Genomic DNA, 390,981 nt, shown 5'->3' with positions numbered 1-390,981 from the left:
GAACGAAAACGTTCATCGGGGGCTTTTTCAACAGTGAGAGGCAGCGCCCAAATGTGAGCAGACCAGGAGTAGATCCGCGCGGCTCAGTGCCATCTGCAAAGTAGCCGCGCGTTGAATCTGCTCACATGTCGGCGCTAACCGACATGAGGATGATGCCAAGGGAGGAAGCGCCATCCTGTTTCACAACATTCACTGCAGAGAGTGAAGCCATCTTATTCCGTCTCAGGTCTGCCATCCACGAATCAATTCGACTATCCATATACGGATTTTCAAACAAATATCCAGCGGGAGAGCGCAGATCCCCCCCAGTCAGTTGCTCTTTGCGATCCAGAGCAATCAGTCGCTCACGGGTGCTTGCAGGCACTTGTCTAGCAGGATGCCGTCCTTATGCGTCGCTTCCCAACGACGCGATCAATGTGTCCTTTCACCTCTTCATTGTCATTGCGTATGTAACCGCACTGCCGCAGACGGTTTCCAACTAAAAGGCTGACACTACATATTCGTTTTTCAACTTTAAGAACTCATTTTTATTCGTTTTATTTCAGTTTAACGGATCGTACAGTCCTATTCACGGCCTGTTGCTGTCTATCGCCACCAAAATGACCGCAATTCCGTACCGTCAGAACAATCATCGAGGTCTTCTCATGTCAGCAGCCAACGCAATTGCATCTGCAGTTTCACCCGATACATCGTCCAGTTCGCCCAGCCTTCCTGCGGAACTGGCATCGATCAAAGCCGACGCCCAATCCCGTGGTCTCCCTTTTTCAGGCGGCGTCGATCCGGCGCTTGCATGGACGCTGTTTTCCGGACAGGGGGTATTGCTGGTCGATGTCCGCTCCAATGAAGAACGCAAATTCGTCGGCCACATTCCGGGCAGTCTCCACGTTGCCTGGGCGACCGGCACCGCGCTCACCCGCAATCCGCGATTCGTGCGCGAACTGGAAAGCAAGATCGGCGGCAAGGACGTTGTCGCACTGTTGCTGTGCCGTAGCGGCAAACGCTCTGCGCTGGCGGCCGAGGCCGCAACCAAGGCGGGCTTCACCTGTATTTTCAATGTGCTGGAGGGCTTCGAGGGAGAAATCGATGCGCAGCAACAGCGCGGCAAGGCGGACGGATGGCGGTTTCACGGTCTGCCTTGGGTACAAGACTAAACACGTTCCTGAGACGAACTGCCAGCCTGCAACTGCGTTCTCCGCCGAAGAATGCCGGCAGCACAATCGGTACCACCGTTTTGCCTCATTGCATAAAGGAATCCCGTGGCAACTTTTGACATCACCGGCATCGTGCAGTCTTTGCACGAAGCTCGCCATAGCTGGCGCCAGGCACAACGCCGCGCCAGCGAACCGGGCGGTCGCGAATTTCCTTCGCGGGACGCGCTGTCCGCCATCCTCGACAGCCTCAAGGGGGTGCTGTTTCCCATGCGGCTCGGCCCGCCGGATCTGCGCCAGGAAAGCGAGAACTTCCATGTCGCGCACGCACTCGACGCGGCTTTGCACTCTCTGTTGAAACAAGTACGGCTGGAGTTGAAGTACAACGCCGCGCTGAACCTCAACCTCAACCGCGCAACGGACAACGACATCGACGCTGACGCCCTGGCTGCGACCAGAGCCTTTGCCGCAGCGCTGCCGGCAATCCGCACGCTGCTCGACAGCGACGTGCTGGCGGCTTACCGGGAGATCCTGCCGCCCGCAGCGTGGATGAAGTATTGCTGTGCTATCCCGGCGTGCTGGCGCTGATTCACTATCGCCTGGGACATCAGCTCTACTCTCTCGGCCTGCCGTTATTGGCGCGTATCGTCGCAGAACTCGCGCACGGCGCGACCGGTATCGACATCCATCCCGGTGCAAAGATCGGCGCCGGCTTCTTCATCGATCACGGCACCGGCGTCGTCATTGGCGAAACCGCGGTGATCGGTGAACGCGTGCGGGTCTATCAGGCCGTGACGCTGGGCGCAAAACGCTTCCCTACCGATGCGGAAGGCAACCTGCAGAAGGGACTGCCGCGTCATCCCGTGGTGGAGGACGATGTGGTGATTTATGCGGGTGCAACCATTCTTGGCCGCATCACGCTGGGCAAAGGTGCAGTCATCGGCGGCAATGTCTGGCTCACGCACGATGTCCCTGCGGGCGGCCGGATTGCCCAGGCCGAATCGCGCGAAGGCGCTTTCGCCAACAGCATTGGTGCAACCTGACGATGTCTAACGCGACAAGGAATGTCTGAGATGAGCGAGAAGAATTATTCCAGGAAGTCGCCGGCTAGCGAGCTGAAGTCCGCCCTGTCCGAGAGCGGCGACAGCATCACCAGCGCGCTGGTGCAAAGCTTCGGCATCGGTGTGCGGCAGTTGCGCGAAGCACAAGGATGGTCACAGGAGCGCCTTGCCGAGAACTCGAACCTGAACCGTTCCTATATCGGTGAGATAGAACGCGGCTGCGCCATCGCCTCACTCGTTACCGTCGAAAAACTGGCCTCCGCACTGAAGCTCACACCGTCCGCATTGGTGACCCGCGGCGAGGCCATCAGTCAAATGAATTTGGTGCGCGGCATCAAATTGATGGCTATAGCATGTTGAGCCACCGGCGCTGAGACGCCACACTTTGCAGGTCATTTTTCAGCTTTTCTCTTTCTAACCCACATGAATTGGAGTCACGATGTCGGCAACAGTTGGCGGTACCACCGCGCTTGGCGATAACGCAGCAAGGCAACTAGCAAACGCAACCAAAACCGTACCTCAGCTGGAAACCATCAGCCCACGGTGGCTGACGCATCTGTTGCAATGGGTGCCCGTCGAAGCCGGCATCTATCGCCTCAACAAGGTCAAGAATCCAGAATCGATCAAGGTCACCTGCACCGCTCGCGAAGAAGAAAATCAACTTCCGCGCACCTTCGTCGACTACGAAGAAAATCCACGTGAGTATTATCTGAACGCCGTGTCGACCGTGCTCGACGTGCATACCCGCGTATCCGATCTGTACAGCAGCCCGCACGACCAGATCAAGGAACAGCTGCGCCTGACCATCGAAACCATCAAGGAAAACCAGGAAAGCGAGCTGATCAACAATCCCGACTACGGCCTGCTGGCGCAAGTCACGGACGAACAGCGCATCTTTCCGCTGACCGGCGCACCAACACCGGATGACCTCGATGAGCTGCTGACCAAGGTCTGGAAAGAACCCGCCTTCTTCCTCACGCATCCACTGGCAATCGCCGCATTTGGCCGCGAAGCAACCCGCCGCGGCACGCCACCGCCGACCATCAGCCTGTTCGGTTCGCAGTTCATCACCTGGCGCGGTATTCCGCTGATTCCTTCGGACAAGGTGCCGGTCGCTGATGGCAAGAGCAAAATCCTGCTGCTGCGCGTAGGCGACAAACGTCAGGGCGTGGTCGGTCTGTTCCAGCCGGGTCTGCCGGGTGAGCAAAGTCCTGGTCTGTCGGTGCGCTTCATGGGCATCAACAACCACGCGATTTCGTCTTACCTGATTTCGCTTTACTGCTCGCTTGCGGTGTTGACAACCGACGCGCTGGCCGTACTCGACGATGTCGAAATCGGCAAGTACCACGACTATCCTGACACCTACAAATAAGCCGCGACGTGAGCCTACTTTCGCCCTCTACCTCCCTGCCGGCAAGTCAGCCTGCCGGCGTTCCAGAGCCGTCCGGCGCGCCGTTCGATCCGGCCGTGCTGGCGCGCCTGGCGACAGAGTTCTTTGCCACGCCACCGGCACCGCCATTCACGCCTCACGGCGTGCAGGCACCCGGCAACATTGCGCCACCGGGTTCACCACTGGTGAGTCCGGCAGGTTTCGGCCCCAGCGTTCCCGGTACGCCGATTCCGCAAGGGCAGATTCCCGGCACCAACCTGATACCGGCCTCGCCAACCCAGGTGCTGTCGCTGGGTAACCGGGCACCGGCGCTGGCACCTGTTGCGCCCGCAGGCAATGGGGTTCCGGACAAACTTCTGAGCGCGATTCCAGCTTATGAACCACGCAGCGGCGGTGCATTGCTGGGCGTGCCGGAGTCGGTCGGCGGTACACGACCGCAAACCGGCGCATCGCCGTATTATTTTTTGAGCGATACCTATGGCCAACCCGGGGTAGTCACAGCACCGACGCCGGATACACATCTGCCGTCACCGTCGATCCCGGAACATCGCAGCCTGACTGCACCGCCGGCCACCGGACTTCCCGGTGCCGCGCCGTCCGCGTCATCACAGCCCCACTCATCATCACCATCCACGACGCCACAGTATTACTTCGTGGATTCAGTGGTGCTGCCGAGCGGTTACGTCACACCAGCCAAAGCGCAGCCACACGCCACGGTGCCGCTGGCAGGCGGCGACCGCCATCCGCCGTTCGACGTGCATGCGGTACGGCGCGATTTTCCGATTCTGCAGGAGCGTGTCAACGGCCGCCAACTGGTCTGGTTCGACAACGCAGCAACGACGCACAAGCCGCAGTCCGTGATCGACCGCATCAGCTACTTCTACGAGCACGAAAACTCGAACATCCACCGCGCTGCGCATGAACTGGCCGCGCGTGCTACGGACGCTTACGAGGGTGCGCGTGAACGTGTGCGACGCTTCATCAATGCACCTGACGTCAACGAAGTCATTTTCGTGCGGGGCACCACTGAAGCCATCAATCTCGTCGCTAAAAGCTGGGGCACACAGCATGTCGGCGAAGGCGACGAGATCATCGTTTCCAATCTGGAGCATCACGCCAACATCGTGCCGTGGCAACAACTGGCCGCTGCCAAGGGTGCGAAGCTACGCGTGATTCCCGTGGATGACTCGGGCCAGGTGTTGCTGGACGAGTATCGCAAGCTGCTCAACGACCGCACCAAGATCGTCGCCATTACCCAGGTCTCGAATGCACTCGGCACGGTCACGCCGATCAAGGAAATCGTCGAACTGGCACATCGTGCAGGCGCCAAGGCGCTGGTCGACGGCGCGCAGTCGGTGTCGCACATGCGCGTCGACGTGCAGGATCTGGGCGCGGACTTCTTCGTTTTCTCCGGCCACAAGGTGTTCGGCCCGACCGGCATCGGCGTAGTCTGGGGCAAACGCGAAGTGCTGGAAGACATGCCGCCTTGGCAAGGTGGCGGCAACATGATTGCGGACGTGACGTTTGAGAAGACGGTATTCCAGCCGATTCCCAATAAATTCGAAGCGGGTACCGGCAACATCGCCGACGCTGTGGGACTGGGCGCTGCCATCGACTATGTCAATAAGATCGGCATTGAAAACATCGCCCGCTACGAGCATGACCTGCTGGTCTACGGCATGCAGCAACTGCGCGAGATCAAGGGCGTGCGTCTGATCGGCACCGCCGCCGACAAGGCCAGCGTGATGTCTTTCGTGCTGGCCGGTTACAGCACCGAAGAAGTCGGCCACGCACTCAATGAAGAAGGCATCGCTGTGCGTACCGGCCATCATTGCGCCCAACCGATTCTGCGCCGCTTCGGCGTCGAAACGACGGTACGGCCATCACTGGCTTTCTACAATACCTTCGACGAAATCGACCGTCTTGCGACGGTCATCAGAAGGCTCGCCTCACAACGGCGAGCAGGCTAAACGCGTAATTTGAAGTCTGCTGAAGTCTGTTTTTCATGCGGTCATCCCTTCGGGCATGGCCGCATTTTTTTTGCGCTCCGGATCGTACAAGCGGAATATCATCTCCCCTTCTCCGTCAGCCAAAGGATTTAAACGACGTTCGGGCTGAACACTGCCGGGATTCTCCGCCGGATGAAAATACCGGATATGGATATGCGAAATCATTCGTTCGCCAGCGCCTGATGGCTCGTTAGAGTCATCAGGCCCGTCCACTTCAGTCCACCTCATCCAATTCACTCGCTGGAATATCCCCATGACACAAGCACAAGCTCCTCAATGGAAGTTCGAAACACTGTCCGTGCATGCAGGCTATGCGCCTGATCCGACCACCAAGGCTGTCGCGGTACCGATCTATCAGACAGTGGCCTTTGCCTTCGACGATACCCAGCATGGCGCCGATCTGTTTGATCTGAAAGTACAAGGCAATATTTACTCACGCATCATGAATCCGACGCAGGACGTTCTGGAAAAACGCGTCGCGGCACTCGAAGGCGGTATTGCCGCGCTGGCCGTGGCGTCAGGCCAGGCGGCGGTAACCTATGCGATCCAGACCATTGCCGAAGCCGGCGACAACATCGTCTCGGCCTCCACGCTCTATGGCGGCACCTACAATCTGTTTGCCCATACCTTGCCGCAGTTCGGCATCGAGACCCGCTTTGCCGATCCACGCAATCCAGGTTCTTTCGAACAGCATATTGATGCGCGCACCAAGGCCGTCTTTATCGAATCCATCGGTAATCCGCTCGGCAACATCACCGACATTTCCGCTATCGCCGAGATTGCACACCGCCATGGCGTACCGCTGATCGTCGACAACACAGTCGCTACGCCGTATCTGCTCCGGCCGATTGAGCACGGTGCCGATATCGTGGTGCATTCACTCACAAAGTATCTGGGTGGGCATGGCACCACCCTGGGCGGTGCGATTGTCGATTCCGGCAAATTCCCGTGGGCCAAGCACAAGGAACGCTTCAAGCGCCTCAATGAACCGGACGTGAGCTACCACGGCGTGGTCTATACCGAAGCGCTGGGCGAAGCGGCCTACATCGGCCGTGCGCGCGTGGTCCCCTTGCGCAACACCGGCGCGGCGCTTTCTCCTTTCAACAGCTTTCTGATCTTGCAAGGCATCGAAACGCTGGCCCTGCGCCTGGACAGAATTACTGCCAACGCTTTGGCTGTGGCCCAGTATCTGAAGAAGCATGCGAAGGTAAATTGGGTCAACTATGCCGGACTTGAAGATCATCCCGATCACACGTTGGCGAAGAAATATTTCAACGGCAAGCCATCCGGCATTTTGACCTTCGGTGTCAAAGGCGGCCTGGCCGGCGGCGCGAAGTTTCAGGATGCGTTGAAGTTGTTTACACGCCTGGTCAATATCGGCGATGCCAAGTCGCTGGCGACACATCCGGCGTCAACCACGCACCGCCAATTGTCGCCGGAAGAACTGGTCAAGGCAGGTGTGACGGAAGACACGGTACGCCTGTCCATCGGCATCGAACATATCGATGATTTGCTCGCCGATCTCGATCAGGCGTTGAGAGCCGTCTGATCTTGACGTGGGAGAAGTGACTTCGCCGTACATGCGTTACAGTAGGCGCACTTCACTTCTTCTCAAAGGATGCGCATGAACCAGCCAACCCGCTCAAAGATAGCTCTCGTCACCGGCGCCGGCAGCGGTGTTGGCCTGGCTGTCGCCAATGTCTTGCTGGCAGATGGATTCACGGTGGTCTTCGCAGGTCGCCGTCTGGATGTGCTGCAAGCTGCGGTACAGGCCGCGATCACCGACAATGAATCCCATGCCGAAGCCATTGCGGTGGATATCCGCGACTCAGCCAGTGTCACTGCGCTGTTTGATCAGATAACTGAACGCTACGGCCGTCTCGATGTGCTGTTCAACAATGCCGGTGTCAATACGCCCGCCACGCCCTTCGACGAGTTGACTGACGAGCAATGGACCAATGTCATCAATACCAACCTCAACGGCGCGTTCTTCTGTGCGCGTGCGGCGTTCGGTTTAATGCGGAAACAATCGCCGCAAGGTGGGCGCATCATCAATAACGGCTCGATCTCTGCACACGTACCGCGCCCGCAGAGCGCTCCTTATACTGCCAGCAAACACGCCATCGGCGGTTTGACGAAAAGCATTGCGCTCGACGGACGTCAATACAACATCGCCTGCAGCCAGATCGACATTGGCAATGCCCTCACCTCCCTGTCTGCGCGCATGACCAAGGGCGTACTGCAGGCCAATGGCACGATCGCGCCGGAACCGATGATGGATGTACGCCATGTCGCCGACGCCGTACGCTATATCGCCGCGCTGCCTCTGGAAGCGAATGTATTGGACATGACTATCATGGCCAGCCACATGCCTTTCGTCGGGCGAGGTTGAAGACAGGTTAAAGACGGTAGCGAGCCATGACTGATCACTCACATGGCCCTATCTCTGCTGCTGGCCTTCAAGCCCGCATATAACCCCAGCCATCCGCCTGCCGCTGCGCGATATGCAATACCGCGGCAGGGACAACGACGATGCCGTCAGGTGCGGTGAGCTGGTTGGCAGTCAGCGTATTGCGACAAACACGCAAATGTCCGTCCAAAGGATCGGGCTGGCTCAAGGCTGCGGCTACTGCGCCGGCATTGATCACCAACTCGACCTCGGTGTCGGGCGCCAGTTTCAGCAGGTTGGCGAGATTGCGGCGGCCGCGCTCAAGGGCGGTCGGCGTTGGTGCATGAATGACTAGTCGCAGGGATTCCAAAGAGGCCACCGATAAAGGATGAGAAGGGTTCGTGGAGAAAACGCTATTCCACACCTAACCAGGACGACAGATGTGTCACGTACTGTGCAAACTCCGCTGAGTTGCGATCCCGTGGTCGCGGCAAATCGATTTGCAGATTCTCTACAACGGTTGCCGGCCGATTACCCAACACCACCACCCGATCGGCCAGATAGACCGCCTCGTCAATATCATGCGTGACAAACATGACGGCCGTATGGGTTGTCTCCCAGATACGGATCAACTCGGTTTGCAGCTTGCGTCTGGTCAGCGCATCGACTGCGCTGAAGGGCTCGTCCATCAGCAAGATGTCCGGCTCGACTGCGAGCGCCCGTGCGATACCGACACGTTGCGCCTGACCGCCGGAAAGCTGATGCGGCCAACGGTCATGCAGTTCTTCCAGGCCGGTCAGCCGCAACGCTTCAGCCACACGCGCAGCGCTTTGTGCCTTGTCAATGCCGAGCGTTTCCAGACCGTAGGCAATGTTTGCCTCGACCGTACGCCACGGTAACAAACGGCTGTCCTGAAAAACGATGGCGCGACGGCGGCGGCCTGGCCGTTGCGGCAGGTTGAAACGCATCTCGCCGGATCCCGGCGTCAGCAAGCCGGCAGCTGTGCGCAACAATGTTGATTTGCCGACGCCGGAGCCGCCGACTACGGCGATAAAACTTCCGGCTTCGATGTCGAGCGATAGGTTTTCAATCACGGGCGCGGCAGCGCCGGGATGCGTATAGGCGAGACTATCGAACTCGATTACGGACGCCAAGACAGCACCCTCCTTTCGACCAGCGTGTACAAAAGATCGGTGGCGGCGTAGACGGCGGAAATGGTGAGCATGTACACCACCACGGCATCGTAAGCGCCGACACCGGCTGCTGCGTTCATCTCCTGCCCCATGCCGGGCACACCGAGGAGCTCCGCCGCGATCAGCGTCATCCAGGCTTGTCCGATGCCGGTACGCACACCCGACAACAGACCGGGAGCAATCGCCGGCAAGGTAATGCTGATGGAGCGACGCCAATAGCCGCCCTGCCCGAAACTGCGTGCCAGCTCGTAGAAGCGCGGATCGATGTTGCGCACCGCACTGTAAGTCGCAAAGTAGTTGACCCAGAAGACACCGATGGCGATCACGAATGCCGCACCGGCGTGACTGACCTTGAACCAGGCAATCGCAAACACCACCCAGGCCAGCGGTGGAATCGGCCGCAAGATGCGCGACACATAAGACTGCAACATGTCAAAGCGCTGAATCGTCGCGGCTGCCAATCCGACCAGAATGCCGCAAACCGCGCCAAGACCAAGTCCCCAGACGTAGTGAATCAGGCTGGAACCGATTGCCGGCAGCAACCGGTCGCTCTGCCATTCAAGGAGAAAGGTTTCTGGGAGCAGAAAAGGATCGGGAAGAATGCCCGAATTGACCCAGCCGAATACACCGACTGCCTTCCACAGCAGCACGAACAGAACGACGCCTGCGACCCCATAGCCGACGCGCGTCGGCAAAGAATAGGAACGTGTCAGCATTGGCGCGTCGCCGTAAAAAGATCAATGCGTTGCGGCGTCATAGAAGGTGGTGTTGAACATCTTGGGCACATCCACTGCCGGCCCGGATAACGTGCCGGTTTCGGCCTGGAATTTTTGCAGCGCCAGCGTGGCAGGAATGATCAGATTGGGATCGGCGACAAACTGGCCTTTGGAGTTACGAATCGCCTGCTCCACCAGCTTGACCGGCAAGCGGCCGCCGCCGACATATTTTTGCACCATCGGCGCAGCCTTCGCAGGATCGTTCTCCAGCATCTTCGTTGCCGCAATGTGCGCCGCCAGTAGCGCCTTCACCAGCGCCGGCTGCTCGCGCAATACCTTTTCGCGAACGAGTAATACGGCACCCGGCTGTTTTGGAAACAGGTCGGATCCGCGCGCAATGACTTTCGATTTCGGCGACTTGTTCAGTACATTGGTCGTCGTCGGTTCCAGAATGACTGCGCCGTCGATCGCGCCCGTCAACAGGGACTCCTGAATCTGCGATTCTCCCTGGTAAATCAGTTTCAGTTGCGAGGTGTCTGCGCGCACCCGGTTGCGCAGCCAGTACTGCAGTGCAGCTTCCGGTACGGCGCCTTTGGGATAACTGGCAACCACTGCCTGACGCCCCTGGTCTTTGGCGAAGCGCGAAAATGCGGTGGCCGGATCACCTGAAGCAAAGTACGGCGCCAGATTACCCAGCGCGACAAAACTGACCTGTTCGACGATGTTCGATGCCACCACCTTGATGTCCGCGCCCTTGGCGCGCGCCACCAATGCCGGGCCTATGCCGACGTATGCAATGTCAAGCTGCCCCGCCAGCAAGGCCTGCACCATCGCCGGGCCGCTCTGGAACTGCACCAGCTTGGGCGCGCCAAGATCTTTCGGAAACGTCCCCTGCTCCATGGCGATGAACAACTGCGCGTCGGGAAGGATCGGCATGTAGCCAACTTCAAGCGGGGCTGACATGGCGGGCCGAATCATGAACAAGACCGCAGTCAGCGCCGGCAGGATCCGGGCAAGTACTCGCTTCATTTTTATCTTTCCAAGGGTAAGGAAGGCGCATCGAGGTAGTCGCGCATTATAAATTATTCCGCCTGCCGGTCACGCTTGGCGCGCTTAGCCGCTCGCGCGCAAGCCTTTCTGCACCTGCCACGACAACGGCAAGGTGAGCAGCAGGATCACCGCCAGGCTGATCAGCGCGAAGGGAATCCCTGCCCCGTCCCCCAAGCGGCCGAACACGACAGGCGCCACTGCGCCGCCGGCGATGGTGCCGGTATAGAACAATGCGAAGGCATGTTCATGCTTGCCCGGTTCCGCCAGCTCCGGCACCACGCCATAAAGGACGGATGAGGTTCCATTGAGGGCCAGTCCCAGCAACGGCAGCATCAGCATCACCCCCGTCAGCGGCAAAAACACTGCCGCAACGATGAACAACGACGTCGCAGACTCAGTGAGCCAGACCGTCTTCATCATGCCGATACGCGCACCGAGATATCCGCACAACAATTTGCCGAAGGCGCCACCGACAAACAGCAGCGACAGCGCCAGGCCGATGCCAGCCATACCCGCGCCTTTGCTCTTGAGCAAAAACGGCAGGAAGGTCAGAAAGCCCATACGTACCGCGCTGTCGAGCGTACCGGTCAGCAGCAAGGCACGCAGACCGCTGCGCGAACCGGTGCCGGTGAAAGTCCTTGCTGCTTTTGCTTTCGCCAATGCCTGTTCATCCCGCACGGGGATCAACCACCATAGCAAAGCGGCCGCCGCCAGACCCAGCAATCCTATCAAGGTCACGCTGGTCTGCCAGCTCATGATGACGAGAGACAGACCGACCAGCCCCGGGATCAGCGTCTTGCCGATGTCGCCGGCAAAGTTGTATTGCGACAGCGCCTCTTTGACGCCACCGCCAGCCTGGTGCGCATCGGTGACCAGCGACGACGCCAGCGGATGTTGTGTGCTGGCGCCCAGCCCGCCCAGCACCAGCGCAATCATCAGCACCACCATGCCGCCCGCCTGGCCGGCGATCAGATAAGCGACGCCGGCTAACGCGGTGCCGCCCACCAGCATGCGCTCCCGTCCCCAGCGCTTCGCCATCCTGCTGGCCAGCAGCTGGAAGGCTGCCATGGTGCCGGAATACGATCCGCGCAGTAGCCCTACCAAGGCATAGCTGATGGAAAATTGCGTCTGCCAGATCGGCAGCAGCACATAGATGAGATCGGTCAGGCCGTCATGAATGGCGTGCGCGGTGCAGGCCGCGATCAGCGAGCGGCGACGGACGGACGCGTCGGTGACGTCCACGTTTCCGGTGATGGCGGCGGCGTTTGAATCCTTCATTGTTCCTTGCGCAGGAGAAAGCTGGAAGCCGCCAGTTTACTACCGTCTCGGTCATCGCGTAATACGCGTCCCAACGCCATTCCTGCCGCACGTAGACATACGAAAAACACGCTTGCATAGACAGTAAGGATCTTTGTCAGCGTCCTTGTTTGGAATTACGATGATCCGTTAATTTCATTTTCCACAAAAAAATATTGCTCTCTCCCCTCAAAAAATTCGCCGCCGGACTGACATTCGCCATCGGTGCAATCGCCATCGCCGGTACCGCGCAAGCAGACAACTTAAAAGAAATCAAACTCGACCACGCCTACAATTCGCCGGAAAACCGCAGCTTGTCATGGCACGACGCCTTTGCCGGCGAACAAACGAAGTAAAGGAATCTCATGAGCACCATTCTCGACATCAAGGTCGAACGCAAATCTTTCGGTGACGACACCGTGCTGCAAGCCGTCGGGCTGACGCTGGCGGAACGCGAAATCGTCGCCCTGCTCGGCCCCAGCGGTTGTGGCAAAAGCACCTTGCTGCGCATTGCCGCCGGCCTCGACAAAGACTTCAAGGGATCGGTCACGCGCGCGCCCGACTTGGCCGGCCAGCGCAACGGCGGCGTCGCCTTTGTCTTTCAGGAGCCGCGCCTGATGCCGTGGCTGACCGTCGCACAGAACATCGGTTTTGCCGACGGCGAGCGCGCCGACCAGGAATGGATTTCGCAGCTTCTGGTGGAAGTCGGACTCGTCGGGTGGGAAAACAGTCTGCCCAAACAACTCTCCGGCGGCATGGCGCAACGCGTGGCTATAGCGCGCGGCCTTTATTCTCGTCCAAGGGTCTTGCTGCTGGACGAACCGTTCAGTGCAGTCGACGCCTTCACCCGCATGAAGCTGCAGGATCTGCTGCTGAGCCTGGCGCAACAACACCGCATATCCCTGCTGCTGGTCACGCACGACATCGATGAATCGCTCTACCTCGGCGATCGCGTGCTGGTCATGGGAAGTCGTCCGGGCACTATCCGCAACACTATCCACGTCGACCTGCCCCAACCGCGTCAGCGCACCGATACCCGTCTCGCATCGTTCAAAGCCGAAGCCTTATCCGAGCTGCACGAAGCGCACGCCTTCTGAAGCGTACCGCCGTTATTTTTCCATCACATTCTCCGGCTGCTTGCATTGCCCCTCGGGCAAGAAGCAGCCGGATGCATCGATCTGAATCAGGCTGTCTTACCCGGCAATCGCATGCTCTTCTTCCAGCTTGTCCCATGTGCTGGCGGTATGGCGAATCCCTGCGCGAATCGTCTGCGGATTCTTCAGCAGATTCAGAATCGGGCACGTCTTTTCGACCGTCTCGAACAAGGCCTGCACGCTCTCCTTGCTCGCCGGCGACACCAGATGAACGGTGTAAGCGATGTCGTGCGGATAAATCGGAATGTCCTCATACCCCGGCTTGCCGCCGCGCGGGTCGATCTTGCCCGTCACTTCCACTTCGAGCGAATCGACGGGCACCTGCTGATGCGCCGCCTGGATGAGGAAGATGTGCGTCACGCAGGAACCAAGCACGCCCAGTTGCAACTCGGGAGAACTCGGTCCCAGGTTGTAACCGGCGAAATCCGGCGGGCTGTCGCTGATGACCTGATGATCGCGAATACGGATACGGCGCACGCCGCTGCGTCCTTCGGCGCTGACTTTGGCCGCCAGTGCAACCGGTCCGGCATCGCCGGCATGGATGAGGGCTTCACGCGCCAGCACGGCGCTGCGCTTCTCGGACAGATAGTGGTTAAGTGTCGTCATGGTCTCTTTCTTTGAATGATGAAATGCGGCTTCGATGCACGCTGCCGGCATCGGCAACGCATAGTCTCCCGCCGCCGGAGAACAGCGGCAACGAAGGTTTTTACATATCCATATTTGCCATACGGCGATTGATGGCAACACGCACTCCACGCATAAATAAACGCATTCTTATTCTTTGACCATGCCGCCCAGCGTCATTAGTCTTTACTTGTTTTGTCAGCGGCGCATCTGCATTGCCAAGGCATGTGCAGCGCTCATCTTACCGCTCCAGTCAACCAAGTGGGAGTTACCAATAATGAAAAAAAATAGCATTTCACCAGAGTCCAATGTCCTCTCTTCATGGTCGCGCCGCGACGTATTGCGCGCCGGTGCAGCTGCCGCACTGGTTGGCGCCGGCGGTACGCTCGCCTCGCGCAACGCCTGGTCGGCGCCGCCGCGCAAGCTGACCTTCGCGTGGAGCGCCATTTCGTTCTGCCTCTCGCCGGTGGTGGTGGCGCAGGAGCGCGGCTTCTTTGAAAAAAACGGTCTCGATGTCGAATTGCTCAATTGGGGCGGCTCCACCGATCAACTTCTGGAAGCGCTGGCGACCGGCAAGGCGGACGTCGGCGTCGGCCTGATCCACCGCTGGCTCAAGCCGCTGGAAGCAGGCTTCGACGTCAAGATCGTCGGCGCGGCGCATGGCGGCTGCCTGCGCATGGTGGGCTCCAATCAGGCCGGCGTGAAAGACCTGAACAGCCTCAAAGGCAAGGTCATCGGCGTGTCGGATCAGAACAGTCCGGCCAAGAATTTCTTCGCCATCCATCTGGCCAAAAAAGGCTTCAACGTTGAGAAAGATGTGGAGTGGCGCGTCTATCCCGCCGACCTGCTCGACGTCGCCGTCAAGAAGGGGGAGATTCAGGCGATCGCCGACGGTGATCCGAACATTTTCCTGATCGAGAAACGCAACAAGGGCGTCTTCACCGAAATCGGCAACAGCGCCATCGGTGAATACAAGGACAAAATCTGCTGCATCCTGGGTGCGCGCGGTGATCTGGTGCGCAACGACAAACCGGCTGCAGCCGCCGTCGTGCGTTCCATCTTGCAGGCATCAGAGTACGTCGCCGAAAATCCCAACGAAGCCGCCAAGATCTATTCGAAATATTCACCTAAGGTACCAGTCGAAGATCTGCGCGCCCTGCTCACCAGCCTGACTTATCACAACCATCCGACCGGCAAGCCCTTGCGTGATGAAGTCGAATTCTTCGCCCGCGATTTCCACACTGCCGGCGTGCTGAAAAAATCAACCGATCCGGTCAAGCTGGCCAATCACGTCACCTTCGATCCACTGGCATGAACGCCGGCAAGCCCAGACCTGATCTTCAACGCAAACGGAGTTCAACATGACAACTTCCACCACCAACGATGTCTTGCTCAGAGCCCATCAGGCCGGTCTGTTCGACGGGGTGCGCGCATCCGGCATTGTCGGCATCTGGCGCACTGGCTTGCTCGCGGCCGCCACCTGGCTGTTGCTGGGCCTGATCACTCTACGCTGGCCGAACAAAGAAGTCGGCTTCAGCGACTGGGCTTTCACCGATGAGTTCGGTTACGCTGCGGTGGCCGTTGCCGTGCTGCTGACCGCTCTTGCAGTAGCCGGCGACCGCGCAGGCCGCGTGGCGCAACTACTGCGTCCCGCTGGACAATGGCTGGTCGCGGCGCCCTTGTTGCTGGGCGTCTGGGAAATCTTGACCGCCAAGCTGGGTGTTCTGCCAACACCCTTCTTCGCGCCGCCGCAGAGCCTGATCGAAGTCTACAGCGAGGACTGGCGCCGTCTCGGCATCAGCACCGGCTATTCGCTGCGTCTGCTGGTGCATGGCTTCGCGGCCGGCGGCCTCGTCGGCTTTCTGGTCGGCGCCACCATCGGCTGGTCGCGCGTAGCGGGCTACTGGGTGCATCCGGTGTTGCGTTTTCTCGGCCCTGTTCCGGCGTCCGCATTGCTGCCGCTGGCATTCTTCTTTGCGCCGTCCAGCTACGCGGCAGCGGTGTTCCTGATCGCACTGGCGACCTCTTTTCCTGTGGCTGTGCTGACCTGGTCCGGCGTAGCGTCGGTGAACAAGAGCTACTACGACGTGGCGCGCACGCTCGGCGCATCGGAGTGGTTCCTGATTCTGCGGGTGGCGATCCCGGCGGCCTTGCCGCAAGTCTTTGTCGGTCTGTTCATGGGACTCGGCGCAGCGTTTTCAGTGCTGGTGACTGCGGAGATGATGGGCGTCAAAGCAGGCCTCGGCTGGTATCTGCAATGGGCGCAGGGCTGGGCAGCCTACAGCAATATGTATGCGGCCCTGATCGTGATGGCGATCCTGTGCTCAAGTCTCATCACCCTGCTGTTCAAGGTACGCGACCGCGCGCTGTCGTGGCAGAAAGGAACCGTCAAATGGTAAACGCAACGCTGGAATCAAAGCATCAGCCACAGCAACAACCGCAGCAGCAACCGCAGCAGCAAGAACAGCCATCGCCAGACAAAGCCGGTGCGCGCATCGATATCGAACACGTCAGCCACTGGTTCAAATTGCCCAATGGCGTGCTGCAGGTACTCGACGATATTTCTCTGACGGTAGAACCGGGCGAATTCGTCGCCCTGCTCGGCCCCAGCGGCTGCGGCAAGTCTACCCTGCTGCGTCTGGTTGCCGGACTGGAGCCGGCCACCACCGGACAGGTCTTGCAGAACGCAGAGAAGATCACCCGCCCCGATCCGTCACGCATTGTCGTGTTCCAGGATCCGACCTTGTACCCGTGGCGCAAGGTGTGGGACAACGTTGCACTTGGCTTGCAGGCGCGCGGCCTGTTGAAGGAACAACGCCAGCGCGTCGACGATGCGCTGGCGCTGGTCGGTCTGAGCGAATTCGCCGACGCTTTCCCGCATCAACTATCGGGCGGCATGGCGCAACGCGTGGCGCTGGCGCGCGCGCTGGTCAATGACCCGCAATTGCTGGTGCTGGACGAACCACTGGGAAAACTCGACTCCCTCACCCGCTTGCAAATGCAGAGCGAACTGGTGTCGCTGTGGCAGCGCAATGGCTTTTCCGCGCTGTTGGTGACGCACGATGTGGAAGAAGCCCTGTTCCTCGCCAACCGCGTGATCGTTTTCAGCGACCGCCCTGCGCGCATCAGAGCCGAAATCAAGGTCGACCTGCCCTACCCTCGCCATCGCGGTGATCCACGGCTGGCCGAACTGCGGCATGAAGCCCTGCGTCATCTGGGACTGGATGCAAGCTGGTGATTTTTTCTTCGTTGTCCGACTGGATCAATCTGTTGCTGAGTGCGATCCAGGTTCTGCAAGAGAGTTTTCTGCATGTGCTGGCGGCGCTGGGATTAGCGCAGAGCAGTCACGGCCAGCCGGCATGGCCATTTTCTCACCGTCTTAGCGGCGAGGTCATGCTGATCGATCGCAGCGTAGCGCGGCAATTGCTGAGCGCGCTGGGATGGTCCGCCGCTGCCTTACTGTCATTCACCATCGCCTTATTGTGGCGTCGCGGTCGCCTGGCGATGCTGCTGATCTCCGTGGTCATCGTATTCTTTACCGCGTGGCCGGACCGCCAGTTGTTGCTGGCGCCGGCCGAGGCGACCAGCTTTCACGTTTCTCCTTCCGGCTTCAGCGCCACCGCCATTGTCCACGGCAAACAACTCTACGATCAGCGCTGTGCCGGTTGCCATGCCGCCGATGGCAAGGGCGATACGCCGCTCGCCCTGTCAGCGCGGGTCGCACCGCCCAATCTTGCCAGCGGCCTGCTGTGGCGACGCGCCGACGGCGAGCTGTTCTGGAAGATCGCCTACGGCATGCACGATCGCCGCGGCGCAACCACGATGCCTGGCTTCACGGGCTCGCTCACCGACAACGATCTCTGGGACCTGATTGATTTCATGAAGGCCAATGCCGCCGGCACGAGCATCCGCGACATCGGCGCATGGGATCAGCCGGTCGCTCTGCCGACACTCACAAGCAATTGCGAAAAATCCTCGCCATCGTCAGCGAGGCTATTGAACCCATGGCGCGGCCAGCGCGTGCGCATGGTGCTGGCCTCGGCAAAACAGCCGGCGTCGTTTCCGCTTGACGACCCGCGTCTGCGCAGCGTGATTCTCGCCGACGGTGCCGTCTCCCTCCCGGCCTCGCAGGCAGGGGCACCGGCCATCGATTGCCTGATGCATTCGGACGACGCATGGAAGGCGCTCTCCATCATCACCGGCGTCACCGTCGACAAGCTCGCCGGTACCCAACTGCTGACCGACCGCGACGGCTGGCTGCGTGCGCGTAAGCTGGCTGACGATAAAGACAACTGGTCCGAGTCCGACATCCTCTGCCGGGCACCCACGACGATGAACAAGGACAATGCAGCCGGCGGCCTCGACAGCTTGATCGCAGCGATGGATGCGGAGCCGGTGCGCTTCGTCAAAGGTGGCTTCGTCCATACCACGCAGTAAACAGCAAAGATTGCAGTGCCTTTATCAGGCACTACCCGCAATGCTCGACATCATATGATTTTCCCTGGAACGACAAGCCATGCCGCTTTTTAACTTACCGAATATTGCCGCCGATTTGCCGGAAGCATGGAAGTCAACCGTTCTTGGTCAGGTCGGCCCGGCACGCATCAAGGTGCTGCGAATGAACGAGATGTCATATGCAGAGGAAGTGCATGACTACAATGAGGGGCTGCTGGTCATCAGCGGCCGCATGCTGCTGAAAATCGACAATCTGACAGTGACCGTCCATGCCGGTGAACTCTATATCGCCGAGGCCGGCGTACCCCATGCCGTGCTGCCCGGCAGCGATGGCTGCCTGGTGATCGTCGATGTCTGATCGTTTGATCATCTGATCAGGATTTCCGGCAGCAATTCACTTTCCCGTCGCTCCATGAAAAAAACCCGGTTTCCCGGGTTCTTTTGCTGCGATGTTCAATATCAAAATGCAGGAACCACGGCGCCTTTGTATTTTTCTTCAATGAATTTCTTCACTTCAGGCGAGTTCAAGGCTGCTGCCAGCTTCTTGAATGCAGGGCTATCCTTGTTGTCTTCACGTGCCACCAGCAAATTGGCGTAAGGCGAATTGGCATCTTCGATGAACAGGGAATCCTTGACCGGATTCAGCTTGGCCTCAATGGCGTAGTTGGTGTTGATCAGTGCGACGTCAACCTGATTCAGCACGCGTGGCAAGGTTGCGGCTTCCAATGCGCGGAATTTCAGCTTCTTTGGATTGTCGGTGATGTCTTTTTGTGTGGAGGAGATATTGCTTGTGTCCTTCAGCTTGATCAGACCGTTGCGTGCCAGCAGCAACAACGCGCGGCCGGAGTTCGAAGGATCGTTCGGGATAGCAATCGTCGCACCATCCGGAATGTCGGCTGTCTTTTTATATTTCAGGGAATAGGCTGCGAACGGTTCTACGTGCACCTTGGTGATCGGCACTTCGATATCGTTCTTGTGGCTCTTCTTGAATTCATTGAGGTAAGGCTGATGCAGGAAGAAGTTGCCATCGACTTGCTTTTCATTGGTTTGTGCAGCCGGCTGGATGTAGTCGGTAAACACCTTCACTTGCAGGTCGACGCCTTCTTTGGCCAGAGTCGGCTTCAGGAATTCCAGGATTTCGGCATGTGGAACCGGCGTGGCGGCGATCACCAGCTTGTCGGCTGCCTGTGCCCCGCTGATGGCGAGGTAAGACAACGATGCTGCGAGCAGAAGGGATAATTTGCGGGACATGTAAGACTCCTTTTTTATTTACGTGTGAAATGCAGAACCAGGCGATCGCCGAAGAACTGCAGTAACTGCACCAGTACTACCAGGACCGCAACGGTGACGATCATCACCTCGGTCTGGAATCGTTGATAGCCAAAGCGAATGGCCAGATCGCCCAGGCCGCCGCCGCCGATGACGCCCGACATGGCGGCGTAAGACATCAATGTGATTGCCGTGATCGTGACGGCCGCAAACAAACCCGGCAGCGCCTCGGGCAACAAGGCGCCGAAGATGATCTGATGCGTTCTTGCGCCCATGGCCTGGCAGGCTTCGATCACGCCGCGGTCAATCTCGCGCAGGACGTTTTCAACCAAGCGCGCAAAGAACGGTGCGGTGCCGATGACCAGCGGCGGGATCGATCCTTCCACGCCGAGCGAGGTGCCGACCAGCACCAGCGTCACCGGAATCATGACGATCAGCAGGATCAGAAAAGGCACCGAGCGCAGAATATTGATCACCAGCGACAGCACGACGTAGACGCCGCGTTGTGCGAGCAATTGCTGGCGCGCCGTGATGAACAACAGGATCCCCAGTGGCAGGCCGATCAACACCGTAAAGAACAGAGATGCGCCGGTCATGACGAGCGTCTCCAGCGTTGCTTGCCAGACGTCGGTCCAGTCGACAACGGAGAAATCAATCATGACAACACCTCATGGTGAATCTGGTATTGATCGAAATGGGTGAACACCTGACGAATGTCTTCGTCACTGCCGTTCAACTCCACCAGCAGTTGCCCGTACGGGGTGTCTTTGATGCGTGAAATCGTGCCTTGCAAAATGGTGATCAGCACCTGGGTAGCTGCCGTGATATTCGTCAGAATCGGCTGGTAAGTGATGTCGCCGACGAAGGTCAGGCGCACCAGCTTTCCTTTGAATTGATCGGCTTGCAAATTGGCATCGTTGTCGAAAGTGTGACTTTCGGCGACCAGCTTTTGCGTCACCGGATGTTGTGGATGCAGGAACACGTCAGCGACTTTTCCGGTTTCCACAATACGGGTGTCGTCAATGACTGCCACACGGTCGCAGATGGTACGGATGATTTGCATCTCGTGTGTGATGAGGACGATGGTCAGGCCCAGCTTGCGATTGATGTCCAGCAGCAGACGCAGGATCGATTGCGTGGTTTCCGGATCCAAGGCCGAGGTGGCCTCGTCGCACAGCAGCAGATGCGGGTAGTTGGCGAGCGCGCGGGCAATGCCGACGCGCTGCTTTTGCCCGCCCGACAACTGTGCGGGATATTTATCGCGATGTTCGCTCAGGCCGACCAGTTCCAGCAGTTCCGTCACACGCTGGCGGCGTTGCTCGGCGGTGTATTTTCCTGTGACTTTTAACGGCCAGTCGATATTGGCGGCAACGGTTTTGGCACTGAGCAGATTGAAATGCTGGAAGATCATGCCCACGCGCTGGCGCAGCTTGTGCAAATTGGCGCTATCGAATTGCGTGATGTCTTCGTCTTCAATGAAGATGCTTCCCGACGTGGGACGTTCGAGCAGATTCAGCGTACGGATCAAGGTACTTTTTCCAGCGCCGGAACGACCGATGATGCCGAATACCTCGCCTGCTTCTATCTGCAGATTGATATCGGTCAGTGCTGTGATGTCCCGTTTGGCAACTTGATAAATTTTATGGAGATGCTCGATGCGAATCACGGGATGATGGAGTCAGATGAATGAGTAAGATGAGCGCAGTCTAGCAACGGCAAAACTGGCTGTGAACGCATAAATACGTCGATGCATATTTGGTTTTGTAATAATAAAAAGGCGCTCTCATCAACATCTGCAAGGGCCAGAAGGTATTCAGCAATCCCTCTCAGTGACCGCATATCCATAGCTGGAAATATTCGTATTGCGGCGCAAACGCGACTTTTATACTCGGATGACTATCCACTTCGTCACGAATAAAATGAAAAAAACTTTGCACGTTCTGGCCTTCACCCTCTTCGCTGCATCCACGCTTCTGACCGAAAACGCGGTGGCCCAAAGCAAGGAAGTTGTCATCGCCTATCAAGATATGGTGGTGCCATGGCGCTACGCGCAAGATGCACAAACGCTCGAACAAAAGACCGGCTACAAAGTCACCTTCCGCAAGCTGGCAAGCGGTGCGGATGTGATTCGCGCACTGGCGTCCGGCTCGGTACAGATCGGTGAAGCAGGTTCGGCGCCGATTGCCTCGGGCTTGTCGCAAGGGCTGGACATTGAACTGTTCTGGATCCTGGATAACATCAATGATGCAGAAGCATTGGTTGTGCGTAACGGCAGCGGCGTCAAGACGCTGGCAGACCTGAAGGACAAGCGCATCGCAGTGCCCTTCGTGTCGACATCGCACTTCCATACGCTGCTGGCGTTGGAACACGCCAAGGTCGATCCGCGTAACGTCAAGATTTTGAACATGCGTCCGCCTGAGATCGCGGCCGCATGGGAGCGTGGCGACATTGACGGCACCTTCATCTGGGATCCGGTTCTGGCGAAGGTGAAGAAGAATGGCCAGGTGTTGATCACTTCCGGCGAGATCGCCAAACAAACCGGCAAAGCCACTTTCGACGGCATCGTCGTCAGCAAGGCGTTTGCTCGTCAGAACGACGCCTTTCTCACTGAACTCGTGAAGACATTGGCGGCGACCGATGACAACTATCGCCGCAACAAAGCAGCGTGGACGGCCGATTCGCCACAGGTGAAAGCAGTGGCGAAATGGTCGGGCGCAGAAGCTGCCGACGTGCCGGCGAGCCTGTCGCTGTATGAGTTCCCGACCTTGGAACAACAGGCATCAGCGCAATGGCTGGGTGGCGGTGCGGCCAAGTCACTGGCTGCGACAGCGACATTTTTGAAGACTCAGGGCAGCGTGCAAACGGTATTGCCGGATTACAGTACAGGAGTCAATGCAACATGGGTACTCAAAGCAGCAGCGGCAGCAGCACGCTAATCCCTCCGACCGCGACCATACAGGCCGGCGGCCGGCTCGACGTACGCCGGCTGTCGGTGCGTTTTGCATCGGCGGCGCAGGACGAGGCGCTGGCCTTGTCTCATGTCGACCTCTCAATCGCACCGGGTGAATTTGTCGTCGCCCTGGGCCCGTCCGGCTGCGGCAAGACAACGCTGCTCAATTGCCTCGCGGGTTTTGTACAAGCGTCTCAGGGCGAGGCTTTGCTTGATGGCGTCCCGATCACCGGCCCCAGTCCGGAGCTGGGTGTGGTATTCCAGAAGCATGCGTTGTTGCCCTGGCTGAATGTGGTCGACAACGTCGCACTTGGCTTGCGCTTTCGCGGGTTCTCGCGCAGCGACCGCATCGCGGTGGCGCTGGAAAAACTGCGGCTGGTCGGACTGGAGCAGTTCGCCCAGTCACCGGTGTACCAGCTTTCCGGCGGCATGCAGCAGCGTGTCGGCATTGCCCGCGCGCTGGCGAACGATCCGCGTGTGCTGCTGATGGACGAACCGATGGGCGCGCTTGATGCGCTGACACGGGAATCGATACAGGAGTTGCTGGTCAAGGTCTGGCAGCGTACCGGCAAGACGATCTTCTTCATCACGCATAGCGTCGAAGAAGCGCTGTTTCTGGGTTCCCGCGTCATCGTCATGTCGCCGCGTCCAGGACGTATCGATCATCAGTTCGACTTGCCCTTCTCACGCGACTATCTGGCATCCGGCGATGCGCGAGCGGTCAAATCGTCACCGGATTTCATCGCGTGGCGCGAACGTCTCCTGCAACTTGTGCATCAAGCTTCCTGAATCCTTCACTGTATCCGACCATGACTCCTCCTTCGTCGTCGCCTGCTGCACCGGACACTGTCTGGCGCGATGCTGCCGCGCCTGCCCAGATTCCCCTCGCGACTACGCTGCTACCTGCAGCAAAGGTGTATCCCCGCCCGGGCAGCGGTAAAACCCTGGGCGTTACTGTTGCGACAATCATCGTTCTATTCGTGGCGTGGTGGGGCATCACGGCGCAAGCCTGGGTGGCGCCGCTATTCCTCCCTTCGCCATCCGCAGTGTGGAACGCCGGAGTACAAGCATGGACCGGTAACGTGCAAGGTGGCCTGCCGCTGTGGCAGCATCTGGCGTGGAGCTTGCTGCGCGTCTTTGGCGCTTTCGCGCTGGCAGCTGTAACGGCAGTGCCACTGGGCCTGTTGATGGGCACCAGTAGAATCGTGCGGGGTATTTTCGATCCCCTGCTGGAGTTTTATCGTCCGCTGCCGCCATTGGCCTATCTGCCGCTGATCGTCATCTGGTTCGGCATCGATGAGACGGCAAAGATTTTGCTGATCTATCTCGCTTGCTTTGCACCGATTGCCGTTGCCACACGCGCGGGAGTGACCGGCGTGCTGTCCGAACAACTGCACGCTGCACTATCGATGGGGGCGAGCCGCTGGCAACTGTTGCGACACATCATCCTGCCGGCGTCGCTGCCCGATATCCTGACCGGCTTGCGTATCGCCATCGGCTTTGGCTGGACGACGCTGGTCGCGGCAGAAATGGTGGCGGCCACGGCGGGTGTGGGTCAACTGGTGCTGAATGCCTCGAACTTCCTGCGTACTGACATCGTAATCATGGGCATCATCCTGATCGGCATCGTGGCCTATCTGTTCGATCTGGTCATGCGTCGGCTGGAACACCGGCTCGTTCCGTGGAAGGATCATCGCTGATTTGGCAGAAAGGCAGGTGGGCAGGCATGTGTTTCCTCTGCCCGCATTCTCGTTCCTCGTTCCTCGTCCCCCATCCACCTTCACTGCGCTTGGCCCCGTAGCTTGAAGTCCACCAGATCGGGGCGTCCCGGCAAACTCAGCCGCGCGTGCGCCGCCGGCGCCTGACTGACGACTTTCCCGCGACGAATGACAAACCGCCGCGCGGCACGCAAGCGAATCGCTTCGATAGGATCGCCCGCATCGAGCACCACCAGATCGGCATGGCATCCAACCTGCAGTCCATATCCTTCCAGACCGAGTATGCGCGCGGGGGTTTCTGTTACGGCCTTGAAGCAGTGATGCATCGCATCCTGCCCTGTCATTTGCGCCACGTGCAGTCCCATGTGTGCGACTTCGAGCATGTCTCCCGATCCCAGGCTATACCATGGATCCATCACGCAATCGTGACCAAAGGCGACGTCGATACCGGCGGCAAGCATCTCCGGCACCCGCGTCATGCCGCGGCGTTTCGGATACGTATCGTGACGGCCTTGCAAGGTAATGTTGATCAAGGGATTGGCGATGGCGGCAACGCCCGCTTCATGGATCAATGGCAGAAGCTTGCTGACGTAGTAGTTGTCCATCGAGTGCATGGAAGTGAGATGCGATCCGGCTACCCTGCCCTGCAAGCCGAGCCGCTGCGCATGGTAAGCCAGCGTCTCAATATGGCGCGATAAGGGATCGTCGGACTCGTCACAGTGCATGTCGACACGCAAGCCTTTTTCTGCCGCAAACTCGCATAGCAGCAGGACTGATTCTGCGCCGTCGGCCATGGTGCGTTCAAAGTGTGGAATGCCGCCGACCACATCGACACCCATGGCAATCGCGCGCTTCAAATTGGCAAATGCGGTCGGACTGCGCAACACGCCATCCTGAGGGAACGCGACCAGTTGCAGATCAAGATACGGAGCGACCTTCTCGCGGACATGTAACAAGGCTTCCACCGCCAGCAACCGATCGTCACAGATATCGACGTGCGAGCGGATGGCCAGCAGGCCACGCGCCACCGCCCAGTCGCAATATTGCAATGCGCGTTCGACCAGTGCTTGCTGGGTAAGATCCGGTTTGAGCTCGCCCCACAACGCAATACCTTCTAGCAAGGTGCCCGAAGCATTGACCCGTGGCAGGCCATAACTCAACGTGGCATCCATATGGAAATGCGCGTCGACGAATGGCGGCGTCACCAGATCACCGCCGACATCGATTTCCTGCACTGCCTGGAGTTCGAGGGCGACGCCGATAGCGGCAATACGCCCGGCGTCGATACCGATGTTCACATGCTGGCTGCCGTCAGGCAGAGTCGCGTTACGTATGACCAGATCCATCCAAAATCCTCCGGCAGATAACAAAGCTGATGAGTATGCGAATAACTACGCTGATCACTGCACTAATCATTGCACCAATCACTACGCTGATAGCGAAGCGACGTAAGCATCGTTTTATTCATGCATTGACAAGGTTTTAACGGTATTTCAACCGTAATTCAACCGCATTCCAGCATATTTTCCCCCTTCGCTACCCAAGCTTACTGCAGTGCCGCAATTTTGGGGAACATTGGCCATTTCGGCGCGTCTTCTAAAGGCAAGTCAGCCAAGACAACCTTTTACTAATAGGCCAATATGCTAAAAATGCTCAATCGCATGTGGCTCAGCAGCATTAGAAAAGCCGGTAAGGCGCAGCAATCCAGAACGACCAAAATGCTGAAGGCGATGCTGGCTAAGCCAAAACCCAAGCCCGGCAAGCTAAGCAAATCAATCAGCCCTCTTAAAGCCACATCGGTAAAATCATCCACCTCCGCACGCAAACCGACGACGATGACCGCAAAGACGTCTGCGTTAGCGGGCACATGGAACAGCGCTCATTGCACGACTGACAGCATTCCTGCCCAGCGCATGCGCTATTGGCTTTTTATGCCGCCTGTCGAGTCGGCGCCAGCTTCCGGCAGGCCTCTCATCGTCATGCTGCACGGCTGTGAGCAAAGCGCCGCGGATTTTGCAGAAGGAACGCGCATGAACCAGCTCGCGGGTGACAAGGGATATGTCGTACTGTATCCCCAGCAATCACTGCGCGAACATCCTAATCGCTGCTGGAAATGGTATGACCCGGCGACACAGCGCGGCGGCGGCGATATCGCCTTGATCGCTCGCATGATTCGCAATGTCAGCGAGGAACACAATATTGATCCTCAACGCATTTATGCGTGCGGTATTTCGGCGGGTGCGGCAATGGCACAGATTCTGGCGCTTACGCATCCGGAACTGATTGCTGCAGTAGGCATGCATTCCGGCCCGGCATTCGGCACCAGCCGCAGTGCGATGGGCGCATACGGTGTGATGCAACACGGCAGCGCAAACCCGCTGACACCGATTGTCAAAGTGCTGGCGAAAGAGCCCGGGTTTCCCTCTATGCCCGCGATTCTGATCACAGGGGACGACGACAAGATCGTGCGATCGATCAATCAGATCCAGTTGGTGAGGCAGTTCACGGCGCTCAATCACGCTGCAAACCTCACCCCGCTGCCGCTCGTTGTGCGCGAGTTCGGACGCGTGTCCAAGCGGCATCCACGCAAAAACTCCATTCAGATCCGTGATTTTTCCGCGGGTAAATCGATCCTGATCAGATCGATACATATCGAGCGCCTTGGGCATGCCTGGAGCGGCGGTGACGACAAGTTGCCGTTTCATGCCAAGGGACCGGATGCGGGCAAGCTGATGCTGGCATTTTTTGCCAAGCATCGACGCAAGGTCTGATGGTATTGGGGAGATAAATTTGAGATGCTCGTTTGAGAAGCTCAATAAAAAAGCCCGCAATAGCGAGCTTTGATTTTGCGTGCATCAGTGCATGCCGGCACGTGCTTATCTCACCTGACCAAGCTGAGCACTTGCATCGCTCTCTTCCGGACGACTGCGATAACGCTGCGCCAGGAAAGCGCACACCATCAGTTGAATCTGATGGAACAGCATCAGCGGCAACAGCACCATCCCAACGGTCTGACTGGCGAACAAGACTTTTGCCATCGGTACGCCGCTGGCGAGACTTTTCTTCGAGCCACAAAATACGATGGTGATTTCGTCTTCCTTGTTGAAACCCATGCGACGGCTGCCGAAGGTTGTCAGCGCCATGATAATCGCCAGCAGCAAGGCGCTGATCACGATCAGGCTGATCAACATTGTCACGGGCACCTGACGCCACAGACCTTGATTGACTGCCTCGCTAAACGCCACATACACCACCAGCAGTACAGAGCTTTGATCGACCCAGCGCAGCCAGGACTTGTTTCTGTCCATCCAGGCGCCGATCCACGGACGCGCGATCTGCCCTGCCACAAAAGGCAGCAACAGTTGATAGACGATCTTGAGGATGGAGTCGAGCGAGGAATGCTGGGCGTTATGTGCCACCACAATCACGCTTACCATCAGCGGCGTCAGGAAAATGCCCAACAAGTTCGATGCGGAGGCACTGCAAATCGCCGCCGGCACATTGCCGCGCGCAACCGACGTAAAGGCAATCGAAGACTGCACCGTCGACGGCAATACGCATAGAAACAGGATGCCCAGATACAGATCAGGTGTGATCACCAGCAGCAACGCAGGTTTCAGAATCAGGCCAAGCAGCGGAAAAACGGCAAACGTGCAAAGCAAAACCGTCACATGCAAACGCCAGTGCACCATGCCGGCCACAACTGCCTGACGCGACAGCTTGGCGCCGTGCATGAAGAACAGCAAGCCGATCATGAACGTCGTCAACCAGTCGAAACCGACGGCGACCGATCCGGTACAAGGAAAAAAACTGGCAGTAGTGACAACGGCCAACAGCATGAGCGTCAGGTTGTCGGGCAAAAAGCGAGGGCGGGCCATAGAGATATCTGCTGAGTTATTCTGATTACCGTCCGCGGCGGACGAAACCCGCTATTTTACGCCACTGGGCCATATTGTCTGCCGAGGCAGCGCAATGAGCGGACAAAAGCGGTGGAATTGACACAGTCAGAGGGGATCGCCCTGCTGCCGCGACCAGAACCAAAGTGCGCTGAATCCGGCTTAAAACGATTTACCAGATCCAGAACATCAGCAGCCAGGCATAGTTGACCAATGCCAGTGCGCCAAGAATGGGCACCAAGGCCAGCAAACGCTGTACGAGCGATTTGGAGTGCTCGCCGATGACCTTCCACGCGAGCCAGACGCTCCAGATTGTCATGACGCTCAGCAGCGATGCGCGAACATCGTTGGCCCAGTCCACCGGCCAATGCTCTGCGCGCAGCAAGCTGATCGTGGTCGCAGACAAACCGATGAACACGCCGCAACCTGCCAATGGAATGGCGGATTGCACCAGATGATTAAAGCGGGAGCGATCCCATTTTCCCAGGACAAGGTTGCTGATCGCGAACAAGCCGGTCAGTGCGGTACCGAGTAAGGCAGCGGTTGCCATGATGTATGAAACCACCATCGCGCCATCCAGCCAGGAAAATACGTCGCTTTGCTGCGGATAATTGGTGAGCAGCCACCATGGTGCGTTGGTATCGAACGGCCACATGATGTCCCGATCGATCAGCCATGTTGCGATAAATTGTTTAGCCTCGATGAACCATGGGCTGGCGCTCCAATGGAAGGCGCCGATGGCGATGCCGAACAGACCGTACAAGACCAGCGCGCTTTCCCACAGGTTGTTGTTCTTGTTGCCGACTTTGACGATTTCGACAGTTGGAGGACGCCATGTCAATGCGATGGCGTCGCGATGACCGCTGCAGCGTCCGCACATATGGCAGTCGGCGGCGCCCTTCATGTTACGCAGCGGCACCAGCGGCGCACAATTGACCGGAATGGTCTTTTTGCCATGCGTATCGTAAGACGCGCGCCATGCGTCTTCGTTGACTTTGTAATGGAACGGCGCCAGCTTGGCCAGCAAACCGAATACACCGTTGACCGGGCACAGGTATTTGCACCAGACACGTTTTTCGCGGCCATACAGATAGCCGACGATCATCGCGCCCAGCGTCGAGCCGCCGAGCACCAGCAGCACTGCCTTGGGATATTGATAGACGCTGACCATCTGGCCGTACACCGTGGTCAGTGCGAAAGCGACGAAGGGCCAACCGCCCCAGCGCATCCAGTGCGGGATTGTCTTACCACGGCCGAACTTGCTGGCGAACTCGGTAAGTGCGCCTTCCGGACATAGCACACCACACCAGACTCGGCCCATCAACACCATGCTGACCAGCACGAAAGGCCACCAGATCCCCCAGAAGCAGAACTGAGAAATCAGAGTCAGGTTGGACCAGATATGCGCTGTTTCATCCGGCAGCGGGAGAAAAATAGGAACGAGGATGAGGATGGCGTAGACCAGCACGACGACCCACTGGATACCGCGGATCAATGCGCCATTGCGGCGCATCCAGTCACCCGTACGCGCCAGGCGGGTATTGGGAAGCGTACAGGTGCTCATATCGTTTATGCAGCTTGCTTGTTAACTTGCGTGTTTTTCAACTTGCCGAGCGCGGAGGATACCACAAGCCAATAAATGACATAAATGGCAACACTCATCAAGGCAGGACGCGCACGGTAGCCGGTCAGCGTGGATACCAGGCTGCCCAAAGTGCTTGAATCATCCAGTAACCAGCTGGTATCCCAGACCGGGGCCGTCAGCGCCGAAACGAAACTCAACGAAGAGAACCAGTCCGAGCTTTCCAACAGCAAATCGAGCAATTTTTCGACACCTGTCAGCAGTAAGCCGGCTGCCAGCAATAGCAGAATGATTTCCGTCACCTGGAAGAACCGGCGCCAGGAGAAAATTTTGCCGCCCAGTTGCAGTAGATAAAACGTCAGGAAAGCCAGAGCAAAGCCGATCACACCCGCAAAAATCAGCGCGCCACGGCTGGCGTCCTGCTCACCCATGCCGATGCCATACAGGAAGACCGCAGTCTCGCTGCCTTCGCGCGCAATCGCCAGCGCCACCAGTGCAAACACGCCCCACCAGTTACCCGCTTCGGTACTTGCCTTGAGGGACGACTCCATGTCTTTCTTGAGCGTGCGGCCATGCTTGCGCATCCAGAACACCATTTGCACGATCAATACGGCAGCGATCAGTACCATGCCGATCTGGAAATAGGTCTGTGCGTCGCCTGAAAGCAATTCGCTGAAGCCCAGCAAGGCCCCGCCCAATACCACGGCAGCAATCACGCCGGCAGCAACGCCAGCCCACAGGTACGGCAAACCACGGCGTGCAGCCGCATCGCCATTATTCAGCCAGGCATACAAAATACCGACCACCAGCAAGGCCTCGACGCTTTCGCGCCAGACAATAAACAGGACCTGGCCCATTACTTTCCTTTCAATTGCACTTTATTTGGCGACAATCAGGCCTTGCGGCATGTTCAAATGGAAGTCGTCAAAGAACTTGTATTCGCCGGGACGCAACGGTGCGATCACGACAAAAGACTGCGCGCCGGGCGCGAGGACTTTTTCCTTGCGCAGCTCAACACTTTCGAACTCGGCGGCGCTCTTGCCGATATTGTGGATTTCAATCTTGATGCGCTGCCCTGCAGGGACTTCAATGCGCGCAGGAATAAACTTGCCGTCCTGCATTTCAAGTTTGAAAGTCAAAATATCTGCAGCGAAGACACCCGCGGCAAACAGGGTACAGACCAGACCGATCAGACCGGCCATGAGTCGGGTGCTACGGGTTTTACGCAAAGACATCCTTTGCTCCTACATTGCAGGGCTCTGCATTGCGCTATCAACAAGAGTAAGCAAATGCGAGAACCGGGTCAGCGTGACATGAGCGGAACGATGCCCGCTCATGACTCTTTCAGCTCAGGACTGCGGATTAGTAACCGCCCTTTTTGCCGACACCGGCGAAGGTAAAGTCATAAGTCAGTTCGAATGGCTTGAACCATGGGCCGACACCAGTTTCCTTGTCGACGTGACGGCCGAAATGTCCCGATGGTGGAGCAATGGTCAGTTTCAGTTTGTACTTGCCTGGGCCGTCGAGTTTGACGTTGTCGCCATAATGAGGACCATCGCTGGCCACCATCGCCATCATGTCGCCCTTGATGACCTTGGTCGAACCGGTCTTGGTCAGTTCGAACTTGATGTTCAGGTAAGGCATCCAATCGCCTTCAGCAAAGCCGTTCGGATTCTTGGCGACGGCACGGATATCGGCTTCCAGATGGACGTCGGATTCTTCCGCTTTACGCATCATGCCGTCCGGTTCCATCTTGATCGGCTGCAGGTACACCGCGCTGACTTCCATGCCGCCTTGAATCTGCGGTTTACCGATTGGATATTCGGCTGCGCTGGCAGCAGACATAGCTGCAAACATGGCGGCGGCAACTGCGATTTTTTTGATACCGATCATATGATTTCTCTCCGACTCGTTAGATGATAATGATTACCATTAAAGTATAACATCATCCGAGATAACTCACCTCATACCATCGTGTGAGAAGCGCAAGAAAAGCGGAGCAAAACAGGATCGGCTATGCAGCCATAAAATCGGCGGGCAATAAAAAACCCGCACCTTGCGGCGCGGGTTAAATCTAATTCAGGGGATGAATTAGAGGGGGGAGTCACTAAGATATACCTGCTTTTGCTCCGCCCCTATGTCTCTTACAAAGTGTTACGGATATTAACAAGTCTTGATGATGCGCATCATCATCCCCTACTCCACCACTTATCCGTATCGGCCCCTGGCATCGGATAAAAAAAGCCGGCATCAAGCCGGCCAAAATCCCAAGAAAAATCTCGCGACGCCGAAATTGCCATCAAGACAATTATCGTTCAGCCAGCCACCTCGCAATGAACCCAAGCTGCGTTGACCTTTGCGAGTCTCTTTATTGTTACTGCGAAGAGAATCAGGCTGCCACCGCCGTCGCGATCTGCATCTCCTCCAGCACATTGGCAATGGCCGCAATCGCACCACGCATACCCTCGTCGCCAAAGTGCCCCATGCAACCGACGCGGAAGGTCTCCACCGTCGTCAGCTTGCCCGGATACAGAATGAAACCCTGACGCTTGACCGCGTTGTAGAAAGCCTGGAAGTTGTAGTTCGCGTGCTGTGGCGCATGTACCGTCACGATGATCGGTGCCTGGATTTCTTTCGGCAGGAAGCTCCTCAAGCCCAGCGCTGCAAGGCCGTCGATCAACTGCTTGCAGTTGGCGGCGTAACGCGCACCACGCGCCGCCAGACCGCCTTCGGCGCGGTATTGCTGCAACGCCTGATCCAGCGCGGCAACCACGTGGGTCGGCGGCGTGAAGCGCCATTGCGTCGTCTTTTGCATGTAGACCCACTGATCGTACAAATCCAGCGCCAGCGAGTGGGCGTTACCTTTGCACTGCTCCAGCACACTGCGCCGGGCCAGCACGAAACCCATGCCCGGCACGCCTTCAATGCACTTGCCCGACGCTGCGACCAGCGCATCAAAAGGCGTCACGCGCGCATCCACTTCGATGGCGCCGAACGAGCTCATTGCATCGATGATCAATCCCTTGCCGTGCTTCGCGACCACTTTGGCAATGTCTTGCAGCGGATTCAGGATGCCGGTGCTGGTTTCACAGTGCACGATGGCGACATGGGTGATCGAAGGATCCGCGCTGAGCAGACGATCGATGTCGGACGTGGAAATAGCCTGATCTTCCGCATACGAATGAGTGCTCACGCGACGCCCCAGATATTCGCAGATGCGCGCGATACGCTGGCAGTAGGCGCCATTCATCGGCACCAATACATGGCCGTCGCGCGGCACGATGGTGCCGATGGCGGCTTCCACCGAGAAAGTGCCGCTGCCTTGCAGGGGCACGCATTCGTGCGTCTCGCCCGCGTGGGCGATTTCCAGCAGATGCTGGCGCACCCGCGTGGTGATCTGATTGAAGTCGCCATCCCATGACCCCCAGTCGCGCAACATCGCTTGCTTGGTTTGCAGCGACGTCGTCAGCGGGCCCGGCGTCAAGAGGATAGGATCTTTATGTTCAGCGTTTGCAACAGACATGGTGTCTCCTTCGAATTAGGGGGAATGGCAAAAATATGAACCCTGCGCAAAGCTCAATGCATGGTGCAGGTCCGCCAGGCCTGCGTTTTGTTGATCAGTGCCTTGCTGAACCAGCCATACAGCAGACATACCAGCGCTGAAGTCACGACCGTCAGCGACGCCAGCGCGGCCGCCGGTCCGATGTCGCCGGCTTCATCGAGATTCATGATCGCCACCGACGACAGAATGGTATCGGGCGAATACAGGAACACCACGCACGACAAGGTCGCCATCGACACGACAAAGTAATAGCGCGCGATGTCGAGCAAGGCCGGCAGGCACACTGGCACGGTGACACGTAAGAAGGTTTTATAGAAAGGGATTTTCAGCGAAGCCGCGACTGCCTCGAATTCGTTATCCAGCGCTTTCAATGCCGACACCGCCGTCAGATGGCTGGAAGTGTAGTAGTGGATGATGGTCGAGAACACCAGGATCGACATTGAGGCATACAAGAACTTCAGCGGATTGTCCGGATGATTGAAGAACATGATGTAACCCAATCCCAGCACCAGCCCCGGCACTGCCATCGACAGCATGGCCATCAGATGCACCAGCGGACGCAAGCTGCCGAGACCGCGTGATTTTTCAGTCAGATAAGCGCCGGTAAATGCCGCTGTCGTCCCGAAGACTGCCGTCAGAAAACCGAGCTTGAGGGAATTGGTATATGCCGCGCTGAGATCACCGTCGAGCAAAGCGTACTGATAGTGACGCCAGGTCAGTTCAAGGTTGTAAGGCCACAATTTGATAAAGGAACTGAATATCGCCATGCCCACTACCGACAGCAACAAGATGCTGACCAATACGCAATACACCGTCATCCAGCGGTCGAAAGCGCGCTGAGGTTTTGGCTTGTAAGGCACCGAGCGCGCCGACAGCTGTGCCTGCAATTTGCGGCGGACAAGAGAGTCGATGGCAAACGATAGTATCGAAGGCAGCAGCAGTAATACGCCCACCACTGCGCCGCGACCAAAGTTCTGCTGTCCGACCACTTGCTTGAATACATCCACCGACAGCACGCTGAAGTTGCCTCCAATGACTTTTGGCGCACCAAAGTCACTGATCACGTAGGTGAATACCACCGTCGCCGCACTGATCAGACCGTACTTGCAGGACGGCAGCGTGATCGTGAAAAAGCGTCGGAGCGTACCGGTGCCCATCGAGTCGGCCGCCTCATACAGGCGCGCATCGGCCAGCGACAAGGCGGTCGTGATGATCATCATCGCGTGCGGGAAGGTGTTATAGACCTCAGCCAGAATGATGCCCGGAGCGCCATAAATGCTGGCGCCCCCCAGCAAGGGTTTTAGTACGCCCTGATTGCCAAACCACTGGATAAAGGCAATCGCCGACAACAGCGATGGCGCCAGCAGCGGAAGCAAGGCGATGAATTTGAAACTGCCCTTGAAGCGCATGCAGCTGCGATTGATCGCATACGCGAAGAAGAAAGCCATCGGCACCGAGATGAACACGACAGCAAACGCCACACCGCAGGAATTGACAATGGAGCGCTTTAAACTCGGCGTCGCCAGATAGTCACGGAAATGCATCAGGCCGACGAAATTGCCATTATTGTCGAGCACACCGCGCAGCAGAATGGTCGCCAGCGGCGCCAGCAAAAACAAGGCCAGACCGCCTGCGACGGCAACCAGCAAAACGCGCGCCAGAATATCACCGCCGCTGAGCTTGAGGCTGCGCCGCGTCGACGTCAGCAGAACCGGATTGAGTTTCGAACTTGCTTGCATCGTCATCTTTCCTCAGGCAGGGAAAACGCGAATCCGATCGGCGCGCAACGCAAAGCGAATGCGCACGCCGGGGACAATGTTCAGGTCATGCATCTGGTTGAGCGAGAACTGTATCGTCAACGGCGTCTTGCCAAGCTCGGCAACATCAAATTCGACCAGGCAAATGCCACCCAGAAATTCCACCCGCCCGGCTACACCCACCACCTGGTTCGGCGTGGCATCGGTGATGTCTTCCGCGATGCGATCTTCGGGACGCACATACAAACGCACTTCGCTACCCGGCCGGTAGTCACCGACGTCAGAGGACTCGTCTCCGGGAGTACGGATCATACGCAGTCCGCGATCGCCGCATTCAAAGGCATGCTCGCCGAGCGCCTTCGCCTTGATTACGTTGACCTTGCCGACAAATCCAGCAACGAAAGCGCTGGCCGGATGTTCGTAAATCTCTTGCGGCGTACCGATCTGCTCAATGGCGCCCTGATTCATGACGACGATGCGATCCGCCATGTTCAATGCTTCTTCCTGGTCATGCGTCACCATGATGGTGGTCACGCCAAGTTGCTGTTGCAGACTGCGGATTTCCTTACGCAGACGCACGCGCTCCAAGGCATCGAGCGCCGACAGCGGCTCATCCAGCAATAATAATTTCGGCGAGGTTGCCATGGCGCGCGCCAGTGCGATGCGCTGCTGCTGTCCGCCGGAAAGTTGCGAGGGATATTTTTTTGCTGAGGTGGGGAGGCCGACCATTGTCAGCAACTCTTCCACACGGGCCCGGATCTGCGCGCGCTGCGTGCGGCGATTAACCAGACCGTAGCCGACGTTTTCCGCCACGGTCAGATTGGGGAACAAAGCATACGACTGGAACACGATGCCGTAGTCGCGCTGTTCCGGCGGCAACCAGGAAATGTCCCGGCCATTTTGAGAAATATTGCCCGCAGTCTGGCTTTCCAGCCCGGCGATGATGCGCAGCAAGGTCGTCTTACCGCAGCCTGAAGGGCCGAGAAAAACTAGCATCTCACCCTGCCGCACTTGCAGATTGATATTACCCAAAGCACTGAAACTGCCGAAGTCCTTACGTACGTCGGTAAGTTCCAATGCAGTTTCGGTGCTGGCGGAGAGCGACTGCACCGCAGAAAAATCTGTCATGTCCATACGAAGCCTGTGATCCGGTTGATTAAGCGTTGTCATAGCGACAGCCATTCCCGAGCCGGCATACCATTGCGTGCGGCCTGCGTGCTTCAGCCATCGCGCCATGCCGGTGTTGCCGGGAATAACCATGGTGCCAAATGAAAGCAAGTAAAAAGCGAGCAGGAAATATACCTGCCCGCCCCTTCAGCGATTACTTGGGCTCGCTCTTGGCGTCGTAACGCTTGTTCCACTCCGTCAAGATCTTGTCGCGGTTCTTGGCGGCAAAGGCGAAGTCGTTCTTGATCAGCATTTCTTCATAGTTCGCCGGCAGACCTGTCGGCGGCTTGTGCACCGCTGTATTGGCGACGATGGCGAAGTTCTTCTGATACAGCTCGTTGGCGTCCTTGCTGGCGGACCAGTCGGCCAGCTTCTTGGCGGCATCGAGTTTCTTGGTGGTCTTCATGATGCCGGTGGCTTCAATCTCCCATCCCAGGCCTTCTTTCGGGAACACCAGTTCAATCGGCGCGCCACTGTTCTTGACCTGATTGCCGCGATACTCGAACGAAATCCCAATCGGGAATTCGCCGCTGCCGGCTGATTTACAGGGCTTGGAGCCGGAGTGCATGTATTGCGCGATATTCTCGTGCAAGGCATCCATGTATTTCCAACCGCCCTGCTCGCCGAACAACTGCAGCCAGGCGGTCACGTCAAAATAACCGGTACCCGAGGAGGCCGGGTTAGGCATCACGATCTTGCCTTTGTAAATCGGCTTGGTGAGGTCTTTCCAGGTTTCCGGTTTCGGCAGATTCATCTTTTTCGCTTCAACGGTGTTGAAGCAAATCGTCGCGCCAAACACATCCATACCCACCCAGCTCGGCACGGCCTTGGTATCGACATATTTGGGATTGAGCTGCTCATAACCCTTGGGCTTGTACGGCAGCAGCATACCCTCCGCATCCATCAGCGCCAGACTGCTGGCAGCCACGCCCATCACCACATCGGCCTGCGGATTGGCTTTTTCGGCCAACAGCTTGGCGGTAATGATGCCGGTCGAATCGCGCACCCATTTGATCTCCACATCGGGATACGCCTTTTCGAATGACTCTTTATAGGCCTTGATCTGATCCGTCTCCAGCGCGGTATATACCAGCAGCGGCACGCGATCGGCCGCAGAAGAGGATAACGGCGCATAAGCGCACAGTCCTGCGCACAACAGCGCCAGCATATGGGACAACGTCGATTTCATTTGCATTCTCCGATGGGTAAGGAACAACAAAGCAACAATGACGATGAAAACGAAACCGGCCACACCTCTGCACTGCCGATCCCGAAAATTTGCGAATTATTTATACCAATTGATGGAACGGTTTTAACTTTAAACATCGAATCGTAGATTGTCAACAGTTTGCAGTTGACAGTAGGCGATTGATTTGCAAAAATAGCCTCACTCAAACCAAAACAGTGCATCGCCTCATGTCGGTGCACTTCAAGACATCATGGAAAAACTCAGTCCTTTGCAGCTCGTGCAGTCGAATTCGCTGACGATGATCATTCAGGAGGAAGTGGAAAAAATGATCCTGCGCGGAGAGATCAGCGTCGGCGGCCGCCTTAATGAGAGCGAACTGGCGCAGCACTTCGGCATCAGCCGTGGCCCGATTCGCGAAGCCTTCCGCGGTCTGGAGGAATCCGGTCTGGTGCGCCAGGAAAAAAATCGCGGCGCCTTCGTCCGCGAGATTTCAGTTGCTGAAGCCGACGAAATCTACGACCTGCGCGAAGCCATGGAAGACCTGATCGGCCGCAAGCTGGCGCAGCACATTTCCGAAGAACAGTTGGCCGAGCTCAAACGCCAGGTCGAGCACATGGAAGAAGTCGCCGCCAGCAAGGATGTCGCGCTCTACCACCCGCTCAACCTGCAATTCCACGACACGCTGGTGAGCTTCACCGGCAACAGCAAACTGGTTGCGGTGTATCGCAAGCTGACCAAGGAATTGCTGTTATTCCGCTTGCGTGGCCTGTCGGCCGGCGGCGGCATGGATGTCTCCAGCAAGGAGCATCGCGAGATTTACAACACCATCGCCGCGCGCGACGCCGCAGAAGCCGGCGCCATGTTGCGTCGCCACTCGGAACTGAGCCGCGCACGCATGCACCGCGCCGTTGATGGCGCACCTAATTGATTGAATCGATTGATTTGCCTGAACAAATAAAAACGATATTCAAACCGGCAACATAGCTGGTGCAGATAACAAATAGCGGTAGCCCAAGGATGCAATTACGCGGCTGTTCCCCGGCCGCATCAGTCAACCTGTCAACCTGATAAGGATGCAACATGAGCAAAACTGTGAATGTGAACCAACGCAGCTACCGCTGGCCCGATGCGCCGGTCGTCGTGGTGTGCGTCGACGGCTGTGAATTCGATTATCTGTCAGCGGCAGTCGCCGCCGGCGTTGCGCCTTTCATCGGCAGCATGCTGAAAGACGGCAGCCGCTTCATCGCCGACAGCGTGGTGCCAACCTTCACCAATCCCAACAACCTGTCCATCGTCACCGGTGCGCCGCCGGCCGTACACGGTATTTGCGGCAACTACTTCTTCGACCCGGCCAGCGGTGAAGAAGTGATGATGAACGATCCAAAATACCTGCGCGCCGACACCCTGCTCGCCGCCTTCGCCGATGCCGGTGCCAAGGTTGCGGTGGTGACGGCCAAGGACAAGCTGCGCAAACTGCTCGGCCACAAGCTGAAAGGCATCTGCTACTCGTCCGAGAAATCGGATCAGGTCAGCATGGCCGAAAACGGTATCGACGACGTGCTTGACATGGTCGGACTGCCGGTACCGTCTGTATATAGTGCCGACTTGTCGGAATTCGTGTTCGCATCCGGCGTCAAGTTGATGCAACGCTATCGCCCCGACCTGATGTATCTGTCGACCACCGATTATGTGCAACACAAAGCAGCGCCAGGCACACCGGACGCAAATGCTTTCTATCAAATGATGGACGGCTATCTGCAACAACTCGACGACATGGGTGCCGTCATCACACTCACCGCCGACCACGGCATGAACGCCAAGCACGGCAATGACGGTTCGCCCAATGTCATCTACTTGCAAGACGTGCTCGATCAATGGCTGGGCGAAGGCAAGACCCGCGTGATCTTGCCGATCACCGATCCGTACGTTGTACATCACGGTGCACTGGGTTCTTATGCCACGATCCATTTGCCGTCCGATCTCAATGCGCAGGAACTGATTGCACGCCTGGCATCGTTGCCGGGCGTCGAAGTGGTGCTCAATCGCGCAGATGCCGCCCAACGTTTCGAGCTGCCACCGGATCGCATCGGCGACATCGTCATCGTCTCGCAACGCGATACAGTGCTCGGTACTGCTGCTTCGCGCCACGATCTTTCCGGGCTTGACGTCCCGCTGCGATCCCACGGCGGCTTGTCGGAGCAGCAAGTACCACTGATCCTGAATCGCAAGGTCGAGGGCGTGGCCAGCAGCCGACGCTTGCGCAATTTCGATGCGTTCGATCTGGCCCTCAATCACGTTGTCGCTGTGGAGTTGAATGCAAAGGAAAGGAGTGCCGCATGACCGCCACTCTGCAAGTCGTGCCAGCCGATGCCAGCCACGACCAGATCATTCGCGAAAGCTTGCGTATTGCCGGCGACAAAGTTACTTGCGAGCGCAACATCGACGTCGCCCATCCTTACACCGGCAAAGTCATCGCGACCATTCCCAAGGCGAGTGTCGAGCAAGTACGCAAGGCTTTTTCTATTGCTGCAGCGTATCGCTCCACACTGACGCGCCATGAGCGCTATCGCATCCTCATGCGCGCCGGCGAACTCATCGCGGCGCGGCGTGAGCAATTTGCACGCCTGATCACGCTGGAATCCGGACTCTGCCTCAAGGATTCGATGTATGAAACCGGACGCGCTTCCGATGTGCTTCTATTTGCGGCCAATCAAGCGCTGATTGACGACGGCCAGATCTTTTCCTGCGACCTGACCGAGCATGGCAAGCGCCGCAAGGTTTATACGATGAAGGAGCCTTTGCTCGGGGTGATTTCCGCCATCACGCCGTTCAATCATCCGCTCAATCAGGTGATTCACAAGGTCGCGCCGGCGATCGCCACCAATAACCGCATCGTGCTCAAGCCCAGCGAAAAGACACCGCTGACGGCATACGCGCTGGCGGACGTGCTGTACGAAGCCGGCCTGCCGCCGCAGATGCTGTCGGTCGTCACCGGTGATCCGAAGGAAATCGCCGACGAACTGCTGACCAATGAACATGTCGATCTGGTCACCTTCACCGGCGGCGTCGCCATCGGTAAATATATTGCCGCCAAAGCAGTCTACAAACGTCAGATCCTGGAACTGGGTGGAAACGATCCTATTATCGTGATGGAAGACGCCGACATTGAAGAAGCTGCGACACTGGCAGTCAGCGGCTCGTATAAAAATTCGGGACAACGTTGCACGGCGATCAAGCGCATGCTGGTGCATGAGCGCGTCGCCGACCAGTTTGTCGAGCTGCTGGTGGAGAAAACCAAAGCCTTGCACTACGGCGATCCTTTCGATGCCCACGTCGACATGGGGACCGTGATCGATGAAGCTGCGGCGATTCGATTTGAAAACGTGGTCAACGAAGCTGTCGCGGCCGGCGCCAAACTGCTGGTCGGCAATCAACGCCAAGGCGCGTCTTACTCACCGACGGTGCTCGATCATGTGCAACCGCAGATGACCGTAGTGCGAGAAGAAACCTTCGGTCCGGTATCGCCGGTGATCCGCGTGTCCGGCATCGACGAAGCAATCCGCATCGCCAACGGCACCGCCTACGGTTTGTCGTCGTCGGTCTGCACCAATCGGCTGGACTACATCACGCGCTTCATTTCCGAACTCAACATGGGATCGATCAATGTGCGCGAAGTGCCTGGCTATCGCCTTGAACTGACGCCCTTCGGCGGCATCAAGGATTCTGGCCTGGGTTACAAGGAAGGCGTGCAGGAAGCGATGAAGAGTTTCACCAATACGAAAACGTACTCGTTGCCTTGGTAGCTTGATGCTGGCCGGTGCGCGTATTGAGCTCTTCATACCAGGTCTTGATGCAAAATCTTGATCCAATACGTTGCACCGATTTCCCTGCAATAGTCCACAAGACATTGCTTGCATGAGATTGCTTAAAAAGTTTTGATGAGGTTGTTTCTATGGCTTTGACTCTGGAAGACATCGACGCTCTGTTTCGCCGGCACGGCGACACGCAATACACCGGCGAGCCGGTCACTCAACTGGAGCATGCGCTGCAGACCGCTGCTCTGGCGGAGCAGGAAGACGCGCCGCCCAGCCTGATCGTCGCCAGTTTTTTACATGACCTCGGCCACATGCTGGAAGACAACGGCGATACACCGACCATGGCAGGTATCGATGACTTGCATCAATACCGCATCCTGCCTTTCCTGCGCCATCTGTTCGATGAAGACGTACTGGCGCCGATACGCCTGCACGTCGATGCCAAGCGCTATCTGTGCGCCGTCGATCCGGCCTATTTTTCTGCGCTGTCGGCCGATTCGGTGCGCAGCCTGAAACTGCAGGGCGGCATATTCGATGCGCAACAGGCCGCAGACTTCATCGCCATCCCCTACGCCGCCGATGCAGTGCGGCTGCGGCGCTGGGATGATCTCGCCAAGAAAGAAAACTACCGCACGCCGGACTATGCACACTTCTCGCGTTATGTCGCGCAGTGCGCGCGCGCATGACACCTCTGCCGATGTCTCCGCTCACATCGCTCACGTCGCCGATGACGCTGACGCCGACGATCACCGTCATCGTATTGTTTGCGGCACTGCTGCACGCCAGCTGGAACGCGCTGATAAAAAGCGGTCGCGACGTGCTGATGGATACCGCGCTGGTAGCAGCCGGTGCGACGACGGTGGCGGCGCCGCTGCTGCTCTTCTTCGCTCCGCCGCCGCTGGCAAGCTGGCCTTACCTGCTCACCTCCATCGTCCTGCATATCGGCTATTACCTGACGCTCGTCGGCACCTATCGCGCCGGCGACATGAACCTCGGCTATCCGCTCATGCGCGGCATTGCGCCGCTGCTGGTCGCCCTGATCAGCGTCATCGTCTTCCATGAATCCTTGAGCCCGGCCATGTGGCTGGGCATCGCCGGCATTTCCGGCGGCATCATCAGCCTGAGCCTGCTGGCAGGCAATCTGCATAGCGGCGTACGCAAGGTGATGTTGTTTGCCTTTGCCAATGCCAGCCTGATTGCGATGTACACCATGGTCGACGCTGCCGGTGTGCGCCAGGCCGGCAATGCACCCAACTATGTGCTGTGGATGTCTTTTCTGGAAGGCATGCCTTTTGCCGCGCTGGTGTTCTGGCTGCGCCGCCGTGCTTTCGTCGCACATGCACGCCTGCATTGGCGGCGCGGCATCATCGGCGGCACGTTTTCCATGCTGGCTTACGGCATTGCGCTGTGGGCCATGACCAAGGCACCGACCGCCGCTGTCGCCTCGTTGCGCGAAACCTCCGTCATCTTCGCCGCTTTCATCAGCGCCTTTCTGCTCAAGGAAAAACTGTCTTTCGCCCGCTGGCTGGGCGCAGCAATGATCCTGGGCGGCATCGTGGCGCTACGCCAATAATCTTTCAGAGAACCCGCCATGTCCTTTCTGCCACCCGCCCCGCTCTTCACCCAATCCGCCGACGCCGCGCAGCTGCAGGAATTCAGCACCTTTATCAGCGAGCTGAGCAAGATCAGCGGTGCCATCATTCGCAGCCACTATCTCAGCGGTACCGCCGTTGAATCGAAGTCGGATCAATCGCCGGTCACCGCCGCCGACCGCGAAACTGAGCAAGCGCTACGCGCCGCAATCATGGCCCGCTATCCGCAACACGGCATCATCGGCGAAGAATTTGGCCCTCATCAGCAAGAGGCGGAATATTGCTGGATCCTCGATCCCATCGACGGCACCAAGGCATTTGTCACCAACTGCTATATCTTCGGCACGCTGATTTCGCTGACGTATCGGGGGCGTCCTATTATTGGCGCCTTGCACAGCCCGCTGATGGAGCATCTGCTGGTCGGTACCGTCGCCGGAACCACGCTCAACGGCAAGCCAGTCGGCATGCGCGATTGCCGCACGATCGGCGACGCCATGCTGCTGGCAACCGACCACTGGGACATCTTCAAGTATCACGACGGCCCCGCCTTCGAACAGTTATCGCGTCAGGCCCGCTTGTATCGCGGCTGGGGCGATTGCCATGGGTATTTTCAACTGGCGACCGGCGGCGCCGACATCATGCTTGATCCCGTGCTGAAGATCTGGGACATCATGTCCTTCATCCCGATTATTGAAGGCGCCGGCGGACGCATCACCGACTGGCAAGGCAACACGCCTATCGGCGCGACTTCCATTGTGGCGACGGCGGGTTCGATTCATGACGAGGTACTGCGAGCGCTGAATCCTTGATTGGCAAGTCCATGCGTAGTCCCACATAGCGTTCCAAGCAGCCCTCTGACGAGGGCTTTTTTATGATCCGTTCGTTCCTGTACACGGATTGAAAATGTTGCAATAAGAGAAACTCCGGCAACGATTTTGATATTGGCTTTCAGTTTTTTTTCATTATTCGGGATCGCTTGCCGATGCTAGCATCCCCTCCAGTCCAATAGCCGCAGTCCTAACGTGCAAGCAATTTGCCGCAGCAGACAGGCACAAGAACGAAAAACAGGAACGAGAGACGCATGAAAAACTGGAAAGTCGGAACACGCTTCGCCGCAGGATTTGGGGTGGTGCTGGTATTGATGGTGGTCGTCGCCGCGATGGGAATCTGGCGCTTGCAATCGGTGGCTGACGCCACCAACGCCATGATGCAAATGCCGCTCGCCAAGGAGCGTCTGATCAGCGACTGGTATTCGAACATCTCCACCTCGATTACGCGCACGACGGCGATTGCGCGCAGCACGGATCTGAGTCTGGCGACCTACTTTGAAGCTGCCGTCAACGATTCCTCCAAACGCGCAAACGACTTGCAAAGCAAAGTACAAGGCCTGCTGCGCACCCCTGAAGAACAAAAGCTGTTTGCCGACATCGATGCCAGCCGCAAAGCCTATCAGGCAGCCGGCAGCAACATTCTGGCGCTGCGCGCCGAAGGAAAGTTGTTTCAGGCGAAGAACGCATTTGAGAAGGACTATCTGCCCGGTGCGACGCGCTATCAGGCGTCCATCGACAAATTATTGCGCCTGCAAAGGCAAGGCATCAATGACGTGGCCGTCGGCATTGACGCAACCTATCGCTCCAGCCGATTGATCTTGCTAGCGCTGACGGGCGTGGCGCTGCTGTGTGGATTGCTTGCTGCAACGCTGCTGACACGCAGCCTGCTGAGGCAACTCGGAGGTGAGCCGGCGCACGCGGTGCATGTTGCCGACCGCATCGCGGCAGGAGATCTGACCGAACATATTCCTGTCGGCGCCAATGATGATTTCAGCCTGATGCATGCGATGAAAACCATGCAAGCCAATCTCGCGCGCTCGGTTGACCACATCAAACAATCAGCGGAAACCATCGGTACCGCCTCGAAGGAAATTTCCGTAGGCAACCTTAGTCTGTCGTCGCGCACCGAACGCCAGGCAGGGTCTCTGCAAGAAACCGCATCCGTCATGCAACAGCTCACGTCAGTCGTCAAGAAGAATGCGGAAAATGCACAGCATGCCAATCAGCTTGCAGCCTCCGCATCGCAGGTGGCCATCGCCGGTGGCAACGCCGTCAATCAGATGGTGGGAACAATGGCGACCATCAACGAATCTTCCCGCAAAATCGTGGACATCATTTCGGTGATCAACGGGATCGCCTTCCAGACCAATATTCTGGCACTCAACGCCGCGGTGGAAGCCGCCCGCGCCGGGGAACAAGGACGCGGTTTTGCCGTGGTGGCAACCGAGGTACGCGCCCTCGCCCAACGTTCAGCAAGTGCGGCAAAAGAAATCAAGGGATTGATCGACGACTCCGTCGGCAAGATCGTCTCCGGCAGGACGCTGGTGGAAGAGGCCGGCTCCACCATCGGCCAGGTCGTGGAAAGCATCCAGACCCTGAGCCGGTTCGTCGCCGACATCAGCAACGCCAGCGCCGAGCAGAGTACCGGCATTGAGCAAGTCAATCAGGCCATCATGCAGATGGACGACGTCACACAGCACAATGCGGCACTGGTGGAAGAAGCAACCGCCGCTGCACAGTCGTTGCTGGATCAGGCCGGCTCGCTGGTGAAGGTCGTGAATACCTTCAAACTGTCGTCATCGCGGGACGTCGTTCTGCTTGCCTGACGTCTTTATCAGAACATGCTCAGAGCATGTTCTGATCGATCCAGTCCGCCGAAAAGTCGAGGATGTAGGCAACTGCATCGTCCTCATTAGAGAACTCGGTAGTCGGCAGTTCGCGAACATAGCGCACTTCACCGCTGCCGTCATAGCCGGCCTTGATCGTGAAACAGGCGGCGTACTGGCCATTCTCCTGAAGCACAACCTGCGGAAAGATGGCGTGTCCCTTGTAGGGCAATTTGTGTTCTGAAGTCATAAAACTCTCCACTGGCTGCGTGCATGTACGGTACACGTCCACTGCCTCAATACGGCGATAAAAAAACAAAAGGGCCCGTCTTTCGACGGACCCTTCATGTTTTGGTGCGGCTGGCAGGAATCGAACCCACGACCCCTTGGTTCGTAGCCAAGTACTCTATCCAGCTGAGCTACAGCCGCGTAAGAGGCGAGATTATATAGGGATTTTCGATTGCTGCAAGTGTTTTTTGATCCGTCCCTCATCATGCCATTAAAACGGCTTGAGCACGACCATGCAGGCAATCGCCGCGACGCCAATGATTGTCAGCGATCCAGAGTGTTTCAGCAGCACGGAGGCTTCCAGATCGGGCGTATCGGCAAGGCGGCGTACATAACCGGACTGCATGCCGTGCAATGCCGACAACATCAGTACGATCACCAGCTTGACGACCAGCCACCCTGCCGCATGCCATTGTCCGAAATAGACCAAGGCCACGCCGAGTATCCAGGCCATGCCCATTGCCGGTGATGTCACTCGCTGATCCCATTGGCGGATGGCGCGCAGCAGGCGCACTTCCCCAAGGGAGCGGTCAAGCGCGGAGCGTTGCGTAATTTTCAACGCCAGCGCCATGATCAGCATGCCGCCGATCCAGGTCATGACCGACGCAATGTGAAATGCCTTGATCCATGAATACATCATCTGGCTCCCCTTTTTCGCGCGCGGCGAATCAGTAACCGATCCGTTTTATTCAAAAACAGCGAAGTCATCGCTCTATTTTTTTACCAACGCGTTCCAGATACGCACCGGCCAGGAGCACTAGATGTTCCCTTGCCCTGACGATCGCCACGGATGAACTCTCCACTTCGAGTATCGCCTGCATTGTCCCGGACATTGTTTTGCGTAGCAATAAAAGTACGGTATCGATATCGGCGCCTTCAAAGCTGTAATCCGCGCAACTGGCGAACATGCTTTTCATGGCGGCATGAAGACGCAAGCCGATGCTCCGCCCCACGACGGCGCCATCGTGTTGTTCAGAGAGGGCATATAAAGCCCTGGAGAGATCCGGCCTGGCGATTTTGACGTCCGCATAGCTGTTGATCAGGATGCTGATCATGTCGGACAGCGACTTGCCGCGACAGCGATGGCACGCTTCCTCCATCGTATCTGCCAGGTCTTCAAGGTATCTCTTCAACAGCGCTGCCATTAACGCATGCTTGTTGGGGAAATACTGATAAAGCGTGCCAACGGATACACCTGCGCGTTCGGCTACGCGGGTGGTATTCAGCGATTGAGAGCCCAATGTCAACAGAACCTGAATGGTTGCTTCAAAAATGACATCCAAGGTCGCTTCAGATCGGGCCTGAAGTGGCTTTTTGCGGGGCTTGAGAGAGGGCTTGACGGAGGCGTCCACAATGCGAATTCAAAATATGAAGGATCCTTCATATCATAACACCTGGTTAAATCATCGAACTCCAGGGAGACCACATGGCAGCCACAACAGTCGCAACAGCAGCAACAGTTGCTACAGACGCAAAACGAATCGCATTGGTCACCGGCGCAAACAAGGGTATTGGCAAAGAGACCGTAAAACAACTGGCGCAATTGGGCTATACGGTCTATCTGGGCAGCCGCGACAAACAGCGTGGACTTGATGCGCAGGAAGAACTGCGCGCAACATCAACGACGACGGATGTTCGCTGGCTATCGCTGGACGTGACGGATGAAGAATCCATTCACAACGCAGCAAAAACCATAGAGCAGGAAGTTGGTCGCCTGGATGTGCTTGTCAACAACGCCGGCATTTCGATAGAAAAACTAGCTCCCAGCAAAGCCACTGTCTCAATGATGCGGAAGACCTTTGAGTCGAACGTATTCGGCCCTGTCGCATTGACGCAGGCCCTTTTACCCTTGCTGCGTGCAAGCCGGCATCGGGCGATTGTCAATGTGTCCAGCGAGCTCGGCTCATTGACTCTTCAGGGATATCCCGATTTTCGATATGGCGGCACGAACATGATGGCGTATATGTCATCAAAAACTGCATTGAATGCTTTCACCGTATTGCTGGCAAAGGAATTGAAGGACGAAGGTTTTCGCATCAACTCGATCAATCCCGGCTTCACAGCGACCGATCTCAACGCCTTCAGAGGAACCGGAAGCGTAAGTGACGCCGCAGCCGTTGTGGTGAAATATGCGACTCTCGATCGCGACGGCCCTACCGGCGGATTTTTCATGCTCAACGGCCAGGTTCCCTGGTGACTGCCACGTAGCCGCCGACATTGCAAGCGGCTGCAAAGAACATAGGACAGGGGATAGAATTGCTTCCGTGATTTCATCCAATCCTGCATCGCATGCCCTTTCTGACTGACTTGAGCGAAAAAAAATAAAACATGCCTCATTCACTCTTTAATTCCTTCAGTTGATCAGTCAATGCCATCTATCAAGCAACACATTCAGACAGTCAGCCTCGCTCTGGAACAAGCCATTGATTTCCATGCCGGCGGCGACCCGCAACGTGCTCAGGAGATTTATAGAACGGTATTGGCGGACGATCCCTCAAACGCTGTCGCGTTGCATTACCTCGGGATTTATTTATTTCAGGCAGGTGACCACGAAAAGGGACTTGCCCATATTCGCTTATCTTGTGAACTGGAGCCTGAAAATTCCGGATGGCAAAACGATTTGGGCAATGTGTTATTTGCGCTGGAGCGCTTTGAATTGGCGATGGAAAGCTATCAGGGCGCGTTGCAGCTTTCCCCGCGCGACCCTGACATCTGGAACAATCTTGGATCGGCGCATCTGAAATTGGGAGATCAGGACACCGCGATCATCGCATTCCGGCAAGCCATCGAGATTGCTCCGGAATTTTCTCCCGCGCTGGAAAACTTGGGCGCCGTGTACGAAGCCAGAGGAAACAAGTTTGAGAGCAGCGTCTATCAATGCCGCGCTTTCGTTCTCCCTACGCACGAAGGAAAATCGAAACAGATGCTCGGCATCTGCTTTTATTTTCTTGGACGCTTGCAGGAGGCGGCGGAAATATATCAATCCTGGCTGGAGGACGAACCCAATCATCCGATTGCCACGCATATGTATGCAGCCTGCTCGCAATCCGATGTGCCCAAGCGCGCATCAAATGAATACCTGGAGGAACACTTCGACCATCTCGCAAAAAATTTTGATGTAAATCTTCTTCAAAATCTCGACTACGGCGGCCCGCTGTTGATCAGTCAGGCGATGGCGGAAATCACCAAACCGGCGAGGCAGTACAACATTCTGGATATAGGCTGCGGAACAGGACTTTGCGCCCCTCACCTTGCACCTTATGCCTGGTATCTGATCGGTGTCGATTTATCAGCAAAGATGCTGGAGCGGGCGGCAGCGCTTCATCTGTACGACGTGTTGGAAAAACAAGAAATCACGCACTATCTTGCGGTCTGCCCGGACACGTTCGATATTGTGGCGGCGTGCGATACGCTGATTTATTTCGGTGACTTGAATCAATTGTTCGATGGCGTTGCCCGTGTCTTAAAACCTGGCGGGTACTTCGTCTTCACCACAGAGTCGATTATCCGTCCAGAAGAATCGACCGGATATCAACTGCATGCCAGCGGCCGATATCGGCATGCAGAAACCTATGTTGATCGTATCCTGAGGAAATTCGGCTTCGAACTGCGATTCAGCCGCCTTGCAAAGATTCGGGATGAAGCGGGCACGCCTATAACCGGAACCGTGGTTACCGTCCAAAAAATCCAGCCGCCGCATGTGCAAGCATCTGCCTGAATCATCTGTCGCCGGATCAAATGGGAGATGATTTACTCTTCCGACCGCCTTCCGGCGGCTGCGCCTCTTCATCCATGGCGGCCATCTTCGTCGCCACCAGCTCAACAAACCGGCGGATGTTAATTGGCAAAATTCGTCCGGCCATGGTCAGCATCTGTACATTTCGCTGGCCCAATTCCGCATTCAAAAGAGGAATGCTGATCAAGCCTCCTTTTTGCAGTTCATATTGTTCCGATACTTTGCTGGTCAGTGCAATCGCATCTGAACGAAAAACAAATTGCTGCAGGGATCCGGAGTCATTGCTGGTCAACACCGGATTCAAGGTAATTCCTTCAAGCTGGCAACAAAGATCCACCAACTGCCGTTGCGTACTTCCCTCTTCCTTGAGCGCCATCGGATAAGGCTGCAAATCGTGTAGCGTCAATGATTTGCGTTTGCCGAGAGGATGCCCCCGATGCATGAGCGCGTGAATTTGCGATCTCGCCGAGTATTCGATGTGCACACCTTCGCTTGGCTTCGTGCTGAATGTAATACCGAGATCGACATCTCCATCCTTGACCATGCCGATAACGATCTTGGGGATGGCGACATTCAATGCAAACCGTGTCCTGGGATAAGACTCCCTGAATTCACTCATGACGTGCGGTAGAAAATTGCGTGCGACACCTTCCGTCGAAGCGACAGAAATCAGACTCCCGCCATCGGATGACAATTCCTGAATCTCGGCCAGAATCCGCTCCTGTTCGAGATGTTCACGCCTTGCATGGGCGGCAAGCACTTCGCCGGCTGGACTCAATACCATTCCGGTAGGCAGACGCTCGAATAACTGCGTACCGGCTTCTTCTTCCAGTTTTGCGATTTGCCTGCTGATCGCCGACGGCGCAATGTGCAGCTTTTCAGAGGCCCGGCCCAAAGAACCTGAGCGAGCAACTTCAAGGAAATAACGTAGCGCGGTGTTGCGCATGGGACGGCTCCGATGGTCTTCTAATATTTAGAATGGGTATTTCTGAATATAGCAATTTTAAAGAACGCCTGCCAGTACTAGACTCACTTCCATGAACCAAAATCCGATGATCATGGAGAGCTTGTGAATAAAGAAACAGCGATGAACAGTGCCAAAAAGCACTATGCCGACGGGTACTTGAAAGCGACCATCGACAAACGTATTTCTTACAAGACGGAAAGCCAGGCTCCGGAGCAGGCAGCAATGTTGCGCACCTATCTGAAAGACGAATTAGAGACGACACTCCTGCGTCTGGGATTCATTTGCCAGATCGTCGACAATCCCATTGAGGGAAAACCGCCTCTTCTGTTTGCAGAACGTCATGAGAGCGATGATTCGCTCACGGTGCTGACCTACGGACATGGCGACGTTGTACGCGGCTACGACGATCAGTGGAGCGACAACATCGATCCATGGAAACTGACCGTCAAAGGCGACAAGTGGTATGGCCGTGGCACGGCCGACAACAAAGGACAGCATTCGATCAATCTTGCCGCGCTGGAGATCGTCCTCAAGGCCCGCGATGGTCACCTGGGTTACAACGTCAAGTGTCTGTTCGAAACCGGGGAAGAAATCGGTTCTCCAGGATTACGAAAATACTGTGAATTGAATTCGCTTCAACTCAAGTCCGACGTATTCATTGCGTCGGATGGCCCCCGATTGAGCGCCGGGCAGCCGACAATTTTCCTGGGCTCGCGCGGCTCAGTCTTGTTTGAACTCACCGTCAATCTCAGAAGCGGCGGCCTCCACTCAGGAAACTGGGGCGGACTCAAGCGCAACCCGGCAACGATATTGGCCGGTGCTCTTGCAAGCGTCGTCAATCACGAGGGCCGCATTCTGGTGAAAGACCTGCTGCCTCCAGCGATGTCCCCGTCGGTCAAGGAAGCACTTGGAAAACTATCCATCACTGACGAATTAATGGGACTTCCGATCGACACCGAATGGGGAGAGCCTTCCTTGTCGTCTGCCGAAAAACTGCTGGGCTGGAATACGTTGGAGGTTTTGGCGTTTACTGCAGGCAATCCGGCCAATCCGGTCAATGCCATTCCGCCACACGCAAAAGCCTTTTGTCAGCTTCGTTTCGTGGTGGGCACACGCTGGCAAGAGCTGGAAAAGATCCTGAGGACACATCTGGATCAGCACGGTTTTGCTTGCGTCGATATCAAAGTGCAGCGTGGTACCGCGGCCACCAGGCTCGACCCCGACAATGCCTGGGTTAAATGGGCCGAACAGTCAATGAAATCCGCCGTCGGCCAGGATATCGCGATCATGCCCAATCTCGGCGGCACCTTACCGAACGATGTCTTTGCCGACGTGCTGGGACTGCCGACGTTGTGGATACCTCACTCTTATCCCGGTTGCGCCCAGCATGCTGCGGACGAGCACATGCTCGGCTCGATTGCCGATGAGGGAATGCAGATCATGACCAGTTTGTTCTGGGATCTGGGTGAACTTCACAGAGATCACCTGCATACGTCCTGACAAATACACCGTCATTTATTGCGGGGAAAGAGACGCCCCGCTATTTCACGATCGCAATAATTCTTCAAAAGAAGCGGAGTCATCATCATGTCAGCACAAGCCAGCAAATTTTCCTCTGCATCGGTTGCCGGAGAAAAAGGAACGTCTTTATCGAGAGCTGTCGGGGCTTCGTTGATAGGCAATACATTGGAATGGTTTGACTTGTCCGTGTATGCATATTTTGCGGTCACGATCGGCAAGGTATTTTTTCCTTCTGATGACTCGTCCTTGTCATTGCTGATGGCATTCGGCACCTTCGGCATTTCATTTCTGATCCGTCCTGTCGGTGCGATGGTGCTTGGCGGCTATGCAGATCGGGCCGGAAGAAAAAAATCGCTGACCATGTCGCTCACACTGATGCTGCTCGGCACGCTGATGATTGCGGTGATGCCCTCTTACGCCACAATCGGCGTATGGGCGCCTGCCGGGATCATGCTGGCCCGCCTGCTGCAAGGATTTTCCGCAGGTGGAGAATTCGGCAGCTCGACGGCATTCATGATGGAACATGCGCCGCAGAGAAAACGAATCTTTGTCGCCAGCCTGCAATTCGCCAGTCAAGGTTTTGGCACTGTGATTGCCTCGTTGTTCGGTTATTTTTTGACCAAGAATCTGGCTCCTGCGGCGATGCAAGATTGGGGATGGCGTGTCCCGTTTTTCTTTGGTCTGTCGATTGCTCCTGTCGGCTTATACCTGCGCAGCAAAGTCGATGAAACGCCGGAGTTCTCGAGCAAGGCAGCGAACTCGGATGCGCAAACGGTCAACAAACCGATCTCCGAATTATTTCGCGGTCAAAAATTATTGATGCTGGTCGCAACCGGTGTGCTGATCATTTCCACTGCGTCGACGTTCCTGATCAAATACATGCCGACTTATGCAGTCGAGAATCTAAAGCTCTCGCAATCCACTGGTTTTCTGGCGACCTTGCTGGCGGGACTCATACTGACATTCGTGACGCCGGTTGTTGGTCTGATGGCGGATAAAGTTGGACGCATCCGCATCATGTTGAGCGCAGCAGTTGTCTATATCGTCCTGGCTTACCCCTTCTTCCTTTGGCTCAACGCCAACCCCACCGATACCTCTTTGCTGCTGATCGTGTGCCTGATCGGATTGATCAAGGCGGTGTATTTCGCACCGTTGGCATCACTGATGTCTGACATTTTCCCCATCGAAACCCGCGTCACGGGCATGTCTCTCAGTTACAGCATCGGTGTCAGCGTGTTCGGCGGATTTGCACCAGCAATCTCCATTTTTCTCATCAAGATCACCGGCACGCCGGTCGCGACAAGTTACTACCTTGTCGCGGCTTCAGGCCTCAGCATCTGCGCGCTGATCGCGGCGGCGGTCAAACTGAAAGTGAAGTAGACACCGATTCTCGAAGATACATTCAGGTATCAGGCAAGACGACAGAAGATCGCGGCAGGATCAACGCAACAAGACAAAATTAAGCAGGGGGAAAATAATGAAGTGGTTTTATGACTTGAAAATTGCGACGAAACTGATCGCCGCTTTTCTATCGATCATCGTGCTGATTGCCGGATTGGGATTCTTTTCCATTGTCCAGCTGGACAAAGTAAATACGGCGTCGGCAGATATCGTCACGAACTGGTTGCCCGGAATTCGCGTCCTCGGAAAGATAAAATTTTTCATGGCGCGCGTCCGCAGTTTTGAATTGCAACATATCCTGGCGATTGATCCCAAAGATGGTGATGACGTCCTCAGCAAGCTCAACCGGGACATGGACGTTCTGGCCAAACAACGCAAGGAATATGAAGCGATCAATACAGATCCGCAGAGACAAGCCATTTATGCGGACATCACGAAAGCTATCAACAACTTCCTGACCGTGCACGCCAACATCATCGAACTATCGCGTCAGAATAAGAAAGCAGAAGCAATGGCGCTTTTGCAAGGAGCGTCTACCGAGTTTTATCGGCAAATGATTGCAAACGTCGACAAGCTGATTGACGTCACCAACGCCGGTGCAGATGCCTCGAGCAGTAAAGCTGACGACATTTACGCCGGTTCACGCATGCTGATCTTCGGCATATTGGGACTCAGCATTGTGGCGGCCCTCGTCTTGGCAGTATGGATTTCACGCATCATCTCGCGTCCGTTGACTGATGCCGTCAAAGTCGCTCGCCGTGTCGCCGAAGGAGATCTGACGGCAGATATACGGCAAGACAGCGCTGACGAAACAGGTCAATTGCTCGGTGCCCTGAAACTGATGAACGACAATTTATTGAACATCGTCGGCCAGGTGCGAGAAGGCACCGACACCATTGCAACGGCTTCCAATCAAATTGCCAGCGGCAACATGGATCTCTCCTCCCGCACCGAACATCAGGCCGGCTCGTTGGAGGAGACCGCATCAGCAATGGAAGAACTGACTTCCACCGTGAAGCAAAACGCTGATAATGCCCGCCAGGCAAATCAATTGGCGGTCTCAGCCTCCGAAGTGGCGATTCAGGGAGGCAATGTAGTCGCCCAGGTAGTCAATACGATGAGCTCGATCAATGCATCGTCAAAGAAGATCGTCGACATCATCAGCGTCATCGACGGCATCGCTTTTCAGACCAACATTCTTGCTTTGAACGCAGCAGTAGAAGCCGCCCGTGCCGGCGAACAGGGCCGCGGCTTTGCTGTGGTGGCGTCAGAAGTACGCAGCCTGGCCCAGCGCTCGTCAGCCGCTGCCAAGGAAATCAAAGACCTGATTGATGACTCCGTCGCCAAGGTCGAGATCGGCAGCAAACTGGTGGAGCAAGCCGGCACGACCATGCACGATGTGGTCAATAGCGTCCAGCGCGTCACCGACATCGTCGGCGAAATCAGCTCTGCCAGCCATGAGCAAAGCGTAGGGATCGACGAAATCAACCGTGCAATCACTCTGATGGATGAAGTTACCCAGCAAAATGCTGCACTTGTCGAAGAAGCCGCTGCTGCAGCGCAGTCATTGCAGGTGCAGGCGAACACGCTGTCTCAGACTGTCGGTGTTTTCAAGCTAGGCAAAAATGCCAAGGGAGTTGTTCTGATTTAATGAGTAGCCTGCCCTCACGCATTAATCGCGTTCAAACGATCCTAGGGCAACTTCTGATAGCGGAGAAAATCAGGCAACAGGAAATATCAGCGACCTGAGCCGAATGCGAGGATTGCAGGAACCCAACACATAAAGAGCGGAAAACAGTTTTCCGTGACGGAAAAGACAAAAGGGCCCATCTTGCGATGGACCCTTTATATCTGGTGCGGCTGGCAGGAATCGAACCCACGACCCCTTGGTTCGTAGCCAAGTACTCTATCCAGCTGAGCTACAGCCGCGAAAAATGAAATTATAGCACCACTTTAGATCGAAATGGAAGCCACGCACCAAAAAACTTCCCAAAATCCCCTTGGAAAATTAACTTTTCGGCATTTACCCCTCTCGAAGCCCTGTTCCGGCGTATCTACCTTATGATTTCACCTTGATTCATCGCAATGTGGAACTTGCCGACATGAGCAGCCCTACCGAACCCGTGCATCGGGTCGCCTCATCCGAAGAACGTATCAAGGAAGCCGAGCGCGAGCGTATCGCCAGAGATTTGCACGATGAACTCGGTAGCCGGCTCACCGCCATCAAGATGGCTGTGGCACAGCTGGGACAAGACGCCGCGTCACGTGATGCTAGCGCGCGCGAACAATTGCAGTTTGCCGATCAGCTCGTCGACGACGCCATCGGTGCGATGCACGACATCATCGATGATCTGCGCCCTGCCGTGTTGGATCTCGGTTTGCTGGCGGCACTGGAGTGGCTTGCCAGAACATACGCAAGACAGACCGGTATTCCGCATCGCATGCTCAGCGAAAACGATTTGCCTGATGCGTTGCTTGATCCATTTCAGATGATCAGCCTGTATCGTATTGCCCGCGAAGCCTTGCACAATGCCAGTCGGCATGCACATGCCCGCCATGTGGACATCAGTTTAGTACACGGGCCCGGACAGCTCGTCATGGAAATCATTGACGACGGTGTCGGCATCCCTGCCAGCGCCGATCCGGCAAAGCGCACCGAGTCATCGGGAATCAGAGGAATGCATCATCGCGCCGAAAGCATCGGCGCATCGTTGACACTGGAGTCCGTGGCGCAAGGTGGACTGAAACTCCGCGTTGTACTTCCTGTCCTATCGCCCACTAACCTTATAAAATAGCGCTCACATTGAGTCCGACGAGAGACGCTTCCAAAGCCCATGACGAAAAAAAACAGTGCTGCCATTAAAGTTGCCATTGCCGACGATCATGCCATCGTGCGAGAAGGACTAAAACAGATTTGCAGTAGCACCAAGGACGTCGTCGTTGTCGGCAGCGCCGAAAACGGCCTGGAAACCATCAAACTCTGTCGCCTCGGCAATTGCGATGTTCTCCTGCTCGACATCGTATTGCCCGACCGTACCGGTATTGAAGTACTCAAGCAGATCAAGAAGGAAATGCCGAAACTGCCGGTGTTGATCCTGTCTATCCATCGAGAGGATCAGTATGCGATACGCGCACTCAAAGCGGGTGCAGCAGGCTTTTTGAGCAAACAGGCTGCACCGGCAGATCTGATCAATGCAATTCGCCAGGCCGCAGCAGGCCGCAAATACATCAGTCCTTCGCTGGCGCAAGAGCTGGCCAACCAGATCGGTTTCGACCATGAGACGCCGCTGCACGAAGCCTTGTCGGACCGTGAATATCAAACCATGGTGATGATTGCTTCCGGCAAAACCGTCAGCGACATTGCGACGGAATTATTGCTGTCCGTCAAAACGATCAGCATGTACCGGTCACGCGTGCTGGCAAAGATGAAGCTGCGCCACAACGCCGAGCTGACGCACTATGCATTGAAAAACAACTTAGTTGAATAAAAGCGAATAAAGCCCCGCCCTGAGTGCACCGCCTGACGGTAAAATGCGTTAAAGGAAGGCGTCCGGATCCGGCCATCAACCCTGTTTTGTCCTGCTTATTTTTATTCTTTACGGGTGTAAAGGATGACAAAAAACCGGAGATGACTGCAGACCCCAGCCAAGCCATTCACAATCCGTTTGAATATCTGTTTGAATAAGAAGCCGCACATCAGGCATGTCCAAAAAGCCAGCTCAAAGTCCAGTCGATATCGCGCGCGAAGCCTTCCAGCAGCTCGCCACGCGACGCGTTGCTCCCACTCCTGAAGCCTACCGCGAAGCCTACGAAGAGATCGCCGGCAACAATAGCGGCGTCAAACCGGAAACTGTACTTGCCGCCTTTGCCGTCCATCTGACGCAGCAGCCCGGCGATATCGGTAAGCTGGGACAACGTCTGTCCACCTCAATCGATAGCAGTAACTGGAAAGAATATAGCGAGGAACTGGACAACTTCGTCGAGCAGTACTTTCCTTCACGCAATCTGGTGCCACATGGCGAATTGGTGCCAATCGATCTGGAACGTCAGTTCATCCGCGACAGCAAGAAGGAAAAGATGCTGCGTGAAGTGCTGGCGCGCGTGCTGATCTTCAATCTGGCGTCGTTGCTGCAAGATGCGCCTGATCTGGTGCTGGAATCAAAAACCATCGGCAACGATCTGAAGACTGCGTTCTCCGAACAGGCCATGAACGACGTCATCGGCCGCATCAAGCAGATGAGCTTTCAGATCGAGTTGAAGTCGGAAGACATCGCTCAACAGCAAGAACTGCTGATGCGCCTGTTCCAGCTGCTGCTGGAAAACATCCATGGACTACTGGAAAAGGGATCGTGGCTGAGCAGCCAGATCACCGCCGTTCAGGAATTGATCACCGGACCAATCAGCAAGACCTCGCTGGCCGACGCCACCAAAACGCTCAAGGAAGTCATTTACAAGCAAGGTTTGCTGAAGAACACGCTGTCAGAAGAAAAGGTCACGGCCAAGAATCTGATGCTGACCTTCGTCGACCGCCTGAGCGCGATGGTGTCGACGACCGACAATTATCACAAGACGATTACCGGTTTTTCGCAGCAAATCAGCCAGGCATCCGACATCAGCGACCTGAACTCGGTGCTGACCGGCATCATGAATGCCACCAAGGATGCACAGGACGAAGCCTTGCGCTCACGCGATGAGATGATCAACGCGCGCCAGGAAATGCAAAAAGCCGAAGCCCGTATTCAGGCATTGGAGTCGCAACTCGTGCATATGGGCGAGCTGGTGCGAGAAGACCAACTGACCGGCAGCCTGAACCGCCGTGGCATGGACGAATCGCTGGAACGTGAAGTCATCAATGCCGAGCGCCGTAGCACACCACTGTGCATCGCCCTGCTCGACCTCGATGATTTCAAACGCATCAATGACACCCATGGTCACGCCACCGGCGACGAAGTCCTGGTCCATTTGGTGAATGTGGTCAAGGATACGCTGCGCAAGCTGGACGTGATTGCGCGTTTCGGCGGCGAGGAGTTTTTGGTGCTGTTGCCGGAAACGGAGCCAACCGAAGCGATGCAAATCATTACCCGCGTACAGCGCGAGCTGACTAAGCGCATCTTCATGCATAACACGCAGCGCTTGCTGATCACCTTTAGCGCGGGTGTCGCCTATCGCGCAGCGGGTGAAGGTCAGGCTGATCTGATCAAGCGTGCCGACGTAGCGCTGTACAAGGCAAAGAATGCGGGCAAGAACCGCGTCGTGCTTGCTGACTGATCGCTGACTGATCCACAACCAATTCAGGTCAAAAATGACGACCGGGCGTCGTGGCCCCGATCTTAAACAGGCAGCACAGATTGAGGTTGGCGCCACGTGCGCCAACCGGCGATTGCCAGCAACACAAACAATCCATACAGCACCGCTGTCAGCGTCAGATGCTTGTAGAGATACAAGCCGACGTAGAGCACATCAACGGCGATCCAGACCAGCCAGTTTTCAATCTTCTTGCGTGATAACAAAAACTGCCCGACCAGGCTCCCGGCTGTAAGAAAGCCGTCCATGTGCGGCACGTCCGTATCGGTGAACCGATGCAGGAAAACGGACAATACGCCGAATCCCACCATCCACGCCACAGCAGACCACAACACGCCACGCGTATTCAGGCGTGAGACCTGTAACGGCTGATGCTCGGTGCCGCCACGCAGCCATTGATACCAGCCCCATACCGAGACTGCGACAAAGACGCACTGCAGACCGGCATCGCCGTAAAGGCGTGAATTGATAAAAACAAAACCGTAGAGTACCGACGACAGAATCGAGAATAGCCATGCCCAATGGTTCTGGCGAATATTGAGCGCGACGGTCATGATCGCCAGCACAAAGGAAATGAGCTCCAACGGCGTCGTGACGAAGCCCAGCAAGGGCAGACTATCGTTGAGAGACATGAAGGTTTCCTGTCCTAGCGGGAGGACGAGGAGGAAGGCGGGGAGGATACCGGTTTGGCGGAGCCGATTGAGCCTGATGCAGCAGTAGCGCCAGAAGGTAGCGCAGTTGAAGTCGATGAAACAGCTGAAGCCGGCGGTGTTCTGCTGCCGGCTGGATTGCCATCCAATACCTGGATGAACACTTCGTTCTGCTTGATCATGCCCAACTCGTAGCGAGCGCGCTCTTCCACCGAACCGGTACCCTGCTTCAGGTCTTCGACTTCGGATTCAAGCTTGGCGTTGCGCGCTTTGAGCTCGTCATTCTTCTTTTGCGCCTGCTGGACTTGCTTGTCCAGATCCCATACCCGCAACCATCCGCCTTTGCCCAACCAAAGCGGATATTGGATCAGCACCAGAAGTGCTGTGAGGCAGAGGATGATCAGGCGCATCGTAAGAATGCCGGGTGATTGTCCGGCAGACGAATGCTGCCGGACATCTTGCTTACTTCAGATTGTAGAAAGCCGAACGGCCAGGATAGCTGGCGATATCGCCGAGGTCTTCCTCGATACGCAGCAACTGGTTGTACTTGGCCATGCGATCCGAACGCGACATCGAACCTGTCTTGATTTGCAGCGCGTTGGTGCCGACAGCGATGTCAGCGATGGTCGAGTCTTCGGTTTCGCCCGAACGGTGCGAGATCACCGCGGTATAACCGGCACGCTTGGCCATTTCGATGGCGGCGAACGTTTCGGTCAAAGTACCAATCTGGTTGATCTTGATCAGGATCGAGTTGGCGATGTTCTTGTCGATGCCTTCTTTCAGGATCTTGGTGTTGGTGACGAACAGATCGTCGCCGACCAGCTGGACCTTCTTGCCCAGTGTTTCGGTCAGCAGCTTCCATCCGGCCCAATCGTTTTCAGCCATGCCGTCTTCGATGCTGATGATCGGATACTTGTCGCACCATGATGCCAGCAAGCCGGTCTTCTGGGCTGGTGTCAGCACCATGTTTTCGCCTGCCAGGTGGTAGTTGCCATCCTTGTAGTACTCGGTAGCGGCGCAATCCAGACCCAGAGCGATCTGCGTGCCTGGCTCGTAGCCGGCTTCTTCGATCGCTTGCAGAATCAACTGGATCGCTGCTTCGTGGCTGGCCACGTTCGGCGCAAAGCCGCCTTCGTCGCCGACCGAAGTCGCCAGACCCTTGGCGTGCAGGATCTTCTTCAGGGTGTGGAACACTTCTGCGCCGTAGCGAATCGCTTCGCGGAAGCTTGGTGCGCCAACCGGGATGATCATGAATTCTTGCAGATCGAGATTGTTGTCTGCATGCATGCCGCCATTGATGACATTCATCATCGGTACAGGCATTTGCATCGAACCACTACCGCCGAAATAGCGATACAGGGGCAGGCCGGCTTCTTCAGCAGCAGCCTTGGCCACAGCCATCGACACTGCCAGCGTAGCGTTGGCGCCCAGGCGTGCCTTGTTTTCGGTGCCATCGAGGTCGATCAGAGTACGGTCGAGGAAAGCCTGTTCGTTGGCGTCCAGACCCATGATCGCTTCGGAGATCTCGGTGTTGATATTTTCGCAGGCTTGCAGCACGCCCTTGCCGAAGTAACGGCTCTTGTCGCCGTCACGCAGTTCGATCGCTTCGCGCGAACCGGTCGAGGCGCCGGACGGCACAGCGGCACGACCCAGTACGCCGGATTCCAGCAGGACGTCGCATTCGACAGTAGGATTGCCGCGCGAGTCGATTATTTCACGGCCGATAATATCAACGATTGCACTCATTCAAACATCTCCATCAAGCAAGGTTTTAGCAAATTTTTATAGAGAGAAGTCCGGGTTGCGCATCTCGACGGATATACCGCAAAGACACGCTACCCGTTCAGCTTCAGGAAAAATCGTTTTCCAGGAAAACTGACTTCTTCACGATGCGATCCAGTTCGATCATCGTGCCCAGCAGCTCCTTGATACGAGCCAGTGGAACAGCGTTGGGGCCATCGGATTTGGCCTCGGCCGGGTTCGGGTGTGTTTCCATAAACACGCCGGCAATACCTGCCGCAATCGCCGCACGGGCAAGTACGGGTACGAATTCGCGCTGGCCGCCGGACGATGTGCCCTGCCCGCCCGGCAACTGCACCGAGTGGGTAGCATCGAACACGACCGGTGCACCGGTTTCGCGCATGATCGCAAGGCTGCGCATGTCCGAAACCAGATTGTTATAACCAAACGACACGCCGCGTTCGCATGCCATGAAGTTGTCTTCAGGCAGACCGGCTTCCTTGGCAGCTGCGCGCGCTTTGGCGATCACGTTGATCATGTCGTGCGGTGCCAGAAACTGGCCCTTCTTGATATTGACCGGACGACCCGACTGCGCGCAGGCGCGGATGAAGTCAGTCTGGCGGCACAAAAAGGCTGGCGTTTGCAGCACATCGACGACTTCCGAAACCGGCTTGATTTCGTCGATTTCGTGGATGTCGGTCAACACCGGCACGCCGATCTGCTTCTTGACCTTGGCCAGAATCTCCAAGCCCTTTTCCATACCCAGACCGCGGAATGACGTACCGGATGAACGGTTGGCCTTGTCGAAGGACGACTTGTAGATGAACGGGATACCCAGTTCAGTCGTGATTTCTTTCAAGGTACCGGCAGTATCCAGCGCCATCTGTTCCGATTCGATCACGCAGGTGCCTGCGATCAGGAAAAACGGCTGATCGAGGCCGATGTCAAAACCGCACAGTTTCATGCTTTTCCTTTTGCTGCAGTTGCGGCCGTCGCGTCATGGTGCGCAAGCGCAGCTTTGATGTACGAGATGAACAATGGATGACCATCGCGCGGAGTCGACTTGAACTCCGGGTGATACTGCACGCCCAGATACCAAGGGTGAGCATTTTCGCCACCGGTGCGTGGCAGTTCCATGATTTCGCACAGATCTTCGCTCGGCGTACGCGCCGAGACCACCAAGCCTGCGTCTTCAACGCGCGGCAGGTAAAAATTGTTCGCTTCGTAACGGTGGCGATGACGCTCCGTTACCTTGTTACCGTAGATTTCAGATGCCAGCGTGCCCGGCTTGACGTCACAGGTTTGCGCGCCCAGACGCATGGTGCCGCCCAGATCCGAATTGGCGTCGCGCTTTTCAACCTTGCCGTCGTGGTTTTGCCACTCGTCGATCAAAGCTACCACCGGTTGTTCCGTTTCCGGATCGAACTCGGTGGAATTGGCCTTGGTCAGACCGGCCTTGTTGCGCGCATATTCCAGCAGGGCCACTTGCATACCCAGGCAGATACCGAGGTAAGGCACTTTGTGTTCACGCGCAAATTTTGCCGCAGCAATCTTGCCTTCCACACCGCGCTTGCCGAAGCCGCCCGGCACCAGAATCGCATCGTACTTGGCCAATTCGGCGGTGCCGGTGGTTTCGATTTCTTCCGAATCCAGGTACTCGATATTGACGCGGCTACCGGTATGGATACCAGCGTGGCGCAACGCTTCAGTCAGCGATTTATACGACTCGGTCAGATCGACATACTTGCCGACCATGCCGATGGTGACTTCGTGCGAAGGATTTTCTTGCGCGTGGATCAGCTTGTCCCAGACCGACAAATCTGCCGGTTTCGGCGACAACGCCAATTTTTCGCAGATGATGTTATCCAATCCCTGGTCGTGCAACATCTGCGGAATCTTATAGATGCTATCTGCATCCCACACCGAAATCACGGCGTCCGCGACCACGTTGGAGAACAGCGAAATCTTGTCGCGCTCGTCATCAGGAATCCGGCGATCCGCACGGCACAGCAAGGCGTCCGGCGAAATACCGATTTCACGCAGCTTTTGCACGCTGTGCTGAGTCGGCTTGGTCTTGAGCTCACCCGCCGAAGCAAGGTAAGGCACCAGCGTCAGATGCACGAAGGCAGCGGCATTGCGGCCGGCGCGCAGGCTCAGCTGACGCGCTGCTTCGAGGAAAGGCAGGGATTCAATGTCGCCGACAGTACCGCCGATTTCGACCAGCGCCACGTCGAAGCCTTCGGCGCCGCGGTGAATGAAATCCTGAATTTCGTTGGTGATATGCGGGATGACCTGAACGGTCTTGCCCAGATACTCGCCACGGCGCTCCTTGCGGATCACGGACTCATAAATCTGGCCGGTGGTGAAATTGTTCACCTTCTTCATCTTGGCTGTGATGAAACGCTCGTAGTGGCCGAGATCCAGATCGGTTTCGGCGCCGTCGTCGGTAACGAAGACTTCGCCGTGCTGGAATGGGCTCATCGTTCCCGGATCAACGTTGATGTAGGGATCGAGCTTAAGAAGGGTGACTCGGAGGCCGCGCGATTCGAGGATCGCGGCTAGAGACGCGGCGGCAATTCCCTTACCCAGGGAAGACACGACGCCGCCAGTGACAAATACAAACTTGGTCATTACAAAGAAGTGCCGAACGGCACGTGCGGGAAATTCAAATTATACCCCAAACCGCCCGCTTTTGATCCTCCTGTTTTCTGGAAGCGCCAGATTTCCCGCCGGAAAACCCGTAATTTTATTTCCCGGAAAGCAAGGCCTGAATCATTTCATGCGTGGCGCCCGCTGCCGCATCGGGAGACTCCATGGGAAACAGATGCCCACCCGGGATCTGCCTGAAATGCGGTCCCACCAGCTTTTTGGTGGCAGCCAGTCCCGCCAGGCGACACTCCACTGAATTAGTCCCGCCGACAAAGCCGATCGGCACCGGATATTGACGTCGCGTCAACGCGCCAAGGTGATGCGGAATTGTCCGATAGACAGCAGTTTCGGTCTCGCGGGTAAAGCGCAGCTTGACGCCGCCGGACGGCTCCGGCTCGACGCCGGCGGTGACATAGTCGCGCAAGACGCGCTCCGGCCAGGCCGCAAACATGGCCTTGGCGGCATAGTGCTGATAAGCGGCCTCCATGTCCGGCCAGGCATTACGGCGCTTGATGGAAGCTACTGCCGGCGAGCGTTTGCTTTCGATATTGAACAGTTTGGCCAGATGCAGCGCCGAGGCCCGCCAGCCGGCCACAATCGGCGAATCCAGCATGACCACGCAACGCACCAGGTCAGGCCGCTTGCGCCCGGCCAGCAGACTCAGGATGCCACCCATGGAATGCCCGACCAGAATCACCGGCTCGTTGTAGCGCTGCGCCAGCTCTTCGCCCAGCTCCTTACCCAGTTTGCGCCAGCCGTCATCGACCGGATATTTGGGATTGTGCGCATGCATCGGCAAAGCGCGGACATCGTAGTGCTCACGCAACTGGTCGAAAAACATGCCGTAGGTTCCTGCCGGATAACTGTTGGCGTGGGCAAAGTGCAAAATCGGTTTATTCATGAGGAAAAATCTGTTGCTTGACGCCGCGTCCGACGTACATGACATGTTGTTCTTGAGACGGTATATCGTCGAAAAATACAACCGGCCTCATGGACACAATCCATTCCGGCTCGATGTAAGGAATAATCGCTTGAACGTTGTCAGTGCGCTTCTTCAACGCTTTTCGCGAAAACATCCGCCGCCAGCGCCCATCCTCCGTGGATACGGCTCCTGAGTCAATTGTCTCACCAAGAAACTCGTTCCAGAAACGATACGAGGATAGCAGAACCAATGCCGACGGGACTTCCAACTCCAACATCAGAATCCCCTGCTCTTTTTCATACTGGCTGAATAACAAGGCGGCACAATCAATAGCGTTTGAATCGCTGGCCAGCCGCTGCCAACACCATATGGGCGCTGTCACCATGGCACTTCCGCAGCGCTGCTGCCATTGACCCGCCAGCCACTGATAGGCACCGGCCCAGGCAGGCGCCACGTATTCCCACGACACCCGATACCGCTCACCACTGCGAAGCTGCGCGGCTCTGGACGCCAATTGGAAGGTCAATAATCTCATAGACGATTTTCTCCGGCCTTCCCTCACCGCCCGTACCAGTATCGCGCGTGTTCGCGGCGATACTCCTGAACCGTGACGCCCTTGTCGAAATAGACGGTAATGGCGCCCGCCTCGTCATTACGCATGCGGCGGATTCCCATCTGCGCATAGCGCTCGAATACGGCCGGTTTGGGATGATTGAACCGGTTGCGATAGCCGACCTGAAACAACGCCACTTCGGGGTTGACTGCCCGCAAAAAGGCCTCTGTCGAGGACGTCCCGCTACCGTGATGAGGCGCCAGCAGGACGGTGGCGCGTAAATTAGCCGCTGCAGGGCTATTGACCAGCTCATCCTCTTGTATTGCCTCGATGTCGCCGGGCAAAAGGATGGAATTTTTCCCCAGACTGACTTTCAGCACGCAACTGTGCGCATTCGGCTTCCATTTGTCGCTATCGTAGATGGCCTGCACAGGATAGAGCATGCTGAACTCGGCACCGTCCCAACGCCAATGCTGACCGGCCAGACAGCGCCGGTGATCCGGCGCGGCTTGCACGATCGGACTGGCGGGCGATAAGGAGGAATACACGCGGTCAACACTGATATCCTTCAGCACGGATAACGCCCCGCCAGAGTGATCATTGTCGCTATGAGAAACCACGACCACGTCCAGATGATTGATTCCACGTGATTTGAGATAGGGGACGATCACCCGACTGCCGCCATCCGACTCCCGTGAATACGCCGGGCCTGTATCGTAGAGCAGGCGATGTTCCGCCGTTTCCACCAGCAAGGCCATGCCCTGCCCGACATCGAAGGCGGTGACCTGCATCTTGCCCTCTTCCGGCCAGGTCGGCGTATTCAATAACAATGGCAGCCAGCCGAACAGCCCCAGCCAACGTGCCGGCCAGCCCCGCGGTGCCAGCAGCAACAGGGTTCCGGCCAGCGCCAGCAAAAACATCCACATTGTCGGCAGCGGTGTTTGCCAGACGGCAAACGGCTGACTGCTCATCCAGCCAAGCACGCCGACCAGCCACTCCACCATGGCGTGCGCCGACCACAATATCCAGGTCGACAAGGGTGGCGGCAAAATACTGCCAAGTAGCGACAAAGGCGCCACCAGCAGCGTAATCAGTGGAATCGCAATCGCGTTTGCCAACGGACTTACCAGCGAATACTGGCCAAACAGCAGCAAAGTCAGCGGCAACAAACCCAAGGTCACAATATATTGCGTATAAGCGCCTGCGCGTATTGCCCGCCACAGCATCACTACGCGCGACGGTTTGCGATGCCGCTCAATAGCGGTCATGACAACCGGCTCGGCAATCGCATCGCTGCCGGTACGTCCGGACGATGCAAACAGGATGATTGCTACCGCACCGAACGACAGCCAGAAACCCGGCCACAGCAAGGCCCAGGGGTCGGCCAGTAAAACCACGCCGAGCGCGAGGGAAAGTACGTAAGAGACGTGCGTCAACCGCCCCATCCAGAACGCCATGCCGACAACCGCGAGCATATACAAGGTACGCTGCGCGGGAACACCGAAACCTGCCAGCAAGACATAAATCAACGCGGCTGCCAGACCGGCCAACACAGCAACTTTAGGCGCCGGTAAGATCAGCGGCAATTGTGCGCGCGTGAAAAAAGAACGGCGCCACAAGAAGCCCACCAATGCGGCAAATAAACCCGCAATCATCGTAATATGCAGCCCCGAAATCGCGACAAGGTGGCCGACGCCGGTGCGATTGAAAATCTCCCAGTCGGACTGCTCGATAGCACGTTGATCGCCAATGACCAGCGCAACGATGACGTTGGCATATTTCTGCTTCGGCAAGGCCGCCAAAATGCGGTCACGCAACCAGCCCCGGCAATACTGGACAATATTTCCCGGTGTCTGAACGAAGGCCTGCAAACGCTGATTCTTGTATGCCAGCTGCGCATCGGAACGAACAGTACCGGTCGCGCGCACGCCTTGTTCCAGCAACCAGACTTCGTAGTCGAATCCGTTGGGATTGGCCGTGCCGTGCGGGCGTTTCAAGCGGAGAGTGAGTTGCCAGCGTTCGCCCGGTTGTACCTGAGGGACGGCCGGCGAGATCGCTTCCGTATTTTCAAATGGCCCAGCGGTGTACCAGGCCAACGACAAACGAGAGGGAATCGGCGGTGTGCCGTTGACTTGCGGAGCGATGGTTTCAACCAGAAAGTTGAAACGCACGCCGCGCTCGAACCGGTAAGGCAAGCTGTCGACCGTACCGACTACCGTAACGTCCTGACCTTCCCACGCCACCGGCAGTTCCTGATCCAGATGATATTGGGCATACAAGCCGCCCCAGGCAAAGCCGACGCAGATCCCGGCAATATTGAACACAGCGATCCGCAACACGGCGCCGATACCTGTCTTGCCTAATCGCCAGGCCATCAGCAGCAATACGGCCGCTGCCGCCAGCAAAGCCATATGCCATTCGAAAGGCAACAGTTCGGCCTGCATCTGCAATAACGCTATCCCTGCGGCGAAACCGAGAATCGCGCTACGCATCGCTTAGCAAACCTCGGCAAGACGCGGCATCGCCGCACGCGCGTTGGCAGCTGTCGCCAAGGCGACTTCTTGGATGCTCATGCCGCGCAATGCTGCCAGCACCTCACCGATACGCGGGATCTGATTCGGCGTATTGCGAGTCGGATGGAGCCAGGCTGGAGAAATATCCGGCGCGTCGGTTTCCAGCACGATGGCTTCCAGCGGCATCTCGGCAGCCAGGCGGCGGATCTGCAGCGAACGCGGAAACGTCATCGCACCGCCGAATCCCAGCTTGAAGCCCAGTTCGATAAATGTCTGCGCCTGCTGATGGCTGCCATTGAAAGCATGCGCGATGCCGCCGGGCACTTCAATGCGGCGCAGGTATTTGAGGATGATGTCTTGCGAGCGCCGCACGTGCAGCAGCACCGGCAAGGAGTATTCACGCGCCAGCTTGAGCTGTTCGCTGTAGAAGTGCTCCTGCTTGTCGCGCAAGGCGCCCTCTTTTAATTCGGGGACGAAGAAGTCGAGGCCGATTTCACCGATGGCGACAAAGCGCTTATCCGCCAAGGCCGCTTCAATCGCCTGGCGCAGGAGCGTCAAATCGCTTTCTTCAGCCTTGGGAACATAGAGCGGGTGAATCCCCAGTGCATAGACGCAATTGGTGCGCTGAGCCGCCAATTGGGCAACCGTCTGAAAATTGAATGTTGCTACCGCCGGCACAACGATCATGCCAACGCCCTGCCCGGCCGCCTCATCGGCGACAGCAAGTTCTTCGCCGGCAAATTCACCGGCATCAAGATGGCAGTGTGTGTCGATCCACATGGCAGGTCACAATATAGATCAGGGGATAGATGCGATGGCCGCGTTCAGGTTGGGATAGTTATCACTTCCCCCTCAGCGCTGTCATTCACGCAATTATCAACGAAGACGGGCCTGAAAAACAGACCCGTCATCTTTTGCATCGATTGTCAGTCCGGGCCCCGAGCTTTGTGTTTATGCTCAGGCCTCAGACTGAAGGCTTCATTCAGTGCTTAAGCCAACTGCATCGAACGACCCAGCTTGCGCAGGAATTCTTCGCAACGCTCCAGCTGTGCAATCGCGACGAACTCATTCGGCTTGTGCGCCTGGATGATATCGCCGGGGCCGCATACGATGGTCGGGATGCCAATGCGCTGGAACAAGCCTGCTTCCGTCGCATAGGCCACCTTGCGCTTTTCGTTGTCCTGCGTCAGTGCGCGCACCAGCGCCGTGATGGCTTCCTGCTCCGCTGTTTCCAGCGCCGGGCTGGCAGCGATGACGCCGATATCGATTTTAGCTTCCGGATATTCGGCTTGCATCTTCGGCAGCAAGTGATCGCGCACGTAATGCGTGATCTGTTCCTGAATCTTTTCCGGCGACATGCCGGGCAGATTGCGGAACTCGTAGGTAAATTCACACAAATTGGGAATCGTGTTGATCGCAATACCACCACGAATCTGATTCGTCGTCATAGTCGAAAACGGTACGTCATACATCGTATCGTAAGGGCCGTTGGCTTTATACGCATCGGCAAAATCGCGGATGGTGCAAATCAAGCGAGCGGCGTATTCGATGGCGTTGCAACCCTGCGGCGTCAAGGAAGAATGTGCGGACTTGCCGTGTACGCTGCACGAGTAAACATTGATACCTTTGTGCGCCACCACCACTTGCATATTGGTCGGTTCGCCGACGACACAGCCTTCCGGATGAATGCCGCGCTCCTGCAACTCGGCCAGCATCGACGGTGCACCTGCACAGCCGATTTCTTCATCGTAGGAAAACGCCAGATGCAGCGGCTTGGTGCGCGGCATGGCAAGGAATTCCGGCACCAGCGCCAGCGAAGCAGCGATATAGCCCTTCATGTCGCAGCTGCCGCGCCCGTACAGGAGGCCATCGCGTTCGGTCAGCTTGAAAGGATCGCTATCCCAATTCTGGCCGTCGACCGGCACCACGTCGGTGTGACCCGACAACACGATACCGCCTTGGGTATTGCCCGCTTCCGGGCCTTGCGTGGCCGGCAGCGTGGCGAACAGATTGGCCTTGGTGCGCTCCTTGTTATGCGCAAACCAAGGCGTAATGCCCTGCGCCTGCAAACTGTCGCGCACAGTAGTGATCAGTTCGAGATTGGAGTTGCGGCTGGTGGTGTCAAAGGCGACCAGCTTTTCTAGCCATTGTCGGGTATTCATGATGATCTCAGTACGTCAAAAGGTTAAACAGTTTTAAAACACCGCGCGAATCAACCGTTCGCTCGGCGCGGGTTATTCCGGCTTTGCTTCGGACTTCGGTTTTACGTCGTCTGTCGCTTCAGTTATTTGCTTAGTTTGCACGCTTTGGTCGATTTTTGCTGCCGGCACAGACTGCACGGTCGAACCACTGCTGTCCTGATTGACCAGCCAAGTGGCGATCTGGCGACCCAGCGACTCTGCCACGATTTCGAGAATCGAGCAGGTTCCACGCATGCCGCCAAATACGCCACCGCGCGAATGCTCACGCTTGACCACGGTCTGCACGACTTCGCCATCCTGTACCAGATCGGCGCGCACTGTGACCGCCTTGGGTCCGGTCCAGCCACCGCCACCAATACCTTGCACACTCAACACCGTCAGCTTCAGAACCTTGCCCTTTTCCATCTTGGCGGGATCCGTCACTTGCAAGGTACCCGGATATTTGTCGGCTACCTTCTGGAAAACGTGATTGCCCAGGATTCGGTCGACCGCACACTCTGCTTTAACACTCGGCTCAATCGGCGTCTGTTCGTCAAACACCGCGGGAACCTGTACCCTCAGCGTCTCCTTTGCTTGCGCGAGCGAACTAAGCAATAGCATGCTCACGATAAGAATTTTCCCAATATTTTTCTTATTCAAAACGATCTCCTATTCCCAGAGTTGCAAGCCATTTTCAGACAATCGCAACACGCGGCCGCAGCGACGCGCCAGTTCGATGTCATGCGTGACGATCACAAAAGCTGTACCCAAGGTTTGTGACAACTCAATCATCAATTCAAAAGTCTTGTCGGCAGTCGAGCGATCCAGGTTGCCGGTTGGTTCGTCAGCCAGCACGCATGCCGGCTTGGTGACCAGCGCGCGCGCCAGGGCGACACGTTGACGCTCACCGCCGGACAGTTCGCCCGGGACGTGGCGGACACGGTTTTCCAAGCCGACGCGGGCGAGAATTTCACGCGCCTGCTCCTGCGCCTGATCGCGCTTGATGCGGCGAATCATCAGCGGCATGGCGACGTTGTCCAAGGCAGAAAACTCCGGCAGCAGATGATGGAACTGGTAGACAAAACCCAGCGCCACATTACGCAGGTTGCCGCGCGCTGCTTCTCCCAGGCTGGCAAAATCCTTGCCTTGCAGGCTGACAGTACCGCCGGTCGGCGTGTCGAGGCCACCCAGCAAATGCAACAGCGTCGACTTACCGGAGCCTGAAGCACCGACGATGGCAACCTGCTCACCCGCCTTGACGTCGATATCGACACCATTGAGCACGTTGACCGAGTATTTGCCTTGGGTAAAAGTCTTGCCCAGACCGCGGCTGGACAGCACGATCTGATTATTTTCGTTGTTGGTAATGGGATTATTCATAACGCAGGGCCTCCGCCGGTTTGACGCGCGCTGCCGCCCAGCTTGGGTACAACGTCGCCAGGAAGGCCAGCACTAACGCTACGCCACCTATGGTCCACACATCCGACCAGATCAGGTCGGACGGCAATTCAGAAATCACGTAAATACTCTTGGGCAAGAACTGCACGTGCAGCAAGCGCTCAATGAATGGCACGATCACGTCGATGTTCAGCGCCACCAGCACACCGAAACCGACGCCAAGGCCGGTGCCGATCAACCCGACCAGCGCGCCCTGAATAACGAAGATCTTCATGATCGACCCAGGCGATGCGCCCAGCGTGCGAAGGATGGCGATATCGGCCTGTTTATCGGTCACTGTCATTACCAGCGTCGACACCAGATTGAATGCCGCCACCGCAATGATCAGCGTCAGGATGATGAACATCATGCGCTTCTCAGTCTTTACCGCCGCGAACCAGTTGCTGTTTTGCTGCGACCAGTCGCGCAGATACAGATTGCCGTTGAGCGTCTTCGACAGCTCATACGTCACCTGCGGTGCCTGCAGCATGTCCTTGATGCGCAGGCGCACGCCGGAAGGCGCATCAAGACGGAACAGCCGTTCCGCATCCTCGATCTGAATAAACGCCAGCGACGAATCGAACTCGTAATGCCCCGCTTCAAAGATACCGACCACGGTGAACTGCTTCAGCCGCGGCAGTACGCCGGCCGGCGTCACCTGCCCCTGCGGTGCGATCAGCGTGACCTTATCGCCAAGACCGACGCGCAGGCTGCGCGCCAGCTCGCCACCGAGCACGATATTGAATTCCCCCGGCTTGAGATCCGAAAACTTGCCTTGCTTGACCTGACCCGCGACATCCGACACCTTGGGCTCTTCCGACGGCAGCACGCCGCGAATGACGACACCACGCACATTGTCGTCACGCGTCATCATGGCTTGCGCCGCCACATACGGTGCGGCGCCGATGACTTCCTTGTTCTGAAAGGTCTGCTTGGCGACCGACTGCCAGTCCTGCATGGCGCCGGACGCATCAAACACTTCGATATGCGATAGCACCGACAGCATGCGGTCGCGCACCTCTTTCTGAAAACCGTTCATCACCGACAGCACAACGATCAGCGCAGCAACGCCAAGAGCGATGCCGGCCATGGAAATCAGGGAAATAAAGGAGATGAAACTATTGCGGCCGCTACGCTTTCCGGCTCGCGTGTAACGAATGCCGACCAGCCATTCGAAGGGTAAATTTTTAATCAGACTCAAACCTGGGCTCACTTTTCACGAAGGAGAATTGCCGGAACGGCGGCAACAACGATGCAAAACGGGGAAGTTCGCAAGAAAACCGAGGAAAACACGGTAAAAACGATGCCGAACGACAATGCGCCAGTTTGCCACACTCTCCGGTATCTTTCACTGTTGTCGTTTAGGGTCTGTACCGCGTTCCGGGTCGCCAACTCAGATCGCAAAACACGGACTTAGTTTTACCGCCGACGTTAATTCACGTTTACCTCTTGCCGCAAAGAGGCGCTTTCCCTCTGGGTATTTAGACTGGAAGAAAGGTTTTCGCCTACAATCGCGGCATGAATCATCTCGATATCCTCATCCCTTTCGGCCTGCCGCAAGCCGAGTTGGCGCGCGACCTGACGCGCCAGTGCAAAGCCCCGGCGCTCGCCATTTTGTTGGCGCGCAGCAAGAATAGTCATCCCCTGCAGCATCTCGATCCGTTTTCACGCGCTCTGCCGCATGAGCATTGGATCAGCCGCCAATTCGGCCTGACATCCGCCGAAGGCAAAGACGAGCCAAGCAACAGCCCTCCAGCTTCGGCAGCGATTTTGCGCTCGCATGGCCAGCAAGCAATGGAAGGTCATTGGTTTGTGCTGCAACCTGCCCACATTCACGTCGCCCGCGATCATCTGGTGCTGACCGACATCGGTCAGCTGGAACTGGACGAGGCGCATTCTCGCCGTCTGTTTCAATCGGCTTTTCCGCTATTTGAGGAAATCGGCCGCACCCTGATCTACGTCGACGCCGCCACCTGGATGATGCGCGCAGACGATTGGGCCGGTTTGCGGACGTCTTCACCGCAAGCGGCCAGCGGTCGCAACATCGACATCTGGATGCCGGAAGGCCCGGGCGAACTGGCCTGGCGCAAGCTGCAAAACGAAGTGCAGATGCAGTGGTTCTCCGAGTCCCTGAATGAAGAGCGCGAAATGCGCGGCAAGAAGGCCGTCAATTCCTTATGGATCTGGGGCGGTGCCGACGCAACTGCAAATTCAGCAAAACCGGCCACGTCTGTATATCAAACTGCTTTCAATCTGAACGGCTGGCCGCAGGCTTTGGCAGAAACATTGACGGTAAAAGAATCTCAACCATCCAATGTCACCGCCGAGGCCATTCTGGCCGCACCTGCCGAGCGTGGTCTGCTGATGCTGGATGATTTGCTGGAAGCCGGCCTGGCCAATGAATGGGGTGTCTGGCTACACCGCGTGGAAGCACTCGACGCAGCCTGGTTTGCGCCCCTGCTGCAAGCCTTGCGCGAGAAACGGCTGGAGAGCCTCTCGCTGATTCTGACCGGGCAGGACAAGCTGCTGCACCTGACGGCCACCGCCTCATCATTGCACAAATTCTGGGGGTTCTGGATTAAGCCCTCGTTGAGCAAACTGGCTTCGTAAAGTTAAAACATGATCCGCATCACCACCCGCTCCTACGACCAACGCCATGTCGACGATCTGATCCACAGTGGCATTCATCCCGTACTGGCCCGCGTCTACGCGGCCCGCGGCCTGCTCAACGCCAAAGATCTGTCGAGCGAACTAGGCGCTTTGATTGCGCCTTCCGGCTTGCTGCATATCGATGCTGCCGCTGTTTACCTGGCCGACGCCATCGCTGCCAACAAGAAAATGGTGATCGTCGCCGACTACGATTGCGACGGCGCGACTGCCTGCGCCGTCGGCCTGCGCGGCTTGCGCAGCCTCGGCGCGCAAGTCGATTACATCGTCCCCAACCGCTTTGAATACGGCTACGGCCTGACGCCGGAAATCGTCGAACTGACCATCCGCGAAAAATCTCCTGACATCATCGTTACCGTCGACAACGGCATCGCCAGTATCGACGGCGTTGCCGCTGCCAAGGCGCGTGGCATCGATGTCGTCGTCACAGATCACCATTTGCCCGGCGACAGCCTGCCCGACGCGCGCGTGATCGTGAACCCGAACCAGCCTGCCTGTGGCTTCCCCAGTAAAAATCTGGCGGGCGTCGGCGTGATGTTTTACGTGCTGCTGGCCTTGCGCGCGGAGATGCGCAAACGCGGCATCTTCGATGCGCAAACCCAGCCCAAACTCGATTCTTTGCTTGATCTGGTCGCATTGGGTACGGTCGCGGACGTCGTCAAGCTCGACGCCAATAATCGTATTCTCGTGGCGCAGGGATTGAAGCGCATGCGCGCCGGCCGCATGCATCCCGGCATTGCCGCCCTGTTTCGCGCCGCCGGCCGCGAAGCCCGTCGTGCCACGCCTTTTGACCTCGGCTTCGCTGTCGGCCCACGCCTGAATGCTGCCGGCCGTCTGGCCGACATGGCGCTCGGTATCGAATGTCTCACCACCGATGATGAAGGCCGTGCCTGGGCCATCGCTCAACAGCTGGACGCCATCAACCGCGAACGCCGCGACATCGAAGCCGGCATGCAGGACACGGCATTGCTGCTGCTGGATGACTTCAACCCGCAAGACCGGCGCACCATCAGCGTGTTCGACGCCTCGTGGCATCAGGGTGTGATCGGTATTGTGGCTTCGCGCCTGAAGGACAAGTTCTATCGCCCGACCATCACCTTTGCTCCCGGCGACGAAGGTTTGATCAAGGGATCCGGCCGTTCGATCGCCGGCTTCCACCTGCGCGATGCATTGGATCTGGTCTCCAAGCACGCGCCGTCCGTCATCACCAAATTCGGCGGCCATGCGATGGCGGCCGGCTTGACGATCCATGCGGAAGCCTTCGACGCTTTTTCTCATGCCTTCGAAGAAGTGGGTAAAGATTGGTTAAGCCAGAACCAGCTTGAGCGCGTAGTGGAAACCGACGGCACACTGGAAGACGCCTATTACTCCGTCAATTTCATCAGCCTGATGGACGACCAGGTCTGGGGCCAGGGCTTTGCACCACCGGTGTTCTGCGATCGCTTCCGGGTACTGAACCAGCGCATCCTGAAGGAAAAGCACCTTAAACTACTGCTGGAAAAAGACGGGCAGAAATACGATGCGATCTGGTTCGGCCACGCGGATGCCTTGCCGGATTACGCAACAGTTGCTTTTAGATTGGATGCCAACGAATATAACGGTACAACCAAGGTACAGTTGATGGTGGAACACGCTGAACCTGCTTAGCCATTCACCTGCAGGCTTGTTTGTCGTCAGCAAATTGACAGCAAGCACGCCATAGCCGGAACGGACGAGCAAGCAAAAACGGAAGCACAAACAAAACGCCCGCAGGCATGGGGCACCAACAAATAGCACTAGTAGCGCAGGCGAACCAGTAGCGATCCATGCCCAAGACACCTCTTCCGCTTCACCGCATTCAGAAGCCGCCGATGACGCCGCAGCGCCTGCGCCGGCTCATGCTGATTGCTTCGCTGGTGTTGCTGGCGGTGTGCTGGACGGTGCTGGCCATGCTCAAGCCGGCCACGCAAGGCAAAATCGTCGTGACCGCCGGCGCACCGGGCGGCATCTACTACAACTACGCCGAGCGTTACGCGCAGATCCTCAAGCGCGACGGCATTACGCTCGACATTCGCCCCTCTTCCGGTTCGGTTGAAAACTTCCAGCGCCTGCGCGAAGAAGACAACGAATTCCAAGTCGGCTTCATCCAGTCCGGCACCGGCAACAGCGAGCAAGCCCCCGGCATCCAGACCATCGCCGCCATTTCGTATGAGCCGATCTGGGTGTTCTACCAAGGCACAGCGACGTATGACCGCCTGTCGCAATTGCGCGGAAAACGCATCTCGCTGGGGCTGCCCGGCAGCGGCTTGCGCATTGTGGCCAACAACCTTCTGACGGAAAACGGCATCACCACCAACAACTCCACGCTGGAGGAATTGAACGGAAGCACGGCTTACGAACAACTGCTCAACAATAAGATCGATGCCGCCTTCTTCATCGGCCGTGCCGATAGTGAGCTGATCCATACCCTGCTCAACAGCGGCATCAAGCTGATGAGCTTTTCGCAAGCGGATGCGCTGGTGCAAAAATTTCCATCGCTGTCAAAGATCACCTATCCACGCGGCGCCACCAGCCTCATCAACGACAAACCCTCGCATGACGTCACGCTGCTGGCCGCCACTGCCATGTTGGTATCCAAAGAGAGTCTGCACCCGGCGTTAGCCTATTTGCTGCTCGACGCCGCCAACGTGATCCATAACTCGCCTGACTTTTTTACGCCGCGCAATTATTTCCCCAACCAGAACATCGAAGACTTCGCCATCTCCGACGAGACGCGCCGTTATTTCAAATCCGGGCGCCCTTTCCTGCAACGCTATCTGCCATTCTGGCTGGCCAATTTCATTGAACGCCGCTTCACGATATTGCTGCCTTTCATCGCCGTGCTGTTCGGTCTGATTCAGGCCGTGCCGCGTATCTACGAAGCCAGTATGAAAAAACGGCTGGTAGTGTGGTACAAGGAAATCCATTTGCTGGAAGAAGAGATCTGGAATACGGATGCTCCCTCAGAAGAAAAACTGACCGAATGGCACAACGAAATCGAAGAGATCGACTCCAATGCCAACCAGATCGATATCCCGCAGCGCTATTACGGCGATGTCTATGCACTCAAGCAAGCTATCCGTGTCGTCCGCGACCGTATTAGCGAAGCCGCTCATCAACGCGAAATAACAACAACATCCCCGTCACCGCAATGAACTTCAAACGCTTCGCCAATAGTCTCGTCACTCGCCTTGTGCTTTTCGGCACCCTCGTCGTCCTCGCCAGCGGCATTGCGCGCTACTACGTTCTGACGGATTTTTTGCACAACGACCTTACCGATGTTGCCGCCGAGCAGCAAAGCACAATCGCCAGCTATCTGGCGCAAGATATCAACCATCGCATCCTGGAACGCCGCCATTACCTTGAGCAACTGGCGGCATCACTGCCGCCCGACTTGATGTCGCAACCGGAAAAACTGCGCGAGTGGTTGCGCGACCGGCAAGAGTTGCAGCCGCTGTTTTCGCAAGGCCTGTTTATCGCTGACGTCGACGGCCTCATTGTGATCGACTATCCCGCCACCGTTGGACGTACCGGTGCATCCGTCAGTGGTTTTCCTGATTTCCATCTGGCCAAGGGCGGTAAATTCATCATCGGCGAACCCTTGTTCAGCGCAAGGTCGAAAGAAGCCATCATCCCGATGATGGCACCGTTGCGGGACAATACCGGCAAACTCATCGGCATTCTGGGAGGCACTGCGGGACTGGCTGCTTCGGGTTTCCTGGATCACCTGCAACAGGCCCGGCTCGGCAAATCCGGTAGCTTCATTCTGGTATCCCCTGCCCGTCGACTGATCGTCGCCTCCAACGATCCGGCCGCTGTGCTCAAACAATTGCCTCAGGTCGGCGTTGATCCTATCCTCGACAAAGCCGTCGCCGGTTATCGTGGCACTGGCATCGGCAGCAATGGCACCGTCGAAGAAATCAAGGCTATCGCAGCCGTACCGAGCACGGGCTGGTTTGTCGCTGTGGGCCTGCCGGTCTCGGCAGCCTTGCCGACGGTAGAACACGTTCAGGCCTTCATCTTGCGCGGCGGTGTGGCGCAGGCGCTGGTGATTTTCTTGCTGATCATTCTGGTGGTGGTGTGGTTCTTCCAACCGTTACGACACGCGGCCGACCAGGCGGAGCGGATGACGCGCGGCGACTTGCCACTGACGCCATTGCCGGTGGCGCGCGCAGACGAAGTCGGTCATTTGACGATGGCATTCAACCGCTTGCTGTCCCGGCTCAAAGTGCATCAGGCAGAACTACAGCATCAGGCGCATCACGACACCCTCACCGGCCTGCCCAACCGCGTCATGCTGGCCGATCGCATGCAGCAAGCAATTGCACACGCCCAGCGCCACCGCACTGGCGTAGCGTTACTGTTCCTCGATCTGGACGGATTCAAACCGATTAATGACACGCTGGGCCATAAAGCCGGTGATCAGGTATTACAGGAAATCACCCAACGGCTCTTGAACGTGGCACGCGGCAGCGACACGCTCGCACGTGTCGGCGGCGATGAGTTCGTACTGCTGGCAACGGATCTGGGGATGCCGCTGACGCATGGCGCGCGTACGCTGGCCGAGAAATGCATCAACGTCGTCGCCGAACCACTGAAACTGTCACAAGGTGACTATCAATTAGGCGTTTCCATCGGCATCGCCGTCTGTGACAGCGATTGCGACCCGGATCTGTTGTTACAGGCTGCCGACAAAGCCATGTACGACGCCAAGAGCAAAGGCCGGGGTTGCTATGTAATCGCCGGCAGCAGCGAAACCTGCGTCTGAGCGATCAAGGCAAGCGCCATGAACAAAGCCGTCATTCTCAGCATCGAAGATGAAACCGGGATGCATTGCGTCGATATTTCAAAGCATGATGACGGCATATTCACCTTCAAGACCTTCCGCAAAGATCCGGAAGACGAAGGAAAGTGGACGCTGGTGACGGACTATTCAAAGACGCGTTACGCCAGCGAACACGACGCCCGGCAAGCTGTCTACGAAAAACTGCCGTGGGTACGAGAGCAACTGCAAAACTGGTAAAAATCAACTGTACCTCTGTCGTACAAGCATGCTTCGTTGCTTCAGTCTCACGCGTCTTGCGACGCGGCCGACCATCTCCCCCAGTACCAATCAAAATCAGTGATTCAGCAAACGCGGCTAAATCACCCGCATCGATATCTCGCATTTCACCGGCAAATTAAGCCTGCATGAAAATGATGCGGAGCAATCGCACGCCCCTCTTGAAATGCACCGGCATGGAACGCAAAAAACATAAAAACCGTTTAAAACAGTGCATCGCCAATTCCCATTTATCCCAGTATTCATAAGGTTTTCCGAGGAATTCAACATATACTCCAAGGGAAGGTTTCGGTGCTTGATCTGATCATCTGCAGGTCCACATGAAACCTCTTGATGTGTCGCTGCCGTCAGCAAAAATCAAGATATTTTTTAGCTGCCCGTCATACACGTCACTTAAGCAATGTACGTCCAACACGTTTAATTGGGAGAGAAAATGAAATTCACGAAATTCCTGGCACCCTGTTCTGCCGCTGTATTGATGATCATTGCATTGACGACATCAAACGCCAACGCCGATGCCTTGGCGGATATCGCAAAGTCCGGCACGATTCGCATCGCCGTACCCCAGGACTTTCAACCTTACGGCTCGGTCAATTCGGAAATGCAGCTGCAAGGCCTGGACATTGATGTCTCCAAGCTGATTGCCAAGGGCATGGGCGTAAAAGTGGAACTGGTGCCGGTCGCGAGCGCCAATCGCATTCCTTATCTGCAGACGCACAAGGTAGAGCTGGTAATTTCGACACTGGGACGCAATGCGGAACGCGACAAGGTATTGGACTTTTCGCAACCGTATGCACCGTTCAACAATAGCGTGTTCGGTGCCGCCGAGATCAAGGTCAGCGGCCCTGCCGACCTCGCGTCGCAAGTCGTCGGCGTAGCGCGTGGCACGTTTGAAGATATCCAGCTGACCGCCTCGGTGCCGCCAAGCGCCACTATCAAGCGCTATGAAGACAACAACACGCTGATCTCGGCCTATGTTTCCGGACAGGTCAAGCTGATCGGCACCGGCGACTTCGTGGCCATTACTTTGGGTGAGAAAGATCCATCGCACAAACCGGTCTTCAAGTACGTCATCCAGGAGTCGCGCTGCGTGGTCGGGTTGAACAAGGGCGAGCCGGCTCTGCAAGCCAAGGTCAACGACATCCTGACCAAGGCGAAGAAATCCGGTGAGCTCAACGCGCTGGTCAAGAAGTGGCTCAACGTGCCGCTGCCGGACAAGCTGGCTAACGCTTACGAATAAGACTCAAGTCCCTTATTGCCATCGCAATCATGGCCGGTGATCGTCAGGCGACGGTCACCGCGAGCCACTCACCTTCTCCTCCTGCTCACCACTCTGCTAGCTGACTTGCGCGCCCGCCAACTCGCGGTGCGCCGACGGTGAATGCGCCTCGAACTTCTTCCATACGCGCCGCAATTGACGGCCCGAATGGAAGCCGGATTTTTCCGCGACACGCTCAATGTCCAGAGGGGATTGCGCCAGCAGATCGCGTGCCAGCGCAATGCGAATGCGATGAATGTAGTCGATCAGGCTATCCCCGGTGTGTTCGCGAAACAACCGTGTCAGATGGCGTTCGCTGGTGCAGGCGATGTCGGCCAGTTGCGCTACGTTCCAGTCCTGCGCCGGATCCTTGATCACTGCGTTCTGCACGCGATGTACTGCAGGGTGAATATGATTGCGTGCCGTCAGCCACGGCGACAATTGCGGATCGCTGCCGGTGCGCCGCAAGTAGACCACCAGCGAGCGCGCCACCGAGGCACTGCAAGCGTGGCCGGCGATCTGCGCAACGATGTGCAGCGCCAGGTCGATGCCGGTTGTCACGCCTGCGCTGGTGTAGATGGTGCCGTCTTCGACGAAGATGCGGTTTTCCAGCACGTCTGCCCGCGGTGCAAAACCGCGCAATTCATTGATGTGGCTGTGGTGGGTGGTGCATTTGCGCCTATCCAGAAAACCCGCATACGCCGCCAGTAACGCCCCCGTACAGATGCAGACAAGCCGGTGATGTGGACGATAATGTTGCTGCAACCAGCGCACCGCTATCTGGTCAGCGGAATTGCCGAAGTCGTCGTCCTTATCGATACAACCGCTCAGAATCAGCATGGCATCGTCGGGCAAGCTTTGCGGCAGTGTCTCAATGCCGGTCAGCGTCAGCCCAACCGAAGTTGCGACTTCTCGATGGGCACTGATGAAGTGCAGATCAAAGTACGGTGGGCAGCCGGATTTTTCAGCGAACCGATTCGCGTAACGCAACACCTCCGCCGGACCAATCAGGTCAAGCGTCAGCGCGGATTCTCGCAGCAAGAAATAAACGGGAATAGTTGCTTGTCGTACCTCTGCTTGCACCATGACGCCCTCTATGAATGAAACGCGAGGAAATCATGGTATCTCATCTCAGGCTATCCATCCACGTTCGCTGAGGACATCAACCGGACATATTCAGCCATCAAGATATGCAGAGAAATCGGCTTTCTTTCAGCTACTCAGGAAACTCAGGAATATAGCGTCGGCTCAGGCAAGACATGTTCGAGTGCGTAGCGGCCAACGTCGCGCAGCTTGTAGTCGATGGGATCATGCAAAGTGTGGGTGCGCGCATTGCGCCAGAACCGATCCAGCCCCAGTGTTGCCTTGGTCGCACGGGCGCCGCAAACATCGAATACGTCCTGCCCTACCGCAAGTGCCGTCCGATGCGCCAGCACCTTGGCTTCGGCTACCGCCAACGCCGCCCTGCCGCGCTGTTCGGCGACCAGCTCGGGGCCGATACGCCAGACCTTGTCCAGCTCTACACCCGCCTCATCCGCCAACGCTCTTGCAGCGCGAATCTGCAAATGCATCTCGGCGTAACGATGGATCACATAAGGATCGTCTGCAGCACGCTGTACGCCGGCGGCAAACCACGGCCGGCCCTGGTTGAGGGTGTAATCCCGCGCGTGCTCGAATGCACCTTCTGCCATCCCGAGGTAAAGATTCACCAGAATCAATTGCGCCACCACACCGCGCAACGTCAGGAAAGGCGTTGAAACAGCGTCCGGTCGAAACAGAACTTCACTCCATTCCAGCCGCACCTGCTCATAACTGACCGAGGTGCTATCGGTCTGGCGCTGGCCGATCGGATCCCAGTCGTCATGGACGGTGATGCCTTCGCGCGCGGTCGGCAGTACCGCAATGAGAATCTTGCCGCTGGGTTGATGCAAGGCCGTGGTGAGCAGACGATGCGAGCCGAGCGTGCCGGAGCAGAAACCCTTGATGCCTTGCAAAATCAGGCCGCCGTCCTTTTCAGTCGCCATCAGACGTGGATCGGCAGGATTGGCGGAATTGCCCCACCAGTGGTTCAGGGCGACCGTTTCACGCAGATAGAGCGCCCGCTGCTCATCGGAGCCGTACGACAACACACCTGATAATTGCAAGGTTTGAAATGCCAGCAAATGCGCCATGGCGCTGTCGACACGCGCGATGCGGCGCACGATGGCAAGTGTCTCGCTCCACGATGCACCGATGCCGCCGTATTCTTTTGGCACAACCAGCAGCAGCAAGCCGTTCTGGCGTAACAACTCCTTTTGTTCGGCAGCATGGCCGCCGGCTTTGTCACGCTCGGCAGCGGTGCGCGCCAGCTCTTGTTCAATGGCCGGCAACGCGGCGTGGATGCTATCCAGGGTCCAATGGGTCATGGCAAAGCTTTCAGCAAATTTCAGTGAGCGGAAGTGTCGAGGCTGGCAGTTAAATACGAAACAAATTTTTTCGCATATCGATATGCGTCAGATGCCTGCTGACTTGTGGTTGCCGATCAGAGACCGGCAAATCAACAGATCTGACCCGGTCAGCGTACCGGCAAGAATTGCAGGAACGATCCACCCAACAAGTTCTGTACGTAACTGATGCCGGCACGGCGATATTTTTCAGTAATGAACTCTGCCAGCAAATCCAGACGGCCGACAATCTTGCCGAACTCACGTTCAAAGCTGAGATTACGCTCGGTCGCGTTGATTTCGTCCGACAGCAGCAGAGGCTGGCCGGCGGTATTGCGACGATTGGTCAGCATCCAAACCGCGATTTCTATATTACGTGCAGCGTTGTAGAGATATTGGGCGTCGAGGCCGTCAATGAGAAAAAATTCGATCTTGCCGCCGTGGGCGGTAATGATCATATCCGCCGTGGCATAGATGAAGGCAGCAACACGATCCGCCTTGAAGTCAGGCGACAAGGCCAGCGACATGGCGGCAATGTCGTGTTTACCCTGCAGATCGGCCCAGGTCTGCCGCTTTTCGACGGCCTCGCGCACACGTTTGACAACTTCTTCGCGCGTGGCGCCGGATTTTTTCCACTCGGCCGGATTGCGCCTGTAGAGCTTGTCCATCAGCAGATAGAGACTTTCCAGATTGTCGCGCATGGCCAATGTCGCCATGCGATTGGTGTCGGACTGCCCCATTTCACGCGAGCTGGCGGAAGCGCCTTTCACTTCGCCATGGCTGGTGGGCGCCGTACTACAAGCATTCAACAGAGAAAAAATCAAAACGCTCAAAATGGCCGTGCTTAGTCTCATTTTTTTCATTCCGATAGGACTACCCGAACGCCGAATGAGTTCTGTGGTGCGTTGATCAGACACACATCCGGATATTTTTCTGCATTTGTATGACTATTTCACGGATGATTCGACCTCCGCAACTAACTCAACTTCATTTTTACTCTTTTCCCGCAGTTTTGCGATTGACTGGGATAGCTGGCTAACCTTACGTTCTCCTCTTGAACTGTTATGCCTGCCTCCCGCACCTCGGGTACGCATCCGATAGTCAACCAACTTTGACCATCACCGGCATCGCTGGCTTCAGCCGTTACCAATCGGCACCTCCGCGTGACGACAACGCATCCGCAGCAATACTGAAAGCGCCAAAGCAGCGGTCTTGTTCGGATGTCATTGCCAAGCCTCGCCCGCAATCCTCTGCAATCATAAAGGTATCCATGAAACGTAAAATACCCCCTGCTTTTTATATCCTCATCGCTATGCTGCTAGGAATTTTGACTGGCTATCTGGTCTTTTCCAACGCACAAGACAAGGCCTCAGCCAGCGTCATTGCGGGATATATCTCCATCCCGTCCGACATTTTTCTGCGGCTGATCAAAATGCTGATCGCCCCGCTGGTGTTCTCCACATTGGTCGTCGGCATTGCGCACATGGGCGACGCCAAGTCTGTCGGCCGCATCTTTGCCAAGTCGCTTCTGTGGTTTTTCACAGCGTCACTCATTTCACTTGCGCTGGGTCTGCTAATGGCCAACTTCATGCAACCCGGTGTCGGCATGTCGCTATCGCTTCCTGGCGCCGACAGTGCACTACCAGTGCTGGCAACCTCCCAACTAAGCCTCAAGGAATTCATCGCTCACCTCGTGCCGAAATCATTTGCTGAAGCAATGGCGCACAATGAGATTCTGCAAATCGTCGTGTTTTCCATGTTCTTCGGCGTAGCACTGGCTACGCTGGGCGACAAGGCCAGAACACTATTGAATTGCATCGACGAACTATCGCATGCCATGCTAAAGATTACCGGCTACGTGATGAAGATGGCGCCGGTCGCCGTTTTTGCAGCGATGGCGGCAACCGTCGCTGTGAACGGCCTGGAGATTCTCCTCAGCTTTGCCATCTTCATCCGTGATTTTTATCTGTCGCTGGCGATCTTGTGGGCGTTTCTGATCGGCGCAGGTTTCCTTTTTTTGCGTCGCCGTATTTTCAAATTGCTAGGACTGATCAAAGAGGCTTTCTTATTATCATTCGCCACCGCCAGCTCAGAAGCGGCCTATCCAAAAATCCTGGATGCACTTGATCGTTTCGGCGTGCAACGCAAGATCTCCGGCTTTGTCATGCCAATGGGATATTCATTCAATCTCGACGGCTCCATGATCTACTGCACTTTTGCAACGCTATTCATCGCGCAAGCCTATGGCATCGACATGCCGCTATCGACGCAAATCACGATGATGCTGATATTGATGCTGACTTCCAAAGGCATGGCAGGGGTGCCGCGCGCGTCGCTGGTGGTGATTGCGGCGACTTTGCAGCATTTTGGATTGCCTGAGGCCGGCCTGTTGATGATTCTCGGCATTGATACTTTTCTGGACATGGGGCGCTCGGCAACGAATGCCGTCGGAAACTCCATCGCGACGGCGGTCGTCGCAAAATGGGAAAACGGCTTGGCAAGCGAAGAAGATGCCGAACGCATTTCAGCCGCAATCGATGCTGAGGCAGCGCTCAAAATGCCCGCTTAGACCACCAACGACACGTTCGTTCAAGGCAATAAAAAAGAGAGGCTGCGCCTCTCTTTTTTGATCGGATCAAACCACCTGATCAGGACTGTACCGGCAATTGCATCCCGGTCAGATAACCAACCGTGGCGCCGAAGCGGTCTTTGTAGTTGGCGCGCACCAACGGATCCAGCGTGTCCTTGACCTTGTCGTGCAGCGGCTTTTCCCAATCGCCGGCATGCTGGAAGTTGCTCATAACATAGGTCCAGCCGTTGATTTCGTCGACGGCATGCAAGCCGGTCGATTCGGCGCCTGCAGGGCAGGACAGGATGCGTGAAAGTTGTTTGGTATCGACGTTGTAGGCCCACAGGAAGTTGTTGACGTGCATGCCGCTGTCTTCGCCGATGAAGAGCGTGCGCAGTTTTTCAGAGAACTTGATGTTGTCCGGATTGGCGATCTTGTCGGCATGCGCCAGATTGCCCAGCGCATCAGGCTGTTTCAGGTCTTCACCGATGAGGGCTGCAGGCGGCGCCATGTCGACCGGCACCCAGGCGCTATCGATGGCACTCCCGGACAGATCGTTCTGACCGCCCTTCATGTTCAGCGCATACACCGCACCAGCCTTTGGACCTTGCACCTTGATGCCGCCGGAACCGTCAAGCATGGAGGTCTGTACATAGGACATGGCCGAGTAAGCGATCTTGTCCTTGGCGTTGACGGTGGTGCCCTCCATCTTGGTAAAGCCGAGGCTGCCGCCTTTGAACGCAGCGTAGCGGTGGGTTTCGAGGAAGGCTGCGGCTTGTTCCATGCCGGGCTTGAGCTTGATCCAGTTGGTTTTGCCGTTGAATGGAATCTTGGTATAGGACGCATCCTGAGGGTCGCTGGTCTTGACATCCATGATGTCGGCAACCTTGAGCTTGTCGGCCAGCGCCTTGATCTCGTTGCTGGTGGCGTGGCCCAGCTTGACCCAGTTCAACGTACCGGCGCCGGGGCCGACACCTGAGGTTTGCGTCCACTTGGCGACGTACAGCGTACCGGCCGACAGATCGGCTTCGCGGTCGGCGATGAACATGAACAAGCCGCCGTTGGTGGCATCGTCGCCCATCAGTACGGTGCGGCGGTCCGGCATGACCTGCACCAGTTCATGCGAGATGCGACCGAGGCAGAAATGCTTGACCACGCTGCCGCTGCCGTCAGCGTGGACGGTGATTTCCGGCAGATGGCCATAGTGGTAAGGGTTGGCCTTGGCGGCATCCCCGAAGAGGTTCTTGCTGAAGGCCTGGAATTGCACGTTGCTTGCGATGGCTGCAGCATCGGGTTCGTATTCTTCGCTCGACAGATGGGTATTCCACGGCGACAGGCTGGCGCCACAGGTGATCCACAGACCGTTTACCGATGAGGTATCGACGTTGTGATATTTGACGAGGGACAATTTGCCGGTCTGCGGATCCTGATCCAGCGTCAGCACGGCGATCGGCGACGGCAGCTGGCCGTACATGGCGGCCTGCTTCTGGTCGCGCGTGGTGTACTCGAACTGAACCACCGCGAACACCGCATTGCCTTTGACGCCGGCAACTTGTGCGTTTTTCATCGTCAACAGCGACGAGCCGTCAGGGCAATCGGAAAAAAAGTGGCGCTCCTTGCCCGGAACCGAGCGATCGATGATCGGCTGATTGTTGATGTCGTAGTAGCCGCCGGCCAACATCTTGCCACCCTTGCCGTCCGGCACCATGTCGCCGGTCATGAAAAACGGCTGATAAGCCAGTTGATAGGTTTGCTTGGCGCCATTGCTGAATACGACGTCCAAGCTTGATTGCACAGTCGTGACCGCCATTGCAGCCGGATTCGCCAGCGATGGCGCCGACATGCTGCTGAAAGTCGCGGAAGCAAAACCGCTGCGGCTGGAAGCAGTAGCGCAGCCTGCCAGCAGTCCGGAGGCAGTCAAGGTCAACGGCAACAGCGGCGCGCTGGCGAAGGCTTTGAGCAAATCGCGACGCTTGGGTTGGATTTCGGAAATATTACGGACGAATTTCATGGCTTTTTTCCTTTTTGGCAACTATCTGACAACGACCTGACTGAATCGCGTGATGCTAATCGCCGAAAATGACCTCTTTGTGACACCGGAAATACCCGCTCTGGTCTTGTATAATGCGAGGTTTGGTTTGCAAAAGACATAATCATGGAAGCAGAACGCCTCAATTCCCTCCAATCCCTGTTGGACGACCTCGCGGTGCGTGCAGCTGAATTACGGAGGTATCTTTGACTTCGATGTGAAGTCAGAGAAACTCGACCAGGTCAACGGCGAATTGGAAGATCCGGAAGTCTGGAACGATCCCAAGCGCGCGCAAGATCTCGGCAAAGAAAAAAAATCGCTGGAAAACATCGTCCATACGCTGATCAAGATTGACGGCGACCTCACCGACACGCGCGACCTGTTCGCGATGGCGCGCGAGGAAAAAGACGAAGACACGCTAATCGCCATTGAAGCCGACGCAGAAACGCTGAAGGGTCTGGTCGAAGGCATGGAATTCCGCCGCATGTTCAGCAATCCGATGGATCCGAACAACTGCTTCATCGACATCCAGGCCGGCGCCGGCGGTACTGAAGCGCAAGACTGGGCGTCCATGCTGCTGCGCCAATACCTGCGCTACTGCGAACGCAAGGGCTTCAAGGCTGAAATCATGGAACAGTCCGACGGTGAAGTTGCCGGCATCAAGACTGCGACCATCAAGGTCGAGGGCGAATACGCCTACGGTTTCCTGCGCACTGAAACCGGCGTGCACCGCCTCGTGCGCAAGTCGCCATTCGACTCCGCCAACGGCCGCCATACGTCGTTCTCGAGCTTGTTCGTCTATCCGGAAGTGGATGAATCTTTCGAGATCGACATCAACCCGGCCGATGTCCGCGTGGACACCTACCGCGCGTCCGGCGCGGGTGGTCAGCACATCAACAAAACCGACTCGGCGGTGCGTCTGACACACGGCCCGAGCGGCATCGTCGTGCAATGCCAGAACGACCGCAGCCAGCACCGCAACCGTGCCGAGGCATGGGACATGCTGCGCGCCAAGCTGTTCGAACTGGAACTGCGCAAGCGCATGAGCGAACAGCAAAAACTGGAAGACTCCAAGACCGACGTCGGCTGGGGCCACCAGATCCGCTCTTACGTACTGGACCAGTCGCGCATCAAGGATTTGCGCACCAACTTTGAAATGGGCAACACCAAGGCAGTGCTGGACGGCGAGCTGGATGGATTTATCGCCGCCTCGCTGAAACAAGGCGTCTGATTCCTTAGCATCCGGCGTCCATCCATGGCTGCCGGATGCAATCATTGAAGCCGGCTTTTCAGCGCCTCCTGCTCCCACGCTTACTAACGAATTCTCGACATCATGACCACACAAAACGACAACGCCGCTCAGCCAGCGCAACAACAGCCGCCAGTAGATGAAAACACCATCATCGCCGAGCGCCGCTCCAAGCTGAATGCGATCCGCGAGCAAGGCGTCGCTTTCCCCAACGACTTCCGTCCTGAGCACAAAGCCTCTGAATTGCACGCGCAATACGGCGAGCTGGACAACGAAGCGCTGGAAGCCAATCCGGTCAAGGTCTCGATCGCCGGCCGCATGATGTTGAAGCGCGTGATGGGCAAGGCATCGTTCGCGACGCTGCAAGACTCGTCTGGCCCCCGCGCCGACGGCCGCATGCAGCTCTACATCACCAACGATGTGACCGGCCCGGAAGCGCACGGCGCGTTCAAGCATTACGATCTGGGCGACATCCTCGGCGCCGAAGGCACATTGTTCAAGACCAAGACCGGCGAATTGTCGGTCAAGGTGACGAGCCTGCGTCTGATCACCAAGTCGCTGCGCCCGTTGCCGGACAAGTTCCACGGTCTGTCGGACCAGGAAACAAAGTACCGCCAGCGTTACGTTGACCTGATCATGAGCGAAGAGACTCGCCGCACCTTCAAGGCGCGTACCGCCGCGATGTCGTCGATCCGCCGCTTCATGGAAAAGAACGATTTCATGGAAGTCGAAACGCCGATGCTGCACACCATTCCCGGCGGCGCAGCAGCCAAGCCTTTCATCACCCATCACAATGCGCTGGACATGCAGATGTTCCTGCGCATCGCGCCTGAGCTGTACCTGAAGCGTCTGGTCGTCGGCGGCTTCAACCGTGTATTTGAAGTCAACCGCAACTTCCGTAACGAAGGCGTTTCGCCGCGTCACAACCCTGAATTCACGATGATGGAATTCTATGCGGCCTATGTCGATTACCAATGGCTGATGACTTTCACTGAACAAGTGATTCGCCAGGCCGCGATCGATGCGCATGGCACGGCCACGCTGACCTATCAAGGCCGCGAACTGGATCTGGCCAAGCCATTCCAGCGCCTGACCATCACCGGCGCGATCAAGAAGTACGCACCGGAATACACCGACGAACAATTGAACGACATCGACTTCCTGCGCACCGCACTCAAGAAGTTCGGCGTCAAGACCGACCAGGCCCCTCTTGCAAAGGCAGGCATCGGCGCGCTGCAACTGGCGCTGTTTGAAGAAACAGCCGAATCGCAACTGTGGGAACCGACCTACATCATCGATTACCCGGTTGAAGTGTCGCCGCTGGCACGCGCCTCCGATACGGTTGCGGGCATCACCGAGCGTTTTGAGCTGTTCATCACCGGCCGCGAAATCGCCAATGGCTTTTCGGAACTGAACGATGCCGAAGACCAGGCCGCGCGCTTTCAGGCGCAAGTCGCCGCGAAAGATGCAGGCGATGAAGAGGCCATGTATTACGACGCCGATTACATCCGCGCGCTTGAATACGGCATGCCGCCGGCTGGTGGTTGCGGCATCGGCATCGACCGCCTGATGATGTTGATTACCGACTCGCCCAACATCCGCGACGTCATTCTCTTCCCTCACCTGCGCCGCGAAGACTAAAACCATTCAAACGGAACGCCTGGAAAACAACTGTTTCCCTGTCGCTCCAGCAAGAAATCAGCAGCCCGTAGTGGCGCACTTCACGTGCTCCTACGGGCTGTTTCCATTTGTCCTACAAAGGCATTACAAGTATTTACAACTGACACACTATTCGCATTTTTTTCCTGAACTTTGCCCCCCATAATCACCTCATATCAACACCCACAACACAACAATATAAAGAGGTCCATCATGGAAGTCGTCAAATCACCCAGCCGCATTCATCCCTTAGTCGCCACGGCAGCAGTGGCTGTCACTTTGGTTAGTCTGGTTGGCGTCGCTGCCATTACAGGCCTGCTGCCGACATCGAGCAGCAACAATGCGCCGCCACAAGCTCTGTCGGATACGGCGGCGCCGCAGTCGCAACAGGCAATGCAACAAGCACAAAATAATGTGCAGCCCGTTCCCCCATCAGCACCGAAACCAAACTACGCCGCACAACCTCAACAAAGCAGCGGCTACGGCACATCGGCGCCTGCAGCAGTTGCTCGCTGCTCCAGCTGCGGTGAAGTCCAGGCTGTACGCGCAGTCCAACACACGCCCAAGGCCAGCGGCGTCGGCATCGTCGCCGGTGCAGTGTTAGGTGGTGTTCTGGGCAATCAGATCGGTAACGGCAACGGCCGTACGCTTGCAACAGTTGCCGGCGCAGGTGCTGGCGGCTATGCAGGTAACGAAGTGGAAAAGCGTACACGCACCACAACAACCTATGTCGTTGACGTTCGAATGGAAAATGGCAGCATTCGCTCGTTCCCACAATCAGGCGAAGGCTGGCATGTCGGCGATCAGGTTCGCGTCGTGAATGGTCATCTCACAGGTCGCGGCTAAGCAAGCTTAAGTAACAATAAACACCGACGCACAGGCACTTCGCAGATAGCAGTACTGCAAACAATAAAGCCGTGATCACCTCAAGGGTGACACGGCTTTATTGCTTTTTCGCAATCCGCTACTGCGTATTTGATGCAGACAAACAACTCATTTAGCTGATTTAACTCATTTTCCCTCGAAGTATTTCCGAGTACAAACGCTATTCGCCCCCACGCGTCGGAGAGCACATCGTACGGCTTGAACATTTCTGATTCGCCCTCTAAGATCAATTGGCGATGTCGTAGATAAATGGCCTTTTGAAATGTGCTACCTCACTTCGATACTCAGATCCCTCCGCTTTCCCCTCAAGATACTTGCCTGGTGCTTGCTGACCAATCTGGCCACCTGCTCTGCCAACGCAAGCGATACACTCAAAAAAATCCAGGAGAGCAAAACAGTTGTCGTCGCCTTCATGGGCGTCGTCGATAATCTTTCTCCTTTTGTCCTCATCGAACCCGATGGCGAAGTCAGCGGCTACTCGATCGAAATTTGCCTGAAGATAGTTCAGGGTATCAAGCAGGAAATGAAACTCCCGAATCTCAAGGTTCAATTCTTCCCCGTCACGATGATGACCCGATTCAGCGCGTTACTTGATAATCGCGCCGACCTTGAATGCAGCGTCAGCACCAACAACGCAGACCGGCGCAAGAAAGTCACCTTCACCATCCCCCACTTCTTTACAGGCATCCGCATGTTGGTGCGTACAAGCTCAGGAATCAAGGAATGGGGCGATCTGCGCAACAAACGCATCGTCACGACAAAAGGGACATCGATAGTCGAGGTAATCAACAAACGTAGCAATCTGGGCGGTCTCGATCTGGCGATTTCAGAACAAGACTCAGATCAGGAATGTGTAAGGATGCTGGAGCAAGGACTTGCTGATGCCTTCGTCATGGATGAAGTCTTGCTGTACTCCGCACGTGCGGCCTCAAACAATCCGGACAAGCTGCTCATAACGGGCACCTCACAGTCAGTCGAGCCATACGCCATCATGTTACGCAAGGATGATCCTGAGTTCAAAAAGATGGTCGACAAACAAATGGCCAAGTTGGCTGCCAACGGAGAACTCCTCAAACTCTACAACCGCTGGTTCATGCAACCTGCCGGCCCCGATGGCAAATCGCTGAACATGCCGATGAGCTACATGTTGCGTGATTCGCTTCGCTATCCGACCGACAAGATTACGAATTGAACTGCCGTAACTGCAGAGTCAACGCAAAAGCATCCAAACGATAAAAACCAAAAAAGGAAAAGACTCGGACAGCAGAACGCGTCGAGTAAAAAAACTGGAAACTATTTAGAAGAAGTGGCCTGCCCTAAGGGAATCGAACCCCTAACCTATGGCTTAGAAGGCCATTGCTCTATCCGGTTGAGCTAAGGGCAGATCAAGAGGAGCCAAGTAAAAAAAGCACTACTTGAAATCGTCTTCGGAAATGAAAACGGGCTGTCTTTCGACAGCCCGTTCATGTGTGGTCGGAGTACAAGGATTCGAACCTTGGACCCCCTGGTCCCAAACCAGGTGCGCTACCGGGCTGCGCTACACTCCGAGAAGCGAGATAATATCCCGATAGGGGTATTCGGTCAACACCTTCTTCACATTTTTCTTCAAATTTTCTTCTTTTCTCCTATGAGAGGCTCTTCCTCTCATTCTCTGTCAGACATTCCCGGCGCCCCTCATTCGCTCCAACACCAATACCCATCTGCGTTGCACGCTACGTTGAATGCTGAAACATCCCTTGCAGTTTGGTTACACCTTGTTTCGTTTCCCTGATTGAAGATAAGACACGTATCCGGTCTCGTGGTCACTGTTTGATTTCTTTGCGGGTTGAGTTCTTAAATTTTTTCGCATTATTTGCGGTCTCGCGGATTTCACATTTCGTTTTTTGCACATTTGCACCGGACATCAACTGACCACATACCGGCACAACACAATCTGGAGAATCGTCGTGAACAAGAAAACCCTCGCATGGATTGCTTCAGCACTTTTTTCGCTGGCATCCGGCATATCGCTGGTCTCAGCACAAGACATGAATCGCCCTCCTGCCGTATTCACGCAGGAAGAACTGGATCAGATGCTGGCGCCGGTGGCGCTGTATCCCGACTCTCTGCTCGCACAGGTACTGATGGCGGCCACCTATCCGCTGGAAGTTGTGCAAGCCGCCCGCTTTATGGATAGCCGGCCAGGATTGCAAGGCGATGGACTGGCGCGGGCGATTGCGCCCATGCCCTGGGATCCCAGCGTGAAATCGCTGGCGCAGTTTCCGTCCGTACTGGCGATGATGAATGACAAACTGGATTGGACGCAGCGCCTTGGCGACGCCTTTCTATCACAACAAGCCAATGTGATGGATACCGTGCAAAACCTGCGCGTCAAAGCGCAGATTGCCGGCAACCTGCAATCGAGCAGCCAGCAACGCATCCTTCAGCAGGATCAGGTCATCGTGATCGAGCCTGTGAATCCGCAGGTGATCTATGTACCCTATTACAACCCGACGGTCGTCTATGGCAGTTGGTGGTGGCCGCAACGCCCACCGGTATATTGGGCACCTCCACCACGCTATCGGCCACCCAGCTACAACGTATCCATCAATGTGGGGATAGCGTTCGGTGCAGGCACGGGGATCGTGCGCTCCGTCTATAGCGACGCCCGTCCGGATTGGCACCAGCATCACGTTCTGGTGAACAACGTACGCATAAACAATACAATCAACAATACCAACGTCACCAACAATGTGACGAGGAACGTTACGGTAAACAACCGTCCTGTCGTATGGCAACACAGCCCGCGCAATGGTCAGAACAATCGACGCCCTGACGTCGGTAATGTTTCTCGTCCGAATGCGGCCCCAGCCCCGGCTTCAGCAGTAGCGAATACGCCACCCCCAGGACCGCGCCCGGAACAACGTCCGGGCCAGCCCCCTGCGTTCAATCCAACCGAGCATGGAAATCCCGGCAATCCAGGCAACCCGATCCGGAACGAGCGCGACAATCATAATGATCGGCGCGAACCGCCGAATCGCCCTCAGCAGGCAGCCGCCTTCGCAGCCCCGAATCACGCCACGGCAGCACCCCCGGCGCCACAGGCCCGTCCAGCCCCCTCTGCACCACCGGCTCCGTCAGCGCCGATGCCAGCGGCCGCACGGCCTGAGCGCCCCAACGTCGAGCATCGTCCACCACCAGCTCAGGCACAGCGCCAGGAGCGTCCGGAGCAGCACGTCCAGCGTACGCCTGAAGTACACGCACCGGCACCTCGCCCTCCTGAGCGGCATGAATCGGCGCCACGTACGGAACAAAAACCTCCGCAACGAGAAGAGCGGCCGGAGCGCCAGAATCACCGCGACGACAAGTAGCCTGCAAGCAATACCTTGCTGCAACATGCAGGCAGGCGGATGGACGAACTTGGCCGAATATGGCGCTGAATACGCTATAATCTCGGCTTCCGAGACGTGACCGGACGCTATCCAAAGGGTTGGATCTTCCAGCCCTTTTTCGTTTCTGTCACATCCATGCCGACGGCCGCGCGCTCTGTCCCTGACAGCGCAATCCGCTCATGGCTCTCATCGCTAACGCCTTACGACCCACCGACTTACGATGCAAGACATTACTTCCGATTCCGCGAACGAAGACACCGGCTCGCGCAGCAAGGTCCCGCTTGAGCTGATTGCTCGCGAGGTGGCCCGGCGCCGCACCTTCGGCATTATTTCTCACCCTGACGCGGGTAAGACGACACTGACTGAAAAGCTGCTGCTGTTCTCGGGTGCGATTCAGCTGGCCGGTACCGTCAAGGCGCGCAAGAGCGGCCGCCACGCGACCTCGGACTGGATGGAAATCGAAAAGCAGCGTGGCATCTCGGTGGCCAGCTCGGTGATGCAGTTCGAATACCGCGACCACGTCGTCAACCTGCTCGACACCCCAGGCCACCAGGACTTCTCGGAAGATACCTACCGCGTGCTGACGGCGGTCGACTCGGCGTTGATGGTGATTGACGCCGCCAAGGGTGTGGAAGAACAGACCATCAAGCTGCTCAACGTCTGCCGCATGCGCAACACACCCATCATCACCTTCATGAACAAGATGGACCGCGAAACCCGCGACCCGCTTGAGCTGCTGGACGAACTGGAATCGGTGCTGAAGATTCAATGCGCGCCGGTGACCTGGCCGATCGGCATGGGCAAGAACTTCCGCGGCGTGTATCACCTGCTGCGCGATGAGATCATGCTATTCAAGGCGGGTGAAGAACGCGCCGACGGCAACGTCGAAATCATCAAGGGCATCGACAATCCCAAGCTGGTAGAAATGTTCCCGCTGGAGATTGAACAGTTGAAAATGGAAGTTGAGCTGGTCCACGGCGCTTCGCACCCATTCAAGCTGGAAGACTTCCTTGCCGGTATCCAGACACCGGTGTTCTTCGGCTCGGCGATCAACAACTTCGGCGTACGCGAAATCCTCAACGCCCTGCTCGACTGGGCTCCAGGTCCGGGTGAACGCGATGCTACGGTTCGCAGCGTGGAACCGAACGAAGCACCGTTCTCGGGCTTCGTGTTCAAGATTCAGGCCAATATGGATCCGGCCCACCGCGACCGTATCGCCTTCCTGCGCGTGTGCTCGGGCCGCTTTGAGCGCGGCATGAAACTCAAACATCTGCGTCTGAACCGTGAAATCAAAGTGTCGTCGGTCGTGACCTTCATGGCATCAAGCCGTGAACAGGTTGAAGAAGCCTATGCAGGCGACATCATCGGTTTGCCGAATCACGGCAACATGCAGATCGGCGACAGCTTCTCTGAAGGTGAATTGCTGCAGTTCACCGGCATCCCCTACTTCGCACCGGATTTTTTCCGCGTTGCGCGCATTCGCAATCCGCTCAAGATCAAGCAATTGCACAAGGGCTTGCAGCAGCTCGGCGAAGAAGGTGCGGTGCAGGTCTTCAAACCGACCAACAATAGCGATCTGATTCTCGGCGCGGTAGGGGTGCTGCAGTTTGAAGTCGTGGCAAGCCGTCTGCTCAACGAATACGGCGTTGACGCTGTGTTTGAAGGCACCAGCATCAGCAGCGCACGCTGGGTGACCTGCGACGACAAGAAGATGCTGGCCGACTTCGAAAAATCCTCCGCCGGTTTCAATCTTGCGCACGATGCGGCAGGCAATCTGGCGTATCTGGCGACCTCAGGTGTCAACCTGCGTCTGACACAAGAACGCTGGCCGGAAGTCACCTTCCACGCAACGCGCGAACACGCTGCCAAGCTGGACTAAGCCTGTTCGGTTTGTGCACGTTGCAATAAAAAATCCCCGCCAGGTGCGGGGATTTTTTATTTCCAGTGAAACGCGAACCAGACAATCAATGCATCAGGCATTCACGCGAATCGAGAAATCGACGCCGATGCCACTCCACCACTCCTGCTCTTTTTGCATCCAGTACGATACCGTCGGGTGATCGCGCACCCAGTCGCGCTTGATTTCGAGGTCGATACGATTTTTCATCTTCAGACGAATATCGTTCCAATCCAGCGTGATGTGCGAGTGCATGAACATCACCGCCAGACGCAAGGCCAACACCGCCTTGGCAAAATCAGCATCCGACAGTACCTCACCCAATTTGCGCAGATTACCCTTTTGACCAAGGATCAAGGTACTCATCACACGCTGCTCGCGCGTGGTAAATCCCGGCAAATCTGCATTGGCGATGAGGTAGGACGAATGTTTGTGATAGCTGCTTTGCGACACGATCAAACCAGCCTCGTGCAACAAGGCGCTCCAGCTCAGATATTTGGCGTAGACCTCGTTGCCCGGCTTGAGCATCTCGAAGAATCCGAGTGCTGTCTCTGCAACCTGGCGCGCACGCAATTCGTCGATATGAAACCGGCGGCTGAAATCATCCACCGACTGTTCGCGGCGATCGCGCTGCGTGGCGCGCAATTGCAAATCCCACATCACGCCCATGCGCAGACCGGCTTCCACAGGTGTGATGACGGCAATATTCAACTCTTTCATCAAACCGATCAGCACCGCCAGGCCACCCATGATGACCAACGCACGGTCGGGCTTCATGCCGGCCAGTTCGATATTACCTGCGTGACCGAAAGCGATCAGGCGCTGCTTCAGCTCTTCGACGCTGACGGGTGTGACGCGTCCGTCTCCCATGCCGTTGCGGGCAATCGTGTCCGCAATCGCACGCATGGTGCCGGACGAGCCGTAGACCTTGCTCCGATGCTGCGCGCCGAAAGGCACGACGGCATCTTCGACATGCGAACGCGCGGACAAAATGGCACGTTCAAAGGAAGCTTCATCGATCACGCCATCAGGAAAAAATGCCTGACTTTGATTGACCGTACCGATGCCAAAGGACTCGACACGTTTGATCTCGCTGCCACGACCAAGAATGACTTCGGTGGAACCACCGCCGATATCGATCACCAGACGATCTTCGTCCGGCAGCGCCAATGCGCCGGCGACGCCCATATAAATCAGGCGACCTTCTTCTTCGCCGGAAATGATTTCCACCGGGTAGCCGATGGCACGCTCGGCATCAGGCAGGAATTCATGTGCATTCTTGGCCACGCGCAAGGTATTGGTAGCGACCACGCGCACCGCATCCAGCTGGTAATCGCGCAAGATCGTACGAAAACGCGCCAGAGATTCAACCGCGCCGGCGATGGCCTGCGGGGTCAGTTTACCGTTCTTGTCCAAGCCGGCTGCCAGGCGAATGGGGTCGCGCGCGCTCTTGATCACGCGGATCGAATCACCCTCATGCTTGCCTATGTGCATACGGAAGCTGTTGGAACCAAGATCTACTGCTGCAAACATTCAATCCCTTTCAATCGGGGGTATTGCCGGAAATTATTTAGCAAATTTTAAAAAATGCTGACGAACTGACACAATAGTTGCCTAGCATGACAGTTTCATGACATCCGCACTAATCTGGCAACACATTGCAAAAGACTTTCTCATCATCCCGAAAAGCCTGCAAATACGGGCCTTGCCTACATCAGGCAGCACAAACATGCTCGCAGTCAACGGTGAAATAAGGTCTAATAGCGCCAGCCCTTATTTTAACGATTTAAACATGCCCGGTATTCTTTATCTCGTACCCAACACCCTCGGCCCTGTCGACGCCGCGGACGGTGATGTACTTGCCACAATCCTGCCAGCCGAAGTACAGGCGCTTGCCGCGCGTCTCGACTATTTTGTCGCAGAAAACGCCAAGACCACACGCGCCTTCCTGAAACTGATCAACGCCAACTATCCGCTGGCAAAACCCTTGCAAGAAATCAAGATCGCCGAACTCAACGTCAACACCGAAGCGGCAGCCTTGCCGGCCTTGCTCGCGCCGCTACTGGCGGGACAAGATGCGGGATTGATTTCGGAAGCCGGCGTACCGGCAGTGGCAGATCCCGGCGCCAATCTGGTTCGCCTGGCGCATCAGCACGGTATCCAGGTTCGTCCGCTGGTTGGCCCTTCGTCCTTGCTGCTGGCAGTCATGAGCAGCGGTTTGAACGGCCAGAGCTTTGCTTTCAATGGCTATCTGCCGACCGACGCCGCACAACGCGCCAAACGCATCAAACAATTGGAAGATCGCTCCCGTCAGGAAAAGCAAACTCAGTTACTGATCGAAACGCCCTATCGCAACGGCGCCATGCTGGAAGCATTGGCAACGGCATGCAATGGCACGACGCTCATCAGCGTAGCGACTGATCTGACGCTGGCGAGCGAAGCGATCAAGACGCAGACCGCGACTAAATGGAAGAATGACATTGCTGCCGGCAAGACACCGGACTTTCACAAAAAACCTACTGTGTTTTTGCTGCTGGCCGATTAAGCGCCGCTGACACAAGGTCGCCGTATTGCGACCTCAGCTCAAAATCACTACTGCGGCCAACGCTGGCGGTGATCCAGTCAGCGATGCGCGTCACTACATCCTGCTCGATGCCGTTATAGCCGTGGTAAGCCCTGGCTTCGCAGGGGTCGCCCTGACTCGTTCCTCCGCGCACGCTGATCAACTCCTTTTGCGAGACCGCACTAAGCGCATCCATCAGCCGCGGGATGTCGCTGAACGCACACAGCTTGCACCCATCCTGTTCGTGATGAACCACCAGCACGGGAATACGCAACCCTTGTAGTTGCATGTCGGGTACGGCGCGACCACCTTTGTTCTCGCGCAGAATGGTGGACGTCAGCACCAGCCCGTCCGGCCCGCCTTCCGTGTGATCCAGTTGCGTCGCGATGAAGGCCGCCGATTGCGTCCCCCGGCTGGTGCCGATCAGCCATACGGAAATCGCTGGCTGCGCCACCTGTTGCTGACGCAGCCACGCCATGACGGCTTTCATGTCTTCCACATGCTGAGAAGTCTGGCGAAAGCCACCGAGAAACGGAAAAGACTGCCGATCTGACGGCGCATCCACAACGGCAACCGCAAACCCTCGCTCGACAAACAGCTGACGCGAACGCACGAGGAAGTTGCCGCCACCACCCTTGAACGCGCCCTCTGTGGAAATCTGCAAACCGCCCTGCCCGCCGGCAAACAAAATCACTGTCGCGACCGGATGCTGTGGAACCAGGTAGAGGAAACGCTGCGTCACACCGGGACGCGTCGGCACATCAACGACCTGCTGGGTAAATTGCACAGCCGTATTCGTTTGAGACCACGCCGTTGCAATGGTGAGCGATGCAAGTAACCAACCAAGGGTCAGCGCACGAAAGATACGCGTGACGGTGGAGATAGGATTTCCCGGATGTCTGAGTGTATGCATCGCCACCTCTCCTACTCAATTGTCTCCAGCGATAAAAAAGGCGACGAAGCCGCCGCCTTATTTCTTTTTTTATCGACGATCTGACTACCGCAACTGAATCGCGCCGCCCGACAGCATCGACTTGGCAACACCACTGCCAACCGCTACGCCGAACTTCTTCAGCACGCGCTCAGGCAAACCTTCGGTCTGGGTGTAATCGACCAGATCTTCCGCCTTGATCACATCACGCGCCACGCTGTCGACAGTGCCGTAACCATCGGCCAGACCCATCTCAACCGCTTTGGAACCGATCCAGAACAGGCCGGAGAAAGTTTCCGGCGTTTCTTTCAAACGCTGGCCGCGGCCTTTGCGTACAGCATCGATAAATTGCTGATGAATGTCGCTCAGCATTTGCTGGGCGTATTCCTTTTGCTTGGCGTTTTGCGGGCTGAACGGATCCATGAAGCCTTTGTTCTCACCGGCAGTGAGCAGACGGCGCTCAACGCCGACCTTGTCCATCAGACCGGTGAAGCCAAAACCATCCATCAGCACACCGATGGAACCGACGATGCTGGCCTTGTTGACGTAAATCTTGTCAGCCGCCGCAGCGATGTAATAGCCGCCGGATGCACACATTTCTTCCACCACGACATACAACGGCTTCTTCGGATATTCCTTGCGCAGACGCACGATCTCATCGTTGATCATGCCGGCTTGCACCGGGCTACCGCCGGGGCTGTTGATCTTGAGGATGACCCCCATCGAATCATCGGCGGCGAATGCCTTATCCAGCGCCGGGATAACGGCTGCGGCCGAGCCACGGCCTTCGGCTTCGATAGTGCCGTTGATTTCAACCAGAGCGGTATGCGTGCCGACCGGCTCCGCGTCCGACTTGGTGTAATTGAATGCCGACCAGATCACGAAAACGAATACAGCCAGCCCGGCAATCTTGAAGAAAATACTCCAGCGGCGGCGCGCACGTTGTTCCTTGACGGCGAACAGGGCCAGCTTTTCGAGCACGTCGCGCTCCCAGCCGCCCTTCTTTTCTTCACCTGACGCTGAGGTGCCGGTAGTTGGTGGCACTGGGGGCGCTGATGGCGGAGATTGTGGTGATTGCGGCGGTTGTGCCTGAGGATTTTCGAATTCGTTATTGCTCATATCGTCACTCTGATAAGCAGCTCGAAGAAGGCCGATATGCCGCCTTCGACTGCCTTGGTTCCCGCATGGCTCATGCCAGCGCGGGCCTTACATAATCATCGGGCGTCCAGAAAATGCCGCCGTCTTTCTCGAATACCATGATCTTGCGCAAGCGCGCGCCGGTGCATGGACCGCCTTCGCATTTGCCGCTATCCGGCGCATAGACTGCACCATGCGTTGCGCACATGAGATAGAGGCCGCTGGACTCGAAAAATTCACCCTCGGCCCAGTCAAGCTCGATCGGCACGTGCGCACAACGGTTCAGATAGCCGTACACCGTGCCGCCGTATCGCACCACGAAGCCGGTCGCATCGTCACCATGCACCGACACCGCAAAGCGCTTACCCTTGCCGCCTTCTTCGATGTCAGCCGAGTCACATACTGGAATCGCTACTTCATCCATTGCAGGTTTCCCCTGATATTGCTATGCGCTGCTATGCGTTTTCATTCAGCCACTGATGCAGAACCTTGATCGAACCAGCGCTATAGAGCGGGTTCAATGCCTGCAACTGCTCGACCGGATGCGCGCCGAATTCTACCGCAACACCGGCTGCGCCTGCATTAATGGCCATCTGCAAGTCGTGGGTGGTGTCGCCGATCATCAGCGTGCGGCCCATCTCCTGCCCCAGCTCACGTGTGAGCTCCTGCAGCATGGCAGGATGCGGCTTGGAAAAAGTTTCGTCGGCGCAACGTGTCGCATCGAACACCGACAACAGCTTGGTGGTATTGAGGGCACGATTCAGGCCGACGCGGCTCTTGCCTGTGGCGACCGCCAGAAAATAGCCTTGCTGCCCGAGGTCGTCCAGCATCTCCTTGACGCCGTCAAACAGGGTCAGATCCTTGTCCTGCCCAAGATAGTGATGCCGATAACGCTCGACGATGCGCGGGTAGTACTTGGGATCGACATCGGGGATCGCCGCCTGCATCGCATCCTGCAAACCCAGGCCGATCACATAGGAAGCAGCACTCTTGTCGGGAATCGGCAATCCCAGGTCGCGGGCCGCAGCCTGAATGCACCTGACAATAGTCGACGTGCTGTCCATCAGCGTGCCGTCCCAGTCGAATACGATTAAATCAAATTGCTTTCTTGCCATGTTTCACTTTTCAACATAATCAAAATGGGTGTAGCGGCCGGCTCACGACATTCGCAATCAGGCGTTCTCCGTCCCGGCATCGCTTGCATCCAGGCTTTTCAGGAAGCGTTGGCACTCCGGCGGCAAACCTGCCTTGAGCGTCACCGTCTTGCCGCTGTCCGGATGCGTAAAGCTGATCTGGTGCGCATGCAAAAACATGCGCTTGAAAGCGACGCGCTCGCCGTTCGCCTTCTGCAATGCCTTATTCAGCGTGAAATCGCCATATTTGTCGTCGCCGACAATGGCAAATCCGCTGGCAGACAAATGCACGCGTATTTGGTGTGTCCGACCGGTTTTCAGTTCCGCTTCGAGCAAGGCAAATTCACTGTAACGGCGAATCAGCGAAAACACCGTATGCGAAGCCTGACCGTCATCCTGCACGCGCACGCGGCGTTCGCCGTCTGCGGTGCTGTATTTGTGCAGCGGCAACTTAATGTGCTGGCGCGCGTTTTTCCAGTCGCCATGGACGAGCGTCAGATAGCGCTTGTCGGTCAGACCATCGCGAATCTGCTCATGCAGGTTGGTCAGCGCCGAACGTTTCTTCGCCAGCAACAAAATCCCCGACGTATCGCGGTCAAGCCGATGCACCAGTTCAAGAAATTTGGCATCCGGGCGCGAAGCGCGAAGTTGCTCGATGACACCATAACTGACCCCCGAACCGCCATGCACGGCGACGCCTGCAGGCTTGTCGATGATCAACAGATGATTATCTTCCAGCAATATCTTGAACTCTGCGCCAGGAGCAACGGCAGCAGATGCCTTTTCGGCAATACGGATGGGCGGCACGCGCAGGATGTCCCCGTCTTGCAGACGATAAGTCTGGTCGATACGGCCCTTGTTGACACGTACTTCGCCGGAACGCAGGACACGGTAAATATGGCTTTTGGGCACGCCCTTGCAGACGCGCAAGAGGAAATTGTCGATGCGTTGACCGGCTTCCTCTTCCGATATCGTGAGCAGCTGGACTTGCGGCGAAGCAGGTGCAGATTGGGTCGACGCGGGTGATTCAGGCTTTTCAGGCGTCTTCCCAGAAAATCTCGCTAAGTCCTTCATTTTGAATATATAATCGCTCGACGCTGGTCAGAAAACCGGTGTCAGTGTAAGAATAAAAAAGACCATTCTACACAGAGGCGTCTTCATCAGCCTCGCTAATTTGCAAATTTGATGGGGGGAACCACGAAAAATCGCAGCATGCGGCGACAGGGTCCTGTCGGCAAGCCTCGTACACCCTACGAAGACATTGCGGACGCGACATTTCTCCGCGCGGATTGGACGGTTCCTCAAAAACGTGTACGCATCATCCCTGCGCGAGTCCAGTTTGCACCGCAGTTGCAATCGGATAACGCACTTGGATGTTGAATAGATGTGCTTGGATTATCAGGATAAAGTCTGGCAAGACCTTCAGTTGAAAAACGAAGTGCTTGCCGGTTGATGCAGTTGAACCCGATTCGCCGATTTGCCAACTTTTAGAAAAATGCTTCGTTTGGCTCTTAATGACAACTTACCGTCCACAGCGACCGTGACCGCCTCATGCGGAACGGCAAGCGTGGATACGGAGTTGCTCGGCTTCCCGGTTCACCGCATCCGCGCCCCGTTGTGCTTGAGTGCCGCCGCCATCAAGGCGCACTTCACACACTAAGGCAATTCCCTCCCCCAATCACTTCGTTCTCGCGTACATCCTTGTACTTATGGCGTACTTTTAAAAAGCGCCATTACGGCCTCAGTGCCACGGAGTGAAACATGAAACGTATGTTGTTCAACGCTACGCAGCAGGAAGAATTGCGCGTAGCCATCGTTGACGGTCAAAAACTGATCGACATCGATATTGAAGCCACCGGACGCGAACAGCGTAAATCCAATATTTACAAAGGCGTCATCACCCGCATCGAACCTTCTTTGGAAGCCTGCTTCGTCAATTACGGCGAAGAACGCCACGGCTTTTTGCCGTTCAAGGAAGTTGCCCGTACCTATTTCAAGGAAGGCATCGATGTCCGCAACGCTTCCATCAAGGAAGCCCTGCGCGAAGGCCAGGAAATCATCGTCCAGGTCGAGAAGGAAGAACGCGGCAACAAGGGCGCAGCCCTGACCTCGTTCATCTCCCTGGCAGGCCGCTACCTGGTTCTGATGCCGAACAACCCGCGCGGCGGCGGCGTATCTCGTCGTGTCGAAGGTGAAGACCGCCAGGAACTGCGCGAAACCATGGACAAACTGGATCTGCCAAACGGCATGTCCGTCATCGCCCGCACTGCAGGCATCGGCCGCAACGTCGACGAACTGCAATGGGACTTGAACTACCTGATGCAACTCTGGCGCGCCATCGAAGGTGCCGGCCAGACCGGTTCCGGCGCATTCCTGATTTATCAGGAATCCTCGCTGGTGATCCGCGCGATCCGCGACTATTTCCAGCCTGATATCGGTGAAATCCTGATCGACACCGACGACATTCACGACCAGGCCCAGCAGTTCATGGCCCACGTGATGCCGGACATGGTTCACCGCGTCAAGCGCTACAACGACGATGTGCCGCTGTTCTCGCGCTTCCAGATCGAACACCAGATCGAAACCGCCTACTCGCGCACCGTACCGTTGCCATCGGGCGGCGCCATCGTGATCGATCACACCGAAGCCCTGGTGTCAGTCGACGTCAACTCGGCGCGCGCCACCCGCGGCTCCGACATCGAAACCACCGCCTTCTACACCAACCTTGAAGCCGCCGACGAAGTGGCCCGCCAGTTGCGCTTGCGCGATCTGGGCGGCCTGATCGTCATCGACTTCATCGACATGGAAAACGCCAAGAACCAGCGTGAAGTCGAATCCCGCCTGAAAGACGCTCTGCACCACGACCGTGCTCGCGTCCAGATGGGCAAGATCTCGCGCTTCGGCCTGATGGAATTGTCGCGCCAACGCCTGCGTCCGTCGCTGTCCGAAGGCAGCCACGTGACTTGCCCGCGTTGCAACGGCACCGGTCACATCCGCGATACCGAATCGTCCGCATTGCAAGTCCTGCGCATCATCCAGGAAGAAGCAATGAAGGAAAACTCTGCCGCCATCCACGTGCAGGCACCGGTCGACGTCGCCGCTTTCCTGTTGAACGAAAAGCGCGGCGAAATCCTGAAGATCGAAACACGCCACCGCGTAACGGTCATCATGATCCCGAACAAGCACTTGGAAACGCCGCACTACAAGCTCGAGCGCATCAAGCACGACGATCCGCGCCTGGACGACGCGCAAGCCAGCTACGCCATGGCCGAACAAGCAGAAACCGACATCGGTTACAGCAAGCGCCAGAAGGAAGACCTCAAGCCACGCCAGGAAGCCGTCGTCAAGGGCATCACCCCTGACCAACCTGCTCCTATCGTCGAACGCAAGGTTGCTGCACCGGTTGAAACAGTGCCAACACTGGCCCCGGAATCGGGCTTCTTCAGCAAAATCTGGAGCTTCTTCCGCGCCAAGCCGGCAGAAGCAACTCCTGTTGCCGCTCCAGCCGAAACCAAAACGCCACAAAAACGCGAACACGCTGACCGTAACGGCCGCAACCGCAATGGTCGCAACCGTAACGGCCGCAACCGCAACGAGCGCGAAGAACGTGACGGCGCTGCGCCAGAGAAAAATGCCCGCGAAGAATCCGGCAAGCAGGACGCCGAAGCCAAACCGGCACGTCAGCCACGCCCACCGCGTGAGCCGAAGGAAGCGCGCGAGCCACGTGAAGGTGCAGAAGGCCGCAACGACCGCGAAAATCGTGAGCCGCGTGAACCACGCGAACCGCGCCAGCCACGCGAAGGTCGCGAAAACCGCGAACCGCGCGAAGGTAGCGAAGCCCGTGAGCCACGCGAACCGCGTCAGCCACGCCAACCACGTCCTCCACGCGAAGAGCGCAAGGATCTGCCAAAAGCCGACGAGGCATTGCCATTGGAAGCCGCACTGGCAACCGGTGTTGCCGCCGTAGCAGTCGAAGGCGCTGAAGCCGCTCAAGTCGTCGGTAATCAAGTCGAAGGCACGACCGAAGAAGGCGAACCACGTCGTCGTCGCCGTCGCGGTGGCCGTAACCGTAATCGTCGTGATCGCGAACCAGGTGATAACGTCGGCGGTGAAAACGGTGAAGGCGAACTGGTGGATGGCGAAGAGTCGGCACCCGTTGCAGCATCCGTTGCGCCACAAGCAGCCCCCGCTGACGACGCAGCAGAACGCCCTTGGTACGAGAAAGCACCTGTAGCACCGACAACACCAGCAGTGGTGAACACGGTTGCTGAAGTGGCCGCTCCCGCCGCCGTGCCCGTTGCGACAGCACCTGCAGTCGAAGCTGTACCAGCACCGACACCTGCACCTGTTCAAGAACCAGTTGTGATCGCTGCGGAAGCGCCTGTTGCTCCTGCACCAGTCGTTGCTGCTCCGGTCGTCGCTGAACCTGCTGTTGAAGCTGCACCAGCACCAGTTGCACCTGCCCCGGCTCCTGCCGTTGCAGAAGCACCTGCAGCAGCAACAACGCCGGCAGCACCGCAACAAATCAGCCTGTTACCTGACGCTGCTGCTCCGGCAGCCGTCGAACCAGCACCGGTTGTCGCAGCCGCTCCTGCGCCAGTTACTGCTGCGGCGCCTGCCCAGGCACCGGTTCAGGCAACTGCACCAGCCGCCAACGGCAAGCAGCAATGGAATGACCTGCACGACATGCTGTCGTCGGCCGGTCTGACCCTGGCAAGCACCGATCCGGAAAAGCTGCGCGCCGCCCAGGCTGCTGCTGCTCAGATCGCACCGCCGGTACACGTACCGCGCGAACGCAAGCCATTGCCGCCACAATCGACAGAGCCACTGGTTCAGGTCGAAACCCGTCGTTGATGCATCTGCGTCGGCATGCACTGATGCCGACGTTGCAGCGCAGTGAAAAAAGGGAGCGAAAGCTCCCTTTTTTCTTGCCTGCTGTTTTAGTAATAAAACAAAGAAAAGTAAGCAAAAAAGTACTTGGACGAAGAATCAGCGCAGTCGGTCTTTTTTGCCAAAAAGAAACTAAACTCCAGTCGCGTTATACGCTGTGCCTTGTTGTGGATATGGGTTCTGTACACTGTCTAATTTCCCGCCTCGTGCTATCGTAGCGAGTATGAATAAGCGCATCATCCCCATCTTTGACGAACGCCCTGTCGGCGGCATAGCAGCCGTTCCCGCGCTGTTGGAAGCACCGACCGGCTTTCTTACCGATGCCTTGATGCGTCCGCTGCACGACCTGCGCATTTCGGTTACTGACCGCTGCAATTTCCGCTGTGTCTATTGCATGCCCAAAGAAGTATTCGACAAGGACTACAGCTTCTTGCCGCATTCCTCTTTGCTGTCTTTTGAAGAAATCACCCGCCTGGCCACGTTGTTCGTCGCCCACGGCGTCGAAAAGATCCGTCTGACCGGCGGCGAGCCGCTGCTGCGCAAGCATCTGGAACGCCTGATCGCCATGCTGCACGCGATCAAAACCCCCGATGGCCGCGAACTCGACCTGACCCTGACCACCAACGGCACCCTGCTGGCGCAAAAGGCTCAGGCATTGAAAGACGCCGGCCTCAAGCGCGTCACCGTCTCGCTGGATGCATTGGACGACGCCAACTTCAAGCGCATGAACGACGTTGACGTCTCGGTCTCGCAAATCCTGCATGGCCTGGAAGTGGCGCACAAAGTCGGTCTGGGCCCGATCAAGATCAATATGGTGGTCAAAAAAGGCGTCAACGATCACGAAATCCTGCCAATGGCGCGGCATTTCAAGAACACGCCGTTTGTCCTGCGCTTCATCGAATACATGGATGTCGGCAGTTCCAACGGCTGGCGCATGGATGAAGTCGTGCCTTCCAGCGAAGTCATTGCACGTATCAACGCCGAGATGCCGCTGGAAGCAATCGACGCCAACTATGCCGGCGAAACCGCACAACGTTGGCGCTATAAAGATGGCAGCGGTGAAGTTGGTGTGATCTCTAGCGTAACCCAAGCGTTCTGCCACGATTGCAGTCGCGCCCGCCTTTCCACCGAAGGAAAAATTTACACCTGCCTGTTCGCCAGTGAAGGCCATGATCTGCGCGGCTTGCTGCGCGGCGAACGCAGCGATGCCGAGATCTCCTCCGCCATCGCCAGCCTGTGGCGTCAACGCGGCGATCGCTATTCCGAACTGCGCAGCGAAAACAAGGACACATCCACAACATCGATGCCGCAAGTCCGCAAGGTGGAAATGTCGTATATCGGCGGGTGATGGCCGTGTCCATCGCGCCCCAACAGATTACAGGACTGATTCTTGCCGGCGGACGCGGCAGCCGCATGGGGCATGTCGACAAAGGTCTGCAGGCTTTTCGCGGTAAACCGCTGGCGGCACATGCGCTGGAACGTCTTTCGCCGCAAGTTCATTGCCTCGCCATCAATGCTAATCGTCATGAGAACGACTATGCAGCGCTTGGAGCCGAGTTTCATGCACTGGTATGGCCTGATCTGCTGTCGGACTTTCCCGGCCCCTTGGCGGGGCTGCACAGCGGTCTGACGCATTGTTCTACCGATTACCTGGCTGCCGTACCGTGCGACTCGCCTTTACTGCCCGCTGATCTGGTGGCCAGACTCGCTGAGCGAATGGAACAAAACAACGCCGATGCGGCGCTTGCCGTCACCGGTCATTACGGCCAACAGCAACGTCATCCGGTGTTCTGTCTGCTGAAAAAAACGCTGCTGCCTTTGCTGACGCAATTTTTGCAAGACGACGGCCGCAAGATGGAACGCTGGTTTGCCGGCATCCGTACTGCCGAAGTTCATTTTGATGACGAAACTGCCTTCAGCAACGTCAACACCTTGCAAGAGCTCCACGCCTTGGAATCGACCGGCAAAATCGAAAAACTGGAATCAGAATAAATGACTCAAGCCTCCCTGTCCGAGATCGTCAGCTGCGTTTCGGGTTACGACCCCAACGCCATGACCGTGCCGCAGGCACAGAAGATCATCCATGACTTCGTGCAGCCAATCGAATCGGTTGAACAAGTCGCCATCCGCAGCGCCCTTGATCGCACGCTGGCGACCGACATCGTCTCGACCATTGATGTCCCGGCCAATGACAATTCCGCTATGGATGGCTATGCCCTGCGCGGTGATGACCTGGCCGAGGGCAAGACATTGACCCTGCGCATTGTTGCCAGCGTCCATGCCGGGCAACGCTTTGACGGCGCCGTCGCCAGCGGTGAATGCGTGCGCATCATGACTGGGGCGGCCATGCCTGCCGATTGCGATACGGTGATCCCGCAAGAATTTACCGAGAATGCCGACGAGACCTCCGTGACCATTCCTGCCGGTCGCGTACGCCGCGGCGACAACCGGCGTCTACGCGGAGAAGATTTGCGCGACGGCCAGGTCGCTCTGCGTGCCGGCAAAATCCTCCGCCCGGCCGATATCGGTTTGCTGGCCTCTCTGGGCGTAGCCGAAGTCGGCGTCAAACGACGTTTGCGCGTGGCCTTCTTTTCCACCGGTGACGAATTGCGTTCCGTCGGCGAGCCGCTTGAACCGGGTTGCGTCTACGACTCCAACCGCTACACGCTTTACGGCATGCTGACGCGCCTGGGTTGCGACATCATCGACATGGGCGTGGTGAAGGATGATCCGGTTGCGATGGAAGCAGCGTTCCGCAGCGCCTGCGAACATGCCGACGCCGTCATTACTTCCGGCGGCGTCTCGGTCGGTGCCGCCGACTACACCAAACCAACCATGACCAAGCTGGGAGACATGCTGTTCTGGAAGATCGGCATGCGTCCAGGCCGTCCCATGGCCTTCGGCCGCATCGCCTCGCAAGGCCGCGGCGCCTATCTGTTCGGCTTGCCCGGCAATCCGGTAGCGGTCATGGTCAGCTTCTATTTCTTCGTGCGCGATGCCTTGCTGCGCATGTCCGGTGCCAACGCTAGCCCGTTGCCGCGCCTGAAAGTAAAATCTCTCTCCGCCATCCGCAAGAAACCCGGACGCACCGAATACCAGCGCGGCATTCTCGCGGCTGACGACGATGGCGACTGGAAAGTACGGCTGACCGGTGCACAGGGCTCCGGTATATTGCGCTCCATGTCGGACGCCAACTGCATCATCGTGCTGGACGACGCGCAAGGTGAAGTGGCTGCCGGCGACGCGGTGCAAGTCGTGCTGTTCGACGGCTTGACGTAAAGGAACACGGCGATGTCGCTCCCTCTGCGCTTTCGCCAACTGCACGACCATTCGCGTGCCGAACCGACTGTCTCATGGGAGTTGCGCCGCGACAGACTGCAGCGCCTGCGCCATCTGCTGATTCGCCACAAGCACGACATCGCGACCGCCATCAGCCAAGACTTCGGCAATCGTTCTCAGCACGAAACCCAATTCCTGGAAGTCTTCACCAGCCTGCAAGCCATCGATCATGCGCTGGCACACGGCCACATCTGGATGCAGCCGCAATCGCGCCCCACATCCATCTGGTACAAACCCGCACGTAACATCTTGCTGCCGCAACCTCTGGGCGTAGTAGGCATCATCACGCCCTGGAATTACCCGCTGCTGCTGACCATCGGCCCACTCAGCTGTGTGCTCGCGGCCGGCAATCTGGCCATGGTCAAACTCTCGGAACACACGCCGACATTCGGCACGCTGTTCGATCAGTTGATCCGGCAATCTTTTTCGGACGATGAAATTGCCATCGTCAATGGTGATAGCAGCGGTGATCGTAGCGGTGATAGCGGCGGCAATGTCGCACTGGCGCAAGAGTTTTGCGCCCTGCCCTTTGACCATCTGGTCTTCACCGGTTCGACGGCGGTCGGTCGCGAAGTCATGCGCGTCGCCAGTACCAACCTGACACCGGTGACACTGGAACTGGGCGGCAAATCGCCGGCCATCATCGGGCCGTCCGCCGACTTCCGGCATGCCGTGACGCGCATCATCAGTGGCAAGCTGCTCAACGCCGGCCAGACCTGCATTGCCCCGGACTACGTGCTGCTGCCCAAAGGACGCGAGAAGGCCTTTATCGATTGTGCTCGCGATGTGGTTGCACGGTTTTACCCGTCTCTCAATGATGAACGCCTGGCGACTGACGACTACACCAGCATCGTCAATCAGCGCCACTACGAACGCCTGGCCGCGCTGTGCAGCGATGCCCAGCAGCATGGGGCGGTATTGACGCCGCTGAGCCGGCGCGCACCACATGCATCGACGCGCCTGCTGCCGCCGCTTGCCGTGACGCAGGCCCCAGCCGATGCACGCATCATGCAGGAAGAAATCTTTGGCCCGCTGCTGCCTTTAGTCACTTATGAAAAGATCGGCGACGCCATTGCAACCGTCAACGCCGGACCGCGTCCGCTGGCGTTATATGTCTTCGACAACGACTCTCGTATCATCGACCGGGTGCTGCAACAGACAGTCTCCGGCGGTGTCACCATCAACGATACGCTGCTGCATATCGCACAGGAAGACCTGCCCTTCGGCGGCGTCGGCGCATCCGGCATCGGTGCCTATCATGGGGAGGAAGGCTTCCGGCGTTTTTCGCATATGAAGCCGGTATTCAGGCAGAGCCGCATCAATGCAATGCGGCTGTTCAGTCCGCCTTATGGCAAGGCATTTGCGCTGTTGATGAAGTTGTTGATTCGCTGAATCCTTGCAGATATCCCGGCTCTCGCCGGGATGGCAATGTCCGGCCTTAGAGCAATTCGCTCTGACCGTCGCCGTCGATTTCCGGCTCCGCCGTTCCCAGCAGTTTTTGCGCCGTGTCGCTCGGCAGTGCTTCCACCGACTTCAACTTGCGCGTCATTTGACGTGTACGCGTCTCGGCTTGCTCGATGTTTTTGGCGGCGCGTTCCAGCGTGCTCTTGGTTGCAGCCAGCACATCGCCAAACTTGGTGAACTCGGTCTTCACCGCGCCCAGCACTTGCCAGACTTCCGACGAGCGCTTCTCCAGCGCCAGTGTGCGGAAGCCCATTTGCAAGCTGTTCAGCAAAGCGGACAGCGTTGACGGGCCGGCGATGCTGACGCGATGCGTGCGCTGCAAGTCATCCGATAAACCTGGACGACGCATGACTTCGGCATACAGCCCTTCGGTCGGCAGGAACAAAATTGCGAAGTCGGTAGTGAGCGGCGGCGACAGATATTTCTCAGCGATGGTTTTGGCTTCGCCACGCACCGCGCGCTCCAACTCGCGCCCCGCTTGCGCCACGCCTTCCGCATCGGCGCGGTCAGCGGCCTCCGCCAGACGTTCGTATTGCTCTTTCGGGAACTTGGCATCAATCGGCATCCAGACCGGCGTGCCGCCATCGTCGTTGCCGGGCAGCTTGATCGCGAATTCAACCCGCTCGCCGGTGTTGGGTACGGTCTCGACGTTCTTGGCGTACTGGTCGGGAGTGAGCATTTGTTCCAGCAACATTTCCAACTGAACCTCACCCCAAGTGCCGCGCGTCTTGACGTTGGTGAGTACGCGCTTCAGATCGCCCACGCCGATGGCCAGTTGCTGCATCTCGCCCAGACCCTGATGTACCTTGTCGAGACGGTCGGACACCAGCTTGAAGGATTCGCCCAGACGCTGCTCTAATGTCGCGTGCAATTTTTCGTCAACGGTTTTACGCATTTCTTCAAGGCGATTGCCGTTGTCGAGCTGCAGATCTTTGATCTTGGCTTCCAGCGTGGCGCGCACTTCTGCCATGCGCTGCGCATTTGACTCCGTCAGTGTGGACAGCGTCTGATTGAGCGTGTCGCCAAAGCGCTTGAGCGAAGCGGCCTGTTCTTCACGACTGGCTTGCGCCTGCAAGTTCATGGTCTGGCGCATGCCGTCGAGTTGCTGGGCGTTGGTCTCGTTGAGTTTGACCAATTGCTGCGCAAAGCTATCGATCTGGTTGTTCTGCAAGGTGGCTACGCTGGTCATCTGCGCCGCCAGCGTCTGTTGCAGCTGGCCGAAATTACTGCCGAGTTCCTGGCGCGTATTCTGTGCATTGCTCTGCATCTGCTCGCGCAATTCGCGTTCGCTGCGTTCGGCCAAGTCTTGCTGGTGACGTTGCAGTTCGCTCTTCACCTGCTGCAAAGGCGTGGCGATATCAACACTACCGCGGCCACGCATCAGGATCAGCACTTGCAGCACAATGCCGACAGCAATGAGGACAATAAGGATCAGTTCAGTTTGTGTCATGTCGTCGTGTTATTGATTCATTCAGGCTTGTTGCGCATCCAGTCCGCCGTCTGGAAAAAAGATTCCATCAGCCGGGTGCGCAGTGTTTCGTCGAGGCCGGTGTCTTCCATTGCCCAGGCCATGCAGCGCAGCCATTGATCGCGCTCGGAAATACCGATTGAGAACGGCAGATGGCGCGCCCGCAGAAAAGGATGGCCGAAACGTTCGATATACAGATTGGGGCCACCGCTCCAGCCGGACAAAAACCAGTAGGTTTTGTCGCGCGATCCGTCCAGCGAGGGTGGGTGCAGCGCGCGGATGCCGGCGAACTCCGGCTCAAGGTCCATCAGATCGTAAAAGCGATCCACCATTTCGCGCAGCTTATCCGCGCCGCCGATCATGTCATAGACAGTCGGTTGATTTGGGTCTTCGATTTGCATAGACCGAGATGATAGCGCAGCTGCCGTCCGGCCGCCCGTTCAGCCCGGTCTTTGCGAGAAGATATTTATGCTTCGCGCAGCGTCTGAAGCGGCGGTCTTGCCAGAACGCTACGCAATCCGGCCCAGCCGCCAAACACGGCGCAGGCCATCCCGATCGCGCCACCCGCCACCCACAGCCAGGGGCTGAAACTCCATTCGAAGTCGAATACGTAATGCGCCAGCGCCCAGCCGATGCCAGCGGCCCCACTGGACGCCAGCAAACCGGCCACGCTACCGATCAGCATGACCTCGATACGCTGCGCCCTCGCCAACTCCTTGCGCGTTGCGCCCAGGGCTCGCAGCAAGCCCGCCTCACGCACCCGCTCGTCCTGCGTACCGACCAGTGCGGCATACAAAACCAGTACCCCGGCAGTCAGTGTGAACAAGAACAGGAATTCCACTGCGGCAATCACCTGATCGACGATGTCCTGAATCTGCTTGAGTACGCTACCGATGTCGACCACTGTCAAATTGGGATAGTCGCGCGTAAGCACGTTGCCGAGGCCAGCCTTGGCGTCCGGCAGATGGAACGCGGTGATCCAGGTCTGCGGCATGTCTTTCATCGCCGCCGGATTGATGATCACGAAGAAGTTGACGCGCAGCGAGCCCCACTCCAACTTGCGAATACTGGTGATAGGCACGGTCGCCAACTGGCCTGCGATATCGAACTGCAACTGATCACCCAGCTTCAGCTTGAGTGTCTTGGCCAGACCTTCTTCCACCGAGGCTTCCGGCTTGCTGTCGTCGTACCATTTGCCGCCGACAATCGTGTTTTGCGCCGGTAGGTCACGCATGGTGGACAGATTGAATTCGCGATCCACCAAGCGCTTGGCGCGGTCTTCCTGATAGGTGTCATTGGTCACCGACTTGCCGTTGATCTGCACCAGGCGGCCGCGAATCATCGGATACAGCTGCACCTTCTGCAATCCTTCTTGCACCAGCTTTTGCTGGACGACATCTTTCTGGTCGGGCTGGATGTTGATCACAAAGCGATTCGGCGCATCGGCCGGTGTTGACTGACGCCATGCACCGATCAGATCACCGCGAATCACCGTGAGCAGCAGCAGTGCCATCAAACCCAATCCCAATGCGACGATCTGCATGGTGGTCGCGCCAGGACGGCGCTGCAGGCCATCAATCGCAAAACGCCAGCTCTGGTTGTCGAACAAGCCGCGCAGCGATTGCACGCTCTTGAGGCAAGCCCACGCGATCAACGCGAACAAGGCAAAGCCGCCGAGAAAACCTGCCGCCGTCATGGCGCCCAGCTTGACGTCGCCCGCCTGCCAGAGCAACAAGCCGGTGAAGACGACCACGCCCAGAATATAGGTTGCGATGCTCATGGCTTTGGGTGCTGACGATTCGCGACGGATGACACGGTTGTGCGGCACGTTGCGTAGTTGCAGAAGCGGCGGCAAGGCAAAGCCCACGAGCAACAGCAGGCCAATTGCAATCCCCTGCACTGCCGGCCACCAGCTGGCGGGCGGCAAAGCCGTCGGCATGAAACGCCCCAGCCATTCCAGCAAGACGAAATGTGCGGCGAAACCGAGCAATACGCCCAGCGCGCTGCCGACCAGACCAACTAGGATGAATTCCTGCAAGTACATCAGCGTGACCTGATTTTGCGTCATGCCGAAACAACGCAACATGGCGCAAGCATCCAGATGACGCAACATGAAGCGGCGTGCCGCCATCGCCACAGCAACGGCAGCCAACAGTGCCGAAAGCAAACCGACCAGCGAGAGAAACTGCTCGGCGCGATCCAGTGTGGCCCGCATTTCAGGGCGGCCGGATTCCAGCGATTCGATACGCACGCCTTTGATGTTGCCGTCGTCGATGGTCTTCTGCAGCCATTGCTGATACGACTGCACCGACGCCGGCGCGCCAGACAACAGCAGACGATAGGTCACGCGCGATCCGTATTGCACCAGGCCAGTCGCCGCGAGATCCGGCATCGACAGCATCACGCGCGGTGCGAAGTTGACGAAAGCGCTACCGCGGTCAGGTTCAACCGCAATAGCAGCCGCAATGCGAAATGATTTGTCGCCCAACTTGAGCGTATCGCCGACCTTGACTTGCAAGGCCGAGAGAATATTCGGATCGACCCAGACGCTGCCCGCCGGCGGCACGCCATCGGCGACACGGTCAGCACCACCAGACGTGTCGGCCAACTTGAGTTGTCCACGCAAGGGGTAGGCATCCGATACGGCTTTGATTGACGAGAGGATGGAGCGCGCGGCATCGCCTTCGCCCGTAATTGCCATGCTGGGAAAAACGACGGTCTGGGCCATCTGCAGATTGAACTGCGTAGCCTTGTCCTGCCATTCCGGACGCAAGGGTTGATCGGCCCCGACCAGCAAGTCAGCGCCCAGCAGTTGATGCGCATCCCGGACCAGACCTGCACGCATGCGATCAACAAAAAAACCGACTGAGGACAAAGCCGCGACGGCGACAATCAATGCAATCAAGAGGAAACGCAACTCGCCTGCGCGCCAGTCACGGCGGGTCATACGCAACGATAAAGAGAACATGCTGATCCTGGCTGGGCGAAAATGAAGACGAAAAAAACGAAAATGGAAAATCAAGCAACAGGACGGAAAACTGCGAACAGGATAGCGCATACCGTTACACGGCGACGCTCACCTATCGTAACCACAGTGCGACACCACCCAGCACCAGCAGAACGCAGACGGCATAGAACATCTTCATCCGTGTGCGCAAGTTGTCCAGCGCCGCAACCAGCCGCGCGTTTTGCTCAGCAAGCGTATTGATCAAAGCAGAGACTTCCAACTGCTCGGACTCCAGCTGTTCTACGCGCTGTGTCAGATGGGCGAGACTGCCGACCTCCACATGCTCAGGATCATCCGAGCTGACGGCTTTGGCCTTCGACCTCTTGGTGCGCGACCACAAATCCTTCGCGCCTTGGACTACCGTCGGTGTCGCCTGCACGACGTCCGACCACGGTATCAATTTAAGCGCTGCGATCCAGTTAATAGGCATTCCTCTACTCCATCTTTGATTGAACTCAATACTATGCGGACATTCTAAGAACCTGCTGCGCCGTGCAGGTGAACAGATCATCTGTACGCCCGCACCTGCTTGCACATACTTGCACCACGCATACTTTTACATGCTGCGGTTCACGGATCACTTGCCAATGTCGCCCACCGGGTAGACACTCATCACCAGTCAAAGTTGAGGAAAGAAATGAAATTATCTTTATGGCGCATTGCCGCCCTGCTCTCCCTGTCGACACTCAGCCTCGCCGCCCACGCACTCGATTGCGACAAGGCCACCACGCAAGCCGATATGGATGAATGCGGGTCACAAGCGCTCAACAGAGCCGATGCAGAGCTTAACCAGACTTACATCGATTACCGTAATCGCCTCAACAAGGCCCAGCAAAACCAGATCCGTGACGTGCAGTTGGCGTGGATCAAGTATCGCGATCTTTCTTGCAAGTATGCCAGTTCCAGCACCGGCGGCTCCGCGCATGGTATGGCGCTGCAGTCCTGCCTGACCCAGAAGACTCAGGAACGCACCAAGGAACTCAAGGCGCTGGCGTCCTGCCCGGAAGGCGATATCACCTGCCCACGCTAGCTCCAGACGGGATGGCGCAGGATGGTGCTGTCAACGCAGGCGGTTTGGCAAACGTTCATTGGCAGGCAATACATTTCATGCTGTAATGCCTCGAAGCGCAGAACACGGTATCAGAATCGCACCAACCACGTTATCCCTTATTGGAGAAACCCATGAAAAAGCTGCTCGCCGCCATCGCCTCCGTCACCATCATCGCTCCCGTCTTCCTGTTCAGCCCCGTTGCCATGGCGCAGACGGCGCAACAGAGCAAAATGACCACCTGTAACAAGGACGCCACCGGCAAAAAAGGCGACGAACGCAAAGCCTTCATGAAAGATTGCTTGTCCAACAAGCCTGCCGCACCCGCTGCGCCAATGACGCAACAAGACAAGATGAAGAGCTGCAACAAGGATGCTACCGGCAAGAAGGGCGATGATCGCAAAGCCTTCATGAAAGAATGCCTGAAGAAAGACAAGTAATACCTCAGTACGTATTACAGCAGAACCAGCGCCCGCCAGTCGGATGCGCAGCAAAAAGCCCGTATCAGACTCTGTCTCATACGGGCTTTTTATGCGGCGGCACTTCCCGCAGCCGTCAATGTGTCAAGACTGGCTGCGCTTGAAGAAGAACAGGCCTGCGCCCACCAGCATCAATACGCCGCCGAAAAAGCGGTTCTGCACCTTGACCGCCTTCGCATCACGGAAGAAGCGTTGCATGCGACTGGCTGCAAACGCATAGCCATGCATCACCACCAGATCCACGGCTACCATGGTGATCGCCATCAGCAGCAATTGCAGCCACAGCGGCTGATCATGATTGATGAACTGCGGCAGGACCGCGACCATGAAGACAATTCCCTTGGGATTGGTAGCATTGGTCAGAAAACCGGTCATGGCGCGTTGCCACCAGGCGGTAGCCACCACTGGACGAACCGCTTTATGTTCATCGATATGCACTGGTGCGCGCCATTGCGACCAGCCGAGATAGATCAGGTAAGCAGCACCCAGAATCTTGATGGTATTGAAGGCAGCCTCCGAGGCCACTAGCAGCGAGCCAACACCGGCGCCGGCGATGACCAAGATCAGGACAAGCGCAATTTCCAGGCCGAGAATCGTGGCGCTGGTCCTGCGCACGCCATAGTTCAAACCATGACTCATTGACAAGACTGCACCCGACCCGGGAGAGATAGCAATCAGGCAAGCCGCCAGAAAAAATGCAAACCACGTTTGAAAAGCCATGCCCTACTTTCAGCAAATAATCAGACCAGCATTATAAGGACTGCCGAAACGATTTGCTGAACAGATGCTGCATCATCTGAACTCCGCCGCCAGATTGCCATCAGATGGATATCGTTGTTCCGTTTAAAAATAAATCAGAATGAATTAACAAGGAGTACGACATGAACATCCATCTTTCCTTTGGTCCTCTGGTGGCGCTGATTGCCGGTATTTTGATTTTGGTAATGCCGCGCCTGCTCAACTTCATCATTGCCATCTATCTGATCGTGATCGGCCTGGTCGGTTTATTTGGCTCGCACGGCTGGCCATTTTCTTAGGCATCAGAATCGCTGCGCGCCTGACTTTGCAGGTGCGCAGAATGTAAAAAAACGTCAGCAACAGATGCTTACAAATATGACATCTTTTGAAACACTTTGACGTCGTCGCTTCGGTGGCAGGTTCGTTAATGGAAGTAAGGCGCAACAAACAAGCTGATCAAGCAAACGCCGAGACTGAAAAACTTCTCTTTAAGGAAACTGCCATGAACTCGAAATCCATCATCGTTGCTGCTCTGTTCTCCGCTCTGACACTGCCAGTGTTCGCCCAAACCGGCGCACCTGCTGCTCCAGCCGCTGCTCCTGCTGCGACCACACCTGCGGCTGCAACAACAGCGCCGAAGGCAACTGCAAAGCACACCAAGGCAAAGCACACTGCGAAGAAGGCCAAGGCCGCTGAAACGACCGCAGCCAAGCCTGCGACAACGTCGGCAACCGAAGCAGCTCCAGCCAAGACCAAGTAAGAGCAAGTCGCGCAAGCAGTCTCAACCAAACACGCATGAGCTGAAATAACAGCTTGAGCCAAGAAACTTATTAAAGGAAAACCACCATGAAATCGACATCCATCATCGTTGCAACTCTGCTCTCCGCTTTGGCTCTGCCAGTGTTTGCCCAAACCGGTACACCTGCCGCTCCAGCGAAGCCGGCAGCTGCGACCGCCGCGCCGAAGGCTGAAACCGCTGTCAAGCACAAGAAGGTCAAGCACGTCGCGAAGAAGGAAAAGGCTGCAGAAGCACCCGCCGCCAAACCGGCAACTGACGCTGCACCTGCCAAGGCAAAGTAAGCTTGGGCAGACATCACCATGGCATGCATGCCGTGAAATAAAAGCTCAGGGAGTAAAAACAAAACGGCTTGCCACTCAACATGGCAAGCCGTTTTGTTGTCTGCAGTTGATTGTTTGCGTTGGTTTTAACAGTGCGCTTCGATGTGGCGATGTCAGCTCAGGTCCGCCTGCCATCGCAAGGCGATGCGCGTATCCCGATCGCTCTCTTCCGCTATCGTTTCGCGCTGTGCATGGCAATCCATGCCAATGCCAGCCGCATACAAGATCTGTTCACCGGCAAACACCATCGGCAAATACGATCGCTCCCATGCTGGAATATCCATCGCCTGATAGTGATACTTGACGCTCTTGGTCGGACGATTCCACGCCAGCTTGACGCGTTCGCCACCGCTGCGCAAACGCACTGACAGTTGCTGCCCACGTAGCCACGCCGCGTTGAATCCCACATCGGCGACATCGAAAAACAGGCTTCCGGCAAATTGCGGGAAATGCAGTTTCAACTCGCCGCGCCAGACGAACTCCATGGGCTCGGTATGCTCGTCGAAAGCGGGACGTCTTGGCGTTAAAAAGACGCGATCGCGATAACGCCGAATATGGCAATCCGGATGGGTGACACAAAGTTGCGCGTCGGATTTTGCTTCCAACAATTGCGTGCGTAACTCCAGCAACCATGCTGACGACGGCATACGCAAATTACGCAATGCAAACCAATGCCGCAAAAGGTTATCGATGCGATCGATGTCCAACGCACGCAGCGCGAGCACGCTCAGATATTCGCCATCCAGACACGCCGCAAGATCTTGCTGTGCCAGCGTCACCAGCAAACGTTGCGCCGACTGGGCGTGACTGGCCGAGCGCGTAAAACGCTCCTGAAAACCGGGAAACAGCTCAGCCAACGCCGGCATGATCCGGTGCCGCAGAGCGTTACGGACATAACGCGTATCGTTGTTGGACTCATCATCGACGAATGACAGCGTGTGCGCCGTGGCATATTGCTCCAAGGTCGCACGCGATGCGCTCAGGAGCGGTCGCGCCAGCAGCAGCTGATCGTTACCGAGCAAGTTGGCAGCAGCATTGGCCTGATCCATGCCGGACATGCCCGCTACGCCGGAACCGCGCAACAGCTGCAGCAAGATCGTTTCCGCCTGATCGTCCTGATGATGCGCAGTCAATAGCAAGGTGACGCCATGCACGCGGCATAGCTCACCAAGCGCATGATAGCGGCCGATGCGCGCAGCTTCTTCCACGCCACTTTTGTCGAGATCCTTGAGGGCGATATTGCGCGTGTCGAAAACAGCGCCGAGGCGTTCGCTCTCCTGTCGGCAATGCATTTGCCAGCTATCGGCGTTGTCGCTGATTCCGTGATGAATATGAAAAGCAAACAAGCGTATGCCATGCTCATGCGCAAATGTGGCCGCGAGATGCAGGAGCACGGACGAATCCAGTCCGCCGCTATACGCGATGGCGATGGCAGGAAAGGCGACGGAGAACGCCTCATCACCGCCGTGGCTGGACACCAACGCCTGCAATGCTTGCGTCAATTCTTGCTGGAGGGTGCGTTGGGCGCCGGAGGTGGCAGACATGGTGGACTTCCCTGCAAACTGAACTCAACACCGAATGCAGCGTGGTGACATACAGCAAACGGATTGAATTACGTGCTTAAAAACTGCAATGGCGGCACAAACCAGAGTTTGTGCCGCCATGCGGATTGTTGCCGTACTTACTGCGTTCTGTGCCGCCGCACTTATCGACCCGGACAATGCCAGCCCCACTTGCTGCGTTGGCTTACAGGCATTTACAGACCTTACTCCTGCGGGTTCAATTCCTTGAACTTGCCGTAGCTCATGAGCTTTTCATGACGGGCAGCCATCAGTTCCTTGGTCTTGACGCCTTGGAATTGACGCAGCGTATCGGCCAGCGCGCGCTTGAGCAACGACGCCATTTGCTTCGGATCGCGATGCGCACCACCGAGTGGTTCGTTGACGATCTTGTCAATCAGGCCCATGGCCTTCAGGCGATGCGCGGTCAGACCCAGCGCTTCGGCCGCGTCGGAAGCACGGTCGGCAGTCTTCCACAGAATCGATGCGCAGCCTTCCGGCGAGATCACCGAGTACGTTGCATATTGCAGCATCAGAACCGAGTCACCGACGGCAATCGCCAGTGCGCCGCCGGAGCCGCCTTCACCGATGATGGTGGCAATCAGCGGCACCTTCAGCTCAGCCATGACGTAGAGATTGTGACCGATCGCTTCGGATTGGCCGCGCTCTTCCGCATCGATGCCCGGAAATGCACCCGGCGTGTCGACGAAGGTAAAGATCGGCAGGTTGAATTTTTCGGCGACTTTCATCAGGCGCATGGCCTTGCGATAGCCTTCCGGTTTCGGCATGCCGAAATTGCGCATGGCGCGTTCTTTGGTATCGCGCCCCTTTTGGTGACCGATCACCATGCAAGCCTGGCCGTTAAAGCGTGCCAGACCACCAACGATCGACAAGTCGTCGGCATAAGTACGATCGCCGTGCAACTCGTGGAAGTCGGTAAAGATTTCATTCACATAGTCCATGGTGTAAGGACGTTGCGGATGACGCGCGATTTGCGACACTTGCCACGGGGTCAGCTTGGCGTAGATATCTTTGGTCAGTTGCTGGCTCTTCTTGACCAGGCGCTCGATCTCTTCCGAGATATCGACTGCCGAGTCGTCTTGCACAAAGCGCAACTCCTCGATTTTGGCGTCCAGCTCGGCGATTGCCTGCTCGAAGCCCAGAAATGTCGTTGTCGACTTGCTCATCGTATTCCTTTACGCATTTTCATGAACAGGCGGGAGTATAACAGCCCTCGCCACCTTACTCGCGTTGCCGTTCCGTCAACAGTCCGGTCACGGCACACGCTTCATTGGCTAATTCATTCGTTAATTCTTCAGGAGGCGGCCGAATCCAGGCTGCGCCACAGATACCAGGTGGCAACAGTGCGCCACGGCTCCCAATTGGCGGCGACTTCGCGCGCATCGCTGCGCGATACCGGTTCGCCGGAAAAATAACTGTTGCTGATGCCTTTGAGCAACCCCGGATCATCCAAAGGCAGGACATTCGGTCGCAACAGATTAAATATCAAAAACATCTCAGCTGTCCAGCGCCCCAGGCCGCGAATCTGCAGCATCTCGGCAATGACGTCTTCGTCTTCCATCTCCGCCCATTTATCGGGATGAACTGTCTTGGCCTTGAAGTGATTGGCGAGATCGAGAATGTACTCTGCCTTGCGCTTGGACAGGCCGCAGGCGACAAGATTCTCAGGTCCGGCCTTCAAGACCTGCAATGGCGTACATTTGGGACATTCTTCCAGAAAACGCTGCCACACCACTTGCGCAGTCTTGGTGGAAATCTGTTGACCGATGATGGAGCGCGCCAGCGTGGTAAACGCATCGCCGCGACCGGTCAGCTGCAAATCCCCAAACTGCGGAATCAGCTTGCGCATGATGCGGTCACGCTTCATCAGCTCGGCCTTGGCGTCCTCCCAGTACGCCGGTACGCTGATCGCCTGATCAGCCGGATTATTTTTTGTCATTCTTATCAGCCTCGTCGCCACTCGGTCAAACCGCCTGATTTGTCTTCCAGAATAACGCCTGCGGCAGCGAGTTCGGCACGGATGCCATCTGCTTCGGCGAAGTTCTTAGCTTTTTTGGCGGCGACACGCGCCGCGATCTTTTCTTCAATATCCGCTTCGGAAAGTCCGCCTGCATCGCTACCGATACGGGCCTTCAGAAAATCGTCCGCCGGACGCTGCAACAGTCCGATGACGCCAGCCAATGCTTTCAGTTGCCGTGCATGCGCAGGCGATTTGGTTTTGTTGACTTCATTGGCGAGATCGAACAATACCGCAATCGCGACCGGCGTATTGAAATCGTCATTCATTGCTTCGGCAAAACGCATCGCGTGCGCTTCAGTGTGATCCACCGTTACCGCACCGTCCACCACCACATCTTTCAATGCCGTGTAAAACCTGGTTAAGGCCACGCGTGCATCATCCAGATGCGCGTCTGAATAGTTCAGCGGACTGCGATAGTGGGCGCGCAGGATGAAAAAACGTACGACTTCAGGATCATACTTTTTCAGCACATCCCGGATGGTAAAGAAATTGCCGAGCGATTTCGACATTTTTTCATTGTCGACGCGCACAAATCCATTATGCATCCAGTAATTGACGAAGCCGTGCTGGTGCGCGCCTTCCGACTGGGCGATTTCGTTCTCATGATGCGGGAATTGCAAGTCCTGACCACCGCCATGGATGTCAAAATGATCACCCAGCAAGTCGTTGGCCATGGCCGAGCATTCGATATGCCAACCGGGACGGCCTTTACCCCACGGCGAATCCCATTTCACTTCGGCTGGCTCGCTTTCCTTGGAGGCTTTCCACAGTACGAAGTCCAGCGGATCGCGCTTGCCGGTGTTGACATCAACGCGCTCGCCGGCACGCAAGTCATCCAGCGATTTGCCGGACAACTTTCCGTAACCGGGGAAATCACGCACGGAATAATTGACGTCGCCATCACTGCCCTGATAGGCCAGGCCATTCTTTTGCAGCTTCTGGATCAGGTCAAGCATCTGCGGCACATAGGCAGTCGCGCGCGGCTCGTGATCCGGCCTTTGCACGCCGAGTGCAGCCGAATCTTCGTCCATGGCATCGATGAAGCGCTGGGTCAGTTGACCGATGGTTTCGCGGTTCTCGATGGCGCGATGAATGATCTTGTCATCAATGTCGGTGATGTTGCGCACATAAGTGACATCGAAGCCGCTGGCACGCAACCAGCGCTGCACCATGTCAAACACCACCATCACGCGCGCATGCCCCAGATGGCAGTAGTCGTAGACCGTCATGCCACACACGTAAAGACGGACTTTACCTGGTTCGATAGGGGAAAAGGCCTGCTTATCACGCGCCAGCGTGTTGTAGATTTTCAGATTGCTCATGGATGGGAAATGTCGGTTCCGGCTTTATTCGTAGTGTATTTCGTCGCGCTGATGAGATGACGTCGATCGCCATCCGCCAGCACGGTTCAGTGCGCCCGCGCTTGTTCTTTTATAGCGGTGTCAACATGAATACAACACGATTGCCAAAACCCTTTTTGTAGTGCTTCTTTGATAAAATGCGTCTTTTCGTTTGAGTATAGCATTGATGAAAACCATGCTTCTTGCATCTCCGCACCCATATCGCAATGCATTGCGTGGCATTTTGAGCAAGACCGTTATTCTATCCGGCTTGATCGCCGCAATCTACTCGGCCCAAGCAAGCGAAGTTTCGGACATCAGCAAACTCATGCGCACCGGGCAGTATCCGGAAGCCCTGGCAAAAACCGACGCCGTTCTGGCAAAGCACCCACGCGACGCGCAAATGCGCTTTGTGAAAGGCCTGATCTTAGCAGAACAGAACAAGTCAGCCGAAGCAATTGCGATCTTCAGCAAGCTGACCGAAGACTTCCCCGACCTGCCTGAGCCGTATAACAATCTGGCAGTGCTGTACGCCGCCAATGGTCAATATGACAAGGCCCGCGCCACGCTGGACATGGCGATTCATACCAATCCTACCTACGCAACCGCATTGGAAAACCTGGGTGACGTCTACGCCAAGCTGGCTAGCCAGGCTTACGATAAGGCTTTGCAGATCGATCCAGGCAGCAACGTACCGCAGCCGAAGCTGACGCTGGTACGCACGCTGACCGGCAACATCACCGGCGGTACCATTCCCAAGCTGGCGAGCGCCAACACCAATGGCAGCAAGTCGCCGGTTGTGACTGCGCCTGCTGCCCCTGCTACACCGGTCATTCCTGCGCCGACACCAACCCCGGCACCGGCTCCCGAAGTGAAGAAACCTGAGCCAAAGCCTGAACCTGTTGCGCCGACAAAGCCGGCACCGGCTCCTGAAAAGCCCAAGCCAGTTGAAAAACCCGTAGAGAAGCCGGTCGAGAAACCTGCTGAAAAACCGACCGACAAGACTGAGAAGCCAAGCAAAGCAGACAAGGCCGCTGAAAAGGCTGCAGAGAAAGCAGAAAAAGCCGCTGAAGCCGCACGTGCCGACAAAGACAAGACTGTCGTCCTCACTGCCGTCAACAACTGGGCAAAAGCCTGGAGCGACATGGACGTGAAGTCCTATCTGGCGGCGTACGCCGGCGATTTCCAGACGCCAAAGGGCGAATCGCGCAAGGACTGGGCTGACGAACGCCGCGCCCGCATCGAGGAAAAGGGCCATATCAGCGTCAAGGTCGATGTCCCTCAGGTCACGATCAAAAACGACACCGCCACCGTCCGCTTCCGTCAGATATATAATTCCAACCGTCTGACAGTTAACAGCCGCAAGACATTGATCCTGGTTAAACAGGGCAACAAGTGGCTGATCAAACAGGAGCGCTCGGGAGGGTAATGGTTCGTTTCGCTGCACATCAAGGTAAGGGTCATCCTTTACCATCAGCCTTTGTACGGCTGATTCTGGCTTGCCTGGCGTTGACGCCGGTTGCAGGCAGCGTTGCCTCCTCTTCGGCAATTCCGCCGCAGGCCTTGCAGTCGGAGATGCGCAAGCCCGACCCCGAAGCCTTGCTGATCGAAGTTTACAAAGACCTCGGTAACAACCGTTTGCAGGAAGCGCAAGCCAAGGCCGATGCGCTGGTCGCGGCCTATCCGCATTTCCGCCTTGGCCATCTGGTACGCGGCGACTTGCTGATGATGCACGTGCGTCCGGTGAAGAGCTTTGGCGCCATTGCCGATGCACCTGCGGACAAGCTCAAGGATTTGCGCGCCGAAGCCATGGTGCGCATCAAGTCACTGCAAGAGCGTCCCAACCCAAGTCTGATTCCCAAACCGGTTTTGCAGGTCGGCGACGACCAGAAGAACGTGTTGGTGGTGGATACTTCGCGCTCACGCATGTATGTCTATGAAAATCAGGGCGGTCAGCTCAGATTCATCACTGACTATTACATTTCACAAGGCCGCTACGGCGTCAACAAGTCGCGTGAAGGCGATCAACGCACCCCGATCGGCGTGTACTACGTCAATGCGCGCATCCCTGGCCCGAAGTTGCCTGATTTCTATGGTACCGGTGCCCTGCCGCTCAACTATCCGAACGAGTGGGACAAGCGAAATGGCCGCAGCGGCTCAGGCATCTGGCTGCACGGTACGCCATCCGACAATTTCAGCCGCCCGCCGCTGTCGTCCGACGGCTGCGTCGTGCTAGCCAACCCGGATCTGCAAAGTTTGTACGCAACCGCGGAAGTCGGCAAGACCGTGGTTGTCATCAGCGATGGCGTGCAATTTGTCGACAAGTCGGAATGGGACAAGGAACGCAGCTTTGCCAGCAAATTCATGGATCAGTGGCAGCAAGATATGGAAGCCTCTGACGGTGACAAGGTATTGGCCAATTATTCCCCGGCTTTCCGCTCCAATCTCGGCGAAAGCCTGAGCACCTGGTTCGGCCGCCAGCAAAAAAGCCTGAACGGCGCACGCCCTTCCAGTGTCAAAGTGCGTGATCTGAGCCTTTACCGTTACCCTGGCAAGGATGAAATGATCGTTAGTACCTTCATCCAGGAAACTGCCGTCGGCAAAAACAAAAATGCGGTTCGCAAGCGCCAGTATTGGCAAAAAGAAGGATCGCAGTGGAAGATTGTCTACGAAGGCACTGCCTGATCTGATCTCCGACTGACCGGCAACGCCATCGCGGATCAGCGCTGAATAAAAGCGATCCCGCCTTGACGTAAAACCGGCGTCAATTCCAATTCACTTAGCAAGGAAGCACCATGATTCAAGCCCTGATGTCCCGTCGCAAGTTGCTCCAATGCATCGCCGCCCTGTCGCTGTCCGGCGCTGCTCTGATGGCATACGCCGCTGACGCTCCACGCGTACAGCTCAAAACCAGCATGGGCGACATCGTGCTCGAACTGGATGCGGACAAGGCGCCAATCACCGTTGCCAACTTCCTGAAGTACGTCAAGAGCGGCCAATACAACGGCACCATCTTCCATCGCGTGATCGGCAGCTTCATGATCCAGGGCGGCGGCTTCGACCAAAACATGCGCGAAAAGCCGACGCAGGCGCCGATCAAGAACGAGGCCAAGAACGGTTTGAAAAACGCGGCGTATACTATCGCCATGGCGCGTACATCCGACCCGCAATCCGCTGCGGCACAATTTTTCATCAACGTCGCCAACAATAGCCCACTCGACTATCCGAGCCGTGATGGCTGGGGCTACGCAGTATTCGGCAAGGTAGTGCAAGGCACCGACGTGGTCGACAAGATCAAACAGGTTCGCACCGGCAGCAGCGGCATGTTTGACGATGTGCCTTTGACGCCGGTCGTGATTCAGTCGGCGACGGTGCTCAAGTAAGCTCGCGCAATTTAGTATTTCATTTTTATTATTTACACAAAAGGGATTCTCATGGCTGTTCTCTTCACCACTAACCACGGTAGCTTCAAGGTCGAACTCGAAGCAGAAAAAGCACCAAAAACAGTTGAAAACTTCCTCGCCTACGTTAATTCGGGCCACTACACCGGCACTATTTTCCATCGCGTGATCGATGGTTTCATGGTTCAAGGCGGCGGCTTCGAACCAGGCATGAAGCAAAAGCCAACCAACGATCCGGTTGAGAACGAAGCGAAAAACGGCCTCAAGAACGAGCCGTACACATTGGCAATGGCCCGTACTTCGGCCCCGCATTCGGCATCGGCCCAGTTCTTCATCAACGTCAAGAGCAACAGCTTCCTCGACTTCCCAGGCCAGGACGGTTGGGGTTACTGTGTGTTCGGCAAAGTTGTCGAAGGCATGGACGTCGTCGACAAGATCAAGGCCGTCAAAACTACCCGCTCCGGCATGTTCGCCGATGTGCCGGTTGAAGATGTCGTGATCGAAAAAGCAGAAGTCGTCTAAGCCGACGCCTCTTACTTTCTCCGATGACGAACACTTCATCTGTTCAAGAAGCGCAACCCCAAGCGGTTGCGCTTTTTATTTCCGACCTGCATTTGCAGGCCAGCCTGCCACGCACGACGCAGGCGTTCTACGACTTTCTGAACCAGCATGCGAGCCGGGCCGAACAGCTTTATCTGCTCGGTGACATCTTCGAATACTGGGCCGGTGACGACGATATCGACACGCCGTACAACCGCGACATCGTCAACGCACTGCGCCACATCAGCGACGGCGGCGTGACTGTCTACTGGATCGCGGGTAATCGTGACTTTTTGGTCGGCGCCGCCTTTGCGGAAGCCGCCGGACTGACGATCCTCGACGATCCACACGTCATCCATCTCGCAGGTCGCGACATCACGTTGGCGCATGGCGATGCGCAATGCACTGATGACACGGCCTACATGGCTTTTCGTGCGCAGGTACGTCAACCGGCATGGCAGCAGCAGTTTCTTGGCATGCCGTTGGCTCAGCGCAAAGCCATCATTGAAGGCGTGCGCCAGAACAGCAAGGATGCCAATAAAGAGAAGTCCTACGACATCATGGACGTCAATGCCGAAGCCATACGAACGCTCTATGACCAGACAGGCACGCAGACCCTGATCCACGGGCATACGCACCGCCCCGCCCTCCATATCGACGAATCAGTCACAGCAACACGTCTTCGCTACGTTTTGCCGGATTGGGAATATGATGTTGAGCCTGCACGCGGCGGCTGGATGAGCCTGACTGCAGACGGCGTCCTGCATCGCTTCGATGCTGCCGGTACTGAGCTGAAATAGATATCGCCGAGCAAGTCCGCCTGGTCATTACGGACAAAAAAAAGGGGAGCAAATCTGCTCCTCTTTTTTTATTCCTGCTATTCCTGCGTTCGATTTCAGACTCACTTCAACGCTAACTACTCCACCAGTTTATTCAACTGTGCAGCATCGAACTTTTCCAATTCCTTCAGCTTCTCGCAGCCAATTCCCGCAGACTTGATCGCCGCAAGAATCACCTCGATCTGATGCTCTTGCGCAGCAGCCTGATCAATCAAACCGTGCAACGCCTTCGACAAGGGATCGTCACCATTCGGGGTCACACCATATGCTGCGAACATGCGTGCAGCAGCTTGCTCGCGAGGATCCTGAGGCACCTTTTGCACCACGCGCGCCGGATTACCAATGGCTGTGGCGCCCGGAGGCACCTCTTTGACAACCACGGCGTTCGAGCCGACCTTGGCGCCGTCGCCGACGGTGAAACCGCCCAGCACTTGCGCACCGGCGCCGATGATCACGCCGCGGCCCAGCGTAGGATGGCGTTTGGCCCCCTTGTTAAGCGAAGTTCCGCCCAGCGTCACACCCTGATAAATCGTACAGTCGTCGCCGATTTCCGCCGTCTCACCGATCACCACGCCGAATCCATGATCGATGAACACACGCCGACCAATGGTCGCACCCGGGTGGATTTCGATACCAGTGAACCATCGCGCCAGCTGGGAGATAAAGCGTCCCAGCCACTTCAATCCCCTGTTCCAGCAGCTGTGCGCGATGCGGTGCAGAACGACCGCGTGCAGGCCCGGATAACAGGTCAAGACTTCCCAAGCGTTGCGCGCAGCAGGATCGCGTTCAATGATGCTGGAAATATCTTCTCGAAGTTGAGTAAACATAATGTGGCTGTCAGTGCGGAATGTGCAATCTTAATCGTTTACCGTCAGGTTTGCCGAAGGCGGGCCGGCTTTCCTGACGTCAAGAATGGGATCACACGAGGGGATATTACCCGCCGAGGATCCCGGCGGGCTGCCCAATATTACTTGGGTAGACGCTGCCGGCGCGCTTCGTACAGACAGACGCCGGACGCGACGGAGACGTTCAGGCTCTCGACCGAACCGAACATGGGGATGCTAACCAGAATATCGCAAGTTTCACGCGTCAGGCGGCGCATTCCTTCACCTTCCGAACCCATGACCAACGCGGTCGGGCCGGAGAAATCACCAGCGTACAAATCCTTGTCTGCATCATCAGCCATGCCGATCAGCCAGACGCCGCGATCCTTGAGGTCACGCATGGTGCGCGCCAGATTGGTCACGGTGATGTAAGGAACGGTTTCTGCCGCGCCGCTGGCAACTTTGGCCGCGGTCGCATTCAGGCCGACCGCGCGATCCTTCGGCGCGATCACGGCGTGTGCACCGGCGCCGTCGGCAACCCGCAGGCAAGCGCCCAGGTTGTGCGGATCGGTGATGCCATCGAGGATCAACAGCAATGGCGGGCCTTCGACGACGTCAAGCAGCTCGTCCAGATTGCGTGCCAGCGACAGCTCGCCGGCCTTGGCGACGACGCCCTGATGGCGGCGCGTGCCGACAATATTCGACAGGCGCTGATCGTCAGCCTGGATGATGCGTACGCCGGCAGCCTTGGCTGCGTGCAGCAGATCGCGCATGCGAGCGTCGTTACGCTCGGAGTCGACATACAATTCCTCAACCGACGATGCCTCGTGACGGATACGCGAGGTGACGGCGTGGAAGCCAAAAATCATTTTACTTTTCATGTGCCCTGCTTCTTCACTAAATACTGCTTCACTAAATAAGTCACTAAATAAATCCGCGCTGAGAAGACCAACCCTTACGGCTCAGCCTCCTTCAGCGCATGGTTAACGCTACTGCCGTGATGCCGAGTTAAGAAAACACGGCGCCGTCGGCGTTAGCGATTTTTCTTGCTTGGGCGGGAAAAACCCTTGGCCGGACGCTTGCGGTCCGACTCAATCCCGCCCTTCACTCGCGGCAAAGCTTTGCCGGATTTGCTTGCGGCCTTCGGTGTTTTTGCACCCTTTGCAGTTTTTGCGGCTGCTGGTGCAGGTGCCGGTGCGGCCTTGGCAGCCCCGCCGGATCGCGCTGCCGGCGCACCTTTGCCGGAGCCTGTCTTGCTGCGCGCCTGTTGCGCATTCTCGGCGCGACGCGCCTCATTCTTCAAAATCGTACGAATGCCCGGCTCGGTGACCAGACGCAGATCAATCTTGCGCGCATCCAGATCGACACGGCTGACCTGCACCGTTACACGGTCGGTCAACTGATAGCGGATCCCGGTGCGCTCACCGCGCAACTCATGACGTGCTTCATCGTACTGGAAGTAGTCCGCACCCAGTTCGGTGACGTGAACCATGCCTTCGATGTACAAGGCATCGAGCTGAACGAAGATACCGAATGTGGCCACACCGGAAATCGTACCGGTGAACTCTTCACCCAGCTTGTCGCGGATGAAGTAGCACTTGAGCCATGCCTCAACGTCGCGCGATGCCTCATCGGCACGGCGCTCATTGGCGGAACAGTGAACGCCCAGCGCTTCCCAGATGGCGACGCTGCTTTCCGGCTTCTTCTTGCCGTTGGCGCGATCCAAAGCCTGTGCCTTGCGTGCCGCGGGCGACAGCATGGTGTTCAGGACGCTGGTATCGATACCCTTCGGCTCGTAACGCTTACCCAACAGGATCGCCTTGATGGCACGATGCGTCAGCAAATCAGGATAGCGGCGGATCGGGCTGGTGAAGTGAGCATACGATTCATACGACAAACCGAAGTGACCGATGTTTTCAGGGCTGTATACCGCTTGCTGCATCGAACGCAACAGCATGGTCTGAATCAGCAAGGCATCCGGACGTACCTTGATCTTCGGCATCAGCTCGGCGTAGTCAGACGCGCTTGGGCTATCGCCACCGCCAAGACTCAGGCCGATTTGCTTCAGGAAAGTACGCAACTGGTTGAGACGTTCTTTGGTCGGCCCGGCGTGGACACGATACAGACCCGGATGCTCGTGACGCTTCAACAGATCGGCAGCGCAAACGTTGGCTGCCAGCATGCACTCTTCAATCACGCGATGCGCATCATTGCGGGTACGCGGAAGGATTTTTTCAATCTTGCCGGCGGCATTGCAAACGATGTAGGTCTCGGTTGTCTCGAAGTCGATTGCCCCACGTGCCTGGCGTGCCTGCAACAGCGCCTGGAAGACTTCATACAAATTCAGCAGATGCGGCACCAAGCCGGCGCGCTTGGCAGCTTCCGGGCCTTTTGTATTGGCGAGAACTGCTGCAACTTCGGTATACGTCAGGCGTGCTGCGGAATGAATCACCGCCGGATAAAATTGGTACGCTTTGATCTCGCCCTTGGCGGTAATCACGGCATCGCACACCAGCGTCAAACGATCAACGTCAGGATTGAGCGAGCACAAGCCGTTCGACAACTTCTCCGGCAGCATTGGAATCACCCGGCGCGGAAAATACACCGACGTGCTGCGCTCCAGCGCATCCACGTCGAGCGCGTCATTCGGTTTCACATAGTGGCTGACGTCGGCAATCGCAACGATCAGACGATAACCCTTGGCACGGCCGATCTTGATCGGTTCGCAATAGACCGCATCGTCGAAGTCGCGTGCATCTTCGCCATCAATGGTCACCAGTGGCACGTCGCGCAAATCAACGCGGTCGTTCAAATCGGCCGGTTTGACTTCGCCCGGCAGCTTTGCGGCCAACTTTTTGGCTGCTTCGGAAAATTCATGCGGCACGCCGTACTTGCGCACGGCGATTTCGATTTCCATACCCGGATCGTCGATATCGCCGAGGATTTCTGCAATCTTGCCGACAGGCTGTGTGTAACGCGAAGGCTGTTCGGTCAACTCAACACTGACCACCTGCCCTGCCTTGGCCTTGCCCGGAGAGCCGGCGAGGATCACGTCTTGCCCGATACGCTTGTCTTCAGGCGCCACTACCCAGACGCCATTCTCATTGAGCAAGCGGCCAATGACATGGGTATTGGCGCGCGAAACCACTTCAACAATCGTGCCTTCAGGACGACCGCGGCGATCGGTGCCGATAATGCGGGCCTTGACGCGGTCGCCATGCAAGACCTTCTGCATTTCTTTCTCGGGAAGGAAGATGTCGGCGCTGCCGTCTTCCGGCAAGAGGAAACCAAAACCGTCGCGGTGGCTGCTGACGCGGCCTTCAATAAAATCGGGAGAATGCGTCAGTTTGTAGTTGCCGGCGCGGTCGGGTTTGATCTGACCGTCGCGTTCCATCGCATTCAGGCGTCGCGTCAGGCCATCCATCTCTTCCGGCTTGACGCTGAGGGCAGAAGCCAGTGTCATCGCGTTTTGCGCGCCCGAAGAGGTGCGCAGGATGCCGAGAATTTCCTCGCGGCTGGGAATGGTATAGGGAAATTGGCTCAAAAGTGTAATCAGGTAAATTGTTATTCATCAGTTTCGCCACAGCGGAACCGCCTGGCGAGCTGCTGGAATACGACTACAGGGCCTTGGCCCAGGGTGCAACATGCCCTAGTGTAACGGAGGTTTCCGGTATTTACCTAACATGCAGCCCCGATAGCGCCGTCGGCGCCCGCCGCCTGAAAATAAATGGCCGGCAACGCCCCAAGTGATTGACAAGATCTAAAAATGGGCTATAATCTCGTTCTTTCGCGGTATTGCCCACGTGGCGGAATTGGTAGACGCGCATGGTTCAGGTCCATGTGCCGCAAGGTGTGGGGGTTCGAGTCCCTCCGTGGGCACCAAAAACATAAGAGGTCGGTTGATGAAAATCAACCGGCCTTTTGCGTTTTCAGGGCCATAAAAACCTCAGCGCCTTTCTTCGCAAACTCGAATGCATTTCTTCGCACATTTCCATGTATTTATCGCGCGCGGAATCACCCTGCTAATTTTGTGGACGACCTCTCCTTTTTTCGTTTTCCGCATTTCCAGAATCTCATCATGCCTCGATGAAATTCACATCGAACGAACACCCTCCCATCATGTTTCGTTTTTACGCATTATTTTGTTGACCACCAGATTCAATATCAGTATTATTCAGCCCTTCTAAGCGCTAAGCACTTTTGTGTGAAGACGTTTTAGGCCCACGTGGCGGAATTGGTAGACGCGCATGGTTCAGGTCCATGTGCCGCAAGGTGTGGGGGTTCGAGTCCCTCCGTGGGCACCAAAACATAAAAGGTCGGTTGATGAAAATCAATCGGCCTTTTGCGTTTTGGGGACTGCTTCTATCTCCCGGAAAAACTCACCTTGCTCTTCAAAGATTTTCCCTCAGGCGGCCGTACCAGCGCTCCACGCACTTCGAACTGCAACTGATCAAGCACCACGCCGTTCGTATCTTGCAAAACCAGTTTGTGCTTGCCTGGCCAAGGCATCCAGTCAAACCCCAGATCGGCAGATTTTTTACCTGCCGCTTTCAACGGCTTCCCATCAAGCAACCACACACCTTGCTTCGCCCCTTGCGCAGTGAAACGCAGACGTTGGTGCGTCGGCGGGATATCCGGATCAATCGCCACCAGCATCCCCGCTGTCGGATAGGTGATCATCGGCGCGATCTCGCCTGACTTCGCCACCTGCAACACGCGCTGACTGGTATCGGGCAAGAAGTACTCCGTGCGCGCTGCTTCCAGCTGATTTTCAAATTGCACCGGCTGAGCAATGACGAATGCTGGTTTCGCCGGTTCCTGCGAGCCGGACTGGCGGTGCAGATACTGCATCACCTCTTGCCAGACCGGCGCTGCACCAGTGACACCCGACACATCCCACATCGGCGCGCCTGACGCATTGCCGACCCATACGCCAACGGTATAGCGCGACGAAAATCCGATGCACCAGTTGTCACGCATGTCCTTTGACGTCCCGGTCTTGACTGCCGTCCAGATACGCGTCGACAAGGCATTCTCCAGGCCGAAAGTCCGTGCCCGCGCACTACGGTCGGACAAGATGTCGCCGACGATGAAAGAGGCTCCGCCATCCATCGTCTGTTGATACGTCACGCGCGGATCGTTCGTCGCGGTGCGCACGCCGCTGTAACGTCCCTGATTCGCCAGCGCGCGATAGGCATTGGTCAGCGACAGCAAGCTGATGTCGGCGCTGCCGAGCGCAAGACTGTAGCCATAGTAATCACCCGACTCGCGCAGATTAAAACCCAGCGTCTGCAAGCGCTGGAAGAAACGCTCCGGGGTCACCATCACCAGCGTACGCACGGCCGGAATATTCAACGACGAACCAAGCGCCGTGCGCAAGCTCACCAGCCCCTTGAATTGCCGATCGTAATTCTGCGGAATATAGAGACCGGCAGAGGTCGCCAGATTGACCGGCGAATCGTCGAGCAGCGATGCTGCCGTCAGCCATTTTTTCTCAATTGCCATTTCATACAGAAACGGTTTCAGCGTCGAGCCGGCCTGACGCAAAGCCTGCACACCATCGACCTGCGCTGCGCCGGATAGCGATCCGCTTGATCCCACCCAGGCAAGCACATCGCCGCTGGCGTTGTCGATCACGACTACGGCGCCATCTTCGATATTTCTATCTACCAACGCCGACAATTGACGACGCAAGGAATCGCTGGCAAAACGCTGTGTCGCTGCATCGAGGGTTGAATAAATCGGTTTCCCAGCATCCTTGAGCAGCTTGCGCCCCAGATGCGGGGCAAGTTGCGGGGCAGTTGCAGCGCCACTGATTTCGCCCTTGGCCGTTGCGCGTGCCAATACCAGTTCAGTACGGCCTTGCAAGCCATTACATTCTTGCGGCGCGCCCTGCTCTTTCAGGATGGAGCAGGCGCGCTCCGAGACTTTGGCAGGCTTGGCATTGGGCGCCCGAATCAATGCCACTGCGATGGCCGCCTCGCTCTGATTCAAGCCGCTGGGATGCTTGCCGAACAACACGCGTGACAAGGCATGAACACCAACCAGTTCACCGCGAAAACTGACCAGATTGAGATAGGCCTCCAGAATCTGATCCTTGCGCCAGTTGCGCTCCAGCGATTGCGCGATGAAGACCTGGGACACTTTCTGCGTCATCGACCGCGCCGACGACTTGCGGCGCAGATCGTCATAGATCAAACCCGCCAGCTGCATCGTGATAGTGGACGCACCGCGCGTCTTGGTGTTCCACAGATTGCCCCATGCCGATGCGGCTACGGCACTCCAGTCGACGCCGCTGTGCTGATAAAAGCGGCGGTCTTCGGAAGCGATCAGGGCATTGCGCAGCGCCGGCGACACATCCTCCAAAGCGATCCATGATAAGCGACGCTCATTGGGATTGAGCCGCAGTTGCTGGATCAATTCTCCATGCCGGTCGTACATCGCAGCGTCGGATGAACGGAAGGATTGCTGCACCTCCCCAAAACTCGGGACGGCATGCGCGACGCCCGGCGCTACCGCCAGAAGCGCCGTCGTCGCAGCAAACAATACTGCTGCAATATGCCGTCGCGCAGTCACTACCATCACGGCGCCTTGATACTCAGCCTGGCGTTCGGAATTTCACCGAACATCTCCGGCGCGTACATCGCTTCGACCCGCGTCGGCGGCAGACTGAACTCACCGGCGTTGTTCAGACGCACCGTATAGGTAATGCTGGAACGCCCCTTCGGCATGCGCTCGTAATAAGCGCGATAGCCTTCGAAGCTGCGCTCTTCATACGCCAGCCATGCACTGCTGCGCGAACGGCCATCATCTTCGCCGCTGCGCGTGATCGCCGAGTCGCGCGCCAACCCGGAACCCAGCAAGCTGGCGCCGCCGGGAATCGGATCGTTCAGCACCACCCAAGTCATGTCGGTCTGCGCATCGATATCCAGCGTCACCCGCAACACGTCGCCGCGACTGTAGACGCCCTTCTGCTTCTGCTCAACCGGAACAACCGTCTTGGTGATGCGATACCCGCTGGAGAATGGCGCCTTCAACGGCACGGCAGCCAGGCTTTGCATGGTGATCCATGGCTTGCCGCTGCCTTCCTGCGTGAACTTCAGCGTACCCGGCGCAGGCGTACCCCAAGGTATCTGTACTTTTCCGCCGGCTGCGCCTGCACCACTCCACGCATACGCGTTATTGCCGGCATCGGACACGATGCGCGTCGTGCCTGCAACTTTTTCCGCCTCGAATGTACGGCTGAATTTCTCCAGCGCCAGACTGCCCCAGACGTTGGCGGTCGTCGTGCTCCAATGGCCGCGCTGTTGACGCTGGATGGCGCCGCTGATCAGCTTGGGCATGTCTTCGCGCCAGGCCGGATTGTTCAGCATGGTCAGCACGAGACGATTGGCATTGCTGTCGCCGCTGGCCATCAGCCACCACCAGTAATCGCTCGCCTCATCCGAGAAGCCCATGCGGGTACCTTGATAGTTCAGGCGTGAGCGGATGATCTGATCAGCTTCCGCCAGACGCTTATCGCGCTCGGGAATGGTCGTCACACGCTGCAGGATGGCGATCCAGTCGAGCACTGCCGACGTCGGCCACAGATTTGGGTTGATCTGAATCGAACCGAGCATGGACGGCTGCACGCGGTGATAACGCGACAGCGCTTCCAGCGCTGCCAGTTTGCGCACGTCGAGATCTTTCTTCGGCGACCAGAAGTCACGGGTGAGCTTGCCGTCGACAAACGCTGCCAGACCATCGAGCATCTTGTCACGGCTCTGTGTCGGCAAGACATAGGCCGCCTCGTTCGAGGCTGCCAGCAGGTAAGCCGTCAGGGTATCGCTACCGCGCCGCGCATTGGATTCGCTCGGCGGGAAGTAATACGCTAGGCCATCCGCGTCGAGGTAGGTCGGCAGATCAGTCACGATCTTCTGCCACATCGCATCGTCGCGCAGACCGATGGCTTTGGAGGTGCGTTGCTCCAGACAAGAGAACGGATAGTCGACGAAATATTTGCGGATGCCTTCGCTGCCGCCGGCAAGACTCGGCTTGAGCGAAATAGTCAATCCACCGCGTCCAGGCAAGCTGTCGGCCGGTTGCGCAACGCTCATCGACAACGCCTTGTCGAGCTGGAACAAGGTCGCCTGCTGCACCGTCACCGGAATCGCCGGCACAACGCGCTGTACGAATTTGATGGCGTCCTTCGCAGCCGAGGTTGACGACACGGATTGCTCCTGCGCGCCGATTTCCCAGCTCAGTTGCGAGATATCTGCGGGCACGGTCACCGGCCACGTCACTTCACGCGCTTCACCGGCAGGAATGGCGATGTCCTTATCCTGCAAGGCAATCGTCGCGGATGGTGTCGCACCCGTGGCTTTCGCGTTCAGGCGAAGCTGCATGGCACGCGTCGTCGTGTTGCGCACAGTGACCATGGCATTGAACTGATCGCCTTCGCGCACCAACGGTGGCAAGCCGGAAATGACCTGCACATCCTGCGACGAGCGGATGCTGGCCGAGCCGGTGCCGAACAAACCGGCACCACTCTCCGCCACGGCAACAATACGGAAGGAGGTCAACGCATCGTTGAGCGGCACGTCGATCTGCGCCCTGCCGTTGGCGTCGAGCACCACGTAGGGCTTCCACACCAGCAAGGTGTCGAACAATTCACGCGTCGGCGACTTACCGCCACCGCCACCCGCCGGAGTTGCCTTCTTGCCGTAGTGGCGCTTGCCGATCACCTGCATCTGCGCAGTGGATGTTTCGATACCGTAGCTTCGCCGCTGCAGCATGGCAGAGAGCAGATTCCAACTGGTGTTGGGCTGTAGTTCCAGCAAGGCCTCATCCACCGCCGCCAACGCGATCTCGGCTCCAGCGGCAGGTTTACCGTCAGGCAGCGTGACTTGCACGCTGACCTTGGCTGTCGAACGAATCGGATAGGTTGGCTTGTCGGCAGTCACCGCAACCTTCAGCAAATGCGCAGCGCTGCCGACGGAGATTTCGGCGACGCCAAATTTGTAGGCCGGTTTGGCCAGATCGACCATGGTGCCGGGTGCCTGATATTCCTTGAATTCGTGCCACCAGTTGATCGGCTCTTTCCAACCCCAGCTGAAGAAGGAATACCACGGCACTTCACGCATGCGCCCGCGTACCGCCAGCACCGAGACGTAGACGTTAGGCGCAAAGCCGCCCTTGATCGGCAGGCTGATGGTCGGATCCTGTCCGTTCAGTTGCACAACCTGCGTTTCGATCACACCTTCACGCTCTACCGCCACCAGAGCAGTCGCATAGCGGAACGGCATGCGCACCTGGAATTTCGCGGTCTCGCCGGGTTGATAAGTCTTCTTCTCCGGCAGAATATCGATGCGATCCTGATTCTCGCCATCGAACCACAACTCGCCCTGGCGCGTCACCCATACCGAGGTCTGCGCGAACGAGGCGTTGCCGTTGCCATCCTTGGCGGTGGCGGTCAGCTCGACGTTGCCGGCTTCTGACAACGACACGTCGCAGATCAGCACACCGTGCTTGTCGGTCTTGCCGCTGCACAGGGTGCCGAGATTTTGCGATGAGCGGGTATTTTCATACGCGTAGAAACCGCCGACCATGCGCTTGCGATGCGAGTTGGTTTGCCGGCTCAGGGCCGTGATTTCGACGGGCACGTCGGCTTGCGGCTGGCCTGCCGCATTGAGTACCACCATGCTCAACGCCAGCTTCTTCTTCACCGAAACCCAGTCGCCGCCCTTGATACCGATGACCACCGCCGATGGCCATACGGTCGTGACGTTGGAGATGGTCTGGATCTCGCCGTTCGGATCGTTATAGGTCATCTCGGTCAGCAGTTCACGCGGCGTCTTGATGACAGGCATGGACTTGACTGTGGTGCGCCCTGCACCGTTTTTATCCAGCGTCACCGGCAACTTGTCGGCAACGATTTTCTGGTCATCACTGCCGGCATCGCCGTCTTCACCACCGTAACTGCCTGCACCAAAAGAATAGCCCTCATAGCTGGCAAAGCTGACAGCCTTTGCGCGCATCAGACTGCTGACGCGCACCGCTTGTCCCGAAGCGCCACCGCCGTTGATGTAGTTGAGCTGGACGTCGAGCGGCACTTCTTTCGGTGCCACCAGACCGGCGCTCTTGTTCGCGATCACTGGCGTAATGCGTCCCTGCATCAAAGGCAGGCGGAATTCTTCGACGCGGAAACTGCCGGTGCTATAGCTGCCTTGCGCAGCGCCGCCTTCTTCGGCATCACCATCGCCATCACTGCTGCTGTTATTACCGCTGTTATTACCGCTGTTATTACCGCTGTCACTGCCGTTCTTTGCTGCACCGCTGTCGAGCATGACATCGTAGCTGCCGAGCTTGGCCTCCTTCGGAATCACAAAAACGGTCTCGGCATTTTTTTGATTGCGCCATTTCAGCGGAAACTGGAACTCTTGCCCGCTACCCTGATGGATGATGCGCGCGCGTGTGGGCAACTTGTCTTTGCCCGCCAGCGCAAAGCCGGTCATGCTTTCCAGACGGAACTCATGCTTCATCGATACCGTCTCGCCGGCACGGAACAAGGTGCGGTCGAAGATCGTATGCGCACGGGCGTTGGCGCCCGAAGAGCGATCAGTCGGCAAATTGAAACGCCACGATTCAATACCGTCGCTCCATGAGGTCAGCGCAAACGCCATGTCAGCACGCCCCTTCTCGTCGGTCTTGCGCGCGCTGACAAAGAGGCCGCTGATGGCGCCGTCTTCGTTCTGGCGGCTAGCACAAGTATCTTCGATCGGTTTGGCGATCATCGCCACGCCGATCGCATTGGTCTTGCCGCGCCACAGTTCGTCACCCCGGCAATTGGAAATGCGCACGTCGGCATCCGCCACCGGCTTGGCCGTATCCAGCGTGGTCACCCATACCGCATTGTTCTCGCGACCGAGCTTGACGTGTACCGATAAATTGGTCACCAGCGTGCTGGTACGCACATACATCGGCGCCGGTTTGCCGAGCAAGGATGCGCCGAGTTTTTGCGACTCCAGTTCGACCACATAAAAGCCCGGATCCTTCAAGGGAATGCCGACCACTTCAAATGGCCGCTCACCGTCTTTGGCATCCGATAGCGCAGGCAGATTCAGTGTTTTCACACCCGGCTCTTTGGCCAGCAAACCGATGGCGCGCGTGTCGGGCGTTTTACCTGTGGTGTCGCCCCAGCGTTCATGAAAACGATTGAGCCTGGTCAGCCACGCGATCACTCCTTTGTCGCCATCGACTTTGAGATTGGCGACCTTGCCCGGCAAAGCCTTGCCATCGGTGCCACGCACCAGCAGGTTCGCTTCTACGCGGCGTAACGTCACCGGCAAGGTAGCGTCGGCATTCAATTCGATGATGCCGAATGGCGCCGCCGGAAATTTCGCCAGCGGCGGGTAGCCGGCGGTGCGCGACTTCAGCGGAAAGGCGGAAGCGTTGCTGAGCGCGCGACCGCTTTCATCCTTGAATCCGGATGGCAGGTTGATGGTGAACTCACCGTTCTCCGGAAACGGCGGTTTGAAGGTCAGGTTGTAGACCAACTCTTCCGTATTGTTCTTTTCGAAGAAAGGCTTGAGCTTGCCATTGCTGCTCTTGAGCTCCACCGCTTCGGCCAGCTTGCGTGGCACGGCGGATGAAAACGACATCGTCACCGGCAGGATAGGCGAGCATGCCGCATTAGCGTTTTCACGCTCGCAACTGAGGCTGGCAGTGAATTCTTTGCGTACCTTGAACTTGAAGGTTTGCGGGATTGTCGTCGCGATGCCGTTGAGCGTGGTGATGCCCTTGTCCCAGGTCAGTTTGACTGACGCATCGTTGGGCAGGCGCTGCTGGCATTGCACGATGGTGACTAGCGACGGATCGATTTTCTTGGCGAACTCTTTCAGCAAGTCCTTGCGCATGGCATCGGTCACAAACTTGACCGGAATGCGCTCATGAATGCCTTCGGCTTCGCAATACATATGGTCGCGCACGCTGTCCTGATTTGCGGCGCCGTTCTGGAACAGGATGAAAGCCTGCTCTTCTTCAATCTCGTTCCCTTCGGGCATATGCCGCACGACGGCCGGACCGCCGGTGTTGAACTGGAACACGCTCCTGCCGGTGATTGCCGCGCCGGACACAGCCTTGATGCCCGGCTTCAGCGTAAAGGAACAGCGCGTGCCCGGCGGCAAATCGCGCTCAAAATCGTAAACCCAGTTCTTACCGTCGGCCCAGCGCGAAGTGCCTGCTACGGCGCAATTAATGTCGAAAGGCGCAGCAGCCTTGGGATCGCCAAACTTGACCAGCGGCTCGGAAAACGTTGCGCGCACCTGACGAATCTGAGCGACGTCGCCTTGCGGTGAGAAACCGGCAACATTGGCGGCTGTCGCCAGCGACGGCGCGCTGATCAACGCTATGACAGCCGAGGCTTGCGCCAGGATCGAGATCCATTGTGAAGTCCGGGTAATCAGGGACATGCTTGCTCCGTTATCTTTTTAATCAGTTCTTCGGCAATGCTTCATGGTGACGAAGCCTTGTGACACGATCAAGACAGATGGCGACTCGGTTGGTTCTGAATCACAGATCGGACTCACAGATCGGACTTACAGCTTGCACTGCAAAAAATCAAGAAAACAACTGATGCGTCTCGATATTTGCGTATTCCGATAATACACAGCATGGATCTTCTGGCGAAATGCCGTATGCGACTTTTCCAGCACACGCACCAAGCGCCCTTCCGCCACGTCGGCATCCGACATGAAATTGGACAGGCAGGCAATACCCTGTCCATGGATCGCGAGATGACGGATCGTTTCCCCGCTGGAGGCACGGCATGAAGGCTTGATCGGATAGCGGTCGCCGTCTTCGTGTTGCAACGGCCAATGGTTCAGCCCTTCGGGTTGCGTGAAGCCGATCAGCTGGTGACTATCGAGATCCTTGACGGTCTTGGGCGTACCGTGACGTCGCAGGTATTCCGGACTGGCCAGCAGTTGCAGACGCGCGGACGTCAACGGCTTGGCGTGCAAGGTGGAATCCTGCAATTCGCCGATGCGAATCGCAATGTCGGTACGTTGCTCGACCAGATCGATGAAACGATCATTGGTCGTCAGGTCCAGCTCGATGTCGGGATAGGCTTCGCGAAAAGCAGCGACGTGCGGCACGATACAGTGCAGCATGAACGGCGCTGAGGCGTCCACGCGCAACTTGCCGACCGGCTTCTGGCTGCGGATACGGATCGACTCTTCGGCGCGCTCCATGGCGGCGATGATGTCGCGCGCCTGCGCCAGAAATACCTGCCCTTCCTCCGTCAACTCCATCCGTCGCGTGGTGCGTGTCAGCAGGCTGGTGCCGAGCTTCTCCTCCAATCGCGTCAGCGCCCGGCTGATGCCTGATGTCGTCTGCTCCAGCACTTCCGCTGCGGCGCTCAGGCTGCCGGCCTCGACAACGGCGATGAAGATGCGCATTTCATCCGATTGCATGGTCATTGTTGACTCCAATTCAAATATTCTTTGATTTTAACGGTATTTTTCTCAACAAAGATAGGCCTCACAATGCCATACATCAAACAACCATTGGGAGTGAAATCATGCCGATTGCTTTATGGGCGCTAGCCATCAGCGCATTTGCGATAGGAACCACGGAATTCGTCATCATGGGCCTGTTGCCCGAAGTTGCCGCCAATCTGGGTACGACCTTATCCTCGGCCGGCTTGCTGGTCACCGGTTATGCGCTGGGTGTGTTCGTCGGTGGCCCGCTCGTTACCGCCACCACCGGCAAACTGCCGCGTAAAACTTTGCTGGTCGGCCTGATGGTGCTGTTCGTCATCGGCAACGTGGGTTGTGCGATCGCCCCGGACTACACCACACTCATGATTTCACGCATCATCGCCTCGTTCTCGCACGGCGCATTCTTCGGTGTCGGCTCGGTGGTTGCTACCGGTCTGGTCGCGAAGGAAAAGCAAGCTTCCGCCATCGCGCTGATGTTCACCGGCCTGACCGTAGCCAACGTCCTTGGCGTGCCTTTCGGTACCTGGCTGGGCCAGGCTTACGGTTGGCGTTCTACCTTCTGGGCGGTCAGCGCCATCGGTGTTATAGCCTTGCTGGCAACGGCGTATCTGGTGCCGCGTTCGGATGCCAAGCAGGATGCCGACTTCAGCAGCGAACTGCGCGTGTTGGGCCGTCCGCAAGTGTTGCTCGGCCTGCTGATGACCGTGCTGGGCTTCGGTGGTGTGTTTGCTGCGTTCACCTACATTGCTCCTATCCTGACCGACATCACCGGCTTCCAGCCGGGCGCCGTATCGCCAATCCTGTTGCTGTTCGGTGTTGGACTGGTGGGTGGCAATCTGCTGGGCGGTAAATTCGCCGACAAGTATCTGATGCCGACACTCGTGGTGAGTCTGGTTTTGCTGGCCGGCGTATTGGTGCTGTTTTCCTTTACCAGCCATTACAAGCTGGCTGCCGTGATCACTGTTGGTCTGCTGGGCGCCGCCGCTTTCGCCACCGTGCCACCGCTGCAAATGCGCGTGCTTGAAAAAGCGACCGGCGCACCGAATCTGGCGTCATCGGTCAACATCGCGGCCTTCAACCTAGGTAACGCTCTGGGTGCATGGCTAGGTGGCGTCACCATCGATCATGGTCCTGGCCTGCATTCAGTATCGCTGGTGGCGGCATTGATCACCGCTGGCGGTCTGGTCGTAGCCCTGATCAGTTGGAAGCTGGATCGTAAAGCTGCTCCGGCCGTCTCGATGAAAGCCGCCAACGAAGTTTGCTAAGCAACGCCACGTTCAAACCTCATCCGAATATCCACCATGAATACACAAAAAGTAGCTCTGGTAGTTGGCGCCCAAGGCGTCATCGGCCGCAACCTGATCGATCATCTGCGCGGCCTGGAAGACTGGAACATCATCGGTCTGTCGCGCCGTGGCGGCAAGTCGGACGAACGTGTGCAACACATCGCCGTAGATCTGCTTGACGCTGACGATGCGCGCGTCAAATTGGGTGGACTAAGGCAAGTCACCCACATTTTCTATGCAGCTTATCAACATCGTCCGACCTGGGCCGAGCTGGTAGCGCCAAATCTGGCGATGCTGATGAATACGCTGGAAAGCGTCGAAGCCGTGGCAGACAACCTGCAACACGTCAGCCTGATGCAGGGCTACAAGGTGTACGGCGGCCATCTCGGTCCGTTCAAGACCCCGGCGCGTGAAACCGATGCGCATTTCATGCCGCCGGAATTCATGTTCGACCAGCAAACCTATCTGGAACAACGCCAGCAAGGCAAATCGTGGACCTGGTCCGGCATCCGGCCTGCGGTAGTCGGCGGTTTTGCCTTGGGTAATCCGATGAACCTGGCGCTGGCGATTGCGGTGTATGCATCGGTGTCAAAGGAACTCGACCTGCCGTTGCGCTTTCCCGGCAAGCCGGGTGCTTACGACAAGCTGATAGAGATGACCGACGCTGGCCTGTTAGCGAAGGCTACGGTGTGGGCAGCGACCGATCCGCGCTGCGACAATCAGGCTTTCAACATCGGTAACGGCGACTTGTTCCGCTGGAGCGAGATGTGGCCGAAGATCGCAAGCTATTTCGATATGGAGGTGGCGCCACCGTTGCCTTTGTCGCTGACCTCGGTCATGGCTGACAAGGCCGACTTGTGGCACGAGATGATCGAAAAACACAATCTGGCGCCGCACAGCTTCGCCGACTTGTCGTCATGGGAATTCAGCGATTTTGTCTTCTCATGGGATTACGACATGTTCGGCGACAGCTCCAAGGCGCGGCGTTTCGGGTTTCATGAATATGTTGAGACCGAAGCGATGTTCATGGCTATCTTCGACGACTTCCGTCGCCGCAAGATCATTCCTTGAGACGATGTGCTGCAATTTGCTGTAATGAGCGCAGCGCTGTCTGAACATGCTTCATCCGCAAAAAAAGCGGGCATAAAAAAAGAGCTTACGTTATTGCGTAAGCTCTTTTTCTTTGTATCGGCAGAACGAAGAATTACTTCGACTCGCCCTTCTTGATCCATGCCGCCAACTGATGCGGGCCGAGGCCGTCATAGTCTTCAAACGGCTGATGAATCCACGGATTGGTCGGCAGATAGTCGAGATGATAGTCCGGCTCGACGATAGAACACGCCTTCCACCACAGCACAGCCGATTTGATATCGGTCACGGCCGGATAGTGTTCCTTGAGGTGCATCTGAACCTTTTGCAGGGTCACGCCGGAATCAACCAGATCGTCCACCAGCAAGACGCGGCCCGACAGGCTGCCCTTGGTGATGGTGATGTACTTGGCGATGTCCAGGCTGCTGCGAATAGTGCCGGCCGCTTCGCGGTAAGAGCTGGTCGACAGAATCGCCAGCGGCACGTCGAAGATGCGCGAAAACACATCGCCGGGACGCAAGCCGCCACGCGCCAGACACAATACCTGATCGAACTGCCAGCCAGATTCATAGACTTTCAGGGCCAGTTTTTCGATGCTGCGATTGTAGTCATCCCAGGAGACCCACAGGTCTTTATCGTCGGATATTTTCATTTTTGAGTACTCGTCTTACGGAATTGCTGTTCTTGTGAGAACGGCGAACAACAGGTTGTTCGCCGTTCGTACTGAATTGCTGGATGACTGGATTACTTGAACGGATGACGCAAAACGATGGTTTCTTCACGGTCAGGACCGGTGGAAATCATGTCGATCGGCACGCCGACCAGTTCTTGAATACGATTGATGTAGGCACGTGCATTGCTCGGCAGACCATCCAGCGATTGTACGCCGACGGTGGATTCTTTCCAGCCCGGCATTTCTTCGTAGATCGGCTGGCAGGCAGCAGCTTCTTCAGCGCCGACCGGGAAGATGTCCACGGTCTTGCCGTTGAGGGTGTAACCGGTGCACAGCTTGAGCGACTCGAGGCCGTCCAGCACGTCCAGCTTGGTCAGACACATGCCGGACACGCCATTGATCTGTACCGAACGCTTCAGCAGCGCTGCATCAAACCAGCCGCAACGACGTGCGCGACCGGTGACAGTACCGAATTCGTGGCCGACGGACGCCAGATGCTTGCCGACGCCTTCGTCAGTCGGCAGTTCTGCCGGGAACGGGCCGGAACCGACACGCGTCGTGTAAGCCTTGGTGATGCCCATGATGTAATGCAGCATGTCAGGACCGACACCAGCGCCTGCAGCGGCATTGCCGGCCACGCAGTTGCTCGAGGTCACGAATGGATACGTACCGTGGTCGACGTCCAGCAAACTGCCTTGAGCCCCTTCGAACAGCAGGTTGGCACCGTTCTGGTTGGCAATGTGCAGGTCGTTGGAGACATCGGCGACCATCGGCTTCAGACGTGGCACATTGGCCAGTGCATCGTCCAGGGTCTTCTGGAAGTCGACTGGCTGGGTCTTCAGGTATTGGGTCAGGACGAAGTTATGGTAGTCCAGGTTTTCGAGCAGCTTTTCGGCAAAACGCTTTTCGTTGAGCAAGTCGGCAACGCGGATGGCGCGGCGGGCAACCTTGTCTTCGTAGGCCGGGCCGATGCCCTTGCCTGTTGTGCCGATCTTGGCGGCTCCACGAGCGGCTTCGCGCGCAACGTCCAATGCAACGTGGTAAGGCAGGATCAGCGGACAGGCTTCGGACACTTTCAGGCGCGAAGCGACTTCGACGCCAGCAGCTTCCAGCTTGTCAATTTCACGCAGCAGATCAGGTACGGACAACACCACGCCATTGCCAATATAGCAAGCCACGCCGGCACGCATGATGCCCGACGGAATCAATTGCAGTGCGGTCTTCTTGCCGCCGATAACCAGGGTATGACCTGCATTGTGACCACCTTGGAAACGCACCACGCCTTGCGCGTGATCGGTCAGCCAATCGACGATCTTACCCTTACCTTCATCGCCCCACTGGGTACCAATGACGACGACGTTCTTTGCATTGCTTTTCTGTAACATGGCTTAACCTAAGTTTTTGATAATCCAATTTCCATTGCTGAGCTCCACTGCGCGATCGCAATCAAACTCGTCCTGGTCGTTTTCGTGTCCGGGGAGACTCTGAATCACAATTTCCCCAGCCCGACGCAATTCCGTTATTTTCTCACGCAAACCGGCCTCGGTACCCCATGGCGCGCGAATTGCACGTTTTCTTTCCGCTCCCGGCATCAGACGTGCCAATTCGCGCAAATCCATTGAAAAACCGGTTGCCGGACGTGCACGTCCGAACGCTTCACCGACGTGGTCGTAACGGCCGCCGCGCACTACCGCATTGGGCAGGCCCGGCACGTAAGCGGCAAACATCACGCCGCTGTGATAGTGGTAACCGCGCAAATCTGCCAGATCGATGGTGACGTTGGCTTCGCCGGCCAGTTGCGCCAGCGCCTTCAGTTCATCCAGCGCCTGAGTGATACCCGGCAACGACGGCAAGGCCTTACGGGCGCGTTCGATGACTTCAATATCGCCATACAGACCGGGAAGCGCCAGCAACGCGTCGCGTGTAACCGGCTGATAGTCTTTGGTCAACACTTGCAAGCCGGGAATATCTTTGGACTCCAGCAAACCAAACAACTGCGCAGCTTGCTTGTTTGCCTTGTCGTCGTTGGCGATGATGGCCCGCAATACGCCGACGTGGCAGAGATCCAGACGGACTTTAGCGATGCCGGCCAGCGCCAGCGACGCCAGTGCCAATTCCTGAATCTCGGCGTCCGCCTCCAGACCCGCGTGACCGTAGATCTCAGCACCGATCTGCAACGGTTCGCGCGTCGCGTGCAGGCCGGATGGACGTGTATGCAATACGCTGCCGGCGTAGCACAGGCGGGTCACGGAATCGCGGTTGAGCAAGTGCGCATCGATGCGCGCCACCTGCGTCGTCATGTCGGCACGCACACCGAGCGTACGTCCCGACAGCTGATCGACCAGCTTGAAGGTGCGCAGATCAGTATCTTGCCCCGCGCCCGTCAACAGAGACTCAAGGTATTCGAGCAGCGGCGGCATGACCATTTCGTAGCCATACAGGCGGAAATTGTCGAGCATGCGACGGCGCAATTCCTCAATCTTGCGTGCTTCGGACGGCAAGACATCGGCGATATTTTCAGGAAGAAGCCAGTTCGGCATAAAACAAATCAATCAGAAAAATGTGTTTAACAATGCATTCAAGCAACGCCCTTCTTACACGCGGCAAGGCACACACGTCAAAAGACGTGCATGCCTTGTAAAAATCGCATTCAATCAGGGAAACAAATATGCGGGCTACAAAATGGAAAGATGCCCTCAACAAGCAGCATCAGTCCTCTCCATCCCAGCCCTACCTATTACAATCTTGCTCTCGGTCTTGCTTTATTTCTTGGTGCTGACGCCTCCCACACCCTTGAAATATTTGAAGAACTCGGAATTAGGATCCACTACCATCAAGTCATGGCGGTTCTTGAAACTGGCGCGGTACGCCTCAAGACTGCGATAGAACTTGTAAAACTCTGGATTTTGCCCGAACGCCTGAGCATAAATCTGCGAAGCCTTGGCATCGCCGGCGCCACGAATCTTTTCCGCATCACGGTAGGCTTCCGCCAGAATCACAACGCGTTGACGATCAGCATCGGCGCGAATTTTTTCCGACTCGGCAGCACCGGTCGAACGCAATTCATTAGCGACGCGGGCACGTTCAGACTTCATCCGGTCATAAACCGAATTATTGATCTGATCGACATAGTCAACGCGGCGCAAGCGCACATCAATAATCTCGGCACCGATCTGTTTGGCTTCGATCGCAACTTTACGCTGGATTGCATCCATGACCTTGCCACGCTCGCCGGAGATCACTTCACGCACAGTGCGCTTGGTGATTTCTTCATTCAGGGCAGCCTTGACGATCTGCGACAGACGATCCTGAGCGCGACGGTCGTCACCGCCGAAGCTGATGAAGTACAGGCGCGGATCGACGATACGCCATTTAACGAAGGAGTCGACCAGTACGTTTTTCTTCTCGGCCGTGATGAAACGATCAGCATCAGGCGTATCCAGAGTCTGAATGCGCTTGTCGAGATAGATCACGTTCTGAAACGGTGGCGGCAATTTGAAATGCAGACCCGGCTCGGTCACGACCTGCTTGACCTCACCGAGGGCAAACACGATTGCCGACTGCCGTTGCTCGACGACGAAGATAGTGGACGACAGCAGCCAGAGGGCAACAATGACGGCAATAACGCTGGTAATCAGGCGGCTCATTAGCGCACCTCGCGATCACGGGAATCACGTGCATCCCGATTGCGGGAATCACGCTGAACATCTACTGAGTACACTGGGTCGCTTCCTGGAAGTGTTGGCGTTGTCGCGGCTGCCGCCGGCGCGGTTGCTGGCTTCGCGGCATTTGCACCGTTGGCGCCATCGGTTTGCTGAATCAGTTTGTCCAATGGCAAATACAACAGATTATTACCGCTCTTGGCGTCCACCATGACCTTGGTGGTATTGGTGAAGATCTGCTGCATTGTTTCCAGATACATACGGTCACGCGTTACTGCAGGTGCTTTTTGGTATTCCTCCAGAACCTGCTTGAAACGTGCTCCATCGCCCTCTGCGTTGGCGACGATACGCGAACGGTAGGCTTCCGCTTCCTCCAGCAAACGAGATGCGGCACCGCTAGCCTTAGGAATCACGTCGTTGGCGTAAGCCTGACCTTCATTCTTTTGGCGCTCGCGATCCTGACCAGCTTTGACGGCATCATCAAATGCCGCCTGCACTTGCTCAGGCGGTTGCACGCCTTGCATGGTGACATTGGTGATCTGCACGCCGGACTTATAGCGATCCAGAATTTGCTGCATCAGTTGACCGACGTCGAGCGCAACCTTTTCACGGCCTTCGTAGAGGACGAAGTCCATCTTGCTGCGGCCGACGATTTCGCGAATCGCAGTTTCAGCAACCTGGCGCACAGTTTCATCCTGATCGCGATTGTTGAACAGCCATTCAGCGGCATTCTTGAGTTTGTATTGCACCGCGAACTGGATATCGATGATGTTTTCATCATCGGTCAGCATCAGTGCTTCTTTGAGTTGCTTATTCTTGGCATTGCTGCGATAGCCGATTTCCGCCGTGCGCACTTGCGAAACATTGACGATCTCATGGCTTTGCACCGGATACGGCCAGCGCCAGTTAAAACCTGGCAATGTCGTGTGGCTGTATTTGCCGAAGGTCATGACGACTGCGGTCTGGCCTTCCTGCACAATGAAGAAACCGCTCGCCAGCCACAGGAAGGCAACGATCACAGCAATGACACCTACACCGATGCCGGCGCCTTTGATGTCACCGCGATTGAAATTGCCGTCGCCGTTGTCGGAACCGCCACCACCACGCTTGCCGAACAAACGGCTTACACGCTGATTGAAGTCACGCCAGAGCTGATCGAGATCCGGAGGTCCGTCTTCCGGCTTCTTGTTGCCGTTACCACCGTTATTCTGATTTTGACGGTTATTGTCATCTTGCGAACCGCGACCCCATTGAGGGTCGTTCAGCGAGAATTTCAAACCGAGTTTTTTGAATAGAGAAACAAGCATGCGTTGCGATCCGGCTTAATTATTAAATTGAATCAAAAGGGAATGCCCGCCAACTTCGGGAACTGCTTGATCTACCTTATGCCAGCTCTGCCAGCTTCGAGATCAAGCGCAACGATCAGGCTTGCTGATCACATTCGATCAAAGTACCCGACGAACGACTGAAGCGACCTAATGCGCGTGCACATCTTGAGAATCGACAACCTGAGACTGCGCACCCCTGCGCGCCTCGATCGAAGACCTGAGTGAATCGGCAATTGCTTGCCGCAACAAATCCAGGCCTGCACCGGTTTTCGCACTAATAAAAACCCGGTGGATTCTACCATACTCGTCATACTCGACTGCCGGTTCCAGCTCGGCAGCGTCGATCTTGTTCCAGATCAGAATCTGCGGAATGTGATCCGCGCCGATCTCTTTGAGCACCAGATTGACCTGCTCAATCTGCTCCATCCGTACCGGACTTGCTGCATCGACAACATGCAACAGCAAATCGGCATGAATGGTTTCTTCCAGGGTTGCACGAAAAGCTGCGACCAATTGGTGAGGCAATTCACGGATAAAGCCGACCGTGTCGGAAATCACGACATGACCCACTTCCCCAAGGTAGACGCGGCGCGAAGTCGTATCGAGGGTCGCAAACAACTGATTTGCCGCATAAACGCCCGCTTTGGCCATGGCATTGAAGACCGTGGATTTGCCGGCATTGGTATAGCCGACCAGAGAAACTGAAAACGTATCGTTGCGACCACGCGCGCGGCGCTGCGTGGCATGTTGGCGATGTAACTTTGCCAATTGGCCGCGTAACGCCTTGACGCGATCGCCGAGCAAACGACGGTCGGTTTCGAGTTGCGTTTCACCAGGTCCACGCAAACCGATACCACCCTTTTGGCGCTCCAAGTGAGTCCAGCCGCGAATAAGGCGCGTCGCCAAATGTTGCAACTGAGCCAACTCGACCTGAACCTTGCCTTCATGGCTTTTGGCGCGTTGGGCAAAGATATCGAGAATCAGGCTGGTGCGATCAAGCACACGCGTCTTCAGCACGCGCTCCAGATTGCGCTGCTGAGCAGGAGATAAAGCGTGATTGAAGATAACAATGTCGAGTTGCAGGTCGGCGACGGCGTCGGCGACTTCTTGCGCCTTGCCGGAACCGACAAACAAGGCTGCGTCCGGACTGGCGCGCTTGCCTGTAATGGTGGTAACAGGCTCGGCGCCAGCGGACTTGGCCAGCAAAAACAGTTCATCCAGACTTGCAGCAAAATCGCTCTTGCCGAAATCCAGGCCGACTAGCGCGGCACGCATATCAGTATGCACACGGCATAGCGCCGGCTGGATAAACCATTATTCCGCTTCTGCCGAATCGAGGCTCAGATTGACAGCGCGGGCTGGTACGACTGTGGAAATGGCGTGCTTGTATACCATTTGGGTGACGGTGTTGCGCAGCAGGACGACGTACTGGTCGAACGACTCCACGTGACCTTGCAGTTTGATGCCGTTTACCAAATAAATGGAAACGGGGACGTGTTCTTTTCTTAAGGCATTAAGAAATGGGTCTTGTAACAATTGCCCTTTGTTGCTCATGGCAGCTCCACTGTGTTGTTGTGATTAGGATTTGGAGGCACCTGACAAAATTTCAAGTGCTTTACCAATCTACGCGTTATGAATGTAAACGATTTCCTACCTACCGCCAAGATTGGTGACTATTTATCTTGGCGAATGAAAGGATTCTTGCTCGAGCGGAACTCGATACGGAGTGGAGTGCCAACCAACGAGAAAGTTTCACGAAAATGTTTTTCGAGATAACGTTTATAGCTCTCATCCACGCCTTCAAGCGCGTTGCCGTGGATCACCACGACGGGCGGATTCATGCCGCCCTGATGCGCGTAGCGCAGTTTCGGACGAATGGATCCCTTGCGGCGCGGTTGCTGATGTTCGACCGCTTCAATCAGTGCACGCGTGAGTTTCGGCGTGGTCAGGTTGGACATCGCAGCGGCATAAGCCGAGTCGATGGACTTCATCACCGGGCCGATGCCGGTCGACTTCAGCGCTGAGATGAAATGGAATTTCGCGAACGACAGGAAGCTTAGCTTGCGCTCCAGATCCATCTTGATTTCGTCGCGACGATCGCTCTGCAGACCATCCCACTTGTTGACGCCAACCACCAGTGCGCGTCCCGATTCCAATACAAAACCGGCAATGTGAGCATCCTGCTCGGAGATATCCTGCTGTGCATCGAGCAACAGCAAAACGACGTTGGTTTCGGAAATCGACTGCAGCGTTTTCACGACGGAAAACTTTTCAATCGCTTCGAATACTTTGCCCCGACGACGAATACCAGCGGTATCGATCAGCGTGTATTGCTTGCCTTCGCGCTCGAAGGGAATTTCGATCGAGTCGCGCGTCGTACCCGGCATGTCGAACGCGATGACGCGTTCTTCGCCGAGCAAAGTATTGACCAGCGTCGACTTACCGACATTCGGGCGGCCGACAATAGCGATCTTGATACCGCGCGCGACGTCAACTTCTTCACCGAGATCGGGACGTTGAGCAAGCGCGATATCCAAAGCCTCATCGACGAGGTCGGCAACACCGTCACCGTGTGCTGCGGAGATCACATATGGATCGCCCATCCCCAGTTCATAGAAATCGGCGGTTACCGAGGTGTACTTCATGCCTTCGGCCTTATTGACCACGAGCATGACCGAACGCCCCGACTTACGTAGAAAATCTGTGATGGTCTTATCGTGCGGGGTCAACCCCTGGCGACCATCGACGATAAATATCACGACATCGGCCTCGACCACTGCCTGCTTGGTCTGTTTGGCCATTTCATACATGATGCCCTCTTTGGCAACCGGCTCGAAACCACCGGTATCAATCACCAAAAAGGGGCGTTCGCCGACCCGGCCTTCGCCGTAGTGACGATCCCGGGTCAGCCCGGGCAAGTCTGCGACCAGCGCATCACGTGAACGGGTGAGCCGATTAAACAATGTCGACTTACCGACATTGGGACGACCAACAAGTGCAATAACCGGCTTCATTAAATATTATTCTGCCGCCAAGGCGACCAGTGTTCCTGCTTGAGTTTGAAAAACGACGTTTTGCCCAGCGGCAATCGGCGTCACTTGAATCGGGCTGCCGTCAGTACTTGTACGGGCGACGAAAGAACCATCGTCACGCGACAAGAAATGGATGTAACCCTGATAATCGCCCACTGCGACCGCTTTGCCAACAGCAATCGGCGCGGACAGACGGCGATAAGACAATTTGGTGTTGTGCCACATGGAGGCACCGGTATCGCGAACGAATTCGGTCACGCCACCCTTGTCGTCTGCGGAGTAGACATAACGATCATCCAGCGTCACGCCGGAGTCGCTCGAAAACTCTTTGCCCCAGCGAACGTTGCCATTGCTGACATCGAAACAGCCAATACGACCTTGATATGCCACTGCACAAACATCGCGTACACCCAGAGCCGGCACACCGGACACGTCGGCGATACGTTCGAGCTCAGTGGTACCACGCGGATCGCCAACGGCAACTTCCCAGCGGGGACCACCGTTATTCAATGCCAGAGCCGACAAACGGCCACCCGGCAACGCAACGTAGGCGCTCTGCGAATCCAACACGATGCCAGGCGCGGTACGCAATGTCAGCGTCGGCAACGGACGCAGGATACTCCAGCGGCGAGTGCCGTTTTCAGCATCGAATGCAGTGATGCGGTTGTCGATACTGCGCACGACGACCAGACCATAGCCGACCGCTGGTGCGGACAATACCTCGGTCGGCGCCGATGCCTTCCACAGCGACTTGCCGCTGGCGTCGAACGCCTGAACAACACCTTTCTCACCCACAACTGCAACCGTATTGCCATCGCTACCGACACCTGCAGTCAGCGACCCAGCGCTAATACGCCATATTGCTTGACCAGTCGCAGCATTCACACGCACGACGGTGCCATCAGCTCCTGCAGCAAAAATGCTGTCAGCCGCAAAAACCGGGCTGAATTGAAAATTACCAGCCTTACCAACCGAAGTCGTCCAGACAGTTTTAGTGCGCAAAGTTTGCTTGAATTCAACCAACGCCGCCGGCGGATTGACTTCCTTTTTGCTGGAAAACAGCGAGCAACCAGACAACAGAGCAACTGCAGCCAATGCGCTCAGTTTGACAGCCAACGAACCTGCACGCATGGAAACGACTTGTGATTCGACTTGTGACTCACGACGCATATTGTTTTTCCTCTTACCGAATTTCACGATGTTGGAGTGCGGTTATAGCAATGATCAGGCGGCAGCTTTGGCTGGAGCGCCGCCGATAGCATCAAGCTTCAACTGAATCAGCTGACGACCCGGGCTGCGTTGGTCTGTTTTGTCCAGCGCCAGCTGATAGGCGGCACGTGCATCATCACGCTTATCCTGGGCGACAAGAATATCACCCTTGCGATCCGCGACCGCACCGGCAAACTGCGCAGGAAAATCACCTGCCAGCAGCTTGAGCGCATCGTCATAGGCCTTGGCGTCAAGCAGCAAACCAGCCATGCGAATCGACGCAATTGCCTTGTATTCGGCATCACGGCCGTGGTCGATCACCCATTGCAGCTGCTTCTTGGCTGTTTCAGTGTCGTTGGCATCAAAGGCCACCTTGGCAGACACCAGGGCACTCATTTGCGCATAAGCAGTACCGCTGAACTTATCTTGCATGTCGGTCGCTGCGCGCAATACCTTGGCATTGTCCTTCGCTTCGACAGCACGCTGCTGCTCGTCGTAAAGCTGCGAAGCCTGCTGGGATTGCTTGTTCTGATAAATATTCCAGCCGCTCCAGGCGGCATAAGCTGCCAGCGCGATGATCAACACCCAGGTCAGAAGATTGCCGTACTTGCTCCACCAAGCCTTGATGGAAGCCAACTGTTCTTGTTCTTCGAGATCGTATGCCATGAAATATGTCTAAAAATTAAGGGTGATAATGAACGTGGTCGTGATCATGGTCGTGGTCGCCGACGATTTGATCCACCACATAGTCAGGCACGCCATCGAATGGAATCGTGACCTGCTGGCTATTTTCGCCTTCTGCCGTGCGCAGGCTCTTGACTGTTGCCGTCGCGTTCGCGACTTCGTCTTCGCCGATGATGACCGCAAACGCGGCACCACTGGCATCGGCCTTTTTCATCTGCGACTTGAAGCTGCCACCGGCGCTCGCCGATGCGCAATGTAGCACAACATCCAGCCCGGCACTGCGCAATCTTTCTGCCATTACAAAGGATTGCAATTGCGCAGCCTCGCCCTGATGGACCAGATAGATGTCGCATTGGTTCGGCGCATATTGCTCACCGTTGGCTTTCATCAGCTCCAGCAAACGCTCAACTCCCATGGCAAAACCGCAGGCTGGCGTCGGCTTGCCGCCGAACATTTCGATCAGGGGATCGTAACGACCGCCGCCGCAAACCGTACCTTGGGAACCGAGCTGATCGGTCACCCATTCGAACACTGTACGGTTGTAATAATCCATGCCGCGCACCAGGCGCGGATTAATCGTGAACGGAATATTGTTGTGGTTCAGGATCTTTTGCACGCCTTCGAAATGCGCACGCGATTCTTCACCCAGATAGTCCAGCAACTTGGGAGCAGCATTGACCATATCTTGCATCGTTGGATTCTTGGTATCCAGAATGCGCAATGGATTCGAATGCAGACGACGCTGCGCATCCGTATCGAGCAACTCTTTGTGTTGTTCGAAGTAGGCAATCAGATCGGTGCGATGCTTGTTGCGCTCTTCTGCATTACCGATGGAGTTAAGCTCCAGGCGAATGTCTTCCAGGCCGAGATCATCCCATAGACGCTGACACATCATGATCAGTTCAGCATCGATATCCGGGCCGGTGAAACCCAGCGCTTCGGCGCCGACTTGATGGAACTGGCGATAGCGGCCACGTTGCGGACGTTCGTGACGGAACATCGGACCCGCGTACCAGAGACGCTTGGGGCCATCGTAAGTCAGGTTGTGTTCGAGTGCCGCGCGCACCACGCTGGCGGTATTTTCCGGACGCAGGGTCAGGTTGTCGCCGTTCATGGAATCGGTGAAGGAATACATTTCCTTCTCGACGATATCGGTAACTTCGCCCAAACCGCGCGAGAACAAGGCGGTCGGCTCAACGATAGGCGTACGGATTTGCTGGAAGCCGTAACTCTTCAACACCGACTGCACGGTATTCTCAAACAATTCCCACAACGGCGCATCAGCAGGAAGAATGTCATTCATTCCTTTGACGCCGACGATTTTTTCGATTTTCTTGTTTTCAGACATGCTTGTATTCAGTAAGTTATGTCGCCGACGATGCCCGGATTTTTCCAGGAGGCCGACTACCACCGCGACCTCAGGCCGCTGTTTGTTTGCTGTAATGCGATTGCACGTATTCCAATACGATGGACTGGAATTCCTCTGCGATGCGATCGCCACGCAGGGTCATACGTTTTTCGCCATCGATGAAAACAGGTGCAGCGGGAGATTCGCCTGTTCCTGGCAAACTGATACCGATGTTCGCATGCTTGGATTCACCAGGGCCGTTCACGATACACCCCATGACAGCCACGTTCATGCTCTCGACGCCGGGATAAACGCCCTTCCAAACCGGCATCTGCTCACGCAGATAGGTCTGGATCTTGTCCGCCAGATCCTGGAATACTGTCGATGTTGTGCGGCCGCAGCCAGGGCAAGCAATCACCATCGGCGTAAACTTGCGCAAGCCCATGGTTTGCAGAATTTCCTGACCGACGATGACTTCACGAGTACGGTCACCGCCCGGTTCCGGCGTGAGCGAAATGCGGATGGTGTCGCCGATACCTTCCTGCAACAACACCGACAACGCTGCCGTGGAAGCAACGATTCCTTTGCTACCCATGCCGGCTTCGGTCAAACCCAGGTGCAAAGGATAGTCGCAACGGTTCGCCAGCTCGCGATACACAGCGATCAAATCCTGCACACCCGATACCTTGCAAGACAAAATAATCTTGTTGCCATCCATGCCCAGTTCTTCGGCACGCTGGGCGTTTTCAATCGCCGATGTCACCAGCGCTTCATACATCACCGCTTGTGCGGGCCATGGTTCTTTACGCTGGGCGTTTTCATCCATGATGCGCGCCAGCAGTGCCTGATCCAGGCTACCCCAGTTGACGCCGATACGCACGGGCTTATCGTAACGACAGGCGACTTCGATCATCTGTGCAAACTGGGTGTCGCGCTTGGCGCCCTTACCCACGTTACCCGGATTGATACGGTATTTCGACAACGCCTGTGCGCAATCGGGATAGTCGTTCAACAGCGTGTGGCCGTTGTAATGAAAATCGCCGACCAGCGGCACGTCCACACCCATACGATCCAATTGTTCGCGAATCGCCGGCACAGCGGCTGCCGCTTCGGGCGAATTAACCGTAATGCGCACGACTTCAGAACCCGCACGGGCAAGATCCTTGATCTGGATCGCCGTACCGATGGCATCGGCGGTATCAGTATTGGTCATCGACTGCACCATGACTGGCGCGCCACCGCCTACGACAACTTGCCGATCACCATAACTGATGACGGCACGACGGCGTTGGCGGCGAGCCAGCGGGCCTGATGCAATCGGAAAAGATGAAGATGACATACTTTATTTCAAACTTATTTCAAACTCAGACGCGCCACATTGCTGCTGCTAGTGGTCTGCAAATCCAGTTTGGAACCACGCAAGCTGGCATCAACACCGGCAGCATTGCCGATCACCAGTGTTACGGGTTCAGTAATATCGAACGACTCGGAGGTGCCGGCCTTCAACAGACGCGAAATCATGGTCGTCTTGTCGTTGCGGCGAATTTCAACCCACGAATCCTCACGGAACGTCAATCGCAGCAAATCTTTGCTGTTGCTGATACTCAACCCGCCTGTCACAGGAGACGCCGGATTTACCGGTGCCGAGGTAACGGTTGCTGCAGGTTGCGCAGGTGGCACGGATGCGGCGGGTTTCTCTGCTGTAGCAGATTCAGGCTGAGGTGCAGGCGCCGAAACAACGCTGGCGACGCGTTCGGAAACATTCGTAATTGCAGAGCTCGTCGCGCTTGCTACCGCCGACTCAACCTTTTCCAGCTTGCTCTTATCCGAACCATCCTGAACTTCGGGCGGCAAATCCTGTGTTTCTGTAGCCTGGCCTTGCTGCGCCTGCGCTTGCGGCTCGTCTGTTGAACCTGCCTTGTTGGCGGCAGCTTTCAGCCAAGCTAATTGCGGCACGCCGCTGAGCAGATCCGTCTCATGGATGGCCACTGCTGCGCCGGCCAGGATAACCACCAAAATGCCGCCTATGATTAATCCGGGCGACATTTTGCTGCGATTCCCGAGGGGCAGCGGAGACTCCGAAAACGGTGTCGAAAGCGTACGTTGCGGCACAATTGGCTCGTTACCGACAGGACCTTCCTGCGGCAGCGATGCAACCAGAGCATTGGCATCCAGCCCAAGCAACTTGGCATAAGCGCGCACAAAACCTCGCACAATGACCAAGCCCGGTAACGCTGCGTAATTATCCGCTTCCAGAGCGATTACTTGCCGGGTTGCGAACTTCAGCTGGCTGGCAGCATGCTCCACAGACCAGCCTTTGGCCTGGCGTTGTGCGGCCAATAACGCTCCGGGTAATACGACCTGCCTTACCTCTTCTGCTCCCGACACGAACTCGGGGACCGGCGCTTCATTTCCCTGCTGATCACTCATCAAATGCTCCACGTTGATAAGCCGCGTATTCTGACGAAGACGGATAGCGGCGGCGCAACTGCACCGCCAGATCATTTTCGGCTGATTGATTGCCTAGTTTACGTTCAATCTTGATGGCAAGCCATAGTGCTTCTTCATTCAAGACATTATTCTTTGCTGCCAGACCGATATGAAAGCGAGCGCGCTCAAATTCATTCCGGCCAAAATACAGTCTGGTCAGATTCACATTCGTTGCAAAACTGGCCGACTCGTACTGAAAAGCACGTGCAAAATAGCGCTCCGCCGCCTGCGCATCCTGCAATTTGAGGCTACAAGCACCGGCATTGGCGAGTGCTTTGCCGGGCGACTGATATGCCACATTATCGATTGCGGAGTTAAAAAATGGCATCGCCTCGGCAGCACGTCCGTTATTGCACAGAAACCAACCGTAGTTATTGGCAAAATCGGGATTTCCAGGCGCCAGCTTCATCGCTTGCAAAAAATCAATCTCAGCTCGCCTTGCCTGCCCCATTTCCATGTAGGCGAGCGCTCTCACACTATAGGCATCCGCAAAATCAGGAACAGCCTGCAAGGCTCGGCCTGCTTCTTCCAGAACCACGCCAAACTGACCCTGCTGGTAGTAGCCGATTGCCAATTGCAGACGGATATCAGCCCGCGTCTGCGCGTCTGCACGCGTTGCAACACGAGGCAAACTGGGAACGGAATTATCCGGAATGAGGGCCGCAGCCTTGTCCGTTTTGGAAGAGGCACATCCGGTCAGGAGCAAAGCAGGCGCCAGCGCAGCGGCAACGACGCTTTTCTGCCAACCTCTCCTCACCCGGATATCTCCACGATGCGGCCAAAATCCTTGCCGAATTTTTGCTGATACTCGGTCATCTTCTGCATACGCTCCTGCACACGCGTACGATCTTTCACTTCGCCCGCCAATTGGCCACAGGCTGCATCGATATCGTCTCCACGCGTCTTGCGAATGGTTGTGACGATACCGGCATCCATCAAAATCTGGGCAAACGCCTTGATGCGAGGGTTATGCGAGCGCTTCAATCCTGACTCAGGGAATGGATTGAAAGGAATCAGATTGAATTTGCACGGCACGGCAGCCTTGCTGTCGCCACCACCCTGCACCAGCGCAACCAGTTCGCGCGCATGCGCGTCGCTGTCGTTGACACCATCGAGCATGCAGTATTCAAACGTGACAAAATCACGTGGCGCGAATTCCAGATAGCGCTTACAAGCAGCCATCAGCTCGTGCAGCGGATATTTCTTATTCAGGGGAATCAAACCATCACGCAGCGTATCGTTCGATGCGTGCAGCGACACAGCCAATGCCACAGGACATTCCTGCGACAGCTTATCGATCATTGGTACAACACCGCTGGTGGACAAGGTCACACGGCGACGAGACAGACCATACGCGTTATCGTCGAGCATCAACTTCAGCGCGGTAACGGTAGGTTCAAAATTCAGTAAAGGCTCGCCCATGCCCATCATCACCACATTGGTGATCTGGCGCTCGCCTTTCGGGCCGGCTTCGATGCCTTTGGTCTTGCGCAGCTCAAACTCGGCCATCCAGAGCTGACCAATGATTTCGCCGACGCTCAGATTGCGATTGAAGCCCTGCTTGCCGGTCGAACAGAAACGGCAGTTCACCGCACAGCCGGCCTGGGTCGAAATACACAGGGTGCCGCGGTTTTCTTCGGGAATGAATACGGTTTCAACGGCATTGCCATTGCCGACATCCACCAGCCATTTGCGGGTGCCATCGGTAGAAGTGTGATCACTGATGATCGCCGGCGCAGCGACGAAGGCGCGCGTGGACAGTTTTTCACGCAGTGATTTAGCGAGATCTGTCATCTCGGCAAAGTCGGCAACACCGTACTGGTGTATCCAACGTTGCAATTGTTTGGCGCGAAACGGCTTCTCACCCAACTCGCCACAGTAAGCGACGAGTTGCGCGGGATCCAGATCCAGCAGATTGGTGAGAGCTGTTGTCATGACATGTACCACTTTTCGTTAACCTTGATGCATAGATCACTAAACATCAAGGACAACTTGCTACAAATTAACGCGAATAGATGTTCAGCGCTGGGAAGAAATACGAGATTTCAACCTTGGCTGTTTCTGCTGCGTCGGAACCGTGTACTGCGTTTGCATCGATCGAATCAGCGAAATCGGCGCGGATTGTGCCTTTTTCTGCCTTCTTCGGATCGGTTGCGCCCATCAGGTCGCGGTGCTTCAGAATGGCGTTTTCGCCTTCCAGAGCTTGAACGATCACAGGACCGGAGACCATGAAGTCAACCAGATCCTTGAAAAAAGGACGCTCGCGGTGAACCGCGTAGAAACCTTCAGCTTCCGCACGCGACAAGTGAATCATGCGCGCAGCGATGATTTTCAGGCCGGCGTTTTCGAAACGGGAATAAATCTGACCGATCACGTTTTTCGCAACTGCGTCCGGTTTGATAATCGACAGGGTGCGTTCAATTGCCATGTGTAAAAACTCCAATAAAAAGAAAGGGTTAAGCCGTTAATCAATAATTCAATCAACCTTTGATTCTAGCATGAAAAGGTCATTTATCAGCCTAATTTGCTCGAAAGCATGACATTTTGACAAATACGAGAGAAAATCTCTCTTAGAACTTCACAGCCCCGAACATGTCCTACACATGACTGTCGTGCTATGCTTAGTTCGCATTTAACGCAACTGGAGGAAGAATGAGCCAATACCCACAAAACGCATTTGAATCTGTCAGCACCGGCGCCGTCGCACGCAACCGCGTGCTGCGCAACACCTACTGGCTGCTCGCATTGTCCATGATCCCTACCGTATTGGGCGCATGGCTGGGCGTGCAAATGCATTTCAGCATGTTCGCAGGCAGCCCGATGATCGGCTTCGTCGTGTTCATGGCGGTGGCGTTCGGTTTCTTTTACGCAATCGAAAAAACCAAGAATTCAGGACTGGGCGTCGCCGTTCTGCTCGGCTTTACCTTCTTCATGGGCCTGATGCTATCGCGCCTGATTGAATACACGCTGGGATATTCCAACGGCGGTACCTTGATCATGACGGCCTTCGGCGGAACAGCACTGATTTTCGGCGTCATGGCGACTGTTGCCACGGTATCCAAACGTGATTTCTCGGGCATGAGCAAGTGGCTGTTTGCCGGCTTGCTGGTTATCGTCGTCGCATCGCTGGCAAATATTTTCCTGCAACTGCCGGCCCTGCAACTGACGATTTCCGTCGTTGCCATCGCCATCTTCTCCGCTTACATCCTGTTTGATGTACAGCAAGTGATCAACGGCGGCGAGACCAATTACATCTCAGCAACACTGCGTATTTATCTGGACGTGTACAACGTGTTCGTCAACCTGCTGTCGATTCTCGGCATCTTTGGCGGAAACCGCGACTGACCGGTAATGACCAATAAAAAAGCCGACCTTCTGGTCGGCTTTTTTTACGCCTTCAGCTCAGCAAGGCAACGAGTGGCTCACTAATCCAAATCAAAAACCGCCATCGATTCCACGTGTGCCGTATGCGGGAACATGTTGACCACGCCGGCTAATTTCAGCCGATAGCCTCCACCGTTGACCAACTCACCCGAGTCACGCGCCAGCGTCGCTGGATTGCACGATACATACACGATGCGCTTGGGCTTCAGATGCGCATGCTGCTCACTCAGACCAGCAATGGCTTTGCACACTTCCAGCGCACCTTCGCGCGGCGGATCGATCAGCATCCGATCGAACTTGCCCAGCGCAATGAAATCCTCTGTCGTCGCTTCGAACAAATTGCGGCAATAGAACGACGTCTTCTCGGCGACATTGTTGACCTTGGCATTTTCAGCTGCGCGCTCCGTCAGCGCGGTGCTTCCTTCAATACCAACCACCTCTTTTACCATCGTAGCAATCGGCAAAGTGAAGTTGCCCAGACCGCAGAACAAGTCGGCCACACGATCTTCAGGCTGTGCATCCAGCAAACGCAAGGCACGCGCGACCAGGACGCGATTGATCTGATGATTGACTTGCGTGAAATCGGTCGGCTTGAAAGGCATGCGAATACCGAACTCAGGCAGCGTGTAGTGCAGATTCGACTGCGGCGGATAATATGGATAGGCGGTATCGGGGCCTTTTGGCTGCAACCACCATTCGACCTTGTACTCGTCGGCAAAAGCCTTCAACTTGACTTCGTCGTCGGCGCTGGGCGGCTCCATCACACGCAATACCATCACCGTCGTTTTCTGCCCGTCATCGCCCTCACCGATCGCCAGCTCGATTTGCGGCAGACGGTCGATAATAGTCAGGGATCCGATCAAATGGCGCAACGGCACCAACATGGCAGAAACGTTCGGCGGCAGGATTTCGCAAGTCTTCATATCGCTCACGAAGGGCGATTTTTTTTCGTGAAAGCCAACCAACACGGTGCCTTTTTTGACCACGTTCTTGACTGAAATCCGGGCGCGATAACGGTAGCCCCAGGTTGGCCCGTAAATCGGACGCAACATGGTTTCCGCCTTGAGCTTGCTGAGATGCCAGAGATTGTCTTCCAGCACGCGCTGCTTCATGGCGACTTGCGCGGAAGGCTCCAGATGCTGCATGGCGCAGCCTCCGCAAATGCCGAAATAGTCGCACTGCGGCTTGACGCGCAATGACGATTCGCGATGCAAAGCCGTCATCGTGGCGGCCTCCCACTTCGGCTTTTTGCGGTAGGAGTGGAAACTGACCTGCTCTCCCGGCAACGCACCTTCGACGAACACGACTTTGCCTTGGGTGCCATCTTCGTTCGCCAGATGGCCGACGCCGCGCCCATCCATGTCGAGGGCTTTGATATCGATAATATTTTGCTGCATAGAAACAATAAATACGGCCGCCGTCGCAGCCTTAAAAAACCAAAACCGCTATTGTCGGCGATCCGGGGATCAGAGGGAAGCTAAAACGCCACCGGCAAAGCTAGAACAGTGCATCCTTGCTGACACCGCGTGAAACCAGCGTGCGTTTGAGTTTGATCAGTGCCTCCTGCTGAACCTGGCGCACGCGCTCACGGGTAATCCCCATTTCGCTTGCCAATTGCTCCAGCGTTGATGGGTCATCATTGTCGAGGCCAAAACGGCGTGTGATGACAATACGTTGCTTGTCAGGCAAATTTTTGAGCCAATCCCGGATCAATATCGACATCTCATGCGATTCCGCCTGTGTGTCGGGATTTTCATCCCCCGAACCGGGCAACAGGTCGATCAGGCTGGCCTGAGGGTCGTTGTCCAATGGCGTGTCCAATGACGCCGCATGCTCAGAGAGCGTCAGCACGTCCTGCACGTCTTCCACCGGTCGATCAACCAGATGAGCGATATCTTCGGCAGTTGCGTCGCGGCCATCGTGCTGTTGCGCCTCCAGATGATATTTGGCGCGCAGGATTTGATTGAGTTCTCGCACCATATGCACGGGCAACCGTACCGTGCGCGCCTGATTCATAATGGCGCGCTCTATGCTCTGACGGATCCACCAGGTCGCGTACGTCGAGAAACGGAAACCGCGCTCCGGCTCGAACTTGTCGATGGCGCGCATCAAACCGAGGTTACCCTCTTCAATAAGATCCAGCAGGGCAACGCCACGGTTAATGTAATGCTTGGCGATCGACACAACCAGACGCAGGTTGTGTTCGATCATTTTTTGACGGGAAGCGAAATCGCCTTGCTTGGCCAGCGTGGCGAAGTACAACTCTTCCGGAGCGGTCAGTAACGGCCGGGTGCCGATCTGATTGAGGTAGTGCTGTGTCGTGTCAGTGGAGAGTTCTGCGGCGAGAACCTTTTTCAGCTCCTCGACACCCTCGATGGCGACAACAACTTCTGATTCGCCCTCACCGTCGGCAGGATCCCCCTCTTCAATCACTTCCAGATCGTCGGCAGCATCCATTGGCTCGACTGGATCGTCCGATCGGGACTCTTCATCTGGCAGTTGATCGTGAGGGCGTGGGCTCATACGCTAACGTGGAGGTAGGTATTTCGACGGATCGACAGGCTTGCCTTGTTGACGAATTTCGAAATGCAGCTTGACGCTGTCGCTATCCGAATTTCCCATCTCGGCAATCTTCTGTCCCTTGGTTACAGCTTGCCCTTCCTTCACTAAGATTGTCTTGTTGTGCGCATAGGCCGACAAGAGATTATTCGTGTGTTTGACGATGACCAGATTGCCATAGCCACGGATACCGCTACCCGCATACATGACCTTGCCCGCACCAGCGGCCAACACGGGCTGACCGCTCTTACCGGCAATGTCCACGCCCTTCTTGCCACCATCAAACGTCCCGACAACCTTGCCTTCTGCAGGCCACATCCAAGAGACCGCGTCATCGTCCGCCGCAGGCGCAGCAGCAGCCGTCGCCGGCTTGTCAGTTGCATGTGCAGGCTCAGTCTTTGTCGCCGCTTGCGGCGCTGCTGCCGGCGCTCCCGTTGTTGCCGGTGCCGCCGCAGCTACGCTGGTCGGTGCCGTGTCCGGTTTTTCCATTTCGGCCAGCGTACTGTCCGAATAAGCACGCTTGTCACCGCGCGGTCCGATCTTGTTGCTGCCGGCACCCGCGACCGGAGCTGCAACACCGTTGTTCGCCGCCGTCGACGCACCTAGCGGCTTGACCTCGATACCTGAACCCGATGCACCACCGACCACTACGGCGCCGGTTTGCACACCATCAGGCGGCGACACGCGCAGCACCTGATCGACCTTGATGTCGTTCGGATTGGTCAGGTTGTTCCAGGCGACGATATCGCGATAGCTCTGACCGGACTCCAGCGCGATACGGTACAAGGTATCACCCTTCTTTACGGTGTAATAACCTTTTCCTTCAGGACGCGCAGCTGCAACAGCTGCTGCGGGCTTGCTCGCGTCGACAACAGGCTTGGTGGAACTCCCCGTACGATCCACCACAGGTGCCGCGGTACGCGGCGTAGTCGAACACGCTGCAAGCAGACTGACGGTAATCCCCAACCAAACCAAACGATTTTTTTTCATGCTCATTACATTAATTTTGTACAACGATAACGTTGACCCGCGCTCTGCGCGAGAAGTTCATCGGGACAAGCAAGGCCTGATCACGCACCTTGCTGCCATTGGCTGTGCTGCTTATTCTGCTTATTCGATTTCTTGTTACACCGTGCCGGGACGCAAAGGCACGAAATGGCATTCTTCCAAGGTTTCGCTGGTCCATTCAAACTTGCTGATGCGCTCGATCAGTTGCAGCATTTGCTGACGCCCCCCAACCGGCGCCACCAGACGCCCGCCTATCGCCAACTGTTCCAGCAAGGCCTGGGGCACTTCCAGACCGGCCGCAGCAAGGATGATGCCGTCAAACGGCGCCACCTGTGGCAGACCTAGCATACCATCTCCGTAATGCAAGCGGATGTTGGCGATGCGCAGCGGGCGCAAATTGGTTTTGGCCAGTTCATGTAACGGTTTGATGCGCTCAATCGAATACACGTCTTTGGCAACCAGCGATAAGACCGCCGCCTGATAACCGCAGCCGGTGCCGATTTCCAGCACGCGGTCGAGCACTTTGCCCTTGTTGTTGTCGCGCATGATTTCAATCATGCGGGCAACGATATAGGGCTGCGAAATCGTCTGATGATGTCCGATCGGCAATGACGCGTCGATATAAGCCTGGCTCGATAGTGCCGGCTCCATGAACATGTGCCGCGGCACCGCTTCCATTGCAGCCAGCACCTTGGGATCACTCACCCCTTGCTTGGCTACACGCGCCACCATGGCTTTGCGAACGGCGTCCGACACCAGCGGAGCCTGCCGGTTGGCCGTCGGAATAGGTGTAGGCAAGGCGCTTCGCACAACTTGCTTGCCTGCAGGTTGAGCTGACTGCGCAGCCTTTGCAGCTTGTGCCTTCGCAGCCTGACGTCCCGAATCCTGAGCGGCGTTTCTGGTTGCCGTTTGCGGCGTCACGACAGTACGCGTCGGTGCAGCAAACTGCGTCGATGTCCGACCAGAAGCCGTCGTCGACGACTTGCCCTTCTTCTCGACCACTGAAGACAAGGACAAGGGGAAACGGCTCGATTTATCAGTCATGCCAATGCCTTCTTCAGATTGGCGAGTTGCGCGGTATGCGTCAGGTCAATCTGCAGCGGCGTGATCGAGACATGTCCCTGCGCCGTCGCGTGAAAATCAGTCCCCTCGCCGGCATCCTTTACAGCACCTGCTGGGCCGATCCAATAGATATCCTTGCCATGCGGATCGCGCATCTTGTAGACCGGCTCAGAGGTATGCCGCTTACCCAGCCGCGTAGCGACGCAAGGCTTGAGTTCTTCATATGGCAGATTGGGAATATTGACGTTCAGCAGATAAGGCTTGTCGAGTGCCTCGAACTGGCGCTCAACGATTTCACGTGCAATGCGCGCCGCGCTGTCGAGATGCTCCCATCCTTTGTGCAACTGAGAAAAAGCAAGCGCCGGAATGCCAAACAGGAAACCCTCGGTCGCCGCCGCCACCGTACCAGAATACAGCGTGTCGTCACCCATGTTTTGTCCCTGGTTGATCCCGGAGACGATCAGATCTGGACGCTCCGGCAACAAACCGGTCAAGGCAACGTGCACGCAGTCCGATGGCGTGCCATTCAGATAATAAAAACCGTTGTCGGCGCGCTCAACCCACAAGGGGCGATCAAGCGTCAGCGAATTGGAGCTGCCCGAACGATTGCTGTCGGGCGCGACCACGGTGATTTCGGCAATGGCAGACAACGCATCGGCCAGTGCCAGAATGCCTGGAGCCTGATAGCCGTCGTCGTTACTGATTAAAATTTTCATCCCGCCATTTTACCCGAAGCCCCCTGTCAAATTCGCAGAGAAATGCGGCGACGCATCGTAAAACATAGAGGTATTCGACCGGTAGCCGGAACACCCGCCGCAAGCAGCAAATCAGTCGGTTTCGCTGACGCTTTGATAGACAAATGCTGACAAAATGAGGCGATCCCTTGCCGACACGTCAATGAACTCCAAGCCGTACTTGGCATAGTTCGGATCGCTGTCCGCCTCCACCGTACGCAATACGATGTCCAGATCCAGGCCCCTATCTTCACCGGCAACATTGATGATGAATTTGAGACGCCCCTTGGCATCCTTGGTGCATCCGAGAAAGCTACTGACGCCGGATACACCGCCAACACTCAAATCGAGCAGATTGAGAGCAGCGGGCGATGCCGAACCAATCGTCAGAAAGGCGTCGACATCCACTTCGACGCGTGCATCCTGGCGGATGACCGTGCAGCGCACTTCGCGTGGGCAAGACAGGTGCAAATAAGGATAGGGAAGATTCTGGTACTTGAGCACGCTAGAGGCGAATGCATAAGCACGTCGCCCGGACAAGGCGCGCACCACGACGATCTGCCCGTCACGCAAATGCATGTATTTGCCATCTTTGACCGGCGCTGAAACCAGTACGCTTTTACCGGCCAGACTGCCCATCAGGCTGATGTTGTAGCGAACGTCGGGCGCTTCCTTGAGTTGCAACGATAAGGCGTCACCGATGCGCCAACGCACATCGTCCATCGTGACGATGCTTTCTTGCCCACGACTTGGCGCAGGCGGGCGCAAGCCTTTGGAGCGGCGACGTTTTTGCAGTACGTCGCGCGATTGCGGCAAGGGCACCGAGTCGGTATCGGGTTCGCTTCCCCATTTTTCGTTGCGAAACAGGCCGTGCTCCAGCAAGCCATCGAGCTGACCTTGTGTTTCCACCATGCTGCCGCGTGCCAGCAGCAAATCGCCTGCTTCGTTATAAATCGGCCACGGCGCACGCTGCCCGACAATGAGTTCGCTGGCTCGTACCGGTACCAACGCGGTGGATGCGCTTAAACTTGCCATGCCTATCCTCTGTATGGGTTGTTCACCATGCAGATCGCTTCAATGCGATCGTTGTCTCTGGATTCGATCAAGATTCGTCGGCGGCAGCTGCCAGCTCTGCGCGACGAATGAAAAATTCTTCTACCGCCGCGATGTCACGCGTACGTTTGAACGGTGGCAAACTCTGCCAGATGCGTCGGCCATATCCCTTGGAAATCAGGCGCGGATCGCAAATCATCAATACGCCTTGATCACTCTCATCTCGAATCAGACGACCGGCGCCCTGCTTCAGATTGATGATTGCAGACGGCAGCTGATGATGCATGAATCCATTCAATCCTTTTTTCTCCAACTCAGCAATCCGCGCTGCCAACACCGGATCGTCGGGAGGAGAAAACGGCAGCTTGTCGATGATCACCAAGGACAACGCATCGCCGCGCACGTCAACGCCTTCCCAGAAACTCTGGCTGCCGATCAGTACGCCGTTACCCGACGCGCGGAAACGATCCAGCAACTCAGTCCGTCCCGCTTCGCCTTGCACCATCAATGGGAAAGGCAGTCCGCGCGTTTCGAACTCTTCACGCAAACGCTCCGCCGCACGATTGACGGCACGTATCGTCGTGCACAGCAGGAAGGTACGCCCGCCCGCAGCAATAATCGCCGGTAACGCGGCGTCAATCACCGCGTCAGTGTACTCATACGAATTGGGTTGCGGCAGGTTGTTCGGAACGTAGAGCAAGCCTTGCTGCTCGTAGTCGAACGGACTCGGCCAGGATTGCGCCGGCTCGTCCCACAAACCCATCTGCGAGGTGTAATGCGTGAAATCATTCTTCACCGCCAGCGTCGCCGAGGTAAAGATCCAGGCGCGCGGCACGCCTTCGCGCTGCTTATTGAAAATCGGCGCAATCGATAGTGGCGTGCGATGCAGCTGCAGCGACGAGGTGAAGGCCTCAACCCATAGCACATAGGTCTGCCCGTCCTCGCTGGCGGCTTTATCTTGCGCACCGTTCCAGTTATCGAGCTGGCTCGATAACTCGATGGCGCGGGTGCGGCATTGCTCGATGGTTTCCGCGCGCTCGGCCTGCTTTTCCAACACGGCGATCATGTCGTCCATGTTGTCGCGTAAAGTTTCCAGCGCCGGAAAGAAGACACTCGACGGTGCGATCTGACTGACCGCCAAGCGCACGATATCTTCCGGGAAAGCCAATCGCAGATCGCGTGCGGCCTTCTCCACCGGCGACACCACTTTGGCCCAGTCGGCACCATCACGCGCGTGCGAAAGACCTTCTGCCAGCACATCGCGACACAGTTCCAGCACTTGCGACGTCGACACGGTATCGCCGAAGAACATCGTCGCAGTTTCCGGCAGTTGATGCGCTTCGTCGAAGATCACGGTATTGGCAGTCGGCAGCAACTCAGCCACGCCAGTGTCCTTGAGAGCGACATCGGCAAAGAATAGATGGTGATTCACGACGACGATATCCGCCTGTTGCGCTTCCTTGCGCGCCTTCATGACGAAACAATCCTGATAGTACTGACACTCCGCACCGAAGCAGGTATCCCGCGTTGATGTGACCAGATTCCAGATCAGCGCCGTCTCAGGCACCTTGGATAATTCGGCCTTGTCGCCGGACGATGTCGTCTTCATGAAACGCGAAATCTCACGCAGATAACCGACGTCATCTCGCGAGGTCATGCGGCCGTTTTGCAGCGTGCGTTCGAGATGAAAATGACAGACGTAGTTGGAGCGGCCCTTCAGCAAGGCAACCGATACCGGTGCACTCAAGGCTTTGCGCACTGTGGGGATGTCGCGTAAATACAGTTGATCCTGCAAGTTCTTGGTGCCGGTCGACACGATGACTTTGCCGCCCCAGAGCAAGGCTGGAACCAGATAGGCAAAAGTCTTGCCGGTGCCGGTGCCAGCCTCTGCAATCAGCGTGCGCTGACCGGCAATGGCATCGGCAATGGCCTTGGCCATTTCAGTTTGCGAATGGCGTGGGCGGTAACTACCTACCTGGCCACCCAATGGGCCACCTGCGCCAAAAAGCTGCTCAACCTCGGCATCATGGATACCATGTGGAACGGGTGCTGCGGTATCTTCGATGGAACTCACTGACTTACGCCTGTAAAGAGGTTAACCGGACAACAAGGAAAATGAATAAAAGCGCTGCCGATTCATCCCTCGGACAGCTTCCGGCAAAATTTACCGTTCAGGCGTTCTGCGGAGCGTTCGTCGACACCAGCTTTAGCGCAGCGGCAAAGCCTAAGCGATCAGCAAGCAATTGAAAATAGTCCGACTGGAATCCAATTGGGTCAGGCTGGAATATCGGGAGTTAATTGCATTTTCAGCAACACAATATGATCTTTCAATTGCAGCTTGCGCTTCTTCAAACGACGCAATTGTAATTCCTCATGACGAGTTTCATGCGAGAGCATGTCGATCACCGCATCCAGGTCACGATGTTCGACTTCCAATTCGATAATACGGCGCTGTATATCTTCGCGGTGCGTCATGGTCATGGTGGCTTCTATTGCAAAATCGACAACAACTGCAAGCAATCGCTGCCAAGGGAAAGAACTGTTGACAGTGTAATCCACCTGCCATGGGTCAACAATCGCTGCCGGCGTTGACCGGCGGCATGGATCGTTTATTTGGATGGTGTTGTTGCCGGCGAAACAGGCAAACCAGGAGTAACCGCAGGTGCAGGTGCAACGGCGGGCGTCTGCTGTTTGGCGGCGCGCTCGCGTTCCTTCTCGGCTTTCTTGGCCTCGACTTCTTTGCGGTGTACTTCCGCTTGTTTTACTTTGTCCTTGTAAGCTTGCTCATTGGCTGCGCGTTGAGGTGCTTTGGCAGCTTCTTCCGCCTGAGTCTTGCGCACTTGTGCCTCATGCGCTTTCACACGCACATCGGCCTGGCCTTCAGCCTGGGTCTCGCGTTCCACTACCTGCTTTTGCTTGGCGGCGCTCTCCTGAATCTTTCTGGCGGAGGCAGCCGATTTTTCTTTTTGATCCTGTGCGCGGCGTGCTGCGTCTTGCTCGTCCTTCGCATGCTGTTCGGCCAGCGACTTGTCGCGATCATCCGCTTTCGCTTGACGTTTGTAGGCGTTCGCTTCAACTTCAACGTCACGCACCTGTCTCACGGCGACGCGATTACGCTCCTTCGCTGCTTCCAGGCAAGAAGCTACAAAAAACTTCTTGTAGCAGGCGCGCTGCTCGTCAATGTATTGATCGTTGATGACCTGACGCTCTTTATCTGCCTCAAGGAGAATCTCATCGGCAGCATCGGTCGACTGGATAGAGCCGGTCGGGTAGCGCTGATCGAACGTCGGCTGGCCCGGCGTTCCATACGCCTGCTCTGCCGCCTGTGCCGTCGACATGGAAAACGGCAGCAAGGCCAGCAAACCGAGCGCACAGGTCACCACCCGGCGGGACGAATATTCAAAAAATAATTGCATGTAACCCTTATCCATATTCAAGCAAGCTTATCGGCGGCCAGACGGCGCTCGGAATCCATGTATTCGCGCGATTGCATTTCAATGATACGTGAAACCGTGCGGTGGAACTCATTTGACAGTGTGCCGGCGGTGTAAAGCTCTTCCGGTTCAACCTCTGCTGACATGATCAGCTTGACCTTGTGGTCGTAGAACACGTCGATCAACCAGGTGAAGCGGCGCGCCTCAGAGGACATCGCCGCCGACATGCGCGGGATACCGGACAAGATCACGGTCTGAAAACGACTGGCGATTTCCAGATAGTCGTTCTGCGAGCGGGGACCGCCGCACAGGGTTGCGAAGTCGAACCAGATCGCGCTGCCGGCGCGGCGCAGCGCCCGGATTTCGCGGGCCTCGATGTGGACGCGGGTGTCTTCGTCGGCGGTCTCCGCAACGGCGGCGAAGGCGTCGCGCAGCTCGCTGTCGGTCTTGGCATTGAGCGGCGAATGATAGATCTTGACCTGCTCCAGCGCGCGCTTACGATAGTCCACGCCGGCGTCGATGTTCATCACATCCAGTTTGTCGTTGAGCAGTTTGATGGTCGGCAGCATACGATCACGATGTAGACCATCCGGATACAACGTGTCCGGTTTGTAATTCGACGTCATGATGAACGACACACCGTTGTCGAACAAGCCGCCCAGCAAGTTGTACAAAATCATCGCGTCGGCGATATCGGAGACGTGGAACTCGTCGAAGCAAATCAGGCGGTATTTCTTCGCGATGCGGCGCGCAACTTCATCCAGTGGATTGGCGATACCCTTGAGTTCATCAAGCTGACGATGCACGTCGCGCATGAATTCATGGAAGTGCAGACGCGTCTTGCGCACCACCGGCACGACCGAATAGAAGCTGTCCATGAGAAAGGATTTCCCGCGCCCCACTCCACCCCACATGTACACGCCACGCGGCACATCAGGGCGATTGATCAGCCGCTTGAAGGTGCTGGAGCGCTGCGATTTGAACGCGACCCACTCTTCATACGCGCGCTGCAGACGATCGATCGCGCGTTGCTGTGCTTCGTCTGATGTAAAACCACGCTCGCTTAGCGCATGATCGTAGAATTGGCGGACATCCATGGTTGATCTTTATTTTTTAATTCGCGTCATCCGGAGCATCCGGGATGGCCGACTTTGTGAAAACAGCAACTACCAAAACAAAAATGGGCGAGCCAGGCTCGCCCATCGATGATGACCGGAGTTTACCAGTAAAGGTAAACCCGATTCATCAGAAGTTCAGCGCGCGCTTGTCGACTGCCAGTGCGGCTTCCTTCGTTGCTTCGGACAACGATGGGTGAGCGTGGCAGATACGTGCGATGTCTTCAGCGGATGCACGGAATTCCATCGCCACGACGGCTTCGGAAATCAGTTCCGATGCCATTGGGCCAACGATGTGCACACCGAGGATTTCGTCGGTCGTCGCATCCGCCAGGAACTTGACCATACCCGATGTATCGCCCAGTGCGCGTGCACGGCCGTTTGCCAGGAATGGGAAAGTCCCGGCCTTGTAAGCAACGCCGTCAGCCTTCAGTTGCTGCTCAGTCTTGCCGACCCAAGCGATTTCCGGTGACGTGTAGATGACCCAAGGGATGGTGTTGAAGTTGACGTGACCGTGTTGGCCGGCGATACGTTCGGCAACGGCAACGCCTTCTTCTTCCGCCTTGTGTGCCAGCATCGGGCCGCGCACAACGTCGCCCACTGCCCACACGTTCGGCAGGTTGGTCTTGCAGTCGCCGTCAACGGCGATGAAGCCACGCTCGTCCAGCTTCAGGCCAACACCTTCAGCATTCAGACCGGTGGTGTTAGGGGTACGACCGATCGAAACGATCAGCTTGTCGAATACGGCCTTTTGCGCATTGCCCTTGTCGTCGGTGTAGTCAACAGTAACGTCTTTTTTACCGGCCTTGATGTCACCGATCTTGACGCCCAGATTCACGACCAGACCTTGCTTGGCCAGCAGCTTTTGCGCTTCCTTGGCGATTTGTTCGTCGACTGCACCCAGGAATGTCGGCAGGGCTTCCAGCACGGTGACTTCTGCACCGAGACGACGCCAGACCGAACCCATTTCCAGACCAATCACGCCGGCACCGATAACGCCCAGCTTCTTTGGTACTTCAGTGATCGCCAGTGCGCCGGTATTCGACAGGATCAGCTCTTCATCAAAAGGAGAACCTGGCAATGCGCGGGCATTCGAGCCGGTTGCGACGATGACTTGCTTGGCAGTGATCGACTCTTCCGTTGCGCCGGCAACCTTGATTTCGTAGCCGTTGGCGTCGCCCTTGACGAAGCTGCCACGACCGTGGAAGAAGGTGACCTTGTTCTTCTTGAACAGGTACAGGATGCCGTCGTTGTTTTGCTTGACGACAGTGTTCTTGCGACCCAGCATTTGCGGCAGATTCAGGCTCAGACCTTTGACGTCGATACCGTGATCCTTGAACGCATGACCTGCATGCTCGTAGTGCTCGGACGATTGGAGGAGTGCCTTCGAAGGAATACAACCGACGTTGGTGCAAGTGCCACCCGGTGCAGGGCCGCCCTTTTCGTTTTTCCACTCATCGATACACGCAGTGTTGAAACCCAGTTGTGCTGCGCGAATTGCAGCGATGTAGCCACCAGGGCCGCCGCCGATGACGACCACGTCAAAATTTTTGCTCATAGTTTTATCCTAGTGCGTTTTTGAATGTGCACAGACCGATTACGATCCGGCACCAATGCAAAAGAGAAAAAAGGCGCCGAGAGAACAGAGGGGCGATGATCCGGCTTCTCTGTTTTCCCTGCGCCTTATTTCAAGTCCTGATGATTAGAGGTCCAACAGCAAGCGTGCTGGATCTTCCAGCGCTTCCTTGATCGCGACCAGGCTCAGGACGGCTTCGCGGCCGTCGATGATGCGGTGATCGTAGGACAGCGCAAAGTAGTTCATCGGACGAATCACGATCTGACCGTTTTCAACCACAGCGCGATCCTTGGTGGCGTGAATGCCCAGAATCGCCGATTGCGGTGGGTTGATGATCGGTGTCGACAGCATAGAACCGAAGGTACCGCCATTGGACACAGTGAAGGTACCGCCGGTCATTTCTTCGATCGACAGCTTGCCGTCCTTGGCTTTTTGACCGAATTCACCGATCTTCTTTTCGATGTCGGCGATCGACAATTGATCCGCGTCACGCAGAACCGGAACCACCAGACCGCGTGGCGAACCGACTGCAACGCCGACGTCGAAGTAACCGTGGTAGACGATATCGTTGCCATCAACCGAAGCGTTGACGATCGGGTACTTTTTCAGTGCATGAACCACTGCCTTGACGAAGAAGGACATGAAGCCCAGCTTGACGCCGTGTTCTTTTTCAAACTTGTCCTTGTACTTGGCGCGCAGGTCCAGCACAGGTTGCATGTTGACTTCGTTGAAAGTCGTCAGGATCGCGTTGGTTGCTTGCGATTGCAGCAGACGCTCAGCCACACGTGCGCGCAGGCGGCTCATTGGGACGCGCTCTTCAGGACGATTTTCCAGGCTTGGCTTGCCAGGAGCGGAAACTTGTTGCAGAGCAGGCTTGGCGGCGGCAGCTGCAGGAGCAGCAGCCTTCGGCGTTGCCAGGGAAGCCAGCACATCACCCTTGGTGACGCGACCGTCTTTACCTGTGCCCGACACTTGCGATGTCGACATGTTGTTGTCTGCCAGGATCTTGGCAGCGGCAGGCATGGCAACGTTGGACTTGTTGGCCAGCTCGGGAGCAGCAACCGGGGTTGGTTCGTTGGTCGATTGCGGTGCAGGAGCAGCCTTGATTTCCAGCGGGCTCACTTGCGCGGATGCGTCGGTGTCCAGAATCGCGATGATTTCACCGGCGACCACGGTCGAACCGTCGGCCTTGATGATTTGGGTGATGACGCCTGCTTCAGGTGCCGGCAATTCCAGCACGACTTTGTCAGTTTCTACGTCGATCAGGTTTTCGTCGCGTGCGACGGCTTCGCCCACTTTTTTATGCCATTGCAGCAGCGTCGCTTCTGCAACGGATTCTGATAATTGTGGGACTTTTACTTCGATTTGTGCCATGTAACTTCTCCGATTCGGGTTATTCAATAAACATCAGCGCGCATCGCCCTCGCGATGCGCGCCGTGCAAGATCTGATTACTTAGTCAGGACAAAGCCTTTGAGCTTCGAGAACGCGGTGTCGATCAGCGCCTTTTGTTGCGCATAGTGCTTGTCGTAATAACCGACCGCTGGCGATGCGCTGGCTGGACGACCTGCGTAAGCAAGCTTTTGACCGTCAGTCAGATTTTCAAAGATGTTGTGCTGGATTTGCAGCCATGCACCTTGGTTTTGAGGCTCGTCCTGAGTCCAGACCAATTCCTGGAAGTTCGGGAATTGTTTGAGCGCAGCAGCAAATGCCTTGTGCGGGAACGGATACAGTTGTTCGACACGGATGATTGCTGTGTCGGACTGTCCGCGTTCCTTGCGAGCGTTGACCAGATCGTAGTAGACCTTGCCGGAGCAAGCGATAACGCGCTTGACCTTCTTGGCGTCAATCTTGTCATCCAGTTCAGGAATAACAGTCTGGAACGAACCCTTGGCCAGATCGGACAGCGGCGAACCGGCATCCTTGTTACGCAGCAGCGACTTCGGTGTCAGGATGATCAGTGGCTTGCGGAACAAGCGGATCATCTGACGGCGCAGCAAGTGGAAAATCTGCGCAGCAGTAGTCGGCTGAACAACTTGCATGTTGTTGTCCGCGCACAGCTGGAGGTAACGCTCCAGACGAGCCGACGAGTGCTCAGGACCCTGGCCTTCGTAACCGTGCGGCAGCATTTGCACCAGACCCGATGCACGACCCCACTTCACTTCGCCGGAGCTGATGAATTGGTCCATCACGACTTGCGCGCCGTTGGCGAAGTCACCGAACTGGGCTTCCCAGATAGTCAGCGTGTTTGGCTCAGCAGTCGAGTAGCCGTATTCAAAGCCCAACACCGCTTCTTCGGACAACACGGAGTCAATCACGGTGAAGGTCGATTGATTTTCGGCGACGTTTTGCAGCGGAATATAAGTACCGGCATCCCAACGCTCACGGTTCTGATCATGCAACACTGCATGGCGGTGAACGAAGGTACCGCGACCGGCATCCTGACCTGTCAGGCGAATTGCATAACCCGAAGCAACCAGCGAAGCGTAGGCCAGATGTTCGCCCATACCCCAGTCGAGATTCAAATCACCACGACCCATTGCAGCACGATCGTTGATGACCTTCTCAACCAGTGCGTGCGCCTTGAAGCCTTCCGGGATTGTGGTGATGCGTGTTGCCAAGCGTTTCAGTTCTGCGAGCGGCACTGCGGTATCTGCAGCGTCGGTCCACTTGCGATTCAGGAACGGCAGCCAGTCGACGGCGTACTTGCTCTTGAAGTTGGTGATGACTGGATCAACAGTATGCTTGCCGGCGTCCATCGCATCGCGGAAGGCCTTGACCATGACATCACCGCCGTCGGCCGGGATGGTGCCTTGTGCAGCCAGCTTCTCGGCGTACAGCTTGCGTGTGCCTGGATGTTGCGCGATCTTCTTGTACATCAGCGGCTGTGTCAGCGCTGGCGTATCTTGCTCGTTGTGACCCAGTTTGCGGAAGCAGATGATGTCGACAACGATGTCCTTCTTGAACTGCATGCGGTAGTCGACCGCGATTTGCGTAGCGAACACGACGGCTTCAGGATCATCGCCGTTGACGTGCAGCACAGGCGCTTCGATCATCTTGACGACGTCCGAGCAGTACAGTGTCGAACGGGAGTCACGTGGATCTGAAGTAGTGAAACCGATCTGATTGTTGATCACGATATGCACGGTACCGCCAGTACCGTAACCGCGAGTCTGCGCCAGATTCAGCGTTTCCATCACAACGCCCTGACCTGCAAACGCCGCATCACCGTGAACCAGAATCGGCAGCACTTGCGAGCCGTCCTTGTCGCCGCGACGATCCATACGCGCCTTGACCGAACCTTCAACCACAGGGTTGACGATTTCCAGGTGGGACGGGTTGAACGCCAGCGACAGGTGGACCGGGCCGCCTGGGGTGCTGATGTCGGACGAGAAACCTTGGTGGTACTTGACGTCGCCGGCAGGCAGGTCGTCAGCGTGATGACCTTCAAACTCGGAGAACAGTTCTTGTGGAGTCTTGCCCAGTGTGTTGACCAGGACGTTCAGACGACCGCGGTGGGCCATACCGATAACGATTTCCTGAACGCCCTTTTCACCGGCGCGCTGGATGGTTTCATCCAGGGAGGCGATAAAGCTTTCTCCGCCTTCGAGCGAGAAACGCTTTTGACCGACGTATTTGGTGTGGAGGTAACGCTCCAGGCCTTCGGCCGCGGTCAGGCGGTCGAGGATGTGCTTTTTCTTCTCAGTCGAGAATTGCGGCAAAGCGCGTGTCGGCTCCAGACGTTCCTGGATCCAGCGCACTTCGGTCGGGTCGCTGATGTAAGTGAATTCGGCACCGATCGAACGGCAGTAGGTATCGCGCAGCGACTGCAGCAGATCGCGCAGGGATGCAGTTTCGCCACCGAAGTAGGTATTGCTGATATTGAACACGATGTCCATATCAGAATCGCTGAAGCCGTAGAAGCTTGGCTCCAGTTCTGGAATTGTCGGACGCTCCTGGCGTTGCAGCGGATCCAGATTCGCGTAACGCGAACCCATATCACGGTAGCCGGCGATCAGTTGTGTTGCAGCGACGCGCTTGCGACCCATTTCGGCATCTGCGGAAGCGACGACGGTACGGATCGGGCCTTGCTTGGCGCGTTCGGCAAATGAAGCGATGACCGGTGCGTGAGCAACGTCAGGGCGATTGGAGCCATCAACTGCAGGCACATGTTGCACCGCGTCGAAATAAGCACGCCAATTGTCTGGTACGGATCCGGGATTATTAAGGTATGCCTCGTACAGTTCTTCCAAGTACGGTGCATTTCCACCAAAAAGGTAGGAATTGAGATTGTATTGCTCGTAGAGCTGAGTCATATCTGGCTCACCTTTCTTCGCGTTTCGCGAGATTAGCGGGTTAATCTAACCTTCCGCGACACGGCCTGACCGGTTAGCGGATTGCACATCAAGTTGTGGGGAAGGACCATGTCTACCTGAACTTTTTTTGAGTTATCCAGCCAGCATAGCCCGAATTATATATCCTAATTTCCAATAAAAAAGCGAATCCTGAAGATTCGCTTTTTATTTGTGTTATTTGTTGTAACCAGCGGCACGACACAGTCGTGGCCGCCGGGCAACTAACAACGATTTGATGACAGGTCGATGACAAGCCCTTCCGGGCCTGCCACCAATGACATCAATTAACGCTTGTCGATAGCCGGAACGTCGCGCTTTTCGGAGCCGACGAACAATTGACGTGGACGACCGATCTTTTGTTCCGGATCGGAGATCATTTCGTTCCATTGAGCGATCCAGCCCACGGTACGCGCCATGGCGAAGATGCAGGTGAACATCGAAGTCGGGATGCCCAGCGCGCGCTGAACGATACCGGAGTAGAAGTCGACGTTCGGGTACAGCTTGCGGGACACGAAGTAGTCGTCTTCCAACGCGATCTTTTCCAGTTCCATGGCCAGCTTGAACAATGGATCGTCATGCAGACCCAGCTCATTCAGAACTTCGTAGCAGGTTTCACGCATCAGCTTGGCGCGTGGATCGTAGTTCTTGTAGACGCGATGACCGAAGCCCATCAGCTTGACGCCGGAGTTCTTGTCCTTGACTTGCTTGATGAACTCAGGAATCTTCTCAACCGAGCCGATGCTTTCCAGCATGGTCAGTGCAGCTTCGTTGGCGCCGCCGTGAGCAGGGCCCCACAGACAAGCGATACCAGCTGCGATACAAGCGAACGGATTCGCGCCCGACGAACCGGCCAGACGGACAGTCGATGTCGATGCATTTTGCTCGTGGTCTGCGTGCAAGATCAGGATGCGGTCGAGTGCGCGCACCAACACTTCGTTGACCTTGTACTCTTCGCATGGGTTCGCGAACATCATGCGCATGAAATTAGCGCTGTACGACAGGTCGTTACGTGGGTACACGAACGGTTGGCCGATGTTGTACTTGTATGCCATTGCGACCAGAGTCGGCAGCTTGGCGATCATGCGGATCGCGGAAACATCGCGATGCACAGGATTGCTGATGTCCAGCGAGTCATGGTAGAACGCCGACAATGCGCCGACCGAACCGGTCAACACAGCCATCGGGTGAGCATCACGACGGAAGCCGCGGAAGAAGAAGTTCATTTGCTCATGCACCATGGTGTGCTGAGTCACAGTGCCGACGAATTCTTCTTTTTGTGCTGCAGTCGGCAGTTCGCCGTGCAACAACAGATAGCATGTTTCCAGGAAGTCGCAATTGACCGCCAGTTGCTCGATCGGGTAACCGCGGTACAGCAGCTCGCCCTTGTCGCCATCGATGTAGGTGATCGACGAGTTACATGCCGCAGTCGACATGAAGCCTGGGTCGTAAGTGAACTTGCCGGTGGCGCCGTACAGTTTGCGGATGTCGATGACGTCCGGACCGATCGTGCCCTTGTAGACGGGAAAATCCAGGGATGGCGTACCGTCGGAAAACGACAGGGTCGCTTTGATATCTGAGGTGGGCATAGTTCTTCCTTCAGCTGTGATGATGAATCGTTAATCAAAAATCGCAAATCAACCGCTTTAGAGCCTGTTGCAAAATGAATTCCGCTCTGCCCGCACCCTGCTCTTCAGAATGGCAGCCAACTTCACTTTGCAACAGCCTCTAATACAACGCCGGCCGCTTTTGAACCAATATTGCCAGAACTCTGGAGAACGTTCAGGCGCTACGCAATTTCTTGAGCAGGGCATGGACTTGGGGCAAGTCCACCTCTGCTTCAGGCTCCTTGCGGACAAGGAGCAAGTCCATCAGGTCGTTGTCGCCGAGATCCATCAGGCGGGAAAACGCATCGACTTCGTCGTCGCTCATGCTCTCTTCACTCGCGTCGAGAAAACGCGTCAGAATGAGATCGTTCTCCAGCAATCCACGACGGGCGCGCCAGCGCAGGCGTGCACGTTTGGCGGGGTCGTCTTGATGGCTTTGGGACATGGATTCAATTCACTTCTAAGTAGTACAACTGGTGCAGTCAGGGCAACAACATCTCGCCGTCGATCAACACAAACTTCAGCGTTTTCGGCCAAACAAGCGGACCAGCGCGAAAACACAATTCAAAGGCGGGAGTCGCCTCCCGCCTTTTCAACAACGCACTTCTTATACTGCGCGGCGAACCATCAGTTCCTTGATCTTGCCGATCGCCTTGTTCGGGTTCAGACCCTTAGGGCAGACATCGACGCAGTTCATGATGGAACGGCAACGGAACAGACGATACGGATCTTCCAGATCATCCAAACGCTGACCGGTCGCTTCATCGCGGCTGTCCGCGATGAAACGATAAGCCTGCAGCAGACCGGCAGGACCGACAAACTTGTCCGGATTCCACCAGAACGACGGGCACGATGTCGAACAGCATGCGCACAGAATGCACTCATACACGCCATCGAGCTCTTCACGCTGTTCAGGCGATTGCAGACGCTCTTTTTCAGGAGGAATGCTGTCGTTGATCAGGTAAGGTTTGATCGAATCGTATTGCTTGAAGAAGTTGGTCATGTCGACGATCAGATCGCGGATCACCGGCAAACCTGGCAACGGCTTCAGAACGATAGGCTCCGACAATTCGTTCAGGTTGGTGGTGCAGGCCAGACCGTTCTTGCCGTTGATGTTCATCGCGTCGGAACCGCACACGCCTTCACGGCAGGAGCGGCGCAGCGCCAGCGAGTCATCCACGTCGGACTTGATACGTTGCAGAGCATCCAGCAACATCTTGTCGGTTGGCTTCAACTCGACGGTCAGATCTTGCATGTACGGCTTTTCGTCCTTGTCCGGATCGTAGCGGTAGATTTTAAATTTCAGAGTACGTGTCATGTTCTGACCTTTTAGAAAGTACGTGCTTTAGGTTTAAATGTTTCGACTGTCAACGGTTGCATGTTGACTGGTTTGTAGTCGAGACGATTCCCCTCGGAAAACCACAGTGTGTGCTTCAGCCATTCGACGTCGTCGCGCTTTTCGTAATCACGATGAGCGTGCGCGCCGCGCGATTCCTTGCGGGCAGCTGCGGAAGTGATGGTTGCCTTGGCTGTTTCAATCAGATTGTCCAGCTCCAGTGCTTCAACACGTGCCGTGTTGAAGACCTTGGACTTGTCCTTGAACGAAACATGCTTGCGGCGCTCATCCAGCTCCATGATCTTTTCACGGCCTTCGTTGAGCAACTCATCGGTGCGGAACACGCCGCAGTAGTGCTGCATTGTGGCGCGAATCGAGTTGGCGACGTCTTGGACGCGTTCGGAACCAGTGCTGCTTTCCAGACGTGCCAGACGCTCCAGCGCACGGTCGGCAGCATCTGCCGGCAGATCCTGATGACTGCGATCTTGCAACTTGCTCTCGACAATGTGATTGCCGGCAGCGCGACCAAACACCACCAGATCGAGCAGCGAGTTGGTGCCAAGACGGTTGGCGCCGTGAACCGACACGCAAGCGCATTCGCCGATGGCGTACATGCCCTGTACCACGTCTTTGTACGAACCGTTCTTTGGCACAACGACCTGACCATACACGTTGGTCGGGATACCACCCATTTGATAATGGATGGTCGGCACGACGGGAATAGGCTCCTTGGTCGCATCGACGTTGGCGAACTTGTGAGCAATTTCCAGAATCGACGGCAGACGCTTTTGAATCGTGTCGGCGCCGATATGGCGCAGATCCAGCAGCACGTGATCCTTGTTTGGACCAACGCCGCGGCCTTCCTTGATTTCCTGATCCATCGAACGCGAAACGAAATCGCGCGGCGCCAGATCCTTCAGCGTCGGCGCATAGCGCTCCATGAAACGCTCACCATTGCTGTTGATCAGGATGCCGCCTTCGCCGCGCACGCCTTCAGTAATCAGCACGCCCGCACCAGCCACACCGGTCGGGTGGAACTGCCAGAATTCCATGTCTTGCAGCGGCAGACCTGCGCGCGCCGCCATACCCATACCGTCACCGGTATTGATGAAGGCGTTGGTCGATGCTGCCCAGATACGGCCTGCACCACCTGTTGCGAACAAGGTTGTCTTGGCTTGCAACATCATGACTTCGCCGGTTTCCATTTCCAGCGCGACGACACCGAGGACGGTACCTTCTTGATCACGGATGATGTCGATCGCCATCCACTCAACGAAGAAATGAGTCTTGGCGCGCACGTTGCGCTGATACAGCGTGTGCAACAGTGCGTGACCGGTACGGTCAGCTGCCGCACAGGCGCGCTGCACCGGCTTTTCACCGAAGTTTGCAGTGTGACCGCCAAACGGACGTTGATAAATCGTGCCGTCCGGATTACGGTCGAAAGGCATACCGAAGTGTTCCAGCTCGTAGACGGCTTTAGGTGCTTCGCGGCACATGAACTCGATGGCGTCCTGGTCACCCAGATAGTCCGAACCCTTGACGGTGTCGAACATGTGCCAGTACCAGTTGTCTTCCGACATGTTACCCAGCGATGCACCGATACCGCCTTGAGCAGCGACCGTGTGCGAGCGGGTCGGAAAAACTTTGGACAACACCGCAACGTTCAGACCGGCTTCAGCCAGTTGCAACGAAGCGCGCATACCGGATCCGCCGGCGCCGACGATAACCGCATCAAAGCGGCGTGTAGGGATTGTGGATTTGATAGCGGCCACGATTACATTCTCCACAAAATCTGCGCCGCCCATCCGGCACATACGATCAGCCACAGGATAGTGGCAACTTGCAACACCAGACGCACAGCGACCGGCTTGACATAATCCATCCAGATATCACGCACGCCAATCCAGGCGTGGTAGAACAAGGCCATGAAGGCTGCGAACGTCGCCATCTTGAACCACTGATGCGAGAACATTGCCGCCCAGCCGTCGTAAGAAAAACCGCTGGAAGTCAAAAAGCAAACCAGCAGCACGACGGTGTACAAAGCCATGACAACGGCGGTAGCACGCTGAGCCAGCCAGTCGCGCATGCCGTAGTGAGCGCCCACGACGAGGCGCTTCGATCCGATATTATTGTTTGCCATTTTTAGAATGCTCCGAACAGTTTCAATGCCACGACGATCACCAGCGCGATGCTGACAACCAGAACGCCGCTCGACGACTTGCGTGCGCTGTCCTTGTCCAGACCAATATGATTATCCATGATCAGGTGGCGGATGCCGGCGCAGAAGTGGTGGAGATAAGCCCAGGACAGGGCCAGAATGATCAGCTTGACGAACCAGTTGGAAGCAAAGCCCTTGAGGTAGTCGAAGGTGCCCTCGGAGAGTAGGCTGTTATCCAGCAAATACAGGATGAACGGCAACATCAGGAACAAAAACAACCCACTGACACGGTGCATGATCGACACCAGAGCAGCCAGCGGCATACGGTAACCAGCAATTTGGGTAATGTTAATGTTACGAAATTGTGGCCGTGGTGGTTTAGCGGCTTCAGACATAACAAGGTTCTCCTCAGATTTAAAACAATCCTGCAATTTTCGCCGATTTCATGAACGTTCACCAACACTTATTCTGCTTCGCAGCAAATTAGGCTTTCTCACAGACAGCAGACGGATGCGAGCAAAGGCCAGGCCTTACCCGCTAAATTTCCGATTAATTCAGCTCACTCTGATAATGGTGATTCAACGTCAAATACAAGCCACGCCGCATTTCGACAGGCTTGTCGCCGTACGTATACGAAGCGCGATCGACACTCAACAAAGGCGTTTGGGGTGGGACCCCCAGAAATCCCGCAGACTCCGGATCCGCCCCCACGGCACGAATCTGCTCTGCAGCGCGAATCATGCGTGTCCCGAATTCCGTTTCAAACAGGCCGTACAGCGGCCCTTTATATTCCATCAGACGCTCCGCGGTCAGCCCTTTGAAAATCAGACCGGGCAACCAGATATCTTCAAGTATGGTCGGAACGCCGTTAAAGGATTTTACCCGTTTGATGAAAATGACGGAGTCACCCGACTTAATATCAAGCTGGCGCGCCACTTCAGCAGGTGCGCGCATGCGCTTGACTTCAATTATCTTGTTTTCTGCGCGTTGCGGCTCGTCCACATCTGCCGTCAAGCGCAGAAAACGGAACTGCGCATGCGTTTCATGATGCGTGGCAACAAACGTACCCTTCCCCTGCCGGCGCACGACCAGATTTTCGGCTGCCAGCTCGTCAATCGCCTTGCGCACGGTCCCCTGGCTTACCTTGAAACGGCTGCCAAGCTCAACTTCGCTGGGAATCAACTCACCCGGCTTCCACTCGCCTGATTCCAGACGCTGCGTGATCAAAGCCTTGATTTGCTGATAGAGGGGACTAAAGGTAGGAGCTGCTCCAGCAACACTGGTGCCCACGCTTTGCGCGTCGCTGTTGTTTAGATTGGGCAGGCTGGAGCTCATAACCCCAAATTTGACCACAAAACCCCCACTCCCGTCCAGCTAAAACTATTGAATAAGATGTCTTATATAAGACATAAGATAGTGATTGACACACCACTTGGGCAAGCCTACACTCGCGGGCATATTCGGCGACGAGTACACCTCGAACAAACACACGCATCAACAGATCGGCTCGCACTTGCATCGACGCGCGCAACACCGGCGCGATTTGCATTGCCCGGTCTCTGCTGAAAATCGGCAAAACAAGCTGACCACGTGCGCTTTTCGACGGTATGATTACAGTCTCTATAAGAATACGAAGTAATTGCCGGCGTCTTCCGGGATGCCGACAAGAAGTCCTGAGATGGCCGCATTAAAGAAGTTCGGCTCCATTCAAGGCTTCATAGCAGCACTAAACGCTTTCTATCACCACTTTGGAGATTCAACATGGCTAAAGCCCCCAAGCGTGTTGCCGTTACCGGCGCCGCCGGTCAAATCGGTTACTCCCTTCTCTTCCGCATTGCTAACGGCGACCTGCTGGGTAAAGACCAGCCAGTAATCCTGCAGTTGCTGGAAATCCCGGATGAAAAAGCGCAAAAGGCCCTGAAGGGCGTCATCATGGAAATCGATGACTGTGCATTCCCCTTGCTGGCCGGCGTGACCGCGCACAGCGACCCGATGACAGCATTCAAGGATGCCGATATCGCCCTGCTGGTTGGTGCCCGCCCACGCGGCCCAGGCATGGAGCGCAAGGATCTGCTGGAAGCCAACGCACAAATCTTCACCGTGCAAGGCAAGGCGCTGGATGCAGTTGCTTCGCGCGACGTCAAGGTTCTGGTCGTCGGCAACCCAGCCAACACCAATGCTTACATCGCCATGAAGTCGGCACCAAACCTGCCAGCCAAGAACTTCACCGCCATGCTGCGTCTGGATCACAACCGCGCGCTGTCGCAAGTTGCGGCCAAGATCGGCCAACCGGTTTCGGCTATCGAAAAGCTGTGCGTCTGGGGCAACCACTCGCCAACCATGTACGCCGACTACCGTTTCGCGACAGCAGACGGCAAGCCAGTCAAGGATCTGATCAACGATCAGGTCTGGAACAAGGATACTTTCCTGCCAACAGTCGGCAAGCGCGGCGCAGCGATCATCGAAGCACGCGGTCTGTCCTCGGCAGCTTCGGCAGCCAATGCAGCGATCGATCACGTGCATGACTGGATCCTGGGCACCAACGGCAAGTGGACCACCATGGGTGTTCCATCGGACGGCTCCTACGGCATCCCTGAAGGCACCATGTTCGGCTTCCCGGTCACTACCGAGAACGGCGAATACAAGATCGTCCAAGGCCTCGAAATCGACGAATTCTCCCAAGAGCGCATCAACATCACGCTCAAGGAATTGTCGGAAGAGCGCGAAGGCGTCAAACACCTGGTCGGCTAATTGACCAGCACGCGGCGGGCTCATACAGCCGCCGCGTCATTTTGCATACATTCGGAATTCAGCAGCAATGCATCCCACCCAGGTCTTGTTCCCAGGCACCCGACAACCGGTCTCGATACCGGTCTGCGATCATTACGCCGGCTCTGAAAAGCTGATGCGCAAGTCGATTGCCCTGCAACAAGAACTCGGCCCGATTTTTGATATCACGCTCGACTGCGAAGACGGCGCCAGCGCCGGCAACGAAGCCGCACACGCGCAACTGGTTGGCTCCTTGATCGCCGGCGATGACAATCGCTTTGGCCGCATCGGCGCCCGCGTGCATGACGTCACCAGCCCCTTTTTTGAACAAGATGTCGCGACGATCTGCGCCACCGCCGCCGTTGCGAATATCTCGCGACTGGCTTACCTGATGCTGCCCAAGGCGGACGGTCTGGCCGATGTTCAGCGCGCCATTGCCACTATTTCTCGTCACACCAGCGAAGCCGGCCGCCGTATGCCGCCGCTGCATGTACTGATCGAGACCCACGGCGCCCTGGAAGATGTGCACCAGATCGCCGCGCTGCCACAAGTTGAATCGCTGTCCTTTGGTGTGATGGACTTTGTATCTGCGCACTACGGTGCGATCCCGAGTACCGCGATGCGCTCGCCCGGCCAGTTCACGCACCCGCTGGTAGCGCGCGCCAAATTGGAAATTTCCGCGGCCTGCCACGCACACGGTAAAGTACCGTCGCACAACGTCACCACCGACATCAAAGATGCCGCCGTGGTTACGGGCGATGCCAGCCGCGCAGCACAAGAATTCGGCTATACCCGGATGTGGAGTATCCATCCGAATCAGATCAAAGCGATCGTGCAAACGCTCTCGCCAGCCGACGATGAAATCGGCGAAGCGGCACAAATCCTGCTTAAAGCCAGGGATGTGCAATGGGGGCCGATACAACACGACGGCACGTTGCATGATCGTGCGAGCTATCGCTATTACTGGAGCATTCTGCAGCGCGGCCACGCTGGCGGCGCTGCTTTACCCGCGGCAGTTGCACAGTGGTTTGCAGAAACCAGCACAGCAGCAACAACCGCACCGCTTTCAACCACCCTGCAACATTGAACATTAACGAAGATCAATTGACCCGCAAGATGAAAAAATACCTGACCGCCCTGACACTCGTAAGCGCCCTCTTCGCTGTCGGCATGCCACAAGCATTCGCCGAAACAGCACCGGCCACAACAAAAGCAAAAAAGACCGTCAAGAAGAAAGCGCCTGCCAAGGCAGCTGCCGCACCTGTTGAAAAAATGCCGCTTTCCTCCGACGCAGACGACGATGAAAACGAACCGGAAATCGGCGGCACCAAGTCGGCTGATTTCAATTGCGAAATGGGCAACAAGCTGACTATCTACAAGAACGACGATGACGACAAGCACATCGCCATTCGCTGGAACAAGCGCGTCAATCGCCTGACCCGCGTCGTGACCACCACCGGCGCCAACCGTTTTGAAAACCGCAAGGTCGGCCTCGTCTGGATCGGTATCCCTGCCAAGGGCATCCTGCTGGATTCCAAGAAGGGTCAGCAACTGGCCAACGAATGCAAGAACGTAGAACTGCCGACGGCTCAAGCGCCGGCAGCAGCGGCACCGAAGAGCTAAGCAGCAAACAGGTAACAAGATTCAGCACGAATTTATCAGTAGAGCAGTCCCGTATTTGCTGCGCAACTTGGCTTCACAGGTTTCGCAGCGCAAGCAAACACTTATACCATCCGTAATCTAAGGAGAAGAGGCCATGTCCCGCAACACATTGAACACCCTAAAGGAATTCAAGATTTCTGGTTCCAAGAAAGGCAAGTTCTACTCCCTGCCCGCCCTGGAAAAGAAACTCGGGATCAACATCTCCCGTCTGCCAGTGTCGATCCGTATCGTGCTGGAATCCGTCCTGCGTAACTGCGACGGTCAGAAAGTGACTGAAGAGCACGTCAAGCAATTGGCGAGCTGGGGCGCCAAAGCTGCCCGCGTTGACGAAATCCCGTTTGTGGTTGCACGCGTGGTGCTGCAAGACTTCACCGGTGTTCCACTGCTGGCCGACCTGGCCGCGATGCGTAACGTCGCCAACAAGCTGGGCAAGAACCCAAAGAACATCGAACCGCTGGTTCCAGTGGATCTGGTTGTCGATCACTCCGTGCAAATCGACCACTTCCGCGAAAAGAAAGCGCTGGACCTGAACATGAAGCTGGAATTCGAGCGCAATAACGAGCGCTACCAGTTCATGAAATGGGGCATGCAGGCATTCGACACCTTCGGCGTCGTGCCCCCAGGCTTCGGTATCGTTCACCAGGTGAACCTGGAATACCTGGCCCGCGGCGTGCACAACAAGACAGGCGTCTACTATCCGGACACCCTGGTCGGCACTGACTCGCACACCACCATGATCAATGGTATCGGCGTCGTCGGCTGGGGCGTGGGCGGCATCGAAGCGGAAGCCGGCATGCTGGGCCAACCGGTTTACTTCCTGACACCTGACGTTGTCGGCGTGCACCTGACCGGCGCGCTGCGCGAAGGTTGCACAGCAACCGATCTGGTGTTGACCATCACCGAACTGCTGCGCAAGACCAAGGTCGTGGGCAAGTTTGTCGAATTCTTCGGCGAAGGCACCAAGTCGCTGTCGCTGACCGACCGCGCCACCATCGCCAACATGGCGCCTGAATACGGCGCGACGATGGGCTTCTTCCCAGTTGATGAAGCAACTATCGACTACTTCAAGGGCACTGGCCGTACCAAGGCGGAAATCGACGCGTTCGAATCCTACTTCAAGGCACAAAACCTGTTCGGTATTCCAAAGGCAGGCGACATCGACTACACCAGCGAAGTGTCGCTGGATCTGGGCACCGTTGCACCGTCGCTGGCTGGTCCTAAGCGTCCGCAAGACCGTATCGAAATCGGCAACGTCAAGTCGACTTTCGCCGACCTGTTCGTCAAGCCGGTTGCTGAAAACGGCTTCAACAAGAAGATTGAAGATCTGCCAAAGGCATATACCAACGCCGACGGCGTCGATGTCAAGAACGGTGACGTGCTGATCGCTGCGATCACATCGTGCACCAACACATCGAACCCAAGCGTGCTGCTGGCAGCAGGCCTGCTGGCCAAGAAGGCTGTCGAAGCCGGCCTGAAGGTTGCTCCGCACATCAAGACTTCGCTGGCGCCTGGATCCCGCGTTGTGACCAAGTATCTGGAAGCAGCCGGCCTGTTGGGTTATCTGGAAAAACTGGGCTTTGGCGTAACCGCTTATGGTTGCACCACTTGCATCGGTAACGCCGGCGACCTGACACCAGCAATGAACGAAGCGATCGTCAAGAACGACATCGTAGCCTCCGCTGTGCTGTCCGGTAACCGTAACTTCGAAGCGCGTATTCACCCGAACATCCGCTCGAACTTCCTGGCGTCGCCTCCGCTGGTCGTGGCTTACGCCATCGCCGGTAACGTCAACGTCGACCTGATGACGCAACCAGTCGGCAAGGGCAAGGGCGGCAAGGAAATCTTCCTGGGTGACATCTGGCCGACTTCGCAAGAAATCGAAAAACTGTTGAAGTTTGCGATGAACGCGAAGGTCTTCAAAGAGAACTACGCTGACGTCAAGGGCGCACCAGGCAAGCTGTGGGAAGCCATCAAGGGCGTCGCCAAGGGCGAAGTCTACAACTGGCCGACATCGACTTACATCGCTGAACCACCATTCTTCGAAAACTTCACCGAAGTACCGACAGCAGCTGCAACCGGCATCTCCGGCGCACGCGCTCTGGGCGTATTCGGCGACTCGATCACTACCGACCATATCTCTCCGGCCGGTTCGATCAAGGACTCCAGCCCAGCCGGCAAGTGGCTGCAAGCCAACGGTGTGTTGAAGGCAGACTTCAACTCCTACGGCTCGCGTCGCGGTAACCACGAAATCATGATGCGCGGCACATTCGCCAACGTGCGTATCAAGAACCTGATGGTACCGGGCGTTGAAGGCGGCGTAACTGTTCACCAACCGACCGGCGAACAAATGGCGATCTATGATGCCGCCATGAAGTACGTCAACGACGGCGTGCCAACCATGGTGTTCGGCGGCGAAGAGTACGGTACAGGCTCCTCGCGTGACTGGGCTGCCAAGGGTACCCAATTGCTGGGCGTGAAGGCGGTGATCACTCGCTCCTTCGAACGTATCCACCGCTCGAACCTGGTCGGCATGGGCGTGTTGCCACTGCAATTCATCGGCAACGACAGTGTGCAGACTCTGGGCATCACAGGCGAAGAAACTTTCGACCTGAAGGGCCTGGAAGGCGAGATCAAGCCACAGCAAGAAGCCACTCTGGTGATCCATCGCAAGAATGGTGAAACCAAGGAAGTCAAACTACTGTTGCGCATCGATACACCGATCGAAGTTGACTACTACAAGCACGGCGGTATTCTGCCATTCGTGCTGCGTCAACTGCTGGCTGCTTAAGCACGCCAGTCGAAACGTCCGCACTGCGGGACGTGCAGCAAACAAAAACGCCGGTTTCGACCGGCGTTTTTTTATGGGGAAAGTGCCGTGTGAACACACGCCTTTGCGTTGATAAAAATGCATGCCTGAAGGCAATCCCCGAGGCGATGTCGAATCAACTACAATAGGTATTCCTACCATTTGATTGTCGATATTTCATCATGCGCCGCCCCGCCAAACGTTCCTCCTCCAGGTTGTCCGCTGAAAGTCAGCGCCTGGTCAATTCATCACAAGCGGTCGCCGGCTCCACCAGTCGCCTGGAAGAAAGAGCTTGGGAGCGATCCCTCGATCTGCTGCTGCACAAACAACTGAAAAGCGCGCATCAAGGCATGATCGATTCCGCGCTGGATCATCTGTTCAAATCCGATCTTGAAGCCTACGACGTGCTGGTTGAGGCCGTAGAAGCCAACAGCGAAGCGTGCGCGCTTGAATATGACGGCAAACTCTATAGCGTGCAATTGCTGGCGCTGCCGGTGTTGGCCTGGACGCGCTTCAGCATCGCCTCCGGCAACCTGCCGGCCGACGTTCGCAACGGCTTGTTCGCCCACTTGCACGCCCATGTTCTGGCAGACAACGCCCATCTGGCGCTGGCGCCGACCTTGTATGCGATCGAGCAGTTGCCACGCCATCATGCAGATGTATTTGCTCTCGCCCAACGCATGGGACAGGCAGCGCTCAAACAAAGTCAGCCGCAACTCGCTCTGGAACAAACACCGACCGCGCCCTTCCTCGCTGACACACGCTACATGATCGCTGCAGTAGCGGTACCGACTGGTGCACCGCTGTTTCGCTGGCAAATGGATGAACACGCCTCGGTCATCCACGAAAAAGAGGCTGCCCTCAAAGCGTGGACGACTCAAGCGACCCCGCTGCTGACGCGCTTCCTCCCTGGTTGCAATGTAGAGTTGCTGCTTCCACAGCCGTATTACTTTGCTTGCCGTGAGGCAGACAAGCGCATCCGCCCCGCCGCCATCCGAGCGGCCGATCATTACCTGACGCAAACGCTGGGCGTCGCCTCGTCGGAGCTGCACGCCAACATCGGTAGCTTCTGCGAGAACATCAACGGCCAAATCGATGAATATCGCATTGGATTCAATCTGGCCGACGATGACGGCATCGTCTACGGCATTGTGTGGCCGTTGTACGAGCAGGAGGACGGAGATGAAGTGCGCGACCTATCCGAGCCAGAGAGCGCCAAAACGCCGATAGAAGAGATTCTGGAGGTTTTGCGCGAGTGCGGTATTGTCCACATCAAGCTGCATGCGGAACGCTATACGATGGAGTTCTGCGATGATTGCGGCACGCCGCTATTCCCGGCGCCGGATGGCGATCTGGTGCACGCGGAAATGCCGGAAGACGTACCGGCATCGACGGAACACTTCCACTAAGCTCAATCCACGCAGACATCTGCGATCGGTTTCACCACCACGCTTCGATCGGCATACATCGTCCATGCCGGTCGAGGTCTGGGGGCAAAGAACCAGCTTCTCACGCAATGCTCATGTCATGAGCAGCTTTAGTCATGGTTACGTTATCCCACACAAAAGAAAAAAGCACACGCCGCAGAGCCATGCGGCGTGTGCCTTTGTCCGGAGCTGTATTAGCTGTTGCTTATGCTGCCAGCTTTTCGATCAGGCCCATATCGGCGCTGGACATCAGCTTGTCGATATCAACCAGGATCAGCATGCGCTCATCCAGTGTACCCAGACCGATCAGGTAGTCGGAGTCAAACGTGGTACCCATTTCAGGCGCCGGCTTGATTTGTTCTGGCGACAAGGTGATCACGTCCGAAACGCTGTCCACAACCATACCGACCACGCGACCGGAGATGTTCAGGATAATCACGACGGTGAATTGATCGTATGTCGGTTCGCCCAGCTGGAACTTGATGCGCATGTCGACGATAGGAACAATGATGCCGCGCAGATTGACGACACCCTTGATGAAGTCAGGCGAGTTCGCGATACGGGTCACGGCTTCGTAACCGCGGATTTCCTGGACTTTCAGGATATCGATACCGTACTCTTCCTTGCCCAAGGTAAAGGCGAGGAATTCATTTCCCGTGCTGTCGGCTTTTTCGCCAAAGCCGGAAATAGTTTTCGACATGTTGTCTGACATGATAAATGGCCCTTATAAAAAATCAGGAAAATACGGATTCATCGCTTAACTGCCTTGTTGATCGCAGTAAAGCGGCAACATCTATGATTAAGGCAACGCCGCCGTCACCCAGAATAGTAGCACCAGAAATCCCTGCAACCTTACGATAATTGGATTCCAGGTTCTTGACAACAATTTGCTGCTGGCCAATCAAATCATCGACGAATAATGCAGCTTTCTTGCCATCTGATTCCAAAATAACCACCAATCCCTGCGAAGGGTCGGTAAAAGTCGATTCGATATTGAAGATCTGATACAGCGGCAACAAGGGCAGATATTCACCGCGAACCTTGATAACCTTGCCCTGGCCGCTGATTTCCTTGACGTCCTGGGTTGCCGGCTGCAACGACTCAACCACGTATCCAAGCGGCAATATGTAGATTTCATGGCCGATGCGAATCGACATGCCATCCAGAATCGCCAGCGTGAGCGGCAAGGAAATGGAAATAGTCGTACCAAAACCCTTGCTGGAGCGAATATCGACTGCGCCACCCATGGCCAGAATATTACGTTTGACCACGTCCATGCCCACACCACGGCCGGATACGTCAGTCACTTGCTCGGCAGTGGAGAAACCCGGCTCAAAAATCAACTGCCAGACATCGCTATCGCTCAGATTGTCCGAGACGCCCATGCCTTGCTGCTTGGCCTTGGCCAGAATCCGCTCGCGGTTCAATCCACCGCCGTCATCAGTCACTTCGATAATGATATTGCCGCCTTGATGCTCAGCCGAAAGCGATAAAGTACCGTAATCGGTCTTGCCGGCCGCAAGGCGTGTTTCGGGAATTTCAATCCCGTGGTCAATACTATTGCGCACCAGATGGGTCAGCGGATCGACGATACGTTCAATCAGTCCCTTATCCAGCTCGGTCGCAGCGCCGTGAGTAACAAACTCAACGCGCTTGTTGAGCTTGGCAGCAAGATCACGCACCATGCGCGGAAAACGTGAGAACACGTAGTCCATCGGCATCATGCGTATCGACATGACCGACTCTTGCAGGTCACGAGTGTTACGTGTGAGTTGGCTGACGCTGTTCAGCAAATGTTCATGCAGCATCGGATCCAGACTGCCGGTACGCTGCTCGATCATCGCCTGTGTGATAACCAGCTCACCGACAAGATTGATCAGTTGATCCACCTTTTCGATGCCGACACGAATCGAAGACGATTCGTGAACCGGCGGCTTTTCTCCCTTGGCTTTCTTTTCGCCGGCATGTTCAGTCACCGCCAACGCAGGAGGTTCGTCGTGATCACCATGTGCAGCGGTTTCTGCCGCCTGCTTGGCTTGCTCGACGTCACCTTTCGGCACAAAAGGCTCGAAGAAACCATAGCCACGCTCTTTGTCAGTCGCGTTCACCGGCACGAAGGGGGCAAAGAAACCATAGCCGCGCTCTTCATCGGTAGCATCCTGCGGCACGAATGGGGCAAAGAACCCATAACCCTGCTCTTCTTCTTTCGAACGCGCAGCAACAGCCTGAGAAATCTTCAGGTCGTCGGCATTGACAAGGAAGGAGCAAATTTCATGAATGCTGTCGGCGCCTTTAATCGTATCCAGCATGAAGACACAGCGCCCTTCTTCTGCCTCGGTCTTTTCAATAGTTCCGAGAAGACCCAGCTCTTGCTGCAACGCCTCGAGCTCACGCTCGGCAAGCTGCGGCAATTCAATACGATAACGACTCAGGCCGCCAGAGCCAACGAGTGCTTGTGGCGCAGCCGTCTTTTTACTGGCGCCCGCGGACAACGATTGCAGCAGCATACGAACATCGGCAACAGCATCCAGATCGACGGTCGCACCATGGCGATGTCCATCAAGCATGGATTTCAGAATATCCTTTGCCGCCAAAAATGCATCGACATGCTGACTGGTCAATGCCATCTGCCCTTGGCGAATACGGTCCAGCAAAGATTCGAGTACGTGCGTTATTTCGGTAATGTCGGTCAGGCCAAACGTAGCTGATCCGCCCTTGATCGAATGGGCCGCACGAAAGATCGCGTTCAGATCTTCGTCGTCGGGATCCGACACATTAACGGCCAGCAGAAGCTTTTCCATTTCGGCAAGGCCTTCCTCGGCCTCGTCGAAAAACACCTGGAAAAACTGGCTCATATCAATGGTCATGATTGGGCTCCGTCATAGATGCTTTAGGTGTATTTTTTATCGTTAATTATTGACACTAGCCGATGACTTTTTTAACCACTTCTGTCAAACGCTGCGGATCGAAAGGCTTTACCAGCCAGCCATTGGCGCCGGCGGCCTTACCTTTGGCCTTCATTTCATCGCTGAACTCTGTCGTCAGCATGAGGATAGGTACGCGTTGATAGCTGGTCAGTGCGCGCAAGGAGCGAATCAGCGTCAGACCATCCATGCGCGGCATGTTCTGATCGGTCAACACCAGATCGAACGTCTGCAGCTTCGCTTTGTCCAGCGCATCTTGCCCGTCTACCGCTTCGGTAACCTGATAGCCGGCTGCCTTCAGGCTGAACACCACCATCTGGCGCAGTGAGCCCGAGTCGTCTACCGCAAGAATTGTTTTAGACATTTTTACTCCCTGTTCTTTGTTTGCGGGTCTGAGTTTGCCCAACTCATTATGCCGCATCCATTATCAAAAATTACTATCACACGTGTAAATTCAGCTTACTGCTCAGATCATCGATCAAGCTTGCTGAACATGCATATTGAGGCGGCGTTGAATTAAAACAATTCGATATCGCCGCTCTCCATCCGTGTTTGCCGTACTGTTTTCCACAAGCCGTTTTCGAGCGCTGTCAGACGCTCTTCCATCGACTCGACCGTGTTTTTCAGCAGGCCTTCCAACTCCTCAATCGACTGAGAACTGTCTGGAGTGATTTCAAAACTGTTGGCGCTCAACACGCCCAACGCATCACGCAAACCAATCACACGGCGCACGATCCGCTCCAGCAATTGGCTTGTCATATCCTGGAATTGCAGACCCGTAACTGCTGCATTGACATGCACGGTGATCTCGTCCTGCATCACCTTGAGGCGGCCGACATCGTCAGCAGACAAAGTGCCCTTGCCGGCCATGACGACTTCGAGTTCTTTTTGTTGCGCAAGTACGGCGGTATGCAATTCCATGAAGCTGGATCCCAGCTTCTCGATGGCTTCTCCGAGAAGGATGTTGGTTTGCACCAGATCCGTCTCGACTTCCGTCAATTGCCTGCTTCCGCCGCTTGCCGTATCGAGCAACAAACGCTTGAGTTCTTGCCGCATTTTAGGTGTCGACATGCAAAGCCCTCCTTTTCAATTGGGCCTGGTGTTTAAAGTCCAGTTAATTCTTGGCAGGCTGTTCGCTGAGACCATCTTTCACGTCCGAATCGGACGTTACATCCAGAGATGACGACCCACCGTTTTGCACCAACTCTTCAGCCTTCTTGTTCATGACGATGATGCTGATGCGACGGTTGATCGGATTGAAAGGATCTTCCTTATCCAAAAGCACCGCTGACGACAACCCAACCACGCGCAGTACCTTGGATTCATCCATGCCACCGGAAATCAGCTCGCGGCGCGATGCATTCGCGCGGTCGGCGGACAATTCCCAGTTGCTGTATCCCTTTTCACCGCTGGAATAGGGCGTGGCATCGGTATGCCCGGAGAGACTGATTTTGTTAGGCACGTCATTTAGCGTTTTGCCGATCTCGCGCAGGATTTCACGCGTGTACGGTTGCAATTGCGCACTGGCCAAGGCAAACATCGGACGGTTCTTTTCATCCACGATCTGGATGCGCAAACCCTCTGAGGTAATGTCGATTAGCAGTTGATTCTTGAATTGCTTCAGTGTCGGGCTGCTGTCGATGGCGGTTTCGATGCGTTTCTTCAATTCATCGAGACGCTGGCGCTCAGCTTTTTCGAGTTCGGCCTGCGCTGCGCGTACGCTTCGCTTGTTGACGACTTCATTTTCACCCTTGCGTAATTGGCCTTCCTGGCGCGTCAGATCTTTACCGCCGCCGGGCAACACCGTATTGGCGTCGCCGCTGCCGGAGCCACCGGCCATAGCTACTTTGAGAGGAGTCTTGAAATATTCGGCGATACCATTGAGGTCGCCCTTGGCGGTTGAGCCAAGCAGCCACATCAGCAGAAAGAACGCCATCATCGCCGTCACGAAGTCGGCGTAGGCGATCTTCCAGGCGCCGCCGTGATGACCGCCGCCGCCTTTCTTGATGCGTTTAACAATAATGGGACGTAGCCCTTCGTCGGCCATGCCTTACTCCTGCTGATTACGGGTCATGTCGGATTACTTGCCTTTTGCCTGTTTGACGTGCTCTTCCAACTCGAGGAAGGAAGGACGTTCTGTCGAGAACAGGACCTTACGACCGAATTCGATCGACAAGGCAGGAGCATACCCATTCAGGCTGGCGAGCAAAGTCACTTTGACGCATTGATAGATCTTGGTCGACTCATGGAGCTTTTGCTCCAGCAAGCTCGACAAGGGACCCACAAAGCCGTATGCAAGCAGAATACCGAGGAAGGTACCGACCAACGCATGCGCAATCAGCATACCCAGTTCGGATGGCGGGATACCCACCGATTCCATCGTGTGCACCACGCCCATCACCGCCGCCACGATACCGAACGCCGGCATACCGTCGCCGAGCTTGGCAATACAATGTGCGGGAATTTCGCCTTCGTGATGATGGGTCTCGATTTCGTTGTCCATCAGATTTTCGATCTGAAACGCATCCATGTTCCCCGACACCATCAACCGCAGATAGTCGGTCATGAACTCGATCAGATGATGATCTGCCAGAACGCCCGGATATTTACTGAAAATCGGACTGGCTTCCGGTTCTTCGATATCGCCTTCGATTGACATCAAGCCTTCTTTACGGGACTTGGTCAGAATTTCGAACATCAGCGACATCAGCTCCATGTACAGAGCTTTGGTGTAAGTCGACCCCTTGAAGACCGTTGGCAGCGCCTTGAGCGTTGCCTTGATGGCTTTGTTGTTGTTACCGACAAGAAAAGCACCACCCGCCGCGCCGCCGATCATCAGCAGTTCGATTGGTTGAAAGAGTGCCCCTAGATGCCCCCCGGCCATTGCAAATCCGCCGAAGACGGACGCCATGACGATCACATATCCAATTATGACTAACAAGTGCCTACTCCCGTCCCAGTGGCGTTCAGTGTTTTTTACCTGCTATCAGGTTACATGCAATCTTCTCAAGCAAATGATGGAATACATGACCGAAAGAGGGCTTTCATTTTCAATTACGACACCAAAGATAAAAACTTGATAACGTGAGTTGAATGTAACACAGCTCTTTTTTGTTTCACATATGCCAACCATATAAAACCGGGCCGTTTTGCTTCGGCTGTACGGTGATAGTCGGCTTGGCTCCCTCGATGATGAATTCATAGCTCAGCAACAACGTGCCCGAGCGCATTTCCACCCTCGCTTTATTCCATAACGCAGTCATTGCGGCAGGCGACAGATACGCAAAAATTACGTCGTAGTCTGCAAAATCCAGCAAGGTGTAGTCACCGCGGATAAAACTGCCGCGACTGCCCGTCAACAAGGCCCGTACGTGACTGACCAGCCAAGGCAAAGGCGCCAGTTCAATTCCGACAAAGCGGCTGTCATACCTGACACGGGATAAATACAATACCGCCCCACCCAAACCGCTGCCGATATCGATGACCTTGAGAGGTCGATCTGCCGGCAATAACTCAGCCACCGCATCCCACACCGGACGTCCGGACGGATAGAACGGTACCTGGCTACGAAAGGTCGACCAGAACAACAACAACAGGAACAGGAAAATAGCCAGGAAGAGCACTGGCGGCAACTGCAGTGAATTGACCAGTACCGCAGCAGGTGGAAAAAAGAAGAGAATCGGCATCCACCAGGACGCCATGCGACGGGCGTAGGCAATACCAGCCGCCAACGCACCGTGCAAAACAGCAAAAGGAATGGGAGTAACGTCAACGCCGAAGGTGTGCTCACTGACCTGCCGGATCAGCAGCGCCAACACCAAGGCTGCGCATAAAACGATTAAAGCTTGTACAGCGGGCGCCTGCAGCAGAGATCTGCGCTGCCCCGACTCCATATCGGCCTCCAAGCCCTCACATTAAAGCCGACTATTTTACGACGATAAAACCGGAATTCAGACTCAGGCGAGCGCAGCCACCATCGGCAGTGCTTCAACCATCGGAGCAGCAATCGCAATCGCGTCCTTGGCCTTCTTTGTCTTGCCTGCACGCGAAGGCATATGGCACAGCCCGCACAGATAATCCTGATGCAAATCCAGACGATGCACAACGAAATGACCGCCGCATTTGCTGCAAGGCGTTGTCGTCAGCATCTTGCTTTCAAAAAAGCGCACCAGTGTCCAGGCACGTGTCAGCGACAACACGGATTCATCGCCTTCAGCAACTTGACCAGCCTGCTCAAGATAGAGCTTATAGGCCTTCATGACTGCTTCGATACCGGAAATCTTGGCGTACCCGACAAGGTACTTATGAATATTGATGAACAACGAGGAATGAATGTTCGGCTGCCAGGTGATGAACCAGTCCGTCGAAAAAGGCAGCATCCCCTTTGGCGGCGATACACCCTTCAACTCTTTGTAGAGTTTGAGGAGACGCTCACGCGACAAGGAGGTTTCAGACTCCAGCAATTGAAGACGCGCACCAAGATTGATCAGCTCAATCGCCAATTGAATCTCTTGCGCCTCTGTTATCACGCTCTTCTTAGCCATGAACAACCCCCGATATTTTTTTCACTACAACCTGATCAACCTACTAACTCGACTTCGAACAATCAACGCCGAGCCACTCTCCCGGGTTGACCACACAACCCCAACATACCACGAAGAATGCGAATTGCGTCAGGAAATTTGTTCGACTGGCTGACAAGCCATGAGAATGGCGGCGTGAGATTGCGCCAGCCCTTTATCTTTGTTGTAGTTGGTCAGCATACCGAGGATCGCGCCGTCGTCGAAACGAAAGCGGGTCAACATCATGTTGGTGCCCGCGAGCTTGAGGATTTGAGCATTACTCAAGCCTTGGATCATATCGGCGATTTCATCGCTGATACCAAGACGGAATATGGCTGTAGCCTTGTCAGAACGAATCATTTGCTGAGCCAACATCAAATAACTCAGATTTGCATCCCGAATTTCCGCCATCATGTCATTGGTATTCATTTGCACCCCCGCTCAAAATCAATTTACAACCGGTTACTTTTTCTTACCGGTAAGGCTGATTCTGAGGGGGCGGGGAAAGGCGGGAAATTAGTGATTGTCGGTATTTTTCGTCGGTAACGACCTACGTGACAAGTAGGACTTTGTCCTACAAAAACACTGCAAAAATTTTCATAAAATCAAGAATTTTTTCCAAAGCCTATGCTGGCATTAGCTCTTAGCTTGATCGGCACCGTGACCGCAAAAAAAATTTCCGCAAAGAAATTAGAGTAAAAATTGAATTTATACTAATATTTTTTACATTTAAAAATCGGCGCGTTTTCCTACTTTGTTGTCCGCAAGCGACTACAAGAACCGCGAATAACACTCCATGTAACAGGCTTGTAACAAGAAACGCGCGAAGAATATCCGAATTTTACAATTTATTACGGATTCCTGAGGCTTCGCAGCTTTCGGTAAAGCTACAAATTGCCGACTTTTCAACCAATCGCGCTCGCACCGGCAACTTCAGATGACTACGCAGCCATCTTATTCAGGCTTTGCTCGATATCTGCAATCAGATCTTCGACGGTTTCCAGACCAACATTAAAACGAACCAGTCCCCCCTGCTCTGCCCAGGTTTTGCGCATGGTCTGCATGCGATACGGAACACATAAGCTATGCGCGCCACCCCAGCTGAAGCCGATCTTGAACAGGCGCAGGCCATCGACGAAACGGTCAATCTGCTCTTCGCTGAAGCGCGGGTCGAACGTCACAGAAAATAAGCCCCCCGCTCCAGAGAAATCTCGCAACCAGATATCGTGGCCCGGACAATCCGGCAACGCGGGATGCAAGACCTTGCTAATTTCAGGACGCTGTTTAAGCCAGCTTGCGATACGGCGCGCGGCGGCATCATGAGCATCGAAGCGTAGGCGCATCGAGGAGAGACTGCGCAAGACCATATAGACGTCATCCATACCGACGCCAAAACCGATCCGCATGTGCGCCAGCTCGATCTTGTGATTAATATCGTCATCATTCGTGATGACCGCTCCCATGAGCACGTCGGAGCCGCCCGACTGATACTTGGTCAGTGCTTGCATCACGATATCCACACCGTGCTCAAAGGCTGGGAATGCCAGACCGGCCGACCAGGTATTGTCCAACGCTACCGGCACCCCCTTGGCATGCGCGGCCTTGCAAATCGCAGGCACGTCGGAAACCTCCATGGATACTGAGCCTGGTGCTTCCGTCCAGATCAAACGAGTATTGTCTTGAATCAGATCAGTAATGCCGGCGCCGATGAGTGGATCGTAAAAACGCGCCGTCACGCCGAAGTCGCGTTCCAGCCACATCGCCTGATCCTTGTTGGGACCATAGACGTTATCCGGCAGCAGAACGTCATCGCCGGTTTTAAGGAGTGCAAAATTCACCAGTGAGATTGCCGCGAGGCCGCTCGGTGCAATCCGGCAGTGGCGACCACCTTCGATCTCAGCCAATCGCGCTTCCAGCGTGAATGTCGTTGGCGTGCCATGCAGGCCGTAGGTGTAGCCGCTTTTCTCTTTCCAGTTACGCGCGCGCATTGCGGCGACATTCGGAAAAAGTACGGTCGATGCATGATGGATACCGACCGGCAGTGCGCCAAAATTTTCGGGGGGAACGTAAGCGCTGTGCACCAGCGCTGTCTGCGGAGAGAGTTTTTCTGCCACGAATTACCTCAGTTGCCTCGGGTTGCTTTTTTTGACTGTTTTTAATTTCTTGAGATCGAACAGGGATCGTACAAGATTTATTGCACGCCGGTCTTCAGGGAAAACGGTTTGGTAACCGATCCATCCAGTGTTGACCAGGTTCCGCTCAAGACACCATTCTTGAAATTACCTTCCCATTGGCCCGAAACGTCTTTGCCGTTATGGGATTCTTCCATCATCAAATCGTTCTGATCGACTTCGCCGGCCAACAGGATCTGTGATCCCTGTCCAAAGATGAAGTACTGCCCTTCCAGTCCATCCTCATCCACCTTGGGACGCAGGCTGAGTTGAATCTTGTCGTCACCCAGGGTACCGCGCAGCACGATCGGCTTGCGGACGATATCCTCCAAGCTTCCAGGCACGACCGCCATGGTTGCGCCGCCCGACTGTTGCGCATCGGACGATGCGGTGGAAATCAGTAACACCAACGGCAACAATAACTTCAGCACACCAACCTTCATTGCGCCGCCGCCCACAAATCGTGCGCATCGGCAGCGGTCACTACCACGTCGACAAACTCGCCGACGACCAGCTTCTTGTGCGGCTCGAAGGGCGGCTTGACGTACACAACGCCATCGATTTCCGGCGCATCGGCATAAGAACGGCCAACGCCGCCATTGCGGTCAACTTCATCGATCAGCACGCGCAAAGTCTTTCCGACCTTGGCTTGCAGGCGCTTCTTGGAAATTTCTTCCTGCAATTGCATGACACGCCCGCGGCGTTCTTCGCGTACTTCTTCCGGCACCGGATTATCGAGCAAATTAGCCGTTGCGCCCTCTACTGGAGAATAGGCAAAGCAACCAAGACGATCGATTTCCGCTTCTTTCAGGAAATCGAGCAGATACTCGAATTCCTCTTCCGTTTCACCAGGGAAACCGGCGATGAAGGTCGAGCGAATCGTCAGATCCGGGCACATCTTGCGCCAGGCCTGGATGCGCTCGATATTCTTTTCGCCGCTGGCCGGGCGCTTCATGCGCTTGAGCACATCGGGATGCGCGTGCTGCAGAGGGACATCAAGATAAGGCAACACATGACCTTGAGCCATGAACGGAATGATCTGGTCAACGTGCGGATAGGGATAAACGTAGTGCAAGCGAACCCATGCGCCATATTGGCGCGCCAGTTCGCCGAGTGCCTCGACCAGCTGCGTCATGTGCGTCTTGACCGGCTTGCCGTTCCAGAAACCCATGCGGAACTTCACATCGACGCCATAAGCGCTGGTGTCTTGGGAAATGACGAGCAATTCCTTCACGCCTGCTTTGAACAGGTTTTCAGCTTCCAGCATGATGTCAGCAATCGGACGCGACACCAGATCGCCGCGCATGGACGGGATGATGCAGAAACTGCAGCGATGATTGCAGCCTTCGGAAATCTTGAGATAGGCAAAATGCTTCGGCGTCAGCTTGACGCCTTGGGCCGGAACCAGATCGATGAAAGGAGCATGCGGCTTGGGCAGATGCTTGTGTACCGCCTGCATGACTTCACCGACGGCATGAGGGCCGGTGACTTCCAGCACCTTAGGGTGAATCTTCTGGATCAGATCATCGCCATGGCCATCCTTCTTGGCGCCCAGGCAACCGGTCACGATGACCCTGCCGTTTTCGCTCAATGCTTCGCCGATGGCGTCGAGAGACTCCTGAACTGCGGCATCGATAAAGCCACAGGTATTGACGATGACCAGATCCGCGCCATCATAGGACTTGGCGGTATCGTAGCCTTCGGCACGCAATTGCGTCAGGATTTGTTCGGAGTCCACGAGGGCTTTGGGGCAGCCGAGCGAAACGAAGCCGACCTTGGGGGCAACCGGGGGTACGACGGAAGAAACATTGGACATGATAGACGGGCGTAAAAGCTGGATTCAGACGAAGCCGCTATTGTACCCTTGGATAGGCAGACCGGCCGTAAAACGGCCCGTCCACCTTGACAGAATGTCTACTTCTTGCCCGGATCAGTCGGGACAAAGGGGAATGTGCCAAACATGTTTTTAGTCTGGCTTTGCATTTGCTCCTGCATCTGGATGAACAGGCTCTTGCTCTGTTCGATGTAGTTGCTCATCATCCCTTGCATCATCGGGCCCTGCACATTCATGAACTGGGTCCACATTTCAGGGCTGAAAGGCTTGCCTTCATAAAAACCCTTGGAGTTTTCCGCCAACTTGTTCTGAATGTCGATAAAAGCCTGGATATTCTTCTCCAGATACGATCCCATCATCCCTTGCATGGCATGGCCATAGTAACGAATGATCTGGGACAGCGCGGCGCTGGAGAACATCGGCGCACCGTGCGACTCCTCTTCCAGTATGATTTGCAGCAAGATGCTGCGCGTCAGATCGTCCCCGTTCTTGGCATCAACGACCGCGAATTCTTCGTTGTCGAGAACCAATTGCTTCACGTCGGTCAAGGTAATGTAAGAACTTGTTTGAGTATCGTACAGGCGGCGATTAGGGTATTTTTTAATTAAACGCTCTGCAGAGTTTTTTGCACTTGTCATCTGAAATTCCAGTCTGTTTTCAGCTATTAAACGGGATCGTATTATTGTATTGATGTCGACCCGTCGGCGTATCGCATTATAGGCGGGAAACCACGTATGCATACAAGTACGAAGTACGCAGTTTCCCTTAAACCTGCCCACGATCTTACTGCGAGGCCATGAGCCGATGCCGGGAGGTGCTCGGAATCCTCATGTACTCAAGTACATTCCGGTTCCTGCGCTCCGACCACCGCCGGCTCATGACCTCTCGCTACAGATCGTGGACAGGTTTTGTCCCCAACAAGAACAGCGAATCAGGCGACCCGCCGTCCGGACAAACTTAACCCATGTGCAAACCGCCGTTCAGCGAAAAATCAGAACCGGTGGCGTAGCCACCTTCCTGCGATGCAATCCAGGCAACAATCGAAGCGATTTCTTCCGGCTCAGCCAGGCGTTTGACCGGAATGCCCGCCACGATTTTTTCAAGAACTTCAGGACGGATGGCTCGCACCATGTCGGTACCGACATAGCCTGGCGACACGGTATTGACCGTCACGCCCTTGGTCGCGACTTCCTGCGCCAACGCCATGGTAAAACCATGAATACCGGCTTTGGCCGTCGAATAGTTGGTCTGACCGAACTGGCCCTTTTGCCCATTGACGGAAGAAATGTTGATGATACGACCCCAACCGCGATCGACCATGCCTTCGATGACCTGCTTGGTCACGTTAAAGAGCGAGTTCAGGTTCGTGTCGATGACGGCGTCCCAGTCGGACTTGCTCATCTTGCGAAACTGGCCGTCACGCGTGATGCCGGCGTTGTTGACCAAAATGTCGACTTCACCGATTTCGGCGCGGACTTTTTCAAAAGCTGCTTTGGTCGATTCCCAATCGGCGACGTTGCCTTCCGATGCGTGGATGTCAAAACCTTGTTCACGCATGGAGGCCAGCCATTTGTCCTTGCGGGTCGAGTTGGGGCCGCAACCGGCCACCACTGTATAGCCGTCTTTGCACAGACGTGCACAAATTGGGCTACCGATACCACCCATGCCGCCTGTCACATATGCAATTCGCTTAACCATGTCCTGCCTCCTAATTTGTGTCGGGTGGATAACTTCGGAGGATGACGACATCTGCTATTTCGCGTTTTCTCTTGCTTCGCTCATGCAGCTGTCTTTATGAAACCGCATCCTCTTTATTGTTGAACTTTCAGGGTCTTTCATTCTGATCTGACTTTGACGTACCTCCCTGGAGCCGGTTCAATCACTTTGTGTTTCGCATTGCCTGCGTTTTTCGGTGCTGCAATTTGCTTGCCAGCATGCTTGGCGAGGAAGGTCGACCATTCCGTCCACCAACTTCCCGGATGTTCTTTGGCGCCGGCGAACCATGCGTCAGGATCGGCGCCGATCTTGTCGTTAGTCCAGTAGCTGCGCTTGTTCTTTGACGGTGGATTGATTACGCCGGCGATATGACCGGACGCACCCAGCACGAAACGGTTGTTGGCGGGCTTTTTTGAATTCAGGATCGCCGTCGACGCGTAAGCCGAGGCCCACGGCACAATATGATCTTCGCGCGATGCGTAAATGAACGATGGCACGTTGAGCTTGTAGAGGTCAATCTTCTCGCCGGCGATGGTCAACTTGCCCGGATCCTTGAGCGCGTTTTCCAGATACATGTGGCGCAGGTAGTAGCAGAACATCGGGCCGGGCAGATTGGTGCTGTCGGCATTCCAGTACAACAGATCGAAGGCCTGCGGCGTCTCACCTTTGAGGTAATTCGACTCGACGTAATTCCAGAGCAAATCGTTGGGACGGAGACTGGAAAAGGCCGTCGCGAAATCACGCCCGGACATCAGTCCGCTCTTCCCTATCATTTGTTCGCGCATCTGAATCTGGACGTCGTCGATATACACGTCGATCGCTCCGGTATCCAGAAAATTGAGAAATGCCGTCAGCAAAGTCAGACTTGCGACCGGCTCTTCTCCACGCGCAGCAAGCACTGCCAACGCGCAAGAAAGGATAGTGCCGCCAACGCAGAAACCCAGCGCATTGATCTGGTCTTGTCCAGAAATTTCCTGAACCACATGAATCGCGCGCACGACGGCATCGTCGACGTATTGATCCCACGTGGTCGTTTCCAGCGTGGCATCCGCATTGCGCCAGGAAACGAGAAAGACGGTGTTGCCCTGCTCCACCGCATATCGTACCAGCGAGTTTTGCGGTTGCAGATCAAGGATATAAAACTTGTTGATGCAAGGCGGTACGATCAACAGCGGACGCGCATGCACCGTTTTGGTCAGAGGCTTGTATTGGATGAGCTGAAACAGCGCATTCTCAAACACCACCGAACCTTCAGTCGTCGCCACATCCTTGCCAACTTCGAACGCGGTTTCATCCGTTTGCGAGACCCGGCCTTTTTGCAGATCGGTAAAAAGCTGCGCAATCCCGCGTGTCAGACTTTCGCCATTGGTATCAAGGATCTTTTGCTGGGCCTCCGGATTGGTCGCAAGGAAGTTCGCCGGCGACAGCGCATCGATCATTTGCTGCACTGCAAAACGAAGCTTCTGTTTGACCTTGTCCGTCGACTGCACAGCATCAACCAACGACGTCAGAAAGCGCGCGTTGAGTTGATAAGCTGCAGCCTGAAATGCGAAAAACGGATTGGATTGCCAAGCCGGCGCGGACATGCGCCGGTCAGAAATGGAAGGTACTTTAGAGCTCATCACCGTCTGCCATAACCCGGCAAACTGATCAGCATAATCCTGCTGTAAGCGAAGTACGTCGGCGGGATCAAGCGTGGCGCCCAGTTCGGTCAGCTTTGACTGGATCGACTGCGTATCGAGCGGCGCAGCTGGCATCGGCCACGACTGCCATACCTTGGAATCAGACAACTGATTTAGCCACGCTGAAAAGACGGGAGGGACATTCTGCGCATTTTGCGCGTTATGCTTATTCATGCTCGCTTCTACAATTTTCGCGTATTGTTACGGTTTGTCGCTCAGGCCAGAAACCACAATGTATATCGTCGCAATCGCTTGGTTATATGTCGTCTTCATGATGTCGATCACCGAACAGTCCGCCATTGCTGGAATCGGGACGTTTTTCCTGTACGGCGTATTTCCTTTGACAATTGTTTTATACCTGATGGGTACACCGCAACGCAAGCGGAATCGTCAAATGAAGGAAAAATTGAAAGCCTCGCAAGACGCAAGACAGGGGCCGATCGGCGAGTCGATTGCCGAAAACAAAAGCGAGTCCTGAATCGCAAAATCCCCTCTCTGGCGATGTCATCAATGGGTTGCGAGAATTACATGGCGGCGAGAAGCCGCCAATAGAAGAGTTTCGAAATTTCTGCGCAACGTTTGCTCTTGTGATTATTTGCGCTTATCAGCCTATTCACTAAGGTGTCCACTTCAGTAGCGCCCGCGTTCATCTGAGTAGTTGGGACGCTCATCTTTCTGAACAGGTTTCGAGGCAACCAAAAAACTTTGTTTGCAGTGCTTCATCTATTTTCATATGGCGCCAGGTTGGCACGATATAGATCAGCGAAATCGCCAGATAGCTTCCGCAGAATTCTGCCGCAAGCGCGCCTACTATCTGTTCACCCTTTCTGGCGTAAATCCGTATTCCCTCCTCCTGTTCTTCGATATCAAACTCCACATCATTTTGCAGGGATGCCTGCGCCATAGTCATACCCAAAGTCACAGCCAAAAATGAGATGTGAGATGCAAACCCAGAAGCAACAAACCAACAAAGAAACAGCGGCGAAACAGCACAGCCGAAATTTTCCCTCTCAGCCACTGGCCGATGAACATGCCGCCCAAGGCCGGCACCAAAGCCATCAGTGAAACTGCTGCGTCCGTCATTTGCAGCGCACCGCCTTGAGCCAGGCCCGCAGCCATGGCAATGGTCGACACGGTAAATGACAAGCCGAGCGCCTGGATCAACTCATCCTTCTCCAGATGCAATGCCTGCAGATAGGGTACTGCCGGGATGACAAAAACCGCTGTCGCCGCTGTGACCAATCCGGTTGCCAGACCGATGACTGGAGACAGCCATTTTTCCGTACTCGCAGGCACGGAAAACTTGACCGCCGCCAATCCCAATATTGCATAGACAATCAGCGCCGCACCCAAGGCGGCCGTCGCCTGTCCGCTATTGTCACCGGAAATCCAGCGCGTTCCCAGCAAAGTCCCGACGACGATACCGATGAGCATCAACCAGAGCCGGCGCAGCAACCAGACAAAGCGCCCGCCCGCCAACAACTGCCAGACATTGGTGACCAGCGACGGCACGATCAGCAACGCCGCCGCCTGTACCGGCGGCATGAACAAGCCCAGCAGGCCGACCGCAACTGTCGGAAGACCCAGACCGACGACACCTTTGACAAAGCCAGCCAATAAGAAAATGGCCGTGACTGCCGACAACAGCATGAGGTGTGCGGCATCAAAAGACAGGGTTGTTTGCATTGCGCCTCCGTTAGATAGCCGTAGTCTGCCAGCTATCGTCACCACCGAAAATCTGGAATACACTGAGTCAGCCTTCGGCTGTGCCGGAGGCTGATTGCCCTAATGATTTTTATACGGATAGCGAACCCGATGAGCACTCGCCTCGACCTGAACGATCTGCGTCTTTTTTTGCATGTCGCCGAAACCGGCAGCATCACCGCAGGCGCCGGGCGGTCACATCTTGCATTGGCGTCAGCAAGCGCCCGCGTTCGGGGGATGGAAGATGCACTCGGCGTTGCGCTTCTGACGCGTGACCGACGCGGTGTCCAATTGACCGATGCCGGCCGCGCGTTACAGCATCACGCACGTTGCGTACTCCAGCAAATGGACAAGATGCGCGATGAGCTCAGCGAATACGCGCATGGCCTCAAAGGCCACATTCGCCTTCTGGGCAACACGGCTGCCATTAGCGAATTTTTGCCCGAAACACTGGGTACCTTCCTTGCGCAAAACCCTTACATTGATATCGATCTGGAAGAGCGCCTCAGTCATGAAATCGTACAAGCGATCATTGATGGCATTGCTGATATCGGCATCGTTGCCGACTCGGTGGATACGGGGCATTTGCAAACGATGCCGTTTCGCGAAGATAACCTGATGGTTGTGATGCCGCGCAAGCATGCTCTGGCCCGCAGAAAACAACTGCCATTCGCTGAAATCGTGGAGGAAAATTTTGTCGGATTAAGCGGCGGTAGCGCCTTGCAAGAGCATCTTTCCGGACATGCGATCCGCACCGGAAAACGGTTGCAATACCGCGTACGCCTGCGCAGCTTTGATGGCATCTGCCGCATGGTAGAGCGTGAGGTCGGGATTGGCGTTCTTCCCGCCACGGCGGCATTGCGCTGTCAGAAGACGATGGCAATCAAGTGCATCCCGCTCAGCGATGCCTGGGCCAAGCGTCAATTATTGATTTGCGTCAGAAATGAAGCGGAACTGCCGGGCCACACCCGGCAATTGCTGGAACAATTGCAGCGACAAACATAAGCCTGAGCAATTATCGAAGCCAGATCAGCGAGGCCATCCGCCCCGTCACTTTGTCACGGCGATACGAATAAAACCGCGTGTCGCTAACTGTACAAAAACCACCGCCAGACACGCGTGTGACGCCTGCCTGCCCCAGTCGCAACCGGGCTAGCTGATAAATATCGGCAAGGAATTTCCCTTCACGGCCCGCAATCGCGACAAAGGCGCTGCGACTGACCGCGTCATGCGAGACAAAAGCATCAACGACGTCTTGTCCCACTTCAAATTTTTCCGGACCAATGGCCGGACCAAGCCAGGCCAGGATTTCTGCAGCGCCACGTTGACGCATAGCGCCCACCGTACGCTCCAGCACGCCTGAGGCCAAACCACGCCAGCCTGCGTGAGCAGAGCCGACGACCTTACCGGCCACATCGCAGAACAATACGGGCAAACAGTCGGCCGTCATCATCGCGCAAACGACGCCAGCCTGCGTTGCCACACAGGCATCTGCCTCCGGTGCGCCATGAACGTCGGCCGCATCGGCGACATTCACGCCATGCACTTGCGTCAGCCAAGCCGGCTCCGACGGCAAAATACTGCGCAGCAAACGGCGATTATGAGCAACACGGTCTGGGTCATCCTGAACGTGTACGCCCAGATTCAGTCCGCCACCGCCCTGCCCGTCATCATACGGCCCCAGACTTGCGCCGCCCTGGCGCAAGGTAGTCAGCGCGCCGACATTGTCAGGCCGATCGCTCCAGTCCGGAATCAGCAGCTCCATAGAATTACTCGTCCAAGGTCTTGAGGGCATCGATATCAATGCCGGCACGACCGAGCAGCTCGGTGAAATCTTCCGGCAACGTGACTTCCCACTGGCATGCCTTGCCGCTGGTCGGATGCACCAGCCCGAGTCGCCAAGCCTGCAGCGCCTGACGCGGGAAGAACGGCATCAGATGCGTCTTGCCATACAGCGCGTCGCCAACCAGAGCAAAACCCAGCGACTGCATGTGCACGCGAATCTGATGTGTACGCCCTGTTTCCAGCTGGCAATGCATCAGACTGACCGCACGGCCATCCAGTGCGCCCACGGCAACGCGTTGATAGTGGGTGATGGCCGGCTTGGCGCTCATGCTTTCCGATACGGCCATCTTGATACGATCGCGCGGGTGACGGGCCATGGCGCCATCGATGGTGCCGGATAGCTGCGGCGTGCCCCAGACCAGCGCCAGATAGCGGCGCTTGACGGTACGCGCCTGCAACTGGCGCACCAGGTCGGTCTGCGCCGCCAAAGTCTTGGCGACCACCATCAAACCGCTGGTGTCCTTGTCCAGCCGATGAACGATGCCGGCGCGCGGCACTCCGCCCAAAGCGGGAAAATGATGTAATAAACCGTTAAGAAGCGTGCCCGACCAATTGCCTGCTGCGGGATGAACCACCAGTCCGGCAGGCTTGTTGACGACCAGAATCGCCTTGTCTTCATGCACGATGTCCAAGTCCATGGCCTCCGGCTGAAAGGCTGTGTCTTCCGGTGCGGCCTGGGGTGTAATGACAACGACTTCGTCACCCAGCACGGTCATTTTGGTACGGGCAGGTTTGCCGTCCACAGTCACAAAACCGGCTTCAATCCATTGCTGGATACGGCTTCTTGAATATTGAGGCACAAGCGCCGACACGACCTTGTCGAGCCGGCTTCCGCAGTCGTCGTCGGTCAGCTTGAGGGTAATTGGTTCGTTGCCTTCTGCAACGTCGTCGACGATTTCGTCGAGCGCGTCATCTCCCACGTCTGTTTCGATAGGTTCGGTTGTAAAAGCTTTTACAACCTTAGGGGGAGTGGTACGTGACATCAGCTATAATCAGTGGATTGAAATTTCTTGTTTCTTTGCACCCGCTCAAACTGCTCATACGTCATGCAAAAAATCTTATTGAAGTTGCTTACCGTCGCATTCGTCCTGTCTTTGTCCGCATGCGGCTTGCTGCCTGAACAAAAAGACGAGACGGTTGGGTGGTCCGCGTCCAAATTATACTCGGAAGCCAAGGATGAACTGACCGCCGGCGGTTACGAGAAGTCAATCAAGTACTTCGAGAAACTCGAATCGCGCTATCCGTTCGGCACTTATGCGCAGCAAGCGCAGATGGATATTGCCTACGCTTACTACCGTCTGAATGATCAGCCGCAAGGTCTGGCAGCAGTTGACCGCTTCATCAAACTGCATCCAAATCATCCTAACGTCGACTACATGTACTACCTGCGCGGCTTGATCAACTTCAACGACCGCACCAGTATTTTCGACACCTTCACCGATCAGGACAACACCGAGCGCGACCCCAAGGCCGTGCGCGATGCGTTTGACTCGTTCAAGCTGCTGGCGGAACGCTTCCCTGACAGCACCTATACGCCTGATGCAATGGCCCGCATGAAGTATCTGGTTAATGCAATGGCGCAATATGACGTCCACGTCGCGAAGTACTACTATCGTCGCGGTGCCTACGTTTCGGCAGTCAATCGTTCCCAGTCTGCGATCAAGGATTACCCTGATTCACCTGCAGTCGAAGAAGCACTGTTCATTATGATGCGCTCCTACGAAGCAATGGGACAGAAACAACTGCGCGACGACACCGAGCGCGTGATCCAGGCGACCTATCCAAACAGCCCGTATTACACAGGCGGCCCAAAGGATGTCAAAGCCAAGCCTTGGTGGAAGATCTGGTAATCCGATTTATACGCCACGTACGATCAAGAAAAGCCTCGCCCTGCGAGGCTTTTTTGTTGGGTCTCAATATTTTCCGTCTCTCGAAAACGTCCGACGCCGTTCCCTTCCGTTGTTGCAACAATCTTATTTTTAAAACAACGTTGTATTTTAGAAAAATACGAACCGAATTCCGCTACATCTCCCTACAATACAAAGTCAAAATAAGCGATTTATGTAGTCACAAATTGCTAAAACTCTCGCATTTCTCCTGAAAAACATTGCACCCGATTTGGCTGCAATGCCTTTTCAATGTACTTCAGGAGGACTGCAACATGAGATGGTTTTACGACTTGCCAATTACCTGGAAATTATTAATTTCCTTCGCGCTCGTTCTGGTGTTGACCTCAACACTCGGCGTGTTCTCCTTGACCCAGTTGGTTCGCGTCAATCAATCCTCGGTCGACATCTCGACAAATTCGCTACCGAGTGTCAGCACGACCTTACAGCTCAAGGTCACCCTCTCTCGTATACGCGCCATTCAACTGCAACATATCCTGTCGGCGACTGAAAAAGACTTTCTCTACAACGAGAAAATGCTCAATGAACAAAACGACGCTCTAAAACAGCTATTCGTCGATTTCGGCCCGTTGGCCTTCGAAGAAATGGAAAAACAAGCACTAGCCACACTGATACAGAAATTCAACCTGATACAAGCTGCCCAAAAGAAAATCACCGCCTTGTCGCGTGCCGGTAAACAGACTGAAGCACGCGACGTGCAACTTAACGAGTTCAATCCGCTTTATTTTCAAAGCCTGGCCGAGGCAGATCGCTTGGTCTCTTCCAATATTTCAGACAGTGTTCGTGCCGGTAAAAAAGCACAAACGATCTTCGACTCCTCCCGCATCATGATCATTTCGATGCTGGCCGTCTGTATTGTGCTTGGTATCATGATGGCGCTGTGGGTATCACGCATGGTGGTGCGACCGCTACAGCAGGCAGTGAATTTCGCACGCGCGATTGCCGGGGGTGATCTGACGACCAAAATCCATTCCGGCAGCAAAGATGAAACGGGGCAATTGACGATTGCGCTTCAGTCCATGGCAGATGGCCTGATTGACATCGTCAGCCGTGTTCATAAAGGAACTGGCACCATTGCCAACGCCTCCAGTGAAATTGCAAGTGGCAACCTCGACCTCTCCACGCGCACTGAACAGCAGGCATCCTCACTGCAGCATACGGCATCCTCCATGAGCGAATTGACTGTCACGGTCAAACAAAATGCCGACAACGCACATCAAGCCAACCAGTTGGCCATGTCGGCATCGGACATCGCGGTTCGCGGCGGCAGCGTGGTGGCGCGGGTGATTGAAACCATGGAGTCCATCGACACTTCTTCCAGAAAAATTGTCGACATCATCAGTGTTATCGACGGCATTGCGTTCCAGACCAATATCCTGGCGCTCAATGCCGCAGTAGAAGCCGCCCGGGCCGGCGAACAAGGCCGCGGCTTTGCTGTCGTAGCCTCGGAAGTCCGCAGCCTGGCGCAACGCTCCGCCAATGCCGCCAAAGAGATCAAAGCCCTGATCGACGACTCAGTAAACAAAGTCGGCGTCGGGAGCGAGCTGGTCGGTCAGGCGGGCACAACCATGAGTGAAGTCGTCAGCAGTGTCAAACGCGTCACGGACATCGTTGGCGAAATTACACTCGCAAGCCGCAGCCAAAGCAGCCGTATTGAGCAAGTGAATCAAAGCATCGCTCAAATGGATGAAGTCACTCAACAGAATGCCGCCTTGGTGGAAGAAGCTGCGGCAGCAGCGCAATCTCTTCAAGACCAGGCATCGACACTTGCAAAAGTGGTCGACGTCTTTAAACTCGATCAGATACAGACTGCATCAGTCCCGCCGACGTCGCGTCCGCCGATCCGCCCTGTAATGCAAAAACCAAAGCAGACGCCGGCGAAAATATCGACAACACCAAAAAAATCGCCGGCGGCGACTTCTTCTCACAACGACAGCGATGGCAACAGCTGGGAACAGTTCTGACAGGCCTTACCCGCTCAACCTGCTCATCATCCGTTCACTACCGGTTTCCTCATGCACATTAAAAAACCGCGCTCGATGTCAGCATCGGCGCGGTCTTTCTATCGCAAAAAATCGGTTCAGACTCAGTCGGCAACGCGGCGGCGAAATACCCACGATGTTTCGCTCGACACCGACTCATCGAACGCGTAGCCATCGATGTCGAAATTCTTCAACTTCTCTGGCTGATTAATACCTTTGAGCGCTGCATAGCGCGCCATCAGACCGCGCGCACGTTTGGCATAGAAGGAAATGATCTTGTACTTGCCGCCCTTCCAGTCTTCAAAGACCGGGGAGATCACCTTGGCGTCGAGTACCTTCGGCTTGACCACTTTGAAATACTCTTCCGATGCCAGATTCACCAGCACCTTTGACTTGTGCTGCGCCAGCTCGGTATTGAGCGCCTTGGTAACGTCCTCGCCCCAAAACGCATACAAGTCCTTGCCGTGCGAATTTGGCAACTTGGTACCCATTTCCAGGCGATACGGCTGCATCAGATCAAGCGGACGCAACGCACCGTAAAGGCCTGACAAGATACGCACATGCGTTTGCACATAGTCAAGTTGCTTGACGGAAAGCGAAGCAGCATCCAGGCCTTCGTACACGTCACCGTTAAACGCCAGCACAGCCTGTTTGCTGTTTTTGATCGTGAACTTGCGCGACCAGGACGCATAGCGCTCGACGTTCAAGGCAGCCAACTGGTCGGAAATACCCATTAACGTGGAAATCTGCGCAGGCGACTTTTCTTTCAATACGTCAATCAGCTCGGCCGAGCGAGCGATGAAATCAGGCTTGGTATGCAGGTCGGTTGTTGGGGGGGTGTCGTAATCGAGGGATTTTGCGGGGGATAAAACGATAAGCATGGAAGAGATCCGTTTGAATTTTTCGTTATGATACCGAAACCGGCGCGCTCCGTCTTACTGGCCCCCAAAGAGGCATCAAAGCGGTGCAAAACAGCCGCTTTGAAGCTAAATTACAACTCAATTCCAGCTCAATTGCGCCAGCAAAAACAGGCTATAGAACGCCATCAGCCGTTATCCCTCGCTAGCAACAAGGAAGTGTTGCTAATTCACCAAAGCCAAAAGTAATTCTCCCGCCTTCCAAACTTATTCTTAGAATAGTCGTTCACGGTCATACGCGGTATGGGGCACATAATCAGAGCAATCAAGCCCAGCCGCTCCCAGATTTGCTGCACAACAAAGCATCAGGAATTGCATTGCTCCATCGAAGCAAGCCGCGACATTCACTGACAGGGAGGCTCTATGAAGTGGTTCTACGATTTGCGTATTTCCAGAAAGCTGTTGATCTCGTTCATCCTCGTCCTCGCGTTGACCACGACGCTCGGTATTTTCTCCATCATCCAGCTCGGCAAGGTCAATCAGGCATCGACTGACATCGCAACCAACTGGATGCCCAGCGTCACCACCTCTCTTGAGCTGAAAGTGCTGCTGGTGCGTATTCGCACGGTGCAGTTACAGCACGTACTATCGAGTAAGGAAGAAGATTTCGTCAGCAATGAAAAACTGCTCGACGACATGGTCCCGGCCATCAAGAAGAAGCTGGCGGACTATGAAAAACTTGTTGATACCGACGCTGAGAAAGTCGTCTTCCCGCAGTTCGTGAAGAATCTTGATGCTTTCCTCACTCTGCAGAAAAGAATCCTTGAACTGTCGCGGGCCAACAAGAACGAGGAGGCACGCGACGTTATCGTGAAAGAGGCCACACCAATTTATCTCGCCATGTTTGCCAATGCCGACAAACTGGTGTCGGTCAATCAGGAAGGCGCCAAGGGTGCTGATGACGCTGCCGAAAACACCTACCGTTCTTCGCGGATCCTGATCGTCGCCATGCTTGCCGGCTGCATCGTCATCGGCATGCTGATGGCGATTTGGGTGGCACGCATCGTTTCCACCCCGCTGCGCCAGGCCGTCGATGTCGCCCAACGCGTTGCCGATGGCGACCTCACCGCAGACATCCATCCGGCCAGCAAAGACGAAACCGGCCAGTTGATGACCTCGCTCAAAGCGATGAACGACAGCCTCTTCAAGATCGTCAGCCAGGTTCGCCAAGGCACCGACACCATTGCCACCGCCTCGAACGAAATCGCAGTCGGCAACCTTGACCTCTCCAGTCGCACCGAACAGCAAGCCAGCTCGTTGGAAGAAACCGCCTCGTCGATGGAAGAGCTCACCTCCACCGTCAAGCAAAATGCAGACAATGCGCGCCAGGCAAACCAACTTGCGGTCTCCGCTTCCGAAGTGGCGATCCAGGGCGGCAGTGTGGTCGAGCAAGTGGTCAGCACCATGGGATCCATCAACGACTCTTCCAAAAAGATCGTCGACATCATCAGCGTCATTGATGGCATCGCCTTCCAGACCAACATCCTCGCACTGAACGCCGCCGTCGAAGCCGCTCGCGCCGGCGAGCAAGGCCGCGGCTTTGCCGTGGTGGCATCGGAAGTGCGCAGCTTGGCGCAACGTTCGGCCAGCGCAGCCAAAGAAATCAAAGCCCTGATTGACGATTCGGTGGAAAAAGTCGACAACGGCAGCAAGTTGGTCGCTCAGGCCGGCTCAACCATGAGCGAGGTCGTCAGCAGCGTCAAGCGTGTTACCGATATCGTCGGCGAGATCAGTGCCGCCAGCCAGGAGCAAAGCACCGGCATCGGCGAAGTCAATCAAGCCATTACGCAGATGGACGAAGTGACCCAGCAAAATGCAGCTTTGGTGGAAGAAGCTGCTGCGGCCGCACAATCTTTACAGGACCAAGCCGCGAAACTGGCGGAAGTCGTCAGTGTCTTCAAACTCGACAGCACACACGTCAAGGCTAGCCCGTCCGCCAAACCTGCAGCAAGCAGACCCATGACACCAACAGTGAAGGCTGCCCCACCCGCCAGGCTCGCAGCAAGTGCAAATGCACCTGCTCCGCAAGCGCCGCGTCAGATCAAACAACCCACAGCGGATGACGGCGGCTCCTGGGAGCAGTTCTGATTCCAGTCCTCCGTCATTGCCGCGTTTCAGGCTGAGACACAAGACCGCATGCAATTCAGTGCGGTCTTTTTTTGCCGACCTCATTCTTGCCGTCATCCATCAATACACGATTGAAGATAGCCAATAAATAGCCGATAACCAAGATGATGCGTCTAGTTAAGCAGATGCTGCATACATAGATTAGTATTTGGCTATGGAACAATGCAGGAATCGCTTAGACAAAGCGTAAGGAAGAAAGCAACAGCACCTCGCCAGTTTGCATCACCTGTTTATCTCAACACAAACCGTTCACGACGCGTGAACCGTGTGAAAACGATAACAGGCAGCGAAGTGTGTTGACGAAAATTCCCTGCACAACCCGACACACTGGAGGAGATATGAAACGCGACAAATCATTGATGGCGGATATCCTTAAAACGCTGTCCTCATTCGGCACGTCTTATGGCGATGTTGAAAAGATCCAAAGCAATCTAGCTGCCCAAAACACCCCGCCGGAGCTGATTCTGCATCATCTGCGGCTGCTGCATGATCGCGGTCTGGTGGCGGTCGACATTCATCAATTCTGGCGCGTCAGCGATCAGGGCTACGACGTCCTCGATGCAGGCAATGACCTGAACGCCCCCGCCGGCCAGACAGATCCTACGAAAGCACGCGGTTTTGACAATTAGTACAGAAACAAGCAGCACATCTTCGGGCGGCACAGCTCCCCTGACCTCTGCCTCTGCTTTTACCTCCCTTGCCAACGCAGATGTAGATGCAGGCAAGACGCCTCGCATCGTCCTCGACACCAATGTTTGTCTGGATCTCTTCGTTTTTCGCGATCCTCGCTGGACGGCCTTGCTGCAGGCGATGGAAAACAAGGAAGTCCATGCCGTCACCCGCGAAGACTGCCGCATGGAATGGCTGGTGGTGCTCAACTACCCTCACCTGCCGCTCACGGAGGACGACAAGCCGGGCATTCGCGCCGAGTTTGACCGGCTGATTACCTGCCTGCCGAACGCAGCCGTCAACACCTTCGGCCTGCCGATCTGCACCGACCCCGATGATCAGAAATTCCTGGAGTTGTCACTGCAGGCCGAGGCCAATGTGCTCATTACCAAGGACAAGGCCCTGCTCAAACTGGCGAAAAAGACTGCCCGCAAGAACATGTTCGCCATCATGACGCCGCAAACCTGGCACGCCACCCTCGCAACCGGCAGTATGCAAGCGGCATCGCCATAAGCGGCGGTACAAAAGCGGGATCGTAGAACAACCGTACCGGCAAGCCATGCACCAAGTCGGAACAGCGCCCCAAATCCGGCTAAAATGCCATCTCTGTCTGTTCGCCATCCCATTCGCTTCGCCATTTTTTATCTATTTCACAGATTTCCGCAATGAGCCAGCCTGTCAATATCGTTTCCAAACTGCCCAATGTCGGCACTACCATCTTCACCGTCATGTCGGCGCTCGCCAGTGAAAAAGGCGCGGTCAATCTCGGCCAGGGCTTCCCTGACTTCGATTGCGACCCCGCGCTGGTCGATGCCGTCACGCATGCCATGAAGACCGGCCTGAACCAGTATCCGCCGATGGCAGGCGTACCGGTACTGCGCGAAGCGATTGCGAAAAAGATCCAGGCACTGCACGGCCACACCTACAACCCGATCAGTGAAATCACCGTCACTGCCGGTGCCACGCAAGGCATCCTGACGTCCATCCTGTGTGCAGTCCATGCAGGCGACGAAGTGATCGTGATTGAGCCTGCTTACGACTGCTACGTACCGGCGATCGAACTCGCAGGCGGCATTCCCGTCTTCGTCCAGATGACCGTCAGCAGCGAAGGCTATAGCGTGCCATGGGACAAAGTCGCTGCGGCCGTCACCAGCAAGACGCGCCTTATCATGGTCAACACGCCGCACAATCCGACCGGCTCCATCCTGAAGAAAGCAGACATCAACGCGCTGGCCGACATCGTGCGCAATACCGGCATCCTGATTCTGGCCGACGAGGTATACGAACACATGGTCTACGACGGCCAGAGCCATGAGTCGCTCTGCCGCCATCCTGAACTGGCGCCGCGCACCTTCATCAATTCCAGCTTCGGCAAGACCTATCACGTCACCGGCTGGAAAGTCGGCTTTGTTGCCGCACCTGCCGCCATGAGTGCAGAATTCCGCAAGGTGCATCAATTCAACGTCTTCACCGTCAACACCCCGGTGCAATACGGTCTGACGGAATACATGAAGAATCCGGCGCCCTACGTCGAGCTGCCGGCCTTCTACCAGCACAAACGCGACCTGTTCCGTGAGGGACTGAAGAACACGCGCTTCAAGCTGCTGCCATCGGAAGGCACCTACTTCCAATGCGTGGAATACGGTGCGATTTCGGATTTGCCGGAAGCGGAATTTTCCAAATGGCTGACCACGGAAATCGGCGTTGCTGCGATTCCGGTTTCGGCCTTCTACAACACGCCTAAAGAATCGGGGATCGTACGCTTCTGCTTCGCCAAGAAAGACGAAACCTTGCGCCTGGCGCTGGACCGGTTGGCAAAACTGTAAGCCGTCATCCGTCTAAAACTAACGACAACAACAAAGCCAAAGAAAAGCGCGACTCCATGACCGCAGAACTCAAAGCAAGCCGCCACGACGCCACACTGGTTCTCACATTTGCCAATCCAGGGCAGCAAAACGCATTCGACGGCAGCGTCCTCGCCTCCGCCATCGAAACCCTGTCGAAGGCCGAACGCGATGATTCCGTCCGCGCCATTGTGCTCACCGGCGCCGACCAATGCTTTTGCAGCGGCGTGGAAGCCAGCAAGGATTTGGAAACACAAGTTGTCGTTTTGGAAAATCTGCAAAATCTGATCGAGACCATGCGCAGCTTTCCCAAGCCGATCATCGCCGCGGTGGAAGGTGTTGCGATCGATGCCGGTTTTTCGCTGGCGCTGGCCAGCGACCTGATCGTGGCAGGCCAGAACGCCAGCTTCGGTATTTCGCCTGCGCAAATCGGCACCTGGGCCGTGGGCGGCGCATCGTGGTTCCTGCCTCAGCGCCTGCCTCAGCAATGGGTTTCAGAAATTTTGCTCGATGCCAAACCGCTTGGTGCAGCACGCCTGCATGCAGCCGGACTGCTCAACAAACTCAGCGCGGACGGTACCGCGCTGGACAAAGCGCTGGCCTGGGCCGAGCAGTTGTCAACATCTCTGGCGTCTGCGCCGACGGCATTTGAACAATTCAAAACCTTGCTGGGTGCAGCTTCCAGTACTACACTAACTGAGTCTTTCTCCTCTGAAAGACACCGATTGCTCACAAAACGCCCCGGAACAGCGTAATTCCGTTTTGGGCCTCGCCTGCACCAGAGGCTGACTTCTCTATTGTTCTCCACCTTCTTTCACGATGGCGGCACTGTCTACAATGAGTCAGAAGAATGCGCAAGACACTGGCAAAGAGCGCTACGTCGCGATGGCGGATATGCCCGCATTATCCGCTTCGCCTGCCTTGCCTGACGTCGGCGAGCTGCATCTGGCGCTTATCCACGACCCGGCAGACCTGGTCGCACTAACGCCGGAATGGGATGCATTGAGCGACACGCTGCCCTTTCAGGTGCCGTTCACGACCGCGTCGTGGAACATTCTCTGGTGGCAGCATCTGCGCGCCACGCGCATGCTGATTCGCGATTGCCTGCATGTCTTTGTACTACGCGACCGGCAAGGCACGCTCATTGCCATTGCACCGATGATCATCAGCGTCAGACCCGGTATCGCTGCGTGCGGCGTGAAAGTCCTGCAATTCTTCGGCGCCGACCCCAACATTACCGAAATCCGCGGCATGATCTGCCACCCGGATCATGCCGGCGCGACCATTACCGTGCTGCAGAGATATCTGCAAGAACACCGCCATCTATGGGACTGGATTGAATGGCAAGGCTTGTCGCCGTCTCAGGCGGAGCTGCTTTCTGCCCCTGGAGCACCGCAACCAAAAGCGCGCGTGATGTGCTATCTGCCGCTACCACGGCAATGGGAAGAGCTCAAAAGCGGTTTATCGCGCAACATGAAAGAAGCCATTCGCAAATGCTTCAACTCCCTCAAACGCGATGGGCATCAGCATGCCTTCACGGTGGTGGAACAGACGGCAGAAGTCGCTCCCGCGTTGATGACATTCTTGCGTCTGCACAAGCTACGCGCCAGAAATCCGGAAGGCGTTCTCCATGCCAATGTTTTCCGTGATCGTAAAAGCCGTCATTTTTTGTCCGCCTACGCAGGCGCATCCTCGGCGCAAGGACGGCTACGGGTATTCCAGCTCAGCGTCAATGGAGCTGTTGTTGCCAGCCGCATTGGTTTTCTCAGCAAGCGGCAGCTCTATCTTTACTATTCCGGCTACGACGCTGCCTGGGGAAAATATAGCGTCATGACGACGCTGATGATTCACATCATGCAATGGGCGATTGCCAACGACATCGATTGCGTCAATCTGTCGACCGGCAGAGATCCATCCAAGCTGCGTTGGCAGCCGCTAGAGACGATTCAACACAACGCCATCCAGATCTCGCCGCGTCTGCGCGCCAGCGTTCTGTTCAAGACTTACGTGCACTTGCGCAGCTATCCTTTCATGCATCGTCTATCGCGCAAGAAATAGAAATCGCCGGTCCAAAATCTGCTTCCAAAAAACGGCGCTGCTCTGCGCGTTTCAATCCCTTCAGCTACACTTAGCCGGGCATAGTTAAACCCTCGCATGCACGCCTGTTCTACACAGCCATCAGTGCAGTAATCCGAACACCTATCTGACAGACAAAGGAAGACCATGATTGACGTTTATAGCTGGGCCACGCCCAACGGCCACAAGGTTCACATCATGCTGGAAGAATGCGTCTTGGACTATCGCGCCCACGCCATCGATATCGGTGCGGGTGACCAGTTCACCGAAGATTTCCTGAAGATTTCGCCGAATAATAAAATCCCCGCCATCGTTGATTCTGACGGCCCGGATGGCCAGCCGATTTCCATGTTCGAATCGGGCGCAATCCTGATTTATCTGGCGGGGAAAACCGGTAAATTTCTCGGCACCACCGACCGTGAAAAATTCAACGTCCTGCAATGGGTGATGTTCCAGATGGGCGGCCTCGGCCCGATGCTCGGCCAGGCGCATCATTTCCGCATCTATGCGCCGGAAAAAATCGAATATGCCGTCAATCGTTACAGCAACGAAGCCAAGCGTTTATATGGTGTGCTCGACAAGCAATTGTCCAAGACCCCTTACCTCGCCGGCGACGAATACACCATCGCCGACATCGCCTGCTTTCCATGGACGCGTTCATGGAAAAACCAGGGCATTGAACTGAGTGATTTTCCCAACGTCCAGCGCTGGTTTGACGCCATCAATGCACGCCCCGCAGTGCAACGCGGCGTCACCGTGCTCGCCGACAAGCGCAAGGCGCTGACCGACGACAAGGCGAAGGACATCCTGTTCGGCAATACGCAATACCAGAAGCGCTGATACATTCGTATTGGCCGCTTTGGCGGACAGCCGGTTGCGCTGTCCGCCCTCTTCTTCTGCTTCGCTCTCACTCCTCACCACCTTCAATCATGGCATAGTCATTTAGCGTGTTTTTGGCTCTTTTTTAGAACCATTCGCCGTCTTAGACTGAACGCTCCAATGACGAGGAAACACGATGAGCGAAAAAATATTTTTGGCCGGCGCAACCGGCGCTATCGGTACAACGCTGATTCCGCTGCTGGTGAATGCGGGTTATGTGGTGTACGGCAGCACACGCCGGCAGGCGCGTACCGAGAGACTGAAAGCACTGGGCGCAATCCCGGTCGTGGTCGACGTCTTCGATGCGCAAGCACTCACAACAGAATTGATCCGGATTGGTCCGGCAGTGGTAATCCATCAGCTTACCGATCTGCCTCAACAGCTTGACCCGCAAGCCATGGCTGAAGCCGGATCACGCAATGCACACCTACGCAGCGCCGGCACTCGCAATCTGATTAATGCAGCCCTTGCGGCAGGGACCAAACGCATGATCGCGCAAAGCATCGCCTGGGCTTACGCAAGCGGCAACCAACCCTATGCGGAAGAAAGTGCATTGGACATCAATGCGGAAGGCGCTCGTCGGGTCAGTATCGACGGCGTTGTCGCCTTGGAGACGCAAGTGCTGCAAACGTCCGGCTTGGCGGGTACGGTGCTGCGCTATGGTCAGTTATACGGCCCCGGCACATGGAACGTCGAAGCAAAAGGTGTCAGTCCGGTGCATGTAGATGCGGCAGCGCATGCCGCCTTGCTCGCGCTGCAAAAAGAAGCTGTCGGCGTATTCAACATCACGGAAGACAATCCGGAAGTCAGCAATGCCAAGGCCCGCAAACAGCTCGCCTGGAATCCTGCTTTTCGTGCCAGAAACGGTGCCAAATCGTGAATCTGTCCGTGTCTGCTTTGTCAGCGCGCCGCCATGGCTATCGCTGGCTCTTACTGAGCCTGGCAGGCGGCTTTCTGTTGGCGCAATCAGGGGGGCAACACGTCGTTACCCGCTGGATCAAGGACATTTGCAGCACCAGCAATGCGGCGGATTTGCCCTTCTCCAGTCCGGCACCGATGGCGACAGCATCGTCACCATCGGTGCCATCGTCGACGGTCGTACGGCTGGCGACCTCGGTCAAGGTGATCTCTTGCGAGCCCTTGCCCAACGTCCCCGGAAAGTCCATCACGACGACGATGGTGGACTTCCCGCCGTTGGCTTATTCAGCACCGCATCGTCACCCCGGATCGGTCACGGCCATCGTATTGCAAGGGACAGTGCGCTCACAGATGGAAGGCGGCCCGGTCGTCAACTACCAGCAAGGCGAAACCTGGATGGAGGCGCCACGTGCCCTGCACGTGCTTGCCGAGAATCCTGACCACGTCAAACCTGCACAGCTGCTTGCCATCTTTGTAGCCGACGCCAATTGCGGGCCGCTGGTGATTCCGGAGCCGGAATTGCCGGCGACGGCGCAATAAGATAAATAGAAGTCTGATCAGTAGCGGCGCACGATGAACTCAGCCACGCACACCGGCTTCTCGCTGTCTTCGCGTTCCATGGTGATTTCCCACACCACTTGTGCACCTCCGGGAATCTCTTCGACAGACTGCAAAGTGATACGACCGCGCACCTGACTGCCGACCGGTAGCGGCGACGGAAAGCGTACGCGATTGAGGCCGTAGTTGAGCAGCATCTTGACGTTGCCCATAGAGATACTTTGTCCCATGATTTTCGGCAGCAGCGCCAGCGTCAGGAAACCGTGTGCCACCGTACCGCCGAATGGTAATTCACGCTTGCTGCGCTCGACGTCGACGTGAATCCATTGATGATCGCCGGTGGCGTCGGCGAACAGGTTGACCTGGTCTTGCGTGACTTCGATCCAGTCGCTGACGGCGACTTCTTGTCCGACCAACTCAGTGAGTGCTTCGATGCTTGCGATTTCGCGCATGGGTTTCCTTGTGTGGTTCTGAAAAAATCATAAAAAAAGCGCCGGCTGATTCTTCAGCCGACGCCATTGTCATTGCTCACTGCGACATCTATACCGCGCTCACGTCCAATGTGGCTTCGGTATTGGCAACGACCTCTTCCTTGGTCACGCCGGTCGCCAGCTCAATCAGCTTCAGCCCGGTCGGCGTCACGTCGATCACACCGAGATCGGTGATGATGCGATTGACCACGCCCACACCCGTCAGCGGCAGATTGCATTGCTTCAAGATCTTTTGCGAAATGCTGCCATCCTTGCCTTTGGCAACGTGCTCCATCAGCACCACCACGCGGCCGACACCGGCCACCAGATCCATCGCGCCGCCCATGCCCTTGACCATCTTGCCCGGAATCATCCAGTTGGCCAGATCGCCTTGCTGGGACACTTGCATCGCGCCGAGGATGGCGATGTTGATCTTGCCACCGCGGATCATGCCGAACGAGTCTGCCGAGCTGAAGAAGGACGAACCTGGGATCGTCGTCACGGTTTGCTTGCCGGCGTTGATCAGGTCGGCGTCGACCTTGTCTTCGGTCGGGAAAGGGCCAATGCCGAGCAGGCCGTTTTCCGATTGCAGCCAGACTTCAATGTTGTTGGGAACGTGATTCGCCACCAGGGTCGGCAAGCCGATGCCGAGGTTGACGTAAAAGCCGTCTTGCAATTCCTTGGCTGCGCGCGCAGCCATTTCGTCTCTGGTCCATGCCATGATTATTTCTCCTTATTTCGACACGGTACGTTGTTCGATGCGCTTTTCCGGCGTGGCGTTGACCACGATGCGGTGCACGAAGATACCGGCGGTGTGGATCTGATCCGGGTCGAGCTGGCCGACTTCGACCAGTTCTTCGACTTCGACGATGGTGATCTTGCCGGCCATGGCGACGTTGGGGTTGAAGTTGCGCGCGGTCTTGTTGAAGATCAGGTTGCCGGCACGGTCGGCCTTCTGTGCCTTGACCAGCGAGATGTCGGCCACCAACGAGCGTTCCATGACGTAGTTGACGCCGTCGAAGTCGCGGATTTCCTTGCCTTCGGCGACCAGCGTGCCGACGCCGGTTTTGGTGAAGAAGGCCGGGATGCCGGCGCCGCCTGCACGCAGTTTTTCAGCCAGCGTGCCTTGCGGGGTGAATTCCAGTTCCAGTTCGCCGGCCAGGTATTGGCGTTCGAACTCTTTGTTTTCGCCAACGTAGGACGCGATCATCTTCTTGATCTGGCGTGTGGTCAGCAATTGACCGAGGCCGAAACCATCGACACCGGCGTTGTTGGAGATGGCTGTCAGATTCTGTACGCCGGAGTCGCGCAAGGCGGCGATCAGCGCTTCAGGAATGCCGCACAGGCCGAAACCGCCGACAGCAATCGTCTGGCCGTCCTTGACGATACCGGATAACGCGCTGGACGCGTCGGGATAGACTTTGTTCATTCTGTCGCCTCTTTTCTTTCAAGTGTGCTGAAAACCTGCCGGGACATTCTAATCCAACTATGTGACAAGAACGTGCAAGCGCTATTACACGGGCATGGCTTTATTGTCGTTCAGATCCAGCCAGCCCTTGATGATGCGGTAAGCCTTCCAGATCCACGCCAGTGACCAGATCAATACCGCCAGCGGAATACCGATAATCGTCATCCAGATCACACCACCGGCAAACATCCAGAACAGATACCACCAGAACGAGCGGATCTGCCAGCGATGATGGCTGTAGACAAAGGTGTCGGCGGCATCGCCGCGCTTGATGTAGTTGACGATCAGCGGCAGCCACGACAGCATGCCCAGCGACAACACCAGACTCAGGCCGTGGAAGATATACAGCCACCACGCCAGATCTTTGATTGACTTCAGGTCTGCATCCAAAACGATATCCTGATTCATGCTCATACGCCTCTCCTTCGGGTTAAGCCACTATATTCAAGATGCCGTCGAGCCCCACAAAGTTCAATGCCACGCTCGCTTGTGCGCGTACCACCGGCTTGGCGCGGAACGCTACCGACAAGCCGCTTACCCCCATCATCTTGAGATCATTGGCGCCGTCGCCCATGACGATAGCCTGCGATGTTGGTACGCCGAGTTCGGCGCAAACGCGTTCGACGGTCAAGCGTTTTTCTTCTGCATTGACGATGCCGCCGACCACTTTGCCGGTGAGTTTTCCGTCGATGATTTCGAGTTGGTTCGAATGGGTGTAATCAAGATTGAGGCGCGTCTTCATGCGGTCGGTGAAGAAGGTAAAACCGCCGGACACCAGCAAAGTTTTCAGACCGGCAGCCTGGATCGCATTCAACATCTTTTCCGCACCCAACGACAGTTGCAGACGCTCGTCATAGACGCGTTGCAAGGCACCGGCATCCAACCCCTTGAGCAAGGCGACGCGGCGTGTGAGGCTTTCGTTGAATTCGATTTCACCACGCATGGCGGCTTCGGTGATTTCAGACACCTGCGGCTTGAGGCCTTGCATGTCGGCGATCTCATCGATGCATTCGATGGTGATCAACGTGGAATCCATATCCATCGCAACCAGCTTGAAATCAGCCAGCGACCGACCGGCTTCGATGAAGGCGTAGTCGACTTGTTGCGCCAGGGAGGCGGCATCAATCTGCGCCTTGAGTGCATCGCTGTAGGTCACGCCTTCGCAACGCCAAGCGTGGGCATTGATGTCGACCACGTGCGCAGGCTGCGCCAGTTGAATGATGGCCTCAACGGCGGCGCGGTCGGTATGGAGTCCTTGAAGAATCAGGTTCATGTTCAATCTTGTTTTAATGTCGTAAATCGTTAGCTAAAAATCGCCCTGCTGTGACGCTTGTCGTTACACCTTGTCATCCTACCAGCGAGCGCATGGTCGCCTTGATCTGGGTTACGCGCGCATTGAGGTCGGGCATGTTGGCGGTGATGCGCAGCTTGTCCTGTCCATTGAGCTTGATGTGACGATTCTTCTGGATCAGCTCAATGATGCGCATGGCGTCAACCGGCGGATTCGGCACAAATTGCAGCAGTGCCGATTCAGCATGCGCGTCGATCTTGATGATGCCCAAGGGCTTGGCGGCGATGCGCAAGCGATGTGTTTCGACCAGCGCCTTGGCGACTTCAGGCAACTTGCCGAAGCGATCGATCAGTTCTTCCTGCAAACCGTCGATGGTTTCCTGCGAGGTGCAATTGGCGAAACGTTTGTACAGCGACAGACGTTCGTGCACGTCACCGCAGTAGTCGCTCGGGAGCAATGCCGGCACATGCAAGTTGATTTCCGTTGTGCTGGCCAATGGTGCGGCGAGATCCGGTTCCTTGCCGTTCTTGAGCGAACGCACGGCTTCGTTGAGCATGTCGGAATACATCTGAAAACCGATCTCGTGCATCTCGCCCGATTGGTTGTCGCCCAGCACTTCGCCGGCACCGCGGATTTCCAGATCATGCATGGCGAGGTAGAAACCGCTGCCCAGCTCTTCCATCTGCTGGATCGCTTCAAGACGGCGCTGCGCCTGCTTGGTCAGGCCCTTGACGTCGTTGACCAGCAGATAAGCATAGGCCTGGTGATGCGAGCGGCCGACGCGGCCTCGCAATTGATGCAGTTGCGCCAGACCGAATTTATCGGCGCGATGCATGATGATGGTATTGGCAGTCGGCACGTCGATACCGGTCTCGATAATCGTCGTGCACAGCAGAATGTTGGAGCGCTGCGCGACGAAATCGCGCATGACCTTTTCCAGATCGCGCTCATGCATCTGACCGTGGGCAATAACCACGCGTGCTTCGGGCAGCAAGGCCTCCAGCATGGCCTTGCGGTTTTCGATGGTATCGACTTCGTTGTGCAGGAAATAGACTTGTCCGCCACGTTTCAACTCGCGCAGACAGGCCTCACGTATCGTCGATTCGCCTTCGGCGCGTACGAAGGTTTTGATGGCCAGACGCTTTTGCGGCGCAGTGGCGATGATGGAAAAATCGCGCAAGCCTTCCAGCGCCATACCCAGCGTACGCGGGATCGGTGTGGCGGTCAGCGTGAGCACGTCGACCTCGGCGCGCAAAGCTTTCAGCGCTTCTTTCTGACGCACGCCGAAGCGGTGTTCTTCATCGATGATGACCAGGCCGAGACGTGAGAACTTGATGTCGTCGGACAGCAATTTGTGCGTGCCGATAACAATATCGAGCGTGCCGTCGCCCATGCCCTTGATCGCTTGCGCGATCTCCTTGCCGCTGCGGAAACGCGACAACTCGGCGATGCGTACCGGCCAGTTGGCAAAGCGATCGGCGAAGGTCTGCGCATGCTGTTCAGCCAGCAAAGTCGTCGGTGCGAGAATCGCGACCTGCTTGCCGCCCATGACGGCGACAAAGGCGGCGCGCAAGGCGACTTCCGTCTTGCCGAAACCGACGTCGCCGCAAATCAGGCGATCCATCGGCTTACCGCTGGTCATGTCGCCGATGACGGCGTTGATGGCTGCGGCCTGATCGGGAGTTTCTTCAAAGCCGAAACTCTCGGCGAAAGTTTCGTAATCGCGAGCCGAATACTGGAAGGCATGACCTTGGCGCAAGGCACGGCGGGCATACAGATTCAGCAATTCAGCGGCGGTATCGCGCACCTGCTGCGCCGCCTTGCGCTTGGCTTTTTCCCATTGTCCCGAGCCCAGCGAATGCAGTGGCGCATCGTCCGGCGACGCACCGGAGTAGCGCGCAATCACGTGCAGTTGCGATACGGGTACGTAGAGTTTGGTTTCCTTGGCGTATTCCAGATGCAGGAACTCGGTCTCGCCCTCACCCAGGTCCATGCTGAGCAAACCCATGTAACGGCCGATGCCGTGATTGGCATGCACGACCGGATCGCCGATCTTCAACTCCGACAGATCGCGCACCATGTGCTCGACCTGTGTGACGGCCTCTTGCTTCTTGCGGCCAACACGTCGGCCTGATCCGGCGTACAGCTCGGTCTCGGTGATAAAGCTCACTTCCGCGTCGACCAGCTCGAAGCCGGCATGCAGCGGCGCTACACCCAGCATCAAGGGCTCATTATTGGCGATGAAGCTTTCATAGCCATCGCACAGCGCCGGATGCAGATCGTATTCTTTGAAATATTGCTGCAGAGTTTCGCGGCGGCCATTCGATTCGGCGCAGAGCATGACGCGCTTACCGGTTTTGAGCAGATAGGCGCGCAGATTGATCAGCGGATCTTCGCTACGACGATTGACGGCGATATTCGGTATCGGTGCCGACAAATCCGAGGGTGCATCATCCGTTTGCAGCGCCAGGCGGCCATACGGTTTGACCAGTATGAAGAAATCTTCGTCGGTCAGAAAAACCTGTTCGGGCGGCAGCACCGGACGTTCGCGGTCAGCCTTGAGAAAATTGTGGCGCGAGCGTGTGTCACTCCAGAAACGCTTGATGGCCTGATCGATATCGCCGACGGTGGCGAACAACGTGGTGTCAGGCAGATAGCGGAACAGCGTCGCAGTCTCGTCGAAGAACAGCGGCAGGTAGTACTCGATACCAGCCGAGGCGATGCCGTTGCCGATGTCCTTGTAGATGGCAGAGCGCGACGGATCACCCTCGAAGACTTCACGCCAGCGGCTGCGGAAGGCCGTGCGCGACGTCTCGTCCATCGGGAATTCGCGGCCCGGCAACAAACGCACCTCGCGCACGGGATACAACGAGCGCTGGGTATCGGCGTCAAAGGTACGGATGGTTTCGATGGTGTCGCCGAACAGATCGAGGCGATACGGCAAGGCGGAACCCATCGGGAAGATGTCGATCAAGCCGCCGCGCACCGAATATTCACCCGGCGACATGACTTGCGTGACGTGGGTGTAGCCGGCCAGCGTAAGCTGGGTTTTCAGGCGGGCTTCATCGAGCTTCTCGCCTTGCTTGAAGAAGAAGGTGTACGCCGCCAGAAAACCCGGCGGCGCCATACGCAATAAGGCTGTCGTCGCAGGTACGATCAGGACGTCGCACTGTCCGTTTTGCACTTCATACAAAGTGGCCAGACGCTCGGAAACCAGATCCTGGTGCGGCGAAAAAGCGTCGTAAGGCAGGGTTTCCCAGTCGGGCAACAAATGGCAACGCAATTTGTTCTCTGTATTGCCGTCTCCGGCATCACGTTGAAACCACGGTATTTCTGACAGCAAACGCTGTGCGTCCGTGGCATTGGCGACGACCACGGTGAGCATGCGCTTGTCGGCCTTCAGCGCAATGGCGGCCTGCGCCAGCAAATAGGCGTCGGCGGAGCCATGCACGGCAGGAGGAACGAAACGCACGCCCGGCTTGGGAAGAATTTTTTTCAGGTCAAAAGACATTGGCTGGAGTGGGAGGCGCACCGAAGCGCGCAAAATACGACAACATGCAGCTGGATAAGACAAGGCCCGCTTAACAATGATTTGTTATCAGGCCCCGGATTTAGCTTTAGAATTCAGCCTCACATTATAAACGAAGCCCTCTGCAGACAAGGCCGCGCCCTTACCGACCTCGGGCGTGTCCGGCAGGCATTTCCTGCTTTCTGGCTGTCATGGCGCATCTCGCATGAGCGCTCCAATTTCACAGAACACCGCCAGGCATTTTGCGCTGATCCCCGCTGCGGGTGTCGGCGCGCGTCTGGGCGGCGCGATTCCCAAGCAATACATGCCGCTGGCGGGGAAGCCGATGCTGCAATACGCGCTCGATACCTTTGCCGGCAATGCAGCCATTGCACATACGTTTATCGTCGTCAGCGCGGCGGATGGTTATATCGGCGACTTCCTCGCAACGCAACCGCAATTGGCCGACAAAGTGACGGTCGTACGTCACGGCGGTGAGACGCGCCAGGAAAGTGTGCGCAACGGCCTGCTGGCAATCCGCGCTCACATCGCCGACAACGACTGGGTGCTGGTGCATGACGCGGCCCGTCCCGGCCTGAATGACGCCCTCCTCGACAGACTGATCGCGGCCTTGCACGACGACGATGTCGGTGGCTTGCTGGCCTTGCCGATCGTCGATACGCTCAAGCGCAGCAATGCATCGCGCGTGCTGGAAACGGTGCCGCGCAATGGCTTGTGGGCCGCGCAGACACCGCAGATGTTCCGCTATGCACTGCTGCAACGTGCGCTGGATGCCGCACAACTGCAAGGACGCGTGGGTGATATCACCGATGACGCCAGCGCCGTCGAGATGCTGGGACTGCAACCGAAACTGGTGGAAGGCAGCCCACGCAATTTCAAGGTCACGCTGGCGCATGACGTCGCGCTGGCTGAATTATTTCTACAAGGACAAGAATGACTTTCCCCTTCCGCATTGGCCAGGGCTACGATTGCCACGCGCTCGTCACCGGCCGCAAACTGATTATCGGTGGCGTCGATATCCCGCATAAAACCGGCCTGCTCGGCCATTCGGACGCCGACGTGCTGTTGCATGCGATCACTGATGCGCTGTTCGGCTCGGCAGGATTGGGCGATATCGGCCGGCATTTTCCGGATACGGCGGCCGAATTCAAAGGCGCCGATTCACGCGTATTGCTGCGCGAAGCCGTCAAGCGGCTGGCAGCAGAGGGTTACGCAATTGGCAATGTTGACGCGACGATTATCGCGCAGGCACCAAAAATGGCACCCCACATACCGCAGATGACGGCACATATTGCCGCCGATCTCGGCATTGCCGTCGAGCAAGTCAATATCAAGGCAAAAACCAACGAAAAGCTGGGTTATCTGGGCCGTGAGGAAGGAATCGCTGCCGAAGCGGTGGTTTTGGTATACAAACCGGCTGCAAATTAAATTGTTCCCCGCGAGTGAAAACCACTTGCATTGGCAATTTAATCGGTATAATTAAATGGTCGTTAAGATTCGAGCTGGTAGTGCGGTATTAGTCTGTCATTCCTCTCTAGGTTTAAACGATAATAACGGGCAAAGCCCACATTAACTTATTTAGGAATTAACATGGCAACTGGTATCGTAAAGTGGTTCAACGACTCGAAGGGCTTCGGCTTCATTACTCCTGACGAAGGCGGCGAAGATCTGTTCGCTCACTTCTCGGCTATTCAATCGAATGGCTTCAAGTCGCTGAAAGAAAACCAACGCGTTTCTTTCGAAGTGACTACTGGTCCTAAGGGCAAGCAAGCTTCGAACATCCAAGCAATCTAAGCATCGCTTAGCAAGCTGGATGAAGAAAAAATCCCCGACATGTCGGGGATTTTTTTCGTCTGTACGTTTCGTGATTTTCTCGTGAGCGATTCCTGCCGGCTGTAATCGACGCCCATCAGTGCAGAAGAAATCGACGCAACCATAGTTACACGGCAACCTAACTTACAAGTTAAGTACAGTATCAATAAGAAATGCCCGCAAGCAGCGGGCATTTCTTATTTCTGAAGTGAGGGTCGCAGCGACGATTCATCATGTCGACGCGAGCCCCTGCTTACATCAGATTTCTTCGTACAGCGGCAATGTCAGGAATTCGGCAAAGGTTTCCGAAGTCGACATTTCTTCAAAGATCTTCGCAGCGCGATCATAAGTCGGACCGTTGCCGGCGACTTCCTTGACCTTGGCCAGCTCTTCCGGAATCATCGCGCGCACCATGTCGGCGGTGACTTTACGGCCATCTTCCAGATTACCCTTGCTGCTGCGAATCCATTGCCAGACTTGCGCACGGCTGATTTCGGCAGTCGCAGCATCTTCCATCAGGTTATGAATAGGCACGCAACCGTTACCTGCCAGCCAGGCACCCAGATAGTGAATACCGACGTTGATGTTGTAACGCAAACCGGCTTCGGTGATTGGCGTTTCTGGTTGGAAGTCGAGCAGATTTTCTGCCTTGACGTCGACGTCAGGACGTTGCTTCTCGAACTGGTTAGGCTTGTCGCCCAACACGGCAACGAATTCCTTCATCGATGCTTCGACCAGACCTGGGTGAGCAACCCAGCCGCCGTCGTAACCGTCGGTGGCATCGCGACGCTTGTCGTTGATGATGCCTTGCATGGCGATGGCGTTCTTTTCCGGATCGTTCTTGATCGGAATCAAGGCACTCATGCCGCCGATGGCAGGCGCACCGCGCTTGTGACAGGTCTTCAGCAGCAGCAGCGCGTAGGAGCGCATGAACGGTGCTGTCATCGTGACCTTGGCGCGATCGGCCAGGCAGAAGTTCTTGTCGTTCTTGAATTTCTTGATGCAGGAGAAGATGTAATCCCAGCGACCGGCGTTGAGGCCCGAGCTGTGCTCGCGCAGCTCATACAGGATTTCGTCCATTTCGAAAGCGGCGGTGATCGTTTCGATCAGCACGGTCGCCTTGATAGTGCCTTGCGGCAGGCCGATTTCGTTTTGCGCCATCACGAAAATGTCGTTCCACAGACGCGCTTCCAGATGCGATTCCATCTTCGGCAGATAGAAGTACGGACCGGCGCCGCGCGCCAGTTGTTCTTTGGCGTTATGGAACAGGAACAGCGCGAAGTCGAAGATACCGCCGGAGATGCGCTTGCCGTCGATGGTGACGTGCTTCTCGTCCAGATGCCAGCCGCGTGGACGCACCACCAGCGTAGCGATCTTGTCGTTGAGCTTGTAGCTCTTGCCGTTCGATTCCAGCGAAATGGTGCGGCGGATCGCGTCGAACAGATTGATCTGGCCGGTGACCTGATTGTCCCAGACCGGCGAGTTGGAATCTTCGAAATCGGTCATGTAGCTGTCAGCGCCGGAGTTGAAGGCGTTGATGACCATCTTGCGCTCGACCGGGCCGGTGATTTCCACACGGCGGCATTTCAGCGCTTCAGGGATCGGAGCGATCTTCCAGTCGCCGCTGCGGATGTTCGCAGTTTCAGGCAGGAAGTCTGGACGCTCGCCGGCGTCCAGACGCTTCACGCGCTCGACGCGGGCGGCCAGCAATTCCTGGCGGCGCGACTCGAAAGCGCGGCTTAATTTTGCTACCAGCGCCAGCGCGTCGGGCGTCAGGATCTGTTCATAACCAGGCTTGATTTCACCAGAAATCTGCATCCCGGCCGGCAGTGTCAATTGCGTCATGCTGTGCTCCTAATAGTAAAGAATTCAGGTAAGAAAATTCGTTGTCAGATTGTATTTTTGTGCACTTAGTATATTTAAACTAAATGGCTATGAGTAAAACGTTTTATCACTTTATCTTTGCGTTTTAGTCACAAGTGACCCGATAATGACCACCTCAGCCCAAGAGCGTTCGAGAGTACCCCTATGGACCAGTTCAAGCAAATCTCCACCTTCGTCGATGTCGCCGCCAAAGGCAGCCTGTCAGCGGCCGCCCGCGCCGAGGGCATCGCGCCCGCCATGATCGGCCGCCGTCTTGATGCGCTGGAAGAGCGGCTTGGCGTCAAGTTGCTTCAGCGCACCACGCGCAAGATCGTGCTGACCAATGAAGGCACGGCCTTCCTGGAAGACTGCCAACGCATCCTGACTGACCTGGAAGACGCGGAGTCTTCGGTGTCGGAGCGCAGCGCCAAGGCCAGCGGAAGCTTGCTGATCTCCGCGCCGGCCGGCTTTGGCCGCCAGCACGTGGCGCCGCTGGTGCCCTCCTTCCTGGCGGAACATCGAGACGTCACGCTCACCCTCAACCTGAATGACCGCATCGTTGATCTGATCGGCGAAGGCATTGACGTCGCCATACGCATCGCCGATCTGACCGATTCCAACCTGATTAGCGTCAAACTGGCTGACAACGACCGCGTCATCGTCGCTGCGCCCGCGTATCTGCGCCGCCACGGCACGCCGCAAACGCCGGACGAGCTGAGCCGCCACAACTGTCTGGCGATCAGCAGCGAAGGCAGCCAGCGCGGCTGGACGCTCAAGCAGCATGGCAAAGTCAGTGTGTACAAAGTCGGCGGCAACATGGTCTGCAACGACGGTGAGGTGCTGCATAACTGGGCGCTCAACGGTAAAGGCCTCGCCTGGCGCTCCATGTGGGAGGTCGGCGCAGCGATCGAATCGGGCGAGCTGGTGACTGTCCTGGATAAGTTCATCGCGCCGGCACCGGCGATTTATGCCGTCTTTGCTCAGCGCAGACATCTGCCATTACGCATCCGCGCCTTCGTGGATTTCCTACGGCATGCTTATGCGCAGCCGAGTTACTGGCGCAGGTAAGCGAAGATATTTGCGTTGCAGAAATGAAAACGCCGCTGTGTCACGATTTTCATCAAGACACAGCGGCGTACGGTATAGCAGGAGACTAATTACAGGCCGGTATGCCCGGCAACGAAAGTCTTCACCTTCGCCGCATCCGCCGGCATCACTTCAAAACGCTGCGGCAGCGCTTCAATGTTTTCAAAACCGGCTGGGCGTTCGGCATCGCGGCCCAGCGCCTCACGGATGGTTTCGTTGAACTTGGCCGGCAGTGCGGTTTCCAGCACGATCATGGTGACGCCTTCGGCCAGATTCTCACGTGCGACCTTGATGCCGTCTGCGGTATGTGTATCGACGGTGATGCCGTAGGTCTTTTCTGCAAAACGAATGGTATCCAGACGATCGGCGTGGGTCGATTTACCCGAGGCAAAACCATAACGGATCACGCTGGCGAACTCGTTGCCATCGCTGCCGGCAGCCCCGGTCAGGTCGAATCCGCCTGCTGTCTCGACCTTGTGGAACAAGGCTTTGACGCGCGCGCTGTCGCGGCCGAGCAGATCGTAGATGAAACGTTCGAAGTTGGACGCCTTGCTGATGTCCATGCTTGGGCTGCTGGTGTGGTAAGTCTCAGCCGACTTGCGCACGCGGTAAATACCGGTACGGAAGAATTCATCGAGCACGTCGTTCTCGTTGGTGGCGACCACCAGTTTGTCGATCGGCAGGCCCATCATGCGGGCGATATGCCCGGCGCAGATGTTGCCGAAATTTCCCGACGGGACGGTGAAGGACACCTTCTGTTCGTTGCTGGTCGTGGCGGAAAGATAACCACGGAAGTAGTACACCACCTGCGCAACCACACGCGCCCAGTTGATCGAATTGACGGTACCGATCTTTTGTGTGACTTTGTAATCGAGGTCGTTGGATATCGCCTTGACGATGTCCTGGCAATCGTCGAACACGCCCTCCACCGCCAGGTTGAAAATATTCGGATCCTGCAGGCTGAACATCTGCGCAGTCTGGAAAGCACTCATCTTCTTGTGCGGCGACAGCATGAAGACGCGAATGCCCTTCTTGCCGCGCATGGCGTATTCGGCCGCACTGCCAGTGTCACCCGACGTGGCGCCGACGATGTTGAGCTCGGCGTTCTTCTTCGCCAGCGCATATTCGAACAGATTGCCCAGCAACTGCATGGCCATGTCCTTGAACGCCAGCGTCGGACCGTTTGACAAACCTTGCAGCACCAGCTTCTTGCCGTCCTTGTCTTCCAACGTGCGCAAGGGAGTGATCTGCGATGCGTCTTCGCCTGCGCGCGTGTTGCGATAGACGTCCGCCGTATAGGTCTTGTGCGTCAGCGCTTTGAGATCGGCATCGGGAATGTCGGTGGCAAACTTTTTCAGGACTTCGTACGCCAGATCGGCATACGACAGCTTGCGCCATTGATCCAACTCGGTGCCGGTCACTTGCGGATAGTCAGCCGGCAGATACAGACCGCCGTCCGGTGCGAGGCCGCCCAGCAGGATTTCGGAAAAAGATGGTGTAGCAGAGTGACCGCGAGTGGAAACGTATTGCATAGCGTATAGGAGATAAGTCTTGCAGCAGGTTGCACGAAGAGCGTCATTATAGCTGGCTCGTCGCCGGGGGCCAGGATTTTCGGGCATGTGCAGACTGACGCAGCACCGATTTGACGAAGTGAAATAAAACGTTACCGGGGTTGTAAGCAACCGCCCGGCACGCTATGCTGACTGCCCTGAAGCGTATGCAGATGCGGCTTTCTCTGCATATTCACTCACGGACGCCGGCGGCAATGCCATGCACGCGCTCCAATCTGAACAGAAATGGATACATGATGAAAAAATGGATTTTGATGTTGTGCCTGATCAGCGCCGGTGCCGCGCACGCGGAAAACTGGCAAAGCCTGGGTGGTTCCGATCAGGCGGAGCTTTCAATTGATGTGGATTCCATCAAGGAAACCAAGGGCATTCGCGAAGCATGGGCGATATGGAACTTCAAGGAAGCTCGCCCCAACAATGAAAGCGGCTTTCCGACGTTGAAGTCCTACAAGGACATGCATCAATACAACTGCAAAGATCAGACACTGAAACTGACGAAAGAAATCATCTACGCCGAAAACGACGGCAAAGGCGACAGCCGCGATCATACCGACGCGCTGAAAAACATGCAGTTCGTCAAACCCAAGGCGCTTTCCGTTGCCGAAGCTATGGTGCAAGCCGTCTGTGACTATAAGATTCCTGAAGCGAAAAAATAAACCTTCGGCTGATGCCGGGTTGAAACAAAACGGGTGCCGATGGCACCCGTTTTTATTTGGTGCACTTGACTCAGGAAAAATTGATCGCAATCAACCCGCCAAGGTCAAAATAGAAGGCGATAAAAAAGGGAGTCCTAAGACTCCCTTTCTTTTCTTCCTGCAGCGACCGGATCAGCCCAACTCTTCCAGACGAATCTTCATCACTGTGCCAACAACTGTCGACAAGGCTTCGATCTTGGCGATGGCGGCCTCGATGTTGCGCTCTTGTGTCTGGTGCGTGAGCATGATGATATCGGTTTGAGTCTCGCCTTCCGACGGTTCCTTTTGCAGCATGGCATCGATGGAAATCGACGAGTCCGCCAGGATGCGTGTGACGTCCGCCAGTACGCCCGGCTTGTCGGCCACATGCATGCGCAAGTAGTAGCTGGTGGTGACATCCTGGATCGGGAGCACCGGCGTACTTGCCATGGCGTGCGGTTGGAATGCCAGGTAAGGTACGCGATGTTCCGGATCAGCGGTCGCCAGACGGGTGATATCGACCAGATCGGCAATCACGGCCGAAGCGGTCGGCTCGGAGCCTGCGCCCTTGCCGTAGTACAGCGTCTCACCGACAGCATCGCCACGCACCATCACGGCGTTCATCGCGCCTTCGACATTAGCAATCAGGCGGCCCGATGGAATCAGCGTCGGATGCACGCGCAACTCAATACCATTGGCGGTCTGACGTGTGATACCCAACAGCTTGATACGATAGCCGAGTTGTTCCGCATAGCGGATATCAGTTGCCTGCAACTTGGTGATGCCTTCGACGTGCGCCTTGTCGAACTGCACAGGAATACCAAAAGCGATCGAGGCCATGATGGTCAGCTTATGCGCAGCGTCGACACCTTCGATGTCGAAGGTTGGATCGGCTTCTGCATAGCCCAGACGTTGCGCTTCTTTCAGCACGACGTCGAAATCCAGACCCTTGTCACGCATTTCGGACAGGATGAAGTTGGTGGTGCCGTTGATGATGCCGGCGATCCATTGGATGCGGTTGGCGGTCAGGCCTTCACGCAATGCCTTGATGATCGGAATACCGCCGGCCACCGCCGCTTCAAACGCGACCATGACGCCTTTTTCCTGCGCTGCCTTGAAGATCTCATTGCCGTGTGTGGCAATCAGCGCCTTGTTGGCCGTCACCACGTGCTTACCGTTGGCGATCGCCTTCAGAACCAGATCCTTGGCGAGGCCGTAGCCGCCGATCAGTTCGATGACGATATCGATGTCCGGATCGTTGACGACCAGATTGGCGTCGTTAACCACCTTGACTTCTCCATTGGTCAGCTCGGTGGCGCGCTCTGTGTTCAGATCGGCCACCATGGTAATTTCAATGCCGCGCCCTGCGCGCCGCGCAATTTCTTCCTGATTGCGCTTCAATACATTGAAAGTACCGGAACCCACGGTGCCGATGCCGAGCAAACCTACTTTGATGGATTTCATAATGTCTTCGTGGTTAATAAACATGCTAAAAATGCCGTCATGACGATTCCATGACGGGTACTGCGGTAAAACTGGAACTGCCGGCCTTCCCCGCCACGCCGCGGAGAAACCGGCTTGAATACTTCACGTTACTGTGCGGCTAAATTACGCTGCCGGATTCAGGCCGTGCCGTGACGGCGGCGATAACCTTCGAGGAAGTGCGCAATGCGTCCCATCGATTCGGTCAGATCGTCCGTGTTGGGCAGGAACACCACCCGGAAGTGATCCGGCGTCGGGCAATTGAAACCGGTGCCCTGCACGATCAACACCTTCTCTTCAGCCAACAGCTCATAGGCGAATTCCTGATCGTCCTTGATCGGATAAACCGCCGGATCAAGGCGCGGGAACATGTACAGCGCCGACTTCGGCTTGACGCAAGTCACGCCGGGAATATCCGTCAGCAGCTTGTGTGCGAGATCGCGCTGCTTGGTCAGGCGACCTGTCGGGCCGACCAGATCATTGATGCTTTGATAGCCGCCCAATGCGGTCTGGATTGCGTATTGCCCCGGCGCATTCGCGCACAGACGCATGGAGGCCAGCATGTTGAGGCCTTCGATGTAGTCCTTGGCGTGCTTCTTTTCGCCCGACACCACCATCCAGCCGGCGCGATAGCCGCAAGAGCGATAGTTCTTGGACAAACCGTTGAACGTGATGAACAGCACATCGTCCGCCAGCGATGCCAGCGAGGTATGCGTGTGACCATCGTACAAGACCTTGTCGTAGATTTCGTCGGCCAGGATGATCAGTTGATGCTGGCGCGCGACTTCGACGATTTCCTTGAGTACGTCAGTGCTGTAGAGCGCGCCGGTCGGATTGTTTGGGTTGATGACGACGATGGCCTTGGTGTTGGGCGTGATCTTTTTCTTGATGTCGTCAATGTCCGGCTGCCAGCCTGCCTGCTCGTCGCAAACATAGTGCACCGGCGTGCCGCCCGAGAGGCTGACCGCCGCAGTCCACAGCGGATAGTCAGGCGACGGCACCAACACTTCGTCGCCGGTATTGAGCAAGGCGTTGACGCTCATGACGATCAGCTCGGATGCACCGTTGCCGAGGTAGATGTCATCAATGGTGACGCCCTGGATATTCTTTTGCTGGGTGTAATGCATGACCGATTTGCGCGGCGCAAACAACCCCTTGGAATCGGTGTAGCCGGAGGCATTACCCATGTTGCGGATCATGTCCTGCACGATTTCGTCCGGCGCATCGAAACCGAAGGCGGCCAGGTTGCCGATGTTCAGTTTGATGATCTTGTGGCCTTCTTCTTCCATCTGGCGCGCTTTTTCCAGCACGGGTCCACGGATGTCGTAACAGACATCAGCCAGTTTTTTCGATTTTTGAATCGGTCGCACAGTACAAATCCTTTGAATGAGCCAATCAGGCCAGCCCGGCCGAGCCGCCGGAACCGGCCATTTTGCCGAAAGCCCTCTATTTTATCAATGAATAAAACAGAGTCCGGAACAGGAAAACGCTACAATGCAGCACTTTAAGACCTTATTGCCGATATTTGCCTGACCGCTCTGCCGCGAACGGCGATTCGACACTGCGCGCCATGAAGCTCCATTCCACAGAAACCCAGCAATACCAGACCGTCACCTCCTATGACGACAGCGGCGTCGAAATCAATGCCGCCCGTTTCGACCATAGTTTGCTTGTCTTGCCGGAAACACCCCCGGTAGCCTGGCCAGTGCCGGCGTTCGACCAATTGACCGCGGCGCATTTCGAGCAGATCGATGCGACCCAGCCGGACGTAGTCATTCTCGGCACCGGGAAGCGCCAACGTTTCGTGCATCCCAAGCTGACGACCTCCCTGACTGCACGCCGTATCGGCGTGGAATGCATGGACAATCAGGCCGCTTGCCGGACCTATAACATCCTGATGGCGGAAGGCCGAAAAGTAGCGCTGGCGCTCATTATTGAACACTGAACCCAGCACGAAAGAACTCGCGCGCCGATCGGCTTCGCTGATCCGAATCATCGCTTTTACCGTTTCATCACCTGCTTTTTGCACCGCTTTTACTAAGGATCTCGCCTGATGCGCGAACTGTATAAATCCAAGCCGTTCGTCTGGACGCTACTCATCCTCTTCCTGCTGGTCTGGTTCTACATGCTGGGCGCCCGCACTCTGGTGCCGACCGACGAAGGCCGTTACGCCGAAATGGCGCGCGAAATGGTAGCAACCCAGGATTGGATCACGACACGCCTGAACGGCATCAAGTACTTCGAAAAGCCGCCGCTGCAAACCTGGATGAATGCGATTACCTTCGAGTTGTTCGGCCTCGGTGAATGGCAGGCGCGGCTGTGGACCGGTCTGTGCGGCCTGTTCGGCATCGGCATGGTGGCTTATACCGGTCGCCGCATGTTCAACGACCGCGTTGGCTTCTATGCGCCGCTGGTGCTGGCATCGAGCTTCTTCTGGGCCGGCATGGGTCACATCAACACGCTGGACATGGGTCTGGCCGCAATGATGACGCTGAGCGTCTGCGCCCTGCTGCTGGCACAGCGCAATGACGCCAATCGCGACGAACAGCGCAACTGGATGTTGCTGTGCTGGGTCGGCATGGCATTGGCAGTCTTGTCCAAGGGATTGATCGGTATCGTCTTGCCGGGCGCCGTGCTGGTGCTGTACACGCTGTTTTCGCGCGACTGGGCCATCTGGAAACGGCTGCATCTGATCAAGGGCCTGATCCTGTTTTTCGCCATCTGTACGCCATGGTTTGTGCTGGTGTCGATGAAGAATCCTGAGTTTCCGCAATTCTTCTTCATCCACGAGCATTTTCAGCGCTTCACAACCAAAATTCATAGCCGCACCGGGCCTTGGTACTACTTCGTTCCTATCCTGCTGCTGGGCATCATCCCGTGGCTCGGCGTCTTTGTGCAAAGCCTGCTGACGGGTACACGCGAGGAGCACAGCGGGAGCAGCTTCAGCAGCTTGTCGAGCGGCAAATTCCAGCCGCGCAAGATGCTGCTGATCTGGTCGGTCTTCATCTTTGTGTTCTTCAGCATTTCGAGTTCGAAGCTGCCGTCTTACATCTTGCCTATCTTCCCGACGCTGGCGCTGCTGATTGCCTGCTATCTGGAACGTGCCACTTTCAAAGCCATCGTGCTGTCGGCATCGATTGTGGCGGTTCCCTGCGCGATTGCCATGGCCTTCATTCCTCGTGTCCCGGCGCTGGCCAAGGATGCTTACTCGCTGCCGCTGGTGACGGCACACGTGCCGTGGATTTACGCTGCAACAATCGTCGCCTTTATCGGAGCGGTGCTGGCGATCCGGTTCGCACGCAGCCAAAAGGATGTGGCCATGGTTTGTCTCGCAGCAGGCGCCTTCATCAGCGGTCAGTTGCTGATGCTGGGCCATGACCCGCAAGGCCGCTATTCGGCAGGTATCGACTACGTGCCGGCACTGCAGGCAGAGCTGACACCGGAAACGCCCATGTATCTGGTCGGTCGCTACGAGCAGGCACTGCCCTTTTATCTGCAACGTACGATGACACTGGTGCGCCATGCCGACGAGATGGAATTTGGCCTGAAACAAGAGCCTCAGTTGTGGCTACCAACCGTCGATGCCTTCGTCGCACAGTGGGTCGCTGACCATACCGCCGGCAAGAAGGACATCGCGATCATGGATCCATCCATTTACGCCGACCTGAAGCAGCGCGGCATTCCGATGCGCCTGATCGGGCAAGATCCGCGTCGCGTGATCGTCGCCAACAATCCTGACGGCCCGGGCAGCGCCACGGCCGGTACAGGCCAAAACAAATAATAAGAAAGCAACTTCATGAATCTCGCTACTTTCGGCTTCATTTTTGTCGGCATCTGCCTGAACGCCGTCGCCCAGCTGTTGCTGAAGGCCGGCACCAACGCCGTCGGCGCCATCCACCTGACGGCGGAAAACTGGTTCTCGACGGGCATCAAGCTGGCAACGCAATTGCCGATCATCGGTGGCCTGACCTGCTACGTTATCTCAGTCGGCGTGTGGATCATCGGCTTGTCGCGCGTCGATGTGACCGTCGCCTATCCTTTGCTGTCGCTGGGCTATATCATCAATGCCATCGGTGCCTGGTATTTCCTTGGCGAGGCCGTGTCGGCACAGCGCTTGCTGGCGATCGGTGTCATCATTGTCGGCGTCGTCCTGCTGACCCGAAGCTAATTTGCTGACCAGCATGAATTGACTGATTTACAATACGCGTCGAACATATGTCGATACGCGCCGGTATGTAGGCGCCTGATGCCGCTTTAAGCCGCAACATTGGCAGCATTTCATTTTCAGACCCGGATACGAATCTTTTCCGACTTTTATCCGATTCATTGTGAGCATTCCATGACCCAGTCGTTTTTACCATTTTCCAAACCGACCATCGATGAAGCTACGATCGCCGCTGTCGGCGACGTGCTACGCTCCGGCTGGATCACCAGCGGGCCCAAGGTGCAGGCTTTCGAAAAGGCCTTGTCCGATTATCTGGACGGCCGCATTGTGCGCACCTTCAATTCCGGCACCTGCACCATGGAAATTGCCTTGCGCATCGCCGGTATCGGCGCGGGCGACGAGGTCATCACGACACCAATCTCGTGGGTAGCAACTGCCAACGTGATCATCGAAACCGGCGCCACACCCGTGTTCGCGGATATCGATCCGATTACGCGCAACATCGATCTCGACAAGCTTGAAGCCGCCATCACGCCACGCACCAAGGCGGTTATCCCGGTCTATCTGTCCGGTCTGCCGGTCGACATGGACCGCCTGTATGCCATCGCCAAAAAGCACAATCTGCGCGTCATTGAAGATGCTGCCCAGGCGCTGGGCTCGACCTGGAAAGGCAAGCGCATCGGCGCATTCGGCGATTTCGTCTCGTTCAGCTTTCAGGCCAACAAAAACGTCACCAGCTCCGAAGGCGGTTGCCTGGTCGTCAACAACGCTGATGAAGCGCGCCTGGCTGAAAAATATCGCCTGCAAGGCGTGACCCGCAGCGGTTTCGATGGGCTGGAAGTCGACGTGCTGGGTGGCAAATTCAACATGACCGACATCGCAGCCGCCATCGGTCTTGGCCAGTTCGCACACATCGATGCCATTACCGAGAAGCGCCGCGGCCTGGCAAAACACTACTTCGAGGTGTTCGGCCCGGATTTCGAAGCCCAGACTGGTGCGCAATTGCCGGTGGCGGACTTCGAGAACAGCAACTGGCACATGTTCCAATTGGTGCTGCCGGAGCGCATCACGCGCGCAGTCTTCATGGAAAAAATGATGGAGCGCCAGATCGGCATCGGCTACCACTACCCGCCTATCCATCTGCTCAAACTCTATCGCGACCGTGGCTTCAAGGAAGGCATGTTCCCGATCGCCGAACGCGTTGGCCGCCTGATCGTGTCGCTGCCGATGTTTACTGCAATGAGTAAAGAAGATGTCGAGCGTGCGGTCGGCGCGGTAAAATCCGTGCTCGCATAATTTGACGGCCCGCATGGCGTCGTGAGCGTGTCCGGATGGCAATATTCCGGGCTGCTCGCCGCCACAAACTGCCGCTTGATCGGTGGTACGCGGCTTGCATGTATTACATTATCGCTTTCAGTACAGCAATTTTTCATTATCAGGCTTTGATGAAACCAGAACTTTCCGTCGTCATCCCCGTATATAACGAGGAATCCGGCCTTGCCAAGCTGTTCGCCCGCCTCTATCCGGCGCTCGACGCGCTCGGTATCGCGTATGAAGTCATCTATGTCAACGACGGCAGCCGTGACAAATCAGCCGCCATGTTGGCCGACCAATATCGCGCCCGCCCGGACGTGACTCGCGTTGTGCTGTTCAACGGCAATTACGGCCAGCACATGGCTATCCTGGCTGGCTTTGAGGCGACGCGCGGCGACATCGTCGTCACGCTCGATGCCGACTTGCAAAACCCGCCGGAAGAAATCGGCAACCTGGTTGCCAAAATGCGCGAAGGCTACGACTACGTCGGCTCAATTCGCCGCCAGCGCCAGGATTCGGCATGGCGCACCTGGGCCTCCAAGGCCATGAATCATCTGCGCGAAAAGATCACGCGCATCAAGATGACCGACCAGGGCAACATGCTGCGCGCCTACGGCCGCAATGTGATCGACCTCGTCAACCAGTGCAGCGAAGTAAATACTTTTGTACCTGCACTGGCTTACACATTTGCACGCAAGCCGACAGAAATCATCGTCGAACACGAAGAGCGCTCGGCCGGCGAATCGAAGTATTCCCTGTACAGCCTGATCCGCCTCAATTTCGACCTGGTGACGGGTTTCTCACTGGTGCCGCTGCAGTTCTTTTCGCTGCTGGGTATCGGTCTCTCATTCGCCTCAGCCGCGCTGTTCATCCTGATGGTGATTCGCCGCTTCATTCTCGGCGCGGAAGTACAAGGTGTGTTTACGCTGTTCGCTATCACCTTCTTCCTGATCGGCGTGATCCTGTTCGGCATCGGCCTCCTCGGCGAATACATTGGCCGCATTTACCTGCAAGTACGCGCGCGTCCTCGCTATGTGGTGCAAGCGATTCTTGAGCAATCCTCCGGTGAGGATAAGCAAAGCTCATGAACGCCGTCGTCTTTGCCTATCACGATGTCGGCGTCCGCTGCCTGAAAGTATTGCTGGCGCGCGGTGTACGCGTGTCGCTGGTGGTCACGCATGAAGACAGCCCGACGGAAAATATCTGGTTCAGCTCGGTGGCGAGCGTCTGCCGTGAATACGGCATTCCCTACATCACGCCGGAAGATCCGAAATCACCGCAGTTGCTGACGCAAGTCCAGGCTGCACAGCCGGACTTCATCTTCAGCTTCTACTATCGCCACATGCTGCCGGTGAACCTGCTGGCGCTGGCCAAGCACGGCGCCTACAACATGCATGGTTCGCTGCTGCCCAAATACCGCGGTCGCGTACCGATCAACTGGGCGGTGCTGCACGGCGAAACCGAAACCGGCGCCACGCTGCATGAAATGGCGGCCAAGCCGGATGCCGGCGCAATCGTCGCGCAGACCGCCGTGCCTATCTTGCCCGACGATACCGCTTTCGAGGTCTTCGGCAAGGTGGTCGTTGCCGCTGAGCAAACCTTGTGGCGTGTTCTGCCACTGATGCTGGCCGGGCGTACTCCCAAGCTGCCGAACGATCTGACTAAGGGCAGTTACTTCGGTGGCCGTAAGCCGGAAGATGGCCGTATCGACTGGAAAAAGCCTGCACAACACGTGCATAATCTGGTCAGAACCGTCGCACCTCCTTATCCCGGCGCCTTTGAAGAAATCTCAGGTGATAAAATCACGCTGGTGAGAACGCGAATGGTCCCAGCCTCTGCCCGTCCGACACTGGAAAGGTCGCACGGCGCACAAGACAAGTTCTTTGAAGGCGGCCGCCTCTACGCACGCTGCGGTGACGGCAACTATTTGCAAATCCTGGGCATCCAGATCAACGATCAGGATGTCTCTCTTAACAATTATCTGAAATACATGGCTGTCTAAGCCGCCCACTTATTATGAAAAAAGTCCTCATCCTCGGCGTCAACGGCTTCATCGGCCACCACTTGTCCAAGCGCATTCTGGAAACCACAGACTGGCACGTCTATGGCATGGACATGATGACCGACCGTATCACCGACATTCTGGAAAACGAGGCGTACAAGTCGCGTATGCACTTCTTCGAAGGCGACATCACGATCAACAAGGAATGGGTTGAGTACCACGTCAAGAAGTGCGACGTCATCCTGCCGCTGGTCGCCATCGCGACACCGTCGACCTACGTCAACAAGCCGCTGCGCGTGTTCGAACTGGACTTCGAAGCCAACCTGCCAATCGTGCGTGCAGCCGCCAAGTACGGCAAGCATCTGGTGTTCCCGTCGACTTCGGAAGTTTATGGTATGTGCCATGACGACGAATTCGATTCCGAAGAGTCCGAACTGATCTGCGGCCCGATCAACAAGCCGCGCTGGATCTACTCCTGCTCCAAACAGCTCATGGATCGCGTGATCTGGGGCTACGGCATGGAAGACAACCTGAACTTCACCCTGTTCCGTCCGTTCAACTGGATCGGCGCCGGCCTGGATTCGATCCACACACCGAAAGAAGGCAGCTCGCGCGTCGTGACACAATTCTTCGGTCACATCGTCCGCGGCGAGAACATTTCGCTGGTTGACGGTGGCCAGCAAAAGCGCGCCTTTACTTACATCGATGACGGTATCGATGCGCTGATGAAGATCATCGCCAACGAAGGCGGCATCGCTACCGGCAAGATCTACAACATCGGCAACCCGACCAACAACTATTCGATCAAAGATCTGGCCGACATGATGTTGAAGCTGGCTACCGAATATCCTGAATACGCCGATTCCGCCAAGCAGGTGAAACTGGTGGAAACCACTTCCACTGCCTACTACGGCAAGGGTTATCAGGACGTGCAAAATCGCGTGCCAAAGATCACCAATACTTGCGAAGAATTGAACTGGAAGCCGACCTTCACCATGGCCGACACCCTGCGCAATATTTTCGACGCTTACCGCGGTCAAGTGGCCGAAGCGCGCGCACTGGTCGACTAAGCATTTCGATGGTCTGACAAAAAGGGATTCGCTCATTCAAGCGGATCCTTTTTTCATTTCTGCGCCTATTCTCCCTTCGCGAAGCAGTTCCACTTTTTCGCGCTATCCTCTTCTCGCTTTCCTCACAGCTTGAGCAAATACGAATGAATCCTCAAAATGGGTTTATTCGCTGCGCCTTTCGTGCCACAATTTAGGCATCCGGCAATCGGATCTGCCCTTCGTTCTTCTTCACGGCAGGCTGCAATCATTTTCCCCATCAAGAAAGCAAGACGCCTTGCCTCAGATCACTCTCAAAATTGACGCCGATACCTATCGCGGCACACGCGAAGGCGTTCCCAATCTGGTTCAGCAACTGCTGCGTCATGGCGCCAACGCGACCTTCCTGTTTTCGCTTGGCCCCGACCATACCGGATGGGCGTTAAAACAAGTATTCCGCCCCGGCTTCTTCAGCAAGGTATCGCGCACCTCCGTGGTCGAACATTACGGTATCAAGACGCTGATGTATGGCACCCTGCTGCCGGCACCGGATATCGGCAAGACCTGCGGCAACTACATGCGTGCGGTACGTGACGCAGGCTTCGAATGTGGCATTCACACCTGGGACCACCGCGTCTGGCAAGACAATGTCCGCATCCGCGATGCGGCGTGGACGCAGGAAGTCATGCAGCGCTCGTATGCACGTTTCCATGACATCTTCGGCCACACACCTGGTACGCATGGCGCCGCCGGCTGGCAGATGAACGACTACGCGTTCGCACAACTGGACGAATTCGGTATCGCCTACTCGTCCGACGGACGCGCCGTGTTGAAGGAAGACGGTTCGCTGGAAGATACCTCTGCCGGCCCGCATCGCTTGTCCGTGCAAGGCAAGACCTCGTCCTGCGTGCAGTTGCCAACCACCTTGCCAACGCTGGACGAACTGCTCGGTCGCACCATTAACGGCGTTGTCATGGATACGTCAAATGTCGCAGCTATGCTGTTGCGACTGACCGAACGGCAAATGCGAGACCATGTCTTTACGCTGCATGCAGAACTTGAAGGACAGAAACTTGCCCCCATCTTCGAGCAATTGCTGCTTGGCTGGCGCGCGCAAGGTTACGATCTGGTCTCCATGGGTGACTATTACCAGACCGTCAAAGACGATGTCTTGCCGATTCTTCCCATTGCCTGGGGCGAATTGCCGGGACGCTCCGGAGACATGATCCTGCAGGCGGCATGATTGCCATCACTCTCGACAACACAATACGAACACTTACCTCGGGGCGCTACTTTGACTGACGACACACCATCCATACTGAACAAAACCGTGCCTGACTTTTCCGCAGCGATGACCAGCGGCAAGACCTTCTCGCTGTCGGACTACAAGGGCAAGAATCTGGTGCTGTACTTTTATCCAAAAGACAACACGCCAGGCTGTACCACAGAGGGCCTCGAATTCCGCGACAAGTACCCGGAATTCCAGAAGCACAATACGGAAATCTTCGGCATCAGCCGTGACAGCCTGAAATCGCACGAAGGCTTCAAAGCCAAGCTGGACATGCCATTTGAGCTGATCTCCGACCCTGATGAAACGATGTGCATCATGTTCGACGTCATGAAAATGAAGAACATGTACGGCAAAAAAGTTCGCGGCGTCGAACGTACTACGTTTGTGATTGACGGCGCGGGCACATTGGTGAAAGAATGGCGTGGAGTGAAGGTGCCATCGCATGTCGACGAGGTGCTGGATTTTGTGAAGACAATTGCTTAAGAAACGTTTCCTCACGACAGACGACGTTTCCCGGAGCGGTGGCAAAATCGATCTGAAGAGTCATTTTGCCGCAGCGAGCCGAAAGATGCGGTTATTTTAGATAAGCCTTTGAATTCAAATAGAAAACCGTTTTTTAGAAGCCGTTTTTGGATCAGGTCGCGCACCTGCCAAAACGGCTTTTTTACTTTGCAATTTAGCGCTGCCAGCCCGACGCCGATGGCAGCGCCGCATCACTCCACTGACGGTGTCTTGTTCAACGCCCTTAGTTCTCCCACTAATCAAGCCCTCCTTCCTCTTTTCCTGCATCCGTCGGCGATGCATGCCTGTACCAAGAAGGGTTTTATTAGCGGCAGTCGTACTTCGTTGTTTGTTCCTCCTGCAATACCTGTTCGCTCTGACAAAGCGGCATTTTTTCTCCATTCACTACCGAGGTTCTGATGCCCCTGCCCAAACTGCCGAGTAAACCAGCTGCTTTATTAGCACCCAAAGACTATCCCAAGGCCGAACGCGGTAAACCTGTCAAACCACATATCGCATTAGTAGAACCTGTCGCACCTGCTGCCCTTCCTGCTGTCGCCAAGGCGATTCCGCAGGCGCCACAAGCCAAGATCACCGGCAAGAGCCCGGTCGAAAAACCACGCGCAGCGCCGAAGGCCGTTGAATCGCGTGCAAAATCGACCACCAGCCGCACCGCCGACAAGCTCGGCATGTCAAAACTGTTCGTGCTGGACACCAACGTGCTGATGCATGATCCGACTTCGCTGTTCCGCTTTGAGGAACACGACATCTATCTGCCGATGATCACGCTGGAAGAGCTGGACAACCACAAGAAGGGCATGTCGGAAGTCGCTCGCAATGCCCGCCAGATTTCCCGCTCGCTCGACGCGCTGGTCAGTGACATCGCTGAAGATGCCATCGACCTGGGTATCCCACTGTCAAAACTGGGGAATAAGGATGCCAAGGGCCGCCTGTTCTTCCAGACCAAACTGCAGAACGCCAAGCTGCCTGACGGCCTGCCGGAAGGCAAAGCCGACAATCAGATTCTCGGCGTGGTACGCGCCCTGGATCAACAGTATCCCGAGCGCCCTGTCGTGCTGGTGTCGAAAGACATCAACATGCGCATCAAAGCACGTGCCATCGGCTTGCCGGCAGAAGATTACTTCAACGATCACGTGCTGGAAGATACCGATCTGCTGTACTCGGGTATCCAGCAATTGCCGGACGACTTCTGGACCAAGCATGGCAAAGGAATGGAGTCCTGGCAGGAAAACAAGCACGGCACCAGCTGCACCTTCTATCGTGTGACCGGCCCTCACGTGCCATCGATGTTGATGAACCAGTTTGTCTTCATCGAGCCGAAGAACGGCGAGCCGGCCTTCTACGGTCAGGTCACGCAGATCAACGGCAAGACTGCCGTTCTGCAAACGCTGCGCGATTACGGCCACACCAAGAACAGCGTCTGGGGCATCACGGCACGTAACCGTGAGCAAAACTTCGCGCTGAACCTGCTGATGAATCCGGAATGTGATTTCGTCACCCTGCTCGGCCAGGCTGGTACCGGCAAAACCTTGCTGGCGTTGGCGGCAGGCCTGGCGCAAGTACTGGAAACCAAGAACTACAATGAAATCATCGTCACCCGCGTCACGGTACCGGTGGGCGAAGACATTGGCTTCTTACCTGGTACGGAAGAAGAAAAGATGGGGCCGTGGATGGGCGCCTTCGACGACAATCTGGAAGTATTGAACAAGTCCGACGGCGACGCCGGCGAATGGGGGCGCGCGGCGACGCAAGACCTGATCCGCTCGCGCATCAAGATCAAGTCGCTGAACTTCATGCGTGGCCGTACCTTCGTCAACAAGTTCCTGATCATCGACGAAGCGCAAAACCTGACGCCAAAGCAGATGAAGACGCTGGTCACCCGTGCAGGTCCGGGCACCAAGATCGTCTGTCTGGGCAACATCGCGCAGATCGATACACCTTATCTGACCGAAGGTTCCAGCGGTCTGACCTATGTAGTTGATCGCTTCAAGGGCTGGTCGCATAGCGGCCATGTCACCTTGGCGCGCGGCGAACGCTCACGTCTGGCAGATCACGCCAGCGACGTCTTGTAAGGCAGTATCGCAGCAAGAAGCATGCAGCAAATAAAAAAGCCACCGCAAGGTGGCTTTTTTATTGTCCGTTGAGATTATCTGCTTACAGGATATGCATACCGATCCACCAGGCGATCGCGGCGACGAAAGCCGATGCCGGAATCGTGAATATCCAGGCCCACACAATATTGCCTGCCACACCCCAGCGCACCGCCGACATCTTATGCGATGCCCCGACACCGACGATCGCGCCGGTGATGGTGTGTGTGGTCGAGACCGGCACGCCCATTGCGGTGGCGATGAACAAGGTAATGGCGCCGCCGGTTTCCGCACAGAAGCCGCCTACCGGCTTGAGCTTGGTAATCTTCTGGCCCATGGTCTTGACGATGCGCCAGCCGCCGAACAAGGTGCCAAGGCTGATGGCGCAATAGCAGCTGATGATGACCCACATCGGTGGATTGTCTGTGCCGGAATAACCTGATGCAATCAGCAACATCCATATGATGCCGATGGTCTTCTGCGCGTCATTGCCGCCGTGCCCCAGGCTATACATCGAAGCAGACAGCAACTGTGCGCGGCGGAACCAGCCGTCAACCTTTCGTGGCGTCGAGCGCACGAAGATCCATGACACCAGCAACATCATGATGGAACCCAGGATAAAGCCCAGCAACGGCGACAGCACGATGAAGATAACGATCTTGATCAGGCCGGATGCCACCAGCGAACCCGTACCAGCTTTGGCGACTGCGGCACCTACCAGACCACCGATAAGCGCATGCGAGGACGACGAAGGAATACCGTAGTACCAGGTCACAAGATTCCAAAAAATCGCACCGACCAGCGCCCCGAACACCACGACATGATCGACCACAGCCGGATCAATTGTCCCCTTGCCGACAGAAGCCGCAACGTGAAGCTGGTGAAAGACGAAGACTGCGGCCAAGTTGAAGAATGCCGCCATTGCCACCGCCGTCTGCGGGCGCAATACGCCGGTGGAAACCACCGTCGCGATCGCATTCGCCGCATCATGAAAACCGTTCATGAAATCGAACAGCAGCGCCAGGACAATCAACAACGCGAGGATGTGAAAACTAATTTGAACTGTATGCATGAATGAACCGTTATCTTGAGAGGCATCGGCAACATCGGATTGCGCGGGCATTGAAACCCGCGCAATCAATGGCGCTCAATGATGAAAATCAGGCATTTTCAACGATGATGCCTTCGATGATGTTGGCGACGTCTTCGCAACGATCGGTAACGGTTTCCAGAATTTCGTAGATCGCCTTGAGCTTGATCAGATTGCGTACGTCCGGCTCATCGCGGAACAATTTAGACATCGCGGCGCGCATGACGTGATCGGCATCCGATTCGAAACGGTCGATTTCTTCGCAGATGGCGAGGATCTGACGCGAGTTGTCCATGTTGTGCAGCAAGCCGACAGCCGCTTTGACCTTCTCCGCACAGGCCAGACAGAGTTCCGCCAAGCGCTTGGCTTCAGGCGTAATGGCCTTGATGTCGTAAAGCGAAATGGTCTGCGCGCCGTCTTCCAGCAAGTCGAGGATGTCATCCATGCGCGTAATCAGCTGATGAATGTCGTCGCGATCAAGCGGTGTAATGAAGGTCTTGTGCAGCAACTCAATCGTGTTGTGAGTGACTTTATCGGCCTGCTTTTCCAGGGTCTCGATCGCATGCACGCGAATTTCCAGATCGTCGAAATTGGTCATCAATGCGACCATTTCCTTGGCACATTTCACACCCAATTCAGCGTGCTGGTTGAAGAGATCAAAAAATTTGCCCTCGGTGGGCATCAGGCGTCCAAACATGTTCCACTCTCTTATGATTAATTAGTGCTGCACTTACACAATAAGGATCGCTTTTTAGGCGACCTTCATTGCCTGCATTTGTCCACCCGGGTAACCCCGACGATGAACCCAAGCGTCAGAATATCAGTCGCCGCCGTATGGCGAGGCCAGACTACCGACGTAGTTGTCGTACTTGGTAAATTGCCCCAGGAAGGCAAGGCGAATACTGCCGATCGGGCCGTTACGTTGCTTACCGATGATAATTTCGGCGGTGCCTTTGTCTGGCGAATCCGGATTGTAAACTTCATCCCGGTAAATGAACAAAATAACGTCAGCATCCTGCTCGATAGCGCCAGATTCACGCAAGTCGGACATCACGGGACGTTTGTTCGGGCGTTGTTCGAGCGCACGGTTCAACTGGGACAAAGCGATCACCGGACAATTCAGCTCTTTGGCGAGACCCTTCAGGCTTCGCGAAATTTCGGAAATTTCGGAGGCGCGGTTTTCACCACTGTTGCTGCCGCCGTTACCGGACATCAGTTGCAAGTAGTCGATGATGATAAGGCCGAGCTTACCGCATTGGCGCGCCAGACGACGCGAGCGTGCACGCAACTCAATCGGGCTCAATGCTGGGGTCTCATCGATGTAGAACTGCGCATCGTTCATCTTCTGGATGGCGTGCGTCAGGCGTGGCCAGTCTTCATCAATCAGACGGCCGGTACGCAGACGATGCTGGTCAAGACGGCCTACCGAGCCCAACATACGCATCGCGAGCTGAGCGCCGCCCATTTCCATGGAGAACACAGCAACCGGCAACCCGCTGTCGATGGCAACGTTTTCACCGATGTTAATGGAAAACGCGGTTTTACCCATCGAAGGACGGCCTGCGACGATGATCAGATCGCCTGGCTGCAAGCCGGAAGTCATCTTGTCGAGATCGATGAAGCCTGTTGGCACACCGGTAATATCACTGGTGCTGTCGCGGTTGTACAGTTCATCGATGCGTTCGACCACTTGGGTCAGCAAGGGCTGAATCGCCAGGAAGCCCTGCGCGCCGCGCGAGCCTTCTTCGGCAATGGCAAAAATCTTGGATTCCGCTTCGTCGAGCATTTGCTTGACGTTCTTGCCTTGCGGATTAAAGGCATCGCCGGAGATTTCGTCGGAGACGGTAATCAGTTTGCGGAGCACACCGCGGTCGCGAACGATTTCAGCGTAACGGCGGATATTGGCTGCAGACGGTGTGTTTTGCGCCAGCGCATTAAGATAACTCAAGCCACCAACCTCTTCGGCCTTGCCGCTGGTCGACATCGCCTCGTAGACGGTAATGACGTCCGCAGGCTTGCTTTCGTTGATCAGCTTGACGATGTGCTGAAAGATAATGCGGTGATCGTAACGATAAAAATCGTCCGCACTGACAAAGTCAGCGATACGGTCCCACGCAGCGTTGTCCAGCATCAAACCACCCAGGACGGATTGTTCGGCTTCGATGGAGTGCGGTGGGACACGCAGGGATTCTATTTGCGGATCGGAAGATGCGTTCATGGCGCGCATTATACCTGCTAAGAGTGGTCGCTTCAGGAGCGGCGGCGAATTTAGCCGGTTTTGACAATCGAAATACAGTAAAGCTTTTTGCCGGTTTGCCCTCAGGGTAAGGAGCCAAATCCGACACAATAAAAAAGCCAGGCGAACCCGGCTTCTTTATTCAGTACATGAAACGAATTCAGCGTAAATTACGCGTGCTCGCCCACGACAGCAACAGTCACGTCAACAACGACGTCGGTATGCAAAGCAACCGAAACAGCGTGCTCACCAACGGTCTTGAACGGACCTTGTGGCAGGCGGACTTGCGACTTTTCAACAGGGAAACCTTGCTTTGCCAGCGCGTCAGCGATGTCAAAGTTGGTAACCGAACCGAACAAACGACCGTCAACACCAGACTTTTGCGAGATTTGAACAGTCAGGCCGCTCAGCTTTTCGCCTTGAGCTTGTGCTGCCGCCAGCTTTTCAGCGGCTGCTTTTTCCAGCTCAGCGCGCTTCGCTTCGAATTCAGCGATCGCTGTTGCTGTAGCACGGCGAGCCATGCGTTGCGGGATCAGGAAGTTACGTGCATAACCGTCTTTGACGCGGACAACTTCACCCAGGCCACCGAGATTAACGACTTTTTCCAACAGAATAACTTGCATATTTTTCTCCTATATCTCGTCGTCAATTAGGCGTTGTGCAGATCAGTGTACGGCAGCAACGCGAGGTAGCGTGCACGTTTGATCGCTGTGTCAACTTGACGCTGATAGTGTGCTTTGGTGCCGGTCAGACGTGCTGGCATGATCTTGCCGTTTTCTTGCACGAAATCCTTCAGAGTGTCGACATCTTTGTAATCGACTTGCTCAACACCTGCTGCTGTGAAACGGCAGAATTTTTTGCGCTTGAACAGCGGGTTTTGCTGTTGGCGTTTTTGCTTCAACTTGCTTTTATCGAACTTTTTACCGAATGCCATGTGAGGCTCCTGATATCTAAAATTGAGTGGTTCTAAACTACAGATTCAAAATCAACGATGTGAAACACGAGGCTTTTGCTGTTGCGATTTCTACGTGCCATGAAGCCGGTGAATTTAAGCATCTCGCCGAGACCGGCCCGATTAAGCCGGCCTGAAATTTCGCCTGCAGCGAATGCAGTAATTTCAAACTCGACCAACCTTTTGATGCCTGCTTCCGCTTGTTCCGACTGGTGCTGCAGTTTTGCAGTCACTACCGGTATGCCCGCCGGGGTGTAACGTATAACGTCACGTTCGGCGATGATGGCAACAAACTGAAACTGGTTCACTCTCCCTGGTACTTTTCTATCGCAGCGTCAGCAATTAGGCTGCTGGTGCTTCTGCGCGATTGCTCTTTGCTGCATCTTCCTTTTGAACAGCCTTCAGGATTGGCGAAGGACCGGTTTCGGCCTTCTTCATCTTGACTGTCAGGTGACGCAACACAGCATCGTTGAACTTGAAGCCGGTTTCGATTTCGGCCAGAGTTTCGCCGTCAACTTCGATATTCAGGCAAACGTAGTGCGCTTTTGCCAGTTTTTGGATTTGGTACGCCAATTGACGACGGCCCCAATCTTCGACACGGTGAATCTTGCCGCCGCGTGCAGTAACGATGCCCTTGTAACGCTCGATCATCGCTGGAACTTGCTCGCTTTGGTCCGGATGGACGATAAATACGATTTCATAATGACGCATGTAGACTCCTTTATGGACTGATTAACAAATCGCCCACCTCGGCGTCAAGACGAGTGTGGGAACAGGAAAGCCCGCAATCATACAACACTAAGCCAAAAACCTCAATACATTCAGGCATTTGCTGTTGGATTACCGCCCGCAACATACCTTTTGACCGATGACATGATTTCAATATTGCAGATTGACACTGCCTTATAACTGTATAAAAATACAGACTGTTTATGCAACCAGCATAACTTCCCGAAAGCCCACATGCTCAAACTGACCGCTCGCCAGGAACAGATCCTGAATCTGATCAAAGACGCCATCGAAAATACGGGTTTTCCCCCGACGCGCGCAGAGATAGCAACAGAGCTAGGCTTTCGGTCCGCCAACGCGGCTGAAGAACATCTGCAGGCGCTGGCGCGAAAAGGGGCTATCGAAATCTCCCCCGGGACATCACGCGGCATTCGCCTGCGGGACAACTCTTTGTCGTCACTGACAAGCAGCGGTCGCCAGATGGCGCTACCCCATCCTGCCCTGATGCAACTGTCACTTCCGCTGGTCGGCCGGGTCGCCGCCGGCTCACCGATCCTGGCGCAAGAACATATAGAGAGCAACTACAACGTTGACCCAGCCCTGTTCTCAGCCAAACCAGATTACTTGCTGAAGGTGCGCGGCATGTCGATGCGTGACGCCGGCATCCTTGATGGAGATCTGCTGGCCGTTAAAAAGACCGACCAGGCTCGCAACGGCCAGATCGTGGTCGCCCGATTGGGTGATGATGTCACGGTCAAACGTTATCGCAAGACCGGCTCACTGATTGAGCTGCTACCGGAAAATCCCGATTTCAACATCATCAAAGTCTCGGCAGAAGAGGACAACTTCGCGCTGGAAGGCCTTGCGGTCGGCTTGATGCGCAGCTGGAACTGATAGCGCGCATCTCTCTTAAAATGTGTACAGCCCGCAAATTGCGGGCTTTTTTACGTCTGTTTGCACAATCAAATGAGAAATTGCATCATATGATATGCACTGATTAATTGCGCCGTCGCAATGGCATCCCCCCCCTCCTGCAACGCATGGAATGCGGACGATCGCCTGAGACGTCATCATCTGCCAAGGATTTCCAATGTCAACGCGTAGCAGCAACAAGCCAGTCAAAAACACTTCTCACAACCTCAAAGATTTGCTTGCCGTTCGTGAATGCCTTAGCTTGCTGGACGATCACAAAGTCGCCGACGCCAAAGCCCTCTGCGCTCAAATATTGAAGCGTGCCCCCAACCTCGTATTCGCCAATCACGCATGGGGGCTGATCGCAATTCACGAGAATAGCTATGTAGAAGCAGAAAAAGCGTTCCGCAAAGCACTGCAAGCCGACCCCAAAAATGCCGAATACCTGACCAATCTGGGTGGTGCACTCCTCAATCAAGACCGCGTCGATGAGGCCATTGCCATCTACGAAGAAGCCATCCAGATCGATACTGAGAACAAACAAGCCCGTACCGGGCTGGCGAATGCACTGCATGAAAAGAATGATGCAGATGCGTCCATTGCGTATTTTGAGGAAGCTGCGAGGCGTGCACCCGATGCACCGGGCCCGCTATCTCATCTCGGAAAAGCCCTGATTGACGCAAAAAGGTACCAGGAAGCCGTAGGCATCTTGCTGAAGGCAATGGAGCTTCAAATAAATTTTGCCCCGGCACATACCAATCTTGGCATTGCATTTCAAGAAATGAATATGCTCAACGACGCCCTGGAGTGCCATAAAACGTCGCTACTATTGGACCCTACCGATATCTACGCACAATACAAAATTGCAGACACTTATATAAAGCTGAAGGACTTTGACAAAGCGAACGAGCACTACGCACGCGTCATCGAGCTCGCCCCAAAAGACCCGAATAGCTATACCAAGCTGGCATCAAGCTATTTTTCAAACCAGGATCGCTACGAAGAGGCCATGGAGCTATTCCATCGCGCCTTGGCAATTGACCCAAAGCATCCGGTGACACTGAATAATATCGGCGCCACCATGTACGACCATGGAGAAACAAAGACGTCCCTTCCGTACTTTATCGAGGCCCTTGCCCTCAAACCCAACTACATGACCGCGCAACACAATCTTGCACTTGGACAACTATTGGCAGGCGACCTGAAGGAGGGCTGGGCCAACCACGAGAGTCGACTGACCGTTAAGGAACGCCGCTATGTCTACAAACTGATCCACAAGTTATTCGACATCATCCCAAAATGGGATGGCAAATCCTCACTGGAGGGCAAATACATTCTGCTGATGCATGAGCAAGGCTTCGGTGACAGCATTCAGTTTGTGCGCTATGTCCACACGCTACTGGCAAAGGGTGCGCGCGTGGCATTGCACGTCAAAGATCCGCTCGCCCGCCTATTCCGCAGCGTTTCGAACCAAATCACGCTAGTCAGAGAAAACGACCCGCTGCCGAAGTGTGACTGCGCCTATGTATTAATGAGCTTGCCACATGCCCTTGGAACTGATCATGTTGAAGATATTCCCTCATACCCATTCTATCTATCAGCTGATCCAGCCGACATCACAAAATGGGCCGACAAGATAGACGCCCTGTCAGGCAGTAAAACTGATTTGCGCGTCGGCTTTGTCTGGGCCGGCAATCCGGAACACGGCAATGACCGCAAGCGTTCGATCCCGTTGGACACATTTGCGCCCATATTAAATGTCCCCGGCGTCAAATTCTTTTCAATCCAGAAGGGCCATGCGACCCCGGAACTGGGCAAACTGCCAAAGGAATTGCCAATTTTCAATATTGGCGACGACTTTAATGATTTCGCCGATACAGCCGCTGCCATGGCCAATCTCGATCTGATTATCAGCGTCGACACTTCGGTGGTCCATCTTGCCGGGGCACTCGGCAGACCAATATGGACATTGCTACCGCATACACCGGACTGGCGCTGGCTAACCGATCGCGAAGATTCCCCTTGGTATCCAAGCATGCGTCTTTTCCGTCAGCCGGCGCGCGGGGACTGGCCCTCCGTGATTGCCAAAGTATCATCAGAACTTGCCGCATTCAGAGATAAAAAGAGACAAAATCTCAGCCAATCAAAGACTTAGCCTCTCTCTATTGCATTGCGCCAATATTTAGTCATGGCGCAATGCACCTACGGCTCCGAACATTTCGGGAACTTTTACAAAAATACCCACTAAAGTTTTCCTAAATAGCGTCGAAATAAGATCTGCTTGACGTATAGAAGCACGCAGTTTTAGGTCGGACAGCATTGGAAAAAAATTTTTGCGATAAACATTAAACTTTTTCCGATACCGTCCGATATAGCTAACAACAGCGGTTTGAACGCCTGAGGCTTTAGGTAAAAACCAAAGTTAAGCACTGAAACTCGGATTTATCGGCCTCAAATCTTAGGAGAATTAACATGGCATCAGTCATTAATACCAATATTGCGTCGCTTAACACGCAACGCAATTTGAATATGTCGCAATCGTCGTTGAATACTTCGATTCAACGTTTGTCTTCCGGCTTGCGCGTCAACAGCGCCAAGGACGATGCTGCAGGCTTGGCAATTGCCGACCGCATGAATGCTCAGGTCAAAGGCCTGGCAGTTGCGCAACGTAACGCCAACGATGGTATCTCCCTGGCTCAAACCGCTGAAGGCGCACTGAGCACAGTCACCGACAACCTGCAACGTATGCGTGAACTGGCAGTTCAAGCAGCTAACGGCTCGAACAGCGCACAAGATCGTAAAACGCTGAACGACGAATACAAGCAACTGTCGGACGAAACTTTCCGCGTTCTGAACGGCACAAGCTTCAACGGCCAAAACCTGTTCACAGGTATCGGTTCCGGCGCCAGCGCAGGTACAGGTTCGGACAACGCTAACGTTTCGGCTTCCTTGACACTGACTTTCCAAGTCGGCGCCAACGTTACCGACAACAAGCTGAACGACCAAATCAGCATCTCCCTTTCCGACTTGTCCAACGACAAGACCATGGCCAAGGTTATCGGCACAAGCGCTTCCGGCCTGATCGGTCTGGGCACAACAACTTCGGTTGACGCTGCTCAAGTGACTTACACTTCGGCTAAAGCTGCTCTGGATAGCCTGTTCGCAACTGGTTCGACAATGACTTCGTCGGCACTGGCGGCATCGGCTGTGACTCTGCAAGCAGCAATCGACACAGCTAAACTGTCCCTGGATAAGGCAATTGCTGATCCATCGGCACAAAGCGATGCACAAAAGGCGATCAAGAACCTGGACAACGCGATCAACCTGATCTCGTCCAAGCGCGCAGAATTCGGCGCAGTTCAAAACCGCTTCAGCGCCGTCATCAGCAACTTGCAGATTTCGAGCGAAAACATCACTGCATCGCGCAGCCGTATCATGGATACAGACTACGCGTCAGAAACTGCGAACCTCACACGTGCGCAAATTCTGCAACAAGCAGGTACGGCGATGCTGTCGCAGGCGAACTCTGCACCGCAAAGCGTCCTGTCGCTGTTGAAATAGTCTTAAGAGCTATGTAGGATGAAAGTGCGGGGAATATGTATGCGTACGTATTCTCCGCACGTTTCCTTTAAGGGAGTAACACCATGTCGATTTCCCCACTTAATATTACTGCAGCTGGTGATTCTGGCTCTTACACGCCAACCCAGACTTCAACTACAAAACCAGATCCGGTGGTATCGACTGTTGCACCTGCGGCAACACCGCAGTCGCAACGCTCCAGCGAGGCTGATGTAGCAAACGCTGTAGAAAAATTGAATGACTTCGCAAGCAAGAATGCATCGGCAATCACTTTTTCAAAAGATCAAGATAGCGGCAAGACAGTTATCAAGGTCATTGATACGGCAGACAATACTGTTCTTCGCCAGATTCCAAGCCAGGAAGCAATTGAAATCGCGAAGTCGATCGACAAACTGCAAGGCTTGTTGATCAATCACAAAGTTTGAGTCTGGTACGAACTGCTGGGGCACTAGAGATATTCATGCGTAAATAGAATTTTTACGCATGTTATATTTCGCATCGGCAATTCATAGCGGATTTATATCAACTCGTATGTGTTGAGTAGTACCGGAAGCCATTCGCGGATAAGTCAAGAGTCATACCGAAGTACACCCGGTTAAGCGTTCGTCGCCTGGGCTTCTGTCATCAGCACATCGCATTTGCATTTAGAAATCAGGAGATCTCATGGCCACTTCCACCGGAACAATCACCACTTCGGCCGGCCCCCTAGACGTTGCTACGCTTGTTTCAAAGTTGATGAGTGCGGAAAGTACCGTTCTCGATCCTTTGACAAAACAGGCCAGCAGCTACAACAGTCTTATCTCTGCCTACGGCAGCCTCAAAAGCACGATCTCCTCATATCAAAGTGCACTGAACGGCCTCACGGCGGCAAGTTTCAGCTCGCAAAAGTCTTCTGTATCCAACAGTGGAACGGGCACAACCCTTACTACTGACCCGTTCACCGCCGACGTCAATACCGACGATTCGACAAAGTTACTCGCGCAAAAAATTCAATCGGCAGGCTTCACCAGCTCACAGGTCTTCAATGCGGGCGACTCCATTGCGATCAAGGTCGGTACCAATCCACCTACGTTTGTCACATTACAAGCCAACGCGACAATTTCCGGTGTGCGCGATGCGATCAACGCAGCGAAAACCGGCGTTACCGCCAGCATTACGACCGACGGCACCGGCGACCATCTGGTACTGGAGTCAAATACTGCCGGTACCGCAAACACGATCAAGGTTCAAGCGAACAACAGCTTGTCCGCACTGGCTTATGATCCAAGCAGCGCCACGCCAAGCACCGTAACGCAGATCCAGGCACCTCGCGATGCGACGGTAGCGGCCTCAGGCAACTATACGATCTCCGTCTCTCAGCTGGCGCAAGCGCAAAAAATTACCTCAACCGGTTTTTCGTCCAGCGCGACATTTAGCTCCGGTATTCTGGCGATCAAGACCGGCAATGGCTCTACTGCGATCATCAAGCCGACCACAAATACTCTTGCCGGCGTGCGCGACGCCATCAATGCGAGTGATGCAGGCGTTAGCGCAACCATCGTTAGCGATGGCACTAGCGCTCACTTGGTGATTGCAGCCAAAGACAGCGGCTCAGCCAACTCGATACGCGTTACCGGAACAGGTGATTATTCCGCACTGTCTTTTGACCCGAGCGGAAAATACACCTCGCCAAACGTCGCGACCGGCCAGACTTTCGACGCAACAGCAGGCGGCCTGACGCTGAATGTCGGCAGCACAACTACCACCATTCCGTTAAGCGGCGCCGGCAAGACTTTACAAAACGTCCGCGACGCCATCAATACGGCAAATGCAGGTGTTACGGCGACCATCACCAATGATGGCACCAATGATCATCTGGTTCTTACACCTTCCGGCACTGGCGCAACCAGCCCGGTATCGCTGACTGGCACAGGTGACTTTGCGACGTTGACCGGGAGCACCATGGGTCAGTTGCAGGCAGCACAAGACGCCAAACTCAGCATTGACGGCGTGAGCGTTACCAGCCCGACCAACAAGGTAACCGATGCGATTTCCGGTGTGACGCTGAACCTCACCAAAGTAACTACTGCGTCGGACAACTTTACGCTCAACATCAGCAACGACACCAGCGGCATTGCCAGCACCGCAAACACTTTTGTCTCGGCTTACAATGCCTTGGCCAAAGCGATTACCGGACTGACACAACAAACGCCGTCGACAACGCCAGGCCAGGCGGGTACTTCGTCGCCCTTGGCGAGCGAGTCATCCGTCCAGAGCATGCTGAGCCAGTTGCGCAGTGCTCTGCTCGGAAGCGTCGCTGGCGGCAATGGCATCAGTTCGCTGACCGATATTGGCATCGGCTTCCAAAAAGACGGTACGCTGGCACTTGATGCTGCGAAACTGACAACCGCAACGACCAATAACTTCGCTGGCATTGCCAATTTGTTCACTTCTACCGCCGGCACCAATGCCGACGGAACGGCAAATACAACAGGTACTAACGGTGTGCTGACCAATTTGCAAACCTTAGTAAATGGTTTTCTCGCAGATGGCGGTATCATTGATACTAAGACCAAGGGTTTGCAAGCCAGCCTGAAGATCAATACGGATCGCCAGACTGTGATCAACACACGCTTGAGCAACATGCAAGACCAGTACACGACCCAGTTCAATGCGCTGAACGTCACACTGGCCAGCATGGCGGCGACACAAAGCTACCTGACACAACAGTTGGCAAATCTGCCAAAGGCTAGCTAATTGTTATATTGAACGCGGGAGAAGATAATGTTCGGAACCATGCAACGTGGCGCAAATGCTTACGCAAATATTGGCGTAGAGACTGGTGTCGTCGCAGCGAGTCCGCATAAGCTGATCACCATGCTGTTCGATGGCGCCTTGGTAGCGATTGCCATGGGCCAAAAATACATGAGTGCCGGCGATATCAAGAAAAAAGGGGAATCGATCACCCAGGCGATCCTGATCATCGAAAGCGGTCTGCGCGCCAGCCTGAATAAAAACGTCGGCGGCGAAATCGCTCTGAATCTGGACGCACTCTACGAATACATGGGCCGCCGCCTGTTTGCCGCCAATGTCGAGAACTCCCAAGAAATCCTGGACGAAGTTCACGGCCTGCTGGATGGCCTGAGAGATGCCTGGGAGACCATCGGCCCCAACGGCACCAATCAGGCACAGGTTGCAGCTTAAGCTGCCGCCTTACGACAATTCGCAACAAATACTCGCGAAAGCACAATAATGGACGGAGCAGAAGTCATCTCCCTTTACGAAGCGGTTGCAGAACTGACCGATCAGATGCTTGCCGCGGCACGCCGGGAAGAATGGGATTTGCTGTCAAAGCTTGAGGCGGATTGCGCCCACGTTGTCAACATCCTCAAAAAACACGAAGCGACCGTTACGCTGACCGATGACAGACGGGAGCGCAAAATCGAAATCCTGAAAAAAATACTCGAAGACGATCGGGATATCCGCAACCTGACGGATCCGGGCCTGAAAAAGCTCGCCACGCTCATCCAAAGCACCAGCACAGAACGCAAACTGGTTAAGGCCTACGGTAGCACCAACCGAGGCTAAAGATGATACCTCGGGCCGACATCACCAACACGGTCCAGCCCGTAGCTGCCGTTGTAGCGCCGACGTCGATCGTTTCGGTCGCAGATGCAAGAGAAGAAGCCTTTAGCAGGCTTGCTCAGATTGCCATCGGACAACAGCTGCAAGGCAAAGTACTGTCGACCTATAACGACGGCTCATATCTGGTCAGAATCGCCAATACAGCTGCCCGCATGGTATTGCCGACGGCGACCAAAACCGGTGATTCCCTGTTGCTGACAATGGTCAGCAAAGATCCGCGCCCAACCTTCCTGCTGACCGAAACCAGCTCGGACACCGAAGAAGACTCCTCTGTCTCGCTCAGTGTCGCAGGCAAGGCGATGGAAAAGGACCTGCAGTCGCTCAAAACGACACCGCAAGGCCTTCCTACAATTGTCGGACGCAACGGCTTACTCAGTGACGAAGACGCCAAACAGGCAACCCCAAATTCACCTGCCGCCCCGGAAAGCACTAAAACCTCGCTCAGCCCGGCCGGCAAGCTGGTTGACGCCCTGCTGCACGCGTCAGAAGAAAGCGACCTGCCCACGGCCATCAAACCCAATGCCCCGCTCGTGAGCAATCCGACAAATACCTCTCAACTGGCTGGCGCCCTGCACGACTCGATCGCATTGAGTGGTACCTTCTATGAATCCCATGTCGCTGCGTGGGCAGAAGGTCGCCGACCGCTCTCAGAGCTGCAAAAAGAACCCCAAGCGCAACTTGCCCAGCAAGTGCAAAGCAGCAGTACTTCGGATTTACTCAACAGCGCGGATCCCGCTCATACGCAGCTCGGCCAGATCATCAATCTGCAACTCAATGCCCTGGAGCAACAGCGCCTCGCCTGGCATGGTGAAGTCTGGCCCGGCCAGCACATGGAATGGGAAGTCAATCGAGACACGTCCGAATCACCGCAGCAAAATGAGCCGGACAGCGGCCCGACGCCCAGTTGGCATAGCGTTGTTCGCTTCAATTTTGCCAATCTGGGCAGCGTTTCTGCCTCGATACATCTGATCGGACAGCAAATCCACATGCAAGTCCGCACTGACAGCGATGTCACCGCTGCCGCATTACGCGCCAACGGCAGCATGCTATCTGACGCCATGGCGGCGGCAGGCTCTTCTCTTGACTCATTGATTGTGAAGCGGGATGGAAAAACCTAATCTCCCACTCCAGAACGCGGTCGCGCTAGCCTACAACACCAACCAGGCAGCGCCCCGGGTAGTGGCCAAAGGCAGCGGTCTGGTTGCCGAGGCCATCATTGCGCGCGCCAAGGAAAGCGGTGTTTATATTCACGAATCAAAGGAACTGGTTTCATTGCTGATGCAGGTCGACCTGGACCAGCAAATTCCTCCCGCGCTTTATCGCGCCGTTGCGGAACTTTTGGCTTGGTTGTATCGCATTGAAAATATGCAATTGGATCACAGTGATGTATGATTAGGGGTTAGATTAGCAACACACCCCTTTGGGATGGAAACTCATCCTTCCATCCTTTGATTTGAGACGCATAGACGCACAGATGGCAAATAACGACGAGATCAAAGACGACAGCCCGTTTCGAGTACATTCCCGACGGGAGATTGTGTCATTGCTGACCAGCATGATGGAACGCAATCAACTCCTGAGCCTGCTCATCAAGGGCGGCTCGGAATCCATCATCACGTCGATTCTGGATATTGACGACGACGACGACAGCGTTGTGATCGATGCCGCACCGAGCACCATGCTCAACGAAAGTATCTTGCAAAGCAATCGCATCGGCTTCGAAGCTGTCTACAACAACATCCGCATTACGTTCAACGTCGACAAAGCCCAGAAGTGCCTGTATCAGGAACGTCCTGCGCTCAAGATCACCATTCCGACCAGCTTGGTTCGCCTGCAACGCCGTGAGTATTTCCGCATTGCGACCCCGATTGCCAAGCCATTGCGTTGCACTTTCCGCGTGACACGCGAAGACGGCTCGTTTACCACCATCGTCACATTGCTTAACAACATCAGCGCCGGTGGCATCGGCATCACCGATGAAAAGAAGCTGCTCGATCCGACTCTGGGCCGTATTTACGAAGACTGCTCACTGGAAATGACCGACAACACTGTTGTCACCGTCAAACTGCAGATCCGCGACTGCAAGGAAGTCAAACTGGCCTCCGGCAAAACAGTTAATCGTTTCGGCTGCGAATTCGTCGACATTCCACGCGCTGTTTTGGCGGCGATTCAGCGCTTCATTACGAAGCTGGAGCGCGAGCAAAATGCCAAGGCGTCCGGCATGATGTAATAGCCTCGCGAGCAGCTTATCCGCTTCTCGCTTGAGCCCCCGCCGCCGCCCTCACCAATACTCATTAACGAATTGTTGGTGAAAAAATAAAAAAGCTGCCATTGGCAGCTTTTTTATTACAGCGATGCAAGATCAGCGCGTGAAAAGCGGGGATATAAACCCTTCCCGCCCTCAATACGCGACCACTACACCTGCATAGTCATGATGTCGCGATAAGCGGAAACCAGCTTGTTGCGCACTTGAACACTTGTCTGAAAGGAAATGCTTGCCTTTTGCATGGCAATCATGACATCGGAAAGATTGATGTTGTCATCGCCCATGGAAAAGCTTTGGGACATTTTCCCCGCCTTTTCCTGCGAAGAATTCACTTCATCGAGGGAATTCTTCAACACGGCAGCAAAATCGACGCGCGTCGCCGGTTTTTCGGCTCCGGCGATGCTTTCAATCGGAGCAACGTTGCCTTGCGCACGCGCAGCGGCAGCTTTCAGCTGCGCCACCATTGCTTCAATTCTGCTAGTATCAATCATGCTGACGGCCAATTTGCACCTCTTCGAATTCAATTCCACGACAGATGATTGCATACCGCAATCACACTTCCCGCTTCTACAACGGCAGATTACCACGCGATCCTTCGCGACTCGCAACAATAAGCGGGGAAATAGCCATTCTGTTCCATAGATCAAATTTTGGCTCTGGCAGGACAATCCACACTAAGCAAAAAACCTATATGGGTAGGGAAGCAGTGAAGCAAATCATACAAAGCCACAAGCTCGGCGGCACACGCAAGGGGAAATCATGGCGGTAGCAGCCGATGGCACGATGACCAACGACGGCAACACCTCCGCCACTGAAGGCGCGGTTTCTGGCGACACATCGTCACAGGAAGCGCGACGCAGCGGTGTCGCAGGCTATGCGCAGTCGCCACAAGGACGTCGCGTTTTGCTGATGGTCGCAGCTGCGGCCGTCATTGCACTCATGATCGGTATCTGGATGTGGAGCCAGAAGACCGAATATCGCGTTTTGTTCTCCAACTTCTCTGACCGTGACGGCGGCGCCATTGTTGCCTCGTTGCAGCAGATGAACGTCCCTTACAAGTATTCCGAAGGCGGCAGCGCGATCCTGGTTCCGGAAACCATGGTGCACGATGCTAGACTGAAACTGGCGGCACAAGGTCTGCCCAAGGGCGGCAATGTCGGCTTCGAACTGATGGAAAACCAGAAGCTCGGGGTTTCCCAGTTCTTGGAGCAAGTCAACTTCCAGCGCGCTCTCGAAGGTGAACTGGCACGCTCGATACAATCCCTTTCTGCCGTACAGGCGGCCCGTATCCATCTGGCCCTGCCAAAAGCCTCTGTTTTCGTCCGCGATCAACAAAAGCCGACCGCATCAGTCATTCTGAGCCTCTACCCAGGCCGCATGCTGGATCCTCAGCAAGTCAGCGCCATTGTGCATCTGGTCGCCAGCAGCGTCCCCGAACTATCACCCAAAGCAGTCACCATTGTTGACCAGAACGGCAACCTGCTCTCCGACACGACGACCAAGCAACCCGGCAACAGCCTCGATCCGACCCAGCTGAAATACGTCCAAGATCTGCAGCAAGACATCGTCAAGCGCGTCGAGTCGATCATCGCCCCTATCGTCGGCAACGGCAACGTGCGCGCTGAAGCAACGGCAGATGTCGATTTCTCGCGCAGCGAACAAGCAGCTGAAACCTTCAAGCCAAACCAGACTGCAGATACCGCCGCAGTGCGCAGCAAGCAAAGCAGCGAATCGCAGAATGGCAGCTCGAGCACTTCCGGCGTTCCTGGCGCACTGACCAATCAGCCTCCAGCTCCTGCCACCGCGCCGATCACCAATCCACCGGTCGCCGGCGCAGCAGCGGGTGCTGCTGGAGCGGCAGCCGCCACCCCAGCCACCACCAATGGCACGTCGCACAAAGACGCTACGATCAACTACGAAGTCGACAAAACTGTACGTTACGTGCAGCAGCCGATGGGTGGCGTGAAACGCCTGACAGTTGCAGTGGTAGTCAATTACAAGCGCACAGTTGACCAAACCGGCAAGGTCGTGATGAAGCCGTTGACCGAAGCCGAACGTGGCCAAATCGCTGACTTGGTAAAAGAGGCAATGGGCTACAACAAGGATCGCGGCGACTCGCTCAATGTTGTCAATACGCAATTCAACAGCGATGCCGAGCCTGAACTGCCGTTGTGGAAGCAGCCGGACATGATCCAGCTGGCCAAGGAGATCGGCAAATACGTCTTGCTGGCCGCAGTATTGCTCTACCTCTACTTCGGTGTTCTGCGTCCGATCATCTGGAAGATCACCGGCAAGGAAGAGAAAGAAGCCCAGGCTCGCGCCGAAGCAGAAGCCGCCGAAGCCGCTGCCAATGCCGCCGCCATGTACGATCCGGACAATCCGGACGCCGTGGTCAACCTCTCCGGCGAAGGTGGAGAGATCGATGAACGTGCCGCTTACAAGGCCAATCTTGAGACTGCCAAGCAATGGGCCAAGAATGATCCTAAACTGGTGGCAAGCATCATTAAGACATGGGTGAACAATGAGTAACGAAGGCGTTGAAAAAGGTGCCATCCTGATGCTCGCTCTGGGCGAGGACGAGGCCGCCGAAGTCATGAAATACCTCGGGCCGCGTGAAGTGCAAAAGCTTGGCGCCGCCATGTCGGCCATGAAAAACATCAGCTTCGAGGACATCAATGAAGTACTGATCGAATTCGTTGGCGAAACCGGTCAGGCGTCTTCGCTCGGCCTGGATTCCGACGAATACATCCGCAGCGTGCTGACCAAGGCGCTGGGCGACGACAAAGCTACATCCCTGCTCAACAGGATCCTCGGCGGCCGCGACGCCAGCGGTATTGAGAGCCTGAAGTGGATGGACGCGCAATCAGTTGCCGAACTGATCCGCAACGAACACCCGCAGATCATTGCGACCATTCTGGTCCACCTTGAGCGCTACCATGCCTGCGACATTCTGAACAACTTCACGGAGCGCCTGCGTAATGACGTTGTGCTTCGTATTGCCACCCTCGACGGCGTGCAGCCGGCTGCGTTGCGAGAATTGAATGACGTTCTGACAAAACTGCTGACCGGCAACGAAAGCCTGAAGAAACAGCAAATGGGTGGTATCCGCACTGCTGCGGAAATCCTCAACTTCTTGTCGGGCGAGAACGAAACATCCGTCATGAACAATCTGCGGGCCTACGACGAAGACATGGCACAAAAGATCATGGACGAAATGTTCGTGTTCGAAAACATTATCGACATCGACGGCCGCGGCATCCAGCTGTTGCTGCGCGAAGTCCAGTCCGAATCGCTTATCGTCGCGCTCAAGGGTGCTTCGCAGGGTCTGCGCGACAAGATCTTCGGCAACATGTCGCAGCGTGCCGCAGAAATGATGCGCGAAGATCTGGAATCCAAAGGCCCTGTGCGCCTGTCGGAAGTCGATGCGCAACAAAAGGCCATTCTGCAAATTGTTCGTCGTCTGGCCGACGAAGGTCAGATCGTGCTCGGCGCCAAGGGCGAAGATGCGTTCATTTAAGGTTGCCACGACCGATGCGTGCGCCCTACCCGGACGCATCGCATCAGTCGTGACCACCCAGCTTTACCGGATCTGAAATGGCATCACGAAACAACATCATTCCCAAAGAACAGATGACGCCGTATCAGCGTTGGGAACTGGCGTCCTTTGATGAAGCAGAGGAATTGCCTCCGCCGACGGAAGAGGAGCTTCTCGACGAACCACCTCCACCACCGGCACTCACGGCGGAACAACTCGACGCCATCCGTGAACAGGCACGCCAGGAAGGCTATGCCGAAGGCCAGCAACAAGGATTGCAAGCAGGTCGCCAGGAAGGCTACATGGCGGGTTTGCAGCAAGGTCAACAAGAAGTCAACGAAACCATCCAGCATTTGCGTCAGATTGCTGTCTCGTTCGGTACTGAAGTAGCGCAATGCAGTGAAAGCATGGCGCCGGAGCTGCTCAACCTCGGCCTGGACTTGTCCAAAGCCATGTTCAAGACCGCTCTGAAGGTCAAGCCGGAACTGATTCTGCCGACCATCAGCGCGGCCATCCATTCGCTGCCCAGTCTGCAATTGCCGGCGTTGCTGTACCTGCACCCCGCCGACGCCGCGTTAGCGCGCGAAAGCATGGAAGACGACCTCAGCCAGCACGGCTGGCGCATCGTTGAAGATCCTGAAATTGAGCGCGGCGGTTGCCGCATCGAAACTGGCACCAACCAGGTCGACGCCACCATGCAGACACGCTGGCGCCGTATCGCAGAATCGCTCAGCAAGCAACTCGACTGGCTGGAGTAGCAGCATGATCGCACCCGGCAACCCTCATTCAAAGGTGCAACGATGAACTCGCCGATGCCCTCCCACTTCAGCCGCTGGCAAGCTTATCTGCACAATTGCAGCGGCCTGGTGGGAATGACTGAGCCAACTCAAATTTCAGGCCGCGTGACACGCGTGGCAGGCCTCGTCATGGAAGCTGTCGGCCTCAAATTGCCGGTCGGCAGCCCTTGTACCGTCCCGCTGCCGAATGGCAACCTGATCGAAGCAGAAGTCGTCGGATTCCAGGATGATCGACTCTTTTTGATGCCGCAGAGCGATGTTGAAGGCATCGTTCCAGGCACCCGTGTCTATCCGGTGGAACCGGTCAAACCGCCACCGCGCACAGGCCCGATCGCTTACGTTCGCCGCCTTGATGAACACAGCCGTCGCCTCCCGGTCGGCGATGAACTGCTGGGCCGCGTACTCGACGGCGCCGGTCGCCCGCTCGACAATCTGGGGCCGCTGCATACCGAAAATTCCGCGCCGCTCAATGTACGCGCCGCCAACCCGCTGGGACGCGCCCCGATTGTCGATATCCTCGATACCGGCGTGCGCGCCATCAACAGCATGCTGACCGTCGGACGTGGCCAACGCATGGGCTTGTTTGCAGGGTCAGGCGTCGGCAAAAGCGTGTTGCTCGGCATGATGGCCCGCTATACCAGTGCGGACGTTATCGTGGTCGGCCTGATCGGCGAACGGGGACGTGAAGTCAAGGAATTCATCGAGCACATCCTGGGTACTGAAGGACTGGCACGCTCTGTAGTTGTCGCTGCGCCAGCAGATACTCCACCGCTGATGCGCCTGCAAGGTGCCGCCTATGCGACCGCGATTGCCGAATACTTCCGCGATCAAGGAAAAAACGTCCTGCTGATCATGGATTCGCTGACACGCTACGCGATGGCGCAACGTGAAATCGCACTGGCCATCGGCGAACCCCCGGCAACCAAAGGTTATCCGCCATCAGTCTTTGCCAAGTTGCCGGCACTCGTCGAACGTGCAGGTAACGGCGATGTTGGCGGCGGCTCGATTACCGCGTTCTATACCGTCCTCACGGAAGGTGACGATCAACAGGATCCGATCGCCGATGCGGCGCGCGCGATTCTCGACGGCCACATCGTACTCAACCGGGTGTTGGCCGAAGCCGGCCACTATCCGGCTATCGATATCGAACAGTCAATCAGCCGGGCCATGCACAGCATTACTTCCATGGAACATCAGCGCGATACGCGCCGGCTGAAACAGTTGTATTCCCGTTATCAACGTAATCGAGACCTCATCAGCGTGGGTGCCTACGCAGCCGGAAGCGATCCGATTTTGGATCAGGCAATCCAGCTTTTGCCACAAATTGAAGCGTTCTTGCAGCAGGGAATTCCGGAAAGAGCGGGTGTTACCGAGAGCTTGGGGCAACTTACCGCTCTATTCCAGTGATTGAGCACTTGGCCCGGAAAATATAATCAAAGCTACCATGGCTACGACCTCTGCCCTCGAGACGCTGATTGAATTGGCGACCAAAGAAACCGATGAAGCGACAAAGCGCTTGGGACGGGCTGTACGCACGAGTGAAGAAGCACAGCAGAAACTTGTTATTTTGGAACAATATCGTGATGATTATGCTTTGCGCTTTCAGGAAAGCTTATCATCTGGTTTGACGGCAATGAGCTATCGCAATTTTCAATTGTTTATTGAAAAAATCGACGGCGCCATTTCGGGACAGCAAGACGTAGTACGCAATGCGCAACAACGTGTCGCCGACGCTCGGGCGGCATGGCAGGCATGCGAACGCAAGCGGATGTCGTATGGCACGCTGGCGACACGCGCCAAACAAACTGCGCAGTTGCGCGAAAGTCGACGTGATCAGAAGCAGACGGACGAGCATGCTTCACGTATCACGTTTTACAAACGGTAATAACCGGTAAGAACGGTAAGCAAGGACTGGCGGAAACGATGAACACACAATTGCCGATATTGAATGTCGCGAGCTTGCAGAATTCTGCACGCCCGGCAACGCAAGCCGATTCTTTCTCGGCCGACGCCGTCCCCTTCAACCAAGTGTTGAACAAGGAAGTCAGCAACCGCAATACCGAAAACCAAAGCAAACCGAACAACGCGACTACGCAGGACAATACGGCTGATGCAGCCAAGCCTGCTGCGCCGACACCTCCGGCAAGCACTACATCCAGCTCGGACAGCAGCACCAAGACGTCTTCCTCAGACGAAAAAACAGACGAAGATCAGGCTGCCGACGATCAGAGCACCACCGATGCAGCGTCGGCGCAGATGCTGGCGCTGGTCGCCAATCTGGGTCAACTCGCGGTTCAGCCGGTCGCCAAGAAAACAACTGATGTCGACATGGATGCTCTCGCCAACCAAAAAGGTGGCAAAAAGAGCATCTCCGTCATCAACGCCAAAGATCAAAAAGACTTGGCCGACCTGCAAAAACAGGATGACGGCAAAGGTGGCAAGCTTGACGTGTCAAGCCTGTCGGACAGCAAAGACGTCACCGACAGCAAGGACAAGCCTGTCTTCCAGGCTCGCTCTGCCGCAGATAAGCCACAAACCGAATCGCCGGTCAGTACCAAAGCTGTTCAAGCCGATCTGCAAGACGCCGCAAACGCTGCACGCGCAGTGAAGGTAGCGCCTGAAGCCGTCGTTAAGCCTGTGGATACAGCGCCTACCGCCGCTACCGTCGTCCCTGCATTGCAACAAACCCTGACTTTGAGCCAGCAAGCTGCGATCGCCGGCCAGGCCGTGGATCGCCTTTCCCCAACGGTAGGCGGCAAAGGCTGGGATCAAGCCGTGGGACAAAAGGTGTTGTGGATGGCCACTAACGGCACGCAAACTGCATCGCTGACTCTCAATCCACCGGATCTGGGCCCGTTGCAAGTCGTCCTGCACGTAACAAATCAGCACGCCGACGCTACCTTTATCACCGCACAACCGGAAGTAAAGCAGGCGCTCGAAAACGCCATGCCGAAGCTGCGCGAAATGATGGATCAGGCGGGCATCCAGCTTGGCCAGGCAACCGTCAATTCCGGCAATCCGAATCAACAGCAAGGCGGCAATCAGCAACAAGCCCGCAGCAACGGCACATCGCACTTCGGCGCAGATGAAGCCGACGTCAATGTCGCTGTCGTGCCCCGCCCTGTCGCGACCGGAGGTCAAGGTCTCGTGGATACATTTGCATAAGCGGAAGAACGCGCAGCAACACGCAAAAACATATAGATAACGCGACGAATAATCGGGTTAACCAGAATTTAAAAAAAGAAGCAGGTGTCCGGACAGCAGCATTCAATATCAGCAGATTCTTGCCGATAGTAATTTGATGTGTACCGCAGGCGCCTACGAAAGGGAAAAATAGATGGCAACAAAAGCAGCAAAACCGGCAGCCAAGGGGGCTGAAGCAGAAGCGCCGGCACCAAAATCGAAAAAAATGCTCTTCATCATTCTGGGCGTCGTTCTGTTGCTGGTGATCGGCGGCGGTGCAGCTGCCTTCATGATGATGGGTAGCAAAGCCAAGAAAGGCGCGGAAGATCATCCCAAAGAAGAGGCTGCCTCCAAGGTACCGGTCTTTGTCGTGATCGAACCTTTCGTGGTCAACCTGCAGCAAGAAACCGGCGATCAGTTCCTGCAAGTCGCGCTCACACTGCAAGTACCGAATGCGGAAACTGCAGAAACACTTAAAGTCTTCATGCCACAAGTTCGTAGCCGTTTGCTGATGGTGTTGTCCAGCAAAAAAGCATCCGAATTGATGACCAATGAAGGCAAACGCAACCTGACCGACGAGATCATCGATCAACTGGGTGAACCATTTGCCGGCGGCGGCAAAGGTCCGACAATTACCGACGTGTTTTATACCTCTTTCGTGATTCAACAGCAGTAGCATCATGGCCGAACACTTTCTATCCCAGGAAGAAGTCGATGCACTCCTAAGAGGAGTGACGGGGGACGAAGACGAAGAAAAAGTCGTCGAAGAAGCCCCCGGGACGGTACGCAACTACAATCTTGCGACGCAAGAACGTATTGTGCGCGGCCGTATGCCGACGCTCGAAATCATCAACGAGCGTTTCGCACGGCTCTTCCGTATCGGCCTGTTCAACTTCATTCACCGTACGGCTGAAATCTCGGTCGGTCCGGTGAAAGTCGCCAAGTACAGCGAATTCATCCGTAATCTGGTCGTGCCGACCAACCTGAACCTGGTTCATATCAAGCCATTTCGCGGTATTGGCCTGGTGGTGTTCGATCCGCAGTTCGTCTTTTTGCTGGTCGACAACATGTTCGGTGGCGATGGCCGTTTCCACACCCGCATTGAAGGTCGTGAATTTACACCGACCGAGCAACGTATCATCATGCGCGTGCTGGAAATCTGTTTCGAAAACTATGCAAAGTCATGGGAGCCGATTTACCCGATCGAATTCGAGTACATCCGCTCCGAGCTGAATACCCAGTTCGCAAATATCGCCACCCCGAACGAAGTCGTGGTCTCGACCACCTTCACTGTCGAACTGGGTCCGGTCAGTGGCGAGATTCACATCTGCACACCGTACTCGATGATCGAGCCGGTTCGCGACAAGCTCACCAGCAGCATGCAAGGTGAAGCGCTGGAAGTCGACAAGCGCTGGATCCGCCTGATGAAGCAACAGATTCAGACTGCCGAAGTTGAGCTCATTGCCAACTTCGGCACCGCCCGCGTCACCTTTACCGACTTGCTGAACATGCAGGTCGGCGATGTCATCCCGCTGCAAACCGTCACGCCGGTTACTGCGCAGGTTGATGGCGTCCCCGTGATGGAATGCAGCTATGGCAAATTAAACGGTCAATACGCATTACGCGTCGAAAAACTGCTATCCATCACACAAAACGAAACACCGGAAAGTATTCAAGGAGAGCAGAATGGCTGAAGATAACGTTGACCAAACAGCGGCGGAAGACGATCCGTGGGGTGCCGCGTTGGCCGAACAAACGCAGGCTGAAGAATCACAGAAAAAGGTTCCAGAAGAAGAAGGCCTCGCCGCCAAGCCGGCTGAAGCAACTATTTTCAAAGACCTCAGTGCTGCCGACCTGCAAACCAATACACCGAACGATATCGACTTCATCCTCGATATCCCGGTACAACTGACTGTCGAACTGGGCCGCACCAAGATCGCCATCAAGAACCTGCTGCAATTGGCACAAGGTTCCGTGGTGGAACTGGACGGCATGGCCGGTGAACCGATGGATGTGCTCGTCAACGGCTGCCTGATTGCACAAGGCGAAGTCGTGGTGGTGAACGACAAGTTCGGTATCCGCCTGACTGACATCATTACGCCCGCAGAACGCATTCGCAAGCTGAATAGATGAGCCGTCCAAGTCGCCTCGGCCTTACTGCGGCTTGCAGGTTTTACAGCCGCAGCTTCTACAGCCTCATTGCAGTTATACCGGCAGCACTCGCTGCCGGTGCGGTTCAGGCGGCCGAGCAACAACCGGCCGCCGCACTCCCCTCTACGACCGGCAGCATTTTCACCATGCTATTGGGCCTGATCGCCGTGCTGGCGCTCATGGTCGGTATCGCATGGCTGTTCAAACGCAGCGGTCTGGCACCGAGTACCAACGGCAATGCTGTTGCAAAAATCATCGGCGGCGTCAGCGTCGGCACGCGTGAACGCGTTATGGTCATTGAAGTCGCTGATCAGTGGATCGTGGTCGGCGTCGCTCCAGGACGCGTCAACACTTTGGCCACCATGCCGCGTCAGGAGCATGTCGCAGCACCGGCCACAGCCTCTGCCAACTTCGCCTCCTGGCTCAAACAAACTATCGATAAGCGTAATGGCAGCAGTTAGAACATTCCTGGCGCGCTCACCTTCGTGGCTGCGCCTCTTACCAGCCCTGTTGCTTTGCCTGCCGCTTGCGGCTTCAGCACAAGGATTGCCGGCCTTTACCAGTACGCCGTCGGCCGGCGGCGGTCAGACCTACAACCTCAGCATCCAGACGATGCTGTTCCTCACATCGCTGTCGTTCATTCCTGCGGCGCTGCTGATGATGACCTGTTTTACCCGCATCGTCATCGTCCTGTCGCTGCTGCGCCAGGCACTGGGTACACAGTCGACGCCGCCGACACAGGTGCTGGTCGGCCTGTCGCTGTTCCTTACGCTGTTTGTCATGGGACCGGTGTTTGACAAGATTTACGTCGACGCCTATCAGCCGTTTTCGGAAAACAAGATTTCCATGATTGATGCCATGGAAAAAGGCTCCGGCCCGCTCAAAGAGTTCATGCTGAAGCAAACGCGCCAGTCGGACCTCGCCCTGTACGTCAAGCTGTCGCACAGCCCGGATCTGCAGGGTCCTGAAGACGTGCCGCTGCGATTGTTGATCCCGGCGTTTATCACCAGCGAACTCAAGACCGCATTTCAGATCAGTTTTGCCATCTTCATCCCCTTTCTGATCATCGACATGGTGGTCGCCAGTATCCTGATGTCCATGGGGATGATGATGATGTCGCCCGCCATTGTTTCACTGCCGTTCAAACTGATGCTGTTTGTGCTTGTCGACGGTTGGCAGTTGCTGATCGGCTCGCTGGCGGAAAGTTTTTACTAAGGTTCGATCATGACTCCAGAAAGCGTAATGTCCCTTGGCCGCCATGCCATGGAAATCACCCTGATGATCGCCGCGCCGATGTTGCTGACCGCGTTGGTGATTGGCCTCGTCGTCAGTATTTTCCAGGCCGCGACGCAAATCAATGAAGCCACGCTGTCGTTTATTCCCAAACTGGTTGGCGTGTTTTTGGCACTCATCATTGCAGGCCCCTGGATGATCAGCGTCATGCTTGACTACATGCGCCTGATGTTCTCCGGCATTCCCGCGATGGTGCAGTAGCACCGGCGAAGATTGCGTGTAATCACAGCAATCCGACAAACACATGATCAACTTCACCAGCGATCAGCTTGCAATCTGGATCGCCTCCTTCATCTGGCCGCTGACCCGTATCCTCGGGTTGTTGTCGATCGCACCACCATTCGGTAGCGCCAGTGTGCCGATGCTGGTCAAGATCCTGCTGGGCGTCATGATCTCGCTGGTGATCGCTCCCGATGTTCCGATACCGCCTGCGCTTGACCCGGCCTCGATCACCGGACTGATGATCCTGCTGCAGCAATTGCTGATCGGCCTGGCCATGGGATTTGCAGTGCGCCTGGTATTTGCCGCCATCGAAATGGCAGGCGAACTGACCAGTACCACCATGGGCCTGGGCTTTGCGGTGTTCTTCGATCCCCAATCGCAAGGCCGCACTTCTGCAATCAGTCAGTTATTTTCACTGCTGGGCACGCTGGTGTTCCTCAGCATCAACGGCCATCTGGTTCTTGTCGCCGTGATGGCAGACAGCTTCCACACACTGCCGATTACAACAGCGCCGATCACGGCAGAAGGATTTCACTACCTCGCCCTGTCTGGCGCACGTATCTTCAGCATGGGACTGCAATTGTCTCTCCCGATGCTGGTTGCCCTATTGATCACCAACGTTGCGCTGGGCATTCTTACTCGCGCTGCTCCGCAGTTGAATCTTTTTGGTATCGGCTTCCCGATCACGATGGTGGCCGGCTTCGTGCTCATTGCCGTATGTTTGCCCTACATGCTCACTCCGATGCAACACTTCCTCAATGACGCGGTAGAAACCGTGCGCATGCTAGGCGGTATGGCGACAATCCCGCCCATGCCTAAGCGCTGACACGCTCCCGGATCACGCTGACCAGCTTTTACAGCCGCATTACATCTACTTTACGCATCTTTACAGTTGAAGGCCGCGATCGGAGGCACACTTACTCCTCGCTGCAATACGCCGCAACACGCTGCAACACCGGGACCGCCTGCCGCCATTTTCCTGGTATTTATCAACTGTCATGACGCATGAATATCCGACAAAAGAAAATCCTCCGCTACCCCCTCATTGCTGCTCTTGCTCTGGTACTTCTGGCCTTTGCCAAACTGGCTTTTTTCCCGTCGACCGTGGCGCCCAATTATCTGACGGCCACTGCTGAGCGACGCGATATTCAAGACACCGTCCTTGCTAGCGGCACCATCAAAGCATTCAAGCAAGTCAGCGTCGGCGCTCAGGCCTCGGGCCAGATCAAGTCGCTCAAGGTCGCTCTCGGTGATCAGGTCAAGAAAGGCCAGCTAGTCGCCGAAATCGATTCGCTTACGCAAGAGAACGCGCTGAAAACCGCCGAAGCCGAACTGGAAGATACCCGCGCGCAATTGCGCGCCAAAGAGGCGACGCTGAAACAATCTGAACTCGCCTACCAACGTCAGCAGCAAATGCTGGCACAGGACGCCAGCTCGCGCGAGAATTACGAGACTGCCGAAGCTACGCTCAATACCACCAGAGCGGACATCGCCGCCCTCAAGGCGCAAATCGACAAGGGCAAGATCTCGGTCGATACCGCGCGCGTGACGCTCGGCTACACCAAGATCACTGCGCCGATTGACGGCACTGTTGTGGCCATCGTTGCGCAGGAAGGCCAGACCGTCAACGCCAATCAAAGTACGCCGACCATCATCAAGGTCGCGCGCATGGACACGGTCACCATCAAAGCACAAATCTCGGAAGCCGACGTCACTCGCGTCTACACCGGGCAACAGGTGTACTTCACCATTCTCGGCGAGCCCGATAAACGCTACACCACCACCTTGCGCTCCATCGAACCGGCACCTGATTCGATCTTGCAGGACGACACCTCGACAACATCCACCACATCGACCACCAGCAGCAGCACGTCGACGGCGATCTATTACAACGGTTTGCTGGACGTGCCCAACCCTGACGGCAAGCTGCGTATCTCCATGACCACCCAGGTATATATCGTGCTGGCTGAAGCGCACAATGCCGTCGTCGTTCCATCCACAGCACTGGGCGAACGCGATGCCGACGGCCGCTACACCGTGCGCGTAATCAATGCGCAAGGTAAAGGCATTGCTACCGCACGCAAGGTGCGTATCGGCATCAACACCAACGCCAACGTGCAAATCACGGAAGGCCTGAACGCCGGAGAGCGTGTCGTCATCGGCAACAGCAATGGTGTTGATACTGCTGCCACCAACACGCGCCGCGGTCCGCCGCCAATGATGTAAGTGGGTGTCGACATGAATACACCCTTACTTGAACTACGGAATCTGTATCGCGAGTTTCCAGCGGGCGAGCAGACGATCACCGTTCTCAATGACGTCAATCTTCGTATCAATGCCGGTGAAATGCTGGCCATCGTCGGCGCGTCCGGTTCGGGAAAATCAACCCTGATGAACATCCTCGGCTGTCTCGATAAGCCGACACGTGGGAGCTACGTCGTCGCAGGCCGGGAAACCGGTCAGCTCACTCCGGATGAACTGGCGCAGCTACGCCGGGAGCATTTCGGCTTCATCTTCCAACGCTACCATCTGTTGTCGGATCTGACTGCACTCGGCAACGTCGAGATTCCCGCCATCTATGCCGGCAAAGAACGTAGCAGCCGTCACGCCCGTGCTACGGAGTTGCTGCGACGCCTCGGACTAGCCGACCGCATGCAGCACAAGCCTGGTCAACTCTCGGGCGGGCAGCAGCAACGCGTGAGCATTGCGCGTGCCCTGATGAATGGCGGCCAGGTCATTCTCGCCGACGAACCCACCGGCGCGCTCGACAGCCACAGCGGGCAGGAAGTCATCAGCATCCTCAAGGAATTGCACGCCGAAGGCCACACCGTCATCATCGTCACACATGACATGCAGGTCGCGGAACATGCCCAGCGCATCATTGAAATCAGCGATGGCGTGATCATCAATGACCGCCGCAAGGAGTCGGTGGAGATAGCCGAAAAGCCACCCTCACCTGCCCCAAAAACGGCACCTGTCGTGAACATGTGGCGCGCCGGTCTGGATCGATTGTCCGAAGCCTTCCACATGTCGCTGCTGGCGATGAATGCGCATCGCCTGCGCACCTTCCTGACGATGCTGGGCATCATCATCGGTATTGCCTCAGTGGTGTCGGTGGTAGCGCTAGGTGCCGGATCGCGCGAGCGTATTCTCAAAGATATCAGCGCCATGGGAACCAACACCATCGACGTCTTTCCCGGCAGTGATTTCGGCGACATGAAAGCCTCGTCGATACGCACGCTGGTACCCGTAGATGCCGATGCACTAGCGCAGCAAGCGTATGTCGACAGCGTCACGCCAAGTGTGGCGACAACATCGTCAGTGCGATATCGCAATGTGTCGGTCAGCGCGCAGATCAGCGGCGTGGGCGAACAATATTTCCGGGTGCGCGGACTCGCCATGACGGACGGACAAAGCTTCGACCGCAGCAGCGTGGAACGGCGCGCTCAAGAAGTCGTCATCGATGCCAATACACGACAAAAATTGTTTGCCGATGGCGTCAATCCGCTCGGTGAAGTAATCCTTCTCGGCAGTGTTCCCTGCCGGATCATTGGCGTGACCAAAAAGCAGGAAAGTGGTTTCGGCAATAACGATAGTTTGAATGTCTGGGTGCCGTACACCACCGCCATGAGTCGCCTGTTGGGGCAAAACTATCTGAAGGGCATCACGGTGCGCGTCAGTGATAGTGTCTCGTCCGCCGCCGCCGAGCAAGGCATCGTGAAGCTGATGACCTTGCGTCATCGCACCAAAGACTTCTATGTTTTCAACACGGACAGCATTCGCCAGACGATCGAAAAAACGACTGCCACACTGACCTTGCTGGTGTCGATGATCGCCGTGATTTCACTGATCGTCGGTGGCATCGGCGTGATGAACATCATGCTGGTATCGGTCACCGAACGCACGCGCGAAATCGGCGTACGCATGGCTGTCGGTGCGCGTCAAAGCGACATCATGCAGCAGTTTCTGATCGAAGCAGTGCTGGTATGCCTGTCGGGCGGCTTGCTCGGCGTCTTGCTGGCGCTGTCATTCGGAGCCTTGTTCGCCAGCTTCAGCAAAAACTTCGCGATGGTGTATTCGACGACCTCGATCATCTCTGCCTTCGTCTGCTCCACCCTGATCGGCGTCGTGTTCGGCTTCCTTCCTGCGCGTAATGCGGCGCAACTTGATCCGGTCGATGCACTGTCGAGAGAATAATGAAGAAACATCCTACATTTCGTCCTGCAGCTTTGGCAGCAATCATGTTGTCCACTGGCTTGCTGAGCGCCTGTGGCTCACTGGTGCAAACACCTTATGTCGCGCCCAGTACTGCTATCCCCGCGACCTGGACTCACGGCGATGGCCGTGCTGAACTCGATGGCGGCAAATGGTGGCAACATTTTGGCGACGCCAATCTGGATCGCCTGATCGATGAGGCACTGCGCCGCAATAATGATCTCGCGGCAGCCACCATCAAGGTGCGCCGCGCACAGCTTCAGGCCGGCATCGCCGCGGACGAACGCCTGCCTGCATTGAGTTCCAGCACATCGACTACTTACAACCGTTATCTGCGCAATGAGCGCAGCAGCTACAAGACAAGTTCTACAGCGGTGACGCTGAGTTATGAGGCCGATCTCTGGGGTAAGCTGGGTAGCCAATACGACGCCAAGAAATGGGAAGCTCTGGCCACTGAACAGGATAGAGAAAGCACCGCCCTCAGCCTGATCGGCACGACCGCCAATCTGTACTGGCAAACCGCCTATCTGAATCAACGTATCGCACTAAGTCTGGAAAGCATTGCCTACGCCGAGAAGACGCTCGCGCTGGTGCATACGCAATATCAGGCCGGCGCCGTGTCCTCATTGGAGGTATTGGAAGCGGAGCAGAATCTCTCGACCCAACAGTCGACGCATACCGAGCTTCTGCAACAACAGGTTGAGGCGGCCAATTCGCTCGCCCTGCTCTTCGACGGCCCGCCGGGGAAAAGCTATCCGTCGCCGCAACGTTTGCCTGAGCAAGCATTACCGCAACTTCAGGCCGGGCTGCCTGCGGATCTTCTTGGACGCCGTCCGGATCTGCGTGCGGCGGAATTGCGCCTGCGTGAATCGCTCGCCACCGTTGACTACACCCGCGCCAGCTACTATCCCAGCCTGACACTCACAGCAGCAGCAGGCGGCAGTAGCCAGGATCTTCGCAATGTCTTGCTCAATCCTATCGGAACGCTCGGGGCCGGACTGATGCTGCCGTTTTTGCAATGGAACCAGATGCAGCTGAACATCAAGTCCTCGCAAGCGGATTACGAGAGCGCCGTAGTGAGCTTTCGCCAGACGCTCTACACCGCGCTTGCCGATGTCGAAAACGCGCTGTCGGCGCACGAGCAATACGCTAACCAGGGAGCTTTGCTAGAGAAGAATCTGAAAGCCGCACAGACAACGGAACGTCTCTATGAGCTACGTTACCGTACAGGCTATGTTGCATTGAAAGACTGGCTGGATGCGCAGGAAAAGCGCCGCACAGCGGAAGTGTCGCTGGCGCAGAACCGCCTCAACCGATTAAATAACCAGATGACGCTGTATCAGGCGCTAGGAGGTGATATGCAAGGCGAGGACAAGCTGGCTGCAGCAGAAGCGCCGACAGCAATACCACCATCAAGCAAACAATAGAATAAGTGACAGGAACAAGATACCGGATGAGCACAGGCTCACCCGGTAGAGAGAATTACTTGAGGTAGTTCAACAGCGACAGGCTGCTAGTCGTTACGAACGACTTCTGCGCAGCTTGCAGATAGGTTGATTGCAGCGACAACGCACTGATGCTGTCAGCCAGATCGGATGGATTACGTCCCAAAAGATCATTGGCGGTTTGGGTATAAGACTCGTTTTTGACCAAGCCGGCAGCGTCCAGATTGTCCAATTCTTTTTGACGTGCACCAACCGACGCCGTCACCGAACCGACGTTATTGATTTCCTTGTCGATAGTGGCACCGAGCTTGTTCAGACCACGTGTGAGCGCTTCCTGGCTACCGGTTACTGGTGTACGTGCAGCATTGGCAGCATCAGAAGTCAATTTTGCGGCGGCCGCGGTCGACAACAAGGTCGCGTAGTTGGGGTCAGTCGGTTGAGCGGCATCCAGCGCCGCTTGTGCGTTCTTGTACGCCAAAATCGGCGTCTGTCCCGAACCGGCAGGATAGACATACGCATTCGCTGCGTCGGCGTCGGCCTTATTAGCAGCTTCCGTAACAGGAACTGCCAACAAGGCGATCATGCTTTGCATGGTCTGGAAAATATCCTGACCACCACCTTGAAAAATCGACGTGCCCGAAGCACTGATTTCCATCTGGCGCGAAGAATCCACTTGCAGACTCAAGGCACCTTGGTCGCCGTTATAGACGATGTTGCCCGTAGTCGGATCAGCGGAAAAAGGTTGAGTCGTACTCTTGAAGCCGGCAAACAAATAATTCCCCTGGCCATCTGTACTGTTCGCAAAACCCAGCATTTCTTTCAGATTGCCTTGCAACTCCGATGCCAGATTGCTGCGTTCGGCATTGGTGTACGTAGCGTTGCCGGCGGCGATGCCGTTCGACTTGAGCTTGGTCAACATGTCGGTAACACTACCCAACACGCCATTCACCTGATCCAGCGAGCTGTTGGCGTTTTGCCGATTGGTGGCGTACTGCGCATTCAATGCCTGCGTCTGTGACAAATCCAGTGCGCGTGCGGAAGCCACCGCATCGTCCGACGGATTCAAGACTTTCTGGTTGGCTGTTACTTGTTGATTCAGCTTCAATATCGAGGACTGCATGCTGGTCAACTCGGTATTGCTCAACTGATAGAGCATGCTTGTGCTAATGCGCATTTTGATCTTCCTTAAAACTAACCACCAAGGGTAAACAAGACATTCAACATATCACTGGCAGCCTGAATGATTTTGGCGGCAGCCTGATAGGCAGTCTGATTCTTGATCATGTTCGCCAGTTCTTCATCCTGGTTCACACCCGATTCTGATTGTTGCTCGGTCTGGATTGCTGTCAGACGCGCTTTTTCCGCATTGTTAGTTACATCGATTTCATTGGTCTTGTTACCGATGAAGCTGACCATCTGCGAATACGAACCTTGAATTGAAGTATTGCCGATCGTATTAGCGGTTTGCAGTGCGTTCAACGCCAGTGCATTGCGGTTGTCGTTCACGCCATTGGTGTTGGGCTTGACTGCAAACACGTCACCATCTGAAGGCGTACCGGTGATCTGGAAGCTGAAGCCGCCAGTGGCAATTTTGTCGCCGGCGGCGAAAGGAATCGATGTCACACCGGCGCCATAAGGCGTCGTCGTACCGTCGGCATGTGTCACTACCACCGCCGACAACGTCGCCGGGGCAGTGGCGCTACGCACCAAGGCCTTATTCTGACCATCATAGGTATAGTTCAATGCAGAGCCGGCCGGCAATTGGGTAAAGCTCGATGTTGCAGGAGGCCCGGGCAGATCCAGCTCCACCTTACCTGCACTGATGGTCGCTGTACTGACGTTTGGCGAAGTCAGTACAAAACTGTCGCCGTTTGCCGGTGTACCGCTCAATACAAAACTCACGCCGCCACTGGAAATCGTCGCGCCCGCAGTATAAGGAATCGGTACACCCGACGCATAATTGACTGTCACACCGCCACTTGTTACGGACGATGCCGCCGCCGGCGTCAAGGACAGATTGCCGCCGTTAAATGTATAGGTCTGCGTCGTTCCCGGCGTCGCCGAGTTCTGGTTCACAGCAATCGCGGAAACTGCACCGCTACCGGTATTCGTTGCGCCAAGCGACGATTGCGCCGTAAGCTGTGTCTGTCTGGTCACGCTGGTCACGATCGGCGCAGCGGTTGCAATACTCTGAGTACTCGTGAGCGCAACGCTGATTGTGCCGGCGCCAGCGACCGTCGGTTTAATCAGGAAGCTGTCACCAGCGACCATTGTTGGGGCAGCGTACTGCACGCCATCGACGATGACCGGAAACGTTGTCCCGGGTGGCGTAATGGTTGTTACGTTATTGTCAGAAAGACGAGTAATCGTGTAGTTGGTACCGTTGTAGCCCAGGCTATAGTCACTAGTAGTGAGCTTGGACGCATCAACAATGGTCGCCGTCAATGCAGCAGTTGCAGAGTTACCGGTGGTGCTATTAACGACTGGTGTTCCAACATTAAAAAAATTGGTCCCCATCACACCGTTCTGGTCCTGCCCCAGTTTTTGCTGTGTATTGATGGCAGACGCCATCGCTATAGCAACACGACCCAGCGTATTCTGCGCGACATCAAGCGTCTCAGTACGATATGACAAAACGCCACCGAGACTACCACCGCTGAACGCACTGTCCGGAATCAGAATGGTGTTGCCATTGCTCTTGAAAGAAAGTTGCAGACGGGTAGGATCGTTAGCCGCCGGCGTCGCCACCAGAGTTGACACCTGGTCGCCCAGAACCAGAGGCTGACCATTGCCAATGAAAACGCTCAAGGAGCCGTTATCCTGCGGCAAGGTTGTAACTTTAACAATTTTATTCAAGTCTGCGACTGCCTGATCACGTTGATCCAGCAAATCGTTTGGCGCCACGCCGCTGGCACCTGAGGCTTTTAGAATAGCCATATTCAGCGCCTGAATCTGCGTGGCATAGGAGTTAATACTATCGACGCTGGAAGTAATCTGACTGTTGACGCTGGTGCGACTCTGCGCCATCTGGTCGTTCAGACTTTGGAAACGTGCAGCCAACGTTTGGCCTGCAGACAACGCCGCCTGACGGGCAGCGTCGTTATTCGGTGTCGATGCCAGGTTTTGCGTGGCCTTGAAGAAATCTTGCAAGGCTGGCGACAAACCTGCGGAAGTGTCTGCCACCAGATTATCGAGCTGGCTGATCTGCGAGTAATAGGAATCCAGTGAGCTGGCCGTCGTCTGCGACGCCATCACCTGTTTGTTCAGGAAGTCGTTATAAACGCGCTTGATTTCAGCGACTTGGGTTCCTTGCCCTACAAAACCATAGCCGTAGTTAATACCGCCAGCCGTGCTTTGTACGACCACCTGACGGTTGTAGCCTGGTGTTGTCGCATTGGAAATATTGTGGCTGGTCGTTGCCTGCGCTGCCTGAGCCGCGGCGAGTGCACTCTGCCCGATACTGAAGATGCTGGTAGCCATACGATATTTTCTTTAACGGAATATGTCCTAGTCAACGGCAGTTGGCTGAGAAACTTTAGGAGCCGTTACCAATGAATTTGAGAGTCCAGGAAGCTGGCAGCGTTCCCTGAGATGAGCGAATTCACGCACATTCCAACTTGATAGAGGCCAAGCCAATACCTGATCAGGCTGAAAGCGATTGCCGAATAATGCGCGATAGCTTTTCCGCATAATGCGGGTCAGTTGCATAGCCTGCGCGTTGCAGGCCATAGGCAAAACCGTGAGCGTCTTGCGCGTTCGCCAACACTTTTTCGTAGCGAGGATTGCTACGCAGCAGCTTGGCGTAATCCTGGAAGGCTTCCGAGTAGGAGTCGTAAGCGCGGAATTTTTCAACCTTGCGTTGTGCCACGCCATTGACGTACTCAACCGTGGTCGCCTCAACCACCTTGCCGGTCCAGTTGCCTGTGGCCTTGATGCCGAACAGATTGTGCGCCGAGCTACCGTCGCGGGCGCGAATTTCCTTCTTGCCCCAACCGGTTTCCAATGCCGCTTGTGCCAACATGAACTTGGCTGGAATTCCGGTAACCTGGCTGGCGGCTTCCGCATCGGCCTGCAAACGGCTCTGGAATGCTTCGACATGCGCCGGGCGTTGCTGACCACCCTTGTTACGTTTGCCACCGCCTTGCGATGCATCATCGGTGCTGTTGGCGATACCTTGTACCAGACGCGCCTTGTCGAGGTCACTCAGGCTATTGGCCAGCGGGATATCCAGCGGCAACGAAGACGAGGATGCGTCATCGTCGGTCGGCAATTGCTTATTGAGGCTATGTGAAAGCTGACGCACCAGCATATCAGCCAGGCCAACGCCTCGCTGCGCCATGTTCTGGCTCAACTGCTGATCCAGCATGCTGGTAAACATCTTGGTCTGCTGATTGTCGAACAAGCCGTCTTGCGGCGTCGCGTCGCGCATGCTCTTCATCATCATGTTCAGGAACAAGGCCTCGAACTGTTTGGCCGCGCCCTTGAGCGACTCCGGCGACTGCGCAGCTGCCGACGACTTCAGGCTGTTCAGACTGTTGGCATCGACGGCAAGGCTTTCAGTCGGATTGACCGGCTTGATGTTGTTGATCATGAGCTTGCCTTGATTAGATGATTTCCAACTCGGCGCGCAGCGAACCAGCTGCCTTCATCGCTTGCAAAATTGCCAGCAAATCCTGAGGTGTTGCTCCGATGGCGTTGAGCGCCTTGACCACATCGGCCAAAGAAGCACCGCCCTTCAGATACATGACTTTGCCGGGAGTCGAGTTGATCGAAATCTGGGCATTCTGATTGGCCGCCGTCTGGCCACCAGACAAGGCGCCTGGTTGACTAATGCTGTTTTCAGCATTGATCACCACGGACAGATTACCGTGCGAAACGGCGCAGGTATCGAGACTCACCGACTGGTTCATCACGACGGAGCCGGTACGGGCATTCAGAATCACCTTCGCACTGACACGCGCAGGGATAACGTCAATATTTTCAAGTGCGCCGAGGAAAGCGACACGCTCACCGCTACCGACCGGGGCACGGATACGAATCACGCGGCCATCCTGAGCTACTGCAGTATCAAAACCGAAGCGCTTGTTCACAGCTTCCACCACACGGCTAGCGGTGGAGAAATCGTTGTCGTTCAATTCAAGATTGATGGCGTCGCCCTGGCCCAGTGCCGAAGGAACCGCGCGTTCAACTGTGGCGCCAGCAGAAATACGGCCTACGCTCAATTGATTGATGGTGGTGCTGCTACCAGCTGCCGAGGCGCCAGCGCCGCCGACCACGATGTTGCCTTGGGCGATTGCATAAATCTGACCGTCTGCACCTTTGAGCGGTGCCATCAACAGGGTGCCGCCGCGGATACTTTTCGCGTTACCGATGGATGACACGGTGACGTCCAGCGTCTGGCCCGGTTGTGAGAATGCAGGCAAGGATGTCGTCACCATCACGGCCGCAACGTTCTTCAACTGCATGTTGCTGGTTGACGTGCTGGGAAGATTCACACCCAGCTGCTGAAGCATACTGACAACGCTTTGCACTGTGAACGGCGTTTGCGTGGTTTGGTCACCGCTGCCGTCGAGACCGACTGCGAGGCCGTAACCGACCAATTGATTCTGACGTACGCCCTGAATGCTGGCGAGATCCTTAAGACGCTCGGCGTGCGCGACACCGGCACTGAGCAAAGTAATGGAAGCGAGCAGAACCGACACCAGCCGGCTGGTCTGCTGCGCCAAGAATAAACGTTGAATCATCATGCGACTCCCTGATCAGAACGGTGAGACGCTGAAGAAAAAGCGCGACAACGAAGACATAAACTCGGCCATATCGACACGTGTATTGGTGCGATATTCCACTTTGGCGTCGGCCACAGCAGTCGACGAAACAGTATTACCGGTAGCGATCTTGTCGGGGCTGACGGTACCCGAGAAGCGTACATATTCAACACCCTTGTCGAGCGCGACCTGCTTCTCTCCGCTAACAATAAGGTTACCGTTCGGCAGCACTTCGATCACTGTCACACCGATGGTGCCGGTGAAGTTGTTACTGGACGAAATAGCGCCCTTCTCGTCGTATTTGTTGGTGCTGCCGCCGCTGCCCGACAACTCTTTGATGGAGGTGCCGAACAAGGTGGGTGCAATGGCAGACGCACTGCCCGTCTTGCTGGACGAGCTGCCAGCCGATTTGGCAGCGGTTGTGTTTTCATTGATGACAATGGTCAGCGTATCGCCAACCAGACGCGCACGACGATCTTCCAGCAACGGACGATATGCCGCGGACTGGAAAATCGCGCCGTTGGTCGGTGGCGCATACGAAGCCGGTTCGGGCCGGGCCGACTTCGGCCCGGTGACGATCGACTCCGGCACGGTAGTACATCCAGCGATGGCGAACATCCCGATGATGGCAGCAAATTTCAACAGGCTATTCATGTTTGCCTCATCCCATTTCATCAAAACAAAGTAGTACAAATACGCAATACAACAGCCATTACATTTGCGACAGTTTTGCCAGCATCTGGTCAGATGTGGTGATTGCTTTACTGTTGATTTCGTAAGCGCGCTGGGTCTGGATCATGTTGACCATTTCCTCGACGACGTTGACGTTCGACGTTTCAACGTAGCCCTGCCACAGTGCGCCTGCGCCGTTGGTGCCCGGGGTATTTGGTGCAGGTGTACCCGACGCGGCAGTTTCTGCGTACAGGTTCTCGCCCTTGCTTTCCAGACCGGCCGGATTGATGAAGGTAGCGACCTGCAGCGTACCGATCTGTGTTGACGTCGCCGAACCAGCCTGCATGATCGAGACCGTGCCGTCACGACCGACTGACAGCTTGGTGGTGTTGGCTGGAATTGTGATCGGTGGTTGCACCGTGTAGCCGCTGGAAGTCACCAATTGGCCTTGGCTATCAGTCTGGAACGAGCCGTCGCGCGTATATTGCGTCGTGCCGTCCGGCATGAGCACCTGGAAGAAACCAGCGCCTTGAATGGCGATGTCCTTGTCGTTGTCTGTCTGGTTCACGTTACCTTGCGTATGAATACGCTCGGTTGCGACAGGACGCACACCGGTACCGATTTGCAGGCCCGATGGCAATTGCGTCTGCTGCGACGACTGGGCGCCTGGCTGGCGAATTGTCTGGTACATCAGGTCTTCAAACACCGCGCGCGAACGCTTGAAACCGTTGGTGCTGACGTTAGCCAGGTTATTGGAAATCACGTCCAGCTGCGTTTGTTGCGCATCCAGACCAGTTTTGGAAATCCACAAGGAACGAATCATTTTTTCTCCAGTACCTGGTTATTAACTCACCGACAGAATTTGGTTTGCTTTATCTGCATCACTTTGGGCGGTTGTAATCACCTTCATGTTCAGATCGAATTGGCGTGCGAGATTGATCATGCTGACCATCGACTCGACAACGTTGACGTTACTGCCTTCCAATGCACCGCCGGCGAGGCGGACATTTGCGTCCGGCGGCGCCTGCGTGCCTGTGGTCATACGGAACAATCCGTCGTCTCCACGCTTCAATGCTTTTTCATCCGGATTGACCAGCTTGATCCGTCCCAGAATATTCACCGCATTCGGTGTCCCGGTGGTCGGAATCGACGACACCGTGCCGTCGGAAGCAATCGCAATGGTGACATCAGGAGGAATGCTGATCGGGCCGCCGTCGCCCATCACGTTCAGGCCGCTCTGTGTTTGCAGAATGCCGTTTTCGCTCAGCTTGAAGCTACCGTTGCGGGTATACGCTTCACCACCGTCGGAACTCTGCACGCCGATCCAGCCCGGACCTTGAATGGCGACATCGAGCGCGCGACCGGTATCTTGAATCGGACCTGCACTGAAATTGGTGCCTGCGGTCGAATCGACCACAAACGTGCGCGTCGCCAAACCCTCGCCAACAACAGGTACTGCGCGAAACGTGTTGAGCTGTTCGCGAAAACCGGTGGTCGTTGCATTGGCCAAGTTGTTGCTGGTATTGGCCTGCTGCTCCAGTGTGTGCTTGGCGCCGGACATGGCGGTGTAGATCACACGATCCATAGTTACCCCTCAATTTGCGTACGGCAGTGTTGCCGTACGCTTCCCCGCTTAAATCAGATAAGTCACATTGTTCAGACTCGGTACTGCTCTTGATACGGCTATTAACGCAAGCTGACCAGAGTTTGCAGAACGGTATCCTGCACCTTGATGGTTTGCGAATTGGCCTGATAAACGCGTTGCGCCACAATCATGTTGACCAGTTCCGTGGTCAGGTCGACGTTGGAGTCTTCCACCGCACGGGCTTGCAACACACCGAACTGACCTGTGGTCGGCGTACCGATCAATGGCTGGCCGGCATCGGAAGTTGCCGTGTACAGGTTGCTGCCCAGCGGCTGCAGACCGTTCGGGTTGGCAAAGTTCACCAGCAACACCTGACCCAGAGTCTTGGTATCGCCGTTGGAGTAGCTACCTTGGATCAAACCGTCCTTGCCGATCGAGAAGCTCGACAGCACGCCTGGCGCTTTACCGTCCTGAGTTTGTGCGACCGGCGCGAATGCCTGACCAGTCTGCGTTGTCCCGGTATAGTCAACCGCGATATTGGAAGGAAAGGTCGCCCCTGGCTTGACGAAGCCAGGCACGGCAGCATTCAGAACGGCTGCGCTAAAGGCTGTGGCGGTAACTGCGCCTGTGCTCAATACGCCGGTATTGGTAAACGCCAGAGTGGTAATCGGAGCTGGCGCGGCATTGGACGGATACGCCACGCCATTGATGGTCGCATAAACAGACCAGTCGGTATTGCCGGCAACTGCTGGAGTTGTTTTCTTCACATAGTACGTCTGTACATTATATGAATTGCCCAAGCTATCGTACATCGTGACGCCAGTGGTGCTGTTATAGCTATTGGAATTTGCCGGGTCAAACGTGGCAACGGTAGGCACCGTAAGACGGGAATCCAGATTCAGGCTCGTGGAAATCTTAGTTGTCGCCGTCGCTGGAATATTCGAGGTATCGATTTTGAGCGGTACCGGATCGCCACCAGTCACCGTGCCCAACCAACCAGTCAGATAGGCGCCTTTTTCACTTGGATTGATGATGTAGCCATTCTTATCCAACTGAAACTGGCCATTACGACCATACATTGGCGACGAGTCGGTCAAACTGCCCTGCATGCGGAAGAAACCGTCGCCGTTGATGGCGATGTCCAGCGGGTTGTTGGTCGTGGTGACGTTACCCTGAGTAAATGCTTGCTGCACGTTCGCCACAGCTACACCGATACCGACGGGTGAGTTACCGGAACGATTCATCGAATTGGCATACATGTCGGCGAATTGCGCCTGTGCCGATTTGAAACCCACTGTGCTGGCGTTGGCAACGTTATTGCCGATGACGTCGAGGCTCTTCGATGCTCCTGCCAAACCGCTCAGGCCTTGTTGAAAACTCATTTGATTCTCCTTGTGCTGGAAGCGGTCAGTCGATTAAAGAATTTGAACTACGTCGGTGGACTTGATAGTCCCGATGTTCGATACGTTCAGCTTGACGCCGTCGGTGCCGGTGCTGACGCTGGCAACAGTACCGAATGCCAGTGCGGTTGCGCCCACGGAGGCACCGGCGCTAGTCGCGGTGACGTCAAAGGTATAAGTGCCGTCTTGAGCCTGGGTACCGGCATCCGTTGCGCCGTTCCAGATGATCGGCACGGTGCCAGCAGCTTGCGAACCCAGATCCAGCGAGTGAACGACATTGCCTGCAGAATCACGGATGGTGATCTTGACGCTGTCTGCTGCGCTGGCCAACTGCACGCCGAAGACCGCTTTTTGCGTTGTAACGTCGTTGCCGCTGGCATCCTTGGACGTATCCGATGTCAGCGTGACGTTGTTGCCCGGTGCCAGGACGCTGTGACCGATCATGTTGGCTGCCTGCAGCGACTGGGACGTACCCAGATTGCTCATCAAAGCTGCCAGCGTTGTGTTCAGTTGGCTGATGCCCGACACGGTCGACAGCTGAGCCAGCTGAGTAGTCAACTGGGAGTTATCCATCGGATTGGTCGGATCCTGATTTTGCATCTGCACCGTCAGCAGCTTCAGAAAACGTTGCTGGATCGCTTCAGGGCTGTTGTCATTCAGGCTGGAAGTAGTGCTGGTCGAAGACGAGGAGCCATTGACGGCCGCCAGCAGATCAGAGGAAACAGTAGTCATGATTAAGGTCTTCCTTAAGAGCCGATAGTGAGGGTTTTCATCAACATATTCTTGGCGGTGTTCATCGTCTCGACGTTGGTCTGATACGAGCGTGAAGCGGAGATCATGTTGACCATCTCCTCGACCGGATTAACGTTTGGCATGGCGACATAGCCATTTGCATCGGCGAGCGGATGCTTGGGGTCGTATGTCAGCTTCGGGGGAGCCTGATCTTCAACGATCTGGTCGACCTTGACGCCGCTGTCAGAAATATTGCCAAAAGGAACCGCCTTGAACACGACCTGCTTGGCCTTGTATGGCTGGCCGTTCGGGCTGGTTGCGCTGTCGGCGTTGGCGATGTTGCTGGCGACCGTATTGAGACGCTGCGATTGCGCGCTCATGGCCGAACCGGCAACATTGAAAATATTAGAAAGAGACATGATGATCAGCCCGGTTGGATGGCGGCGAGCAGCGTCTTGATCTGCCCGTTGACTGCCGTGACGCCTGCTTCATAGCGCACAGCGTTGTCAGTAAATTGGTTACGCTCGACGTCCATGTCGACGGTGTTGCCGTCTACACTGCCCTGCGTAACGGTGCGGTAAAGTAGCGGAGAACCGCCGATACCGCTGTCGCCCGCTGGCTTGCCAGCGATGTGACCCGCCGATGTACGCGCCAGCTCGACCGGCGGAACCTTGGTCGTCTTGCCGTCCATCGCACCTTGCAAGGTCTTGGCGAAGTCGATGTCCCGCGCCTTATAATTAGGCGTGTCAGCATTGGCAATGTTGGATGCCAGCAATTGCTGACGCTGGGCGCGCAAATTCAGCGCCGTCTCGTTGAACCTCAGATAATCATCCAGTTTTGCGACCATCGATTTCTCCTGAATGCGCCCTTCAAAAAGTACGCATTACGCCGATAATGGGATTTAGATACCATTGGATCATACGACCCCACCCAAAACTCGATTGCCCGATAAAGAGATAAAACTATGCCTTGTTCAGCCTTTTGATGAAGGCTGCCGCCATTAGTATTGCTGACACGATGGCCACTCCTTCGGCCACTAAGGTGTTAAAGTTGTTGTTATGAAATTATTCCTCAAAGCGCTGGTGCTGCTTCTGTCTGTCATCGGGTTTTCCGCACTTGCACAAACAGCAACTTCCGAAGCGCCAAATTCACCTCCGCGGCAGAATCTGGCCGCCCTGCAGCAAGTCGCCGAACAGTTCATCAAGATTCAGACCACCGGCCTGTCGGGCACGGTGAACGCAACGGTTGAACCCGTCGACAGCCGCCTCACACTGGCAGCCTGCCCGTCGCCCCAAGCCTTCCTGCCTAACGGTGGGCGCCTGTGGGGCAAGACCACGATCGGCATCAAATGCACCGCACCCTCCCCATGGACGATCTACGTGCGCGCCACGGTGCAAGTCGTTGCAGAATATATTGTCGCTGCCACACCGTTGGCGCAAGGACAAACCATCGGCCCGAACGACATCAGCAAAGTCAAAGGCGACCTGTCAAACTTGCCAAACGGCATCATTACCGATGCATCGCAAGCCATTGGACGCACCGCGAGCATCTCGCTGGCAGCAGGCGCACCACTTCGCCAGGAAACTTTACGCGCAAATCGTGTCGTACAACAAGGACAGTCTGTTCGCATCGTTTCCACCGGTCCTGGATTCCAGATTGCAACTGAAGGACGCGCGTTGAATAACGCCAGCGAAGGCCAGATTGCGCAAGCCCGTACACCCACAGGACAAGTGGTCAGCGGCGTTGCCAGAGCTGGCGGTATCGTCGAAATCAATTACTGATGAGCAACAAGGTTTTGCCGGAGAAAAAGTATTAAAGTTTGCGGAAAAATGTCCGATAATCTATGCAACAGGCGGGCCACAGAGCCCTAACCACTCAAGGATGATGCCGTGAACGTTAATGACGCACTCAAAACTGGCCCGGGCCTACCGGAGATCGCGCAGCCTCAGGCGCGTACCTCCGCTACCACCGGCGCCAAGACTGATACAGTAGGCGCAGACTCTGCCAATGTACAGCTGTCCGCTCAGTACCAGTCACTGGGCGCGAAGGCAGCCGGTCCGACAAGCGGCAGTTTCGACGCTAAAAAAGTTGCAGAAATCAAAGCAGCAATTGCCAACGGCACTTTCCAGGTTGATCCTGAAAAAGTTGCCAGTGGCCTGTTGGATACGGTGAAAAACCTCATCAGTACTCGCAACAAAGCTTAATAAAATGACAAGTACGACTTCGCAATTGCCTTCACAACATCTTGCTCAAGAGAAGCAGGTGACCTCGCGCCTGGTTGCAGCTCTGCAACAGGAACAGATGCTCCTGAGCGGCAATGGCGATGCGGATGAAATTCCGAACGTTATCGGTGAAAAAGCAAAAATCGTCGCTGAAATGGCTGCACTTGCAGATCACCGCCACAAACTGCTGGCCGCTCTCGGATTTTTCGCCAGCGAAAATGGCATGCAAAACTGGCTGGATCAACATGGTACAGATGCCGACAAAAAGCTTTGGGATGAATTGTTCGAAATCGCGCAATCTGCTCGAGAAATTAATCGTGTAAACGGTTTGCTGGTCGGCAAACAGATGGCCATCAATCAAAATGCACTGAAAATTCTGCAAGGCAGAAGTGGCGGCGGCTCACTCTATGGCCCCGACGGCTCGTCCAGTGTACGCACAACCGGTCGTCCGCTCGGCGTAGGTTAAGCTGCCAGCGCAAATGCAAGAGCAGTTAAGTAAAAATAGACCGCTGATGCGGTCTTTTTTATTGCCTGCCTTATATCCGCTCAATGCTCATCCAACCTTCGTCAAACTTCCCTTAACGTGATTCACACATTTGCTAGGGCTTGATCCTCGGAGCACCCTCCGCAATCGGCACCTCCGTCACCTGCTCTGCCAGGCGAGACAAAATCATGACATCCACACGCCGGTTTCTTAAACGCCCTTCCGGCGTGTCATTCGATGCTACCGGCTGATTCGATCCATGTCCCACCGCGGTCAAACGCAGCTCCGCAATCCCTTGATTGCTGAACAGGCGGGCAACAGTGCTCGCCCGCACCGCCGACAATTCCCAGTTTGAGGGAAACACCGAAGTGCTGATCTGGGTATTGTCCGTATGACCTTCGATCTGGATGGCATGGTCATCGTTCTTCAGCACTCTTGCGATGGCAATCAGCGTGTCTTCAGACTCCTTGCTGACTTTGGCGTCACCGGGTGCAAACAGGACATTCGCATTGATTTCGACATTGACGCCGACACTGGTCTGTGTGACCCGCACCTTTCCTTCCTGCACAAGCGGTGCAAGCACTTGCATGATGTCGCGCGCCATGTCGGTCATGCGCTCTTTTTCACGCCGCAAGGCTTCATTGTTGCGTGGCTTTGGGAGGGGAGGAATTTTCGGCGTGGCAGCTTGTTGCGCCCCTTGCCCGCCGGCCTGCACTATTACCGGTGCCGTTGATATCGGCTCTTTGCCGAAAGCATTGATCAGCGAGTCGGCGAGGATTTTGTATTTACCTTCATTGACTTGCGAGATCGCATACATGACCACAAAGAAAGCGAACAGCAAGGTAATGAAGTCGGCGTAGGAAACCAGCCAGCGCTCATGATTCTCATGCTCTTCTTCATGTTTTTTGCGTGCCATGGACCCCGCCGTTTTTTACGCGTTTATACGTTGCTGCGTTGATGCGCTTATGCGTTCTCAAAGTAGGACTCGGCCCGCTCCTGAATAACGCGCGGATTGTCGCCGCTGGCGATGCCGAACAAACTGTCGGCCACCATCTCTCGTTTGAGAACTTCCGCCGCCAACAGTTCTTTCAGTTTATTGCCAACCGGCAAAAAGAACAAATTGGCGAGGCCTACGCCGTAAATCGTGGCAACGAACGCCACTGCAATCCCGCCGCCCAGACGTGCTGGATCAGCCAGGTTCTCCATGACATGGATCAGCCCCAGTACAGCACCAAGAATACCGATGGTCGGCGAATACCCGCCGGCGGCTTCCCAGATCTTCAACGCCTGGCGCTGCCGGGTTTCGTATGTGGAAATATCGATTTCGAGAATTTCCAGCAGCTTGGCCGGTGTGATGCCATCGATCAGCAGACGAAGCCCTTTCTTGATGAAAGGATCATCCGTGTCATTCATATGCTCTTCCAGATGCAGCAAACCCTCGCGACGCGAGATGGTGCTCCAGAACGAGATATTGTCGATCAGTTTGCGGAAGTCGTGAACAGGGGGAGAAAATACCGACCCGAGCAATTTCACGCCACGCACGAAATTGTCGAGTTTGGTTTGCAAGAGGACAGCACCGACAGTACCGGCAAAAACAATCAAAAATGCAGTCGGCTGCAATAGGGAACTGAGGTGACCGCCTTCTAACACTTGCCCCAGGAAGATGCCTCCCAGAGCCAACGCTAAACCGCCTATGCTACTCCAGTCCACGCTTGCTCCCTCAAGGTCGAGCGCATGCGAGCAATCGCCTGACTATGCAACTGGCATACGCGCGACTCAGACACGCCCATGACGGCGCCGATTTCTTTCAGGTTCATTTCCTGCTCGTAGTACAGGCCCATCAGGATCTTTTCACGCTCAGGGAGAGCTTTGATCGAATCGATCACGGCTTCACGGAAACCGCCGTTGATCAGATTTTGCAGAGGGTCGTCGTTCTGGCTGGTCTGATAGCGATCGAGGAAATGTTCATGACCGCCTTCAGCATCATGAAAGTCTTCGTAATAGATCAATTGATGGCCGCCGCATTCGGTGAGCATCTCCTGATATTCGTTCAGACTCATCTTGAGCTGTTTGGCGACTTCCGTTTCTTGTGGCGGTCGTCCCAACTGCTGCATCAGAACATGAATTGCATCTTCGATCTTGCGTGTGCTTTGACGAATGCTGCGCGGCAGCCAATCGCTGCTGCGCAACTCGTCCAACATCGCGCCACGGATACGCTGTACGGCATAGGTTTCAAACTGCGCGCCATGCGTTTCTTCATAGCGATTGACGGCATCAAGCAGACCTATCATGCCTGCCTGAATCAAGTCGTCCACTTCCACACTTGGAGGAAGCTTTGCCTTCATCTGATGCGCCAGCTTCTTTACCAGCGGCGCATGCAGCTGCAGCAATTGATTCTTGTCCGTCTTGCCATTGACGTTATACATAACACGTCATACTCCGAGACTTGCACCATCGGTTGCCATACCGTACGTGCCTTTGGTGAGATTGGAAAGCGAGAACTGATTCGCCAAACGCTTGAACGCTACTGTTGCGCCGGTCAGAGGGAACGCCTCCAACACGGTACGGCCCTGCCCCGAAGCGCGACGAATATGTTCGTCGGCCGGGATCGAACCCAGGAAATTCAATTGTGCAGCCAAATAACGGTTAGCCGCCTGCGCCATGTTTGCAAACACCATCTGCGCTTCCGCATCAGAACCACCCGTCACCAACAGGTTAAACGGACGACGGCCGAGGCGATCACTCAGACTCTTGATCAGGACGTAAGCTGCCTTGATGGAATTGGGGCCAGTCGACATGTGCACGACGATCTCGCCCATCTCCATTGCCGGTACCGGCAATACGTCATCGTCATTCAACTCGCCATTGACGAGTGTAATGTCCGACTCGGCAGTCAGCGCATCGAAAATTTCAGCCAGGCGCGAAGCTTGCGGATGCGTTGCGGCAGAGACATTCTTACGCGACAGACGCGCCAACGCAAAACCCTCCGGTACCAGTCGCACTGCCTCGTCGAGATGACGTTCCTGACGTGCGACATCCAGCAGGCTGGCTACCGTCATTCCGCCAAAACGGGACAAGATGCTCGATGGCGTCATGCATGCATCGACCAGCAAGGCGTTGCAGTCATTCGCGGCAAGAGAAGCCGCCAGATTGATCAGCATCGCGCCTTTTTCGTCGTCGGGAAGCACCGAGAAAAAACTGAATACGCGCGGCGTCGGACGCTCCAGCATCCGGCGCAGTCCTTCCGCTTGATCAACATCATAGCTAGCCAAGGATCACCTCCCGCAGGCTTTTGTCATTCATGGCCGTTGCTGTCGGTCCGACAACAACCGGCAACTCAGCATCCTGAAACTCGAACGGCGCGGTTTCACGTTTCAGTTTAAAGGCTCGGTCAGCCAGATACAACTTGTTGGCGACATGCAAGTCTTCTGGAACGCGCTGACCGTTGGCAACGTAATACAGATTCAACTTTTGACGGATGACAACATCGAGCACGTTGCCGATGGTCGCTGCTTCATCGAGCTTGGTGATGATGCAGCCTGCCAGGCCATCGCCGGAGTACGCACTAACAACTTCGTTGAGCGTGCCACCGGTTGCTGTTGCATTGAGGCAAAGCAGACGTTTGATCTCGGTACCCGCACCGGACAACATGGCTGCTTGTTCTGCCACCATCTGATCGCGCTGGCCCATGCCCGCTGTATCGATTAGGACAGTATGTTTGCCGCGCAGTTCGTCCAAAGCAATACGTAAATCAGCTTCATCTTTCACCGAATGCACCATGACACCGAGAATCTTGCCGTAAATGCGCAATTGCTCGTAGCCGCCGATACGATAGCCGTCGGTCGTAATCAAGGCCAATTTGCCGGGACCGTGACGCATTACACAGCGCGCAGCCAGTTTGGCCGTCGTGGTCGTTTTACCAACACCGGTTGGACCGACCAGCGCGTAGACGCCACCTTCCTCCAACAACTCGTTCTCGTTGGCCATAGTCATCAGATTCTTGGCCAGTACCGACTTCACCCAGAACATCGCATCTTGCGACTTTGGATTCTGCGGCAGGTTTTCCGTGATCAGACGCGACAGGCTGGCGCTGAAACCGGCGGCCAGCATTTCACGCATGATGGCGGCCTTGGCCGGTTCACGCTTTTGCGTGCCGCCCCAGGAGATTTCTGCCAGCTGGGTTTCCAGCACGCCACGCATGGAACGGATTTCCGTCATCACATCGGACAGAATTTCGTCGTAATCCTTGCCATCAAATTCAGCCATGATGGGCGACTGCTTGGGACGCTGTGGAGACGCCGTAGGTGCCGATGACGCTTGTGCAGGACGCTGTTGTTGCGCAGCCTCTTGCTGCTCCTTGGCACTGGCGCGGGCAGCATTGCGGGTGCGCCATACGCGCGCTTCAGCCTGTGCAGCACTGTGTTCGATGGCGCTCGATTCGACACCAAGTCCCTGATGCTCGACACGGCGTGGCGCGGCAGCTTGTGGCTGCGCCGGCTGCGCGGGAGGTCGTCGCACGGCCGGTCGCGGCATCGCGTCCTTGGCCATGGCTGGCACGACCAGCGAAGACATGTCTTCGTTCGCCATTGCCAGAATCTCGACACCGTCGTCGATATTGCGATTGGAGAGGATGACCGCATCCGGACCAAGCGCTTCGCGAACCTGGCGCCATGCATCGCGCGACGAACCTGCAATAAATTTTTTAACGTTCATGCTTGCCCTCCAACTAGGCTAGTAACTTTAATCGTTTTCGAATCAGGAACTTCAGCGTGCGAAAGCACCCGGAGCTGCGGCATGGCACGTCGCAGGAAGCGCGACAGCAATGCCCGTAATGGTGCGGGAACCAACAATACCGGGGTTAAACCCAACTGCTCTTGATGACGTGCTGCATTCTCTGTTTGTGTAATCAACGCATCGGCCAGACCCGGCTCGATACCGGCGCCTTCCGGACCACTGGCTTGCATCGCCTGCATCAGCAAGCGTTCGAGCTTGCCGTCGAGCGCCATCACGGACAATTCGGCTTCGGTCGGGAAAATCTGCTGAATGATCGCGCGGCCCAAGGCAATGCGCACGATGGCAGTAAGTTCGTTCGGTTCCTGCACCCGCGCCGCATTCTCGGCCAGGGTTTCGATAATAGTCCGCATATCCCGAATATGCACGCCTTCGATGAGGAGGTTTTGCAACACTTTCTGTACCGTACCCAAAGGCAACAGCTTGGGCACCAGATCTTCGACCAGCTTCGGCGCATCTTTGGCGATATGGTCGAGCAGTTGCTGGACTTCCTGACGACCGAGCAATTCGGCGGCATGCAAGGTAATGAGGTGATTCAGGTGAGTGGCGATCACGGTGCCGGTATCGACTACGGTGTAGCCCATGGTTTGCGCCATTTCGCGCATGCTGCTTTCAATCCAGACGGCCGGCAGACCAAACGCAGGATCGCTGGTCATCAGACCAGGCAATGGGCCGGTCACCATGCCCGGGTTGATCGCGAGGAACTGGCCGAAGGTAGCTTCACCCTTACCGATTTCCACACCTTTCAAAGCGATCCGATATGCCGATGGCTTCAACTCCAGATTGTCGCGAATGTGTACTGGAGGCGAGAGGAAACCGACTTCCTGTGCGAATTTTTTACGGATTCCTTTGATGCGGCGCAAGAGTTCGCCACCCTGCCCTTTATCTACCAGCGGAATCAGGCGGTAGCCGACTTCCAGACCCAGTGTGTCGACAGGCAGAATATCTTGCCAGGTCGCTTCTTCAATTTCAGGCGCAACAGCAGTCGGTGCGGGCATTTCGGTCTGGACGGTTGCTTCCTGGATCCGCTTGTTTACCATGTAAGCAGTGCCTGCCAGTATGCCCGCCAGCAAGATGAACGCAATATGCGGCATGCCCGGAATCATGCCCATGCCGCCGATGATGATGGCGGTCAGGTACAGCACTTCCGGTTTGGCAAACAACTGATTGATCAGCTGACCGCCGACGTCCTGATCGTTGGCCACGCGAGACACCACCACACCGGCTGCAGTAGAGATGATCAGCGAAGGAATCTGCGCAACCAGACCGTCACCGATCGCCAGCAAGGTGTAATTCTTGAGCGCCATGTCGAATGCCAGATCATGCTGGATCATACCGACGACCAGGCCACCCACGATGTTGACCACGGTAACGATAATGCCGGCGACGGCATCACCGCGTACGTACTTACTGGCACCGTCCATGGCCCCGTAAAATTCTGCTTCCTGAGCGACTTCCTTACGACGCGCACGCGCTTCAGGCTCACCAATCATACCGGCGTTCAAGTCAGCATCGATCGCCATCTGCTTACCCGGCATCGCATCCAACGTAAAGCGTGCGCCCACTTCTGCGATACGGCCAGCACCCTTGGTGACGACGGTGAAGTTAATGATCGTCAGGATGATAAACACCACGATACCGACGGTATAGTTACCGCCGATCAGGAAGTGGCCGAAAGCTTCGATCACCTTACCTGCGGCGTCCGGACCAGTGTGACCTTCGGTCAACACGATGCGCGTGGAAGCGACGTTAAGCGACAGACGCAGCATCGTACTGACCAGCAGCACGGCCGGGAAAGCCACGAAGTCCAGCGGTTTGACGGTGTACAGAGCAGTCAACAGAACGATGACCGACAGCGAGATATTGAAGCTGAACAGAATATCGAGTGCGAACGCCGGCAGCGGCAGCACCATCATCGCCAGCATCATGACGATCAGGATAGGTGCCGCGAGTGCCTTGGTATGCTTCACCGGCACCCAGGCCGGCAGTTTCATGCTGCTGAGATTATTTAGATTCATCGTGCTGCCCTAGCTCGAATGGCAGCAATTGCAGCCTTGCGTTTGTACAAAGGATCGTCCATTTCTTTCGGCACATCCAGATCATGCGGCTCTTCCGGACGGACACCACCGCCTGCACCATAGGTGCGCAGCTGGAAGATGTAGGCCAGTACTTCAGCCACTGCGGTATAGAGCGCTTCAGGGATTTCGTCACCGATTTCAGTGTGGTAATGCAAGGCACGTGCCAATGGCGGCGCCTCAAGAATCGGCACTTTGTGTTCGCGCGCGAGTTCGCGAATCTTCGCGGCAACAGCTTCGGTGCCTTTGGCGACCACGGTCGGTGCAGACATCGAACCTTCGCTGTACTTAAGCGCCACGGCAAAGTGCGTCGGGTTGGTCACGACAACGTCGGCAGTCGGCACATTGGACATCATGCGGCGGCGTGCGGCGGCACGTTGCAGAGCACGGATCTTGCCCTTGATCTGCGGATTACCGTCGGATTCCTTGTGCTCGTCCTTGACTTCCTGACGAGTCATCTTCAGCTTGCGGTTGTAGTTCCACAACTGATAAGGCACATCGATCACGGCAATCACGATCAAGGCGCACACCATCATCATGAAGCTGGACCACAGCAGATGGGGCATGTGACTGCTGCTGCTCTGAAGCGATTCGACGCTGAGGTTCAGCACTGCATCGATATGGCTTTTCATCGCAAGCCAGGCAACAGTCCCTACCAGGACGGTCTTGAGAATGCCTTTGCCCAGCTCGACCAGCGAATTGATGGAAAACATGTTCATGAATCCCGAGATCGGGTTCATGCGGCTGAATTTGGGAACCAGCGAGCTGCCGTTAAACAACCAACCGCCAAGAATTAAAGGGGATGCGACTGCTGCCAGCGTCATCATGAAGGCGACTGGAATCATCGCAACTGCGATTTCCATGAAGTGCCCACTAAGGTGATTGAACAACAATACCGGGTCGTAGGCCATCTCGCGCTCTAAGGTCATGCTGGACACCATGATGCGGTTCAGACTAGTGACTAGCGGGCCCGTGAACATCCAGATCGTACTGCCGCCGATCAACAATGTGACGCACGTAGCCATCTCGCGCGAGCGCGGCACGTCGCCTTGCTCACGCGCTTTTTCAACACGTTTGCTCGTGGGCTGTTCGGTCCGTTCCTGATCGCTATCTTCGGCCACTGCCGCTCCCCTGTATTGCTTCTTTCCGCTTGTAAGGACGGAATTTTGAGACTATCAGGGAGGATTATTGGCGAGGGCGACCTCAAATCATCGCGAGAACAAGGGGCGAAACGCCCCGTATTTCGGGAGAGGAAAAGCACGCCAAGTCTGCCTTCAGAGGGAGAATGGCAGAAATATCGGAGGAGAAAACCTGCACCGGGCTGAAATTTACATCTTGCCCGGTGAGGCTTACAGCAGAATTAACTAATAAACAACAAAACGACAAGTTCAACCCGAGTCGGATTAAGCCGACTCAGAAACCCAGGCTTTCCAACAAGTCATCAACCTGGCTTTGATTGGCAATGACATTTGTACCGGTCGGGTTGATCTGCGGCCCGTTGAGCAAGCCATTATCTTCACGCTTCGCTTCCGGCGGCGAATAATCGACCAACAGCTGCACCAACTGACTCTCGATGTCGTGCGCAAGCGCCGTAACGCGCTTGATCACCTGCCCTGTCAGATCCTGGAAATCCTGCGCCATCATGATGTCCAGCAATTGCTGCTTGGTCAGCGTGACATTTTCGCGCGTGGAATCGAGGTACAGCTGAGTCTTTTCCGCCATTGCACGGTACGCCGCTTCCGAAAAACCAGCGTCAGTGACAGCCTTCCACTCCGCAGCAAGGGTGCCGGCACCGTCGCCGATCGCATCCTGCATCGGGCCAGCGGTTTCGGTAGCTGTGAGCACGCGCTGCGCTGCCTTTTCGGTCATCATCGCCACATACTCAAGGCGATCACGCGCGTCGGGCATATCACTCGCGGCTTTTTCCAGCAAACGGTCAAATCCCAAGCCGCGCAAATTATCATGCAAGCTGCGCGTCATGTGGCCTATTCGGACCAGGAACTGATCTTGCTGATCCGCACCCGGAGGTGCCGCTTCCGCTCCCGGAGGAACTGCTCCTTGGGACGCAGTATCCACGTTAGCCTCCGGCATCCATCTTTTCGAAAATCTTGCCGAGCTTTTCGTCCAAGGTAGCGGCCGTGAATGGCTTGACCACATATCCATTGGCACCGGCTTGCGCAGCGGCAACAATATTTTCTTTCTTGGCTTCTGCCGTCACCATCAAGACTGGCAGCTTCGACAGCGCCGGATCTTTACGGATTTCCTGCAACATGGTCAGACCGTCCATGTTAGGCATGTTCCAATCGGAAACCACGAAGTCGAATTGATCGCTGCGCAGCTTGTGCAATGCCTGCACGCCGTCTTCGGCTTCATCCACGTTGGTGTAACCCAGCTCTTTGAGCAGGTTCCGGACGATGCGGCGCATCGTGGAGAAATCGTCTACAACGAGAAACTTGGTATTTGGGCCTGCCATGACTATTACTCCATTGAATCAAAACAATTGTTGACGATAACGACACTAATACAGCGAAACTTGAGGCCCTGTCCTACAAAATCTACGCATTTTCCACTGCGCTACTACTGAGCATCTTATTCTGCGATGGGCTGCATGGTACTCGAACTACACCCGCAATGCACGGCTGCCGTGTTCGGCAAGATAGCTCATCACCCGGCCTGGCATGGCCTGCAGAGACAATACCTCATGCGCACCACCGACGGCAATCGCTTCACGCGGCATGCCAAAGACAACGCAGGACGCCTCATCCTGCGCAAAATTGTAGGCACCGGCATTGCGCATTTCCAGCATGCCAAGCGCGCCGTCCTTACCCATGCCGGTCAAAATCACACCCAAGGCGTTCTTGCCGGCGCAAGCTGCCGCCGAATTGAACAGCACATCGACCGACGGCCGGTGACGATTGACTGGCGGCCCCTGATCAAGCTGAGTCATGTAATTGGCACCACTGCGCACAAGCTTCAGATGCGAATGCCCCGGTGCGATGTAGGCATGGCCCGGCAAGATACGCTCGTTGCCGGCAGCTTCCTTGACCGAAATCTTGCACAGATTGTCCAGACGCTGCGCGAACGAGCGGGTAAAACCTTCCGGCATATGCTGCGTGATCAAAATACCCGGACAATCTGATGGCATCTTGATCAAAAATTCCTTGATCGCCTCGGTTCCGCCGGTGGAGGCGCCGATGATGATCAGTTTTTCGCTCGATAGTAGTGGATTGCGCATCTGTGGCAGCGGCTCGCCGCCTCCGGTCTTGTGCGCATCCGGATGGGGAATCGCGCGCGGACGAATACTTGCCTTCGACGCCGCACGAATCTTGTCGGCGATCATGTCAGTGTATTCCTGCATGCCACTCTGAATCGAAATCTTTGGTTTGGTAACGAAATCGACTGCGCCCAATTCCAGCGCGCGCAAGGTGATTTCCGAGCCGCGCTCGGTCAGCGACGAGACCATCACCACTGGCATCGGCCGCAAACGCATCAGTTTTTCGAGGAAGTCGAGACCGTCCATGCGCGGCATTTCAACATCCAGCGTTAACACATCAGGGTTGGTCTGCTTGATCAAATCACGCGCGATGATAGGGTCAGGGGCCACGCCCACGACTTCCATATCTGGTTGGCTGCCGATGATCTCTTTCATGACGCTACGGATCAATGCCGAATCGTCAACGATCAATACTTTTATTTTCATACGATCAGTACTTTCCAGAAACTTGCTTCTGCGCGCAGGCGCAAAAGCCTATATACCATTGTACAACTCGCCCTGCAGGGAGCAAGCCCGACTTTAAAACAAGTCGACCGCGCCGCCAATCGGTTTCGTAACCAGCTTGCTGGCGTAGTCCTGTTCGCGGTTGACCAGCGTATTGTTGTGCAGTTGTTTGAGTTTTTTAACCAGCACTTTGCCGGTCCGCGGAAAAAAATACACCTTGCGCGGCCAGATGTCATTGAGATCTTCGGCCACGACGCGAATATTTTCCGCCTTCAGATAATCCCGGACAAACTGTGCATTGCGCTCGCCAACGTTGATGGCGATGAAGCCGCGCAATACATTGCCGCCGCCAAACACTTTCGCCTCCAGGTTTTCACGCCGCGCGCCTGCCTTGAGCACATCGTTGATCAGAATTTCCATCGCATAGGTGCCATAACGCATCGATGCCGAAATCGGGCTGTCGCCATCGCCGCTGTCGGGCAACATGAAATGATTCATCCCACCGATGCCGGTGACGCGGTCGCGGATGCACGCCGACACACACGACCCCAGTACGGTGACGATCATCATGTCTTTATGCGTGAAATAATACTCGCCAGGCAGTATCTTCGCCGCGTCGCAGTCGAAGGTACGGTCGTAATAGACGTTGGATGCGAATTGATCCTGGCCTTGGGGGCTCATGATTTATTTCCCCACTTTGCGTTGAGACGCAGCATTGAGTTCGTAGACAGTCTTGCCCTTCAACTTCAGCGCGTCGGACACGTACAAGAAATTCTCCGAATGGCCGGCAAACAACAAGGCGTGCGGCTTCATCAAAGGAACAAAGCGAGACAGAATCTTGCTCTGTGTCGGCTTATCGAAATAGATCATCACGTTACGGCAAAAAATCACGTCAAATTGTCCTTGCACCGGCCAACTGTCGCCCAGCAGATTCAGTTGTTTGAAGGTGACCATCTTGCGCAGCTCCGGACGTACGCGGACGTACCCTTCCTGATTACCCTTGCCGCGAAGGAAGAATTTTTTCACTCGCTCGGGCGACAGCTTGTCGATGCGTTCCATCGGATACACCCCGTTTGCCCCTGTCGCCAGCACGTTGGTGTCGATATCAGTGGCAATGATCTGTGCCGGCGGTGTGAGGCTGCCGTAGGCCTCACACAGTGTCATGGCAATGGTGTATGGCTCTTCGCCTGTCGATGCGGCGGAACACCAGACCGTAACCGGCTCCTTCAGGGTTTTGACGAAATCGGCAAGGATGGGGAAATGATGCGATTCGCGGAAAAACGACGTAAGATTGGTGGTTAGCGCATTCGTAAAAGCTTCCCATTCATCTGCATCGCCGCCTCGCTCCAACAAATCCAGATACTGCACGAACGAGCCGATACCGGTCGCGCGCAGGCGCCGAGCCAGCCGGCTGTAGACCATTTCCTGTTTGCTTTCTGCAAGGGCGATGCCGGCGCGCTTGTATATCAGGTCGCGGACCCGGTCAAAATCACGATTGGTAAAATCGAACTCTTTGACAGAATCAAGCTTATTCTGTGGCGCAGGTTTCAAGTTGATTTTCCTTTTCTAGTCGGCCTGCCCGATTCTTAGACAGATACCCCCGTTGTCGAATAGTCTATCAACCTGCCCTGCACGGTCAAGCTGTTCAAGCCGAGATCTGGCGCACCAATCCCTTGCTGTTCTCGATCTTGCTCGCAGTAGTTAGCTGCTTAGGCAGCTTTCCAGACGGTTTTCCTGATGACGTTCTGACGTTTTGCGGCACTAAAGCCGTACTCGCTGTCGCTACCGGCACGCCTGCCTCTGCCTGACTCGACCGGTAACCGACGCGAAAACCGCCCCAGTGCTTGCCGTTAACGTAAATGGGCACCGACAGGTCATGCATGACCTCACCAGTGTCGCGTTTATAGGTTTGCAAGAGGAATGGCTTTGTATTCGCGCCGCAACGCTTTCCGGTGCGATCGCTAAATATGCGCTTGGTGCGGTTGTTCACCAGATCGGTATCGTAGTCGCCGGTCAAGGGCTTGGAAAACTTCTTATTGTGCGTGGGAAAGTAACCGTTGTTATCGACAGCGCCCGCATAAGCCAGTTGCGTCATTCCTTCCAGCAATCCCTCCTGGACATCCGGCAGCACACGATCAGTAAAAGCATCGAACTGCGTGGTGTGCTTGGGTGGATTCGTGTTGGGAATCGGTTTGTAAGTACGATCAAACAACGCCGCCTCGGTGATACGCCCCGCCGCAATCGCCTCTTCGAACAATTTTCCGATCCGTTTGGCGGTGGACGCAGCTGCTTTCTGGATGTCGTCGTGCTGCGTCTTCGCATTGCTTTCTGCGATCGCGTCGTACACCAGTTCGGCACGCTCCGACAACGCCATGGCCGACGCAGCAACCCGCGGCAATTCGATATCGGTTGCCAGCATCCCGTCACGGATCTTCAGGATCGCCTCGGCAATCCGGTGCGTGGTTTCCACGTGCTCGCGAGACGCGCGGGCGATCTGCTGAATCTCCTCTTCCGAGATCCCCGCCGATCGCTCGATGTTGCCGAGAAAACCATGTACCCGCTCAACATTTTGTGACGCTTCCTGCACTTTGACGCTTAGCGCCTGCATACCACCGGCGGCGCGCTCCGCCTCTTCCGTGATGGACCGCACCATCGCACCAATGTCATCGGTTGCCTCTTTCGTGCGTTGCGCCAGTTGGCGCACTTCACCAGCCACCACAGCAAACCCACGGCCATGCTCGCCCGCGCGCGCCGCTTCGATCGCAGCATTCAACGCCAGCAAATTGGTGCGCGCCGCGATTTCACTGATTACTTCGGTGATGCCATGGATGCGCTTGGATTTTTCCTGCAACGCCGACATCATGGCTGATGCATTTTGCGCATCGTGGCGCGCCTTGCTGATCTGCGCCAATCCTAAATCGACTTCAGCACGACCGGCCACACTTTCCGTACGTACGTCGGCAGCAACCTTGGAGGCACGCTCGGCATTGGCCGCAATCTGTTCGGTGGTGCTGGCGTTCTGCTCGGAACCTGCGACGATGCCGTTTGCTGCTTGCACGTCCTGGCCGATTTTGTTCTTGATGGAATCGACAAAATAAGAAGTCTCTGCCGCGCCGATCATGATGTGATCGATTTCGCTACCGATCTTGTCGACGAAACTGATGCCTTGATCCGCGTTGCCGCGCCTGCTCGCAAGAGTGGACAAGATCACTGCCACCGCCGTCGCAGCCACGACTTGCCACAATACTGAGAGCGGCAATCCTGATGCGCCCAGCCCGGCAAACACACCGCCGCCGATGGCAACCGGAATCACCACAGCCAGCAACATATCAAGCGCCCGCGACAGCACCCAGCTTTTCCCTTGGAACATACGGCAGTCTCCTCACAGTATTTCCGTCTCGCCGTTTTGCTATTGATTTGCTGTTGATATGGCAAGTACGGATGTCGTCCAAACAACTTTGAAAGGAGATCTGGATACGCCGGGCCGGTTTGCCATCGATTTCTATTTATGCAATCCGGCGCGCAGTCTCCTCCTATTTTGAGGGCAGCTTACAAGGCATAACTTACGTGTAGCTTATGCGGGGGCGGTCGATGCCGAATCCTTGAGGCAAGTGGTTCACGACTTGGCGCACCTCATCACGCATTTCATCTTTATATACCGGTTGCGCCATACCTGCCGGTAGGCAACTTCATAAAAATGAACTGAGGGCGACCGCCTGCGAGGAAAAGAGCAGAAAAGAAAGGACGCAAAAAAGAAAAAGGGTCACAAGCAAAAGCTTGTAACCCTTGGATTTCTTTGGTCGGGACGGAGTGATTCGAACACTCGACCCCTTGCACCCCATGCAAGTACGCTACCAGGCTGCGCTACGCCCCGACTAGCCGGCAAGTATAGCAGAGCAGGATTTGTTTTGTCTCTACCAACATTCACTGCGGAAGATGGGAATGATGAAACTGCGAGGCAAAATGCTGTGGAAATGCGTGCGATCAGATCTTGATAGCCTCTTGCAATGCATCTTTCATCAGGCCTGGCTCATGCAGCCCCAGATTCTTGGAGCGCAACTTGTCGCGGATCAGACGGAACGCATCGACGTCCAGCATCGGCGACAAGCCGCTATTTTTCGACTTTTTCCTGAGCGCCGATTGTGATTGCAGCTCCGGCTGCAGACGTTCCGGCACGGGCATTGCCGCAACGGCAGCCGCCAGGTCTGAAAGTTCGCTTGCCAACCTCCTTGCGGCATCCGAAAGCGACAGCGTCACCGTATCAGTCGGCATGCGTGTCTTGCTGTCATTGACGGCGATATCTTTGCCCACCACCGAATTCGCTGAATTCTCCGGAGTCGTTTCGTAGACAGTACTTTGCGTATTGCTATCCGCATCAATTTTCATGTCGCATCCATTCTGCACTCGTATCCTGCACTCGCGTCTTCAATTAACGGACATTGCCGTCCAATCTTTAACTCAGCTGCGACACAGCCATCCGCAAACTCACCTATACTCTTTTCCCCGCTATCGCGGGTGCGGCGAATAGATGTAGTAACAGCAATTGCGTCAAAAGCTTGTCCGCGTCACAATACTTGCCATGTTGTCGGCGCACTATTGCGCCCTTGCAGCCAGGTTTTTCAATCATCGGCGCTGATTTTCGCCTGATCGACCATTTGAAGGAACAAGCCAGATGACAGGTGACGAACTCCCAGACGACGCCGAACTGACGGATGCGCAGCGCTTTCAGCTGGCTGTGTCGTCCATTCGCGACTACGCGATTTACATGCTGGACATCAACGGCAACGTCACCACCTGGAACAATGGCGCAGAGCGCTTCAAAGGCTATACCGAGGAAGAAATTCTCGGCACCCACTTCTCACGTTTTTATACTGAGGAAGATCGACAGGCTGGGATCCCCGCACGCGCACTGCGCATTGCCCTCACCGAAGGAAAATTCGAAGACGAAGGCTGGCGGGTACGCAAAGACGGTTCGCGCTTCTGGGCCAGCGTTGTCATCGATCCGATCACGAAGAAAAATGGCGAGCTGATCGGCTTCGCCAAGATCACGCGCGACGTCACGGAGAAGCAGCAAGCCGCGACCGCTCTGGCGCAAGCCAACGCCGCCTTGTTTCAATCACAAAAAATGGAAGCGTTGGGAAAACTCACCGGCGGCGTCGCACATGACTTCAACAACCTGCTGGCGGTTGCGTCAAGCGGCATGGATGTCTTGCTGGCGCAGCACCCGGAATTGCAGGGTTCGCGCACGCTTGACAGCATGCGTCGCGCCATCTCACGCGGCGCCAGCCTGACACAGCAATTGCTGTCATTCGCGCGGCAGCAGCCATTGCAATCGGAAGAGCATGACCTGAACGCGCTGATCAACGATTTTGAATCTGTGCTGCGACGCGCGGGAAACTCCTCGATTCAGTTCAAGATCCAGATCGACTCCAACACGCTCCCGGTCAATATTGATGCCGCACGGTTTGAAACCGCCCTGCTCAATCTCGTCGTCAACGCCTGCCAGGCCATGCCTGAAGGTGGTCACCTGGCGATCAGCACCAACCGGATTCGCCTGAAAGAAAAGGCGGTCAACAATCTGCCCGCCGGACTGTATGCGGAGGTTCGCGTGTCGGATACCGGTATCGGCATGACACCCGATGTGGCGGCGCGCGCCTTTGAACCATTCTTCACCACCAAGGCACCGGGTGATGGCACGGGCTTGGGCTTGAGTCAGGTCTACGGTTTCATCACCCAATCAGGCGGCGAAGTCGTCATTGTCAGCGAAGCAGGAATCGGATCAAGCTTTTCGGTTTATTTGCCAGCAGTGGAAAGTAACGCAGCGCGCGAGCGCAACGAGGGACGTCTCGATATCGAGACTGTGCTGATCGTCGATGATCAACTGGACTTGCTGGAGGTGACGGCAGAACTCTTCCGCACACTAGGCTACGAAGCCCTGACCGCCACCAGCGGTGCGGAAGCGCTGGCGGTGCTGGAACGCACACCGATCGACATCCTCTTCAGCGACGTCGTCATGCCCAACAGTATCAGCGGCGTAGAACTGGCGCGACTGACGCGCGAACAATATCCTGACACCAAAATCATCCTGGCATCGGGATACCCGCTCCCCGGATTGAGTGCGACTCAGGGCGGCGTGGCCGGCTTTTCTTTCCTCAACAAGCCCTATCAGCTATCTGACCTGGCAAAGACGCTGCGCAGCAAGGCCTGAAGCCGGTCATCGGTAACCGGCGATTCTGCCCGCCACGAGACAATCTCAGCCTGCGTCCTGCACGCTGATGGCATCAACGCGATCAGGATAAAAAGCCACGTGTCCCTTGATCGCCGCAACGGCAGGATAGGGTTCTTCATAACTCCAGACCGCATTGACCGAGCGCCCTCCGCCGACGGGAATGCTGTAGTAAGAGCACTCTCCCTTATACGGACAGTAGGTATTGTGATCGGTGCGTTCCAGCAGCGCCATGTCCACGTCCTTACGCGGAATGTAGTACACCGGCGGATATGCCGCCTCGCGCAGTACCAATACCGAGGTGGAATCGGCGACGGCATGCCCGCCCAGCGTTACAACAATACGTACGGCGGTCGGTTCAATACTGATCGGATGATCGGGGCCGGGGGTTTTGATTACTCTTGCATTCATCGCTTTTCTCCTGCGCTATCGTGAATAGAGACACTAGGGCCTAAGATAGTAGAAATAAAAAAAGCTTGCAGCGTTTGATCTGCAAGCCTTTTATTTGCTCAATTACTTGTGAAGGGTATCAGCAAGATTCTTGTTGTTTATCCCGAAGCTGGCAATCGCCACCAGCCCCAGCAATCCCAGCGCGCTGCCCAGCCACATGGTGGAAGGAATACCGACTGCATCCACCACCACGCCGCCGACAAACGAGCCGACCGCAATGGCGACCTGTACGATACTGACGAACAGCGCCGAACCGGCTTCCGGCAGATCAGGCGACGACAGTTGCAGCCAGATGCTCAGGCACAGCGGAATCGCACCGAAGGCGATGCCCCAGGCAATCACCATCGCCGTCACACCAAAGCTGGAAGCATGCACCAGCGGCAGACACAGCAACGCGATCATCAGAATGACCACCATGCCGAAGAGCGATGCCTGCAGATGACGTGTCACTACTGCCGAGATCGCCAGATTGGAGACAAAGCCCACAAAGCCGAACGCCAGCAGTACGGTCGTGATTGCCGACAGGCTGAAACCGTTCTGACCGAGGAAAGGTGCGACATAGGTGTACGACGAAAAGTGCGCGCCGAATACCAGTGCCACCATCAGCAGACTCTTGCGCGGATTCGCACGGCTAACCAGCGTGGTCAGATCACGGAAGCGGATCGCCGCCTTGGAAGGCAACGACGGCAACAACAAGGTCTGAGCCGCCAGCGCCAACGCCGCCAGAATACCGGTAGCGATGAACGAAGCGCGCCATGAGGACATACCGCTGATGAACGTACCCAAAGGCACACCGATCACCGTGGCAAAAGTCACGCCGCTCAAAATCATGGCGGTTGCTTTCGCCGCATGCTCCTGCTTGACCAGACGTCCGGCAGTGGCCAGCGCCAAGGTCCAGAAACCACCCAGCGCAGCACCCAATAACGCACGGCCCAGCAACATCACGCCGAAGGAAGGTGCAAACGCCGACACCAGATTCGATGCCAGCAACAATACCGACAACATCAGCAAAATGAAACGACGATTGATGCGCCCCGCCCCCAACATCAGACCTGGGGCCGAAATGGCCGCGACCACACCAGGCGTCGTCACCATCAGTCCGGCAGTGCCTGGCGACACGCCGAGGTCGTGTGCAATTTGCGGCAACAAGCCGACTGGCAAGAACTCAGTTGTCACGAACGCAAACGCGCCGATCGCCACCGATACCACCGACAGCCACGAGCGCAACGGCGACGCCGCGTTTTCGGCCGCACTCAGCGGATCGTGCGTAACGTCGTCCTGCACGCCGCCTACCGCGATATTCTTTTCCATGTAAAACTCCTGAACTCTGTTTGCCCTTGCGCCGCCCCAGCGCCGAGCTGATTAATCTTGATCAAATGCTGCTCCGGCAAACGGCTTGTGCCGGCTGCACTGACTGCATTCGCTTACTTCCTTGTTTCGTCGCCTGTGATGCCGAAGAAATACCATCGGCAGCACTTGATTATTTAAACTGTCTTATTTTTAATGACAGTTATGAGGTAAAAATTAGGACCTCAGAGGATCCTTCTTTTCATGTGCAGCTTGTCTCGTTATATGCGAAGTCTAAGATTCGACTTCGTCTGAAATTTTGTTCACAAGCTCGGACAGTTTTCTGCCCTTCAATATTTTCAGCATCGCGCCTTCAACCTCGGTAATGACCGGCTCCAGCGCCATGTCCATACCGCAGCTGACGGGGCAACACAAATCCTTGGGACGCGTATTGTGCTTCAGTACCGGCTCTTCTTCCACCGCCTGATAAATCTCTGCCAGACTGATTTGCGAAGCCGGCCGCGCCAACTGCGCACCACCGCCCCGACCTTCTTTTGTTACCACCAAATGTGCTTTCGACAGCTTGCACAGCAATTCGCGCACGAACACAGGGTTGGTATTGACGCTGGTCGCAATGGCAGACGAGGGAAGAAACTCTTTCCCCTCCCGGGTCGCGTGCTCGACGCTGACCAATATGTGTGCCGCCACGGCAAATCGACTCGACTTCATACTGTAGTTATATTCGATACAGATAACGAAGTCAACTAACTTCACTGAATATGCTTATGCGACTTTCATGCCAGGCACAATTCCGACCGGAAAAAGCAAAAGCCCCGCACGAATGCGAGGCTTTCAAATTTTGTGGCTCCCCGACCTGGACTCGAACCAGGGACCTGCGGATTAACAGTCCGTCGCTCTACCAACTGAGCTATCAGGGAACAGCTGAGGGCGCGATTATGAACTAAATTTTCTTTCCCCGCCAGATCTTTGCGGAAGAAATTTACAACTCAGTTTTACATCGTGCCGCCACACTTTCACTCAAGGTGTGACATCAAAAAAAAGCATTCCAAAGAAGACAGTTTCACTTCTATTGAAATTGAAAAAGCCCCGCACGGATGCGAGGCTTTTCGAATTTTTTGGCTCCCCGACCTGGACTCGAACCAGGGACCTGCGGATTAACAGTCCGTCGCTCTACCAACTGAGCTATCAGGGAACAGCTGAGAAAAAGATTATGACCGGAATTTTACTTACTGTCAAAACCTTTTTGCATCCCGACCATTTTTCAGGCCGGAATGCGCTTCCCTATTTAGAGGACTTTAGCGATGGCGTCGACGACGGCATCGATGTTCTTCGTGTTCAGCGCAGCGACGCAGATACGACCTGTGTCGACGGCGTAGATCGAGAACTCGGTACGCAGACGTTCGACTTGCGCCTTGGTCAGACCCGAGTACGAGAACATGCCGCGTTGCTTGATGACGAAATCGAAATCATGCGACGGTGCTTTTTCTTTCAGCTTGGCCACCAGCAGTTGGCGCATTTCACGAATGCGCACGCGCATCTCGGCCAGTTCGCTTTCCCACAGTGCGCGCAGTTCCGGCGATGCCAGCGCAGTCGCGACAACCTGACCACCGTGGATTGGCGGGTTGGAATAGTTGGTGCGGACGACGCGCTTCAATTGCGACAGCACGCGGCTGGCTTCTTCGTTGGTGGCGGCGACGATGCTCAATGCACCAACGCGTTCGCCATACAGCGAGAACGACTTCGAGAACGAGTTCGACACGAACAGCGGACCACCGGCTTCTGCGAAACGGCGCACCACTTTGCCGTCTTCTTCGATGCCGTCGCCAAACCCCTGATAAGCCATGTCGAGGAAAGGAATCAGGCCACGCGAAGTCACGACTTCGATCACTTGCGTCCATTGATCGGCAGTCAGATCAGCGCCGGTCGGGTTGTGGCAGCATGCGTGCAGCAACACGACCGAACCTGCGGCCATGGTCTTCAGCGCATCCAGCATGCCCGCGAAATTCACACCGCGGGTAGCCGCGTCGTAGTACGGATAGTTGTTGACGGTGAAGCCCGCCATTTCAAACAGGGCACGGTGGTTTTCCCAGCTTGGATCGCTGATCCAGACTTGGGTGCCTGCCGGCGAGAAATGCTTCAGGAAGTCGGCACCCAGCTTCAGTGCACCAGTACCGCCCAGAGCTTGCACAGTGAGTGCACGCTTCTCTTGAACAACCGCGCTGTCGGCACCAAATACCAGTTCTTGGACTGCCTTGTCGTACGTTGCCAGACCATCAATCGGCAAATAAGTACGCGGAGCCAGCTTGGCAGCCAGTTCAGCTTCCGCCTTTTTCACGCACTCCAGCAGCGGCACTTTGCCGTTATCGTCGTAATAGACGCCAACACCAAGGTTGGTCTTGCCTGGATTCTTGTCGGCATTGAAACCTTCCGTGATGCCGAGAATAGGGTCGCGTGGCGCCATTTCGATGGCGGTGAAAAGGGAGGAGGCTGAGAGAGGTGCGTTCATCGTGATAACATAAAAAGTTAGCTGCAAATGTGGATTGCAGTCGGGATGGATGCAGGGCAAAGCCGCGAGCCGAGCACCGTTTTGCAACGCATAATTTTACCAAAGGTCGAATGACAATGGCTGATTTATCCCCCTTAAGTACCGTTGCCCCTACTCTCGACGAGGGTAAGTTCCTGACTTTCCCGGGTTCGCCGTACCGCCTGTACCAGCCCTTCCCGCCTGCCGGCGATCAACCTGCAGCGATCGACAAGCTGGTCGAAGGCGTCAACGACGGCCTGTTCTTCCAGACCTTGCTGGGCGTCACCGGTTCGGGCAAGACCTATACGATGGCCAACACCATCGCCCGCCTCGGCCGGCCTGCGATCATCTTCGCGCCGAACAAAACGCTGGCGGCGCAGCTATATAGCGAATTTCGTGAGTTCTTTCCGCAGAACGCGGTCGAATATTTCGTCAGCTACTACGATTATTACCAGCCGGAAGCCTACGTGCCGCAGCGCGACTTGTTCATCGAGAAAGATTCCTCGATCAACGAGCATATTGAACAGATGCGCCTGTCCTGCACCAAATCGCTCATGGAACGCCGCGACGTTGTGATTGTGGCAACTGTTTCCGCAATCTACGGTATCGGTAACCCGAATGAATACCATCAGATGATCCTGACCTTGCGCGCCAAGGACAAGGTCAGCCAGCGCGACGTCATCGCGCGCCTGATCCAGATGCAATACTCGCGCAATGAAGTCGACTTCGGCCGCGGTACCTTCCGCGTGCGCGGCGACACCATCGACGTGTTCCCGGCGGAACATGCCGAACTGGCGGTGCGTATCGAAATGTTTGACGACGAAATCGACAGCCTGCAATTGTTCGACCCGCTGACCGGCCGTGTGCGCCAGAAGATTCCGCGCTTCACCGTCTATCCGGGGTCGCACTATGTCACGCCGCGCGCCACGGTGCTGCGCGCCATTGAGACCATCAAGGACGAACTGCGCGAACGACTGGAATTTTTCCGCAAGGAAAACAAGCTCATTGAAGAGCAGCGTCTGGAACAGCGCACCCGCTTCGACATCGAGATGATGACCGAGATCGGCTTCACCAAAGGCATCGAAAACTATTCTCGCCATCTGTCGGGCGCCAAGGCCGGTGACCCGCCGCCGACGCTGGTTGATTACCTGCCGCAAGACGCGATCATGTTCCTCGATGAGTCGCACGTGCTGATCGGCCAGTTGAACGGCATGTACAACGGCGACCGTGCGCGCAAGACCAACCTGGTCGACTACGGCTTCCGCCTGCCGTCGGCGCTGGACAACCGTCCGCTGAAGTTCGATGAATTCCAGAGCAAGTTGCGCCAGACCGTGTTCGTCTCAGCCACGCCAGCGGATTTTGAAAACACCCACGCCGATCAGGTGGTCGAGCAAGTGGTGCGTCCGACCGGCCTGGTCGATCCGCTCATCGAGGTACGCCCCGCCACCACGCAGGTCGACGATCTGATGCAGGAAATCACCATCCGCGTCAAAAAGAACGAGCGCGTTCTGGTGACCACACTGACCAAGCGCATGGCCGAACAGCTGACGGAATTCCTGAGCGACAACGGCATCAAGGTGCGTTATCTGCACAGCGATATCGACACCGTCGAACGCGTGGAAATCATCCGCGACCTGCGTCTCGGCACCTTCGACGTACTGGTCGGCATCAACTTGCTGCGCGAAGGTCTGGACATCCCCGAAGTGTCGCTGGTAGCGATCCTCGACGCCGACAAGGAAGGCTTCCTGCGTTCCGAACGCAGTCTGATTCAGACCATCGGCCGCGCTGCACGTAACCTCAATGGTATGGCGATCCTGTACGGCGACAAGGTCACCGACTCGATGCACCGCGCCATCGGCGAGACCGAACGCCGCCGGGCCAAGCAGGTTGCCTTCAACACAGCCAACGGCATCACGCCGATGGGCATCAAGAAGGAAATCCGCGAGCTCATCGACGGCGTCTACAGCCCGCAGGAAGCGCGTGTCGAACTGATGGTTGCGCAAGAGCAGGCCAACTACGAAGCCATGAGCGAGAAGCAAGTCAGCAAGGAAATCAAGCGCCTCGAAAAACTCATGCTGGATCATGCAAAGAACCTGGAGTTCGAAAAGGCCGCGAAGGTGCGCGATCAGTTGCATCAACTCAAGCAGCAATTGTTTGGCGCTGCGGGTGACGATAACGTGGCGGTAGCCTGACGGGTTTCATTCAGTTCCACTCAAACAGAACGAAGCATCCGAAGCTGCCCGTATTGATTTCGCATTGGCGTATCATGCGGGCAGCTTTTTATTTACCGACTCCATTCACAAGACATCTCTCATGCCGGCTACCGTCCCTTCCGCCCTGCTCGATCTTTGCGGCTCTGCCGATCCTTCCTGGCAAGCCATCCTGAAAACCGGTCTGCAAGCCATCGCCGACAAAGATCCGGCCTATCTGCCGGCATTGGTGGAAGACGCCACTTATCTGCCAACGGAAGGTCGCCTCTTTGCCGCCTTCCTGCAGCCGATCGACAAGGTGCGTTACGTATTGGTCGGTGAAGGCCCCTACCCGCGCGCGGCCAGCGCCACCGGCGTGTGCTTCATGGACGGCGCGGTCGGCTCGCTATGGTCGGACAAGGGCCTGTCCAAGCAAGTCAATCGCGCCACTTCGTTGCGCAACTTCATGAAGATGCTGCTGGTCGCCGACGGTCAGGTCTCCGTCGATAAAACCAGCGGCGACGCCCTGCTCGATATCGCCGCCAAGGCGCAGGTCGACACCGCCGGCACGATCCAGACGCTGTCCGACCTGCAAGACAACCTGACTGCGCAAGGCTTCCTGCTGCTCAACGCCAGCCTGGTGTTCCGCACGCACGTCGCGCCGGTCAAGGATGCAAAAGCCTGGAAGCCATTCTTTGAAACCGTATTGAAAGGTTTGGCGGAACACGCCGATGCCGGCAAAAAGACGCTACCGACATTGGTCTTGTGGGGAAAGATCGCAGAACAGCTCGATGGCTTGCCGGTGGTGGAGCGCTTCCCGCGCGCCGTCGCGGAGCATCCCTACAACCTGACCTTCATCGCCCACAGCGGCATGCAAAAACTGTTCGGCGACATGCACTTGTTGAAGAAGCAGGCGTAGAAGCATTTTCCGTTACGCGCATAAAAAAACGGCGTCGCTACTTTCGCGACGCAGTTTTTATTTTTACTTGCTGTGCTTAAAACTCTTCCCAGGATCCGTTCTCGTCGCTGCCGGCTTTCATCGCCTTGCTCTCGCTGGCGGGCTTGGCGGCAGCGATCTTTACGACCTCTTTCTTGACCGCAGGCTTGGCTTTGATCGTCGGTGCCGATGGCGTGATATCGACAGTGCGCTTGGTCGTGCGACCGACTGGCGCAACGGCCCTGTCTTCCAGCTTGAACTCGGCCACCACCTCGGCCAGATGTGCAGCCTGATCCTGCAAGGATTGTGCAGCGGCGGCGGCTTGCTCCACCAGTGCAGCATTCTGTTGTGTGGCCTCATCCATCTGCGTGATGGCGCGACCGATCTCGGCGATGCCCGAACTCTGCTCCTGGCTGGCCGCGCTGATTTCTCCGACGATGTCAGTCACACGACGCACGCTGGAGACCACCTCGGTCATGGTGTTGCCGGCCTGCTCGACCAATTGACTGCCGGCGTCGACTTCGTGCACCGAAGCGTCAATCAACGACTTGATCTCTTTCGCCGCGGTAGCGCTGCGTTGCGCGAGGCTGCGTACCTCCGACGCCACCACCGCAAAGCCGCGGCCCTGCTCGCCGGCGCGTGCAGCTTCTACCGCGGCATTAAGGGCCAGGATATTGGTCTGGAAAGCGATACCGTCAATCACGCTGATGATATCGACGATCTTGCGCGCCGAAGCATTGATCGATCCCATGGTATCGACCACTTGCGCCACCACCGCTCCGCCTTGCACTGCGACTTCGGATGCGGAGACAGCCAGTTGGTTGGCCTGCCGTGCATTGTCTGCGTTCTGCTTGACGGTAGAGGTAAGTTCTTCCATCGCCGAAGCGGTTTCTTCCAGTGAACCGGCTTGCTGCTCGGTGCGGCCGGACAGATCGAGATTGCCGCTGGCGATTTCACTCGACGAGGTTTTGACGGACTCACTCGCGTGACGGATTTCCAGCAATGTCGCAGCGATCTTTCCAGTGAAGCGATTGAAGGCGCCGGCAATCTGAGACAACTCGTCACGTCCTTCCGCATTCAGGCGACAAGTCAGATCGCCTTCGCCGGAAGCGATATCTTCCAACGCATCACGCACCAGTCCAAGCCGTTTCAGCAAACTGGTAATCGTCCAGGTCAGCAACACCGCGGCGGCAGCAATCGCAAGAATCGCGGCGATCGCCGACGTGACAATCAGAGAGCGAATCGAATGCGTTGCTTCGGCATAGTTCAGCGCCACGACCAGCGACCAGTCCGTTCCTTCGATCGTGCGTACGTAGAGCAATACCCGGACGCCGTTAATCCTCGCCTCGCCGCCCTGCTGCCCCATTGCCGCCAATGCTTGCGGCGTCAGCGATTGATCCAGCGCAGAGATCGGCTTCAACGCCAGCTCCTTGTTCGGGTGCGTAATGATCACTCCGTCCTTGCCGACGATGAAGGCAAAGCTGCCCGGCGTCGGTTTGATGCCCGCGACATTGCGAACAACATTGTCGAGCTGCACGTCGGAGCCGACCACCGCTTTGAGATCGCTCTTGCCGCCAACGGCTTCCGCGAAGGTCACCACCAGCTTGCCGGTTGTCGCATCGACATAGGGCGCCGTCAGCACCGGCGCGCCGGCATTGACCGCCTGCACATACCAGGGTCGCCCGGTCGGGTCATAGCCCGGCGGCATATCGTGCAAGGCCAGCATGCGCTTGTCCGGATAGCCGATATAGGCGTCGTCAAAAGCCCCCGCCTCTTTGGCCGCGGCAATGATAGGCACCACGTCACTCTGCTTGAGCGCCTGCTTCATCGATCCAGTGATGGTGCGTTTGCTGCGAACCCAGTCGGCAATGTTTGCAGCATGACTATCCGCCAGCTGCTCCATCTCGGTATTCAGGGTTTCCAGAGTGTCGCGCCGCACACCGTAGATATTGGCAGCGCTTAAGGCAATCATGGCGAACGCCACGATCAGAACGCAAATAACGATAAGGCGGGTCCGAAGTGAGGACAGCATGATATTTCCCCTGAGTGATGCAGCAGATGCAATGGATACAACGAATGCAAATGCGCAAATGTGCGTCGCCCCAGCAATGCCAGAAAGCATTATTGAGTTACGACAACTTTATATCGACAACAACCGCGAACGGCCAAAAGCTGCGACAAAAGAAACCCTCACCTTGTCATCCAATATAGCAGGCATTTATGTCAATTTCATTTCGCGAAAATCCGGTGCATCGAGGCAAAACCTTTGAACTCCAGCGAGTTGCCCGACGGATTCTGGAAGAACATCGTCGATCTACAGCATGCCGATCAGCATCTTGGTACCGACGGCAATCAGCATGAGCGCAAACAGTTTTTTCAGCTTCGTCACCGGCAAGGCATGCGCCATCCGCGCCCCCAATGGCGCGGTAAATACGCTCGCCACGGCAATGCCGATCAGCGCCGGCAGATAGACAAAACCGACACTCGGGGAAGGCAGATTTTCGATGCGCAAACCGTTGACGACAAAGCCAATCGTGCCCGCCAATGCAATGGGAAAACCGAGTGCCGCTGACGTACCGATCACCGTGTGCAACTGTACGTTGCACCAGGTCATGAACGGTACCGACAAGGTGCCGCCACCAATGCCGACGAAGCTCGAAAACACGCCGATGGCGCCGCCCGCGCTCAGCAAACCCGGCGTCTGCGGCAACTGCCGGCTGGCCTTTGGCTTCAGATTGAGCAGCATCTGCGCCGCGACGAAATAGGCGAAACCGATGAAGATCATCTTCAGCAACTGGCTCGACATCTGCGCCGCCAGCCAGGCGCCGAGCAAAGTCCCCAGCATAATGCCGGGCGTGATGCGCCGAACGATGGCCCAGTCCACTGCACCGCGCGCATGGTGCGCACGCAGGCTGGAGATCGAGGTGAACAGGATCGATGCCATCGAGGTCGCCAGCGCCATGTGCTGCACGTATTCGGTTGGAAAGCCATGCGCGGCAAAGATGAACACCAGCGCCGGCACGATCACGGTGCCACCGCCGACGCCAAGCAATCCCGCGAGGATGCCGGTGCCTGCACCGAGGAGAAGATAGGAAATCAGTTCAGGAAGAAATTGCATGATCAATCATCGGAATCAGAAAATCAAAGAAGCTGGCACGCCTGCTCAAACGACAGACGCGGACTGCGCGGAAACAACTTGCTGCTATCGCCGTGGCCGAGATTGCAAAGGAAATTGACGCGATAGCGGCCGTCGGCGAAGAAGATCGCATTGAGCTTGTCCGCATCGAAACCCGACATCGGCCCGACGTCGAGCCCGATGCTGCGCGCCGCCAGCATCAGGTAAGCGCCCTGCAGGCTGCTGTTGCGGAATGCGGTTGCTTCAGCCAGAACCGGTTTGGAGGTAAACAGATCACGCATGCCCGGATTGTGCGGAAACAACTGCGGCAGCAAGTCATAGAATTGCGTGTCGTAAGCAACCACCGCCACCACCGGCGCGGTCATCACCTTGTCGACGTTGCCGGGATTGAGTGCAGGCCGCAGCCGCTCTTTTGCCTCCTCGCTACGCAAAAATAAAATACGCGCCGGCGAACAATTGGCGCTGGTCGGGGCCAGCTTCATCAACGCATAGATCTGCTGCAGCTCATCGTCGCTGACAGCCGTCGGCAACCAACCGTTCTGCGTACGCGCCTGGCGAAACAGGCGATCAAGCGCCTGATCGGAAATCACATCGTTCATCTTGTTCACTTGAGTGGTTTGTAAGCGGTTGCTGTCAACTCGACCAGCATGTTCGGATGCGGCAGTTGATGCACTGCCACGGTCGTGCGCGTCGGCCCCTGCTCGCTGAAATATTCCCCATAGACGCCGTTGTAGCCATCGAAGTCACGCATGTTCACCAGATAACTGGTGATGGCGACACAATCGGCGAGATCGGCATCGAGCGTCTGCAAGGCATCACGGATCTTGCCGATGACGATACACGTCTGTTCGCGTACGTCACCGGGAACACTGCCGTCAGCCAGCCTGGCGCTCATGCCGGAGACGAAGAGATAATCGCCGGCACGTTTGACGTGGGGGTATTTCCCCAGCGGTTTGGCTTGCCGGGCTTGCGTTGCAGTAGTACTCATCAGCCCGCCAATCCCGGCATGCCGAAACCGATCTGCTTCAGCTCATCCAGCAATTGCAACTTGTGCTGCGCATTCAGGCCGCTCAGCGGCGGACGAACGTTTTCCCATACCGGATTGTCGCTGTAATGCGCCGTAGCGAACTTGAGTGCAGCGATCATCGGATATTTCTGGAAGGTCTGGCGCACGGCGTCGGCCTGCTGCTGCAATTGCGCGCCGTTGTCCTTGTCCCAATCGGCGCACAGCTTGCTGATGCCGGCCGGATTGATATTGGCGGTCGCCGAAATGCAACCGGCAGCGCCCAGCGGACGTGCGCGCGACAGGAAGGATTCGGACGCCGGGAAAATCGCAAAGCCGGGAAACGCTTTCAGCATCGCGGCGACGTTGTCCCAATCGCCGGAACTGTCCTTGATACCAACCACGGTTTCGGGGAAATCCCTGATCAGACGTTCGATCAAGGTCAGCGTGATCGGCACGCCGGTGAAGGCCGGGATGTGATACAGGTAAAGTTTGAGCTTGGGTGAATCGACGCGCGCGATGACTTCGGCGTAATACTTGTACAGGCCATCGTCGGAGACGCCCTTGTAGTAAAACGGCGGCAACATCAGCACGCCGGCGCAACCGGCATCGACGGCATGGCGCGTCAGTGCAACGGTATCGTCGAGGGCGCAGCAGCCGGTGCCCGGCAACATGCGCGCGGGAGCCAGCCCTTCACTGATGAGGCGGTCGAGCAGTTGCTTGCGCTCGGCGACCGTCAGCGAATTAGCTTCGCTATTGGTGCCGAAGATCGCCAGCCCTGCGCCCTGACTCAGCAGCCAGCGACTGTGACGGACGAACAAGTCGGCGTCGACGCTGAGGTCGGACTTGAACGGTGTGACGACAGGCGCAAATACGCCGGATAGTGCGGAAGATGATTTGCTCATAAAGGTTCTCTCAGAATGAAATGTTCACTACCAGATCACCACCGCTCAGGCGGCTTCGATGAAATCCAGAATCTGCCGACCCAGCACGTCGTCGTCGGTATCCATGTGGGCGACGATAGAGGTGTGGTTGTGATGCCGCACCTGCACGAAACGTGGTGCACGACCTCGCGCCTGGCCAACGCGCCAGAACAGTTCGGCGGCATACACATCGAGATAGGGATTCTCATGCTCGGCGATGGCGATCATGAGCGGCACATCGATATTGGCCGCGTAAGTCACCGGTGAGACTTGCTCGTACAACTCAGCATCCTCACCCCAGTAAGCCCTGACGCCGCCAGCGTTAGGATTGTCTGCATGCACATCAGCACGCAGACGTGCGCTGATCAGCACCAGCTTGGCCACGCCATGCCCTGTCGCCGGACGTACGCGCGGATCGGCGATGTAACTGGCAGCATGTGCACCGCCGGCGGAGTGACCGATCAGGATGATCTGATCAGGATCGCCGCCGTATTCATGCGCGTGCGCTCTGGCCCAGGCGACTGCGGCGGCAACGTCGTCAGAACCGGCCGGATAAGGGGCTTCCGGTGCGAGGCGATATTCGACGTTGATGCCGACCATGCCCTGACGCGCAAAGTAGTACAGCACGTTGCCGTAAATTTGCTCGTTGGAATTCATATTGCCGCGCAGGAAAGCCCCGCCATGTATAAACATGATCACCGGCTTGAGCTGCGGCGCGGAAGCGCCGCGCGGCAGATAGACATCAAGCTTCTGACGCGCGTGTTCGCCATAAGCGATATCGCGCGTGACGATGATGCCGTCCTTGCCGACGGCACTGAGCAACGGCGTATAGATGTCGACCACGGCCTGGCGATGGCGATTGATGTCATTGCGCCAGACCGGCCCCAGCGCCAGCAAGTCACCAGCGCTTTGGTCCGACAGACCGGGAAAAACCTTGTCCCGCATCAGTACACTCCCATGATCTTGCTGATCTCGGCGATGTACTGGCCGTAGCGCGGATTGCCCTTGATGTTTTCCGGCAGGCGCGGACGCGGCAGGTCGATCTTGATGTCATGCAGGATGCGGCCGGGACGCCCCGACATCACCAGCACGCGATCCGACAGAAAGACCGCTTCCTGGATGCTGTGCGTGATCAGCATCACGGTCTGCATGCGCTCTTGCCAGATGCGCAGCAGCTCGACGTTGAGCAAGTCACGCGTCAGGGCGTCGAGCGCACCGAAGGGTTCGTCCATCAGCAGGATGCCAGGATCGAGTGCGAGGATCTGACCGATCGAAGCGCGCTGGCGCATGCCACCCGAGAGCTGGTGCGGATGGTTCTGTTCAAACCCGGACAGGCCGAGCATCTTGATCAGATCGCGCACTTTCGCTGCGGTCTGCTCTGCCGGCAACTTGCGTAGTTGCGCACCGAGCATCATGTTTTTTTCTACCGTCAGCCACGGCAGCATGTTGCTGCTCTGAAAAACCACGCCGATCTCCGACGACGGCCCTTTGACCGGCTTGTTGTTGACCAGCACTTCGCCTTCGTTGTGCGGCACCAGACCGGCGACGATGCGCAGCAAGGTGCTCTTGCCGCAACCGCTGGGGCCGAGGATGGACACGAATTCACGTTCGCGGATCGTCAGCGAGACGTCTTCGAGCGCGTTGACGGCATGCTTGCCGGGATAGCGTTTCAGTACATTGCGTACGCAGATGGCGCCGGCTTCGTTCATGGATTCTTCCGCAGGTACGGCTTTCAGGTTTCTGAGCGTCATTGTCTGTCCCATCGTTACACCGCCTTCCCGCGCCACCACACCAGGCGCGAAACCACTTCCACAATCCAGTACAGGAAAGTCGCCAGCACCGTGATCACCAGAATCGCGGCAAACATCAGATCAGTCTTGGCGTTGGCGGTCGCCAGCGTGATCAGATGGCCGAGGCCTTCTTCCGAACCGATGAACTCGCCGACAATGGCGCCGATCACCGCCAGCGGCATGGAGATCTTGATACCGTCGATGAAACTCGGCAGCGCTGCCGGCACATGCAGACGCCAGAAGGTGTCCCAGCGCGAGGCGCCGAGTGCGCGGAAATGTTCATCCAGATTGGCCGCAATGCCGGACAAGCCGCCCAACGTCGCAATCACCACTGGGAAGAAAGCAAACAAGAAAGTCGCCGCGATCTTGGAGGCGAAGCCGTAGCCGAACCACACGATCATCAACGGCGCCAGTGCGATCTTCGGCATGCTTTGCAGCGCGGCGATGAAGGGATACAAGGTGCGCCGCGTAAAGTCGCTGAAATGAATCAGCATGCCCAGCAGCACGCCACCGGCCACTGCCGCGACGAAGCCGACCAGCACTTCGGTGAGTGTCACCCAGGTATCGCTGACGACCATGTCGCGCGCATCCCAGCCGGCCAGCACCACCGCACTTAACGGCGGCAGCAGATAACGCCGCACGCCGAGCGCGGCAACGCCGTACTCCCACAACAGCGCAAACGCGCCCCAGAAAACGATGGCCTCTATCCAGCGTTTCATTTGTCTCCTCCTGCTTTCGGTTTTTACAATCGTTGGCGCGCACGCTCCCATGCCGGCTGCGTTGCAGCAGTCGGCTGAAGAATCCGCATACTTTTATTGGTTTATTTTTTGTTGGTCTTGGCGGCGATCACGGCCTGCGGCGGCGGCACTACAAAATGCTTGAAGTGGTACTGATCGAAGGAGTCGATATTGCGCTCCCACACCTTGGGTTCGTATTTGGTCTCCGGCGTGATCTGTGTCATCTCGCAGTAGATCTCGACGTTGTTGCCGTCCGGATCCTTGAAGACCAGGAACAGGTTTTCACCCGGTCCGTGCTTGCCGATACCGCGCACGATTTCAACGCCCTTCTCTTGCAGGAACTCCGCCGCGCGATCCATCTCGGCGCGATCTTCCACCAGATAGGAAAAATGTTCCATGCCGGGACGGCTGTAGCGCGGCAGGTCGTCGATATCCGGCGAATCCTTCGGAATCTGCGACAGGGCCAGATCGTGGTGATCGGTACCGGCACGTAGAAAGACCATCTGATCACTGATCCAGTCGGACACTTGCAAGCCCAGAATTTCGGTATAGAACTTGACCGATGCCTGGATGTCGCGCACGGCCAGCACCAGATGGCCGAGGCGTTTGGGGCGTATTGTTTCCCGCATTGCTTCCCGCTTTGTTTCCATTGCATTTCCTCCTTGATTTGCTCAGTAGCGCCTACTCGACGAACTTGTTGGTATAGATGTCGCTCGGTTTAATAGGCGCTTGCAGATTGAATGCCTTCTTCACAAAATCGACGGTAGCCTGCATGCGGTCTGCGCGCATCCAGCCCAGTTTTTTATTGTCGGCTTCAGGGTCGTCGATGATCTGATTGGTTTCGGTAATTTGCTGCAACAGGATGCCTTTGTCCATCAGCTTTTGTTGCGAGGCGATGGCGTCGGCGGCTTCCTTGGCGTGGGTGCGTTGATACTCGAATCCGCGATACGTCGCCTGCACGAAGCGCTTGACCAGGTCGGGGTTGCTCGCTACCAGCTTCTCGGTGGTCACGATGCCGTTACCGTAGAGATTGAGATTGAAATCGCGGTAACGCATCCAGCCCAGTTTTTTGCCATCCTTTTGCAACAGCGCTTCGAGGATGGGCTTGTTGGCGCCTTCCCAGCATTCGGCCAGATCAATGCGGCCTTCAAGGAAGGATGAATTGATCACCGACGGATCGAGGCGCAACAGCTTGACGTGATCGGCTGGCAGCTTGTTGGTTTGCAGCCAGCTCGGCACGATGTTTTGCAAAGGCGATGCCGCGCCGCCACCGAGGGACAGGCCTTTGAGGTCAGCCGGCTTTTGCAGCTTGCGCTCCGGTTTGTCGATGTAGCACAGCGCTGCAGGCCAGCGTGTGTTAATGGTGCCGACCATCACTGTCTTGCCGCCTTGAGCGCGATTCAACATGACGCTGATCGGATCGCCGTAACCGAATTCGAACAGGCCCTGATCGATTTCATTGACGGTACGCTGACCGCCGTATCCGCGGACCGCACTGACGTCGAGACCGGCTTCGGCATAGAAGCCTTTGGCGATCGCCACCAAAATACCGCCGGTGCTGCCTTGCGGCAGCCATGCCAGATTGAATTTCACCTTGTCCGCTGCAACCGCAGGCGCAGCACAGCACGAACCGATCACTACAGAAACCAGAAACTTCTTGATGCACTTGCTGATGACCATCACATTCTCCGTTGAATGCTGCGTGTACCGCTTAAGCGAGCTTCTTTACTTCGTTATCAAAGTGCGGCGGCGACTACCTTGTTGCGGATGCTGCCGATGCGCTCGATGGAGGCAATCATTTCGTCGCCCGGCTTGAGATAGACACCGCGCCCCATACCAACACCATCCGGCGTGCCGGTGGCGATCAGGTCGCCGGGCTGCAGAGTGAGAATGCCGGACAGGTAGGCGATCTGCTCGGCGATATTGAAGATCATGCCTTCGGCGGTGTCGTCCTGCATCATTTCGCCATTGACCTGCAACTGCATGCGCAGCTTCTGCGGATCGGCAATGCAGTCGCGCGGTACGATCCACGGCCCCATCGGACCGAAGGTGTCGAAACTCTTGCCGCGGAACCAGTCGTGCTTGAACGGATAGTCGGTGCGGCGATTGAGGTCGCGCGCGCTGATGTCGTTGAAGACGGTGTAGCCGGCGATAACGTCATAGGCTTCGGCAACCGAGACGTTCTTGCAGCGGCGGCCGATGATGACGCCGAGTTCCACTTCCCAATCGAGCTTTTCGGTATTGCCCGGCATGACGACGTTGGTCTCGGTGGCGGTGACGCTGGTTTCCGCTTTCATGAAGCAATAAGGCGAACTCTCGGCACGCGGCGCCAGCTCGGTGCCCATCTCGGCGGCGTGATCGTAATAATTGGACGCGGTGGCGAAGATACGGCCCGGCACGAACGGCGCAGCCAGCTTGTACGCCGACTTGTCGAGCGGCTTCACCGCACCGGCGGCGGCCAGACTCGGCAGCAGCTCTGCCAGATTCTTCAACTGTGCGTTCTGCACATCCCAGGCGCCGATCAGCGCCGACACGCTGCTGACTTCACTCGCCGCCAGACCGCTGTTGCGGCTGGCCTTGATGACTTCTGCCAGATCGAACAGAACCTCGTCCAGCACTTCCAGCACCAACGCCGGACGCGCCTGCCCGCCCTCGTTTTGCACATACGTTGCAATCGCATACCAAGCCAAGATCGCTTCCCCTCAAAAAATTTAAGCATTTCAGAACAATCAATATGAATACATTAAAACTTATACGTATACATTGCAATACAAATATGTAAAAATTTTTATACATAAGAATCGCTATGTATTCATATGGCTTTTCTATTTTTGCCAACCTTGATGAGAATGCCGATGCCCTCTTCCCCTGAATTGCTGATCCTGATTCCGCTGGCCGACGCTCTGGTGGCGCAGTTACGCGATAACCCGACGCTGCCTACCGTGCGCTACGCGCCGAAGGGAGTCAATTGGACGAATGATGAGACGCACTCAGTCAGCATCGTCCTGACCAACGGTTCAACCGGCCTGACCCGCGCGCAAATGCAGGCGATGCCGCAACTGAAACTGGTCAGCGCCTTTGGCGCGGGAGTTGAAAACGTCGATCTGACTGCCGCCAAAGAACTGGGCATCGCCGTCACGCACGCGCCCGGTGCCAACAACGCCACCGTCGCTGATCACGCCATGGCGCTGATGCTGGCGGTATCGCGCGGGCTGCATCTGCTTGATGCCGCCGTCAAAAGCGGCGGCTGGGAAAGCAATCGCGCAGCGCTTCCGACCATCAACGGCAAGCGACTCGGCATTGTCGGATTGGGAAATATCGGCGAGCAGATCGCGCGCCGGGCGGCGGCCTTCGATATGGAAGTGGCGTATCACACGCGTAATGTGCGCGAGCATGTGCCTTATCTATATTGCGCCACACCGCTGGAGCTGGCCGCGCGCAGCGACTACCTGATCCTGGCCTGCCCGGGCGGACCGGCGACGCGGCATCTGGTCAATCGGTATTTGCTGCAAGCCCTGGGGCCGCAGGCTTTTCTGATCAATATCGCGCGCGGCAGTGTGGTCGATACAGCGGCGTTGATTGAAGCATTGGCGAGCAAGCGTATTGCCGGTGCGGCACTGGATGTGGTCGATGGCGAGCCGGCGATACCGGAGGCGTTTCGCACGCTCGACAACCTGCTGCTGACGCCGCATATCTCGGGGCGTTCGCCGGAGGCGTTGCAGGCGCAATTGAAGATGTTTGAAGAAAACGTCATGGGGCTGCAGTCAGGTCATCCACTTCAACACATCGTGACAAGCTGATCGCGCACCGTGCGGTACAAACAAATACGCCCAGCCGATAAACGGGCCGGGCGCAATGAATTGAAATCAGAAATTACAGACCGCTGCGATCCGCTTTCAGATCAGGATGACGAAAGGCCGGACCATCACCCTTGGCGCTCGCCGCCGGGCCGTCCTTGGAAGCACCGCCCCAACCGTGATCGGTCAGGTCGCAGATGACGCCGTCCGGATCCTTGTATTTGACTTCGTAGAAGATGTTGCCTTTGACCGGCACCTCGCCCATGTAATACTCGCCGCCGGCTTGCTCGACATCCTTGCGTGCATCGACGATGTTGTCGACCCAGACGCCGATGTGGTGCAGGCCGACGAACTCGCGGCCACGGTCGCCGGCGGCTTCGTCGGTCTTGTAGTTGAGCAGCGCTAGCGACATCGTGCCGTCGCTCAGGTAGACGCCGCGCGCCAAGGAAGAATCGGTCTCGCCGACCTTCTTGAAGCCGAAAGCCTGCTGATAAAACTCGGCCGTTTTCCAGGGATCGGGAACGGAGATAGCGATGTGACGCAGTTTGTTAGCCATGGTGCAGCCTCCTCTTTATATGAGTAGATGAAAGCAAAATACTGGATATACACAACGGCTGATTCTACTCAGGGATTTTTTATATGTATACTTTAATTTTTAAATGTATTCATTAAAATATAATTAGATACTTTTGATCTTATACAGCTACAGGTATAGATTTTTGCTATAGTGCAAGCGATGTAAAATATACCCATCTGCATCACAAACTGAATCATCTGCAGTCGCCCTATAAAAACTGAAACCGGCCATCCAAGAAAACCGAGAACGCAAGAATGGAAACCATCTCTCTTCGCATCTATCGCACCCTGACCGATGAAATCATCAGCGGCGTGCTGCCACCCGGCTCCGCGCTGGAAGAAATCGCCCTATCCGAACGCTTTAAAGTATCCCGCACCCCGATTCGCCAGGCGCTGCGCGAGCTGGCTGCGCGCGGCATGATTGAGTTGAAGCCGCGCAAAGGCGGCATCGTCACCAGCATCGGCGTCGACGAACTGGCCGACATGCTGGAAGCCATGTGCGAGCTGGAAGCCCTGTGCTGCCGCATCTGCGCCGAGCGCATGAGCGCGGTACAAAAGAAACAGCTGGAACTGGTCCATCTGCAAAGCCAGGAATGCGTGGCTGCCGGCGACGACGCCGGCTATCTGGCGCTGAACAAGAAATTCCACAACCTGATCTGTGCCGGCGCGCACAACAAGAGCCTGGCCGACACGATTGAAAATCTGCGCGACCGCCTGGCGATGTTCCGCGCCGCACAGGCTGGCGTCGACAAGCGCCTGACGGTGTCGCACGAAGAACACGATGCGATCATCGCGGCGATTCTTGCGTCCGATCCGGAGAAGGCTTATCTGGCGATGCGCAATCACACCACACGCCTGAGCATCCATGTGCTGGAGATGATCAAGGAACATCAGGCCTAAGCCGTCGCTTCTGTTCCTGCCAAAGGCGCCCGTCTTCTGACCGGCGCCTTTTTCTTTTGCCCCTCCCTGATCAACGCGTTTGCCGGGCCGACGGCAGTGTTATTACGCTCGTCCTTTTAATTGATTCCCATAAAATCAAATAAATTCAAATTTAATTTATACGTATACATATAAATTCATATGAATTATTATTTTCTCCAAACAAGAAAAACATCGACAACAACTCTATGGAGGAGATTCAGGAATGAAACAGGCAATCAATCAGACGATGAAGGGCTTGATCACGGCGGGACTGACTTCAGTCGCGGCCTCAGCGGCAGCGCAGAGCGATACCGTGACGATGTACGGTTTTTTGAAAGTGGATGCGGAAAGCGTCTGGGCCGGCGGTGCCAATAGCGGCATCGGGCGCATGGGACGCATATCGAACAACTTGTCGGTGCTCGGTTTCAAGGGGGTGGAAGATCTGGGCGGCGGCTTGCAGGCATTTTTCCAGATTGAATCGAACGTCGGCGTCGATACCGGCAGCGGTTCGTTCGCCGATCGCAATGACAACGTCGGCTTGCGCGGCAGCCTGGGGGAGATTTTCGCCGGGCAGTACGAGTCGCCCTATCGCTTCGTGTCGGTGTACGCGATCGATCCTTTTACGGCGGGCATCTTTGCCTCCAACTCCATCATGGGCAATGGCTTCACCACGGCGGCCAATGCACAGTCGCCGGCATCTTTCGATCGTCGCCAGAAGAACCTGGTGCAATATTCAACGCCGAATTTCAACGGCCTGATCGGCCGCATCGCTTATGCAGCACGCGAAGAACAGACGGCCACGACCAATCCGGGCCTGATCTCCGGCTTGCTGACTTACGAGAACGGCCCGCTGTATCTGGCCTACGGCTATGAGCAGCACAAGGATTATTTTGCAGCCGGCACGCTGGATACCGGCCACAAGATCGGCGCCGCCTACTCCTTTGGCAACACGCGCGTGCGTTTCGCATGGGAACGCTTGCGTTACGAACCGACGGCGAGCACCAACCTGCGCAGAGATGCGTATCAACTGGCGCTGACACACAATATCGGCAGCGGCCAGTTCCGCGCGTCATATGTCCGGGCGGCACGCTCAAAGGGCAATGCGACAGCCGGCATCGGCGGCATCGGCAAGCCGGGCACGGCGTCCGGGGCGCAGCAGTTCTCCATCGGCTATGGTTACAGCTTGTCGAAGCGCACCGAACTGTGGGGCGCCTTCACCAAGCTCAACAATGAGCAGACGGCGAGCTACAACTTGTCGGCAAATGCGATCCCCGGCCTCTCCGCTGGGCAAAGCCCGGCAGGCCTGGGAATCGGCATCACGCACAAATTCTGACCGCGAGTTCTGACCGCGAGCTATAACTGCACTCATCGCTATCCCGCGGGATATTCGGTGGATATTCGGTGGAAACAAGGGCGCCCTTTGCGGGCGCCTTTTTGCTGGATGAAAGCGACGCATCATCATGATTCTTCATGCGCGTCGCTTCGATATCGTCTTCCCGCAGAGGGACATCCTGGGGGCGACATCTGTTTGCTGTGAACCGGTACGGCAAGATTGCTTCCGGCTCGTTCTCCTGTCGCTTCAAACCCGATCGTTAGTGTCAGATCGAGATGCGCGCAGCATTTTTTAACATCTCTGGCATCACGCCAATATCATTCAGTCTTTACGACTGTCTTGCATCCGCTGTATTGCTGCGATTTATCTATCAGATTTGCGATTGCAGTTGCGACAAAGCCAGCAGGTGGCTGCGATCGAGTTCGCGCAGACGGCGTTCCATGTCGGCATGGTTGATTGCGCCTTCCAGGTACGGTGCGTCATTGAGGTCGAACAAAGGGCCGTTCATGGCTGGCTTGGACGACGAAAAAGCGCGCTCAACAAAGAACTGGAAAGCTTCCAGCAAACTCTGTAAATTATTAGAAAAACCGGCAGATTGATAAGTAGACATTTCTTTCTTTCACATAAATAACGTTGCAGTGATAGTGAGAATAGGGATTACCTCCTACTTTAAAAAGCAATATTTTCCGACATCACTATAAGAAAAACTAACACCATGAGTATTTCCTTACCGCCGCTGAAGGCCCTGAAAGTGTTCGAAGCGGCAGCGCGGACGCGGAGTTTGACGATCGCTGCGCATGAATTGCATATCACGCATAGTGCGGTGAGTCAGCAAATAAAATTGTTGGAAGAACATTTCGGCCAACCGTTGTTTATTCGTCTTCCGCGTGGCGTGGAAGCAACGGAAGCAGCGCAAGTGTTTTATACGGAAGTGCGCGCTGCCCTCGATCGCATCGCCATGGCGGCGGAGCAACTGACGCTGACCGGCAAGAATCGTATCGTGCGCGTGATCACGGCACCCTCGGTGGCGATGCGCTGGCTGATTCCGCGCCTGTCGCAGTTTCAGATCGACAACCCGCGTATTGAGGTACGCGTCACGACCACGGTGTCGGAACACTTTGAAGACGTCAAAGACCCCTTTGATGTGGTGCTGTGGCGTAGTCCGTTGGAACGCAGCGGCTTTGAATGCGTGCGCTTTCTGGATGACGTCTCGGCGCCGCTGGCGTCACCGCATTATCTGGAATTACATCCGATCAACAAGCCTGCGGACTTGCTGCAGGCGTCATTGATCCATCTGAGCGTGCGTGCGGATGCATGGCAGCAATGGCTGATCAAGGCGGGTGTGCCGGTGAAGAAGAAGTTGCCGGGAACCAGCTACGAGCATTTTTTCCTGAGCTTGCAGGCGGCGTCGACGGATCTGGGGATTGCGATGGGATCGCTGGCGCTGGTCGACGATGACTTGTCGCACGGCCGCTTGCGCCAGCTGTTTCCGGAGGTGGTGTTACACGGCCAGGGCTTTCACATGCTGCATAGAATTGCCGATGGCGGTAACGCCAACACCGGTAATGCCCTGAAAACCTTTATCTCCTGGCTGATGCAGATGGGACAGGCATCAGCCTACGATCCAAGCAAGATTTACTCGGCCGATTCCAGCACGTGAACGGCACGCGCCGCGATGAGGTCTTTGGACTTTTCGCGGTAGTCGAGCATGTGCGGTTGGGTGAAGTGGACTTTGAGGGCTTCGGCGCTTTCCCATTTCTCGATGAAGGCGAAGGTATCGGGGCCGAGTTCTGCCTGTGAGCCGCCGAAGCCAGGTACGTCAATCACCGGACCGTAGTCGATGCAGCCTTGTTCGGCGCGTACGGCAGCCAGATTGGCGTGCACCAGTTTCAACAGTTCTTCGCGCTTGCCGGGCTTGGCGGTAATGATTGCAACTACGTGGACCATGTTGTCGTCTCCTCTGTGGGGTGATAAAGAAAACGACAGCATACGCGAAGTCCCAATTTCATGAAGGGACAGGCTTGATCCCTGCCCCGCGCCTTCATCCCATTCATGAAATCAATTCACTCAGTTCAGTCTCAGTTCAATTTCATCTGCGCCAACAGTTGCTCGATGTTGTAGCGCATCAGCTTCAGATACGTCGGCGCCGGGCCGTCCGCTTGCGACAGCGCGTCGGCATACAGCTTGCCTCCCAGCGCGACTCCGGCTTCCTTGCTGATCTGCTGCAGCAGCTTGGGGCTGCTCATGTTTTCGATGAAGACGGCACGGATCTTTTCCTTGCGGATCTGACGGATCAGATTGGCGACTTCTTTTGCGCTCGGCTCGCTGTCGGTCGACACGCCCTGCGGCGCCAGGAACTTGACCTGATAGTGCGCGCCAAAATATTCAAACGCGTCATGCGACGTAATCACCTTGCGCTTGGCGTCGGGGAACTGCGCAAACTGCTGCGTGGCCCAGCGATCCAGCTCATTGAGCTTGGCGATGTAGGTGTCGCCATTCTTCTGATACACCGACGCACCGGCAGGATCGAGCTTGCTCAGTGCGGCGACGATGTTGCGGGTGTAGACGACGATGTTGGCCGGATTTTGCCATGCGTGCGGATCGTTTTTGCCGTGGTGATGGTCATGGTCATGCCCATCATTTGCATCATGTTCGTCGCTGACGCGATCACGCACGGCGATGCCGTTCGATGCGACAACGATGTCGCCGCGATAGTTGGCCGATTGCACGACGCGTTCCATCCAGCCTTCAAAACCAAGGCCGTTGATGACGACCAGCTTGGCGCGGGCAACCGACTTGATATGGTCAGGTGCAGGTTGAAACACGTGCGCGTCCTGATCGGGACCGACCAGCGTGGTCACGGCGATGCGATCACCGCCGACGTTGGCGACGATGTCGCCGAGAATACTGAAGCTGGCGACAACCGGCAATTTGACGTCTGCTGCGGATGCAGAAGATACCTGGGCAAGCAGCACGGCTGCGCCCAACATGATGTGGCGGAACAATTTCACGACGACTCCTGATAAGAAATTATGCGCGCAGATGCGGCCGGCGCAACATGCGAGGCAACCAGCCGCGCGGGGCAAAAATGAGAGACAAGAAATAGAAACCGCCGGCGCACACGATGATCACCGGGCCGGACGGCACCGATGCGTAGTACGACAGCATCAGTCCGGCATAACCGGCGGCGGCGGCCTGCACGGTGCTGTTGACCAGTTGGGCCGGTAGCGTGTCATGCCACAGCCGTGCCGAGACTGCCGGTAACATCATGAGACCGACCGCCATCAGCGTGCCGAGCGTCTGAAACGACGCCACCAGATTGAGCACCACCAGCATCAGGAACAACTGCTGATAAATCGTGTTGCGACCGCCGCTGGCGGCAAGGTAAGACGGGTCGAAGCTCTCCAGCAACAAGCCGCGATACAAACCCGCCATCAGCAGGACGCTCAGGCTGGACACGCCTGCGACCAGTAGCAAGCCTTCGGTATCGACGCCGAGCACATTGCCGAACAAGATGTGCAGCAGATCGAGCTGAGTGCCGTGACCGGAAATCATGATCACGCCGAGCGCCAGCGCCACGACGTAGACGGCGGCGAGACTGGCGTCTTCCTTGAGTTCGGTGTGGCGGCTGATCCAGCCGGCCAGCGCAACCACAATCACACCGGCGAGGAAACCGCCGATGCTCAACGCCGGCAACGACAAACCGAAGAAGATGAAACCTGCGGCCACACCCGGCAACACGGCATGGCTCAGGGCTTCACCGAAAAGGCTCATGCGGCGCAAGGTCAGCATCACGCCCAGCGGCGCACTGCTGAGCGCCAACGCCAGAGTCGCCACCAGCGCACGGCGCATGAAGGCGAATTCCTGAAATGGCGCAATCGCGAATTGATAGAAATCGTGCAGCAGCATCATCGCGGCGCTCCTTCACCATGTGCATGGGCGACATCCACAACGTCCACAACGTCCGCGGCATCCACAGCACACAGCGGTGCATGCTCATCTACAGCTTCGGCCATGGAGCGCGCGCGATGCAGGTTTTCGTGGCAGAGCACGGCCTCCGTCTCGCCCCAGGCGACGACATTGCGGGCCAGCAGCAAGGATTGCGGAAATGCCCGGCGCACCTGATCGTAATCGTGCAGCACGGCGATCACCGTGCGCTGCTCGGCATGCCAGGATTTGATGATGTGCAGCAGGTCGTTGGTGGTTTTAGTGTCGATGGCACTGAAGGGCTCGTCCAGCAAAATCAGTTCGGCATCCTGCAACAGAATGCGTGCAAACAAGACGCGTTGAAACTGCCCTACCGACAAACTGGCGATCGAGCGTTGTGCAAAACCATCAAGGCCGACGGCAGCCAACGCGTCTTCTGCGCGGCGCACCATGTCGCGGCTCATGCGACGGAACAGCCCTGCTTTCGACCAGTAACCGAGCAGCACGCAATCCAGTACGGAAATGGGGAAGCTGCGATCAATCTCGGCCTGCTGCGGCAAATAAGCGATACGGCTGGCGGCGGCATGCTTGACCACGCGGCCGCTGTTGCAGCGAACCAGGCCCATGATGCTTTTGAGCAGCGTGCTCTTGCCGGCGCCGTTGGGGCCGACGATGGCCGTGAGCGAACCTTGTGCGAAATGACCGCTGACGTGATGCAGGGCCGGATGCCGGCGGTAGGTGACGGTCAGGTTTTCCAGAGAGATGGCGACGGACATGTTCACTCGCCTCCCAATGCCCACATGACACCAAGCCACAGGATCAGGCACACCGGCGCGACCAGCAACACCCGTTGCCACCAGGGCAGCGCGAGGACGCTGGTTTGTTGAAAGAAGCGGGAAAGCATAGTTGTGGCGATATTGTTGTTAGTTGACTTGCTACGGTAACGCGCATTCAGGACGCTACGGCAAATGGTCGGATGGAACCAAAATCACCGTTACAAATTTGTTTGCAACCGAGTTGCGAAACCGCAATTATAATGCAACATTGTTGCAAGATGTGACAAGCCTCGAAGAAATCCGACAATCCAGTCAAAATGCTGCCCGAGCCTTTCCTTTCGGAAATTCTGGCGGCTCACCTGAAGAAAGATCGCGTCCATGAATTCTCGCACTCCAACGTTCGGTAAGCTCAGCAAGTTAGCTGCCGTGCTCAGCTCTGCCCTCCTGCTTTCCGTAGTCACACTGGCGACCGCGCATGAAGCCCACGTCCACGGCGTCGGCAAACTCGACGTCGCACTCGACGGCAAGACACTGTCGCTGCACCTGGACTCGCCGCTGGTCAACCTGATCGGCTTTGAACATGCGGCCAAGAGCGCCAAGGACAAGCAAGCTGCGCAAGACATGGCCAAGACGCTGCGTAATGCGGCAACCGTGTTCGTCACTACCCCGTCAGCAGAATGCAAGCTCAGTGGAGTCCAATTGGTGTCCGCTGCGATCGAACCCGCCTTGCTGGGCGAAGCTGCAGCGAAAAAACCGGCCGGCCACGAAGATCATGACGGCCATGCAGACATGGATGCCGATTTCAGCTTTCAATGCGCATACCCGGAACGGCTGCAGCGTATCGACGTGAAACTGTTCGACGCCTTCAAGGGATTCAACAGCATTGACGTGCAGCTGGTGACACCCAAGCGTCAGGGTGCGGCCAAGCTGACGCCGACGGCGGCGAGCATCACCATTCAATAACTGAGTCTTTGATCAAGCAATCAATATGAGCGACGCAGCCATCGCCTTGCGCGATATTTCTTTCACCTGGCCCGGCCAGAAGACGCCGACGCTGGCGCTGGATCAGTTCGATGTGCAGGCGCATGAACAGGTCTTCGTCAGCGGCCCCAGCGGCAGCGGCAAGAGTACGCTGCTGGCGCTGATCGGCGGCATCGCCAGTCCGCAAAGCGGCAGCGTCGCCATTCTCGGACAAGCACTGGATGGCTTGCCGGCGTCAAAGCGCGATCGGTTTCGCGTCGATCATATTGGCTTCATTTTTCAACAATTCAATCTGATCCCTTATCTGTCGATTCTGGATAACGTGCTGCTGCCTTGCCAGTTCTCGGCGTATCGCCGTGAACGCGCGCTGGCGCAGGGGCAGGATTTGCATGCGGCGGCGCATTCGCTGTTGCGCAGTCTGGATCTGGCGCCAAACCTGTGGACACGCGCCGTGACGCAATTGTCCATCGGCCAGCAGCAGCGCGTCGCAGCAGCGCGCGCCCTGATCGGCCGGCCTGAAATCGTGGTCGCCGACGAGCCGACTTCGGCACTCGACAGCGACCGTCAACAAGCTTTTCTTGATCTCATTCAGCATGAGTGCGAACAAGCCGGCGCCAGTCTGGTATTCGTCAGCCATGATCAACGCCTGGCCGAGCGCTTCCATCGCCGCATTGCACTCAACGACATCAATCGTTGTGCCGGCGTGGAGGAATCGGCATGAGTTTCCTCTTTCGACTTGCCGCGCGCAGCGCCTGGAATCGCCGCTTCACGCTGGGCCTGATGCTGCTGGCGATTGCCTTGTCGAGCGCCATGCTGCTGGGCATCGAACGCGTGCGTCACGAAGTGCGCGATGGTTTCTCGCAATCGGTGTCCGGTACCGATCTCGTGGTGGGTGCGCGCACCAGCCCGGTTCAGTTGATGCTGTATGCGATCTTCCGCATTGGCGGCGCAACCAACAACATGGGTTGGGACAGCGCGCAGAAGCTGGCGAAAAATCCTGCGGTGAAATGGACGATTCCGCTGTCGCTGGGAGATTCGCATCGCGGCTTTCCGGTGCTGGCCACCAACGGCAATTATTTTGAACACTTCCACTATGGCGACGGACAGGCATTGAGCCTGAGCGAAGGCCGCCCCTTCGGCAGCGTGTTCGAAACAGTGATCGGCGCTGAAGTTGCACAACGTCTGCACTACAAACTCGGCGACCGCATCGTGCTCAGCCACGGTATGGGCAGCCTGCATCTGACCGATCACGCCGACAAACCGTTCACGGTGGTCGGCATCCTGGCGCGCACCGGCACGCCGGTGGATCGCACCGTGCACATCGGCCTCGATGCGATGGAAGCCATTCATCTGGATTGGGAAGGCGGCGCGCCGATGCCCGGCCTGACCATTGCACCTGCACTGGTGAAGAAATTCGACCTGACGCCGAAGACCGTCACTGCGGTGCTGGTCGGGCTGAAGAATCGCGCGGCTGTATTTGGCGTACAGCGCGATATCGCCGACGACAACAGCGAACCCTTGATGGCAGTGCTGCCCGGCGTGGCGCTGGATGAATTGTGGCAAGTCGTCGGCGTCGGCGAAAACGCGTTGCTGGTGGTATCCGGCATGGTGGTGATCGTCGGCCTGGCGGGACTGGTGTCGGCGATTCTCGCCAGCCTGGGAGAGCGCCGTCGCGAGCTGGCAGTGCTGCGCTCAGTCGGTGCGCGCCCCGGCGATATTTTCCTGCTGCTGGCACTGGAAGGACTGGCAGTAATGTTGGCCGGCGTCATACTGGGCGTGGTTTTGCTGACGCTGGCCTTGTTTGCGCTGGGGCCCTTCCTCAGTGCGCAATTTGGCGTAACATTGCATCCGGCCCTGCCTGCTTCCGGTGAATTGCAGTTGTTGTTATGGACCATTGTTGCCGGCTTTGTCGCCAGCCTGTTGCCGGGTTTGCGCGCATACCGCCTCAGTCTGGCAGATGGTTTGACACCCCGAATTTAAGGTCACGCATTGAACGCGTGAAAATGAAATCATGAAAAGTATTACCTGGATAGGCGGCATCATTGCCGCAGGATTGCTGGTCGGTTACGGCGTCCACCTTGCTGCGACGCCGAAGGCCTCGGCTGCGGCGGCAGCTGCAACTGTTGCTGCGGCAGTCAACGCCGGTGCGCCGATTGCCTCAGCCTCGTCTTCTGCTGCGGTAGCGGCTGCTCCGACAGGCACCGCACCGTATTCCGACAACGCCCAATACAAGGTCGGCGATCATTTGCAGCAAAGTCCCGATCTGTCTAACAATCCCTACAAGCCGTCCGGCAAAAACGACGGCGCCTTCCGCGAAATCGCCTGGGAATCCCTGATGCCGAAAAACTGGGATGCCATGGCGCCGTTCAAGGGATTGAAACTGGACAAGATGGAAGACGGCGACCCGCGCGCCATGGAAGCACTGTGGAAAGCCAAGAAGTACTGGAAAAATGCGCCCATCGATCCAAGCATGGATGGCGTATCGATCCGCATCCCCGGCTTTGTGGTGTCACTGGAACGTGAAGGCGAAGCGCTGAAGGAATTCTTGCTGGTGCCCTACTTCGGCGCCTGCATCCACGTACCGCCGCCACCTGCCAACCAGATCATTCACGTCCACAGTAGCAAACCGGTCAAGAATATACGCACCATGGACGCGGTGTGGATCAACGGCGTGCTGAAGGTGGAGCATTCGGACACGATGATGGGCACGGCAGGCTACAGCCTGGCCTCGGTCAAGGTCGAACCGTACACGGATCAGGCGCCTGCGCAGTAGGTAGTTTCAGTTCCGAACGGTGGATTTGCAGGCAAAGTTATCCCCACATTTTGGGAGCAAGCCTGTGGATAAGCGCTGGAGAAGTCGCTTAAGTGTTTGATAACAATCGGAATTTCAATTCGTTGTCATTCTTGAGCAATCGTGGAAAAGATGCCGACAAAATACAGGTAATTACGCACCCCGCGCCACCGGCTGACGAATCAGCAGGGAGGATGGCAGCTTCCAAAACGTGTGCGTACAGCCGGGTTACAACGCCACTATCCGGCATTGGCGACTACTCAAGCCAATTCTCGCGGATCTCTGCTACAAAATCGTTGAGGAAAAAAAACCTGCGATACTTTCGTATCGCAGGTGAATCTAAAGCAAGTTTAGAGGAGACAAGCGAGAGTGTATCGACGACGTATGACGGCTTCGTGACACTCTGAAACTGTTTCGCGCATTTTCGAATCGGCGGCAACCATAATGGGATAGTTGCTACTGTCATCAACAAGTCACAAAGCCAGATTATCCTGTCTACTCTTTCGCGATACATGCAACCGATATGCATGATTGCTGGGTGTGCCGGGCCAACCGTCCGGCGCACCATTTCCGCTTTTCATCGATTCTCATCGCTTCACTCCCCTACCCCTGCTTTCCCCAAGAGTACCTCTTACTGCGCTACCGACTGCCTCAACAACTGCTGCAACGGCGACTTCCACTTCCCTATTCGTTTTGTTTACCAGGCGCCTGTGATCTGCAGACGGCTGAGTTTGATCTTTGTACCTTCGCCTTCCGCGCCTTGCATGACCAGATCGGTACTAAGTTCTTTCGGCGGCTTTTGATACCACTCCATGCAAACCTGCGACAAATTGTTCAATGCAGGCTTGGCCATGAACTGCTGCAATAATTCCTTCGTCAGTGCCAGATTCGGCTCCAGATAAAAGTCACCAGGTGCCGTCAGAGCATTCGGCGACGCAACCATACGCGCCAGATCCTTCTGAAACATTTGCCGCGGCACTGCCATCGGATGACCGGCCGACTCCAGCAACTCCTGAAATACCGGCGCCATCAGATCCAATACGTAACCATCGCACTGCACCCAGCAATGAAATGCATCGCTGTTGCTATCAATCTTGTCGCCATCCAGCGTGCCGAATGACAAGGCACCGCTGCTGTCTTCACTGATCAGGTAGAAAGCCGCACCGGCAACCGGAAAGGCATTCTTTTTATAAAACTTCTTCAATATCTGCGCCGCAGTCACGCTGAAGAAAAAACTTGCGGCCGGGATATTGGCGTCGACACTATCCAGCACGGAGTGAATGACACGAAAAATACGTTGATAATCCGCAAGCGGGATGAGGGGGCGAATGTTAGGTGATTTCATCCGCGTATTTTCTCATACCGTCTATCCGTTCATACCGTACACATCTGCATTCGTGTGGCGATTGCCGATTGCGGGCACGGCGTCATCGTGATCAGGAGCGACTTTATGCTGCTTCCGAACGGTGGCGTCCGTCGTTCTTGCCATGCAGGAAGCAAGAGCAATTCACGTCGTGATGTACCGAGCAGGCTGTCAGCTCACGCAGACGTTCCGTCTTGCCGTGATCTACAGAAAGCAGGCGCAGACGTTCGCGAGAGAGTTTGAGTTCACGCTTGTTCCATTCGCAATCGGCGCGGATGAAGAGGTACATGAGCACCAGACAAAAGCCGAGATATGTCATAAACATCAGGGCGATATCGTTGGGTACAGTGTCGACTATGAATTGCATGATGACCTCCGTTAGTTCAGTTTGCGATCAGACTTGCGGCCGGGCTGTTGCTTCGTCGCTGGCTTTGCAAACCGTCGTTCCATGGAGATCATCTTAGTCATGCAGGCGTGCACAATCTATCGGGGAATTCCCTATGTCTGTGCGGCACTGCCGCTCTATGGAAAAAGCAGGTGAAATTCGGGGAGAAGAAAGAGGTGCAAAGCGGCAGATTTTAATGCAGCCGCGTTAGCAGGAAAGCGACCGGAAAGTGCCGCGCAGATCCGATGGAATGGAATAAATCGGAGGGATTGAACTCATCCTATCGAGGCAATAAATTGCGTCGATTGTATTAATTGTGCCGATTGCGTCGTCTGAAAAGCATGTGACAACGCACATGCCTTTCAGCGAAAAATAGAGAAGAAGAGAAAAAGATGAAAATCAGCGCGATTGCGACTGCGCGTCAATATCTGCCAGCGATTCGCGGCCACGCTGAGTGATCTCGAATTCCTTGCTGCCCTCTTTTTCCACGATGTGCCCTTTGCGGCCAAGGAAAATCGCTACATCAGCGTCGACATGTGCATTCGGATCAAGGCTGAGTCCGCGCAACGCCTCGATGCAGCGATAGATGAACAAGGTCTGTTTGCCCTTTTCGGTCAACCCCAGGTGTCCGTCGCGGCTGTATTCCAGAAACTTGAGACCGGTCAGGCGCTTGGTATTGCGAGCGACGCAAGCGCTTGGACGGCCACGGTGCTCCTTTCGGCTGACTTGGCCCAGGGCATCAAATTCGTCTTTCGTCAGATCGTCGCTCATTGCATTCTCCGTGTTGATTCAGGCAGATAGACAGTTTGCCAGAATGTCCGGGCCGCTATGTTAAGCGCACGTGCCGCTACAGGCAATGATAATCGGGCCGGAACACCCTGCAATGGCAGTGAATCTGTCTCTAGTTACCCACAATGCCTGTGAATAGATCTGTGGATAAGCTGTGGGGGAGCTTCTCAATGCCTTTCTGGTGGCGGCCCGACAACAGATTGATTATTTAATAAGCGTTTAATGAGCGCCACTTGCCGGAAAAAAGGCAAAAAAAACCCGCCGAGCCAATGCCGGGCGGGTTCAATCTCAAAAAACATCTTCCAGGAGGTTTGTTGAGGAGACGTTTTCACTGTATCGCAGAAAATCCGCTGCGAAAACGATCAATATGTCATTCGCTTATGCGTGTCCAGCATAAGGAAGCGTATATCGGCTCGTATTCAGCTCCCCTCTCCGTTCTCCGTTCTGATCACATCGGCGGTTTGACGCCATCCTTCTCAACGATGACGCGGGCGGCATTCCAGTCGTCGCCGGCATGCGTCGCAACGACGAACACCGTCAGACCTGGTTTAACGTCCTGTAAAACCGCCGGGACGATGGTCACGACAGGCACATCTTTCGGCACGGTGATTTTGATGCTTTTACCTTGATAAACCAGTTCCAGATCGCGTCCGGTATTACCTGAAACGACTGCAGAGACCGTCGCATTGGTCATGCTGCTACCCGGCAGCAAATCCCAATCGTAATGGCCCTCGCCGCTACCGCGCGCCTCTTCTGGGAAAACCACGACCTCCAATGCCTGGATACTGCCGTTGGCGCCCGGCTTGCCGGCGGCACCAATGAAACTGCCCTGTTTGATTGCCGACAAATCCAGCGGCTTGACTGACGAGTAGCGCGTCGCATCGCTCAAATGCAACTTGAGGCTTTTACCTTCCCGCGTTGTTACATCAATCTCCGATCCGTTGACGGCGGCAACAGTGCCCCGGATCCGGCTGGGAGCGGCATTCTGCGCTTGCGACAACAAAGGCAACGCCAGCAACGCGAAAGTAAACAGCGACAACAACCTGGAGCGACTCGACATGGCAATTCCTTGGGTGAACAAAAAATCAGTCTAGCACCGGGCTGAAAATTCCGCTCATAGGTGATTAAGCCCAAATTGGTTGCCAATATGCATCCCGCTAACAACAAAAACCGGGCAACAGCGTCGTCCCGGTGAAGAGACGACCGATCAATAGATGATTTTTCGCGATCATCAAAAACAATCTATCTATTTTCAGTAATCGACAAACATCACGGAAAAATGTCCGGATAAGAACGTTCTAAATTATTTTGAGAGTTAAAAAAGATCGATGCGATTTTCAGTGGATACAAATGCTTGAAATATCTCGAATTAATTCGATGTTATTTGCCTGATGTTTTTGCAAGAATGGAATCAAGTCACTCGCATCCTCATCGGTTCTGAGTTACCTGATGCCTCTCCTTCGTCAGGTACTCAATGTCCATCGCAGAGAACGCGACTCTGCCTCGCAGGTTTTCGGGGGAGTGACGAGCTTGCCCGGTGCCGGTTTTCTGGTACCGGGCTTTTTTATTGTGCGCTCAACACCTTGGCCGCAAAGTAATCACAGAATGAAAAAAAGCAGCATCCGTTTCAAATCGGATACTGCTTTTTAATCTTCTAAAGGCTAGGTTGACCGCCTGCGCCTACCTTATCCGAGGCGCCAATTGGATCGATGGCGATAGCGGGATTTCACAATATGCATGTCGTCGTTGGCGGCTTGCTCCTGCGCTGTACGACGGAAGACGTTTCTGCCTGCATTGGTGAGATTGAAAGCGCCGCCCAGATTAGGAATGCCCAAGCCTTTGCTGATAACGCTTTGCACCACACGACGCGGAATCACGCGAAAGTCTCCTTTGAATACGCTATACATCCAGCGCAGTTCTTCGCCGGTTAATTCGACATTTTTATCAACAGTTTTCATGATTTCCTCACGGCAAGTCGCTTCATAGTAGCACAAACCGGGGAATAGTGTAGAAGCCTGAAATCCTTTACCAGCAAGGGATGCAAGACTTTCAACATGTCGTTTTCACATGTTTTCAAGATGATGTAAATGGCGGATTTGAGGTATTTGAGCTACCGGCAGACGTGTCTGTCGGGAAATACGCATGAAAGATGAGAATAAAGCTGAACGATGAAGTCAGGCATCAGAGCCGACGAATCAAGCTGCGCTGCCCTTGACGATGCCTTTGCCTGCATAGCCACGTTGGATGACATACGCTGCGGCACGCTCTTCTGCTGTCAAGTCCAGCATGTCCTGATAAACCAGTTGCAAAACCTGGGACGCTCCCAGGGCTGGATGAGCTTGCGTTTTTTCTTTTATCAGGCGCTCTGCCTGCTGCTGATTACCGTCGCAGACGTCAACGATGAACTGTTGCTGCCGTTGCTCCTGCGTCTGCCGGATCGCGCCGGACGAGGCGTATTTGGTGAACAGATATACGAAACCGCATAAAACCGCAAAAGCCCAGAGGAAACTGTTCATGAATGAACCCACAATTGGTTGAACGTCGAATGTTCAACATTGTGATTTTTTACGGCGAGCGTTTATATAGGAAAACTCTCAAACACATGCAGAGTTTAGGCCGGCTGCGTGCTGTCGCTCTTCAACTGAAACTGAACGGCATGCGCACAATAGTGGGGATTTACCCGAAGAACTCGCGCAGCAGGAAAGCCTGCAACCCAGCCGTGTCGGCCTGACGCGCAGAAAGAGGGACGACGCGGCCGAGCTTCGCCGACTCCCAGTTGAAATCGCCGGAGTAGTATTTGCGGATCAGCGCGATCATGCTGTCGACGATCGCCTTTTCCACGTCACCGTTGGGACCGGCATCCACAGTAATGGTCTGCCGCTGGCTGTTGCGAATATCGCTCGTCCAGCCGCGGAATACGTATTGCGCCACGCGCGGCCCCTTGCTGACAATCTCAAACACGCCATTGGTGCCGCCGCTGGCTTTGCGCGCCTGGAAGGCGATGTTGGCACGCGCAATCTCGTTGGCTGACGGCCCCTGCTCTGCGGCGCGCGCCTCAGCGTTCTCGCGGCTGGCGGAGTCTTCTGCGGCACGGCGACGTTCACGCGCAGCGTTGAGCATTGTGGACATATCCATTTCCGGCGGCGCCTGCGTAATAGCTGTCGGTGATGGCGGTGGCGCTTCGCGTGCCGGCACCCGTGCCGGGCTTGGACTTGGCTTGGCGCGTGCGATCTGTTTGGGCTGAGGCGAGGACTTCTTGACGGGCTTGGTCTTTTCCGGCGGCGTCGGTTGCTTGATAGCTGCCGGCGGCGGAGTGCTACGGACGAAAGTCACCTCAAGCGGTTCGTGTGAGGAATTCGCCTGTACATTGATTTTTTGCAGGCTGGGCCGCAAAACAACGAACAGCAATACGTGAACCAGTATCGAAAGGCTGACGCCGACGATCGTCCTGTTACGCGTACGTGTTCTGGGAGATGAGTGAGAAAGTGTCGTAAAAATCGTCATACCATGCAACAACAACGGACAGCATCCAATTTTTAGCGCCCATGATACCCGATACAAAAGTCACAGGGCATCGGTTCTGGATCGATGATCCGCAATGCTACTGGCTTGGAAGGAAGAATGCAAACCTGCCGCCGCCCTCAATATTGTTCTCAAGCATGATTTTTTAGGTGCTAATCGTTCTTAATGCCGCCAACGGCCACCGCCGCCTCGCCAACCGCCCCAATAGCCACCACCGTAACCATAGTAGACGCTGGCTGACGGCACCACGTAAACAGGCCCTGGCGAAGCATAATAAGGATAAGGATCGTAAGGTACTGCAACGCAGCCGCCCAGCATCAGCGCAGGAATGATCCACAATAAACGTTTCATAATGCCCTCGCAGCCGGAATTATTCTTTTTGCATGATGCGATTCTATTTGCATCTTTTCCAGTGCACTTACCTTTTGTTACCTTGCCCGCCATACCGATACATTGATAATGCCCATGCGCTGCCACTATCGTGCCGCCAGACAGATGCTTATATAATCAGCGCTCCATAAAAAATATTCCATCACCCGGAGACACCCGATCGCGAAAGGGCTGCGCCCGACGCGGTTGCGCTGCCCGCTTCCCCATCGACACTTATCCATGACTACTGCTTCCGCCCCTGTTGTTGTCATCGCCCCCGATTCATTCAAAGGTTCTCTGAGCGCCGAGCAAGTCGCGGAAGCGATCGGCGAAGGTGTCCTGGCCGCCGCGCCGGATGCCGTGATCCGCTTGTGCCCGATTGCCGATGGTGGTGAAGGCACACTCGACGCGCTGCTCCACGCCGGTGGCGAGGTGCACCGCCTGCAAGTGCGGGGCGCTGCAGGCACCGTGCGCGAAGCGGCAACCGGTATCCTGAGCGACCGCAGCGCTGTCATCGAATCAGCGGAAATTGTTGGCCTGACCGATACGACCGGCACAGCAGTGGCCGTAGAAGACCGCTCTACGCTCGGCATCGGCGACGCTTTGCTGGCGCTCTTGGATAGCGGCGCACGGCGCTTTTTGATCGCTTTGGGTGGCAGCAGCACCAATGACGGCGGTATCGGCATGCTGGTCGCGCTGGGCCTGAAATTGCTGGATGCGGAAGGCAAACAGCTTGACCCTGTACCTGCGCAACTGGACAAACTGGCGCGTGTCGATGTCAGCGGCCTTGATCCGCGACTGAAAGATATCCACATCGTCGCCATGTCCGATGTCGACAATCCGCTCTGCGGTGACCATGGCGCGACCGCTATTTTCGGCCCGCAAAAAGGCGTCAAGCCGGAACAGGTCAAACCGCTGGATGCTCTGCTCGGCCATTTTGCTACGCTCTTCGAGCAGGCCAGCGGCCGCAGCGAGGCCAATTCGCCCGGTGCGGGTGCGGCAGGTGGACTGGGTTATGCCTTACTGATGCTGGGCGCAGAATTTCAGTCCGGCGCACAAACCGTGGCCGACTATATCGGGCTTGATGCCGCGCTGAAGGATGCCGACTGGCTCATTACCGGTGAAGGCCGCAGCGACGTCCAGACTTTGCATGGCAAAGCGCCCTTCATCGCGGCACAACGTGCGCGTCTGGCTGGCGTACAAACCTCGCTGTTGTCGGGCGGTATCGACCGCACGTCATTACCGCAATTGCAAACCAGCTTCTCGGGATGTTTTTCGATCGTGTTCGGCCCGACGACACTGAATGACGCTATCGGCAACGCGGCAGCACTGTTGAAGGACAGCGCAGAGCAAATGACGCGGCTGTGGCTGTCAGGGCGCGACAAATCCTGAACGGCGGGTACCAAAGAACCCGCACTTTTCCACAGGCAAAAGTTACCCACAAAAACTGGGGGTAACTTTGTGGATAAAGTTGAGGAGTTCTCGCTATCCCTTTGATTTAAAAGAAATTTATCGACCTGATAAAAGTGGATGCATTTGCGTGCACCCGCTTATTCAAGTGGATACCGACACTAAATCTGCTCAGAAAAGTCCGAACTCCTGCGCGATCAATTCATAGGATCGCTTGCGCGCCGCGTGCTCATGAATGATCGTGACAATCATGACCTCATCCGCGCCGTACGCTGCGGCCAACACTTCGATTTGTTCTTTTACCTTGGCCGGAGAGCCCACTACAGCGCGTCTTCCGGACGGCAGGGTCGACGGCGGCAGATTGTATTCCTCGAAAAATTTCAGCGCGGTTTCCACTGACGGGATCTTGTCCAGACGCCGTCCGCTATGCATATGGATCAGGCGCATGCCGTAACTGGTCGCCAAGAGACGGGCTTCTTCGTCGGTATCGGCGCAGATGACCTGCAAGGCCACACCCTGCCGCGGCGACGGAAAACGTGGTGACGGCACGAAGTCACGGCGGTAGCGTTCTGCGACCGGCTCGCCGGCGGCGTGGATGAAATCCGCAAACATGTATGGCAAACCCAGCTCGGCCGCCCAGATACCGCTTTGTGCCGAGGAACCCAGCATCCAGGGCTGTATCAGTTCCGGACTCCCGGGCAGGGACGACAAGCGTGCAAACGGATGATCCTCGGGCAACTCGTCCCACAAGTAGCCCAGCAGCTCATTCAACTGCTCGGGAAAATCATCTTGCGGACGCTGCCGCCGGTCGCGCTGCAAGGCAGACGCAGTCAGCGAATCACTTCCCGGAGCGCGTCCCACTCCCAGGTCAATGCGGCCCGGATACAAGCCGCTGAGCATGCTGAACGATTCCGCGACCTTTAACGGGCTGTAATGCGGCAGCATGACCCCGCCACTGCCCAAGCGCAGGCGCGATGTCGCAGCGGCGATAGGGCCGATGAGTACTTCAGGGCTGGCGCATGCCAGAGAGGTGGTGCCGTGATGTTCTGCCACCCAATAGCGGTAATAACCGAGACGATCCGCCAGCGTCGCCAGATCGACGGCGTTTTTCAGGGCCTGAGCGCCGGACATTCCCTCCGACACCGGTGCCTGATCGAGAACACTGAGGCGAAAAGAGCCCGGGGTGGACGCGAAATTAAATGAATCAGCTGAGTCAGCTGACTTGCTAGTAGAAACGGACATGGCGATATTGAGCAGCGATTAATCCGGCAAGGATAGACGAATTCGCCAAAGCCGTTTTTTCATGACCGATTTTGCAGTGACGCCACACAGTCGCCGACGTCGGAGCCGACTTAAAGGTCCGGCGTAATCTTCATGCAACATTGAATTGATATCGTGCAATTTATATGCTTAACTGGCTGCACAGTCGATGCTTATGCCGTTCCCCGGCGCAGTTCAACGAACTAATATGCGCAGACAAGATCCATCGGCTGATAATAAAAACAGGTAAAATTTCCCAAGCGGAAACATTTATCAATATCGTGACTCAAACTGTAAAGATTTGTAGCCTGATTAGAATTACTTCAAAACGTGCGTATTTTCGATTAAGATGCACGGATTAAGTTGTCATATTTACAAAACTTTGCCTCACTGATTCACGTTTGCTGCTCCGGTAGCACTCCGTACAACGCAAATGGCAGATCGCAGGTTGCAGCAGGTCGCAGATCGTTTTGTAATCAGTCTTGGGAGTCAAGTTTGCGTCGATTAGTCCGTTCTCTTTTTGCAGTCATCGCTATCCTGATGTGTATTTCTGCGTTCGCACAGATACCTACGGATCCGACCAAAACCGGTGAAGTGATGTCGGCACCGCCCGGCACGCTGTCTACGCTGGCACTCCCCTCTTCTGTAGTAACCAATACGCGCGTCGGTTCGGGCGATGTTCTGCGCGTGACGGTATTTGGTCAACCCGACCTGTCGGCGGAAGTCGGCGTCAACGACAAAGGCATCCTGACCTTGCCGCTGATCGGCGGCGTCGACGTGACCGGCCTGACGACCAGCGAAATTTCGGCGCGTGTAGCCGACGCACTTCGCAAGGGACAATATCTGCGCAACCCGGAAGTGTCGGTGGAAGTCGTCCAGCTGCGCAGCCAGATGGTGTCGGTACTCGGCGAAGTCAGCCGTCCTGGCCGCTACCCGATCCCCGGTCATCTGAGCGTGCTGGAGTTGCTGGCGACCGCCGGCGGTCTGACGGCACAAGCGGATCAGACCGTCACACTGCTGCGCCGCAAAGCGGATAACAGCAGCACCAGCGAAACAAGCGGCACAGAAAGCGACGTCCGCATCCCCATCCTGCTGGGCGAAACCAAGGCTACCGAACGCAGCGCCCTGGACGTTGAGCTCAACAGCGGCGACGTCGTCTACGTCAACAAAAAGAAACTCTTTTACATCCATGGCGAAGTCAATCGCCCCGGCTCCTATCCGATGGAACAGGACATGAACGTCATGCGCGCCATCTCCCTCGGCGGCGGTATGACGCAGCGTGCATCGCAACGCCGCATCTATATCAATAGGGAAATGCCTGACAAGACAGTACAGGAAATCAAGGCAAAATTGACCGACCCGATCTTGCCCGGCGACGTTGTGTATATCAACGAAAGTCTATTCTGAACAAACATCAAGGTTATAACGTGAATTTGCAGGCTCCAGAAACCGGTTTATCGTCCAAACAGCTGGCGTCGATGATCTCGGCGCGCCGCAGCACGATATTCAAGACACTCGTGGCGACAATGGCGGTGACGATCATCGTCACCTTGCTGCTGCCAAAGACATATACGGCCTCGTCCGACGTCTTCCTCGACTACAAGGGCAACGATCCGATCAACGGACGTCTGTTCTCGCCGATGATGGACGAGAGCTACATGCAAACCCAGCTCGACATGATCAAGAGCCAGGCGGTTGCGGAAAAAGTCATCGATGCACTCGATCTGGAACGCACCGCGGCCTATCACGAAGCCGTGGAACGCAGTGGCGAAGCACGCGCCCACTCGCAACTGGTCAAACGCATCAACGACAACACAATGGTCGTGACACGCCGCTCCAGCCGCGTGATCGAAGTCGAATATGCGGCGGGCACTGCCGAGCAATCGCGCGATCTCGCCAATGCTGTCGTACGCGCCTATATCGATCTGAACCAGCAGATTTCTTCTGCATCGGCACGTGCACGCCGCGAGCAGTACAACGCGCAACTGGAACATCTGCGCAAGGAAGCCGATTCCATTCAACAGAAGCTGACCCAATATCAGCAAGAAGTCGGCATTCTCGATCCGAACGAACGCAATGACTTGCAATCGCGCCAACTGGGCGATCTGATGACCTCGCTGATCACGGTGCAGAACCAGCAGCAGGAAGCACAGGCCCGCAAGAACGCCACCGATAGTCTGGTGCGTGGCGGCATGCGCATCGACGAATTGCCGGAAGTTGCTCAGCGCCCCAACATCAACGACCTGAAGTCCAAGCTCAGCGACGTCAACAAACGCCTGTCCGACGTGCAGGACGTGCTGGGCCCACGTCACCCGAAGACACTGGCGCTGATCAGCGAGCGTGAGGATATTTCGGCACGCATTGCCCGTGAAGCGCGCAGCTCGTTGGACGCGCAGCAAATCGATACACGCCGTCTGGCCCTGCAAGAACAAGCGCTTCAAAAAGAGGTCGATACCCAACGCGCCAAACTGCTTGAACAGAAACAGCATCGCGACATCATCACTTCCTACCAGCGCCAGCTCGACAGCGTTGAACGCGTCTACAACACCGCCTTGGCGAAGTACGATGAAATCCTCATGGCGAGCAACATCAACACCTTCGACCTGACAGTCCTGCGCGTAGCGGAGGTGCCGAGTACGCATTCCAAGCCGCTGCTGATGCAAAACATCGCGGCCAGCATTCTGGTTGGTCTGGCGCTCGGGTTCTGCCTCGCGCTGCTGTATGAACTCAGCCAACGCCGCGTGCGCTGCGAAGACGATCTGGTGCGCGGCATCCACCTCCCGTTAATCGGCAACATTGGTATCCGCTAAGACTGCAATGACCATGGCAACAGAAACTACATCGACCAGCGCCGGGACTGCCGACAAGATGGGATCCCGCTTCGTGGAAGCGGGCCTGCTGACAGAAGCTCAGGTCGCGCGCGTCGTCGAGCTGCAAAACTCGGCCCATATCCGTTTTGGCGAAGCCGCCGTAAAACTCGGTCTGCTGACCGAACAAAACGTACAGGCCGTGTTGTCCGATCAGTTTAACTATGCGACCGCGCTGGTATCGACCGAAGGCCTGGACAAGTCCTTGGACATCGCGCTAGCACCATTCGGCATGGAAGCCGAGGCTATCCGCCAGATCCGTGCCGAGCTGTCGATTCGCCTGAGCGCTCAGGAAAAAATTTCGCTGGCCATAGTCAGCACCGCCGAAGGCGAAGGCAAATCGTATCTGGCCGCCAGCCTCGCCCTGGCCTTTTCGCAAATGGGCAAGCGCACGCTGCTGATCGACGCGGATATGCGCTCGCCAAAACAACATCTCTTGTTCGGCGTGGAAAACAAAACCGGCTTGTCGACCATGCTGGCCGGCCGCACCGAAATCTCCGCCGGCGGCCTGGCAGAAGGTTTTCCGCACCTCCACATTCTCAACGCCGGCCCGAAGCCGCCGAATCCGCTGGAAATCCTGCTGCAACCGGCACTCAGCAATCTGATGCTGCAACTGGCCAATGACTTCGATGTCTTCATCGTCGACACGCCGGCGGCGCAGACCTCTTCCGATGCGCAAACAATCTCGCAGCAGGTTGGCATGTGCCTGCTGGTGGCGCGACAGCACCACTCCCGCCTTGACGACCTGCGTCAGACAGAAGCGCAAATGAAGACCGCAGGGGCGCAAATCATCGGCACGGTCTACAACCAGTTCGCCGAAGAAGACAAGTTCGATCAGCTCGAAGGCAAGGGCAAGAAACTATGGCATCGTCTGCGCAAATGGCTGAGCAGCCCTCTCAACCGGTAGGCGGCGTCAGCAGCAAGAAGCTGCTCACGCATTCGCTGGCATCGCTGATCGACCAGGCTCTGCTGAGCGGGCTCAATTTTGCGCTGGGGCTGGTGCTGATCCGTCTGGCCACCAAGGAATCCTATGGTGTCTATTCGCAGATGTATGTCGCCGGCATCTTTGCCTCCACCGTCATCGAAGCGCTGATCACCGGACCGCTGACCACCATCGCACCCGGCAAATCGGTTGCAGAACGCGCGCGTCTGACGACGCTGCTGCTGCGTTTTCAGTGGCAGCTCAGCATTGGACTCGCGATCTTGTTCGGCGTCGGCAGCGGCGTCGTGGCTAGCATCACCAACATCGACACCCATCCTGTCTGGCTCGGTGCAGCCTTCGCCATCTATATTCTGGCCAACGCCCAACGCGAATACCATCGCAGCATCAGTTTCATCGAAGCCCGTCCTCGCCGCGTGCTGCATACCGATATCGCCTATGTACTCGGCGTGGTGGTCGGCGTCGGTGTTCTGCTGCTGGTTGGTTACCTGACCGTGCCGGCGATCCTGCTGGTGCTTGGTCTGGCGAACATCGTCGGCATGTGGCGCAGCACTGAACATGGGTTGGCATCGCCACCCCGGAACGTCATCCCTGCCGAAGACAAAACAGAATACCGTGCTGCCGTCAGCGAAGTCATGCAGCGCGGACGCTGGGCCTTGCCGGGTGCGCTGGTGGCCTGGGCCACCAATTACAGCTACCTGTATCTGGCCGCCGCCGTACTTGGCGTCGCCGCTTCTGCCGATCTGAATGCTTCGCGCCTGCTGCTGATGCCGATCTCGTTGTCGGTACTGGCGTGGTCACGGGTAGCGCGGCCGATGGTCAGCCGACTGTTTGCGGCACGCGACTGGAAACATCTGGATCGCCTCGCCTGGGCCTCGGTTGCCGGTATCGAAATCGTCACCATCGTCTACGTCATCGCGCTGTGGCTGACCCTGCCCTGGTTGCAAGCCCATGTACTGGGCGCCAAATATCACGGACTGGAACCGATGGTGCTGGCCTGGGGCGGCTACTTCGCCATCAATGCCGCACGCTGGATCGGTTCGTCCTGGCTGACCAGCAATGACCAATACAAACTGCTGCTGTTAAGCGGTATCGCTTGTCTGGTCATCATGCTGATTTCCGCAGCCGTATTCATCCCCTTGTATGGCACCTGGGGCGCAATCCTTTCGCTGATCATTGTGGAAGGTTTCGACCTGTTGCTGATCTGGGTCGTCTTCCTCCCCATGTTAAGGCGCCGGCAAACATGAGCGCCCCTATCGATATCAGCATCTGCATCTGCACCTTCCGGCGTCCCGAACTGCTGGATCAGTTGCTGGCTGCGTTGACGGAACAGTCCTGCGATGCCTTGCGCATCGAGGTGGTGGTGGTGGACAACGACCCGGCCGGTTCGGCGGCATCTGTCCTGCGCGACTGGCAGGCCCACTTCCCCATGCCGCTGCACGCTCGGCATGAAAACACGCCCAACATTGCCAAGGCACGTAACGCGGCCGTGCATACGGCGCAGGGAGAATGGGTGCTGTTCATCGATGACGACGAAGCGCCGGATCCGGACTGGATCCGCCACATGGTCGCCACGCAACGCCACTACGACGCTGATGCGGTGTTCGCGCCGGTATTGCCGCGTTATCACGACGACACGCCGGCATGGATACGCAACGGCGATTTCTTCAATCGCCGCCGCTTCGCCACCGGCACTGTCATCACAACCAAAGACGCCCGCACAGGCAACGTCTTGATCCGACGCAGCAAGTTGATGGCGGTTCCTGGGCCTTTTGACGCTGCCTTCGGCCGCACAGGTGCGGAAGACACCATGCTGTTTCGCGACATGCTTACGCATGGGGCCAAGTTCGTCTGGTGCGACGAAGCCACCGTCAGCGAAGAAGTCCCGGCCCAACGCGCCAACCTGAACTGGCTGCTGCGCCGCTCTTACCGGCTCGGACAAACTTACGTTTTATCGGAAATCGCCCGTCTGCACGGCATGCAACGCCTTGCGCGCGCCACCCAGCTGGGCTTGCGAGCGCTAGTGCAGTTGCTGATTGCCGCGGGCGTGACGCTGGCGACATTTCCTTTTTCCCGGCTCATGTCGATCCGCTGGCTGCGTACTACGCTGGCACAGTGCGGCAAATTAAGCGCCCTCGCGGGCCATCGTTATCATGAATACGGCAACTGACAAATTGGACGCAGCGCGTTCAACACAGGGAACACAAGGGACGCTGGAACCCCATGAACAATCGTCGATTGCCGGCAAGATCGATCCGTTTCTGGTGCGCCTGCTGATCGTCATGAGCATGACCTTCTCGCTGCTGCCGCCCGGCTTCAACTGGGGCAATACCGATCCGCAAGGCAGTTATGCCGAAGGCTCGCTGATTTTTCAGATGGAGTTCGGCTCGGTGTTCCTGATCGGCGCCTGGCTGGCGTGGCGCAATCGCGGCTGGAGCCTGCGCCATGTGCTGCATCTCAACCCGCTGCTGATCGCTATCATCCTGTACTGTCTGATAACGATTTTGTGGTCGCCCTATCCTGTGGTCACACTCAAACGTAGCGTCCAGCTCATCGGTCTGACACTGGTCGGCATTGCCATCTCACCGCCCATCGGCGGCAAGCATCAACTGATTCGCACCATGCTCGGCACGCTGATGACCTTGATGGCCTTTTCGTTTGTGGTGTCACTGGTGCTGCCGCGCATCGGCGTGGACTACGAACTGGGTGGCGCCTGGCGTGGCATCCTGACGCAAAAAAATACGCTGGGGGCAATCTCCGGCCTGTGCGTGGTGTTGTGGATCAAGGAAAGCCTGGGCACCACGTTTCCGCGCTCGATCTGTTACTTCGGCATCCTGTTCAGCCTGTTCATGCTGGTGATGGCCAAGAGCAGCACGGCAATTCTGGTGGCGACACTGGGTACCGGTATTTATCTGCTGATCCGCCGCCGTTATCTGACCGGTGAATTCGACGGCCGCAAGCTGACGATCAGCCTAGCAGTCATCATCCTGCTCAGCTTCCACATCTTCTACGTCTTCAACGGTCGCCTGCCTGAATGGAACGAGCTGTTCGCGCCCTTCGGTGCACTGTTCAACAAGAGCACCGACCTCACCGGCCGCACCGACATCTGGCGTCTGGTGTTGCTGGAGGTGCAGCGTCATCCGGTGTTCGGTATCGGCTACGGCGCGTTCTGGCTGGGTGAAGGCAGCCCGTCGCAGATGATCATCACCGCGCTGCACTGGATTCCGCTGCAAGCGCATAACGGTTATCTCGATATTCTCAACGAGCTCGGTATCGTGGGTCTGGTCATCATGGCCGGCGTCTTCGTCTTCCACATTCTTAACCTGATCAAGCTCACACGCATCGACCGCGAAGAAGCTGCCATCCACTGGGCCATGCTCATTCTGATCCTGATCAGCAACCTCTCGGAAAGCGAAGTGTTTCGCGGCGTGCTGTTCCAGAATATTTTCTTCATCTATTCATCGACGGCGATTTCTGCGCGTCTGACCGTCCATCGCATGGAGCAAGCCGAGAGAAGAAAACAAGCCGAACAGGATCCGTCACCCGACAGCGTGCCACGTGGAGCCGTCCCATGAGCAAGTCAATGCATCTGCGCACACTCATGCTGGCGGCGGGTTATTTGTCGTTGTCGGCGCTGTCCATGTTGTCGTTACCGGTCGCTGCACAAACGACCCCGACTGCCTTCACCCTCGGCGATAATGGCATCGCGTATTTCAATTTCGCCATCGATGAAGACAAATTAAGCGGCGCTCCCGATCGCTCCGCCATGAACCAGCCGCTGGACGCCGGATCACGCATCTTCGTGCGCAACGGCCACTTCTACCGCGTCGGCGCCGACAATCGACCGAACACCGCCGACGACACGCGCGTGCGCCTGTACGGCATCAATCTGAGCTTTGCCACCAATTTCCCTAACGATGCGGATGCGGTGCGTCTGGCGCAACGCCTGCGCAAGCTGGGCATCAATGCCGTACGCCTGCATCACATGGACAGCAGTCCCGGCACGCAGGACAATCCACCACGCAGCCTGCTGACACCAGGCCCTTATCCGACATTCAATCCGGTGGCGGTGAGCCGCCTGCGCAACTTCATCAATGCGCTGAAGCAGCAAGGTATTTACGTCAACCTCAACCTGCATGTCGGTTATCGGTTCCGTCCCGCCATCGACCAATTGCCGCCGCTTGACGGCAAGGCCGAAGCGACACAGCTGGGCGCGCCGATTCACGTCTATTACCCGCGCATGGTGGCGCTGCAGGAAGAATACGCACGCCAGTTGATTCGTGCGCTAGGCCTACGCAACAATGCCGCGCTGGCGATGGTGGAAATCAACAACGAATCCTCGCTGCTGGCCGCCTGGCAACGTCGCGAATGGAGCGACGCCGTTCCCAAGGCCTATGAAGCTGAACTGCGCAAGCAGTGGCAAGAGTGGCTGATCAAGCGCTATGGTTCTACCGCCAAAGCTTGCGGGACGTGGAATACCTGCGTCTCCGCCAACTCTGTCGTGCCGCTGCTGACGCCGACCGACGCCTCGCAAATCGGCCAATGGCGCGACCGTCTCGACGGCAAGTTCAAATCGCTGACTGAAAAGGTATTGGGCCCGGCCGATCCCGGCACACCCAATACTTCCGGCGAAGCGCTGCGCGTACGCGACTTCTTGCTTTTCCTCGCGGATACCGACCGCGCCTACTTCAATCGCCTGCGCCAGGTCGTGCAAAGTGAAACCGATACGCTGGTGCCGGTTACGGGTACGCAAATGGGATACGGCGGCGTGCTCAATTTCGACTCGCAGGCCCAGATGGATTACATCGATGAACACTTTTACATCGACCATCCTGACTTCCCCGGCCCCGCCTGGGATCGTAACGATTGGCGTATCCACAACAGCTCGGCCAGCGATGGCGAGTTGAGCCGATTGCTGGCCCTGTCCTTGCGCCGCGATATCCGCAAACCCTTCGTCGTCAGCGAATACAATCAGCCCTTCCCCAACAAGCAAAGCAGCGAGATTCAGCCGCTGATGGCCGCCATCGGTGCCGCACAGGATTGGGATGGCTTGTTCTTTTTTGATTATCTTGACGGCGACAATTGGGCTATCACGCCATCCGCCTTTACGCTTAGCGGCGACTGGGGCAAATATGCCGCCACGGGGCAAAGCGCCATGCTGTTCCGCAACGGACTGGTCGCGACGCTGCCGAAACAGACAGCGATTCCTTTTAGTGCAGACGCGCGTGCGGCAGTCGCCGCCGTGCGGGATCCAGGCGCCTTCGAGACACATCTGTCAGTACGCTATGGCGTCACACCGGAACTGGCGACACAAACCCGTCTTGGCATGGATCTGACCGGCGCCGGCAAGCTCGACAAGCAAACACCGCCGGCAACGCCGCTGCGTGCGGCCAATGGAGAATTCGAATTTGAAGCGCAACAGCGCACTATCCAGCTACGCACGCCACAGGCACGCGGCTTCTTCGGTTTTCTGATGAAGCGCCGTGTCGGCGATGACAATGCGGCCATCGAGTTGCTAGGCAAGAGTCGCGGCTTTACCGGTGTGCTGCTGACGGCACTGGACAATCGACCTCTGGCCTCGTCGCGGCAGATTCTGATCTCGGCCTCAAGCGCGGTCACCGGCAACCAGCCCGGCTCCATGCCGCCGCGCCCCAAAGAATTAATCCGCTACAAGAGCGACGCCAAATGGTGGGCGCTGGAGCAAGATGCCGGCATGAACAACAAACCATCCGGCCCGCGCGATGTGGAAGGCCCCGTATGGATGGAACGCAATGAGGCGCGCATCAGCCTGCGCACGCAAGCAAGGCGCATCAGCGTCTATCCGCTGGACGGCAACGGCAAACGCCTGGCGGCGCTCGACGGCAACCGCGCCAGCCTGAACAACGGCGTGGCCACTATCCATATCCAGGCCGATATTGCGCAGGCCAGCCCTTGGTATGAGGTAGTCGCCGATGAATAACATCACGCAATCCGCGCTGACACGCTTCGGCATGACAGCTTGTGCGGTACTCGGTATGTCACTGTCGCTGATGTCTGCACCGGCGCATGCCACAGCCGAATACGCCCTGCAAAGCGGCGTGAGCTGGTATCGCATCGATAACCCATTCATGTTTCCCAGCAATAGCGACAACAAGCTGAAGACCTCGGACTCGGCCTGGTCGACGGATATTCGCGGTGCGCTGTTCTTGCCGCTGCCGACGGAACGGACCAATCTGCAGCTGACTGCGTCGGTATCGCAAATGCACTATGGCAACACGTTCGGCAACTACAACGAGCAAATCAATAGCGGTGGGCCGTACAGTCTGAACAAGACTAAGAAGCAGTTTGAGGGCATCTACAACTGGGAATTCAGCGATCTGCTGCGCGGACGTATTCGCCATCGTACCGATGATCGCCTGTACAACTATTTTGGCGGCGAAATTGTTCGCAATCCTGATCCAAATGGGGCACCGCCACGTAACATCTCCAACGTCGAGCCGGAGTTTCCGCATATCCGCGAAGACAATATCGAGCTTGCCTATCGCGTCACCAACCGCTTCGACGTACCATTGACTTGGACGCAGCAAACCCTGAGCTACATGATTCCGGGCCGGGTCGAGATGTACAACATGAACAGCAACGCCATTCAAGCAGCGATCCGCTACACGGCGGGCACTAAGTCGACGCTGTCGGCGGGCGTACGCCGCAACCGGGTCGGGTTTCCCAACCGGACAGCGCAGGACATCGCCGACTTCGACTCAGGCTATACGGATACCGAATTCTTTACCGATGCGGCCTGGCGCTATACCGAGAACACTGTCTTCATCGCCCATATCGGCTCGATCGCACGGCACTTCAACACACTCCCCAATCGCGACAGCCGTCTGGTCTCCGGCGAGCTGGGAATCGACTGGCACTATTCGGCCAAGACAACTTTCTACGGCCGCATCTGGGATCGCCCGCAAGCCAACGATGAAGCCGACAGCCGTCTTTATGTGATTACCAGAGGCATCCAGGGCCGCGCGGTATGGCAGGCCACACCAAAGACACGCGTATCGCTGCTGGCCTCGCTGGAATCGCAAAAGTCACAAAACTTTGCGACATCTCAAATCAGCACGCCAACCAGCGGTGACGATCAGTTGTTGCGCCTGGGCTTCCGCTACGATTACGACATCACGCGCCGGCTGGCCCTGCGCGTCGATGCCATGCGCGAACAAACCACGTCCAAATCGGGCGGCAACATCGACTATCGCCGCAGCACCGTACAAGTCAGTCTGAACTACACTTTCGACAATGTCACCGGGCCGTTCAACTTTGACAACCAGCAGGGCTACAACCGCGCGCGTCAACAAATTGAGGATCTGCGGTGAGCGCGACTATAGAAACAAGCATAAACACGAACCCGACGGCGAGCGCGCGGCCATCATTCGACTACATTCCCGGCCTCGACGGCCTGCGAGCCTGCGCAGTGCTACTGGTGCTGGTGGCGCATATGGGTTTCAGCACTGCCATCCCCGGCGGCTTTGGCGTGACCGTGTTTTTCTTCATCAGCGGATTGCTGATCACCCGATTGCTGCTGGCCGAACATGCGCAAAACGGTCGCATTGCCGTCGGACGGTTCTACGTCCGGCGCCTGTTCCGCTTATACCCTGCGCTCGTGGTCGCAGTCGCGCTGGCGGCATTGGTATTCAGTGCAGCAGGCGGCGTCATGGGTTGGGGCAAGGTGTTGTCCGCCTTGTTCTATTACGCCAATTACTACGGCATATTCGTGCACTTCGGGCAGGGCCGCGATGGCTTTGATCCCTTCAGCATCCTGTGGTCGCTGGCGGTGGAGGAGCAATACTATCTGGTCTTCCCCTTCATCTGCGTCGCGCTGCTGGCGGGCACCGCCAATCTGCGCCGCTTCTCGTGGGTGCTGGCGGGCAGCGTCGTGCTGGTGCTGGTGTGGCGCGTGATTGTGCATCGCCACGGCGGCAGCAGCGATTACATCTACATGGCCACCGATACGCGCATCGATTCGATTCTGTATGGTGCTTGGCTGGCACTGATTCTGGCCAACGATACGCAAAAAAACTGGCGGCGTTTTTCAGCCAGCCGCTTGGTACAACTGGTTTGCCTGATCCTGCTGCTGGCATGTTTTGTGGTGCGGCATCCGGGCTTTCGCGACACGCTGCGCTACTCCCTGCAAGGCCTGGCATTGATGCCGCTGATGACGGCAATCTGCTTTACGAAGTCGGTGCCGCCTTTGACCAGGCTACTGGAAACCAAACCCCTGCGCCGTGTCGGCGGCTGGTCGTATTCACTGTACCTGTATCACCCGATTGCCATCGTGCTGGCCGAGATATGGTGGGGCCCGGGCAGCATCGGGCCGCAGCGCATCGGCTGGCAAACCTTCCCGTTTTTTGCGCTGACGGCGGTGCTGCTATCATTTGTGTTCGCCATAGCTTCTTATAATTTTGTGGAGAAGCCGTTCTTGCGTTGGCGCCGCCGTTTTGGCGCGCACGTGGTCGACAACTGATTGACGCGTTGACATCATCGCCGTCGCTGCCGGAAAACACTCATGTCCGATTCTGCCTCCAAACTTGCCTTGCGTATCAGTCGCCGACTGTCACAGCACGCCTTCCGCAATCTGTTGCCGTTGGAAGCGGAAGCCGGTGTAGTCAGCTTTACCTTTGACGACGCCCCAGCCTCGGCATGTGAAGCCGGTGCACACGCGCTCGAACACAATGGCGTACGCGGCACGTTCTACGTTGCCGGTGGCCTGACCGGCGGCATGGAAGAAGGCAAACCCTGCCATAGCCGGGAACATCTGCAGACCTTGCTGGCCAACGGCCACGAACTTGGCTGCCACAGCTACTCGCACATCCGTTGCGACAACCTCAGCGCCGACGCGCTGGAAGCAGAACTGGATCGCAATGCCGCCTTCCTCGCTGAATTGGGTGTCGATATCGCAGCATTGAATTTCGCCTATCCATTCGGCGCCTACGCCTACAACGCCAAGCGCATTTGCAGCAGGCGTTTCCGTTCCAGCCGCGTCACCGGCGGCGGTATGCATGAACATGTCGCCGACCTGAACGCGCTCAAGACGCATCGCCTCTACGACCTGCCGGTGGATGCAGAAAATTACGAAACACTGCTGGAACGCACCGCCCGCAGCAAAGGCTGGCTGATCGTCAACACGCACGATGTGGAAACTCCGCCGAGCCGTTTTGGCTACACGCCAGATCGTCTGGAACATGCCATCGCTGCCGCGCTAGCTGCGGGCTGCAAGGTATTGCCGGTGAATGCGGCTATTGATTATTGGGAGTCGAATTCGAAGTTGAGTTCGAAGCGGAATTAGAGACAGAACCGGAGCGCTGCCCGCGCAGACGCCTGATCAGGTTACGCAGACGTTCATTATTGCGCGCCCGCGCGCGCAATTGCTGATAAGCCTCGCTAAGTGCCACCACGATCTTGCCGCGCAAGCTATGGCCCTGCTGCCCTGCATATAACGGCAACATATGATCAGCCCATTGCATCTTGTAGCCCTCATCACCCACCGTGAGATCAAACACCGCCAGTCCTTCGGTGATGCAATGCTGAACCACGGCATCGAGCAAGATACGCCCTACCGAGTAGCGCGCCCACTCCCCATCCTGATAACCCGGCATCAGCCAATAAAAACGCTGGCCGTAACGCATGCCCCAATGAGTGGCAACAAGATTGTCGTCAACGTAGAGCGCCGACACCACGATCTCGCCACCGAATAAGCCTTGCGCCGCAAGCTGCTGATAGAAGTCCAGATAACCCGGTTCGGCAAACAGGTCGCGGCTACCGGTTTCGTGCCAACGCCGGGCCTTTTGTTGCGCCATGCCGGTGGTGACGGCGGCACGTTGTTCCGGCGGCGCATCGATCAGCAATTTCACCGCCCCGAGTTCATTGAGACGCCGCAATTGGCGACGCGTATCGGCGAACATCTTGGCGCTGCGTGCCTTTTGGAACTCGGTATAGGTCGAGGTCAACGTCGCCGCATGTGCCTGCTCGGTGTGGCGCATGCCATGCAGTGCCACCAAGGGATTGGCGACGCCCTCGACATGTTGAGGCATGCGCCGGGCGCGAAAGACATCAACACCGCCCATCAGGCGCATGATGACCGGCCACAATGCAGAAAAAGCCGAGGCATCGAAATCAGGATGCAGCAACGGCGCGTGATAATCCGTGATCTCACCGCCGAGAAAACCTGCGAAGCGAATCCCGTTTTTACGCTGACGCCCCAGAGGCAACAGCATCAGCGTGTGGTCATCGGCGTCGCTCAGTTCAACAATGCAAACTTCCCAGCCTTGCCTGGCACCTAATTCCCGTTGCCAGGTCGCCAACCAGTCATAGGCCTGGAAACCGTATGCTGCACATACCGCCTGCGCCGCGCGCCAACGCATTTCAGCGTGCTCGAAAGAAGCATGAACGCGCACCGCCGTTCCTGCAGCAAAGCGGCCGGCGATATCCGGCGCCAGTTCACTCAGCAGATGTCGGGCGACTTCATGCAGCATGGTAGATAGGGGAAATAGGCGATGCGGTGGTAGTGTCAATATGCATTGCGGTCTTTTAACACCACCAGCACGGTGCGCAGAATGATCTTGAAATCCAGTGCCAGCGACCAGTTGCGGATGTAGTAGAGATCGTACTCAATACGGCGCTGCATCTTGTCGAGCGTATCGGTTTCGCCGCGCAAACCGTTTACCTGCGCCCAACCGGTGATGCCTGGTTTGACTTTGTGCCGCAGCATGTAACCCTTGACCTGCTTGCGATACAGCTCGTTATGCTGAACCGCGTGCGGACGCGGACCGACGATGCTCATTGAGCCTTCGAGTACATTGAAAAACTGCGGTAACTCATCCAGCGAAGTCTTGCGCAAGAAGCGACCGAACGGCGTCACACGTGCGTCGCCGACGGTGGCCTGCTTGACCTCGCCGTTTTCCTGCGGCAGTGGATCATTGCGCATGGAGCGGAATTTGGATACGACGATACGCTGGCCACCGACGCCGTAACGCATCTGGCGAAACACGATCGGGCCCGGCGACGATAGCTTCACGCCCATCGCGATGATAAACAACACCGGACTGAGCAACAGCAAAATGATTAAGGACAGGATCACATCCACAAAGCGCTTGAGCAATCGCGTCACGCCGATGAACGGCGTTTCGTAAGCCACCAGCACCGGGGTGCCGGCGATTTCGCCATAGTGCATATGGCCAAGGCCGAACATTTTGGATTCAGGGACAAAATAGACCGACGATACGGAGTCATGCAAGGCATCCACCACCGGCGCAATATCGCTGTAACGGGCATGCACCAGCCCGACGAAGACGACGTCGACCGGATTGTGTTCGATCCAAGTGATGGCATCCATCAGGCTGCCCAGGCGTGGCAGTTCGGAGCCGACGCGTTGCGTTCCCTGCCTGTTGTCAAAGAAACCCAAAGGGGTGATGCCAAGCATTTTCGACGTCTGAAACGACTCCGACAAGCGTTGCGCATCTTCACTGAAACCGACGAAGACAGCCGTGCGCCGCTCCCCTTTGGCGCTGTACAGGCGCAACGCCCAGCGACGGCACAGGAATGAGGTAAACGCCAAAGTGAAAGGCGTGGCCACCAGCCACATCGTCATCACCACACGAGAGAAATCTTCGCCGGACTTGGTCAGATATAACGATAGGACAACGACAAAGAACGTGCCGATCCACAGCCGTACGATAGTGCCGAAGTAATGCACCATCATCGACGAGTTGTCGACTGCATAACGACGCGGGTCGCTGAAAACGACAAAGCCGACCGCACCTGCGATCGCCGCTACAAAATTGAATGTAGAAAATGCCGCCCACTGATAGATGGCGATGCAGATTTCCAGCGTCAGAATAATCGTAAAGGCATAGGCTGCGCCGACGGCAAGCCCGAGCAAGGTCGTGTGATGGTTGCGTTTGTCAGCGTAAAAGCTCAATGGCCGCTCCCTGTCTTCTTGTTGAGTTTGATTGTACGTTGCGCCTTCCGTTCTCGGCGCAGCAAACCGGCGAATTTCGAACCTTGCACGATGTATCTGCGCCACAGGCGGCGCGGCTCGGAGGCGAGCCGCCAAAACCATTCGAGACCGGCCTTCTGCATCCACAGCGGCGCACGCGACTTGAACCCGAGCGCAAACTCCATGGCGGCGCCGACGCACATCACCACGCCCGCCTGCATCTTGTCCTGATGGGCGAACGACCAACGCTCCTGCTTGGGCATGCCGAGGCAGACGAACACCAGGCCTGGTTTGCAGGCATTGACACGACGCAGCGCTTCCAGCCCTTCTGCACCGGTGGGGTCGAATTTCATCGACGGACAATATAGTTCGACCTGCAAACCCGGATAGACGCGTGCAAAGGCTTCCGTAAGCATCTCTTCCTGCCCCGGCATGCCGCCGATGACAAATACCGGCAGTTGCTGCTTCGCCGCCGAGCGTGCCAGTTCGACAAACAGATCGGAGCCGGTCACGCGTTCCGGTAGCGGCGTCTCGCTCATGCGGCTGGCCCAGACCAAGGGCATGCCGTCGGCAAAGATATAGTCAGCCTGTACGTAGAGGGCGCGAAACTGGGCGTCGGCATCGAGCCGGACGACGTGATCAACGTTCGGCGTGACGATGATCGCAGGCGGCCCGTCGCGTCGCTCAGCGAGCGCCATCAACTGATGCGCGGCCTGATTGAAACTCGCGGCGCAGATATCGAGTCCGAATAGATGGGACGTGGGGAATACGGTCTGTTTTGGCATCCGTTCCAGCGTAAAAATTAGATAAAAGTCAATTTAATCGAATCACGTTCGCCATTAATTTGATATCATTTTAACAATATTATTGAGCGAACACTCATTGTTTGACAGGAGTTTTCTGATTAATTCTTGATTTGACCGCGGGGATCGGACAGCATAGGCAAATCTGACCGTGATCTCAATCCAATTTACATCTCACAAGATAAGCATAAGGAAGGCGTCATGCAAGGAGATCAGCAACAGCCGCTGGAACCGGTGGAAGCACCACCTGCGGTTAATCCGCGTATCGTTCCGTTGGTGATTATTTCGCCCGTGCGCGATGAGTCCAAGTATCTGCGCCTGACCATGGATTCCATAGTGGCCCAAACCTGCCGTCCGGTCGAGTGGATTCTTGTCGACGACGGCTCGGCCGACACCACGCCGGACATCGTGCGTGAATATGCAGAAAAATATCCATTCATTCGCCTGGTGCCGCGCCAGAACCGCGGCTTCCGCAAATTGGGTGGCGGCGTCATCGCCGCATTCAATTTTGGCGTCGAACATATTGAGAACAAGGACTATCAGTACATCGCCAAGCTCGATGGCGATATGTCCTTTGGCCCGCTCTACCTGGAGCACATGTTCCAGAAACTCGACGAAGATCCGAAGCTGGCCGCCGTGTCGGGCAAGGTATATCGTCACGAAGACGGTCAGTACATCGAAGAAAGCCACATCGACGAACAGGTCGCGGGTCAGTTCAAACTCTACAAACGCACTGCCTTTGAAGACATCGGCGGCTTCGTCCAGCATTTGTCGTGGGACGGCATCGACGTCCACACGGCCTGGATGAAAGGCTGGAAGACCTTTTGCTACTACGATCCAAAGGCATGGCTGTGGCATCACCGCATCATGGGTTCGTCGGACAAGCATATTTACGAAGGCCGTCTGCGCTGGGGCCGCGGCAACTGGTACATGGGATATCACCCGCTGTATGCGATTGCCACCGGCATCAACCGCATGCGTGAAAAGCCGGTCGTCATCGGTGGCCTGCTGATGATTTTCAGTTACTTCTGGTCGGCGCTGCGCCGGCTGCCTCGCTACGAGAATCTGGAGTTCCGGCGTTATCTGCGCCAATGGCAGATGGCGCGGTTGAAAAATTTCATTCTCGGCAAAAAATAAGAAACACTTACTTACGCTCAGGGATTCTATGGTGATGCTGACGGCCTTGCAGGCCGATCAAATCGTCGACATTTGCATTGTCGGCACCGGGCCGGTAGGACTGGCGCTTGCGCTGGAGGCAGAGGCACGCGGGCTGCAAGTGCTGATGCTGGAATCCGGCGGCGCCGAACACAATCCCGCGACGCAGGAATGGTCGCGCGCAGCGGTGCTCGACGAAAAAGCCCATTCGCCCATGGAACTGGCATCCAACCGCGCCTTGGGTGGCAGCTCCTGGTTATGGGGAGGTCGCTGCGTCCCATTTGAAGCGATCGATTTTGAAGCACGCAATTACGTCCCGCATTCCGGCTGGCCGTTTGCGCTGGAAGACATTGCACCGTGGTACGCCAAGGCAGCCGACTATCTCGATTGCGGCAAAGCCGAATTCCGCAAGCAGCCTGAACGCTGGCCGGACATGGATGACATCGAGCTGTCGCAACTCGAACGCTGGGCCAGACAACCCAAGCTGGTATCGCGACTGGGCCCGCGTGTCATGGCGTCGCCGAACATCCACGTCCTCTTCGACGCGACCGTTACCGGTCTCAGGCTTGATGACAGAGAACAGCAAATCAGTGCGCTGCAAGTCCATCACAAGATGATGCCCATCGACGTTCGTGCGCGACGCTACGTGCTGGCCGGCGGCGGCCTGGAAACCACGCGCCTGCTGCTTGCGACGCAGCAGAGGCATCCTTCGCTATTCGGTGGCATTGGCGGCCCGTTGGGGCGGTATTACATGGGACACATCTTCGGCAGCATCGCCAGCATCGCGCTGAATCAGCCCGACGATTTTTCTGATCTCGATTTTTCCGAAGATGAAACCGGCACCTATGTGCGCCGGCGCTTCACCTTGTCTGAAGAAGCCCAACGCCGGCATCACCTGCTCAATACCTCGTTCTTCGCCGACAATCCGCCGTTTTATGACGAACGCCATCGCAACCCGACCTTGTCGATGGTGTTTCTCGGCCTGTCGATTCCTGCGGTCGGACGACGCATGATTTCGGAGGCGATCCGCCTGCGCCATGTCGGCCCGCCGCCCTACCGCTACGGCGCACATGTGCTGAACATTCTGCGCAGGCCATGGCAAGCGGCAACCGACATCATCACCATCCTGCGTCTGCGCTATCTGTCGCCGGTGCGCAAGCCCGGCTTCGTGCTGCGTAATCAAGGCGGTACCTATGCCCTCAATTACCATGCCGAGCAGATACCGAATCCAGAAAGCCGCGTTGTCCTGAATCAAGAGCGAGATGCCCACGGCATGCCACGCCTGACGATCGATTTCCGCTACCTGCACGACGACGCCGAATCGGTGCTGAAAGCACACGCGATTCTGGATGCCCGGTTACGCGCCTCCAACAAAGGCCGAGTTGATTATCATCGCCCCGAAAGCCTGCGCATCGGCCACGTCATGGAACAAGCCACCGATGGCTTCCATCAGGTCGGCACCACGCGCATGCATGACGATCCGCAAATGGGCGTGGTGGATCGCGATTGCCGGGTACACGGCATGGCGAATCTGTATGTAGCGTCCAGCAGCGTTTTCCCGACCACCGGGGAAGCCAATCCCACCTTCCTTGCGGTCGCGTTGGCCGCACGCCTGGCGTCGCATCTGGCTGATGAACTTGCCGCGACGAGTAAAGACTCCTTAGCCGGGCAGGCAGTTCCGCCATTACTCCCCTCATCCCGCCCTTTCACGACTTCTCCAACAGGATCCACACGCATGCAGTCCATCCGCATTCCAGGCACGACGATTGACGTCACTCGCCTGTCTTTTGGCACCGCCAGCCTGCATCATCTGTTCAAGAGTCAGCAGCGTCAGGCTTTGCTCACGACAGCGCTGGATGCCGGCTTCACCCATTTCGACACCTCGCCCTACTACGGCTTTGGTCTGGCGGAAAAATCGCTGGGAGAACTTCCCTCCACGGAACTGCAGCGCATCACCATCGCCAGCAAGGTCGGCCTGTATGGGCCGAACGGTGCCGGGGCTAGCGTGCCGGAAATCCTGCTGCGCAAGATTGCTGGCAAGGGATTGCCGGCGCTGAACCAACCCGTAGTCGACTGGAGCCTTGCGCATGCGCAGAAGAGTCTGGAAGACAGCTTGCGCCGGCTGCGTCGCGGCTGGCTGGATATCCTGTTCTTGCACGAGCCGGTACCAGCCTTGATTCAGACGGATGAATGGCAACGCTGGCTGGAGTCACTCGTGCAGTCAGGAAAAATCCGTCAGTTCGGCATTGCAGGAGAAGCGCCGCTGATTGCTGCCATGCTTGAGGCGAGCCCGACCTTGACGAACATCGTGCAAGTACGCGACAGCCTCGCCAAGCATCAGGCAGACGTGCTCTTGCAGCATCAACGCGCATTGCAATTCACGTATGGCTATATGGCGGGCGGTACGCCGCAAGGAACGGATGGTGCGGCCGTGCTGCGAGAAGCACTGCAACGCAATGCGACCGGCTCCATCCTTGTGTCGACACGCCGTGTGGACCGTGTGGCGGCACTGGCTCGGGCAGCGCAGTAAGTGACTACTGGCTGATTTATTGGTGACCCGGCGGATCAACCTCGCCCATCAAACCGTGTCGACGATGTTCAACACCAGATACTGCGCGGCGTGGTCGTAGCTGCCGATTTTCTTCAATAACGCAGCATCGGCCTTGAGGTAATCCGAAAAGCCGCGCCGCCGCCAATAGGCGGCCGAATCATTCACCGCCACCAGTGCCGCATGACCGATCCCGATGGTCATGGCATGCCGCTTGATCAACTCCACCAGTTTCCCGCCCAAACCGTACTGCCGCACGGCGTCAGTGAGCGCTATGTCGTGCAGATAAAGGCAATCGGCTTGCGACGGTAAAGCATGCAACAAGGAATTCAACGCAGGCGGTTGTCCCAACAGAGCGGGATGGGTGATGGCGTAACCATGCACGCCGCCATCACCGTCGACGGCAACCCGGCATCCATCGGCAAATAACCGCAGGCGTTCTGCAAACACCTCCGGCGATTCGGGATAATCGGGATGTACCTGTTCTGCGATGGCGACGACGGCGGACAGGTCGCGCTCATGCATGCCGCGCCAGAACATGACCAGATCGTTCGCCGCTTTGTTTTCCATCAACAATCGCCTCCATTCAGTTCACTATATGTCTTTAGCCATGTACGCATCCAGCCGCGCCATGCGCCGCCAGTCCTCTGCTCAGACCGAGATCCCGGCTGCAGACTTGACTGCAATCTTGAGCGTAAACGTAAATAAGCTGCCGACGGCAGCTTATTGATGGTGATGCAGTGCCGATGCCTGGGATCGACCGACCGGCATCAGCTCATGCACGCGGTCTGAGTAACTCCAGAATGCCGGTGAGTTCGGTGCGCATGGCTTCGATCTCTTCGGCACCCATCGATATTTCGATCTCTTCGATGACTTCCGATTGGTCTTGGTTTAGATGACCGTCCAGCTTGTTGCGCGCGCCACTGATCGTGAAACCTTGTTCGTACAGCAGCTCGCGGATGCGGCGAATCAGCAGCACTTCATGATGCTGGTAGTAGCGACGATTGCCACGGCGCTTGACTGGTTTGAGCTGGGTGAACTCTTGCTCCCAGTAGCGCAGTACGTGCGGCTTCACGCCACACAATTCGCTGACTTCACCGATGGTGAAATAGCGCTTGGCGGGAATCGGCGGCAGGACGATCACCGCAGGTTTATTGACGCGTTCGTTCATGGCAAGGTTACGAGGGGCTTACATTACACAACGAGAGCGAGCGGCTGGATGGTGGAATCCTCAACCATTTCCTTGAGCTTCTGACTGGCGTGAAAAGTGACGACACGGCGTGCAGTAATAGGAATTTCTTCGCCGGTTTTAGGATTGCGGCCAGGACGCTGCGGCTTGTCACGCAATTGAAAATTGCCGAAGCCGGAAAGTTTGACGGCCTCACCGCGCTCCAGGGCATTGCGAATTTCGTCGAAGAAAGTTTCAACCATGTCTTTTGCTTCACGCTTGTTAAGACCGACCTGCTCGAACAAAAGTTCGGCAAGCTCGGCCTTGGTCAGCGTCGGGAGATTTTTTTCCGCTTGCGAACGTACCTGGGATTCCAGTACGGCACGTTGCAAGTCGGCATCCAGCACAGATTGAAATTCACTTGAATTCACGTTGTTCATGACGGGTGGTTGGCCTATTCTCTACCGGTTCTTTATTAATTTGCTTTGTCTATTCTCAAGCACGCAATTTGGCGGCAAGTTTCCCCGTCGCAGCGGCTACGATAGCGGCCATTGCAGCGTCAACAGTGTCGTCCTGGAGTGTGTTTTGAGTATCTTGCAAGGTGAATCGGAAAGCAAGGCTTTTTTCGTCATTTTCCAGCCCCTTTCCTTGATATTCATCAAATAAAACAATGGCTTGGATGATCGAGCATGCTGCGTTGCCTTGCTTTTCAGCGGCAAAAATATCGCGCAATTCCTGAACCTGAACAGCCTGTTTGACGACCAGTGCAAGGTCGCGTGTAACAGCCGGGAATTTGGAAATTTCGACATAGGCAGGCACGTCGCGTTGCTGCAGCGCTGTGGCGTCAACTTCAAACACGACCGGCGCCAGCGGCAGGTCGTATTTTTGTTGCAGACGTGGATGCAGTTCACCGATCAGGCCGATGTTCTTGCCGTCCAGTTCAACCTGAGCGGAGCGTCCCGGGTGCAGCGCAGGATGTTCAACGCGCGCAAAACGCAGCACGCGTGGGGCAAACAAGGCTTCCAGATCCGCTTTGACATCGAAGAAATCGACATTGCGGGAGTCCTGTCCCCACTGCTCTTCAGCGACCGGGCCATAGGCCAGGCCGGCGACGCGCTTCGGTTGGTGATAGCCGGCGACTTCCAGCGGACCATCCTGCACTTGCGCATCACGATGGAACACGGCGCCGATTTCAAACACGCGCACGCGGTTGGCCTTGCGGTTGATGTTGTAACGCACGTTCGCGACCAGGCTGGCGATCAGCGAAGAGCGCATCACGTTCATCTGGCTGGCGATAGGGTTGAGCAGCTTGATCGGTGCCTTGTTACCGGCAAAGTCGGCTTCCCATGCGCTTTCGACGAAGCTGAAATTGACCACTTCCTGATAGTCGAGATCGGCCAGCAGATGGCGCACGTCGAACAGCGAGCGGATATTTTCCGGCGCGATCTTCATGGCGCTGGCAGCAACCGGCGGCAACGCCGGGATGTTTTCAAAGCCGTAGACGCGCGCGATTTCTTCGATCAGATCTTCTTCGATTTCGATGTCGAAACGGAAAGACGGCGGCGTCACCGCGAACAAGCCCGGCTCTTGCGTAAACTGCAGGCCGAGGCGCGTGAAGATGTTGGCGATCATGTCGTCGGTGATAGCCACACCGATGACCTTGGTGGCGCGAGCAGTACGCACTTTGACCGGGTCACGCTTGGGCAGGTTGACGATCTGGTCGTCGACCGGACCGACCTTGGTGTCGGCTGTACCGCAGATTTCGATCAGCAAGGCGGTGATGCGCTCGATATGCTCCACCACGGTCGCGAAGTCGACGCCACGTTCGAAACGATGCGCGGCATCAGTCGAGAAGTTGTAGCGGCGTGCACGGCCCTGGATCGCTTGGGGGAACCAGAATGCGGCTTCCAGATAGATGTTGGTGGTCTCAAGCGATACCGACGTGGCGTCGCCGCCCATGATGCCGGCCAGCGATTCGAGTTCTTTATCGTCAGCGATCACGCCGACCCATTCGTCGACTTCAACGGTATTGCCGTTGAGGAGCTTGATCTGCTCGCCCTTCTTCCCCCAGCGCACATCGAGGCTGCCGTGGATCTTGTCCAGATCGAACACGTGCGACGGACGACCCAGTTCCAGCATGACGTAGTTGGAGATATCCACCAGCGCCGAAATCGGACGCTGACCGCTGCGTTCGAGGCGCTGCTTCATCCATTGCGGTGTTGCCGCCTTGGCATTCAGGCCACGGATGACGCGACCGGCAAAGCGGCCGCACAGATCCGGAGCGGAAATCTTGACCGGCAATTTCTCGTCGAGTCCGACGGCGACGTTCTGGAAAGTCGGCTGTTTCAGCGGTGTGTCGGTCAATGCCGACACTTCACGCGCCACACCCAGCACGGACAGGCAGTCTGCTTTGTTCGGCGTCAGCTTGATCGTGAACTTGAGGTCATTCAGCAGGAAGTAATCACGGAAATTCTGACCGACCGGCGCATCGTCCGGCAGTTCCAGCAGACCGCCATGATCTTCCGATAGCTTGAGTTCGCGTGCAGAGCACAGCATGCCCTGCGACTCGACGCCACGCAGCTGGCCGACCTTGATCTCGAAGGGCTTGCCATCGGCGCCCGGCGGCAGCACGGCGCCAGCCATGGCGCAAGGCACCTTCATGCCGACGCGCACGTTCGGCGCGCCGCAGACGATGTTGAGAATGGTGCCGGTCTTGACGTCCACCTGGCAGACATTCAGACGATCAGCGTTCGGGTGCTTGGCGATTTCCAGCACTTCACCGACCACCACGTTGGAGAACGGCGGCGCGACCGCTTCGACTTCTTCCACTTCCAGGCCCGACATTGTCAGCAAGTGCGACAACTCATCCGAAGTCATCTTCGGATTGACCATGGTACGCAACCAGTTTTCAGAGAATTGCATGATTCAAACCTTCAGCTATGGTCCGGAAATCCGGACAGTCCATACAGTTCGCAAGGCAGCGCAGAGGATATTCGCGCCGGCCCGGCATCACATTGTTCAATTGAATTGCGTCAGTTAAATTGCTTCAAGAAGCGCAAATCACCTTCGTAGAACAGACGCAGGTCGTTGATGCCATAGCGCAGCATGGTCAGGCGCTCGAGGCCGGAGCCGAACGCGAAACCAATGTATTGCTCTGGATCGAGGCCCATGTTGCGCACCACGGTCGGATGCACCTGGCCTGCGCCGGATACTTCCAGCCAGCGGCCTTTCAATGGGCCGCTGCCGAAGGCGATGTCGATTTCCGCCGATGGTTCGGTGAACGGGAAATACGATGGACGGAAGCGCACTTGCAGGTCGTCGGTTTCAAAGAAAGCTTTGACGAAGTTGAGGTACACGCCCTTGAGGTCGGCGAAGCTGATGTCTTCAGCGATCCACAGGCCTTCGACCTGATGGAACATCGGTGAGTGCGTCGCGTCGCTGTCGACGCGATAAGTACGGCCCGGCGCGATGACTTTGATCGGTGGTTTGTTCATGCGCGCATAGCGCACCTGCATCGGGCTGGTATGCGTGCGCAGCAGCAGCGGCTTGCCTTGCGTGTCGTTGCCTTCGATGTAGAAAGTGTCCTGCATCGAACGCGCAGGATGGTTTTCCGGGCTGTTCAGTGCAGAGAAATTGGTCCAGTCGGTTTCGATTTCCGGGCCGTCGGCAACGTCGAAGCCGATCGAGCGGAAGATTTCTTCAACGCGCTGCCACGAACGCATGACCGGATGGATACCGCCCTTGCCACGGCCACGGCCCGGCAAAGTAACGTCGATCGCTTCGGCGTTCAGGCGCTCTTGCATTTGTGCGTTGGCCAGTGCGTCACGGCGCGCAGTGAGCGCGTTCTCGATCTGCTCTTTGGCGGCGTTGATGACGGCGCCTTGCACCTTGCGTTCTTCAGGAGCCAGCTTGCCAAGGCCCTTCATTTGCTCAGTGATCTGACCGGTTTTGCCAAGGTATTTGGCTTTGGCGTTTTCCAGGGCTGCAGCGTCGGGTGCGCCGGCAAAGTCGGCCTGGGCCTGTGCAACGAGTTGTTCTAGGGAATTCATGCGGTAAGTCTCGCTCCATTCAGACAGATATCTGAGTAATCTAAGAACCGATCCGGCTCTGAGAACCTGTTCAACATCTCACCACGATCTCACTGCGAGGCCATGATCTGACCTTTGCTGCCGTTGGCTGCAGATCTTGAACAAGTTCTAACGACGAAGTCGAAAAAACAAATTGAAATACGGAGATTCAAAACGACTACGGGGCACAGGTATTTCACCTCTGCCCCGCAAGATTTGCAGTGCCGTCCGAAACCGGACGACGACTGCAACATAGCTAATTACTTAGCGATGTTGGCTTTCACCTGATTGACAATCGCAGCGAACGCTGGCTTGTCAGTCACAGCCATATCGGCCAGAACCTTGCGGTCCAGCTCGATCGAAGCACGCTTCAGGCCGTTCATGAATACGCTGTATGTCACGCCATGCTCACGAGCAGCAGCGTTGATACGGGCGATCCACAATGCACGGAATACGCGCTTCTTGTTGCGGCGGTCACGGTATGCGTATTGACCAGCGCGCATAACTGCTTGCTTGGCGATACGATAGACGGTGCTGCGGCGACCACGGTAACCCTTGGCTTGCGCCAGGACTTTTTTATGACGGGCACGTGCTGTTACCCCACGTTTAACTCTAGGCATAGTAGCTCCTTAGTGATGGTGAGGTTAAGCGTTCGGCATCATGCGCATGACTGATACGACGTCTGCAGCATTGACATTGGTAATACCGCGCAACTGGCGTTTAACTTTGGTGGTTTTCTTGGTCAAGATGTGGCGCTTGAAAGCGTGACCACATTTGATTGTTCCACCTGGACGTACACGAAAGCGCTTTTTGGCGCTGCTTTTCGTCTTCATTTTTGGCATGACACTATCTGTCCTTTTTGGACAGCTCCATTTTTTGATGATTGCAGGTGGCAGCAATGCGCTGCTCTTTGATGCCTGCTCTCACTTATTAGCAGCAATCTTCATTGCTGCTTTTGCGAGAAACAAAACGACTGCTTCCCGACAAAATCTTCGGTTTCGCTACAGCTCACGCTTGCTGGACCGGAATACGCATCGCAAAGACCTACCCTACGATGCGCGAAGAAGCATGGCTGCTTCTTCTTGCTTAACTTGCTCAAGCTACAGAATCAAGCTTACTTAAGTTCAGCTTATTTCTTCTTTTTAGGCGCCAGGACCATGATCATCTGGCGTCCTTCCATCTTTGGAAACTGCTCGACCTGGCCATATGGCTCCAGATCCACCTTCAAGCGCTCCAACACGCGCATGCCGATCTCCTGATGAGCCATTTCACGACCGCGAAAACGCAGTGTAATCTTGGTCTTGTCACCCTCTTCCAGGAACTTGGTCAGATTACGCACCTTGATGTTGTAATCGCCGTCATCCGTGCCAGGGCGGAATTTGACTTCCTTGACCTGAATGACTTTCTGCTTCAGCTTGGCTTCATGAGCTTTCTTCTGCTCCTGATATTTAAACTTGCCATAGTCCATCAGGCGCGCAACAGGAGGCTGTGCGGTCGGTGCGATTTCCACCAGATCCACGTTAGCCTCTTCAGCCAGACGGAAAGCTTCAGCCAAATTGACGATACCAAGCGGTTCGTTATTGACTCCGGATAAACGCAATTCCGGTGCTGTAATTTCACCGTTGATGCGATGCGACTTGTCAGTAGCTATTGCAGTTTCCTTTTAACGTCCAATAAATTAAGCCGTGCTCTTGCGCAGGAAGGAGCTTTGCTCCTTTAGGCTTTGGCTTCCACCTCAGTTTTGAGGCGCTCCACCAAGACATCGATAGGCATGACACCCAGATCGACATTGCCTCGCGCACGCACGGCCACTGTATTTGTATCGCGCTCTTTATCGCCGACCACCAAAATATAGGGCGGCTTCTGTAAAGAATGCTGCCGTATTTTATAGGTAATCTTCTCGTTACGCAAATCAGTAACGACTCTAAACCCTTGTTTTTTCAGCGTTTGCGCAACGTTTTTGACGTATTCGGCTTGCGCATCGGAAATATTCAAGATCACAACTTGCTCAGGAGCAAGCCACAACGGCATCGCACCGGCGTGATTTTCGATCAGAATCGCGATAAAACGCTCCAGCGAGCCGACAATCGCACGGTGCAGCATGACCGGCACTTTGCGGTCGTTGTCTTCGGTGACATATTCCGCGCCCAGACGCGCCGGCATCGAGAAATCGACCTGCATGGTACCGCACTGCCAAGAGCGGCCGATCGAGTCTTTCAGATGGTATTCGATCTTCGGACCGTAGAAAGCACCCTCGCCCGGCAATTCTTCCCATTCAGTGCCTGAGGCGCGGATGGCTTCGCGCAAGGCGTTTTCAGCCTTGTCCCAGACAGCTTCTTCGCCGATGCGTTTTTCCGGACGCAGCGCCAGCTTCACGGCGACATCGGTAAAGCCGAAGTTGTCATAGACTTCGCGCACCACCTTGTTGAAGGCCGCAACTTCGTCCTGGATCTGATCTTCAGTACAGAAGATGTGACCATCATCCTGCGTAAAGCCGCGCACGCGCATCATGCCGTGCAGCGCGCCGGACGGCTCGTTGCGGTGGCATTGGCCGAACTCGCCGTAGCGCAGCGGCAGATCGCGATAGCTGTGCAGGCCGGAATTGTAGATCTGAATATGGCCAGGGCAGTTCATCGGCTTCAACGCGTAGGCGCGATTTTCCGATTCAGTCGTGAACATGTTTTCACGATAGTTTTCCCAGTGGCCGGTTTTTTCCCACAGCGAACGGTCCAGAATCTGCGGCGCCTTAACCTCTTGATAACCACTATCCTGATAGACGCGGCGCATATATTGCTCAACTTGCTGCCAGATCGACCAGCCCTTCGGATGCCAGAAAATCAAACCCGGCGCTTCGTCCTGAAAGTGGAAGAAATCGAGTGCGCGGCCCAGCTTGCGGTGATCGCGCTTCTCTGCCTCTTCCAGCATATGCAGATAGCTTTCCTGGTCTTCCTTCTTCGCCCAGGCAGTACCGTAGACACGCTGCAGCATCTCGTTGTTGGAATCGCCGCGCCAGTAAGCGCCGGCCAGCTTCATCAGCTTGAACACTTTCAGCTTGCCGGTGGACGGCACGTGCGGACCACGGCACAAGTCGGTGAAGCTGCCTTCTGTATAGAGCGACACATCCTGGTCTTGCGGGATGGATTCGATGATTTCGGCCTTATAGGCTTCGCCGATGGACTTGAAGTAAGCCACTGCCTCGTCGCGCGGCAACACCTTGCGGGTAACCGGCTCATCCTTCTTGGCCAGCTCGGCCATTTTCTTTTCAATCGCGGCCAGATCTTCGGGTGTAAACGGGCGCTTGTAAGCGAAGTCGTAATAGAAGCCGTTGTCGATCACCGGACCGATAGTCACTTGCGCGTCAGGGAACAACTCCTTCACGGCATACGCCAGCAAGTGGGCGGTCGAGTGACGAATCACTTCCAGACCATCCGCGTCCTTGTCGGTCACGATCGCCAGATCGGAATCTTTTTCAATCAGGAAAGAAGTATCGACCAGCTTGCCGTCGACCTTGCCGGCCAACGCCGCCTTGGCCAGACCCGCGCCGATATTGGCAGCGACTTGCGCCACGGTAACGGGCGCATCGAATTGACGTTGCGAACCATCGGGGAGACGAACTGAAACCATTTTGAACTCCATCCCGGCAAATTTTGCCGAAGCTTGATTTATAAAATACGGAAGAATGCGGAAAATAAGGACGAAAAAAAAACGCGGACCAGCCGCGCTTTTTCATAAGACGAAAAAGAACCCGACTAGCGTCGCGTAGAGACCTTGGTGGTAGTTCGCGGTGTCATAACCGGTTTGCCTTTCTCGCTCTTACAGATGTTGGGGTAGTGCTGAATATGACTGAATGGCTGAAACAACCATGAAGCAGATAAGGATTATAGCAACAATAGAAAAATGTCGCATCCCATGCGTGGAAATACCGATACAAGAGCAGACTCCCGAAGTCCAGTCCTATCTGGAAAGTGACCTCGAGGTATGAACCCACTCTTGTATCGGTACGATGAAGCGAATACTCCGGACGGTGCCGATACAAGAGGAGATTCACGCCACCCAGTTCTATCTGAAAAGTGGTAGCGCGAAAGGTGAATCTGCTCTGGTATCGACACAGAAAACTACAACGACCGGCCAGGAGTACCGATACAAGAGAAGATTCACGCCACCCAGTCCTATCTGGAAAGTGGTAGCGCGAAAGGTGAATCTGCTCTGGTATCGACACAGAAAACTGCAACGAGCTGCCTGGAGTGCCGATACAAGAGAAGATTCACGCCACCCTGCCCTATCTGGAAAGTGGTAGCGCGAAAGGTGAATCTGCTCTGGTATCGGCACAGCAACTCGCAACAACGCCGGCACGCACAAACGATGCGGATACAAGAGGAGATTCCCGTCGCCCAGTCCTATCTGGAAAGTGGCAACGACGAAAGGTGAATCTGCTCTGATATCGGCACGAATGCCAAAAACTGAACATGCGGACCATGACGACCGTATGCAAACGCGTTTAAAACTTGTGTATTGAGGAAGACTTACAGATGAATTGCTGCTACAGACATGGCCTGACAAGACCAAAAATGAAGAAGTAATGCGGAGTAACCTTCACCAGCGAGCCGGGCATTTTTATAGCTATTTCGGCTTGCCTCCCGGCATTGAGCCGAGGAACAGCAAACAATATAACCACAAAAACAACCCCTGTCAACCCCCATTAACACAAATAAGCAAAGCGCCAACGGGAGTCTCCAACAAAAGTCCGACTAATTAACTAGCGCTGCCGCCAAAACACGGGCCACATGGACGGCTTCACGCCCGGCACCATCATGGATCTGATGACGGCAACTGGTGCCGTCGGCCACCACGATCGCGTCCGCCCCAGCTTTGCGCACCGCCGGCAACAGCGACAACTCCGCCATTGCCATCGACGCCTCGTAGTGCTCCTCTTCATAGCCGAAACTTCCCGCCATGCCGCAGCAGGATGATTCCACCACGGACACTTCCGCCTGCGGAATCCACTGCAACACGGCCGGTACCGGACGGAAGGCGTCGAAGGCCTTTTGATGGCAGTGACCGTGCAACACGATCTTGTTGGATGAGAGCGGTTTGAGGTCGAGCTTCAACTTGCCGCCCTTGTGCTCCTTCACCAAAAACTCTTCAAACAAGAAGGCCGACTTCGCCAGCTGCTGTGCTTCTTCACCGTAACCGTAGTTCAAAAACTCATCGCGCAAGGACAACAGACAGGACGGCTCCAACCCGACCACGGCCACGCCTCGGCGTACGTAAGGCATCAGCGCATCCAGCGTGCGACGGGCTTCGGCCTTGGCCTGATCGACCAGACCCGCCGCCAGATAAGTGCGGCCGCAGCACAGCGGACGCTGTTCAGGCAGCGTATTGAAATGCACCTTGTAACCGGCAGCTTCCAGCACCTGCTGTGCGGCACGGGCGTTTTCCGGCTCCATGTTGTTGTTGAAGGTATCGACGAACAACAGGACTTCCTTGTCGGCACTTGTCGCCGCTGCACTCTGCGCATTACTCAAAAACGATTTGCGGAAACGCGGCAATGATCGTTGCGGTGCCAGTCCCAGCAAACCCTTCACCCAGCCTGAAATCACCGGGATCTTCTCTGCCAACGCCAGCGCACCGCCGACGCTGCCGGCATAGGATGCATACGCCGGCATATAGGCGATCAGCTTGTCGCGCAGGCTGATACCGTTCTTGCCGGCCCAGGCCGCGCGCGCTTCGATCTTGATCTTGGCCATGTCGACGCCGGTCGGACAATCGCGCTTGCAGCCCTTGCAGGAGACGCACAGATCCAGCACTTCCTTGACTTCGGGACTCGCCATGCCCTCGCTACCCAGCTGCCCCGACAAGGCCAGCCGCACCGTATTGGCACGACCGCGCGTGACGTGCTTCTCGTCACGCGTGACCCGATAGCTGGGGCACATGGTGCCGGCGTCGAACTTGCGGCAATGACCGTTGTTGTTGCACATCTCAACCAGCTTGGCCAGACCGTCGCTGCGGTCGCCGCCACTGCCTGGCGCGCTTTCCTTGCCGGTCAGCGGATCACGCTTGACGTTCCATGGCGACCAGTCCAGCGCCGGGGCATAAGGCAGCTCGCGATAGCCGGGTGCGAAGCGGAAGTTGCCGGCGTCATCCATCTTCGGCGGACGCACGATCTTGTCCGGATTGAAGCGGTTGTCGGGATCGAACAAATCCTTGATCTCGCTGAAGGCGGCGTTGAGTTTTGGCCCGTACTGCCATGCCACCCACTCGCCCCGGCACAGACCATCGCCATGCTCGCCGGAATACGCGCCCTTGTATTTGCGTACCAGTACGGCAGCAGCTTCGGCGATCTCGCGCATGTCCTTGGCGCCGCCGCGGCGCATATCGAGGATCGGCCGCACATGCAAGGTGCCGACGCTGGCATGGGCGTACCAGGTGCCTTCGGTGCCGTACTTATGGAACACTTCAGTCAGCTGGCGCGTGTACTCCGCCAGATGTTCCAGTGGCACGGCACAGTCTTCGATGAAGGACACCGGCTTGCCGTCGCCCTTCATGCTCATCATGATGTTGAGGCCGGCCTTGCGTACATCCCACAAAGCTTTTTGTTCGTTAGCGTTCGGCATATCAACCACCGAGCCGGGCAAGCCGAGGTCGCCCATCAGTTCGCCTAGGCGCTTGAGCTGCTCCAGTTGCCGGTCGAGATTTTCTCCGGAGAACTCCACCAGCAGAATTGCTTCAGGATGACCGACCAGCGCCTTCTCGATCACGGGCTTGAACGCCGGATTACTCATCGCCAGATCGATCATGGTGCGATCGACCAGCTCGACCGCCGTCGGCCCCAGCTTGACGATGTGCTGCGTCATGTCCATCGATTGATAGAAGGTCGGAAAGTTGACCACACCCAGCACCTTATGCGTCGGCAGCGGCATCAGCGCCAGCGTGATCTGACGGCTATAGGCCAGCGTACCTTCCGAACCGATCAGGATATGCGCAAGATTGGCGACGCCGTCATCAGTATAGGCGCGCGGATTCTGGCAATCGAAGATGTCGATGTTGTAACCGGCCACGCGGCGCAATACCTTGGGAACACGTTCGGCGATCTCGCCACGTTCACGTTGCGCAATGGTTTGCAAGCCGCGCACGATGTCGCCGATGCGACCGCTGCCGGGCAAAGTGTTCATATCGGGCAAACGGCCGAAGCGGCCTTCGGCACCATCAGCCAGCACGGCGTCAATCGCCAGCACGTTGTGCACCATGTTGCCGTATTCGATCGAGCGCGAGCCGCAGGAGTTGTTGCCCGACATGCCGCCGATGGTGCATTGCGCCGCCGTCGACACATCCACCGGAAACCACAAACCATGCGGCTTGAGCCAGGCGTTGAGATGATCAAGCACCATGCCCGGCTCGACCGTGATCGTGCGCGCCACCGGATCGAAGTCGATCACTTGATTGAGATATTTGCTGTTGTCGACGATCAGTGCCTCGCCGACGGTCTGGCCGCACTGGCTGGTGCCTGCGCCGCGTGCCAACACGGGCATACGGTGCTGGCGTGCGACATCCAACGCAATCTTCAGATCGGCCTGGTCGCGCGGCACGACCACGCCCAGCGGCATGATCTGATAGATGGAAGCATCGGTGGCATAGCGGCCACGATCCGCTTTGCCGAACATGACTTCGCCCCGCATCTCGCGCTGCAATTGCATGGCGAATGGCGTAGCGGGTGCAGTGCTCCGCCCGCTCGGGGGAACAAGATGGATGGGCTTGACCAGCATGAAGTAGTCCTGTCAAAAAACGAGAAACAAAGTGGATGAAATTCAGCTCAACGCATTCAACTCACTTCAACTCAATTCGAAATGAATCGGCGGCAATCCGGCGATCTGTCCGATCACCATGCCCGGCGCTTTCGGAAAAAACAGTCCCGTGTAAGAACCGGTCGTGATCACAGTGCCGCCGGGAATAGCGATGCCGCGCTCGCTGCAATGATTAACCAGCCAGCTCAGCAACCGGCGCGGATCACCGGCGGGATTGACGCCCTGCCCTTTGAACACGTCCTCGCCGTTGAAGGTCAGGTGCGCCTCAGGCCGCCGGAAGTTGAAGCCGTCGCGGTAATCGCATAGTTCTCCGATCACCAGCGCGCCGTGATTCTGCAGGTCGGCCAATTGGCTCAGCTTGGGCACCTCGGGCCATCCGGCGATGCGGCTGGAAACGATTTCGATGGATGCGCCCATGGCGCTGATGCTGTCCATGATCTCCGCCTCGGCAATCGGCGCCGGCCTCGGTGTGAAATCGCAGTCAAAGCAAAACATGATTTCCAGCTCGATACCGAGCACCGGAAAAGCGCTGCGCCGCAGAGAAGATGACGCTGGATGAATCCCGCTCAGCGGTAACGGCGCGCCCTGCACCGGCCCGGCTTCGGTCTTGGAACCGATCTTCCAGCCGCCGATCGCGGCGTGGCTGCGACGCAGGAAAGCCTGTTGCGCCAGATAGGCGTCTTCGATGCTCGCCGGTTCCAACTCATCCGGCACGATGGCCAGTGTCGCCTGGCGCGAATACGCGTCGCTCAACAGATGGCCGAGTTCTTCAGCCGCAGAAAGTAAAGTCGTCATGGCTATCTTAGGTCGATGGTCTGTGCTCAGTGAGGCCAAGGAATACCGTCAGCGACGGCATTCCTTGCCGGAAGTACTGCTTGAGTACCGTCTGAAATCAGGCGCGCGCCTTGACCACATGACCGCCCGCATCCGGTGTCGGGCTCTCGAACTTGCTATCCGGCTGCATGCGGAAAGCCAGCAACACGCCAAAGCCCATCAACACCATGCTGCCGAGGAAAGGCAGTTCCCAGTTGCCGGTCTTGTCGATCAGGTAGCCCGACAGCACCGGCGAGATGATCGCGGCCAGTGCCGAACCGGTATTCATCATGCCGCTGGCGGTGCCCGAATATTCCGGCGCGATATCCATCGGAATCGCCCACATCGGACCGATCGTCATTTCAGCGAAGAAGAAGCCGGCGCCCAGACTCAGGATCGAGATGTAGACGTTGTGCGTAAACATCAGCGGCAGCAGCGATAGCAAGGTCAGCAACATGCACACCGACACCATGTAGCTGCGGGCACGCTTGAGATTGCCGGTATTTTTCAGAATCTTGTCGCTGACGATGCCCCCCAGGGTGTCACCCACCACACCGGCAAAAAACACGCTGGAAGCAAACAGCGCCGACTTCTTGATGTCGAGGTCATAGCTGTGCAGGAAGTATTGCGGGATCCAGCTCAGGAACAACCAGAGCGTCCAGCCGTAGCAGAAGTAGACGATGGTGACCGGCATCATGCGCTTGAACAGCGGCCCCCATGGAATCTGTGGGCTCTTCTTTTTACCGGCAGGCAGGATGGACAGTTCTTCCGAAGTGATGCGTGGATGTTTGGCCGGATCTTCGGTAAACACAAAGGCCCAGACGATCACCCACACCAGGCTGAAGACGCCGAAGATGTAGAACGATTCGCGCCAGCCATGCTCCGCCATGATCCACACCACCGCTGCCGGCGCCACCGCATTACCGATACGAGCGAAGGCGTGGGTGATACCTTGTGCGAAACCGCGTTTGTCTTTCGACACCCAACGCGACATCGC

Annotated in this window: 358 protein-coding genes, 9 tRNA genes, 1 other RNA gene and 1 pseudogene (1 of these 369 only partly in view); 156 read left to right on the top strand and 213 right to left on the bottom strand. The window is 56.2% G+C overall.

All coding sequences use genetic code 11. From position 1 onward, the window contains the following. The first annotated feature begins 644 nt into the window (after positions 1-644). From PQR63_RS04915 to PQR63_RS04895, 5 genes and pseudogenes are all read left to right on the top strand, one after another. On the top strand, positions 645-1,151 hold the full coding sequence (locus tag PQR63_RS04915; protein WP_408166118.1) for a rhodanese-like domain-containing protein: 507 nt from the start codon (positions 645-647) through the stop codon (positions 1,149-1,151). A 105-nt stretch (positions 1,152-1,256) separates the two neighbouring features. Continuing rightward, a pseudogene (gene epsC / locus PQR63_RS04910) lies at positions 1,257-2,191 on the top strand (serine O-acetyltransferase EpsC). Between the two features lie 72 nt (positions 2,192-2,263). After that, positions 2,264-2,569, top strand: a complete 306-nt coding sequence (locus PQR63_RS04905; protein ID WP_506945544.1) for a helix-turn-helix domain-containing protein — start codon at positions 2,264-2,266, stop codon at positions 2,567-2,569. A 79-nt stretch (positions 2,570-2,648) separates the two neighbouring features. Beyond that, positions 2,649-3,581: a family 2A encapsulin nanocompartment shell protein gene (locus tag PQR63_RS04900; RefSeq protein WP_094563511.1), complete on the top strand. Its 933-nt coding sequence runs from the start codon at positions 2,649-2,651 to the stop codon at positions 3,579-3,581. An 8-nt stretch (positions 3,582-3,589) separates the two neighbouring features. Then, complete coding sequence (locus PQR63_RS04895) at positions 3,590-5,569, top strand: family 2A encapsulin nanocompartment cargo protein cysteine desulfurase (protein ID WP_408166116.1); 1,980 nt, start codon at positions 3,590-3,592, stop codon at positions 5,567-5,569. A gap of 33 nt (positions 5,570-5,602) precedes the next feature. Here PQR63_RS04895 and PQR63_RS04890 read toward each other — a convergent pair whose 3' ends face one another. Next, positions 5,603-5,773 carry a hypothetical protein gene (locus tag PQR63_RS04890; RefSeq protein WP_408166114.1) on the bottom strand — a complete coding sequence of 57 codons (171 nt, stop codon included), beginning with the start codon at positions 5,771-5,773 and terminating at the stop codon, positions 5,603-5,605. Positions 5,774-5,861: 88 nt separating this feature from the next. Between PQR63_RS04890 and PQR63_RS04885 the strand changes: the two genes are divergently transcribed. Together PQR63_RS04885 and PQR63_RS04880 are read left to right on the top strand one after the other, a co-directional pair. Beyond that, positions 5,862-7,157 (top strand): O-acetylhomoserine aminocarboxypropyltransferase/cysteine synthase family protein, encoded by a 1,296-nt coding sequence (locus tag PQR63_RS04885; RefSeq protein ID WP_408166113.1) that lies wholly within the window; start codon positions 5,862-5,864, stop codon positions 7,155-7,157. Between the two features lie 75 nt (positions 7,158-7,232). After that, entirely contained in the window at positions 7,233-8,000 is a 768-nt protein-coding gene (locus PQR63_RS04880) for an SDR family oxidoreductase (protein WP_408166111.1), read from the top strand. A gap of 67 nt (positions 8,001-8,067) precedes the next feature. On the opposite strand, the gene PQR63_RS04875 is transcribed toward PQR63_RS04880, so the two are convergent. The 5 genes from PQR63_RS04875 to PQR63_RS04855 all read right to left on the bottom strand — a co-directional run bounded on the left by PQR63_RS04875 (position 8,068) and on the right by PQR63_RS04855 (position 12,234). After that, positions 8,068-8,367: a DsrE family protein gene (locus PQR63_RS04875; protein ID WP_408166109.1), complete on the bottom strand. Its 300-nt coding sequence runs from the start codon at positions 8,365-8,367 to the stop codon at positions 8,068-8,070. A 43-nt stretch (positions 8,368-8,410) separates the two neighbouring features. Continuing rightward, positions 8,411-9,151 (bottom strand): ABC transporter ATP-binding protein, encoded by a 741-nt coding sequence (locus tag PQR63_RS04870; RefSeq protein WP_408166107.1) that lies wholly within the window; start codon positions 9,149-9,151, stop codon positions 8,411-8,413. Beyond that, on the bottom strand, positions 9,139-9,906 hold the full coding sequence (locus PQR63_RS04865) for an ABC transporter permease (protein WP_408166106.1): 768 nt from the start codon (positions 9,904-9,906) through the stop codon (positions 9,139-9,141). The genes PQR63_RS04870 and PQR63_RS04865 overlap by 13 nt, the downstream gene beginning before the upstream one ends. 21 nt (positions 9,907-9,927) lie before the next feature. After that, on the bottom strand, positions 9,928-10,935 hold the full coding sequence (locus tag PQR63_RS04860; protein ID WP_408166104.1) for an ABC transporter substrate-binding protein: 1,008 nt from the start codon (positions 10,933-10,935) through the stop codon (positions 9,928-9,930). A gap of 84 nt (positions 10,936-11,019) precedes the next feature. Beyond that, positions 11,020-12,234 carry an MFS transporter gene (locus PQR63_RS04855; RefSeq protein ID WP_408166102.1) on the bottom strand — a complete coding sequence of 405 codons (1,215 nt, stop codon included), beginning with the start codon at positions 12,232-12,234 and terminating at the stop codon, positions 11,020-11,022. Between the two features lie 194 nt (positions 12,235-12,428). On the opposite strand from PQR63_RS04855, the gene PQR63_RS04850 reads away from it, so the two are divergent. Further along, complete coding sequence (locus PQR63_RS04850; RefSeq protein ID WP_408166100.1) at positions 12,429-12,608, top strand: hypothetical protein; 180 nt, start codon at positions 12,429-12,431, stop codon at positions 12,606-12,608. A 9-nt stretch (positions 12,609-12,617) separates the two neighbouring features. Further along, positions 12,618-13,349: an ABC transporter ATP-binding protein gene (locus tag PQR63_RS04845; protein WP_408166099.1), complete on the top strand. Its 732-nt coding sequence runs from the start codon at positions 12,618-12,620 to the stop codon at positions 13,347-13,349. A gap of 96 nt (positions 13,350-13,445) precedes the next feature. Here PQR63_RS04845 and PQR63_RS04840 read toward each other — a convergent pair whose 3' ends face one another. Continuing rightward, positions 13,446-14,012, bottom strand: coding sequence for an OsmC family protein (locus PQR63_RS04840; protein WP_408166097.1), 567 nt, complete (start codon positions 14,010-14,012; stop codon positions 13,446-13,448). A gap of 295 nt (positions 14,013-14,307) precedes the next feature. On the opposite strand from PQR63_RS04840, the gene PQR63_RS04835 reads away from it, so the two are divergent. The 5 genes from PQR63_RS04835 to PQR63_RS04815 all read left to right on the top strand — a co-directional run bounded on the left by PQR63_RS04835 (position 14,308) and on the right by PQR63_RS04815 (position 18,843). After that, positions 14,308-15,345 carry an ABC transporter substrate-binding protein gene (locus PQR63_RS04835; protein ID WP_408166095.1) on the top strand — a complete coding sequence of 346 codons (1,038 nt, stop codon included), beginning with the start codon at positions 14,308-14,310 and terminating at the stop codon, positions 15,343-15,345. Between the two features lie 46 nt (positions 15,346-15,391). After that, positions 15,392-16,429, top strand: a complete 1,038-nt coding sequence (locus PQR63_RS04830; protein ID WP_408166093.1) for an ABC transporter permease — start codon at positions 15,392-15,394, stop codon at positions 16,427-16,429. Beyond that, positions 16,423-17,268, top strand: a complete 846-nt coding sequence (locus tag PQR63_RS04825; protein ID WP_408166091.1) for an ABC transporter ATP-binding protein — start codon at positions 16,423-16,425, stop codon at positions 17,266-17,268. Before PQR63_RS04830 ends, PQR63_RS04825 begins: the two co-directional genes overlap by 7 nt. Continuing rightward, complete coding sequence (locus tag PQR63_RS04820; RefSeq protein ID WP_408166089.1) at positions 17,265-18,467, top strand: c-type cytochrome; 1,203 nt, start codon at positions 17,265-17,267, stop codon at positions 18,465-18,467. Before PQR63_RS04825 ends, PQR63_RS04820 begins: the two co-directional genes overlap by 4 nt. Positions 18,468-18,546: 79 nt before the next feature. Continuing rightward, positions 18,547-18,843: a cupin domain-containing protein gene (locus tag PQR63_RS04815; protein ID WP_408166087.1), complete on the top strand. Its 297-nt coding sequence runs from the start codon at positions 18,547-18,549 to the stop codon at positions 18,841-18,843. Positions 18,844-18,944: 101 nt separating this feature from the next. Here PQR63_RS04815 and PQR63_RS04810 read toward each other — a convergent pair whose 3' ends face one another. Genes PQR63_RS04810 through PQR63_RS04800 form a run of 3 tightly spaced genes read right to left on the bottom strand, consistent with a single transcriptional unit; the run spans position 18,945 to position 21,420 of the window. Then, on the bottom strand, positions 18,945-19,736 hold the full coding sequence (locus PQR63_RS04810) for a MetQ/NlpA family ABC transporter substrate-binding protein (RefSeq protein WP_408166085.1): 792 nt from the start codon (positions 19,734-19,736) through the stop codon (positions 18,945-18,947). A 14-nt stretch (positions 19,737-19,750) separates the two neighbouring features. Continuing rightward, positions 19,751-20,413: a methionine ABC transporter permease gene (locus tag PQR63_RS04805; RefSeq protein WP_408166083.1), complete on the bottom strand. Its 663-nt coding sequence runs from the start codon at positions 20,411-20,413 to the stop codon at positions 19,751-19,753. Beyond that, the gene (locus PQR63_RS04800; protein ID WP_408166081.1) at positions 20,410-21,420 is read right to left on the bottom strand and encodes a methionine ABC transporter ATP-binding protein; all 1,011 of its coding nucleotides are present in this window, start codon (positions 21,418-21,420) and stop codon (positions 20,410-20,412) included. Before PQR63_RS04800 ends, PQR63_RS04805 begins: the two co-directional genes overlap by 4 nt. 253 nt (positions 21,421-21,673) lie before the next feature. Here PQR63_RS04800 and tauA point away from each other — a divergent pair, with 253 nt between their 5' ends. The 3 genes from tauA to PQR63_RS04785 are packed head-to-tail and all read left to right on the top strand — an operon-like array spanning position 21,674 to position 24,404. Beyond that, positions 21,674-22,690: a taurine ABC transporter substrate-binding protein gene (gene tauA / locus PQR63_RS04795; protein WP_408166079.1), complete on the top strand. Its 1,017-nt coding sequence runs from the start codon at positions 21,674-21,676 to the stop codon at positions 22,688-22,690. Then, positions 22,654-23,493, top strand: a complete 840-nt coding sequence (locus PQR63_RS04790; protein ID WP_408166077.1) for a taurine ABC transporter ATP-binding protein — start codon at positions 22,654-22,656, stop codon at positions 23,491-23,493. The genes tauA and PQR63_RS04790 overlap by 37 nt, the downstream gene beginning before the upstream one ends. Positions 23,494-23,513: 20 nt before the next feature. Then, complete coding sequence (locus tag PQR63_RS04785) at positions 23,514-24,404, top strand: ABC transporter permease subunit (RefSeq protein ID WP_408166075.1); 891 nt, start codon at positions 23,514-23,516, stop codon at positions 24,402-24,404. An 80-nt stretch (positions 24,405-24,484) separates the two neighbouring features. Here PQR63_RS04785 and PQR63_RS04780 read toward each other — a convergent pair whose 3' ends face one another. Continuing rightward, a complete protein-coding gene (locus tag PQR63_RS04780) occupies positions 24,485-25,768 on the bottom strand; it encodes an amidohydrolase family protein (RefSeq protein ID WP_408166074.1) in 1,284 nt (427 codons plus the stop codon). Positions 25,769-26,062: 294 nt separating this feature from the next. On the opposite strand from PQR63_RS04780, the gene PQR63_RS04775 reads away from it, so the two are divergent. Next, positions 26,063-27,193: an extracellular catalytic domain type 1 short-chain-length polyhydroxyalkanoate depolymerase gene (locus PQR63_RS04775; protein WP_408166072.1), complete on the top strand. Its 1,131-nt coding sequence runs from the start codon at positions 26,063-26,065 to the stop codon at positions 27,191-27,193. 105 nt (positions 27,194-27,298) lie between these two features. Here the strand turns inward: PQR63_RS04775 and PQR63_RS04770 are convergent, their stop codons facing one another. The 5 genes from PQR63_RS04770 to PQR63_RS04750 form a co-directional block, all read right to left on the bottom strand. Further along, positions 27,299-28,300, bottom strand: coding sequence for a bile acid:sodium symporter family protein (locus PQR63_RS04770; protein WP_408166070.1), 1,002 nt, complete (start codon positions 28,298-28,300; stop codon positions 27,299-27,301). A 190-nt stretch (positions 28,301-28,490) separates the two neighbouring features. Then, positions 28,491-29,831, bottom strand: coding sequence for a 4Fe-4S binding protein (locus PQR63_RS04765; RefSeq protein WP_408166145.1), 1,341 nt, complete (start codon positions 29,829-29,831; stop codon positions 28,491-28,493). Positions 29,832-29,887: 56 nt separating this feature from the next. Continuing rightward, positions 29,888-30,757: an FTR1 family iron permease gene (locus PQR63_RS04760; RefSeq protein ID WP_408166069.1), complete on the bottom strand. Its 870-nt coding sequence runs from the start codon at positions 30,755-30,757 to the stop codon at positions 29,888-29,890. Positions 30,758-30,778: 21 nt separating this feature from the next. Then, entirely contained in the window at positions 30,779-31,102 is a 324-nt protein-coding gene (locus PQR63_RS04755) for a cupredoxin domain-containing protein (protein ID WP_408166144.1), read from the bottom strand. A gap of 160 nt (positions 31,103-31,262) precedes the next feature. Next, complete coding sequence (locus PQR63_RS04750) at positions 31,263-31,793, bottom strand: iron transporter (protein WP_408166067.1); 531 nt, start codon at positions 31,791-31,793, stop codon at positions 31,263-31,265. Positions 31,794-32,076: 283 nt separating this feature from the next. On the opposite strand from PQR63_RS04750, the gene PQR63_RS04745 reads away from it, so the two are divergent. Further along, the gene (locus PQR63_RS04745; protein WP_408166065.1) at positions 32,077-32,253 is read left to right on the top strand and encodes a hypothetical protein; all 177 of its coding nucleotides are present in this window, start codon (positions 32,077-32,079) and stop codon (positions 32,251-32,253) included. 36 nt (positions 32,254-32,289) lie between these two features. On the opposite strand, the gene PQR63_RS04740 is transcribed toward PQR63_RS04745, so the two are convergent. The 4 genes from PQR63_RS04740 to PQR63_RS04725 all read right to left on the bottom strand — a co-directional run bounded on the left by PQR63_RS04740 (position 32,290) and on the right by PQR63_RS04725 (position 37,581). Then, positions 32,290-33,423, bottom strand: coding sequence for a 2-aminoethylphosphonate--pyruvate transaminase (locus tag PQR63_RS04740; RefSeq protein WP_408166064.1), 1,134 nt, complete (start codon positions 33,421-33,423; stop codon positions 32,290-32,292). A gap of 53 nt (positions 33,424-33,476) precedes the next feature. Beyond that, entirely contained in the window at positions 33,477-35,207 is a 1,731-nt protein-coding gene (locus tag PQR63_RS04735; protein ID WP_408166062.1) for a putative 2-aminoethylphosphonate ABC transporter permease subunit, read from the bottom strand. Positions 35,208-35,213: 6 nt separating this feature from the next. Continuing rightward, on the bottom strand, positions 35,214-36,353 hold the full coding sequence (locus PQR63_RS04730; protein WP_408166060.1) for a putative 2-aminoethylphosphonate ABC transporter ATP-binding protein: 1,140 nt from the start codon (positions 36,351-36,353) through the stop codon (positions 35,214-35,216). 187 nt (positions 36,354-36,540) lie between these two features. Beyond that, positions 36,541-37,581 carry a putative 2-aminoethylphosphonate ABC transporter substrate-binding protein gene (locus tag PQR63_RS04725; RefSeq protein ID WP_494410434.1) on the bottom strand — a complete coding sequence of 347 codons (1,041 nt, stop codon included), beginning with the start codon at positions 37,579-37,581 and terminating at the stop codon, positions 36,541-36,543. Positions 37,582-37,825: 244 nt separating this feature from the next. On the opposite strand from PQR63_RS04725, the gene PQR63_RS04720 reads away from it, so the two are divergent. From PQR63_RS04720 to PQR63_RS04690, 7 genes are all read left to right on the top strand, one after another. Beyond that, a complete protein-coding gene (locus tag PQR63_RS04720) occupies positions 37,826-38,503 on the top strand; it encodes a phosphonate utilization associated transcriptional regulator (RefSeq protein WP_408166058.1) in 678 nt (225 codons plus the stop codon). Positions 38,504-38,655: 152 nt separating this feature from the next. After that, entirely contained in the window at positions 38,656-39,915 is a 1,260-nt protein-coding gene (gene phnA / locus PQR63_RS04715) for a phosphonoacetate hydrolase (RefSeq protein WP_408166056.1), read from the top strand. After that, positions 39,912-41,378 carry a phosphonoacetaldehyde dehydrogenase gene (gene phnY, locus PQR63_RS04710; protein ID WP_408166054.1) on the top strand — a complete coding sequence of 489 codons (1,467 nt, stop codon included), beginning with the start codon at positions 39,912-39,914 and terminating at the stop codon, positions 41,376-41,378. Before phnA ends, phnY begins: the two co-directional genes overlap by 4 nt. Before the next feature lie 149 nt (positions 41,379-41,527). After that, positions 41,528-42,076 (top strand): phosphonate degradation HD-domain oxygenase, encoded by a 549-nt coding sequence (locus PQR63_RS04705; RefSeq protein WP_408166052.1) that lies wholly within the window; start codon positions 41,528-41,530, stop codon positions 42,074-42,076. 11 nt (positions 42,077-42,087) lie between these two features. Continuing rightward, entirely contained in the window at positions 42,088-42,963 is an 876-nt protein-coding gene (locus tag PQR63_RS04700; RefSeq protein ID WP_408166050.1) for an EamA family transporter, read from the top strand. A gap of 18 nt (positions 42,964-42,981) precedes the next feature. Continuing rightward, on the top strand, positions 42,982-43,791 hold the full coding sequence (locus PQR63_RS04695; protein WP_408166049.1) for an inositol monophosphatase family protein: 810 nt from the start codon (positions 42,982-42,984) through the stop codon (positions 43,789-43,791). Positions 43,792-44,063: 272 nt separating this feature from the next. Beyond that, positions 44,064-45,638: a methyl-accepting chemotaxis protein gene (locus PQR63_RS04690; protein ID WP_408166047.1), complete on the top strand. Its 1,575-nt coding sequence runs from the start codon at positions 44,064-44,066 to the stop codon at positions 45,636-45,638. A gap of 19 nt (positions 45,639-45,657) precedes the next feature. On the opposite strand, the gene PQR63_RS04685 is transcribed toward PQR63_RS04690, so the two are convergent. The 4 genes from PQR63_RS04685 to PQR63_RS04670 form a co-directional block, all read right to left on the bottom strand. Beyond that, complete coding sequence (locus PQR63_RS04685; protein ID WP_408166045.1) at positions 45,658-45,888, bottom strand: hypothetical protein; 231 nt, start codon at positions 45,886-45,888, stop codon at positions 45,658-45,660. A 102-nt stretch (positions 45,889-45,990) separates the two neighbouring features. Further along, positions 45,991-46,067, bottom strand: a tRNA-Arg gene (locus PQR63_RS04680). 70 nt (positions 46,068-46,137) lie between these two features. Continuing rightward, positions 46,138-46,566 (bottom strand): CopD family protein, encoded by a 429-nt coding sequence (locus tag PQR63_RS04675; protein ID WP_408166043.1) that lies wholly within the window; start codon positions 46,564-46,566, stop codon positions 46,138-46,140. Positions 46,567-46,630: 64 nt separating this feature from the next. After that, positions 46,631-47,209 carry a TetR/AcrR family transcriptional regulator gene (locus PQR63_RS04670; protein ID WP_408166041.1) on the bottom strand — a complete coding sequence of 193 codons (579 nt, stop codon included), beginning with the start codon at positions 47,207-47,209 and terminating at the stop codon, positions 46,631-46,633. Positions 47,210-47,352: 143 nt separating this feature from the next. On the opposite strand from PQR63_RS04670, the gene PQR63_RS04665 reads away from it, so the two are divergent. Together PQR63_RS04665 and PQR63_RS04660 are read left to right on the top strand one after the other, a co-directional pair. After that, positions 47,353-48,123: an SDR family oxidoreductase gene (locus PQR63_RS04665; protein WP_408166040.1), complete on the top strand. Its 771-nt coding sequence runs from the start codon at positions 47,353-47,355 to the stop codon at positions 48,121-48,123. 171 nt (positions 48,124-48,294) lie between these two features. After that, positions 48,295-49,644 carry a tetratricopeptide repeat protein gene (locus tag PQR63_RS04660; protein WP_408166038.1) on the top strand — a complete coding sequence of 450 codons (1,350 nt, stop codon included), beginning with the start codon at positions 48,295-48,297 and terminating at the stop codon, positions 49,642-49,644. A 16-nt stretch (positions 49,645-49,660) separates the two neighbouring features. On the opposite strand, the gene PQR63_RS04655 is transcribed toward PQR63_RS04660, so the two are convergent. Further along, positions 49,661-50,608 (bottom strand): LysR family transcriptional regulator, encoded by a 948-nt coding sequence (locus tag PQR63_RS04655; protein ID WP_408166036.1) that lies wholly within the window; start codon positions 50,606-50,608, stop codon positions 49,661-49,663. Positions 50,609-50,749: 141 nt separating this feature from the next. Between PQR63_RS04655 and PQR63_RS04650 the strand changes: the two genes are divergently transcribed. The 3 genes from PQR63_RS04650 (at position 50,750) to PQR63_RS04640 (ending at position 55,202) form a co-directional block, all read left to right on the top strand. After that, the gene (locus PQR63_RS04650) at positions 50,750-52,129 is read left to right on the top strand and encodes a M20 family metallopeptidase (protein WP_408166034.1); all 1,380 of its coding nucleotides are present in this window, start codon (positions 50,750-50,752) and stop codon (positions 52,127-52,129) included. Between the two features lie 87 nt (positions 52,130-52,216). Beyond that, positions 52,217-53,530, top strand: a complete 1,314-nt coding sequence (locus PQR63_RS04645) for an MFS transporter (protein ID WP_408166032.1) — start codon at positions 52,217-52,219, stop codon at positions 53,528-53,530. A 97-nt stretch (positions 53,531-53,627) separates the two neighbouring features. Further along, complete coding sequence (locus tag PQR63_RS04640; protein ID WP_408166030.1) at positions 53,628-55,202, top strand: methyl-accepting chemotaxis protein; 1,575 nt, start codon at positions 53,628-53,630, stop codon at positions 55,200-55,202. 201 nt (positions 55,203-55,403) lie between these two features. Here the strand turns inward: PQR63_RS04640 and PQR63_RS04635 are convergent. Then, positions 55,404-55,480: transfer RNA gene (locus tag PQR63_RS04635), tRNA-Arg, on the bottom strand. 173 nt (positions 55,481-55,653) lie between these two features. Between PQR63_RS04635 and PQR63_RS04630 the strand changes: the two genes are divergently transcribed. The 3 genes from PQR63_RS04630 (at position 55,654) to PQR63_RS04620 (ending at position 58,819) form a co-directional block, all read left to right on the top strand. Next, positions 55,654-56,346: a sensor histidine kinase gene (locus tag PQR63_RS04630; protein ID WP_408166029.1), complete on the top strand. Its 693-nt coding sequence runs from the start codon at positions 55,654-55,656 to the stop codon at positions 56,344-56,346. Positions 56,347-56,385: 39 nt separating this feature from the next. Beyond that, the gene (locus PQR63_RS04625; protein WP_408166027.1) at positions 56,386-57,039 is read left to right on the top strand and encodes a response regulator; all 654 of its coding nucleotides are present in this window, start codon (positions 56,386-56,388) and stop codon (positions 57,037-57,039) included. A 214-nt stretch (positions 57,040-57,253) separates the two neighbouring features. Then, positions 57,254-58,819: a GGDEF domain-containing protein gene (locus PQR63_RS04620; RefSeq protein WP_408166025.1), complete on the top strand. Its 1,566-nt coding sequence runs from the start codon at positions 57,254-57,256 to the stop codon at positions 58,817-58,819. Positions 58,820-58,881: 62 nt separating this feature from the next. Here the strand turns inward: PQR63_RS04620 and pnuC are convergent, their stop codons facing one another. The 13 genes from pnuC to PQR63_RS04555 all read right to left on the bottom strand — a co-directional run bounded on the left by pnuC (position 58,882) and on the right by PQR63_RS04555 (position 72,700). Beyond that, positions 58,882-59,487, bottom strand: coding sequence for a nicotinamide riboside transporter PnuC (pnuC, locus tag PQR63_RS04615; protein ID WP_408166024.1), 606 nt, complete (start codon positions 59,485-59,487; stop codon positions 58,882-58,884). A gap of 14 nt (positions 59,488-59,501) precedes the next feature. Next, positions 59,502-59,915 (bottom strand): cell division protein FtsB, encoded by a 414-nt coding sequence (ftsB, locus tag PQR63_RS04610; protein WP_408166022.1) that lies wholly within the window; start codon positions 59,913-59,915, stop codon positions 59,502-59,504. 52 nt (positions 59,916-59,967) lie between these two features. Continuing rightward, positions 59,968-61,251 (bottom strand): phosphopyruvate hydratase, encoded by a 1,284-nt coding sequence (gene eno / locus PQR63_RS04605; protein ID WP_408166020.1) that lies wholly within the window; start codon positions 61,249-61,251, stop codon positions 59,968-59,970. 103 nt (positions 61,252-61,354) lie between these two features. After that, positions 61,355-62,209 carry a 3-deoxy-8-phosphooctulonate synthase gene (kdsA, locus tag PQR63_RS04600; RefSeq protein WP_408166018.1) on the bottom strand — a complete coding sequence of 285 codons (855 nt, stop codon included), beginning with the start codon at positions 62,207-62,209 and terminating at the stop codon, positions 61,355-61,357. Beyond that, entirely contained in the window at positions 62,206-63,876 is a 1,671-nt protein-coding gene (gene pyrG / locus PQR63_RS04595; protein WP_408166016.1) for a CTP synthase, read from the bottom strand. The genes kdsA and pyrG overlap by 4 nt, the downstream gene beginning before the upstream one ends. Positions 63,877-63,991: 115 nt before the next feature. Then, positions 63,992-64,795, bottom strand: coding sequence for an alpha/beta fold hydrolase (locus PQR63_RS04590; protein WP_408166015.1), 804 nt, complete (start codon positions 64,793-64,795; stop codon positions 63,992-63,994). After that, on the bottom strand, positions 64,788-65,351 hold the full coding sequence (locus PQR63_RS04585; RefSeq protein WP_408166013.1) for a DUF3841 domain-containing protein: 564 nt from the start codon (positions 65,349-65,351) through the stop codon (positions 64,788-64,790). Before PQR63_RS04585 ends, PQR63_RS04590 begins: the two co-directional genes overlap by 8 nt. Positions 65,352-65,374: 23 nt before the next feature. Next, a complete protein-coding gene (locus PQR63_RS04580; RefSeq protein ID WP_408166011.1) occupies positions 65,375-67,861 on the bottom strand; it encodes a DNA internalization-related competence protein ComEC/Rec2 in 2,487 nt (828 codons plus the stop codon). A gap of 3 nt (positions 67,862-67,864) precedes the next feature. Further along, positions 67,865-68,662 (bottom strand): TatD family hydrolase, encoded by a 798-nt coding sequence (locus tag PQR63_RS04575; protein WP_408166009.1) that lies wholly within the window; start codon positions 68,660-68,662, stop codon positions 67,865-67,867. A 209-nt stretch (positions 68,663-68,871) separates the two neighbouring features. Next, positions 68,872-70,044 carry an acetylornithine deacetylase gene (gene argE, locus PQR63_RS04570; protein WP_094563468.1) on the bottom strand — a complete coding sequence of 391 codons (1,173 nt, stop codon included), beginning with the start codon at positions 70,042-70,044 and terminating at the stop codon, positions 68,872-68,874. A 72-nt stretch (positions 70,045-70,116) separates the two neighbouring features. Continuing rightward, complete coding sequence (locus PQR63_RS04565) at positions 70,117-70,683, bottom strand: hypothetical protein (protein ID WP_408166142.1); 567 nt, start codon at positions 70,681-70,683, stop codon at positions 70,117-70,119. Between the two features lie 48 nt (positions 70,684-70,731). Then, positions 70,732-71,442, bottom strand: coding sequence for a lipoprotein-releasing ABC transporter ATP-binding protein LolD (lolD, locus tag PQR63_RS04560; protein WP_408166007.1), 711 nt, complete (start codon positions 71,440-71,442; stop codon positions 70,732-70,734). Beyond that, the gene (locus tag PQR63_RS04555) at positions 71,435-72,700 is read right to left on the bottom strand and encodes a lipoprotein-releasing ABC transporter permease subunit (protein ID WP_408166005.1); all 1,266 of its coding nucleotides are present in this window, start codon (positions 72,698-72,700) and stop codon (positions 71,435-71,437) included. Before PQR63_RS04555 ends, lolD begins: the two co-directional genes overlap by 8 nt. A 317-nt stretch (positions 72,701-73,017) precedes the next feature. Between PQR63_RS04555 and PQR63_RS04550 the strand changes: the two genes are divergently transcribed. From PQR63_RS04550 to PQR63_RS04525, 6 genes are all read left to right on the top strand, one after another. After that, complete coding sequence (locus PQR63_RS04550; RefSeq protein ID WP_408166003.1) at positions 73,018-74,109, top strand: hypothetical protein; 1,092 nt, start codon at positions 73,018-73,020, stop codon at positions 74,107-74,109. Positions 74,110-74,118: 9 nt separating this feature from the next. Further along, entirely contained in the window at positions 74,119-75,813 is a 1,695-nt protein-coding gene (gene recJ, locus PQR63_RS04545; RefSeq protein WP_408166001.1) for a single-stranded-DNA-specific exonuclease RecJ, read from the top strand. A gap of 158 nt (positions 75,814-75,971) precedes the next feature. Then, positions 75,972-77,339, top strand: coding sequence for a TAXI family TRAP transporter solute-binding subunit (locus tag PQR63_RS04540; RefSeq protein ID WP_408165999.1), 1,368 nt, complete (start codon positions 75,972-75,974; stop codon positions 77,337-77,339). Next, positions 77,336-78,952 carry a diguanylate cyclase domain-containing protein gene (locus PQR63_RS04535; RefSeq protein ID WP_408165997.1) on the top strand — a complete coding sequence of 539 codons (1,617 nt, stop codon included), beginning with the start codon at positions 77,336-77,338 and terminating at the stop codon, positions 78,950-78,952. Before PQR63_RS04540 ends, PQR63_RS04535 begins: the two co-directional genes overlap by 4 nt. Positions 78,953-78,970: 18 nt before the next feature. Further along, positions 78,971-79,207, top strand: a complete 237-nt coding sequence (locus PQR63_RS04530) for a hypothetical protein (RefSeq protein ID WP_408165995.1) — start codon at positions 78,971-78,973, stop codon at positions 79,205-79,207. 517 nt (positions 79,208-79,724) lie between these two features. Then, positions 79,725-80,486, top strand: a complete 762-nt coding sequence (locus PQR63_RS04525; protein WP_408166140.1) for a transporter substrate-binding domain-containing protein — start codon at positions 79,725-79,727, stop codon at positions 80,484-80,486. 96 nt (positions 80,487-80,582) lie between these two features. Here the strand turns inward: PQR63_RS04525 and PQR63_RS04520 are convergent, their stop codons facing one another. The 3 genes from PQR63_RS04520 to PQR63_RS04510 all read right to left on the bottom strand — a co-directional run bounded on the left by PQR63_RS04520 (position 80,583) and on the right by PQR63_RS04510 (position 83,781). After that, the gene (locus PQR63_RS04520; protein WP_408165993.1) at positions 80,583-81,590 is read right to left on the bottom strand and encodes a GlxA family transcriptional regulator; all 1,008 of its coding nucleotides are present in this window, start codon (positions 81,588-81,590) and stop codon (positions 80,583-80,585) included. 143 nt (positions 81,591-81,733) lie between these two features. Next, entirely contained in the window at positions 81,734-82,909 is a 1,176-nt protein-coding gene (locus PQR63_RS04515; protein WP_408165991.1) for an acyl-CoA dehydrogenase family protein, read from the bottom strand. Positions 82,910-83,058: 149 nt separating this feature from the next. Continuing rightward, a complete protein-coding gene (locus PQR63_RS04510) occupies positions 83,059-83,781 on the bottom strand; it encodes a hypothetical protein (protein WP_408165989.1) in 723 nt (240 codons plus the stop codon). A gap of 416 nt (positions 83,782-84,197) precedes the next feature. Between PQR63_RS04510 and PQR63_RS04505 the strand changes: the two genes are divergently transcribed. Continuing rightward, on the top strand, positions 84,198-85,496 hold the full coding sequence (locus PQR63_RS04505) for a dicarboxylate/amino acid:cation symporter (RefSeq protein ID WP_408165987.1): 1,299 nt from the start codon (positions 84,198-84,200) through the stop codon (positions 85,494-85,496). Between the two features lie 79 nt (positions 85,497-85,575). Here PQR63_RS04505 and PQR63_RS04500 read toward each other — a convergent pair whose 3' ends face one another. Then, positions 85,576-87,507 (bottom strand): PhoX family protein, encoded by a 1,932-nt coding sequence (locus tag PQR63_RS04500; protein ID WP_408165986.1) that lies wholly within the window; start codon positions 87,505-87,507, stop codon positions 85,576-85,578. A gap of 144 nt (positions 87,508-87,651) precedes the next feature. On the opposite strand from PQR63_RS04500, the gene prfB reads away from it, so the two are divergent. The 4 genes from prfB (at position 87,652) to PQR63_RS04480 (ending at position 92,510) form a co-directional block, all read left to right on the top strand. Further along, a protein-coding gene (gene prfB, locus PQR63_RS04495) for a peptide chain release factor 2 (protein ID WP_408165984.1) occupies positions 87,652-88,756 on the top strand; the annotation gives its coding sequence in 2 pieces (ribosomal slippage) (positions 87,652-87,732 and positions 87,734-88,756; 1,104 coding nt in all). A 102-nt stretch (positions 88,757-88,858) separates the two neighbouring features. Further along, entirely contained in the window at positions 88,859-90,415 is a 1,557-nt protein-coding gene (gene lysS / locus PQR63_RS04490; protein WP_408165982.1) for a lysine--tRNA ligase, read from the top strand. A gap of 231 nt (positions 90,416-90,646) precedes the next feature. After that, on the top strand, positions 90,647-91,279 hold the full coding sequence (locus PQR63_RS04485; RefSeq protein ID WP_408165981.1) for an outer membrane lipoprotein: 633 nt from the start codon (positions 90,647-90,649) through the stop codon (positions 91,277-91,279). Positions 91,280-91,643: 364 nt separating this feature from the next. Beyond that, the gene (locus PQR63_RS04480) at positions 91,644-92,510 is read left to right on the top strand and encodes an amino acid ABC transporter substrate-binding protein (protein WP_408165979.1); all 867 of its coding nucleotides are present in this window, start codon (positions 91,644-91,646) and stop codon (positions 92,508-92,510) included. Positions 92,511-92,625: 115 nt separating this feature from the next. Here the strand turns inward: PQR63_RS04480 and PQR63_RS04475 are convergent. Continuing rightward, positions 92,626-92,702 (bottom strand) — tRNA-Arg (locus PQR63_RS04475). 86 nt (positions 92,703-92,788) lie between these two features. Beyond that, positions 92,789-92,865: transfer RNA gene (locus tag PQR63_RS04470), tRNA-Pro, on the bottom strand. A gap of 399 nt (positions 92,866-93,264) precedes the next feature. On the opposite strand from PQR63_RS04470, the gene PQR63_RS04465 reads away from it, so the two are divergent. Together PQR63_RS04465 and PQR63_RS04460 are read left to right on the top strand one after the other, a co-directional pair. Next, a complete protein-coding gene (locus PQR63_RS04465) occupies positions 93,265-94,668 on the top strand; it encodes a DUF3300 domain-containing protein (protein WP_408165977.1) in 1,404 nt (467 codons plus the stop codon). A gap of 241 nt (positions 94,669-94,909) precedes the next feature. Next, on the top strand, positions 94,910-96,568 hold the full coding sequence (locus PQR63_RS04460) for a peptide chain release factor 3 (protein WP_408165975.1): 1,659 nt from the start codon (positions 94,910-94,912) through the stop codon (positions 96,566-96,568). Between the two features lie 93 nt (positions 96,569-96,661). Here PQR63_RS04460 and PQR63_RS04455 read toward each other — a convergent pair whose 3' ends face one another. Beyond that, the gene (locus PQR63_RS04455) at positions 96,662-98,119 is read right to left on the bottom strand and encodes a Ppx/GppA phosphatase family protein (protein ID WP_408165973.1); all 1,458 of its coding nucleotides are present in this window, start codon (positions 98,117-98,119) and stop codon (positions 96,662-96,664) included. 259 nt (positions 98,120-98,378) lie between these two features. Between PQR63_RS04455 and PQR63_RS04450 the strand changes: the two genes are divergently transcribed. Beyond that, a complete protein-coding gene (locus PQR63_RS04450) occupies positions 98,379-99,131 on the top strand; it encodes an SAM-dependent methyltransferase (protein ID WP_408165972.1) in 753 nt (250 codons plus the stop codon). Here the strand turns inward: PQR63_RS04450 and PQR63_RS04445 are convergent. From PQR63_RS04445 to PQR63_RS04425, 5 genes are all read right to left on the bottom strand, one after another. Next, positions 99,103-100,062 (bottom strand): alpha/beta hydrolase, encoded by a 960-nt coding sequence (locus PQR63_RS04445; protein ID WP_408165970.1) that lies wholly within the window; start codon positions 100,060-100,062, stop codon positions 99,103-99,105. The two genes, PQR63_RS04450 and PQR63_RS04445, sit on opposite strands and share 29 nt — an antisense overlap. 84 nt (positions 100,063-100,146) lie before the next feature. Beyond that, positions 100,147-101,199 (bottom strand): S49 family peptidase, encoded by a 1,053-nt coding sequence (locus PQR63_RS04440; RefSeq protein WP_408165968.1) that lies wholly within the window; start codon positions 101,197-101,199, stop codon positions 100,147-100,149. A 70-nt stretch (positions 101,200-101,269) separates the two neighbouring features. Continuing rightward, positions 101,270-101,641 carry a Rieske (2Fe-2S) protein gene (locus PQR63_RS04435; protein WP_408165966.1) on the bottom strand — a complete coding sequence of 124 codons (372 nt, stop codon included), beginning with the start codon at positions 101,639-101,641 and terminating at the stop codon, positions 101,270-101,272. Positions 101,642-101,672: 31 nt separating this feature from the next. Continuing rightward, positions 101,673-102,332: an HAD-IA family hydrolase gene (locus tag PQR63_RS04430; protein WP_408165964.1), complete on the bottom strand. Its 660-nt coding sequence runs from the start codon at positions 102,330-102,332 to the stop codon at positions 101,673-101,675. A gap of 57 nt (positions 102,333-102,389) precedes the next feature. Then, entirely contained in the window at positions 102,390-103,424 is a 1,035-nt protein-coding gene (locus PQR63_RS04425; RefSeq protein ID WP_408165962.1) for an RluA family pseudouridine synthase, read from the bottom strand. 687 nt (positions 103,425-104,111) lie between these two features. Here PQR63_RS04425 and PQR63_RS04420 point away from each other — a divergent pair. The 5 genes from PQR63_RS04420 to PQR63_RS04400 all read left to right on the top strand — a co-directional run bounded on the left by PQR63_RS04420 (position 104,112) and on the right by PQR63_RS04400 (position 111,971). Further along, positions 104,112-107,204, top strand: a complete 3,093-nt coding sequence (locus PQR63_RS04420) for an Rne/Rng family ribonuclease (RefSeq protein WP_408165960.1) — start codon at positions 104,112-104,114, stop codon at positions 107,202-107,204. A gap of 259 nt (positions 107,205-107,463) precedes the next feature. After that, entirely contained in the window at positions 107,464-108,588 is a 1,125-nt protein-coding gene (moaA, locus tag PQR63_RS04415; protein ID WP_408165958.1) for a GTP 3',8-cyclase MoaA, read from the top strand. Beyond that, entirely contained in the window at positions 108,588-109,232 is a 645-nt protein-coding gene (mobA, locus tag PQR63_RS04410; protein WP_408165956.1) for a molybdenum cofactor guanylyltransferase MobA, read from the top strand. The genes moaA and mobA overlap by 1 nt, the downstream gene beginning before the upstream one ends. Next, on the top strand, positions 109,233-110,519 hold the full coding sequence (gene moeA / locus PQR63_RS04405; protein WP_408165954.1) for a molybdopterin molybdotransferase MoeA: 1,287 nt from the start codon (positions 109,233-109,235) through the stop codon (positions 110,517-110,519). A gap of 12 nt (positions 110,520-110,531) precedes the next feature. Continuing rightward, positions 110,532-111,971, top strand: coding sequence for a coniferyl aldehyde dehydrogenase (locus tag PQR63_RS04400; RefSeq protein ID WP_408165952.1), 1,440 nt, complete (start codon positions 110,532-110,534; stop codon positions 111,969-111,971). A gap of 46 nt (positions 111,972-112,017) precedes the next feature. On the opposite strand, the gene PQR63_RS04395 is transcribed toward PQR63_RS04400, so the two are convergent. The 4 genes from PQR63_RS04395 to PQR63_RS04380 all read right to left on the bottom strand — a co-directional run bounded on the left by PQR63_RS04395 (position 112,018) and on the right by PQR63_RS04380 (position 116,948). Further along, positions 112,018-113,493, bottom strand: a complete 1,476-nt coding sequence (locus PQR63_RS04395) for a DNA recombination protein RmuC (RefSeq protein ID WP_408165950.1) — start codon at positions 113,491-113,493, stop codon at positions 112,018-112,020. 17 nt (positions 113,494-113,510) lie between these two features. Further along, the gene (locus PQR63_RS04390) at positions 113,511-113,912 is read right to left on the bottom strand and encodes a group II truncated hemoglobin (protein WP_408165948.1); all 402 of its coding nucleotides are present in this window, start codon (positions 113,910-113,912) and stop codon (positions 113,511-113,513) included. A gap of 65 nt (positions 113,913-113,977) precedes the next feature. Next, positions 113,978-116,479: an ABC transporter permease gene (locus tag PQR63_RS04385; RefSeq protein WP_408165946.1), complete on the bottom strand. Its 2,502-nt coding sequence runs from the start codon at positions 116,477-116,479 to the stop codon at positions 113,978-113,980. 112 nt (positions 116,480-116,591) lie between these two features. Next, positions 116,592-116,948, bottom strand: coding sequence for a hypothetical protein (locus tag PQR63_RS04380; protein ID WP_408165945.1), 357 nt, complete (start codon positions 116,946-116,948; stop codon positions 116,592-116,594). Positions 116,949-117,155: 207 nt separating this feature from the next. Between PQR63_RS04380 and PQR63_RS04375 the strand changes: the two genes are divergently transcribed. Both PQR63_RS04375 and PQR63_RS04370 read left to right on the top strand, forming a co-directional pair. Further along, positions 117,156-117,548 (top strand): lysozyme inhibitor LprI family protein, encoded by a 393-nt coding sequence (locus tag PQR63_RS04375; RefSeq protein WP_408165943.1) that lies wholly within the window; start codon positions 117,156-117,158, stop codon positions 117,546-117,548. A gap of 152 nt (positions 117,549-117,700) precedes the next feature. Continuing rightward, positions 117,701-118,006, top strand: coding sequence for a PsiF family protein (locus PQR63_RS04370; protein ID WP_408165941.1), 306 nt, complete (start codon positions 117,701-117,703; stop codon positions 118,004-118,006). 123 nt (positions 118,007-118,129) lie between these two features. Here PQR63_RS04370 and PQR63_RS04365 read toward each other — a convergent pair whose 3' ends face one another. Then, positions 118,130-118,765 carry a LysE family transporter gene (locus tag PQR63_RS04365; protein WP_408165940.1) on the bottom strand — a complete coding sequence of 212 codons (636 nt, stop codon included), beginning with the start codon at positions 118,763-118,765 and terminating at the stop codon, positions 118,130-118,132. A 161-nt stretch (positions 118,766-118,926) separates the two neighbouring features. Between PQR63_RS04365 and PQR63_RS04360 the strand changes: the two genes are divergently transcribed. The 3 genes from PQR63_RS04360 to PQR63_RS04350 all read left to right on the top strand — a co-directional run bounded on the left by PQR63_RS04360 (position 118,927) and on the right by PQR63_RS04350 (position 119,863). Next, positions 118,927-119,082 (top strand): DUF3096 domain-containing protein, encoded by a 156-nt coding sequence (locus tag PQR63_RS04360; protein ID WP_007877342.1) that lies wholly within the window; start codon positions 118,927-118,929, stop codon positions 119,080-119,082. A 203-nt stretch (positions 119,083-119,285) separates the two neighbouring features. Then, complete coding sequence (locus PQR63_RS04355; protein WP_408165938.1) at positions 119,286-119,543, top strand: hypothetical protein; 258 nt, start codon at positions 119,286-119,288, stop codon at positions 119,541-119,543. Between the two features lie 86 nt (positions 119,544-119,629). After that, positions 119,630-119,863 carry a hypothetical protein gene (locus PQR63_RS04350; protein WP_408165936.1) on the top strand — a complete coding sequence of 78 codons (234 nt, stop codon included), beginning with the start codon at positions 119,630-119,632 and terminating at the stop codon, positions 119,861-119,863. Between the two features lie 152 nt (positions 119,864-120,015). On the opposite strand, the gene tilS is transcribed toward PQR63_RS04350, so the two are convergent. The 4 genes from tilS to cysS all read right to left on the bottom strand — a co-directional run bounded on the left by tilS (position 120,016) and on the right by cysS (position 124,824). Beyond that, positions 120,016-121,446, bottom strand: a complete 1,431-nt coding sequence (gene tilS, locus PQR63_RS04345) for a tRNA lysidine(34) synthetase TilS (protein ID WP_408165934.1) — start codon at positions 121,444-121,446, stop codon at positions 120,016-120,018. 221 nt (positions 121,447-121,667) lie between these two features. Then, positions 121,668-122,648, bottom strand: coding sequence for an acetyl-CoA carboxylase carboxyltransferase subunit alpha (locus PQR63_RS04340; protein ID WP_408165933.1), 981 nt, complete (start codon positions 122,646-122,648; stop codon positions 121,668-121,670). Between the two features lie 128 nt (positions 122,649-122,776). Further along, positions 122,777-123,421: a DNA-3-methyladenine glycosylase family protein gene (locus PQR63_RS04335; RefSeq protein WP_408165931.1), complete on the bottom strand. Its 645-nt coding sequence runs from the start codon at positions 123,419-123,421 to the stop codon at positions 122,777-122,779. Positions 123,422-123,426: 5 nt separating this feature from the next. Then, on the bottom strand, positions 123,427-124,824 hold the full coding sequence (cysS, locus tag PQR63_RS04330) for a cysteine--tRNA ligase (protein WP_408165930.1): 1,398 nt from the start codon (positions 124,822-124,824) through the stop codon (positions 123,427-123,429). Between the two features lie 205 nt (positions 124,825-125,029). Between cysS and PQR63_RS04325 the strand changes: the two genes are divergently transcribed. From PQR63_RS04325 to PQR63_RS04305, 5 genes are all read left to right on the top strand, one after another. Next, positions 125,030-126,271, top strand: a complete 1,242-nt coding sequence (locus PQR63_RS04325; protein ID WP_408165928.1) for a tetratricopeptide repeat protein — start codon at positions 125,030-125,032, stop codon at positions 126,269-126,271. Then, complete coding sequence (locus PQR63_RS04320) at positions 126,271-127,527, top strand: L,D-transpeptidase family protein (protein ID WP_408165926.1); 1,257 nt, start codon at positions 126,271-126,273, stop codon at positions 127,525-127,527. Before PQR63_RS04325 ends, PQR63_RS04320 begins: the two co-directional genes overlap by 1 nt. Positions 127,528-127,637: 110 nt before the next feature. Beyond that, the gene (locus PQR63_RS04315; RefSeq protein WP_408165924.1) at positions 127,638-128,225 is read left to right on the top strand and encodes a peptidylprolyl isomerase; all 588 of its coding nucleotides are present in this window, start codon (positions 127,638-127,640) and stop codon (positions 128,223-128,225) included. 51 nt (positions 128,226-128,276) lie between these two features. Next, entirely contained in the window at positions 128,277-128,765 is a 489-nt protein-coding gene (locus PQR63_RS04310) for a peptidylprolyl isomerase (protein WP_408165922.1), read from the top strand. A gap of 23 nt (positions 128,766-128,788) precedes the next feature. After that, a complete protein-coding gene (locus PQR63_RS04305) occupies positions 128,789-129,583 on the top strand; it encodes a UDP-2,3-diacylglucosamine diphosphatase (protein ID WP_408165920.1) in 795 nt (264 codons plus the stop codon). A 116-nt stretch (positions 129,584-129,699) separates the two neighbouring features. Here the strand turns inward: PQR63_RS04305 and cysE are convergent, their stop codons facing one another. The 3 genes from cysE to rnr form a co-directional block, all read right to left on the bottom strand. Beyond that, on the bottom strand, positions 129,700-130,449 hold the full coding sequence (gene cysE, locus PQR63_RS04300) for a serine O-acetyltransferase (RefSeq protein WP_408165918.1): 750 nt from the start codon (positions 130,447-130,449) through the stop codon (positions 129,700-129,702). 140 nt (positions 130,450-130,589) lie between these two features. Then, positions 130,590-131,327, bottom strand: a complete 738-nt coding sequence (gene rlmB / locus PQR63_RS04295) for a 23S rRNA (guanosine(2251)-2'-O)-methyltransferase RlmB (protein WP_094563419.1) — start codon at positions 131,325-131,327, stop codon at positions 130,590-130,592. Between the two features lie 152 nt (positions 131,328-131,479). Then, entirely contained in the window at positions 131,480-133,990 is a 2,511-nt protein-coding gene (gene rnr, locus PQR63_RS04290; RefSeq protein WP_408165916.1) for a ribonuclease R, read from the bottom strand. A 253-nt stretch (positions 133,991-134,243) separates the two neighbouring features. Here rnr and PQR63_RS04285 point away from each other — a divergent pair. Further along, a tRNA-Leu gene (locus tag PQR63_RS04285) sits at positions 134,244-134,328 on the top strand. Between the two features lie 337 nt (positions 134,329-134,665). Continuing rightward, positions 134,666-134,750, top strand: a tRNA-Leu gene (locus PQR63_RS04280). 58 nt (positions 134,751-134,808) lie between these two features. Here the strand turns inward: PQR63_RS04280 and pbpC are convergent. The 3 genes from pbpC to PQR63_RS04265 all read right to left on the bottom strand — a co-directional run bounded on the left by pbpC (position 134,809) and on the right by PQR63_RS04265 (position 143,903). Then, a complete protein-coding gene (gene pbpC, locus PQR63_RS04275) occupies positions 134,809-137,028 on the bottom strand; it encodes a penicillin-binding protein 1C (RefSeq protein WP_408166138.1) in 2,220 nt (739 codons plus the stop codon). Further along, positions 137,028-142,895 (bottom strand): alpha-2-macroglobulin family protein, encoded by a 5,868-nt coding sequence (locus PQR63_RS04270; protein ID WP_408165914.1) that lies wholly within the window; start codon positions 142,893-142,895, stop codon positions 137,028-137,030. The genes pbpC and PQR63_RS04270 overlap by 1 nt, the downstream gene beginning before the upstream one ends. 126 nt (positions 142,896-143,021) lie before the next feature. After that, a complete protein-coding gene (locus PQR63_RS04265; RefSeq protein ID WP_408165912.1) occupies positions 143,022-143,903 on the bottom strand; it encodes a LysR substrate-binding domain-containing protein in 882 nt (293 codons plus the stop codon). Between the two features lie 101 nt (positions 143,904-144,004). Between PQR63_RS04265 and PQR63_RS04260 the strand changes: the two genes are divergently transcribed. Together PQR63_RS04260 and PQR63_RS04255 are read left to right on the top strand one after the other, a co-directional pair. Further along, positions 144,005-145,189 carry an MFS transporter gene (locus PQR63_RS04260; RefSeq protein WP_408165910.1) on the top strand — a complete coding sequence of 395 codons (1,185 nt, stop codon included), beginning with the start codon at positions 144,005-144,007 and terminating at the stop codon, positions 145,187-145,189. Between the two features lie 36 nt (positions 145,190-145,225). Beyond that, on the top strand, positions 145,226-146,281 hold the full coding sequence (locus tag PQR63_RS04255; protein ID WP_408165908.1) for an SDR family oxidoreductase: 1,056 nt from the start codon (positions 145,226-145,228) through the stop codon (positions 146,279-146,281). 133 nt (positions 146,282-146,414) lie between these two features. On the opposite strand, the gene PQR63_RS04250 is transcribed toward PQR63_RS04255, so the two are convergent. From PQR63_RS04250 to ndk, 16 genes are all read right to left on the bottom strand, one after another. Then, a complete protein-coding gene (locus tag PQR63_RS04250; RefSeq protein WP_408165906.1) occupies positions 146,415-146,951 on the bottom strand; it encodes a phosphoribosyltransferase in 537 nt (178 codons plus the stop codon). 92 nt (positions 146,952-147,043) lie between these two features. Further along, a complete protein-coding gene (locus PQR63_RS04245) occupies positions 147,044-148,357 on the bottom strand; it encodes an adenylosuccinate synthase (RefSeq protein WP_408165904.1) in 1,314 nt (437 codons plus the stop codon). A 3-nt stretch (positions 148,358-148,360) separates the two neighbouring features. Then, positions 148,361-149,512: an ATP phosphoribosyltransferase regulatory subunit gene (locus tag PQR63_RS04240; RefSeq protein ID WP_408165903.1), complete on the bottom strand. Its 1,152-nt coding sequence runs from the start codon at positions 149,510-149,512 to the stop codon at positions 148,361-148,363. 222 nt (positions 149,513-149,734) lie between these two features. Next, the gene (gene hflC / locus PQR63_RS04235) at positions 149,735-150,619 is read right to left on the bottom strand and encodes a protease modulator HflC (protein WP_408165901.1); all 885 of its coding nucleotides are present in this window, start codon (positions 150,617-150,619) and stop codon (positions 149,735-149,737) included. Next, complete coding sequence (gene hflK / locus PQR63_RS04230; protein ID WP_408165899.1) at positions 150,619-151,941, bottom strand: FtsH protease activity modulator HflK; 1,323 nt, start codon at positions 151,939-151,941, stop codon at positions 150,619-150,621. Before hflK ends, hflC begins: the two co-directional genes overlap by 1 nt. Positions 151,942-152,109: 168 nt before the next feature. Continuing rightward, entirely contained in the window at positions 152,110-153,237 is a 1,128-nt protein-coding gene (gene hflX / locus PQR63_RS04225; RefSeq protein WP_094563408.1) for a GTPase HflX, read from the bottom strand. A 39-nt stretch (positions 153,238-153,276) separates the two neighbouring features. After that, positions 153,277-153,516 carry an RNA chaperone Hfq gene (hfq, locus tag PQR63_RS04220; protein ID WP_034297704.1) on the bottom strand — a complete coding sequence of 80 codons (240 nt, stop codon included), beginning with the start codon at positions 153,514-153,516 and terminating at the stop codon, positions 153,277-153,279. Positions 153,517-153,635: 119 nt separating this feature from the next. Further along, on the bottom strand, positions 153,636-154,976 hold the full coding sequence (der, locus tag PQR63_RS04215; protein WP_408165896.1) for a ribosome biogenesis GTPase Der: 1,341 nt from the start codon (positions 154,974-154,976) through the stop codon (positions 153,636-153,638). Positions 154,977-154,982: 6 nt separating this feature from the next. Then, entirely contained in the window at positions 154,983-156,164 is a 1,182-nt protein-coding gene (bamB, locus tag PQR63_RS04210) for an outer membrane protein assembly factor BamB (protein WP_408165894.1), read from the bottom strand. A 54-nt stretch (positions 156,165-156,218) separates the two neighbouring features. Continuing rightward, positions 156,219-156,869, bottom strand: a complete 651-nt coding sequence (locus tag PQR63_RS04205; RefSeq protein ID WP_408165892.1) for a tetratricopeptide repeat protein — start codon at positions 156,867-156,869, stop codon at positions 156,219-156,221. Between the two features lie 16 nt (positions 156,870-156,885). Continuing rightward, on the bottom strand, positions 156,886-158,235 hold the full coding sequence (gene hisS, locus PQR63_RS04200) for a histidine--tRNA ligase (RefSeq protein ID WP_408165890.1): 1,350 nt from the start codon (positions 158,233-158,235) through the stop codon (positions 156,886-156,888). 70 nt (positions 158,236-158,305) lie between these two features. Beyond that, the gene (gene ispG, locus PQR63_RS04195; RefSeq protein WP_408165888.1) at positions 158,306-159,574 is read right to left on the bottom strand and encodes a flavodoxin-dependent (E)-4-hydroxy-3-methylbut-2-enyl-diphosphate synthase; all 1,269 of its coding nucleotides are present in this window, start codon (positions 159,572-159,574) and stop codon (positions 158,306-158,308) included. Positions 159,575-159,588: 14 nt separating this feature from the next. Next, on the bottom strand, positions 159,589-160,665 hold the full coding sequence (locus PQR63_RS04190; RefSeq protein ID WP_408165886.1) for a RodZ domain-containing protein: 1,077 nt from the start codon (positions 160,663-160,665) through the stop codon (positions 159,589-159,591). Continuing rightward, the gene (gene pilW / locus PQR63_RS04185; protein ID WP_408165884.1) at positions 160,658-161,482 is read right to left on the bottom strand and encodes a type IV pilus biogenesis/stability protein PilW; all 825 of its coding nucleotides are present in this window, start codon (positions 161,480-161,482) and stop codon (positions 160,658-160,660) included. Before pilW ends, PQR63_RS04190 begins: the two co-directional genes overlap by 8 nt. Next, positions 161,479-162,660, bottom strand: coding sequence for a dual-specificity RNA methyltransferase RlmN (rlmN, locus tag PQR63_RS04180; protein ID WP_408165882.1), 1,182 nt, complete (start codon positions 162,658-162,660; stop codon positions 161,479-161,481). Before rlmN ends, pilW begins: the two co-directional genes overlap by 4 nt. A 67-nt stretch (positions 162,661-162,727) precedes the next feature. Continuing rightward, positions 162,728-163,153: a nucleoside-diphosphate kinase gene (gene ndk / locus PQR63_RS04175; protein WP_007877268.1), complete on the bottom strand. Its 426-nt coding sequence runs from the start codon at positions 163,151-163,153 to the stop codon at positions 162,728-162,730. 224 nt (positions 163,154-163,377) lie between these two features. On the opposite strand from ndk, the gene PQR63_RS04170 reads away from it, so the two are divergent. Beyond that, complete coding sequence (locus PQR63_RS04170) at positions 163,378-164,070, top strand: Bax inhibitor-1/YccA family protein (RefSeq protein ID WP_408165880.1); 693 nt, start codon at positions 163,378-163,380, stop codon at positions 164,068-164,070. A gap of 80 nt (positions 164,071-164,150) precedes the next feature. Here PQR63_RS04170 and rlmD read toward each other — a convergent pair whose 3' ends face one another. The 20 genes from rlmD to PQR63_RS04070 all read right to left on the bottom strand — a co-directional run bounded on the left by rlmD (position 164,151) and on the right by PQR63_RS04070 (position 187,437). Then, positions 164,151-165,506, bottom strand: coding sequence for a 23S rRNA (uracil(1939)-C(5))-methyltransferase RlmD (gene rlmD / locus PQR63_RS04165; protein ID WP_408165878.1), 1,356 nt, complete (start codon positions 165,504-165,506; stop codon positions 164,151-164,153). A gap of 100 nt (positions 165,507-165,606) precedes the next feature. After that, complete coding sequence (rpoS, locus tag PQR63_RS04160) at positions 165,607-166,632, bottom strand: RNA polymerase sigma factor RpoS (RefSeq protein ID WP_408165876.1); 1,026 nt, start codon at positions 166,630-166,632, stop codon at positions 165,607-165,609. Between the two features lie 3 nt (positions 166,633-166,635). After that, positions 166,636-167,658 (bottom strand): peptidoglycan DD-metalloendopeptidase family protein, encoded by a 1,023-nt coding sequence (locus tag PQR63_RS04155; protein WP_408165874.1) that lies wholly within the window; start codon positions 167,656-167,658, stop codon positions 166,636-166,638. A 135-nt stretch (positions 167,659-167,793) separates the two neighbouring features. Further along, on the bottom strand, positions 167,794-168,720 hold the full coding sequence (locus PQR63_RS04150; protein ID WP_408165873.1) for a protein-L-isoaspartate(D-aspartate) O-methyltransferase: 927 nt from the start codon (positions 168,718-168,720) through the stop codon (positions 167,794-167,796). Beyond that, positions 168,717-169,454, bottom strand: a complete 738-nt coding sequence (surE, locus tag PQR63_RS04145) for a 5'/3'-nucleotidase SurE (RefSeq protein ID WP_408165871.1) — start codon at positions 169,452-169,454, stop codon at positions 168,717-168,719. The genes PQR63_RS04150 and surE overlap by 4 nt, the downstream gene beginning before the upstream one ends. A gap of 111 nt (positions 169,455-169,565) precedes the next feature. After that, positions 169,566-170,507: a flagellar brake protein gene (locus PQR63_RS04140; protein ID WP_408165869.1), complete on the bottom strand. Its 942-nt coding sequence runs from the start codon at positions 170,505-170,507 to the stop codon at positions 169,566-169,568. 67 nt (positions 170,508-170,574) lie between these two features. Beyond that, positions 170,575-172,599: a DNA repair helicase YoaA gene (gene yoaA / locus PQR63_RS04135; RefSeq protein ID WP_408165867.1), complete on the bottom strand. Its 2,025-nt coding sequence runs from the start codon at positions 172,597-172,599 to the stop codon at positions 170,575-170,577. 200 nt (positions 172,600-172,799) lie between these two features. Further along, a complete protein-coding gene (locus tag PQR63_RS04130; protein WP_198361807.1) occupies positions 172,800-173,006 on the bottom strand; it encodes a YdcH family protein in 207 nt (68 codons plus the stop codon). A 128-nt stretch (positions 173,007-173,134) separates the two neighbouring features. Continuing rightward, the gene (locus tag PQR63_RS04125; protein WP_408165865.1) at positions 173,135-173,941 is read right to left on the bottom strand and encodes a hypothetical protein; all 807 of its coding nucleotides are present in this window, start codon (positions 173,939-173,941) and stop codon (positions 173,135-173,137) included. Positions 173,942-173,958: 17 nt separating this feature from the next. Further along, on the bottom strand, positions 173,959-175,056 hold the full coding sequence (gene zapE / locus PQR63_RS04120; protein WP_408165863.1) for a cell division protein ZapE: 1,098 nt from the start codon (positions 175,054-175,056) through the stop codon (positions 173,959-173,961). Positions 175,057-175,204: 148 nt separating this feature from the next. Continuing rightward, entirely contained in the window at positions 175,205-176,632 is a 1,428-nt protein-coding gene (gene lpdA, locus PQR63_RS04115; RefSeq protein ID WP_408165861.1) for a dihydrolipoyl dehydrogenase, read from the bottom strand. Between the two features lie 144 nt (positions 176,633-176,776). Continuing rightward, positions 176,777-178,024 carry a 2-oxoglutarate dehydrogenase complex dihydrolipoyllysine-residue succinyltransferase gene (odhB, locus tag PQR63_RS04110; RefSeq protein ID WP_408165860.1) on the bottom strand — a complete coding sequence of 416 codons (1,248 nt, stop codon included), beginning with the start codon at positions 178,022-178,024 and terminating at the stop codon, positions 176,777-176,779. A gap of 76 nt (positions 178,025-178,100) precedes the next feature. Beyond that, a complete protein-coding gene (locus tag PQR63_RS04105) occupies positions 178,101-180,965 on the bottom strand; it encodes a 2-oxoglutarate dehydrogenase E1 component (protein ID WP_408165858.1) in 2,865 nt (954 codons plus the stop codon). Between the two features lie 323 nt (positions 180,966-181,288). Continuing rightward, a complete protein-coding gene (gene gltA / locus PQR63_RS04100) occupies positions 181,289-182,590 on the bottom strand; it encodes a citrate synthase (RefSeq protein WP_408165856.1) in 1,302 nt (433 codons plus the stop codon). Between the two features lie 193 nt (positions 182,591-182,783). Next, positions 182,784-183,053, bottom strand: coding sequence for an FAD assembly factor SdhE (locus PQR63_RS04095; protein WP_408165854.1), 270 nt, complete (start codon positions 183,051-183,053; stop codon positions 182,784-182,786). Positions 183,054-183,215: 162 nt separating this feature from the next. After that, positions 183,216-183,926 carry a succinate dehydrogenase iron-sulfur subunit gene (locus tag PQR63_RS04090; protein ID WP_007876492.1) on the bottom strand — a complete coding sequence of 237 codons (711 nt, stop codon included), beginning with the start codon at positions 183,924-183,926 and terminating at the stop codon, positions 183,216-183,218. An 11-nt stretch (positions 183,927-183,937) separates the two neighbouring features. Then, positions 183,938-185,716 carry a succinate dehydrogenase flavoprotein subunit gene (gene sdhA / locus PQR63_RS04085; protein WP_408165852.1) on the bottom strand — a complete coding sequence of 593 codons (1,779 nt, stop codon included), beginning with the start codon at positions 185,714-185,716 and terminating at the stop codon, positions 183,938-183,940. A gap of 2 nt (positions 185,717-185,718) precedes the next feature. Beyond that, positions 185,719-186,084 (bottom strand): succinate dehydrogenase, hydrophobic membrane anchor protein, encoded by a 366-nt coding sequence (gene sdhD, locus PQR63_RS04080; RefSeq protein WP_050477247.1) that lies wholly within the window; start codon positions 186,082-186,084, stop codon positions 185,719-185,721. A gap of 2 nt (positions 186,085-186,086) precedes the next feature. Then, positions 186,087-186,497, bottom strand: coding sequence for a succinate dehydrogenase, cytochrome b556 subunit (gene sdhC / locus PQR63_RS04075; protein ID WP_050477248.1), 411 nt, complete (start codon positions 186,495-186,497; stop codon positions 186,087-186,089). Positions 186,498-186,651: 154 nt separating this feature from the next. After that, positions 186,652-187,437, bottom strand: coding sequence for a GntR family transcriptional regulator (locus tag PQR63_RS04070; protein WP_094563385.1), 786 nt, complete (start codon positions 187,435-187,437; stop codon positions 186,652-186,654). Between the two features lie 426 nt (positions 187,438-187,863). On the opposite strand from PQR63_RS04070, the gene PQR63_RS04065 reads away from it, so the two are divergent. The 5 genes from PQR63_RS04065 (at position 187,864) to PQR63_RS04045 (ending at position 194,748) form a co-directional block, all read left to right on the top strand. Beyond that, positions 187,864-188,853, top strand: coding sequence for a malate dehydrogenase (locus PQR63_RS04065; protein ID WP_007876481.1), 990 nt, complete (start codon positions 187,864-187,866; stop codon positions 188,851-188,853). 67 nt (positions 188,854-188,920) lie between these two features. Then, positions 188,921-189,958: an HpcH/HpaI aldolase/citrate lyase family protein gene (locus tag PQR63_RS04060; RefSeq protein WP_408165849.1), complete on the top strand. Its 1,038-nt coding sequence runs from the start codon at positions 188,921-188,923 to the stop codon at positions 189,956-189,958. Positions 189,959-189,987: 29 nt separating this feature from the next. Further along, a complete protein-coding gene (locus PQR63_RS04055; RefSeq protein WP_408165847.1) occupies positions 189,988-190,494 on the top strand; it encodes a hypothetical protein in 507 nt (168 codons plus the stop codon). Between the two features lie 133 nt (positions 190,495-190,627). Continuing rightward, positions 190,628-193,321, top strand: a complete 2,694-nt coding sequence (gene acnA / locus PQR63_RS04050; protein WP_408165845.1) for an aconitate hydratase AcnA — start codon at positions 190,628-190,630, stop codon at positions 193,319-193,321. Between the two features lie 200 nt (positions 193,322-193,521). Beyond that, complete coding sequence (locus PQR63_RS04045; RefSeq protein ID WP_408165843.1) at positions 193,522-194,748, top strand: DUF2863 family protein; 1,227 nt, start codon at positions 193,522-193,524, stop codon at positions 194,746-194,748. Between the two features lie 223 nt (positions 194,749-194,971). On the opposite strand, the gene PQR63_RS04040 is transcribed toward PQR63_RS04045, so the two are convergent. From PQR63_RS04040 to phaR, 13 genes are all read right to left on the bottom strand, one after another. Then, a complete protein-coding gene (locus PQR63_RS04040; RefSeq protein WP_369828864.1) occupies positions 194,972-195,466 on the bottom strand; it encodes a chemotaxis protein CheW in 495 nt (164 codons plus the stop codon). 34 nt (positions 195,467-195,500) lie between these two features. Then, positions 195,501-197,633, bottom strand: coding sequence for a chemotaxis protein CheA (gene cheA / locus PQR63_RS04035; RefSeq protein WP_408165841.1), 2,133 nt, complete (start codon positions 197,631-197,633; stop codon positions 195,501-195,503). 55 nt (positions 197,634-197,688) lie between these two features. After that, on the bottom strand, positions 197,689-198,054 hold the full coding sequence (locus PQR63_RS04030) for a response regulator (RefSeq protein WP_007876463.1): 366 nt from the start codon (positions 198,052-198,054) through the stop codon (positions 197,689-197,691). Between the two features lie 152 nt (positions 198,055-198,206). Next, a complete protein-coding gene (locus tag PQR63_RS04025; RefSeq protein ID WP_408165839.1) occupies positions 198,207-198,761 on the bottom strand; it encodes a chemotaxis protein in 555 nt (184 codons plus the stop codon). 43 nt (positions 198,762-198,804) lie between these two features. After that, a complete protein-coding gene (motB, locus tag PQR63_RS04020; protein WP_408165837.1) occupies positions 198,805-199,737 on the bottom strand; it encodes a flagellar motor protein MotB in 933 nt (310 codons plus the stop codon). A gap of 33 nt (positions 199,738-199,770) precedes the next feature. Next, positions 199,771-200,631 (bottom strand): flagellar motor stator protein MotA, encoded by an 861-nt coding sequence (gene motA, locus PQR63_RS04015; RefSeq protein ID WP_094563378.1) that lies wholly within the window; start codon positions 200,629-200,631, stop codon positions 199,771-199,773. Between the two features lie 175 nt (positions 200,632-200,806). Beyond that, positions 200,807-201,583: a class I SAM-dependent methyltransferase gene (locus PQR63_RS04010; protein ID WP_408165835.1), complete on the bottom strand. Its 777-nt coding sequence runs from the start codon at positions 201,581-201,583 to the stop codon at positions 200,807-200,809. Between the two features lie 63 nt (positions 201,584-201,646). Beyond that, the gene (flhC, locus tag PQR63_RS04005) at positions 201,647-202,234 is read right to left on the bottom strand and encodes a flagellar transcriptional regulator FlhC (protein ID WP_408165834.1); all 588 of its coding nucleotides are present in this window, start codon (positions 202,232-202,234) and stop codon (positions 201,647-201,649) included. Positions 202,235-202,363: 129 nt separating this feature from the next. Continuing rightward, positions 202,364-202,681, bottom strand: a complete 318-nt coding sequence (gene flhD / locus PQR63_RS04000) for a flagellar transcriptional regulator FlhD (protein WP_007876449.1) — start codon at positions 202,679-202,681, stop codon at positions 202,364-202,366. Between the two features lie 512 nt (positions 202,682-203,193). Then, complete coding sequence (locus PQR63_RS03995) at positions 203,194-204,366, bottom strand: cystathionine beta-lyase (protein WP_408165831.1); 1,173 nt, start codon at positions 204,364-204,366, stop codon at positions 203,194-203,196. Between the two features lie 77 nt (positions 204,367-204,443). Next, positions 204,444-204,854, bottom strand: coding sequence for a hypothetical protein (locus PQR63_RS03990; protein ID WP_408165829.1), 411 nt, complete (start codon positions 204,852-204,854; stop codon positions 204,444-204,446). Positions 204,855-204,862: 8 nt separating this feature from the next. Further along, a complete protein-coding gene (rimO, locus tag PQR63_RS03985; protein WP_408165827.1) occupies positions 204,863-206,239 on the bottom strand; it encodes a 30S ribosomal protein S12 methylthiotransferase RimO in 1,377 nt (458 codons plus the stop codon). A 98-nt stretch (positions 206,240-206,337) separates the two neighbouring features. Then, positions 206,338-206,895 (bottom strand): polyhydroxyalkanoate synthesis repressor PhaR, encoded by a 558-nt coding sequence (phaR, locus tag PQR63_RS03980; RefSeq protein ID WP_007876444.1) that lies wholly within the window; start codon positions 206,893-206,895, stop codon positions 206,338-206,340. A 191-nt stretch (positions 206,896-207,086) separates the two neighbouring features. Between phaR and PQR63_RS03975 the strand changes: the two genes are divergently transcribed. Next, positions 207,087-207,161, top strand: a non-coding RNA gene (locus PQR63_RS03975) — sX9 sRNA. A 53-nt stretch (positions 207,162-207,214) separates the two neighbouring features. On the opposite strand, the gene PQR63_RS03970 is transcribed toward PQR63_RS03975, so the two are convergent. Both PQR63_RS03970 and phaC read right to left on the bottom strand, forming a co-directional pair. After that, positions 207,215-207,955, bottom strand: coding sequence for a 3-ketoacyl-ACP reductase (locus PQR63_RS03970; protein ID WP_408165825.1), 741 nt, complete (start codon positions 207,953-207,955; stop codon positions 207,215-207,217). Positions 207,956-208,092: 137 nt separating this feature from the next. Then, the gene (phaC, locus tag PQR63_RS03965) at positions 208,093-209,829 is read right to left on the bottom strand and encodes a class I poly(R)-hydroxyalkanoic acid synthase (protein WP_408165823.1); all 1,737 of its coding nucleotides are present in this window, start codon (positions 209,827-209,829) and stop codon (positions 208,093-208,095) included. 58 nt (positions 209,830-209,887) lie between these two features. Here phaC and PQR63_RS03960 point away from each other — a divergent pair, with 58 nt between their 5' ends. Beyond that, entirely contained in the window at positions 209,888-210,133 is a 246-nt protein-coding gene (locus PQR63_RS03960) for a hypothetical protein (RefSeq protein ID WP_094563370.1), read from the top strand. A gap of 189 nt (positions 210,134-210,322) precedes the next feature. On the opposite strand, the gene PQR63_RS03955 is transcribed toward PQR63_RS03960, so the two are convergent. Together PQR63_RS03955 and PQR63_RS03950 are read right to left on the bottom strand one after the other, a co-directional pair. Further along, positions 210,323-210,559: a hypothetical protein gene (locus tag PQR63_RS03955; protein WP_408165821.1), complete on the bottom strand. Its 237-nt coding sequence runs from the start codon at positions 210,557-210,559 to the stop codon at positions 210,323-210,325. A gap of 14 nt (positions 210,560-210,573) precedes the next feature. Then, positions 210,574-211,341, bottom strand: a complete 768-nt coding sequence (locus tag PQR63_RS03950; RefSeq protein ID WP_408165819.1) for a sulfite exporter TauE/SafE family protein — start codon at positions 211,339-211,341, stop codon at positions 210,574-210,576. Positions 211,342-211,470: 129 nt separating this feature from the next. On the opposite strand from PQR63_RS03950, the gene PQR63_RS03945 reads away from it, so the two are divergent. Continuing rightward, positions 211,471-212,364 (top strand): LysR family transcriptional regulator, encoded by an 894-nt coding sequence (locus tag PQR63_RS03945; protein WP_408165817.1) that lies wholly within the window; start codon positions 211,471-211,473, stop codon positions 212,362-212,364. Between the two features lie 10 nt (positions 212,365-212,374). On the opposite strand, the gene pgeF is transcribed toward PQR63_RS03945, so the two are convergent. Continuing rightward, the gene (pgeF, locus tag PQR63_RS03940; protein ID WP_408165815.1) at positions 212,375-213,124 is read right to left on the bottom strand and encodes a peptidoglycan editing factor PgeF; all 750 of its coding nucleotides are present in this window, start codon (positions 213,122-213,124) and stop codon (positions 212,375-212,377) included. Between the two features lie 4 nt (positions 213,125-213,128). Then, positions 213,129-214,187, bottom strand: a complete 1,059-nt coding sequence (locus PQR63_RS03935) for an RluA family pseudouridine synthase (RefSeq protein WP_408165813.1) — start codon at positions 214,185-214,187, stop codon at positions 213,129-213,131. Between the two features lie 63 nt (positions 214,188-214,250). Here PQR63_RS03935 and PQR63_RS03930 point away from each other — a divergent pair, with 63 nt between their 5' ends. Next, positions 214,251-215,054 carry an outer membrane protein assembly factor BamD gene (locus PQR63_RS03930; RefSeq protein ID WP_408165811.1) on the top strand — a complete coding sequence of 268 codons (804 nt, stop codon included), beginning with the start codon at positions 214,251-214,253 and terminating at the stop codon, positions 215,052-215,054. Between the two features lie 311 nt (positions 215,055-215,365). Continuing rightward, a complete protein-coding gene (locus PQR63_RS03925; RefSeq protein WP_459251783.1) occupies positions 215,366-217,075 on the top strand; it encodes a methyl-accepting chemotaxis protein in 1,710 nt (569 codons plus the stop codon). 122 nt (positions 217,076-217,197) lie between these two features. Here the strand turns inward: PQR63_RS03925 and yaaA are convergent, their stop codons facing one another. Further along, positions 217,198-217,974 (bottom strand): peroxide stress protein YaaA, encoded by a 777-nt coding sequence (yaaA, locus tag PQR63_RS03920; RefSeq protein ID WP_408165807.1) that lies wholly within the window; start codon positions 217,972-217,974, stop codon positions 217,198-217,200. A 399-nt stretch (positions 217,975-218,373) separates the two neighbouring features. Between yaaA and PQR63_RS03915 the strand changes: the two genes are divergently transcribed. From PQR63_RS03915 to PQR63_RS03875, 9 genes are all read left to right on the top strand, one after another. Further along, positions 218,374-220,098 (top strand): methyl-accepting chemotaxis protein, encoded by a 1,725-nt coding sequence (locus PQR63_RS03915; RefSeq protein ID WP_408165805.1) that lies wholly within the window; start codon positions 218,374-218,376, stop codon positions 220,096-220,098. Positions 220,099-220,475: 377 nt separating this feature from the next. Then, complete coding sequence (locus PQR63_RS03910) at positions 220,476-220,766, top strand: hypothetical protein (RefSeq protein WP_408165804.1); 291 nt, start codon at positions 220,476-220,478, stop codon at positions 220,764-220,766. Further along, a complete protein-coding gene (locus PQR63_RS03905; RefSeq protein ID WP_408165802.1) occupies positions 220,756-221,319 on the top strand; it encodes a putative toxin-antitoxin system toxin component, PIN family in 564 nt (187 codons plus the stop codon). Before PQR63_RS03910 ends, PQR63_RS03905 begins: the two co-directional genes overlap by 11 nt. 152 nt (positions 221,320-221,471) lie before the next feature. Then, on the top strand, positions 221,472-222,632 hold the full coding sequence (locus tag PQR63_RS03900) for a pyridoxal phosphate-dependent aminotransferase (RefSeq protein ID WP_408165800.1): 1,161 nt from the start codon (positions 221,472-221,474) through the stop codon (positions 222,630-222,632). Positions 222,633-222,688: 56 nt separating this feature from the next. Beyond that, positions 222,689-223,405: an enoyl-CoA hydratase-related protein gene (locus PQR63_RS03895; protein ID WP_408165798.1), complete on the top strand. Its 717-nt coding sequence runs from the start codon at positions 222,689-222,691 to the stop codon at positions 223,403-223,405. Between the two features lie 82 nt (positions 223,406-223,487). Further along, positions 223,488-224,708 (top strand): GNAT family N-acetyltransferase, encoded by a 1,221-nt coding sequence (locus PQR63_RS03890; protein ID WP_408165796.1) that lies wholly within the window; start codon positions 223,488-223,490, stop codon positions 224,706-224,708. A gap of 165 nt (positions 224,709-224,873) precedes the next feature. Beyond that, positions 224,874-225,566, top strand: coding sequence for a glutathione binding-like protein (locus PQR63_RS03885; protein ID WP_408165794.1), 693 nt, complete (start codon positions 224,874-224,876; stop codon positions 225,564-225,566). Between the two features lie 175 nt (positions 225,567-225,741). Next, positions 225,742-226,485, top strand: coding sequence for an NAD-dependent epimerase/dehydratase family protein (locus PQR63_RS03880; protein ID WP_408165793.1), 744 nt, complete (start codon positions 225,742-225,744; stop codon positions 226,483-226,485). Then, on the top strand, positions 226,482-227,063 hold the full coding sequence (locus PQR63_RS03875) for a cupin domain-containing protein (protein ID WP_408165792.1): 582 nt from the start codon (positions 226,482-226,484) through the stop codon (positions 227,061-227,063). The genes PQR63_RS03880 and PQR63_RS03875 overlap by 4 nt, the downstream gene beginning before the upstream one ends. A 17-nt stretch (positions 227,064-227,080) precedes the next feature. Here PQR63_RS03875 and PQR63_RS03870 read toward each other — a convergent pair whose 3' ends face one another. The 6 genes from PQR63_RS03870 to mfd all read right to left on the bottom strand — a co-directional run bounded on the left by PQR63_RS03870 (position 227,081) and on the right by mfd (position 233,821). Beyond that, on the bottom strand, positions 227,081-227,533 hold the full coding sequence (locus PQR63_RS03870; RefSeq protein ID WP_408165791.1) for a MaoC family dehydratase: 453 nt from the start codon (positions 227,531-227,533) through the stop codon (positions 227,081-227,083). 88 nt (positions 227,534-227,621) lie between these two features. Continuing rightward, on the bottom strand, positions 227,622-228,272 hold the full coding sequence (locus PQR63_RS03865) for a 3-oxoacid CoA-transferase subunit B (RefSeq protein WP_408165790.1): 651 nt from the start codon (positions 228,270-228,272) through the stop codon (positions 227,622-227,624). A 12-nt stretch (positions 228,273-228,284) separates the two neighbouring features. Next, a complete protein-coding gene (locus PQR63_RS03860; protein WP_408165789.1) occupies positions 228,285-228,980 on the bottom strand; it encodes a CoA transferase subunit A in 696 nt (231 codons plus the stop codon). A gap of 84 nt (positions 228,981-229,064) precedes the next feature. Beyond that, positions 229,065-229,427 (bottom strand): DUF4870 family protein, encoded by a 363-nt coding sequence (locus PQR63_RS03855; RefSeq protein ID WP_408166136.1) that lies wholly within the window; start codon positions 229,425-229,427, stop codon positions 229,065-229,067. 22 nt (positions 229,428-229,449) lie between these two features. Next, positions 229,450-230,292, bottom strand: a complete 843-nt coding sequence (serB, locus tag PQR63_RS03850) for a phosphoserine phosphatase SerB (RefSeq protein WP_408165787.1) — start codon at positions 230,290-230,292, stop codon at positions 229,450-229,452. 73 nt (positions 230,293-230,365) lie between these two features. After that, a complete protein-coding gene (gene mfd / locus PQR63_RS03845; protein WP_408165785.1) occupies positions 230,366-233,821 on the bottom strand; it encodes a transcription-repair coupling factor in 3,456 nt (1,151 codons plus the stop codon). A 223-nt stretch (positions 233,822-234,044) separates the two neighbouring features. Here mfd and ispD point away from each other — a divergent pair, with 223 nt between their 5' ends. The 3 genes from ispD (at position 234,045) to PQR63_RS03830 (ending at position 235,633) form a co-directional block, all read left to right on the top strand. Next, on the top strand, positions 234,045-234,776 hold the full coding sequence (ispD, locus tag PQR63_RS03840) for a 2-C-methyl-D-erythritol 4-phosphate cytidylyltransferase (RefSeq protein ID WP_408165783.1): 732 nt from the start codon (positions 234,045-234,047) through the stop codon (positions 234,774-234,776). Beyond that, entirely contained in the window at positions 234,773-235,267 is a 495-nt protein-coding gene (gene ispF / locus PQR63_RS03835) for a 2-C-methyl-D-erythritol 2,4-cyclodiphosphate synthase (protein ID WP_408165781.1), read from the top strand. Before ispD ends, ispF begins: the two co-directional genes overlap by 4 nt. Before the next feature lie 162 nt (positions 235,268-235,429). Then, positions 235,430-235,633, top strand: coding sequence for a cold-shock protein (locus tag PQR63_RS03830; protein WP_007878889.1), 204 nt, complete (start codon positions 235,430-235,432; stop codon positions 235,631-235,633). Between the two features lie 276 nt (positions 235,634-235,909). On the opposite strand, the gene aceB is transcribed toward PQR63_RS03830, so the two are convergent. After that, on the bottom strand, positions 235,910-237,496 hold the full coding sequence (aceB, locus tag PQR63_RS03825; protein WP_408165779.1) for a malate synthase A: 1,587 nt from the start codon (positions 237,494-237,496) through the stop codon (positions 235,910-235,912). 183 nt (positions 237,497-237,679) lie between these two features. On the opposite strand from aceB, the gene PQR63_RS03820 reads away from it, so the two are divergent. Then, positions 237,680-238,582, top strand: a complete 903-nt coding sequence (locus PQR63_RS03820) for a LysR family transcriptional regulator (RefSeq protein ID WP_408165777.1) — start codon at positions 237,680-237,682, stop codon at positions 238,580-238,582. Between the two features lie 89 nt (positions 238,583-238,671). On the opposite strand, the gene thrC is transcribed toward PQR63_RS03820, so the two are convergent. Further along, positions 238,672-240,132, bottom strand: coding sequence for a threonine synthase (thrC, locus tag PQR63_RS03815; RefSeq protein ID WP_408165775.1), 1,461 nt, complete (start codon positions 240,130-240,132; stop codon positions 238,672-238,674). A gap of 275 nt (positions 240,133-240,407) precedes the next feature. Here thrC and PQR63_RS03810 point away from each other — a divergent pair, with 275 nt between their 5' ends. After that, a complete protein-coding gene (locus PQR63_RS03810) occupies positions 240,408-240,827 on the top strand; it encodes a surface-adhesin E family protein (RefSeq protein WP_408165774.1) in 420 nt (139 codons plus the stop codon). Positions 240,828-240,998: 171 nt separating this feature from the next. On the opposite strand, the gene PQR63_RS03805 is transcribed toward PQR63_RS03810, so the two are convergent. Together PQR63_RS03805 and PQR63_RS03800 are read right to left on the bottom strand one after the other, a co-directional pair. Then, the gene (locus tag PQR63_RS03805) at positions 240,999-242,309 is read right to left on the bottom strand and encodes a homoserine dehydrogenase (RefSeq protein WP_408165772.1); all 1,311 of its coding nucleotides are present in this window, start codon (positions 242,307-242,309) and stop codon (positions 240,999-241,001) included. A gap of 158 nt (positions 242,310-242,467) precedes the next feature. Then, on the bottom strand, positions 242,468-243,697 hold the full coding sequence (locus tag PQR63_RS03800; protein WP_408165770.1) for a pyridoxal phosphate-dependent aminotransferase: 1,230 nt from the start codon (positions 243,695-243,697) through the stop codon (positions 242,468-242,470). 200 nt (positions 243,698-243,897) lie between these two features. Between PQR63_RS03800 and PQR63_RS03795 the strand changes: the two genes are divergently transcribed. From PQR63_RS03795 to PQR63_RS03750, 10 genes are all read left to right on the top strand, one after another. After that, on the top strand, positions 243,898-244,272 hold the full coding sequence (locus PQR63_RS03795; RefSeq protein ID WP_408165768.1) for an Mth938-like domain-containing protein: 375 nt from the start codon (positions 243,898-243,900) through the stop codon (positions 244,270-244,272). A gap of 108 nt (positions 244,273-244,380) precedes the next feature. Then, complete coding sequence (locus PQR63_RS03790) at positions 244,381-246,108, top strand: glycosyltransferase family 39 protein (RefSeq protein WP_408165766.1); 1,728 nt, start codon at positions 244,381-244,383, stop codon at positions 246,106-246,108. Between the two features lie 15 nt (positions 246,109-246,123). Continuing rightward, entirely contained in the window at positions 246,124-246,495 is a 372-nt protein-coding gene (locus PQR63_RS03785; RefSeq protein WP_094563338.1) for an EamA family transporter, read from the top strand. A 171-nt stretch (positions 246,496-246,666) separates the two neighbouring features. Further along, positions 246,667-247,788, top strand: coding sequence for a DegT/DnrJ/EryC1/StrS family aminotransferase (locus PQR63_RS03780; RefSeq protein ID WP_408165765.1), 1,122 nt, complete (start codon positions 246,667-246,669; stop codon positions 247,786-247,788). 149 nt (positions 247,789-247,937) lie between these two features. Continuing rightward, positions 247,938-248,894: a glycosyltransferase gene (locus PQR63_RS03775; RefSeq protein ID WP_408165763.1), complete on the top strand. Its 957-nt coding sequence runs from the start codon at positions 247,938-247,940 to the stop codon at positions 248,892-248,894. Beyond that, complete coding sequence (locus tag PQR63_RS03770) at positions 248,891-249,808, top strand: formyltransferase (RefSeq protein ID WP_408165762.1); 918 nt, start codon at positions 248,891-248,893, stop codon at positions 249,806-249,808. Before PQR63_RS03775 ends, PQR63_RS03770 begins: the two co-directional genes overlap by 4 nt. Before the next feature lie 14 nt (positions 249,809-249,822). Continuing rightward, positions 249,823-250,878 carry a bifunctional UDP-4-keto-pentose/UDP-xylose synthase gene (locus PQR63_RS03765; RefSeq protein ID WP_408165760.1) on the top strand — a complete coding sequence of 352 codons (1,056 nt, stop codon included), beginning with the start codon at positions 249,823-249,825 and terminating at the stop codon, positions 250,876-250,878. A gap of 274 nt (positions 250,879-251,152) precedes the next feature. After that, positions 251,153-252,097 carry a polysaccharide deacetylase family protein gene (locus PQR63_RS03760; protein WP_408165758.1) on the top strand — a complete coding sequence of 315 codons (945 nt, stop codon included), beginning with the start codon at positions 251,153-251,155 and terminating at the stop codon, positions 252,095-252,097. Between the two features lie 87 nt (positions 252,098-252,184). Next, positions 252,185-252,628: a peroxiredoxin gene (locus PQR63_RS03755; protein ID WP_094566213.1), complete on the top strand. Its 444-nt coding sequence runs from the start codon at positions 252,185-252,187 to the stop codon at positions 252,626-252,628. Between the two features lie 437 nt (positions 252,629-253,065). Then, positions 253,066-254,739 (top strand): PhoH family protein, encoded by a 1,674-nt coding sequence (locus PQR63_RS03750; protein ID WP_408165756.1) that lies wholly within the window; start codon positions 253,066-253,068, stop codon positions 254,737-254,739. 82 nt (positions 254,740-254,821) lie between these two features. Here the strand turns inward: PQR63_RS03750 and PQR63_RS03745 are convergent, their stop codons facing one another. The 7 genes from PQR63_RS03745 to rpsF all read right to left on the bottom strand — a co-directional run bounded on the left by PQR63_RS03745 (position 254,822) and on the right by rpsF (position 259,746). Beyond that, entirely contained in the window at positions 254,822-255,829 is a 1,008-nt protein-coding gene (locus PQR63_RS03745; protein ID WP_408165754.1) for an inorganic phosphate transporter, read from the bottom strand. Positions 255,830-255,917: 88 nt separating this feature from the next. Continuing rightward, the gene (locus PQR63_RS03740) at positions 255,918-256,544 is read right to left on the bottom strand and encodes a DUF47 domain-containing protein (protein WP_016833914.1); all 627 of its coding nucleotides are present in this window, start codon (positions 256,542-256,544) and stop codon (positions 255,918-255,920) included. A gap of 123 nt (positions 256,545-256,667) precedes the next feature. Next, the gene (locus PQR63_RS03735) at positions 256,668-258,065 is read right to left on the bottom strand and encodes a replicative DNA helicase (protein WP_408165752.1); all 1,398 of its coding nucleotides are present in this window, start codon (positions 258,063-258,065) and stop codon (positions 256,668-256,670) included. Positions 258,066-258,253: 188 nt separating this feature from the next. Next, positions 258,254-258,706 (bottom strand): 50S ribosomal protein L9, encoded by a 453-nt coding sequence (gene rplI / locus PQR63_RS03730; protein WP_094563333.1) that lies wholly within the window; start codon positions 258,704-258,706, stop codon positions 258,254-258,256. Between the two features lie 26 nt (positions 258,707-258,732). After that, positions 258,733-259,017, bottom strand: a complete 285-nt coding sequence (rpsR, locus tag PQR63_RS03725; protein WP_007882558.1) for a 30S ribosomal protein S18 — start codon at positions 259,015-259,017, stop codon at positions 258,733-258,735. Positions 259,018-259,049: 32 nt separating this feature from the next. Continuing rightward, on the bottom strand, positions 259,050-259,343 hold the full coding sequence (gene priB / locus PQR63_RS03720; protein WP_408165750.1) for a primosomal replication protein N: 294 nt from the start codon (positions 259,341-259,343) through the stop codon (positions 259,050-259,052). A gap of 34 nt (positions 259,344-259,377) precedes the next feature. Beyond that, entirely contained in the window at positions 259,378-259,746 is a 369-nt protein-coding gene (gene rpsF / locus PQR63_RS03715; RefSeq protein ID WP_007882559.1) for a 30S ribosomal protein S6, read from the bottom strand. 252 nt (positions 259,747-259,998) lie between these two features. On the opposite strand from rpsF, the gene lexA reads away from it, so the two are divergent. The 10 genes from lexA (at position 259,999) to PQR63_RS03665 (ending at position 270,109) form a co-directional block, all read left to right on the top strand. Then, entirely contained in the window at positions 259,999-260,658 is a 660-nt protein-coding gene (gene lexA / locus PQR63_RS03710) for a transcriptional repressor LexA (RefSeq protein WP_408165748.1), read from the top strand. Positions 260,659-260,854: 196 nt separating this feature from the next. Continuing rightward, positions 260,855-262,831 (top strand): tetratricopeptide repeat protein, encoded by a 1,977-nt coding sequence (locus PQR63_RS03705; protein ID WP_408165746.1) that lies wholly within the window; start codon positions 260,855-260,857, stop codon positions 262,829-262,831. Between the two features lie 317 nt (positions 262,832-263,148). Further along, positions 263,149-264,237, top strand: coding sequence for a flagellin N-terminal helical domain-containing protein (locus PQR63_RS03700; RefSeq protein ID WP_408165744.1), 1,089 nt, complete (start codon positions 263,149-263,151; stop codon positions 264,235-264,237). Positions 264,238-264,320: 83 nt separating this feature from the next. Then, positions 264,321-264,680 carry a flagellar protein FlaG gene (locus PQR63_RS03695; RefSeq protein WP_408165742.1) on the top strand — a complete coding sequence of 120 codons (360 nt, stop codon included), beginning with the start codon at positions 264,321-264,323 and terminating at the stop codon, positions 264,678-264,680. Positions 264,681-264,918: 238 nt separating this feature from the next. Beyond that, entirely contained in the window at positions 264,919-266,991 is a 2,073-nt protein-coding gene (gene fliD / locus PQR63_RS03690) for a flagellar filament capping protein FliD (RefSeq protein ID WP_408165740.1), read from the top strand. Between the two features lie 27 nt (positions 266,992-267,018). Then, positions 267,019-267,438 carry a flagellar export chaperone FliS gene (gene fliS, locus PQR63_RS03685; protein WP_408165738.1) on the top strand — a complete coding sequence of 140 codons (420 nt, stop codon included), beginning with the start codon at positions 267,019-267,021 and terminating at the stop codon, positions 267,436-267,438. A 48-nt stretch (positions 267,439-267,486) separates the two neighbouring features. Continuing rightward, complete coding sequence (locus PQR63_RS03680) at positions 267,487-267,822, top strand: flagellar protein FliT (protein ID WP_408165736.1); 336 nt, start codon at positions 267,487-267,489, stop codon at positions 267,820-267,822. A 209-nt stretch (positions 267,823-268,031) separates the two neighbouring features. After that, positions 268,032-268,997: a flagellar hook-length control protein FliK gene (fliK, locus tag PQR63_RS03675; RefSeq protein ID WP_408165734.1), complete on the top strand. Its 966-nt coding sequence runs from the start codon at positions 268,032-268,034 to the stop codon at positions 268,995-268,997. Further along, the gene (locus tag PQR63_RS03670; RefSeq protein ID WP_408165732.1) at positions 268,984-269,271 is read left to right on the top strand and encodes an EscU/YscU/HrcU family type III secretion system export apparatus switch protein; all 288 of its coding nucleotides are present in this window, start codon (positions 268,984-268,986) and stop codon (positions 269,269-269,271) included. The genes fliK and PQR63_RS03670 overlap by 14 nt, the downstream gene beginning before the upstream one ends. Before the next feature lie 82 nt (positions 269,272-269,353). Next, positions 269,354-270,109 (top strand): flagellar regulator YcgR PilZN domain-containing protein, encoded by a 756-nt coding sequence (locus PQR63_RS03665; protein ID WP_408165730.1) that lies wholly within the window; start codon positions 269,354-269,356, stop codon positions 270,107-270,109. Positions 270,110-270,294: 185 nt separating this feature from the next. On the opposite strand, the gene fliE is transcribed toward PQR63_RS03665, so the two are convergent. After that, on the bottom strand, positions 270,295-270,690 hold the full coding sequence (gene fliE / locus PQR63_RS03660) for a flagellar hook-basal body complex protein FliE (protein ID WP_408165728.1): 396 nt from the start codon (positions 270,688-270,690) through the stop codon (positions 270,295-270,297). A gap of 214 nt (positions 270,691-270,904) precedes the next feature. On the opposite strand from fliE, the gene fliF reads away from it, so the two are divergent. From fliF to PQR63_RS03580, 16 genes are all read left to right on the top strand, one after another. Beyond that, positions 270,905-272,674, top strand: coding sequence for a flagellar basal-body MS-ring/collar protein FliF (gene fliF, locus PQR63_RS03655; protein ID WP_408165726.1), 1,770 nt, complete (start codon positions 270,905-270,907; stop codon positions 272,672-272,674). Then, complete coding sequence (gene fliG / locus PQR63_RS03650; RefSeq protein WP_050476039.1) at positions 272,667-273,662, top strand: flagellar motor switch protein FliG; 996 nt, start codon at positions 272,667-272,669, stop codon at positions 273,660-273,662. Before fliF ends, fliG begins: the two co-directional genes overlap by 8 nt. A gap of 77 nt (positions 273,663-273,739) precedes the next feature. Continuing rightward, positions 273,740-274,438 carry a flagellar assembly protein FliH gene (gene fliH, locus PQR63_RS03645; protein WP_408165724.1) on the top strand — a complete coding sequence of 233 codons (699 nt, stop codon included), beginning with the start codon at positions 273,740-273,742 and terminating at the stop codon, positions 274,436-274,438. 42 nt (positions 274,439-274,480) lie between these two features. Further along, positions 274,481-275,884 carry a flagellar protein export ATPase FliI gene (gene fliI, locus PQR63_RS03640; RefSeq protein ID WP_408165722.1) on the top strand — a complete coding sequence of 468 codons (1,404 nt, stop codon included), beginning with the start codon at positions 274,481-274,483 and terminating at the stop codon, positions 275,882-275,884. A gap of 37 nt (positions 275,885-275,921) precedes the next feature. Further along, positions 275,922-276,362 carry a flagellar export protein FliJ gene (gene fliJ / locus PQR63_RS03635; protein ID WP_094563317.1) on the top strand — a complete coding sequence of 147 codons (441 nt, stop codon included), beginning with the start codon at positions 275,922-275,924 and terminating at the stop codon, positions 276,360-276,362. Positions 276,363-276,400: 38 nt separating this feature from the next. Then, on the top strand, positions 276,401-277,642 hold the full coding sequence (locus PQR63_RS03630) for a flagellar hook-length control protein FliK (RefSeq protein WP_408165720.1): 1,242 nt from the start codon (positions 276,401-276,403) through the stop codon (positions 277,640-277,642). 172 nt (positions 277,643-277,814) lie between these two features. Beyond that, a complete protein-coding gene (fliL, locus tag PQR63_RS03625) occupies positions 277,815-278,336 on the top strand; it encodes a flagellar basal body-associated protein FliL (RefSeq protein WP_408165718.1) in 522 nt (173 codons plus the stop codon). Positions 278,337-278,340: 4 nt separating this feature from the next. Beyond that, complete coding sequence (gene fliM, locus PQR63_RS03620) at positions 278,341-279,354, top strand: flagellar motor switch protein FliM (RefSeq protein ID WP_408165717.1); 1,014 nt, start codon at positions 278,341-278,343, stop codon at positions 279,352-279,354. Next, positions 279,347-279,793: a flagellar motor switch protein FliN gene (gene fliN / locus PQR63_RS03615; protein ID WP_408165715.1), complete on the top strand. Its 447-nt coding sequence runs from the start codon at positions 279,347-279,349 to the stop codon at positions 279,791-279,793. The genes fliM and fliN overlap by 8 nt, the downstream gene beginning before the upstream one ends. Further along, a complete protein-coding gene (gene fliO / locus PQR63_RS03610) occupies positions 279,790-280,272 on the top strand; it encodes a flagellar biosynthetic protein FliO (protein ID WP_408165713.1) in 483 nt (160 codons plus the stop codon). Before fliN ends, fliO begins: the two co-directional genes overlap by 4 nt. Continuing rightward, complete coding sequence (fliP, locus tag PQR63_RS03605) at positions 280,259-281,026, top strand: flagellar type III secretion system pore protein FliP (RefSeq protein ID WP_408165711.1); 768 nt, start codon at positions 280,259-280,261, stop codon at positions 281,024-281,026. The genes fliO and fliP overlap by 14 nt, the downstream gene beginning before the upstream one ends. 9 nt (positions 281,027-281,035) lie before the next feature. After that, positions 281,036-281,305, top strand: coding sequence for a flagellar biosynthesis protein FliQ (fliQ, locus tag PQR63_RS03600; RefSeq protein WP_408165709.1), 270 nt, complete (start codon positions 281,036-281,038; stop codon positions 281,303-281,305). Between the two features lie 43 nt (positions 281,306-281,348). Then, positions 281,349-282,152: a flagellar biosynthetic protein FliR gene (fliR, locus tag PQR63_RS03595; RefSeq protein WP_408165708.1), complete on the top strand. Its 804-nt coding sequence runs from the start codon at positions 281,349-281,351 to the stop codon at positions 282,150-282,152. 179 nt (positions 282,153-282,331) lie between these two features. Further along, a complete protein-coding gene (locus PQR63_RS03590) occupies positions 282,332-283,552 on the top strand; it encodes an efflux RND transporter periplasmic adaptor subunit (RefSeq protein ID WP_408165706.1) in 1,221 nt (406 codons plus the stop codon). Between the two features lie 12 nt (positions 283,553-283,564). Further along, complete coding sequence (locus PQR63_RS03585; protein ID WP_408165704.1) at positions 283,565-285,523, top strand: MacB family efflux pump subunit; 1,959 nt, start codon at positions 283,565-283,567, stop codon at positions 285,521-285,523. Then, positions 285,523-286,968 carry an efflux transporter outer membrane subunit gene (locus tag PQR63_RS03580; protein WP_408165703.1) on the top strand — a complete coding sequence of 482 codons (1,446 nt, stop codon included), beginning with the start codon at positions 285,523-285,525 and terminating at the stop codon, positions 286,966-286,968. The genes PQR63_RS03585 and PQR63_RS03580 overlap by 1 nt, the downstream gene beginning before the upstream one ends. A gap of 55 nt (positions 286,969-287,023) precedes the next feature. Here PQR63_RS03580 and flgL read toward each other — a convergent pair whose 3' ends face one another. The 11 genes from flgL to flgB all read right to left on the bottom strand — a co-directional run bounded on the left by flgL (position 287,024) and on the right by flgB (position 297,987). After that, positions 287,024-288,160 carry a flagellar hook-associated protein FlgL gene (flgL, locus tag PQR63_RS03575; protein WP_408165701.1) on the bottom strand — a complete coding sequence of 379 codons (1,137 nt, stop codon included), beginning with the start codon at positions 288,158-288,160 and terminating at the stop codon, positions 287,024-287,026. Between the two features lie 17 nt (positions 288,161-288,177). Beyond that, positions 288,178-290,466 carry a flagellar hook-associated protein FlgK gene (gene flgK / locus PQR63_RS03570; protein WP_408165699.1) on the bottom strand — a complete coding sequence of 763 codons (2,289 nt, stop codon included), beginning with the start codon at positions 290,464-290,466 and terminating at the stop codon, positions 288,178-288,180. Positions 290,467-290,629: 163 nt separating this feature from the next. Further along, positions 290,630-291,577 carry a flagellar assembly peptidoglycan hydrolase FlgJ gene (gene flgJ / locus PQR63_RS03565; RefSeq protein ID WP_408165697.1) on the bottom strand — a complete coding sequence of 316 codons (948 nt, stop codon included), beginning with the start codon at positions 291,575-291,577 and terminating at the stop codon, positions 290,630-290,632. Between the two features lie 13 nt (positions 291,578-291,590). Further along, the gene (locus PQR63_RS03560; RefSeq protein ID WP_408166134.1) at positions 291,591-292,730 is read right to left on the bottom strand and encodes a flagellar basal body P-ring protein FlgI; all 1,140 of its coding nucleotides are present in this window, start codon (positions 292,728-292,730) and stop codon (positions 291,591-291,593) included. Between the two features lie 15 nt (positions 292,731-292,745). Next, on the bottom strand, positions 292,746-293,405 hold the full coding sequence (locus PQR63_RS03555) for a flagellar basal body L-ring protein FlgH (RefSeq protein WP_408165695.1): 660 nt from the start codon (positions 293,403-293,405) through the stop codon (positions 292,746-292,748). A 58-nt stretch (positions 293,406-293,463) separates the two neighbouring features. Continuing rightward, a complete protein-coding gene (flgG, locus tag PQR63_RS03550; protein WP_408165693.1) occupies positions 293,464-294,246 on the bottom strand; it encodes a flagellar basal-body rod protein FlgG in 783 nt (260 codons plus the stop codon). Positions 294,247-294,267: 21 nt separating this feature from the next. After that, positions 294,268-295,008, bottom strand: a complete 741-nt coding sequence (gene flgF, locus PQR63_RS03545) for a flagellar basal-body rod protein FlgF (RefSeq protein ID WP_408165691.1) — start codon at positions 295,006-295,008, stop codon at positions 294,268-294,270. Positions 295,009-295,109: 101 nt separating this feature from the next. Then, a complete protein-coding gene (gene flgE, locus PQR63_RS03540; RefSeq protein ID WP_408165689.1) occupies positions 295,110-296,390 on the bottom strand; it encodes a flagellar hook protein FlgE in 1,281 nt (426 codons plus the stop codon). Between the two features lie 33 nt (positions 296,391-296,423). Further along, positions 296,424-297,140, bottom strand: a complete 717-nt coding sequence (locus tag PQR63_RS03535; protein WP_408165687.1) for a flagellar hook assembly protein FlgD — start codon at positions 297,138-297,140, stop codon at positions 296,424-296,426. A 14-nt stretch (positions 297,141-297,154) separates the two neighbouring features. Continuing rightward, complete coding sequence (flgC, locus tag PQR63_RS03530) at positions 297,155-297,562, bottom strand: flagellar basal body rod protein FlgC (RefSeq protein ID WP_408166132.1); 408 nt, start codon at positions 297,560-297,562, stop codon at positions 297,155-297,157. Positions 297,563-297,564: 2 nt separating this feature from the next. Next, positions 297,565-297,987, bottom strand: a complete 423-nt coding sequence (flgB, locus tag PQR63_RS03525; RefSeq protein WP_408165685.1) for a flagellar basal body rod protein FlgB — start codon at positions 297,985-297,987, stop codon at positions 297,565-297,567. A 211-nt stretch (positions 297,988-298,198) separates the two neighbouring features. Here flgB and flgA point away from each other — a divergent pair, with 211 nt between their 5' ends. The 3 genes from flgA (at position 298,199) to PQR63_RS03510 (ending at position 299,828) form a co-directional block, all read left to right on the top strand. After that, the gene (gene flgA, locus PQR63_RS03520) at positions 298,199-298,921 is read left to right on the top strand and encodes a flagellar basal body P-ring formation chaperone FlgA (RefSeq protein ID WP_408165684.1); all 723 of its coding nucleotides are present in this window, start codon (positions 298,199-298,201) and stop codon (positions 298,919-298,921) included. Between the two features lie 108 nt (positions 298,922-299,029). Continuing rightward, the gene (gene flgM, locus PQR63_RS03515; protein ID WP_408165683.1) at positions 299,030-299,344 is read left to right on the top strand and encodes a flagellar biosynthesis anti-sigma factor FlgM; all 315 of its coding nucleotides are present in this window, start codon (positions 299,030-299,032) and stop codon (positions 299,342-299,344) included. A 4-nt stretch (positions 299,345-299,348) separates the two neighbouring features. Continuing rightward, positions 299,349-299,828 carry a flagella synthesis protein FlgN gene (locus PQR63_RS03510; protein ID WP_408165681.1) on the top strand — a complete coding sequence of 160 codons (480 nt, stop codon included), beginning with the start codon at positions 299,349-299,351 and terminating at the stop codon, positions 299,826-299,828. A 133-nt stretch (positions 299,829-299,961) separates the two neighbouring features. Here PQR63_RS03510 and motD read toward each other — a convergent pair whose 3' ends face one another. From motD to PQR63_RS03435, 15 genes are all read right to left on the bottom strand, one after another. Continuing rightward, positions 299,962-300,762 carry a flagellar motor protein MotD gene (motD, locus tag PQR63_RS03505; RefSeq protein ID WP_408165680.1) on the bottom strand — a complete coding sequence of 267 codons (801 nt, stop codon included), beginning with the start codon at positions 300,760-300,762 and terminating at the stop codon, positions 299,962-299,964. A 47-nt stretch (positions 300,763-300,809) separates the two neighbouring features. Continuing rightward, entirely contained in the window at positions 300,810-301,556 is a 747-nt protein-coding gene (locus tag PQR63_RS03500; protein ID WP_408165678.1) for a flagellar motor protein, read from the bottom strand. Further along, on the bottom strand, positions 301,538-302,272 hold the full coding sequence (locus PQR63_RS03495) for an RNA polymerase sigma factor FliA (protein WP_408165676.1): 735 nt from the start codon (positions 302,270-302,272) through the stop codon (positions 301,538-301,540). The genes PQR63_RS03500 and PQR63_RS03495 overlap by 19 nt, the downstream gene beginning before the upstream one ends. Positions 302,273-302,278: 6 nt before the next feature. Continuing rightward, positions 302,279-303,076 carry a MinD/ParA family ATP-binding protein gene (locus PQR63_RS03490; protein WP_408166130.1) on the bottom strand — a complete coding sequence of 266 codons (798 nt, stop codon included), beginning with the start codon at positions 303,074-303,076 and terminating at the stop codon, positions 302,279-302,281. Positions 303,077-303,110: 34 nt separating this feature from the next. Beyond that, on the bottom strand, positions 303,111-304,559 hold the full coding sequence (gene flhF, locus PQR63_RS03485) for a flagellar biosynthesis GTPase FlhF (RefSeq protein ID WP_408165675.1): 1,449 nt from the start codon (positions 304,557-304,559) through the stop codon (positions 303,111-303,113). After that, the gene (gene flhA, locus PQR63_RS03480; RefSeq protein WP_408165673.1) at positions 304,556-306,655 is read right to left on the bottom strand and encodes a flagellar biosynthesis protein FlhA; all 2,100 of its coding nucleotides are present in this window, start codon (positions 306,653-306,655) and stop codon (positions 304,556-304,558) included. Before flhA ends, flhF begins: the two co-directional genes overlap by 4 nt. Further along, entirely contained in the window at positions 306,652-307,833 is a 1,182-nt protein-coding gene (gene flhB / locus PQR63_RS03475; protein ID WP_408165671.1) for a flagellar biosynthesis protein FlhB, read from the bottom strand. Before flhB ends, flhA begins: the two co-directional genes overlap by 4 nt. A gap of 292 nt (positions 307,834-308,125) precedes the next feature. Continuing rightward, the gene (cheZ, locus tag PQR63_RS03470; protein ID WP_408165669.1) at positions 308,126-308,803 is read right to left on the bottom strand and encodes a protein phosphatase CheZ; all 678 of its coding nucleotides are present in this window, start codon (positions 308,801-308,803) and stop codon (positions 308,126-308,128) included. Continuing rightward, on the bottom strand, positions 308,790-309,185 hold the full coding sequence (gene cheY / locus PQR63_RS03465; RefSeq protein ID WP_408165667.1) for a chemotaxis response regulator CheY: 396 nt from the start codon (positions 309,183-309,185) through the stop codon (positions 308,790-308,792). The genes cheZ and cheY overlap by 14 nt, the downstream gene beginning before the upstream one ends. 147 nt (positions 309,186-309,332) lie before the next feature. After that, the gene (locus tag PQR63_RS03460; protein ID WP_408165665.1) at positions 309,333-310,412 is read right to left on the bottom strand and encodes a protein-glutamate methylesterase/protein-glutamine glutaminase; all 1,080 of its coding nucleotides are present in this window, start codon (positions 310,410-310,412) and stop codon (positions 309,333-309,335) included. 93 nt (positions 310,413-310,505) lie between these two features. Then, entirely contained in the window at positions 310,506-311,111 is a 606-nt protein-coding gene (cheD, locus tag PQR63_RS03455) for a chemoreceptor glutamine deamidase CheD (protein WP_408165664.1), read from the bottom strand. 3 nt (positions 311,112-311,114) lie between these two features. Beyond that, positions 311,115-311,981 (bottom strand): CheR family methyltransferase, encoded by an 867-nt coding sequence (locus tag PQR63_RS03450; RefSeq protein WP_408165662.1) that lies wholly within the window; start codon positions 311,979-311,981, stop codon positions 311,115-311,117. 94 nt (positions 311,982-312,075) lie between these two features. Then, positions 312,076-313,800: a methyl-accepting chemotaxis protein gene (locus PQR63_RS03445; RefSeq protein WP_408165660.1), complete on the bottom strand. Its 1,725-nt coding sequence runs from the start codon at positions 313,798-313,800 to the stop codon at positions 312,076-312,078. Positions 313,801-314,227: 427 nt separating this feature from the next. Further along, a tRNA-Pro gene (locus PQR63_RS03440) sits at positions 314,228-314,304 on the bottom strand. A 110-nt stretch (positions 314,305-314,414) separates the two neighbouring features. Continuing rightward, positions 314,415-314,816 carry a hypothetical protein gene (locus PQR63_RS03435; protein WP_408165658.1) on the bottom strand — a complete coding sequence of 134 codons (402 nt, stop codon included), beginning with the start codon at positions 314,814-314,816 and terminating at the stop codon, positions 314,415-314,417. 286 nt (positions 314,817-315,102) lie between these two features. Here PQR63_RS03435 and PQR63_RS03430 point away from each other — a divergent pair, with 286 nt between their 5' ends. Beyond that, positions 315,103-316,638, top strand: a complete 1,536-nt coding sequence (locus PQR63_RS03430) for a PAS domain S-box protein (RefSeq protein WP_408165657.1) — start codon at positions 315,103-315,105, stop codon at positions 316,636-316,638. A gap of 45 nt (positions 316,639-316,683) precedes the next feature. Here PQR63_RS03430 and PQR63_RS03425 read toward each other — a convergent pair whose 3' ends face one another. The 6 genes from PQR63_RS03425 to PQR63_RS03400 form a co-directional block, all read right to left on the bottom strand. Further along, positions 316,684-317,067 (bottom strand): DUF427 domain-containing protein, encoded by a 384-nt coding sequence (locus PQR63_RS03425; protein ID WP_408165655.1) that lies wholly within the window; start codon positions 317,065-317,067, stop codon positions 316,684-316,686. Between the two features lie 102 nt (positions 317,068-317,169). Then, positions 317,170-318,417, bottom strand: coding sequence for an MFS transporter (locus PQR63_RS03420; protein ID WP_408165653.1), 1,248 nt, complete (start codon positions 318,415-318,417; stop codon positions 317,170-317,172). Between the two features lie 270 nt (positions 318,418-318,687). Then, positions 318,688-319,167, bottom strand: a complete 480-nt coding sequence (locus PQR63_RS03415; protein ID WP_232511929.1) for an Rrf2 family transcriptional regulator — start codon at positions 319,165-319,167, stop codon at positions 318,688-318,690. Positions 319,168-319,255: 88 nt separating this feature from the next. Continuing rightward, a tRNA-Asn gene (locus tag PQR63_RS03410) sits at positions 319,256-319,331 on the bottom strand. 199 nt (positions 319,332-319,530) lie between these two features. Beyond that, positions 319,531-319,606 (bottom strand) — tRNA-Asn (locus PQR63_RS03405). Positions 319,607-319,699: 93 nt separating this feature from the next. After that, positions 319,700-320,920, bottom strand: coding sequence for an amino acid aminotransferase (locus PQR63_RS03400; protein ID WP_408165651.1), 1,221 nt, complete (start codon positions 320,918-320,920; stop codon positions 319,700-319,702). Between the two features lie 116 nt (positions 320,921-321,036). On the opposite strand from PQR63_RS03400, the gene uvrB reads away from it, so the two are divergent. Both uvrB and PQR63_RS03390 read left to right on the top strand, forming a co-directional pair. After that, complete coding sequence (gene uvrB, locus PQR63_RS03395; protein WP_408165649.1) at positions 321,037-323,130, top strand: excinuclease ABC subunit UvrB; 2,094 nt, start codon at positions 321,037-321,039, stop codon at positions 323,128-323,130. 121 nt (positions 323,131-323,251) lie between these two features. Continuing rightward, a complete protein-coding gene (locus tag PQR63_RS03390; protein ID WP_408165647.1) occupies positions 323,252-324,046 on the top strand; it encodes a uracil-DNA glycosylase family protein in 795 nt (264 codons plus the stop codon). Between the two features lie 76 nt (positions 324,047-324,122). Here the strand turns inward: PQR63_RS03390 and PQR63_RS03385 are convergent, their stop codons facing one another. Further along, positions 324,123-326,096, bottom strand: coding sequence for a methyl-accepting chemotaxis protein (locus PQR63_RS03385; RefSeq protein ID WP_408165645.1), 1,974 nt, complete (start codon positions 326,094-326,096; stop codon positions 324,123-324,125). Here PQR63_RS03385 and PQR63_RS03380 point away from each other — a divergent pair. Next, a complete protein-coding gene (locus PQR63_RS03380) occupies positions 326,095-326,334 on the top strand; it encodes a hypothetical protein (RefSeq protein WP_408165643.1) in 240 nt (79 codons plus the stop codon). The two genes, PQR63_RS03385 and PQR63_RS03380, sit on opposite strands and share 2 nt — an antisense overlap. 44 nt (positions 326,335-326,378) lie before the next feature. Here PQR63_RS03380 and PQR63_RS03375 read toward each other — a convergent pair whose 3' ends face one another. The 10 genes from PQR63_RS03375 to PQR63_RS03330 form a co-directional block, all read right to left on the bottom strand. Beyond that, on the bottom strand, positions 326,379-327,182 hold the full coding sequence (locus PQR63_RS03375; RefSeq protein ID WP_408165641.1) for a sulfite exporter TauE/SafE family protein: 804 nt from the start codon (positions 327,180-327,182) through the stop codon (positions 326,379-326,381). Between the two features lie 23 nt (positions 327,183-327,205). After that, positions 327,206-327,799: a malonic semialdehyde reductase gene (locus tag PQR63_RS03370; protein WP_408165639.1), complete on the bottom strand. Its 594-nt coding sequence runs from the start codon at positions 327,797-327,799 to the stop codon at positions 327,206-327,208. Positions 327,800-327,804: 5 nt separating this feature from the next. Further along, entirely contained in the window at positions 327,805-328,188 is a 384-nt protein-coding gene (locus PQR63_RS03365; protein ID WP_408165637.1) for a RidA family protein, read from the bottom strand. Further along, the gene (locus PQR63_RS03360) at positions 328,188-329,108 is read right to left on the bottom strand and encodes a dihydrodipicolinate synthase family protein (protein ID WP_408165635.1); all 921 of its coding nucleotides are present in this window, start codon (positions 329,106-329,108) and stop codon (positions 328,188-328,190) included. The genes PQR63_RS03365 and PQR63_RS03360 overlap by 1 nt, the downstream gene beginning before the upstream one ends. A 45-nt stretch (positions 329,109-329,153) precedes the next feature. Beyond that, a complete protein-coding gene (locus tag PQR63_RS03355) occupies positions 329,154-330,071 on the bottom strand; it encodes an alpha/beta hydrolase (RefSeq protein WP_408165633.1) in 918 nt (305 codons plus the stop codon). Next, on the bottom strand, positions 330,071-330,877 hold the full coding sequence (locus tag PQR63_RS03350) for an ABC transporter ATP-binding protein (protein WP_408165631.1): 807 nt from the start codon (positions 330,875-330,877) through the stop codon (positions 330,071-330,073). Before PQR63_RS03350 ends, PQR63_RS03355 begins: the two co-directional genes overlap by 1 nt. A gap of 14 nt (positions 330,878-330,891) precedes the next feature. Next, complete coding sequence (locus PQR63_RS03345; protein WP_094563271.1) at positions 330,892-331,635, bottom strand: ABC transporter permease; 744 nt, start codon at positions 331,633-331,635, stop codon at positions 330,892-330,894. A 101-nt stretch (positions 331,636-331,736) separates the two neighbouring features. Then, positions 331,737-332,303 carry a VOC family protein gene (locus tag PQR63_RS03340; protein WP_408165629.1) on the bottom strand — a complete coding sequence of 189 codons (567 nt, stop codon included), beginning with the start codon at positions 332,301-332,303 and terminating at the stop codon, positions 331,737-331,739. A 31-nt stretch (positions 332,304-332,334) separates the two neighbouring features. Then, the gene (locus PQR63_RS03335; protein ID WP_408165627.1) at positions 332,335-333,333 is read right to left on the bottom strand and encodes an ABC transporter substrate-binding protein; all 999 of its coding nucleotides are present in this window, start codon (positions 333,331-333,333) and stop codon (positions 332,335-332,337) included. Positions 333,334-333,389: 56 nt separating this feature from the next. After that, positions 333,390-334,343: a fumarylacetoacetate hydrolase family protein gene (locus PQR63_RS03330; RefSeq protein WP_408165626.1), complete on the bottom strand. Its 954-nt coding sequence runs from the start codon at positions 334,341-334,343 to the stop codon at positions 333,390-333,392. A gap of 165 nt (positions 334,344-334,508) precedes the next feature. Here PQR63_RS03330 and PQR63_RS03325 point away from each other — a divergent pair, with 165 nt between their 5' ends. Beyond that, positions 334,509-335,453 (top strand): 2-hydroxyacid dehydrogenase, encoded by a 945-nt coding sequence (locus PQR63_RS03325; RefSeq protein ID WP_408165624.1) that lies wholly within the window; start codon positions 334,509-334,511, stop codon positions 335,451-335,453. Positions 335,454-335,526: 73 nt separating this feature from the next. Here the strand turns inward: PQR63_RS03325 and PQR63_RS03320 are convergent, their stop codons facing one another. Further along, the gene (locus PQR63_RS03320) at positions 335,527-336,006 is read right to left on the bottom strand and encodes a VOC family protein (protein ID WP_408165622.1); all 480 of its coding nucleotides are present in this window, start codon (positions 336,004-336,006) and stop codon (positions 335,527-335,529) included. Between the two features lie 275 nt (positions 336,007-336,281). On the opposite strand from PQR63_RS03320, the gene PQR63_RS03315 reads away from it, so the two are divergent. Beyond that, positions 336,282-336,926 (top strand): GntR family transcriptional regulator, encoded by a 645-nt coding sequence (locus tag PQR63_RS03315; RefSeq protein WP_408165620.1) that lies wholly within the window; start codon positions 336,282-336,284, stop codon positions 336,924-336,926. A 244-nt stretch (positions 336,927-337,170) separates the two neighbouring features. Beyond that, positions 337,171-338,280, top strand: a complete 1,110-nt coding sequence (locus PQR63_RS03310; protein ID WP_408165618.1) for a porin — start codon at positions 337,171-337,173, stop codon at positions 338,278-338,280. A 370-nt stretch (positions 338,281-338,650) separates the two neighbouring features. Here the strand turns inward: PQR63_RS03310 and PQR63_RS03305 are convergent, their stop codons facing one another. Further along, entirely contained in the window at positions 338,651-338,890 is a 240-nt protein-coding gene (locus tag PQR63_RS03305; RefSeq protein ID WP_408165617.1) for a hypothetical protein, read from the bottom strand. A 105-nt stretch (positions 338,891-338,995) separates the two neighbouring features. Between PQR63_RS03305 and PQR63_RS03300 the strand changes: the two genes are divergently transcribed. After that, on the top strand, positions 338,996-339,940 hold the full coding sequence (locus tag PQR63_RS03300) for a LysR substrate-binding domain-containing protein (protein WP_408165615.1): 945 nt from the start codon (positions 338,996-338,998) through the stop codon (positions 339,938-339,940). Here PQR63_RS03300 and PQR63_RS03295 read toward each other — a convergent pair. From PQR63_RS03295 to aztA, 4 genes are all read right to left on the bottom strand, one after another. After that, entirely contained in the window at positions 339,916-340,227 is a 312-nt protein-coding gene (locus tag PQR63_RS03295; protein ID WP_094563264.1) for a putative quinol monooxygenase, read from the bottom strand. The two genes, PQR63_RS03300 and PQR63_RS03295, sit on opposite strands and share 25 nt — an antisense overlap. A gap of 131 nt (positions 340,228-340,358) precedes the next feature. Further along, positions 340,359-341,291 carry a metal ABC transporter substrate-binding protein gene (locus PQR63_RS03290; RefSeq protein WP_408165613.1) on the bottom strand — a complete coding sequence of 311 codons (933 nt, stop codon included), beginning with the start codon at positions 341,289-341,291 and terminating at the stop codon, positions 340,359-340,361. A 19-nt stretch (positions 341,292-341,310) separates the two neighbouring features. Next, positions 341,311-342,192 (bottom strand): metal ABC transporter permease, encoded by an 882-nt coding sequence (locus PQR63_RS03285; RefSeq protein WP_094563262.1) that lies wholly within the window; start codon positions 342,190-342,192, stop codon positions 341,311-341,313. Next, the gene (gene aztA, locus PQR63_RS03280) at positions 342,189-342,983 is read right to left on the bottom strand and encodes a zinc ABC transporter ATP-binding protein AztA (protein ID WP_408165611.1); all 795 of its coding nucleotides are present in this window, start codon (positions 342,981-342,983) and stop codon (positions 342,189-342,191) included. Before aztA ends, PQR63_RS03285 begins: the two co-directional genes overlap by 4 nt. A 378-nt stretch (positions 342,984-343,361) precedes the next feature. On the opposite strand from aztA, the gene PQR63_RS03275 reads away from it, so the two are divergent. Genes PQR63_RS03275 through PQR63_RS03260 form a run of 4 tightly spaced genes read left to right on the top strand, consistent with a single transcriptional unit; the run spans position 343,362 to position 346,737 of the window. Beyond that, a complete protein-coding gene (locus PQR63_RS03275) occupies positions 343,362-343,946 on the top strand; it encodes a DUF2796 domain-containing protein (protein ID WP_408165609.1) in 585 nt (194 codons plus the stop codon). Positions 343,947-343,971: 25 nt separating this feature from the next. After that, positions 343,972-344,685: an ABC transporter ATP-binding protein gene (locus PQR63_RS03270; protein WP_408165607.1), complete on the top strand. Its 714-nt coding sequence runs from the start codon at positions 343,972-343,974 to the stop codon at positions 344,683-344,685. After that, positions 344,682-345,944 (top strand): ABC transporter permease, encoded by a 1,263-nt coding sequence (locus tag PQR63_RS03265; protein WP_408165605.1) that lies wholly within the window; start codon positions 344,682-344,684, stop codon positions 345,942-345,944. Before PQR63_RS03270 ends, PQR63_RS03265 begins: the two co-directional genes overlap by 4 nt. A gap of 31 nt (positions 345,945-345,975) precedes the next feature. After that, on the top strand, positions 345,976-346,737 hold the full coding sequence (locus tag PQR63_RS03260) for a DUF3299 domain-containing protein (RefSeq protein WP_408165603.1): 762 nt from the start codon (positions 345,976-345,978) through the stop codon (positions 346,735-346,737). A 715-nt stretch (positions 346,738-347,452) separates the two neighbouring features. Here the strand turns inward: PQR63_RS03260 and PQR63_RS03255 are convergent. The 8 genes from PQR63_RS03255 to PQR63_RS03220 form a co-directional block, all read right to left on the bottom strand. Beyond that, the gene (locus tag PQR63_RS03255) at positions 347,453-348,100 is read right to left on the bottom strand and encodes a DUF2026 family protein (RefSeq protein WP_408165602.1); all 648 of its coding nucleotides are present in this window, start codon (positions 348,098-348,100) and stop codon (positions 347,453-347,455) included. A 103-nt stretch (positions 348,101-348,203) separates the two neighbouring features. Then, entirely contained in the window at positions 348,204-348,485 is a 282-nt protein-coding gene (locus tag PQR63_RS03250) for a hypothetical protein (RefSeq protein ID WP_408165600.1), read from the bottom strand. Positions 348,486-348,902: 417 nt separating this feature from the next. Then, positions 348,903-349,274 carry a hypothetical protein gene (locus PQR63_RS03245; RefSeq protein WP_094563253.1) on the bottom strand — a complete coding sequence of 124 codons (372 nt, stop codon included), beginning with the start codon at positions 349,272-349,274 and terminating at the stop codon, positions 348,903-348,905. Positions 349,275-349,740: 466 nt separating this feature from the next. Continuing rightward, positions 349,741-350,352 carry a hypothetical protein gene (locus PQR63_RS03240; protein ID WP_408165598.1) on the bottom strand — a complete coding sequence of 204 codons (612 nt, stop codon included), beginning with the start codon at positions 350,350-350,352 and terminating at the stop codon, positions 349,741-349,743. Between the two features lie 625 nt (positions 350,353-350,977). After that, a complete protein-coding gene (locus PQR63_RS03235; RefSeq protein WP_408165596.1) occupies positions 350,978-351,250 on the bottom strand; it encodes a hypothetical protein in 273 nt (90 codons plus the stop codon). Positions 351,251-351,487: 237 nt separating this feature from the next. Then, on the bottom strand, positions 351,488-351,808 hold the full coding sequence (locus PQR63_RS03230; protein WP_408165594.1) for a hypothetical protein: 321 nt from the start codon (positions 351,806-351,808) through the stop codon (positions 351,488-351,490). A gap of 160 nt (positions 351,809-351,968) precedes the next feature. Beyond that, on the bottom strand, positions 351,969-352,625 hold the full coding sequence (locus PQR63_RS03225; RefSeq protein ID WP_408165592.1) for a hypothetical protein: 657 nt from the start codon (positions 352,623-352,625) through the stop codon (positions 351,969-351,971). A gap of 351 nt (positions 352,626-352,976) precedes the next feature. Beyond that, positions 352,977-353,258, bottom strand: coding sequence for a hypothetical protein (locus tag PQR63_RS03220; protein WP_408165590.1), 282 nt, complete (start codon positions 353,256-353,258; stop codon positions 352,977-352,979). Between the two features lie 165 nt (positions 353,259-353,423). On the opposite strand from PQR63_RS03220, the gene PQR63_RS03215 reads away from it, so the two are divergent. Further along, entirely contained in the window at positions 353,424-354,575 is a 1,152-nt protein-coding gene (locus PQR63_RS03215; RefSeq protein WP_408165588.1) for a glycerate kinase, read from the top strand. Positions 354,576-354,764: 189 nt separating this feature from the next. Here PQR63_RS03215 and PQR63_RS03210 read toward each other — a convergent pair whose 3' ends face one another. Continuing rightward, positions 354,765-355,835 carry an LLM class flavin-dependent oxidoreductase gene (locus PQR63_RS03210; protein WP_408165586.1) on the bottom strand — a complete coding sequence of 357 codons (1,071 nt, stop codon included), beginning with the start codon at positions 355,833-355,835 and terminating at the stop codon, positions 354,765-354,767. Positions 355,836-356,348: 513 nt separating this feature from the next. Here PQR63_RS03210 and PQR63_RS03205 point away from each other — a divergent pair. Genes PQR63_RS03205 through PQR63_RS03160 form a run of 10 tightly spaced genes read left to right on the top strand, consistent with a single transcriptional unit; the run spans position 356,349 to position 368,979 of the window. Next, on the top strand, positions 356,349-357,260 hold the full coding sequence (locus PQR63_RS03205; RefSeq protein ID WP_408165584.1) for an SLBB domain-containing protein: 912 nt from the start codon (positions 356,349-356,351) through the stop codon (positions 357,258-357,260). Positions 357,261-357,280: 20 nt separating this feature from the next. Then, complete coding sequence (locus PQR63_RS03200) at positions 357,281-358,663, top strand: Wzz/FepE/Etk N-terminal domain-containing protein (protein WP_408165583.1); 1,383 nt, start codon at positions 357,281-357,283, stop codon at positions 358,661-358,663. A gap of 13 nt (positions 358,664-358,676) precedes the next feature. Continuing rightward, positions 358,677-359,627 carry a polysaccharide biosynthesis tyrosine autokinase gene (locus tag PQR63_RS03195; protein ID WP_408165582.1) on the top strand — a complete coding sequence of 317 codons (951 nt, stop codon included), beginning with the start codon at positions 358,677-358,679 and terminating at the stop codon, positions 359,625-359,627. Beyond that, a complete protein-coding gene (locus PQR63_RS03190) occupies positions 359,582-360,907 on the top strand; it encodes a lipopolysaccharide biosynthesis protein (RefSeq protein ID WP_408165580.1) in 1,326 nt (441 codons plus the stop codon). Before PQR63_RS03195 ends, PQR63_RS03190 begins: the two co-directional genes overlap by 46 nt. Then, the gene (locus PQR63_RS03185; protein ID WP_408165579.1) at positions 360,904-361,830 is read left to right on the top strand and encodes a glycosyltransferase family 2 protein; all 927 of its coding nucleotides are present in this window, start codon (positions 360,904-360,906) and stop codon (positions 361,828-361,830) included. Before PQR63_RS03190 ends, PQR63_RS03185 begins: the two co-directional genes overlap by 4 nt. Continuing rightward, positions 361,814-363,235 carry an O-antigen ligase family protein gene (locus PQR63_RS03180; RefSeq protein ID WP_408165577.1) on the top strand — a complete coding sequence of 474 codons (1,422 nt, stop codon included), beginning with the start codon at positions 361,814-361,816 and terminating at the stop codon, positions 363,233-363,235. Before PQR63_RS03185 ends, PQR63_RS03180 begins: the two co-directional genes overlap by 17 nt. Beyond that, positions 363,232-365,619, top strand: coding sequence for a glycoside hydrolase family 5 protein (locus tag PQR63_RS03175; protein WP_408165575.1), 2,388 nt, complete (start codon positions 363,232-363,234; stop codon positions 365,617-365,619). The genes PQR63_RS03180 and PQR63_RS03175 overlap by 4 nt, the downstream gene beginning before the upstream one ends. Further along, on the top strand, positions 365,612-367,009 hold the full coding sequence (locus tag PQR63_RS03170) for a hypothetical protein (RefSeq protein ID WP_408165573.1): 1,398 nt from the start codon (positions 365,612-365,614) through the stop codon (positions 367,007-367,009). Before PQR63_RS03175 ends, PQR63_RS03170 begins: the two co-directional genes overlap by 8 nt. Beyond that, the gene (locus PQR63_RS03165; RefSeq protein WP_408165571.1) at positions 367,006-368,157 is read left to right on the top strand and encodes an acyltransferase family protein; all 1,152 of its coding nucleotides are present in this window, start codon (positions 367,006-367,008) and stop codon (positions 368,155-368,157) included. Before PQR63_RS03170 ends, PQR63_RS03165 begins: the two co-directional genes overlap by 4 nt. Positions 368,158-368,199: 42 nt before the next feature. After that, positions 368,200-368,979, top strand: coding sequence for a polysaccharide deacetylase family protein (locus tag PQR63_RS03160; RefSeq protein ID WP_408165569.1), 780 nt, complete (start codon positions 368,200-368,202; stop codon positions 368,977-368,979). Here PQR63_RS03160 and PQR63_RS03155 read toward each other — a convergent pair. The 3 genes from PQR63_RS03155 to PQR63_RS03145 are packed head-to-tail and all read right to left on the bottom strand — an operon-like array spanning position 368,930 to position 372,413. Further along, a complete protein-coding gene (locus PQR63_RS03155) occupies positions 368,930-370,204 on the bottom strand; it encodes a GNAT family N-acetyltransferase (RefSeq protein WP_408165568.1) in 1,275 nt (424 codons plus the stop codon). The two genes, PQR63_RS03160 and PQR63_RS03155, sit on opposite strands and share 50 nt — an antisense overlap. After that, the gene (locus PQR63_RS03150) at positions 370,201-371,610 is read right to left on the bottom strand and encodes an undecaprenyl-phosphate glucose phosphotransferase (RefSeq protein WP_408165566.1); all 1,410 of its coding nucleotides are present in this window, start codon (positions 371,608-371,610) and stop codon (positions 370,201-370,203) included. Before PQR63_RS03150 ends, PQR63_RS03155 begins: the two co-directional genes overlap by 4 nt. After that, a complete protein-coding gene (locus PQR63_RS03145) occupies positions 371,607-372,413 on the bottom strand; it encodes a WecB/TagA/CpsF family glycosyltransferase (protein ID WP_408165564.1) in 807 nt (268 codons plus the stop codon). The genes PQR63_RS03150 and PQR63_RS03145 overlap by 4 nt, the downstream gene beginning before the upstream one ends. 219 nt (positions 372,414-372,632) lie before the next feature. Here PQR63_RS03145 and PQR63_RS03140 point away from each other — a divergent pair, with 219 nt between their 5' ends. Together PQR63_RS03140 and PQR63_RS03135 are read left to right on the top strand one after the other, a co-directional pair. Continuing rightward, positions 372,633-373,568 (top strand): glycosyltransferase family 2 protein, encoded by a 936-nt coding sequence (locus PQR63_RS03140; RefSeq protein ID WP_408165563.1) that lies wholly within the window; start codon positions 372,633-372,635, stop codon positions 373,566-373,568. A gap of 28 nt (positions 373,569-373,596) precedes the next feature. Beyond that, the gene (locus tag PQR63_RS03135; RefSeq protein ID WP_408165561.1) at positions 373,597-376,116 is read left to right on the top strand and encodes an aldo/keto reductase; all 2,520 of its coding nucleotides are present in this window, start codon (positions 373,597-373,599) and stop codon (positions 376,114-376,116) included. A gap of 48 nt (positions 376,117-376,164) precedes the next feature. Here the strand turns inward: PQR63_RS03135 and PQR63_RS03130 are convergent, their stop codons facing one another. The 12 genes from PQR63_RS03130 to PQR63_RS03075 form a co-directional block, all read right to left on the bottom strand. Next, positions 376,165-376,704 (bottom strand): GNAT family N-acetyltransferase, encoded by a 540-nt coding sequence (locus tag PQR63_RS03130; RefSeq protein WP_408165559.1) that lies wholly within the window; start codon positions 376,702-376,704, stop codon positions 376,165-376,167. 205 nt (positions 376,705-376,909) lie between these two features. Continuing rightward, entirely contained in the window at positions 376,910-377,305 is a 396-nt protein-coding gene (locus tag PQR63_RS03125) for a MerR family transcriptional regulator (RefSeq protein ID WP_408165557.1), read from the bottom strand. Positions 377,306-377,328: 23 nt separating this feature from the next. Beyond that, entirely contained in the window at positions 377,329-377,742 is a 414-nt protein-coding gene (locus PQR63_RS03120) for an integration host factor subunit alpha (RefSeq protein WP_094563231.1), read from the bottom strand. 55 nt (positions 377,743-377,797) lie between these two features. Beyond that, positions 377,798-380,224, bottom strand: a complete 2,427-nt coding sequence (pheT, locus tag PQR63_RS03115) for a phenylalanine--tRNA ligase subunit beta (protein ID WP_408165555.1) — start codon at positions 380,222-380,224, stop codon at positions 377,798-377,800. Between the two features lie 110 nt (positions 380,225-380,334). After that, positions 380,335-381,351, bottom strand: a complete 1,017-nt coding sequence (pheS, locus tag PQR63_RS03110) for a phenylalanine--tRNA ligase subunit alpha (protein WP_007882753.1) — start codon at positions 381,349-381,351, stop codon at positions 380,335-380,337. Positions 381,352-381,629: 278 nt separating this feature from the next. Beyond that, complete coding sequence (gene rplT / locus PQR63_RS03105) at positions 381,630-381,989, bottom strand: 50S ribosomal protein L20 (RefSeq protein WP_007882754.1); 360 nt, start codon at positions 381,987-381,989, stop codon at positions 381,630-381,632. Positions 381,990-382,013: 24 nt separating this feature from the next. Then, the gene (rpmI, locus tag PQR63_RS03100) at positions 382,014-382,211 is read right to left on the bottom strand and encodes a 50S ribosomal protein L35 (RefSeq protein ID WP_083830894.1); all 198 of its coding nucleotides are present in this window, start codon (positions 382,209-382,211) and stop codon (positions 382,014-382,016) included. A 287-nt stretch (positions 382,212-382,498) separates the two neighbouring features. Beyond that, complete coding sequence (gene infC / locus PQR63_RS03095; protein ID WP_408166128.1) at positions 382,499-383,020, bottom strand: translation initiation factor IF-3; 522 nt, start codon at positions 383,018-383,020, stop codon at positions 382,499-382,501. Between the two features lie 65 nt (positions 383,021-383,085). After that, positions 383,086-384,993 carry a threonine--tRNA ligase gene (gene thrS, locus PQR63_RS03090; RefSeq protein ID WP_408165553.1) on the bottom strand — a complete coding sequence of 636 codons (1,908 nt, stop codon included), beginning with the start codon at positions 384,991-384,993 and terminating at the stop codon, positions 383,086-383,088. A 1,124-nt stretch (positions 384,994-386,117) separates the two neighbouring features. Continuing rightward, complete coding sequence (locus tag PQR63_RS03085; protein ID WP_408165551.1) at positions 386,118-389,132, bottom strand: FAD-binding and (Fe-S)-binding domain-containing protein; 3,015 nt, start codon at positions 389,130-389,132, stop codon at positions 386,118-386,120. Positions 389,133-389,198: 66 nt separating this feature from the next. Next, positions 389,199-389,966, bottom strand: a complete 768-nt coding sequence (locus PQR63_RS03080) for a 2-keto-4-pentenoate hydratase (protein WP_408165549.1) — start codon at positions 389,964-389,966, stop codon at positions 389,199-389,201. Positions 389,967-390,063: 97 nt separating this feature from the next. After that, a protein-coding gene (locus PQR63_RS03075; RefSeq protein WP_408165547.1) for an MFS transporter crosses the window boundary here: on the bottom strand, positions 390,064-390,981 show its 3' portion. It continues 366 nt past the right edge of the window; the window shows 918 of its 1,284 coding nt (coding positions 367-1,284); its start codon lies off the right edge, out of view; its stop codon occupies positions 390,064-390,066.

Origin of the sequence: Herbaspirillum rhizosphaerae, from assembly GCF_046025915.1 — a bacterium.
Classification (GTDB): Bacteria; Pseudomonadota; Gammaproteobacteria; order Burkholderiales; family Burkholderiaceae_D; genus Herbaspirillum; species Herbaspirillum rhizosphaerae_A.
The sequence above is the reverse complement of the archived record's forward strand: the minus strand, read 5'-3'. Positions and strand labels throughout refer to the sequence as shown.

What these genes read in the sequence shown, in the direction of transcription:
- PQR63_RS04915 (WP_408166118.1), top strand. Translation starts at nt 645, where the DNA reads ATGTCAGCAGCCAACGCAATTGCATCTGCAGTTTCACCCGATACATCG.
- PQR63_RS04900 (WP_094563511.1), top strand. Translation starts at nt 2,649, where the DNA reads ATGTCGGCAACAGTTGGCGGTACCACCGCGCTTGGCGATAACGCAGCA.
- PQR63_RS04890 (WP_408166114.1), bottom strand. Translation starts at nt 5,773, where the DNA reads ATGATTTCGCATATCCATATCCGGTATTTTCATCCGGCGGAGAATCCC.
- PQR63_RS04885 (WP_408166113.1), top strand. Translation starts at nt 5,862, where the DNA reads ATGACACAAGCACAAGCTCCTCAATGGAAGTTCGAAACACTGTCCGTG.
- PQR63_RS04880 (WP_408166111.1), top strand. Translation starts at nt 7,233, where the DNA reads ATGAACCAGCCAACCCGCTCAAAGATAGCTCTCGTCACCGGCGCCGGC.
- PQR63_RS04865 (WP_408166106.1), bottom strand. Translation starts at nt 9,906, where the DNA reads ATGCTGACACGTTCCTATTCTTTGCCGACGCGCGTCGGCTATGGGGTC.
- PQR63_RS04860 (WP_408166104.1), bottom strand. Translation starts at nt 10,935, where the DNA reads ATGAAGCGAGTACTTGCCCGGATCCTGCCGGCGCTGACTGCGGTCTTG.
- PQR63_RS04855 (WP_408166102.1), bottom strand. Translation starts at nt 12,234, where the DNA reads ATGAAGGATTCAAACGCCGCCGCCATCACCGGAAACGTGGACGTCACC.
- PQR63_RS04845 (WP_408166099.1), top strand. Translation starts at nt 12,618, where the DNA reads ATGAGCACCATTCTCGACATCAAGGTCGAACGCAAATCTTTCGGTGAC.
- PQR63_RS04840 (WP_408166097.1), bottom strand. Translation starts at nt 14,012, where the DNA reads ATGACGACACTTAACCACTATCTGTCCGAGAAGCGCAGCGCCGTGCTG.
- PQR63_RS04835 (WP_408166095.1), top strand. Translation starts at nt 14,308, where the DNA reads ATGAAAAAAAATAGCATTTCACCAGAGTCCAATGTCCTCTCTTCATGG.
- PQR63_RS04830 (WP_408166093.1), top strand. Translation starts at nt 15,392, where the DNA reads ATGACAACTTCCACCACCAACGATGTCTTGCTCAGAGCCCATCAGGCC.
- PQR63_RS04825 (WP_408166091.1), top strand. Translation starts at nt 16,423, where the DNA reads ATGGTAAACGCAACGCTGGAATCAAAGCATCAGCCACAGCAACAACCG.
- PQR63_RS04815 (WP_408166087.1), top strand. Translation starts at nt 18,547, where the DNA reads ATGCCGCTTTTTAACTTACCGAATATTGCCGCCGATTTGCCGGAAGCA.
- PQR63_RS04810 (WP_408166085.1), bottom strand. Translation starts at nt 19,736, where the DNA reads ATGTCCCGCAAATTATCCCTTCTGCTCGCAGCATCGTTGTCTTACCTC.
- PQR63_RS04805 (WP_408166083.1), bottom strand. Translation starts at nt 20,413, where the DNA reads ATGATTGATTTCTCCGTTGTCGACTGGACCGACGTCTGGCAAGCAACG.
- tauA (WP_408166079.1), top strand. Translation starts at nt 21,674, where the DNA reads ATGAAAAAAACTTTGCACGTTCTGGCCTTCACCCTCTTCGCTGCATCC.
- PQR63_RS04790 (WP_408166077.1), top strand. Translation starts at nt 22,654, where the DNA reads ATGGGTACTCAAAGCAGCAGCGGCAGCAGCACGCTAATCCCTCCGACC.
- PQR63_RS04785 (WP_408166075.1), top strand. Translation starts at nt 23,514, where the DNA reads ATGACTCCTCCTTCGTCGTCGCCTGCTGCACCGGACACTGTCTGGCGC.
- PQR63_RS04780 (WP_408166074.1), bottom strand. Translation starts at nt 25,768, where the DNA reads ATGGATCTGGTCATACGTAACGCGACTCTGCCTGACGGCAGCCAGCAT.
- PQR63_RS04775 (WP_408166072.1), top strand. Translation starts at nt 26,063, where the DNA reads ATGCTAAAAATGCTCAATCGCATGTGGCTCAGCAGCATTAGAAAAGCC.
- PQR63_RS04770 (WP_408166070.1), bottom strand. Translation starts at nt 28,300, where the DNA reads ATGGCCCGCCCTCGCTTTTTGCCCGACAACCTGACGCTCATGCTGTTG.
- PQR63_RS04765 (WP_408166145.1), bottom strand. Translation starts at nt 29,831, where the DNA reads ATGCGCCGCAATGGCGCATTGATCCGCGGTATCCAGTGGGTCGTCGTG.
- PQR63_RS04760 (WP_408166069.1), bottom strand. Translation starts at nt 30,757, where the DNA reads ATGGGCCAGGTCCTGTTTATTGTCTGGCGCGAAAGCGTCGAGGCCTTG.
- PQR63_RS04755 (WP_408166144.1), bottom strand. Translation starts at nt 31,102, where the DNA reads ATGGCCGGTCTGATCGGTCTGGTCTGTACCCTGTTTGCCGCGGGTGTC.
- PQR63_RS04750 (WP_408166067.1), bottom strand. Translation starts at nt 31,793, where the DNA reads ATGATCGGTATCAAAAAAATCGCAGTTGCCGCCGCCATGTTTGCAGCT.
- PQR63_RS04745 (WP_408166065.1), top strand. Translation starts at nt 32,077, where the DNA reads ATGATGCGCATCATCATCCCCTACTCCACCACTTATCCGTATCGGCCC.
- PQR63_RS04740 (WP_408166064.1), bottom strand. Translation starts at nt 33,423, where the DNA reads ATGTCTGTTGCAAACGCTGAACATAAAGATCCTATCCTCTTGACGCCG.
- PQR63_RS04735 (WP_408166062.1), bottom strand. Translation starts at nt 35,207, where the DNA reads ATGACGATGCAAGCAAGTTCGAAACTCAATCCGGTTCTGCTGACGTCG.
- PQR63_RS04730 (WP_408166060.1), bottom strand. Translation starts at nt 36,353, where the DNA reads ATGGACATGACAGATTTTTCTGCGGTGCAGTCGCTCTCCGCCAGCACC.
- PQR63_RS04725 (WP_494410434.1), bottom strand. Translation starts at nt 37,581, where the DNA reads ATGCAAATGAAATCGACGTTGTCCCATATGCTGGCGCTGTTGTGCGCA.
- PQR63_RS04720 (WP_408166058.1), top strand. Translation starts at nt 37,826, where the DNA reads ATGGAAAAACTCAGTCCTTTGCAGCTCGTGCAGTCGAATTCGCTGACG.
- phnA (WP_408166056.1), top strand. Translation starts at nt 38,656, where the DNA reads ATGAGCAAAACTGTGAATGTGAACCAACGCAGCTACCGCTGGCCCGAT.
- phnY (WP_408166054.1), top strand. Translation starts at nt 39,912, where the DNA reads ATGACCGCCACTCTGCAAGTCGTGCCAGCCGATGCCAGCCACGACCAG.
- PQR63_RS04705 (WP_408166052.1), top strand. Translation starts at nt 41,528, where the DNA reads ATGGCTTTGACTCTGGAAGACATCGACGCTCTGTTTCGCCGGCACGGC.
- PQR63_RS04700 (WP_408166050.1), top strand. Translation starts at nt 42,088, where the DNA reads ATGTCTCCGCTCACATCGCTCACGTCGCCGATGACGCTGACGCCGACG.
- PQR63_RS04695 (WP_408166049.1), top strand. Translation starts at nt 42,982, where the DNA reads ATGTCCTTTCTGCCACCCGCCCCGCTCTTCACCCAATCCGCCGACGCC.
- PQR63_RS04690 (WP_408166047.1), top strand. Translation starts at nt 44,064, where the DNA reads ATGAAAAACTGGAAAGTCGGAACACGCTTCGCCGCAGGATTTGGGGTG.
- PQR63_RS04685 (WP_408166045.1), bottom strand. Translation starts at nt 45,888, where the DNA reads ATGACTTCAGAACACAAATTGCCCTACAAGGGACACGCCATCTTTCCG.
- PQR63_RS04675 (WP_408166043.1), bottom strand. Translation starts at nt 46,566, where the DNA reads ATGATGTATTCATGGATCAAGGCATTTCACATTGCGTCGGTCATGACC.
- PQR63_RS04665 (WP_408166040.1), top strand. Translation starts at nt 47,353, where the DNA reads ATGGCAGCCACAACAGTCGCAACAGCAGCAACAGTTGCTACAGACGCA.
- PQR63_RS04660 (WP_408166038.1), top strand. Translation starts at nt 48,295, where the DNA reads ATGCCATCTATCAAGCAACACATTCAGACAGTCAGCCTCGCTCTGGAA.
- PQR63_RS04655 (WP_408166036.1), bottom strand. Translation starts at nt 50,608, where the DNA reads ATGCGCAACACCGCGCTACGTTATTTCCTTGAAGTTGCTCGCTCAGGT.
- PQR63_RS04650 (WP_408166034.1), top strand. Translation starts at nt 50,750, where the DNA reads ATGAACAGTGCCAAAAAGCACTATGCCGACGGGTACTTGAAAGCGACC.
- PQR63_RS04645 (WP_408166032.1), top strand. Translation starts at nt 52,217, where the DNA reads ATGTCAGCACAAGCCAGCAAATTTTCCTCTGCATCGGTTGCCGGAGAA.
- PQR63_RS04640 (WP_408166030.1), top strand. Translation starts at nt 53,628, where the DNA reads ATGAAGTGGTTTTATGACTTGAAAATTGCGACGAAACTGATCGCCGCT.
- PQR63_RS04630 (WP_408166029.1), top strand. Translation starts at nt 55,654, where the DNA reads ATGAGCAGCCCTACCGAACCCGTGCATCGGGTCGCCTCATCCGAAGAA.
- PQR63_RS04625 (WP_408166027.1), top strand. Translation starts at nt 56,386, where the DNA reads ATGACGAAAAAAAACAGTGCTGCCATTAAAGTTGCCATTGCCGACGAT.
- PQR63_RS04620 (WP_408166025.1), top strand. Translation starts at nt 57,254, where the DNA reads ATGTCCAAAAAGCCAGCTCAAAGTCCAGTCGATATCGCGCGCGAAGCC.
- pnuC (WP_408166024.1), bottom strand. Translation starts at nt 59,487, where the DNA reads ATGTCTCTCAACGATAGTCTGCCCTTGCTGGGCTTCGTCACGACGCCG.
- ftsB (WP_408166022.1), bottom strand. Translation starts at nt 59,915, where the DNA reads ATGCGCCTGATCATCCTCTGCCTCACAGCACTTCTGGTGCTGATCCAA.
- eno (WP_408166020.1), bottom strand. Translation starts at nt 61,251, where the DNA reads ATGAGTGCAATCGTTGATATTATCGGCCGTGAAATAATCGACTCGCGC.
- kdsA (WP_408166018.1), bottom strand. Translation starts at nt 62,209, where the DNA reads ATGAAACTGTGCGGTTTTGACATCGGCCTCGATCAGCCGTTTTTCCTG.
- pyrG (WP_408166016.1), bottom strand. Translation starts at nt 63,876, where the DNA reads ATGACCAAGTTTGTATTTGTCACTGGCGGCGTCGTGTCTTCCCTGGGT.
- PQR63_RS04590 (WP_408166015.1), bottom strand. Translation starts at nt 64,795, where the DNA reads ATGAATAAACCGATTTTGCACTTTGCCCACGCCAACAGTTATCCGGCA.
- PQR63_RS04585 (WP_408166013.1), bottom strand. Translation starts at nt 65,351, where the DNA reads ATGAGATTATTGACCTTCCAATTGGCGTCCAGAGCCGCGCAGCTTCGC.
- PQR63_RS04580 (WP_408166011.1), bottom strand. Translation starts at nt 67,861, where the DNA reads ATGCGTAGCGCGATTCTCGGTTTCGCCGCAGGGATAGCGTTATTGCAG.
- PQR63_RS04575 (WP_408166009.1), bottom strand. Translation starts at nt 68,662, where the DNA reads ATGTGGATCGACACACACTGCCATCTTGATGCCGGTGAATTTGCCGGC.
- argE (WP_094563468.1), bottom strand. Translation starts at nt 70,044, where the DNA reads ATGAATACCCGACAATGGCTAGAAAAGCTGGTCGCCTTTGACACCACC.
- PQR63_RS04565 (WP_408166142.1), bottom strand. Translation starts at nt 70,683, where the DNA reads ATGCTATTGCTTAGTTCGCTCGCGCAAGCAAAGGAGACGCTGAGGGTA.
- lolD (WP_408166007.1), bottom strand. Translation starts at nt 71,442, where the DNA reads ATGAATAATCCCATTACCAACAACGAAAATAATCAGATCGTGCTGTCC.
- PQR63_RS04550 (WP_408166003.1), top strand. Translation starts at nt 73,018, where the DNA reads ATGAATCATCTCGATATCCTCATCCCTTTCGGCCTGCCGCAAGCCGAG.
- recJ (WP_408166001.1), top strand. Translation starts at nt 74,119, where the DNA reads ATGATCCGCATCACCACCCGCTCCTACGACCAACGCCATGTCGACGAT.
- PQR63_RS04540 (WP_408165999.1), top strand. Translation starts at nt 75,972, where the DNA reads ATGCCCAAGACACCTCTTCCGCTTCACCGCATTCAGAAGCCGCCGATG.
- PQR63_RS04535 (WP_408165997.1), top strand. Translation starts at nt 77,336, where the DNA reads ATGAACTTCAAACGCTTCGCCAATAGTCTCGTCACTCGCCTTGTGCTT.
- PQR63_RS04530 (WP_408165995.1), top strand. Translation starts at nt 78,971, where the DNA reads ATGAACAAAGCCGTCATTCTCAGCATCGAAGATGAAACCGGGATGCAT.
- PQR63_RS04525 (WP_408166140.1), top strand. Translation starts at nt 79,725, where the DNA reads ATGATCATTGCATTGACGACATCAAACGCCAACGCCGATGCCTTGGCG.
- PQR63_RS04520 (WP_408165993.1), bottom strand. Translation starts at nt 81,590, where the DNA reads ATGGTGCAAGCAGAGGTACGACAAGCAACTATTCCCGTTTATTTCTTG.
- PQR63_RS04515 (WP_408165991.1), bottom strand. Translation starts at nt 82,909, where the DNA reads ATGACCCATTGGACCCTGGATAGCATCCACGCCGCGTTGCCGGCCATT.
- PQR63_RS04510 (WP_408165989.1), bottom strand. Translation starts at nt 83,781, where the DNA reads ATGAGACTAAGCACGGCCATTTTGAGCGTTTTGATTTTTTCTCTGTTG.
- PQR63_RS04505 (WP_408165987.1), top strand. Translation starts at nt 84,198, where the DNA reads ATGAAACGTAAAATACCCCCTGCTTTTTATATCCTCATCGCTATGCTG.
- PQR63_RS04500 (WP_408165986.1), bottom strand. Translation starts at nt 87,507, where the DNA reads ATGAAATTCGTCCGTAATATTTCCGAAATCCAACCCAAGCGTCGCGAT.
- lysS (WP_408165982.1), top strand. Translation starts at nt 88,859, where the DNA reads ATGACCACACAAAACGACAACGCCGCTCAGCCAGCGCAACAACAGCCG.
- PQR63_RS04485 (WP_408165981.1), top strand. Translation starts at nt 90,647, where the DNA reads ATGGAAGTCGTCAAATCACCCAGCCGCATTCATCCCTTAGTCGCCACG.
- PQR63_RS04460 (WP_408165975.1), top strand. Translation starts at nt 94,910, where the DNA reads ATGCAAGACATTACTTCCGATTCCGCGAACGAAGACACCGGCTCGCGC.
- PQR63_RS04455 (WP_408165973.1), bottom strand. Translation starts at nt 98,119, where the DNA reads ATGTTTGCAGCAGTAGATCTTGGTTCCAACAGCTTCCGTATGCACATA.
- PQR63_RS04450 (WP_408165972.1), top strand. Translation starts at nt 98,379, where the DNA reads ATGCCCGGTATTCTTTATCTCGTACCCAACACCCTCGGCCCTGTCGAC.
- PQR63_RS04445 (WP_408165970.1), bottom strand. Translation starts at nt 100,062, where the DNA reads ATGCATACACTCAGACATCCGGGAAATCCTATCTCCACCGTCACGCGT.
- PQR63_RS04440 (WP_408165968.1), bottom strand. Translation starts at nt 101,199, where the DNA reads ATGAGCAATAACGAATTCGAAAATCCTCAGGCACAACCGCCGCAATCA.
- PQR63_RS04435 (WP_408165966.1), bottom strand. Translation starts at nt 101,641, where the DNA reads ATGGATGAAGTAGCGATTCCAGTATGTGACTCGGCTGACATCGAAGAA.
- PQR63_RS04430 (WP_408165964.1), bottom strand. Translation starts at nt 102,332, where the DNA reads ATGGCAAGAAAGCAATTTGATTTAATCGTATTCGACTGGGACGGCACG.
- PQR63_RS04425 (WP_408165962.1), bottom strand. Translation starts at nt 103,424, where the DNA reads ATGAAGGACTTAGCGAGATTTTCTGGGAAGACGCCTGAAAAGCCTGAA.
- PQR63_RS04420 (WP_408165960.1), top strand. Translation starts at nt 104,112, where the DNA reads ATGAAACGTATGTTGTTCAACGCTACGCAGCAGGAAGAATTGCGCGTA.
- moaA (WP_408165958.1), top strand. Translation starts at nt 107,464, where the DNA reads ATGAATAAGCGCATCATCCCCATCTTTGACGAACGCCCTGTCGGCGGC.
- mobA (WP_408165956.1), top strand. Translation starts at nt 108,588, where the DNA reads ATGGCCGTGTCCATCGCGCCCCAACAGATTACAGGACTGATTCTTGCC.
- moeA (WP_408165954.1), top strand. Translation starts at nt 109,233, where the DNA reads ATGACTCAAGCCTCCCTGTCCGAGATCGTCAGCTGCGTTTCGGGTTAC.
- PQR63_RS04400 (WP_408165952.1), top strand. Translation starts at nt 110,532, where the DNA reads ATGTCGCTCCCTCTGCGCTTTCGCCAACTGCACGACCATTCGCGTGCC.
- PQR63_RS04395 (WP_408165950.1), bottom strand. Translation starts at nt 113,493, where the DNA reads ATGACACAAACTGAACTGATCCTTATTGTCCTCATTGCTGTCGGCATT.
- PQR63_RS04390 (WP_408165948.1), bottom strand. Translation starts at nt 113,912, where the DNA reads ATGCAAATCGAAGACCCAAATCAACCGACTGTCTATGACATGATCGGC.
- PQR63_RS04385 (WP_408165946.1), bottom strand. Translation starts at nt 116,479, where the DNA reads ATGTTCTCTTTATCGTTGCGTATGACCCGCCGTGACTGGCGCGCAGGC.
- PQR63_RS04380 (WP_408165945.1), bottom strand. Translation starts at nt 116,948, where the DNA reads ATGCCTATTAACTGGATCGCAGCGCTTAAATTGATACCGTGGTCGGAC.
- PQR63_RS04375 (WP_408165943.1), top strand. Translation starts at nt 117,156, where the DNA reads ATGAAATTATCTTTATGGCGCATTGCCGCCCTGCTCTCCCTGTCGACA.
- PQR63_RS04370 (WP_408165941.1), top strand. Translation starts at nt 117,701, where the DNA reads ATGAAAAAGCTGCTCGCCGCCATCGCCTCCGTCACCATCATCGCTCCC.
- PQR63_RS04365 (WP_408165940.1), bottom strand. Translation starts at nt 118,765, where the DNA reads ATGGCTTTTCAAACGTGGTTTGCATTTTTTCTGGCGGCTTGCCTGATT.
- PQR63_RS04360 (WP_007877342.1), top strand. Translation starts at nt 118,927, where the DNA reads ATGAACATCCATCTTTCCTTTGGTCCTCTGGTGGCGCTGATTGCCGGT.
- PQR63_RS04355 (WP_408165938.1), top strand. Translation starts at nt 119,286, where the DNA reads ATGAACTCGAAATCCATCATCGTTGCTGCTCTGTTCTCCGCTCTGACA.
- PQR63_RS04350 (WP_408165936.1), top strand. Translation starts at nt 119,630, where the DNA reads ATGAAATCGACATCCATCATCGTTGCAACTCTGCTCTCCGCTTTGGCT.
- tilS (WP_408165934.1), bottom strand. Translation starts at nt 121,446, where the DNA reads ATGTCTGCCACCTCCGGCGCCCAACGCACCCTCCAGCAAGAATTGACG.
- PQR63_RS04340 (WP_408165933.1), bottom strand. Translation starts at nt 122,648, where the DNA reads ATGAGCAAGTCGACAACGACATTTCTGGGCTTCGAGCAGGCAATCGCC.
- PQR63_RS04335 (WP_408165931.1), bottom strand. Translation starts at nt 123,421, where the DNA reads ATGACAAAAAATAATCCGGCTGATCAGGCGATCAGCGTACCGGCGTAC.
- cysS (WP_408165930.1), bottom strand. Translation starts at nt 124,824, where the DNA reads ATGAGCAATCTGAAAATCTACAACACGCTGGCGCGTGATAAGCAGGCC.
- PQR63_RS04325 (WP_408165928.1), top strand. Translation starts at nt 125,030, where the DNA reads ATGAAAACCATGCTTCTTGCATCTCCGCACCCATATCGCAATGCATTG.
- PQR63_RS04320 (WP_408165926.1), top strand. Translation starts at nt 126,271, where the DNA reads ATGGTTCGTTTCGCTGCACATCAAGGTAAGGGTCATCCTTTACCATCA.
- PQR63_RS04315 (WP_408165924.1), top strand. Translation starts at nt 127,638, where the DNA reads ATGATTCAAGCCCTGATGTCCCGTCGCAAGTTGCTCCAATGCATCGCC.
- PQR63_RS04310 (WP_408165922.1), top strand. Translation starts at nt 128,277, where the DNA reads ATGGCTGTTCTCTTCACCACTAACCACGGTAGCTTCAAGGTCGAACTC.
- PQR63_RS04305 (WP_408165920.1), top strand. Translation starts at nt 128,789, where the DNA reads ATGACGAACACTTCATCTGTTCAAGAAGCGCAACCCCAAGCGGTTGCG.
- cysE (WP_408165918.1), bottom strand. Translation starts at nt 130,449, where the DNA reads ATGTTTACTCAACTTCGAGAAGATATTTCCAGCATCATTGAACGCGAT.
- rlmB (WP_094563419.1), bottom strand. Translation starts at nt 131,327, where the DNA reads ATGAAAAGTAAAATGATTTTTGGCTTCCACGCCGTCACCTCGCGTATC.
- pbpC (WP_408166138.1), bottom strand. Translation starts at nt 137,028, where the DNA reads ATGGTAGTGACTGCGCGACGGCATATTGCAGCAGTATTGTTTGCTGCG.
- PQR63_RS04270 (WP_408165914.1), bottom strand. Translation starts at nt 142,895, where the DNA reads ATGTCCCTGATTACCCGGACTTCACAATGGATCTCGATCCTGGCGCAA.
- PQR63_RS04265 (WP_408165912.1), bottom strand. Translation starts at nt 143,903, where the DNA reads ATGACCATGCAATCGGATGAAATGCGCATCTTCATCGCCGTTGTCGAG.
- PQR63_RS04260 (WP_408165910.1), top strand. Translation starts at nt 144,005, where the DNA reads ATGCCGATTGCTTTATGGGCGCTAGCCATCAGCGCATTTGCGATAGGA.
- PQR63_RS04255 (WP_408165908.1), top strand. Translation starts at nt 145,226, where the DNA reads ATGAATACACAAAAAGTAGCTCTGGTAGTTGGCGCCCAAGGCGTCATC.
- PQR63_RS04250 (WP_408165906.1), bottom strand. Translation starts at nt 146,951, where the DNA reads ATGAAAATATCCGACGATAAAGACCTGTGGGTCTCCTGGGATGACTAC.
- PQR63_RS04245 (WP_408165904.1), bottom strand. Translation starts at nt 148,357, where the DNA reads ATGTTACAGAAAAGCAATGCAAAGAACGTCGTCGTCATTGGTACCCAG.
- PQR63_RS04240 (WP_408165903.1), bottom strand. Translation starts at nt 149,512, where the DNA reads ATGCCGAACTGGCTTCTTCCTGAAAATATCGCCGATGTCTTGCCGTCC.
- hflC (WP_408165901.1), bottom strand. Translation starts at nt 150,619, where the DNA reads ATGAGCCGCCTGATTACCAGCGTTATTGCCGTCATTGTTGCCCTCTGG.
- hflK (WP_408165899.1), bottom strand. Translation starts at nt 151,941, where the DNA reads ATGCTTGTTTCTCTATTCAAAAAACTCGGTTTGAAATTCTCGCTGAAC.
- hflX (WP_094563408.1), bottom strand. Translation starts at nt 153,237, where the DNA reads ATGCGTGCCGCGCTAGTCGGCCTGGATTTCGGCAAGAGCGATTTTGCT.
- hfq (WP_034297704.1), bottom strand. Translation starts at nt 153,516, where the DNA reads ATGAGCAACAAAGGGCAATTGTTACAAGACCCATTTCTTAATGCCTTA.
- der (WP_408165896.1), bottom strand. Translation starts at nt 154,976, where the DNA reads ATGAAGCCGGTTATTGCACTTGTTGGTCGTCCCAATGTCGGTAAGTCG.
- bamB (WP_408165894.1), bottom strand. Translation starts at nt 156,164, where the DNA reads ATGCGTCGTGAGTCACAAGTCGAATCACAAGTCGTTTCCATGCGTGCA.
- PQR63_RS04205 (WP_408165892.1), bottom strand. Translation starts at nt 156,869, where the DNA reads ATGGCATACGATCTCGAAGAACAAGAACAGTTGGCTTCCATCAAGGCT.
- hisS (WP_408165890.1), bottom strand. Translation starts at nt 158,235, where the DNA reads ATGTCTGAAAACAAGAAAATCGAAAAAATCGTCGGCGTCAAAGGAATG.
- ispG (WP_408165888.1), bottom strand. Translation starts at nt 159,574, where the DNA reads ATGTCATCTTCATCTTTTCCGATTGCATCAGGCCCGCTGGCTCGCCGC.
- PQR63_RS04190 (WP_408165886.1), bottom strand. Translation starts at nt 160,665, where the DNA reads ATGAGTGATCAGCAGGGAAATGAAGCGCCGGTCCCCGAGTTCGTGTCG.
- rlmN (WP_408165882.1), bottom strand. Translation starts at nt 162,660, where the DNA reads ATGACAACAGCTCTCACCAATCTGCTGGATCTGGATCCCGCGCAACTC.
- ndk (WP_007877268.1), bottom strand. Translation starts at nt 163,153, where the DNA reads ATGGCAATTGAACGCACCCTGTCGATTATCAAACCGGACGCAGTTGCG.
- PQR63_RS04170 (WP_408165880.1), top strand. Translation starts at nt 163,378, where the DNA reads ATGAGCCAATACCCACAAAACGCATTTGAATCTGTCAGCACCGGCGCC.
- rlmD (WP_408165878.1), bottom strand. Translation starts at nt 165,506, where the DNA reads ATGCAGCAAAATATTATCGATATCAAAGCCCTCGACATGGATGGGCGC.
- rpoS (WP_408165876.1), bottom strand. Translation starts at nt 166,632, where the DNA reads ATGAGCCCACGCCCTCACGATCAACTGCCAGATGAAGAGTCCCGATCG.
- PQR63_RS04155 (WP_408165874.1), bottom strand. Translation starts at nt 167,658, where the DNA reads ATGAAAAAAAATCGTTTGGTTTGGTTGGGGATTACCGTCAGTCTGCTT.
- PQR63_RS04150 (WP_408165873.1), bottom strand. Translation starts at nt 168,720, where the DNA reads ATGACTGATAAATCGAGCCGTTTCCCCTTGTCCTTGTCTTCAGTGGTC.
- surE (WP_408165871.1), bottom strand. Translation starts at nt 169,454, where the DNA reads ATGAAAATTTTAATCAGTAACGACGACGGCTATCAGGCTCCAGGCATT.
- PQR63_RS04140 (WP_408165869.1), bottom strand. Translation starts at nt 170,507, where the DNA reads ATGGCAAGTTTAAGCGCATCCACCGCGTTGGTACCGGTACGAGCCAGC.
- PQR63_RS04130 (WP_198361807.1), bottom strand. Translation starts at nt 173,006, where the DNA reads ATGACCATGACGCACCGCGAAGATATACAGCGCCGTATTATCGAATTG.
- PQR63_RS04125 (WP_408165865.1), bottom strand. Translation starts at nt 173,941, where the DNA reads ATGCAATTATTTTTTGAATATTCGTCCCGCCGGGTGGTGACCTGTGCG.
- zapE (WP_408165863.1), bottom strand. Translation starts at nt 175,056, where the DNA reads ATGGATGTCCGCCAATTCTACGATCATGCGCTAAGCGAGCGTGGTTTT.
- lpdA (WP_408165861.1), bottom strand. Translation starts at nt 176,632, where the DNA reads ATGAGCAAAAATTTTGACGTGGTCGTCATCGGCGGCGGCCCTGGTGGC.
- odhB (WP_408165860.1), bottom strand. Translation starts at nt 178,024, where the DNA reads ATGGCACAAATCGAAGTAAAAGTCCCACAATTATCAGAATCCGTTGCA.
- PQR63_RS04105 (WP_408165858.1), bottom strand. Translation starts at nt 180,965, where the DNA reads ATGACTCAGCTCTACGAGCAATACAATCTCAATTCCTACCTTTTTGGT.
- gltA (WP_408165856.1), bottom strand. Translation starts at nt 182,590, where the DNA reads ATGCCCACCTCAGATATCAAAGCGACCCTGTCGTTTTCCGACGGTACG.
- PQR63_RS04095 (WP_408165854.1), bottom strand. Translation starts at nt 183,053, where the DNA reads ATGTCCCAAAGCCATCAAGACGACCCCGCCAAACGTGCACGCCTGCGC.
- PQR63_RS04090 (WP_007876492.1), bottom strand. Translation starts at nt 183,926, where the DNA reads ATGACACGTACTCTGAAATTTAAAATCTACCGCTACGATCCGGACAAG.
- sdhD (WP_050477247.1), bottom strand. Translation starts at nt 186,084, where the DNA reads ATGGCAAACAATAATATCGGATCGAAGCGCCTCGTCGTGGGCGCTCAC.
- sdhC (WP_050477248.1), bottom strand. Translation starts at nt 186,497, where the DNA reads ATGTCTGAAGCCGCTAAACCACCACGGCCACAATTTCGTAACATTAAC.
- PQR63_RS04070 (WP_094563385.1), bottom strand. Translation starts at nt 187,437, where the DNA reads ATGAGCTCCAGCCTGCCCAATCTAAACAACAGCGACGCGCAAAGCGTG.
- PQR63_RS04065 (WP_007876481.1), top strand. Translation starts at nt 187,864, where the DNA reads ATGGCTAAAGCCCCCAAGCGTGTTGCCGTTACCGGCGCCGCCGGTCAA.
- PQR63_RS04060 (WP_408165849.1), top strand. Translation starts at nt 188,921, where the DNA reads ATGCATCCCACCCAGGTCTTGTTCCCAGGCACCCGACAACCGGTCTCG.
- PQR63_RS04055 (WP_408165847.1), top strand. Translation starts at nt 189,988, where the DNA reads ATGAAAAAATACCTGACCGCCCTGACACTCGTAAGCGCCCTCTTCGCT.
- acnA (WP_408165845.1), top strand. Translation starts at nt 190,628, where the DNA reads ATGTCCCGCAACACATTGAACACCCTAAAGGAATTCAAGATTTCTGGT.
- PQR63_RS04045 (WP_408165843.1), top strand. Translation starts at nt 193,522, where the DNA reads ATGCGCCGCCCCGCCAAACGTTCCTCCTCCAGGTTGTCCGCTGAAAGT.
- PQR63_RS04040 (WP_369828864.1), bottom strand. Translation starts at nt 195,466, where the DNA reads ATGTCGAAAACTATTTCCGGCTTTGGCGAAAAAGCCGACAGCACGGGA.
- cheA (WP_408165841.1), bottom strand. Translation starts at nt 197,633, where the DNA reads ATGACCATTGATATGAGCCAGTTTTTCCAGGTGTTTTTCGACGAGGCC.
- PQR63_RS04030 (WP_007876463.1), bottom strand. Translation starts at nt 198,054, where the DNA reads ATGTCTAAAACAATTCTTGCGGTAGACGACTCGGGCTCACTGCGCCAG.
- PQR63_RS04025 (WP_408165839.1), bottom strand. Translation starts at nt 198,761, where the DNA reads ATGTCGACACCTAAAATGCGGCAAGAACTCAAGCGTTTGTTGCTCGAT.
- motB (WP_408165837.1), bottom strand. Translation starts at nt 199,737, where the DNA reads ATGGCCGACGAAGGGCTACGTCCCATTATTGTTAAACGCATCAAGAAA.
- PQR63_RS04010 (WP_408165835.1), bottom strand. Translation starts at nt 201,583, where the DNA reads ATGGAGTCGGGGCAGCGCAGATCTCTGCTGCAGGCGCCCGCTGTACAA.
- flhC (WP_408165834.1), bottom strand. Translation starts at nt 202,234, where the DNA reads ATGGCTAAGAAGAGCGTGATAACAGAGGCGCAAGAGATTCAATTGGCG.
- flhD (WP_007876449.1), bottom strand. Translation starts at nt 202,681, where the DNA reads ATGAATACCAATGACATGATGGCGGAAATTCGGGATGCAAATCTGAGT.
- rimO (WP_408165827.1), bottom strand. Translation starts at nt 206,239, where the DNA reads ATGTCCAATGTTTCTTCCGTCGTACCCCCGGTTGCCCCCAAGGTCGGC.
- phaR (WP_007876444.1), bottom strand. Translation starts at nt 206,895, where the DNA reads ATGACAAGTGCAAAAAACTCTGCAGAGCGTTTAATTAAAAAATACCCT.
- PQR63_RS03970 (WP_408165825.1), bottom strand. Translation starts at nt 207,955, where the DNA reads ATGGTTAAGCGAATTGCATATGTGACAGGCGGCATGGGTGGTATCGGT.
- phaC (WP_408165823.1), bottom strand. Translation starts at nt 209,829, where the DNA reads ATGAATAAGCATAACGCGCAAAATGCGCAGAATGTCCCTCCCGTCTTT.
- PQR63_RS03960 (WP_094563370.1), top strand. Translation starts at nt 209,888, where the DNA reads ATGTATATCGTCGCAATCGCTTGGTTATATGTCGTCTTCATGATGTCG.
- PQR63_RS03955 (WP_408165821.1), bottom strand. Translation starts at nt 210,559, where the DNA reads ATGGCGCAGGCATCCCTGCAAAATGATGTGGAGTTTGATATCGAAGAA.
- PQR63_RS03950 (WP_408165819.1), bottom strand. Translation starts at nt 211,341, where the DNA reads ATGCAAACAACCCTGTCTTTTGATGCCGCACACCTCATGCTGTTGTCG.
- PQR63_RS03945 (WP_408165817.1), top strand. Translation starts at nt 211,471, where the DNA reads ATGAGCACTCGCCTCGACCTGAACGATCTGCGTCTTTTTTTGCATGTC.
- pgeF (WP_408165815.1), bottom strand. Translation starts at nt 213,124, where the DNA reads ATGGAGCTGCTGATTCCGGACTGGAGCGATCGGCCTGACAATGTCGGC.
- PQR63_RS03935 (WP_408165813.1), bottom strand. Translation starts at nt 214,187, where the DNA reads ATGTCACGTACCACTCCCCCTAAGGTTGTAAAAGCTTTTACAACCGAA.
- PQR63_RS03930 (WP_408165811.1), top strand. Translation starts at nt 214,251, where the DNA reads ATGCAAAAAATCTTATTGAAGTTGCTTACCGTCGCATTCGTCCTGTCT.
- PQR63_RS03925 (WP_459251783.1), top strand. Translation starts at nt 215,366, where the DNA reads ATGAGATGGTTTTACGACTTGCCAATTACCTGGAAATTATTAATTTCC.
- yaaA (WP_408165807.1), bottom strand. Translation starts at nt 217,974, where the DNA reads ATGCTTATCGTTTTATCCCCCGCAAAATCCCTCGATTACGACACCCCC.
- PQR63_RS03915 (WP_408165805.1), top strand. Translation starts at nt 218,374, where the DNA reads ATGAAGTGGTTCTACGATTTGCGTATTTCCAGAAAGCTGTTGATCTCG.
- PQR63_RS03910 (WP_408165804.1), top strand. Translation starts at nt 220,476, where the DNA reads ATGAAACGCGACAAATCATTGATGGCGGATATCCTTAAAACGCTGTCC.
- PQR63_RS03900 (WP_408165800.1), top strand. Translation starts at nt 221,472, where the DNA reads ATGAGCCAGCCTGTCAATATCGTTTCCAAACTGCCCAATGTCGGCACT.
- PQR63_RS03895 (WP_408165798.1), top strand. Translation starts at nt 222,689, where the DNA reads ATGACCGCAGAACTCAAAGCAAGCCGCCACGACGCCACACTGGTTCTC.
- PQR63_RS03890 (WP_408165796.1), top strand. Translation starts at nt 223,488, where the DNA reads ATGAGTCAGAAGAATGCGCAAGACACTGGCAAAGAGCGCTACGTCGCG.
- PQR63_RS03885 (WP_408165794.1), top strand. Translation starts at nt 224,874, where the DNA reads ATGATTGACGTTTATAGCTGGGCCACGCCCAACGGCCACAAGGTTCAC.
- PQR63_RS03880 (WP_408165793.1), top strand. Translation starts at nt 225,742, where the DNA reads ATGAGCGAAAAAATATTTTTGGCCGGCGCAACCGGCGCTATCGGTACA.
- PQR63_RS03870 (WP_408165791.1), bottom strand. Translation starts at nt 227,533, where the DNA reads ATGCGCGAAATCGCAAGCATCGAAGCACTCACTGAGTTGGTCGGACAA.
- PQR63_RS03865 (WP_408165790.1), bottom strand. Translation starts at nt 228,272, where the DNA reads ATGGCATGGACCAGAGACGAAATGGCTGCGCGCGCAGCCAAGGAATTG.
- PQR63_RS03860 (WP_408165789.1), bottom strand. Translation starts at nt 228,980, where the DNA reads ATGAACAAAGTCTATCCCGACGCGTCCAGCGCGTTATCCGGTATCGTC.
- PQR63_RS03855 (WP_408166136.1), bottom strand. Translation starts at nt 229,427, where the DNA reads ATGAATCAGGATATCGTTTTGGATGCAGACCTGAAGTCAATCAAAGAT.
- serB (WP_408165787.1), bottom strand. Translation starts at nt 230,292, where the DNA reads ATGAACCTGATTCTTCAAGGACTCCATACCGACCGCGCCGCCGTTGAG.
- mfd (WP_408165785.1), bottom strand. Translation starts at nt 233,821, where the DNA reads ATGTCTTTTGACCTGAAAAAAATTCTTCCCAAGCCGGGCGTGCGTTTC.
- ispD (WP_408165783.1), top strand. Translation starts at nt 234,045, where the DNA reads ATGAGCGCTCCAATTTCACAGAACACCGCCAGGCATTTTGCGCTGATC.
- ispF (WP_408165781.1), top strand. Translation starts at nt 234,773, where the DNA reads ATGACTTTCCCCTTCCGCATTGGCCAGGGCTACGATTGCCACGCGCTC.
- PQR63_RS03830 (WP_007878889.1), top strand. Translation starts at nt 235,430, where the DNA reads ATGGCAACTGGTATCGTAAAGTGGTTCAACGACTCGAAGGGCTTCGGC.
- aceB (WP_408165779.1), bottom strand. Translation starts at nt 237,496, where the DNA reads ATGACGCAATTGACACTGCCGGCCGGGATGCAGATTTCTGGTGAAATC.
- PQR63_RS03820 (WP_408165777.1), top strand. Translation starts at nt 237,680, where the DNA reads ATGGACCAGTTCAAGCAAATCTCCACCTTCGTCGATGTCGCCGCCAAA.
- thrC (WP_408165775.1), bottom strand. Translation starts at nt 240,132, where the DNA reads ATGCAATACGTTTCCACTCGCGGTCACTCTGCTACACCATCTTTTTCC.
- PQR63_RS03810 (WP_408165774.1), top strand. Translation starts at nt 240,408, where the DNA reads ATGAAAAAATGGATTTTGATGTTGTGCCTGATCAGCGCCGGTGCCGCG.
- PQR63_RS03805 (WP_408165772.1), bottom strand. Translation starts at nt 242,309, where the DNA reads ATGAAATCCATCAAAGTAGGTTTGCTCGGCATCGGCACCGTGGGTTCC.
- PQR63_RS03795 (WP_408165768.1), top strand. Translation starts at nt 243,898, where the DNA reads ATGAAGCTCCATTCCACAGAAACCCAGCAATACCAGACCGTCACCTCC.
- PQR63_RS03790 (WP_408165766.1), top strand. Translation starts at nt 244,381, where the DNA reads ATGCGCGAACTGTATAAATCCAAGCCGTTCGTCTGGACGCTACTCATC.
- PQR63_RS03785 (WP_094563338.1), top strand. Translation starts at nt 246,124, where the DNA reads ATGAATCTCGCTACTTTCGGCTTCATTTTTGTCGGCATCTGCCTGAAC.
- PQR63_RS03780 (WP_408165765.1), top strand. Translation starts at nt 246,667, where the DNA reads ATGACCCAGTCGTTTTTACCATTTTCCAAACCGACCATCGATGAAGCT.
- PQR63_RS03775 (WP_408165763.1), top strand. Translation starts at nt 247,938, where the DNA reads ATGAAACCAGAACTTTCCGTCGTCATCCCCGTATATAACGAGGAATCC.
- PQR63_RS03770 (WP_408165762.1), top strand. Translation starts at nt 248,891, where the DNA reads ATGAACGCCGTCGTCTTTGCCTATCACGATGTCGGCGTCCGCTGCCTG.
- PQR63_RS03765 (WP_408165760.1), top strand. Translation starts at nt 249,823, where the DNA reads ATGAAAAAAGTCCTCATCCTCGGCGTCAACGGCTTCATCGGCCACCAC.
- PQR63_RS03750 (WP_408165756.1), top strand. Translation starts at nt 253,066, where the DNA reads ATGCCCCTGCCCAAACTGCCGAGTAAACCAGCTGCTTTATTAGCACCC.
- PQR63_RS03745 (WP_408165754.1), bottom strand. Translation starts at nt 255,829, where the DNA reads ATGCATACAGTTCAAATTAGTTTTCACATCCTCGCGTTGTTGATTGTC.
- PQR63_RS03740 (WP_016833914.1), bottom strand. Translation starts at nt 256,544, where the DNA reads ATGTTTGGACGCCTGATGCCCACCGAGGGCAAATTTTTTGATCTCTTC.
- PQR63_RS03735 (WP_408165752.1), bottom strand. Translation starts at nt 258,065, where the DNA reads ATGAACGCATCTTCCGATCCGCAAATAGAATCCCTGCGTGTCCCACCG.
- rplI (WP_094563333.1), bottom strand. Translation starts at nt 258,706, where the DNA reads ATGCAAGTTATTCTGTTGGAAAAAGTCGTTAATCTCGGTGGCCTGGGT.
- rpsR (WP_007882558.1), bottom strand. Translation starts at nt 259,017, where the DNA reads ATGGCATTCGGTAAAAAGTTCGATAAAAGCAAGTTGAAGCAAAAACGC.
- rpsF (WP_007882559.1), bottom strand. Translation starts at nt 259,746, where the DNA reads ATGCGTCATTATGAAATCGTATTTATCGTCCATCCGGACCAAAGCGAG.
- lexA (WP_408165748.1), top strand. Translation starts at nt 259,999, where the DNA reads ATGCTCAAACTGACCGCTCGCCAGGAACAGATCCTGAATCTGATCAAA.
- PQR63_RS03705 (WP_408165746.1), top strand. Translation starts at nt 260,855, where the DNA reads ATGTCAACGCGTAGCAGCAACAAGCCAGTCAAAAACACTTCTCACAAC.
- PQR63_RS03700 (WP_408165744.1), top strand. Translation starts at nt 263,149, where the DNA reads ATGGCATCAGTCATTAATACCAATATTGCGTCGCTTAACACGCAACGC.
- PQR63_RS03695 (WP_408165742.1), top strand. Translation starts at nt 264,321, where the DNA reads ATGTCGATTTCCCCACTTAATATTACTGCAGCTGGTGATTCTGGCTCT.
- fliD (WP_408165740.1), top strand. Translation starts at nt 264,919, where the DNA reads ATGGCCACTTCCACCGGAACAATCACCACTTCGGCCGGCCCCCTAGAC.
- fliS (WP_408165738.1), top strand. Translation starts at nt 267,019, where the DNA reads ATGTTCGGAACCATGCAACGTGGCGCAAATGCTTACGCAAATATTGGC.
- PQR63_RS03680 (WP_408165736.1), top strand. Translation starts at nt 267,487, where the DNA reads ATGGACGGAGCAGAAGTCATCTCCCTTTACGAAGCGGTTGCAGAACTG.
- fliK (WP_408165734.1), top strand. Translation starts at nt 268,032, where the DNA reads ATGGTATTGCCGACGGCGACCAAAACCGGTGATTCCCTGTTGCTGACA.
- PQR63_RS03670 (WP_408165732.1), top strand. Translation starts at nt 268,984, where the DNA reads ATGGAAAAACCTAATCTCCCACTCCAGAACGCGGTCGCGCTAGCCTAC.
- PQR63_RS03665 (WP_408165730.1), top strand. Translation starts at nt 269,354, where the DNA reads ATGGCAAATAACGACGAGATCAAAGACGACAGCCCGTTTCGAGTACAT.
- fliE (WP_408165728.1), bottom strand. Translation starts at nt 270,690, where the DNA reads ATGCAATCATCTGTCGTGGAATTGAATTCGAAGAGGTGCAAATTGGCC.
- fliF (WP_408165726.1), top strand. Translation starts at nt 270,905, where the DNA reads ATGGCGGTAGCAGCCGATGGCACGATGACCAACGACGGCAACACCTCC.
- fliG (WP_050476039.1), top strand. Translation starts at nt 272,667, where the DNA reads ATGAGTAACGAAGGCGTTGAAAAAGGTGCCATCCTGATGCTCGCTCTG.
- fliH (WP_408165724.1), top strand. Translation starts at nt 273,740, where the DNA reads ATGGCATCACGAAACAACATCATTCCCAAAGAACAGATGACGCCGTAT.
- fliI (WP_408165722.1), top strand. Translation starts at nt 274,481, where the DNA reads ATGAACTCGCCGATGCCCTCCCACTTCAGCCGCTGGCAAGCTTATCTG.
- fliJ (WP_094563317.1), top strand. Translation starts at nt 275,922, where the DNA reads ATGGCTACGACCTCTGCCCTCGAGACGCTGATTGAATTGGCGACCAAA.
- PQR63_RS03630 (WP_408165720.1), top strand. Translation starts at nt 276,401, where the DNA reads ATGAACACACAATTGCCGATATTGAATGTCGCGAGCTTGCAGAATTCT.
- fliL (WP_408165718.1), top strand. Translation starts at nt 277,815, where the DNA reads ATGGCAACAAAAGCAGCAAAACCGGCAGCCAAGGGGGCTGAAGCAGAA.
- fliM (WP_408165717.1), top strand. Translation starts at nt 278,341, where the DNA reads ATGGCCGAACACTTTCTATCCCAGGAAGAAGTCGATGCACTCCTAAGA.
- fliN (WP_408165715.1), top strand. Translation starts at nt 279,347, where the DNA reads ATGGCTGAAGATAACGTTGACCAAACAGCGGCGGAAGACGATCCGTGG.
- fliO (WP_408165713.1), top strand. Translation starts at nt 279,790, where the DNA reads ATGAGCCGTCCAAGTCGCCTCGGCCTTACTGCGGCTTGCAGGTTTTAC.
- fliP (WP_408165711.1), top strand. Translation starts at nt 280,259, where the DNA reads ATGGCAGCAGTTAGAACATTCCTGGCGCGCTCACCTTCGTGGCTGCGC.
- fliQ (WP_408165709.1), top strand. Translation starts at nt 281,036, where the DNA reads ATGACTCCAGAAAGCGTAATGTCCCTTGGCCGCCATGCCATGGAAATC.
- fliR (WP_408165708.1), top strand. Translation starts at nt 281,349, where the DNA reads ATGATCAACTTCACCAGCGATCAGCTTGCAATCTGGATCGCCTCCTTC.
- PQR63_RS03590 (WP_408165706.1), top strand. Translation starts at nt 282,332, where the DNA reads ATGAATATCCGACAAAAGAAAATCCTCCGCTACCCCCTCATTGCTGCT.
- PQR63_RS03585 (WP_408165704.1), top strand. Translation starts at nt 283,565, where the DNA reads ATGAATACACCCTTACTTGAACTACGGAATCTGTATCGCGAGTTTCCA.
- PQR63_RS03580 (WP_408165703.1), top strand. Translation starts at nt 285,523, where the DNA reads ATGAAGAAACATCCTACATTTCGTCCTGCAGCTTTGGCAGCAATCATG.
- flgL (WP_408165701.1), bottom strand. Translation starts at nt 288,160, where the DNA reads ATGCGCATTAGCACAAGCATGCTCTATCAGTTGAGCAATACCGAGTTG.
- flgK (WP_408165699.1), bottom strand. Translation starts at nt 290,466, where the DNA reads ATGGCTACCAGCATCTTCAGTATCGGGCAGAGTGCACTCGCCGCGGCT.
- flgJ (WP_408165697.1), bottom strand. Translation starts at nt 291,577, where the DNA reads ATGATCAACAACATCAAGCCGGTCAATCCGACTGAAAGCCTTGCCGTC.
- PQR63_RS03560 (WP_408166134.1), bottom strand. Translation starts at nt 292,730, where the DNA reads ATGATTCAACGTTTATTCTTGGCGCAGCAGACCAGCCGGCTGGTGTCG.
- PQR63_RS03555 (WP_408165695.1), bottom strand. Translation starts at nt 293,405, where the DNA reads ATGAATAGCCTGTTGAAATTTGCTGCCATCATCGGGATGTTCGCCATC.
- flgG (WP_408165693.1), bottom strand. Translation starts at nt 294,246, where the DNA reads ATGATTCGTTCCTTGTGGATTTCCAAAACTGGTCTGGATGCGCAACAA.
- flgF (WP_408165691.1), bottom strand. Translation starts at nt 295,008, where the DNA reads ATGGATCGTGTGATCTACACCGCCATGTCCGGCGCCAAGCACACACTG.
- flgE (WP_408165689.1), bottom strand. Translation starts at nt 296,390, where the DNA reads ATGAGTTTTCAACAAGGCCTGAGCGGTTTGGCAGGAGCATCGAAGAGC.
- PQR63_RS03535 (WP_408165687.1), bottom strand. Translation starts at nt 297,140, where the DNA reads ATGACTACTGTTTCCTCTGATCTGCTGGCGGCCGTCAATGGCTCCTCG.
- flgB (WP_408165685.1), bottom strand. Translation starts at nt 297,987, where the DNA reads ATGGTCGCAAAACTGGATGATTATCTGAGGTTCAACGAGACGGCGCTG.
- flgA (WP_408165684.1), top strand. Translation starts at nt 298,199, where the DNA reads ATGAAATTATTCCTCAAAGCGCTGGTGCTGCTTCTGTCTGTCATCGGG.
- PQR63_RS03510 (WP_408165681.1), top strand. Translation starts at nt 299,349, where the DNA reads ATGACAAGTACGACTTCGCAATTGCCTTCACAACATCTTGCTCAAGAG.
- motD (WP_408165680.1), bottom strand. Translation starts at nt 300,762, where the DNA reads ATGGCACGCAAAAAACATGAAGAAGAGCATGAGAATCATGAGCGCTGG.
- PQR63_RS03495 (WP_408165676.1), bottom strand. Translation starts at nt 302,272, where the DNA reads ATGTATAACGTCAATGGCAAGACGGACAAGAATCAATTGCTGCAGCTG.
- PQR63_RS03490 (WP_408166130.1), bottom strand. Translation starts at nt 303,076, where the DNA reads ATGCTGGAGCGTCCGACGCCGCGCGTATTCAGTTTTTTCTCGGTGCTT.
- flhF (WP_408165675.1), bottom strand. Translation starts at nt 304,559, where the DNA reads ATGAACGTTAAAAAATTTATTGCAGGTTCGTCGCGCGATGCATGGCGC.
- flhA (WP_408165673.1), bottom strand. Translation starts at nt 306,655, where the DNA reads ATGAATCTAAATAATCTCAGCAGCATGAAACTGCCGGCCTGGGTGCCG.
- cheZ (WP_408165669.1), bottom strand. Translation starts at nt 308,803, where the DNA reads ATGCCGGAGGCTAACGTGGATACTGCGTCCCAAGGAGCAGTTCCTCCG.
- cheY (WP_408165667.1), bottom strand. Translation starts at nt 309,185, where the DNA reads ATGGCAGGCCCAAATACCAAGTTTCTCGTTGTAGACGATTTCTCCACG.
- PQR63_RS03460 (WP_408165665.1), bottom strand. Translation starts at nt 310,412, where the DNA reads ATGAAAATAAAAGTATTGATCGTTGACGATTCGGCATTGATCCGTAGC.
- cheD (WP_408165664.1), bottom strand. Translation starts at nt 311,111, where the DNA reads ATGAGCCCCCAAGGCCAGGATCAATTCGCATCCAACGTCTATTACGAC.
- PQR63_RS03445 (WP_408165660.1), bottom strand. Translation starts at nt 313,800, where the DNA reads ATGTTCCAAGGGAAAAGCTGGGTGCTGTCGCGGGCGCTTGATATGTTG.
- PQR63_RS03435 (WP_408165658.1), bottom strand. Translation starts at nt 314,816, where the DNA reads ATGAAAATTGATGCGGATAGCAATACGCAAAGTACTGTCTACGAAACG.
- PQR63_RS03430 (WP_408165657.1), top strand. Translation starts at nt 315,103, where the DNA reads ATGACAGGTGACGAACTCCCAGACGACGCCGAACTGACGGATGCGCAG.
- PQR63_RS03425 (WP_408165655.1), bottom strand. Translation starts at nt 317,067, where the DNA reads ATGAATGCAAGAGTAATCAAAACCCCCGGCCCCGATCATCCGATCAGT.
- PQR63_RS03420 (WP_408165653.1), bottom strand. Translation starts at nt 318,417, where the DNA reads ATGGAAAAGAATATCGCGGTAGGCGGCGTGCAGGACGACGTTACGCAC.
- PQR63_RS03400 (WP_408165651.1), bottom strand. Translation starts at nt 320,920, where the DNA reads ATGAACGCACCTCTCTCAGCCTCCTCCCTTTTCACCGCCATCGAAATG.
- uvrB (WP_408165649.1), top strand. Translation starts at nt 321,037, where the DNA reads ATGGCTGATTTATCCCCCTTAAGTACCGTTGCCCCTACTCTCGACGAG.
- PQR63_RS03390 (WP_408165647.1), top strand. Translation starts at nt 323,252, where the DNA reads ATGCCGGCTACCGTCCCTTCCGCCCTGCTCGATCTTTGCGGCTCTGCC.
- PQR63_RS03380 (WP_408165643.1), top strand. Translation starts at nt 326,095, where the DNA reads ATGATATTTCCCCTGAGTGATGCAGCAGATGCAATGGATACAACGAAT.
- PQR63_RS03385 (WP_408165645.1), bottom strand. Translation starts at nt 326,096, where the DNA reads ATGCTGTCCTCACTTCGGACCCGCCTTATCGTTATTTGCGTTCTGATC.
- PQR63_RS03375 (WP_408165641.1), bottom strand. Translation starts at nt 327,182, where the DNA reads ATGCAATTTCTTCCTGAACTGATTTCCTATCTTCTCCTCGGTGCAGGC.
- PQR63_RS03370 (WP_408165639.1), bottom strand. Translation starts at nt 327,799, where the DNA reads ATGAACGATGTGATTTCCGATCAGGCGCTTGATCGCCTGTTTCGCCAG.
- PQR63_RS03365 (WP_408165637.1), bottom strand. Translation starts at nt 328,188, where the DNA reads ATGAGTACTACTGCAACGCAAGCCCGGCAAGCCAAACCGCTGGGGAAA.
- PQR63_RS03360 (WP_408165635.1), bottom strand. Translation starts at nt 329,108, where the DNA reads ATGAGCAAATCATCTTCCGCACTATCCGGCGTATTTGCGCCTGTCGTC.
- PQR63_RS03355 (WP_408165633.1), bottom strand. Translation starts at nt 330,071, where the DNA reads ATGCGGGACAAGGTTTTTCCCGGTCTGTCGGACCAAAGCGCTGGTGAC.
- PQR63_RS03350 (WP_408165631.1), bottom strand. Translation starts at nt 330,877, where the DNA reads ATGACGCTCAGAAACCTGAAAGCCGTACCTGCGGAAGAATCCATGAAC.
- PQR63_RS03345 (WP_094563271.1), bottom strand. Translation starts at nt 331,635, where the DNA reads ATGAAACGCTGGATAGAGGCCATCGTTTTCTGGGGCGCGTTTGCGCTG.
- PQR63_RS03340 (WP_408165629.1), bottom strand. Translation starts at nt 332,303, where the DNA reads ATGGAAACAAAGCGGGAAGCAATGCGGGAAACAATACGCCCCAAACGC.
- PQR63_RS03335 (WP_408165627.1), bottom strand. Translation starts at nt 333,333, where the DNA reads ATGGTCATCAGCAAGTGCATCAAGAAGTTTCTGGTTTCTGTAGTGATC.
- PQR63_RS03325 (WP_408165624.1), top strand. Translation starts at nt 334,509, where the DNA reads ATGCCCTCTTCCCCTGAATTGCTGATCCTGATTCCGCTGGCCGACGCT.
- PQR63_RS03320 (WP_408165622.1), bottom strand. Translation starts at nt 336,006, where the DNA reads ATGGCTAACAAACTGCGTCACATCGCTATCTCCGTTCCCGATCCCTGG.
- PQR63_RS03315 (WP_408165620.1), top strand. Translation starts at nt 336,282, where the DNA reads ATGGAAACCATCTCTCTTCGCATCTATCGCACCCTGACCGATGAAATC.
- PQR63_RS03310 (WP_408165618.1), top strand. Translation starts at nt 337,171, where the DNA reads ATGAAACAGGCAATCAATCAGACGATGAAGGGCTTGATCACGGCGGGA.
- PQR63_RS03305 (WP_408165617.1), bottom strand. Translation starts at nt 338,890, where the DNA reads ATGTCTACTTATCAATCTGCCGGTTTTTCTAATAATTTACAGAGTTTG.
- PQR63_RS03300 (WP_408165615.1), top strand. Translation starts at nt 338,996, where the DNA reads ATGAGTATTTCCTTACCGCCGCTGAAGGCCCTGAAAGTGTTCGAAGCG.
- PQR63_RS03295 (WP_094563264.1), bottom strand. Translation starts at nt 340,227, where the DNA reads ATGGTCCACGTAGTTGCAATCATTACCGCCAAGCCCGGCAAGCGCGAA.
- PQR63_RS03285 (WP_094563262.1), bottom strand. Translation starts at nt 342,192, where the DNA reads ATGATGCTGCTGCACGATTTCTATCAATTCGCGATTGCGCCATTTCAG.
- aztA (WP_408165611.1), bottom strand. Translation starts at nt 342,983, where the DNA reads ATGTCCGTCGCCATCTCTCTGGAAAACCTGACCGTCACCTACCGCCGG.
- PQR63_RS03275 (WP_408165609.1), top strand. Translation starts at nt 343,362, where the DNA reads ATGAATTCTCGCACTCCAACGTTCGGTAAGCTCAGCAAGTTAGCTGCC.
- PQR63_RS03270 (WP_408165607.1), top strand. Translation starts at nt 343,972, where the DNA reads ATGAGCGACGCAGCCATCGCCTTGCGCGATATTTCTTTCACCTGGCCC.
- PQR63_RS03265 (WP_408165605.1), top strand. Translation starts at nt 344,682, where the DNA reads ATGAGTTTCCTCTTTCGACTTGCCGCGCGCAGCGCCTGGAATCGCCGC.
- PQR63_RS03260 (WP_408165603.1), top strand. Translation starts at nt 345,976, where the DNA reads ATGAAAAGTATTACCTGGATAGGCGGCATCATTGCCGCAGGATTGCTG.
- PQR63_RS03255 (WP_408165602.1), bottom strand. Translation starts at nt 348,100, where the DNA reads ATGAAATCACCTAACATTCGCCCCCTCATCCCGCTTGCGGATTATCAA.
- PQR63_RS03250 (WP_408165600.1), bottom strand. Translation starts at nt 348,485, where the DNA reads ATGCAATTCATAGTCGACACTGTACCCAACGATATCGCCCTGATGTTT.
- PQR63_RS03245 (WP_094563253.1), bottom strand. Translation starts at nt 349,274, where the DNA reads ATGAGCGACGATCTGACGAAAGACGAATTTGATGCCCTGGGCCAAGTC.
- PQR63_RS03240 (WP_408165598.1), bottom strand. Translation starts at nt 350,352, where the DNA reads ATGTCGAGTCGCTCCAGGTTGTTGTCGCTGTTTACTTTCGCGTTGCTG.
- PQR63_RS03235 (WP_408165596.1), bottom strand. Translation starts at nt 351,250, where the DNA reads ATGAAAACTGTTGATAAAAATGTCGAATTAACCGGCGAAGAACTGCGC.
- PQR63_RS03230 (WP_408165594.1), bottom strand. Translation starts at nt 351,808, where the DNA reads ATGAACAGTTTCCTCTGGGCTTTTGCGGTTTTATGCGGTTTCGTATAT.
- PQR63_RS03220 (WP_408165590.1), bottom strand. Translation starts at nt 353,258, where the DNA reads ATGGCGGGCAAGGTAACAAAAGGTAAGTGCACTGGAAAAGATGCAAAT.
- PQR63_RS03215 (WP_408165588.1), top strand. Translation starts at nt 353,424, where the DNA reads ATGACTACTGCTTCCGCCCCTGTTGTTGTCATCGCCCCCGATTCATTC.
- PQR63_RS03210 (WP_408165586.1), bottom strand. Translation starts at nt 355,835, where the DNA reads ATGTCCGTTTCTACTAGCAAGTCAGCTGACTCAGCTGATTCATTTAAT.
- PQR63_RS03195 (WP_408165582.1), top strand. Translation starts at nt 358,677, where the DNA reads ATGGCAACAGAAACTACATCGACCAGCGCCGGGACTGCCGACAAGATG.
- PQR63_RS03190 (WP_408165580.1), top strand. Translation starts at nt 359,582, where the DNA reads ATGGCATCGTCTGCGCAAATGGCTGAGCAGCCCTCTCAACCGGTAGGC.
- PQR63_RS03185 (WP_408165579.1), top strand. Translation starts at nt 360,904, where the DNA reads ATGAGCGCCCCTATCGATATCAGCATCTGCATCTGCACCTTCCGGCGT.
- PQR63_RS03180 (WP_408165577.1), top strand. Translation starts at nt 361,814, where the DNA reads ATGAATACGGCAACTGACAAATTGGACGCAGCGCGTTCAACACAGGGA.
- PQR63_RS03175 (WP_408165575.1), top strand. Translation starts at nt 363,232, where the DNA reads ATGAGCAAGTCAATGCATCTGCGCACACTCATGCTGGCGGCGGGTTAT.
- PQR63_RS03170 (WP_408165573.1), top strand. Translation starts at nt 365,612, where the DNA reads ATGAATAACATCACGCAATCCGCGCTGACACGCTTCGGCATGACAGCT.
- PQR63_RS03160 (WP_408165569.1), top strand. Translation starts at nt 368,200, where the DNA reads ATGTCCGATTCTGCCTCCAAACTTGCCTTGCGTATCAGTCGCCGACTG.
- PQR63_RS03145 (WP_408165564.1), bottom strand. Translation starts at nt 372,413, where the DNA reads ATGCCAAAACAGACCGTATTCCCCACGTCCCATCTATTCGGACTCGAT.
- PQR63_RS03140 (WP_408165563.1), top strand. Translation starts at nt 372,633, where the DNA reads ATGCAAGGAGATCAGCAACAGCCGCTGGAACCGGTGGAAGCACCACCT.
- PQR63_RS03135 (WP_408165561.1), top strand. Translation starts at nt 373,597, where the DNA reads ATGGTGATGCTGACGGCCTTGCAGGCCGATCAAATCGTCGACATTTGC.
- PQR63_RS03130 (WP_408165559.1), bottom strand. Translation starts at nt 376,704, where the DNA reads ATGGAAAACAAAGCGGCGAACGATCTGGTCATGTTCTGGCGCGGCATG.
- PQR63_RS03125 (WP_408165557.1), bottom strand. Translation starts at nt 377,305, where the DNA reads ATGAACGAACGCGTCAATAAACCTGCGGTGATCGTCCTGCCGCCGATT.
- PQR63_RS03120 (WP_094563231.1), bottom strand. Translation starts at nt 377,742, where the DNA reads ATGAACAACGTGAATTCAAGTGAATTTCAATCTGTGCTGGATGCCGAC.
- pheT (WP_408165555.1), bottom strand. Translation starts at nt 380,224, where the DNA reads ATGCAATTCTCTGAAAACTGGTTGCGTACCATGGTCAATCCGAAGATG.
- pheS (WP_007882753.1), bottom strand. Translation starts at nt 381,351, where the DNA reads ATGAATTCCCTAGAACAACTCGTTGCACAGGCCCAGGCCGACTTTGCC.
- rplT (WP_007882754.1), bottom strand. Translation starts at nt 381,989, where the DNA reads ATGCCTAGAGTTAAACGTGGGGTAACAGCACGTGCCCGTCATAAAAAA.
- rpmI (WP_083830894.1), bottom strand. Translation starts at nt 382,211, where the DNA reads ATGCCAAAAATGAAGACGAAAAGCAGCGCCAAAAAGCGCTTTCGTGTA.
- thrS (WP_408165553.1), bottom strand. Translation starts at nt 384,993, where the DNA reads ATGGTTTCAGTTCGTCTCCCCGATGGTTCGCAACGTCAATTCGATGCG.
- PQR63_RS03085 (WP_408165551.1), bottom strand. Translation starts at nt 389,132, where the DNA reads ATGCTGGTCAAGCCCATCCATCTTGTTCCCCCGAGCGGGCGGAGCACT.
- PQR63_RS03080 (WP_408165549.1), bottom strand. Translation starts at nt 389,966, where the DNA reads ATGACGACTTTACTTTCTGCGGCTGAAGAACTCGGCCATCTGTTGAGC.